Source organism: Pseudomonas sp. RGB (genome assembly GCF_007713445.1).
Classification (GTDB): Bacteria; Pseudomonadota; Gammaproteobacteria; order Pseudomonadales; family Pseudomonadaceae; genus Aquipseudomonas.
Genome location: NZ_VMSH01000005.1, coordinates 1 through 441280 on the forward strand (window position 1 = coordinate 1; position 441280 = coordinate 441280).

407 protein-coding genes and 1 pseudogene are annotated in these 441280 nt (G+C 60.6%); 237 read left to right on the plus strand and 171 right to left on the minus strand.

What is annotated here, in order from left to right:
* Window positions 1-114 precede the first annotated feature (114 nt).
* Window positions 115-1083, minus strand: coding sequence for a LysR family transcriptional regulator (locus FPT15_RS12150; RefSeq protein WP_122719937.1), 969 nt, complete (start codon window positions 1081-1083; stop codon window positions 115-117).
* Window positions 1084-1265: 182 nt separating this feature from the next.
* Between FPT15_RS12150 and FPT15_RS12155 the strand changes: the two genes are divergently transcribed.
* The 4 genes from FPT15_RS12155 to FPT15_RS12170 are packed head-to-tail and all read left to right on the plus strand — an operon-like array spanning window position 1266 to window position 6026.
* Window positions 1266-2777, plus strand: coding sequence for an efflux transporter outer membrane subunit (locus FPT15_RS12155; protein WP_145161247.1), 1512 nt, complete (start codon window positions 1266-1268; stop codon window positions 2775-2777).
* 10 nt (window positions 2778-2787) lie between these two features.
* Window positions 2788-4965 carry an FUSC family protein gene (locus tag FPT15_RS12160; protein WP_145161249.1) on the plus strand — a complete coding sequence of 726 codons (2178 nt, stop codon included), beginning with the start codon at window positions 2788-2790 and terminating at the stop codon, window positions 4963-4965.
* Window positions 4955-5155: a DUF1656 domain-containing protein gene (locus FPT15_RS12165; RefSeq protein WP_119738415.1), complete on the plus strand. Its 201-nt coding sequence runs from the start codon at window positions 4955-4957 to the stop codon at window positions 5153-5155. Before FPT15_RS12160 ends, FPT15_RS12165 begins: the two co-directional genes overlap by 11 nt.
* A gap of 10 nt (window positions 5156-5165) precedes the next feature.
* Window positions 5166-6026 carry an HlyD family secretion protein gene (locus FPT15_RS12170; RefSeq protein WP_145161251.1) on the plus strand — a complete coding sequence of 287 codons (861 nt, stop codon included), beginning with the start codon at window positions 5166-5168 and terminating at the stop codon, window positions 6024-6026.
* A 117-nt stretch (window positions 6027-6143) separates the two neighbouring features.
* On the opposite strand, the gene FPT15_RS12175 is transcribed toward FPT15_RS12170, so the two are convergent.
* Together FPT15_RS12175 and FPT15_RS12180 are read right to left on the minus strand one after the other, a co-directional pair.
* Complete coding sequence (locus FPT15_RS12175) at window positions 6144-6545, minus strand: DUF4440 domain-containing protein (RefSeq protein WP_145161253.1); 402 nt, start codon at window positions 6543-6545, stop codon at window positions 6144-6146.
* Window positions 6538-7725, minus strand: a complete 1188-nt coding sequence (locus tag FPT15_RS12180) for an MFS transporter (protein ID WP_145161255.1) — start codon at window positions 7723-7725, stop codon at window positions 6538-6540. Before FPT15_RS12180 ends, FPT15_RS12175 begins: the two co-directional genes overlap by 8 nt.
* A 111-nt stretch (window positions 7726-7836) precedes the next feature.
* On the opposite strand from FPT15_RS12180, the gene FPT15_RS12185 reads away from it, so the two are divergent.
* Entirely contained in the window at window positions 7837-8694 is an 858-nt protein-coding gene (locus tag FPT15_RS12185) for a LysR family transcriptional regulator (RefSeq protein WP_145161257.1), read from the plus strand.
* On the opposite strand, the gene FPT15_RS12190 is transcribed toward FPT15_RS12185, so the two are convergent.
* From FPT15_RS12190 to yaaA, 15 genes are all read right to left on the minus strand, one after another.
* Window positions 8691-9503 (minus strand): SDR family oxidoreductase, encoded by an 813-nt coding sequence (locus tag FPT15_RS12190; protein WP_145161259.1) that lies wholly within the window; start codon window positions 9501-9503, stop codon window positions 8691-8693. The two genes, FPT15_RS12185 and FPT15_RS12190, sit on opposite strands and share 4 nt — an antisense overlap.
* A gap of 14 nt (window positions 9504-9517) precedes the next feature.
* Complete coding sequence (locus tag FPT15_RS12195; RefSeq protein WP_106579538.1) at window positions 9518-9982, minus strand: multidrug transporter; 465 nt, start codon at window positions 9980-9982, stop codon at window positions 9518-9520.
* A 636-nt stretch (window positions 9983-10618) separates the two neighbouring features.
* Window positions 10619-12070, minus strand: a complete 1452-nt coding sequence (locus FPT15_RS12200; RefSeq protein WP_119738428.1) for a mannose-1-phosphate guanylyltransferase/mannose-6-phosphate isomerase — start codon at window positions 12068-12070, stop codon at window positions 10619-10621.
* A 208-nt stretch (window positions 12071-12278) separates the two neighbouring features.
* Complete coding sequence (locus FPT15_RS12210) at window positions 12279-12935, minus strand: alginate O-acetyltransferase AlgF (protein WP_053254501.1); 657 nt, start codon at window positions 12933-12935, stop codon at window positions 12279-12281.
* A gap of 16 nt (window positions 12936-12951) precedes the next feature.
* Window positions 12952-14136 (minus strand): alginate O-acetyltransferase, encoded by a 1185-nt coding sequence (locus FPT15_RS12215; protein ID WP_145161261.1) that lies wholly within the window; start codon window positions 14134-14136, stop codon window positions 12952-12954.
* Between the two features lie 12 nt (window positions 14137-14148).
* Window positions 14149-15681: an MBOAT family protein gene (locus FPT15_RS12220; protein ID WP_106579534.1), complete on the minus strand. Its 1533-nt coding sequence runs from the start codon at window positions 15679-15681 to the stop codon at window positions 14149-14151.
* Window positions 15682-15835: 154 nt separating this feature from the next.
* Window positions 15836-16945: a mannuronate-specific alginate lyase gene (locus tag FPT15_RS12225; protein WP_145161263.1), complete on the minus strand. Its 1110-nt coding sequence runs from the start codon at window positions 16943-16945 to the stop codon at window positions 15836-15838.
* Between the two features lie 24 nt (window positions 16946-16969).
* Window positions 16970-18415: an alginate O-acetyltransferase gene (locus tag FPT15_RS12230; protein ID WP_145161264.1), complete on the minus strand. Its 1446-nt coding sequence runs from the start codon at window positions 18413-18415 to the stop codon at window positions 16970-16972.
* An 11-nt stretch (window positions 18416-18426) separates the two neighbouring features.
* On the minus strand, window positions 18427-20001 hold the full coding sequence (algG, locus tag FPT15_RS12235) for a mannuronan 5-epimerase AlgG (protein WP_145161266.1): 1575 nt from the start codon (window positions 19999-20001) through the stop codon (window positions 18427-18429).
* Window positions 20001-21488 (minus strand): alginate export family protein, encoded by a 1488-nt coding sequence (locus FPT15_RS12240; protein WP_145161268.1) that lies wholly within the window; start codon window positions 21486-21488, stop codon window positions 20001-20003. The genes algG and FPT15_RS12240 overlap by 1 nt, the downstream gene beginning before the upstream one ends.
* On the minus strand, window positions 21485-23002 hold the full coding sequence (gene algK, locus FPT15_RS12245; protein ID WP_256676439.1) for an alginate biosynthesis TPR repeat lipoprotein AlgK: 1518 nt from the start codon (window positions 23000-23002) through the stop codon (window positions 21485-21487). The genes FPT15_RS12240 and algK overlap by 4 nt, the downstream gene beginning before the upstream one ends.
* A gap of 14 nt (window positions 23003-23016) precedes the next feature.
* Window positions 23017-24183, minus strand: a complete 1167-nt coding sequence (locus FPT15_RS12250; protein ID WP_145161270.1) for an alginate biosynthesis protein Alg44 — start codon at window positions 24181-24183, stop codon at window positions 23017-23019.
* Window positions 24184-24219: 36 nt separating this feature from the next.
* Entirely contained in the window at window positions 24220-25701 is a 1482-nt protein-coding gene (alg8, locus tag FPT15_RS12260; protein ID WP_178119688.1) for a mannuronan synthase, read from the minus strand.
* Between the two features lie 83 nt (window positions 25702-25784).
* On the minus strand, window positions 25785-27101 hold the full coding sequence (locus FPT15_RS12265) for a nucleotide sugar dehydrogenase (RefSeq protein ID WP_106579580.1): 1317 nt from the start codon (window positions 27099-27101) through the stop codon (window positions 25785-25787).
* Between the two features lie 900 nt (window positions 27102-28001).
* Window positions 28002-28781, minus strand: coding sequence for a peroxide stress protein YaaA (gene yaaA, locus FPT15_RS12270; protein ID WP_145161274.1), 780 nt, complete (start codon window positions 28779-28781; stop codon window positions 28002-28004).
* A gap of 471 nt (window positions 28782-29252) precedes the next feature.
* Here yaaA and FPT15_RS12280 point away from each other — a divergent pair, with 471 nt between their 5' ends.
* The 6 genes from FPT15_RS12280 to moaE all read left to right on the plus strand — a co-directional run bounded on the left by FPT15_RS12280 (window position 29253) and on the right by moaE (window position 37448).
* Window positions 29253-30377 (plus strand): polysaccharide deacetylase family protein, encoded by a 1125-nt coding sequence (locus tag FPT15_RS12280; RefSeq protein ID WP_124416481.1) that lies wholly within the window; start codon window positions 29253-29255, stop codon window positions 30375-30377.
* Window positions 30378-30725: 348 nt separating this feature from the next.
* On the plus strand, window positions 30726-32120 hold the full coding sequence (locus FPT15_RS12285) for a PhoH family protein (RefSeq protein WP_053254513.1): 1395 nt from the start codon (window positions 30726-30728) through the stop codon (window positions 32118-32120).
* 315 nt (window positions 32121-32435) lie between these two features.
* Window positions 32436-36167, plus strand: a complete 3732-nt coding sequence (locus FPT15_RS12290; protein WP_145161279.1) for an autotransporter domain-containing protein — start codon at window positions 32436-32438, stop codon at window positions 36165-36167.
* A gap of 116 nt (window positions 36168-36283) precedes the next feature.
* Entirely contained in the window at window positions 36284-36757 is a 474-nt protein-coding gene (gene moaC / locus FPT15_RS12295; protein WP_056858942.1) for a cyclic pyranopterin monophosphate synthase MoaC, read from the plus strand.
* Entirely contained in the window at window positions 36754-36996 is a 243-nt protein-coding gene (gene moaD / locus FPT15_RS12300; protein WP_145161281.1) for a molybdopterin converting factor subunit 1, read from the plus strand. The genes moaC and moaD overlap by 4 nt, the downstream gene beginning before the upstream one ends.
* Window positions 36997-36998: 2 nt before the next feature.
* Window positions 36999-37448 (plus strand): molybdopterin synthase catalytic subunit MoaE, encoded by a 450-nt coding sequence (gene moaE, locus FPT15_RS12305; protein WP_145161283.1) that lies wholly within the window; start codon window positions 36999-37001, stop codon window positions 37446-37448.
* Window positions 37449-37571: 123 nt separating this feature from the next.
* Here the strand turns inward: moaE and rhlB are convergent, their stop codons facing one another.
* Together rhlB and FPT15_RS12315 are read right to left on the minus strand one after the other, a co-directional pair.
* A complete protein-coding gene (gene rhlB, locus FPT15_RS12310) occupies window positions 37572-39041 on the minus strand; it encodes an ATP-dependent RNA helicase RhlB (RefSeq protein ID WP_145161285.1) in 1470 nt (489 codons plus the stop codon).
* Between the two features lie 96 nt (window positions 39042-39137).
* A complete protein-coding gene (locus FPT15_RS12315; protein WP_145161287.1) occupies window positions 39138-39794 on the minus strand; it encodes an alpha/beta hydrolase in 657 nt (218 codons plus the stop codon).
* Window positions 39795-40141: 347 nt separating this feature from the next.
* On the opposite strand from FPT15_RS12315, the gene FPT15_RS12320 reads away from it, so the two are divergent.
* The 4 genes from FPT15_RS12320 (at window position 40142) to FPT15_RS12335 (ending at window position 44311) form a co-directional block, all read left to right on the plus strand.
* Complete coding sequence (locus FPT15_RS12320) at window positions 40142-41173, plus strand: amino acid ABC transporter substrate-binding protein (RefSeq protein WP_106579519.1); 1032 nt, start codon at window positions 40142-40144, stop codon at window positions 41171-41173.
* Between the two features lie 72 nt (window positions 41174-41245).
* A complete protein-coding gene (locus FPT15_RS12325; RefSeq protein ID WP_145161289.1) occupies window positions 41246-42427 on the plus strand; it encodes an amino acid ABC transporter permease in 1182 nt (393 codons plus the stop codon).
* Window positions 42428-42437: 10 nt separating this feature from the next.
* Window positions 42438-43535 (plus strand): amino acid ABC transporter permease, encoded by a 1098-nt coding sequence (locus FPT15_RS12330; RefSeq protein WP_145161290.1) that lies wholly within the window; start codon window positions 42438-42440, stop codon window positions 43533-43535.
* Between the two features lie 11 nt (window positions 43536-43546).
* Window positions 43547-44311: an amino acid ABC transporter ATP-binding protein gene (locus FPT15_RS12335; protein ID WP_003171943.1), complete on the plus strand. Its 765-nt coding sequence runs from the start codon at window positions 43547-43549 to the stop codon at window positions 44309-44311.
* Between the two features lie 52 nt (window positions 44312-44363).
* Here the strand turns inward: FPT15_RS12335 and FPT15_RS12340 are convergent, their stop codons facing one another.
* The gene (locus tag FPT15_RS12340) at window positions 44364-44852 is read right to left on the minus strand and encodes a type II toxin-antitoxin system MqsA family antitoxin (protein ID WP_145161292.1); all 489 of its coding nucleotides are present in this window, start codon (window positions 44850-44852) and stop codon (window positions 44364-44366) included.
* Window positions 44849-45160, minus strand: a complete 312-nt coding sequence (locus FPT15_RS12345; RefSeq protein ID WP_145161294.1) for a type II toxin-antitoxin system MqsR family toxin — start codon at window positions 45158-45160, stop codon at window positions 44849-44851. The genes FPT15_RS12340 and FPT15_RS12345 overlap by 4 nt, the downstream gene beginning before the upstream one ends.
* A 159-nt stretch (window positions 45161-45319) precedes the next feature.
* Here FPT15_RS12345 and FPT15_RS12350 point away from each other — a divergent pair, with 159 nt between their 5' ends.
* Window positions 45320-45979 (plus strand): FadR/GntR family transcriptional regulator, encoded by a 660-nt coding sequence (locus tag FPT15_RS12350; RefSeq protein ID WP_145161296.1) that lies wholly within the window; start codon window positions 45320-45322, stop codon window positions 45977-45979.
* Window positions 45969-47234, plus strand: a complete 1266-nt coding sequence (locus FPT15_RS12355) for a CynX/NimT family MFS transporter (RefSeq protein ID WP_145161298.1) — start codon at window positions 45969-45971, stop codon at window positions 47232-47234. Before FPT15_RS12350 ends, FPT15_RS12355 begins: the two co-directional genes overlap by 11 nt.
* A gap of 83 nt (window positions 47235-47317) precedes the next feature.
* Here FPT15_RS12355 and FPT15_RS12360 read toward each other — a convergent pair whose 3' ends face one another.
* The 8 genes from FPT15_RS12360 to FPT15_RS12395 form a co-directional block, all read right to left on the minus strand.
* Window positions 47318-47938 carry a DUF1120 domain-containing protein gene (locus FPT15_RS12360; protein WP_145161300.1) on the minus strand — a complete coding sequence of 207 codons (621 nt, stop codon included), beginning with the start codon at window positions 47936-47938 and terminating at the stop codon, window positions 47318-47320.
* A 34-nt stretch (window positions 47939-47972) separates the two neighbouring features.
* Window positions 47973-48617, minus strand: coding sequence for a DUF1120 domain-containing protein (locus FPT15_RS12365; RefSeq protein WP_145161301.1), 645 nt, complete (start codon window positions 48615-48617; stop codon window positions 47973-47975).
* Between the two features lie 17 nt (window positions 48618-48634).
* Window positions 48635-49756, minus strand: a complete 1122-nt coding sequence (locus FPT15_RS12370; RefSeq protein ID WP_145161303.1) for a DUF1120 domain-containing protein — start codon at window positions 49754-49756, stop codon at window positions 48635-48637.
* An 8-nt stretch (window positions 49757-49764) separates the two neighbouring features.
* Window positions 49765-52212, minus strand: coding sequence for a fimbria/pilus outer membrane usher protein (locus FPT15_RS12375; protein ID WP_256676442.1), 2448 nt, complete (start codon window positions 52210-52212; stop codon window positions 49765-49767).
* A gap of 126 nt (window positions 52213-52338) precedes the next feature.
* The gene (locus FPT15_RS12380) at window positions 52339-53037 is read right to left on the minus strand and encodes a fimbria/pilus chaperone family protein (RefSeq protein ID WP_372241471.1); all 699 of its coding nucleotides are present in this window, start codon (window positions 53035-53037) and stop codon (window positions 52339-52341) included.
* 28 nt (window positions 53038-53065) lie between these two features.
* Window positions 53066-53692 (minus strand): DUF1120 domain-containing protein, encoded by a 627-nt coding sequence (locus FPT15_RS12385; protein ID WP_145161308.1) that lies wholly within the window; start codon window positions 53690-53692, stop codon window positions 53066-53068.
* Between the two features lie 140 nt (window positions 53693-53832).
* A complete protein-coding gene (locus FPT15_RS12390; RefSeq protein WP_145161310.1) occupies window positions 53833-54456 on the minus strand; it encodes a DUF1120 domain-containing protein in 624 nt (207 codons plus the stop codon).
* A 73-nt stretch (window positions 54457-54529) separates the two neighbouring features.
* The gene (locus FPT15_RS12395; RefSeq protein ID WP_145161312.1) at window positions 54530-55159 is read right to left on the minus strand and encodes a DUF1120 domain-containing protein; all 630 of its coding nucleotides are present in this window, start codon (window positions 55157-55159) and stop codon (window positions 54530-54532) included.
* A gap of 399 nt (window positions 55160-55558) precedes the next feature.
* On the opposite strand from FPT15_RS12395, the gene FPT15_RS12400 reads away from it, so the two are divergent.
* From FPT15_RS12400 to dacB, 7 genes are all read left to right on the plus strand, one after another.
* Window positions 55559-56389, plus strand: coding sequence for a response regulator (locus FPT15_RS12400; protein WP_145161314.1), 831 nt, complete (start codon window positions 55559-55561; stop codon window positions 56387-56389).
* 205 nt (window positions 56390-56594) lie between these two features.
* Entirely contained in the window at window positions 56595-57230 is a 636-nt protein-coding gene (locus tag FPT15_RS12405; RefSeq protein WP_145161315.1) for a response regulator transcription factor, read from the plus strand.
* Window positions 57231-57321: 91 nt separating this feature from the next.
* Window positions 57322-57792: a nuclear transport factor 2 family protein gene (locus FPT15_RS12410; protein WP_145161317.1), complete on the plus strand. Its 471-nt coding sequence runs from the start codon at window positions 57322-57324 to the stop codon at window positions 57790-57792.
* A 36-nt stretch (window positions 57793-57828) separates the two neighbouring features.
* Entirely contained in the window at window positions 57829-58104 is a 276-nt protein-coding gene (locus tag FPT15_RS12415; RefSeq protein WP_025855645.1) for a GIY-YIG nuclease family protein, read from the plus strand.
* 76 nt (window positions 58105-58180) lie between these two features.
* A complete protein-coding gene (locus FPT15_RS12420; RefSeq protein ID WP_145161319.1) occupies window positions 58181-59116 on the plus strand; it encodes a glutathione S-transferase family protein in 936 nt (311 codons plus the stop codon).
* Between the two features lie 109 nt (window positions 59117-59225).
* Window positions 59226-61646: a TonB-dependent receptor gene (locus tag FPT15_RS12425; protein ID WP_145161321.1), complete on the plus strand. Its 2421-nt coding sequence runs from the start codon at window positions 59226-59228 to the stop codon at window positions 61644-61646.
* A gap of 212 nt (window positions 61647-61858) precedes the next feature.
* Complete coding sequence (gene dacB / locus FPT15_RS12430; RefSeq protein ID WP_145161323.1) at window positions 61859-63310, plus strand: D-alanyl-D-alanine carboxypeptidase/D-alanyl-D-alanine-endopeptidase; 1452 nt, start codon at window positions 61859-61861, stop codon at window positions 63308-63310.
* A gap of 1 nt (window position 63311) precedes the next feature.
* Here the strand turns inward: dacB and FPT15_RS12435 are convergent, their stop codons facing one another.
* Entirely contained in the window at window positions 63312-64091 is a 780-nt protein-coding gene (locus tag FPT15_RS12435; RefSeq protein ID WP_145161325.1) for an IclR family transcriptional regulator, read from the minus strand.
* 122 nt (window positions 64092-64213) lie between these two features.
* On the opposite strand from FPT15_RS12435, the gene hmgA reads away from it, so the two are divergent.
* The 4 genes from hmgA (at window position 64214) to FPT15_RS12455 (ending at window position 68951) form a co-directional block, all read left to right on the plus strand.
* A complete protein-coding gene (hmgA, locus tag FPT15_RS12440; protein ID WP_145161327.1) occupies window positions 64214-65497 on the plus strand; it encodes a homogentisate 1,2-dioxygenase in 1284 nt (427 codons plus the stop codon).
* Window positions 65498-65500: 3 nt separating this feature from the next.
* Window positions 65501-66787, plus strand: coding sequence for a fumarylacetoacetase (gene fahA, locus FPT15_RS12445; RefSeq protein ID WP_145161329.1), 1287 nt, complete (start codon window positions 65501-65503; stop codon window positions 66785-66787).
* Window positions 66788-66799: 12 nt separating this feature from the next.
* Window positions 66800-67444 carry a maleylacetoacetate isomerase gene (maiA, locus tag FPT15_RS12450; protein WP_145161330.1) on the plus strand — a complete coding sequence of 215 codons (645 nt, stop codon included), beginning with the start codon at window positions 66800-66802 and terminating at the stop codon, window positions 67442-67444.
* 136 nt (window positions 67445-67580) lie between these two features.
* Complete coding sequence (locus FPT15_RS12455) at window positions 67581-68951, plus strand: aromatic acid/H+ symport family MFS transporter (RefSeq protein ID WP_145161332.1); 1371 nt, start codon at window positions 67581-67583, stop codon at window positions 68949-68951.
* Between the two features lie 220 nt (window positions 68952-69171).
* On the opposite strand, the gene FPT15_RS12460 is transcribed toward FPT15_RS12455, so the two are convergent.
* Entirely contained in the window at window positions 69172-69975 is an 804-nt protein-coding gene (locus FPT15_RS12460; protein ID WP_145161334.1) for a SirB1 family protein, read from the minus strand.
* 187 nt (window positions 69976-70162) lie between these two features.
* Here FPT15_RS12460 and FPT15_RS12465 point away from each other — a divergent pair, with 187 nt between their 5' ends.
* On the plus strand, window positions 70163-71182 hold the full coding sequence (locus FPT15_RS12465) for a Glu/Leu/Phe/Val dehydrogenase dimerization domain-containing protein (RefSeq protein ID WP_145161336.1): 1020 nt from the start codon (window positions 70163-70165) through the stop codon (window positions 71180-71182).
* A gap of 54 nt (window positions 71183-71236) precedes the next feature.
* Here the strand turns inward: FPT15_RS12465 and FPT15_RS12470 are convergent, their stop codons facing one another.
* The gene (locus FPT15_RS12470; RefSeq protein WP_145161338.1) at window positions 71237-71497 is read right to left on the minus strand and encodes a YebG family protein; all 261 of its coding nucleotides are present in this window, start codon (window positions 71495-71497) and stop codon (window positions 71237-71239) included.
* A 302-nt stretch (window positions 71498-71799) separates the two neighbouring features.
* Between FPT15_RS12470 and FPT15_RS12475 the strand changes: the two genes are divergently transcribed.
* The gene (locus FPT15_RS12475; protein WP_106579492.1) at window positions 71800-72288 is read left to right on the plus strand and encodes a phosphate-starvation-inducible protein PsiE; all 489 of its coding nucleotides are present in this window, start codon (window positions 71800-71802) and stop codon (window positions 72286-72288) included.
* On the opposite strand, the gene FPT15_RS12480 is transcribed toward FPT15_RS12475, so the two are convergent.
* The 3 genes from FPT15_RS12480 to FPT15_RS12490 form a co-directional block, all read right to left on the minus strand.
* Window positions 72285-72581 carry a DUF3509 domain-containing protein gene (locus tag FPT15_RS12480; RefSeq protein ID WP_256676450.1) on the minus strand — a complete coding sequence of 99 codons (297 nt, stop codon included), beginning with the start codon at window positions 72579-72581 and terminating at the stop codon, window positions 72285-72287. The two genes, FPT15_RS12475 and FPT15_RS12480, sit on opposite strands and share 4 nt — an antisense overlap.
* A gap of 318 nt (window positions 72582-72899) precedes the next feature.
* Entirely contained in the window at window positions 72900-74186 is a 1287-nt protein-coding gene (locus FPT15_RS12485; protein WP_145161340.1) for a serine/threonine transporter, read from the minus strand.
* A gap of 62 nt (window positions 74187-74248) precedes the next feature.
* Window positions 74249-75625 (minus strand): L-serine ammonia-lyase, encoded by a 1377-nt coding sequence (locus FPT15_RS12490; protein ID WP_145161343.1) that lies wholly within the window; start codon window positions 75623-75625, stop codon window positions 74249-74251.
* A gap of 137 nt (window positions 75626-75762) precedes the next feature.
* Between FPT15_RS12490 and FPT15_RS12495 the strand changes: the two genes are divergently transcribed.
* Together FPT15_RS12495 and FPT15_RS12500 are read left to right on the plus strand one after the other, a co-directional pair.
* Window positions 75763-76710 (plus strand): LysR substrate-binding domain-containing protein, encoded by a 948-nt coding sequence (locus FPT15_RS12495; RefSeq protein WP_145161345.1) that lies wholly within the window; start codon window positions 75763-75765, stop codon window positions 76708-76710.
* A gap of 213 nt (window positions 76711-76923) precedes the next feature.
* Window positions 76924-77334 carry an HPF/RaiA family ribosome-associated protein gene (locus tag FPT15_RS12500; RefSeq protein ID WP_106579487.1) on the plus strand — a complete coding sequence of 137 codons (411 nt, stop codon included), beginning with the start codon at window positions 76924-76926 and terminating at the stop codon, window positions 77332-77334.
* 58 nt (window positions 77335-77392) lie between these two features.
* Here FPT15_RS12500 and FPT15_RS12505 read toward each other — a convergent pair whose 3' ends face one another.
* Window positions 77393-78904 (minus strand): MFS transporter, encoded by a 1512-nt coding sequence (locus tag FPT15_RS12505; protein WP_145161347.1) that lies wholly within the window; start codon window positions 78902-78904, stop codon window positions 77393-77395.
* Between the two features lie 106 nt (window positions 78905-79010).
* Between FPT15_RS12505 and FPT15_RS12510 the strand changes: the two genes are divergently transcribed.
* A complete protein-coding gene (locus FPT15_RS12510) occupies window positions 79011-79883 on the plus strand; it encodes a LysR family transcriptional regulator (RefSeq protein ID WP_145161349.1) in 873 nt (290 codons plus the stop codon).
* Window positions 79884-80465: 582 nt separating this feature from the next.
* On the opposite strand, the gene fecA is transcribed toward FPT15_RS12510, so the two are convergent.
* From fecA to FPT15_RS12525, 3 genes are all read right to left on the minus strand, one after another.
* Window positions 80466-82802 (minus strand): TonB-dependent Fe(3+) dicitrate receptor FecA, encoded by a 2337-nt coding sequence (gene fecA, locus FPT15_RS12515; RefSeq protein ID WP_145161351.1) that lies wholly within the window; start codon window positions 82800-82802, stop codon window positions 80466-80468.
* Between the two features lie 90 nt (window positions 82803-82892).
* Complete coding sequence (locus tag FPT15_RS12520; RefSeq protein WP_145161353.1) at window positions 82893-83834, minus strand: FecR domain-containing protein; 942 nt, start codon at window positions 83832-83834, stop codon at window positions 82893-82895.
* Entirely contained in the window at window positions 83831-84319 is a 489-nt protein-coding gene (locus FPT15_RS12525; RefSeq protein WP_145161355.1) for a sigma-70 family RNA polymerase sigma factor, read from the minus strand. Before FPT15_RS12525 ends, FPT15_RS12520 begins: the two co-directional genes overlap by 4 nt.
* A 170-nt stretch (window positions 84320-84489) precedes the next feature.
* Between FPT15_RS12525 and FPT15_RS12530 the strand changes: the two genes are divergently transcribed.
* The 6 genes from FPT15_RS12530 (at window position 84490) to FPT15_RS12555 (ending at window position 90776) form a co-directional block, all read left to right on the plus strand.
* Window positions 84490-84792, plus strand: a complete 303-nt coding sequence (locus FPT15_RS12530; protein WP_145161357.1) for a DUF3649 domain-containing protein — start codon at window positions 84490-84492, stop codon at window positions 84790-84792.
* Window positions 84789-86363: a PepSY domain-containing protein gene (locus tag FPT15_RS12535; protein ID WP_145161359.1), complete on the plus strand. Its 1575-nt coding sequence runs from the start codon at window positions 84789-84791 to the stop codon at window positions 86361-86363. Before FPT15_RS12530 ends, FPT15_RS12535 begins: the two co-directional genes overlap by 4 nt.
* Window positions 86364-86690 carry a DUF3325 domain-containing protein gene (locus FPT15_RS12540; protein WP_145161361.1) on the plus strand — a complete coding sequence of 109 codons (327 nt, stop codon included), beginning with the start codon at window positions 86364-86366 and terminating at the stop codon, window positions 86688-86690. It begins immediately after the preceding gene.
* A 7-nt stretch (window positions 86691-86697) separates the two neighbouring features.
* Window positions 86698-87276 (plus strand): RNA polymerase sigma factor, encoded by a 579-nt coding sequence (locus FPT15_RS12545; protein WP_145161363.1) that lies wholly within the window; start codon window positions 86698-86700, stop codon window positions 87274-87276.
* Window positions 87273-88250 (plus strand): FecR family protein, encoded by a 978-nt coding sequence (locus FPT15_RS12550; protein ID WP_145161365.1) that lies wholly within the window; start codon window positions 87273-87275, stop codon window positions 88248-88250. Before FPT15_RS12545 ends, FPT15_RS12550 begins: the two co-directional genes overlap by 4 nt.
* 285 nt (window positions 88251-88535) lie before the next feature.
* Entirely contained in the window at window positions 88536-90776 is a 2241-nt protein-coding gene (locus FPT15_RS12555) for a TonB-dependent receptor (RefSeq protein WP_145161367.1), read from the plus strand.
* 139 nt (window positions 90777-90915) lie between these two features.
* Here the strand turns inward: FPT15_RS12555 and FPT15_RS12565 are convergent, their stop codons facing one another.
* Window positions 90916-91266, minus strand: a complete 351-nt coding sequence (locus FPT15_RS12565; protein WP_145161369.1) for a glutaredoxin family protein — start codon at window positions 91264-91266, stop codon at window positions 90916-90918.
* The gene (gene yejK / locus FPT15_RS12570; RefSeq protein ID WP_106579474.1) at window positions 91266-92270 is read right to left on the minus strand and encodes a nucleoid-associated protein YejK; all 1005 of its coding nucleotides are present in this window, start codon (window positions 92268-92270) and stop codon (window positions 91266-91268) included. The genes FPT15_RS12565 and yejK overlap by 1 nt, the downstream gene beginning before the upstream one ends.
* A gap of 394 nt (window positions 92271-92664) precedes the next feature.
* Here yejK and FPT15_RS12575 point away from each other — a divergent pair, with 394 nt between their 5' ends.
* Window positions 92665-92946 (plus strand): HU family DNA-binding protein, encoded by a 282-nt coding sequence (locus tag FPT15_RS12575; RefSeq protein WP_003188840.1) that lies wholly within the window; start codon window positions 92665-92667, stop codon window positions 92944-92946.
* Window positions 92947-93062: 116 nt separating this feature from the next.
* On the opposite strand, the gene rlmF is transcribed toward FPT15_RS12575, so the two are convergent.
* The 5 genes from rlmF to FPT15_RS12600 form a co-directional block, all read right to left on the minus strand.
* Window positions 93063-94082, minus strand: coding sequence for a 23S rRNA (adenine(1618)-N(6))-methyltransferase RlmF (gene rlmF, locus FPT15_RS12580; protein WP_145161371.1), 1020 nt, complete (start codon window positions 94080-94082; stop codon window positions 93063-93065).
* Between the two features lie 237 nt (window positions 94083-94319).
* Window positions 94320-97166 (minus strand): valine--tRNA ligase, encoded by a 2847-nt coding sequence (locus FPT15_RS12585; protein ID WP_145161373.1) that lies wholly within the window; start codon window positions 97164-97166, stop codon window positions 94320-94322.
* A gap of 212 nt (window positions 97167-97378) precedes the next feature.
* Entirely contained in the window at window positions 97379-97765 is a 387-nt protein-coding gene (locus FPT15_RS12590) for a DNA polymerase III subunit chi (RefSeq protein WP_145161375.1), read from the minus strand.
* Window positions 97766-97772: 7 nt separating this feature from the next.
* Window positions 97773-98201, minus strand: a complete 429-nt coding sequence (locus tag FPT15_RS12595; protein ID WP_145161378.1) for a DNA polymerase III subunit chi — start codon at window positions 98199-98201, stop codon at window positions 97773-97775.
* Window positions 98202-98252: 51 nt separating this feature from the next.
* Window positions 98253-99743 (minus strand): leucyl aminopeptidase, encoded by a 1491-nt coding sequence (locus tag FPT15_RS12600; protein WP_145161381.1) that lies wholly within the window; start codon window positions 99741-99743, stop codon window positions 98253-98255.
* A 282-nt stretch (window positions 99744-100025) separates the two neighbouring features.
* Here FPT15_RS12600 and lptF point away from each other — a divergent pair, with 282 nt between their 5' ends.
* From lptF to tadA, 10 genes are all read left to right on the plus strand, one after another.
* The gene (lptF, locus tag FPT15_RS12605; protein ID WP_145161384.1) at window positions 100026-101144 is read left to right on the plus strand and encodes an LPS export ABC transporter permease LptF; all 1119 of its coding nucleotides are present in this window, start codon (window positions 100026-100028) and stop codon (window positions 101142-101144) included.
* Complete coding sequence (lptG, locus tag FPT15_RS12610; RefSeq protein ID WP_106579467.1) at window positions 101137-102216, plus strand: LPS export ABC transporter permease LptG; 1080 nt, start codon at window positions 101137-101139, stop codon at window positions 102214-102216. Before lptF ends, lptG begins: the two co-directional genes overlap by 8 nt.
* A 151-nt stretch (window positions 102217-102367) precedes the next feature.
* Window positions 102368-104167: a translation elongation factor 4 gene (gene lepA / locus FPT15_RS12615; RefSeq protein ID WP_003210439.1), complete on the plus strand. Its 1800-nt coding sequence runs from the start codon at window positions 102368-102370 to the stop codon at window positions 104165-104167.
* Window positions 104168-104172: 5 nt separating this feature from the next.
* Window positions 104173-105027: a signal peptidase I gene (gene lepB, locus FPT15_RS12620; RefSeq protein ID WP_106579465.1), complete on the plus strand. Its 855-nt coding sequence runs from the start codon at window positions 104173-104175 to the stop codon at window positions 105025-105027.
* 152 nt (window positions 105028-105179) lie between these two features.
* The gene (gene rnc, locus FPT15_RS12625) at window positions 105180-105869 is read left to right on the plus strand and encodes a ribonuclease III (RefSeq protein WP_094951369.1); all 690 of its coding nucleotides are present in this window, start codon (window positions 105180-105182) and stop codon (window positions 105867-105869) included.
* Window positions 105862-106764 (plus strand): GTPase Era, encoded by a 903-nt coding sequence (gene era / locus FPT15_RS12630; RefSeq protein WP_005785147.1) that lies wholly within the window; start codon window positions 105862-105864, stop codon window positions 106762-106764. Before rnc ends, era begins: the two co-directional genes overlap by 8 nt.
* 163 nt (window positions 106765-106927) lie before the next feature.
* Window positions 106928-107611: a DNA repair protein RecO gene (recO, locus tag FPT15_RS12635; protein ID WP_145161389.1), complete on the plus strand. Its 684-nt coding sequence runs from the start codon at window positions 106928-106930 to the stop codon at window positions 107609-107611.
* 51 nt (window positions 107612-107662) lie between these two features.
* The gene (gene pdxJ / locus FPT15_RS12640) at window positions 107663-108409 is read left to right on the plus strand and encodes a pyridoxine 5'-phosphate synthase (RefSeq protein WP_145161392.1); all 747 of its coding nucleotides are present in this window, start codon (window positions 107663-107665) and stop codon (window positions 108407-108409) included.
* 271 nt (window positions 108410-108680) lie between these two features.
* Complete coding sequence (locus FPT15_RS12645) at window positions 108681-110057, plus strand: multicopper oxidase family protein (protein ID WP_145161395.1); 1377 nt, start codon at window positions 108681-108683, stop codon at window positions 110055-110057.
* Window positions 110057-110554 carry a tRNA adenosine(34) deaminase TadA gene (tadA, locus tag FPT15_RS12650; RefSeq protein WP_145161398.1) on the plus strand — a complete coding sequence of 166 codons (498 nt, stop codon included), beginning with the start codon at window positions 110057-110059 and terminating at the stop codon, window positions 110552-110554. The genes FPT15_RS12645 and tadA overlap by 1 nt, the downstream gene beginning before the upstream one ends.
* 139 nt (window positions 110555-110693) lie before the next feature.
* Here the strand turns inward: tadA and cmoB are convergent, their stop codons facing one another.
* The 6 genes from cmoB to FPT15_RS12680 all read right to left on the minus strand — a co-directional run bounded on the left by cmoB (window position 110694) and on the right by FPT15_RS12680 (window position 117244).
* Window positions 110694-111650, minus strand: a complete 957-nt coding sequence (gene cmoB / locus FPT15_RS12655; protein ID WP_145161401.1) for a tRNA 5-methoxyuridine(34)/uridine 5-oxyacetic acid(34) synthase CmoB — start codon at window positions 111648-111650, stop codon at window positions 110694-110696.
* The gene (cmoA, locus tag FPT15_RS12660) at window positions 111647-112390 is read right to left on the minus strand and encodes a carboxy-S-adenosyl-L-methionine synthase CmoA (RefSeq protein WP_145161405.1); all 744 of its coding nucleotides are present in this window, start codon (window positions 112388-112390) and stop codon (window positions 111647-111649) included. The genes cmoB and cmoA overlap by 4 nt, the downstream gene beginning before the upstream one ends.
* Before the next feature lie 36 nt (window positions 112391-112426).
* Complete coding sequence (locus FPT15_RS12665; RefSeq protein ID WP_145161408.1) at window positions 112427-113083, minus strand: lysoplasmalogenase; 657 nt, start codon at window positions 113081-113083, stop codon at window positions 112427-112429.
* Window position 113084: 1 nt separating this feature from the next.
* Entirely contained in the window at window positions 113085-113474 is a 390-nt protein-coding gene (locus FPT15_RS12670) for a protease inhibitor I42 family protein (RefSeq protein WP_106579457.1), read from the minus strand.
* A 202-nt stretch (window positions 113475-113676) separates the two neighbouring features.
* Window positions 113677-116100, minus strand: coding sequence for an endopeptidase La (lon, locus tag FPT15_RS12675; RefSeq protein ID WP_145161411.1), 2424 nt, complete (start codon window positions 116098-116100; stop codon window positions 113677-113679).
* Window positions 116101-116254: 154 nt separating this feature from the next.
* Window positions 116255-117244, minus strand: coding sequence for a GntR family transcriptional regulator (locus tag FPT15_RS12680; RefSeq protein ID WP_145161414.1), 990 nt, complete (start codon window positions 117242-117244; stop codon window positions 116255-116257).
* A 348-nt stretch (window positions 117245-117592) separates the two neighbouring features.
* On the opposite strand from FPT15_RS12680, the gene FPT15_RS12685 reads away from it, so the two are divergent.
* The 9 genes from FPT15_RS12685 to FPT15_RS12725 all read left to right on the plus strand — a co-directional run bounded on the left by FPT15_RS12685 (window position 117593) and on the right by FPT15_RS12725 (window position 127886).
* Window positions 117593-118924, plus strand: coding sequence for an amidase (locus FPT15_RS12685; RefSeq protein WP_145161417.1), 1332 nt, complete (start codon window positions 117593-117595; stop codon window positions 118922-118924).
* A gap of 11 nt (window positions 118925-118935) precedes the next feature.
* Window positions 118936-119814, plus strand: a complete 879-nt coding sequence (locus FPT15_RS12690) for a polysaccharide deacetylase (protein ID WP_053254585.1) — start codon at window positions 118936-118938, stop codon at window positions 119812-119814.
* Between the two features lie 30 nt (window positions 119815-119844).
* Window positions 119845-121185 carry an MFS transporter gene (locus FPT15_RS12695; RefSeq protein WP_145161421.1) on the plus strand — a complete coding sequence of 447 codons (1341 nt, stop codon included), beginning with the start codon at window positions 119845-119847 and terminating at the stop codon, window positions 121183-121185.
* A 10-nt stretch (window positions 121186-121195) separates the two neighbouring features.
* On the plus strand, window positions 121196-121957 hold the full coding sequence (locus tag FPT15_RS12700; protein ID WP_145161424.1) for an SDR family NAD(P)-dependent oxidoreductase: 762 nt from the start codon (window positions 121196-121198) through the stop codon (window positions 121955-121957).
* A 137-nt stretch (window positions 121958-122094) separates the two neighbouring features.
* Entirely contained in the window at window positions 122095-122844 is a 750-nt protein-coding gene (locus FPT15_RS12705; protein ID WP_145161427.1) for an SDR family NAD(P)-dependent oxidoreductase, read from the plus strand.
* A 13-nt stretch (window positions 122845-122857) separates the two neighbouring features.
* The gene (locus FPT15_RS12710; RefSeq protein WP_145161429.1) at window positions 122858-123154 is read left to right on the plus strand and encodes a hypothetical protein; all 297 of its coding nucleotides are present in this window, start codon (window positions 122858-122860) and stop codon (window positions 123152-123154) included.
* Window positions 123151-124125, plus strand: coding sequence for a GTP-binding protein (locus FPT15_RS12715; RefSeq protein ID WP_145161432.1), 975 nt, complete (start codon window positions 123151-123153; stop codon window positions 124123-124125). Before FPT15_RS12710 ends, FPT15_RS12715 begins: the two co-directional genes overlap by 4 nt.
* Window positions 124122-125294: a PotD/PotF family extracellular solute-binding protein gene (locus tag FPT15_RS12720; protein WP_145161435.1), complete on the plus strand. Its 1173-nt coding sequence runs from the start codon at window positions 124122-124124 to the stop codon at window positions 125292-125294. The genes FPT15_RS12715 and FPT15_RS12720 overlap by 4 nt, the downstream gene beginning before the upstream one ends.
* Window positions 125295-125549: 255 nt before the next feature.
* A complete protein-coding gene (locus FPT15_RS12725) occupies window positions 125550-127886 on the plus strand; it encodes a bifunctional diguanylate cyclase/phosphodiesterase (RefSeq protein ID WP_145161438.1) in 2337 nt (778 codons plus the stop codon).
* Between the two features lie 189 nt (window positions 127887-128075).
* Here the strand turns inward: FPT15_RS12725 and FPT15_RS12730 are convergent, their stop codons facing one another.
* On the minus strand, window positions 128076-130493 hold the full coding sequence (locus tag FPT15_RS12730; protein ID WP_145161441.1) for a glucose/quinate/shikimate family membrane-bound PQQ-dependent dehydrogenase: 2418 nt from the start codon (window positions 130491-130493) through the stop codon (window positions 128076-128078).
* A gap of 562 nt (window positions 130494-131055) precedes the next feature.
* Window positions 131056-133074 (minus strand): TonB-dependent receptor, encoded by a 2019-nt coding sequence (locus tag FPT15_RS12735; RefSeq protein WP_145161443.1) that lies wholly within the window; start codon window positions 133072-133074, stop codon window positions 131056-131058.
* 213 nt (window positions 133075-133287) lie between these two features.
* Here FPT15_RS12735 and FPT15_RS12740 point away from each other — a divergent pair, with 213 nt between their 5' ends.
* Together FPT15_RS12740 and FPT15_RS12745 are read left to right on the plus strand one after the other, a co-directional pair.
* Window positions 133288-133521, plus strand: coding sequence for a VF530 family DNA-binding protein (locus FPT15_RS12740; RefSeq protein ID WP_048720273.1), 234 nt, complete (start codon window positions 133288-133290; stop codon window positions 133519-133521).
* A gap of 4 nt (window positions 133522-133525) precedes the next feature.
* Window positions 133526-134152 (plus strand): Pr6Pr family membrane protein, encoded by a 627-nt coding sequence (locus tag FPT15_RS12745; RefSeq protein ID WP_145161446.1) that lies wholly within the window; start codon window positions 133526-133528, stop codon window positions 134150-134152.
* Between the two features lie 46 nt (window positions 134153-134198).
* Here FPT15_RS12745 and FPT15_RS12750 read toward each other — a convergent pair whose 3' ends face one another.
* Together FPT15_RS12750 and FPT15_RS12755 are read right to left on the minus strand one after the other, a co-directional pair.
* Window positions 134199-134966 carry a siderophore-interacting protein gene (locus FPT15_RS12750; protein ID WP_145161449.1) on the minus strand — a complete coding sequence of 256 codons (768 nt, stop codon included), beginning with the start codon at window positions 134964-134966 and terminating at the stop codon, window positions 134199-134201.
* Window positions 134963-135535: a PadR family transcriptional regulator gene (locus FPT15_RS12755; protein WP_145161452.1), complete on the minus strand. Its 573-nt coding sequence runs from the start codon at window positions 135533-135535 to the stop codon at window positions 134963-134965. The genes FPT15_RS12750 and FPT15_RS12755 overlap by 4 nt, the downstream gene beginning before the upstream one ends.
* A gap of 478 nt (window positions 135536-136013) precedes the next feature.
* On the opposite strand from FPT15_RS12755, the gene FPT15_RS12760 reads away from it, so the two are divergent.
* The 5 genes from FPT15_RS12760 to FPT15_RS12780 all read left to right on the plus strand — a co-directional run bounded on the left by FPT15_RS12760 (window position 136014) and on the right by FPT15_RS12780 (window position 141737).
* Window positions 136014-136505, plus strand: coding sequence for a CS1 type fimbrial major subunit (locus FPT15_RS12760; protein ID WP_106579440.1), 492 nt, complete (start codon window positions 136014-136016; stop codon window positions 136503-136505).
* 120 nt (window positions 136506-136625) lie between these two features.
* Window positions 136626-139145, plus strand: coding sequence for a TcfC E-set like domain-containing protein (locus FPT15_RS12765; protein ID WP_145161455.1), 2520 nt, complete (start codon window positions 136626-136628; stop codon window positions 139143-139145).
* A gap of 31 nt (window positions 139146-139176) precedes the next feature.
* Window positions 139177-140421, plus strand: a complete 1245-nt coding sequence (locus FPT15_RS12770) for a hypothetical protein (RefSeq protein ID WP_145161458.1) — start codon at window positions 139177-139179, stop codon at window positions 140419-140421.
* Between the two features lie 69 nt (window positions 140422-140490).
* Window positions 140491-141249, plus strand: a complete 759-nt coding sequence (locus FPT15_RS12775; RefSeq protein ID WP_145161461.1) for a molecular chaperone — start codon at window positions 140491-140493, stop codon at window positions 141247-141249.
* Window positions 141250-141254: 5 nt separating this feature from the next.
* On the plus strand, window positions 141255-141737 hold the full coding sequence (locus tag FPT15_RS12780; RefSeq protein WP_145161464.1) for a CS1 type fimbrial major subunit: 483 nt from the start codon (window positions 141255-141257) through the stop codon (window positions 141735-141737).
* Window positions 141738-141875: 138 nt separating this feature from the next.
* Here FPT15_RS12780 and FPT15_RS12785 read toward each other — a convergent pair whose 3' ends face one another.
* From FPT15_RS12785 to FPT15_RS12795, 3 genes are all read right to left on the minus strand, one after another.
* On the minus strand, window positions 141876-146891 hold the full coding sequence (locus FPT15_RS12785) for a dermonecrotic toxin domain-containing protein (RefSeq protein WP_145161467.1): 5016 nt from the start codon (window positions 146889-146891) through the stop codon (window positions 141876-141878).
* A 150-nt stretch (window positions 146892-147041) separates the two neighbouring features.
* The gene (locus tag FPT15_RS12790) at window positions 147042-150131 is read right to left on the minus strand and encodes a transglycosylase domain-containing protein (RefSeq protein ID WP_145161470.1); all 3090 of its coding nucleotides are present in this window, start codon (window positions 150129-150131) and stop codon (window positions 147042-147044) included.
* Window positions 150132-150220: 89 nt separating this feature from the next.
* Window positions 150221-155554 carry a hypothetical protein gene (locus FPT15_RS12795; protein WP_145161472.1) on the minus strand — a complete coding sequence of 1778 codons (5334 nt, stop codon included), beginning with the start codon at window positions 155552-155554 and terminating at the stop codon, window positions 150221-150223.
* Between the two features lie 454 nt (window positions 155555-156008).
* Here FPT15_RS12795 and FPT15_RS12800 point away from each other — a divergent pair, with 454 nt between their 5' ends.
* The gene (locus FPT15_RS12800) at window positions 156009-157421 is read left to right on the plus strand and encodes an amino acid permease (RefSeq protein ID WP_145161475.1); all 1413 of its coding nucleotides are present in this window, start codon (window positions 156009-156011) and stop codon (window positions 157419-157421) included.
* Between the two features lie 47 nt (window positions 157422-157468).
* Here the strand turns inward: FPT15_RS12800 and FPT15_RS12805 are convergent, their stop codons facing one another.
* The 5 genes from FPT15_RS12805 to FPT15_RS12825 form a co-directional block, all read right to left on the minus strand.
* A complete protein-coding gene (locus FPT15_RS12805) occupies window positions 157469-158593 on the minus strand; it encodes an OpgC domain-containing protein (protein WP_145161478.1) in 1125 nt (374 codons plus the stop codon).
* Window positions 158594-158725: 132 nt separating this feature from the next.
* The gene (locus tag FPT15_RS12810; RefSeq protein ID WP_145161481.1) at window positions 158726-159022 is read right to left on the minus strand and encodes a cupin domain-containing protein; all 297 of its coding nucleotides are present in this window, start codon (window positions 159020-159022) and stop codon (window positions 158726-158728) included.
* A 58-nt stretch (window positions 159023-159080) separates the two neighbouring features.
* Window positions 159081-159365: a putative quinol monooxygenase gene (locus tag FPT15_RS12815; RefSeq protein WP_145161484.1), complete on the minus strand. Its 285-nt coding sequence runs from the start codon at window positions 159363-159365 to the stop codon at window positions 159081-159083.
* Between the two features lie 11 nt (window positions 159366-159376).
* Window positions 159377-160996: an FMN-binding glutamate synthase family protein gene (locus tag FPT15_RS12820; RefSeq protein ID WP_145161487.1), complete on the minus strand. Its 1620-nt coding sequence runs from the start codon at window positions 160994-160996 to the stop codon at window positions 159377-159379.
* Window positions 160997-161023: 27 nt separating this feature from the next.
* Entirely contained in the window at window positions 161024-161788 is a 765-nt protein-coding gene (locus tag FPT15_RS12825; protein WP_145161489.1) for a LuxR C-terminal-related transcriptional regulator, read from the minus strand.
* Window positions 161789-161881: 93 nt separating this feature from the next.
* Between FPT15_RS12825 and FPT15_RS12830 the strand changes: the two genes are divergently transcribed.
* The 6 genes and pseudogenes from FPT15_RS12830 to FPT15_RS12855 all read left to right on the plus strand — a co-directional run bounded on the left by FPT15_RS12830 (window position 161882) and on the right by FPT15_RS12855 (window position 167116).
* Entirely contained in the window at window positions 161882-162703 is an 822-nt protein-coding gene (locus FPT15_RS12830; RefSeq protein ID WP_145161492.1) for a carbon-nitrogen hydrolase family protein, read from the plus strand.
* A 235-nt stretch (window positions 162704-162938) separates the two neighbouring features.
* Window positions 162939-164264 carry an APC family permease gene (locus FPT15_RS12835; protein WP_145161495.1) on the plus strand — a complete coding sequence of 442 codons (1326 nt, stop codon included), beginning with the start codon at window positions 162939-162941 and terminating at the stop codon, window positions 164262-164264.
* A 101-nt stretch (window positions 164265-164365) separates the two neighbouring features.
* Window positions 164366-164638 carry a type B 50S ribosomal protein L31 gene (locus tag FPT15_RS12840; protein ID WP_145161497.1) on the plus strand — a complete coding sequence of 91 codons (273 nt, stop codon included), beginning with the start codon at window positions 164366-164368 and terminating at the stop codon, window positions 164636-164638.
* A gap of 168 nt (window positions 164639-164806) precedes the next feature.
* The gene (locus tag FPT15_RS12845; protein WP_145161500.1) at window positions 164807-166153 is read left to right on the plus strand and encodes an HD domain-containing phosphohydrolase; all 1347 of its coding nucleotides are present in this window, start codon (window positions 164807-164809) and stop codon (window positions 166151-166153) included.
* Between the two features lie 47 nt (window positions 166154-166200).
* On the plus strand, window positions 166201-166614 hold the full coding sequence (locus tag FPT15_RS12850) for an NUDIX domain-containing protein (protein ID WP_145161503.1): 414 nt from the start codon (window positions 166201-166203) through the stop codon (window positions 166612-166614).
* A pseudogene (locus FPT15_RS12855) lies at window positions 166611-167116 on the plus strand (N-acetyltransferase family protein). The gene FPT15_RS12850 and the pseudogene FPT15_RS12855 overlap by 4 nt, the downstream one beginning before the upstream one ends.
* Before the next feature lie 129 nt (window positions 167117-167245).
* Here the strand turns inward: FPT15_RS12855 and metR are convergent.
* Window positions 167246-168163: a transcriptional regulator MetR gene (gene metR, locus FPT15_RS12865; RefSeq protein WP_057012200.1), complete on the minus strand. Its 918-nt coding sequence runs from the start codon at window positions 168161-168163 to the stop codon at window positions 167246-167248.
* 182 nt (window positions 168164-168345) lie between these two features.
* Between metR and FPT15_RS12870 the strand changes: the two genes are divergently transcribed.
* Both FPT15_RS12870 and FPT15_RS12875 read left to right on the plus strand, forming a co-directional pair.
* Complete coding sequence (locus FPT15_RS12870) at window positions 168346-169365, plus strand: alpha/beta fold hydrolase (RefSeq protein WP_145161506.1); 1020 nt, start codon at window positions 168346-168348, stop codon at window positions 169363-169365.
* Window positions 169366-169420: 55 nt separating this feature from the next.
* Window positions 169421-170074: a DsbA family oxidoreductase gene (locus tag FPT15_RS12875; protein WP_106579421.1), complete on the plus strand. Its 654-nt coding sequence runs from the start codon at window positions 169421-169423 to the stop codon at window positions 170072-170074.
* Window positions 170075-170319: 245 nt separating this feature from the next.
* On the opposite strand, the gene FPT15_RS12880 is transcribed toward FPT15_RS12875, so the two are convergent.
* Window positions 170320-171090 carry a MipA/OmpV family protein gene (locus FPT15_RS12880; protein ID WP_145161509.1) on the minus strand — a complete coding sequence of 257 codons (771 nt, stop codon included), beginning with the start codon at window positions 171088-171090 and terminating at the stop codon, window positions 170320-170322.
* A 241-nt stretch (window positions 171091-171331) separates the two neighbouring features.
* Here FPT15_RS12880 and FPT15_RS12885 point away from each other — a divergent pair, with 241 nt between their 5' ends.
* The 6 genes from FPT15_RS12885 to FPT15_RS12910 are packed head-to-tail and all read left to right on the plus strand — an operon-like array spanning window position 171332 to window position 178585.
* Window positions 171332-172030, plus strand: coding sequence for an MtnX-like HAD-IB family phosphatase (locus tag FPT15_RS12885; protein WP_145161512.1), 699 nt, complete (start codon window positions 171332-171334; stop codon window positions 172028-172030).
* Window positions 172023-173417 (plus strand): aspartate aminotransferase family protein, encoded by a 1395-nt coding sequence (locus FPT15_RS12890; RefSeq protein WP_106579418.1) that lies wholly within the window; start codon window positions 172023-172025, stop codon window positions 173415-173417. The genes FPT15_RS12885 and FPT15_RS12890 overlap by 8 nt, the downstream gene beginning before the upstream one ends.
* Entirely contained in the window at window positions 173414-174280 is an 867-nt protein-coding gene (locus tag FPT15_RS12895; protein WP_145161515.1) for a carboxylesterase, read from the plus strand. The genes FPT15_RS12890 and FPT15_RS12895 overlap by 4 nt, the downstream gene beginning before the upstream one ends.
* Window positions 174281-174295: 15 nt before the next feature.
* Window positions 174296-175420: a GNAT family N-acetyltransferase gene (locus FPT15_RS12900; RefSeq protein WP_145161516.1), complete on the plus strand. Its 1125-nt coding sequence runs from the start codon at window positions 174296-174298 to the stop codon at window positions 175418-175420.
* The gene (locus FPT15_RS12905) at window positions 175420-177198 is read left to right on the plus strand and encodes a HAMP domain-containing sensor histidine kinase (RefSeq protein WP_145161518.1); all 1779 of its coding nucleotides are present in this window, start codon (window positions 175420-175422) and stop codon (window positions 177196-177198) included. The genes FPT15_RS12900 and FPT15_RS12905 overlap by 1 nt, the downstream gene beginning before the upstream one ends.
* Window positions 177188-178585 (plus strand): sigma-54 dependent transcriptional regulator, encoded by a 1398-nt coding sequence (locus FPT15_RS12910; protein ID WP_145161521.1) that lies wholly within the window; start codon window positions 177188-177190, stop codon window positions 178583-178585. Before FPT15_RS12905 ends, FPT15_RS12910 begins: the two co-directional genes overlap by 11 nt.
* Before the next feature lie 132 nt (window positions 178586-178717).
* Here the strand turns inward: FPT15_RS12910 and FPT15_RS12915 are convergent, their stop codons facing one another.
* The 8 genes from FPT15_RS12915 to FPT15_RS12965 all read right to left on the minus strand — a co-directional run bounded on the left by FPT15_RS12915 (window position 178718) and on the right by FPT15_RS12965 (window position 188982).
* Entirely contained in the window at window positions 178718-179047 is a 330-nt protein-coding gene (locus tag FPT15_RS12915) for a GlpM family protein (protein WP_178119692.1), read from the minus strand.
* A gap of 8 nt (window positions 179048-179055) precedes the next feature.
* The gene (locus tag FPT15_RS12920; protein ID WP_145161527.1) at window positions 179056-180405 is read right to left on the minus strand and encodes a sigma-54 dependent transcriptional regulator; all 1350 of its coding nucleotides are present in this window, start codon (window positions 180403-180405) and stop codon (window positions 179056-179058) included.
* Window positions 180402-182303 (minus strand): sensor histidine kinase, encoded by a 1902-nt coding sequence (locus tag FPT15_RS12925; protein ID WP_145161530.1) that lies wholly within the window; start codon window positions 182301-182303, stop codon window positions 180402-180404. Before FPT15_RS12925 ends, FPT15_RS12920 begins: the two co-directional genes overlap by 4 nt.
* Window positions 182304-182527: 224 nt before the next feature.
* Window positions 182528-183262 (minus strand): amino acid ABC transporter ATP-binding protein, encoded by a 735-nt coding sequence (locus FPT15_RS12930; RefSeq protein WP_012722475.1) that lies wholly within the window; start codon window positions 183260-183262, stop codon window positions 182528-182530.
* On the minus strand, window positions 183259-183930 hold the full coding sequence (locus FPT15_RS12935) for an amino acid ABC transporter permease (protein WP_106579410.1): 672 nt from the start codon (window positions 183928-183930) through the stop codon (window positions 183259-183261). Before FPT15_RS12935 ends, FPT15_RS12930 begins: the two co-directional genes overlap by 4 nt.
* Window positions 183930-184676: an amino acid ABC transporter permease gene (locus FPT15_RS12940; RefSeq protein ID WP_003208731.1), complete on the minus strand. Its 747-nt coding sequence runs from the start codon at window positions 184674-184676 to the stop codon at window positions 183930-183932. The genes FPT15_RS12935 and FPT15_RS12940 overlap by 1 nt, the downstream gene beginning before the upstream one ends.
* A gap of 194 nt (window positions 184677-184870) precedes the next feature.
* The gene (locus FPT15_RS12945; protein ID WP_145161533.1) at window positions 184871-185797 is read right to left on the minus strand and encodes a glutamate/aspartate ABC transporter substrate-binding protein; all 927 of its coding nucleotides are present in this window, start codon (window positions 185795-185797) and stop codon (window positions 184871-184873) included.
* 863 nt (window positions 185798-186660) lie between these two features.
* Window positions 186661-188982, minus strand: a complete 2322-nt coding sequence (locus tag FPT15_RS12965) for a TonB-dependent siderophore receptor (protein WP_145161544.1) — start codon at window positions 188980-188982, stop codon at window positions 186661-186663.
* A 121-nt stretch (window positions 188983-189103) separates the two neighbouring features.
* Between FPT15_RS12965 and FPT15_RS12970 the strand changes: the two genes are divergently transcribed.
* A complete protein-coding gene (locus FPT15_RS12970; RefSeq protein ID WP_145161547.1) occupies window positions 189104-189829 on the plus strand; it encodes a tetratricopeptide repeat protein in 726 nt (241 codons plus the stop codon).
* 48 nt (window positions 189830-189877) lie between these two features.
* Here the strand turns inward: FPT15_RS12970 and glpD are convergent, their stop codons facing one another.
* The 4 genes from glpD to FPT15_RS12990 all read right to left on the minus strand — a co-directional run bounded on the left by glpD (window position 189878) and on the right by FPT15_RS12990 (window position 194953).
* Window positions 189878-191416, minus strand: coding sequence for a glycerol-3-phosphate dehydrogenase (glpD, locus tag FPT15_RS12975; protein WP_145161550.1), 1539 nt, complete (start codon window positions 191414-191416; stop codon window positions 189878-189880).
* Window positions 191417-191662: 246 nt separating this feature from the next.
* Window positions 191663-192418, minus strand: coding sequence for a DeoR/GlpR family transcriptional regulator (locus FPT15_RS12980; RefSeq protein WP_010212755.1), 756 nt, complete (start codon window positions 192416-192418; stop codon window positions 191663-191665).
* Between the two features lie 94 nt (window positions 192419-192512).
* Window positions 192513-194018 (minus strand): glycerol kinase GlpK, encoded by a 1506-nt coding sequence (gene glpK / locus FPT15_RS12985; RefSeq protein ID WP_145161552.1) that lies wholly within the window; start codon window positions 194016-194018, stop codon window positions 192513-192515.
* Window positions 194019-194098: 80 nt separating this feature from the next.
* Window positions 194099-194953 carry an MIP/aquaporin family protein gene (locus tag FPT15_RS12990; RefSeq protein ID WP_145161555.1) on the minus strand — a complete coding sequence of 285 codons (855 nt, stop codon included), beginning with the start codon at window positions 194951-194953 and terminating at the stop codon, window positions 194099-194101.
* A gap of 327 nt (window positions 194954-195280) precedes the next feature.
* Here FPT15_RS12990 and ybaK point away from each other — a divergent pair, with 327 nt between their 5' ends.
* Window positions 195281-195751 carry a Cys-tRNA(Pro) deacylase gene (ybaK, locus tag FPT15_RS12995; RefSeq protein WP_106577272.1) on the plus strand — a complete coding sequence of 157 codons (471 nt, stop codon included), beginning with the start codon at window positions 195281-195283 and terminating at the stop codon, window positions 195749-195751.
* Between the two features lie 148 nt (window positions 195752-195899).
* Here ybaK and FPT15_RS13000 read toward each other — a convergent pair whose 3' ends face one another.
* Window positions 195900-197009 (minus strand): ABC transporter ATP-binding protein, encoded by a 1110-nt coding sequence (locus FPT15_RS13000; protein WP_145161558.1) that lies wholly within the window; start codon window positions 197007-197009, stop codon window positions 195900-195902.
* Entirely contained in the window at window positions 197006-197926 is a 921-nt protein-coding gene (argF, locus tag FPT15_RS13005) for an ornithine carbamoyltransferase (RefSeq protein ID WP_145161561.1), read from the minus strand. The genes FPT15_RS13000 and argF overlap by 4 nt, the downstream gene beginning before the upstream one ends.
* A 423-nt stretch (window positions 197927-198349) precedes the next feature.
* Here argF and FPT15_RS13015 point away from each other — a divergent pair, with 423 nt between their 5' ends.
* Together FPT15_RS13015 and grxD are read left to right on the plus strand one after the other, a co-directional pair.
* Complete coding sequence (locus FPT15_RS13015; RefSeq protein WP_145161563.1) at window positions 198350-200458, plus strand: molybdopterin oxidoreductase family protein; 2109 nt, start codon at window positions 198350-198352, stop codon at window positions 200456-200458.
* An 86-nt stretch (window positions 200459-200544) separates the two neighbouring features.
* Window positions 200545-200883 (plus strand): Grx4 family monothiol glutaredoxin, encoded by a 339-nt coding sequence (gene grxD, locus FPT15_RS13020; RefSeq protein ID WP_106577269.1) that lies wholly within the window; start codon window positions 200545-200547, stop codon window positions 200881-200883.
* Between the two features lie 102 nt (window positions 200884-200985).
* Here the strand turns inward: grxD and bfr are convergent, their stop codons facing one another.
* Both bfr and FPT15_RS13030 read right to left on the minus strand, forming a co-directional pair.
* Window positions 200986-201456: a bacterioferritin gene (gene bfr, locus FPT15_RS13025; protein WP_106577268.1), complete on the minus strand. Its 471-nt coding sequence runs from the start codon at window positions 201454-201456 to the stop codon at window positions 200986-200988.
* A gap of 200 nt (window positions 201457-201656) precedes the next feature.
* Window positions 201657-201875 (minus strand): bacterioferritin-associated ferredoxin, encoded by a 219-nt coding sequence (locus FPT15_RS13030; protein ID WP_078047118.1) that lies wholly within the window; start codon window positions 201873-201875, stop codon window positions 201657-201659.
* A 243-nt stretch (window positions 201876-202118) separates the two neighbouring features.
* Between FPT15_RS13030 and FPT15_RS13035 the strand changes: the two genes are divergently transcribed.
* A complete protein-coding gene (locus tag FPT15_RS13035; protein ID WP_057724790.1) occupies window positions 202119-202721 on the plus strand; it encodes a peroxiredoxin in 603 nt (200 codons plus the stop codon).
* 340 nt (window positions 202722-203061) lie between these two features.
* Here the strand turns inward: FPT15_RS13035 and rnt are convergent, their stop codons facing one another.
* Both rnt and pyrC read right to left on the minus strand, forming a co-directional pair.
* Window positions 203062-203733 (minus strand): ribonuclease T, encoded by a 672-nt coding sequence (rnt, locus tag FPT15_RS13040; protein ID WP_017137041.1) that lies wholly within the window; start codon window positions 203731-203733, stop codon window positions 203062-203064.
* Complete coding sequence (gene pyrC / locus FPT15_RS13045; RefSeq protein WP_145161567.1) at window positions 203730-204776, minus strand: dihydroorotase; 1047 nt, start codon at window positions 204774-204776, stop codon at window positions 203730-203732. The genes rnt and pyrC overlap by 4 nt, the downstream gene beginning before the upstream one ends.
* A gap of 156 nt (window positions 204777-204932) precedes the next feature.
* On the opposite strand from pyrC, the gene FPT15_RS13050 reads away from it, so the two are divergent.
* From FPT15_RS13050 to FPT15_RS13065, 4 genes are all read left to right on the plus strand, one after another.
* Entirely contained in the window at window positions 204933-205841 is a 909-nt protein-coding gene (locus FPT15_RS13050) for an OmpA family protein (protein ID WP_145161570.1), read from the plus strand.
* Window positions 205842-205970: 129 nt separating this feature from the next.
* Complete coding sequence (locus FPT15_RS13055) at window positions 205971-207188, plus strand: argininosuccinate synthase (RefSeq protein ID WP_029295244.1); 1218 nt, start codon at window positions 205971-205973, stop codon at window positions 207186-207188.
* A gap of 287 nt (window positions 207189-207475) precedes the next feature.
* Window positions 207476-207829 carry a hypothetical protein gene (locus FPT15_RS13060; RefSeq protein WP_145161572.1) on the plus strand — a complete coding sequence of 118 codons (354 nt, stop codon included), beginning with the start codon at window positions 207476-207478 and terminating at the stop codon, window positions 207827-207829.
* Window positions 207822-208454: a response regulator transcription factor gene (locus FPT15_RS13065; protein WP_106577265.1), complete on the plus strand. Its 633-nt coding sequence runs from the start codon at window positions 207822-207824 to the stop codon at window positions 208452-208454. The genes FPT15_RS13060 and FPT15_RS13065 overlap by 8 nt, the downstream gene beginning before the upstream one ends.
* A 69-nt stretch (window positions 208455-208523) precedes the next feature.
* Here the strand turns inward: FPT15_RS13065 and FPT15_RS13070 are convergent, their stop codons facing one another.
* The 4 genes from FPT15_RS13070 to metG all read right to left on the minus strand — a co-directional run bounded on the left by FPT15_RS13070 (window position 208524) and on the right by metG (window position 213018).
* Window positions 208524-208706, minus strand: coding sequence for a PA3496 family putative envelope integrity protein (locus FPT15_RS13070; RefSeq protein WP_145161575.1), 183 nt, complete (start codon window positions 208704-208706; stop codon window positions 208524-208526).
* Window positions 208707-208813: 107 nt separating this feature from the next.
* On the minus strand, window positions 208814-209452 hold the full coding sequence (gene nth, locus FPT15_RS13075; RefSeq protein ID WP_106577263.1) for an endonuclease III: 639 nt from the start codon (window positions 209450-209452) through the stop codon (window positions 208814-208816).
* Between the two features lie 98 nt (window positions 209453-209550).
* Window positions 209551-210714, minus strand: a complete 1164-nt coding sequence (gene rsxB / locus FPT15_RS13080) for an electron transport complex subunit RsxB (RefSeq protein ID WP_145161578.1) — start codon at window positions 210712-210714, stop codon at window positions 209551-209553.
* A 252-nt stretch (window positions 210715-210966) separates the two neighbouring features.
* Window positions 210967-213018: a methionine--tRNA ligase gene (metG, locus tag FPT15_RS13085; protein WP_145161581.1), complete on the minus strand. Its 2052-nt coding sequence runs from the start codon at window positions 213016-213018 to the stop codon at window positions 210967-210969.
* A 172-nt stretch (window positions 213019-213190) separates the two neighbouring features.
* On the opposite strand from metG, the gene apbC reads away from it, so the two are divergent.
* A complete protein-coding gene (gene apbC / locus FPT15_RS13090) occupies window positions 213191-214285 on the plus strand; it encodes an iron-sulfur cluster carrier protein ApbC (RefSeq protein ID WP_145161584.1) in 1095 nt (364 codons plus the stop codon).
* Between the two features lie 499 nt (window positions 214286-214784).
* Here the strand turns inward: apbC and fdxA are convergent, their stop codons facing one another.
* The 4 genes from fdxA to FPT15_RS13110 form a co-directional block, all read right to left on the minus strand.
* A complete protein-coding gene (fdxA, locus tag FPT15_RS13095) occupies window positions 214785-215108 on the minus strand; it encodes a ferredoxin FdxA (RefSeq protein ID WP_003208688.1) in 324 nt (107 codons plus the stop codon).
* Between the two features lie 142 nt (window positions 215109-215250).
* On the minus strand, window positions 215251-217842 hold the full coding sequence (mutS, locus tag FPT15_RS13100) for a DNA mismatch repair protein MutS (protein ID WP_145161586.1): 2592 nt from the start codon (window positions 217840-217842) through the stop codon (window positions 215251-215253).
* A gap of 320 nt (window positions 217843-218162) precedes the next feature.
* Window positions 218163-218444, minus strand: a complete 282-nt coding sequence (locus FPT15_RS13105) for a DUF3077 domain-containing protein (protein WP_145161589.1) — start codon at window positions 218442-218444, stop codon at window positions 218163-218165.
* Between the two features lie 669 nt (window positions 218445-219113).
* Complete coding sequence (locus tag FPT15_RS13110; RefSeq protein WP_145161592.1) at window positions 219114-220736, minus strand: methyl-accepting chemotaxis protein; 1623 nt, start codon at window positions 220734-220736, stop codon at window positions 219114-219116.
* 379 nt (window positions 220737-221115) lie between these two features.
* Between FPT15_RS13110 and FPT15_RS13115 the strand changes: the two genes are divergently transcribed.
* From FPT15_RS13115 to recX, 24 genes are all read left to right on the plus strand, one after another.
* Entirely contained in the window at window positions 221116-221850 is a 735-nt protein-coding gene (locus tag FPT15_RS13115) for an XRE family transcriptional regulator (protein ID WP_145161595.1), read from the plus strand.
* Window positions 221829-222155, plus strand: coding sequence for a hypothetical protein (locus tag FPT15_RS13120; RefSeq protein ID WP_145161598.1), 327 nt, complete (start codon window positions 221829-221831; stop codon window positions 222153-222155). The genes FPT15_RS13115 and FPT15_RS13120 overlap by 22 nt, the downstream gene beginning before the upstream one ends.
* A gap of 290 nt (window positions 222156-222445) precedes the next feature.
* Window positions 222446-222784 (plus strand): phage holin family protein, encoded by a 339-nt coding sequence (locus FPT15_RS13125; RefSeq protein WP_106577252.1) that lies wholly within the window; start codon window positions 222446-222448, stop codon window positions 222782-222784.
* A 23-nt stretch (window positions 222785-222807) separates the two neighbouring features.
* On the plus strand, window positions 222808-223323 hold the full coding sequence (locus FPT15_RS13130; RefSeq protein ID WP_145161601.1) for a hypothetical protein: 516 nt from the start codon (window positions 222808-222810) through the stop codon (window positions 223321-223323).
* A gap of 3 nt (window positions 223324-223326) precedes the next feature.
* Window positions 223327-223938, plus strand: a complete 612-nt coding sequence (locus FPT15_RS13135; RefSeq protein WP_145161604.1) for a phage baseplate assembly protein V — start codon at window positions 223327-223329, stop codon at window positions 223936-223938.
* A 9-nt stretch (window positions 223939-223947) separates the two neighbouring features.
* The gene (locus FPT15_RS13140) at window positions 223948-224280 is read left to right on the plus strand and encodes a phage baseplate protein (RefSeq protein WP_145161605.1); all 333 of its coding nucleotides are present in this window, start codon (window positions 223948-223950) and stop codon (window positions 224278-224280) included.
* A complete protein-coding gene (locus tag FPT15_RS13145) occupies window positions 224277-225272 on the plus strand; it encodes a baseplate J/gp47 family protein (RefSeq protein ID WP_145161608.1) in 996 nt (331 codons plus the stop codon). Before FPT15_RS13140 ends, FPT15_RS13145 begins: the two co-directional genes overlap by 4 nt.
* Complete coding sequence (locus tag FPT15_RS13150; protein WP_145161610.1) at window positions 225269-225901, plus strand: phage tail protein I; 633 nt, start codon at window positions 225269-225271, stop codon at window positions 225899-225901. Before FPT15_RS13145 ends, FPT15_RS13150 begins: the two co-directional genes overlap by 4 nt.
* A gap of 2 nt (window positions 225902-225903) precedes the next feature.
* On the plus strand, window positions 225904-228282 hold the full coding sequence (locus FPT15_RS13155; protein ID WP_145161613.1) for a phage tail protein: 2379 nt from the start codon (window positions 225904-225906) through the stop codon (window positions 228280-228282).
* Between the two features lie 20 nt (window positions 228283-228302).
* Window positions 228303-228848 carry a phage tail assembly chaperone gene (locus FPT15_RS13160; RefSeq protein ID WP_145161616.1) on the plus strand — a complete coding sequence of 182 codons (546 nt, stop codon included), beginning with the start codon at window positions 228303-228305 and terminating at the stop codon, window positions 228846-228848.
* A 93-nt stretch (window positions 228849-228941) separates the two neighbouring features.
* On the plus strand, window positions 228942-229121 hold the full coding sequence (locus FPT15_RS13165) for a hypothetical protein (protein ID WP_145161618.1): 180 nt from the start codon (window positions 228942-228944) through the stop codon (window positions 229119-229121).
* Window positions 229122-229123: 2 nt separating this feature from the next.
* A complete protein-coding gene (locus FPT15_RS13170; protein ID WP_110624383.1) occupies window positions 229124-230290 on the plus strand; it encodes a phage tail protein in 1167 nt (388 codons plus the stop codon).
* Entirely contained in the window at window positions 230290-230796 is a 507-nt protein-coding gene (locus FPT15_RS13175; RefSeq protein WP_106577243.1) for a phage major tail tube protein, read from the plus strand. The genes FPT15_RS13170 and FPT15_RS13175 overlap by 1 nt, the downstream gene beginning before the upstream one ends.
* A 182-nt stretch (window positions 230797-230978) precedes the next feature.
* Complete coding sequence (locus tag FPT15_RS13180) at window positions 230979-231551, plus strand: phage tail assembly protein (protein WP_145161622.1); 573 nt, start codon at window positions 230979-230981, stop codon at window positions 231549-231551.
* On the plus strand, window positions 231548-231673 hold the full coding sequence (locus tag FPT15_RS30020) for a hypothetical protein (protein ID WP_017844653.1): 126 nt from the start codon (window positions 231548-231550) through the stop codon (window positions 231671-231673). Before FPT15_RS13180 ends, FPT15_RS30020 begins: the two co-directional genes overlap by 4 nt.
* A gap of 6 nt (window positions 231674-231679) precedes the next feature.
* A complete protein-coding gene (locus FPT15_RS13185; RefSeq protein WP_145161625.1) occupies window positions 231680-233893 on the plus strand; it encodes a phage tail tape measure protein in 2214 nt (737 codons plus the stop codon).
* Window positions 233893-234276: a phage tail protein gene (locus tag FPT15_RS13190; RefSeq protein WP_145161628.1), complete on the plus strand. Its 384-nt coding sequence runs from the start codon at window positions 233893-233895 to the stop codon at window positions 234274-234276. Before FPT15_RS13185 ends, FPT15_RS13190 begins: the two co-directional genes overlap by 1 nt.
* Entirely contained in the window at window positions 234269-234481 is a 213-nt protein-coding gene (locus FPT15_RS13195; protein ID WP_106577239.1) for a tail protein X, read from the plus strand. Before FPT15_RS13190 ends, FPT15_RS13195 begins: the two co-directional genes overlap by 8 nt.
* A 9-nt stretch (window positions 234482-234490) precedes the next feature.
* Window positions 234491-235498 (plus strand): contractile injection system protein, VgrG/Pvc8 family, encoded by a 1008-nt coding sequence (locus FPT15_RS13200; RefSeq protein ID WP_106577238.1) that lies wholly within the window; start codon window positions 234491-234493, stop codon window positions 235496-235498.
* Window positions 235499-235504: 6 nt separating this feature from the next.
* Window positions 235505-236062, plus strand: coding sequence for a glycoside hydrolase family 19 protein (locus FPT15_RS13205; RefSeq protein ID WP_145161630.1), 558 nt, complete (start codon window positions 235505-235507; stop codon window positions 236060-236062).
* Window positions 236050-236529, plus strand: a complete 480-nt coding sequence (locus FPT15_RS13210; protein WP_145161633.1) for a lysis system i-spanin subunit Rz — start codon at window positions 236050-236052, stop codon at window positions 236527-236529. Before FPT15_RS13205 ends, FPT15_RS13210 begins: the two co-directional genes overlap by 13 nt.
* 82 nt (window positions 236530-236611) lie before the next feature.
* Window positions 236612-237112, plus strand: coding sequence for a CinA family protein (locus FPT15_RS13215; RefSeq protein ID WP_106577235.1), 501 nt, complete (start codon window positions 236612-236614; stop codon window positions 237110-237112).
* An 83-nt stretch (window positions 237113-237195) separates the two neighbouring features.
* On the plus strand, window positions 237196-238254 hold the full coding sequence (gene recA, locus FPT15_RS13220) for a recombinase RecA (RefSeq protein ID WP_003189042.1): 1059 nt from the start codon (window positions 237196-237198) through the stop codon (window positions 238252-238254).
* An 8-nt stretch (window positions 238255-238262) separates the two neighbouring features.
* Window positions 238263-238730: a recombination regulator RecX gene (gene recX / locus FPT15_RS13225; RefSeq protein WP_017137076.1), complete on the plus strand. Its 468-nt coding sequence runs from the start codon at window positions 238263-238265 to the stop codon at window positions 238728-238730.
* Window positions 238731-238928: 198 nt separating this feature from the next.
* Here the strand turns inward: recX and FPT15_RS13230 are convergent, their stop codons facing one another.
* Together FPT15_RS13230 and FPT15_RS13235 are read right to left on the minus strand one after the other, a co-directional pair.
* Window positions 238929-240041: a TIGR00730 family Rossman fold protein gene (locus tag FPT15_RS13230; RefSeq protein WP_145161636.1), complete on the minus strand. Its 1113-nt coding sequence runs from the start codon at window positions 240039-240041 to the stop codon at window positions 238929-238931.
* A gap of 378 nt (window positions 240042-240419) precedes the next feature.
* Complete coding sequence (locus FPT15_RS13235) at window positions 240420-240860, minus strand: PA3611 family quorum-sensing-regulated virulence factor (RefSeq protein ID WP_106577233.1); 441 nt, start codon at window positions 240858-240860, stop codon at window positions 240420-240422.
* A 198-nt stretch (window positions 240861-241058) separates the two neighbouring features.
* Here FPT15_RS13235 and FPT15_RS13240 point away from each other — a divergent pair, with 198 nt between their 5' ends.
* From FPT15_RS13240 to FPT15_RS13250, 3 genes are all read left to right on the plus strand, one after another.
* Window positions 241059-241778: a tRNA-uridine aminocarboxypropyltransferase gene (locus FPT15_RS13240; RefSeq protein ID WP_145161639.1), complete on the plus strand. Its 720-nt coding sequence runs from the start codon at window positions 241059-241061 to the stop codon at window positions 241776-241778.
* 252 nt (window positions 241779-242030) lie between these two features.
* On the plus strand, window positions 242031-242681 hold the full coding sequence (erdR, locus tag FPT15_RS13245; protein ID WP_106577231.1) for a response regulator transcription factor ErdR: 651 nt from the start codon (window positions 242031-242033) through the stop codon (window positions 242679-242681).
* A 75-nt stretch (window positions 242682-242756) separates the two neighbouring features.
* On the plus strand, window positions 242757-243119 hold the full coding sequence (locus FPT15_RS13250; protein WP_094949927.1) for a diacylglycerol kinase: 363 nt from the start codon (window positions 242757-242759) through the stop codon (window positions 243117-243119).
* A gap of 4 nt (window positions 243120-243123) precedes the next feature.
* On the opposite strand, the gene FPT15_RS13255 is transcribed toward FPT15_RS13250, so the two are convergent.
* The gene (locus FPT15_RS13255) at window positions 243124-244050 is read right to left on the minus strand and encodes a LysR family transcriptional regulator (RefSeq protein ID WP_169368331.1); all 927 of its coding nucleotides are present in this window, start codon (window positions 244048-244050) and stop codon (window positions 243124-243126) included.
* A 124-nt stretch (window positions 244051-244174) separates the two neighbouring features.
* On the opposite strand from FPT15_RS13255, the gene fpr reads away from it, so the two are divergent.
* Window positions 244175-244954, plus strand: a complete 780-nt coding sequence (fpr, locus tag FPT15_RS13260; protein WP_003189055.1) for a ferredoxin-NADP reductase — start codon at window positions 244175-244177, stop codon at window positions 244952-244954.
* A 129-nt stretch (window positions 244955-245083) separates the two neighbouring features.
* On the opposite strand, the gene tsaA is transcribed toward fpr, so the two are convergent.
* The 5 genes from tsaA to rimO all read right to left on the minus strand — a co-directional run bounded on the left by tsaA (window position 245084) and on the right by rimO (window position 249128).
* Complete coding sequence (tsaA, locus tag FPT15_RS13265; protein ID WP_145161642.1) at window positions 245084-245779, minus strand: tRNA (N6-threonylcarbamoyladenosine(37)-N6)-methyltransferase TrmO; 696 nt, start codon at window positions 245777-245779, stop codon at window positions 245084-245086.
* 3 nt (window positions 245780-245782) lie between these two features.
* On the minus strand, window positions 245783-246244 hold the full coding sequence (locus tag FPT15_RS13270) for a DUF1456 family protein (RefSeq protein ID WP_003189058.1): 462 nt from the start codon (window positions 246242-246244) through the stop codon (window positions 245783-245785).
* A gap of 68 nt (window positions 246245-246312) precedes the next feature.
* Window positions 246313-247023 (minus strand): rRNA pseudouridine synthase, encoded by a 711-nt coding sequence (locus FPT15_RS13275; protein ID WP_145161645.1) that lies wholly within the window; start codon window positions 247021-247023, stop codon window positions 246313-246315.
* 212 nt (window positions 247024-247235) lie between these two features.
* Complete coding sequence (locus FPT15_RS13280) at window positions 247236-247703, minus strand: GNAT family N-acetyltransferase (RefSeq protein WP_106577228.1); 468 nt, start codon at window positions 247701-247703, stop codon at window positions 247236-247238.
* 99 nt (window positions 247704-247802) lie between these two features.
* Window positions 247803-249128 (minus strand): 30S ribosomal protein S12 methylthiotransferase RimO, encoded by a 1326-nt coding sequence (gene rimO / locus FPT15_RS13285; RefSeq protein ID WP_145161648.1) that lies wholly within the window; start codon window positions 249126-249128, stop codon window positions 247803-247805.
* A 128-nt stretch (window positions 249129-249256) separates the two neighbouring features.
* On the opposite strand from rimO, the gene FPT15_RS13290 reads away from it, so the two are divergent.
* The 6 genes from FPT15_RS13290 (at window position 249257) to FPT15_RS13315 (ending at window position 253466) form a co-directional block, all read left to right on the plus strand.
* A complete protein-coding gene (locus FPT15_RS13290; protein ID WP_145161651.1) occupies window positions 249257-250297 on the plus strand; it encodes a hypothetical protein in 1041 nt (346 codons plus the stop codon).
* Window positions 250294-251913 carry a recombinase family protein gene (locus FPT15_RS13295; protein ID WP_145161654.1) on the plus strand — a complete coding sequence of 540 codons (1620 nt, stop codon included), beginning with the start codon at window positions 250294-250296 and terminating at the stop codon, window positions 251911-251913. Before FPT15_RS13290 ends, FPT15_RS13295 begins: the two co-directional genes overlap by 4 nt.
* A 67-nt stretch (window positions 251914-251980) precedes the next feature.
* Window positions 251981-252253: a DUF1654 domain-containing protein gene (locus tag FPT15_RS13300; RefSeq protein ID WP_145161657.1), complete on the plus strand. Its 273-nt coding sequence runs from the start codon at window positions 251981-251983 to the stop codon at window positions 252251-252253.
* A gap of 116 nt (window positions 252254-252369) precedes the next feature.
* Complete coding sequence (locus FPT15_RS13305; RefSeq protein ID WP_145161660.1) at window positions 252370-252924, plus strand: hypothetical protein; 555 nt, start codon at window positions 252370-252372, stop codon at window positions 252922-252924.
* 3 nt (window positions 252925-252927) lie between these two features.
* A complete protein-coding gene (locus tag FPT15_RS13310) occupies window positions 252928-253170 on the plus strand; it encodes a hypothetical protein (RefSeq protein ID WP_145161662.1) in 243 nt (80 codons plus the stop codon).
* The gene (locus FPT15_RS13315) at window positions 253167-253466 is read left to right on the plus strand and encodes a hypothetical protein (protein WP_145161664.1); all 300 of its coding nucleotides are present in this window, start codon (window positions 253167-253169) and stop codon (window positions 253464-253466) included. The genes FPT15_RS13310 and FPT15_RS13315 overlap by 4 nt, the downstream gene beginning before the upstream one ends.
* A 31-nt stretch (window positions 253467-253497) precedes the next feature.
* Here the strand turns inward: FPT15_RS13315 and FPT15_RS13320 are convergent, their stop codons facing one another.
* A complete protein-coding gene (locus tag FPT15_RS13320) occupies window positions 253498-254202 on the minus strand; it encodes an XRE family transcriptional regulator (RefSeq protein ID WP_145161667.1) in 705 nt (234 codons plus the stop codon).
* Window positions 254203-254352: 150 nt separating this feature from the next.
* Between FPT15_RS13320 and FPT15_RS13325 the strand changes: the two genes are divergently transcribed.
* From FPT15_RS13325 to FPT15_RS13335, 3 genes are read left to right on the plus strand one after another with little or no spacing between them, the layout of a single operon-like run.
* Window positions 254353-254583 carry a Cro/CI family transcriptional regulator gene (locus tag FPT15_RS13325; RefSeq protein WP_122252157.1) on the plus strand — a complete coding sequence of 77 codons (231 nt, stop codon included), beginning with the start codon at window positions 254353-254355 and terminating at the stop codon, window positions 254581-254583.
* A complete protein-coding gene (locus FPT15_RS13330) occupies window positions 254580-255203 on the plus strand; it encodes a hypothetical protein (protein ID WP_145161670.1) in 624 nt (207 codons plus the stop codon). Before FPT15_RS13325 ends, FPT15_RS13330 begins: the two co-directional genes overlap by 4 nt.
* 5 nt (window positions 255204-255208) lie before the next feature.
* Window positions 255209-256135 carry a hypothetical protein gene (locus FPT15_RS13335; protein WP_256676446.1) on the plus strand — a complete coding sequence of 309 codons (927 nt, stop codon included), beginning with the start codon at window positions 255209-255211 and terminating at the stop codon, window positions 256133-256135.
* A gap of 703 nt (window positions 256136-256838) precedes the next feature.
* Here FPT15_RS13335 and FPT15_RS13340 read toward each other — a convergent pair.
* The 3 genes from FPT15_RS13340 to FPT15_RS13350 form a co-directional block, all read right to left on the minus strand.
* Window positions 256839-257099, minus strand: a complete 261-nt coding sequence (locus FPT15_RS13340) for an ogr/Delta-like zinc finger family protein (protein ID WP_038449110.1) — start codon at window positions 257097-257099, stop codon at window positions 256839-256841.
* A gap of 72 nt (window positions 257100-257171) precedes the next feature.
* A complete protein-coding gene (locus FPT15_RS13345; protein WP_256676451.1) occupies window positions 257172-258014 on the minus strand; it encodes a phage portal protein in 843 nt (280 codons plus the stop codon).
* Entirely contained in the window at window positions 257953-260004 is a 2052-nt protein-coding gene (locus FPT15_RS13350; RefSeq protein ID WP_145161673.1) for a terminase large subunit domain-containing protein, read from the minus strand. The genes FPT15_RS13345 and FPT15_RS13350 overlap by 62 nt, the downstream gene beginning before the upstream one ends.
* 163 nt (window positions 260005-260167) lie before the next feature.
* On the opposite strand from FPT15_RS13350, the gene FPT15_RS13355 reads away from it, so the two are divergent.
* From FPT15_RS13355 to FPT15_RS13470, 25 genes are all read left to right on the plus strand, one after another.
* The gene (locus tag FPT15_RS13355) at window positions 260168-261082 is read left to right on the plus strand and encodes a GPO family capsid scaffolding protein (protein WP_145161676.1); all 915 of its coding nucleotides are present in this window, start codon (window positions 260168-260170) and stop codon (window positions 261080-261082) included.
* Between the two features lies 1 nt (window position 261083).
* Entirely contained in the window at window positions 261084-262106 is a 1023-nt protein-coding gene (locus tag FPT15_RS13360; RefSeq protein WP_145161679.1) for a phage major capsid protein, P2 family, read from the plus strand.
* Window positions 262103-262825 carry a phage terminase small subunit gene (gene gpM / locus FPT15_RS13365; protein ID WP_099312197.1) on the plus strand — a complete coding sequence of 241 codons (723 nt, stop codon included), beginning with the start codon at window positions 262103-262105 and terminating at the stop codon, window positions 262823-262825. Before FPT15_RS13360 ends, gpM begins: the two co-directional genes overlap by 4 nt.
* Before the next feature lie 99 nt (window positions 262826-262924).
* On the plus strand, window positions 262925-263386 hold the full coding sequence (locus FPT15_RS13370) for a head completion/stabilization protein (protein ID WP_145161682.1): 462 nt from the start codon (window positions 262925-262927) through the stop codon (window positions 263384-263386).
* A complete protein-coding gene (locus FPT15_RS13375) occupies window positions 263383-263832 on the plus strand; it encodes a phage tail protein (RefSeq protein WP_145161684.1) in 450 nt (149 codons plus the stop codon). The genes FPT15_RS13370 and FPT15_RS13375 overlap by 4 nt, the downstream gene beginning before the upstream one ends.
* Entirely contained in the window at window positions 263822-264502 is a 681-nt protein-coding gene (locus tag FPT15_RS13380; RefSeq protein WP_145161687.1) for a virion morphogenesis protein, read from the plus strand. Before FPT15_RS13375 ends, FPT15_RS13380 begins: the two co-directional genes overlap by 11 nt.
* An 11-nt stretch (window positions 264503-264513) precedes the next feature.
* Window positions 264514-265629, plus strand: coding sequence for a DUF2586 domain-containing protein (locus FPT15_RS13385; protein WP_145161690.1), 1116 nt, complete (start codon window positions 264514-264516; stop codon window positions 265627-265629).
* A gap of 8 nt (window positions 265630-265637) precedes the next feature.
* Window positions 265638-266087: a phage protein gene (locus FPT15_RS13390; protein WP_145161693.1), complete on the plus strand. Its 450-nt coding sequence runs from the start codon at window positions 265638-265640 to the stop codon at window positions 266085-266087.
* The gene (locus tag FPT15_RS13395; protein WP_145161696.1) at window positions 266087-266299 is read left to right on the plus strand and encodes a TraR/DksA C4-type zinc finger protein; all 213 of its coding nucleotides are present in this window, start codon (window positions 266087-266089) and stop codon (window positions 266297-266299) included. Before FPT15_RS13390 ends, FPT15_RS13395 begins: the two co-directional genes overlap by 1 nt.
* Window positions 266296-266604, plus strand: a complete 309-nt coding sequence (locus FPT15_RS13400; RefSeq protein ID WP_178119689.1) for a hypothetical protein — start codon at window positions 266296-266298, stop codon at window positions 266602-266604. Before FPT15_RS13395 ends, FPT15_RS13400 begins: the two co-directional genes overlap by 4 nt.
* Complete coding sequence (locus FPT15_RS13405; RefSeq protein ID WP_145161699.1) at window positions 266601-267134, plus strand: lysozyme; 534 nt, start codon at window positions 266601-266603, stop codon at window positions 267132-267134. Before FPT15_RS13400 ends, FPT15_RS13405 begins: the two co-directional genes overlap by 4 nt.
* On the plus strand, window positions 267134-267586 hold the full coding sequence (locus FPT15_RS13410; RefSeq protein ID WP_145161702.1) for a lysis protein: 453 nt from the start codon (window positions 267134-267136) through the stop codon (window positions 267584-267586). The genes FPT15_RS13405 and FPT15_RS13410 overlap by 1 nt, the downstream gene beginning before the upstream one ends.
* A 38-nt stretch (window positions 267587-267624) precedes the next feature.
* The gene (locus FPT15_RS13415; protein WP_063033540.1) at window positions 267625-267912 is read left to right on the plus strand and encodes a putative phage tail assembly chaperone; all 288 of its coding nucleotides are present in this window, start codon (window positions 267625-267627) and stop codon (window positions 267910-267912) included.
* Between the two features lie 20 nt (window positions 267913-267932).
* Window positions 267933-268076 carry a hypothetical protein gene (locus FPT15_RS29775; RefSeq protein ID WP_371132008.1) on the plus strand — a complete coding sequence of 48 codons (144 nt, stop codon included), beginning with the start codon at window positions 267933-267935 and terminating at the stop codon, window positions 268074-268076.
* A gap of 6 nt (window positions 268077-268082) precedes the next feature.
* Window positions 268083-270395 carry a phage tail tape measure protein gene (locus tag FPT15_RS13420; protein ID WP_145161705.1) on the plus strand — a complete coding sequence of 771 codons (2313 nt, stop codon included), beginning with the start codon at window positions 268083-268085 and terminating at the stop codon, window positions 270393-270395.
* Entirely contained in the window at window positions 270392-270709 is a 318-nt protein-coding gene (locus FPT15_RS13425; RefSeq protein ID WP_094949954.1) for a DUF2590 family protein, read from the plus strand. The genes FPT15_RS13420 and FPT15_RS13425 overlap by 4 nt, the downstream gene beginning before the upstream one ends.
* Window positions 270706-271878, plus strand: coding sequence for a baseplate J/gp47 family protein (locus tag FPT15_RS13430; RefSeq protein WP_145161708.1), 1173 nt, complete (start codon window positions 270706-270708; stop codon window positions 271876-271878). The genes FPT15_RS13425 and FPT15_RS13430 overlap by 4 nt, the downstream gene beginning before the upstream one ends.
* A complete protein-coding gene (locus FPT15_RS13435; protein WP_145161711.1) occupies window positions 271875-272399 on the plus strand; it encodes a phage tail protein in 525 nt (174 codons plus the stop codon). Before FPT15_RS13430 ends, FPT15_RS13435 begins: the two co-directional genes overlap by 4 nt.
* 9 nt (window positions 272400-272408) lie before the next feature.
* On the plus strand, window positions 272409-274796 hold the full coding sequence (locus FPT15_RS13440) for a phage tail protein (RefSeq protein ID WP_145161714.1): 2388 nt from the start codon (window positions 272409-272411) through the stop codon (window positions 274794-274796).
* Window positions 274797-274803: 7 nt separating this feature from the next.
* A complete protein-coding gene (locus FPT15_RS13445; protein WP_145161717.1) occupies window positions 274804-275511 on the plus strand; it encodes a hypothetical protein in 708 nt (235 codons plus the stop codon).
* Window positions 275493-276431, plus strand: a complete 939-nt coding sequence (locus FPT15_RS13450) for a hypothetical protein (RefSeq protein ID WP_256676447.1) — start codon at window positions 275493-275495, stop codon at window positions 276429-276431. Before FPT15_RS13445 ends, FPT15_RS13450 begins: the two co-directional genes overlap by 19 nt.
* Window positions 276428-276973 carry a DNA-binding protein gene (locus FPT15_RS13455; RefSeq protein WP_145161720.1) on the plus strand — a complete coding sequence of 182 codons (546 nt, stop codon included), beginning with the start codon at window positions 276428-276430 and terminating at the stop codon, window positions 276971-276973. The genes FPT15_RS13450 and FPT15_RS13455 overlap by 4 nt, the downstream gene beginning before the upstream one ends.
* Complete coding sequence (locus FPT15_RS13460; RefSeq protein WP_145161723.1) at window positions 276970-277674, plus strand: hypothetical protein; 705 nt, start codon at window positions 276970-276972, stop codon at window positions 277672-277674. Before FPT15_RS13455 ends, FPT15_RS13460 begins: the two co-directional genes overlap by 4 nt.
* A complete protein-coding gene (locus FPT15_RS13465; RefSeq protein WP_145161724.1) occupies window positions 277647-278618 on the plus strand; it encodes a hypothetical protein in 972 nt (323 codons plus the stop codon). The genes FPT15_RS13460 and FPT15_RS13465 overlap by 28 nt, the downstream gene beginning before the upstream one ends.
* 66 nt (window positions 278619-278684) lie before the next feature.
* On the plus strand, window positions 278685-279512 hold the full coding sequence (locus FPT15_RS13470) for a hypothetical protein (protein ID WP_145161727.1): 828 nt from the start codon (window positions 278685-278687) through the stop codon (window positions 279510-279512).
* Here the strand turns inward: FPT15_RS13470 and FPT15_RS13475 are convergent.
* From FPT15_RS13475 to FPT15_RS13490, 4 genes are all read right to left on the minus strand, one after another.
* On the minus strand, window positions 279493-280350 hold the full coding sequence (locus tag FPT15_RS13475) for a phage antirepressor N-terminal domain-containing protein (RefSeq protein ID WP_256676448.1): 858 nt from the start codon (window positions 280348-280350) through the stop codon (window positions 279493-279495). The two genes, FPT15_RS13470 and FPT15_RS13475, sit on opposite strands and share 20 nt — an antisense overlap.
* Before the next feature lie 672 nt (window positions 280351-281022).
* On the minus strand, window positions 281023-282420 hold the full coding sequence (locus FPT15_RS13480) for a hypothetical protein (protein WP_145161733.1): 1398 nt from the start codon (window positions 282418-282420) through the stop codon (window positions 281023-281025).
* A 565-nt stretch (window positions 282421-282985) separates the two neighbouring features.
* Window positions 282986-283321: an addiction module antidote protein gene (locus tag FPT15_RS13485; RefSeq protein WP_145161736.1), complete on the minus strand. Its 336-nt coding sequence runs from the start codon at window positions 283319-283321 to the stop codon at window positions 282986-282988.
* Complete coding sequence (locus tag FPT15_RS13490; RefSeq protein ID WP_145161739.1) at window positions 283318-283641, minus strand: type II toxin-antitoxin system RelE/ParE family toxin; 324 nt, start codon at window positions 283639-283641, stop codon at window positions 283318-283320. Before FPT15_RS13490 ends, FPT15_RS13485 begins: the two co-directional genes overlap by 4 nt.
* 406 nt (window positions 283642-284047) lie before the next feature.
* Here FPT15_RS13490 and FPT15_RS13495 point away from each other — a divergent pair, with 406 nt between their 5' ends.
* The 3 genes from FPT15_RS13495 to FPT15_RS13505 all read left to right on the plus strand — a co-directional run bounded on the left by FPT15_RS13495 (window position 284048) and on the right by FPT15_RS13505 (window position 287670).
* Window positions 284048-285949: a potassium transporter Kup gene (locus FPT15_RS13495; protein ID WP_145161742.1), complete on the plus strand. Its 1902-nt coding sequence runs from the start codon at window positions 284048-284050 to the stop codon at window positions 285947-285949.
* A 126-nt stretch (window positions 285950-286075) separates the two neighbouring features.
* A complete protein-coding gene (locus FPT15_RS13500) occupies window positions 286076-287182 on the plus strand; it encodes an NADH:flavin oxidoreductase/NADH oxidase (protein WP_106577225.1) in 1107 nt (368 codons plus the stop codon).
* Window positions 287183-287484: 302 nt separating this feature from the next.
* Entirely contained in the window at window positions 287485-287670 is a 186-nt protein-coding gene (locus tag FPT15_RS13505; RefSeq protein ID WP_106577224.1) for a hypothetical protein, read from the plus strand.
* Window positions 287671-287720: 50 nt separating this feature from the next.
* Here FPT15_RS13505 and FPT15_RS13510 read toward each other — a convergent pair whose 3' ends face one another.
* The gene (locus FPT15_RS13510; RefSeq protein WP_145161745.1) at window positions 287721-289346 is read right to left on the minus strand and encodes a glucan biosynthesis protein D; all 1626 of its coding nucleotides are present in this window, start codon (window positions 289344-289346) and stop codon (window positions 287721-287723) included.
* Between the two features lie 347 nt (window positions 289347-289693).
* Between FPT15_RS13510 and FPT15_RS13515 the strand changes: the two genes are divergently transcribed.
* From FPT15_RS13515 to FPT15_RS13585, 15 genes are all read left to right on the plus strand, one after another.
* Window positions 289694-291316, plus strand: a complete 1623-nt coding sequence (locus FPT15_RS13515; RefSeq protein ID WP_145161748.1) for a methyl-accepting chemotaxis protein — start codon at window positions 289694-289696, stop codon at window positions 291314-291316.
* Window positions 291316-291828, plus strand: a complete 513-nt coding sequence (locus FPT15_RS13520; RefSeq protein ID WP_145161752.1) for a chemotaxis protein CheW — start codon at window positions 291316-291318, stop codon at window positions 291826-291828. Before FPT15_RS13515 ends, FPT15_RS13520 begins: the two co-directional genes overlap by 1 nt.
* Window positions 291825-293084 carry a protein-glutamate O-methyltransferase CheR gene (locus tag FPT15_RS13525; protein ID WP_145161755.1) on the plus strand — a complete coding sequence of 420 codons (1260 nt, stop codon included), beginning with the start codon at window positions 291825-291827 and terminating at the stop codon, window positions 293082-293084. The genes FPT15_RS13520 and FPT15_RS13525 overlap by 4 nt, the downstream gene beginning before the upstream one ends.
* Complete coding sequence (locus FPT15_RS13530; RefSeq protein ID WP_145161758.1) at window positions 293081-293782, plus strand: chemotaxis protein CheW; 702 nt, start codon at window positions 293081-293083, stop codon at window positions 293780-293782. The genes FPT15_RS13525 and FPT15_RS13530 overlap by 4 nt, the downstream gene beginning before the upstream one ends.
* Window positions 293779-296058, plus strand: coding sequence for a hybrid sensor histidine kinase/response regulator (locus FPT15_RS13535; protein WP_145161768.1), 2280 nt, complete (start codon window positions 293779-293781; stop codon window positions 296056-296058). The genes FPT15_RS13530 and FPT15_RS13535 overlap by 4 nt, the downstream gene beginning before the upstream one ends.
* On the plus strand, window positions 296055-297065 hold the full coding sequence (locus FPT15_RS13540) for a chemotaxis response regulator protein-glutamate methylesterase (RefSeq protein ID WP_145161771.1): 1011 nt from the start codon (window positions 296055-296057) through the stop codon (window positions 297063-297065). Before FPT15_RS13535 ends, FPT15_RS13540 begins: the two co-directional genes overlap by 4 nt.
* A gap of 51 nt (window positions 297066-297116) precedes the next feature.
* Window positions 297117-298118 carry a PleD family two-component system response regulator gene (locus FPT15_RS13545; RefSeq protein ID WP_145161774.1) on the plus strand — a complete coding sequence of 334 codons (1002 nt, stop codon included), beginning with the start codon at window positions 297117-297119 and terminating at the stop codon, window positions 298116-298118.
* A gap of 235 nt (window positions 298119-298353) precedes the next feature.
* A protein-coding gene (gene prfB, locus FPT15_RS13550; RefSeq protein ID WP_096236834.1) for a peptide chain release factor 2 occupies window positions 298354-299449 on the plus strand; the annotation gives its coding sequence in 2 pieces (ribosomal slippage) (window positions 298354-298425 and window positions 298427-299449; 1095 coding nt in all).
* A gap of 109 nt (window positions 299450-299558) precedes the next feature.
* Complete coding sequence (lysS, locus tag FPT15_RS13555; protein ID WP_145161776.1) at window positions 299559-301061, plus strand: lysine--tRNA ligase; 1503 nt, start codon at window positions 299559-299561, stop codon at window positions 301059-301061.
* A gap of 152 nt (window positions 301062-301213) precedes the next feature.
* Window positions 301214-301930 (plus strand): TetR/AcrR family transcriptional regulator, encoded by a 717-nt coding sequence (locus FPT15_RS13560; RefSeq protein ID WP_145161779.1) that lies wholly within the window; start codon window positions 301214-301216, stop codon window positions 301928-301930.
* Between the two features lie 128 nt (window positions 301931-302058).
* Entirely contained in the window at window positions 302059-302619 is a 561-nt protein-coding gene (locus tag FPT15_RS13565; protein WP_145161782.1) for a hypothetical protein, read from the plus strand.
* 21 nt (window positions 302620-302640) lie between these two features.
* On the plus strand, window positions 302641-303918 hold the full coding sequence (locus FPT15_RS13570) for a flavohemoglobin expression-modulating QEGLA motif protein (protein ID WP_106577204.1): 1278 nt from the start codon (window positions 302641-302643) through the stop codon (window positions 303916-303918).
* A 113-nt stretch (window positions 303919-304031) separates the two neighbouring features.
* Window positions 304032-304937, plus strand: coding sequence for an alpha/beta hydrolase (locus FPT15_RS13575; protein WP_145161785.1), 906 nt, complete (start codon window positions 304032-304034; stop codon window positions 304935-304937).
* Complete coding sequence (locus FPT15_RS13580) at window positions 304934-305260, plus strand: hypothetical protein (protein ID WP_106577202.1); 327 nt, start codon at window positions 304934-304936, stop codon at window positions 305258-305260. Before FPT15_RS13575 ends, FPT15_RS13580 begins: the two co-directional genes overlap by 4 nt.
* A gap of 125 nt (window positions 305261-305385) precedes the next feature.
* On the plus strand, window positions 305386-305670 hold the full coding sequence (locus FPT15_RS13585) for a hypothetical protein (protein WP_242194332.1): 285 nt from the start codon (window positions 305386-305388) through the stop codon (window positions 305668-305670).
* 51 nt (window positions 305671-305721) lie between these two features.
* On the opposite strand, the gene FPT15_RS13590 is transcribed toward FPT15_RS13585, so the two are convergent.
* The 3 genes from FPT15_RS13590 to FPT15_RS13600 all read right to left on the minus strand — a co-directional run bounded on the left by FPT15_RS13590 (window position 305722) and on the right by FPT15_RS13600 (window position 307616).
* The gene (locus FPT15_RS13590; RefSeq protein ID WP_106577200.1) at window positions 305722-306507 is read right to left on the minus strand and encodes an OmpA family protein; all 786 of its coding nucleotides are present in this window, start codon (window positions 306505-306507) and stop codon (window positions 305722-305724) included.
* Window positions 306508-306562: 55 nt separating this feature from the next.
* Window positions 306563-306988, minus strand: a complete 426-nt coding sequence (locus FPT15_RS13595; RefSeq protein ID WP_145161788.1) for a DUF4398 domain-containing protein — start codon at window positions 306986-306988, stop codon at window positions 306563-306565.
* A gap of 283 nt (window positions 306989-307271) precedes the next feature.
* Complete coding sequence (locus FPT15_RS13600; protein ID WP_145161793.1) at window positions 307272-307616, minus strand: pilin assembly protein; 345 nt, start codon at window positions 307614-307616, stop codon at window positions 307272-307274.
* Between the two features lie 184 nt (window positions 307617-307800).
* On the opposite strand from FPT15_RS13600, the gene ppc reads away from it, so the two are divergent.
* The 7 genes from ppc to FPT15_RS13635 all read left to right on the plus strand — a co-directional run bounded on the left by ppc (window position 307801) and on the right by FPT15_RS13635 (window position 315043).
* Window positions 307801-310446 (plus strand): phosphoenolpyruvate carboxylase, encoded by a 2646-nt coding sequence (gene ppc, locus FPT15_RS13605; RefSeq protein WP_145161796.1) that lies wholly within the window; start codon window positions 307801-307803, stop codon window positions 310444-310446.
* A gap of 280 nt (window positions 310447-310726) precedes the next feature.
* Window positions 310727-311374, plus strand: coding sequence for an adenylate kinase (gene adk, locus FPT15_RS13610; protein WP_145161799.1), 648 nt, complete (start codon window positions 310727-310729; stop codon window positions 311372-311374).
* A 90-nt stretch (window positions 311375-311464) separates the two neighbouring features.
* Entirely contained in the window at window positions 311465-312151 is a 687-nt protein-coding gene (tsaB, locus tag FPT15_RS13615) for a tRNA (adenosine(37)-N6)-threonylcarbamoyltransferase complex dimerization subunit type 1 TsaB (protein ID WP_145161802.1), read from the plus strand.
* 160 nt (window positions 312152-312311) lie between these two features.
* The gene (locus FPT15_RS13620; protein ID WP_106577194.1) at window positions 312312-312626 is read left to right on the plus strand and encodes a hypothetical protein; all 315 of its coding nucleotides are present in this window, start codon (window positions 312312-312314) and stop codon (window positions 312624-312626) included.
* Entirely contained in the window at window positions 312626-313486 is an 861-nt protein-coding gene (locus tag FPT15_RS13625) for a DUF72 domain-containing protein (protein ID WP_145161805.1), read from the plus strand. Before FPT15_RS13620 ends, FPT15_RS13625 begins: the two co-directional genes overlap by 1 nt.
* Before the next feature lie 27 nt (window positions 313487-313513).
* Window positions 313514-314341, plus strand: a complete 828-nt coding sequence (locus tag FPT15_RS13630; protein ID WP_145161808.1) for an isocitrate lyase/phosphoenolpyruvate mutase family protein — start codon at window positions 313514-313516, stop codon at window positions 314339-314341.
* A 3-nt stretch (window positions 314342-314344) separates the two neighbouring features.
* Window positions 314345-315043, plus strand: a complete 699-nt coding sequence (locus tag FPT15_RS13635; RefSeq protein WP_145161811.1) for an extensin family protein — start codon at window positions 314345-314347, stop codon at window positions 315041-315043.
* A 3-nt stretch (window positions 315044-315046) separates the two neighbouring features.
* Here FPT15_RS13635 and FPT15_RS13640 read toward each other — a convergent pair whose 3' ends face one another.
* The gene (locus FPT15_RS13640; RefSeq protein WP_145161814.1) at window positions 315047-315667 is read right to left on the minus strand and encodes an energy transducer TonB; all 621 of its coding nucleotides are present in this window, start codon (window positions 315665-315667) and stop codon (window positions 315047-315049) included.
* Window positions 315668-315763: 96 nt separating this feature from the next.
* Here FPT15_RS13640 and FPT15_RS13645 point away from each other — a divergent pair, with 96 nt between their 5' ends.
* The gene (locus FPT15_RS13645) at window positions 315764-316546 is read left to right on the plus strand and encodes a class I SAM-dependent methyltransferase (protein ID WP_145161817.1); all 783 of its coding nucleotides are present in this window, start codon (window positions 315764-315766) and stop codon (window positions 316544-316546) included.
* Window positions 316547-316661: 115 nt separating this feature from the next.
* Here FPT15_RS13645 and FPT15_RS13650 read toward each other — a convergent pair whose 3' ends face one another.
* A complete protein-coding gene (locus FPT15_RS13650; RefSeq protein WP_145161820.1) occupies window positions 316662-317297 on the minus strand; it encodes a TetR/AcrR family transcriptional regulator in 636 nt (211 codons plus the stop codon).
* A 93-nt stretch (window positions 317298-317390) separates the two neighbouring features.
* Between FPT15_RS13650 and FPT15_RS13655 the strand changes: the two genes are divergently transcribed.
* The 3 genes from FPT15_RS13655 to FPT15_RS13665 are packed head-to-tail and all read left to right on the plus strand — an operon-like array spanning window position 317391 to window position 322165.
* Complete coding sequence (locus FPT15_RS13655; protein ID WP_145161823.1) at window positions 317391-318494, plus strand: efflux RND transporter periplasmic adaptor subunit; 1104 nt, start codon at window positions 317391-317393, stop codon at window positions 318492-318494.
* Between the two features lie 6 nt (window positions 318495-318500).
* Window positions 318501-321566 carry an efflux RND transporter permease subunit gene (locus tag FPT15_RS13660; RefSeq protein WP_145161825.1) on the plus strand — a complete coding sequence of 1022 codons (3066 nt, stop codon included), beginning with the start codon at window positions 318501-318503 and terminating at the stop codon, window positions 321564-321566.
* A gap of 2 nt (window positions 321567-321568) precedes the next feature.
* Window positions 321569-322165 (plus strand): LysE family translocator, encoded by a 597-nt coding sequence (locus FPT15_RS13665; RefSeq protein ID WP_145161828.1) that lies wholly within the window; start codon window positions 321569-321571, stop codon window positions 322163-322165.
* Window positions 322166-322230: 65 nt separating this feature from the next.
* Here FPT15_RS13665 and FPT15_RS13670 read toward each other — a convergent pair whose 3' ends face one another.
* From FPT15_RS13670 to plsB, 3 genes are read right to left on the minus strand one after another with little or no spacing between them, the layout of a single operon-like run.
* Complete coding sequence (locus FPT15_RS13670) at window positions 322231-322920, minus strand: DUF4197 domain-containing protein (RefSeq protein WP_145161831.1); 690 nt, start codon at window positions 322918-322920, stop codon at window positions 322231-322233.
* A 29-nt stretch (window positions 322921-322949) separates the two neighbouring features.
* Window positions 322950-323345, minus strand: coding sequence for a YbaY family lipoprotein (locus FPT15_RS13675; RefSeq protein ID WP_145161833.1), 396 nt, complete (start codon window positions 323343-323345; stop codon window positions 322950-322952).
* A 51-nt stretch (window positions 323346-323396) separates the two neighbouring features.
* Window positions 323397-325916 (minus strand): glycerol-3-phosphate 1-O-acyltransferase PlsB, encoded by a 2520-nt coding sequence (plsB, locus tag FPT15_RS13680; protein ID WP_145161836.1) that lies wholly within the window; start codon window positions 325914-325916, stop codon window positions 323397-323399.
* A 181-nt stretch (window positions 325917-326097) separates the two neighbouring features.
* Here plsB and FPT15_RS13685 point away from each other — a divergent pair, with 181 nt between their 5' ends.
* On the plus strand, window positions 326098-326307 hold the full coding sequence (locus FPT15_RS13685) for a cold-shock protein (RefSeq protein WP_032891681.1): 210 nt from the start codon (window positions 326098-326100) through the stop codon (window positions 326305-326307).
* Window positions 326308-326452: 145 nt separating this feature from the next.
* Here the strand turns inward: FPT15_RS13685 and FPT15_RS13690 are convergent, their stop codons facing one another.
* The 4 genes from FPT15_RS13690 to FPT15_RS13705 form a co-directional block, all read right to left on the minus strand.
* On the minus strand, window positions 326453-326830 hold the full coding sequence (locus FPT15_RS13690) for a hypothetical protein (protein WP_058425300.1): 378 nt from the start codon (window positions 326828-326830) through the stop codon (window positions 326453-326455).
* Between the two features lie 54 nt (window positions 326831-326884).
* Entirely contained in the window at window positions 326885-327694 is an 810-nt protein-coding gene (locus tag FPT15_RS13695; RefSeq protein WP_145161839.1) for a putative RNA methyltransferase, read from the minus strand.
* Window positions 327694-328845, minus strand: coding sequence for a succinyl-diaminopimelate desuccinylase (dapE, locus tag FPT15_RS13700; RefSeq protein ID WP_145161842.1), 1152 nt, complete (start codon window positions 328843-328845; stop codon window positions 327694-327696). Before dapE ends, FPT15_RS13695 begins: the two co-directional genes overlap by 1 nt.
* A gap of 253 nt (window positions 328846-329098) precedes the next feature.
* Window positions 329099-331690: a glycosyltransferase gene (locus tag FPT15_RS13705; RefSeq protein WP_145161845.1), complete on the minus strand. Its 2592-nt coding sequence runs from the start codon at window positions 331688-331690 to the stop codon at window positions 329099-329101.
* Between the two features lie 217 nt (window positions 331691-331907).
* On the opposite strand from FPT15_RS13705, the gene tcdA reads away from it, so the two are divergent.
* Window positions 331908-332717 carry a tRNA cyclic N6-threonylcarbamoyladenosine(37) synthase TcdA gene (gene tcdA / locus FPT15_RS13710; protein ID WP_370879564.1) on the plus strand — a complete coding sequence of 270 codons (810 nt, stop codon included), beginning with the start codon at window positions 331908-331910 and terminating at the stop codon, window positions 332715-332717.
* 114 nt (window positions 332718-332831) lie between these two features.
* On the opposite strand, the gene FPT15_RS13715 is transcribed toward tcdA, so the two are convergent.
* From FPT15_RS13715 to FPT15_RS13730, 4 genes are all read right to left on the minus strand, one after another.
* Window positions 332832-333245, minus strand: a complete 414-nt coding sequence (locus FPT15_RS13715) for a SufE family protein (protein WP_145161850.1) — start codon at window positions 333243-333245, stop codon at window positions 332832-332834.
* Window positions 333242-334447: an aminotransferase class V-fold PLP-dependent enzyme gene (locus FPT15_RS13720; protein WP_145161853.1), complete on the minus strand. Its 1206-nt coding sequence runs from the start codon at window positions 334445-334447 to the stop codon at window positions 333242-333244. Before FPT15_RS13720 ends, FPT15_RS13715 begins: the two co-directional genes overlap by 4 nt.
* A 67-nt stretch (window positions 334448-334514) precedes the next feature.
* Window positions 334515-335549 (minus strand): 2,3,4,5-tetrahydropyridine-2,6-dicarboxylate N-succinyltransferase, encoded by a 1035-nt coding sequence (gene dapD, locus FPT15_RS13725; RefSeq protein ID WP_145161856.1) that lies wholly within the window; start codon window positions 335547-335549, stop codon window positions 334515-334517.
* Between the two features lie 31 nt (window positions 335550-335580).
* Window positions 335581-335889 carry an arsenate reductase gene (locus FPT15_RS13730; RefSeq protein WP_231982825.1) on the minus strand — a complete coding sequence of 103 codons (309 nt, stop codon included), beginning with the start codon at window positions 335887-335889 and terminating at the stop codon, window positions 335581-335583.
* A gap of 293 nt (window positions 335890-336182) precedes the next feature.
* Here FPT15_RS13730 and FPT15_RS13735 point away from each other — a divergent pair, with 293 nt between their 5' ends.
* Window positions 336183-337826: a Na+/H+ antiporter gene (locus tag FPT15_RS13735; RefSeq protein ID WP_145161859.1), complete on the plus strand. Its 1644-nt coding sequence runs from the start codon at window positions 336183-336185 to the stop codon at window positions 337824-337826.
* A 10-nt stretch (window positions 337827-337836) separates the two neighbouring features.
* On the opposite strand, the gene dapC is transcribed toward FPT15_RS13735, so the two are convergent.
* The 3 genes from dapC to map form a co-directional block, all read right to left on the minus strand.
* Window positions 337837-339036, minus strand: coding sequence for a succinyldiaminopimelate transaminase (gene dapC, locus FPT15_RS13740; RefSeq protein WP_145161862.1), 1200 nt, complete (start codon window positions 339034-339036; stop codon window positions 337837-337839).
* Between the two features lie 143 nt (window positions 339037-339179).
* Window positions 339180-341882: a [protein-PII] uridylyltransferase gene (locus FPT15_RS13745; RefSeq protein ID WP_145161865.1), complete on the minus strand. Its 2703-nt coding sequence runs from the start codon at window positions 341880-341882 to the stop codon at window positions 339180-339182.
* 66 nt (window positions 341883-341948) lie between these two features.
* A complete protein-coding gene (gene map / locus FPT15_RS13750; RefSeq protein WP_073522657.1) occupies window positions 341949-342731 on the minus strand; it encodes a type I methionyl aminopeptidase in 783 nt (260 codons plus the stop codon).
* A 386-nt stretch (window positions 342732-343117) separates the two neighbouring features.
* On the opposite strand from map, the gene rpsB reads away from it, so the two are divergent.
* From rpsB to ispD, 23 genes are all read left to right on the plus strand, one after another.
* Entirely contained in the window at window positions 343118-343855 is a 738-nt protein-coding gene (gene rpsB / locus FPT15_RS13755; RefSeq protein WP_003219330.1) for a 30S ribosomal protein S2, read from the plus strand.
* A gap of 191 nt (window positions 343856-344046) precedes the next feature.
* Window positions 344047-344910: a translation elongation factor Ts gene (gene tsf / locus FPT15_RS13760; protein ID WP_083359812.1), complete on the plus strand. Its 864-nt coding sequence runs from the start codon at window positions 344047-344049 to the stop codon at window positions 344908-344910.
* A gap of 212 nt (window positions 344911-345122) precedes the next feature.
* Window positions 345123-345866, plus strand: coding sequence for a UMP kinase (pyrH, locus tag FPT15_RS13765; RefSeq protein WP_003172271.1), 744 nt, complete (start codon window positions 345123-345125; stop codon window positions 345864-345866).
* A complete protein-coding gene (frr, locus tag FPT15_RS13770) occupies window positions 345863-346420 on the plus strand; it encodes a ribosome recycling factor (RefSeq protein ID WP_106577169.1) in 558 nt (185 codons plus the stop codon). Before pyrH ends, frr begins: the two co-directional genes overlap by 4 nt.
* Before the next feature lie 16 nt (window positions 346421-346436).
* Window positions 346437-347192: a polyprenyl diphosphate synthase gene (uppS, locus tag FPT15_RS13775; protein ID WP_145161868.1), complete on the plus strand. Its 756-nt coding sequence runs from the start codon at window positions 346437-346439 to the stop codon at window positions 347190-347192.
* On the plus strand, window positions 347193-348002 hold the full coding sequence (locus FPT15_RS13780; protein WP_145161870.1) for a phosphatidate cytidylyltransferase: 810 nt from the start codon (window positions 347193-347195) through the stop codon (window positions 348000-348002).
* On the plus strand, window positions 347999-349189 hold the full coding sequence (gene ispC / locus FPT15_RS13785) for a 1-deoxy-D-xylulose-5-phosphate reductoisomerase (RefSeq protein WP_145161873.1): 1191 nt from the start codon (window positions 347999-348001) through the stop codon (window positions 349187-349189). The genes FPT15_RS13780 and ispC overlap by 4 nt, the downstream gene beginning before the upstream one ends.
* A gap of 53 nt (window positions 349190-349242) precedes the next feature.
* Complete coding sequence (gene rseP / locus FPT15_RS13790; RefSeq protein WP_119738754.1) at window positions 349243-350595, plus strand: sigma E protease regulator RseP; 1353 nt, start codon at window positions 349243-349245, stop codon at window positions 350593-350595.
* Window positions 350596-350669: 74 nt separating this feature from the next.
* Window positions 350670-353060 (plus strand): outer membrane protein assembly factor BamA, encoded by a 2391-nt coding sequence (bamA, locus tag FPT15_RS13795; RefSeq protein ID WP_145161876.1) that lies wholly within the window; start codon window positions 350670-350672, stop codon window positions 353058-353060.
* A gap of 45 nt (window positions 353061-353105) precedes the next feature.
* Entirely contained in the window at window positions 353106-353609 is a 504-nt protein-coding gene (locus FPT15_RS13800) for an OmpH family outer membrane protein (protein WP_003189173.1), read from the plus strand.
* A gap of 3 nt (window positions 353610-353612) precedes the next feature.
* Complete coding sequence (gene lpxD / locus FPT15_RS13805) at window positions 353613-354668, plus strand: UDP-3-O-(3-hydroxymyristoyl)glucosamine N-acyltransferase (protein WP_145161878.1); 1056 nt, start codon at window positions 353613-353615, stop codon at window positions 354666-354668.
* 111 nt (window positions 354669-354779) lie between these two features.
* Entirely contained in the window at window positions 354780-355220 is a 441-nt protein-coding gene (fabZ, locus tag FPT15_RS13810; RefSeq protein WP_016976866.1) for a 3-hydroxyacyl-ACP dehydratase FabZ, read from the plus strand.
* Window positions 355217-355993, plus strand: a complete 777-nt coding sequence (gene lpxA, locus FPT15_RS13815; protein WP_145161881.1) for an acyl-ACP--UDP-N-acetylglucosamine O-acyltransferase — start codon at window positions 355217-355219, stop codon at window positions 355991-355993. Before fabZ ends, lpxA begins: the two co-directional genes overlap by 4 nt.
* Window positions 355994-355995: 2 nt before the next feature.
* Window positions 355996-357135: a lipid-A-disaccharide synthase gene (gene lpxB, locus FPT15_RS13820; protein ID WP_145161884.1), complete on the plus strand. Its 1140-nt coding sequence runs from the start codon at window positions 355996-355998 to the stop codon at window positions 357133-357135.
* Window positions 357132-357764 carry a ribonuclease HII gene (gene rnhB, locus FPT15_RS13825; RefSeq protein ID WP_145161887.1) on the plus strand — a complete coding sequence of 211 codons (633 nt, stop codon included), beginning with the start codon at window positions 357132-357134 and terminating at the stop codon, window positions 357762-357764. The genes lpxB and rnhB overlap by 4 nt, the downstream gene beginning before the upstream one ends.
* A gap of 76 nt (window positions 357765-357840) precedes the next feature.
* Entirely contained in the window at window positions 357841-361362 is a 3522-nt protein-coding gene (gene dnaE, locus FPT15_RS13830; RefSeq protein ID WP_124416617.1) for a DNA polymerase III subunit alpha, read from the plus strand.
* Between the two features lie 129 nt (window positions 361363-361491).
* Window positions 361492-362439 carry an acetyl-CoA carboxylase carboxyltransferase subunit alpha gene (locus tag FPT15_RS13835; protein WP_106577159.1) on the plus strand — a complete coding sequence of 316 codons (948 nt, stop codon included), beginning with the start codon at window positions 361492-361494 and terminating at the stop codon, window positions 362437-362439.
* A 208-nt stretch (window positions 362440-362647) separates the two neighbouring features.
* Window positions 362648-363967, plus strand: a complete 1320-nt coding sequence (gene tilS, locus FPT15_RS13840) for a tRNA lysidine(34) synthetase TilS (RefSeq protein ID WP_145161890.1) — start codon at window positions 362648-362650, stop codon at window positions 363965-363967.
* A 273-nt stretch (window positions 363968-364240) separates the two neighbouring features.
* Window positions 364241-365872, plus strand: coding sequence for a CTP synthase (locus tag FPT15_RS13845; protein WP_106577157.1), 1632 nt, complete (start codon window positions 364241-364243; stop codon window positions 365870-365872).
* Window positions 365873-365877: 5 nt separating this feature from the next.
* Complete coding sequence (kdsA, locus tag FPT15_RS13850; RefSeq protein ID WP_010212442.1) at window positions 365878-366723, plus strand: 3-deoxy-8-phosphooctulonate synthase; 846 nt, start codon at window positions 365878-365880, stop codon at window positions 366721-366723.
* Window positions 366724-366880: 157 nt separating this feature from the next.
* Window positions 366881-368170 carry a phosphopyruvate hydratase gene (eno, locus tag FPT15_RS13855; protein WP_106577156.1) on the plus strand — a complete coding sequence of 430 codons (1290 nt, stop codon included), beginning with the start codon at window positions 366881-366883 and terminating at the stop codon, window positions 368168-368170.
* A gap of 172 nt (window positions 368171-368342) precedes the next feature.
* On the plus strand, window positions 368343-368621 hold the full coding sequence (ftsB, locus tag FPT15_RS13860) for a cell division protein FtsB (protein ID WP_017137157.1): 279 nt from the start codon (window positions 368343-368345) through the stop codon (window positions 368619-368621).
* The gene (gene ispD, locus FPT15_RS13865) at window positions 368618-369325 is read left to right on the plus strand and encodes a 2-C-methyl-D-erythritol 4-phosphate cytidylyltransferase (protein ID WP_145161893.1); all 708 of its coding nucleotides are present in this window, start codon (window positions 368618-368620) and stop codon (window positions 369323-369325) included. The genes ftsB and ispD overlap by 4 nt, the downstream gene beginning before the upstream one ends.
* Window positions 369326-369435: 110 nt before the next feature.
* Here ispD and FPT15_RS13870 read toward each other — a convergent pair whose 3' ends face one another.
* Complete coding sequence (locus FPT15_RS13870) at window positions 369436-370332, minus strand: LysR substrate-binding domain-containing protein (protein WP_145161896.1); 897 nt, start codon at window positions 370330-370332, stop codon at window positions 369436-369438.
* A gap of 109 nt (window positions 370333-370441) precedes the next feature.
* Here FPT15_RS13870 and FPT15_RS13875 point away from each other — a divergent pair, with 109 nt between their 5' ends.
* The 8 genes from FPT15_RS13875 (at window position 370442) to rpoS (ending at window position 377649) form a co-directional block, all read left to right on the plus strand.
* A complete protein-coding gene (locus FPT15_RS13875) occupies window positions 370442-371554 on the plus strand; it encodes an S-(hydroxymethyl)glutathione dehydrogenase/class III alcohol dehydrogenase (protein WP_025855143.1) in 1113 nt (370 codons plus the stop codon).
* 89 nt (window positions 371555-371643) lie between these two features.
* Window positions 371644-372489 (plus strand): S-formylglutathione hydrolase, encoded by an 846-nt coding sequence (gene fghA / locus FPT15_RS13880; protein ID WP_145161899.1) that lies wholly within the window; start codon window positions 371644-371646, stop codon window positions 372487-372489.
* Between the two features lie 54 nt (window positions 372490-372543).
* Window positions 372544-373017, plus strand: coding sequence for a 2-C-methyl-D-erythritol 2,4-cyclodiphosphate synthase (gene ispF / locus FPT15_RS13885; protein WP_122724671.1), 474 nt, complete (start codon window positions 372544-372546; stop codon window positions 373015-373017).
* Window positions 373014-374072 (plus strand): tRNA pseudouridine(13) synthase TruD, encoded by a 1059-nt coding sequence (gene truD, locus FPT15_RS13890; RefSeq protein WP_145161902.1) that lies wholly within the window; start codon window positions 373014-373016, stop codon window positions 374070-374072. The genes ispF and truD overlap by 4 nt, the downstream gene beginning before the upstream one ends.
* Entirely contained in the window at window positions 374060-374809 is a 750-nt protein-coding gene (surE, locus tag FPT15_RS13895; RefSeq protein ID WP_145161904.1) for a 5'/3'-nucleotidase SurE, read from the plus strand. Before truD ends, surE begins: the two co-directional genes overlap by 13 nt.
* A 41-nt stretch (window positions 374810-374850) precedes the next feature.
* Window positions 374851-375486 (plus strand): protein-L-isoaspartate(D-aspartate) O-methyltransferase, encoded by a 636-nt coding sequence (locus FPT15_RS13900; protein ID WP_169850588.1) that lies wholly within the window; start codon window positions 374851-374853, stop codon window positions 375484-375486.
* Window positions 375487-375695: 209 nt separating this feature from the next.
* Window positions 375696-376532 (plus strand): peptidoglycan DD-metalloendopeptidase family protein, encoded by an 837-nt coding sequence (locus FPT15_RS13905; RefSeq protein ID WP_145161907.1) that lies wholly within the window; start codon window positions 375696-375698, stop codon window positions 376530-376532.
* A gap of 106 nt (window positions 376533-376638) precedes the next feature.
* Window positions 376639-377649 carry an RNA polymerase sigma factor RpoS gene (gene rpoS, locus FPT15_RS13910; protein ID WP_016974430.1) on the plus strand — a complete coding sequence of 337 codons (1011 nt, stop codon included), beginning with the start codon at window positions 376639-376641 and terminating at the stop codon, window positions 377647-377649.
* 206 nt (window positions 377650-377855) lie between these two features.
* Here rpoS and FPT15_RS13915 read toward each other — a convergent pair whose 3' ends face one another.
* Window positions 377856-378065, minus strand: coding sequence for a cold-shock protein (locus tag FPT15_RS13915; RefSeq protein WP_002554837.1), 210 nt, complete (start codon window positions 378063-378065; stop codon window positions 377856-377858).
* Window positions 378066-378454: 389 nt separating this feature from the next.
* Here FPT15_RS13915 and dcd point away from each other — a divergent pair, with 389 nt between their 5' ends.
* Together dcd and FPT15_RS13925 are read left to right on the plus strand one after the other, a co-directional pair.
* Entirely contained in the window at window positions 378455-379021 is a 567-nt protein-coding gene (gene dcd, locus FPT15_RS13920; protein ID WP_106577147.1) for a dCTP deaminase, read from the plus strand.
* Window positions 379022-379128: 107 nt separating this feature from the next.
* A complete protein-coding gene (locus FPT15_RS13925; RefSeq protein ID WP_106577146.1) occupies window positions 379129-379329 on the plus strand; it encodes a hypothetical protein in 201 nt (66 codons plus the stop codon).
* A gap of 30 nt (window positions 379330-379359) precedes the next feature.
* On the opposite strand, the gene pdeM is transcribed toward FPT15_RS13925, so the two are convergent.
* The 15 genes from pdeM to FPT15_RS29780 form a co-directional block, all read right to left on the minus strand.
* Window positions 379360-380010 (minus strand): ligase-associated DNA damage response endonuclease PdeM, encoded by a 651-nt coding sequence (pdeM, locus tag FPT15_RS13930; protein ID WP_145161910.1) that lies wholly within the window; start codon window positions 380008-380010, stop codon window positions 379360-379362.
* Complete coding sequence (locus tag FPT15_RS13935) at window positions 380010-382490, minus strand: ligase-associated DNA damage response DEXH box helicase (protein ID WP_145161913.1); 2481 nt, start codon at window positions 382488-382490, stop codon at window positions 380010-380012. The genes pdeM and FPT15_RS13935 overlap by 1 nt, the downstream gene beginning before the upstream one ends.
* A 57-nt stretch (window positions 382491-382547) precedes the next feature.
* Window positions 382548-383312 carry an ABC transporter ATP-binding protein gene (locus tag FPT15_RS13940; protein ID WP_106577143.1) on the minus strand — a complete coding sequence of 255 codons (765 nt, stop codon included), beginning with the start codon at window positions 383310-383312 and terminating at the stop codon, window positions 382548-382550.
* 13 nt (window positions 383313-383325) lie between these two features.
* Complete coding sequence (locus FPT15_RS13945; protein WP_145161915.1) at window positions 383326-384444, minus strand: succinylglutamate desuccinylase/aspartoacylase family protein; 1119 nt, start codon at window positions 384442-384444, stop codon at window positions 383326-383328.
* Window positions 384445-384453: 9 nt separating this feature from the next.
* A complete protein-coding gene (locus FPT15_RS13950) occupies window positions 384454-385164 on the minus strand; it encodes an ABC transporter permease (RefSeq protein ID WP_145161917.1) in 711 nt (236 codons plus the stop codon).
* Window positions 385161-385889 carry an ABC transporter permease gene (locus tag FPT15_RS13955; protein WP_106577140.1) on the minus strand — a complete coding sequence of 243 codons (729 nt, stop codon included), beginning with the start codon at window positions 385887-385889 and terminating at the stop codon, window positions 385161-385163. Before FPT15_RS13955 ends, FPT15_RS13950 begins: the two co-directional genes overlap by 4 nt.
* Before the next feature lie 59 nt (window positions 385890-385948).
* Window positions 385949-386728 carry a transporter substrate-binding domain-containing protein gene (locus tag FPT15_RS13960; protein WP_106577139.1) on the minus strand — a complete coding sequence of 260 codons (780 nt, stop codon included), beginning with the start codon at window positions 386726-386728 and terminating at the stop codon, window positions 385949-385951.
* Between the two features lie 311 nt (window positions 386729-387039).
* Entirely contained in the window at window positions 387040-388674 is a 1635-nt protein-coding gene (locus tag FPT15_RS13965) for an ATP-dependent DNA ligase (protein WP_145161919.1), read from the minus strand.
* Window positions 388671-389675, minus strand: a complete 1005-nt coding sequence (locus FPT15_RS13970; protein ID WP_145161921.1) for a ligase-associated DNA damage response exonuclease — start codon at window positions 389673-389675, stop codon at window positions 388671-388673. Before FPT15_RS13970 ends, FPT15_RS13965 begins: the two co-directional genes overlap by 4 nt.
* Window positions 389676-389877: 202 nt before the next feature.
* Window positions 389878-392319 carry a penicillin acylase family protein gene (locus FPT15_RS13975; protein ID WP_145161924.1) on the minus strand — a complete coding sequence of 814 codons (2442 nt, stop codon included), beginning with the start codon at window positions 392317-392319 and terminating at the stop codon, window positions 389878-389880.
* A 209-nt stretch (window positions 392320-392528) separates the two neighbouring features.
* Window positions 392529-393173 carry a glutathione S-transferase N-terminal domain-containing protein gene (locus tag FPT15_RS13980; protein ID WP_145161927.1) on the minus strand — a complete coding sequence of 215 codons (645 nt, stop codon included), beginning with the start codon at window positions 393171-393173 and terminating at the stop codon, window positions 392529-392531.
* A 93-nt stretch (window positions 393174-393266) separates the two neighbouring features.
* Entirely contained in the window at window positions 393267-394052 is a 786-nt protein-coding gene (locus FPT15_RS13985; RefSeq protein WP_145161930.1) for an ABC transporter ATP-binding protein, read from the minus strand.
* A complete protein-coding gene (locus FPT15_RS13990) occupies window positions 394049-395107 on the minus strand; it encodes an iron ABC transporter permease (protein WP_145161933.1) in 1059 nt (352 codons plus the stop codon). Before FPT15_RS13990 ends, FPT15_RS13985 begins: the two co-directional genes overlap by 4 nt.
* Before the next feature lie 157 nt (window positions 395108-395264).
* A complete protein-coding gene (locus FPT15_RS13995) occupies window positions 395265-396380 on the minus strand; it encodes an ABC transporter substrate-binding protein (RefSeq protein ID WP_145161936.1) in 1116 nt (371 codons plus the stop codon).
* A 25-nt stretch (window positions 396381-396405) separates the two neighbouring features.
* Window positions 396406-396564 carry a hypothetical protein gene (locus FPT15_RS29780; protein WP_178119690.1) on the minus strand — a complete coding sequence of 53 codons (159 nt, stop codon included), beginning with the start codon at window positions 396562-396564 and terminating at the stop codon, window positions 396406-396408.
* Window positions 396565-396760: 196 nt separating this feature from the next.
* Between FPT15_RS29780 and FPT15_RS14000 the strand changes: the two genes are divergently transcribed.
* Together FPT15_RS14000 and FPT15_RS14005 are read left to right on the plus strand one after the other, a co-directional pair.
* Window positions 396761-397471, plus strand: coding sequence for a response regulator (locus FPT15_RS14000; protein WP_145161938.1), 711 nt, complete (start codon window positions 396761-396763; stop codon window positions 397469-397471).
* On the plus strand, window positions 397468-398889 hold the full coding sequence (locus FPT15_RS14005) for an ATP-binding protein (protein ID WP_145161940.1): 1422 nt from the start codon (window positions 397468-397470) through the stop codon (window positions 398887-398889). Before FPT15_RS14000 ends, FPT15_RS14005 begins: the two co-directional genes overlap by 4 nt.
* Before the next feature lie 127 nt (window positions 398890-399016).
* On the opposite strand, the gene FPT15_RS14015 is transcribed toward FPT15_RS14005, so the two are convergent.
* From FPT15_RS14015 to FPT15_RS14030, 4 genes are read right to left on the minus strand one after another with little or no spacing between them, the layout of a single operon-like run.
* Window positions 399017-399226: an SEC-C metal-binding domain-containing protein gene (locus tag FPT15_RS14015; protein WP_065890089.1), complete on the minus strand. Its 210-nt coding sequence runs from the start codon at window positions 399224-399226 to the stop codon at window positions 399017-399019.
* Window positions 399223-399705 carry an LEA type 2 family protein gene (locus tag FPT15_RS14020; RefSeq protein WP_145161943.1) on the minus strand — a complete coding sequence of 161 codons (483 nt, stop codon included), beginning with the start codon at window positions 399703-399705 and terminating at the stop codon, window positions 399223-399225. The genes FPT15_RS14015 and FPT15_RS14020 overlap by 4 nt, the downstream gene beginning before the upstream one ends.
* Window positions 399706-399726: 21 nt before the next feature.
* Window positions 399727-400197: a YchJ family protein gene (locus FPT15_RS14025; protein WP_145161945.1), complete on the minus strand. Its 471-nt coding sequence runs from the start codon at window positions 400195-400197 to the stop codon at window positions 399727-399729.
* Window positions 400198-400199: 2 nt separating this feature from the next.
* Window positions 400200-400697: a DUF6231 family protein gene (locus FPT15_RS14030; protein ID WP_145161948.1), complete on the minus strand. Its 498-nt coding sequence runs from the start codon at window positions 400695-400697 to the stop codon at window positions 400200-400202.
* Window positions 400698-400887: 190 nt separating this feature from the next.
* On the opposite strand from FPT15_RS14030, the gene FPT15_RS14035 reads away from it, so the two are divergent.
* The 3 genes from FPT15_RS14035 (at window position 400888) to FPT15_RS14045 (ending at window position 402788) form a co-directional block, all read left to right on the plus strand.
* A complete protein-coding gene (locus tag FPT15_RS14035; protein WP_145161951.1) occupies window positions 400888-401583 on the plus strand; it encodes an OmpA family protein in 696 nt (231 codons plus the stop codon).
* A 160-nt stretch (window positions 401584-401743) separates the two neighbouring features.
* On the plus strand, window positions 401744-402037 hold the full coding sequence (locus tag FPT15_RS14040; RefSeq protein WP_145161953.1) for a DUF1145 domain-containing protein: 294 nt from the start codon (window positions 401744-401746) through the stop codon (window positions 402035-402037).
* Window positions 402030-402788: a collagen-like protein gene (locus tag FPT15_RS14045; protein WP_145161956.1), complete on the plus strand. Its 759-nt coding sequence runs from the start codon at window positions 402030-402032 to the stop codon at window positions 402786-402788. Before FPT15_RS14040 ends, FPT15_RS14045 begins: the two co-directional genes overlap by 8 nt.
* A gap of 502 nt (window positions 402789-403290) precedes the next feature.
* Here the strand turns inward: FPT15_RS14045 and FPT15_RS14060 are convergent.
* Window positions 403291-403755, minus strand: coding sequence for a CopD family protein (locus FPT15_RS14060; protein WP_145161959.1), 465 nt, complete (start codon window positions 403753-403755; stop codon window positions 403291-403293).
* Between the two features lie 99 nt (window positions 403756-403854).
* On the opposite strand from FPT15_RS14060, the gene dinG reads away from it, so the two are divergent.
* The 6 genes from dinG to FPT15_RS14090 all read left to right on the plus strand — a co-directional run bounded on the left by dinG (window position 403855) and on the right by FPT15_RS14090 (window position 412333).
* A complete protein-coding gene (dinG, locus tag FPT15_RS14065) occupies window positions 403855-405999 on the plus strand; it encodes an ATP-dependent DNA helicase DinG (RefSeq protein ID WP_119738807.1) in 2145 nt (714 codons plus the stop codon).
* 98 nt (window positions 406000-406097) lie between these two features.
* Window positions 406098-408395, plus strand: coding sequence for a beta-galactosidase (locus FPT15_RS14070; RefSeq protein WP_145161962.1), 2298 nt, complete (start codon window positions 406098-406100; stop codon window positions 408393-408395).
* Between the two features lie 82 nt (window positions 408396-408477).
* The gene (locus FPT15_RS14075) at window positions 408478-409623 is read left to right on the plus strand and encodes a serine hydrolase domain-containing protein (protein ID WP_145161967.1); all 1146 of its coding nucleotides are present in this window, start codon (window positions 408478-408480) and stop codon (window positions 409621-409623) included.
* Between the two features lie 143 nt (window positions 409624-409766).
* On the plus strand, window positions 409767-410927 hold the full coding sequence (locus tag FPT15_RS14080; RefSeq protein ID WP_145161970.1) for an OmpA family protein: 1161 nt from the start codon (window positions 409767-409769) through the stop codon (window positions 410925-410927).
* A 27-nt stretch (window positions 410928-410954) separates the two neighbouring features.
* Window positions 410955-411602, plus strand: a complete 648-nt coding sequence (gene pdxH, locus FPT15_RS14085) for a pyridoxamine 5'-phosphate oxidase (protein WP_145161972.1) — start codon at window positions 410955-410957, stop codon at window positions 411600-411602.
* Between the two features lie 266 nt (window positions 411603-411868).
* Window positions 411869-412333 (plus strand): glycine zipper 2TM domain-containing protein, encoded by a 465-nt coding sequence (locus FPT15_RS14090; RefSeq protein WP_145161975.1) that lies wholly within the window; start codon window positions 411869-411871, stop codon window positions 412331-412333.
* Between the two features lie 88 nt (window positions 412334-412421).
* Here FPT15_RS14090 and FPT15_RS14095 read toward each other — a convergent pair whose 3' ends face one another.
* A complete protein-coding gene (locus FPT15_RS14095) occupies window positions 412422-414044 on the minus strand; it encodes a methyl-accepting chemotaxis protein (RefSeq protein ID WP_145161978.1) in 1623 nt (540 codons plus the stop codon).
* A gap of 197 nt (window positions 414045-414241) precedes the next feature.
* Window positions 414242-415417: a Na+/H+ antiporter NhaA gene (gene nhaA / locus FPT15_RS14100; RefSeq protein ID WP_145161981.1), complete on the minus strand. Its 1176-nt coding sequence runs from the start codon at window positions 415415-415417 to the stop codon at window positions 414242-414244.
* Between the two features lie 216 nt (window positions 415418-415633).
* On the opposite strand from nhaA, the gene FPT15_RS14105 reads away from it, so the two are divergent.
* Entirely contained in the window at window positions 415634-416728 is a 1095-nt protein-coding gene (locus tag FPT15_RS14105; protein ID WP_145161984.1) for a PLP-dependent cysteine synthase family protein, read from the plus strand.
* 136 nt (window positions 416729-416864) lie between these two features.
* Here the strand turns inward: FPT15_RS14105 and FPT15_RS14110 are convergent, their stop codons facing one another.
* The 3 genes from FPT15_RS14110 to FPT15_RS14120 form a co-directional block, all read right to left on the minus strand.
* Complete coding sequence (locus FPT15_RS14110) at window positions 416865-418478, minus strand: NAD(P)/FAD-dependent oxidoreductase (protein ID WP_145161987.1); 1614 nt, start codon at window positions 418476-418478, stop codon at window positions 416865-416867.
* Between the two features lie 106 nt (window positions 418479-418584).
* Window positions 418585-419256 (minus strand): COG3650 family protein, encoded by a 672-nt coding sequence (locus FPT15_RS14115; RefSeq protein WP_145161989.1) that lies wholly within the window; start codon window positions 419254-419256, stop codon window positions 418585-418587.
* Window positions 419257-419353: 97 nt separating this feature from the next.
* Window positions 419354-419953 carry a short chain dehydrogenase gene (locus tag FPT15_RS14120; protein ID WP_145161992.1) on the minus strand — a complete coding sequence of 200 codons (600 nt, stop codon included), beginning with the start codon at window positions 419951-419953 and terminating at the stop codon, window positions 419354-419356.
* 103 nt (window positions 419954-420056) lie between these two features.
* Between FPT15_RS14120 and FPT15_RS14125 the strand changes: the two genes are divergently transcribed.
* Window positions 420057-420971, plus strand: coding sequence for a LysR family transcriptional regulator (locus FPT15_RS14125; RefSeq protein WP_145161995.1), 915 nt, complete (start codon window positions 420057-420059; stop codon window positions 420969-420971).
* Here FPT15_RS14125 and FPT15_RS14130 read toward each other — a convergent pair.
* The 9 genes from FPT15_RS14130 to FPT15_RS14170 all read right to left on the minus strand — a co-directional run bounded on the left by FPT15_RS14130 (window position 420962) and on the right by FPT15_RS14170 (window position 428675).
* The gene (locus tag FPT15_RS14130; RefSeq protein WP_145161998.1) at window positions 420962-421447 is read right to left on the minus strand and encodes a DoxX family protein; all 486 of its coding nucleotides are present in this window, start codon (window positions 421445-421447) and stop codon (window positions 420962-420964) included. The genes FPT15_RS14125 and FPT15_RS14130 overlap by 10 nt on opposite strands.
* Window positions 421444-422220, minus strand: coding sequence for a DNA-binding domain-containing protein (locus FPT15_RS14135; protein WP_145162001.1), 777 nt, complete (start codon window positions 422218-422220; stop codon window positions 421444-421446). The genes FPT15_RS14130 and FPT15_RS14135 overlap by 4 nt, the downstream gene beginning before the upstream one ends.
* Window positions 422217-423095 carry a DUF692 domain-containing protein gene (locus FPT15_RS14140; protein WP_145162004.1) on the minus strand — a complete coding sequence of 293 codons (879 nt, stop codon included), beginning with the start codon at window positions 423093-423095 and terminating at the stop codon, window positions 422217-422219. The genes FPT15_RS14135 and FPT15_RS14140 overlap by 4 nt, the downstream gene beginning before the upstream one ends.
* Window positions 423096-423118: 23 nt before the next feature.
* Entirely contained in the window at window positions 423119-423418 is a 300-nt protein-coding gene (locus tag FPT15_RS14145) for a DUF2282 domain-containing protein (RefSeq protein ID WP_145162006.1), read from the minus strand.
* 260 nt (window positions 423419-423678) lie between these two features.
* Window positions 423679-424380 (minus strand): ABC transporter ATP-binding protein, encoded by a 702-nt coding sequence (locus FPT15_RS14150; RefSeq protein ID WP_010212366.1) that lies wholly within the window; start codon window positions 424378-424380, stop codon window positions 423679-423681.
* 1 nt (window position 424381) lies between these two features.
* Window positions 424382-425149 (minus strand): high-affinity branched-chain amino acid ABC transporter ATP-binding protein LivG, encoded by a 768-nt coding sequence (livG, locus tag FPT15_RS14155; RefSeq protein WP_016975067.1) that lies wholly within the window; start codon window positions 425147-425149, stop codon window positions 424382-424384.
* Complete coding sequence (locus FPT15_RS14160) at window positions 425146-426399, minus strand: high-affinity branched-chain amino acid ABC transporter permease LivM (RefSeq protein ID WP_064451210.1); 1254 nt, start codon at window positions 426397-426399, stop codon at window positions 425146-425148. Before FPT15_RS14160 ends, livG begins: the two co-directional genes overlap by 4 nt.
* Window positions 426396-427319: a high-affinity branched-chain amino acid ABC transporter permease LivH gene (gene livH / locus FPT15_RS14165; protein ID WP_106577104.1), complete on the minus strand. Its 924-nt coding sequence runs from the start codon at window positions 427317-427319 to the stop codon at window positions 426396-426398. The genes FPT15_RS14160 and livH overlap by 4 nt, the downstream gene beginning before the upstream one ends.
* Window positions 427320-427547: 228 nt before the next feature.
* Complete coding sequence (locus tag FPT15_RS14170; RefSeq protein ID WP_145162009.1) at window positions 427548-428675, minus strand: branched-chain amino acid ABC transporter substrate-binding protein; 1128 nt, start codon at window positions 428673-428675, stop codon at window positions 427548-427550.
* 138 nt (window positions 428676-428813) lie between these two features.
* Between FPT15_RS14170 and FPT15_RS14175 the strand changes: the two genes are divergently transcribed.
* Together FPT15_RS14175 and FPT15_RS14180 are read left to right on the plus strand one after the other, a co-directional pair.
* Window positions 428814-429020, plus strand: a complete 207-nt coding sequence (locus FPT15_RS14175) for a hypothetical protein (RefSeq protein WP_145162011.1) — start codon at window positions 428814-428816, stop codon at window positions 429018-429020.
* Window positions 429017-429319, plus strand: a complete 303-nt coding sequence (locus tag FPT15_RS14180) for a DUF2288 domain-containing protein (protein ID WP_017530446.1) — start codon at window positions 429017-429019, stop codon at window positions 429317-429319. The genes FPT15_RS14175 and FPT15_RS14180 overlap by 4 nt, the downstream gene beginning before the upstream one ends.
* A gap of 435 nt (window positions 429320-429754) precedes the next feature.
* On the opposite strand, the gene FPT15_RS14185 is transcribed toward FPT15_RS14180, so the two are convergent.
* Complete coding sequence (locus FPT15_RS14185; RefSeq protein WP_145162014.1) at window positions 429755-432019, minus strand: bifunctional diguanylate cyclase/phosphodiesterase; 2265 nt, start codon at window positions 432017-432019, stop codon at window positions 429755-429757.
* A gap of 139 nt (window positions 432020-432158) precedes the next feature.
* A complete protein-coding gene (locus FPT15_RS14190; RefSeq protein ID WP_145162017.1) occupies window positions 432159-432524 on the minus strand; it encodes a YkgJ family cysteine cluster protein in 366 nt (121 codons plus the stop codon).
* Window positions 432525-432775: 251 nt separating this feature from the next.
* On the opposite strand from FPT15_RS14190, the gene FPT15_RS14200 reads away from it, so the two are divergent.
* Entirely contained in the window at window positions 432776-434122 is a 1347-nt protein-coding gene (locus FPT15_RS14200) for an MFS transporter (protein WP_145162019.1), read from the plus strand.
* Between the two features lie 104 nt (window positions 434123-434226).
* On the opposite strand, the gene rapA is transcribed toward FPT15_RS14200, so the two are convergent.
* Window positions 434227-437073 (minus strand): RNA polymerase-associated protein RapA, encoded by a 2847-nt coding sequence (gene rapA, locus FPT15_RS14205; protein ID WP_145162022.1) that lies wholly within the window; start codon window positions 437071-437073, stop codon window positions 434227-434229.
* A 219-nt stretch (window positions 437074-437292) separates the two neighbouring features.
* Between rapA and FPT15_RS14210 the strand changes: the two genes are divergently transcribed.
* Window positions 437293-437634 (plus strand): aspartate-semialdehyde dehydrogenase, encoded by a 342-nt coding sequence (locus FPT15_RS14210; protein ID WP_145162025.1) that lies wholly within the window; start codon window positions 437293-437295, stop codon window positions 437632-437634.
* On the opposite strand, the gene FPT15_RS14215 is transcribed toward FPT15_RS14210, so the two are convergent.
* The 3 genes from FPT15_RS14215 to FPT15_RS14225 form a co-directional block, all read right to left on the minus strand.
* The gene (locus FPT15_RS14215) at window positions 437631-438812 is read right to left on the minus strand and encodes an aminotransferase class V-fold PLP-dependent enzyme (protein WP_145162028.1); all 1182 of its coding nucleotides are present in this window, start codon (window positions 438810-438812) and stop codon (window positions 437631-437633) included. The two genes, FPT15_RS14210 and FPT15_RS14215, sit on opposite strands and share 4 nt — an antisense overlap.
* On the minus strand, window positions 438809-439279 hold the full coding sequence (locus FPT15_RS14220) for a RidA family protein (RefSeq protein ID WP_145162032.1): 471 nt from the start codon (window positions 439277-439279) through the stop codon (window positions 438809-438811). Before FPT15_RS14220 ends, FPT15_RS14215 begins: the two co-directional genes overlap by 4 nt.
* A 91-nt stretch (window positions 439280-439370) precedes the next feature.
* Window positions 439371-440243, minus strand: a complete 873-nt coding sequence (locus FPT15_RS14225) for a LysR substrate-binding domain-containing protein (RefSeq protein ID WP_145162035.1) — start codon at window positions 440241-440243, stop codon at window positions 439371-439373.
* A 100-nt stretch (window positions 440244-440343) separates the two neighbouring features.
* Between FPT15_RS14225 and FPT15_RS14230 the strand changes: the two genes are divergently transcribed.
* On the plus strand, window positions 440344-440538 hold the full coding sequence (locus FPT15_RS14230) for a hypothetical protein (RefSeq protein WP_145162038.1): 195 nt from the start codon (window positions 440344-440346) through the stop codon (window positions 440536-440538).
* Window positions 440539-440681: 143 nt separating this feature from the next.
* Window positions 440682-440798: a cytochrome c oxidase subunit CcoM gene (gene ccoM / locus FPT15_RS30255; protein WP_017137226.1), complete on the plus strand. Its 117-nt coding sequence runs from the start codon at window positions 440682-440684 to the stop codon at window positions 440796-440798.
* The last annotated feature ends 482 nt before the right edge of the window (window positions 440799-441280 follow it).

Sequence of the window (441280 nt, forward strand, 5' to 3'; positions counted from 1 at the left end):
CTTTTGGTTACTTTTGGGCTCTTTTCAAAAGTGACCCGCCGTAAGGGCGGAACCCCAAAGCGGCCATCACCCAAATAACGGATATGCCCCCAAAGCCCAAAGCCCAAACCCCAGTCAGTTAGCCAACCGCGCCCCGCTAAGGCTCCCACTCAACTCATACGCCACCAATTCCGCCTGATGCGCAGCCAAAATCTCGGGCAACGACCCGCGCAGATATTCAACCCACGTCTTGATCTTCGCATCCAGGTACTGGCGCGACGGGTAGATGGCATACAAGTTCAGCTCTTGCGAACGGTAGTTAGGCATCACCCGCACCAGCGTGCCGTTACGCAACCCCTCGATAGCCGCATACACCGGCAACAGACCCACGCCCATGCCACTGGTGATCGCCGTTTTCATCGCATCCGCCGAATTGACCAGAAACGGCGACGTATTGATCGCCACACTTTCCTGGCCTTCCGGCCCGTTGAAGGTCCATTTATCCAGCTGGATCACCGGGCTCACCAACCGCAGGCACGCATGGTTGAGCAAATCCTGCGGCCGTTGCGCGCAGCCCTTGGTCTTGACGTAATCCGGCGACGCACACGCGATGCTGTAGGTAATGCCCAGCCGCTGGGACACAAACCCCGAATCCGGCAATTCACTGGCCAGCACGATCGACACGTCGTAGCCCTCATCGAGCAAGTCCGGCACGCGGTTGGCCAGGGTCAGGTCGAAGGTCACGTCGGGATGCGTACGGCGGTAGCGGGCAATGGCGTCAATCACGAAATGCTGGCCGATACCGGTCATGGTGTGCACTTTCAACTGCCCGGCAGGCCGCGCGTGCGCGTCGCTGGCTTCGGCTTCGGCTTCTTCCACGTAGGCGAGGATCTGCTCGCAACGCAGCAAATAGCGTTTACCGGCTTCGGTCAGTGCGATGCGGCGGGTGGTGCGGTTGAGCAAGCGGGTTTGCAGATGGGCTTCCAGGTTGGAGACCGCGCGCGAGACGTTGGCCGTGGTGGTGTCCAGTTGCACGGCGGCGGCGGTGAAGCTGCCAGCTTCGGCCACGCAACTGAACGCGCGCATGTTTTGCAAAGTGTCCATGGAGTGTTCTCAGGGGAGATAGCAAATTGTGACAGAAAGTTACGCCGTCCAGTGATCCCTACCAACGGATTATCGCTTGAACGGTAACAAAGATTCACAGGAATGCCAGCTTATCGTTCCCCATGGCGCCCCCTAGAATTGCGCCACCTCTTGCGCAACACCACCTCAGGAATACGCTTGCCGTGCCGCGTCGCATCATCAGAGAGCTGAAGACTCTCAGTGTTTGGGCCTTATCGTTAGCAATCAGCGGCTGCATCGGAACCGGAGGAATCGCCCCCCAAGGCCAGGCCCTCAACGCCAATAACCTGGCCACCGACGAAGCCATCCAGAGCGCCGCCCACGACGCCCACTGGCCCACCACGCAATGGTGGCAAGCCTATGGCGATCCGCAACTCAATCATTGGGTGCAACTTGCCACGCAAAACAGCCCGAGCCTGGCCATGGCCGCCGCGCGGGTGCGTGAGGCGCGGGCCATGGCAGGCATCGCCGAGTCGGCCGAGTCGTTGCAGATCAACAGTGACACCACCCTCAAACGCCACAACTGGCCGAAGGATCAGTTCTACGGCCCGGGCGAGTTGAGCGGAACAACCACCTGGGACAACAATTCGTCCCTGGGCCTGAGCTATGCCCTCGACCTGTGGGGCCGCGAAAGCAACGCCAGCGAGCGCGCTGTCGACCTGGCGCATATGAGCGCCGCCGAAGCGCGCCAGGCCCAGCTCGAATTGCAGAACAACGTGGTGCGCGCCTACATCCAGTTGTCGTTGCAGTACGCCAACCGCGACATCGTCGCCGCCACCCTGGCCCAGCAGCAGCAGATTCTCGACCTGGCCAATAAACGCCTGAACGCCGGGATCGGCACGCACTTCGACGTCAGCCAGGCCGAAACGCCGTTGCCGGAGACCCATCGCCAGCTCGACGCGCTTGACGAGGACATCGCCCTGAGCCGCAACCAGCTGGCTGCTTTGGCGGGCAAAGGTCCGGGCGAGGGGGCGCAACTGCAACGCCCGAGTTTGTCCCTCGCCGCGCCGCTGAAATTGCCGTCGAGCCTGCCGGCGCAATTGCTTGGCCAGCGCCCGGACGTGGTCGCCGGTCGGTGGCAGGTCGCCGCGCAAGCCCGTGGCATTGACGTCGCGCACGCCGGCTTCTACCCCAACGTCGACCTGGTCGGCAGCCTCGGCTACATGGCCACCGGCGGCGGCCTGCTGGAGTTTCTGGCGGGCAAGAAATTCAACTACAACGTCGGCCCGGCGATCACCTTGCCGATCTTCGACGGCGGTCGTTTGCGTGGGCAACTGGGCGAAGCCAGCGCCGGTTATGACCTGGCCGTGGCCAAGTACAACCAGACGCTGGTCAACGCGCTCAAGGGCATCAGCGACCAGTTGATCCGCCGCGAATCGATGGACAAGCAGGCGTCCTTCGCCGCGCAGTCCGTGGCCTCTGCGCAGAAAACCTACGACATCGCGATGATCGCCTACCAGCGCGGCCTCACCGACTACCTCAACGTGCTGAACGCCCAGACCTTGCTGTTCCACCAGCAGCAAATCGAACAACAGGTGCAAGCCGCACGCCTGAGTGCCCACGCCGAACTGGTCACCGCCCTGGGCGGCGGGCTCGGCGCCGGCAACGATGTGCCGCCAGACACCAAGACCCTTCCGAGCAAGACCCCAGCGGCGCTTGCCGTGTTTGATCACTGAGTAGGATTTGATGACGCCCTTGCCTGCACCGCTGCGCTGGTTGCACTCCCTGGAGTGGCGCCGTGGTTTTTTCGACTGGGCACGCAGCGATGGCGTGACCTGGGTCTATATCTTCAAGGTGCTGATCGCCGCGTTCCTCACGTTGTGGCTGGCGATGCGCCTGGAACTGCCGCAACCGCGCACCGCGATGATCACCGTGTTTATCGTGATGCAACCGCAGAGCGGTCAGGTCTTCGCCAAGAGCTTTTACCGCTTCCTCGGCACCCTGACGGGGTCGGCGGTGATGGTCTTGTTGATCGCCTTGTTTGCGCAGAACACCGAATTGTTCCTCGGCGCGTTGGCGATCTGGGTGGGCATTTGCACAGCCGGTGCGACGCGTAATCGCAACTTTCGCGCCTATGGGTTTGTGCTGGCGGGCTACACCGCGGCGATGGTAGGTTTGCCCGCCCTAGCGCACCCGGACGGGGCCTTTATGGCGGCGGTGTGGCGAGTGCTGGAAATCTCTTTGGGAATACTGTGCTCGACGTTGGTCAGCGCCGCGATCCTGCCACAAACCAGCAGCGCCGCGATGCGCAACGCCTTGTACCAGCGCTTTGGCGTGTTCGCGCGGTTTGTCACCGACGGCCTGCGTGGGCGCAGCCAGCGTGAAGAGTTCGAGGCCAGCAATGTGCGCTTTATCGCCGAGGCCGTGGGCCTGGAAGGGCTGCGCAGCGTCACCGTATTTGAAGACCCGCACATGCGGCGGCGCAATGGCCGGCTGAGTCGCCTCAACAGCGAATTCATGAGCATCACCACGCGCTTCAACGCCTTGCACCAGTTGCTTGAGCGGCTGCGCACGGATGCAGCCGACCACGTCGCCGCGGCAATCAAGCCGGGTCTGCAAGACCTGGCCGAAGTCCTTGACGGTTTCTCCGGCCGTGCGCTCACCAGCCCCGATGCGGCGCGCCTGGTCAATCAATTGAGCGCCTACAAGGATGGACTGCCCGCCAAGGTGCGCAGCCTGCGTGCGAATTTTCAGCAAGGCAATCCGAGTGAAGCCGAGCAGCTGGATTTTCATACCGCCTACGAGCTGCTATACCGCTTTGTCGATGACCTGCACAACTACGCGCAGACCCACGCATCACTGGCCGATCACAGCCATGAGCGCGAGCAGTGGAGCGAAGCCTACACGCCGAAAACCAACTGGCTGGCCTGCGCCGCTTCGGGGATTCGCGCGTCCTTTATTCTGATCGTGCTGGGCAGTTACTGGGTGGCCACCGCCTGGCCCAGCGGCGCGACCATGACCCTGATCGCCGCCGCCACCGTCGGCCTGTCTGCCGCCACGCCCAACCCTAAACGCATGGCCTTTCAGATGGCTTGCGGCACCTTGATCGGCGCGTTGGTGGGCTTTGTCGAAATGTTCTTTGTGTTCCCGTGGATCGACGGCTTCCCGCTGCTGTGCGTGATGCTTGCGCCGGTGATTATCTTCGGCTCGTTCCTCGCCTCCCGCCCGCGATACGCCGGCGTCGGCGTGGGCTTGCTGATCTTTTTCAGCACCGGCTCGGTGCCGGACAACCTGACGGTCTACAACCCTTACAGCTTTATCAATGACTACATCGCCATGGTCATTGGCATGCTGGTGTGCGCGGCGGCTGGCGCGATTATCCTGCCGCCGAACAGCCGCTGGTTGTGGCGCCGTCTGGAGCAGGACCTGCGCGAGCAGGTGGTGTACGCGATCAGCGGCAAGCTCAAGGGCCTGGCGTCGAGTTTTGAAAGCCGCACCCGCGACCTGCTGCACCAGGCTTACGGCCTCGCCGTCGGCCAGCCGCACGTGCAACGCGACTTGCTGCGCTGGATGTTCGTGGTGCTGGAAGTCGGCCACGCGATCATCGAGTTGCGCAAGGAGCAGGCGATATTGCCGGTGCACCCGGCGTATGCCGAGTCGCAACCCTGGCGCCAGGCGATCCGCGTGATGGGCCGCTCGCTGGTGCGGCTGTTCCTGCAACCGAGCGCCAGCAACCTGGAGCGCGGGTTGATTGCCGTCGACCATGCGATCAGCCGCGTGCAGGCCACCGATGAACCCTTCGCCCCGCACTTTGACACCTCGGCGTTGCGCCGGGTGAAAAGCTACCTGCACTTTATCCGCACGTCGTTGCTGGACCCGCAATCGCCCCTGGCTGCCCTCAAAGGATCCCCGAATGCCTCGTGAAATCGCATTCCACGGCGTCTACATGCCGACCATGACCCTGATGTTTTTTATCGCCGCAGGGCTGGCCTGGGCCTTGGACCGCTTCCTGGCCGGGTTCGACCTGTACCGTTTTTTCTGGCACCCGGCGTTGCTGCGCCTGAGCCTGTTCGTTTGCTTGTTCGGCGCCCTGGCGCTGACCGTCTATCGTTGAGAATGCCCCGATGAAAAAGTTTTTCAGCCTGCTCGCGACCTTGCTGGTACTGGCTTTGGCGATCTGGATTGGCCGCACGCTGTGGGTGCACTACATGGAAACGCCGTGGACCCGCGACGGTCGCGTGCGCGCCGACATCATCAACGTGGCGGCCGACGTCACCGGCGAAGTGGTCGACGTACCGGTGCGTGACAACCAGTTGGTGAAAAAGGGCGACCTGCTGATGCAGATCGACCCCGAGCACTACCGCATCGCGGTCAAGCAGGCGCAATCGCTGGTAGCCTCGCGCAAGGCCACTTGGGAGATGCGCAAGGTCAACGCTCACCGCCGCGCCGACCTCGACGCCCTGGTGATCTCCAAGGAAAACCGCGACGACGCGAGCAACATCGCCGACTCGGCGTTGGCCGATTACCAGCACGCACTGGCGCAACTGGAAGCGGCTGAGCTGAATTTGAAACGCACTCAAGTGGTGGCGGCGGTGGACGGCTACGTCACCAACCTCAACGTGCACCGGGGCGACTACGCGCGCATCGGCGAGGCGAAGATGGCCGTGGTCGATATGAATTCGTTCTGGGTGTATGGCTTCTTTGAAGAAACCAAGCTGCCCCACGTCAAGGTCGGTGACGAGGCCGATATGCAATTGATGAGTGGCGAGACGCTCAAGGGCCACGTGGAAAGCATCTCGCGCGGCATCTACGACCGCGACAACCCCGAGAGCCGCGAACTGATCGCCGATGTGAACCCGACCTTCAACTGGGTGCGCCTGGCCCAGCGCGTGCCGGTGCGCATTCACATTGATGAAGTGCCCGAAGGCGTGCTGTTGGCGGCGGGCATTACTTGCACGGTGATCGTCAACCCAACACAACACTAAACTGTGGCAACTGGCTTGTGTGGGAGCTGGCTTGCCTGCGATGGCGGACTGTCAGTTGAAGTATGTAGTGCTGACCCACCGCTATCGCAGGCAAGCCAGCTCCCACATTTGACCGTGTTAGGCCTTGATGAAGGTTTCGTGCAGATGGCGCCACAGCAACGCCCCGCTGGCCTGCTTCTCGAACACCACGGTGGCGCGTCGATCAGTCTGCGTGCCGCTGTCATCAACCTGATGTTCGCGGTAAGTCACCGTGGCGCCGCGTGCATGGCGGTCGATCCCGGTCATCTCGCTCAAGGTGATTTTCAAGCCCGGGCGCATACCGCCAAGGCGCGTGAACAGTGCTTTCACCCCGGCCGCATTTACCCGCGTGCCGGTGGCGGGTGCGACCATGCTGAACTCGGGTGAGAAGCGCGCCAGCAAGGTTTCCAGTGTGCCTTCAGGCGCAACGCCGGCAAACCATTGCTCGATCTCGACGTGGGTCTGGATCACTTCCTCAAAAAAATCGCTGTAATCAATCATGGCTGGGCTCGTTGGCTGGGTGAAGCAGTGTCCGTACTCTGGAAGCGTCCAGGCGCAGCACTGCAAAAAGGGGCAGCAGTGTCAGGGCTGCCGCTATCGTGAAGGTTATGGCGAAGGAATCCAAGGCCGACAACAACGCACTGAGTGCCGCCGCGCCGAGGCAAAAGCTCACTTGCCGATTGATATTCCACAGCGCGCTGGCATGGCCCATGCGTTGAGCGGGTATGTCGAGAAACGCCAGCGTCTGCGCGGTGCTGCTGCACAAGCTGCCCCCCAGGCCCATCAAGGCATAGGCCGCAATCGCCCAGGCGGGTTGGTTGAGCAACAGGATGCCGCTGCATTGCAACGCCATGCCCGCCAGCAGTAAAGGTTTGGGGCCGCAGCGGTTAAACAGTTTTTTGCTCAGGAAAATCGCCAGCGCCGACGCCAGTGCCCACGGCAGCATCAGTGCGCCGGTCTGCGTGGCGTCATAGCCGAGGCCGCGCAGGTAGAGGATGGCGATCAGGCTGGTGCCGATAAAGACGCCGGGGATGAACAGATAGACCAACATCGCCACGCGCAGCATCGGGCTACGGATCTGCTTGAAGATGCTGCCCACGTCCAGGGCCGGGCGCACCGTGGCAGGCGCGTCAGGTTTTATCCACAGCAGTGCCAGCAGCAGCGTGATCAACGCCAGCGGCAGGTTGGCATAGAAGATCCAGCGCCACGACAGGCTGTCGACAATCAACCCGCCCAGGGCCGGCGACAGCGCCGGCACCAGCAGCGCCACCGACATCACCCGCGCCGTCAACTGGCTGCGTTCTGCCGCTGGAAAGTACCGGTAGGCCATGGCCTGGCCCACGGGAATCAGCAGTCCGCCGCCCAAGCCTTGCAGCGCCCGCCAGCCAATCAGGGTTTCGATAGAACTCGCCTGGCCGACCATCAGCGAAGCCCCCGCGAATAAAAGCAGGCTCGCCGCGATCAGTGTTCGCTCGCCCATCAGTGCCGCCAGCCAAACGCTCAGGGGAATGATCACGGTCAGCCCAAGCATGTATGCATTGCTGATCCAGGCCAATTGGGTGACCGAGGCGTGCAGCTCGCGGGCGATGTCCGGGTAGGCGACCGTGGCGACAAACATGTTCACCAGGTCCAGGGCAAAGCCGAATAAAAAGATCCAGGCGACTTTCGAGCGGTAGGTCATGGACGCGATCCTGCGAATGAAGCGCGCAGGGTAGGCCGCCAGCAGGGTTTGGGCTACGCCGGTTTGCCTGCTAGTTTGTCAAAACTATTTTGACAAAGGAGGGCGCGGCCGATGGTCAGCCTGGACCGATTCGACACCTTCAAGGCTGTGGTAGAAGCCGGTTCGCTTACCGCAGCGGCCGATTTGCTGGGCCAGACCCGCGCCGTGGTCAGCTTCAACCTCAAGCGCCTGGAAGCAGAGCTGGGCGTGACCCTGCTGACGCGCAACACCCGCCAACTGGCGCTGACCGATGCCGGCGAGCGTTTTTACCTGCGCTGCACTCGCATGCTTGAAGAAGCGCGCCTGGCGGTGGAGGAGGCGCGCTCCGAACATGCCCAGCTCAAAGGCACGTTGCGCATCACCACCACAGTCGAATACGCGCTGGCGGTGGTTGCCCCTGCAATCGAGGCCTTTCGGCGCTTGCACCCGGACCTGAACATTCACTTATCCACCTCCTCGACCCACGCCGATTTGATCTCGGAACGCTTTGATGTGGCGATTCGACTGGGACGTCTGCTCGACTCCAATCACCGTGCGGTGCAGTTGTCGACCTTTGAGGTGTTTGCAGTGGCAGCGCCCGAGTTTGCCGAGGTTCAAACGCTGGATGCGTTGGAGCAGGTGCCCAAGCTGGGCCATGGCCGTTTGACCGAACTGAGCCTGACCGACCCGGCCGGCGGCGAGCATCAATACCGTGCCGGCCCGACTGCGCTGGTGGCCGACAGTGCGGCCGTGCTTCAGGCGTTTGCCGTGCGCGGCCTCGGCGTGGCGGTGCTGCCGCAATGGTTGGTGCAGGATGACCTGGCGGCGGGGCGCTTGGTGCGCTTGTTGGCGGACCATCGTTTTGCGCCACAGGGGATCTACGCGATGTACCCAGACACCCGGCATTTGCCGCTCAAGGTGCGGGCGTTTATTGATTTCATGAAAGGCTAAAGCGAGCCCGACAGGCCGAAGCGCTTCTTCAAGACTTTTTCCAACAGGGCCTTGGGCACCAAGGCCGCCATCAGTGGCAGCGCCCGGCAGCCATTGCCCGCGCGCAGCAGCCGTGGCGGCGTTGGCTGTTGCACGGCCTTTAATACCTGCGCCGCGAATTGCTCGGCTGAGGTCGGGTTGTTCTGCGAGGCCTGGGAGCGCGCACGAATGCCTTCGCGCAACGGCCACCATGGTGACTTTTCGTTGATCAACAGCTCGGCCTGGGCGCCGGCGTTTTTCGCAAAATGCGTGTCGATAGCGCCTGGCTGCACTTCCATCACGCGCACACCAAATGGCGCCAGCTCCATGCGCAGTGCGTCGCTCAACGCGTGCACCGCCGCCTTCGAGGCGCAGTAGGCGCCGGCAAACGGTGTCACCAATACGCCGGAGACGCTGCCGATGTTCACCACCAGGCCTTTGGCTCGACGCAGGGCAGGAAACAGCGCCTGGGTCACGCCGACGATGGAAAACACATTGGTTTCGAACTGGCGTTGCATGGCCTCGGTGCCGCCGTCGAGCAGCGGGCCCATGGCGCCGTAGCCGGCATTGTTGATCAGCACGTCCAGCCCGCCGATCTGTTCGGCGAGCGCCTTGAGCGCCATGGCGTCGTTGACGTCCAGTTGCACGGCCTTGAAACCGGCGGCAGCCAGGGCGCTCACATCATCGGGCTGGCGGGCGCTGGCCCACACTTCATGGCCTGCGGTTTTGAAGGCATCGGCCAGGGCGCGGCCGATGCCGCTGGAGCAGCCGGTGATCAGTACAGTGGGCATGAATCAATCCTTTGTCAGTCCGAGAAACTGCCTTGTAGGTGCTCGGCGCGAAATTCCAGGGTTTGCGGGCGGTAGCCGGGGCGCAGCGGTGGTGTGGGCAGGCAGTCGTCCCAGGTGGCGCCGGCCTGCAACTCGCCGGGGCCGCGATAGCGTGGAGCGGCGTAGACATTGTCGGCCAGGTTGACGGAGTCGCCCGGTGCATAGGCTGCAACGCGCCAGCGCAGTTCGGTCAGCGGTACGTCGTTGCCGTTGCTCAGGACCAGTTTCAGCGGCCGGTCTGGCGGGCATTCCTGCGGCGCATAGCTGATGCGCAGTTCCAGGCGCGACAGTTGCGAGGCTTCGCGGCTGTCCAGCCACACCACCCAAATCGCCACGCAGCCCAGGCCGACGGCGGCCGCGAGCGACACCGGCAACGCCTTGGCCGGGTAGCGCAGCAGCAGGATCAGCCAGGTGATGATCAGGAGAACGCCGAAGAACATGGAGACCACCTCGAATAGGGAACGAGCATCCTAACTTAAGCGTAGGTGGGATTGGCGAGCTTGAGATAAGTGTTGATTGGGCGGCCGCCATCGCAGGCAAGCCAGCTCCCACCTTCGACGGCATTCACAAGTCAAAAGGTGGGAGGGGGCTTGCCCCCGATGACTGACTTACTGAGCAGAAGAATCCGCCTGCAACCCTAGGGGGCTTGCCCCCGATGACTGACTTACTGAGCAGAAGAATCCGCCTGCAACCCTCCGATCCAAGCCTCTCGACCAAGACCAAACCGGTCTCGGCCCATCGCAGGCAAGCCAGCTCCCACCTTCGACTGCATTCACAAATCAAAAGGTGGGAGGGGGCTTGCCCCCGATGACTGACTTACTGAGCAGAAGAATCCGCCTGCAACCCTTCGGTGCAAGCCTCTCGACCAAGACCAAACTGGTCTCGGCCCATCGCAGGCAAGCCAGCTCCCACAGTTGACCGGGTACGTCCGTTGGAATGCGGTCAACTGTGGGAGCTGGCTTGCCTGCGAAGAGGCCTTCAGCAACACCCCAAAACCCCACAAAAAAAGCCCCCACCCAACCCACTGCGGATAGGGGACGCAATGGGCTGGGTGAGGGCTTCTTTCTACGACTGTATTACTGCGCGATAGTTTTCACCGACACGCCACGTTCAACCGGCGTGGAGCGCCCGTAGATATCTTCGAAGCGCTCGATATCGTCTTCGCCCAGGTAGCTGCCCGATTGCACTTCGATGATTTCCAACGGGATCTTGCCCGGGTTGCGCAGGCGGTGCACCGAGGCGATCGGGATGTAGGTGGACTGGTTCTCGCAGAGCAGGAACACGTTCTCGTCACAGGTGACTTCGGCCGTGCCGCTGACCACGATCCAGTGCTCGGCGCGGTGGTGGTGCATTTGCAGGGACAGGCACGCGCCCGGCTTGACCGAGATGTGCTTGACCTGGAAGCGGCCGCCCATGTCCACCGAGTCGTAAGAGCCCCACGGACGATAGACTTCGCAGTGGTTCTGGGTTTCGCTGCGGCCCTGGTCGTTGAGGGTGCTGACCATCTGCTTGACGCCCTGGACCTTGTCCTTGTGGGCAATCATCATCGCGTCCTTGGTTTCCACCACCACGATGTTGTCCAGGCCGATCACCGACACCAGCTTGCCGTTGCCGTGAATCATGCAGTTGCGGCTGTCCTGGATCACCACGTCGCCTTTGCTGACGTTACCGTGGATGTCTTTGTCGTTGACCGCCCACAGCGAGGCCCAGCAACCCACGTCGCTCCAGCCGGCGCTCAGCGGTACCACGCAGGCGCGCTGGGTTTTTTCCATCACGGCGTAGTCGATGGAATTGTCCGGGCAGCAGGCGAAGGTGGCTTCGTCGAAGGTCACGGTGTCGGCGGTCTGCTCGCTGCGTTCCAGGGTCAACAGGCAGGTGTCGTAGATGTCCGGATCGTGTTTTTTCAGCTCTTCGAGGAAGCGGCTGGCGCGGAACAGGAACATGCCGCTGTTCCAGAAGTAACCGCCGCTTTTGACGAACTCGACCGCGCGTTTTTCATTGGGTTTTTCGACGAACTGTTCAACGCGGCTCACGCCTTCGGGCAGCAGTGAATCGTTGGTGGACTTGATGTAGCCATAACCGGTTTCCGGACGGGTGGCCGGTACGCCGAACAGCACCATCTCGCCACGCTCGGCCGCCACGGTGGCCAGGGCCAGTGCACGTTGCAGGGCTTTCTGGTCGTCGATCACGTGGTCGGCGGGCAGCACCAGCATCAGCTCGTCGCGGCCTTCATTGACCAGCATCATCGCCGTCAGGGCCACGGCCGGCGCAGTGTTGCGACCGAACGGCTCCATCAGGATGCGCTGGCATTCGAGCTTACGCGTGCTCAGTTGCTCGTTGACGATAAAACGGTGGTCCTTATTGCAGACCACGATCGGTGAGTCCATGCCTTCGAACACCAGACGCTCCAGGGTTTGCTGGAACAACGTGTGTTCGCCGGTCAGGGCCAGGAATTGTTTCGGGAACTGTTTACGGGAAAGCGGCCAAAGACGTGAGCCGCTACCACCGGAAAGGATTACTGGGATCATGTGTTTCTCCTTGAATCAATTTGGGTCAGAGCTACGAAGGTTTGTCGTTTCACTCTTGTTTTTGTCTCGGTCTGAACTGACACCCTGGTCCTTGTGGGAGCTGGCTTGCCTGCGATGCAGACGACTCGGTGTTTCAGTTACACCGCAGTGATGCCATCGCGGGCAAGCCCGGCTCCCACAGGGGGCATGGGTCAGTTCAAGAATCTAATCAGCGGGTCGATACCGGGCGTTTTACCCAGACTGGCGAAATGCTCGAACCGGAACCGGTCACATACAGCACCGCCGCTTCACCGCGCTCCAGGGCCACTGGCTTCACGTCGCCGACCTTTTTGTCGCCGTCATACAGGGCCAGGCTTACCTTCACCGGGTTGATTTCACGCTCGCCACGGCCTTTGGCGGCCACCGACTTGACCACGTCGGTCTTGCCGTCGGCGGTTTTCAGGGTCAGGGCCTTGTCGCTGAGGTTCTGCACGCGCACCAGGGATTTCTGCTTGTTCTTGAACGGCGGTTCTTCGATCAGTTGGGGCTGGCCGCTGCCGCTGTTGACCAGGGTGTAGTAGTGGTCGGCGGCGAGTTTGACCGGCACGGTCTGGCTGCCGACCTTGGCGCTGTAGTCGCCGCCCGGCATGAAGCTGAAGTCACTGCTGGCCAGTGGCGCAACGTCGCTCAGGTTGGTGGCGCCGACGGTGGCGCTGACTTCCTGGTTGCTGGCGTTGTACACACGTACAAAGCTTGAGCCTTTCGGCGCGGTTGGGCCGTAAAGGGCGGCGTCGCCCCCGGCGAAGGCGGACATCGATACGAAGCTCAAGCCGGCAGCAATGGCCAGGGTCTTGGCGAGACGACGCGGAGTAGTAGTGAAAGTCATATGAGTTACCTCTCTTTCAGTTTTGCGCCCGGTCGGGCGTCTCGGATTTTTGGGTTTTAGCTGGGGTGTTCAGTGCCATGTTTTGTTGGCGCGAACCGGCTTGTTTAAGCTGCGCAACCCACTGCGGGTCGGCATCACCGATTTCGTTGTTGACGGGCAGATAACGTTCAGGGAACTCCCAGATCAGCACCTGTGGCGGGCTGTTCTTGAAGTCGTCGCTTTTGAGGTAGCTGAGCATCGGCAGAATCGGGCCGTGGCCGTCTTCGGAGTAGTTGATGACGTCGCTGTGCAAGGCTTGCTTGAGGGCGCCGACGAAGTTCCAGTTGGGGTTGGCGCTGTAGCTGGTGCCGACCAGTGCCACTGGGGTTTCGCTGTCGCTGAACAGGCCTTCGTCACCTTTGTTTTCAGCCAGGTGCGTGACGCGTTTTTGCAGCGGCTCTTTGGGCGGCATCAGGTTTTCGAACAGCGGGTCCAGCGGCAGGAACAGACGTAGGTCGCCTTTGTGCGGCTCGGTTTTTTCCGCTTCGGTGACAAAGCGCTGCGGCTCACCGCTGAGCGGGGCCTTTTCGCTGATCACCTTGGCCAGTTGCTTGGCGGCAATTTCGGCGCCGTCCGGGGTCCAGTGGGTGTCGGTGCGCAGGAACACTTGCGTGCCGCCCAGCTTGGCCTGTTGCAGCGGGCCTAGCAGGTCGGGCGCGATGATCTTGTCGGCGGCGACACGGGCGTGGAAGTCCTGATACAGGTTGGCGTGGATACTCGCCGGTTTCACTTCGCCCAGGTGTTCCGGGTACAGGCGCACCTTGGCCGGCACAATAGCCATGACCAATTGAATGCCCTGAGCCTTGAGCTTCTGGCGCACGCCTTCGACCAGCGCGTAGTTGCCCTCAAGGTTCTGGTCTTCGTTGACGATGGGGTTGAACTCCTCGTCGCTGTACAACCAGTGATCACGGCCCAGCACTACGCCAGGGCGGCCTTCGTTGAACAGCTTGTAGTCCAGCGCGGCCCACAGGTTGGTGCCGATGCGCTTGATCGGGAACTGGTCGTCGTAGTGCGTTTCGACGGCCTTGGTCCAGCGGCCGTTAAGCACGGTCGCGTCGGCGTTGGTGCTGAAGCCGAAGAAGCTGCGCATCGACCAGGCGCCCAAGGCCAGCAGCACCAGCAGGAACAGCGCGATGTAGAGGACGCGGAATGAACGGGTCATGGTCGGCTCCCCTCAGAATTGGAAGTAAAGGAACGGCGAGAAACTCTGCGCCGACAGTTTCAGGATTGACGCCACGAACAGCAGCAGTACAGCGCCGCGCATGGCGTAGCGTGGCCAGTCAGCGGTCCAGTAGGCCGGCTGCACGGCGGCGTCCTGGCCGACGGTGAAACCTGGCTGGTGGATGCTGTCCGGGTTGTCGCCCGGCACGGCCTTGATCAGGCTCGGGTCGGCCGGCTTGGCTTTCTCGGCAGGGCGGTTGGTGTAGAAATCGCGCAGGCCGAAGAACGCCAACGTTGCGTACGCCACCACCAGGGTTGCCACTTGCAGGCCGGTGAGGCTGGCGCGGTTGAGTTCCGACAGCGACCATTCGCCAAAGCTGAACATTGCGCCGTACATACGGCCGGCGACGTGCAGGTTCTCTGAGCGGAAGATCACCCAGCCCATCACCACCAGCAGGAAGGTGAAGGCCCAGCGCACCACGTTGAAGCTGCGCGGCGCGGTGTTGAGGCCGATGGCTTTTTCAATCGCCAGCCACATGCCGTGCCAGGCACCCCACACGATGTAGGTGATGTTCGCGCCGTGCCACAGGCCACCGAGCAGCATGGTCAGGAACAGGTTGCGGTAGGTGATCAGCGTGCCTTTGCGGTTGCCGCCCAGGGTGATGTACAGGTAGTCACGCAGCCAGGTGGACAGGCTGATGTGCCAACGACGCCAGAACTCGGTGATCGACTGGCTGATGTACGGCTGCTTGAAGTTTTCCATGAAGCGAAAACCCATCATCAAGCCCAGGCCGATGGCCATGTCGCTGTAGCCGGAGAAGTCGAAGTACAGCTGCGCGGTGTACGCCAGCGCACCCAGCCAGGCGTCGCCCGTGGTGGGGTTTTGCAGGGCGAAGCAATGGTCGGCGACCACCGCCAGGGTGTCAGCGATAAAGACCTTCTTGATAAAGCCCTGCATGAACCGCGTGCAGCCCTCGGAGAACTTGTCGAGGGTGTGCGTGCGGTTGTTGAACTGGTCGGCCAGGTCGCGAAAGCGCAACACCGGGCCGGCAATCAGGTGCGGGAAGATCGCCACGAACGCCGCAAAGTCGATGAGGTTGCGGGTGGCCGGGGTGTCGCCGCGGTACACGTCGATGATGTAGCTGATGGACTCGAAGATGTAGAACGAGATGCCGATCGGCAACAACACGTGGGTGAGGATGAACGGCTCCAGACCCACCGACTTCATCATCACGTTGATGCTGTCGACGCCGAAGTTGGCGTACTTGAAGTAGCCGAGGATGCACAGGTCGACCGCCACGCCCAACAGCAGCCAGCGCTGGGCTGGCTTGGTGCGCACGCCTGCCGCACCGACCTTGAGGCCGATCCAGTAATTCCACAGCGTTACAGCGGCGAACAGCGCCAGGAAGTCCACTCGCCACCAGGCGTAGAACACGTAGCTGGCAATCAGCAGCAGCAGGTTGCGATAGCGTTGCCCGCTCAAGTAGTACAAGCCGAGAAAGATCGGCAAGAACAGAAACAGGAACACATTGGACGAGAAAACCATCCCGATCTCTCCATGTTTAACAGACAGTCAAGGGCCAGAGCCCCCCCAAACCCCCCCACGATTTCGGGGGAGGCCGTACAACATTCCTACTGATGAAACCGGCTCAAACTGTGGGAGGGGGCTTGCCCCCTCCCACCTTTCCAACCGCGTTGCGTCAGATTCCTTTGTTGCCCTTTTCATGCGCCGGGTCGTAGACCTTGGTCAGGTCACCGCCGAGCCGGAAGGTCTTGAACGGCTGCATGCCATGCTTGCGTTCGAGCACATCCGGCGCGCAGGTGTAGAGGGTGCAGAAAGGTTCAAGCCAGGCAAATTTCATGTCTTCCTTGAGGTCCTTCATGTCCTGCTCTTTGCCGTTCTTCTTCTCGAAGATCTCCGGGTCTTTGACCCCGGCCAGCACTTTGTCGCCCAGGCGTTTGAGCGCGCCGTTGTTTTCCTGGCGCAGATCCACGCCGTTGACCAGGGCAAAGCTGGCGATCATCGACAGCGGCGGCAATGCGTAGTTGTGGTACGACAGAGCCCGCTGCTGGCGCTTCAATTCGTTGGGCAAAAAGCCCTGGTCATCGACCTGGTTGGCGCCGACTTTGTATTCCTTCACGGCCCAATCAAACAGGTCGCGGCGGTTGGTGGCGACGGAGGTTGCCATCACCGACCAGGCGGCCCAGTAGGAGTGATTGTTGGTTTTTTCCAGCGGCAGGTTGTCCCAATCGCTCACCACCTGATCGGCCAGCTTGTTGAACCAGGCTTCGATCACCTGCGACTCCTGCTGGTGGTTGGCCAACGGGTGGGAGTCGGAGAACTTCAGGCGCACATAGGCCGAGGCCATGCTGCCCAGCGCCCATTTGCGCATGGACTTGCCGGTGTGGTTGAAGTCCTTGGACATCAACGCATCTGCCTTGGCCCAGCTGGTCAGCCAGTTGAGCGTGCATTCGAGCTGCTGCGGACGACCGTCGCGCATGAACTGCATCACGCGTTTGCTGGTGTCTTTTTCCAGCTTGGTGATGTCGGCCGTGCTGTCGCGAAAGGCTTTTTCGGATTGCACATTCAAGGTGGAACGGGCTTTGTCCGAACCTTCGTACTTGCTGCGAAATTGCAGCGAGCCGGTGTACGGCGCCGGCATGGCGTCGCAGTCATTCTTGAAGTCGCCGGTTTTGAACGCTTCCACCGGGGCGAAATAGCCCTGGGGCGGGCGCAGTGGCGCGGCGGCGTTGACTGAACCGGCGAACATCGCCAGGCCCAGCAGCGTTGGAATCAATAACTTCTGCATAGGTAACCTCATTGCGCACTTACTTCACGGCAGCAAAGCAGTCTTCTGACCGCCGCTAGGGAATACGTTGCGTGTGCAAATTTTCGCTTCGACTTTCTGCGCGGCAGCGCCCGCTTCGGGACCCTGCACTTCCACGGCCAGCAAGTTCTGCGAGGCCCAGTCTTCATCGGTGCGCAGTTCAAAGGCGAAACGCCCGTCTGTATCGGATGTTTCGGGTTTCTCGATCTTGATGTCCTCGTGGCGCCCGTTCATGTACCAGAGGGTGGCTTGCAGGGTTTTCACCGACGGGTCGGCGAAGCGGATGTCGACCTGGTGACTGCTGTTACGCAGGTCTTTGTTCGAACTGTTGACCAGCAATTCGTTCTTGCCGGGTTTGAGCGTGGTGCTGGCGCTCATCTGCGCGGTCTTGCCTTCGCAGCCGTTGTCGAGCAGCGACATCATCTGGCGGTAGATGGTCTCCTGGTCGAGGCGGTACAGCGGCGAGAATTCCCAGATGAGAATTTTCGGCGGGGTTTTCTGGAATTCATCGCTGCCCAGGTACTGGATCATCGAGCCTTCGAGGCCACCGCCGGGGAAGGCGACGTTGAGGATGTCGGCGCCGATTTCCTGCTCGAGGAAGCCGGCGAAGTTGTAGTTCTTGCCGCTGTGGCTGGTGCCGACCAGGGTGATCTGCGGGTTGCCTGAATCGCCGAACAGGTCGCCGTCACCGGCTTCGCCTTTGGGCTCGGTGGTGAACTGGTCCATGTACTGGATCGCGTAGCTGGTGCCGCACAGTTGCCCGGCCATGTTGTGCAGGGTGCCGGTCTTGCCCATGCGCCCGGAGCGCTTGGTTTCGAATTCGCGCTTGGGAATATCCGCAAACTCAGGCATCGCACGCACTTTGGCACCGACGATTTTCGCGGTGCGCTGGGCGCCGTATGGGGTCCAGTGTTGGTCGCCGCGGAAGTAGAAATCGTGGGCCGGCAGTTCATCCGGCAGTTGCTCGTTGGTGAGCGGCGACAAGTCCGGCACCACGTAGCCCATCTTGGCAAAACGGCCGAGCATGGTTTTGTAGTTGCCCAGTGCCTTGTCGAAATCGAACTTGGCTTTCTCTTCGGGGTTGAGCTTGTTGCGATTCACCAGGCCACGGGTCGGCTGGTAGACCACCACCAATTCCACACCCTTGGCCTTGAACGCATCGTGCAGCTGTTGCATGCGTTTGTAGCCGGCGGGGCTGGTGTCAAATTCGGTGCGCAGGTCTTCCTGGGTACGGAACAGCCAGTCGCCCTGGGCTTGCACCAGGGTGGTGAAGTTCTGCTGATAGCGCGTGGTGTAGTTCTTCGCATCATGGGCCGCGGGGCACAGGCTGCAGCACGGTTCGGCGGTAAAGGTCGGCGCCTTGACGTCATCGGCGCGTACGCCTTGGCTGGCCGCCAGCAGGCCGAGGGTCAGACCCGAGAGGCTCAGCAGTTTGATCATGTGTGGGTGCATAAGGGTCATCCTCAGTCCTGCATTTCGGTCTGGCGTTCGACAGGGTCGATCAGCACGGCTTTCTGTTGGCGCACCAACAGGTCGAGAATTTCTTCCTGCCGATCACCCAGCACGCCGTTGAAGCTGATGCCGCTGGATTTGGTCGGCGCCAGCATCGACACGCGGTACAGCTCGACACTCAATGGCGAGTCAATGGACAGCGGCCCGCTGCCGTTACCCGCCAATTCACCGCCGACCACGATCAGCGAGACCTTGGCGTCGAACGGGTCGAGGGCGATGTCACGGTCGGTGTCGGTCAAATCCTTGATGTGGCCGTACACGCCGGTCAGCCCGTTGGCCATCGAGGTGTTCTCGTACAGGCGGATGTTCACGCTGTTACGGATGCGAATGCCGTGGCGACGGTTGCTGATCACCTTGTTGCCCCACAGCAGGTTGTCAGCACTCTCATAGAGCGTGATGCCGTCGGTGTGGTTGCGGTAGATCTCGTTGTCGGCGATCAGGTTGTTAACGCTGTTACGGTCGATCACCAGGCCCGACAGCTTGTTGTCGTAGCTGCGGTTGTTGAAGATGAAGCTGTCGTTCACTTCCCGGGAAATGATGATGCCGTGCTTCTTCTTGGTGCCGTAGACGGTGTTGTCCGCAATGATCAGGCCGTGGGAACGGTCGTGCGGGTCAATGCCGTAGACGATGTTGTCTTTGTAGGTATTGCCCTTGAGCACAAAGCCGGTGGTTTCGTAGCAGTAGAAGCCGTACCACATGTCCGAGAACTCGGAATCGACGATCCAGCCGGTCGGCTCAGGGCGCTTGAGCACCTTGGCCATGTTCGGCGTGTACTGGGAAATACTCACCCCGTACGACTTACTGTTGGCGTAGCCGAAGCTGGCCATCTTGCTGTTGGCGACGTAAGTCTCGGTGCCGCCCCAAGCCAGCAGGAACGGGCGGAACTCCTTGGGCGACTGAAACAGCGCCGGGCCATTGGTCTTTTCGTTCCAGCCGGTGATCTTTGTGTCACGCACAAACAGCTGACCGTCGTTGATCAGGAACGAACCGGCTTGCTGGGACAGGCGCAGTTCCTGGGTCTTCTTGTCGATTTCCAGAATGCCCTTGCGCCCGACCACGATTGGCAGCTTGGCCAGAAACACACCCGGTGAGGTTTCGCTCAGGTACTGCTTGGGCACTTTGCCGAGCAGGTCCTTGAGGTTCAGGTAGCCGTCGTCGACAAAGATCGCCTGGGGAATGCCGTGCTGGCGCACCACCCATTCGGCCATCTTGTTATCGCCGCCGATAAAGTCCTTGAGCGCGTCTTCCTGCATCATGCGGCGGATGCTGATTTTGCCGGGTTTGCTTCTGACGATCTTCTTTTCCATCGCCGCGGCGGTGTAGCCCGACAGGTCCGGCAGGGCAGGCTTGGCCATTTCCAGCGGCGCGGTCGGCGGGCTGGAGATGGTGTAGGTCTTGGCCTGTTGCAGTTCTTTGGCGATGGTCGGCGCCTTGCCCTGCTGCGGGGTGTCGGCGAAGGCTGTGGCACTGGCCATCAGCATCGCGGCAACCAGCAATTTTTGAGGAATCATTGCGCAGGCTCCCATCAGAACTTCCAGATCACGTCGACAAAGGCGCGATGCATGTACGAGTCGACCTGGCTGCCATAGGCATCACCCGGCTTGAACACGCCGGCACGCAAGCGCACCAGCGCCGACGGTTCGTCGATCGACTGGCTGAGCGCGGCCGGCAGCAGGCCTTTCTTGAAGTACTTGGTGACCACCAGGTCCATCTCCTGGCCCAGGTCTTTCTTGCCGTCTTCAAGCGGCAGGGAAGTGCTGGACAGGATCGCGCCGGTCACGTCATCGGTGTTGTTCTGCACGGCATCGATGCCGTTGCTGCCCACCGGCTTGTTACCGTCCACGCGCCAGAACTTGTGGTACACCAGGCTGGCGTCATAGTCCTCGCGCAGCTGCCAGGAACCGAACAGGCTCATGGACTGCATGTTGTTCATCTCGCCACGAAACGCCTCGCCGAAGCGGTGTACGCGCGACTGGGTGCCGGTCCAGTTCGAACGGTTGCTTTGCAGACCGTTCTGCTCGTAGTTGGCACTCGCGCGTGAGTAGGCCGCGCCGACTTGCCATTGCGGGTCCAGACGCAGGCGCACACCCAGGTCGGTGGCCCAGCCACTCACGTCATCGCTGCGCTTGGCTTCGGTTGGGCGGGTGCCGTCTTTGTTCAGGGCATTGACCGTGTCGCGGTCGCCTTTCATGCCGGTGACGCTGGCCCAGTAGTTGACGGTGTTGGTGTTGCGCCAGTTGTAGGCGTCGCTGTTGGCTTCGATGCCGAGCCAGGTCAGGTCGCCATTCTCGCGTTTGTCCAACGGGTCGGTGGCCACGCCCGGTTCGGCGTAGTCGAGCTTGCCGTCGTCATGGGTGTGGTGACCGCGCAGGCCGATCCACTGCCCCGGCGTCCACTGGTAGGCGGCGTCAGCGTAAAAGTGCTGGCGGTCCTTGTCCTTGGGCGACAGTTCCTTGAGGTCGGTGCGGTATTCGCTGAAGCGTTCGGCAGCGCCGACGTTGGCCTTGAGCAACGTGGTGTCGAAGGTCCAGTTCAGCGCCTCGATGTTGGTATCGCGCCATTGGCCGTCGTCATTGCGCAGGCGCTGGCGGCCGAACTTGAGGATCTCGCCGGGGTAGGGCGTAAAGCCGCTGTAGCCGACCCAGAACTCGCGCAGGGCCAGGTAGTTCTTCTTGGCTTTGCGGTCGTCGTTGCTCGATTGTTCGGTCGTGTCATCGGAGGACTGTTGCAGCGTGTCGGTCTCGATGATGTCGCTCGACACGACCGCCTGGCCCATGGCGTAGGCGCTCCACGCGCCGCTTTCGCCGTAGATCCACGGGCGCAGGTCAAGGCCGATGCCGTTGACGTCGCCGCCTTTCTGCGTGCCGAGGTCGCGGTCATCTTCCGATTGCGCGGTGGCTTTGACTTCCAGGCCGAAGTTCTTGGCTTCGGTCAGCGCGGCCAGGGTCGGGCACGACCACAGCAGGGCGAAGGTCAGACCGATGCCGGCCTTGACGAATGGGTTGAGCTTCATAGGGATTCCTCGCCGTCTTCTTCTTGCAGGGCGTGCAGTTGCAGCGTGCTCTGGGCCAGGGTGCCGCGCGCGGCCAGTTCCTGTTGCACCAGGCGTTGGCCTTCGGCGCGTTGCTCTGGCGTGAGCGGGGCTTCGAGCTGCGTGGCCAAGTCATTGGCCTCTGGCGTGTCCTGGGCTTTAGCCAACTGGCTGAAGACGTAGGCGTTCAATGGGTCGGGCTTGGTGCCCTTGCCTTGGGAAAACAATTGCGCGATGGCGAAGTCGGCGCTGTTCTGGCCGTTGCGCGCAGCGGTCAGCAAATGGTCGAGGGCTTTTTGCGAATAGACCTTGCCCAGGTAGCCACGGCGGTAGATCTGGCCGAGGTAGTAATCGGCGGCCACTTCCTTGCCCACGGCTTTTTCGAAATGCGCTTCGGCGGCCTTGGCATCTGCCGGGACCCACTTGCCTTCGTAATAGAGCTTGCCCAGCAACAGCTCGGCGCGCGGCTGGTCGGCGGCGCGGCCGTTGTCCAAGTACTTCATCATCTGGTCGACGTCGCCCAGTTCGGGGAAGTCGTAGAGCAGTTGCGCCAGGCTGACCCAGGACGCCGGATAGCCAGGGGCGATTTTTTCCAGCAGGGCTTGCGCGGTTTTCTCGTCGGTCTTGCCCAAGGTTGCATCGCCCAACACGCGGGCCACGCTGTCGACACGCTGCGCGGTGACGGTGCCACGGCTATAGCCGGCTTCCATCTGCTTGAGCAGTTCGGCCTGTTTTTCCGGCTCGGCTTTTTTCTGGTAGACCGTGGCCAGCTCGACGTAGCAGATGTCGGTGGTGTTCAGCGCGGCTTTGCAGATGCGCTCCACGTCATCCAGATGCTGGTCGTAGGTGTCCTGGGTGCGATACAGCAGCACTTGGGCCAGACCTGCTTCCGGGTAACCCGCGGCCTGCCATTTGCTGATCTGCTGTTGGGCATTCACGTTGGGGAAACTGTGCGGGTACTGCAGGTACAGCATCGCCAGCGGAATCAGGGTATTGCCTTCGCCATTGGCAAAGGCTTTTTTCAGCAGGCCTTCGGCCTCGTGTTGCTCGGCCTCGGTGGCACCGGGCTTGGCCACCAGCAGGCGACCCAGGCGGGCCTGGGCGCGTGGCGAGGTATCGGCGGCCGCGCGGTAGGTGGCTTCGGCCTGGCGGATTTGCTCGGGGTCGCGGGTGGTCACCTGGATATCGGCCAGGCCCACTTGGGCCTCGCTGTAACCCAGGTCTGCCAGCTGCTGATAGTTCTGCTGGGCGGTGACGGTGTCGCCACGTTTCAAGGCTTCATTGGCCAGGCGCTGGTCGGGCAGGCCGGCGCAACCGGCCAGGCTCACCGCCAATGCCAGCGCGCAGAACGCAGAGGCAGAGTGAAATCTGCTTTGTGTGGGAGCTGGCTTGCCTGCGATGGCGTCACCTCGGTGCATCTGAAAAACCGAGTCGCCTGCATCGCGGGCAAGCCCGGCTCCCACATGGGTCAATGCTGTTTTTGAAATAGGGTTCACAGGCATGTCCTCGCTTACAGACCGTGAGCCATGGCTTTGTCGATCAGCCAGTTCAGCGATGGGCCGCGGTCGCTGGTCACTTCGACCGGGCGACCGGCGTAGGTGCTGTCCAGCGGCGCATCCGGCTTGATCTGCACGCGGATGTCGGAGGACAAGTCGGCGCTGTTCAGGCTGGTGCTGCTGACGATGGTGCCGGTGCGGATCTGTTCTTCGTCGGCAACCTGAAAGCTTACTGGTGTGCCTGGGCGAACGTCGGCGAACTGGCGGTAGGTGAAGCGCGCTTCCACATTGGCCAGGCTGCCGCGTGGCACCAGTTGGAAGATCACATCGCCTTTGCTGGCGTACTGACCGTCGGCGACCAGTTGCTGGGCCACCACGCAATCGCAAGGTGAGGTCAGGGTGCCGGTCATTTGCTTGCCGAACAGCTCTTCGACCTTGGCCGGTTGCAGTTGGTCTTCGTCCAGATGGCCCTTGAGCACATCGAGCATGCTGGTGCTGAAGGTCGCCAGTGGCGCGCCTTTGGCGGCAACCGCGTCACCTTTGAGCAGGCTTTGCACGGTGCCGTCGCGCGGCATAGTCACGTTCATGCCTGGCACGCTGACGAGGCCAGCCTGAGCGTGGCTGACGAAGTACATGCCGTAAATGGATTTGAGGACGAAACCGAACGCTGCCAGGCCGACGATGAAGATACCTGCGCTGAACACCACGGCGCGCAGGCGGCCCGCGGCGCTCATGTTGCTGCCGCCGTCCTTGACCTTGCGCGCCTTGGTGAAGTTGTCGCGCTGCAGGGTCGCCAGCACGTCGCCCATGGTCACGATGTCGCCGGACAAGTGCGAGGTGATCAGGTGGCGCAGGGTGGAAATATCCTGGGCGTCCAGGTTCTGGAACTGGCAACCGGTGCGGCCGGTCTGGCGGTCGTAGGAGCGAATCTGCAGCTCTACGTCCATCGCCAGGCCGAGGTTATCGATGACAAATTGCAGGCGGCCCTTGTGCACTTCACCGACGGTCAACGGCTGGGTGGCGGTGAACGCCAGGCCGCCGGCGGACAGGTCGATCACCCGTGCTTCGGTCTGGGTGCGGTCGGTGTTGAAAAAGCGCAGCTTGGCCGGGATTTTCACCCGGGCATGTTGGCGCTGGGCTTCGGATTCGTGGACAACGTTGGCGTTTACTTGGCTATTCATGGTGTGTAGTTCCTAGTTAATTCAGGCTTGGCAGGGTCAGACCATCATCAGCAACACGGCGACGAAAATGCTGCCGGCGGAGAAGGTCATGGTCCGAGACGACCAGGTGTTGAACCAACGTTGAAAGCTGGCCAAATCGCGGGTCAGTTTGGTGTCCTGGCGGGTCCAGGACTGTTGATCAAGGCGGAAGAACACGTAGATCTTCACCAGCGCGCCCATGATCTGGTTGTAATAGAGAATCACCGGGTAGGCCGGGCCGATCTTGTGGCCGGAGCACGACAGCAGCAGGGTCAGAATCAGGCGGGTGATGCCGATCCACAGCAGGTACGCGAGGATGAATGCGCCGCCGTACTTGAAGGTGGCGATGATTGCCACGGTCAGGCCGAGCAGGGAGGTCCACATCGACACACGCTGGTCGAACAGCACCACGCTGGTGAACAGGCCGAGCCGGCGTACGCCCAGGCCCAGGGCACGCGAGTTCTGGCGCAGGTTGTTGCCGTACCAGCGGAACATCAGTTTGCGGCTGGCTTTGATAAAGCTCTTTTCCGGCGGGTGTTCCACGGTGTTGATCGCAGCGTCCGGCACGTAGAACGTGTCGTAGCCCAGGCGCATCAGGCTGAACCAGCTGGACTTGTCATCGCCGGTCAAAAACTTGAAGCGGCCCAGGCGCCAGTGTTGCAGCGAGTCGCTTTCCACGTCGGCGATAAAGCCCGGGTCGGTGACCACGCTGGCACGGAACACCGACATGCGCCCGGTCATGGTCAGCACGCGCTTGGACAGGGCCATGGAGCACATGTTGATGTGGCGTTGGGCGAAGCGCAGCTTGTGCCATTCGCTCATGATGTAGCCGCCGCGCACTTCGCAGAACTCGTTGGTGGTCAGGCCGCCGACATTGCCGAACAGCTGGAACCACGGCACGGTCTTGCGAACCACGCCTTCGGCGAGCACAGTGTCGCCATCGATCACCGCAACCACGGCACGGTCATCCGGCAGGTGGCGGGAGATGGCGCGAAAGCCAAAGGCCAGACCGTCGCGCTTGCCGGTGCCGGCGATGCGCACAAAATCAAGCTTCACATGGTCCGGCGGGTTCATGCGTTCCCACAGGCTTTTCACCAGCAGCTCATCGCTCATTTCCACCAACGAGCAGACCACGGTGGTCGGGAAGCCGCATTCGATGGCCTCGCGAATCACCGAGCTGTACACCTGGGCCGTGGTCAGCGCGTCGATACGAAAGCTTGTGACCATCAGGAATACATGGGATGGGTCGGCGGCTTTGCCCAGCTTGCGCACTTTGCGGCGCAGGTGTGGGTAGACCACGTACAGGAACAGCATGCCGCGAAAGAAATGCGTAGCACCCATCGAGTAGCGCCAGATACCGACGGCGCCAATCAGGAAAATAAAATTCTTCGACTCGGAGTCGAACGTACTCGCCGGTAACAGCAGGGCGAGTCCCATCAGCAGGCTCAAAAACAACAGCCAGCCGGCGGATTGGAGCAGTACGTGTTTTAACTTGGACATAAGCGTCATCCGAAGGTGAAGAAGGCTCCAGGCTGCAAGCGCTGGGGATTGGTACGCTTGCAGCCCGGAACTTGCTGTTGCTGTTACCAGCAAATGCCTTCGGTGCGGCCGCTCACGCTGGTGGCCTTGGACATGAAGCCCACCAGGTCGACCACTTGCTTGCCGTGTGGTGCGTTATGCGCCAGGGCACGGAATTTCTCGTCACGGTTGCCGAGGATGATCACGTCGGAGTTGTTGATCACCGCGTCGAAGTCCGAGTTGAGCAGGGACGACACGTGCGGGATCTTGCCTTCGATGTAGTCTTTGTTCGCACCGTGAACACGGGCGTATTCGACGTTGCTGTCGTAGATGCTCAGGTCGTAGCCCTTGCCGATCAGCATTTCCGCCAGTTCCACCAGCGGGCTTTCACGCAGGTCATCGGTGCCGGCCTTGAAGCTCAGGCCCAGCAGGGCGACCTTGCGCTTGTCGTGGCTTTCGACGATGTCGAAGGCGTTCTGCACTTGGGATTCGTTGCTGCGCATCAGCGAGTTGAGCAGCGGCGCTTCCACGTCCAGGGAACCTGCGCGGTAGGTCAGAGCGCGCACGTCTTTGGGCAGGCACGAACCGCCGAACGCGAAGCCTGGGCGCATGTAGTACTGGGACAGGTTGAGGGTTTTGTCCTGGCAGACCACTTCCATCACTTCGCGACCATCGACGCCGACCGCTTTGGCGATGTTGCCGATTTCGTTGGCGAAGGTGACTTTGGTGGCGTGCCACACGTTGCAGGTGTACTTGATCATTTCGGCAACGGCGATGTCCTTGCGGATGATCGGCGCGTCGAGTTCTTCGTACAGCGACTGCAGGACATCGCCGGAGGCTTTGTCGAACTCGCCGATGACGGTCATCGGTGGCAGGTCGTAGTCGGCGATGGCGGTGGATTCACGCAGGAATTCCGGGTTGACCGCGACACCGAAGTCGACGCCGGCCTTCTTGCCGGAGCAGTCTTCGAGGATCGGGATCACCACATTGGCCACAGTGCCCGGCAATACGGTGCTGCGTACCACGATGGTGTGGCGGGTGGTTTTGTCACGCAGGACAAAACCGATCTCGCGGCATACCGATTCGATGTAGTTGAGTTCCAGGTCGCCGTTTTTCTTGCTGGGCGTGCCCACGCAGATCATCGACAAGTCGGTATCGCGGATGGCCTCGGCGAAATTGGTCGTGCCGCGCAGCCGCCCGGTCTCGATACCCTGGCTCAGCAGTTCGCCCAGACCCGGTTCAACGATTGGCGATTTGCCCGCATTGATCAGGTCAATCTTTTCCTTGGAGATGTCCACGCCGACCACTTCGTGGCCACGGGCAGACAGGCAACCGGCACACACTGCGCCAACGTAACCCAAACCAAATATGCTGATGCGCATCGCATTTACCTCTTTGTCATTGAAGACGATATTAATCATGCCAATTAGATGGCCGGAGTTCATGTTTGCAAGCGTCACTGATGCCGCGAAAGTTGGGCGAATAGACGCCGACTTGCCGCGTGCAGGCATGTTGAATAACGAGTGACTAACTATTGCACTCAAGTTGTGCGAAACGTGGCCTTGTTATTGGTGCTTGCCCTGTAATGCAGCCGGCCTTCCTGGGAGAAGGGCCTGGCGCCAGTGCCGCAGAGCTTTGATAGAGGCTTTAAGCCTTTAAATATCAATGCCTTGGGTTATCTCACTGACCCATTAAGAGAAGCTGAGCCTTGGCCTTATAGTGGGTGGCAATGCATCCTTATCGCCGCTCTCAACTAATCGGTTTGTAATATGACCCCTGAGTCAAAGTTAAATGTGACAACTTTGCTACTTCCGTTGGTCGCCATGTAAGTCATCTCTTACAGCAACAGAGAATTTCGTTACCGGTGGTATGAGCGGTGCTTTAGGGTGAAGTTCCTGGCCACTCATCCTGTTTTCGGAAATTTCTTGAAATATTAGAAAAGATGGCACTGGTACTATATTGATAGCACTTGCTATTTGGGCCAGTAGTTACAGGTAGTTGGCGCGAAGGGATAGTTTTGTGCCACTAGTGTTTTAAAAAAGTGGTGCCACTACGAAAAAAATTCAGAAATGTCGAGTGAAAGATTCGTTAGGAATGCGACAGAATGTTTTTTGGCGCCAAATAAATGGCGATCGTTGGCTTGGAATGCAGATAAAAATGTGGGAGCTGGCTTGCCTGCGATGGCGGAGTATCAGTCGACTTTTCTCTGACTGAAATACCGCCATCGCAGGCAAGCCAGCTCCCACATTGGTTTTTAGCGACTGTGAGGGCAGTGCAGGGCCTTATTCCGGTGCGTGATCGCGCAGGAACACCAGGTTGTCCGGCTTGGACTGCTCGGCATTGAAGCGATAGCCCTGCAGATCGAACTGCTTGAGCTTGGCCGGATCGTTGATGCGCTCTTGGATCACAAAGCGGCTCATCAGGCCCCGGGCTTTTTTGGCATAGAAGCTGATGATCTTGTACTGGCCGTTTTTCAGGTCCTTGAACTCGGTGTTGATGATCCGCGCGTTCAGGGCCGTGCGCTTGACCGCCGAGAAGTACTCGTTGGAGGCCAGGTTGAGCAGCACGTCATCACCTTGTTCGGCAAGGGCTTCGTTGAGCCACTCGCTGATGCGGGTGCCCCAGAAGGCGTAGAGGTCCTTGCCGCGGGCGTTGGCCAGTTTGGTGCCCATCTCGAGGCGGTACGGCATCATCAGGTCCAGCGGGCGCAGCAGGCCATACAGGCCCGAGAGCATGCGCAGGTGGTCCTGGGCGTAGCTGAAGTCGGCGTCGCTGAAGGTTTCGGCGTTGAGGCCGGTGTAGACGTCGCCCTTGAAGGCCAGCAGGGCCTGCTTGGCGTTTTCCGGCGTGAAGGCTGGGGTCCAGCTGCCGAAGCGCGCGGCGTTGAGGCCGCCGATCTTGTCGGAGACGTGCATCAGGTCGCTGATTTGGGCTGGGCTCAGTTCACGCAGTTGTTCGATCAGCGCCTGGGAGTGGTCCAGGTATTGCGGCTGGGTGAAGCGCGGGGTGACCGGCTTGGACTCGAAGTCGAGGGTTTTGGCGGGGGAAATCACCATCAGCATGAAGTTGGCTCCTGTAATCGTGGGGGGATTCTAGGGGGTCGCGGGGTTTGACTCCAACTATGATGGTGATAGAGGGCTGCTGTGGGTGTGTATCCGTTGCTGCGGTAACGGCGGCTGGCGGTTGCGCTCTTACAGCGGGTCACTGTTGGCAAACGCCCGGAATGCCGGCTCAGCCAAAAGTAACCAAAAGGTCTGTGCCCCACCACTCGGCACCTCGGCCAGCAGATCTACACACCTCTGACTGATGCACAGAGATCCAAATGTGGGAGCGGGCTTGCCCGTGAAGGCGGTGGTTCAGTCAGCTCATGTGTCACTGACCCACCGCCTTCGCGAGCAAGCCAGCCCCCACATTTGATTGAGTTCAGCTTCCATCTCAGCCATCACTCAAATAACGGATATCCCCACCAACCCAATAACCCAGCCCGGACGATCGGCTATAGTGCCCGACAACTCTGGAAAGGGAGACCCCGTGTGCGAATTGCGTTTTTACTGTCAGCTTGTTTGCTGTGCCTGGGCGCCCAGGCGGCGCCGGTTGACGTAGCCAGCCTGGACCGCACCACCTGGCCCGAAAAACTCAGCAGCCCCGCGCTGTTCGATGTCGCCTCACGCGCCGAAATCCTGATGTTCGCCCACAGCTTAATCGCCAGCGAAGCCCAGGACGAAGCCGCGCTCAAACAACGCCTGGGCCTGAAGATCATCAACCTGGCCGCCATCGACGACCTGCGCCGCCAGCTCTGGCAGCGCCTGCTGGAAAACTACACCTTCGCCCAACAAAGCTGCGAAGAAGACGCCTCATTCTGCTACCTGGTCGAAAGCATGGACGACCTGCGCGAGCAAGCCGGCAAATTCCAGGTCAGCGACAACTCCTTCTATATAGGCTGGGCCAACCCCAGCCACAATTTCCACGAACGCTACCTCGACGAACTGTTGCGCAAAGCCGCACTGTTCCCACAAATCAGCAGTGAAGTCCTGCGTTTCGGCGACCACGAACGCAATGGCGATGAACTCAACGACCGCCTGTTCCTGCTGACCTTCGACGGCGGCCCTGCGCCGGTCAGCGGCAATACCGACTGGCTCACCGACTACCTGCGCAAGCAAAAGATGAACGCCACCTTCTTCGCCCTCGGCAGTAGCCTGCAAACCCGCGTGGAGCGCAGTTCCGCCGCCGATGTGCAGGCGCTGTACCAAGGCCAGTGCGTAGGCACTCAGGGTTGGCAGTACCGGTCCCACAGCCATTGGGTCGACTGGCAAAGCTCGATCACCCGCAGTGCCGCGTTGGCGCAGAACCTGATGCCGGAAAACTACGTGCCGCTGTTTCGCCCGCCCTATGGCCAGCGTCGCGCCGACAGCCAGGGCTTCTTCCAGGCGCAAGGTTTACAGGTGGCATTGTGGGACATCGATTCCCAGGACGAACCGGGCAAACTCAAGGCTGACGAGTCCGCGCAGCGAGTGCTGACATTGATGTTGCTGTGGCGCAAAGGCGTGATTGTGTTTCATGACACCCAGGACAAGGCACGGGTCGCCTTGCCGATGTTGCTGCAGGCAACGGCGCAAAGTGGGCTGGGTTGGCAGGACTGCCGGGAGGCGTTTCGCTGAAAAAGCGCAAGTGCCCGGCCCTGTTGGGGATGAGGCATTTTTGGGGTGATTTTGTGCGACATTTCGATGCAGGCGGACTTCCGACTTTAACGGGGTGGCTGGCACTCGGCTAGTGCTATTCGTCATCCTGAAAAATAAACTTCAAAAAAGCGTCAAAGTGCTTTTTCCTGTCATCGTTTTTGCGGTATTACGAAGTCAGATCGCCGAAACCTGCAACACAGGTGGCGTCTTCCAAGACTCCTCATGTGGGCACTGCACTTGACGTCACTGCGGTGCAGTCGGTGGTCGAATCGAGGCGCAGCACTGTTGTGGTATTGCGTCGACTGGCTCCCACAAAGGTGACCGAGTATGGATGATCATGGACGTAACCCTTCTTCCGACCAGCCAATCCTTTATGTGCTTGATACCAACGTATTGATTCACGATCCAAACGCACTGCTCAACTTCGAAGAACACCACGTCGCCATTCCCATGATCGTGCTTGAGGAGCTCGACAAACTCAAAAGTGGCCACCACAGCGTTGCCGCTGAATGCCGCCAGGCCATTCGCCTGATCGACAAGACCCTGGGCGAAGCCTCGCCTGAGGACGTTGAAGTCGGCGTGCCGATCCAGCGTGGCAAAAGCGGGCCCAAGGGCTTGTTGTCGATTCTGATGAACAAGCGCAGCGAGCCCAACAGCCTGCTGCCGGAAAACCTGAACGACAATAAAATCATCAACCAATTGATCGACCTGCACGCGCGTGACAAGGACTTGCGCCTGGTGCTGGTGACCAAAGACATCAATATGCGCCTCAAGGCACGAGCGTGTGGGATCGCTGCCGAGGACTACAGTACCGACCAGCTCGTCGACGACGTGTCGATGCTGTCGCGCGGTTATCACACTATGACCGGCTCGTTCTGGGACCGCGTCAGCAAGGTTGAAACCCGTCAGGACCACGGCCGCACCTGGCACCAGGTACAGCTGACCGACAACCTGCCGGCCGTGCATATCAATGAATTCATCATCGACGAACAGGGGTTTGTGGGCTGGATCAAAGAAATCCAGGTCGACAAACTGCTGATCCTCGACCTGCATCAGGAACCCCTGTTGCACCAGGAAGCCTGGGGCCTGAAACCGCGTGATATCTACCAGAGCCTGGCGCTGTACGCGCTGCTCGACCCGGACATTCACCTGGTCAACCTGACCGGCGCCGCAGGCTCGGGGAAAACCATCCTCGCCCTGGCCGCCGCCATCGAGCAGACCATGGTGACCAAGCGCTATCGCCGCATCATCGCCACCCGCAGTGTGCAGGGCCTGGACCAGGAAATTGGTTTCTTGCCCGGCACCGAAGCCGAAAAAATGGAGCCGTGGCTGGGCGCGATCACCGACAACCTCGAAGCCTTGCACATGGATGACGAAAACACCCATGGCAGCGTCGATTACATCCTCAGCAAAGTGCCGTTGCAGTTCAAATCCCTCAACTACATCCGAGGTCGCAGCTTCCAGCAAAGCCTGATTTTGATCGATGAATGCCAGAACCTCACGCCGCACCAGATGAAAACCATCATCACCCGTGCCGGCGCCGGTTCCAAAGTGGTGTGCCTGGGCAACCTGGCACAGATCGACACCCCTTACCTGTCCGCGACCAGCTCCGGGCTGACTTACCTGACGGAACGCTTCAAGGACTTCCCGAACGGCGTGCATATCGCGCTGCAAGGGGTGCCTCGTTCGATCCTGGCCGAGTACGCCGAGTCCCACCTGTAAAAACATAACCCTGTCGCAGTTGGTGGCTAAATGCCACGAACCACCCCGGATTTCTCACGAAGTCCGGGGTTTTTGTTATGTGCGACATTTGCCTGCGATTTAGCGCCGTGGGTGCTTGTGGACTTTGTAATTATTTTGTTACATTTTTTCTCGCCGCAAAAACCATAAGAACACTGCGTGACCCCCGTCGGAAATCCACCTCATTGATTCGACGACGTTTTGAAGACCCGTGTGGGTTTTCTGCGTGACCCTGCCTATTACAAAAAGCCCGATACATCGCTCATTGACGACGCACATATCCAAAGGGAAAGGAACATGGAAGTAGCAGGTAATGGCTCCACTTTGTCTCAACGTAAACGCGCCTCAGGTTTCAGGTCGATACCTCTCACGCCCATCGCACTCGGCCTGGCCTTGTGGCTGGGTCAGGGTCCAATGGCCTGGGCAGATGACAGCAACCCTTACACCGCCCAGGTGTTGGAGTCGGCCTTCAAGAAAGCCGTGGCATCGTTTGGCCCCAACACCGATGTCTACAAAAACCTGCGCTTTGCTTACGCAGACATCGTCGATCTGGCCGCCAAGGACTTCGCCGCACAGTCCGGCAAGTTCGATTCAGCCCTCAAGCAAAACTACGAACTGCAACCCGAAAACCTGACCATCGGCGCCATGCTCGGCGACACCAAGCGCCCGCTGGATTACGCCTCGCGGTTGGATTACTACCGCAGCCGGCTCTTCAGCAATAGCGGACGTTACACCACCAATATTCTCGATTTTTCCAGGGCCATCCTCGCCAACCTGCCGGCTGCCAAGCCCTACACCTACGTAGAGCCGGGCGTCAGCAGCAACCTCAACGCGCAACTGAACGCCGGCCAGTCCTGGGCCGCCGCTACCCGTGACTGGAGCGCCAACGCGCAAACCTGGAAAACTCCCGAAGCCCAGGTCAACTCCGGCCTGGACCGCACCAACGCGTACTACGCCTATGCCTTGGGCATGACCGGCAAAGGCGTGAATGTGGGCGTGCTGGACTCGGGCATTCTCACCGAGCACTTCGAGTTCCAGGGCAAGAATGCCGAGGGCCAGGATCGCGTGCAGGCGGTGACGTCCACCGGCGAGTACTACGCCACACACCCGCGCTACCTCCACGACACCCCGGACGGCGAGTTTCAAAAAGGCGAGCACTTCAGTATTTCCGGTGAGTACGACCCGACCATCAACGACGGCCACGGTACGGAAATGTCCGGTGTACTCGGCGCCAGCCGCAACGGCACCGGCATGCATGGCATCGCGTTTGACGCGAACATTTTTGTCGCCAATACCGGCGGCACCGACGACAACCGCTTCCAGGGCTCCAACGATCTGGACTACAACGCGTTCATGGCCAGCTACAACGCGCTGGCCGCGAAGAATGTGTCGATCGTCAACCAGAGCTGGGGGCAAAACTCGCGCAACGACGTTGAAAACCACTTCGGCAATGTCGGCGACAGTGCGGCGGACAACTTGCGCGACATGAAGGCGGCCTATCGCCCGTTCTGGGACAAGGCCCACGCCGGGCAGAAAACCTGGATGGACGCCATGGCCGACGCGGCGCGGCAAAACACCTTTATCCAGATCATCTCGGCAGGTAACGACAGCCACGGCGCCAACCCGGACACCAACGCCAACCTGCCGTTTTTCAAGCCGGACATCGAAGGCAAATTCCTCTCGATCACCGGTTACGACGAGACCAGCGCGCAGGTCTACAACCGTTGCGGCACCTCCAAGTGGTGGTGCGTGATGGGCGTCTCGGGGATTCCGTCCACCGGGCCAGAAGGGGAAATCATCCCGAATGCCAACGGCACCTCGGCCGCTGCGCCGAGCGTGTCCGGGGCCTTGGCGTTGGTGATTCAGCGCTTTCCCTACATGACCGCCAGCCAGGCCCGGGATGTGCTGCTGACCACCTCCAGCCTGCAAGCGCCGGACGGCCCGGACACCCCGGTGGGTGACCTCACGGGTGGCCGCACCTACGACAATCTGCAGCCGGTGCACGATGCCGCGCCAGGCACCCCGCAAGTACCGGGCGTCGTCAGCGGTTGGGGCTTGCCCAACCTGCAAAAGGCCATGCAAGGGCCGGGGCAGTTCCTGGGTTCGGTCGCGGTGGCATTGCCCACCGGTACTCGCGATATCTGGGCCAACCCGATTTCCGATGAAGCCATTCGTGCCCGCCGTGTGGAAGACGCCACCGAGCAGGCGACCTGGACGGCCACCCAGCAACAAAAGGGTTGGCTCAACGGTTTGCCGGCGAATGCCTCTGACGATGATCAGTTTGAATACGAAATCGGCCATGCGCGCGAACAGGCAACGCTGGCACGCGGCAAAGACTTGCTCACCGGCAATACCTATGTCGGCAGTCTGGCCAAGTCCGGCGACGGCGAACTGGTGCTGGAAGGCCAGAACACCTACTCCGGCAGCACTTGGGTGCGCGGCGGCAAGCTGTCGGTGGACGGTTCATTGACGTCCGCCGTGACGGTGGATGGCAGCGCCGTGGGCACAGTCAACGCCGATAACGGCGTGATGACCACGCTGGGCGGCACACTGGCCGGTAACGGTACGGTGGGTGCCTTGACCGTCAACAGCGGTGGCCGTGTGGCACCGGGTCACTCGATTGGCACGCTGCACACGGGCGACGTGACCTTCAACCCGAGCTCGGTGTATGCCGTCGAAGTCGGCCCCAACGGGCGAAGCGATCAGATCCAGAGCAGCGGCGTCGCCACCCTCAATGGCGGTGTGGTGACCGTGTCTTTGGAGAACAGCCCTAACCTGTTGTCCGCCACCGAGGCGCGCAGCCTGTTGGGCCAGCCGTTCAACATCCTCACCGCCACCCAGGGTATCAACGGACAGTTTGCGGCGATCTCGCCCAATTATCCGTTCATCGGGACTCAGCTGAATTACCAGCCTAACGCGCTGACCCTGGCCGTAGAACGCAACCAGACGACCTTTGCCAGCGTTGCGCAAACCCGTAACGAGCGCGCCGTGGCGACGGCGGCCGAGGCATTGGGCGCGGGTAGCCCAGTGTATGAAAGCCTGCTCGCTTCAGACTCGGCCGCCCAGGCGCAGGCCGCGTTCAAGCAGCTGTCGGGGCAACTGCACTCGGATGTGGCGGCAGCGCACATGGCTGACAGCCGCTACCTTCGTGAGGCGGTCAACGGCCGTCTGCAACAGGCTCAGTCACTCGACTCCAGCGCGCAGATCGACGCCCGCGACAACGGCGGCTGGGTGCAACTGCTGGGCGGTCGCAATAACGTCAGCGGCGACAACAATGCCAGTGGCTACTCTTCGTCCACCAGCGGCGTGCTGCTTGGGCTGGACACCGAGGTTGGCGACGGCTGGCGTCTGGGCGCAGCGACCGGCTACACCCAGAGCCACCTCAATGGCGAGTCGGCTTCGGCGGACAGCGACAACTATCACCTGTCGGTGTACGGCGGCAAACGCTTTGACGCGATAGCGTTACGCTTGGGCGGCGCCACCACCTGGCATCGTCTGGACACTTCGCGCCGCGTGGCTTACGCCAACCAGTCGGACTACGACAAGGCCGACTACAACGCGCGGACCGACCAGGTGTTTGCCGAGATCGGCTACACCCAATGGAACCTGTTCGAACCCTTCGCCAACCTGACGTACCTGAACGACCAGAGTGATTCGTTCAAGGAGAAGGGCGGCGCCGCCGCTTTGCATGCCAGCAAGCAAAGCCAGGACGCCACGCTGTCCACCCTGGGCCTGCGCGCGCATACCCAATTGCCGATCAGCTCGACCTCGGCCGTCACCTTGCGCGGCGAGCTGGGTTGGGAGCATCAGTTTGGCGATACCGATCGTGACGCCTCGCTGAAGTTTGCCGGCAGCGACACCGCCTTCGCCGTCAACAGCGTGCCCGTGGCGCGTGACGGCGCGGTGATCAAAGCCAGCGCGGAAGTGGCCTTGACCAAGGACACGCTGGTGTCCTTGAACTACAGCGGTTTGCTGTCCAACCGCGGTAACAACAACGGGATCAATGCCGGATTCACCTTCCGCTTCTAACCTGGTGTTGTCATGCATGGAGGGGCGCATTGCGCCCCTTTATTCATGGGATAAACAGCCCTGCGCAAATTTGACTCACGGGTTTACAATTGCCGCTCCTGATCAGGAGTATCCCTGTGCTGACTCATCTCGATTCCCAAGGTCGCGCCCATATGGTCGACGTCACCGACAAAGCCGTGACGTTCCGCGAGGCCGTGGCCGAAGCGCGGGTGCGCATGCTGCCCGACACCCTGAAAATGATTGTCGACGGCGCCCACCCCAAGGGCGACGTGTTTGCCGTGGCCCGTATTGCCGGGATCCAGGCGGCGAAAAAAACCAGTGATCTGATTCCGTTGTGCCACCCGCTGATGCTGACTGGTGTAAAGGTTGAGCTGCGCGCCGACGGCGTGGACGCCGTGCATATCCTTGCGCGCTGCAAGCTCAGCGGCCAGACCGGCGTAGAGATGGAGGCGCTGACCGCCGCCAGCGTCGCGGCGCTGACGATCTACGACATGTGCAAGGCAGTGGACCGCGGCATGACCATCGAAAGTATTCGCCTGCTGGAAAAGCTTGGCGGCAAAAGCGGGCATTTCAAGGCGGACCAGGCATGAGCATCAACGTATTGTTTTTTGCCCGCTACGCCGAGGCGGTGGGCTTTGATTCGCTGGAGATGGAGGGCGATTTCGCCACCGTCGATGCCGTGCGCCTCGCGTTGGCCAATGACCCGGCGTTTGCCGTGCTCAATGAGTCCAGCCTGATGTGTGCGCGTAACGAAGAGCTGTGTTCGCTGGATGAGCCGCTCGTCGAGGGTGACGAAGTGGCGTTTTTCCCGCCCGTGACCGGAGGCTGAACATGGCCATTCGCGTACAGGCCGAGGCGTTTGATCCGGGCTTGGAAGTCAATGCGATGCACGCAGCCAATGTCGGCGTGGGCGCGGTGGTGAGTTTTGTCGGCTATGTGCGCGACTTCAATGAGGGTCGCGAGGTGTCGGGGATGTTCCTTGAGCACTATCCGGGCATGACCGAAAAAGCCTTGGCCAAGATCGCGGTCGAAGCCGAACAGCGCTGGCCGTTGCTCAAACTTGAGATATTGCACCGGATTGGCGCGCTTGAACCGGGCGAGCCGATTGTGTTCGTGGCAGCCGCCAGCGCGCATCGCCAGGCCGCGTTTGATGCCTGTGCGTTTGTGATGGACTACCTGAAGACTCGGGCGCCGTTCTGGAAGAAGGAAAACACGCCCGAAGGGCCGCGCTGGGTGGAAGGGCGGGGCAGCGATCAGGCGGCGGCGGATCGCTGGAAGTAAGGTTGATGCAAAACCCAATGTGGGAGCTGGCTTGCCTGCGAAAGCATCACCGCGGTGTGACTGACTCACCGAGGTGTCTGCATCGCAGGCAAGCCAGCTCCCACATTTTCTATCGCATTCGGCTTATGGGCGTTTGCGTTCTACAGCGCGCAGCAAATGCGTCGGCGGCGTTTCGCAACTGATCTTGCGGCCCAGCAACGTCTCGATCGAAGGCAACTGATACGAGTCATCCTCGCCCGCAAAACTGATCGACACACCCGCAGCGCCGGCACGCCCGGTACGGCCGATACGGTGCACGTAGTCGTCCGGCACTTCCGGCAGGGTGAAGTTGATCACATGGCTGATGCCGTCGATGTGAATCCCGCGCCCGGCCACGTCGGTGGCCACCAGCACGCGAATCTTGCCTTCGCGAAAGCCTTCCAGGGTCTTGATGCGCTTGTGCTGCGGCACGTCGCCCGACAGTTGCGCGGCGTTGACGCCATCGCGTACCAGGCGTTCTTCGATGCGGCGCACTTCGTCCTTGCGGTTGGCAAACACCATCACGCGCTCCCAACCGTTGTCATTGATCAGGTTGTAAAGCAGCTTGTACTTGTCGGCGCCGGCCACGGCGTAGATGTGCTGTTCGACGTTTTCGCTGGCAACGTTCAGCGCTTCGATCTCGACGATGGACGGATCGGTGGTCCACTGCTTGGCGAGGTTCATCACGTCTTCGGTGAAGGTCGCGGAGAACAGCAGCGTCTGGCGCTCGTTTTTCGGCGGGGTCTGACGAATGATCTGACGCACTTGCGGGATGAAGCCCATGTCGAGCATGCGGTCGGCTTCGTCCAGCACCATCACTTCGACCATGTCCAGGTGCACATCGCCACGCTGGTTGAAGTCGAGCAGGCGGCCCGGGGTGGCAACCAGGATGTCGCAATGACGGGCTTCGAGGTGCTTGAGCTGCTTGTCGAAGTCCATGCCGCCCACAAACGTCATGACGTTGAGGCCGGTGTACTTGGTCAGGTCGGCGGCGTCCTTGGCGATCTGTACCACCAGCTCGCGGGTCGGCGCGATGATCAGTGCGCGCGGTTCACCCATGTAGCGCTCTTTGGGCGGCGGCGTCTGCAGCAGCTGGGTGATGATCGAGATCAGGAACGCGGCGGTCTTGCCTGTGCCTGTCTGCGCGCGGCCGATGGCGTCTTTGCCCGCCAGGGTGAAACCCAGCACTTGGGCCTGGATCGGCGTGCAGTACGGGAAACCCAGGTCCTGGATGGCGTGCATCAGTTCCGGGGCCAGTTTGAAATCGTGGAAGCGGGTTTTGCCTTCCTGCGGCTCGACGACGAAGTCTTCAAGTTTCCACGGGATCACGGGCGCTTTGGGCGCGCGTTCGCGGCGGGGTGCCTTGGGCGCAGGTGCAGGCTCGGCCTCGGCGGATTTTGCCGGTTCAGGCGCGATCACCGGGGGCTTCTTCGGTGAGGCAACAGGTGCGGTCCGGTCTGGCTGTTTACCGTCATTGCGGCTGCCGGATGAGGGGACAGGAGCACTGGGAACAGGCGCGAGCGGCTCAGCCTCGCTTTTGCCGAACATCTTCTTAAGTGCTTTGAGCACGGTCATCTCATTAATTGGTTAAGGAATGTACGCCGGCCAGTGTAATGCAAGAATCGGGCGCGGCGTAGTGCGTTGGTCACACGGCTACATAATGTGCGGTTTTCAGCCCAGGCGAGCGGTCAGCCAGGTTCCGATGTCGTGTATCTCCTGGGGTAACACTTCGTGCCCCATTGGGTATTCCTGCCATGTCACGGTGACACCACGGCTCTTCAAATGCTCGTAGGCGCTGCGGCCCATGGCGTTCTGCACCACATCATCGTACTGGCCGTGCAGGCACAGCGCGGGAATGCGTTGTTGGCTGGCGGACAATTGCAGCTCATCGCCGAAGGTGGGGGCGTAGGTGGAGAGGGCAATGACGCCGCCCAGCGGGCCCTGCCATCTAAGGAAGGCGGTGTGGAACACCACGGCGCCACCCTGGGAAAAACCGGCGAGGAAAATACGCGAGGCGTCTATTCCGGTTCTCTTCTGCTCCTCGATCAGGTCCGTGACCATGGTGGTGGATGCTTCCAGCTCTTGCAGGCTGATCGAACGGGCCGGGCTCATGGCCTTGATGTCGTACCAGCTGGGCATCTCGTAGCCGCCATTGATGGTCACCGCACGCGTCGGCGCCTGAGGCAACACAAAGCGCGTGGTCAACAATGTTTCCTGCAGCGCCTCGGCCACCGGCAGGAAGTCGTAGCGATCGGCACCCAGGCCATGCAACCAGATTACGCAGGCGTCTGCGGGCTTGGCGGGCTGAAGAATCAAGGGTTCGGTCATGTCTGCTCCATTAATGTGCGTGCGCTCCGATTGGGTGCGTCGGAACGGTGCGTGACGGGTTGATCTGTTAAGAGAATGTCGCAAGGTTGAATCTTTTCCTATTGACCATGGGCTGAAACGACTCAGCCGTCACTCTGGTACGGGCCTTGCTATGTGTAGGTCGATGTCAGGACTAACTCACGACGGTAACACTATCAGTGACTGCCGCTTGTGGGATAGCAACTGGAATTACTGCGACAACTTCATGCCGCTTGACCCTAAAAAAAGCCAACACGGGTCGATATCGCCTCATAAGGGTGCGCTGAGGTTCGAGCTCCGACACAACAAGAGCAAAACTGGAGGTTTGAATGAAGGTATTGAAATCCACCCTGGCCATCGTGTGCGCGGCCGCCGTATTGGGTGTCAGTGGTTTCGCCCAAGCCGGCGCAACCCTGGACGCTGTGCAGAAGAAAGGCTTCGTGCAATGTGGCGTGAGTGACGGCCTGCCGGGTTTCTCGGTGCCGGATGCCAGCGGCAAGATCCTGGGGATCGACGCTGACGTGTGCCGCGCTGTGGCAGCTGCCGTTTTCGGTGATGCGACCAAGGTCAAATTCAGCCAGTTGAACGCCAAGGAGCGTTTCACCGCGCTTCAATCCGGCGAAGTCGACATCCTGTCGCGCAACACCACCATGACCAGCTCTCGCGATGCCGGCATGGGCCTGAAATTCCCGGGCTTCATCACCTACTACGACGGTGTTGGCTTCCTGGTTAACAACAAGCTCGGCGTGAAAAGTGCCAAGGAACTGGACGGTGCAACCATCTGCATCCAGGCCGGTACCACCACTGAGCTGAACGTGTCCGACTACTTCCGCGCCAACAACCTCAAGTACACCCCGATCACCTTCGACACCTCCGATGAAAGCGCCAAGTCGCTGGAATCCGGTCGTTGCGACGTGCTGACCTCCGACAAGTCCCAGCTCTACGCACAGCGCAGCAAGCTGGCCTCGCCGAAAGACTACGTGGTGCTGCCGGAAACCATTTCCAAAGAACCACTGGGCCCGGTCGTGCGTAACGGCGACGACGAGTGGCTGGCCATCGTGCGCTGGGTTGGCTACGCCATGCTCAACGCTGAAGAAGCCGGTATCACCTCGAAAAACGTCGAAGCTGAAGCCAAGTCCACCAAGAACCCGGACGTTGCTCGTCTGCTGGGTGCTGACGGCGAATACGGCAAAGACCTGAAAGTGAAGAAAGATTGGGTTGTACAGATCGTCAAGCAGGTCGGTAACTACGGTGAAGTGTTCGAGAAAAACCTCGGCAAAAGCACACCACTGGAAATCGACCGTGGCTTGAACGCACTGTGGACCAACGGTGGCATTCAATACGCACCCCCTGTGCGCTGATCGTTGATGGTTCTATCACCCGGTGGGCCAACCACCGGGTGATGTTCTGTTCCATTATTTGCGGGGCACTTCATGCAAAATCAAATCGGCGCACCCAAGCAGAAGCTCAGCTTCAGCGACCCTAAAGTGCGTGCGTGGCTCTTCCAGATCATCACGATTGTGGCGGTCGTCGCGCTGGGCTGGTACCTCTTCAACAATACGCAGACCAACCTTCAACACCGGGGCATTACCTCGGGGTTCGACTTTCTTGAGCGCAGTGCCGGCTTCGGCATCGCTCAGCACTTGATCGACTACACCGAATCGGACAGCTATGCCCGCGTCTTTGTGATCGGCCTGCTCAACACCTTGCTGGTGACCGTGATCGGTGTGGTCCTGGCGACCCTGCTCGGCTTTATCATCGGCGTGGCGCGTTTGTCGCCCAACTGGATGATCAACAAACTGGCGACGGTGTATGTGGAAGTATTCCGCAACATCCCACCGCTGCTGCAGATCCTGTTCTGGTACTTCGCGGTGTTCCTGACCATGCCGGGGCCGCGCAACAGCCATAACTTTGGTGACACGTTCTTTGTCAGCAGCCGTGGCCTGAACATGCCGGCAGCGATTGCCGCCGACGGTTTCTGGCCGTTTGTGGTCAGTGTCGTCGTCGCCATTGTGGCAATCGTGCTGATGGCTCGCTGGGCCAATAAGCGCTTTGAAGCCACCGGCGTTCCTTTCCATAAGTTCTGGGCGGGTCTGGCGTTGTTCATTCTGATCCCGACGCTGTGCGCCCTGATCTTCGGCGCGCCACTGCACTGGGAAATGCCCAAGCTGCAAGGCTTCAACTTCGTGGGCGGCTGGGTACTGATCCCCGAACTGCTGGCATTGACCCTGGCGCTTACCGTCTACACGGCCGCGTTCATTGCCGAGATCGTGCGGTCGGGCATCAAGTCCGTCAGCCACGGCCAGACCGAAGCCGCGCGCTCCCTGGGCCTGCGCCCTGGGCCGACGCTGCGCAAGGTCATCATCCCGCAAGCCCTGCGGGTGATCATTCCGCCGCTGACCAGCCAATACCTGAACCTGGCGAAGAACTCGTCGTTGGCCGCCGGTATCGGCTACCCGGAAATGGTGTCGCTGTTTGCCGGTACGGTGCTCAACCAGACCGGCCAGGCCATCGAGGTTATTGCCATCACCATGAGCGTGTACCTGGCGATCAGCATCAGCATTTCCCTGCTGATGAACTGGTACAACAAGCGCATTGCGCTGATCGAGCGGTGAGGAAACGCACATGACTTCGCATACTTTCAAACCTGATATGCCGCCGCCGAACAAAGTCTTCGGGCCGATGGCATGGATGCGCGCCAACCTGTTTTCCAGCTGGCTGAACACCTTGCTGACCTTGTTGGCGTTTTACCTGATCTACCTGATCGTGCCGCCGATCCTGCACTGGGCCATTCTTGACGCGAACTGGGTCGGGACCACGCGCGCCGACTGCACCAAAGAGGGCGCCTGCTGGGTGTTTATCCAACAGCGCTTCGGGCAGTTCATGTACGGCTACTACCCCGGCGACCTGCGCTGGCGCGTGGACCTGACCGTGTGGCTGGCCATCGTAGGCGTGGCGCCGTTGTTCATCTCGCGTTTTCAACGCAAGGCGGTCTACGGCCTGAGCTTTCTGGTGCTGTACCCGATCATTGCGTACTTCCTGCTGCACGGCGGCGTCTTCGGCCTGACCAACGTAGCCACCAGCCAGTGGGGCGGCCTGATGCTGACCCTGGTCATCGCCACGGTCGGTATTGCCGGCGCCTTGCCGCTGGGCATTGTGCTGGCTTTGGGGCGGCGTTCGAACATGCCGGCGATTCGAGTGGTCTGCGTGACCTTCATCGAGTTCTGGCGCGGCGTGCCGTTGATCACCGTGCTGTTCATGTCCTCGGTGATGCTGCCGCTGTTCCTGCCCGAAGGCATGGGCATCGACAAACTGCTGCGAGCGCTGATCGGCGTGATCCTGTTCCAGTCGGCCTACGTGGCGGAAGTGGTGCGGGGTGGTTTGCAGGCGATTCCCAAGGGGCAGTACGAAGCCGCTGCGGCGATGGGCCTGGGTTACTGGCGCAGCATGGGCCTGGTGATTTTGCCGCAGGCCTTGAAGCTGGTGATTCCCGGTATCGTCAACACGTTTATTGCGCTGTTCAAGGACACCAGCCTTGTGATCATCATCGGCCTGTTCGACCTGCTCAACAGCGTCAAGCAAGCTGCCGCCGACCCGAAATGGTTGGGCATGGCCACTGAAGGCTACGTGTTCGCCGCCCTGGTGTTCTGGATTTTCTGTTTTGGTATGTCGCGCTATTCCATTCATTTGGAACACAAGCTCGACACAGGCCACAAGCGTTAGGAGTTGTTGTTATGAGCGAAGCTATCAAACAGCCTGTGAGCCCTGAAGGCATTATCCAGATGCAGGGCGTCAACAAATGGTACGGCCAGTTCCATGTGTTGAAAGACATCAACCTCAACGTCAAGCAGGGCGAGCGTATCGTGCTGTGCGGCCCGTCGGGTTCGGGCAAGTCCACCACCATCCGCTGCCTCAACCGTCTGGAAGAGCATCAGCAAGGCCGCATCGTGGTCGATGGCGTGGAGCTGACCAACGACCTCAAGCAGATCGAAGCGATCCGCCGCGAAGTCGGCATGGTGTTCCAGCACTTCAACCTGTTCCCGCACCTGACCATCCTGCAGAACTGCACGCTGGCGCCGATGTGGGTGCGCAAGATGCCCAAGCGCAAGGCCGAAGAAATTGCCATGCACTACCTGGAGCGCGTACGCATTCCGGAGCAGGCCCACAAGTTTCCGGGGCAACTGTCCGGCGGCCAGCAACAGCGCGTGGCGATTGCCCGTGCGCTGTGCATGAAGCCGAAAATCATGCTGTTCGATGAGCCGACCTCGGCACTCGATCCGGAAATGGTGAAAGAGGTGCTGGACACCATGATCGGCCTGGCCGAAGACGGCATGACCATGTTGTGCGTGACCCACGAAATGGGTTTTGCGCGCACCGTGGCCAATCGCGTGATCTTCATGGACAAGGGCGAGATCGTCGAACAGGCGGCGCCGAATGACTTCTTCGACAACCCGCAGAATGATCGGACCAAGTTGTTCTTGAGCCAGATTTTGCATTGATCGATGTTTGAAACGATAAACCCGGCCTGGTGCCGGGTTTATTTTTGCCTGTCTAGGAGGCCTTGAGGGCTTGCCGCGTTTCGTTGTTGAGGCTGTAAGTGAAGGCGTTGCGCAGGTCTGCGCCTTCGGCCAGTTCGGTGGCGTCGGTGAGCAAGTGGGGGTAACGATCCAGCAGGCGCATCAGCACCATCAACGGTTTTGGCGGCGTAATTTCGCCGCGTTCGTAGCGTGAGAGTGCGTTGTGCCCGCCACCGGAAAGCACTGCTACGGTTTGTTTTTGCGTGAGGTGCAGCTTGCGGCGGATACGCTTCAATTCGGCGCCCATCATGCGCCGGGCGGCGTGGAGCAGATCATCACCGGCCTTGGCATGGCGTTCGCAGCTATCGGGGTCATACATGCCGTCTTCGCACACCTGGCATTCCCAGCCCGAGAGATCATCAATGCGCCGCTCCATACCTTTTATGCACAGGGTTTCGCTGCGGCCTTCAAAGCGTGTCATGGCGTCGGGGGCGCCACAGATATAGCAATGTTGGGTGTTCATGGGTTCATCCCTTTGAAGGAGATCACCGGTGGGTTACTGCCGGAGCAGTAAGTGACCTTGATGTAAATCTCCAGACCATGTGAATGGATGTGGTAGACGTCATGCCAGACGCGGTGATCGGCATAGGTGGTCATCGATTTGTACAACATCCTGTTGTGCAGTTTGAAAACGATCGCTTGCATCTCAGTGAGATCAAGGTCGAGAGCCTCTGCGGTTCTCTTTGCCGCCCGTGTGAAAGCCTTGGCACCAAGCCGCCTCACATCCGCCTTTATCACCGCCAGATCGTAATGAGGTGTGTACTTTTCCATAAGACACCTGAGTCCAATAATTACCCTATAAGGGTAATTTTACCAATCGAAAATTCAGTTCTTTTTGCCGCCTACGAACCCTAGTGCTTTGCCTTTGTAGGCAAGTCTGAATAGGCTGTAGGAAAATTCATCCTATGATTGGACGAAAGCGCAAAATCCATGACAGACATTGCCCCTCTGATAAAACGCTCGCTGGTTGACCAAGCCCTGGAGCAACTGCGTCGACGCATCACTGAAGGCAAATGGGCCATCGGCGAGCGCCTGCCCACCGAGCCTGAGCTGTCCGCCGAGCTGGGCATCAGCCGCAATACCGTGCGCGAGGCCATGCGTGTATTGGCGTTTTGCGGCTTGATCGAAATTCGCCAGGGCGACGGCAGTTATTTGCGCTCGATGACCGACCCGCTGGGCGCAATGCGGGCGTTGTCCCATTGCACCCTGGAGCAGGCGCAGGAGACCCGGCAGATTCTCGAAGTGGAGGCCATCGGGCTCGCGGCGTTGCGCCGTACCGAGGCCGATCTGAGTGCGTTGCGCGACGCACTCAAGGCCAGCGCCGAGCTGTACCACGGCGACCTGGAGGCTTATATCAGCGCCGACCTGGTGTTCCACAAACACTTGGTGGACGCGGCGCACAACCCGGCATTGAGCGAGCTGTACCAGTATTTCTCTGCCATCGTCGCCGCCCAGTTGCGCCAGACCCTGAACATCTCACCGCGTCGCCAGGCCGTGTTTGACCTGCATATCGCCTTGCTCGACGCCGTGGAACAGCAAGATCCGGAACGCGCCAAATCCCTCTGCCGGCAGTTGATCAATGAACCTTGAAACCAAACGCCCGACTGAACTCGAAGAATTATTAATCGACGCCGAAGCCGATGATGACGTGGTGCAGCACACCCCGCCGGTCGTCGCGCGGCCGTGGCTGTTACTGCTGGGCCTGATTCTGGTGGCACTGAACCTGCGCCCGGCATTGTCGAGCATGTCGCCGCTGCTGGCTGAAGTCTCCCGGAGCCTGGGGTTGTCGGCAGCCAAGGCCGGTTTGCTGACCACCTTGCCGGTGCTGTGCCTGGGCCTGTTCGCACCGATGGCGCCGATCCTGGCGCGGCGCTTCGGTGCTGAGCGCGTGGTGCTGGGGATTCTGCTGACGTTGGCTGCCGGGATCATTTTGCGCAGTGCCCTCGGCGAGGTCGGGCTGTTCGCCGGTAGCCTGATTGCCGGTGCAAGTATCGGCATCATCGGCGTGCTGCTGCCGGGCATCGTCAAGCGTGATTTCGCCAAACAGGCCGGCACCATGACCGGCGTGTACACCATGGCGCTGTGCCTGGGCGCCGCATTGGCTGCCGGCTCGACGGTGCCGCTGAGCAAGCATTTCTGTGACAGCTGGAGCATCGGCCTGGGCTTCTGGATTCTGCCAGCGCTGGTGGCGGCGGCGTTCTGGTTGCCACAGGTCGGGCAAAAACATGGTGCCCATCAAGTTGCGTATCGCGTGAAGGGGCTGCTGCGGGATCCGCTGGCCTGGCAGGTAACGGTGTACATGGGCCTGCAATCGTCGCTGGCCTATATCGTGTTCGGTTGGTTGCCATCGATTCTGATCGGCCGCGGCCTTAGCGCGACCCAGGCGGGCCTGGTGCTGTCCGGCTCGGTCATCGTGCAGTTGGCCAGTTCCCTCGCCGCACCTTGGCTGGCCACGCGCGGCAAGGACCAGCGGCTGGCGATTGTGGTGGTGATGCTGTTGACACTCGGCGGCTTGTTCGGCTGCCTGTACGCGCCCCTTGATGGCCTGTGGGGCTGGGCGATCCTGCTGGGCCTCGGCCAGGGAGGCACTTTCAGCCTGGCGCTGACCTTGATCGTGCTGCGCTCGCGCGACTCACATGTCGCGGCCAACCTGTCGAGCATGGCCCAGGGTTTTGGCTACACCCTGGCATCCCTCGGGCCGTTCGCGGTCGGGCTGGTGCATGACTGGACGGGCGGCTGGACGGCCGTAGGCTGGATCTTTGCCGTGATCGGCGTGGGCGCCATCGTCGCCGGGTTGGGCGCGGGCCGTGCGGTGTACGTGGGCGTGCGCAGCGAGAAGGTATAGCAAGATGGCAGGTGAGGAGCAGTAAACCTGCTCCTCTGCCAGGCAAGCTTGGGCGCCACCCCAAGCCCTGCGCTTTTCAGGCGTTACAGGTACCGCATTTCCAGGGTGGCCGAACCGTCGATGGGCACTTCGTTACTCAGGTCCATCCCGTCGGTGCGGTTGATGAGGGTTTGCACCTCCAGGTCGGCGACCAGGTCTTTGGTCGGCAGCGGTTGGCTGGCGTCGTTCATGGCGGCGATGGACATGTACAGGCCCGGATCGAGGAACCTTTCCTTGTTCCACGAACTTCCCTGGTCAGTGGAGCCAATGGTCTGCACCGGCACATTGTCGGCGAGCGGGTTACTCAGCATCAAAACGTAATGCCCAAGCTTCTGATCGCCATTGATCAAGCCCAGGCCGTAGTCGCTGGGGTTGTCGGTTGAGCCGACGCGGTTATCCACGCCATACAGGGCGAATGCCGTTGCGGCCTCACAGGTGACGGTCAGGCTCAGCGTATGGTTGCCGATGATGGTGTATTTGGCCGGGTTCAGGTCCTTGGCGGAAATCTTGCCGTGGTCGATCACCCCACCATTGGACAGGCTCGGCGTGCACGCGCTGGGCGTGATCAGGCCCTTGACGGTCAGCTCGGCAGTGGATGCCGCCGAAGCGCCTGTGGAAGTGGCCAGTAATAGCGCAGTGGTCAAGACAGGGAAAAGCTTGTTCATTTAGCGGGTACTCCTAGGGTTGAAAAAGGTGGTGTTACAGATAAGTCACTTCCAGGGTGGCGGAGCCATCCATGGGAATGTCGGTGCTCAAGTCCAGGTTCTGCTTGGCGTTGATCACTGCTTCCAGGGTCAGTGTGCTGTTCAGGGTCTGGATGCCGGAGGGGCCCGCGGTGCTGCCTTCCAGATCGGTAAAACCCAGCAGGCTTTTGGCGCCGATGTCGATTGGGTTGCGGTTGGAGGTGCGCCAGGCCACGCCGCCGGTGGTGGACTCGGTGCCGTAGATGTACGGCACGGCATCGGCCACGGTCTGCTTGGGGTCGAACTTGACCGAGTACACACCGACCTTGTTGCCGCTGCCGTCCAGGCCCAACCCATAGTAAATCTCGCTGTTGACGTGCGCCGTGCCGTCGCGGTTGTCGCGCATGCGCAAGGCGTAGCGGGCGGCGCCGTTGCACGTGACGGTCAGGTTCAGGGACTTGAGCGGCAGCCGTGTGCCGGTTGTGAGGTTAAGGTCTTGCTGGGAGATTTTGCCGAAGTCGACCAACCCTGCGGCTGACAGGGTTGGCGTGCAGGCCATCGGCGTAATCAGCCCATCGACCCTCAGCTCTACGCTGGAAGCGGCGAGGCTCAGCGGGTTGAAGAAGATAAAGGGCGCGAGAATCAGATATCGAAGGGGCATGAGGGCTCCGGGAACGCTTACAGGTAGGTGATTTCGAGCGTGGCCGAACCGTCGAGCCGAACCTCAGTGCTCAGGTCCAGGCTGTCGAGTGGTGCAATAAATGCCTGCAGGCTCAGTAAAGCGCTGAGGTTTTGCAGGGCCTCGGGGCCCTGGGTGCTGCCGGCCGCCGGGGTAAACCCCAGAAGGCTGCGCGCGCCAACGTCGATGGGACTGCTGTTGGCAATGCTCCAGGCCGAGCCGCCCGTGGTGGAGTCGGTGGGATACACCTGGGAGAAGTTGTCGGCGCTGACCTGGGCAGGGTCGACCGTCAGGTAGTAGCGCCCGATTTTCTGCCCGCGTGTATCCACGCCCAAGCCATAGGCGGTTTCATCCAGGCCGCCGGTGGCGGAGCCGTCGCGGTTGTCTTTCATGACCAGGGCAAACGGGGTCGGCCCGTCACAGGCCACCGTGAGCGTCAGCGGCCGGGCCGGCAGGCGTGTGTCCTGATCGTGGCTCAAGTCATTGATCGACAGCTTGCCAAAGCTCACCGTCCCCCCGTTGGACAGCCCGGGTGTGCAGGCCGCCGGCGCAAAGTGCGCTTGCAGGCGCAGCGCGCGCGAGCGCCCGGAGCCGGTAGCCTCGATCCGCCCGGTGGTGTCCCAGGTGACGGCATCGCGCACAGGCGTCGCGCGCTCCTCGGCATAGGCACTGACTGCCAGTTGCAGGGAGAAACTGCGGCCATGCGCGGGCAGGCCGTTGAGCATCGGTACGATGCCATGCTCGGGGCGCCAGTCCAGGGACTGGGCGCTGGCAATCGGCGGCTGGCCGCTGGCCGCCAGCAAACCCAGCGCTACAGCGCGGCCGTCCAGCAGGCCACCGTGTACGTGCACGCGGTAGCTGCCGCCCTGGGTGAAGCGCAAACGCTCGGCGCTGGCGGCCAGGCCGCGGTAGAACACGCTCAGGTCGCTGGTCTGCGGGCAGTCCAGGGTCATGCTCAGGCGCCGTTCACCCAGCAGTCGTTCAGGGCCGTGTGCCGGGTCGATGGTGCGACGAATCGAGCCAAAATCCAGCAGCGACTCACTCACGTCCAGTCGGCAATCGTTCTGGGCCTGGGCGGTGCCCGTCAGTAGCAGGGCGGCGAGGCAGTAATGACGTTTCACGAGAGTCCTCACAGAGTCAGGCAGCGGGCGGTGGCGGTTTCGAAATACACGTCGGGGTCGGCCTTTTGCGGCAGCTCAAAACGCAGGGCGCAACGCGGCTGCCCAGGGCCCTTGATCCATAACGGCCGAGGGTCGAGCACATTGGGCAGGAATACCTGGTTGCCCTCCTGCACCAGCGTGACGAACTCGCCGCCGTCGGTGGTGACCGTCGCGCCACGCGGCACCGGCCGGTCAAGGGTCAGCAAGGCCCGACGTGTCAGGGCGACGCCGAACTCAAGCCGGTCGACGGCGCCGCGCCCTGCCGACACCACGGCCAGGCCATTGCTGATGTCGGCATTGCGCGGCAACGAGCGCGTCTGCACTTCCACCGGGCTACGGCCATAGGCGCTGATCTGCGGCACCACGGCCTGGCCTTGCCAGTCGGTCCACACCGGGCCGCTTGGCGTACTGACCTTGACGCCTGACATCTGGCCCACCGACAGCAGCGCAAACGTGTCGCGCACCGGGTAGGGCGACAAGGTCACGCCGTCGCCATGCACCACCACGCCGCCGCGAGCGCCGCCCTGGTAGCTGGAACGCGCGTCGCTGGAGCGGCTGTAGTTGAAGTCCAGCTGACTGTAGAACGGCAGGGCCGAAACCCCGAGGGACGACTCGACCTCGCGGTCGCGGCTGTCATGTTCAACGCCCACCCGATAGGCCAGTTGGTCGTTGAGCGGTTCGTTGAGGCCGATGCCGATGCGGTGCTCGCCCCCGGAGTTACGCACCCAGGTGCGGCCTCGACGGTTCTCGCCCAAGGGCAGGCTGAGGTTCAGGTACAGGCTGTCATCGTTGTAACGGCGGCCGCCCATCTGCCATTCGGCGGTGGCGGACAGCGAGACGCCGCCCACTTGCGTGCCCCACGACGCCAGTGCCCGGCTGCTGCTGTCGCCGGCAAACGAGGCGGCGCGCGACACGCCGAGGCTGAATGCTCCCAGCCATGGATGCGCCCAGGAGACAGTGGCGCTTTGCTGGTCGCGGTAGCGTGAGCGCTGCTGCTCGCGGATATGGGCGGCGTAGGTCGATTCGGTGAGGTCGCGATAGCCCTCGCTGCGCCAGGCATTGGCGGCGCTGATGGCCCAGCGTTCACCCACTTGCTGAGACCACGAGAGGTCCACCTGCACGCCGCGCGCTTGCGCCTGGCGAGTTGCCTCGGCGACCACCACAGCCCCTTGCAACTGGCTGTTCTGCCAGGGCAGCACACCCAGGTTGGCCCCGGCCGAGCGATAGTCTTCGGCCGCCAGCAGGCCGCTGCCCAGAGTGATCAGTGGGTGGACTGCAGCCGTCCACCCGGCGCTGACCACCCAGGGTTCGGCGCCATTGCTGTCGCCGATGTTGCGCACCGTGCCTGCGGCCACGGCGTAACCCGGTGCCGGCAGACCCAGGCCCAGCATCGCCGCCGGCACGCTGAAACGCCGTTCTTCGCCGGAGGCTTCCTTGACCGTCACTTCCACATCGGAGCGCCCGTTCAGGCGCGGCACATGGCTCAGGGAAAACGGCCCCGCGGGAACCACTGTGGAGTGAACCAACGCACCGTTTTGCCGCACCTCCACCTGGGCCGGGCCGTTGGCGATGCCATCGATCGTCGCGCCCTGATCCTGGTCTTGCAGCGCCTGCTCGGTGAGCACTTGCACGCCAGTGATCGGGGCTCCCGCCAGCACCGGGTTGTAGAGGTTGATCTGCCCGGCCTGCAACACCGCCTGCTGGCGGGCAAAGGTCCGCTGGGCGTAGGCGTCCAGGTGATTGCTGCGCGAGGCGCCGTCCTGCCAGGTCTGTACCTGGCGGCTGCGCACGATCCAGTCGCCGGCGTTAAAGCCAACTTCGGTATTGGCCGAGCCGAACCGGCTGCTGCTGTCGCCGAACTCGTTGTGCAGGCCGGTCACATCGTAGTTGAGCAAGGCTGCGAAACCGCCGGTGCTGTAGCCGGAAACGTCCTGTGGCGCAACGCGCAACGCCTGCGTGGGCACTACCAGCGACAGAGCCAGGCTGGCCGGGTCGGATTCGATCACCGTCTGGGGGTAGTGCTCGACAAAGGCGTGGCAGGCGTCAACGCGGCGTGGCGGCGCGACCAACTGACCGGCTTGCAACAAGGCGGCGTCAAAGCACAATGCGCCGTGGTCATCGAAGCTGACGTCGACCCGACCGCGCCGTTGGCCGTTGACCTCCAGGTTGACGGCGTGGCGGCCGCGGGTAAAGCGCGGCGTGTCCAGCAGCAGGCTGGCCAGTTGCGGGTCGATGCCACGCTGGTGCAGGGTCTGGTGGTCGAACGAACCGGTTGACGGCGCGTCGTCTGCCCAGGCCTGTTCGGCCAGCAGCAGATGGCTGAGCGCCCATGCGATGCCGCCCAGTTGTACGAGTGACGGGCGCGGCATAACGCCGGACAGGGCTTCGCCGTCACGGTAATTCATGACTGTGTTCACACAATTACACTCGTTTGATGGAAGCCCGAGGCGAGGGTTTCGGACGCGCCAGGCGGTCTTCCCGGTGACCTTCGCAGGAGGTCACTTCGTTTTATAGAGGCGTCGCCGCGGGTCGACGCGGTGGGATCAAGGCGTGATGGGGGCCTCGTAGGGCGCGACAGCAAAGCCATACACCGTGGCCGGCTGCAGGCGCACTGACGTCGCCCCCGTACCCTGGGCCGCGACCGTCAGGGTTTCTCCCGGCAGCACATACGTGCGCGGCAGCAAGGTCGAGCCGCTGCCGGGCAACAGCCGCACCGCCTGCGCAAGGCGCACCACGTACGGTGTGGGGTTGCGCACGCTGAGCCGGTCGCCGTCCAGGTGCCAGGTCAGGCCCAGCCACGGCTCACGGTTGGGTGCCAGCCCCTTGGGATGCAGGATCACCGGCAGGTTCTGGCGCACCGTGACGCCCACTTGGGCGCGCGCGGCCTCGGTGCCGATACGTTGCTGGGGCATGCCTTCGAAGACCACCCGTTTGAGCCGTTGGGTTTTAAGCGGCTCGTCCGCTTGCAGGATGAACCGCACCAGCTGACGCTTGCCGGGCTCCACCCGCGACAGCGGCGGAGTGACGAACAGCAAGGTGGCCTGGTCTTCGGGGATGTCTTCGAGGGTCACGTGCAACAGGGCCAGTTTGCTGTCGGTATTGGTCACGGACACGGCCGCTTCGCCGTCCGCCTCGTGCACGATGACCACCGAGGTGTCCGGCACCATACCGTCGGCCAGCGCCGCGGCAGAGCACCATAAAGCGAGGCCGGCACAACCGGCGCGTATCCAGGAAACATGCATCGTCATCTGAGGACTCATTCACTAAGGGTTACAGGTACTTGAGGTCCAGGGTGATCGAACCTTGCAAAGGCACTTCTTGCTTCAGCGTCAGGCTATTGGCCGGGCTGATGGCGGTGTCCACCCGCAGGCTGGCGACCAGTTGCCTGATGGGGATGGGCACCAGCGTGTCGAGGTGGGCAAAACCCATGGTGTGCCTGGGATGTGCATTGGGCTCGGGGTGCCAGGTGCTCCCGCCGTCCGCGGAGCTGATCACCTGCAGGGCGCCGCCGTCGCCCACCGGCCCGCGCAATGACAAACCCACCGACCCCAGGCGTTCGCTCGGTGCATGAATGTTCATGCCCAAGCCGTACAGAACGTCGGGTTTCACAGAGGAGTCCGGCTGATTGTCGATACCCACCAGTGCAAACAGCGTCGGCCCTTCACAGTTGATGCTCAGGCCCATTTGCCGGCTGGGCAGTGACGTGAATTCACTCGGTCTCAAGGTGCGCGCCGGGATCTTGCCGTAATCGATCAGGCCGCTGTCGGACAGCGACACGGTGCACGCTTGGGGTGTGATCCGGCCGGTAACGCTCAGGTCCACGGTTGAGGCGGCGAAGGCCGGCGTCAGGTGCAAGGCGAACAGCGTGAGCGCCCGGGTGATGGTCGATGGGTTCATTGCGTCGTTATCACAGTGGGGGGTGGGTGCCGCCAGTTACAGGTACAGCACTTCAACGGTGGCATCGCCATCGATGGCCACTTCGTGGGTAACGTCATCCTGCTGGTGGGGGCAATCACGCCGCCCACGCAAGGTCGGGCTTACCAGTACTTCACTTGCAGCGTGGCATGACCATCGATGGGCATTTCATCCACCAGGTTCAGGTCGGTGCCTTTTACCAGGGTGGTGAAGGCGCTGAGTCGGGCGGTCAACACCTTCACGGCGATCGGGGCGTTGAGGTTGTCGGCGGCGGCGAAAGCGGTCAGCCCGGCATGGCCCAGGTACGTCGAAGGACGCCAGTCGGCACCGCCGTTGCTGGATAAGAGGGTGCGCACCGGCACGTTGTCGGCGACCGCATCCAGTACGCTGAACGCCACACTGCCCAGCATTTGGTCGTCATTGACCCTGCCCAGGCCATGGCTCGCCGGGTGGATGGCCGATGTGCCGGAGCGGTTGTCGACGGTGGTCAGGGTGAACAGGGTTTCTGCCTCGCAGGTGACCTCCAATTGCAGGTTGACGGTCTCCAGGCGGGTAGGCAGTTGGGGATCGAGGTCCTTCACCGTCAACCTGCCATGATCGACGACGCCACCACTGGACAGGTTGGGCAAGCAGGCGCTGGGCGTGATCAGGCCGGTGATCCTAAGGTCAGTGGCGCTGGAGGCAAATGCCTGGGGAATGACGGCCATCAGCGCCGTGAACACTGGGGCGAGGGTGCGATGGTTCATGTAAAACCTCCAAGTAGGGCGATGCGCGCGAGGCTGATCCGATGCGTCATGGCATCGGGTCAGCGAGCCTTGTTTACAGGTACTTCACTTCGATCGTGGCGGAGCCGTCGAGGGGCACTTCATTGCTGAGGTTCAGGTCTTGCGCAGGCACGATCTGGGTCATGACGGCCAAGTCAGTGATCAGGTCCTGAATAGGCACGGGGACATACAGGCCACCGGAAACACCGCCGAAACCGGCCAGGTTGCCGCTGTACCAATATTCACCATCAATCGCGCTCCAGGTTTGCCCGCCGTTGTTGGACTCAAGGGGTATGACGCCGACGTTGTCCGCAACCGGGTTCACCAGCTCAAGGTGGTAGGTGCCGATTTTCTGCGTGTTATCGATCAAGCCCAGCCCATAGCCCGTCGCAACGACGGCTGAGGACGCTCGGTTGTCGTTGCCGTTCAAGCCAAACAAGGTCTGTGCATCGCAGTTCACACGCATCTGCAAGGTCACGGCTGGCAGATCAGTGGGGGTGCCTTGATTGAGGTCCTTGGCGGAAATCTTGCCGTGATCGACGATGCCGTTGGCGGACAAGGTTGGCGTGCAGGCACTCGGGGTGATCAGCCCTTTGACGATCAACTCCACCGAGCTTGCGGCAACAGCCGGGCCTTGATGAGCGGCCACTAAAAAGAGGGCGAGTGCTGCTAGGGACTTATTCATGTCGTGAGGTTCCGGTGCAAGGATTGCTGACTGTGCCTCAGGGCAAACAGCCATGTGTGTTGCGACCGTGGGGAGGACAGGCCGCGCCCCTTGTTGGGGTGCGGCGAATTTATAGAGGGGGGCGAGGCGGGGAAATACAACAAATACGAGAGTAGGCGGATAGCGCAAAGGCGCATTCGCTTATGTCAGAACCGGCTGTTGTTTACGTAGGAATTGTGCAGTTTCGTAGTTTTTGTATCGTCCAGGCGCAGTCATTCGAATACGTTTTGCGCCGCTTAAGCGTCATAAAAAAATCAAAAAGATGGTTCAGAATGCCGCGCCCGATCGGCCAGAGCGCGGCCGTTTCCTGCACGCATGGCGTGCCATCATCGTCCGTCGATACGGTAAGTTGAGGTAGTCATGTCATCAGGCATTCCCCCAGGCAGCAGGGGTGGGGATGACTCGCGGGCGTTGATCACCGTGCCTGCCTGTTGGCAACGGCTCAAGGTGTTGGTTGTTGACGACCATCCAGCTTACTGCCTGCTGATGAGCGGAACCCTTGACCGCCTCGGCCTTGACCACCAAGCGTGCAGGGATGGGCGAGCTGCGCTGGCCGCCCTGGACGTGCAGCACTTTGATCTGATTCTGACCGACTGCCAGATGCCGCTCATGGACGGCTACGCCATGACGCGCGAAATCCGCCGCCGCGAACGTGAGGCGCTGTCGACGCGACTGCCCATCATCGGCCTGACCTCAAACCTGGGCCCTGACGAAGTCCGCCTGTGCCTGGAAGCCGGCATGGACGCGTGGCTGATCAAACCGCTGACTTTTTTGCAGCTGCACCACGTCTTGGTCTATTGGCTGGACCAAGCCCACGTGGGCGCATTCGAGCAGGGCACAAAGGCACAGGCATTGGTCGGGCAAAAAGGCTGGCCAACCCGTACGACGCTGGTGCAAATGTTTGGCCGCAGCGAAGTGGTGGACAGCATGCTTGGCAGCCTGATCCATGAAGCTCGCCAAGACCTGCGCGCGCTGTCGGGCGCGGTGATGCGCCTGGATGGCGCCGAAACCGTTCAACACCTGCACCGGTTGATTGGCAGCGTGGCCTTTCTGGGCGTCACCTCGCTGGAAAAACGCGGCCTGCAGCTGATGACGCGGGTAAGTGGCGACGGTGTGGCCACGCATGCCCGCGACTTGATCCGGTTGCGCCAGGACCTGGTGCGTTACCTGGCTTACTTGTCGGCGCTTTGAAGACGCAGGCTTTCATCGGGGGTGAAGGAAGATTTCGCCCTGAGCTGTAGCTTCTTTCTGACGGCCTGCTCTGTTTGTTTTGTAGGTATAACTCTCGACAGCCACGAATGCTGCACGGGCTCCCCTGGCTGGTTTTCTTGGCGGTTGTTGCCGGCCACATCCGGCGCTATTTTGCGTAGGTCAAGTTGCCATCATGGTGGGTCTCATGCTTCGCGTAATAATTGCTGACGATCATCCGATTGTGCGTATCGGCCAAAAAGTCGTGATCGAGGCCAGTGGAAAATGCAAGGTGGTCGGCGAGGCCGACGGCCCGGATCAACTACTGGCGGTGCTCGACAGCACGCCTTGTGACCTGCTGGTGACCGACTTTGCCATGCCGGGCAATCAGCAGGCTGATGGGTACGGCCTGTTGAGCCTGATGCAACGCCAATACCCGCGATTGCCAGTGATTCTGGTGACCATGTTCGCCAACATCGCCACGCTGCGCGCTTCCTTCGCACAAGGCGCGCGGGCCATCGTGGCCAAGAGTGCCTCAGCCAGGGAGTTGCCGCAGGCCATCAAGGCCGTGAGCGAAGGCCATACCTTTGTCAGCGAAAGCCTGCGGGTGCAGTTGGTGGAAGCTGGCACCGGCGACCAGCAAGCCGTGCCGCAGTTGTCCGGCAAAGAGCGTGAAGTGGTGCGCATGCTCGCCAGCGGTATGACCGTCAGCCAAATTGCCGCCCGGGTCAATCGCAGCATCTCGACCATCAGCAAGCAAAAAAGCACGGCCATGAGCCGGTTGTGCATTTCCACCGACGTGGATTTGTTCGCCTACGCCCGCAGCAGTGGCATGGTGCCGTAAGCGTGGTCATTTGCGTGGCGAATGTCGGTAGCCTTACCGGCGCTGGCGGCTTATCGTGCGCCTACCTTTTCGATGCCTGCGGAGCCTGCCCATGAGTGATGCCCACAACGCCCTGATCACCGAGTTCTACAGTGCCTTCCAGCGCCTGGATGCCGAAGCCATGGCCGCCTGCTACACCGACGATGTGGTGTTCAGCGACCCCGCGTTCGGCGAGCTGCGTGGCCGTGACGCAGGTGACATGTGGCGCATGCTCACCACCCGTGCCAAGGATTTTTCCCTGACCTTCGACCACGTGCGCAGCGATGAGGCCACCGGCAGCGCGCATTGGGTGGCGACGTACCTGTTCAGCGCCACCGGCAACACGGTGGTCAACGATATCGGCGCGCGGTTTGTGTTTCGCGATGGCAGGATCTGCGAGCACCACGATCACTTCGACCTGTGGCGCTGGTCGCGCCAGGCCCTGGGCCTCAAGGGGTTGTTGCTGGGTTGGTCGCCTGCGTTGAAAAACGCTGTGCGCGCCCAGGCGCTTAAAGGCCTGAAGGCATTTCAGGCCGGTCGTTGATAAGATTGGCGCTCCTCTGGTTTGCCGAAACGACCTGTGACTGATCTTCCTGAACCCAAACCCTGGTTTGTCTACCTGGTGCGCGCGGCCAATGGCTCGCTGTATTGCGGCATCAGCAATGACCCGGTGCGCCGCTTTGCTTCTCACCAAAGCGGCAAGGGCGCGCGGTTCTTTTTGTCCAGCCCCGCGGTGGCATTGGTGTACACCGAGCAATGCGCGAGCAAGGGCGAGGCGCTGCGCCAGGAGCGACTGATCAAAAAGCTCAAGAAGAGCGCCAAGGAGTGCCTGGCGGCGAGCGGTTCATTGATTTGACTGATGGGTTCCCATCGCCCGCACGTGGGGCGTTGCAGGCTAAGCTAGCGGCTCACTTACTTGAGCGGAGCCTGGCATGTCTGAGTTGATCCTGCACCACTACCCGCAATCCCCCTTTGCTGAAAAAGCCCGCCTGATGCTGGGCTTCAAGGGCTTGTCCTGGCGCTCGGTGTTTATCTCGCCGGTGATGCCCAAGCCTGACCTCACGGCCCTCACCGGCGGTTACCGCAAGACGCCGGTGCTGCAAGTCGGCGCCGATATCTACTGCGACACCGCCTTGATCGCCCACCGCCTGGAGCAGGAAAAGTCCGCGCCGGCGCTGTTTCCCCAAGGCCTGGAGCTGGTCACGCAAAGCTTCGCCGCGTGGGCCGATTCGTTGGTGTTCTCGCATGCCGTGGCGCTGGTGTTCCAGCCCGAATCCCTGGCCGTCAAGTTCGCCAAGGTGCCGCCGCAGATGCTTGACGTGCTGGTGGCGGACCGCGCCAAACTGTTCAGCGGCGGCACTGCCACCCGCGTGCAATTGGATCGGGCCAAGCACCAATGGCCGACGATCATCAGCCGCATCGATCAGCAATTGCAGCACCAGGCAGGTGACTTCCTGTTCGGCGAGCCGTCGATTGCCGACTTTGCCCTGGCGCATCCGTTGTGGTTCCTCAAAGGCTCGTCAGTGACGGCGCCGCTGGTGGATGCCTATCCCGCTGTCGCTGCCTGGCTGGACCGTGTGTTGAGCTTCGGCCATGGCACTGCCAGCGAGATGAGCGCCGAACAGGCCTTGGAAGTGGCGCGTAACGCGACGCCTGCGGCCTTGCCGGATGAACTGTTCGAGGACTTGAACGGCTTCAAGCCGGGCCAGCAGGTGAGCATTTGCGCTACCGACTACGGCACCGATCTGGTGGCCGGCGAGTTGCTGTTCGCCGGGCGTGAGGAGTTGATCCTGCGGCGTACCGACGAACGCGGCGGCACCGTGCATGTGCATTTCCCACGGTTGGGGTTCCGCATTCAGGCGCAGTAAATAAAATTATTTTCAAAACAACGTGAGGTAAATCCACCGCCCATCCGTGTAGTGCTTGAAACTGCGATCTATTCGCATTAACAGCGTTTTCTACACGGGTTCTCACAGCATGAAATCGACGGCGGGCGGTTGGGTAAAACAGTGGCTGGGAGCCTCGGTACTGGCGGTGTCGGGGCTGGCGTTGCTGCCCCTGGCCGTGGCGCAGGCGCAGGAGCAGCAAAGCGCCCAGTTCAACTTTGCGCTGGCAGCCAAGCCGCTGCCCCAGGCCCTGAGTGATTTCAGCCGCGTCACCGGGATCAGCGTGATCTATACCGATGAAGCGCCCTACGGTCTCAGTGCTCCTGCCGTCAGCGGGCAAATGAGCGCGACCCAGGCCCTGCAACGCCTGCTCGGCCACTCAGGCTTTACCTTCCGTCAGATCGACGCCCACACCTTGGCCCTTGAACCTGTGCCCACCGACGGCGCGGTCAACCTCGGCGCCACCACCATCAGCGGTGCCGGCCAGGCGCAGGACAGCACCAGTTACCAGCCGCCGCCCACCAGCTCGGTGATGCGCTCCCATGGCCTGTTGCTGGAAACCCCGCAAACCGTCAACGTGGTGCCCGCCCAAGTGCTGCGCGACCAGACCCCGCGTAACCTGGATGACGCCCTCGCCAATATCAGCGGCATCACCCAGGCCAACACCTTGGCCAGTACCCAGGATGCGGTGATGCTGCGCGGGTTTGGCGATAACCGTAATGGCTCGATCATGCAAGACGGCATGCCCGTGGTGCAGGGGCGAGCGTTGAACTCCACTGCCGAGCGCGTTGAAGTGCTCAAGGGCCCGTCGTCATTGTTGTACGGTATTCAGGACCCGGGTGGCGTGGTCAATATCGTCAGCAAAAAGCCGGAACTGACCCAATCCACCTCCCTGACCGCACGTGGCTCGACCTTCGGCGACGGCAAGAACGGCAGTGGCGGTAACCTCGATACCACCGGCCCGATTGGCGACAGCGGCCTGGCGTACCGGCTGATCGTCGACCATGAAGACGAAGGTTACTGGCGCAATTTCGGCACCCACCGCGAGACGCTGGTGGCGCCGTCCCTGGCCTGGTACGGCGACACCACCAAAGTGGTCTTCGCCTACGAGCACCGCGAATTCCTCTCGCCGTTCGACCGTGGCACCGCCATCGACCCCAAGACCAATCACCCGCTGAACATCCCCGCGACCCGGCGCCTGGATGAGCCGTTCAACAACATGGAAGGCCGCTCCGACCTGTATCGCCTGGAAGTCGACCACGACTTGAACGACGACTGGAAGGCGCACTTGGGCTACAGCTGGAACCGCGAGACCTATGATGCCAGCCAGGTGCGCACGGTTTCGGTCAATTCCAACGGCACCCTGACCCGCAGCATGGACGGCACACGGGGGGCGCTGACCACCGATCGTTTTGCCACGATGAGCCTGGAAGGCAGCGTCAACGTCGGTGGCATGCAGCATGACCTGGTGTTCGGCCTGGACGATGAGTACCGCAAGATCTACCGCGCCGACTTGATCCGCCAGGCGCAACGCAGCGCCTTCAGCTACCTCGATCCGGTTTATGGCAAGGACGTGCAAGGCACCACCGTCAGTGCCAAGGACAGCGCCCAGACGGATCTGCTGCGCAGCGACTCACTGTTTTTCCAGGACGCCATTCACCTGACCGATCAGTGGATCCTGGTGGGCGGTGTGCGCTATCAGATGTATGACCAGTACGCCGGCAAGGGGGTGCCGTTCACGGCCAACACCAACGGCAATGGCCAGGCGTGGGTGCCGCGCGCCGGCCTGGTGTACCGCTACACGGATGAGTTGTCGTTCTACGGCAGCTACACCGAATCGTTCAAACCCAACTCCACCATCGCCGCCTTGGCTGACGGCAGCACCTTGACCGGCGACCTCACGCCTGAGGAGTCCAAGTCGTGGGAGCTGGGCGCCAAGCTCGACATCCCGGGGCGTATTACCGCCAGCGCGGCGTTGTTCAATATCGATAAGCGCAACGTGCTGGTCTCGGTGGGATCAGGGGCCAACACCGTTTACAGCATTGCCGGCCAGGTGCGCTCCCGTGGCCTGGAGCTGGACGCCACCGGCCAGTTGACCGACCAATGGAGCGTGATCGGCAGCTACGCGTACACCGATGCTCTCGACACCAAGGACAAAGACCCGACGCTTGAGGGCAACCGCCTGCAAAACGTGGCCAAGCACACGGGCTCGCTGTCGGCGGTCTACGATTTCGGCACTATTTTTGGTGGTGATCAATTGCGGTTGGGCGCAGGCGCCCGTTATGTCGGCGAGCGCGCAGGCGATGCCGCCAACGATTTCAACCTGCCGGGCTACACCGTCGCCGACGCGTTTGCCACCTATGACACCAAGATCGAAGGCCAGAAGGTCAAGTTCCAGCTCAACGTGAAGAACCTGTTCGACCGCACGTACTACACCTCGGCCGCGAGCCGGGTGTTTGTATCGCTGGGCGATGCGCGGCAGGTGTCAGTGTCCAGTACGCTTCAGTTTTAATGCGTCAGACGGGCTGCTGTTGTGGCGAGCGGGCTTGCCCCGCGTTGGGCTGCGAAGCAGCCCCAAAACCAAGCACCGCGGTGTGCCTGGAAAAACGCGGTGGCCTTACCAGGGGCCGCTTCGCAGCCCAACGTGGGGCAAGCCCGCTCGCCACAACGGCATTGAGCTGGTAGCGTTGCCGCCACTGAAGACTTCGCGGGAAAACGCTACTGATGCACTTGGGCAGATGGATACACACCAGCGCGATGCTGGTTGGCTTGAGCTTTTTACTGGGCGGCTGCGCGAGTGTTTCGCAGACTTCCAACTCCCTTGATCAACTGCTGGCCGACCCGACGCTGCACGGCGCCACGGTTTCGCTGACGGTGCGTGACGCGCGCAGTGGCGCCACGCTTTATCAGCACAACCCGCGCACGCGCCTGGTCCCCGCGTCCAATCTGAAGCTGCTGACCACGGCAGCGGCGATGGACGTGCTGGGCCCGCAATACCGGTTCTCCACGCAACTGCTGAGCAATGGCATACGCCAGGGCGATCGCCTGACGGGCAACTTGTACCTGCGAGGCCTCGGCGACCCGACGATTCAGTTCGCCGACTACCAGGCGCTGGCAGCGCAACTGGCCAGCCAGGGCGTGCGCCAAGTGCAGGGCGCCATCGTGTTCGACGACACCTGGTTTGACGCCGAGCGGCTCGGTGTCGATTGGTCCCACGATGATGAAACCACCTACTATGGCGCGCAGATTTCGGCGCTGACCGTGTCACCCAATGCGGATTTTGATGCGGGCAGCGTGCTGGTCACGGCCAAGGCCCCAGCGCGTGTCGGCCAGCCAGTGAGCGTCGAGATCTTTCCGCCCACCGATTACCTGCAATTGAGCAACCGCGCGGTCAGTGGGCCGGGCAACACCTACGGGATCAACCGCCGCCATGGCACCAACCTGTTGCAGCTCAGCGGTGCAGTGGCGCCGGGCAGGCAGAGCCCGCAACTGATCAGCGTGTGGGAGCCGACGCAACTGGTGGCCAATCTGTTTGAACAGGCCCTCAAACAGCAGGGCATCACGGTGCTCGGGCGTCGAGTGGTGGGGGCTGCAACCCCTGCCGGCGTGACCATGCTGGCCGAGCATCAATCGGCGCCGTTGCAGGAATTGATCACGCCGCTGCTCAAACTCTCGAACAACAACATGTCTGAAGCCTTGCTCAAGGCCATGGGCCGTCAGACCGCCAACAGCGGCACGGCGGCGGCGGGTGTGGTGGCAGTCGCCGATTTCCTCAAGCGTCAGGGCCTGGATACCGCGGCGTTGCACCAAGTCGACGGCTCCGGGCTGTCGCGGCAGAACCTGGTGTCGTCGCAAACCCTCACCGACCTGCTGCTGGCCGCGCGCAAACAGCCGTGGTTTAACGCCTGGTACAACGCGCTGCCGATTGCCGGCAACACTGACCGCATGACCGGCGGCAGCCTGAGTTATCGCTTGCGTGGCACGCCGGCTGAAAACAACCTGCATGCCAAAACCGGCTCCATGGGCGGCGTCTCGTCATTGAGCGGCTACATCACCGACGCCCATGGGCGCACGTTGGTGTTCTCGATGCTGAGCAATAACTACGTGGTGGCCGGCGCGCAGGTCAAGGCGCTGGAGAACCGCGTGGCCGTGGCCCTGTCACGCTGGGACGATTGATTCAGGGCTGATAGCCCATCCGCCAACTCACGGCCCGGGTCGCCGCCAGCAAGCGTTGCGCCGCCGGGCCATCTTCATCGGCGTGGAACAGTGAGGTCGGGCCGACCACGGTCATCACGGCCGCCACCTGGCCGACCGCGTTGAATACCGGCGCCGACAACGCGTCGACGCCGGGCATCAGCAAGCCGTGCACAAAGTGCAGGCCACGGCTGCGGATCTGATCGCAGGCGTTGGCGTAAGCCTGATCGTCCGCCAAGGCATGGGCGACACCGGCCTGAATCTCGCGCTCGCGCAATTCCACGGTTTCCCGCGACGGCAGATAAGCGCTGAACACCAGCCCGGTGGACGAGCTGAGCAGCGGCAACACCGAACCCAGCTGCGTCACCACCGTGATCGCGCGCACTGCCGGCTCGATGTGCACCACGGTCGCGCCCTGGTTGCCCCACACCGCCAGAAAGCAGGTTTCATTCAACTCATCGCGCAGTTCCGCCAGGGGCAGGGCGCCGACTTTCAGCACATCCATGCTGCCCAGCGCGGCCAGCCCCACGCGCAACGCCTCGCGACCCAGGCCGTAATGGTTGGTGGCGGTGTTCTGTTCAGCAAAGCCCGAGGCGATCAACGCCTGTAAATAGCGGTGGACCTTGCTCGCCGGCATCTGCACATGCTCGGCCAGGCGCGACAGCGACGTGGCCGGCGACAGTTCGGCGAGGGCCTTGAGAATATCGGTGCCCACTTCGGCCGAGCGGACTTTCTGTTTACCGGTGTCGCGGGGCTTTTCCATGGAGGAGCGAGAATCCGAGAGGGGGGAGTGGGCGTCTTTATAGCTTGACGGTCGACAGTGATCAAATTACGTTATGCGTAACTGGATTACGATAAAAACAACTTCCGCTCAGAGGATGCTCCATGAACCTCGAATACCAATCGGGCTTTGGCAATCAATTCGCCAGTGAAGCCCTGCCTGGTGCGCTGCCCGTCGGCCAGAACTCCCCGCAAAAAGCCCCGTACGGCCTGTACACCGAACTGTTCTCCGGCACGGCCTTTACCATGGCGCGCAGCGAAGCCCGTCGCACTTGGCTGTACCGCATTCAGCCGTCGGCCAATCACCCGGCGTTCGTCAAGCTTGAGCGGCAACTGGCCGGTGGGCCGTTGGGCGCAGTGACGCCCAACCGCTTGCGCTGGAACCCTCTGGATATTCCGAGTGAGCCCACAGATTTCATCGACGGCCTGGTGGGCATGGTTGCCAACGCCGGGTCGCAACAGCCGTCTGGCATCAGCATCTACACCTACCGCGCCAATCGGTCGATGGAGCGCGTGTTCTTCAACGCCGACGGTGAACTGTTGATCGTCCCCGAGCAGGGCCGCCTGCGCATCGCCACCGAATTGGGCGTGCTGGACGTGGAGCCGCTGGAAATTGTGGTACTGCCGCGTGGCCTGAAATTCCGCGTCGAACTGCTGGATGCCCAAGCACGCGGCTACATCGCGGAAAACCACGGCGCGCCGCTGCGCCTGCCGGACCTTGGCCCGATTGGCAGCAACGGCCTGGCCAACCCGCGTGACTTCCTCACACCGGTTGCCCACTACGAAGACGTTAAAAAGCCGACAACGCTGGTGCAGAAATTTCTCGGCGAGCTGTGGGCCTGCGAACTCGATCACTCACCGCTCAACGTGGTCGCCTGGCACGGCAATAACGTGCCGTACAAATACGACCTGCGCCGGTTCAACACCATTGGTACCGTGAGCTTCGATCATCCGGACCCGTCGATTTTTACCGTATTGACCTCGCCCACCAGCGTGCACGGCCTGGCCAACCTCGACTTCGTCATCTTCCCACCGCGCTGGATGGTGGCCGAGAACACCTTCCGGCCGCCGTGGTTCCACCGCAACCTGATGAACGAATACATGGGCCTGATCCAGGGCGCCTACGACGCCAAGGCCGAAGGCTTCCTGCCCGGCGGAGCTTCGCTGCACAGCTGCATGAGCGCCCACGGCCCGGACGGTGAAACCTGCACCAGGGCGATCAATGTCGAGCTGGCGCCGCACAAGATCGATAACACCATGGCCTTCATGTTCGAGACCAGCCAAGTGCTGCGCCCCACACAGTTCGCCCTGGAATGCTCGCAACTGCAACCCGCTTACGACGCGTGCTGGGCCTCACTGCCTGCCACCTTCAACCCGAACCGGAGATAACCCATGACTCAACCAACGCTAGCCCGCAGCTGGGTGGCCTCCGCCAACGGTCACCAGGACTTTCCCCTGCAGAACCTGCCGCTGGGCGTGTTCAGTATCAACGGCTCGGCACCGCGCAGTGGCGTGGCGATTGGCGACTGCATTCTCGACCTGCACGCGGCCCTGGATGAGTTTGACGGCGAAGCCCGCCGCGCGGTGGAGGCGACTGTCGGCGGCCAGTTGAATGCGTTTTTCGAGCTTGGCCGTGGCCCGCGTTTGGCCTTGCGCGAACGCCTGCTGGAACTGCTTGCCGAAGGCAGCAAATTGCAAACCCGTGAGGCGCAAGTGCTGCACTTGGCCGCTGATTGTCAGATGCACTTGCCGGCAAAAATCAGTGACTACACCGACTTCTATGTCGGCATCGAACACGCGCAGAACGTCGGCAAGCTGTTCCGTCCCGACAATCCTCTGCTGCCCAACTACAAATACGTGCCGATCGGTTATCACGGCCGTGCCTCGACCATTCGCCCGTCCGGCACCGAGGTGCGCCGCCCTAAAGGCCAAACGCTGCCGGCCGGCCAGACCGAGCCAACGTTTGGCCCTTGCGCGCGCCTGGATTACGAACTGGAGTTGGGCATCTGGATCGGCCAGGGCAATGCCATGGGCGACGCGATCGCGATTGGCGATGCGGCCGAGCATATCGCCGGTTTCTGCCTGCTCAATGACTGGTCGGCGCGCGACATCCAGGCCTGGGAATACCAGCCACTGGGCCCGTTCCTGTCGAAAAGTTTCATCACCAGCATTTCGCCCTGGGTGGTGACGGCCGAAGCATTGGAGCCGTTCCGCAAAGCCCAGCCGGCACGCCCCGAGGGCGATCCGCAACCGCTGCCGTACCTGCTGGATAAGCGTGACCAGGCCGCAGGCGGTTTTGATATCGAACTGGAAGTGCTGCTGACCACCGCCGCGATGCGCGAGCAAAACCTGCCGGCCCATCGCCTGACCCTGAGCAACACCCAGCACATGTACTGGACCGTGGCGCAGATGGTTGCGCACCACAGCGTCAACGGTTGCCAATTGCAGGCCGGTGATCTGTTTGGTTCGGGCACCTTGTCTGGCCCGCAGCCGGGGCAGTTCGGCAGCCTGCTGGAGATTACCGAAGGCGGTAAAAAGCCGATTGAACTGGCCTCGGGCGAGGTCCGTAAGTTCCTCGAAGACGGCGACGAAATCATCCTGCGCGCGCGTTGCAGCCGCGACGGGTTTGCCTCCATCGGGTTCGGCGAATGCCGTGGCACCGTCGTCGCGGCGCGTTAAGAGGGCAGGGCGATGGAACTCTACACTTACTACCGCTCCACTTCGTCATACCGCGTGCGTATCGCCCTGGCGCTCAAGGGGCTGGACGTCACCGCAGTGCCGGTCAATTTGCTGGTACCGCCGGGCGGTGCCAATCGCCAGCCGGACTACCTGGCGATCAACCCGCAGGGCCGCGTGCCGGCGTTGCGTACGGACGAAGGTGATCTGTTGATTCAGTCACCGGCAATCATCGAGTACCTGGAGGAGCGTTATCCACAGGCGCCGCTGCTTTCCAAAGACCTGGCCACGCGCGCCCATGAGCGCGCAGTGGCGTCCATCATCGGCTGCGATATTCACCCGCTGCACAACTCCAGTACCCAGAACCTGTTGCGCAAGTGGGGGCACGACGAGGCGCAATTGCTGGAGTGGATCGGGCATTGGATCAGCCAGGGCCTGGGCGCGGTGGAGCAGCTGATTGGCGATAAAGGCTTTTGCTTTGGCGAACAGCCGGGGATGGCGGATGCGTTTCTGATTCCGCAGTTGTATGCGGCGGAGCGTTTCAAAGTGCCATTGGGCGCTTATCCGCGCATTGGACGCGTGGCGGCTCTAGCGGCGCAGCATCCGGCATTTGTGCAGGCGCACCCGGCTAACCAACCCGACACCCCGGACACACCCTAAATCAATGTGGGAGCGGGCTTGCCTGCGATAGCGCAGTGTCAGCCAGTGATGGCGCACATGACAGGCCGTCATCGCAGGCAAGCCAGCTCCCACAGTTGATCAGCGTTACCCTTATAAAAATAATAGGTACCTTGCGATGCACAATCAGATTGCCAGCTTTCGTGCGGCACTCGACGCCCGTCCGGTGTCGCGCTATCAGTGGTTGATCCTCGTGTTGCTGGCGTTGCTGCTGGTCACCGATGGCTACGATGCCCAGGTACTGGGTTATGTGGTGCCGGCATTGGCCAAGGATTGGGGCCTGGAAAAAGCCGCGTTCGGCCCGGTGTTCAGCGCCAACCTGCTGGGCCTGACGCTCGGCTCGCTGTTGGTGACGCCATTGGCGGACCGTTTCGGCGTGCGCCGCATCCTGCTCGGCTGTGTGCTGATCTACGCTACTCTCACGGTGCTGATGGTGTTTGCCAATTCCCTCACTACGTTGATGGCCGCGCGGTTTATCTGCGGCATCGGCATGGGCGGCGCGATGCCGAGTGCCATGGCGCTGATGTCGGACTATTCGCCCCCGCGGATGCGCACCTTGATGGTGACGCTGGCCGCGTGTGGCTTTTCGTTTGGCGGCGCAGCCGGTGGTTTTGTCGCCGCCGGGTTTATCGAAGGCTACGGCTGGCAGGCGGTGTTCCTGGCGGGCGGCGTGACGCCGTTGTTGCTGTTTCCTTTCCTGATGTGGCTGTTGCCGGAATCCCTGCCGCGTCTGTTACGCGATGCACCGCCGTATGCGCGCTTGCGCACAGTCACCGCGCGCATGCTGCCGGGTTGGCAACCGCCGCTGGCGAGTGAAGCGCAGAACCTTCAGGAACAGGGCAGCAAACTGACGGTGGTGGAGCTGTTTCGCAACGGTTACGCACGCCCGACGGTGCTGATCTGGGCAACCTTTTTCGTCAGCCTGATCCTGCTGTATTTCATGATCAGTTGGCTGCCGTCGTTGTTGCTGGAAAGCGGCCTGCAATTGAAGCAAGCCAATCTGGTGACCTCGATGTTCCTGTTTGCCGGCACCTTGGGCGCCATCGGCATGGCCTGGTTTGCCGATCGCTTGAAGAGCAAAGTGCGGCTGTTGTCCGGCGTGCTGGCCGCTGCTGCGGTGTGCACCATCCTGCTCGGCCTGAATCACGATAACCCGCGCTATCTGGTGGCCTGTGTGTTTGCGGCCGGGTTCTGCATCATCGGTGGGCAACTGACCCTCAATGCTTTCGCCAGTAATTTCTACCCGGCACACGTGCGCGCCACGGGCACCGGCTGGGCATTGGGCGTGGGGCGATTTGGGTCAATCCTGGGGCCGCTGTTTGGCAGCATGCTGTTGGCTATGCATATTCCGGTGCAGCAGATTTTCTTCTTCTGCGCGATTCCGGCGGTGATTGCAGCGCTGTTGATCATTCAGGTGCGTTCGCCTGGATCAGCTGCGGCGAAGGGGTCACTCCACAGCGATATTCTCAAAGCACCGGCCAAGCACTGATCTTGTTGGCTTGGCAGACTTTGTAGCGAGCTGGCGTGTTGTGCCGAGCGGGCTTGGCGTGGCGAGCGGGCTTGCCCCGCGTTGGGCTGCGAAGCGGCCCCAAAAACCTACCACTGCGGTTTGTCTGGAGAGATGCGGTGACTGTATTGGGGCTGCTGCGCAGCCCAACGCGGGGCAAGCCCGCTCGCCACGACAGACCATATAACCCGCAATCACTAGTTCAATGCACCACTGAATTGGGCGGCAAGTGCCCCAGCCGTTCGGTCAGGCGCAGGCGCTGGATCGGGTCTTCGCTGAGCAACAACGCGTGCTCCAGGTCGAAGCGTTCGGCGCTGGGGCAATCCAGGCGCTGGTACAGGCTGGCCCGGGCCAGGTAATCGGCGGCACTGGCATTGCCCAATTCCAGCACGCGCTCGGCGTCGATCAACGCGGCCAGCGGGTTGTCGTTGGAGAGATGCAGTTGGCGCAGGTTGCGTGACAGCCGTTGCAGGATCGAGCGCGGCTCGGCGGTGAGCAAGTGGTCGGCCTGTAACTTGAGATTCGGGCCGTACTGGCGGTGCAGCAACTCACGGCAATCATTGGGGTACAGACGCCGCCCGCCGCATGGGTCCAGCAGGTGATCGGCACCGGGCACGCGCAGCAGGAAATGCCCTGGGAAATTCACACCGACCATCGGAATGTTCAGGCGCCGGGCCATCTCCAGTGCGATCAAGCCCATCGCCAACGGCTGTCCGCGTTTACGCTGCAGCACCTTGTCGAGAAGGGCCGCGGCGGGGCGCAGTGGGGTGAAGTCATCCTGAGCGAACCCCAGGTCATTCATACGCCGCAGCAGCGGCTGGCCGAGTTCATCCGCCGGCAACAGGGGCATGCCCACGCTGACCTGTTGTTGCAGCGGGATCAGCTCCTGCAGGATCAGCAGCGGCTGTACGGCCGGGTCGTGTTCGGCAGCAATCCACAGCGCGGCTTCAAACAGCGCTGGGGGTGAACGGTCCAGGCAGGCGAAAAAGGCTGTGCGGGGATTCATTGCGTTCTCCGGCGGATGCCCCCGTTTTAGCCTTGCTGCGAATTTTCGTCCAGTGACTTAAGAAATATCCGGCCTGCTTATGTCGCAGGGTCTGTGAATTGAGTCGGCTTATTCCAGCGCACTTCGGCAGTTTCCTACCGTCAGCCTATACTTGGGCCTCTACCAGAAGTGATCCGGGAGCTTGACGATGTTTGCTCTCATGCACAGCACCCGCCTTGAATCGCTGCACCTGAGCGTCGATCCGGTGACCGGGCTGAAGGCGATCATAGCCATTCACAACAGCCGCCTGGGCCCTGCCTTGGGCGGTTGTCGCTACCTGTCTTACCCCGACGATGAAAGTGCCGTGGCCGATGCCGCGCGCCTGGCTCAAGGCATGAGCTACAAGGCCGCCCTGGCCGGTTTGCCGGTGGGCGGCGGCACGGCAGTCATCATCCGGCCCGTACACGTGGAAAGCCGCGCAGCGTTGTTCGAAGCGTTTGGCCGCTGCATCGAAAAGCTCGACGGCCGCTTCATCACCTCCATCGACAGCGGCACTTCGGTGGCGGACATGGATTGCATCGCCCAGCACACCCGCTTCGTCACCAGCACCACTGCCGCGGGCGACCCGGCGCCGCATGCGGCCATGGGCGTGTTCACCGGCATCCGCGCCGCCGCCATGGCCCGGCTGGGCAGTGACAACCTGGAAGGTTTGCGCGTGGCCGTCCAGGGCCTGGGCAATGTCGGTTACGCCCTGGCCGAGCAACTGCACGCGGCCGGCGCCGAACTGCTGGTCAGCGATATCGATAACGGCAAGGTGCAACTGGCGATGGAGCAGCTCGGTGCGCACCCCATCGCCAATGACGCCTTGCTCAGCACGCCGTGCGACATTCTCGCGCCTTGCGGCGTCGGCGCCGTGTTCAATCGACACAGTGTTGGCCAGCTTCGCTGCGCCGCCGTGGCGGGTTCGGCCAGCGCGCAGCTGACCACCCTGGACATCGCCGACCAGTTGGAAGGGCGCGGCATCCTTTACGCGCCGGACTACGTGATCAATTCCGGCGGCCTGATCTATGTTGCCCTCAAACATAGCGGCGCCGAGTTGCCGGGCATCACTGCGCACCTGGCGAACATCGGCACGCGCCTGACGGAAATCTTCGCCCACGCCCAAGCCGAGAAACGCTCGCCTGCCCGGGTGGCAGATGAGCTGGCCGAACGCTTGCTGTACCCATAATCGGGCATTAAAAAGGCCCTGAATCAATGATTCAGGGCCTGTTCAATTCGGGCTTTATTCTGCCGTTGGGTTCAGCAACTCGGACAATGCGTCCGGTTGGCTCTTGAACGCCTTGGCAAATATATCGCGGTTCTTCGCCATGTAGATCCCGGCTTCTTCCACCTGCTGCTCGCTCAGGGACGGCACGGCTTTTTGCAACACTTCTGCCAGCAACTCAGCGAGTTCAAGCATTTTGTCATGACGGTCAGCTTCGGCTTTATCCATGAACAAACGCTCCAGATCTCGGCTGCTGCGGTATACCACTTCGACGGCCATTCACCACCTCACATGCCTTCACGATAGTTGTCTTTTGCGACTACTGTATTTATATACAGCGAAAAGGGTAAGCCAAACCACGGGGTTTGGGTAGCAGTTTTTTAATGTAGTCGGGAAATAGGCATTGAGCACTGCAGGAAGGCGCACGGATTTGAGGTTAGCGACTTACCTGTGACGACCTTGTGCCTCATATCACGCGGCCACCATCTCAACTTCCAGTGTCTGGCCTTTTTTCTGCATGCAGAACAACCGTCACGTCCAACCCGCATTATCCGGTCGAGCCGACCTAAGGAAGCATCATCGTGAAAATCAACTGGGCCGAAAAACTGCGCCAGAACGTCCATGGGCTGGCTGAGTCGCTGGGTAATTTGTTTGTCGAGACATTCCACTACCTGGCGCTGTTCGCCATTGGTGCGGTGACCGCCTGGGCGGCGGTGATGGAATTTCTGGGGATGCTGGAAACCGGGCACATCAAGATCGATGACATTTTGCTGCTGTTCATCTACCTGGAATTGGGTGCGATGGTCGGGATTTATTTCAAGACCAACCACATGCCGGTGCGCTTTCTGATCTACGTGGCAATCACCGCGCTGACGCGCCTGCTGATCTCCAACGTCTCCCACCACAACCCGCCGGACATCGGCATCATCTACCTGTGCGGAGGCATTCTGCTGTTGGCGTTCTCGATCCTGGTGGTGCGCTACGCCTCGTCGGCATTTCCTTCGGTGAAGGTTGAAGGCCCGCGTCGCAAAGGCGAGGCGAGCCTGGAAACCGAGAAGGGCGAGCTTTAAAGCCCGACGCTGAAGGGCAGGGCGCGAGCGGGCGGTTGCTGCAGCACTTTATGGTCGCCGTCCGTCATCACCGTCAGAATCTCCATGGCACTGTGGCCCTGCTCGATGGCGATGCCGAACTGAATGCTTTGCACCAGCCGTTTGAGCCGTTGCGGGTCGTTGCGCTGTTCGGCGCTGATCATGCGTTTGGCGACCACGCCATCCTCGTTCGAGAGGGTGAGCATGATGCTGCCATCCAGCCGTTGGATGCTCAGGTTGACGCGGTATTTGGGCGTAAAGGTGTCGGTGATGATCTAAAAAGGATTGTCCATGGTGCGTTACCGCCTGATAAGAACATGCAGTCATTGACGACCGGCGTCTGGATTAGTTCGCGTTGCCTGACTACCGGCCACTCCGTCGCTGAGGTTTTCACAAGGTCCGTTTTCCTCAAGAGCTGTACAGCAAGGGGCGTGCCGTACAGCGATCTTCGCGCCAGTGAAGTCTGAATGTGCGAGCGGGCTTGCTCGCGAAAGCGGTGTATCAGCCAATAGATACTCGGCTGAAAGACTGCATTCGCGGGCAAGCCCGCTCCCACATTTGTTTTGTGCTGTGCTTGAGGTCAGTGGGCTATTTCAGGGCAATACCGAGAAAACGATCGCAGACAGCGCAATCAGACCGATCACCGCCACAAACACATTCGACAGCTGGCCCGAATACTGACGCAGAGACGGCACGCGTCGGATCGCGTACATCGGCATCAGGAACAGCAGGCACGCGATGATTGGCCCGCCCAGGGTTTCGATCATGCCCAAAATGCTTGGGTTGAACGTGGCCACGGCCCAGCAGGTGAGCACCATGAACAGCGCGGTGCAGCGTTCCAGCCCTTTGGACGACATCGCGCGGTTACGCCCACGCAGGGATTTGACGATCAAGCCCTGGAAACCTTCGCTGGCACCGATGTAATGGCCCAGGAAAGATTTGGTAATAGCCACCAACGCGATCAACGGCGCGGCGTAGGCGATTACCGGGGTCTGGAAGTGGTTGGCCAGGTACGACAGGATCGAAATGTTCTGCGCCTTGGCAGCCGCCAAGTCAGCCGGCGACAGGGCCAGCACGCAGCTGAAGCAGAAGAACATTACGGTCAGCACCATCATGCCGTGCGCAGTGGCGAGGATGCCGCTGCTCTTGCGCTCGGCCTGGGCGCCGTACACGCGCTTTTGGTCGACGGCGAACGCGGAGATGATCGGCGAGTGGTTGAAGGAAAACACCATCACCGGGATTGCCAGCCACAGCGTTTTGAAGAAAACCGGCAGCGGCATGCCTTCGCTGGCGGAGGCGAAAAACGCGTCGTTCCAGTTGGGGATCAGGCTCACGGCCAGCAACAGCAGGGCAGCGACGAAGGGGTACACCAGCACGCTCATGGCCTTGACGATCACGCCTTGGCCGCAGCGCACAATGGCCATCAGGCCGAGGATCAGCACCAGCGAGAGGATCGCCCGAGGCGGCGGGGCCATGTGCAGTTGGTGTTCCATGAAGCTGCTCAGCGTGTTGGTCAGCGCCACGCTGTACACCAGCAAAATCGGGAAGATGGCGAAGAAGTACAGCAAGGTGATCAGCTTGCCGGCACCGACGCCGAAGTGTTCTTCGACTACGTCAGTGATGTCGCCGGATTTGCCTGACAGCACAAAGCGCGTCAGCCCACGGTGAGCGAAGAAGGTCATCGGAAAAGCCAGCAGCGCCAGCACGATCAGCGGCCAGAAGCCGCCGACGCCTGCATTGATCGGCAGAAACAAGGTGCCCGCGCCGATGGCCGTGCCGTAGAGGCCGAGCATCCAGGTGGTGTCGTGTTTGGTCCAGCCGGTGGTCACGGTTTTTTCTGAAACAGGGTTTTCAGCAGCAGGTGTACGTACATCGGTCATCGATATTGCCTCGTTATTATTTTTGCGCGGGCTCACGTTCAGGACGGGTTGCAGTGCTCCGGTCAGCACTCCACCCAGCTGACCGCCAGGCCGCCCCGTGAAGTTTCTTTGTATTTGTCATGCATGTCGGCGCCGGTGTCGCGCATGGTGCGGATCACCCGGTCGAGGGAAATGAAGTGTTTGCCGTCACCGCGCAGGGCCATTTGCGTGGCGTTGATCGCCTTGACCGCGGCGATGGCATTGCGCTCGATGCACGGCACTTGCACCAGGCCGCCGACCGGGTCGCAGGTCAGGCCGAGATTGTGTTCCAGGCCGATTTCGGCGGCGTTTTCCAACTGCTCCGGGGTGGCACCGAGGATATCGGCCAGGCCTGCAGCGGCCATTGCGCAGGCGGAACCCACTTCACCCTGGCAGCCGACTTCGGCGCCGGAGATCGAGGCGTTTTTCTTGCAGAGGATGCCGACGGCGGCGGCAGCCAGGAAGAAATTGACTACATCGTCATCAGAAGCGTCAGCGTTGAACTTCATGTAGTAATGCAGCACCGCCGGGATGATCCCCGCCGCGCCATTGGTTGGCGCAGTGACCATGCGCCCGCCGGCAGCGTTTTCTTCGTTGACGGCGAGGGCAAACAGGTTGACCCATTCCATCGCCGACAATGTTGAGGTGATGACATTCGGCTTGCCGATTTCCAGCAGGCTGCGGTGCAATTTCGCCGCGCGGCGTGGCACGTCCAGGCCACCTGGCAAGATGCCTTCATCGCGCAGGCCTTGCTCCACGCATTCGCGCATGACCGACCAGATGTGCAGCAGGCCGCTGCGGATGTCTTCATCGCTGCGCCACGCGCGTTCGTTGGCCATCATCAGCTCGGAAACCCGCAGACCGTGCTTGTTGCACAAGGCCAGCAGTTCAACGGCGCTGGAAAAGTCGTAGGGCAGTTCAACATTGCTGGTCGGCGCAATGCCGGAAGCGGCTTCGGCCGCTTCGATGATGAAACCACCGCCGACCGAGTAATAGGTCTGTTCGCTCAGTAGGCCGTTGTCGCCATAGGCGTGCAGGGACATGGCATTGGGGTGGTAGGGCAGGCTTTCGTCCAGCAGCAGGAGGTCGGTGTGCCAGTTGAAGGCAATTTCCTGCGTGCCTGCGAGCAGCAGTTGGCCGCTTTCGCGCAACTGTTGGATACGCGCGTTGATCGACGTCGGGTCGACCTTGTCCGGCCATTCGCCCATCAGGCCCATTACGCAGGCGCGGTCCGTGGCGTGGCCGACGCCGGTGGCGGACAGCGAACCATACAGGCGCACCTCGACACGGCGCGTTTCGCTCAGCAATTGTTGGTCGGTGAGGGTCTGGGCAAAGGTCGCCGCCGCCCGCATCGGGCCCACCGTATGGGAGCTGGAAGGGCCGATGCCCACCTTGAATAGATCGAAAACGCTGATAGCCATGCTAAAGCCTTACAAGTAATGGAGTAGGAATCGCTGCCATGTTTTGTAGGACGAGCGGAATTGGCGCGATACTGAGCCCCTGGAACGGCACTGACCAACGAATTATCCTAAGACACCCTTTAGCAGGACTAAACCCTATGACCCGGCCCCTTCATGGCCAGACTTACGTCTGGCTGCACGTTTTTTCCTGTGCCGCGCGGCATTTGTCGTTCACCCGCTGCGCCGAAGAACTGCACATCACGCCGGGGGCGGTGAGTCAGCAAATCCGCCAGCTGGAGGAGCGTTTGGGTTTTCGCCTGTTTCATCGACGCGCGCGCGGCGTAGAACTGAGCGCCGAGGGGCAGCGGCTGGCGGCGACGGTGGGCGAGGCCTACGGCAGCATCGATGCCGAGTTGCAGCGGCTGGACGCGGGAATGATCAGCGGCACCTTGCGCTTGCGCTCCATTCCGTCGTTTCTCGGTAAGTGGCTGACCCCGCGTTTGCCGCGTCTGCAGCAACGGTTTCCGGATATTCAGCTGCGCTTGGTCGCGGAAGACAGCAGCGTCGCCCTGCATGAGGGCGATTTCGACTTGGCCATCGACTTGAACGACGGCAGCTATCCCGGGCTGTTATCCACAGCCTTGCTCGATGAGCAGATTTTTCCGGTGTGCGCACCCAGCTTGTTGCGCGGGCGTCCGCCGTTGCATGGCCCGGCCGACCTGGTGCATTTTCCGCTGTTGCACGACATCACCGCCTGGCGTGGGAGTTATGAATACGCTGAGTGGGAGTTTTACCTGAATGCCATCGGCTACCACCACGCCGACGTACGGCGCGGGCACACCTTCAACCGCAATCACTTGACCATCGAGGCCGCCATTGCCGGCATGGGCGTGGCGATTGCGCGGCGCACCTTGCTCAACGACGAGCTGGAACGTGGCACCTTGATCGTGCCGTTCGGCCTCGCGGTGCCGAACCACAAACGCTACGTGCTGCTGTATGCGCCGGGCGCGCTGAGCCATCCGGGCGTACGCGCGGTGCATGACTGGCTGGTGGAGGAAGCGGGGATTTTTCGCGGATTGCACCCGTTGGGAGAGGGGCAATTGTAGGGTTGGCTAAGCGTAAGAAGATGTAACTAACTCCCCACCCTAACAGCGTTTTTGCTTGTCGTCAGGCTTAATTTGTAATGTGGAATTTATCTTTGCAAAGGGGTTGAATTGTTCTTCTGAGTGCTCAATTGTGTAAACAAGAGGTCATGGTTTCACCACCCCGGCGTTGCAGTTTGTGACCTCCTGCGAGCTAGCTGAAATAAGGGAAGAACTATGCAAATCCAAGTCAATAGCGATAACCATATTGAAAGCAGCATCCGACTGGAGGAGTGGGTACGTACTACCATTGAGAGCACGCTCGAACGTTACGAAGAAGACCTGACCCGCGTCGAGGTCTACCTCAAAGACGAAAATGGCGACAAGCCCGGTCCCCACGATTTGAGTTGCCGCCTGGAAGCACGGCCAAAGGGCCATCAACCACTGTCGGTATTGCACAAGGCCGACACCCTGGAACAGGCAATCGATGGCGCAGCCACCAAGCTTGAGCACGCGCTGGAGCATCTGTACGGAAAACTACGCGGCAAACCACGCGCCGCCGGGCAAGCTCTGCCTGATACCAAGGCCGATGAGGCCGAACTCGAAGAGGAATTTCTGGAAAACGAACAGGCTGCGCTTAACGGCTGATAGCTGAGTGTTTTTTCAATCCAATCAAACGGGCCTGCATCTGCAGGCCCGTTTTCGTTTAGCTGCCGCGTCGAAAGAAATACCTGCTCAACAGCGCCAACCCACAAGCACCAAAGCCGGCAAAAAGCATCGCCCAACCGGCGCCATGGCGCAGGGCCGCCTGGGCATCTGCGGGTGCGAGCATCGGCGTGTCCAACTTGCCTGCGGCGATGTTCTGGCTGATCGCGGGCCAATCCAGGACGGTGGTATCGGGCAACAGGCCAGAGAGGTGATGACCGATGCCGAGCAACAGCACCAGGCCCATCAGTGCGATGTTGAGTGCCAGCGTGATCAGCCGCGCACTCAGGTCAATGCCCGAGGCCATGCCCGCGCGGTCGGCCGAGACGGAGCCGGTGGTGGTGTTGGTGGTTGGTGAGTTGGTCAGTGCCAGCCCCACGCCAGCCGTCACGCAGCTGAAAAGCACGAGTACGACGCTCGGATGTTCGGCTCCATTGGCCGCCGCCATACCCATAAAGCCTGCACCCATCAGGCCCAGGCCCAACGGAATGATGCGGTCGGCGCCATAGCGCAGGGCCAGGCGTTCAGCCAGCGGCGGCACCAGCAAGGTGGGCAAGGTGTAGGCGAGCAGGGCGCCGCCGGTGGTCATGGTGTCGTAGCCCAGCCCCGCCTGGAAGTAGAGCGGCAGGTAGATCATGAACGGCCAGAAGCTGAAGTTCATGCCAATCGAACCCATCAAGGCGCCGTTGAAGCGCTGAATATGAAACACCGAGAAATCGAACATCGGGTGAGCGCTGCGGCGCTCGACAGCGATGAACAGCAGCAGCGCCATCAGCGACAAGCCCGCCCAGCCCAGCATGGCCGCTGAGCCGAAGCCGTGCTCGCTGCCCTGAGTGATGAAGTAGACCAGGGCGAACACCGACAGGGTCAGGGTCAGCATGCCCGCGATATCCAGACGATGGCCGGCCGGGTCGCGCGACTCCTGCACGCTGATGCGCAGCAGTACCAAGGTCAACAAGGTCAGCGGCGCATGGACCAGGAACACCCAGCGCCAGTCCGCGACTGCCAGAATCAACGCCCCCACCATCGGCCCGAAGCCAAGGCCCACGCCCGCGATCACGCCCCAAATCGCGAAGGCACGCGCCCGCGTCGTTGGTTCACGGAACTGGTGCGAAAGAATCGCGAACTGGCAGATCATCATCGCGCCCGCGCCCACGCCCTGAACAAAACGCGCTGCGATCAGCGTTGGCGCATCGTTCGCCAGGCCACATGCCAGCGAGGCCAAGCCAAACAGCCACAAGCACAGCACCAGCATGCGCCGCCGGCCAAAGCGATCAGCCAGTGTGCCGGCTGCCATCAACACGCTGGTACAGGCCAGGGTGTAAGCATTCATGATCCATTGGGCATCCTGAAAACCTGCGCCCAGTTGCTGTTCCAGGGTCGGGAGGATCACCGGCACGCTGGAGATTTCCAGGCCGAACATCAGGGCGACGAGGCAGACGGCGGTGAGGGCAAGGCTATCTCTGGCGGTGCGCGGAGCGCTGACGGCCGATACAGCGGCGGCGGGCGGCATGAGGTGTTCCTTACGGTTGAGTGGAAACGCTATTCTCGCGGGAACAGATTTCCTTATTCGTGATAAGTTTTCCTCTGATAAGGGAATCAAGAGCGACAATAGAATCATGCCCACTCCGCGTTTTGATGGCGTTGAACTCTTTTTGCAGATCGTTGAAAGCGGCAACCTGACCGAGGCCGCCGAGCGGCTCAACCTCACGCGCTCTGCGGTGGGTAAAGGTTTGGCGCGACTGGAAGCTCGCCTGGGCACCTGCCTGTTGCAGCGTTCCACCCGCCGCCAGCGTCTGACCGAGGACGGGCAGGCGTACTACGAGCATTGCTTGCGCGCACTGGCCGAATTGGAGGCCGCCGAGTCGGTGTTGGAGAGTGGCCGGCAGCAGCCGCGCGGGCGGTTAAGGGCGAGCCTGCCACTGGCGTTCGGTCACCACTACGCGGCGCCTGCTTTGTGGGGTTTGATGGACCGTTATCCGCAATTGAAGATCGAGATCTCCTTCTCTGACCGGCTGATAGACCTGGCACAGGAAGGCTTCGACGTGGCCGTGCGCATTGGCCCGCTGCCGGACACCGACCGCCTGAGCGCACGCCGTTTGGGCGAGCAGTCCGTGGGGTTGGCCGCGTCACCTGCGTACGTGCAACGTGTCGGGCCAATTGAGTGTATTGATGACCTCGCCAGCCACCGAGGCATTGCCTACCGTTGCAACAATTCGTATCACTCGGGGATGACCTCGCCTTTGGTACTGGACGACCTCCAGGCCGTGGCCGATGCCGCCATTGCGGGCGTGGGCCTGGCGTGGTTGCCGAGCTGGTTGATTGCGCACTATGTGCTGCGCGGCCAACTGGAAGCAGTACTGCCGAGCTACCGCGACCAGCCTGCGCCGATCCATGTGATTTGGCCCACGGCCGCACACATGCCGGCCAAGACACGCTGCGCAATCGATGCCTTGGTCGCCGGCACCCCAAGTTGCCTGGCGGGTAGCTGACCCTGACCAACAAAGCCGATCCCCTGTGGGAGCTGTCGAGCTTCAGCGAGGCTGCGAAAGCGGCAGGTCAGGCACCTTGGATAGCGCCTGTGCCGCCGCCTTCGCAGCCTCGCTAAAGCTCGACAGCTCCCACAGTTGATCTCTATTGCGGGCGAGATTTGTGCATCGTCGCGATGCTTTTGCGAGCCACGATCTGACCGAAAAAAGTCGATCCCCTGTGGGAGCTGTCGAGCTTTAGCGAGGCTGCGAAAGCGGTGGGTCAGGCACCTTGGATAGCGCCTGTGTCGCCGCCTTCGCAGCCTCGCCGGGGCTCGACAGCTCCCACAGTTGATCTTCATAGCGGGTGAGATTTGTGCTCGTCGCGATGCTTTTGTGAACCGAGGTTTGACCGACAAAGCCGATCCCCCTGTGGGAGCTGTCGAGCTTTAGCGAGGCTGCGAAAGCGGTGGGCCAGGCAACTTGGACAGCGCCTGTGCCGCCGCCTCCGCCTTCGCAGCCTCGCCGGGGCTCGACAGCTCCCACAGGGTTTTGCATCGTTTGTAAGACCCCAGTTCTTGGCTGGAGCTTTTATGACTCAGGCAATCAGAACGCGATGGACGTCTGCACATACACCGTGCGTGGCTCACCGACGTATTTGCCTTTGTTGTTATCGTCGAACGAGCGGGTGTAGTACTGCTTGTTGAGGATATTTTTCACACCGACTGCCACGTTCAAATCCGACAGTTGTGGGCCGAAGTCATACGCCGCGCGGCTGCTGAACAGCATGTAGCCTGGGATGCGTCCGGTACTGCCGTCGGCACTTTCCGCCTGGGTGTTGGCGTTGTCGGCGAACTGGCTGCTCTGGTAGCTGCTGTCCAGGTTAAGTTTCCAGCGACCTTCGGTGTAACCGACGCCCACGGTGCCTTTGTGCTTGGAGGAGAAGGGCACGCGATTACCCTTGTTCGGGCCGTCTTCGCGGATGGTCGCGTCGACGTAGGCGTAGGTGGCGTACACATCAAAACCGGCCAGCGCCGGGCTCAGCCCGTCAAGGGCGTAGTTGAGGCTCGACTCGATGCCTTGATGGCGCGTTTCGCCGCGGGCGATCACCGAGTCGTTGGTCTGGTTGCTGTCGTACTGGTTGTCGAAATTGATCAGGAACGCGCCGATTTCCGCACGCAAGGTGCCGTTGTCATACCGCGTGCCGAGTTCCCAGGTGCGGGCTTTTTCCGGCTTCACTTCGCCGCTGGTCACGCGGTTGGGCATCTGGCTGTACTGCACGCTGCCGAACGAGCCTTCGGTGTTGGCGTAAAGATTCCAGTCTTCGGTCAGGTGGTAAAGCACGTTCAACGCCGGCAGCGCGGTGTTGTAGTCGCCCTTGTATTTGACGTTGGTCAGGTTGTTGGTCTGCTGGGACTCGATCATCTCGTAGCGGATGCCTGGGGTGATGGTCCACTTGCCGATATCGATGCGGTCATCGACAAAAAACGCGTTGGCCTCGGTGGCGCCACGCGTGTCGCGGTCGTTGCGGCTGTTGGTGTCGGGCAGTTGCTGGTTGGCGCTGATCGGCGTGCGGTAGCGCAACTCGTGCCCGGCTTCGTTGATGTAGCGGTAGCCGACGCCCACTTCGTGGCTGGTGGGGCCAAGGTCGAAGCCCTGGGCGAAGCGGGTTTCGAGGCCGCGTACCCAATACTCGCGCGGCGACAGCGAAAGGAAGTTGCCCTGATCCAGGTAGCCATTACGCAACGTGGTGGTGAAGAAGGTGTTGGCGGTGAATTCGCGGCGGTCTTCCTGGTAGCGGTAACCGGCGTTGAACATCGTACGGCGACCCCAGAATTTGTCGTAGGGGCGGGTGGACTGATACGGATCAGCCTTGTAGTCCTTGACGTTCAAGCCACCGGGCATATCGGCCCGGCCTTCGTAGTACTGCGCCATGGCGTTGAAGCTGTTGGCGTCGTCCAACTGGTATTTGCCTTTGAGGATCAAGTCGTCAATGCGCGTGTTGCTGTTTTCGCGCCAGTCGCCGCCACGGGTGCCGGAATACAAAATGGCGCCGCCCAGGCCGTTATCGGCCGTGCCGCCAGCCAGCAGGTTGCCGGTGGTCTTGAAGCCATCATGGCTGGAGGACGGGCTGGTCTCGGTCTGCAAGCCGCCTTTGACGGTGGGGGCGTCCGGGATTGCGCGGGTCACGAAGTTGACGATGCCACCGACGTTTTGCGGCCCGTAACGCACCGCGCCGCCGCCGCGTACCACGTCCACGGCGTCCATGTTGCCCATGCTGATCGGGGCGAAGGACAGCTGCGGTTGGCCATACGGCGCGAAGGGCACCGGGATGCCATCCATCAAGACGGTGGAGCGCGAGGCGAGGCGGGGGTTGAGCCCACGGATGCCGAAGTTCAGCGCCATGTCGTGGCTGCCGGTGCCGTTGTTTTCCGGGGCGTTGACGCCGGGAATGCGGTTGAGCACGTCACGCGCCTGTGTCGCGCCCTGGCGCTCGAACTCTTCGCGGCGGATCACATCACGCGCGCCGGGGTGTTCGAACACGTTGGTTTGCGCCGCATCGCCGAGCCAGTCGCCCACCACGTTGGAGGTTTGTAATTCAAGGGTGGCAGGGGCGCTGGCCGGTTGCAGGCTGTAGGCGTTTTCGCCCTCGGCGCGGGCTTGCAGGCCAGTGCCTTCCAGGAGTTTTTGCAAGCCTTCGTCGGCGCTGTAGTTGCCCGACAAACCCCGACTCTGCATACCCGCTGTGACCTCGGAGCCGAACGAAATCAGCACGCCGGCCTCGCGACCAAATTGGTTCAGCGCGGCTTCCAAGGTGGCCGGGGCGATGTGATAGGGCTTGGCGTCTGCCGCCAACACATGCGGGAGCACGGTAAGACTCAGGCTCGCGCCGAGTAGGAATTGGCGCAAGGTGCGGACAAGAAGCGTCGGTTGCTGGGGCATGAAGGGCGGTCCTGAGAAGGTAGGATCAAGGTGGCTTTCCTTCTCTGTCACGCGAGGTGTGGAAAACGGCTCATGTTTTTTAAAAATAATTTACGCGCGTGCCTGGACGGTCACCCAGTAGCGGGTAAAACGCCGTACTTTCACCGGCAGGCTGACTTCCAACAGGTCGAGAATGCGTTCGCTGTCGTCCAGCGGATAACTGCCGGACAGCAGCAGGTTGGCCACTTGCGGGTCGCAATTGACCTGGCCTCGGCGATAGCGACCCAGCTCGGCGAGGAAATCGCCCAGGCGCATGTGCGCGGCCACCAGCATGCCGTCGGCCCAGGCACCGCTGTTGGCGTCGGTCGGGCGCGGGGTGTCCCAGCCTTTGCGGGTGAAATTGACTTGGCGCGAGGCCTCGACGGTCAGCGGCAGGCCGCTGTAGTGGTTGGGCATTACCTCAACATGGCCATCGAAAACTGCCAGTTGCGTGTGGTCGTTGAACTGACGCACGTTCAGCCGCGCCGCCTGGCTGCTGAGCAGGCCTTGGCCGGTCAGCACGTGCAGCGGCGTATCGCCGGGGCGGGCGGTCAGCAAGATCTCGCCTTCGAGCAAGCGGACCAAGCGTTGGCTGCCGTCAAAATGCACATCCACTGCGCTGCCGGTGTTGAGCTGCAACTGGCTGCCATCGGCCAGCTGCACCTTGCGTCGTTGGCCGACGGGGCTGCGGTAGTCGGCGCTCAGCGGCGGCAGAATATGTTGCTGGCGCAGGCTCCAGGCCGCGGCCGAACCGGCGCCGAGAATCAGCAGCAGCTTGAGGGCCTGGCGCCGGCTGCTGGATTTGGGCGCGTTCAAGGCGGCGTGCGCCAAGGGCGAGGGCATGCCGCGCAGGCGTTGGTTGACGCGCTGGATATGGTCCCACGCGCGCTGATGTTCGCTGTGGGCGTCCAGCCATTGCTGCCAGGCCGCTTGCTGGCGCGGGTTGAGTGCGCCTTGCTGCATTTCCATCAACCAGTGCACGGCTTGTTCGGCGACTTGCGTGGAAAAGTTCATAGGGCGAAGTAGCAGCGCATGGCGGCTTTATTCAAGTGGCGTTTGACGGTGGCGATGGAGATACCCAGCTCGGCGCCGATTTGCGCGTAGGTCAGGCCGTCGAGCTGGGCCAGCAGGAAGGCGCGTTTGACCTGAACGGGCAGGCCGTCGAGCAGTTGGTCGAGCTCCAGCAAGGTCTGCAGGATGATTGCGCGTTCTTCTTCCGACGGCGCCACGTGTTCGGGCATTTGCGCCAGTGCGTCGAGGTAGGCGCGTTCCAGGTCCTGACGACGGTAGAAGTTGAACAGCACGCGCTTGGCCACGGTGGTGAGGAACGCGCGGGGTTCGATCAGCGTTGGGGCTTCCCGCGCGGTGAGCACACGGATGAAGGTGTCCTGGGCCAGGTCGGCCGCGCTTTCCGGGCAGCCGAGCTTGCGTCGCAACCAGCCGGTGAGCCAGTGGTGATGGTCGTTGTACAGAACTTCAACGGGGGTGGACGGCTGCAACGCAATCACTCCATAAGCATCGGCATGCTTTAGAGAACAAGAATTGTTCGCATTGTAGGGCGCGTGACGGGGTTCGGCAATCCGCCAGGACCGGTGATTCATCCGTTCTCTTTTGCTTATGAGAATATTTATCATTAATATTGCGCGCTGATGACCCTGGCGCCTCCCGTATGAAAAGCAAACCCTCACTTCCCGTTGCCTATCGCCTCGCCGTAACCTCGCGCGTGCTGGCTGCCGTGGTCGGCGGATACCTGATGGCGTCCCTGGCGGCCGTCTGCCTGGCGTTGTGGATGCCCGTCTCCCGGGCCGACGCGGTGATCACCGGGATGATGAGTTCGTTTGTGTTCTACCTGTTGGCGGTAATCTGGTGTTTTGCCTGCCGCACGGCAGGGCGAGCCTGGTTTGGCGTGATGCTGCCGAGTGCGATGTTTGCCACGCTGGCGGGCATCGGTTTGTGGATGACGCGCACATGAAAGAGGGCTTTCGCCAGGCGATGGCCTGGTTGCACACCTGGGCTGGACTGATCTTTGGCTGGCTGCTGTTTGCGATTTTCCTGACAGGGACCTTGTCCTATTTCAAGGACGAAATTACCCACTGGATGCAGCCCGAAGTGCAGGCTTATCCGTTGGATGACGCGCGTAGCCTCGCCGCCGCCCAAACCTATCTGCAGCAACAGGCGCCCAACGCCGCGCGCTGGTTTATCACCCTGCCGGACAGCCGCGATCCCGGCCTGTCGGTGATGTGGCAAGACAAAGTCGACCCCGGCAAACGCGGCAACTTCATCCAGAAAGTCCTCGATCCCGTCACCCGCCAGCCCGTGCAGGCGCGTGAAAGCATGGGCGGCGAGTTCTTCTATCGCTTCCACTTTCAGCTGCAGATGCCTTACCCGTGGGGGCGCTGGCTGTCGACCATCGCCGCGATGGTGATGTTTGTGGCACTGATCACCGGCATCATCACCCACAAGAAAATCTTCAAGGACTTCTTCACCTTCCGCCCACGCAAAGGCCAGCGCTCCTGGCTCGACGGGCATAACGCGGTGGGCGTGCTGGTGTTGCCGTTTCACTTGATGATCACCTACAGCAGTCTGGTGATCTTCATGAGCATGGTGATGCCAGCGCCGATCGTGGCTTCCTACGGCGACGACAGCCGTGCGTTTTTCAATGACGTGTTCCCCAATACCAATAACGCGCCGGCGCTCGGACAGCCGGGTGTATTGCTGCCGTTAGGGCCGATGTATGAGCAAGCGCGCCAGCAATGGGCGGGTGGGCATGTTGGTCGTTTGGTGGTCAACAACCCTGGCGATGTGAACGCCTCGGTCAATGTGGTTCGCGCAGGTGCCGACCGCGTGGTGCACGATTTCGGCAGCAGTGTGTCGTTCAACGGCACCACCGGCGAGTTGTTGCGGGTCAGCGGTGAACAGTCGTTGCCAGCGGCGATTGGCGGCAGTTTCTACGGCTTGCACATGGGCCATTTCGCCGGCCCGGTGCTGCGGTGGTTGTACTTTATCTGCGGCCTGGCGGGCACGGCGATGATCGGCACGGGCCTTGTGATTTGGCTCGGCAAGCGCCAGCTCAAGCACGCCAAAACCGCTGTGATGCCGTTTGAATTGCGGCTGGTTGAAGTGCTGAACATGGCCAGTATGGCCGGGCTGATGATCGCCATCGCGGCGTTTTTCTGGGCCAACCGGTTGTTGCCGGTGAGCTTCGCCGAGCGGTCCGACTGGGAAGTGCAGGCCTTCTTCATTGCCTGGGGCCTGAGCCTGTTGCATGCCGTGCTGCGTCGAGGCCGCCAGGGCTGGGTTGAGCAACTGAGCCTCGGCGCCTTGCTGTTTGTGGCCATTCCACTGCTCAACGCATTGACCACCTCGCAGCACTTGGGCGTGTCACTGGCCAGCGGTGATTGGGCCATGGCCGGTTTTGACCTGACGTGCCTGGCCAGCGGCCTGTTCCTGACCTGGGCGGCCTGGAAGATGCAGCGCCGCGCGGCGCCGCAGCCCAAGGCCGAACGCGCACGTGGACTGACGCTCAAGCAGGAGGCGAACTGAATGCTGCTCGCCCTGTTGATGTGCTACGCCGGGTTTACCGCGCTGTGCCTGTCCACCGACCGCCATCACGGTGAACTGCTGCACAGCAAACCCTCACCACCGCGACGCCTCACATTGCGTGTGGTCGGTTGGCTGCTGCTGGTGCTGTCGATATGGCCGGCCGTGGCGGCCTCGAATTGGGCGCAGGGGTTGGTGGAGTGGTGCGCCGTATTGATGCTCAGCGCACTGCTGCTGGTGTTGCTGTTGCCGTATCGGCCAAGGCTGGCCTTGATTCTGGCGGGCGTCGGCCTGCTGGCCAGCCCTGTTGCGGCGTTCGCCTTACTCTGAGCTTCCCATGATGATCAGCACCCCACCCGAATCCCAGGACAGCCAGCACACCGATGCGGCCGGTGGGCGTGCGCATTTCCTGCAGGTGTTTTTGTCGCAGCGCTCGCAGATGGAAGCGCTGGTCAGCCGGCGCGTAGGCTGCCGGGCGACGGCGGCCGACCTGGTGCAGGACCTGTTCCTGCGCTTCTGGCGCCGGCCGCTGGTGCAGGTCGAAGAACTCAGCACCTACTTGTTGCGCTGCGCCGGCAACATCGCCATTGATCACTTGCGCAGCGAAGGCGCCCGGGTGCGCAGCAGTGAGGGCTGGTTGCCGGAGCAGCAAGACAACCAGGGTTCCGAGCCCCAGGCGGCGTTTGAAGCAGGCAATGACCTGCGCCATGTCGAAGCCGCCCTGCGCAGCCTGCCGGAGCGCACTCGGCAGATTTTCCTGCTCAACCGCATCCACGGCCGCAAATATGCGCAAATTGCCCAGGCCATGGGGCTGTCCCAAAGTGCCGTGGAAAAACATATGATGCGTGCCCTCGAAGCCTGCAAAGCCAGCCTTCGCGAACCCTCGTCCCCACGCACGCCAGGGAAAGCACCGTGAACGTCACCCCCACGCCCGCCCAGGAGCAGGCCGCACTCGAATGGTTGAGCTTGTTGCATGACCAGCCCAGCAGCGGTGACCAGGCCACGTTCAGCCGTTGGTTGCGTGCCGACCCCGCGCACGTCGAGGCCTATGCTCAGGCCCAGGTGTTGTGGGAATTGAGCGAGGTACCGGCACGCAAACTGGCGGACGAAGACGCCTTGGCCTTGCAGGGCTACCTCAACGCGATGAACACCTCGAAGCGCTCGCGTGCGGTGCGTTGGTCCGGCGCCCTGGCCGTGGCCGCGTGCCTGCTGGTGATGGTGTCGATGGGCGCCGGCTGGCAGCCGTCGCGCTGGGTCGATGACTTCGGTGCTGATTACGTGACGGCGCCGGGGCAGGTGCAGACCGTGACCCTGGCCGATCAATCCCAAGTCACGCTGGATGCCGACAGCGCCATTGCCGTGGACTTCAGCCACGGCGAGCGCCACATTCAGTTGCGCCGCGGGGCGGGTTTTTTCAGCGTGACCCACACCGGCCAGCCCTTTGTGGTGGCGGCTGGCAGTGGCGAAGCGCGAGTGCTCGGTACGCAGTTTGAAGTGCGCCTGCAACCGGCCGGCGCTCAGGTGACGGTGCTGTCCGGCCGCGTGGGTGTCACGCCGTCAGGCCAGGGCCAACAGCAAATTCTTACGGCAGGCCAGCAAGCGGCCTACGCCGACGGTGTGGCCGATACTCTGCACGCGGTCGACAGCGAATCACGTCTGGCATGGCGCGATGGCTGGCTCAACTACTACAAGGTGCCGTTGGCGGATGTAGTCAGGGACCTTGGCCGTTACTACCCGGGCCGGATCCTGCTGATCAACGACGAGATGGGCGCCAAGCGCGTCAGTGGCAGTTTTCCAAGCAAGGATCCCTTGGCAGTTTTGAGTGCCTTGCAGGCCGTTCTGGGTTTTGAACAACACGCTGTGCTGGGTCGCATGATTGTATTGCGCTAGACACGAATGCTTCGATCGTCACTTTCAGCGTGGCGATTCTTTCAAAAATTTCCCCTTGCCGGTTTTTTACATGGCGCTGTAGGCCAGGTATCCCGGTGCCTGTAGAGCGTTCATTTAACCTTCATCCCAATTGCCAAAACCTGTCACCAAACCGTTACACGGGCCAAGGATGATCCCCGGATTCCTGAGCAGGTGGTCAGGAAGATTGGCGTCGCCGTTCACCCGGTTTTGACAGCCAGTACCTCCCTCCATAACAACAGATAGATGCACGTAAGGGATCTACTCGTGAAGATCAACACACTCTCTGCCCTGCTTTTAGCATCGGGCCTAGGTAGCTTTGCGCCGCTGGTTTTGGCAGACACCACTCAGGATGTCGGTTCGGTGAATGTTGCCGGCAAACAAACCCTGGGCAATGGGCACATGATTCGCGAAGAAAGTGCCAAGGCGCGGTCGACGGTAACCAAGGAAGCCATGGACGAAATGTCCGCGACCGCCAACGCCATCGACAAGCTTAAATACACGCCGGGTATCAACGTATCCAGCGACGACGCCAGCGGCACCAGCGGCACCAACTTCACCATGCGGGGCATGAGTTCGGATCAGGTCGGGGTGTCTGTCGACGGCGTGCCGATCAACGACTCGGGCAACTACAGCGTGTATTCAAACCAACTCGGCGACCCGGAAAACCTCGCCGAAGTGTTTGCCACCCAGGGCTCCTCCGAGGCGGACGGCCCGCACATCGGCTCCAGTGGCGGCAACATCGGCATGATCACGATTCGCCCGACCAAAGAGTCCGGGCTGTTCGCCAAACAGATCGTCGGTGCCAATGACCTGCGCAAGACGTTCGTGCGGGTGAACACGGGCGATTTTGGTGGCCTCAAGAGCTGGGTGTCGGCCTCTCACCTTGAGGGTGACAAGTGGCGCGGCAAAGGCACGCTGCGCAGTGACAAAGTCGAGTGGAGCAGCCTGTTTGAAGACGGCAACGGCAACTCCACCCTGGCCACGGTGAAATACAACAACCAGGAAAATTACAACTACAACACCCTGAGCAAGTCGCAGTTCGAGACCGATGGGCGCCGCAAGGACTACTCGGAAACGCCGGTGTACAAGTCGGGTTTGCTGTCGTCGTCCTACAAGCTCAATCGCAATCCGTTCGAAAGCGTCAACGCCACGCTCACCCAGCGCTGGCAGTTGCAGGACAACCTGGCGCTGACGGTCACGCCCTATTACTACTGGGCCAACGGTGGCAGCTTCAGCGGCCAGACCGCATCCAACCTGGGGCCGAAGTCTGATAAAGCCGGCAACTACAACCTGAGCAACCTGCAATCGGCCAACTATTACCGGCCATCATGGACCGAGACCTGGCGCCCTGGCGTCACCGCGAAAATGAAATGGGACATCAACGAAGAACACAGCCTGGACTATGGCTACTGGTATGAGCGCGCACGCCAGCGCCAGACCCAGCCGTTTATCGGCATCAACGGCGAAGGCGCGCCCGATGATGTGTGGGGCGATTACAACAGCGGCGGGCAGGTCGTCGACAAGAACGGCGCGACTGTCCAGGGCCGCCACTACTACACCGTTACCCCGTCGCAGAAACTCTGGGTGCAGGACAGCTGGCAGGCCACACCGGACGTGAGTTTTGTCGGCGGCGTGGCGTACCAATACGTAGAGCGTGACGGCAACAACCTGGGCAGCCTGTACGACAAACCAGAAAAACGTAACACCCGTTATCACCAGTTCCTGCCGAGTTTCAGCGCCAAGTACCAGGTCGACGAAAGCAACCAGACCTTCTACAACGTCACCCGCAACATGCGCACGCCGCCCAACTATGTGCTGTACAACAAGGGCGACTCGGTCAGCCTGAAGTCTGAGTTGAGCTGGAACCAGGAGCTGGGCTGGCGCTACACCGAAGACGACATGGCGTTGAGCGCGACCCTGTTCTACATCAGCTTCAAGGATCGCCAGGTGTCGACCACCGATGCTGCCGGCGACTACATGGTGCTCAACGTCGGCAGCGTGGATAACAAGGGCCTGGAACTGGAGTGGAGCGGTTTGTTGCCGCATCACTTCAACTACTACGCCTCGTACACCTACACAAAGTCCGAGCAGCAAGACGATTTGCTCAGCAAGAATGTGCTGTTGCCGACGGCGGGCAAGCAACTGGCCAACGTGCCGGAAAACATGTTCAACCTGGTGTTCGGGTATGACGACGCGCGCTTCTACGGCAACATCGCGGGCAAGTACGTCGGCAGCTTCTATGGCGATTTGACCAACAAGGAAAAAATCGAAGGCCGCACGGTGTTCGACCTGAACGCTGGTATTTACTTGCCGGTGGACAAGAAAGTCATCAAGTCGGCAGCGTTGCGCTTCTCGATGCTTAACGTGTTCGACAAGCAATACCTGAGCTCGACCCGCACCGTGGCGTTCAACTCGGTACCGGTGAATGGCCTGGCGCCGAGTACGGCGTATTACAACGTGGGGGAAGAGCGCACGGCGATGGTGTCGCTGGAAGCCAACTTCTAACTAAGGCTGGCGCAGAGCAAAATGTGGGAGCGGGCTTGCTCGCGAAGGCGGTGGATCAGTCAATGCCTGTAGCAACTGACACTGCGCTTTCGCGAGCAAGCCCGCTCCCACATTAGTTCTGCAGTGTTTTGCAGATTAGCTATTTCAACGCGGCCATGATCGCTTCAGGGTTGTAATCGCGAATCAGCGTGCCGTTCACGTCCACAAACGGAATCCCGCCGCCGCCCAATGCCTCATAGGCTTTGCGCGCCTGGGCATCCTTCTCAATGTCCAGCGCCTGGTACGGAATGCCCTTCTGGTCCAGAAAACGTCGGATCTGCTTGCAGTAGCCACACCACTCGGTGGCATAGAGCACCACACGCGCCGATGTGCGTACTTGCTCCGAAACCACCTGCGAGGGGTTGAACAGCCGCTCGATCTTGCCCCAGTTCTGGATCACCACCACGACCAGCAACACCAACAGGACTTTCTTGAAAACCCCGCCGAGCATCAGTTACGGCGCTTGAGCTGGTCAGTCAGTTGGGTCGGCAGGCCTTTGATGATCAAAGTGCCGGCGGCTTCGTCGTATTCGATCTTGTCGCCCAACAGGTGCGCTTCAAAACTGATGGACAAGCCTTCGGCGCGACCCGTGAAGCGGCGGAACTGGTTGAGGGTGCGTTTGTCGGCCGGGATTTCCGGCGACAGGCCGTAATCCTTGTTGCGGATATGGTCGTAGAACGCTTTTGGCCGGTCTTCATCGATCAACCCCGACAACTCTTCCAGGCCCATGGGTTCGCCGAGTTTGGCCTGGCTGCTGGCGTAGTCCACCAGGGTTTTGGTTTTTTCGCGGGCAGATTCGTCGGGCAGGTCTTCGCTCTCGACAAAATCGCTGAACGCCTTGAGCAGGGTACGGGTTTCGCCCGGGCCGTCGACGCCTTCCTGGCAGCCGATAAAGTCGCGGAAGTATTCCGAGACCTTCTTGCCGTTCTTGCCTTTGATAAACGAGATGTACTGCTTGGATTGCTTGTTGTTCTGCCACTCGGACACGTTGATCCGCGCCGCCAGGTGCAGTTGGCCCAGGTCCAAGTGACGCGAGGGGGTCACGTCCAGCTCATCGGTCACTGCCACGCCTTCGCTGTGGTGCAGCAGGGCGATCGCCAGGTAGTCGGTCATGCCTTGCTGGTAGTGGGCAAACAACACGTGGCCGCCGGTGGACAGGTTGGACTCCTCCATCAGCTTTTGCAGGTGCTCGACCGCCGTGCGGCTGAAGCGGGTGAAATCCTGACTGCCGTCGAAATATTCCTTCAACCAGCCGCTGAACGGGTGCGCGCCGGACTCGGCGTGGAAGAAACCCCAGGCCTTGCCTTGTTTGGCGTTGTAGCTCTCGTTGAGGTCGGCAAGCATGTTCTCGATGGCGGCCGACTCGGCAAGCTCCGAATCGCGGGCATGTAGAACTGCGGGTGTGCCGTCGGGTTTTTTGTCGATCAGGTGGACGATGCAGTGACGGATCGGCATAGGCTTCTCGGCTGGTTGAAGGGGAGTGGTAAGCCTCCCCAAAAAGTCGCCAGTGTACCGCACCCATTGGCCATGACGCGCTTGGAAGGCTGTTTTGGGCGACCTCCCACGGGCTATATGCCTTTTTTTCACGGTTTAGAGCGATAAAGCTGACCAAATGGGTATGTTGAGGCGGATATTTCCCCGTCTCTGTGCTAGTTTTGCCCCGTCTTACGCCAAGACTCGGCGTTAAGCGTGCATTCAGCATCTGTCAGGTCGAACCAATCCCCGTTTCAAGCATCTATAACCCCGATCCCGTGGTTATGGCCGGGGGTGCCAGGCCTTGACGGTCAGGCTCGACGGCTGACACTGCACTCTGCAATCCATATGAATTTGATAGGGAAGGAACACCACAATGGCTATTACTAAAGACCAACTGATCGCTGACCTGGCTGAAGCAGTAGACGCACCGAAAACTACCGTGCGCGCTCTGCTGGACCAACTGAGCCAAGTTGTTGCTGATCAGCTGGAAAACGGCGGCGAAATCACTCTGCCAGGCGTTGGCAAACTGAAAGTGACTGAGCGTCCAGCCCGTACTGGCCGTAACCCTTCGACTGGCGCTGCCATCGAAATCGCTGCCAAGAAAGTTATCAAGCTGGTTGTGGCCAAAGGCCTGACCGACGCTGTTAACAAGTAAGACGCAGCAAAAAAAACCGTGCTCCGGAGCAATCCGGGCACGGTTTTTTGTTGCCTGCGATTTGACTGCAGTGGCGGCTCAACCGTGGCGAGGGAGCAAACGCCCTCGCCACCGTTTCAGTCGCGCACCCAGCGCTGACGCCAGATCTGCTGCTCGTTCTTGGTCTGGAAGGTCCAGGCCACGAAGCGGCTTTGCTTCTGACCCTGGGACATTTCCACCACCTGGCTCTCAAGTACTCCGGCTTTTTTGAGGGCTGTCTGGATTGCGGGCAAGTTCGACGCTTTTGACACCAGGGTGCTGAACCACAACACCTTGTGGGCAAAGTGCGCACTCTCGGCGATAAGCTGCGTGACGAAGCGCGCTTCACCGCCCTCACACCACAGCTCCGCCGACTGGCCACCAAAGTTCAGGACCGGCAACTTGCGCTTGGGATCGGCCTTGCCCAGAGCGCGCCACTTACGCTCGCTGCCCTTGGTGGCTTCTTCCATGGACGCGTGGAACGGCGGGTTGCACATGGTCAGGTCAAAGCGTTCGCCCGGCTCCAGCAGGCCCAGCAGGATCTGCTTGGGGTTGGCTTGCTGACGCAGTTGGATAACTTTGCTCAGGTCGTTGGACTGTACGATGGCCTTGGCGGCGGACACCGCGATAGGGTCGACCTCCGAGCCGAGGAAGTTCCAGCGGTACTCCATGTAGCCAATCAGCGGGTAGACGCAGTTGGCGCCCATGCCGATGTCCAGCACCTTGACGATTGAACCGCGCGGGATCTTGCCGTCGTTGACGCTGGCCAGCAGGTCGGCAAGAAAATGCACGTAATCGGCACGCCCCGGCACTGGCGGGCACAGGTAGTCCGCCGGAATGTCCCAATGCTGGATGCCATAGAACGCCTTCAACAGCGCCCGGTTGAACACCCGCACTGCGTCCGGGCTGGCAAAGTCGATGCTCTCTTTGCCGTACGGGTTGATGATCACAAATTGCGCCAGTTCCGGCGTGGTCTTGATCAGCGCCGGGAAGTCGTAACGGCCTGTGTGGCGGTTGCGCGGGTGCAGGGTTGCCTCTTTGCGCGGTGCCACGGGCTTGGCCGGGGCGGCGGATTTAGGCTTCTTGCGCGGAGGTTTAGGTGTGCTGGGGGCGGTCATGTTGATTCTGGTGTTGGCTCAAAGTGGTGGGCATTGTCACACATCCTGAGACCCTCTCGGGCAAATGTGGGAGGTGGCTTGCCCCCGATTGCGGTGTGAGAGGCAAAAATATTCAGACTGATACACCGCCATCGGGGGCAAGCCCCCTCCCACATTGACTGGATTGCCAGCAAGGATTGGAAAATTCCAGGGCAAAAAAAAGAGGCCCGAAGGCCTCTTTCTTACACGGGGTTCACCTTACAGGCTGGAAATCCGTGCATGTTGCTCCGCCAGCTTGCCCAAGGCCTGTTCAGCCTCGGCCAGCTTGGCGCGTTCTTTGTCGATCACTTCAGCCGGCGCCTTGTCGACGAACGCCGCGTTGGACAGCTTGCCGCCCACTCGCTGCACTTCGCCTTGCAGGCGGGCAATTTCCTTGTCGAGACGGGCCAGTTCCGCGCCCTTGTCGATCAGGCCAGCCATCGGCACCAGCACTTCCATGTCGCCGACCAACGCAGTCGCGGACAGCGGTGCTTCGGCGCCGTCAGCCAACACGGTGATCGACTCCAGTTTTGCCAGCTTCTTGAGCAGCGCATCGTTCTCGGTGAGGCGACGCTGATCTTCGGCGCTGGCATTCTTCACGAATACCGCCAATGGCTTGCCCGGCCCGATGTTCATTTCGGCGCGGATGTTGCGCGTGCCGAGCATCAAGGTCTTGAGCCATTCGATATCGCTTTCGGCCGCCTCATCAATGCGCGCTTCGTTGGCCACCGGCCAAGGCTGCAGCATGATGGTCTTGCCTTCGATACCGGCCAGCGGCGCGAGGCGCTGCCAGATTTCTTCGGTGATGAACGGCATGAACGGGTGCGCCAGGCGCAGGGCCACTTCCAGCACGCGCACCAGGGTGCGGCGGGTGCCACGCTGACGTTCGACCGGCGCGTTTTCGTCCCACAGCACAGGCTTGGACAGTTCCAGGTACCAGTCGCAATACTGGTTCCAGATGAACTCGTACAAGGCTTGTGCGGCCAGGTCGAAACGGAACTGGTCGAGTTGGCGGGTCACTTCGGCTTCAGTGCGCTGCAGCTGCGAGATAATCCAGCGATCAGCCAGGCTCAGCTCATAGGCTTCGCCGTTCTGGCCGCAGTCTTCGCCTTTATCCAGCACGTAGCGCGCGGCGTTCCAGATCTTGTTGCAGAAGTTGCGATAGCCTTCGACGCGGCCCATGTCGAACTTGATGTCGCGGCCGGTGGACGCCAGCGAGCAGAAGGTGAAGCGCAGGGCGTCAGTGCCATAGCTGGCGATGCCGTCGGCGAACTCGTCGCGGGTCTGCTTCTCGATCTTCTTCGCGAGTTTCGGCTGCATCAGGCCCGAGGTGCGTTTCTGCACCAGGGTTTCCAGGTCGATGCCGTCGATGATATCCAGCGGGTCCAGGACGTTGCCCTTGGACTTGGACATTTTCTGGCCCTGGCCATCACGCACCAGGCCGTGCACGTACACGGTCTTGAACGGCACTTGCGGCGTGCCGTCTTCGTTCTTCACCAAATGCATGGTGAGCATGATCATCCGGGCAACCCAGAAGAAAATGATGTCGAAGCCGGTGACCAGCACGTCGGTGGAGTGGAATTTTTTCAGGAACTCAGTCTGTTGCGGCCAGCCGAGCGTGGAGAATGTCCACAGGCCCGAGCTGAACCAGGTGTCCAGTACGTCGTTGTCCTGTTGCAGCGCCACGTCCGGGCCGAGGTTGTGCTTGGCGCGTACTTCGGCTTCATCGCGGCCCACGTAGACTTTGCCCGACTCGTCGTACCAGGCCGGAATCCGGTGGCCCCACCACAGCTGACGGCTGATGCACCAATCCTGAATGTCGCGCATCCACGAGAAGTACATGTTTTCGTACTGCTTTGGCACGAACTGGATACGGCCATCTTCCACGGCGGCAATCGCAGGTTCAGCCAACGGCTTGGTGGACACGTACCACTGGTCGGTCAGCCACGGCTCGATGACGGTGCCGGAGCGGTCGCCTTTCGGGACTTTCAGTGCGTGGTCGTCAACGCTCACCAGCAAACCGGCAGCGTCGAACGCCGCCACGATCTGCTTGCGCGCTTCAAAACGGTCGAGGCCGGCGTATTCGGCCGGGATCTTGCCGTCGATGCTCTCGTTCAGCGTACCGTCGAGGTTGAACACCTGGCACGCCGGCAGCACGGCGGCGTTCTTGTCGAAGATGTTCAGCAGCGGCAGATTGTGGCGCTTGCCGACTTCGTAGTCGTTGAAATCGTGAGCCGGGGTGATTTTCACGCAGCCGGTGCCGAATTCAGGGTCGCAGTAATCGTCAGCGATGATCGGAATACGACGACCAACCAACGGCAGCTCAACGAACTTGCCGATCAGCGCCTGGTAGCGTTCATCGTTCGGGTTAACGGCCACGGCAGCATCGCCGAGCATGGTTTCCGGACGTGTCGTGGCGACGATCAGGTAGTCGTTGCCCTCCGCGGTCTTGGCGCCGTCGGCCAGCGGGTACTTGAGGTTCCACAGGAAGCCCTTCTCGTCGTGGTTTTCCACTTCGAGGTCGGAAATTGCCGTGTGCAGCTTGGTATCCCAGTTGACCAGACGCTTGCCGCGGTAGATCAGGCCGTCTTCGTGCAGGCGCACGAAGGCTTCTTTCACGGCTTCCGAAAGGCCGTCGTCCATGGTGAAGCGCTCACGGCTCCAGTCTACGGACGAGCCCAGGCGACGGATCTGACGGCTGATGTTGCCGCCGGACTGGTCTTTCCATTCCCAGATCTTCTCCAGGAATTTCTCGCGACCCAGGTCATGACGGTTCTGGCCGGTGGCTTCGAGTTGGCGTTCCACCAGCATCTGGGTGGCGATACCGGCGTGGTCGGTGCCCGGTTGCCACAGGGTGTTGCGGCCCTGCATGCGGCGGAAACGGATCAACGCATCCATGATCGCATTGTTGAAGCCATGGCCCATGTGCAGGCTGCCAGTGACGTTCGGTGGCGGAATCATGATGGTGTAGGCATCACCCGCGCCTTGCGGAGCGAAATAATTCTCGGACTCCCAGGTCTCGTACCAGGAAGTTTCAATAGCGTGCGGCTGGTAGGTCTTATCCATGCGCGGCGGGACCCTAGTTGGCATTAATTCAGGAAAGCCGGCAAGTATAACGGGGGATAGGGCGCAGGGCGAGGCGAAGACAGGCTAGAGATGTACGCAGTGCAAATGGGGGAGGGGGCTTGCCCCCGATGGCAGTAGGTCAGTGACTGATAAGCTGACTGACCCAGCGCTATCGGGGGCAAGCCCCCGCCCACAGTAGATCCAGGTGTGGCTCAGGACTGATATTGGCTGAGCAACCGCTCCATGCGCGCATCCATTCGCCGTTTGATTTCGGCTTCGATATGCGGAGCAAAGTCGTCGATCACATCCTGCATGATCAACTGCGCAGCGGCGCGCAACTCGTTGTCCAGATGCAGCAGCAGGGCGTCGGGCGCTTTTTCTGCGGCGGGTTTGGCTTCTGCCACGGGAGCGGCAGCAACAGGCTCGGGTGCAACAGGCTTGCCACTGACCATGTCGAACAGCAGCGGAATCTGTACCTCGGCGTCGACCGTTTCGGTCAGCAGCGGCGGTTGCAAGCCATCATCACCGAGCAACTGACGGATCGACTCGAGGTCGTCCAGCAGGTGGTCGTCTTTTTTTATAGGGTTTGGCGTGTCCATCATGTACTCAAAGTCGTTGTAGCCGGTGATCCTGCAGAGAATAGCCCTGTTCGCGGTAGAAACGGAAACTCTCCCGCGCGGCCTGACGAATAGCCGGATCTTCCACCACCACTTCTGCCACACGGGCAAATGCCTTGGCGAAGGCGGGTACTTTCAGGTCCAGGTTGACCAACAGGTCGTTGTGATCGCCGCAGCTGTCGCCCAGGCCCAGCACAACCAAGCCTTCGGGTTCGGACTCGGCAGGGCCGTGCGGCACGAAGCTTTCGCCCTTGAAGCGCCATAAGCGCGCGTCGAGGTCATCACGTTGGGCGCCATCGCTGCAATGCAGGTAGATGCGGTGGCCCATGCGCCAGGCTTTTTCGGTGAGCTTGCAGGCAAAGTCCAGGCGCGCGGAAGGATCGGCGCTGGGCAATATATAGAAGTCGACTTGGGTCATTGCGGTTCCTGAGACCAGGGCGGCAAGAGGGCCGCCCCGGAATCTTCAGTTTCAGGCTTTGGCGCGATCCAGCAGGTACTGGGTCAGCAGTGGCACCGGACGGCCAGTGGCGCCCTTGTCCTTGCCGCCGCTGGTCCAGGCCGTGCCGGCGATGTCCAGGTGAGCCCAGTTGAGGTTCTTGGCAAAGCGCGACAGGAAGCAGGCTGCGGTGATGGTGCCGGCTTTCGGGCCGCCGATATTGGCGATGTCGGCGAACGGGCTGTCCAGCTGTTCTTGATATTCATCGAACAGCGGCAGTTGCCAGGCGCGGTCGTCGGCAGCCTTGCCGGCGCTGAGCAGTTGCTCGATCAACTCGTCGTTGTTGCCCAGCAGGCCCGAAGTGTGGGCGCCCAGGGCAACCACACAGGCACCGGTCAGGGTGGCGATGTCGATCACGGCCTGTGGCTTGAAGCGTTCGGCGTAGGTCAGCGCATCGCACAGCACCAGACGGCCTTCGGCGTCGGTGTTGAGGATTTCGACGGTCTGGCCGCTCAGGGTAGTGACGATATCGCCCGGACGGGTCGCGCCGCCGCTCGGCATGTTCTCGGCACACGCCAGGATGCACACCAGGTTGATCGGCAGCTTGAGTTCCAGCACGGCACGCAGGGTGCCGAACACGCTGGCGGCGCCGCCCATGTCGTACTTCATCTCATCCATGCCTGCGCCCGGCTTGAGGCTGATGCCGCCGGTGTCGAAGGTGATGCCTTTGCCGACCAGCGCGTAAGGCTTCTCGGACTTCTTGCCTCCGTTGTATTGCATCACGATCAGGCGTGGCGGCTGGTCGCTGCCCTGGCCCACGGCATAGAAGGAGCCCATGCCCAGGTCCTTGATTTTTTTCTCGTCCAGCACCTCAACCTTCAGGCCCTTGAATTCTTTGCCCAGGGCCTTGGCTTGTTCGCCCAGGTAAGTCGGGTGGCAGATGTTCGGCGGCAGGTTGCCCAGGTCGCGGGTGAACGACATGCCGGCGGCGATGGCCTGGGCGTGGGTCACGGCGCGCTCGACTTCAGCCTGAGCGGCCTTGATGGTCAGCAGGGTGATTTTTTTCAGGGCGCGCGGTTCGGCTTTCTGGCTCTTGAACTGGTCGAAGACGTAAGTGCCATCCACCAGGCTTTCGGCCAGCAGGCGGGTCTTGCCGTAGCTGTCACGGCCTTTTACGACGATTTCATCCAGGGCCAGTGCTGCATCGCTGCCGCCCAGGCCCTTGAGGGTGTTGAGAATGCCGCTGATGATCTTGCGGAACGGACGGTCGCCCAGTTCGGCGTCCTTGCCCACGCCCACCAGCAATACGCGGTCGGCTTTAAGGTTGGGCAGGCTCTGCAGCAACAGGCTTTGGCCGACTTTGCCGGCCAGGTCGCCGCGCTTGAGCACGGCGCTGATGGCGCCACCGCTGAGTTCATCCAGTTGCTTGGCGGCGACGCCGAGCTTGCGGCCTTCGCCGACAGCGACCACGAGGGTGGCGGTTTTCAACGTTTCGGGGCTAACGCTTTTTACAACCAATTCCATTTTCGGGTCCCTTATAAAGGTCTGTGAGCCTGAGTCTGTACCCAGGCTTTAAAGCGTGGCAGCTCTGTAAACCGCCAGCGACAAAGGCCGCAGTTTGAACCTCGCCGGCGGAGCCTGACAACCCTTGCCGCGTGCTTTGTGCACGCGTATGAGCAAGCACCGTGACAGGCGCGGTCAATCACAGGATAATGCGCCATCTTTTTAGCCGGCCCGTGCAAACGGGTCGACTCGGTATGCTTGCTTGTTTGGCCGCCTTAGCCTGACAACCCTGGAGTGTCTGGTTTGATCGTCTTCCGTTATCTGTCCCGCGAAGTCCTGTTGACCCTGAGTGCCGTGAGTGCGGTATTGCTGGTCATCACCATGAGTGGTCGTTTCGTCAAATTCCTGGCTCAGGCCGCTTCGGGCGCTCTGGATCCGGGCTCGCTGTTCCTGATCATGGGCTTTCGCCTGCCAGGCTTTTTGCAACTGATCCTGCCACTTGGCCTGTTTCTCGGCATTTTGCTGGCCTATGGCCGGCTGTACCTCGAAAGTGAAATGACCGTGCTGTCGGCCACCGGCATGAGCCAGCAGCGTCTGCTGGCCATGACCATGGTGCCGGCCACCGGCGTTGCCCTGGTGGTGGCATGGCTGAGCATGAGCCTGGCGCCTCAGGGCGCCATGCAGTTCCAGCTGCTGCTGAACAAGCAGGATGCGATGACTGAGTTCGACACCCTTGAGCCTGGGCGCTTTCAAGCGCTGAACGATGGCACGCGGGTGACTTACACCGAGACCATGACGGATGACCGCGCCAACCTGGGCGGCGTGTTTATTTCGCAGAAAAATCTCGGGCAGAACCAGAAAGACCGTGGCATCTCGATTCTGGTGGCCAACAGTGGTCGCCAGGAAGTGCGTCCGGATGGCAGCCGTTACCTGATCCTGGAAAATGGCTACCGTTACGACGGCAGCCCTGGCCTCGCCGATTATCGGGCGATCAAGTACGACACTTATGGCGTAATGCTGGCCAAGCCGGACATCAGCGAAGAGGTCACTGACCGCGATGCGCTGCCGACATCGTCGCTGTTTAACAATAAGGAACTGCGCTCCGTCGCCGAGCTGCAATGGCGGCTGTCGCTGCCGCTGCTGGTATTTATCGTGACGTTGATGGCCGTGCCGCTGTCGCGCGTCAACCCGCGTCAGGGTCGCTTCCTCAAGCTGTTGCCGGCAATTTTGTTGTACATGGCCTACCTGACCCTGCTGATTTCCGCCCGTGGTTCCATGGAGAAAGGCAAGTTGTCGCCGGTCCTCGGCCTGTGGGGCGTGCACGGGATCTTCCTGTTGATCGGCCTGGGGCTGCTCTACTGGGAACCTATCCGTTTGAAAATGAAGAGCCGTCGTGGCCTGAAGGAGTTGGCTCGTGGCTAAGCTCGATCGCTACATTGGTAGCAGCGTACTGATCGCCATTCTGGCGGTATTGGGCATTATTCTCGGTCTGGCCTCGTTGTTCGCCTTTATTGACGAAGTGGGCAACGTCACCGACACCTACACCGTCATGGATGTGTTGAGTTACGTGGCGCTGACCGCACCGCGCCGGCTCTACGACATGATGCCGATGGCCGCGCTGATCGGTTGCCTGATCGGGCTGGGCAGCCTGGCCAGCAGCAGCGAACTGACCATCATGCGCGCCGCCGGTGTATCGATCGGGCGCATTGTCTGGGCGGTAATGAAACCCATGCTCCTGCTGATGGCGTGCAGCGTGCTGATTGGCGAGTACGTGGCGCCTCCGGCCGAGGCCACTGCTCAGGCCAATCGCGCCCTGGCCCAGGGCTCGGGGGATGCGCAAAGCGCCAAGCACGGCCTGTGGCACCGTCAGGGTGATGAGTTCATCCACATCAACGCCGTGCAGCCGGGCGGTTTGTTGGTGGGTGTGACGCGTTATACGTTCGACAAGGAACGGCACATGCTGACCTCCAGTTTCGCCAGGCGCGCGCAATACGATGCCGAGAAATGGACGCTCAGTGACGTCACCACTACGTACTTCCGCAATGTCGGGCAGGGCACCAAGGCCAGCACCGAAGTGATCAATGTGCCGAGCGAGCAATGGGATATCGCCCTGAAGCCGGAACTGCTCAACACGGTGGTGATGATCCCGGAGAGCCTGCCGATTACCGGTTTGTGGAGCTATATCCACTACCTCAAGGATCAGGGCCTGAATAATGGCCGCTACTGGCTGGCGTTCTGGGTCAAGGTGCTGCAGCCGGTGGTCACCGCCGCGCTGGTATTGATGGCGATCTCGTTCATCTTCGGCCCGTTGCGTTCCGTGACCCTCGGTCAGCGGGTGTTCACCGGCGTACTGGTGGGCTTTACCTTCCGTATCGCCCAGGACTTGCTCGGTCCGTCGAGCCTGGTGTTCGGTTTCTCGCCGCTGTTTGCGGTGCTGGTGCCGACAGCTATCTGCGCCCTGGCCGGGTTCTGGCTGTTGCGCCGCGCGGGTTGATACTGCGCTTATGAACAAAAAATGCCCCGTTCGAGAGATCGGGGCATTTTTGTTCTGGTCAGCAAAGATGACGTCTGGCCTGAGCATCAGGTACAATTCCCGGCTATTTTTCAGCGGGCAATCTGCCTGCAGCCTTTTTGAGTGTTGATCCGTGAGTGATTTGAGTCATATCCGCAATTTCTCCATCATCGCCCACATTGACCATGGTAAGTCGACGCTGGCCGATCGATTCATCCAGATGTGCGGCGGCCTTGCCGAGCGTGAAATGGAGGCCCAGGTACTGGACTCCATGGACCTCGAGCGCGAGCGCGGGATCACCATCAAGGCCCACAGCGTTACCCTGTACTACACCGCCAAAGACGGTATCAAGTACCAGCTCAACTTCATTGACACCCCGGGCCACGTTGACTTCACCTATGAAGTCAGCCGTTCCCTGGCGGCCTGTGAAGGTGCGTTGCTGGTCGTGGACGCGGGCCAGGGCGTCGAAGCCCAGTCCGTGGCCAACTGCTATACCGCCATCGAGCAAGGCCTTGAGGTCATGCCGGTGCTGAACAAGATCGACCTGCCTCAGGCCGATCCGGACCGTGTCAAAGAAGAGATCGAGAAGATCATCGGCATTGACGCCACCGACGCCGTCGAGTGCAGTGCCAAGACCGGCCTGGGCGTCGACGAAGTGCTCGAGCGCCTGGTCAAGACCATCCCCGCACCTACCGGCAACTACGAAGATCCGCTGCAAGCGTTGATCATCGACTCCTGGTTCGACAACTACCTGGGCGTTGTTTCCCTGGTACGTGTACGCCACGGCCGTGTGAAGAAGGGCGACAAGATCCTGGTCAAGTCCACCGGCAAGATCCATCTGGTAGACAGCGTCGGCGTGTTCAACCCGAAACACACCGCCACCACCGACCTGAAAGCCGGTGAAGTGGGCTTCATCATCGCCGGCATCAAGGACATTCACGGTGCACCGGTCGGTGACACCCTGACCTTGAGCTCCACCCCTGATGTAGACGTGCTGCCGGGTTTCAAACGCATCCAGCCGCAGGTTTACGCCGGCCTGTTCCCGGTCAGCTCCGATGACTTCGAAGACTTCCGCGAAGCCTTGCAGAAGCTGACCCTCAACGACTCGTCGTTGCAGTACACCCCGGAAAGCTCCGACGCGCTGGGCTTCGGCTTCCGCTGCGGGTTCCTGGGCATGCTGCACATGGAGATCATCCAGGAGCGCCTTGAGCGCGAATACGACCTGGACCTGATCACCACCGCGCCAACGGTTATTTTTGAGCTGGCGCTGAAAACCGGTGAAACGATTTACGTCGACAACCCGTCCAAGCTTCCGGATCTGTCCTCCATCGAGGACATGCGCGAGCCGATCGTGCGGGCCAATATTCTTGTGCCGCAGGAACACCTGGGCAACGTCATTACCCTGTGTATCGAAAAACGTGGCGTACAACACGACATGTTGTTCCTTGGTACCCAGGTGCAAGTGACCTACGATTTGCCGATGAACGAAGTGGTCCTGGACTTCTTCGACCGTCTCAAATCCACCAGCCGCGGCTATGCTTCGCTGGATTACCATTTCGATCGTTATCAATCGGCTAATCTGGTGAAACTGGATGTGCTGATCAACGGCGACAAGGTAGATGCACTGGCGCTGATCGTGCACAAGGACAACGCGCACTACAAAGGTCGGCAGTTGACCGAAAAGATGAAAGAACTGATTCCGCGTCAGATGTTCGACGTCGCGATCCAGGCCGCCATTGGCGGGCAGATCATTGCACGGACCTCCGTCAAGGCTCTCAGAAAGAACGTACTGGCCAAATGCTACGGCGGTGACGTAAGCCGTAAGCGCAAGCTGCTTGAGAAGCAAAAGGCCGGTAAAAAACGCATGAAGCAAGTGGGCAACGTGGAAATTCCACAAGAAGCCTTCCTTGCGGTGCTCAGGTTGGATAGTTAGGTCCTATGTCACTAAATTTCCCGCTGTTGCTGGTCATCGCCGTTGCCGTTTGCGGTCTCCTGGCGTTGCTCGATCTGGTGTTCTTCGCCCCGCGTCGGCGGGCGGCTATCGCTTCCTATCAGGGCAGCGTCAGCCAGCCCGATGCGGTGGTGGTCGAGAAGCTGAACAAAGAGCCTCTGCTGGTTGAATACGGCAAGTCGTTCTTCCCGGTGTTGTTCATCGTGCTGGTGCTGCGTTCGTTCCTGGTGGAGCCGTTTCAGATCCCTTCGGGGTCGATGAAACCGACCCTGGACGTGGGCGACTTCATCCTGGTGAACAAGTTTTCCTACGGGATCCGCCTGCCGGTGCTCGACAAGAAAGTCATCCCGGTCGGTGACCCGCAGCGCGGCGATGTGATGGTGTTTCGCTACCCAAGCGACCCGAACGTCAACTACATCAAGCGCGTAGTCGGGCTGCCGGGCGACGTGATTCGCTACACCAGCGACAAGCGTCTGTTCATCAATGGTGAGTCGGTGGCCGAGAAACTGATCGGCGCCGAACCGAACACCTTGGGCAGCGCCGAGCTGTATCAGGAAAAACTCGGCGCGGTAGAGCACGAAATCCGTAAGGAAATGAGCCGCTACCGTGCGATGCCTGATGGCGAGTGGAAAGTGCCTGCCGGGCACTACTTCATGATGGGCGACAACCGCGACAACTCCAACGACAGCCGTTACTGGGATGACCCCAATATTCCCAAGGACCTGCTGGGCATGGTTCCCGACGAGAACATTGTCGGCAAGGCCTTTGCGGTCTGGATGAGTTGGCCGGAACCCAAACTCAGCCACCTGCCGAACTTCTCGCGGGTCGGGCTGATCAAGTAATACAGGCGGCGCTGTGAACACAGCGCCGAATGCTTTTCTGGGGTTCGGACAATGCGTCGTCCGGCCTCATGCGGCACCAACCAGGATTTGAATTTGAACACTGCGTCAATCGTCGATGGCCGCCGGTGCCACCAACTAGATATGGATAAACCGTGACCGTTTCTCTAAGTCGTCTCGAGCGTCAGCTCGGCTACACCTTCAAGGACCAGGAATTGATGGTCCTTGCCCTCACACACCGCAGTTTTGCAGGGCGTAATAACGAGCGCCTGGAATTTCTCGGTGACGCCATCCTCAACTTCGCCGCCGGTGAGGCGCTGTTCGAGCGTTTCCCGCAAGCGCGCGAAGGCCAGCTGTCACGCCTGCGTGCGCGGCTGGTGAAAGGCGAGACCCTGGCCGTGCTGGCCCGCGGTTTCGGCCTGGGCGAGTACCTGCGCCTGGGTTCCGGGGAACTGAAAAGCGGTGGCTTTCGTCGCGAGTCGATCCTGGCTGATGCCCTCGAAGCGTTGATCGGTGCGATCTACCTGGATGCAGGCATGGAGACGGCCAAGGAGCGCGTGGTGGCCTGGCTGGCTTCGGAGATCGAGAGCCTGACGCTGGTCGACACCAACAAAGATCCCAAGACCCGCCTGCAGGAATTCCTGCAGTCGCGCGGTTGTGAACTGCCACGCTACGAAGTGGTGGATATCCAGGGTGAGCCGCATTGCCGCGTGTTCTTCGTGGAATGTGAAATCACCTTATTGAATGAAAAAAGCCGAGGTCAGGGTGTGAGCCGTCGTATTGCCGAACAGGTAGCGGCCGCTGCAGCACTGATTGCCCTGGGCGTGGAGAATGGCCATGACTGATTCAACCGCAACACGCTGTGGCTATGTTGCCATCGTCGGCCGTCCGAACGTGGGCAAGTCCACGCTGCTCAACCACATCCTGGGCCAGAAGCTTGCGATCACCTCGCGCAAGCCGCAGACCACCCGTCACAACATGCTGGGCATCAAGACCGAAGGCAACGTGCAAGCGGTCTATGTTGATACCCCGGGCATGCACAAAGGCGGCGAGAAAGCCCTGAACCGCTACATGAACAAGACCGCTTCGGCGGCGTTGAAAGACGTCGACGTGGTGATCTTCGTGGTCGACCGCACCAAGTGGACCGACGAAGACCAGATGGTTCTCGAGCGCGTGCAGTACGTCACCGGCCCGTTGATCGTCGCGCTGAACAAGACCGACCGCATCGAAGACAAAGCCGAGCTGATGCCGCACCTGACCTGGCTGCAGGAGCAACTGCCGAACGCCCAGATCATGCCGATCTCGGCCCAGCACGGTCACAACCTTGAGGCCCTGGAGCGCGTGATCGCGGGTTACTTGCCCGAGAACGAGCACTTCTTCCCGGAAGATCAGATCACCGACCGCAGCAGCCGCTTCCTCGCCGCTGAACTGGTGCGCGAGAAAATCATGCGCCAGATGGGCGCCGAGCTGCCTTACCAGATCACCGTCGAAATCGAAGAGTTCAAGCAGCAGGGCAAAACCCTGCATATTCATGCGCTGATCCTCGTCGAGCGTGACGGCCAGAAGAAAATCATCATTGGCGACAAGGGCGAGCGCATCAAGCGCATCGGCACCGAAGCGCGCAAGGACATGGAGTTGCTGTTTGATTCCAAGATCATGCTCAACCTGTGGGTGAAGGTTAAGGGTGGTTGGTCCGATGACGAGCGCGCGCTGCGCTCCCTGGGCTACGGCGACCTGTAGGGTCTTGAATACACCACAGGGCTGAAAATGTGGGAGGGGGCTCGCCCCCGATAGCGGTGGGTCAGTTAACAAACAAGTGACTGACACACTGCCATCGGGGGCAAGCCCCCTCCCACATTAGGTTTGTGTAGTTTTCAAAAATGCATTGCAGCAGTGAGCATCCATGTCCCAACCCACCAGCCAACTCGCCTACGTCCTGCACAGCCGCGCCTACCGCGAGACCAGCGCCCTGGTGGACTTCCTCACGCCCCAAGGCCGCCTGCGTGCAGTCTTGCGCAGCGCCCGAGGCAAGGCCGGCACGCTGGCCCGGCCGTTCGTGGCCCTGGACGTGGAGTTTCGTGGCAAGGGCGAGCTGAAAAACGTCGGCCGCCTGGAAAGCGTCGGCAACTCCGCCTGGCTCAACGGTGAAGCCCTGTTCAGCGGCCTGTACCTCAACGAGCTGCTGATCCGCCTGCTGCCCGCCGAAGACCCGCACCCTGCGGTCTTCGATCACTACGCCGCGACGCTCATTGCACTGGCCGAAGGCCGCCCGCTGGAACCGCTGCTGCGCGCCTTTGAATGGCGATTGCTCGACGACCTGGGCTACGGCTTTGAACTGAGCAACGACCTGCACGGCGACCCCGTCGCCGCAGACGGCATGTACCGCCTGCAAGTCGACGCCGGCCTGGAACGCGTTTACCTGCTGCAACCCGGCCTGTTCCAGGGCACCGAGTTGCTGGCCATGAGCGAAGCCGACTGGACTGCCCCTGGCGCCTTGTCTGCGGCCAAGCGCTTGATGCGCCAGGCGCTCGCCGTGCACTTGGGCGGGCGGCCGCTGGTCAGTCGCGAGTTGTTTCGAAAGCCCTGACAACCCCGTGTATGCTGTGCGGCGTTTCTTTCCCTTTTCAGGAGCGCTTCCGTGAGCACCAGCAATCGCATTCTTCTTGGCGTCAACATCGACCACGTCGCTACCCTGCGCCAGGCCCGGGGCACCCGTTACCCTGATCCGGTCAAGGCCGCGCTGGACGCCGAAGAAGCGGGCGCCGACGGCATCACCGTGCACCTGCGCGAAGACCGCCGCCACATCCAGGAGCGCGACGTGTTGCTGCTCAAGGACGTGCTGCAAACCCGCATGAACTTCGAAATGGGCGTCACCGAAGAAATGATGGTGTTCGCCGAACGCATCCGTCCGGCGCACATCTGCCTGGTGCCGGAAACGCGCCAGGAGCTCACCACCGAAGGCGGCCTCGACGTCGCTGGCCAGGAAGCGCGGATCAAGGCTGCGGTCGAGCGTCTGTCGAAGATCGGCAGTGAAGTCTCGCTGTTTATCGACGCCGACGAGCGCCAGATCGAAGCCTCGCGCCGTGTTGGCGCGCCGGCCATCGAACTGCACACCGGCCGCTATGCCGATGCCACCACGCCCACCGAAGTCGCCGACGAACTGCAGCGCATTATCGACGGCGTACAGTGCGGCCTCAATGAAGGCCTGATCGTCAACGCCGGCCATGGTTTGCACTACCACAACGTCGAAGCCGTGGCTGCGATCAAGGGCATCAACGAACTCAACATCGGCCACGCGCTGGTGGCGCACGCGCTGTTCGTCGGTTTCAAAGGCGCGGTGGCCGAGATGAAAGCCCTGATCCTGGCGGCTGCCAGCTCCAAGTGAGCACAGTCTAAAAATCACTGAAGATCAAAATGTGGGAGGGGGCTTGCCCCCGATAGCGGTGTGTCAGTCAGCCTATCTGTAGCTGACCCACTGCAATCGGGGGCAAGCCCCCTCCCACAGTGATTTTCGGTGTATCCAGAGGTGTAGTTACCCAGCCAAACCCATTGAATTCAGCCATGCGGCAATGCGAAGCCTTACTGTTTAGCCGGGTCAGGTGTATCGTATCTGCCCTTTGCGGGCCTCTGGCCTGTGGCAGATACGTGAGGTTGTTGTGTCCCGATCCTTTTCCCGTCGACAAATCCTGGGTGGTCTCGCAGGCCTGGCCGTAGTGGGCGTCGGTGCCGGTGGCGGCTATCGCTACTGGCTGGGGAAAGTTGCCGAGGCTGAAGCCGGGCACGATTACCAACTGATCGCCGCGCCGCTGGACGTGGAACTGGTGCCAGGCCACAAAACCGAAGCCTGGGCATTTGGCCCCTCGGCGCCGGGCACCGAGTTGCGTGTGCGCCAGGGTGAGTGGCTGCGGGTGCGCTTTATCAACCACTTGCCGGTCGCCACCACCATTCATTGGCACGGCATCCGCCTGCCGCTGGAAATGGACGGCGTCCCTTACGTCTCGCAGTTGCCGGTATTGCCCGGCGAATACTTCGATTACAAATTCCGTGTGCCGGACGCCGGCAGCTACTGGTATCACCCGCACGTGAACAGCAGCGAAGAACTCGGCCGTGGCCTGGTGGGCCCGCTGATCATCGAAGAGCGCGAGCCCACCGGTTTCAAACACGAGCGCACCCTGAGCCTGAAAAGCTGGCACGTGGACGAAGAGGGGGCCTTCGTGGCCTTCAGCGTACCCCGTGAAGCCGCGCGTGGCGGCACGGCCGGGCGGTTGTCGACGATCAATGGCGTGTCCCAGGCGGTGATCGATTTGCCCGCCGGGCAAATCACCCGCGTGCGCCTGCTCAACCTCGACAACACGCTGACCTATCGCATCAACATTCCCGACGTCGATGCGCAGATCTACGCGCTGGACGGCAACCCTGTCGAGCCGCGCCCATTGGGCAAGGAATACTGGCTGGGCCCGGGCATGCGTATTTGTCTGGCGATCAAGGCACCGCCTGCCGGTGAAGAACTCTCCATCCGCAACGGCCCGGTGCGCCTGGGTACCTTCCGCTCCGTCGCCAATACCGATGCGCCCACCGAATGGCCACCGGCGCTGCCCGCCAACCCGATCGCCGAGCCGGACCTGGCGAATGCCGAGAAACTCAACTTCAATTTCGAATGGGTCGGTACCGTGTCGGTCGATGACGGCAAACCGCCGAGCCTGTGGCAAATCAACGGCAAGGCCTGGGACATCACCGACAAGACCTGTGCCGATCGCCCGATTGCCAAGCTTGAGAAGGGCAAAAGCTACATTTTCGAATTGAAAAACATGACCCAGTACCAGCACCCGATCCACCTGCACGGCATGAGTTTCAAGGTAATCGCCTCGAACCGCCACAAGGTGATCCCGTACTTCACCGACACTTACTTGCTGGGCAAGAACGAGCGCGCGCGCGTGGCGTTGGTGGCGGATAACCCGGGGGTGTGGATGTTCCATTGCCACGTGATCGATCACATGGAAACCGGCCTGATGGCCGCCATCGAGGTGGCGTGATGCGCCAGATTCGCCCCACGGCGATTATCGACCGCAGCCGCGACCAGGACTTCATGCGCGAAGCCCTGGCCCTCGCCGCCCAAGGCGCCGCCCTTGGCGAAGTGCCCGTGGGCGCCGTGCTGGTGCAGGACGGTGAAATCATCGGTCGGGGTTTCAATTGCCCGATCAGCGGCAACGACCCCAGCGCCCATGCCGAAATGGTCGCCATCCGCGCCGCCGCGCAGGCGATCAGCAACTATCGCCTGGTCGGCAGCACGCTGTATGTAACGCTGGAACCGTGCAGCATGTGCGCGGGCCTGATTGTGCATTCGCGCATCGCGCGGGTAGTGTACGGCGCGCTGGAGCCCAAGGCGGGGATCGTGCAAAGCCAGGGGCAGTTTTTTACCCAAGGGTTTCTCAACCATCGGGTGCTGTTTGAAGGCGGGGTGTTGGCTGAGGAATGCGGGACAGTGTTGAGTGAGTTCTTTAAGGCCAGAAGAGCCAAGCCCACACTCTAAAGAACACTGAAAACCAATGTGGGAGCTGGCTTGCCTGCGATAGCGGTGCATCAGTCACTGATCAATTGACTGAAAGATCGCTATCGCAGGCAAGCCAGCTCCCACAGTTTGATCTCCATTTATTCAGGGAGATTGCAGGTTATTTCTTCGCGATAATCACCGCCCGCATCGGCGCCGGCAGCCCTTCAACGGTCTTGCTGTGATCATCCGGGTCCAGGAAGTCGCGCAGCGACTGGTACTTCATCCACTCCGTGCCGCGCTGTTCCTCGACCGTGGTCACGCTCACATCCACGCAGCGCACGTCGCTGAACCCGGCACGCCGTAGCCACAGCATCAAGGCCGGTACCGAAGGCAGGAACCAGACATTGCGCATCTGCGCATAGCGGTCTTCCGGCACTAACACTTGCTGCTGATCGCCTTCGACCACCAGCGTTTCCAGCACCAATTCGCCGCCTTTGACCAGGCAGTCTTTCAATGCCAGCAAGTGCTCGATCGGCGAACGGCGGTGATAGAACACGCCCATGGAAAACACCGTGTCGAAGCCTTCCAGGTTCGGCGGCAGGTCTTCAAACGGGAACGGCAAGTGCCAGGCCTTCGGCTCGTTCAGGTAGCGCTGTACGGCCTGGAACTGGCAGAAAAACAGCCAGTTCGGGTCCACGCCAATCACGCTGTCGGCACCCGCGCCGAGCATGCGCCACATGTAGTAGCCGTTGCCGCAACCCACGTCGAGGATGCGCTTGCCGTTCAAATTCAGGTGCGGGGCAACGCGTGACCACTTCCAGTCCGAACGCCATTCGGTGTCCACATGCACGCCAAACAGGTTGAACGGGCCTTTGCGCCACGGGCTCAGGCCCATCAGCGCGGTGCGCATCTGTGCGCGGGTGGCGTCGTCGCAATCGGTATCAAGGGTCAGGCCATTGAGCAAATCGACTTCGCTGGGCTGGATCTGCGGCAGCGCATCCAGCGCACTCTGCCAACGCTCCAGGTCGCCATGACCCTTTTCCATCTTGCTATCGAGTTGCGCTTGCAGGCCTTGGGCCCATACGGCCAACGGAGTACCGACCAGGTGGCGGGCGAGGGGAGAGAGATCAATCATGGCAAGGCAATCAACGAGGCAAAGTTAAGACACTGGAACCACGGCACGACTTTCGAGAACCCGGCTGCCAGCAGGCGTTCGCGGTGTTCTTCGAGGCTGTCGGGCTTCATGACGTTTTCGATGGCGCTGCGCTTCTGGGCGATTTCCAGTTCGCTGTAGCCGTTGGCGCGTTTGAACGCGATGTGCAGGTCGGTGAGCAATGCGTGTTCTTCAGGGTCGTTGAACCGCAGCTTTTCCGAGAGGATCAACGCGCCGCCCGGCAGCAGCGACTGGCGGATGCGCCCCAGTAATGCCAGGCGTTGATCGGGGGCGATAAATTGCAGGGTGAAATTCAGCGCCACCACCGAGGCCGGTTGGAACTGCAGCGCGAGGATATCGCCCTCGATCACCTCAACCGGCAGCAACTCCTGGAACATCGAGTCCTGGCCATTGAGGTATTCGCGGCAGCGCTCGACCATCGCCGCCGAGTTATCCACGGCGATTACCCTGCATCCGTCGGTGCGCACATGGCGGCGCAGCGCCTGGGTGACCGCGCCGAGGGACGAGCCCAGGTCGTAGAGCACGCTGTTGGGTTGCGCAAACTGCGCGGCCAGTACGCCGAGGTTCTCGACGATGGTCGGGTAACCGGGCACCGAGCGCTTGATCATGTCCGGGAACACCCGCACCACGTCCTCGTTAAAGGCGAAGTCCGGCACCTGGGGCAGGGGCTGGGCGAATAGGCGATCGGGTTCTTTGCTCACGGTTGTTCCGGCGACGAGGGGGGAAAGGCCGGCATTTTAGCCAAATTGGCCCTCGTGTGCGCGGGTAGTCTGATGGAAAGCCGAGGCGGTGATGCCCCACTGACCCAGCCAATACGTGCCGATCAATAAATACGGCGCCGCCTCAAAGGCGACCACGAACCGATTGATACCAATCAGCGTGTCGGAAAACACAAACGACACCGCGCCCGCCGCCGCCAGCAGGGCCGAGCGCTTGGGCACCTCACTGCCCAGTCGCGCCAATGCACGCCAGAGCATCGCGCTGATCACCAGCGCATACACCACCACCGGAATCAGCAACTCGCCCAGGCCATGGGCAATCAGAATGCTCAGCAGAATCGCACCCACGCCCAGTGCCAATACCAGCGGCAACAACGCCAGCCGCCGGCAATCGCTGAAATAGGCTTTCAGATACGCCAAATGCGCAAACAGGAAGGCGCCCAGGCCGAAGATAAACAGGTCGCCTGGCCACGCGAGCAAGACGTCGCCCACCAGGGAAAAAATCAGCCCCAGGCTGATCCAGCGTCGATAGTCGGTGGGCGGCGCGTCATGCAGCCAGCCCAGCAACGCCAGCACCGGCAACGGTTTGACCAACAGGCACAGTAACGCCGCGTGGGTGCTCAAACCGTAGACAAAGGTGCCGGCGCCCATCAACGCAAGAATCAGCCAAGGCATATCAGTTCACCGTGATGGCGCAGTCGAAGGTTTCGGCAGGCTCGGCTTCCGGTTCCCAAGGTTGCTGGGAGGTCAGGCGCAAACGGCCCTGGCCGGCCGCGAAGGCCTGGAAACGCCAAGTGGATTGGCCGCCACCGCCGATCACCCCGGACTCGGTGCTGCTGTAAACCTCAGGGCTGAGTGCACGCAGCACGCCGCCGGCGGAATCCTGGATGGCCCAGCGATAGCCGGTGGTGGGGTTGCTCGGCAAGGTGAGGATCAGGTTTTGCCCGGTTTTAAGCTGGAGCGGGCAGGCGCTCTGGTTTTCCACGGTGACGTTTTGCTTGGGGGCACTGGCGCAGGCGGCCAGCAGGGCAAGGCTCAAGGGGAGAAGCAGGCGGGCAGCGGTCATGGGGGCTCCGTTGTTTGACGACGAAGGGCGAGCATAACCGAAGATGAGACAAGGTGTGACAAGGCGGGCTTTTGTGTTGGCAGGTCTGGCCTGATCGGGGGCAAGCCCCCTCCCACAGTTGACCGAGTACATCCTTTGGAATGCAGTCAAATGGTGGGAGGGGGCTTGCTCCGATGAGGCCAGTTCAGGCACTACACAATGGTCAGAACAACACCTTCGCCACATCCGCAAACCGCTTGGCAAAGTGCACCGTCATACCTTCTTTCAGGTACTCCGGCAGCTCTTCAAAACTGCCACGGTTGGGCTCCGGCAGGATCAGCTCGTGAATCTTCTGGCGCCGCGCCGCAATCACTTTCTCACGTACACCACCAATCGGCAGTACATGCCCGGTCAGCGTCAGCTCGCCGGTCATTGCCACGCCTTTTTTCGGTGGCTGGTTGCGCGCCAGCGACAGCAACGCACTGGCCATGGTCACGCCGGCGCTTGGGCCATCTTTGGGCGTAGCACCTTCCGGCACGTGCAAGTGCACGAAGGCTTCGTCGAAGAACTTCGGATCGCCGCCAAATGACTTCAGGTTCGAGCTGATGTAGCTGTAGGCAATCTCGGCGGACTCTTTCATCACCTCACCCAGTTGCCCGGTGAGCTTGAAACCACGATTGAGCGTGTGAATGCGCGTCGCCTCGATTGGCAGGGTCGCGCCGCCCATGCTGGTCCACGCCAGGCCTGTGATCACGCCGGTACCGGACAGCACTTGCTCATTGCGAAACACCGGCATGCCCAAGGAGCTTTCCAAATCCTTGTTGCCGATCTTGATCACCGAGTCCGGCTCGTCCAGCAGCTTGACCACGGCCTTGCGCACCAGTTTGCCCAGCTGTTTTTCCAACTGGCGCACCCCGGCTTCGCGTGCGTAGCCGTCGATCAGCGCGCGCAGGGCGCCGTCGCTGATGGTCAGGGTGTTTTTCGACACACCGGCCTTTTCCAACTGTTTTGGCCACAGGTGGCGCTTGGCGATGGCAACCTTTTCTTCGGTGATATAGCCCGACAGGCGAATCACTTCCATCCGGTCCAGCAATGGGCCTGGGATCGAATCAAGCGTGTTCGCCGTGCAGACGAACAACACCTTGGACAGGTCCAGGCGCAGGTCCAGGTAGTGATCGAGGAATTCGACGTTCTGTTCCGGGTCGAGGGTTTCCAGCAATGCCGACGCCGGGTCGCCCTGGAAGCTCTGGCCCATCTTGTCGATCTCATCGAGCATGATCACCGGGTTCATCACCTCCACATCTTTGAGCGCCTGCACCAGCTTGCCCGGCAGGGCGCCGATGTAGGTACGGCGATGGCCCTTGATCTCGGCCTCGTCGCGCATGCCGCCGACACTGAAGCGATAGAACGGCCGGCCCAGGGACTCGGCGATGGATTTACCCACGCTGGTCTTGCCCACGCCCGGCGGGCCGACCAGCAGCACGATGGAACCGGCGACTTCACCTTTATAGGCGCCCACCGCGAGAAACTCGAGGATGCGGCTCTTGATGTCATCCAGGCCCGCATGGTGCTTGTCCAGCACCTTGCGGGCGTGTTTCAGGTCGAGCTTGTCTTCGCCGTACACGCCCCACGGCACCGAGGTGGCCCAGTCCAGGTAATTGCGCGTAACGGCGTATTCCGGCGAACCCGTTTCCAGGATCGACAGTTTGTTCATTTCTTCGCTGATGCGTTTTTGCGCCTGGGTCGGCAGTACTTTGCCCACCAGGCGTTGTTCGAACTGCTCGACATCCGCGCTGCGGTCGTCCTTGGTCAGGCCCAGCTCCTGCTGGATGACCTTGAGCTGTTCCTTGAGGAAGAACTCGCGCTGGTGCTCGCCGATCTTGCGGTTCACCTCGGCGGAGATTTCCTTTTGCAGGCGCGCAACTTCAACTTCCTTGCGCAGCATCGGCAGGACTTTTTCCATGCGCTTGAGCATGGGCACACAGTCCAGCACTTCCTGCAGCTCGTTGCCGGTGGCCGAGGTCAACGCAGCGGCGAAGTCGGTGAGCGGCGACGGGTCGTTGGGGCTGAAGCGGTTGAGGTAGTTCTTCAACTCTTCGCTGTACAGCGGGTTGAGCGGCAGCAGTTCCTTGATCGCATTGATCAGCGCCATCCCGTAGGCCTTGACCTCGTCGGTCGGCTCGGTCGGCTGGTGCGGGTATTCGACTTCCACCAGGTACGGCGGGCGGTGGTGCTTGAGCCAGGTTTTGATGCGCACGCGGGTCAGGCCCTGGGCGACAAATTGCAGCTTGCCGTTTTCGCGGCTGGCGTGGTGCACCTTCACCAGCGTGCCGTACAGCGGCAGGCTGGAGGTATCGAAATGGCGCGGATCTTCTGGCGGGGTGTCCATGAAAAACAGCGCAAGGGAGTGGTGGTCGGATTTGCTCACCAGCTCCAGGGTCTCGGCCCACGGTTCTTCGTTGACGATGACCGGCAGCACTTGCGCCGGGAAGAACGGCCGATTGTGGATCGGGATGATGTAGACCTTGTCCGGCAGGTTTTGCCCAGGCAGGGCCAGGCCGGTGTTGGACGAAGCTTGGTGTTCAGCGTTTTCGGGGTCGGCGTAATCGTTCAGGTCGATGTCCGGGAATTCTTGCTGGTCGCTCATGGGGCACCTGCATAAGGAAGTATGCAGCTTAGATGGGGCGGGGCAGCGGTGGTTTCAATGGCGGGGCGCAGTTAGCAACAAATTGCATAATATTTTCGAAACACCGCTTTCCCCCTGTGGGAGCAGGCAAGCCAGCATTGTGTACCGAGCGCCGTCAGCTGATTTTGTGAAGATAAGCCGGCAATGGCTGTTCTGGCAGCACCGACAACACCTTCAAGCGCTGCAGCATTCGCTGGCGTGCCCGCTGCAAATGCTCACGCAAATTCAGCGCCGCGGCGTCATATGCACCGTGCAGCAGCAGCTCCAGAATCAAGCGGTGTTCGGCGAGCATGGCGGGATCGGCGCCGATCCCCAATAAACGGTAGAAAATCCGGCTGATGATCATCGGGCTCTGGCCCTGGCGAATCAGCGCGGCGATCTTGCGGTTTTGCAGGCCGGCAAGGCAGCGCTGGTGCAAGTCCTCTTCGATCTGCTCAATGGCTTGCAGGCTGCACTGTGGGCTTTCTTGAGCCGCCAGCACGCGCTGCAACATGGCTTCGAGCATGTCGCGGTCGAGGTTCGGCGCGCTCTGGCGCAGGGCTTCGGGTTCCAGGCAGGCCCGCAGTTCGTAGTCTTCGGTCACCTCGCGCGCGGTCAGCGGCCCGGCCAGCCATTGGGAGTAGGGCTCTTTTTCCACCAGGCCACGGTCGCGCAAGCGCATCAGTGCTTCACGCACCACGGCGCGGCTGACGCCGTAATGGTCGGCGGCGGCTTGCTCATCAAGGCGGTAATGGCCGAAGGCAATGCAGGTGGACAACGCCGCGCCGATTTCCTCGACGATCCGCTCGCCGAGCGGGCGGGTGTCTACCAACTCGTCATCGCCGTTGAGGCCCAGGTGCGCAGGGCTCAAGGGCAGGCGCAGCGGCTCCATGGCCAGGCCTTCGGGGTTGATCAGGTACCCGCGGCCATTGAAGCGGCAGATCAGGCCTTCGTCGTGCAGCAGGTCCAGCGCCTTGCGCACCGGCACGCGGCTGGTGCCGAACAACTCGGCCAGCGGCGCTTCCAGCAAGACCAGCCCATGGCGGGCGGTGCCGTTGACGATCGCATCACGCAACAGCGTGTGAATCATCGCGTAACGGGAGGCCGAGGCGGACACTGCTTTCATCTGCTTCTCTAGGTAAAGAGTTGAAGGGCTTGTAGGAAAGTGGTCGGGGATTCTCTCATAGTTACCCTGTCACTCTGCGCCACGCTGCTGGCACTTTTTTGGGGCCTTGGCCGTCACCCTGTTACTTTTCTGCACCAAAATGTACTTATTAATAAAAGATACATTATTTCATTCAAGGCCCGTGCCCACACCTTTGCCAATTTTTTTGTTTCCTACAAAACCATCTAGCCCGTAGCTCAAGGGCAGAAACTCGCTCGTGCAAAAATGGCGGCACCAAAGACTGGCACGAAAGCTGCCTTTGTAAAATGTACATTTTATTAATATGTACGTTTTATGAGGTGCATCTTGATGTCAGACGCCACATCAATGGCCGAAGCGTTCGCCAGCGGTCGCAGCGACCCGGTGCAAGTCCTCGAACAGGCGCTGCTGCACGCGAGCATGGCGCCCACCGTGTTTATTTCCCTGACGGCCGAGCGCGCCCGTCGCGAAGCCGAAGCCGCCGCAGCCCGTTGGCGTGCCGGGCAACCGTTGAGCGTGTTCGATGGTGTGCCGCTGGCCTGGAAGGACCTGTTTGATGTCGCCGGCAGCATCACGACCGCCGGCGCCGCTTTCCGTCGCGAGGCGCCAGCGGCGTTGCTCGATGCGCCGAGCGTGGGCCTGTTGTGCCGCGCCGGGATGGTCAGTCTCGGCAAGACCAACCTCAGCGAACTGGCTTATTCCGGCTTGGGCCTGAACCCGCATTTCGGCACGCCGTATAACCCGAACGGCAGCGATCAACCGCGTATTCCTGGTGGCTCGTCATCCGGCTCGGCCGTCGCCGTGGCCGGCGGCATTGTGCCAATCGCCATGGGCACCGACACCGCCGGCTCGATCCGTATTCCGGCCGCGCTCAATGGCGTGGTGGGCTACCGCAGCAGCAGTCGACGCTACAGCCGCGACGGGGTATTCCCGCTGGCGCACACCCTCGACAGCCTCGGCCCGCTGACCCGCAGCGTGCGCGATGCCCTGGTGATCGACGACCTGCTCAATGGCCGCGCGCAAACCCATGTTGCCCGCAGCCTCAAGGGGCAACGCTTTGTGCTCGAGCAAGGCGCGCTGGAAGACATCGAACCGGCCGTACGCAATAACCTGCTGCGCGCCATGGACCTCATCAAGGCCGCAGGCGCGCTGATCGAGGTGCGCCCGTCTGCCACCTTCCAGGCCGCGCTCAACCTGATCAAGCAGGACGGCTGGCTCGGCTCATTCGAAGCCTTCGCGCTGCACGAGGCCTTGCTCGACAGCCGCGACGCCGACCTGCTCGACCCGCGCGTACGCCGCCGCCTCGAAGCCGCACGTTCGTTGCCCGCCAGTCAGTTGCTGCACCTGATCGACGAACGCCGTCGCCTGCAGTGCCAACTGGTCGACGAGCTCGACGGCGCCGTGCTGATTACCCCGACCGTTGCCCATGTCGCACCCCCGTTGGCCCCGCTGGAAGCCGACGACGAGCTGTTCGTGAAAACCAACCTCGCCACCCTGCGCCTGACCATGCCCGGCAGTCTGCTCGACATGCCTGGCGTCAGCCTGCCCAGCGGCCGCGATGCCCTGGGCCTGCCCACCGGGCTGCTGCTCAGCGCCCCGTCGGGGGAAGACGCACGCCTGTTACGCGTGGCGTTGTCCGTCGAATCCGTAATGACTATTTAAGGAGACACATCATGGCTAAAGACATTCTCTGTGCATTTGGCGTCGACGTTGACGCCGTCGCCGGCTGGCTCGGCTCCTACGGCGGTGAAGACTCGCCGGACGACATCTCGCGCGGCCTGTTCGCCGGTGAAATCGGCGCGCCGCGCTTGCTCAAATTGTTCGAACGCTATGGCCTGCGCACCACCTGGTTTATTCCCGGCCACTCGATGGAAACCTTCCCCGAGCAGATGAAGGCGGTGGCCGACGCCGGTCACGAAATCGGCGTGCACGGCTACAGCCATGAAAACCCGATTGCGATGACGGCCGAACAGGAAGAAATCGTCCTGGATAAATCCATCGAGCTGATCACCCAGGTCACCGGCAAACGTCCGACCGGCTACGTCGCGCCGTGGTGGGAATTCAGCAAGGTCACCAACGAGCTGCTGCTGAAAAAAGGCATCAAGTATGACCACAGCCTGATGCACAACGACTTCCACCCCTACTACGTGCGCAAGGGCGACAGCTGGACCAAGATCGACTACAGCCAGCACCCCGACACCTGGATGAAACCGCTGGTGCGCGGCGAAGAAACCGACCTGGTGGAGATCCCGGCCAACTGGTACCTCGACGACCTGCCGCCAATGATGTTCATCAAAAAAGCCCCCAACAGCCACGGCTTCGTCAACCCGCGCCACCTGGAAGAAATGTGGCGCGACCAGTTCGACTGGGTTTACCGCGAACACGAACACGCGGTGTTCACCATGACCATTCACCCCGACGTGTCCGGTCGCCCGCAAGTGCTGCTGATGCTTGAGCGCCTGATCGAACACATCCAGAGCCATGCGGGCGTGCGCTTCGTCACCTTCGACGAAATCGCCGACGACTTTATCCGCCGCCAACCGCGTTCCTGACCCTTAGCCCACACCCCCGAGGCGCGATTTATGTCCATCTACAACAAGCTTGACCTGACTGGCTGGAAACCCCGGCAACTGACGTCCCAGGAAGTACGCTTCGCCACCTGGATCGCGTTTTTCGCCTGGGTGTTTGCGGTGTATGACTTCATCCTCTTTGGCACCTTGCTGCCGGAAATCGGCCGGCACTTTGGCTGGGGAGAAGTGGAGCAAGCTGAAATCGCGACCTGGGTGGCGGTGGGCACGGCAGTGGTTGCCTTTGCCATTGGCCCGGTCGTGGATAAGTTGGGGCGGCGCAAAGGCATTATTTTTACCGTGGCCGGCTCCGCGCTGTGCTCGGCACTCACCGCGATTGGCGGTGCGTGGGGCAAGTCGCCGCTGATTCTGATCCGCTCGTTGGGTGGCCTGGGCTATGCCGAGGAAACCGTCAACGCCACGTATCTGAGTGAGCTGTATGGCGCCTCTGAAGACCCGCGCCTGACCAAGCGGCGCGGGTTTATCTACAGCCTGGTGCAGGGCGGCTGGCCGGTCGGTGCGTTGATCGCCGCCGGGTTGACCGCGCTGCTGTTGCCGGTCATCGGCTGGCAGGGTTGCTTCATCTTTGCCGCTATCCCGGCCATCGTGATTGCGATCATGGCGCGCAAGCTCAAGGAGAGCCCGCAGTTCCAGATTCACCAGCGCATCAGCGAACTGCGTAAAAGTGGCGCGGTGAAAGAGGCGCAGAACGTCGCCGTGACCTACGGCGTGGACTATGACGAACACAGCAAGGCCGGCCTCAAAGCCGCCTTCCGTGGCCCGGCCCGCCGCGCCACGCTGGTGATCGGCGCCGCGCTGTTGCTCAACTGGGCGGCCATCCAGGTGTTCAGCGTGCTGGGGACTTCGGTGATCGTCAGCGTGCACCATATCTCGTTCGAGAATTCGCTGATCATCCTCGTGCTGTCGAACCTGGTGGGGTACTGCGGTTACCTGACTCATGGCTGGATGGGCGACAAAATCGGCCGTCGCAATGTCATCGGTCTGGGCTGGATGCTCGGCGGCCTGGCGTTTGCCGGGATGCTGTTTGGGCCAAGCAATATGGCGATGGTGGTGGGGCTCTACAGCCTGGGCCTGTTCTTCCTGATCGGGCCGTACTCGGCGGCGCTGTTTTTTATCAGCGAGAGTTTCCCCACCAGCATCCGCGCCACCGGTGGCGCGATCATTCATGCCATGGGTCCGATCGGGGCGGTGGTGGCCGGTTTTGGCGCCACCCAAGTGTTGTCCGCCGGCAGCGACTGGCAGACCGCCGCGCTGTGGTTCGGCGCGCTGCCATGCTTTTTGTCCGGTGCGCTGATGTTTGCCGCTCGCCATGTGCGCCCGGAAACCGTTCAGTGAGGAGTGTGAGATGAGCCGTAAAGTTGCCCTGATTACCGGTGCCGCCAGCGGCATCGGCCAAGCCCTGGCCGTGGCCTATGCGCGCAATGGCGTGGCGGTGGTGGGCGGGTATTACCCGGCCGATCCGCACGACCCGCATACCACCGTGGCGCTGGTGGAAGAAGCCGGTGGTGAGTGCCTGATGCTACCGCTGGACGTGGGCGACACTGCCTCGGTGGACGCGCTGGCCGCGCAGGCCGTGCAGCATTTCGGCCGTCTGGATTACGCAGTAGCCAATGCCGGTTTGCTGCGTCGCGCACCGTTGTTGGACATGACCGATGCGTTGTGGAACGAGATGCTCAATGTCGACCTGACGGGGGTGATGCGCACCTTCCGCGCGGCCACCCGGCATATGGGCGAGGGCGGCGCGCTGGTAGCGATTTCGTCGATTGCCGGCGGCGTGTATGGCTGGCAGGAGCACAGCCATTACGCGGCGGCCAAGGCCGGCGTGCCGGGGTTGTGCCGGTCGCTGGCGGTGGAGTTGGCGCCCTTGGGCATCCGTTGCAACGCAGTGATTCCGGGCTTGATCGAGACGCCGCAGTCGCTGGATGCGAAGAACTCGTTGGGGCCTGAAGGGTTGGCGAAGGCGGCGCGGGCGATTCCATTGGGCCGGGTAGGGCGGGCGGATGAGGTGGCCTCGTTGGTGCAGTTTTTGACCAGTGAGGCATCCAGTTATCTGACCGGGCAGAGCATCGTCATCGACGGCGGCTTGACTGTGCGCTGGCCTGACTGACTGTACGCGGTCTAAAAAATGTGGGAGCTGGCTTGCCTGCGATAGCGGAGTTTCAGCCCCACATGTACTGACTGATCCACCGCTATCGCAGGCAAGCCAGCTCCCACAGGGATCGTGTTTGTTTAAGGAGATTTTGTATGCCTCAACTGAATAACCGCCGCGCCGTCATCACCGGCGCCGGCAGCGGCATCGGTGCCGCCATTGCCCGCGCCTACGCCGCCGAGGGCGCGCGGCTGCTGCTGGCTGACCGCAATGCTGCCAGCCTTGCCGAAACCGCCATCACCTGCCGCAACCTCGGCGCCGAAGTGTTTGAATGCCTGGCTGACGTCGGCACTGTCGAAGGCGCCCAGGCCAGTGTCGACCGCTGCGTCGAGCACTTCGGCGGCATCGACATTCTGGTCAACAATGCCGGCATGCTCACCCAGGCCTGCTGCGTCGACCTCTCCATCGACATGTGGAACGACATGTTGCGCGTTGACCTCACCAGCGTGTTCGTCGCCAGCCAGCGCGCTTTGCCCCACATGCTGGCGCAACGTTGGGGGCGCATCATCAATGTGGCCTCGCAATTGGGCATCAAGGGCGGCGCCGAGCTGACCCATTACGCCGCCGCCAAGGCTGGCGTGATCGGTTTCACCAAATCCCTGGCGCTGGAAGTGGCCAAGGACAATGTGCTGGTCAACGCTATCGCGCCGGGCCCTATCGAAACGCCGCTGGTGGGCGGCATCAGCGACGACTGGAAGCGCGCCAAGGCCGCCGAATTGCCCCTGGGCCGTTTCGGCCTGGCCGATGAAGTCGCGCCCACCGCCGTGCTGCTGGCCAGTGAGCCGGGTGGCAACCTGTTTGTCGGCCAGACCCTGGGCCCGAACTCCGGCGATGTCATGCCATGAGTGAGGTGTAACCATGTGCGGACTCTGCGGATTACTCGGCGAAGACCTGCACTGGAGCGATCCCTTGGGCGATGAGCTGCCCCGGCGCCGCGAACGCCTGCGCCGGATCGCCGCGATCAACCAGGTGCTGGCGGTGTTCCGGCTCAAGGTCGAAGACTTCCAGGGCGCGTCTTACCTGTTGTTGGGCGCCACCGGCAAACAGGCCCTGGCAAGTGGCCTGGATCAACTCTGGCAAGCGGCTGAAAACATGCTCGGTCGCCCGCTGGATCCGCTGGACCCCCGCTTGCTTGATCACCTGGAGTCATCATGAGCATTGCCCTCAACGTCATCACCGGTTTCCTCGGCAGCGGCAAAACCACCTTGCTCAAGCGCCTGCTGCAAGGTGAAAGCCTGGGTGACACGGCGTTGCTGATCAATGAGTTCGGCGATGTCGGCATCGATCATCTGCTGGTGGAAGAAGTTGCGCCGGACACCGTGCTGCTGCCCAGCGGTTGCGTGTGCTGTTCGATTCGCGGCGAGCTCAAGGAGGCGTTGCTCGCCCTGTTGCAACGGCGCGAGCGCGGTGAAGTTCCGGCGTTCAAACGGGTGATCCTGGAGACCACCGGGTTGGCCGATCCGGCGCCGATCCTGGCCACGCTGAACAACGATGTGCAACTGCGCGGGCGTTTTCATATCGGCCTGGTGATCACGCTGGTCGATGCCAGTCACGCCACGTTGCAAGAGCGCCTGCACCCGGAATGGCTGGCCCAGGTTGCGGCGGCCGACCGCTTGCTGCTGAGCAAGACCGACTTGGCCGGCGAATGTGAAGCGCTGCGCGCGCACTTGCGGGCACTCAATGCGGGGACGCCGATTCTCGACACCCATGAGGTTCACAGCGGCGATCAGTTGCTGCTTGGCGAAGGCGTGCGCAGCGCCGAACCGGCCGTTGAAGTCAGCCGCTGGCAACTGCATCAGACCACCACCGCCACCCACGGCGCCGCGCAAGTGTGCTGCCTGAGCTTCGACCAACCGCTGGACTGGGTCGGCTTCGGGGTCTGGTTGTCGATGCTGTTAAGATGTCACGGCGAACGAATCCTTCGCGTCAAAGGACTGCTCAACGTGAACGCAAGCTCGGCCCCCATCGTCATTCATGGCGTGCAGCACTGCCTGCATGCCCCGGTGCATTTGCCCGCGTGGCCCGGCACCGACCGCCAGTCGCGCCTGGTGTTTATCCTGCGCGGCCTCGACCCGGCGCTGTTGCGGCGCTCCTTCGAGGTGTTCTCACGGCGCTTCGCAGCATGATCACATTACGTGTGCTCGGTACGTCCGTGACCCTGCTGGAATGCTTGCGCGTTCGCGCCGAAAAAGAGCTGGGTATTCGCCTGGTCTATCAGGTGCACGACGTGGCGCAGGCCCAGCGCATCGCCGTGATGCAGCCCGACAGCTACGACCTCTACGACCAATGGTTTCACAACGTTGATTTCGTCTGGCCGGCGCGGGCGATCCAGCCCATCGACACGCGGCGCATCGCCTTGTGGCACGAGATCAATGATTTGCCCAAGCGTGGTCGCTTGTCGGCCAACGACCGGTTGGGCGGTGGCAGCGTACCCAGTGAGCGGCTGTTCGTGCAGCACGACGGCAGCCTTGGCAGCAGCGTCACCGAGCGCATCAGCATGCTGCCGTTGACCCATAACGCCGACAGTTTTGCCTACCGCCCGGAGCGTTTGCCCGAAGGCTTCAGCCACGGCAATGAAAGCTGGGGCTGGCTGCTCGACCCGGCCTGGAGCGCGCGCACTGCGCTGCAAAGCGATGCCGCGATTGGCGCGCTGGATGCCGCGTTGGCGGTGCAGGGCGCGGGGCTGGCGCAGTTCAAAGACATCGGCAATATGAGCATCGAAGAGATCGATGTACTGGCTGACATTCTGGTGCGCAAGCAGAAGGAGGGGCACTTTGCGGCGTTCTGGTCGGATGATGAAGAGGCCGCGCAGTTGATGCTGAGCCCCAGCATCGATATCCAGAGTCTGTGGTCGCCGACCCTGATGCGCTTGCACCGGGCAGGCGTGAAGTATCGGCTGGCGGTGCCCCGTGAAGGGTACCGCGGATGGTTTGGTGGGTTGTCGCTGTCGCGCCATGCCCAGGGGCCGGTGCTGGATGCGGCTTATGCTTATCTGAATTGGTGGTTATCCGGCTGGCCGGGGGCGGTGATGGCGCGTCAGGGCTATTACATCGGTAACCCGGCGCGCACCCGCGATCATTTGAGCAGCGCCGAGTGGGATTACTGGTATGCCGGCAAGCCCGCCCGTGAAGAGCTGCTCGGCAGTGATGGCTTGCCGTTGATCGACGTCGGCGAGGTGCGTGATGGTGGCTCCTATGAGCAGCGCATGGGCCACATTGCGGTGTGGAACTCGGTAATGGATGAGCACAATTACCTGGTGCGGCGGTGGGGGGATTTCATGCGCGCGCGCGTGTGATTGCGTACGTCCCCGTTACCCAGCTTGGGGCTATGCCCCACCAGCCCTCCGAGCCAAGCGTTTGCCGCCAATAAACTGACAGACACATCCCCGTCCCTATTGGGTGTACATATTCCAGCCCCCAGCTAATCTGGTTGAACCAACCATTCGTTAAAAACGAATGTTTTTTTGACGCCAGGTCAGCAGCCGCCAGGAATGCGTATGACAGAGGGACGGATCGGCACAGAGAGGCGCGTGCTGCCAGAGGCCACGGCAATGAAGTGGCGCCACACATTTCAGACCCGCATTGCCGGGGTGTTGGCGCTATTGCTGCTGGTGGTGGTGGCTGCGACTTACTTCGCCGTCAAGGCCGCCACCACCCGCGCCGTGGAGAAACAGGCCCAGGTTCAGCTCAGCACCGGCAGCCAAGTGTTCGAACGTTTGCTCGACCTGCGCGGGCGTCGGCTGCAATACGGGTTGGATTGGCTCACCGCCGACGGCCCCTTCAAACAGGCGGTGGCCGAGGGCAACCCCGAAACGGTAATGGCCGCGCTGCGACGGCATGGCACCGGCCTGCGTTCCAGTGAAGTGTTCGTGCTGGGCCTGGATGGCAAGGTGATGGTCAGTACCTTGCCGGTACTGACACACGGCCAGCCCTTCCCGTACGACGAGGCCTTGCGGCATGCGCGACGCAGCGGGCTGCAGATGCTTATCGTCGCGATGGACAGCCTGCCCTATCTGCTTGTGCAGGATGTCGTCCTCGACCCGCAGCCCATTGCCCGCGTGGTGATGGGCTTCCCCATGGACAGGCAGTTCGCCAACGAACTGCGTTCCATGAGCAACCTTGAAGTGTCGTTCCTCAGCGTGCAGAACGGCCAGGTCGGCGAGTTGTTCAGCACCCAGCCTGAGGCCTACCGGGCCACCATCATCGATACGCTGCACCAGGCGCAACTCAACCCTGATGCGCAGATCAACCTGTTCTACGGGCAACGCGTGCTCAGCCAGGTGCTGCCGCTGGCCAACACCGGCGAGGGTAATGAAGTGCGCGTGTTGCTGCAAAGCCCGCTGGACCATGCGCTTGAGTCTTTTGCGCCGCTGGACCGGCAGTTTCTCGGGATCGCCCTGGCGGTGTTGTTGGTGTCGCTGGCCGCCGCGTTGTTGCTGGCGCGCCGCGTGTCACGCCCACTCAACGCCCTGGTGGAGGCGGCCGAGCGGATCGGGGCCGGTGATTATCGAACCCCGGTGCGGGTGCGCAGCCACGATGAATTCGGCTTGCTGGCCCAGGCCTTTAATGCAATGCAAAGCGGCATCGCCGTGCGCGAGCGGCAGTTGGCCCATAACGCGTTGCATGATCCGCTCACCGGCTTGCCCAATCGCGCGTTGGCCATGGAACGCCTGGGCAGTGCGATCAGTGCGCAGCGCCCGGTGGTGTTGCTGTACCTGGGGATCGAAAACTACCGGGTGATCAACGAAGGCTTCGGGCCACAGGGCGTCGAAGAAATGTTGCGTGAAGCCAGCCGGTGCCTGTCCATGTGCCTGTTGGCCAGTGACACCGCTGCGCGTATCGCCGGCAGCGAGTTTTTGCTGTTGCTGGAAAACACCGAGATCGACCGCGCGGTAGCCCGCGCCGACCGCCTGTATGGGCTGCTCACCGAGCCCCAGCGCATTGGCAACGACGAAGTGCGGCATGAAGTCAGCATCGGCATTGCCGCCTACCCGGCCGACGGCCAGCAGGTCGAAGAACTGATCAGCCGCGCCGCCATCGCCCGGCATGATGCGGCGAGCCTGCCCGGGCACCTGCAGATCTACCAGCAAGACCGCGACCTGGCGCACCAGCGCCAGATCACGTTGATCCGCGACCTGCGCCGCGCGGTCGTCGAAGGCGAATTTTTCCTGTGCTACCAGCCCAAACTCGACCTCATGCATGGTCACGTACGCCAGGCGGAAGCCTTGCTGCGCTGGCAGCATCCGACGCTGGGCCAGGTGTCGCCCGCCGAATTCATCCCCTTGGCCGAACGCACCGGCAGCATGCGCAGCATGACGCTGTGGGTGATCGAGGAGGCGATCCGGCAGATCGCCGAGTGGGCAGGGCGCGGTTTGCACATTCAACTGTCGGTCAACATTTCGGTGGACGACCTGGCCGATGACGACCTGGCCATTCGCGTCACCGCCTTGCTGATGCAATACGCTGTCGCGGCGCAGCAACTGACCTTCGAGATCACCGAGAGCGCGATCATGCACAACCCGCAACAGGCGCTCAGCGTGCTGGAGCAATTGCGCGGCTGTGGCATCAGCCTGTCGGTGGACGACTTCGGCACCGGCTATTCATCCCTGGCGCAGTTGCAGCGTTTGCCGGTGCAGGAATTGAAGATCGACCAGTCGTTCATTCGCAACCTCGACAGCGCCAGTGGAGACGGCGTGATTGTGCGTTCGACCATCGAAATGAGCCACAACCTGGGGCTCAAGGTGGTGGCTGAGGGTGTGGAGTTCGAGCCCAGCCTGAAGTTGCTCAGGCAATGGAAGTGCGACACGGCGCAGGGTCACCTGATCAGCCGGCCGTTGAACGCCATGGCGTTTGAGATGTGGATGCACCGCGCGCGGGTTGCCCTGTAAACCCTCTCGCCTGAACACCGCTAAACCCTGTGGGAGCGGGCTTGCCCGCGATGGCGGTGTGGCAGTCAAAGAATCTGTTTCTGTTGCACCGCCATCGCAGGCAAGCCAGCTCCCACATTGAGTGAACACGGGCACAAAAAAGGCGGCTACCCATCAGGTAGCCGCCTTTGTTTTACCGCCGGTTAGCACTTAGTCCGGCAGTTTGAACGCCATCACATAGTCACCCTGCTTGGTGCCCAGCGAGCCGTGACCGCCAGCCATGACCAGCACGTACTGCTTGCCGTCCTTGCCGGTGTAGGTCATCGGTGTGGTTTGCGCGCCTGCTGGCAGGCGGCCTTCCCACAGCTGCTTGCCGTTTTTCACGTCATAGGCACGCAGGTACTGGTCGAGGGTGCCGCTGAGGAAGGACACGCCACCGGCGGTGGTGAATGTCCCGCCCAGGCTAGGCACGCCCATGGTCAGCGGGACCGGAACCGGCGAGCTGTCGCGCACGGTGCCGTTCTTGTGCATCCAGATGGTCTGGTGGTTGGTCAGGTCGACCGCCGCCACATAACCCCACGCCGGCGCCTGGCACGGCAGGCCAAGAGGCGACAGCAGCGCTTCAAGGATCACGCCGTACGGCGCGCCTTTGTTTGGCTGTACGCCTTCGGTTTCGCTGACGCGCGGACCTTGCTTGGCAATGTCGGCCGCCGGGATCAGTTTCGATTTGAACGCCATGTAGCTCGGGTTCACGAAGGCAATCTGGCGAACCGGGTCGACGGAAATGCCGCCCCAGTCGAACACGCCGAAGTTACCTGGGTAAACGATCGAACCTTGCAGCGATGGCGGGGTGAACGGGCCGTCGTAGCGCATGGATTTGAAATCGATCCGGCACAGCATCTGGTCAAACGGTGTCACGCCCCACATGTCGCGTTCTTTCAACGGCGGCGGCATGAAGTTCAGGTCGGATTTGGGTTGGGTAGGGGAGGTGTGATCACCGGCCACTGCGCCTTGCGGTACAGGGATTTCGTTGATCGGCACCACAGGCTGACCGTTAGTGCGGTCCAGCACGTAGATGCTGCCTTGCTTGGTCGACGCCATCACCGCTTGCTTGACGCCCTGTGCGGTCTTGATGTCGATCAGGCTAGGCTGGCCGCCCACGTCCATGTCCCACAGGTCGTGGTGAGTGAACTGGAAGGTCCACTTCACGTGGCCGCTGTCGATGTCCAGAGCAGTCAGGCCGGCGCTGTATTTTTCCGAGTCTTCGGTACGGTCGCCGCCGTATTGGTCAGGCATCTGGTTGCCCATCGGCAGGTAGAGCATGCCGAGTTTTTCATCGACGCTGAACATGGACCACATGTTCGGCGAGTTGCGGGTGTAGGTCTTGCCCTCGGCCAACGGGGTGGTGTCGTCCGGGTTGCCGCTGTCCCAGTTCCACACAAGCTTGCCGGTGTGCACGTCGAACGCGCGGATCACGCCGCTAGGCTCGTCGGTGGAAACGTTGTCGGTCACGTGACCGCCGATCACGACCAGGTTCTTGGTCACGGCCGGTGGCGAGGTGGAGTAGTAACCGCCTGGGGCGAAGCTGCCGATATTGGCACGCAGGTCGACCTGGCCTTTGTCACCGAAGTCTTCACACATTTTGCCGGTGTCGGCATCCAGGGCGATCAGACGGGTGTCGGCAGTCGGTACGAAAATGCGTTTCGGGCAGACGGCGCTGACCGGAGCAGCGCTGGCACTGCCGGTAGGGCTTTGCTCGGAAGCGTAGACCGCGTCATCGTGATACGAGACGCCGCGGCAGGTCATGTGCGCCCAACCTTTGAAGTTCGCGGCACCTTCGGTGCTGATCTTCGGGTCGAAACGCCAGATTTCCTTGCCGGTGTCCGGGTCCAGGGCAATCACCTGGCTGTGCGGCGTGCACACGTAGAGCATGCCGTTGACTTTCAGCGGGGTGTTTTCCGCGGTGGTTTCACCGGGATCGCCTGGGCCAGGAATGTCGCCAGTACGGAACGTCCACGCCGGCACCAGCTTGTGGGCGTTTTCCGGAGTGATCTGCGCCAGTGGCGAGTAACGATCACCGAAGGCCGAACGACCGTAGGAGTTCCAGTCGCCATCGGCCTGGGCCGGTGCAGCGCTGGCCATGCCAGGCACGGCGTCGCGGTCGAGCTGACCGGTCTTGACCATTTCACCTGGGTTGGTGAATTGGCTGGCCAGGGCGGCAGCGCCCGCCAGCACCACGGCCACGCTCAGCGCGCCAGTGCCCAGCGGCGCAGGCTGGCCGCGCAACAACGGACGGCGAAACCACGGCAGCAGCAAGACGATGCCCAAGGCGAACAGCAGGGCCAGGCGCGGCACCAGCTGCCACCAATCCAGGCCGACTTCCCACAGTGCCCACACGGTGCTGGCGAACAACACCAGTGCGTACAAGCCCAGCGCTGCGCGGCGGGTGGCCAGCAGCAAAACGCCGGTGAGGGCGATGCCAATACCGGCCAGCAGGTAGTACAGCGACCCGCCGAGCATGCTCAGCTTGACGCCGCCGGCCAGCAAGGCCAGCCCCATGATCAGCAGCAAGATCCCCAGCAACCTGGGCAGCAGGCGGCTTGGGCTTGAAGCACCATCAGTGCTCATAGTGTGTTTCTCCGTGACGTTGGAATTATGTAACCCCGTGCTTCACTGTAGATGACGATTCGGCGCGGGCTTGGTTCAGCGTTAATTCGGTTTTTCTGGGGATAAGAGGGTTATCCACAGGCGGGCGATTTATTCCCGTGCGCAGGTCGGTAGAAGACAGCGCTGTCTCTGAAGAGGGGTAAGTTTGGCAAGGTGGGATCGACCGCAGGCATGAAACGTTTCAGTTTGTTGCGGCAAGGATAAAGCGCCTGCTCGTATTGAGAAAGACTAAATCGAGAGATGCATCATTTCAGTTCTGGTAACAGTGACAGAACGTCGCTGCAAAAATGTCTGTGGGAACCCGATTTCAGGTTGGATTGAGGGTGTGATGGTCAGTTGGTTTGTTTGGGGGAGCGGGCTTGCCTCGCGTTGGGGCGCGAAGCGGCCCTGATCAATGAGAAATGCGGTGTATCAGGTACAGCTCATTGACTGATTTTAGGGCCGCTTTGCGGCCCAACGCGGGGCAAGCCCGCTCGCCACAGGAAGTACTTTTGCTACAAAAAACTGATTCCAAAGGCGGGCGTTAGAAGGTGGTACGTACACCCAATTGCACACTGCGCCCCGGCGCCGGCGCGATATCGCGCAGGATCGAGCTGGCATACCGCACGGTCTGGTTGGTCAGGTTTTCGCCATTGACGAACGCCAGCCACTGGCTGGCGCCGACGTTGAAGTGATAACCCGCACTCGCGCCCAGGGTGGTGTAGCCATCGGTGCCGCGCTCGTTACTCGGCACACGCCCCTGGCCCGCCGCATGTTCGACGTCGATCCGCGCCTGCCAGCGGTCCAGTTCCCACAGCAAACCGCTGTTCACGCGCAGCGGCGCGATGCGCGGCAAGGCCTCGCCGGTGTCCAGGTTGGTTGCGCGGGTGTAATCGCCCGACAGCTCCAGCGCAAACTTGCCGTAGGCACCTTCGCCGAGTTTCCAGTGATCCTGGGCTTCGAAGCCGGCGAAACGTGCACGCACACCCGAGTACCTGTACTCAGGGATGCCGCCCGCGTCCTCTTCGCCGTCATCGTTCAGCGTACGACCGGTGCCCAACAACCCGATGTAATTGGAGAAGCGGCTGTAGAACACCCCGAAGCTGCCCTTGTGGGTGCCATTGTCGAAACGCAATGCCAAGTCGCTGGACACGGCTTTTTCTTTCTTCAGGTTGGCATCGCCCAACTCATAAGTGCCGGTGGCGACGTGGGCACCGTTGGCGTACAGCTCGTAGAAGGTCGGCGCGCGCTCGGTGTAGCCCAGGGTCGCGGCCAGGGACCAGACCGGCGTGAGGCTGTACACCGCGCCGGACGACAGGCTGCCGGCGGTGAAGTCATTGGTTTGGTCGGCATTGGCGAAGCGCGCATTGCCCTTGGCGTCCGGGTCGACACTGGTGTGTTCCAGGCGAGCGCCGAGGCTGAGTTTGAGGCGCTCGGTGGCCTGCATTTCTTCGAGGATAAACAGGGCGCCGGCGTTGGTGTCGGTCTGCGGCACGAAGGCTTCTTCACCCAGGGCCGAGAATTCGTTGCGGGTCACCTGCGCGCCGACCACGCCATTGAATGGGCCAATCGGCTGATGGCGAGCTTCTACGCGCGCCTCGTAACCCTTGTTCTTGAACACCGTGCCGGTTTCGCCTCCTTTGATTTCGCGGTGTTGGTAGTCGGTGTAGCCCGCGTCGAGTTTCACCGAGGTGAACGGGCCCTGCAGGTTACGGATCTCGGAGGCAAAGGCGTAGTGATCCTGCTTCATGCGGATGCGCACGTCCTGCTCGGCAGGTGAGCCGTAGTTTGCATCGTAGTTGCTGTAGGACAGGCCGGCGTAACCATCGTCCCAGGTGTAGGAACCGCCCACCGCGCCGCCGTCCTGGCGCCCGTCGCTGTTGCCCAGGCGGCCGTTTTTGCCGGGGCCATCTTCGGTGTCCGGGGCGTGGCGGCTGCGCGCAAAACCGGGGATTTTCAGGTCGTTGAACTCCCGCGCGTTCGCGTCCAGGTGCAAGGCGAAGGTGCCGTTGCCGGCCTCCAGTTTGCCGGAGCTGCTGCGCGTGGTGTCGGCGCCGCCGTAGCGCAATTCACCGGCACCGTGGATGCCTTCGATGGCTTCGGTGGGGATGCGGTTGTCGAAGGTGTTGACCACGCCGCCAATGGCGCTGCCGCCGTACAGCAAGGCGGCCGGGCCGCGTACGATTTCAATGCGCTCGACGTTGACCGGGTCCAGCGGCACGGCGTGGTCGTAGGACAGTGACGAGGCATCCAGCGCGCCCACGCCGTTGCGCAGGAGGCGAATGCGGTCGCCATCCTGGCCACGAATGATCGGTCGGCTGGCACCCGGACCGAAGTAGGACGAGGACACGCCCGGCTGCTTGTTCAGGGTTTCGCCGAGGCTGCCTTTTTGTTGCAGGGTCAGGTCATCACCTTCCAGCACGGTGGTCGGTGAGGCGAGCTGTTCGCTGCCCAATGGATTGCCGGTGATGACTTGGGGTTGCAGTTCCAGAGCGTGGGCTTCGGAGCAGATCAGCAGAGCGGCGGCAAGCGGGGTCAAGCGCCAGAGAGAAGAGAGGGACATCGAACATTCCTTGGCAAAACGGCACAAAAAAGAGAAGGCTGAAACGGTATCGGGCCAGTTACTTTTGATATTTATCGTTACAATATAACATCTCTTTTTTCGCTGAAAAGGGGAACTTTTCTCCGACGTCTATATTCAATGCAGTGCTTCCACCTGTACGCCCCGTCGGCTAAGGTGCGCGGCTGTGTTTCCTCTTATTGCAAAAGGCCCGGCATGACCGCGACAAGCAACGACCCGCTCCACGGTGTGACCCTGCAACACGTCCTCACCACCCTGGTGGAACACTACGAATGGGCAGGCCTGGCCGAACGCATTGATGTGCGCTGCTTCAAGAGCGATCCGAGCATCAAGTCGAGCCTGACGTTCCTGCGCAAAACCCCATGGGCGCGGGAAAAAGTCGAAGGGTTGTACGTGAAGCTGATGCGTACCAAACGCCCACTGGACTGAGCCCATGAAGCGTTTCATCGCGGCTGCGGCACTGGCCGGCTGGGCAGGGTTGGCGATTCAGCAATACCTGATTTTCGATTCGCGCTGGACGGCGGGCGCCAGCCTGCTGGGCGGGTTGATCAACTTTTTCAGTTTCTTCACGGTGCTGACCAACACCCTGGTGGTGGTGGTGCTCAGCTACGCGCTGATCAGTCGGGATTCAGCCGCCAAGCGGTTTTTCCTGGCGCCCAGGGTCAGTAGCGCGATCGCTGCGAGCATCGTCGTGGTGAGCCTGGCGTACAACCTGCTGTTGCGGCATTTGTGGAGCCCCACGGGCTTTCAGTTCGTCGCCGATGAATTGCTGCACGACGTCATGCCGGTGCTGTTTGTGATTTATTGGTGGCGGTGTGTGCCCAAGGGCACGTTGCGTTTCAACCACATCGGCGCCTGGGTGATCTACCCGTTGGTGTACTTCGGCTATGTACTGCTGCGCGGGCATTTGCTCGGGCAGTATCAGTACCCGTTCATTGATGTGGACACGCTTGGTTATCCACAAGTGTTTGTGAATGCCGGGGGAATTCTGGCGGGGTTTATCGGGATCGCGTTGGCAGTGGTGGGCCTGGATAAGTGCTTAAAGCCACCGCGAAACTAAATGTGGCAGCGGCGAGCCCGCTGCCACATTGTCGACCTCGATCGGCTTACTCTTCTTCGCTGCCTTCTGCACGCCAGTAACCCACAGCCTTTAGGAACGCTTCATTGACCTGATGGGTGTCCAGCAGCACGCGGCGCACTTGGCGCGACAGCTTGGTTTCTGTCGCCACGAAGCAGTACAGCGAGCCGCTCGGCAGCGTCAGTGTGCGAACGGTCTCAAGCAGGTCGTCCTGACCGCGTATCACCCAGATCACCTGCACATCCGCGGCACTGTTCAGCGCCTGCTGTTCTGCGGCATTGGCGATTTCAAGCACCGCCAGCACCTTGCGACCCGCCGGTAATTCTTCCAGGCGCCGGCCAATGGCGGGCAGGGCGGTTTCATCGCCGATCAGCAGGTAACTGTCGAACATATCCGGCACGATCATCGAACCGCGTGGCCCACCGATATACAGGTGTTGGCCGACCTGCACCTGCTCGGCCCAGGTGGAGGCAGGGCCATCGCCGTGCAGCACGAAGTCGATGTCCAGTTCACCGATGTTCAGGTCGAAACGCCGTGGCGTGTAGTCGCGCATGGCCGGCTGTGGGCCCTCGCCCTTGATGCTGAAGTTCGGGCTTTCCAGCGCGGCCTGTTCGGCGGCGTTCTGCGGGAACAGCAGCTTGATGTGGTCGTCGCTGCCCAGGCTGATAAAACCTGCCAGCTCGGGCCCACCCAGGGTGATGCGGCGCATGCGCGGGGTGATGTCGGTCACGCGCAGCACTTCCAGGCGGCGGCGCTTGATCTCGTGGGTGACGCGGTGGATGGCTTGCGTATTCATTGAGCTTTCCCATGGACTGGTTGAACGGCGGGGCCGTCGACAATGGCTTGGGCGGTGCTGTTGAGCAGGGCCGCGACACGCGCGATTTCTTCCGGGCTCCAGCGCCCGTGGTGCAGCTGCAAGGCATGGCGCAGGTTGTGCACCGCCTCATGGATTTCGGGCGGGCGATCATGGCCGCGCAGCGAGCGTTTGCTGACGTCGATGCGCATGCGCACGCCTTCCAGGGCAATCGCCTGCTCGCTTAAGGAAAGACGACCGGCGTCGGTGATTGTGTAGCGTTTTTTTCCGCCTTCGGTATCGCCGGTCACCAGTTCGCTTTCTTCCAGAAAGGTCAGGGTCGGGTAGATCACGCCGGGGCTGGGGCTGTAGGCGCCGTCGAACAGGCCTTCGATCTGGCGGATAAGGTCGTAGCCGTGGCAGGGCTGTTCGCCGATCAACGCCAGCAGCAGTAATTTCAGGTCGCCGGGGGCAAACACGCGTGGACCACGGCCACCGCGTTCACGGCCGGGGCGTTTTTCAAAACCATCACGGCCATCACCGTGGTTGCGTTGGTGGGGATGCTCTCTCATTTTCGCTTTCTCCGTTTGGGGTAAGATAGAACTTAAGATATATCTTTTGGCGGCGAAAGGCCGAGGCGACCAACGGTCGGTGAGCAGCCGTTTGGTCTTTTCAAGAGAGCGTTCAGATGTGTGAATTATATTCAGAGTTGATGCTCAACTTTTTTTGCGCCGATGTTTATCCGGAAAGTTACTGTTGTGGTACTGTTCTGACGGACTTTATTCCACAGCAAAGTTTCGAATATAGATGTGTAGTCCTGTTCTTACAGATCAATTAAAAGTTTTGGCAATGTGCCATCTTTTTCCCTCAAGCCTTACTAATTAAAGCCACAGCTCTATAAGAAATAGCGGGCATCCTGGTTATTTGAATTGCTTGATCATTACCGTGCTTTTCAAACATTGATGAGCGCGTAATGCCCTTCGCACGTTGTGCAGTGTCTTGTGTTCAACGTTCAGCGATATAACTCAATGCAAATAACAGGTGTCGACTATGTTCAAGAAGTTCGCAATTGCTGCCCCTTTGGCTGCCATGGCGCTGTCCTCCATGGCGTTCGCGGCCGGAGAGGCCAATCACACTGTCAATATCAAGGCGAGCATCCCGACCACCGTGTTCCACGTGCAGCCGCGCGACCCTAACTGGGGCCGTGACGAGGCCATGTCGTATAACCTGGCCAATGGTGAGTTGGCGTCGTTGTCCGCGGTCTACGACATGCGCAACACCAACGGGTCTATTCACGCCTATATCGACGGCGGCCCGGCAGTGCTGTTCAACGGTGATGCCACGCAAAACATTCCGCTGACCGCCACCTTGAATGGTGTGGTGCTCAGCGGCACGCCTCAGGAAGTTGTCAACGAAGCTGATTCCACACCGGGCCTGGGCGCCGTACTGCGTATCGACGCCGCCAAACCTTCGGCGAATCAGCGTGGCAATTACACCAGCGTTATGCCGCTGGTATTTGACGCGGTGCTGCCAGCTCTTTGACGTCAATGAGTGCCCCTTGAGCCTCGCGCTCGTGGGCATCGCGTCAGCAGGCCGGCTGGTTGTTCAGGGGCCGCCGGCCTGATTTTCATTCTTGTCATTTGGCATTCAGAGTATGTGTTCATGTTCCCGATGACTCCCATCGCGGCGGCGCTTGCGCTTTTTTTTTGTATGGGTGCCCTGGCGGCGCCGAATTCCGGTGTTGAAAATCCTGGCAGTCTGATCGCTCAGGCCCAAGGCTTGCCCACCGGGTTCAGTGATCACTTCTTCGATGTACCGCTGGCCGTGCGGGTCGACCTTGACCAGCAGTTACTCGGCGAGGCGTTAATCGTGTTGTCCCGGGATGACCGCGTAACCCTGCTCGAATTTACCGACGTGGGCGACAGCAAAGTTCCACTGGCGACCCGCGACACCTGGCAGGCCATCCTTGAAAAGGGTGTGGCGCTGGGCGCGTGCAGCCAGGCGTGCCCCGCGCAGATGCTGTCTACCCACTACAGCCTCGAGAGCTCGCAGCTTTCGATCATCACGCAAAACGTCGAACGCGCCGATGACGCCCCGCGCTACTACGCGCAGCCGGAAGGCGGCAGCCGTGGCTTGATCGTCAACAATCAACTGAACCTCAACGGCGGCCAGGACGAAGACCTGGGCGGGCGTTACGGTTTGCAGGCGAGCGCCAGCCTGGGCAATTGGAGCCAGGTGTTCAACCTGCAGCTGGCCCGCCAGAGCGGCGACGAAGAGCACCTGCGCCACGCGATCCACGAGCTGTATACCCAGCGCGAGCTTGAAGGGCGTTTTCTGCGCCTGGGCCATTTCACGCCCAACTCCGATGGCCTGACCCGACAGCTGCGCAGTTTTGGCGCCAGCCCCGACACGGCCCTGGGCGTGATGTACGGCAGCTCCGACACGTTGGCGATCAACAACGCCAAGGCCAGCGTCTATCCGATCTACGTCACGGCCAACCGTCAGGCTTCCGTGGAGATCTACCGCAATGGCCTGCTGCTCAACAGCCAGTCAGTGGCGGCCGGCCTGCAGACGCTCGACACCCGCCCACTGCCCGGCGGTATCTATGAGGTGGAAGTGCGCCTGGTGGAAGACGGCATGACGGTCAGTACCTCCCAGGAGCTGGTGTACAAACCGAGCAACTGGCGCAACGCCGACGACCGCTGGCGCTACAACGTGTTTGCCGGCAGGGAAACCAAATTATTCAGCAACTGGGACGACCAGGCCTCCGGCGCCATCACCACCGGCGCTTCCGTCAACTACCTGTTGCACCCGCGGGTGATTCTCGGGTTGTCGGCACGTGAAGTGCGTGAGCAATTGCAATACGGCGGTTCGGTGGACTGGACCGTCGCCAACAACACCAGCGTCTACGCCAACGTGTATGAGACCCAGGAACACGGCACCGGGATGGACCTGCAGGCGCTTTATACGCTGGGCACCACCAACCTGGTGTTCAGCCACAACCGCAGCTGGCTCGACACCCGCGACACCTATGACACGCTGCCCGACGGCACGCGGTTGCGGCGCAATACCTTTGTCGGCGAAACCAGCAACACCGCGTTGTCGGTCAACCACCGTGTCGATGCGCTCAACTCCTGGAACGTGCGCCTGTCCCACAGCCAGGGCAATGTCGTGGGCGCCGGCCTGGACCTGGGCTGGAACCGGCGCAGCACCCTGATGGGCAGCGACGCCAACTGGCGCTTCTCGGCGTTCGACCGGCCGGGCACCAACGGCACTGACGATCAGCGCAACCGTGGCATCGACGTCACCTTGAGCCTGGCGCTGGGCACCGACGGCCGCCAAGTGTCCGGCAGTGTCGGCACTCGCACGGCGCGTGATGGCGGCCGTGACAACAATGCCTCGGTCACCTTTCGCCAGGACCTCACCGACCACCTGCTGCAAAGCGTTTCGGCCACTGCCATCACCGACACTTATGGCGTTGGCCTGTCGGGCACGGCCAGCTTCAGTACCGACACGGTCAGCGGCGACGGCTTCCTGCAGCGCAGCTCGTTCAACAATAAATTCACCGGCGGCCTGAACCTCAACAGCACGTTCGTGGCCGGCGCCGACAAGGTGCTGCTCACCAGCCAGTACCACGGCACGGGCGCGGGCATGATCATCGATGTCGAGACTGACCTCGAGGCCATCACCCTGCGCGCCGATGACTTCAGTGGCGGTGGCGCGGTCTTGCGCCCCGGTCGCAATTTTGTGCCGCTGGCCGCCTACAAAAGCAGCACCGTCAACTTCGATTTCGACGGCAATCACCCGCCCGCCGCCAACATCCAGCCGGCGCGCACTACGTATCACTTGAACAAGGGCGGGGTGGACTACCGCAAGGTCACCGTGCTGAAAACCGTGTCGGTGCTGGGGCGTCTGCTCGATGCCCAGGGGCGGCCGCTCAAGGGGCATCACGTGATCAACCACGCCAGCCGTGGGGTCAGCGAGGTAGACGGGTTCTTCTCGATGGAAATGAGCGCCAGCTCACCCACCCTGCAAGTGCGCTACCAGAACCAGTTGCTCTGCCAGTTCCGCCTCGACCCGGCCAACGCCCCGAATGAAAACGATGTGCTGATGATCGGCGACCTGCGTTGCACCCCCGACACGCTGGCCGAAGCCAACTTCAACGTGGAAACCGCCGGCTGATGGCTGCCCGCACTTTTGAACCGGAGAATGTATGAAGTCAGTCGCTGCAACCAGAAGCGCCTTGGGGCCGTGCCGTGTGCTGGCCCTGATCATGGGTTTGTTCAGCACACCGGCGCAGGCGTTTGTCGAGGAGATTACCGCCGTGTTCCGTCCCGACCCGGGCAACCCGATGGTCAACAAATTCGAGAACACCACGCCGGAAAGCGGGATTTGCCCCGGGCATATTCCCGCGCGGTGCAAGGAGATGAATATTTTCACCATTCGCAGGCCCTTCTCGGCGGCGTCAAGCGGGCCCGTCCTGGCTTATGCCGAGCCGCGCAAAGGCGCTTATTTCAAAGTGCCCTCGGCCTGGCGAGACCTGCAGGTCACCCACCAGGCGACCGGTGAAACCGAGACGGTCCAGATGCGTATTGCCGGTGTGGGCGCGCGCTGGGATGTCACCTACCCACCGGGAGTCAGTGGCTGGGCGACGACAGGCATGCCTCAGTGGTCTTACTACTGGCAGCATGCGCCAGCGCCTTGCCAGGGCGTGAATTACCTGGCGGCCTCGCCGTCCTTTGCGTTGTTTTTCTGGATCGTTCCCGAGAATGCCGGTGCCTGCAGTGTGACGGCCGGCACTGACATACCCTGGATGTACTACAGCAATTTTGAATACGCCTACGAACTCAGGACCCCGAACCCGCTCAACATGAGGTCCGGTGATTACGCCGGCAGCCTCACCTACACCTTCGGGCCAGGCGGGGATTTCGACATCGGCGATGTGATGCAAACCAGCGAAACCGTCGCCACCTTCAATTTTCGGCTGAGCGTGGAACACGCGCTCAAGGTCGATATCCCGCCCGGTGGCAACCGTGTCGAATTGATCCCCCAGGGCGGCTGGCAAGCCTGGCTCAACCAGGGACGGGCACCGGCGCGTTTGTACCGCGACCAGACGTTCCGCATCGCCAGCAGCTCGCGTTTCAAGATGCAGCTCGAATGCTCGATCGTCATGGGCAACACCTGCGGGCTGCGCAATGCCGAGGGTGATGAAGTGCCGCTGCAGGTCGCGGTGACCTTGCCCAGCGGCCTGGTCGATCAGTACGCCCAAACCGTGAACAAACTCGCGCTGCGCCTGGATGGCGTGGGCAGCGAGCTGTTTCAGCCGTTGCATTACATCAATGACCGGCCCGGCACCCTGCACTTCGAAGTGCAGCGAGACGACATGAGCGAAATGCTCAAACGGCCCGGGAGTACCTATTCGGGCGTGGTAACCGTGGTCTGGGATTCGCAGGTCTAGACGGCCATCCGCATTCCCGGCTCGTGGGTATCGCGCGGGCCGTGTTCAATTAACGAGGCGTAATCAAACATGAAACAGGCAGTGTTATCGATCGGGTTGTTGCTTTGTGCTCTCGGCGCCCAGGCGGCCCCGGCGATCAACGTCGGGGTGGTGTATGACTACCTCGAGCAGGATCGCAGTTCCTATCTCAAGCGCGTGTCCAACACCGGCACGAGCACGGCGTTCATCCGCGTCGATGTGCTGGAGATCGTCTACAACGCCGATGGCACCCATCGCGAGGTGCCGGTTGCATCGCTCACCGACAGCGATGGCAATACCACCCGGCGCGACGGCCTGATGGCGAGTCCGGCGCGGCTGATCGTGCCGGCCAACGGGCGCCAGGGCACGCGCCTGTTGTACATGGGGCCGAGGGACAAGGAGCGTTATTTCCGCGTGCGCTTTATTCCCGTAGTGCCGGAGAAGGACGATAACTTCGCGATCACCGACGAAGAACGGGCCGACTACAAGGACAGCCTCGCGGCCGGAATCAACGTCATGGCGGGTTACGGCACGGTGTTTTTCGTGCGGCCCAAGGCCACGCGTTTCGATACGCAGATCAACCAGACAGGCAACCAATACCAGCTGCGTAACAACGGCAACAGCGTGGTGGTGCTGGATGAGTTTCGTGACTGTTCGCTCACCGCAAAAAGCGACTGCCTGCCGACCACCAAGCATCACATCCTGCCCGGGCGTCAGTTGGTGTTCGAGAAAAAAACCGACCGCACCTATGGCTTTCAGCTGATTGAAGGGCAGAACAAAAAAACGGTCACGGTCAACAGCAACGGGTGATGACGATGTTCAAGCAACTCACAAGGCTGACGCTGTTTGCAGTGCTGCTATTGGTGGCCGCCCAGGCTTGGGCGATTGAGTCCCGTCACGCGTTCGATGTCTCGGTCACGATTCCGGTGCACGAGGCCTACGTGCTGCCTTCCGAGCCCGATTGGATGGGGCATGATCAAGTGCTTGCCTGGAACCTGGTGACCTCTGAGCTGAACCGCCTGCGCAAGAATTTTGATGTTAAAAACCTCACCGGCGCGGTTGCCGCGCGGCTGGGGGCCGAGCCCTATCTGCAAAGCGGCCACCAGCGGATTGATCTGCAGGTGCTGTTCAACCAGGTGCCGCTGACCCTTGAGAGTACCGAAGTCGTCAACGCCGCCGAGGCGCGCGTGGGCCGGCGCGCGGAGTTGGAAATCGCCGCGATCAAGCCCGCCGGCGGTTACGTGGCCGGGGAGTATTACGGCACGGTGCACATCGTGTTCGACTTCCTCGCACCTTGAGTTGACCGTGCACCGGTAACGGTTGACCGCCACCTGCCCAGAGGCACGCATTCGCTGGCTGGTTTTATCGAGTCACCGACCCGTTTCAAGCGTCGAGACGGTGGACGGAAAAACCTCCCGGCGCCACCGTCACCTTCTTCAACGGGAACGGTTGCTGCGCCCCGTCGCGTCGCTGAGCGCCCGGCGGGTCAGGCGGCGCATCCATTCCTGTTCGTTGTAGCCCAGGTCGTTGAGCAACCGGTTGTACTGCGCGTCGTCCATCGGCTTGGCGGTGAATACCACACTTTCGGGCACTTGCACCGCCTCGGCCAAGTGCTTGAGGGCTGCGCGAAGGCGCTCGCGTTCGGGCTCCGGCAACGCCTGGGCATTGGCCCATTGCGCCTGCGCCGTTTGCAGATCATCCAGCGCCAGGAAGCGCTCGCCGAACTCGCGCTCGTTGTCACGGTACTGGCTGTCGTAAGCGTCACGCAGGTGCTGTTCCCACCAGGGTTCGAGCAGCATCTGGTTGACCAGGCCGTCGCCCTCATCCAGCTCCAGCACCACGCTGTAGGCTTGCTCGATCTGGGCGGCGCTGACAGCCGCGTTGACCCGGTAAAGCATGTGATCACTCAGCCAGGGCAGGTCGAGACGGCGGGCGAGCGCGGTTTGATAGGCCAGGTGAATATCCACCTCATCAACCTCGCCGGGCACCCCGTCGCGCACTTGCGATCTGAAGCGCTGCCCAAGGCCCCCTTCGGCCACCGGGCGCAGGCGCCGGGCGATTTCCTGGCCCACGGCCTTCGCCAGTTGTTTGAGGTGGGCGCTGCCTTTGGCCAGCGTGACGAGGCGGCTTTCCAGCTCAGCAGCGGTTGCGGTATCACGGCGGATCTCGCTGACCATGACCTCGATCCCCATTTCATTGAAAATCTGCGCCCCGGCATCCGGGCACAGGCCGGGAAAGCTCGCCATCTTGAACAGGCGCTCACGCAGTTCGGTGTCTTCATGGGCTGCCCACAGCAGGCGCCATACCTGCTGGGTCAGCAGTGGGCGGTTGACGGCGTAGCGTTGGCGGTCGGCGTCAATCTCAAAAACGCCCTCAATCTCCAGCGCTTCAATGACTTCGAAAAAGCCCTGGGAACCCTGTTCCTGCTCCACTGCCTGCCACAGGGCTTGAGCGTCCTGAAGATCGGCGCCTTGCAGGCCCTGCGTCCAGAATGCGTTGTGACCGAGCGGCTCATACGTGCGGTTGGGATCAAGGCCTGCGGCCACGCGCAAAGCTTCATAGCGCAGGCGTTGCTCGTCCGGCAGGGTGCGCCGATCCAGGCGTGCGCGGGCCACCACTCTGCCTTGCGCGGAACCGGCTGCGACCTCGGGCAGGCGGTTGATCCGGGTGCCGCGCAGGTCGAGTACAAAGGCGTCATTGCGCGGGTGTGCGAACAACCCTTGGGGCCAGGTAGCCAGGCGCGTGCCGCGGAGGTAAAGCAGGTGCAACCCGGGCATATGGCTGATGTCGGGCGCCAGGGTCAAAGGGTTGTTGCTCAGGTCTAGGCTCTTCAGGCGCCGCAGTTTTTTTAACCGCGTCACGTCCTCCGCCGTCAGTGCAAGTCTGTTGCCTGCCAGTTTCAACGCCTTGAGAAAACGCATCTGTTCCAGCGCCTTGGGCACCTGCGTGAGGCGATTGTCAGCCAGGTTGAGGCCGCGCAAGGAGGGGAAGTGCTTGAGGAAATCACTGTGGCGTTCGCCGAAGCCGCACTGGCTGGCGTCCAGAAATGTCACGTGCTCGAAACTGGCGCTCAGCGTAGGGAGCCTGGGCGGCAGGCGCAGGCCTTTGAAGTTGAGTGTGGCACCTTGCTGGACGGCACCGCGGCCGTCCGTGAATTCAGCAAACCGGTCACCCCAGCAACGCATGATCCGATGGGCCAGGTGCTTTCTGGACACCCTCGCTTCATGGTCATCGGCGGCGTCCGAGACGCCGAGGATGAGCGAATTCTGCCAGTTCATCAGGTCCACATGCAGTTGCTGTTTTTCCACCACCAGCGTGTTCAGGGTATGGCGCAGTTGTGCCTGGGGAATGTCCTCCAGAAATCGGTTCAAGCGTGCTTCGCTCAAGTGTGGAAACAACAGTTGCAGGGTTTGCCGGGCGTGCTCGGTATGGGTTTGGGCGGGTAACGCCGAGCAGCGGCTGGCCGCCGGGCCACCCAGCAAGCGGCTGGTTTCGCGGCCCTGGACCATCGGCACGGGCGGTTGCGCGAGCACTTTGCGACGCTCGGCCAGGGACGTCATGCGCTGTTTGAGCCAATGCTTGAGCGCTTGACCTTCGCCCGTTTGCATACCCAATGCGTCGCGCCGGTCAGCGGGCAGGGCTTGCAGGATCGCCTCGTAAAGGTCGATGAGCGATGACGGCCGTGAAGTCAAAGGGTCGAGCACTTCATAGCCGCGCGCCTTGCGAATCAGCACGCGTGTGGTGTCGGCAGTCGCCGGCCCGGCTTCACACAGCACGCGACCTGTCACCGCCTGTTCGCGGATTTCAATGCGCAACCGAGCAAAGGTGTCGCTGTGAAACTTTAAGGTGTTGAGCACCAGTCTTTCGGTCGGGGTCGGCAACGGCGAAGGCCAGTCAAACCCCTGGAAGGCCAGCACCGACTGGTTGGCAAAGCCCAATTCACGCGCCTGGTTATGCAGGCGCAGCGGCAGTCGTCGTTGCGCGAGCGCCTGGTGCTCCTCGCCGCTGGCGCTGCCGAGCAGGGCAAGGGCTGCGTTGGAGTCCAGGTACTCGAAGGGCTTGCGCAGGGTCGCAAGGCTGGGCTTGTCGGTGATTTCGCGGGTTTTGTAGACCTTGTCGGCAATCTCGGGGGCGTAGCTGAGCACCCGGTCGGCCAATTGATCGCGCAGGGCGGTGAGCCGAAGGTCCTTGGGGACATCGCCGTTGAGCAAGTTGCGTATTGCGGCGTCGTCGAGAAAAGCCAGTACTCGTTCAGGCAGGGTCCCGGACAACGTCTGAGACAGGCTAAGGGTCAGGGTGCCGGCCTGGGTTGCGTTGACGTTGCCGAAGGTGAGGGCCGGTCCCGACAGATCATCATTGAGGCAGACCTTCAGGGCGTTGTCCTGCGGCCAGCCGGGCAGCTCGGTGATGAGCTGCGGGAACCAATCCGATGACGGCCCGTTTGGCAGCGGCGTGCCTGCACGAACCTTGCGGCTGATGGCTTCGGGATAGCGCTGGGCTTCAAGGCGGCCAAGGCTGGCGGCGAGCAAGGGGGGCAGGGGCTCGTTGTAGAGGTGCATCGCGCGCAGCACGCCTTCATCGGTGCCACTGGCGATGCGCAAGTCGGCCAGTTGCTGGTCGCTGAAGTCTTTTACACGCGGGCCAATACGGCGCATCAGGGTCTGGCTGTCCCAGCGTTGCGGCTGCTCGCCTTCGTGCAAAAACGCGCCGTCGGCATTGAACCTTACCCAGGGCTGATACGCCTGTTCACGTGTCGGGTGCACCACGCGATGCTCGTCGGCCTGGGCGTCGTGGCGCACGTGATAGTGCCGGTCCTCCAGCGGCAACAGGGTTTTGTCCGTGGGCCCCTGCGGGCTGGGTTGGGCGTAGGGCGCAAGGTCCGGGTTCCACAATTTGAGCGTGCCGTCGGCCTGCTGCACCGGGTGCAGGCCTTCGACAAACGCCGACAGTTTGAGGCGCGCGACCTCGCCGATTTTTCCCGCACCGGCAAACAAGGCGAGCTGAATCAGGTTTTCAGCTACTCCCAATACATGCTCGCCAGCTTCCTGCACATTGCCCTGGGCCCAATCGAGAAGGCCTTCGAAAACGTCGTCGCACAGTTGATAGGCGCTGTAGGCCAGCATCAATTGGCCCACCACCGGCACGAACGGTGTGACCACCAGCAAGGCCGCATTGAGGACGTCCGAGAGTATCTGCTCGAGGTTGTCCCACCAGGCCCAGCGTGCCAGCCGGTCGACGTAGGCAGTGGATACCGCCAGCTCCCGGGCGTCGTTGACGACCTTGTTGAGCTTGACCCGGTGCAGGTAGTTCCACGGGTCGTCTCGCGCAGGGTTGGCGGCGCGGTTGGGGTGATCCCGGTCAATGTCCAGCAGGCGCAATGGCAGATGTGCACGCGACTGCAACCGCGAGAAAAACACGCCGCGCTCGGCGTGCGCCACAAATTGACTGAAAAACGCCTGATACGCCGGGCCGCTGTGCAACTGACGCGTCAGCTCTTCGACGAAGGCAATCGGCGAAGGGTACTGCTTGAGCGGATGCTCGGGGTCCTGGGGCACCCAGGCAATCAGCCGCCCACGGGCGGAGCCGTGCTCTGCAGGCGTGGCGAACAGCATAATCCCGCTCAGTTCGCACTCAGCCAGGCTCAGCGTATGGCACCTCAGGGTGTGGCCATCGAGTGACAGGCCCAGCGGTGTGTCGATGAACCTCAGCAACGCGTGATGGGCGTCGTTTGCCAGATGACCGCTGTGCAGGCCCAGGTGCGCACTGCTGCGCAAATCCGCCTTGAGCTGGCTGACCACTTCGTCGCGCACGGTGCGGGCCAGCGCCGGCTGATCGAACCCCAGCGCGCGTTGGAGCCGGGCCTGGTAAAGGCCGCCGATGTCCAGGGATCGACACACGGCCTTGAAGCGCTGCGCCGTCAGTATCGGCCCACCGGGCCGGCCACGTATCGTCAGGCTGTCGCGCTGACCACGGGCGTCTTCCGGGCCCAGGAAGGCGTGGTCGACGAAAGTGTCGCTGGCGGCGAAGTTATGCAGGGCCATGTCCAGCAACGACAGGGTTTTGCTTTGTACGCCTCGTTTGACGTTGATCACCCACCAGGCATTGGACGCGTCTACGTACACCCGCAGCCAGGTGTTGCGTACATCGACCTCGCCGTAGTGCGTGAACAGCGCTCGCTTGAGCAGCGGCTCGGCAAAGGCGCGCAAATCGTTGAGCGGGCCGAGGCGTTTGTCCAGCGGTGCCTGGGCGTGCCAATGGTCAGCGACGGCACGCTTGAGTGACACGTGCTGCGCCGGCGAGGTATCGAGGTAAGGCGCCGCAGATGGAAGACCCTGGCGTTTGAGCGCGCCAATTCGCGCTGCTGTGGTGCCCTTTACCCAGTCGGGCAACGCGTTCTGGATCAACTCGAAATGACGGCCCTGGAACGGCAGGGCGGAGGAATCGGTAGGCATGGTGTGAACCTGAACAGAGAGTGGAGACTCCCTGAGTCTATTCACGCGCCGAGGCTAAAATAAGCTTTAAAAATAGCGGCTTACGCGGGTTTTAACGCGCGTAACAGTCAACAATTCGAGGGTGAAAAATACATAACTGACACCCTGGATTCAGCGCGCCACACACAGCGTCTGCGTGCCCGGCTGCAGGTACGGCGTCAGGATCGGCGCCATGCCTTTGAGCACTTGCACCGGCAAAGCCGAGGTGAAGGTGAAATGCTCGGCCGAGGCCCCGGGGACGAAGGCGGTCAGCGTGCCGAAGTGATGCTCGCCGATGTAGAACACAAACGTTGCAGTGCGGTTGATCGATTTGGAACTGAGGATGCGCCCACCCGCGCCCATGGCTTCGATGCGGTTGTCGCCGGTGCCGGTCTTGCCGCCCATGGCCAGCGGCGCGCCATCGGCCAGTTTGAAACTGCCGGCCACGCGTTTCGCCGTGCCTGCGTCCACCACCTGCGACAGCGCACCGCGCAGCGCCGTGGCGACTTCGCTGGGCATCACGCGCTTGCCACGGTTGGGGTCGTTGCTCACGAGCGTTTCATACGGCGTGCCGGCGGCAAAATGCAGGCTGTCGATGCGCAGCACCGGAATGCGCACGCCATCGTTGAGGATGATCCCCATCAGTTCGGCGAGGGCGGCGGGGCGGTCGCCGGAGCTGCCGATGGCGGTCGCCAGCGACGGTACCAGGTGGTCGAACGGGTAGCCGACAGCCTGCCAGCGCTGATGGATTTCCAGGAACGCTTCAATCTCCAGCATGGTGCGGATGCGGCTGTCGCGCGCGCTCTGGTGCCGGCTCTTGAACAGCCAGCTGTAGACTTCCTGGCGTTCGAATTCGCTGGCCTTGACGATCTCGCCGAAGGTCGCGTCGGGGTGGTTGAGCAGATAGCCCAGCAGCCACAGGTCGAGTGGGTGCACCTTGGCGATGTAGCCTTGGTCCGGCAGGTCGTAGGCGCCGGGGCCGTAGCTTTGGTAGAGCTTTTCGAGGCGCTCGTCCGTGAGCTTTTCGGGGGGCTTGGGGTTCTTCAGGTGCGAGCGCACAAAACGGTTGAAGCTCTCCTGGCTGGCCTGGGGCAGCAGGTAGCGGTGCACGGCAGCCAGGCGAATCGCGGTGGGGTGCAGGCCGTCCATGAAGGTGTCGAGGCGTGTCTGAGTGTCTTTGTTGCGGTACTTTTTCCAGAACTTGAGCAGGAACGCAGTGCCTTCGTGGTCGGCGAACTTGGCCAGGTATTCCTGACGGCGCGGATCGTTGTCATCTTTGAGCAAGCGCGCGCTGTTGTCTTCGCCGGAGTAGGTGGTGTAGCGCACCAGGTCGCGCATCAGGCGAATGAACGGCAGGTTGATCGACTCGCGTAGCGCATCGCGCAGGGTCGGGCTGCGGCCATTGTCTTCATTGCGAAAATTGTGAAAGTGATGCAAGCCGCCGCCGGTGAAAAACGCTTCGCCGGGGCTGGCCGAATAGGTGCGGTTGAGGGCCGCGTCGAGCATCTTCGACAGGTCGCGGTCGGGGGTCTGGATCAGGTAATCCAGCGCCCAGCGTGACAGTGGGTCCTGTTCGGGGACCTCGACTTTTTTCAACTCGGCGGGTGTTTGCGCGCGGTAGCGATCATGCAGCTCGGTGATGATTTGCAGGTAGGTGGTCAGCACCCGCAGCTTGGCGGTGGAGCCCAGTTCCAGCTTGCTGCCTTCGTTGATATCAAAAGGTTGGTCGGTGTTGTCGGTTTGCACCCGTACCCGTGCGCCATCGGGCGTCAGTTCGAACAGCGTGAAGCTGTAACGCACTTGCGGCGTGCTTTGCGGGGTGAGCAAGCGCGGGCCGAGCAGGCCCATTTGCCCTGCGAAGGCGGGGTCGGCCAGGTGCTTGAGATACTCGGTGGCCTGGGTTTGCAGGTCGTATTGCAGCGTGCTCGTGGCCGACAGGTCGAGGCGATCGAGGTCATACAGCGGACGGTTGAGCAGGCTGGCAAGGCGACTGCGCGCGACGTTGATCGCCTTGTTGGTTTCCACCGGCTGGAGCGTCGGTTGTTGCTGCCAGTCGCGGTAAGTGACATGGCTGGCCAGGGCGGCCTTGGCCAGCGCCGGATCGATCACGTTGTTCTGTGCCAGCAGGCGGATATGGCTGTCGGTCAATTGCGCCAGCTCATCGCGGCCCTTGGTCAGGTAATGCGAAGGGCGGCGCTGGGCGATCATCAGCGACAGCACTTCGCGCAGCGCCAGGCCTTTTGCTGGAAGGTCCTTGGGCGCGTTGCCGCTCAACAGCGCATTGCTCTGGTTGAAGTCGGCGCCGTACCACACGCGTAAACCTTCGGCCATGCCGTGCACTTCACCATGGCCCGGCACCGCCGACAGCGGCACGCTGTTGAGGTAGTCGCGCACGATGTTCTGGCGGCTGTCCAGGGTCTGCGGCCCCGGTTGGTAGGCGCGGACGCTGGCAGACATCATCTGGCGAATTTTTTCGCCACCGGACAGCGTCAGGCCGTCGGGCGAATGGCGATACTTTTCAAGCTGGGTGGCCAGGGTGCTGCCGCCGGCGGTTTGCCCTGGCAGATGCAGCAGTTTGGCCACCTGCGACCAGGCGGCCTTGGCAAAGCGCGGCCAATCCACCGCCGGGTTGGCCATTGGACGCTTGGGGTCCAGCAGGTCGCGGTCTTCAATAAACAACAGGCTGTGCACCACCAGCGGTGGAATGGCAGCAAAGCTTGCATAGAGTTGCTGTGGGTAACTGAAAGCGTACAGCGGCGCCGCGCGGCAGTCGGTGATGGTCAGGCCGGCCTGGACTTTCTCGGCGTAGGGCACGAACAGGCCGTGCTCGGCGTAGCTCATCAGCGCCGGGGAAAACCGCGACTGTGCCTGAATCACGTAATTGCGTTTGAGCAGGCGTGGCAAAAATTCATTCAGCGCGCTGTAGCCCAGGCGCCGGTCAAAAGGACCCTCGCCGGGATACACCATCGCATCACTCGCGCCAGGCTCCACCCGGTAGCTCAGTGACGCGGCAAAAGGGCTCAGGTGTTCAGCCTGCAGGCGCGAGGTGCGTATTTCCCGGCTGGCGGCCCACCCCAGGGCCACCAACGCGAGCACCAGCACCAGCCCGATCAGCCGCCACCACAAGCGTCGAGAGCGGGGGCTTTGTGGCAATGGCGGTGGATCCGCACTGTCGGTCTGGACCACAGCGGGTTTCGAATCGGTCTGCCATAAAGCGCCCATAGTCGATTGATCCATTCACGCAGATTGATCGGACTTGGTTCAAGCTTAGTCGCTGGTGATGCGCCGTGAAGATTTTGTGTGCGGGCTTGCTAGCTCCATGAAAGTTTCAGGCCGCGGTTCCAGTCCGCCAGCCAGCTGGAGTTTTCGATTCGCTCCCACTGGCCCTTGTAGTAAACCGACATGTGCTGGCCGGACCAGTCACGCACCCGTTCGTTGAACGCGTTCGGGTACTGATTGGCCGGGCAGGCAATCCGGGCCCAGGGGTCGCAGATCCACAGGCCTTGCCAGTCGTCCTCCTTGAAGTCCTGGGTCTCGACCAGGCTTGACGGCGTTTTGCCGACCACCACAAAGGCATGGGTAGGCGGACGCGAGCCCCATATCTGCGAGACACCGCCGTTGGTGCGGATCAGTTCATGGGCAACATGGGCCATCTGGTCGCAATTGCCGGCGCCGGTCTTGAGGATGATCTCGGTGTAGTCGGGCTGCCCGACCAGGGAGTATTGCCACAGCACCACGGGGGCTGCGATCCGCAACCGCGCCAGGTCGTCAACGGCATCGGTAACGAGGTTGGCGGCGCCGACTCCGGTTCTTTCGACCAGTGCCAGCGTGCTGGCGTGGGCTTTCTGCGCGAGGTACTCGTTGATCTGCGCGGCGCTGGGGCCGCCGGCTACTAGCGGGCGTGGCGGCCATATATCCAGCTGCAAGGGTTTGGCGGCGACATGCACATCCAGACGCTGTCCCTGGCTGGAGGCGTTCAACAATAATTCCCGTTGTTTGAGGGGGGTCAGGGTACTGGCGGTATGGCGCAGTCTTGCCAAGGTGCCGTCAGAAAAACCGCGGGCCGCCAGTTGCCGGTACAGCACCTCCAGCGTCGGCAGCGCCACCAGTGGTTGCGTGGGCATGAGTTCGGCGATGTCCAGGTAATCGCGCTTGTAATCGCAGAAGGCGTGGATCAGCCGCGCGTGCTCGCCGCCCTGGCTGAAGTCCAGGTAATCGAAGACCAGTTCTGGCGGGTTGGCGGTCTGGATCACTTCATAGAACACACCGGTGTCGGCCTCGACAACCCAGCGTGGGCCGGGGATCGGTCCAGGCCGGGAGAGTTCGAACACCATGGCCCGCAGCACGCGCGTGTCATCAATGCCTTCGGCGATGCCTTGCAGTTCCACCACCCGGGTTTCATGGCCCAGCAGGTTGTCCAGTTGGTCGTCGGGCAGCCCGAATTGCGGTTCATCGACAAGCGTGCCCAGCGTGCGGCGGCGATAGATCAACGGCGGTGCCGCGACCTGGGTCAGCTCAAAGGCGACGTCGTCACGGCTGACTTCGTAAACGGTGTGGTGATACGCCAGTCGCTGTTTTGCACCGCCCTGGCCGGGCGCGGGAATGATCCGGATATGTTCCAGCGCTTGCACGCGGCGTTGATGAATGGAGTTGGCAAACGCAGACAGCCGTTTGGTGAAGCAGATGAAGGGGGGCGCGTTGCGTTTTCTTCGGGTGGGCGTGCAGCGGGTGTCGAAATGGTGCTCTACGCGAAAATGGGCGGGCGATGCCAGGTCGTCCAAGTGGGTCGGGGCACTGTGTTCAAGGCGCATGACCTTGCCGTCAACCAGTAAATCCGTGGCGGTGGCGCGGGGAATCAGCAATGGCGGAGTGTCAAACAGGCGCTCGGTGACGCGCGCCTGGTAACCGTTGACGCAGTGCACCGGTGTCACGCTCAGGGCGCTGTCCAGACGAAAGCTCGCCAGCGGTGGCCCATAGGGCCTCGCGCTGAAAGGGTCGAAGGCGAACCACTGCTTTTCGCGCATCACCGCGACAATGCGCGAAAAGTCGCTCCCGCCCAGCACGGCACCGATGCCGATGTCGGCCCTGGACAGCCAGCGCACGTACTCGCGCAACGACGTGTTGGCGGTCCAGCGTTGGGTTTGCTCGATGGCTTGCCTCAGGGTGTGCCACGCGTCCATGCCCAGTCTGACCAGGCCGTTGCGGGCCACTCTGGCAAGTCGGGGAATGTGGTCGAGGGGGTTGAGGGTTGCATGCAGCAGGTGCGTACTCGCTTTGCCCAGTTGCAGCAGTTTTATTGGCAGCGGGGCAGTGCTTTTCAATACCGCCAGGCCGGCCGACGAGTAGGCGCGGGCGGGCATCAGCAGGCTGAACAGGTCGAGCAGGCACTGGTAGCTGCCATAGGTCATGCGGTGTGGATCGCCCGAAGCGATGTCCTGGCCGCACGACCACAACGGCACGAGGATTTTGAGACGCTGCGTCAACGCTTCGTGGTGGCGTTCAAACTCCTCTTCGGCGGACGCGCCATGCGCCTGTTGTCGTGCGGCTTCGACGTCGAGAAAAAAATGCCGCTCGACAATGGCCTGGGTGATGCTGCGCAGGACCGCCGAACCGAACCGCGGGGCGCCGCTTTCATCGGGTGTGGGGTCCTGCTGCCATAGCTGCTCGACGACCACGGTGGAGAACACGTTCGGCCGCGGTGCGCTGCCGGTTTCGTAGGCTTGCCAGTCGATGGCCAGTTGATTGCCGGTGTGCAAGCGGCTGACGGGTTGAACCGAGCCTGGTCGGCCGGTGGTGACCGACAGGGGCTTGCCGCCCAGGTCAAACACCAGGGCGGGCCCGCTGCGTTTATGCAGGCGGTTGAGCAGCGGGAACAACTCGTAATCATGGGTAGCGTGGGGCAGGGTGCAGCGCAGCAGGATGCCGAAGCGCCCGACGCGGGCACTTTTTTCCTCGCGGGTTTCCAGGGCTTCTGGCTTGGTGGCCGCCTTGCTCAGCACCAGCAGTTGCAGCTCGCCGATGGGCAGCCGGGCACGCTCGGCCAGCGGTAATTGTGCCAACAGGTCCTGGATGGTGGTGGCGTACGCCTGTTTAAGGCGATCAATGTGGGCGTCGAAGGCGGCCTCGAACAGCGTATTCACATGCCCCAGACGGCTGAACGCGCTGCGCATCAGGTTCAGGTTCAGGTGTGGGTGAACCGATGCCCAGTGGCGCGAAAAAGGCTGCAGCCAGCCCTGGCTGTGCAAGTCCACCAGGGAGTGCTCGCTGAGGTAAGGCACATTGTGCCAACGGGGTGGGCCGTTGGACGCCAGGCCGAGGTTCAGTTGCAGGCGCGACCCCAACGCCCAGCGCAGGTCGGGCGTATTGATGCGAGGGTGGCCCGGGAAGACTTTTCGCAGGTCATCGAGCGCCACCGACCGGCGCGTCGGAAGGTCGCTGGCGAACGTCATGAACGCGCTTTTCAGTGCCTCCAGGCGCGCTTGCAGTCGGGCTTTCGCCGCGTCGATCTCGCTGATCGGGTAGCGGCCGTCGGCCTGTTGCGTCAGCTCACCCTGGGCGACAGCCCAATCGAGCAGGCCTTGGGTTGCGGTGTATTCGCGCCATTGTTGCTGCTCGGGCGAGGTGTCCTCCCGTGACGCCAGGGCGATGACATCGTTGTAGCTCAGCTGCTGCGGTGAGCCCGGCGCGACCCTGTGCGCCATTGCCACGCCTTGGCTGAACACCAGCCAGTGGGTGGAGGTCATGAAGCGCAACGTGGCCGGCAGTTCTCGCACCAAAAACTCCGGCGCTGCCCCCGCGAGCAGCAGGTGGGCGGCCAGCGGCGTGGCCTCGGCCGAGACGGCGCCGCTGCGTATCAGGTGCAGTTCCAGGTCTTCACGCAGGGCCGCATGGGAGCGGCCCCATTGGCTGCTTTCGGCGAGGTCGAACCCCGCGACGACGTAACGCTGTTCATCCTGCAGCGGGTCGAGTTCGATCATCAGCGCGGCCAGCACCAGGTTTTCAAGGCTGGCACTGTTGGTGTGTTCGTGCGGGTGTTGACCGTATCCGCCCAGTGCTTCCAGCAACCGTCGGCCCAGTTGTCGGGCAGGAGGGCGCCTGAGCATGAGCTTGAGCAACCGGTCGGCCTGGGTGCGAATCGCGCTTCGCGACAGCTCGGCCAACAAGGGCCCCGCCAGATATTCCAACAGCCTGCTGCTCGTGCGCGGCAGCCAGGCGTTGACCCCATTTCGCACGGTCTCACGCTGGTCAGGCGTTAAGGGCAAGCCCTGTCGATAGTCAGCGTGTTGAGTGCTGCGCGGCAGGGTCATTTCGAGGATTTGCAGCGTACCGAGGGCGTCGCCGGCGGTACGTGGAACGGCAAGACCGTGCCCTTGCAGAAGCTGGGCGAGGCTGCGCGCTTCGGTGCGCGGCGCAGGTGCGAGCGCCGGATGCAAATGGGCGTCGCCGGCCGAGGCCTGCAGCAATGGCGCGTGCGTGGCAATCACGGCGTCAGCGGCTTTGCCCTCGAGCAGCGTGCGCAAAGCCGCCGCGGCATGGTCGCGGTCATGGTCCAGACGCTGCCAGTGCCGTTGCTGCATCAGCGCAATATCGGCACCGGCGAAGTCGCAGACCGGCAGCACGTGCAAAGGCTGCGACGCGCGCAGGCGCAGGCTCAGCGCCCTGGCCGCGTCTGGCGTGGCGGGCACCGCCAGGTCATGGCACTGCAGCAACTGCGCCACGCTGAACTGGCCGCTCTGGTGAATAGAGGTGCCGAGCTGTAGCGCCACACCGACCAGTTGTTCGAGACGGCCTGCCAGTGGCAGCGGCAACAGCCATTCGATGCCGAGTGCTACCTGTGTGCCATTGGCGCGCTGGCCGGTGAGCTGGCGGGTATCGGGATTGAATGTGTAATGGCCGGGCTGCAGGCCGTGAACCGGCTCCAGCGCCAGGAAGTCCTGATGACGGGTGATGTAATCCAGCAGCGCTGCGCCGGTTTGTTGGGCGTTGGCTGCAAAAGAGCCGGAGTCGAGGGTCAGCCTGTGGCGGTGAGCGGTTTGCGGGTTGAAACCCGCCTCGCTCGCAGCAGCCTCCAGGCTGTCGGCCAGCTGCAGCAGGTCTTGGTTCAGCCGCTCGAAATCATCCGCCAGCGTTGGGCTGGCGCTGGCAAAAGGGTTGAGTTGATCGAGGGCCTGGATGACGATCATTCGCTGCCCCCGGGTCTGCGGCTGAGGGTAACCGTAGAACCGCAGCACCTGGCTGGCGGTCAATTGCAGCGTGTTCTCGCCCACAGTCATCGGCCCGTACGGCAGGCCGGTGGCCGCGGGGTCCAGTATGTCGGCGATGGTCAGCAGGGGAAGGGCCAGGGCGCGCCCTGGCGCGTCGTCCCACAGGGTCCAGGTGTGTCGCGTCCGGTCTGTCAGGGTGCCATTGGCCAGGGTCAGGCTGGCGAGGTCGATGTTCCGTTGCCGGGCCCAGGCGATGAAGCGCGGGCGGTTAATGGCCTGGCGCCAGAGTTGCAGCCAGCAACCTGGCGACGAATGGGGCGGTATCAGCAGCGGCTCGGCGCTGGTGGAATTCAAATGATTGATCAGGATAGTGACCATGTGCTGGTCACCCTCCTGGCGTCGGGTGCGGCCCTGCTCGAGGCGCTCGGTAGGCGTGTCCATTGATTTTCCCTGTGCATGGATGCAATTGCATCATCCTGAGGGAGTGCCGTTGGCGGGGGGATCATGACGTTTCCGATTTGCCTGTGGCCGAGCTCGAAGCCTTGGGCCAGAGCCTTCGTTGACAGCCAGAGGACGTCGGCCCAGGCATGACGCTGCACCATCACTGTGCAATACTCGCGGCCCTCGCGATGACCTGATAAATGCGTAAAGGCAGGTAATGCTTCCTTGTAAAAGGCGTATTTACCCAGATTTATCGCTGAATTTAGTCATTTTTAGAGTGAAAGACCCTAGTGTCGGCTTTTTATACTGCACCCCCGCCGATCCCGCAGGCTGTGCGCTGCCGGACGCGCCTGTCCACGAAACAGGCCTGGTTGAAGTTCGCCCCCGGCTTACCGGCCTGGCGTGCGCAACGCTCGGTGGTTCATATCCAATAACAAGACGAGGTTGTACCCCTATGCCAGTTGGCAATCAGCTGCCCCATGGCGAGACCGCTCAGGGCGGCCCGCTGAAACGTGAACTGGGCGAACGGCATATTCGCCTGATGGCCCTCGGCGCCTGTATCGGTGTCGGCCTGTTCCTGGGTTCCGCCAAGGCCATCGAAATGGCCGGCCCGGCGATCATGCTCTCCTACATCATTGGCGGCCTGGCGATCCTGGTGATCATGCGCGCGCTCGGCGAAATGGCGGTGCATAACCCCGTCGCCGGTTCGTTCAGCCGTTATGCCCAGGACTACCTCGGCCCGCTGGCGGGCTTTCTGACCGGCTGGAACTACTGGTTCCTGTGGCTGGTGACCTGCGTGGCAGAAATCACCGCCGTTGCCGTCTACATGGGCGTCTGGTTTCCCGATGTGCCGCGCTGGATCTGGGCGCTGGCGGCGCTGGTGAGCATGGGCACGATCAACCTGATTGCGGTCAAGGCATTCGGTGAGTTCGAGTTCTGGTTCGCGCTGATCAAGATCGTCACGATCATTGCCATGGTGATCGGCGGCGTCGGCATCATCGCGTTCGGCTTCGGCAACGACGGTGTGGCGCTGGGGATTTCCAACCTGTGGGCCCACGGCGGCTTTATGCCCAATGGTGTGACCGGTGTGTTGATGTCCCTGCAAATGGTGATGTTCGCGTACCTGGGCGTCGAGATGATCGGCCTTACTGCCGGTGAAGCGAAGAACCCGCAGAAGACTATCCCGAGCGCCATCGGCTCGGTGTTCTGGCGCATCCTGCTGTTCTACGTGGGGGCGTTGTTCGTGATTCTGTCGATCTACCCATGGAATGAAATCGGCACCCAGGGCAGCCCGTTCGTGATGACCTTCGAGCGACTGGGCATCAAGACCGCCGCCGGCATCATCAACTTTGTGGTGATCACGGCTGCGTTGTCCTCCTGCAACGGCGGCATTTTCAGCACCGGCCGTATGCTCTACAGCCTGGCGCAGAACGGTCAGGCCCCGGCCGCATTCGGCACCACCTCAAGCAACGGCGTACCGCGCAAGGCGTTGCTGCTGTCGATTTTCGTGCTGCTGCTGGGCGTGTTGCTCAACTACATGGTCCCCGAGAAAGTCTTCGTCTGGGTGACGTCCATCGCCACCTTTGGCGCGATCTGGACCTGGCTGATGATCCTGCTGGCTCAGCTTAAATTCCGCAAAAGCCTGAGCCCGGCCGAGGCAGCCGGCCTCAAGTACCGTATGTGGCTGTACCCGGTCAGTTCGTACCTGGCGCTGGCGTTCCTGGTGCTGGTGGTTGGGCTGATGGCGTACTTCCCGGACACGCGCGTGGCGCTGTATGTCGGCCCGGTGTTCCTGGTGCTGCTGACCGTGCTGTTCTACGTGTTCAAGTTGCAGCCCATCAATGCTGCGGCGCGTGCTCAAGCCTGACGTTCAGGCGCACAACAAAAAGCCCCGGGATCGGGGCTTTTTGTTGTTCAGGCGGTGGCCACGCGCGGGGATTGGCTCAGGCGTTGGTTGAATTCCAGCCAGGCCCCCAGCGCGGCCATCAGGGCGGCGCCAACCAGTGCGGTGACGATTTGCATGGTGAAGGCATCGCCAGCCAGGGCGTTGAGCATATCCGCCAGCGGCGCCAGTAAGACGCCCAGGCAGAATACTTCCAACGAATAACGCCCCATCCGGCAGGTCTGTTGGGCCAGCCAATTTTGTGTCCAGGCAGGGCCGGGCAACAGTTTGGCGGTGACGTAGGCCAGCGCCAGGAAGTGCAGCAGTCGCACCGGTGACAGGTCGGTCTTGCTGATCGGGTAGAGCAGTTCGCTCAAGGCCGCTGGCATCAACGCGTCGTGCACCTCAGGCCAACGCCAGGCGAGGGTGAGCACACCCGCCGCCAGTGCGTAGACCGCCGCCGTGACGAACAACGGCTGGCGCAGCAGTGGCCGATTATCCTGCGCGCGGGGTTGTTGCCCGTGAATGGCCGCTGCGCCACCCAGGATAAACAGAAACTGCCAGGTGACCGGGTTGAAGTACCACACGCCGTCAGCAATGGCGGCCAGGTTCCAGCCCAGGTGCGGCGCCAGCAGGTACACCGCCATCGACACCGCGACCACCGCCCAAGTCTTGCGCAGCAGCAGCGGCAGTACCAGCGGCAAGCCCGCCAGCAGCACGATATACAGTGGCAATGGGTCCATCAGGTTCGGCTTGAAGCGCAACAGCAATTCATCCACCAGCGCTTGCTGCGGGTGGGTGACGAAATGCGTCAGGCCCATCTCTTCGACCAGGTCGCGGGTTTCCACATGGCTGTTGGCGAAAAACACGATGCCCATCAGCATTGCCAGCAGGAAGATGTGCACCACGTACAACACCCAGGTGCGCCGCAGGATCTTCAAGCAGGCCATCCAGTAGCCTTCGCGCTGCAGGACCTTGCCGTAGGCCAGCACCGAGGCGTAGCCGGCAAGGAACACGAAGACTTCAGCCGCGTCGCTGAAACCGATATTGCGCAGGGTGATCTGGCCGAGCGGGTTGTGGGGGACGTGATCCCAGAAAATGAAGATCAACGCCAGGCCCCGAAAAAAATCGATGCGCGGGTCGCGTCCGTTCAGCATGGCAGCGGGCTCTTGAACAAATAGTTTAGTAATGACAGGTGCACGGCGGCGTTGTCGCACGCCGCACGTCGGGCGGGCGCAGGTTGGCGGTATTTGTAAGCAATTGCAAAGGCTGGGTATTACTGAATGTCTCTAGACATCAATGATCACCAATGTGCCTTGGCTACCGGCAAGGACCGCGTGGGCGATACCAGCTTCGACGAGGTACATCTGGCCGGCTTCGACGCGGATTTCCTCGCCGCCGATGCTCAAGCGCAACTGGCCGCTGATCACCAGCAGGCCTTCGTTGTAAGCGTGGGTTTCTTCCTCGTAGGCCTGCTCATCCATGCGCAACACCTTGATCCTCGCCGGGCCTACCTGGCCCAGGCGCGTGGATTTCCAGCTGTCGGGCAGTTGCCCGGCGAGGGCGGCGAAGTCGAGTAACGGCATGTGAATCTCCTGGTTTCAACGATGCCGTCGGTGGTCCGGTTCAGCAGCAATAAGGAATTTAGAACGCATCCATCAACACGAACCGGCAGGGCTTGGCCTGATGTGCATTGATCTGCGGCACCAGCCGGGTGAAGTGTTCGGTCTGGCAGTGAGCATCCAGCGCGGCCTGATCGGGCCATAGCTCGATGAACACGAAGTGCCCGGGGTCTTTCTGATCGACAAACAGCTCGTAGGCAATACACAGCGGTTCCAGGCGGGTTTTTTCCACCAGTTCGGCATACCAGGGGCGCACGGTTTCCACGTGTTCGGGCTTGATGAAATCTTCAGCGATGACTTTGAGCATGGCCGGTCTCCTCACGCAGCTTCGACGTCATGCGGCTCAAAACTGTCCGCGCGTGCCATCTGCCACATGCGCGAATAGAACTGGCCATTTACTTCACCAGTGAGCAATTCACCGGGCTTGAGGAATACATGCAGTTGCGAGAACAGTTTGATTTCAGTCGCCGACATGCGTCGCACCAAGTGCTTGGCCGACAGCTGCGAGGGATGATCCAGACCGGCTGCGGCGAGCATTTCTGCCAGGGCCTTGAGGGTGTTGCGGTGGAAGTTGAACACGCGCTGGGCTTTGTCCGTGACCACCAGCGCACGTTGGCGCAGCGGGTCCTGGGTGGCGACGCCGGTCGGGCACTTGTTGGTGTGGCAGCTCTGCGACTGGATGCAGCCGATGGCAAACATGAAGCCGCGCGCGGCGTTGGCCCAGTCGGCGCCAATGGCCAGGACGCTAGCGATATCGAACGCGCTGACGATCTTGCCGCTGGCGCCGAGCTTGATCTTGTCGCGCAGGTTCAGGCCCACCAGCGTGTTGTGCACAAACAGCAGACCTTCACGCAGCGGCACGCCGATGTGGTCGGTGAACTCCACCGGCGCGGCGCCGGTGCCGCCTTCCTTGCCGTCCACTACGATAAAGTCCGGGAGGATGCCGGTTTCGAGCATGGCCTTGGCAATGCCCATGAACTCCCACGGGTGGCCCAGGCAAAACTTGAAGCCCACCGGTTTGCCGCCGGACAGTTTGCGCAGTTGGGCGATGAACTGCATCATTTCAATCGGCGTGGAAAACGCGCTGTGGCGCGACGGCGAGATGCAGTCTTCGCCCATCATGATGCCGCGGGTCTCGGCAATTTCCTGGGTGACCTTGTGCTTGGGCAGGATCCCGCCATGGCCGGGTTTTGCGCCCTGGCTCATCTTGATTTCGATCATGCGCACTTGCGGGTTCTGCGCCTGCGCGGCGAAGCGTTCCGGGTCGAAGCGGCCATCGCTGGTGCGGCAGCCGAAGTAGCCGCTGCCCAGTTCCCAGGTCAGGTCGCCGCCGTTTTCGCGGTGGTACGGGCTGATGCTGCCTTCGCCGGTGTCGTGGGCAAAGTTGCCGAGCTTGGCGCCCTGGTTCAACGCGCGAATGGCGTTGGCGCTCAACGAGCCGAAACTCATGGCCGAGATATTGAACACCGACGCCGAGTACGGCTGCTTGCACTGCGGGCCGCCGACCATCACGCGAAACGCGCTCGGGTCACTCAACGGCGCTGGGCGCATGGAGTGGCTGATGAATTCGAAGCCGGATTGATACACGTCGATCAGGGTGCCGAAGGGTTTGTCGGCGGTTTCGTTCTTGGCGCGCGAATAAACCAGTGAGCGTTGCGCGCGTGAAAACGGCAGCGCATCGCTGTCGGATTCAAGCAGGTACTGGCGGATTTCCGGGCGGATGGCCTCCACCAGGTAACGGATATTGCCCAGGATCGGGTAGTTGCGGCGCACCGCGTGGGGGCTTTGCAGCAGGTCGAGCAGACCGATCAGGCTGAGCACGCCGGTGACCACGGTGATCGGCCACAGCCATTCATGTTCGATAAAGGGGAGGCTGGCGAGGGTAAAAATGACGCACACGGCAAAGAAGGCGTAACGGCTTAGTAACGACAGGCTCATACGGTTTTCCTTGGGTTCACTCATCGGCTAGGCGTTTTGCGCCTGTAGAAAGATCGAGAACAGCTCCGACTGGGATTTGATCCCTAGCTTGCTGTACATGTGTTTCTTATGGACTTTCACGGTTTCAACGGAGATTTCCAGCTTACGAGCGATTTCCTTGCTGGAGCAACCGCTGAGCATCAAGCGGCCCACATCCAGCTCGCGGGCGGTGAGTTGCGCGCCCCAGTCATCCGTTTGCACCGGCGGCTGCGGGGCGCTGACCTGATTGAGTTCATAGGGCAGGCGCTGGCGCAGCAAACTCAAGACCCAGGGCTGGATCAGCGACAGCAGGGCGATCTGCTGCGGGTCAAACCGCTGTTTGGAGCCCAGGGACAGGCACAGGGTACGCCCATCCGGCAGCTGGCAATTGAATTGGATTTCATCGGCCACCACGTTCAGGCGGAAGTAGCGCTGGTAGTACTCGGTGAGTTCAAAGTGCTCCGGCGCGACTTCGGCCAGGCGAAACAGCCCGGTGCGTGAGTGTTCGCGGCTGGCGATGTAGAAGGGGTCGAGCAGGTACAGGCCGTTGAGGTAGTCCTGGAACAACTGGTCCGGCGTGCCGTCGGCGCCCGGGCATTCGGCGAACACCAGCGGGCGGTGCGCGTTGCTGAACAGCAATACCACCCAGCTGTCGAACGGCACGTAGTTGTCCAGCAAGCGCACGAGCTGGGTCCAGAAGTTGGCCTGGTCGAGGGCGTCTATCATTTGCCCCACCGAACGGTGCCAGGCGATGTCTTGCAGCGAGACTGTCATTCGTCTACCCCCATAGGGTTACCCCGGCGGCGTGATTTCCCCGACGGTTGCGGCTGCGCATACTGCGCCACAGATAAAACAACAGGACTTCCCATGAAGGTCGAATTTGCCCAGTTGGCAGGTCGTGATAACGGCACAGCTTACAACCTTGAGCGCGCCTTGGCGGCAATTGCTGCCTGCGCCGCCGACACGCAACTGATCGTATTTCCGGAAACCCACCTGATGGGCTTCCCGTCAGCCGAGACCGTCGCCGACATCGCCGAGCCGGTGGATGGCCCGACCGTGCAGGCCGTTATTGAGGCGGCTCGCGCAGGCAATATCGCCGTGGTGATCGGCATGGCCGAGAGCGACGCCGGCCAATTCTATAACACCACGTTGCTGATCACCCCCGAAGGCATTGCCCTGCGGTATCGCAAGACCCACCTGTGGGCCTCGGATCGCGGCGTGTTCACGCCGGGTGACCGCTATGCCACTTGCCTGTGGAACGGCGTGCGCGTCGGCCTGTTGATCTGCTACGACATCGAGTTCCCGGAAACCGCCCGCGCCAACGCGCAACTGGGCGCCGAACTGCTGATCGTCACCAACGGCAACATGGACCCTTACGGCCCCACGCACCGCACCGCGATCATGGCGCGTGCCCAGGAAAACCAGGCGTTTGCGCTGATGGTCAATCGGGTGGAAGAGGGCGATGGCGGCCTGTTGTTCGCCGGCGGCAGTGCCCTGGTCGACCCGATTGGCACGCTGCTGTTCGAAGCCGGGCGCGAGGAAGGGCAATTTACCGTCGAGCTGGATCTTGACCAACTGGTGGCGGCTCGCAAGGACTACCGCTACCTCGACGACCAGCGCTTGAAATTGCCGGGTGAGGTGATCGAGCGCACGGACGGGACGCGTGAACTGCTGATCCCACACCATTAAGGCTGACCCTTTTTGTGGCGAGCGGGCTTGCCCCGCGTTGGGGCGCGAGGCGGCCCTAAAACCTGCAACCGCGGTTTGCCTGGAGAAATGCAGTGAATGTAATGGGGCCGCTGCGCAGCCCAACGCGGGGCAAGCCCGCTCGCCACATCAAGCCCGCTTGATCATAAGAAAAATGACATCTGCTTCACCGACTTCAGTTCTGCCATAAATCTAATAAATCAGCGGAGAATCGCTCATGGCTCGTTTGCAACGCACCCTGTCGTTAGGGTCGGTGGTGCTGTTTGGCATCGCCTATATGACGCCGATCATTGTGCTCGGCACCTTCGGCATCCTCGCGCAATCCACCGGCGGCATGGTACCGGCCGCTTACCTGGCCGCCCTGGTGGCGATGTTCTTTACCGCCATGAGTTACGGGCGCATGGCATCAGCCTTTCCGGTGGCCGGTTCCGCCTACAGCTATGTGCGCAAGGCCATCAGCCCGAAACTGGGCTTTATCGCCGGTTGGGCGGTGTTGCTCGACTACCTGTTCTTGCCCATGGCCATCTGGTTGATCGGGGCGGCGTACCTGCATTCGGCATTCCCTGCGGTGCCGCAATGGATCTGGGTGCTGGCGTTTATCGGCGTCACCACGGCGATCAATATCATCGGTCTGAAACTGGCCAATGGCATCAATGCGCTGCTGATGTTGGTGCAGTTCCTGGTGCTGATCGCGTTTGTCGCGCTGTGCATCCATTACATCGGGGGCGACGCGAGCAAGCCGCTGTGGACTGTCGCGCCGTTCTTCAACGGCCAGATGCACATGCCGCTGATCATGAGCGGGGCGGCGATTGCCTGCTATTCGTTCCTGGGCTTTGACGCGGTCAGCACGCTGACCGAAGAAACCCGCGACCCACGCCGTACCATTCCGCGGGCGATCATGCTGATCACCTTGATCGGCGGGTTGATCTTTGTTGGCGTGTCGTATTTCGTGCAGATCGCGCATCCGTCGTTCGAGTTTGCCGATGTGGATTCGGCGGCCTATGAAATTGCGCGCAATGTCGGCGGTGACCTGTTTGTGTCGATCTTCCTGATCGGCTTGATCGTCGGCCAGTTCGCCTCGGGGCTGTCGGCCCAGGCCAGCGGTTCGCGCTTGTTGTTCGCAATGGGGCGCGACGGCGTGTTGCCCAAGTCGTTCTTTGGCACCTTGCATGCGCGCTTCGGCACGCCGGTCAACAGCATCCTGTTGTGTGGGGTTGTGGCGTTACTGGCATTGAAGCTGGACGTGACCACCTCCACCTCGTTCATCAACTTTGGGGCGTTCCTGGCGTTCAGCCTGGTGAACCTGTCGGTGATCTTTCACTACTGGATCGGCGCGAAAGCGCGTGGCGTGCGTGAGTTGATGCTGTTCCTGCTGTTCCCGGCCATCGGCCTCGCGGCGGACTTGTGGCTGATGGTCAGCCTCGATCATCTGGCGATTTACCTGGGCGTGGTGTGGTTGGCGATCGGCCTGGTTTACCTGGGTTTCCTGACGCGCGGCTTCTCGCAACAGCCGCCGGAAATGGACTTCCAGGAAGCTGCATAGAAGCGACAGGTCTATTCTTATTGCAATCGGTTCTCGTTTGGGTACATGATTTTGTGTTACTGTGTAACACATTAATTGCACTCAAGCGCCCCGGAGGCATTATGAAAACTGGTATCCATCCCGACTACCGCACCGTGCTGTTCCACGACACCGCCGCCGACGTGTTCTTCCTGATCGGCTCCACGGCCGACAGTGAGCGCACCCACACACACAGCGACGGCAACACGTACCCTTACATCCCGCTGGACGTCTCCAGCGCCTCGCACCCGATCTACACCGGCCAGCAGCGCAAGACTCAGGCCGAAGGCCGGATTGCCGGGTTCAACAAGCGCTTTGCTTCGTTTGGCACCAGCCCGAAAAACGCCGAGGCGTGAGGGCTTCACGTTTCACCTCAAAGGCCGCTCCAGCATTTGGAGCGGCTTTTTTTATGCGTTGATATCGCAAGGCCATCACCTTGTAAAAACCAACTAAACTACCTGGTAATCGCCAGGAGGCATTGTCCCAGACCGTAAGGAACGCAGATCGACGATCCGAGGTGTCCCATGGGAGAGTCAGTGACCTTTATCGATGCCAACCGTCCAGTGCTGCTGTTGATCGACGCCCACCCGGATGTTTTGCACAGCCTCAAGCGATTGCTCAGCCTGGAGCCCTTCGAACTGCACAGCGCCACCTGCGCTGCTGATGCCCTGGGCATTCTCGCCACTCAACCCATTGACCTGGTGATGAGCGCCGCGCGTCTGCCGGACATGGATGGTGCGTCGTTGCTGGCACACATCCACCAACACCACCCGCACACGGTGCGCATCCTGCTGACCGGCGAGACCGACCTGACGCTGATTGTCAAAGCCATTAACGAAGGCCAGATCTATCGTTACCTGAGCAAACCCTGGAACGATGAAGAGCTGCTGCTGGCCCTGCGTCAGTCCTTGGCCCATCAGCATTCGGAGCGCGAACGTGGGCGCCTGGAGCTGCTGATCCAGGCGCAGAACGATGAACTCAAGCAGCTCAACGCCACCCTGGAAAAACGTGTTGCCTCTCGCACCAGTGAATTGCAGCAAACCGCCGATATGCTCGACCTGGCCTACGAAGAGCTCAAACACAGCTACGCCACGGGCACCGAGGTGTTCTCGTTGCTGGCCAACCTGCGCTTACCGCGGGCCAAGCAAACCAACCGGCAAATCATCGAATTGGTGCGCACCTGGTGTGTGGCCCATGGCGTAGATGAGGCCAGTAACCGCGACCTGACCATGGCTGCCGCGCTCTACAACATCGGCAAGTTGAGTTGGAGCGACAGCATGATGGCCTCGCCTTCAGACCTGTTGCACAGCAGCGACCGTGAGCGTTATCGCGCTTACGCCACCCAGAGCGAATCGTTGCTGATGACCCTGGAACCGATGAAAGACGCAGCGCGGCTTATCCGCCATCATCAGGAGCGCTGGGACGGCAGCGGTTTTCCCGATCACCTCAAGGGTGACGCGATTCCCGCAGGTTCGCGCCTGTTGAAACTGGCGGTGGACTTTATCGAGCTGCAAAAAGGCCTGATCCTCGAACGCCAGATGAACAGCGACGAAGCGCTGCTCTACATCCGCAAATACGCCGGTCGCCTTTACGACCCTGACATGGTCGAAGATTTTGTTTCAGTCTGCGCCACGTACCTCAATGACGTGACCCTGGGCGACCCCAGCGTCAGGGTGCTGGGCACCCGCGAGCTGGAGGAGGGCATGGTGCTGGCGCGCAACCTCAACGCCGATAACGGCATGCTGTTGCTCAACGCCGGCAAGGTGCTGAACCTGCCGCTGGTGGACAAGTTGATTGCCTTTGAGACGATGGAAGGCGCCAGGTACAGCGTGTTTATCAAAGCAGGGCATGAAGGATTGCTTTGCGAATAACGCACTTTCTGTGATCCTTGCACCTTTGCATTCAAGGCGGTTTTTACATGACATCGACTATCCGCATCGCCGCCGCGCTGTTGATTGGCAGCGACGGCCAAACCCTGCTGGTGCGCAAGCGCGGCACCCAGGCGTTCATGCAACCGGGCGGCAAGATTGACGCCGGCGAACAACCGGCCCAAGCCCTGGCCCGTGAGCTGTTTGAGGAACTCAACCTGCGCATCGAGCCAAGCCAAGCCGTCTACCTTGGTCACTTCTCGGCCCCCGCCGCCAATGAGCCTGGGTTCACCGTGAACGCCGAGCTGTTCCAGGTGCACATCGACGTGGCGGTGACGCCCGCGGCCGAAATCGAAGAAGTGCGCTGGATCGACCCAGCCGGTGACGGCGGCCTGCAACTGGCGCCGTTGACGCGCGACGTGATCCTGGCGTTTTACCGCGCATCGCTGACCTGCGACGCATGATGGTACGCACGCTTGGCGCCAACGACGCCGAGGCTTATCGGGCGTTGATGCTTGAGGCGTATGGCGCTTATCCGCAGGCGTTCACCTCCAGCGTGGCGGAGCGCGCGCTGATGCCCTTGAGCTGGTGGGAAAAGCGCGTCGACAGCCCGCTGGATCGGCTGCTCGGGGCTTTTGAGGGGGACGCATTGGTCGGCATTGTCGGCCTGGCGTTCGAGCCCCGTGAAAAAGCGCGGCACAAGGTGACCTTGTTCGCATGTACGTGAACCAGGCTTATCAGCAGAAGGGCGTGGGCCGCCAACTGGTAGAAGCGGCGCTCAGCGAGGCGCGCCGCCACTCACGCCTCAAGTTGATTCAGCTGACCGTCACCGCCGGCAACGACGCCGCGTTCGCGTTGTACCAGCGCTGCGGCTTCATCCAGTACGGCCTGGAGCCACTGGCGGTGCGCGTGGGCGAGGATTATTTCGACAAGATCCACATGTGGCGTGAACTCAAGGTCGACTGAAATCCCAGGTGGGAACTCAATCCAATGTGGGAGCTGGCTTGCCTGCGATAACATCGCCTCGGTGCTGCAGTCAGACCGCGTCGTCTGCATCGCAGGCAAGCCAGCTCCCACATTTTTAATCTGTGTCGGCTAGCGCACTGCGCTGACGCCATCGAGGGTGGAAAACGACGTGTCCTTGGCCGTCAGCAAAAAGTCGCGCATGTACGGCGCGTCCAGCATGTCTGCACGAATTCCCGCATACAACGTCGCAAACAAACCTTTCTCGCCCAACCGCTTGGCCTTCACGTAACCGCGCGAGCTGTACTCATGCAGCGCCCAATGCGGCATGCCGCACACACCACGGCCGCTGGCCACCAGCTGCATCATCATGACGGTGAGTTCCGAGGTGCGCACCTGGGCCGGTTCCACGTCGGCCGGCTCTAAAAAGCGCGTAAAGATGTCCAGCCGATCACGTTCCACCGGGTAGGTGATCAGGGTCTCGGTGAGCAAATCTTCGGGCACGATGTACGATTTATTCGCCAGTGCGTGCTGGTTGGCCACGGCCAGCATGGCTTCGTAAGTGAACAGCGGCACGTAGGTGATGCCCGGCAATTCCAGCGGGTCGGAAGTCACCACCAGGTCCAGGTCGCCCCGCGCCAGCGCCGGCAGTGGCGCGAAGGCGAAGCCGGACGCCAGGTCCAGCTCGACTTCCGGCCAGGCATCGCGGAACTGGTCGATAGTCGGCATCAGCCACTGGAAGCAGCTGTGGCACTCGATGGCCATGTGCAGACGCCCGGCGGTGCCGCCGGCGAGCCGCGCAATATCGCGCTCGGCGCCGCGCAGCAAGGGCAGGGTGGCGTCGGCCAGTTGCAGCAGGCGCAGGCCGGCGCTGGTAAAGCGCAGTGGCTTGGTCTTGCGCACGAACAGCTGCATGCCCAGGCGCTCTTCCAGCTCCTTGAACTGATGGGACAGCGCCGACTGCGTCAGGTGCAGGCGCTCGGCGGCTTCGACCAGGCTGTCGGCTTCGCGCAAGGCGTGCAGGGTCTTGAGGTGACGGATTTCGAGCACGGGCTCTCCATGAAGACGATTTGTGAAAAACAGCAATGGCGTGAGTTTGTCTCATGTTGCAAGGCGTGTCGATCATGACCGCTGGGCGCCGTTCATCAAACTGTCACGCAACTGTGGCAGCGCGCTTGAACAAACTTCATCAGACTCGCGCTCTACTGGGGTTCTGTGTTTCGGTGTTTTTCATGCGCGTGTTGTGTTTACTGGCCGCTCTATTGTTCGGCCTGCCGTCTTTTGCGGCTTCTCGATGTGACGTCAATGTCCCGACGCAAACGGTCGACCTGGCTCAGGTGAGCATCGCCTACCAGAGCATCGGCCGTGCGTCCGACCCTGCATTGCTGCTGGTGATGGGCCTGGGCGGGCAGTTGATCCACTGGCCGGACGAAGTCGTCGTGGCGCTGTGCGAACAAGGGTTTCGGGTGATTCGCTACGACAACCGTGACGTCGGTTTGTCCACGTGGCGCCAGGCGCCGGCCAGTGCCAACCTGACCTTCGAAGTGCTGCGCTACAAACTCGGCCTGCCGGTGGCGGCGCCCTACACGCTGACCGACATGGCCGACGACGCCCTGGGCTTGATGGACGCGTTGCAGATCCGCCAATTCCACGTGCTGGGTGCGAGCATGGGCGGCATGATCGCCCAGCACCTGGCGGCCATGGCGCCGCAACGGGTCGAGAGCCTGACGCTGATCATGACCAGCTCCGGCGCCGAAGGCCTGCCGGCGCCGAGTGCGGCGTTGGTGCAGTTGCTGTCGCGGCGCAGCGCGCCCAACCGTGAAGTGGCGCTGGAGCAACAGGCCGACTTGCTGGCGGCGTTGGGCAGCCCGTTGGTGAAGGACGATCGCCAGGTGTTGCTGCATCAGGCCGCGCTGTCCTACGACCGCGCCTTCAACCCGGACGGGGTCAAGCGCCAGATCATGGCGATCCTCGCCGAGCCCAGTCGTGTGCCGCTGCTCAATCAATTGCGCGTGCCAACGCTGGTGGTGCATGGCACTGCCGACCCGTTGCTGCCGGTGATGCACGGTGTGCATTTGGCCGCGCATATCCAGGGCAGCCAATTGAAGTTGATTCCCGGCCTGGCGCATCGTTTTCAGGAGGCGTTCAAGGCGCCGTTGCTGGCGGCGGTGTTGCCGTACCTGCAAGCCCATCGCGAAGATGCCGCGCACTGGGCGCAGATTGATGTGGGGCAGCCTTCGAAGGTGTTGTGAAGTTGGTGTATCGTGCAACGTTTACGGCGCATCAATGCCAGCGAGGTTGCCCACCATGAGTACTCCCCTGAAAATCGATTTCGTCAGCGACGTGTCTTGCCCCTGGTGCATTATCGGCCTGCGCGGGCTGACTGAGGCGTTGGACCAGCTGGGCGCCGAGGTGCAGGCCGAGATTCATTTTCAGCCGTTTGAGCTGAACCCGAATATGCCGGCTATCGGGCAGAACATCGTTGAGCACATCACTGAAAAATACGGCTCCACCGCAGAGGAATCGCAGGCTAACCGTGCGCGTATTCGTGACTTGGGTGCGGCGTTGGGCTTTGCGTTTCGCACTGACGGGCAAAGTCGTATCTACAACACGTTTGATGCGCATCGCTTGCTGCATTGGGCCGGGTTGGAAGGGTTGCAGTACAACCTGAAGGAAGCGCTGTTCAAGGCTTATTTCAGCGATGGGCAAGACCCGTCCGACCCTGCGACCTTGGCGATTATTGCTGAAAGTGTTGGGTTGGATGTCACCCGTGCTGCGCAGATTCTGGCCTCCGACGAGTACGCCGCAGAGGTGCGCGAGCAAGAGCAGCTGTGGATTTCCCGAGGGGTGACTTCGGTGCCAACGATCGTGTTCAACGATCAGTATGCGGTCAGTGGGGGGCAGCCGGCTGAGGCCTTTGTTGGGGCGATTCGTCAGATCATCAGTGAGGCCAAGGGCTGATGAGTCTTCGCGGCCTTGGGTACCATCCTGAGTGATTGAAGCAAAAGCAGATCTGCTTTTCTGTAGGAGCTGGCTTGCCTGCGATGCAGGCACCTCGGTACATCAGGCGCACCCAGTTGATGCTATCGCAGGCAAGCCAGCTCCCACATTTGACCGAGTACACCTGATGCACTGAGCTTCAAGTGTGGGAGCGGGCTTGCTCGCGAAGGCGGTGGGCCGGCCGCCAGCCACCCACATCCAGCTCATCACTCAAACTTGTAACTGATCGCCGTCTGCACCTGCCCCTGGTTCACATCACCCGTCTGCTTGACGATGGTGCTGTTGGCCGCCGACCCCACCAGGTGCGTCCAACTGGCGCTGGTCAACAATGACCAGTGCGTATCCAGCGGGAATTCAAAACTCTGGGTCAACGTCAGGTTCTGGAAACCCGCACTGGCGTTATAGGCCCGAATGCCCGAAGCCGCAGACTCCTTGTCGTCAACGCCAAAAAAGGTCTGCGTCTGGCGCGCATCGGCAAAGTGCGCCATCAGGCCGGTGCTGCCGATGATGCCGCCACCCAACGGGTAACCCAGCTCGCCGCCGAGTTTGCCCAGCACGCCACTCTGATCACGCCCGCCGCCCACGGCCTGGCCGACCTGCGCGTACACGCGCCAGAACTCGGCCGGGGCGTATTGGATGAAGCCGCCGACTTCCGCCATGTCCGACACATCGCGCAAGCCGCGCAGCGAACCATTGGCCGTGCGGCCCGGCAGGTAATTGATGTAAGGGCCGGCAGTAATGCCGTTGGTGTTCAGCGCGCTCCAGGTCAGGCCGTCGTCGGTGCCCAGGCTGACACTGCCCCAGTCCAGATCGAAGTAGGGAATCGGCCGGGTTTCGTAGCGGCTGCCGGTAGGGTCGTGGGGTTGATAGCTGACACCCGCGCCCACTTCGCCGGTAATGCCGTCGGCCAATACCGTGCTGGCAAAACCCCATAGCCCGAGCAAACCGGCGAATACAGCGGAAGTAACCTTGAACATGGAGCCATTTCCTTATCTGAACATGCGCGCATTCACGCGCGAAGGGCGTCCCTGACGCAAGCACTCATCTTGTTTGTAGCAAGCTACAAAAATTGTAGCTCCTGCGACACAAAACACCCGGGCCATCGGCCAAAACCCCAGCCCTGCGGGCTTTTAGCCAGTTGGCACAATCCCTGCTCTACCCCTCCTGCAAGCGCAAAGAGCGCGATTTTCTTCAAGCCCTCCAACTCAAGGAAAGGCAATGATCCACTGGCATATCGTGTGTGACTTCGACGGGACCATCACCCCAACCGACGTCATCGACAACGTCCTCCAACGCTTCGCCGGCCCCGAGTGGGAAACCATCGAACAGGAATGGCTGGATGGGCATATCGGTTCCCGCGAATGCCTGAGCCGCCAACTGGCGCTGATCAAAGCAACCCCGGCTGAACTGCTGGCGTACTTCGACAGCGTCGAGATCGACCCGGACTTCCCGGACTTCGTCGATCACGTCATGGGCCTGGGCGCGACCATCGAAGTGGTCAGCGACGGCATCGAACAAGGCATCGCGCGCATCCTGTCGCGCAACTACGTGACCTTGCTGCCGATCCTCGCCAACCGCCTGCGCCAGGTCGACCAGAACAGCTGGCGCATCGACTTCCCGTATTCCAGCGATGCCTGCCGTGCCGCCTCCGGCAACTGCAAGTGCAAATCCACCCCGCGCAACAAGCGCGTGCTGGTGATTGGCGACGGCAAGTCCGACATGTGCGTGGCTTCCACCGCCGACTTCGTCTTTGCCAAAGGCAGCCTGGCCGACTATTGCCAGGCCAACGACATTCCTCACGCGCGCTTCGACACCTTCGCCGAAGTGACCGCATTGCTGGCCAAGCTGCCTCAGGGCATCGCGGCCAACGCCACCACCTTTACTGCTGACAACCAGGAACTCTTCCACCATGTCTGATATCCGTATCGCCACTGCCGAAGACCAGATCCTTCTGGATAAAGAAGCCAAGTACTGCTCCTACGGCGACACTGTTCACTACATCGAGCCGCCGCGTATTTTCAGTCGTTGCGAAGGCTCCTACGTGTGGGACACCGAAGACCAGGCCTACCTCGACCTGCAAATGTGGTACTCGGCCGTCAACTTCGGCTACGCCAACCCGCGCCTGAACAACGCGCTGAAACAGCAGATCGATACCCTGCCGCAAATCGCCAGCCAGTACCTGCACAAAGGCAAGATCGAGCTGTCGGAAATGATCGCGGTCGACGCCAAGAAGAAGTTCGGCCTCGACGGTCGCGTGCACTTCAACGTCGGCGGTTCGCAGTCCATCGAAGACTCCCTGAAGGTTGTGCGTAACGCCACCAACGGCAAGAGCCTGATGTTCGCCTTCGAGGGCGGCTACCACGGCCGTACCCTCGGCGCGTCGTCGATCACCTCCAGCTACCGCTACCGTCGCCGTTACGGCCACTTCGGCGAGCGCGCGCAGTTCATCCCGTTCCCGTACCACTTCCGCGGCCCCAAAGGCATGACCAAGGAAGAGTACGGCAGCCACTGCGTGCAGCAATTCGCCCGTCTGTTCGAGACCGAATACAACGGCGTGTGGGACCCGAAAGTCGGCCAGAGCGAATACGCAGCGTTTTACGTCGAGCCGATCCAGGGCACCGGCGGCTACGTGATCCCGCCGATGAACTTCTACCGCGAACTCAAGCATGTACTGGACCAGCACGGCATCCTGATGGTGTCCGACGAAATCCAGATGGGCTTCTACCGTACCGGCAAACTGTGGTCGATCGAGCACTTCGACGTGCAGCCGGACGTGATCGTCTTCGGCAAGGCGCTGACCAACGGCCTGAACCCGCTGGGCGGCATCTGGGCCCGTGAAGAGTTGATCAACCCGAAGATCTTCCCACCAGGTTCGACGCACTCCACCTTCGCTTCCAACCCACTGGGCACGGCGGTAGGTTTGGAAATGTTCAAGATGACCAGCGAAGTCGACTACGGCGCGATGGTCATGGCCAAGGGCAAATACTTCCTGGAAGGCCTGCAAGACCTGCAGAAACGTTTCCCGATCATCGGCGACGTCGATGGCCTGGGCCTGGCCCTGCGCTGCGAAATCTGTGGCCCGGATGGCTTCACGCCAGACAAGGCGACCCTGGACTACATGGTCGAAGAAGGCATGAAGGGCGACATGGTCGTCGATGGCCAGAAACTCGGCTTGATCCTCGACGTGGGCGGCTACTACAAAAACGTGATCACCCTGGCGCCGTCGCTGGAAATCAGCTACCCGGAAATCGACCTGGGCTTGAAGCTGCTCGAGCAACTGCTGGTACGGGCGACCAAACGGTGAATGCCTCCGGGATCGACCTCGGTGAAGGTGATGCCGGCTTCGTTCTCGGTGAAGGTCCGGTCGGGATCCTGTTGATCCACGGCCTGACCGGCACCCCGACGGAATTGCGTCAGGTCGCCAAAGGCTTGGCCAAGGCGGGTAACTGCACGGTGTACGTGCCCACCCTGGCCGGGCATTGCGGCGACAACAGCGACCTGCAGGCCACCGGCTGGCTGGACTGGTACGAAGGCGTGCGCAACACCTTCGTGCAGGTCAAGCAACGCCACGAGCAAGTGTTTGTCGGTGGCTTGTCCATGGGCGCGGTGATGTCGATGTACGTGGCCGCCGAACACCCTGGGCAAGTGGCCGGGCTGTTGATGTATTCCACCACCTTGAAGTACGACGGCTGGAGCATTAACAAACTGGCATTCCTGACGCCGTTGTTAATGAAGATTCCTTTCGGCGTACACATCTGCCGGTTCGAAGAGAAGCCGCCTTACGGCATCAAGAACGAGCGCCTGCGGGCCATCGTCGAGCGCCAGATGAAGGAAGGGGAGAGCAGTGAAGCCGGTTTGCTGACCATGGAAGGCATTACGGTGCGCGAGTTGCACCGCATGAACGCCGTGGTCAAGAAACGCATGCCCGAGGTCAAGGTGCCGGCGCTGGTTTTGCACTCCATTGAGGACGACATCACCAGCCGCTGGAACGCCGATTACGTGGAGCGCCATTTGGGCGGCCCCGTGACCAAGATTCTGTTGGACAACTGCTACCACATGATCACCGTCGACCTGCAATACCGACGCGTGATCGAGTTGAGCGCCGAGTTTGTCGAGCAACATGCCGAGGCTATCCAGGCGCCCGTAGACTATCGACAGCGGGCTTAAGCCTAAGGACGCGACGTGATCACCGCTCAAGCCTTCTCGACTATCCGGGCCATCCAGCGCAGTGCCTGGAACGACTGTTTTCCCGGTGCTCTGGAGGATTGGGATTTTTACGTCGCCGTGGAAAACGCGGCCATTGATGACTTCAAATGGCGCTACCTGGCGGTTTACGAAGATGAAACGCTGGTGGCAGTGGCCGCCGCGTTCATCACGCATTATCGCCTCGACACCACGGTGTCGGGCGCCGGCAAGCGTTTTACCGAACGCCTGGAGCGACTGTGGCCGGGTGTTTTACGCTTGCCGCTGTATGCCATTGGCTCGCCGATAGCCGAGCGTTGCGACGCAGGTATTGCAAGCGGCATACCCCAGACGCGGCGCCCAGTGTTGCTCAAGCAGTTGCTGCAAGCCGCGCGACAGGATGCCAGTGCCTTCGGGATTGGCCTGGTGGCGGTCAAAGATGTACCGACCGACGACTCGCACTGGGCGACCAGTTGCCGCAGCGCAGGTTTCCAGAGCATGCCGAGCTTGCCCAGCGGTCTGCTCTCGGTGCCCTACGGTTCGGTAGACGCCTACCTTGGCTCGTTGTGCAAATCGACGCGCAAGGACCTGCGCCGTAAACTGCGTGCGCCGGGCCCGCGCGTGGAGTGGCGGCGCAATATTGATGATGTGTTGCCGGATGTCATGCGCTTGTACGAGGACACGCTCGCACGCTCGCAGCTGCAGTTCGAACGTTTGCCGGCGCGTTACTTCACCGGCATCCTCGAACGGCTTGAAGGGCGTGCGGTCTGTGTTCTTTATTGGGTGGACGAGCACCTGGTGGCGTTCAATCTGATCCTGCTGGACCAGCACCGCCTGATCGACAAGTTTTTTGGGCATGACATGGCATTCAGCCGCGAATACAACCTGTACTTTCGCAGTTGGCTGACCAACGTCGACTACTGTATTCAGCACAATATCCCTGTGTACGAGTGCGGTCAGGAAGGGTATGCCAGTAAGCTGCGCCTGGGGTGCGAATTCCAAGGCAACAGCATGTTCTTCCGTCACCGTAACCGGCTGGTCAACAGCCTGCTCAAGCTCGTGAAAATGTACCTGAGACCGGACCGTTCCGACCCTGCCATGGCTGCTGCGATAAGCGAAACCTGATGATCACCAAAACCCGCCAGAAAGCCCGCCCCTTTGCCATTTCGCGCTGGAGCGTCCAGCGCAAGCTGGTGCTGGCGTTCTGGCTGGTCAGCGTTATTCCCACCATGATCGCCGCCGAGCTGGCGGCGACCACGCTGTCGCAGATTTTCGACAGTAACGTGCGTATCTGGCTGCAAGAGTCGACCAAGATCGTCAAGGACGAAATCGGCGACATCCTTCATGACAACGCGCGCATGGCCAAGCTGTTCCTGCGCTACACCAGCCCGCCTTCGAATAAGCAGGCCGCCAAGCACGACCGGCTGACCGCCGACATCGCCGACGCCACGGACATCGACGTGGTCGCGCTGATTCGCGTGAGTGATCACAAGGTCGTGTTCAGCACGGCCTCCGACGATGTGGTCAAGCAGATCGACCTGACCAGCAACGCCGTGCTGCAAACCGTGCAGGTGGCGGGCGTGAGTACGGGCCTGGTGGTCTCGACCTTCGAAACCACCCAGGAAGGCGTCGACTACTTGCTGTTGGTGGCGACGTACCTGGACAGCAGTTTCCTCACCAGCGTGGCCGATGTGCATTCCCTCGACCTGCGCCTGTACCTGGCCAACCCGTCGGGCTTTAACGAAATCTTCTCGACCCAGCGTTTCGAAAACCACCCCTCGCGCATTCCCAAGGACGTCGAAACGGCCATGCGCGCCACCAAGCAGCCGAGCGAGCAGTTCACCAACAACTACAGCGGTCTGTATTGGCCCATCTTCAATGATGCCGGCGACCTGCAAGGGGTGATCTTCAGCGGCCTGCTACGCCATACCAGCCTGGTCGGGCTGGTGAATCAGAGCAACCTGTTCGTGCTGATTTTCCTGCTCAGCTCGGCATTGTCCCTGGGCGCCGGCGTGCTGGTGTCGCGGCGCCTGACCAAACCGCTGCGCGACTTGTCCCAAGGCGTGGACGCGGTGATCTCGGGGCATTACGAACACCGCGTATTGGTGAGTGGCGGCGATGAGCTGGCGCAGTTGAGCAGCACCTTCAACCACATGACCGAGCGCCTGGGCGAACTGCATCACCTTGAAGCCCAGTTGCGCCGTCGCGATCGGCTGCACGCCCTGGGCGAAGTCGCCATGGGCCTGGCTCACGAGATCCGCAACCCGCTGGGCATCATCAAGACCGCGACCCAACTGTTGCACCGTCGCGCCGACCTGGCGGAAACCGACAAGCGCCACCTGGAATACGTGATCAGCGAGGTCAGCCGCATCAACGACCTGATCACCGAATTCCTCGATTTTGCCAAACCCAACCCGCCGCTGCGTGTACTGCAGCCGGCGCGAGCGTTGGTCGAAGAGATTCTCGGTTTCTGCAGCCCGGAACTGTCCACGCATAACATTGACGCGCAGATTGACGACCAGGCACCCGGTGCGACGATCTATGCCGATGCCAAACAGCTCAAGCAGGCGTGCCTCAACCTGATTCTCAACGCCATCGACGCGATGCCCGAAGGCGGACGCCTGACCCTGGGCATTCGCAGTGTCGACGGCAACACGGTGATCAGCATCGCCGACACCGGCCAGGGCATCCCGGCGGATATGATCGAGCGGATCTTCACACCGTTCGTCACCACCAAGGCCTCGGGCACGGGCCTGGGCCTGGCAAAAGTCTATTCGATCATGGAAAGTCACGACGGCAGCATTGAATGTGCCAGTGAGAAAGATGCCGGCGCCACCTTCAGCCTGTACATTCCGGCCCAGGGTGATGACGACGGCGACGATGAGGATGGTCATGACGCATAACGTATTGGTAGTCGACGACGAGCCCAAGCTCTGCGACTTGCTGTCGTCGGCCTTGAGCCAGAACGGCATTCAGGTATTCACCGCAAGCAACGGCCTGCACGCGCTCAAGGTGCTGGAGCAGGAAGACATCGACCTGGTGATCAGTGACTGGCGCATGCCCGGCATGGACGGCCCGGCGCTGCTGGCCGAGATCAAAGTGCGCTTTCCGGATTTGCCGGTGATCGTGATGACCGCCTACAGCACGGTGAAAAACGCCGTGCAATCAATGCGCAACGGCGCCTATGACTACATTGCCAAGCCGTTCGACATCGACGAACTGGACATCACCGTCGCCAAGGCCTTGCAGTTTCGCGACATCATGCGCGACAACGCGCGGCTGCGCGCCGAACTCGATCACCATGCGCAGTTCGACAGCCTGGTGGGTGACAGCCCGGCGTTTCGCCAAGTGCTGCATGCAATCGATTCGGTGCGTGACAGCAACGCCACCATCCTGCTGACTGGCGAAAGCGGCACCGGCAAGGAAATGGTCGCGCGCGCGATCCACAAACACGGCAGCCGTGCCGACAAGCCATTTGTAGCGGTCAACTGCGCGGCGATTCCGGAAGGCTTGCTGGAAAGTGAAATGTTTGGCCATCGCAAGGGCGCCTTCACCGGCGCCGTGGCGGATCGGGTCGGGCGCTTTATGCAGGCCGACAAGGGCACGCTGTTTCTGGATGAGGTGGGCGACATGCCCCTGGCGTTGCAGGCCAAGATCCTGCGCGCGTTGCAGGAGCGGGTGATCGAGCCGGTGGGCGACCCGCGCGAGCGCAAGGTGGACGTGCGGGTGATCGCCGCCACCAACAAGAACCTGCTGGACGCGGTGGCCAATAAAGAGTTTCGCGAAGACCTGTATTACCGTCTGAATGTGTTTCCGATCCCGCTGCCGGCCCTGCGCGAACGCGCCGAGGACATCGTGCCCCTGGCCCGGCACTTCGCCCAGACCCTGAGCGCCACCGCCGGCAAACGCATCACCGGGTTCAGCCCGGAGGCCTTGCAGGCCATGGCGGCTTACAACTGGCCGGGGAATATCCGCGAGCTGCAAAACTGCGTGGAGCGCGCAACCATCGTCGCCGCCAAGCCGGTGATCGAAGACATCGACCTGCCGGCTTACCTGTTTGCTTCAAAACCGGCAGAGGACGGCGTCACGGCGCTGCTCGGTGACAACCCTGGCGTGCCTGCGGACCTGGACGCGGCGCTGGCGGACGTCGAGAAAACCTACATCCTGGCGGCGTTGCACGAGAGCAACGGCGTGCAGGCTGCGGCGGCGGCGAAGATCGGGATTTCCGAGAGGAGTTTTTGGTATCGGTTGAAGAAGCTGGGGATTCAAGTGGACAAGATCGTGCGTTGATCTATCAGGCTCACCACTGATCCAAATGTGGGAGCTGGCTTGCCTGCGATAGCGGTGTATCAGCCAACTCAGCTGGCACAGACAGACCGCTATCGCAGGCAAGCCAGCTCCCACATTTTTTACCCCGGTGTGTCAGGTATGGAGGCGAACCCACACACTCACCAACACCGTCGCCGCCATCAGCCACGCCACCGCCGCCACGGCGAGTGACGCCTCCAGGCGCAGGCGGTCGACCATCACATACAGCGTCGCCAAATACACAAAATATGGAATGATCGACCACATCCCAAACACGATGGTGGTCTTCAGGTCCTCCACCGAGCGGCCCTTGCCGACAATGTAGTGCGCAATCAACGCAAAGGTCGGAAACAGCGGCACCAGCCCCGCGATGTAATAGTTTTTGGTCTTGGCCAGCGCCGCCAGGATCAACACCACCGCCGCGCCGATGGCGGCCTTCAGCAATAGATCCATCAGTGGCTCAACCCGTATTTCTTGACCTTGTCGAACAGGGTGGTCTTGGCCATTCCCAGTTCCAGGCTGGCCTGGGTCAGGTTGCCGCCGCTGCGCTGCAGGGCGTCGTTGAGCAGGTTGCGCTCGAAGGCTTCCACCGCTTCGGTGAAGGCCAGGCCGTGGTTGCTATTGCCGCTGCCGCTTTTCTTGAAGGCGGGCAAGCCCAGGGCAAAGCGCTCGGCGACGTTGCGCAGTTCGCGCACGTTGCCTGGCCAGTCGTGGCTCATCAGCGTCGACACGGTCTGGTTGTCCAGCTCCGGCGCGGTGCGATCAAAGCGCAAGGAGGATTGCTGCAGGAAGTGCTCGAACAACTGCAGGATGTCTTCGCGACGTTCGCGCAACGGCGGCAGTTCCAGGGTCACCACGTTGAGGCGGTAGTAAAGGTCGCTGCGAAACTGGCTGGCGCGGCTCAGCTCATCGAGGTCGGATTTGGTGGCGGCGATCACCCGGCAATCCACGGCCACGCTCTGGTTCGAGCCCAGCCGTTCAAGGGTGCGTTCCTGCAGCACCCGCAGCAGTTTGATCTGCAGGTTGATCGGCATGCTTTCCACTTCATCGAGAAACAGCGTGCCTTCGTGGGCGTGCTCGATCTTGCCGATGCGCCGTTTGCCGGCGCCGGTAAAGGCGTTGGCTTCGTGGCCGAAAATCTCGCTTTCGAACAGGTTTTCCGGCAGGCCGCCGCAGTTCAAGGCAACGAACTGGTGGGCATGGCGCCGGCTGAAATCATGCAGGCAGCGCGCGACCAGTTCCTTGCCGGTGCCGGTCTCGCCTTCGATCAGCACGTTGGCCGAGGTGTCGGCGACGTTGGCGATCAGTTCGCGCAGGTTCTGCATGGCCGGGGAGCGGCCGATGATGCGGCCCTCCAGCGAGTCACGCTCGGCCAGTTGGCGGCGCAGCGACCACACTTCTCGCGCCAGCCCGCGTTGCTCCAGGGCGCGGCGCGCCACGTCGACCAGGCGTTCGGGGGAGAAGGGTTTTTCCATGAAGTCGTAGGCGCCATTGCGCATGGCCCCGACGGCCATCGAAATATCACCGTGCCCGGTAATCAGCACCACCGGCAGGCTTTTATCCAGCGCTTTGAGGCGGGTCAGCAGCTCGAGGCCGTCGATGCCCGGCAGGCGAATGTCGCTGATGACGATGCCGGCAAAGTTCTCGCCAATGCGCTTGAGAGCTTCTTCAGCACTGCCCACGCCCACGCTGGGAATGTCTTCCAGCGCCAGGGCCTGTTGGCAGCCGAGCAGCACATGGGGATCGTCCTCGACGATCAGAACGGTGAGGTCGTCTTTTGCGGCTGGGGTGTCTGTATTCATGTCGACTCAGCTTTTTGAGTGCCCACCAGCGGCAGGCACAAGACAAAGGCAGTACCACCGCTGGCCGGGTGTTCCACGGCAAGGTTGCCGCCAGTGGCCGCCGCGAGGCTGGCGGAAAGGGTCAGGCCCAGGCCCAGGCCTTGTTCGCCGGGTTTGGTGGTGAAGAACGGTTCGAATAAATGCTTGCGCGTTTCGGGGTCGATGCCATGCCCGTTGTCGCGTACGTGCAGGCGGTACCTGCCCTCAAGCACGTGGCCATCCAACCACAGTTCGGGCGCAGGTTGCGCCTGCATCGCGTCCAGGGCGTTGCCAATCAGGTTGACCAGGATCTGCTCCAGGCGTGTCTGGTCGATCTGCAATTGAGCGTTGGCGAAGTCGCGGTGCACGGTCAGCGGCAGGCCGTCGAGACGAGCGCCGAGCACCTGGAACGCGGCGTCCACAGCCTTGCCAAGGTTGGCTTCGCCCTGGTCATCACCGCGCCGTGCAAACGAACGCAGGCTGGCCGTGATGCGGCCCATGCGGTCGATCAGTTCATTGATGGTCTTGAGGTTGGCACTGGCGGTGTCGAGCGCGCCACGTTCGAGGAAGCGCACGGTATTGCCCGACAGTGTGCGCAGCGCCGCCAGCGGCTGATTCAACTCATGGGCGATGCTGGTGGACATCTGGCCGATGGCGGCGAGTTTGCCGGCCTGCACCAGTTCGTCCTGGGCGCGGCGCAAGGTTTCTTCGGCCTGGCGCCGTTCACGAATCTGGCCCTTGAGCCGTTCGTTGCTGGCACGCAGGTCGGCGGTGCGTTCGGCAATCCGCCGCTCCAGCTGGCTGTTGGCTTCCTGCAAGGCTTCCCGCGCGGCGAGGCGGGTGGCGATCACCTTGCGGCGTTCGTTCCAGGCGATCAGCAAAAACGCCACCAGGCCGAATGCGACAGCGACCAGAATGCCCTGGTTGATCGCCGCGCGGCGCAGCTCATTGAGCGGCGTCAGCAGGGTGAAATTCCAAGGCGTGTCGTTGAGCGGGCGGGTTTGCGCGAGGTAGCTGACTTCGTGCTCGTCGTTGACCACTTCGCTGTTGGCTGGGAAGGTCAGCTTTTCGGTGCCTTCATTGAGTCGCTCACGGGCCAGCGGTTCCAGCTCGTTAAGCGTCGCCCAGTAATATTGCAGGCTGTGGGCCAGGCGTTCTTTGGTGTCGTCGCTCAGCGGGCGCACGGCCTTGAGCCGGCGGGCCGGGTCGCTGGAGAGGATGATGATGCCGTTCTCGTCGCTCACGAACGCTTCGAGGCGCGCACGCTGCCAGCGCTCTTCGAGGGCTTCGAGGCGCACTTTGACCACGGCGACGCCGATGATCTTGCCGTGTTCTTCCAGGCCGTGGGCCAGGTAGTAGCCGGGCTCGCCGTTGGTGCTGCCGATGCCATAGAAGCGGCCCGGCTGGCCGCGCACGGCATTCTGGAAATAGGCGCGAAAGGACAGGTCTTCACCCTGGTAACTGTCGGCATCGCGCCAGTTACTGGTGGCCAGCACGCGGCCGGTGGTGTCCATCACGTAGATGGCCCGACTGCGACTGCGTCGGTTCAGGCCTTCGAGGTAATCATTGACCGTCTGCCGGGTTTCCTGGTTCGGGTCGGCCAGCAGCGTGGAGACGCTGGATTCGAGCTCCAGCAGACTGGGCAGGTAGGTGTATTTGCTCAGTTCGCTTTCAACGGTGCGCGCGTGCAGCTCCAACTGGCGTTCGCCGTTGTCGCTGAGGGTGCTGATGCCGTAATACTCACTGACCCAGAAGCCGATATAACCCAAGCCGATCATCAGGGCGATGATCAACGGCGGCAGGAACAGTTGGCGAATCAGACGAGGTTTCACGGCAAGTGATGGCGGTGCGGCGCGAAATTGGTTGGGGTCGCATTTCATCACAGTTGCCTTGGGTCAACCAGAGCTTGCCGGCCCTGGCATGGACCTGTTTGTGTGGGGCCTGGCTTTTGTGGGAGCCGGGCTTGCCCGCGATGCAGACGCCTCGGTATCACAGGGGCACCGAGGTGATGCCATCGCAGGCAAGCCAGCTCCCACACAAGCCAGCTCCCACATGAGCCAGTGCCTGCGTTAGCCGGGTTCTCGCAGGGAGAACACTGCTGTTTTTAGTGCTGCAGGATTTTCTCAAGGAAGTGCTGCGCGCGTTCGGAGCGGGCGCTGATGTCGCCGAAAAACTCCTCCTTCGGGCAGTCTTCGATGATCTTGCCGGCGTCCATGAAGATCACGCGGTCGGCCACTTTGCGCGCAAACCCCATTTCGTGGGTGACGCACATCATGGTCATGCCTTCGTGGGCCAGTTGCACCATCACGTCGAGCACTTCGTTGACCATTTCAGGGTCCAGTGCCGAGGTCGGTTCGTCGAACAGCATGACGATCGGGTCCATGGCCAGGGCGCGGGCAATCGCCACACGTTGTTGCTGGCCGCCGGAAAGCTGGCCCGGGTGCTTGTGGGCGTGTGCCGAAAGGCCGACGCGCTCAAGCAGTTGCAGGCCCTTTTTGGTGGCTTCTTCCTTGCTGCGGCCGAGCACCTTGATCTGCGCGATGGTCAGGTTTTCGGTGATGGTCAGGTGCGGGAACAGTTCGAAGTGCTGGAACACCATGCCCACGCGCGAGCGCAGTTGCGGCAGGTTGGTCTTCGGGTCGGCGATGGAGGTGCCATCCACCACCACGTCGCCTTTCTGGAACGGTTCCAGTGCGTTGACGCACTTGATCAGGGTGGATTTACCCGAGCCGGACGGCCCGCACACCACGATCACTTCGCCTTTTTTAACCTCGGTGCTGCAATCGGTCAGCACCTGGAAGTCGCCATACCACTTGTTGATGTTCTTGATAGAGATCATACGGCAAACCTTTTTTGCAGACGCTTGACCAGCAGCGAGGCGGAAAAGCTGATGATGAAGTAGACGACACCGGCGAAGATCAGGAACTCATTGGAGCGGCCAATGATGTCGCCGTTGGAGCGGGCGGAGTTGAGGAAGTCCACCAGGCCCACGGTGTAAACCAGCGAGGTGTCCTGGAACAGGATGATCGACTGTTGCAGCAGCAACGGGGTCATCTTGCGGAACGCCTGGGGCAGGATGATCAGACGCATGGTCTGGCCATAGGTCATGCCCATCGCCTGTGCGGCGGCCATCTGGCCCTTGGGGATCGACTGCACGCCGGCCCGCACGATTTCGCAGAAGTACGCGGCTTCGAACATCATGAAGGCCACGACGCAGGAGGTGAACGCACCGATCGGGGTGTCTTCGCCGGTTATCCAGCGCAACACGAACGGCACCGCCAGGTAGAACCAGGTGATCACCAACAGCAGCGGGATCGAGCGGAAGTAGTTCACGTAGGCGCCGGCCAGACGCGACAGCAGTTTGCTGGACGACAGGCGCATCAGCGCCAGCATCGTCCCCAGCGCGATACCGCCGATCACACCCATGACCATCAACTGCAAGGTCATGACCATGCCGTTCCACAGGCCGGGAATGGCGGGGATGATGCCGCTGAAATCGAAGTCCATTATTTACCCCCCACGGAGATCAGGCCGGGCACCGCGACTTTCTTCTCGACCACGCGCATCAGCAACATCAGGCTCATGTTCAGGGTGAAGTAGATCAGCGTGGCCAGGGTGAAGGCTTCAAACAGGTTGGCCGAGAACTCGGCAGTCTGTTTGGTTTGCGCCAGCAGCTCCATCAAACCGATCAAGGACGCCACGGAGGAGTTCTTGAACACGTTGAGAAATTCCGAGGTAAGCGGCGGAATGATGATGCGGTACGCCTGAGGCAGCAGCACGTTCCAGTAGATCTGCGGCAGCTTGAAGCCCATGGCGCGTGCGGCAGATTCCTGGCCGCGTGGCAGCGCCTGGATGCCGGTACGCACTTGTTCACACACACGGGCGGCGGTGAACAGGCCCAGGCACACGACGACGCTCAGGTAGGCCGAGGTAGTCGGGTTGAGGTCTTGTTTGTACCAGTCCTGCAGGTTTTGCGGCAGCAGATCGGGTATCAGGAAGTACCAGATAAACAGCTGAACCAGCAGCGGCACGTTACGAAACAGTTCCACGTAGCAGGTTGCGATGCCCGATACGATGCGGTTTGGCACGGTGCGCATGACGCCCAGAATGGACCCCAGCAACAAGGCGATAATCCATGCCACGACAGCGATGGCGATGGTCCAGCCCAAGCCGGCGATGTACCAGTCGAGATAAGTCTCGCTGCCCACGCCAGTGGACTTGAAGAACACGCCCCAGTCCCAGTTGTAATTCATTAGGGTCTCCCCTCGAAATCGATCGATGTACAAGCACCCGCTTGGGGAAGATCCTTTCCCGCCCGACGTTGAACGCCAGGCACACGCGATCGGCTCGAAAACCGCCAGGTCGAGTGTTCCAAATTAAAGCCAGCAGGTAGTAACAGACGCCTGAGGGAGGGTTGGCTCCCTCAGGAGATAAGCTTAGTCAGGTATCAGATTTTTACGTCAGGGGCTGGTTTGTCGCTTGGGTTAGCGATCAGCTCCTTAACCTTGTCGCTCATCGGGAAGTTCAGGTTCAGGCCTTTTGGAGGAATCGGGCTCTCGAACCACTTGCTGTAGATCTTGTTGATTTCGCCGGATTTGTACAGGCCGACGATGGCGTCATCGACAGCCTTTTTGAAGGCCGGGTCGTCTTTACGCACCATGCACGCATAGGCTTCGAAGGACTGTGGCGTACCGGTGATGACCCAATCGTCCGGCTTCTTGGCCTTGGCTTCTTCGCCTGCGAGCAGGGCGTCGTCCATCATGAAGGCGACGGCGCGGCCGCTTTCCAGCATCTGGAAGGATTCGCCGTGGTCTTTGGCGGAGATGACGTTCATGCCCATTTGCTTGTCGGCGTTCATCGCTTTGATGATGCGCTCGGACGTGGTGCCAGCGGTGGTCACGACGTTTTTGCCTTTCAGGTCGGCAAAGTCAGCGTAGGACGGCTTGCCATCCTTGTCTTTCTTGACCAGCAGGCGGGTGCCGATTTCGAACATGTTGACGGTGAAATCAACTTGTTGAGCGCGTTCGGCGTTGTTGGTGGTGGAGCCGCATTCGATATCCGCGGTGCCGTTCTGGATCAGCGGGATACGGGTTTGCGAGGTGACCAGGTTGTACTTGACCTTCAGATCGGGTTTGTTCAGGTCTTTTTTCAGGGCTTCAACGATGGCCAGTTGAATGTCGTGGGAGTAGCCCACGGGTTTGCCCGAGCCATCCGCGATGTAGGAGAACGGAATGGAGCTGTCGCGGTGAGCGAGAGTGATAGTGCCGGAGTCGTTGATTTTCTTCAGTGTGCCGGTGAGTTCGGCGGCGAAAACTGGAGTGCTGATCAGAGCAGCAGCGATAGCTGCGCCCAGGATATGGGGAACGATGCGCATCAATACTTCCTCGACATTTGTTTTTTTTATGAAGCCGGCTAAACGGCTCTCTTTTGTACAGCGAATGCCCGTGACGGCTCCTGAAGCGTCGCAGGCAATCGTCAGGGAGTGTAGAGCATGAGTCGTGCCATACCAGGGATAAAAGGTTATCTGGTTGATTTATATGGGGATTAAGTTTGCGTGACGGGAGGGGTTTGGTGGTTTGGTCCGGCAAACCGAATGGTTCGGGGTGTGGTGTTCGGAAAACCGAATGGCTTTGGTGGGAGGGGGTGTATATCCGTTGCTGCGGTAACGGCGGCTGGCGATTCCGCTCTTACAGCGGGTCACTTTTGGCAAACGCAGAGCACGACGGCCTGGTAGCCGACCTAAGTGGTAGAAGCAGCACAGCAACACACTTCTGTCTGAAGCACAGAGATCCAAATTTGGGAGCGGGCTTGCTCGCGAATGCGGTTTGTCAGTCAGCTCATGTGTGGCTGACCCACCGCCTTCGCGAGCAAGCCCGCTCCCACAATTTGACCGAGTTCAGCCTCCACCACCGCACTGCTTTGCTTTTCTGTGGGAGCTGGCTTGCCTGCGATGCAGGCACCTCGGTCCATCAGGTACACCGGGTTGATGCCATCGCAGGCAAGCCTGCTCCCACATTTGATTGAGTTCAGGTTCCAGAATCAGGTCGGCTGTCAGGCCGCCGTGCTTTGCTTTTGATTTTGATCTTAGGCACACCGAGCCTAAGCGAGGTGCCGAGTGGTGGGGCAAGAGCCTTTTGGTTGCTTTTGGGCTCTTTTCAAAAGTGACCCGCCGTAAGGGCGGAACCCCAAAGCGGCCATCACCCAAACAACGGATATACCCCCCAAAACAACCCCCAATCAGAACGTATAGTCAGCCGAAACAACCGCCGCACGCCCATCGCCCGGCACCGCCCAGCCGTTGTTACGGATGCGCGTAAGGTATTCCTTGTCGAACAGGTTGTTGATGTTCAACTGCAGGTTCAACTGTTTGTTGACCTTGTAGCCGAGCATCGCGCGCTGCACGGCGTAGCCCGGCGCAGTCGGTGCCCCGGCGGCGCTGACCAGGTACTGCTTGGATTGCGCCGTGATGCCGTAGCCCACCTGAAAGTCGTAGGGCAGGTCGTACACCGTCCAAAGACTCGCCGCATGTTTGGGCGTGAACGGCAGCGGCTCGCCTTTCTGCGCGTCGAAACCGGTGGTGGCCAGGGTGAAGTCGCTGGCGCTGCGCAATACGCGGGTATCCAGGTAGGTGTAGTTGGCGAAGACCTTCCACTTGTCCGTGATCGCACCGCTCAAGCCGAGTGCCACGCCGTCTGCACGTGCTTTACCGTCGAGCGATTGCGTGCCGCTCAGGTTGGTTGGGTCGGGATCGGCGACTTTGTAGTTGGTGCGGTCATTGCGAAAGATCGCGCCGGTGACCGACAAGGCATTGTCGAGGAAGTCCCACTTGGTGCCGATCTCATAGCTGACGGCGGTTTCCGGGGCAACGTTGCAGTTGTTGGTGGGCGCGCTGGACGTTTTGGCCGGGGTGAAGCAGCCACCATTGACGCTGGCTTGCGACGGCGTCTTGCTGTTGCCGTAGGCGATGTAGAAACTGCCGTTTTCCACCGGTTTGTACACCAGTGCCAGGCGATAGGACGTCAGGTCGTCCGCTTGGCCGTAGCGAACGCCGGGCGTTTCCACGCCGGTGCTGGAGTAGGCATTGGTGACCGAACTGCCGGCATTGTGCTCGTAACGCAAACCGCCGTTGATTTCCCATTGCGGGTTGAGTTTAAGCGTGTCGAAGGCGTAGGCGGCGCGGTTGTTCAGCGCGCCGTCGACGTGGGCCGCACGGGTGAAGTTGACGGGGCCAGTCCAGTCCGAGTTGGGGTCGCTGAAGCTGACCGGCGGCGGAACGATCGTGCTGCCGTTGCTGTTGGTCAGCCATTTGCCGGTATCCGCCTCGTATTCCTCGCGGCTGATGGCGATGCCGGTGACCAGTGTGTGGTCGATGAAGCCCGTGCTGAAGTGACTGGTTACGTCAGTCTGGTTGGTGAACATTTTGTTCTGGGTGTTGCGCTCGTTGCCCAGCGAACCGCCGCTTGGCTGGAAATAGCCAGGCTTGAGGCCGGCGGCGCAGGGCGCGCCCGTTATCTGGGTGCCGCTGGCCAGGCAGCCGGCCTGGGCACCTTCGGGGCCGGAGGCGCGCAAGTCCTGGCGCACGCGCTCGACGCGGGTGAAGTTGCGCACTGACACGGCGTCGTTGAAGTCGTGTTCGAGCTTCAGGCTGAACGCGTCCGAGGTGATCTGCTGGTCATTGATGTTGTGATAACCGTAATAGTCGCTCCAGCCCACACCCGGCATCGGTTTGCCGTTGTAGATGGGGATGCCGTACTGCGGCGTGTTGTCATCTTTCTGGTGTTCATAACTGACGGTAACGCGCGTCGGCGTGCCCAGGCCAAAGGCGATGGAGGGCGCAATGCCCCAGCGCGAGTAATCTTCATAATCGCGGCCCGGCACATCGTTACCATGCGCCATCAAGTTGAGCCGGAACGCCGTGGTGTCGTTGAGTTGCTGATTGGTGTCCAGCGTGGTGCGCTTGTAGTTATCGGTGCCGATGCCGGCGCTGATCGTGGTTTTGTCGCGTAATTCCGGCTGCTTGGACACCAGGTTGATGGTGCCGCCGACTGCGCCGGAACCTGAATACACCGAACTTGCGCCGCTGACGACTTCGACCTGTTCCAGGTTGAACGGGTCGGTGCGGCTGTATTGCGCGCTGTCGCGCACGCCGTCGACGTAGATGTCGCCGCTGGCCGAGAAACCGCGCAGGTTGATGCTGTCGCCGTAACCGCTGCCGCCTTCGCCGGCGCCGAAGGTAATGCCCGGCACGGTGCTGAGCACGTCGCGCAGGGTCAGCAGGTTTTGATCATGAATGACTTCCTTGGGCACCACGGTAATCGTCTGCGGTGTATCACGCAGCGCCTCGGTGTACTTGGGGGAGGAAGGCGCTACGGGGTTGTAAGCGCTCTGGCTTGGGGCCTGACCTTCGATACTGGTCGCGCCGAGTTCAATTACACCTGTGCCGTCATCTGCAGTCTGCGCTGCATAGCTGAATCCTCCTTGCGCAGCCACTGCCAAGCCCACCGCCGACGCGAGCAAATGCCGCGATGAATGGGGGGCAGAACTGATCCCGGTAGCCATTGAATAGTCTCGTGTTGTTGGAATTGAGAGGTGATCGTAATTGATAAACGATCTCAAATGTAATACTTTGTAACAGGATGATTCATGAAATTTTTGTCAGTTTGAGAGAGTGCAGACGAGCATGCAGAGCACGCGACCAGGCAATGAATCGGGTGAAATCGGTGATAACCCGCGCGCGTATGCGCGTTGGGTGATGCAGGCTGCGCAACTGGGTGATGCCGATGCGCAGGCGACCTTGGGTCAGTTGCTGCTGGATGGTCGGGGCATACAAAAGGACGAAGCGTTGGCACTGAGCTGGTTTCGCATCGGCGCACGTCAGGGCCACCCGATGGCGATCAACATGATCGGGCGCTGCCTGGAAAATGGCTGGGGTTGCGAAATCGACCTGCCGGACGCCGCCGTGCATTACCGCAAAGCTGGCGACCTTGGGCTGGATTGGGGGCTGTATAACTACGGCCAGTTGCTGACGCGCGGTCGCGGTGTGGAGCGCGACCTTGTCGCTGCGTATGAGTTGTTCGTGCAGGCGGCGGCCAAAGGGCACGCCAAATCGATGAACCTGCTGGGGCGGTTCCACCATGAGGGCGTCGTGGTGCCCAAGGATGTGCAACTGGCGCGGCAGTGGTATCAGCGCTCAGCCGAGGCGGGCGATTTTCGCGGGCAATACAACCACGCTGCCGAGCTGGCCGAAACCGGCGATGAGCCGCAGGCCTGCCTGTGGCTGGAGCGCGCGCTGGCAACGGCAACACCGGGTTTTTTGCAGGCGGCTTATCCGGTGTTGCTGGGCTCCACTCTCAGCGGGATTCATGACATGGGCCTGCGGTATCAGCGCCAGGCGCTGCAGGCATAAAAAAAGCCCCTGGACCTTTCGGCGCAGGGGCTTTTCACAACGGCCTGATCAGGCTGCTTCGATCTTCGCGCGGTTCTGCTCGACCTTGGACAGGTAACGCTGCACGTTGGCCTGTTCCTCTGGGGTGGTGAACAGCCCGAGCTTGGTGCGGCGCCACAGCACGTCCTGCGCTTGCGTGGCCCATTCCTCGGCGCACAGGTAATCGACTTCGCGGGTGTACAGGCCGCCACCCAGGTGATCGCCCAGATCAGCCAGCGACTGCACACCTTCGAGCAAGCGCCAGGTGCGGCTGCCATAAGTGGTGGACCAACGACGCGCGATCTCGGCCGGCACCCAGTTGAACTTGGCGCGAATGGCCTCGGCCAGCGCTTCTGGCGTGATCATGTTCTCGCCACCCGGCAGGCTGGCCGTGGCCGTCCAGCTTGGACGCATCTGTGTGAAGAACGGCGCCAGCTGAGCCATCGCCGACTCGGCGAGTTTGCGGTAGGTGGTGAGCTTGCCGCCGAACACCGACAGGATTGGCGCCTCGCCAGTGCCGCCAGACAGCGACAAGGTGTAATCACGGGTGATGGCCGACGGGTTATCCGACTCGTCGTTGCACAGCGGGCGCACGCCGGAGTAGGTGTGGACGATGTCGTCGCGGCTCAACTGCTTCTTGAAGTGGGCATTCACCACTTTAAGCATGTAGTCGGTTTCACCTTCGGTAATCGCTACTTTCGCCGGGTCGCCGGTGTATTCGCGGTCGGTGGTGCCGATGATGGTCAGGTGGTTGAGGTACGGAATCGTGAAGACAATGCGCTGGTCCTCGTTCTGCAGAATGTGCGCGTGGGCGCCTTCGTACAGTTTCGGCACGATCAGGTGGCTGCCCTGGATCAAGCGGATGCCGTAAGGCGAATCCAGCTTCAGGTCTTCCTTGATGAACTTGGCGACCCATGGGCCGGCGGCGTTCACGAGGGCGCGGGCACGGATCGAGAACAGGCTGCCATCGGCGCGTTCCATGTTCATTTCCCACATGCCGTTGTTGCGGTGCGCGCTGATGCAACGGGTCTGGGTGTGGATATGCGCGCCTTTTTCGCGGGCGGCCATGGCGTTCAACACCACCAGGCGGGCGTCATCGACCCAGCAGTCGGAGTATTCGAAGCCTTTGGTGATTTCGCTTTTCAGCGGGCTGTCAGGGCCGAACTTGAGGCTCTTGGAACCGGCGAGTTTTTCACGCTTGCCCAAGTGGTCGTACAGGAACAGGCCAGCACGAATCATCCACGCCGGGCGCAGGTGCGGGCGGTGCGGCAACACGAAACGCATTTGCTTGACGATATGCGGGGCCTTGGCCAGCAGCACTTCGCGTTCGGCCAGGGCTTCGCGCACCAGGCGGAATTCGTAATGTTCGAGATAACGCAGGCCACCGTGGATCAGCTTGCTGCTGGCCGAGGATGTGTGGCTGGCCAAGTCGTCTTTTTCGCAAAGGAATACCGACAAACCGCGACCGGCTGCGTCTGCTGCGATGCCGACGCCATTGATCCCGCCACCAATTACGGCAACGTCATAGACTTCGGCAAGCGGTGGGGCAGGCAAGGTGGAAGGGTTCATCGGCTAGCCTCGCGATCTTTTCGTCTTGGAATTCGAACATTAATGTTCATTTGCGAAAATGGTAGCTGATAAACGCGCGCACAGCCAGCCGACTTCGATTGAAAAAACTCATCGAAGGGCTGGAAAAGGAAAATTTGTGAACATGAGGGTGTTAGATAGATCGCCTTCGGGGGCAAGCCTCCTCCCACAGGTTGATCGCATTCCAATGTGGGAGGGGGCTTGCCCCCGATGGCGCCGGTAACGGCGCTAAACGACTTCCAGCCGAACCTTGTGCTGGTTCAACAACTGCACCAACGCTGGCACCGGCTGTTGATCGGTTACCAAACAGTCCACCAGGCTGATCGGCCCCAAACGAATCATGGCATTGCGCCCGAACTTGCTGGAGTCGGCGGCCAAAATCACCTGGCGTGCATTGGCAATGATCGCCTGGGAAACCCGCACTTCCTGATAATCAAAGTCGAGCAAGCTGCCGTCTTCATCGATGCCGCTGATGCCTACCAGTGCAAAGTCGACCTTGAACTGGTTGATGAAATCGACGCTCGCCTGACCGACCACACCGCCGTCACGGCGCACATTGCCGCCGGTCAACAGCACGTCGAAGTCGTCCTTGGCACTGAGCATGGTGGCGACGTTGAGGTTGTTGGTGATGATTTTCAGGTGATTGTGATTGAGCAGCGCGCGCGCGATCGATTCGGTGGTGGTGCCGATATTGATGAACAGCGAGGCATGATCAGGAATTTGTGCGGCAATGGCTTCGCCGATGCGTTGTTTCTCATCGCGCATCTGGTCGGCACGCATGGCGTACGCGGTGTTCTCGACACTGGAGTCATAGGCCGCGCCGCCGTGGTAGCGGCGCAGCAGATTGGCGTCCGCCAGTTGGTTGATATCGCGGCGGATGGTTTGCGGGGTGACAACGAATAGCTGCGCCATCTCCTCGATACTGACATAGCCGCGTTCGCGGACCAGTTCGAGGATTTGTTGCTGGCGGGGAGGCAGATTCATGGGGCGTCCTTTGGGCTGCCATACAAAAGTGGCCCATGATGACGCAGCACGCCGCTCCCCGCCAGTTACAACCCTATTGGGTCCGGCGCTTGGCTTATTCAGCGCCTTCGTGCGGTTCCCAATCGCGGGTACGGCTCACCGCTTTCTGCCAGCCGGCGTAGAGTTTCTCTTTGGCGGTTTCGTCCAGCGTGGGTTCGAACTCGCGCTCGATCACAGCCTTGCCGCGCAACTCGTCCAGGCTGCCCCAGAAACCACAGGCCAGGCCGGCCAGGTAAGCGGCGCCGAGGGCGGTGGTCTCGCGCATTTGCGGGCGCTCGACCCGAGTGCCGAGAATGTCGGCCTGGAACTGCATCAGGAAGTTGTTGGCGACTGCGCCGCCGTCCACACGCAGGGCTTTGAGGCGTTCGCCGGAGTCCTGTTGCATGGCGTCCAATACGTCGCGGGTCTGGTAGGCAATCGACTCCAGGGCTGCACGAATAATGTGATCAACCCGTACGCCACGGGTCAGGCCGAACAGCGCGCCACGCGCATACGGGTCCCAGTACGGAGCGCCCAGACCGGTAAAGGCCGGGACCAGGTACACGCCGTTGCTGTCTTTGACCTTGCCGGCGAAGTATTCGGTGTCGGTAGCATCGGCGATGATTTTCAGCTCGTCACGCAGCCACTGTACGGTGGAGCCGCCGTTGAATACCGCGCCTTCCAGAGCGTAGGCCACTTCGCCGCGGGGGCCGCAGGCGATGGTGGTGAGCATGCCGTGTTGGGATTTGACGGCTTTGTCGCCGGTGTTCATCAGCAGGAAGCAGCCGGTGCCGTAGGTGTTCTTGGCCTGACCCGCTTCGACGCACATTTGGCCGAACAAGGCCGCTTGCTGGTCACCGGCGATGCCGCCGATGGCGATGCCGCTTTTGGTGCGGCCGTAGATTTCCGACGAGGATTTCACTTCCGGCAGCATTTCGCGCGGCACGTCGAGAATCTCCAGCATCTTCGCATCCCACTCCAGGGTGTGGATGTTGAAGAGCATGGTGCGCGAGGCGTTGGTGTAATCGGTAACGTGGGTTTTACCGCCGGTAAATTTCCAGATCAGCCAGCTGTCGATGGTGCCGAACAGCAGCTCGCCATTGCGCGCACGCTCACGGCTGCCTTCGACGTTGTCGAGGATCCACTTGAGCTTGGTGCCGGAGAAGTACGGGTCGGTGACCAGGCCGGTGGTGTCGTTGATGTATTGCTCGTGGCCATCACGCTTGAGCTGCTGGCAGATCTCGGTGCTGCGCCGGCATTGCCAGACGATCGCGTTGTAGATCGGGCGGCCGGTGATCTTGTCCCAGACCACGGTGGTTTCACGCTGGTTGGTGATACCGATGGCAGCGACCTGGTCATGGTGCAGGCCGGCTTGTGCCAGGGCCTCGACCATCACCGCGCTTTGGGTGGCGAAAATTTCCATCGGGTCATGCTCGACCCAGCCGGCTTGTGGGTAATGCTGAGTGAATTCGCGCTGGGCGGTGCAGACCACGTTGGCGTCACGGTCAAAGATGATCGCCCGCGAACTGGTGGTGCCCTGATCAAGGGCAATGATGTAGTTCTTATTCTGAATGTCGGTCATGTCGATTGCCTTGGACGGAAAATAAGAGAGTAAGGAATCAGCCTGGGCCGCAAAGGGGCAGTGGGACCAGGCTGGCGCTATCAGGAAATACGCGTCTTGCCGTTGACAGCCGTGTCAGGTGTTTCATCTATAGCAGGTGCGGCGCTCGGCAGATGGCGGGCAATCAGCCCGCGATAGGCCGCAGCGCCGAGGCAGGCGCCGACAATCGGCGCGAAAATCGGAACCAGGAAGTAAGGGATATCGCGGCCCCCGGTAAAGGCAATTTCACCCCAGCCGGCGAAAAAGGTCATCAGCTTGGGCCCGAAATCCCGCGCCGGGTTCATCGCAAAGCCGGTCAGTGGGCCCATGGCACTGCCAATCACCGCGATCAACAGGCCGATCAGCAGCGGGGCCAACGGGCCGCGTGGCAGGCCGTTGTTGTCGTCGGTAAGGGCCATGATCACGCCCATCAGGATGGCGGTGATGACCATTTCCACCAGAAATGCCTGGGCTGTGCTCAGCAGGGCATGCGGGTAGGTGGAGAACACCGACGCCAGCTCCAGGCTGGCCTGGGAGCCGCGAACCATGTGGTGGGTTTGTTCGTAATCGAAAAAGAGATTGCTGTACAGCGTGTACACCAGCGCGGCGGAGCAAAAGGCGCCGGCGACCTGGGCAAGGATATAGAAGGGCAGTTTGCGCTTTTCGAAATCGGCGAAAATGCACAGGGCGATACTCACCGCCGGATTGAGGTGAGCCCCGGAAATACCGGCGCTCAGGTAGATCGCCATGCTGACGCCGACCCCCCAGATGATACTGATTTCCCACAACCCAAAGCTGGCACCCGCGACCTTGAGCGCAGCGACACATCCTGTACCGAAGAAGATCAGAAGCGCAGTCCCCAGGAATTCGGCCATGCATTGGCTCGAAAGTGAAGGCTGTTGAAGAGCAGTTGTCATGGCAAACCTCGATTGTTGTTCTTGTTTGGCGCGCGGCCTCAACGGGCTGTTGCGCGATTTTCACCGTGGCGAGGATCCCCATCCAGGCCATGGCTTATTGCTGGAGTACCGCAGGTGCTATTCCTACAGTATTCGGAAACGAAAAAATATAGACAAGAATGACGGCTGTCAAAGGTCGAAAGTGAACCATTGGTCATTTTCGAACTATTGGTCTGATGAATGATCACGCTTGTGTCTACCAGTACGCCTCGCGGGAGTGGCGCACTAGAGCGTTTTGCTCAGGCTTGGCCTAGAATTGGCCCTCTGTTTTCCACGCCCGGAGTAGCCATGACCCCCGCACTGGACCTGTTGAAAAAAGTTCGTGCCGAACATCATATCCACAGTTACGAACATGATCCCAAGGCAGCCTCCTATGGGCTGGAGGCTGCGGAAAAGTTGGGGCTTGACCCCGCGCAGGTGTTCAAGACCTTGCTGGCCAGCAGTGAGAAAGGGGAATTGTTGGTGGCGGTGGTGCCGGTCGTCGGAAGTCTGGATTTAAAGGCGCTCGCCCATGCGGCCGGGGTGAAAAAGGTCGAAATGGCCGACCCCGCAGCGGCGCAACGCTCCACCGGTTACCTGTTGGGCGGCATCAGCCCGCTGGGACAGAAAAAGCGTTTGCGCACATTTATCGACGTGACGGCGCAGCCGTTCGCAACGATTTTTGTCAGTGCCGGGAGGCGGGGATTGGAAGTTGAACTGCCGGCGACGGTGTTGGCTGAGCATACCCAGGCCACATTTGCGCCGATTGGCCGGGCCTGAATTTCACTGTTGAAGAGCATGACGCCACTGTGGGAGCCGGGCTTGCCCGCGATGCAAGCGCCTCGGTCTCTCAGTCAGACCGAGGTGATGCTATCGCAGGCAAGCCAGCTCCCACAGAAGCCAGCTTCTACCTGTTGAGTCGGTTTCGTCAGTTAACGGGGCTGTAACGCCTTACCCCGGACTCGGACTGCGCAACCTGCGCCGCAACGCTGCCTGACGCCTGGAACAACACCAGATGTTCAGCCGCCACACGAATCCCTACATCCGCACCCACTTGATGATCCGCATGGCTTGGGAAAATCGACTCCAACTGTGCACCGGTCGGCAATTGCAGGCGGTACAAGGTCGAGGCGCCGAGGAACGTCTTGCCGACAATCCGCGCTTTCAACGCGCTGTCCGGTGCATAAACGATGTCATCCGGGCGCAGCAATACATCCACCGCGCCGCCCGTGGGCCAGGTGTAGGCACGGTTACCGCGCAGGTCGCCGAGTTCGGTGCTGACCGATTCCGGCGAACTCAACTGGCCACGGATGAAATAACCCTGGCCGATAAAGCTCGCGACATACGGCGTCTGCGGTTCGTGATAGAGGTTGTAGGGCGTGTCCCACTGCTCAAGGCGGCCTTCTTTGAACACGCCGACCTGATCGCTCACGGCGAAGGCTTCTTCCTGATCATGGGTGACCAGAATCGCACTGGTGCCGCGCGCCTTGAGAATGTCGCGCACCTCGTGGCTGAGCTTGCGCCGCAGTTCGCCGTCGAGGTTGGAGAACGGCTCATCGAGCAGCAACAGTTGCGGCTCCGGCGCCAGGGCGCGGGCGAGGGCGACGCGTTGTTGCTGACCGCCGGAAAGCTCGTGGGGAAAACGCTTGCCCAGGTTCTTCAGGTTGACCAGTTCGAGCAACTCGGCAACCACGCGGTCTTTTTGCGGGTGCTTGCGAATGCCGAAGGCGATGTTGTCGGCCACGCTCAAGTGCGGGAACAGTGCGTAGTCCTGGAACACCATGCCGATCCGGCGTTTCTCCGGCGCGAGGGTGAAGCCGGCACTGGAGATCACGTCGCCGGCCAGGCTGATTTCACCTTCGTGCACCGGTTCAAACCCGGCAATCGCGCGCAAGGTCGTGGTTTTGCCGCAACCGGATGAGCCGAGCAGGCAGCCGATGTCGCCGGCGTTGAGGTGCAGGTTGAGGTTCTGCACCACGCGTTGGTCTTGATAGCCGCATGCCAGATTGCGCAGGTTCAGCAGTAATGGCTGGCTCATGCGTGGTGGTACGACGGCGGGACAAGAAATTCAAGCAACGCTTTCTGGGCGTGCAAGCGGTTTTCGGCCTGGTCCCACGCGACCGAACGCTCATCGTCGAGCAGGTCAAGGCTGATTTCTTCGCCACGGTGGGCGGGCAGGCAGTGCATGAACAGCACGTCCGGTGCGGCCAGGTCGAGCAGGGCGCGGGTCACTTGGTACGGTGCGAACAGGGCCAGGCGCTTGGCGGTTTCCTCTTCCTGGCCCATGGAGGTCCACACGTCGGTGCTCACCAGGTGCGCGCCGATCACCGCGTCACGCGGGTCGCGCACGACGGTGACACGGTCGCCGGCTTGAGCCAGGAAACGTGCATCCGGCTCGTAACCTTCCGGGCAGGCAACACGCAGTTGGAAGTCGAACTGGATCGCCGCTTCTATATAGCTGTTGCACATGTTGTTGCCGTCGCCGATCCAGGCCACGGTCTTGCCCTGGATCGAACCGCGGTGCTCAAGGAAGGTTTGCATGTCGGCCAGCAACTGGCAGGGGTGCAGGTCATCGGACAGGCCGTTGATCACCGGCACCCGGGAGTTGGCGGAAAATTCGGTCACGGTGCTGTGCGCGAAGGTACGGATCATCACCGCATCGAGCATGCGCGACATTACGCGGGCAGCGTCGGCAATTGGCTCGCCGCGGCCCAGTTGGGTATCGCGCGAAGACAGAAAAATGGCTTGGCCACCCAGCTGGATCATGCCGGCTTCGAACGACACGCGGGTGCGGGTCGACGACTTCTCGAAAATCATCCCGAGCACACGGTTTTTCAAAGGCTCAAACAATACGCCGCGGTTACGCAGGTCTTTAAGCTCAATGCCTCGACGGATCACGCTGACCAGCTCTTCGGGCGTGCAATCCATCAGGGAGAGAAAGTGCCTTGCGCTCATCATTAACTACCTTTTTGCAACAGACCGCAGATACTCAAAGCCTTGTTTATTGTGACAACGGGCGAGACCTGCGGCGAAAGCCGCACGGGGCGACGAAATGGGGGAAGGCGCGATCTTATAATTAAATGTCGCGTCTTACCAATAGGGCTACGGTTTTTAAGGGTGTTCAAGAAGGGCGCTGAAGCGCTTTTGAAGACTGATTCCTGACAGCAGCGGGCCATTTGTACACTGGCGCTGAGACCTTTTGCAATGCGTGGGGGCGGGCGCAGGCCAGGCTGCGTCGGTTTCGGTGGCTCTTCGCAAGGTTTTGAAACATTTGCTCATGGTCTGGCCTGATGCCTCTCGATTCACGGGGCGAACCTTACTGGTGCGCGCTCAGGTGAGGGGCCATAGTTGGGCCAAAGCCCAATAAAGAGACTGGCCATGACCAAGACTCTCCACCACCGTGCCTGCCATCTGTGTGAAGCCATCTGCGGCCTGACCCTGGAAACCACCCAGGCCGACGACGGCAGCCTGGCGATCACCTCGATCAAGGGTGACCCGCTGGACACCTTCAGCCGTGGGCACATCTGCCCCAAGGCCGTGGCGTTGCAGGACATCCAGAACGACCCGGACCGCCTGCACCAGCCCATGTTACGTGTGGGCAGCGAATGGCGGCCGATCCCATGGGACGAGGCGTTCACGCTGGTCGCTGAGCGCCTGGCGGGCATCCAGGCCCGGCACGGGCAGAATGCAGTGGCGGTGTATCAGGGCAACCCCAGCGTGCACAACTATGGGTTGATGACCCACAGCAACTACTTCCTTGGGCAGCTCAAGACGCGCAATCGGTTTTCCGCGACCTCGGTGGACCAGCTGCCACATCACCTCACCAGTCATCTCATGTACGGCCACGGCCTGCTGCTGCCGATTCCGGATATCGATCACACCGATTTCATGCTGATCCTGGGCGGCAACCCGCTGGCGTCCAACGGCAGCATCATGACCGTGCCTGACGTAGAGAAGCGCCTCAAGGCCATCCAGGCGCGGGGCGGCAGTGTGGTGGTGGTTGATCCACGCCGCAGCGAGACGGCGGCGATCGCCGATCAGCATCTGTTCGTGCGCCCTGGAGGCGATGCGGCGCTGTTGTTCGGCTTACTCAACACCTTGTTTACCGAGAACCTGACGCGTGAAAGCCACTTGCCGGTCGAAGGCCTTGAAGACGTGCGCCGCGCGATTGCCGGGTTCACCGCTGAAGCCATGAGCCGCCAATGCGCAGTGCCTGCCGAACAGATCCGCCAGCTGGCGCGGGACTTTGCCGCAGCGGACAAGGCGGTGTGTTACGGGCGCATGGGCGTGTCCACCCAGGCCTTCGGTACGCTGTGCCATTGGCTGGTGCAATTGATCAATCTGGTGACCGGCAATCTGGACCGTGTCGGCGGCGCCTTGTGCACCTCGCCGGCCGTGGACCTGGTGGCGTCAACCGGTGGCGGGCATTTCAATCGCTGGCAGAGTCGCGTGTCCGGACGCCCGGAATATGGCGGTGAGTTGCCGGTGTCCGCCTTGGCGGAAGAAATGCTCACCGAAGGCGAAGGCCAGATCCGCGCCTTGGTGACCGTGGCCGGCAACCCGGTGTTGTCGACGCCAAACGGTCGCCAGTTGGAGCAGGCACTGGACGGGCTTGAGTTTATGGTCAGCATCGACCTCTATATCAACGAGACCACGCGATACGCCGACCTGATCCTGCCGTCCACGTCGGCGCTGGAAAACGATCACTACGACACCACCTTCAATATGTTCGCCGTGCGCAACGTCACTCGGTTCAACCGCGCGATCCTGCCCAAGCCTGCAGGCGCGCTGCACGACTGGGAAATCTTTGTCGGCCTGGCCAAGGCCTTTGCGGCGCAGACAGGCGTGGCGCTCAAACCGACCATGGCGCCGGCGCAGATGATTGACTTTGGTTTGCGTGCCGGGGCTTACGGTGACGCCTCTGATCATAAGCTGTCGGTGGCGATGCTGGCGGACCATCCGCACGGCGTGGATCTGGGGCCGCTCAAGCCCAATCTCGCCACGCGCTTGAAGACTGCCAACGGCCAGGTGCAGGCGGCGCCGGCGGTGATCCTTGCTGATTTGGTGCGGTTCGCGGCGCACCCTGTGCCGGTGGTGGACGAACTCCTGCTGATTGGCCGTCGTCATGTGCGCAGCAATAACTCGTGGATGCATAACTATCACCGTCTGGTGAAGGGCAAGCCTCGGCACCAGTTGCATATGCACCCTGATGACTTGGCCAGTCGGCAATTGCGCGATGGTCAGCGGGTGCGCGTCAGTTCGCGCATCGGCATGATCGAAGTGGAAGTGGTGGCCAGCCTGGACATGATGCCCGGCGTGGTCAGCCTGCCTCATGGCTGGGGGCATGGACGCCCAGGCGTGCAGATGAGCATCGCTAGCGGGCAGCCAGGGGCGAGTGCGAATGACCTCACCGACGAGCGGCAGTTGGACGAGTTATCCGGCAACGCTGCGCTCAACGGTGTGCCGGTGCAGGTAGCGGCTGCCTGAGGCGCCCGACCACCGGGCTGGAATTTTGCGTTACAATGCGCCACCGTGCCGACCTGTGAGTCGCAAAGTTCCAGCCGAGGTGTTCCATGGATATCATCGAAACGATCAAAGAGCAGATTGCCAACAACACCATTCTGCTTTACATGAAGGGCGCGCCAAACGCTCCTCAGTGCGGTTTCTCCGCGAAGGCTTCCCAGGCCATCATGCAGTGCGGCGAGAAATTCGCCTACGTGGATATCCTGCAAAACCCTGAAATCCGCGCCAACCTGCCGAAGTACGCCAACTGGCCAACGTTCCCACAATTGTGGGTAGCCGGTGAGCTGGTCGGCGGCAGTGACATCATCACTGAGATGGCTGCGGATGGTTCGCTGCAAGCGCTGATCAAAGAAGCCGCGGCAAACGCCGCCGCCAAGACCGACGCGTAATCCTGCAGGCGTCGGCTAGCCGGCGTCTGCAATGCGTCAGTCAATAAAAAGCCCCGCTTCTCGAAAGAGAGCGGGGCTTTTTTATGGCCTGTTGACTACAGGTTATTCACCCATCTGCGATTGCAGGTAGTTTTCCAGGCTGACTTTGTCGATCAGGCCCAGCTGGGTTTCCAGCCAGTCGATGTGTTCTTCCTGGTCTTCCAGAATGTCTTCGAGCAGTTCACGGCTGCCGAAGTCGCCCTTGGTTTCGCAGTGTGCAATGGCGGCCTTGAGGTCGCTGTGGCTTTTCTGTTCGAACTTCAGGTCGCTGATGATCATTTCCTGGGTGTGCTCGCCGATGTTCAGCTTGCCCAGGTCCTGCACGTTCGGCAGGCCTTCCAGGAACAGGATGCGCTTGATCAGCGCGTCCGCGTCTTTCATGGCCTTGATGGATTCTTTGTATTCACGCTTGCCGAGCTTTTCCAGGCCCCAATCGTCATACATGCGTGCATGCAGAAAGTACTGATTAATCGCGACCAGTTCATTGGCAAGGATTTTATTGAGTTGCTGGATGACTGAGATGTCGCCTTTCATGACTGGGGTCCTGCCCTGTAATAGCTGTATATAAGGCGGAGTTTGAGCGGCGAAATCCCTAGTGTCAAACCTAAGTTATTGAATAATAAATGAAAATTAATCGGAATAAGAATGTTTGTGTTCCGCGTCTTGACGCTAACTAATTGAATTGCGGGCATAAAAAAACCGGACACTAAGTCCGGTTCTTCAAAACACGCTATTTAAGCGTGTGTAAATTCTGCTGAGTAGGGCAGCGCCGACTGCGCGGTTTGCAGCTGCGTCAGGGTTTCCCGTACCACTTGCTTGGCGAGGCAAGCACATTTACCGCACTGGCTGGCAACGCCGGTGGTTTCACGTACTTCCTTGTAGCTGCAGCAACCTTCGTAGATTGCTTCGCGGATTTGTCCGTCGGTGACGCCAGTGCAGAGGCAGACATACATAAGGGAGAACCATCGCGGGTTTAAGGTTTAAGTGCGATGGATCTTAATGTTAACGAGAATGATTGTCAAAATAGATTCGTAGGGTATTGCCCTGGCCTGGCCGCCCACTGACGAACGGTTTTTTCAGTGTATGATGGTCGGTCTTCACGAAGCGTGACTGCGTCACAGGGCTGTCGCTTATCTGCGCCAGACTTGGGCCGGTCCTTTTACTTCAATCGTCACCCCTGCATCAGGAGATAACCAATGAGCGTACTCGTCGGCAAACAAGCCCCGGATTTCGACGTACCTGCCGTCCTCGGCAATGGCGAAATCGTAGACAGCTTCAAACTGTCTGAAGCCATCAAAGGCAAATACGGCCTGGTGTTCTTCTACCCGCTGGACTTCACCTTCGTCTGCCCGTCGGAGCTGATCGCTCTGGACCACCGCATGGACGATTTCAAGGCGCGCAACGTTGAAGTGGTAGCCGTTTCCATCGACTCCCATTTCACTCACAACGCCTGGCGCAACACCGCCATCAATGATGGCGGCATCGGCAAAGTCAAATACACCATGGCTGCCGACATGAAGCACGACATCGCCAAGGCCTACGACGTTGAATCCGAAGGCGGCGTGGCTTTCCGTGGCGCGTTCCTGATCGACGACAAGGGCGTTGTGCGCTCGCAGATCATCAACGACCTGCCGCTGGGCCGTAACATGGAAGAGCTGATCCGTCTGGTCGACGCGCTGCAATTCCACGAAGAGCACGGCGAAGTTTGCCCTGCCAACTGGAAAAAAGGCGACAAAGGCATGACCGCTTCCACCGAAGGTGTTGCGGCTTACCTGACCGAGAACGCCGGCAAGCTGTAAGCCACGTTCGAAGCAAAAAAACCGGCCTGAGAAGGCCGGTTTTTTTATGCGCGGGAAATGACCCTGTGGCCACTGGTGTTCAGTGGCTGGAGGGCTGTTGTGGCGAGTGGGTATGTTGTGGTGAGTGAGTATGTTGTAGCGAGCAGGCTTGTGGTGGCGAGCGGGCTTGCCCCGCGTTGGGCTGCGAAGCAGCCCCAATTAGACCGCCGCGATTCATCTGGCGAACCGCGTTGTCTGGTTCTGGGGCCGCTGCGCAGCCCAACGCGGGGCAAGCCCGCTCGCCACAGTAAGCCGGCTCGCCACAATGAGCCCGTTCGCCACAACAGCGCTCGGGCAAACCTCAGTCGTTGAAGTCTTCCCAGCCGCCCATCTGCTTCCAGCGGTTGACGATGCCGCAGAACAGCTCGGCCGTCTTCTCGGTGTCGTAGCGAGCCGAGTGGGCTTCACGACCGTCAAAGTCGATACCGGCTGCCTGACAGGCTTTCGCCAGTACGGTCTGGCCATACGCCAGGCCCGCGAGGGTAGCAGTGTCGAAGCTGGAGAACGGGTGAAACGGGTTGCGCTTCATGTCCAACCGCGTCACGGCAGCATTCAGGAAGCCCAAGTCGAAGCTGCTGTTGTGGCCGACCAGGATCGCGCGTTTGCAGCCATTGGCCTTCAACGCCTTGCGCACACCACGGAAGATATCGGTCAGCGCCGCTTCTTCACTCACCGCCATGCGCAGCGGGTGGTCGAGCTTGATGCCGGTGAACTCCAAAGCGGCTGCTTCAATGTTCGCGCCTTCGAACGGCTCGACACGAAAGAAGTGGGTGTGCTCCGGAAACACGAAACCCTGCTCGTCCATGCCGATGGTGGTCGCGGCAATTTCCAGCAAGGCGTCGGTAGCGCAGTTGAAGCCGCCGGTTTCTACGTCGATGACCACCGGCAGATAGCCGCGAAACCGCTCGGCCATCGGGTGACGGGAACCGCCGCCACTGTGCTCGTGTTCGTCATCGTAATGGTCTTCACTCACTTGCTTTCCTCCAGCAGGCGCCAGCGCAGTGTTTCACCGGCGCGCAGCGGGATAACAGTCAGCTCGCCAAACGGCAGGCTGGCAGGGGCGGTCCAGTCTTCACGAACCAGGGTAATGCGGTCGGTATTCGCCGGCAGGCCGTAGAAACGCGGGCCATTGAGGCTGGCGAAGCTTTCAAGTTTGTCCAGGGCATTGCGCTGTTCGAACGCTTCGGCGTACAGCTCGATCGCCGCATACGCGGTGTAGCAACCGGCACAGCCACACGCGGCTTCTTTGGCGTGTTGGGCATGCGGCGCGGAGTCGGTGCCGAGGAAGAACTTCGGGCTGCCGCTGGTGGCGGCGTCCAGCAAGGCCACTTGGTGAGTGTTGCGCTTGAGGATCGGCAGGCAATAGAAGTGCGGCCGAATCCCGCCCACCAGCATGTGGTTGCGGTTGTAGAGCAGGTGATGCGCGGTGATGGTCGCACCGACATTGGCCGAAGCCTCGGTCACAAACTGCACGGCGTCGGCGGTGGTGATGTGTTCAAACACCACTTTCAGCGTCGGGAACAGTTCGACCACACGGCGCATATGCTCGTGGATGAAGATCTTCTCGCGATCAAACACGTCTACATCGCCACGGGTGACTTCACCGTGAATCAGCAGCGGCATACCGACTTCAGCCATGGCTTCGATGGCCGGCAGGATCTTGTCGATACTGGTCACGCCGGAGTCGGAGTTGGTGGTCGCGCCGGCCGGGTACAGCTTGGCGGCGTGCACGAAACCAGTCGCTTTGGCGGCGCGAATTTCGTCAGGCTGGGTACGGTCAGTGAGGTAAAGCACCATCAGCGGTTCGAAGCGGCTGCCGGCCGGCCGTGCAGCGAGGATGCGCTGGCGATAGGCGTCGGCTTCAGCGGCATTACGCACCGGAGGTACCAGGTTAGGCATGATGATGGCGCGGCCAAACGTGCGCGCTACATCGGCCACAGTTTGGGGTAACGCAGCACCATCGCGAAGATGAATATGCCAGTCGTCGGGACGCAGCAGGGTCAGGCGGTCGGACATTGGGGATTCCAGGCGGGTCAATCTGGTGGGAATGCTACCGGAAAAGACTCTTGCAGGCACTCGCTATCAAGTTTTGCAGGACGCTACCGATATCCCTGGGTATGCCTTAACGACGTATGACGCTTTGAAGTGTTGTAGAAACCAGTGGAGCCTCCCGTGCGCCAGCATTATCTAGCCCTGCTCAGTGTGTTCGCCAGCCTGCCTGCGATGGCCCTCACGTTCCAGACACGTCTGGAGAATATTGAGTGGAAGGTGGAAGGAGATCAGTTCGAGTGCCGACTCACCCAACCGATCACCGATTTCGGCTCGGGTGAGTTCGTGCGCCGGGCCGGCGAGCAAGCGACGTTTCGCCTGAAAGCCTACAAAGGCGCGCTGGGTGCGGGCTCGGCGACCTTGTTGGCCGCCGCTGCGCCCTGGCAGCCGGGCCGTGGTGACATCAACCTTGGTGCCGTGCGTGTCGGCAGTGGCGACGTATTGTTCAACAGCTCCCAGGCCCAGGCCGGGCGGCTGTTCACCGGTTTGCTGGAAGGGCGTAGCCCGACCGTGCGGCATTACGGGCGCGAGGGCGGCTACTCGGAAATTCGTCTGTTGCCGGTCAAGTTCAACAAGGCCTACAACGACTACCAACTGTGCACCACCAAGCTGTTGCCGATGAATTACGACCAGGTCAAACAGACCGAAGTCGGCTTCCCCGGTGGCGGTATTGAACTGGACGCGGCCGCGAAGAAGAAGCTGGACGTGATTCTGGCGTTCATGAAAGCCGACCCTACCGTCAACCATATCGAGTTGAATGGCCATTCGGACAACAGCGGCAATCGCCTGACCAACCGTGACGTCTCGCGCCGTCGAGCCCTGGCAGTCACAGACTACTTCAAGGCCAATGGCATCCCCGAATCACAGATCACCATGCGTTTTCACGGTGAAAGCTACCCACTGGCGCCCAACACGAATGCCGCCAACCGGGCGCGCAATCGCCGCGTGAATATCCAGCTGGAACGCGTGGCAGCCCCCGAGAAACCGGCGCCCCAGGCCACCGCACCGAGCAACCCGGCACACACGTCTTAAGGTGCGACCCTTGGTCGCCCGTTCGACATAATCTGTCGCTTTATCTTCATTTGCTGTCGCGCCTCTGTAAATTCACGGTTTTGGTCGGTAGAATCGACGCCTTTCCGTACAACCCCGTGGAGTGATGGCATGGCCGACGTAAACAAGGTCGTTCTCGCGTATTCCGGCGGCCTGGACACTTCGGTGATCCTCAAGTGGCTGCAGGATACTTATAACTGTGAAGTGGTGACCTTCACCGCTGACCTGGGTCAGGGCGAAGAGGTCGAACCTGCACGTGCCAAGGCGCAAGCCATGGGCGTGAAAGAGATCTACATTGACGACCTGCGCGAAGAATTCGTCCGCGATTTCGTCTTCCCGATGTTTCGCGCCAACACTGTCTACGAAGGCGAGTACCTGCTGGGTACTTCCATCGCACGTCCGCTGATCGCCAAACGCCTGATCGAAATTGCCAACGAAACCGGCGCCGACGCCATTTCCCATGGCGCGACCGGCAAGGGCAACGATCAGGTGCGCTTCGAACTGGGCGCCTACGCGCTCAAACCAGGCGTGAAAGTGATTGCTCCGTGGCGTGAGTGGGACCTTTTGTCCCGTGAAAAGCTGATGGATTACGCTGAAAAGCACGCGATCCCGATCGAGCGTCATGGCAAGAAGAAGTCCCCGTACTCGATGGACGCCAACCTGCTGCACATCTCCTATGAAGGCGGCGTGCTGGAAGACACCTGGACCGAGCACGAAGAAGACATGTGGAAATGGACCGTCTCCCCGGAGAACGCTCCTGACAAGCCGCAATACTTGGAACTGACCTACCGCAACGGCGACATCGTCGCGCTGGACGGCGTCGAAATGACCCCGGCCACCGTGCTGGCGACCCTGAACCGTATCGGTGGCGAACACGGTATCGGCCGTCTCGACATCGTCGAGAACCGTTACGTGGGCATGAAGTCCCGCGGCTGCTACGAAACCCCAGGCGGCACCATCATGCTGCGCGCTCACCGCGCCATCGAGTCCATCACCCTGGACCGTGAAGTGGCTCACCTCAAAGACGAGCTGATGCCCAAGTACGCCAGCCTGATCTACACCGGCTACTGGTGGAGCCCTGAGCGTCTGATGCTGCAACAGATGATCGACGCCTCCCAAGTCCACGTGAACGGCGTTGTGCGCCTGAAGCTGTACAAGGGCAACGTGATCGTCACCGGCCGCAAGTCCGATGAGTCGCTGTTCGACGCCAACATTGCTACCTTCGAAGAAGACGGCGGCGCCTACAACCAGGCGGATGCTGCGGGCTTCATCAAGTTGAACGCACTGCGCATGCGCATTGCTGCCAACAAGGGTCGCAAGCTGTTCTGAGTGATCTGCGCTGTTAAAAATGGCCCCTGTTAAGGGGCCATTTTTTTTGCCTGCCCATTAAGTGGCGAGCCTTGAACCGAACACAATGTTTAAAAACTCAGGGGAATGTTTAAGTTTTGTCGGATATGGAAGTTGATGGGTTTATTTTTTTCCAGTTCGAATTCACGTTTTGCGTTGTTGAATGAATTTCTAACACCTGCCTAGGAACTATGTCTTACAGAAAATTCACTACACAAGTAAGAAAAGTATGTAAGACGCGGAAAGTTCTGTAGGAAACAGGGGTGTAAATGAATATGTTCAAAGGAACTAATGCAGGCGGTTTTTTTGCGTCTGCTCATTCGCTTGTGGGTGATGAGCAATGGGTATTTCCTGAAAGTCCTGTGCGGCACGTTTACCTTGAAGCCCTTGCGCGGCGGTTATTTCACTCAAAACATGTCAGCCCCCGGAAAGGTCTGAAAGGCTCCATAAAGCCCAAACTGTCCGAGTTAATGTTTTTTTGTAGGTTAATTCCTATATCGCTGTGGGGTGGGTCTCTGCTTGCTGTTGCTTGGGGGGTAATGCTATGCCAACTAGGAAACGACTACGCTATTGTGCTTGCTCTAAATAATTCGAACAGCGAAATTGGACTTTCTCATGAATAAAGTGCTGATCGTGGATGATCATCCCGTCATTCGTCTTGCTGTGCGCATGCTAATGGAGCGTCATGGTTATGAAGTCGTTGCCGAGACTGATAACGGTGTCGATGCGTTGCAACTTGCACGGGAACATGTACCTGACATTGTCATACTGGATATCGGGATTCCCAAACTCGATGGGCTGGAAGTTATTTGCCGCCTGGCGTCTGCCAAGCAGCCCGCGCCTTTCAAGGTGCTGGTGCTGACGTCCCAGGCGCCCGGGCATTTTTCCATGCGCTGCATGCAGGCGGGAGCGGCGGGCTACGTGTGCAAGCAGCAGGACCTGACCGAGTTGCTGAGCGCGATAAAGGCCGTGCTCTCCGGCTACAGCTATTTCCCCAACCAGGCGCTCAACTCCGTGCGTTCAACCATGGGCAACGCCAGCGAAGCGGACATGGTCGAGCGCTTGTCGGGGCGCGAGATGATGGTGCTGCAGCAGTTGGCCCGTGGCAAAACCAACAAGGAAATCGCCGACGGCATGTTCCTGAGCAACAAGACCGTCAGTACCTACAAGACTCGCCTGTTGCTCAAGCTCAATGCCCGGTCCCTGGTGGACCTGATCGAGTTGGCTCAACGCAACGGCCTGGTCTAGCGCGGGGCGCAGAAATAGTCGGCAAAAAAAAGCCTCCATCAGGGAGGCTTCCGGTCGTGAACGGGCTGATCAGAGGTCGAAATCGTAATCGGCCAGTTGTTTTTGCAAGCGTCGCTCTTCCAGAAGGTTATCGATAGTGCGGCGTTTGCTCAAATTGGTCTTGGCCACCTCTACAACAGGTGCGTCCCCATCGTCATCCGACTCTGCAACAAGGTCGTCTTCTACATCCAGTTGTTCTTTGCCAGTGCTCATAAGGTTCACTCCAGGCTAAGACTGCCATTGGCGCTCCTTATAACGATAATCCATGAACGGGTAAAAAAGATTTTTTCAATCGACTGATCGAGAAAACCAATGATCGCTCAATCGTCGGACGTCTTGTCCTTGTATTCGCACAGGTCTTCGATACGGCAGCTCCCGCAGCGAGGCTTGCGGGCCTGGCAGACGTAACGTCCATGAAGGATCAACCAGTGGTGGGAATCGAGAAGGTAGGGCTTGGGCACGAACTTCATCAGCTGTTTTTCCACCTCAACGACGTTTTTGCCGCGAGCGATGCCGGTGCGGTTGCTGACACGAAAAATATGCGTGTCCACCGCCATGGTCAGTTGCCGGAACGCCGTGTTGAGCACCACGTTGGCCGTCTTGCGACCCACGCCCGGCAGCGCTTCCAGGGCTTCGCGAGTCTGCGGCACTTCGCTGCCATGCAGCTCGACGAGCAGGCGGCAGGTCTCGATGACATTCTTGGCCTTGCTGTTGTACAAGCCGATGGTCTTGATGTACTCCGACAACCCGTCCACACCCAGTGCGTAAATAGCCTCCGGCGTATTGGCCACCGGGTACAGCTTGGCTGTGGCCTTGTTGACGCCAACGTCCGTGGATTGGGCCGACAGAATCACCGCAATCAGCAACTCGAATGGCGACGAGTAGGCCAGTTCGGTTTTGGGCTCAGGATTGTCTTCGTGAAACCTGCGGAAAATTTCCAGGCGTTTTGCGGCGTTCATGGGGCGGGTGTTTCCTTGCAGGCTGTCGTCGTAGTTTCAAAAGTGCAGGCGTTGCAGGATAAACCATCGCCACTCTGCCCGGCAGCACCTCTCTCGGATCAATCGCCGGTATGCGCGTCCACTTGGCGCTGCGCTTGCTCCAGCGTGTGTTGTGCGGCTTTCAGCTCATCCGCGGTGGTATGCGGTTGGCGTTGTAACCTGCTGACGTCTGCGCGCGCGTAAGCCAAGGCAGTTTTAAGCTGGCGCAGTTGAGTGTCGATGGGGCGTTTTTCCACACGCTGCAACTCAGGTCTTGGCTGTTCACTGACAGCCTCGGCGTCATGCAGGGTTTGCTCTGCGGTGGCCAGCGCGGCACTCAAGGTTGCCAATTGCTGCTCGTCAGCATTACGGTCCTGGGCCTTCTTCAATTCGGCGCGGCGCATCGCCAGCTGGATTTTCGCACGCTTGAGTTCAGGGTCTTTGGCGGTCGGCGGTGGAGGCGGACTGCTCGGCTCCAGTGCGCTGAGCGCCTGCTCTGCCGCTTCGAACTGTTGCTGCAGGACGATTAGCTGCGACTGTTGCTCAAACGTCGGTGGATGACCAAATGCCTTCAAGGATTTATGCAACTGGGCGCGACTCATCGCCACGGTGATTTTGGCTTTCTTGACCGCTGCATCCTGGGCTGCCTGAGCACTGTCGGTGTGCACAGGCACACTCGGCGTCGGACGTTTGGCTCGCGCCAGGCGTTCGGTGAGTTTATGTGCATCCTCGCGTTGCAGCCGCGCGTTGCGTTGCTCATAGCGCCGCCGCGCCCGGTCGCGCTTGAGGGCACGCGCATGGCGCTGCTGATCATTGGCAGCCAGGCCGCCAACAATCGGCAGCACGCTCGTGGCTGGACGCATCTCAATGCAATCGACAGGGCAGGGCGCCACACACAGGTCGCACCCGGTGCACTCATCAATGATCACGGTGTGCATCAACTTGGCGGCGCCGACAATCGCATCCACCGGGCACGCCTGGATGCATTTGGTGCAGCCGATGCACTCGGCCTCGCGAATATAGGCGACCTGGGCGGGAGCCTCGCCTCGGCTGGTGTCCAGTTCCAGCACCGGCACGCGCAGCAACTGCGCAAGGCCTGCAATGGTTTCCTGCCCACCGGGCGGGCACTTGTTGATCGCCTCGCCCTGAGCGATGCCCTCGGCGTAAGGCTTGCAGCCCGGGTGCCCGCATTTGCCGCATTGGGTCTGCGGCAGCAGCGCGTCGATACGTTGGATCAGGGTCATGGGGTGATCATTGGCATGCCGGTTAGACAAACAGGGCCTGTAGGGGTGAGCCCGCTGGTTGTGGGTGGCGGCTTTTTTGTGGCGAGCCGGGCTGTCGTGGCCAGCGGTCTTATTGTGGCGAGCGGGCTTGCCCCGCGTTGGGCTGCGAAGCGGCCCCACCAAGGCCACCGGGTTTCCACAGGTAGAACCGGGTGTTTGGTTTAGGGGCCGCTACGCGCCCCAACGCGGGGCAAGCCCGCTCGCCACATCGTTTTACTTGATCCGTTGACCCGGTTTGGCACCGCTATCAGGGCTCAACAGGTAGATCTCTTCACCGCCAGGGCCCGCCGCCATCACCATGCCTTCGGAAATACCGAACTTCATTTTCCGTGGCTTGAGGTTGGCAATCATCATGGTCAGGCGACCGTCGAGCTTGGACGGGTCCGGGTAAGCGCTCTTGATCCCGGAGAATACGTTGCGTTGCTCATCACCGATGTCCAGGGTCAGGCGCAGCAGCTTGTCGGCACCTTCCACGGCTTCGGCCTTGATGATCAGCGCAACGCGCAGGTCAACGGCGGCAAAAGCATCGAAGTCGATTTCTGGGGAGAGCGGGTCTTTGGCCAACTCGCCATTGCCGGCCGGTGCCGATTCGCCGGTGTCGGTCTGGCTGGCGACCAGGTCTTCTTTCGAAGCATCGGTCATCGCCTGCACCTTGACGGGGTCGATACGGGTCATCAGCGGCTTGAACTCGTTCAACTGATGGTTGCTGAGCAAGGTGGCGTGGTCGTTCCAGGTCAGTGGCGCGACGTTGAGGAAAGCCTCGGCGTCAGCGGCCAGCAATGGCAACACCGGCTTGAGGAAGATCACCAGCTGGCGGAACAGGTTGACGCCCGTGGCGCAGATCGCCTGAACTTCAGCTTGCTTGCCTTCCTGCTTGTTCAGCGACCACGGCGCCTTATCGGCGATCCAGGCATTGGCACGGTCGGCCAGGCCCATGATTTCGCGCATGGCGCGGGCAAAGTCGCGCGCTTCATAGGCGTCGGCAATGCTTGGCGCGGCGGCCAGGAAGGCCTCGGTCAGTTCCGGTGCGGCGTTCTCGGCCACCAACAAACCGCCATTACCCTTATGGATAAACCCGGCGCAACGGCTGGCGATGTTGACGACTTTGCCCACCAGGTCCGAGTTGACCTTCTGTACGAAGTCTTCCAGGTTCAGGTCGAGGTCGTCGACGCCACGGCCCAGCTTGGAGGCGTAGTAGTAGCGCAGGTATTCCGGCGACAGGTGGTCCAGGTAGGTGCGCGCCTTGATAAAGGTGCCACGGGACTTGGACATTTTCTGGCCGTTGACCGTCAGGTAACCGTGCACGGCGATGCCGGTTGGTTTGCGGTAGCCCGACCCTTCAAGCATCGCCGGCCAGAACAGGGCGTGGAAGTTGACGATGTCCTTGCCGATGAAGTGATACAGCTCGGCGGTGGAATCCTTGGCCCAGAACGCATCGAAGTCCAGCTCCGGCGTGCGGTCGCACAGGTTCTTGAAGCTGGCCATGTAACCGATTGGCGCGTCCAGCCACACATAGAAGTACTTGCCCGGCTCGTCCGGGATCTCGAAGCCGAAATACGGCGCATCGCGGGAGATGTCCCACTGCTGCAGGCCGGCATCCAGCCATTCGGCGATCTTGTTGGCCACGGCGTCTTGCAGGGTGCCGCTGCGCGTCCAGGTTTGCAGCATCTGCTGGAAGTCCGGGAGCTTGAAGAAGAAGTGCTGGGAATCCTTGAGCACCGGAATGGCGCCAGAGATGGCCGAGCGCGGGTTCTTCAGGTCAGTCGGTGCATAAGTGGCACCGCACTTCTCGCAGTTGTCGCCGTACTGGTCCTCAGTGCCGCATTTCGGGCAGGTGCCCTTGATGAAGCGGTCGGCCAGGAACATTTTCTTTTCCGGGTCGAAATATTGCGTGATCGAACGCGTGGCAATGTGCCCGGCGTCGCGCAAGCGCGTGTAGATCAGGCTCGACAGCTCGCGGTTTTCGTCGGAGTGGGTCGAGTGGAAATTGTCGAAATCAACCAGGAACTCGGCAAAGTCGGCGCTGTGTTCAGCCTGCACATTGGCGATCAGTTGTTCCGGGGTGATCCCTTCCTTTTCGGCGCGCAACATGATGGCCGATCCGTGGGCGTCGTCTGCGCAGACATAAATGCATTGATTGCCGCGATGCTTCTGGAAGCGCACCCACATATCGGTCTGGATGTACTCAAGCATATGGCCAAGATGGATAGAACCATTGGCATAGGGCAGGGCGCTGGTGACGAGGATCTTGCGTGGCTCGGACATGGGGCTCGGCTACTTGATGAAACGGAGGTCGGCCACTATAAAGCGCCGGGAAATATATTTCACCCCGTGGCGCTGTTTCTGAATCTTCCCGGGGCGCGAAAGCATGCCGCTTGGCGGCTGGAACGGTTAGGATAGCCGCCTGTTTCAGTCAGTCTTTTTTCGGGAGTAGCCCATGAGCGCCGTCAATCGCGCAGCGGTGGAAGCCGTTCTTCGCCAATACACCGACCCCTATTTGAACCAGGACCCGGTCAGCGCCGGTTGTGTACGAGCCATCGACGTGCAGGGCGACCAGGTCTCGGTCCAGATGGAGCTGGGTTATGCCGCCGGCCTGTTCAAGAGCGGTTGGGCGCAGATGCTGCAAATGGCCATCGAGGGTCTCGACGGTGTGCGTTCGGCCAAGGTCGACATCCAGTGTGTGATCGCCGCGCACAAGGCCCAGGCGCAGATTCCAGGCTTGGCCAACGTCAAGAACGTGGTCGCCGTGGCATCCGGCAAGGGCGGCGTGGGCAAATCCACCACGGCCGCCAACCTCGCACTGGCGCTGGCCCGCGAGGGGGCCCGCGTTGGCATTCTCGACGCCGACATTTATGGCCCAAGCCAAGGCGTGATGTTCGGTATCGCCGAAGGCACCCGCCCCAAGGTCAAGGATCAGAAGTGGTTCGTGCCGATTGAATCGATGGGCGTCGAGGTCATGTCCATGGCCTTCCTCACCGATGACAACACGCCGATGGTGTGGCGCGGGCCGATGGTGTCCGGCGCCTTGCTGCAATTGGTCACCCAGACCGCCTGGGGCGACCTGGATTACCTGGTGATCGACATGCCGCCAGGCACCGGCGACATTCAGCTGACCCTGGCGCAGAAAGTCCCGGTGGCCGGCTCGGTGATCGTGACCACGCCCCAGGATCTGGCGCTGCTGGATGCGAGAAAAGGCGTGGAGATGTTCCGCAAGGTCAACATCCCGGTGCTGGGCGTCGTGGAAAACATGGCGGTGCACATCTGCTCCAATTGCGGGCATGCCGAGCACCTGTTTGGCGAAGGCGGCGGTGAGAAGCTGGCCACGCAATACGGCGTTGAAGTGCTGGCCTCATTGCCGCTGGCGATGGAGATTCGTGAACAGGCTGACGGCGGCAAGCCCACCGTGGCGGCTGAGCCCGATGGGCAGATCGCTATGATCTATCAGGAGTTGGCCCGTCATGTAGGCGCGCGCATCGTCCTGCAGGAAGCGGCTGCGCCGGCAATGCCGACGATTACGGTCAGCGACGACTGATCAGCCTGAAGGAAAAGAAGCCTCGACAGTGTCGGGGCTTTTTCTTGCCCGCAGGGTGGTGAGCCGGGCGCTGTTGCGCTTTTACGCATTTGCGCGTGTAAGCATTCGCTTACTTTTTCGTAAGTGTTTGGGTTTTTTACCGGGCGTGGACATCTCGAAATGGCGAGAGACTTTTCTATCTTGTTGAAATATAACAATTAATTATTTTTGTTTTGGCGATGAAGCTCTTCGGGGTAACCGTTGGATCCCGTTGAACTTCCCTTGGAACTCTCTAACATCAGCCCTGTGTCCACGGATTGACACAGCCATCAAGGAACGATGGTTGAAGGAACGTCGCAGGATGCGATTCATCAGGATGATGAAAAAGGAATACAGGGACTAGGGAAAAAATGTGGGCGGGTCATACCGCCCCTTTTTTTTTGCCTGTAGAAAAGTAAAACCCGCCCCGCAGAAACGCAAAAAGGCCCGCAAGGGGCCTTTTTTATTGGGCGACGGCGCTTCAGCGCTCGAGGTCTGCAATCTTGCCCTTTTTGCCATCCCACTCCGCTGCATCCGGCATCGGATCCTTGCGTTCGGTGATATTGGGCCAGATTTCCGCCAATTCGACGTTCAACTGAATGAATTCCTGCATCTCTGCCGGGACTTCGTCCTCGGAGAAAATAGCGACGGCCGGGCATTCTGGTTCACACAGGGCGCAGTCGATGCACTCATCCGGATGGATAACCAGGAAGTTCGGGCCTTCGTAGAAGCAGTCCACCGGACACACTTCGACGCAGTCGGTGTACTTGCACTTGATGCAGTTGTCGGTAACGACGAAGGTCATTTCTAATTCTCTCCTCAGGCGGCGGCAGCGAAACCCCTTGTGGTGGGGCTCGCGAGGTTCGGGAGCGATAGTCTGCAGGCCAGGCTAAAAGCCCGCAGCATCCCAAACCGCGCGAGATTCTATCAGCTTGCAAGCGTCTGCGTTATATCCGAACTTGCAGTGCATATAACATTTCTAGCGCTTTACGCGGGGTCAGGCCGTCCAGGTCAAGCTTGGCCAGTTCATCCAGCACCGGGTGAGGCAGGCTGGCGAACATGTCACTCTGGTGCGGCGCGGCCGGTTTGCTGCTGGCTTTTTTCGGGCTTGCCACCACGGTTTCATGGGGCAAGGCCGTGGTTTCCAGGCGGCTCAGGTGCTCGCGAGCGCGGGTGATCACATCGCCTGGTACACCGGCCAACTGCGCAACGGCCAGGCCGTAACTCTGGCTCGCCGGCCCTGGCAGCACGTGGTGCAGAAACACGATACGTTCGTTGTGCTCAGTGGCATTGAGATGCACGTTGGCCACCAGCGGCTCGCTTTCCGGCAGCACGGTCAGCTCGAAATAGTGCGTGGCGAACAATGTATAGGCGCGCAAATGCGCCAATCGCTCGGCCGCCGCCCAGGCCAGCGACAGCCCGTCGAAGGTGCTGGTGCCGCGGCCGACTTCGTCCATCAGCACCAGGCTGCGTTCGGTCGCGTTGTGGAGGATGTTGGCGGTTTCGCTCATTTCCACCATAAAGGTCGAACGGCCACCGGCCAGGTCATCGCTGGAACCGATCCGCGTGAAAATGCGGTCGACCAGCGACAGCTCGCAACTGGCCGCCGGCACAAAGCTGCCGATATGCGCCAGCAGTACGATCAACGCGGTCTGGCGCATGTAGGTGGATTTACCGCCCATGTTCGGACCGGTGATCACCAGCATGCGGGTGTCGTCATCCAGCGACAGGTCGTTGGCGACGAACGGCGTGGTCAACACCTGCTCCACCACCGGGTGACGCCCCTGCACGATGCGCATGCACGGCTCGCTGACAAACCGCGGGCAGTTCAGGTCAAGGTTCAGCGCGCGCTCGGCCAGGTTGCTCAACACATCCAGTTCCGCCAGGGCCGCGGCGGTGTCCTGCAGCGGCGCCAGACGGCTGATCAAGTCTTCGAGCAGGGCTTCATAGAGCATTTTCTCGCGCGCCAGGGCGCGGCTCTTGGCCGACAGCGCCTTGTCTTCAAACGCTTTGAGCTCCGGCGTGATGAAACGCTCGGCACCTTTGAGCGTTTGGCGACGCTGATAGTCGATTGGTGCCGACTCGGCCTGCTTGCTCGGCAACTCGATAAAGTAGCCGTGCACGCGGTTGTAACCGACCTTCAAATTGGCCAGGCCGGTGCGGGCTTTTTCGCGAGCTTCCAGGTCGATCAGGAATTGCCCGGCGTTTTCGCTCAGCGATTGCAGTTCATCCAGCTCGGTGTCGTAACCGGTTTTCAGCACGCCGCCGTCACGGATGATCGCCGGCGGGTTGTCGATGATGGCTTTTTCCAGCAGCGCCGCGAGGTCCGGGTAAGTGCCGGCGGTCACGGCCAGTTGTTGCAGGTGCGGCGTGTCGAGGTGGGCCATCGCCGCTTGCAGCTGCGGCAGCGCGCTCAAGGCATCGCGCAGACGCGCCAGGTCGCGCGGCCGCGCATTGCGCAGGCCGATCCGCGCCAGGATGCGCTCGATATCGCCGATTTCCTTCAGCTGCGGCTGCAGCGTTTCAAAGCGATAGCCATCCAGCAGGCAGGTAATAGAGGTTTGGCGCGCTTGCAGCACGGTCAAATCCCGCAGCGGCCGGTTCAGCCAGCGGGTCAGCAAGCGGCTGCCCATGGCGGTCTGGCAACGGTCCACCACCGATTGCAGCGTGTTGTCGCGGCCACCGGCCAGGTTGGTGTCCAACTCGAGGTTGCGACGGCTGGCGCCATCAAGCACCACGGTGTCGTCCAGGCGCTCATGGTGCAGGCTGCGCAAATGCGGCAGGGCGGTGCGCTGGGTTTCCTTGGCATAACCAAGCAGGCAACCGGCGGCGCCGATGGCCAGGGTCAGGGTTTCGCAGCCGAAGCCTTTGAGGTCTTGCACCGAGAACTGCTGGCACAGACTTTTCAGCGCTGAATCACGCTCAAAGTCCCACGGCGCACGACGCTTGGTCCCACGACGCTTTTCTGCCGGCAAGTCCTTCGGCCAATCATCCGGAATCAACAACTCCACCGGGTTGATGCGCTCAAGCTCCGCCAGCAGGTTCTCCCAGCCCTTGATTTCCAGCACGCTGAAATTGCCGCTGGTGATGTCCAGCACCGACAGGCCGAACAAACGCTCATCGCCCAACACCGCCGCGATCAGGTTGTCACGGCGCTCGTCCAGCAACGCCTCATCACTCACCGTGCCCGGCGTAATAATGCGCACCACCTGACGTTCCACCGGCCCTTTGCTGGTCGCCGGGTCGCCGATCTGCTCACAGATCACCACCGACTCGCCCAGCTTCACCAGCTTGACCAAGTAGCCTTCCAAAGAATGGTAAGGAATCCCACACATCGGAATCGACTGCCCCGCCGACTGCCCGCGCGCGGTCAAGGTGATGTCCAGCAACTTGGCAGCCTTCTTCGCGTCTTCGTAGAAGATCTCGTAGAAGTCGCCCATGCGATAGAACATCAACTGATCAGGGTGCTGGTTTTTCAGACGCCAGTACTGCTGCATCATCGGCGTGTGGGAGGACAGATCGGAGGTGTTTTTACTCATTGGATAGTAGGCAAATTCGTTGAAAGTGATGGGGCAAAGTGGGCGCGTGGTCCAGTGTCGATCAGTTAAAAGTGCGGACGTCCAAACACAGCAGGTCAAAGGTGGGAGCTGTAGCTCGACAGCTCCCACATTTATCTTCGGTGTCTGCCCAATCGTGGTCGCACAACTGATCGGCATCGGGCGCTTGGCCCAGCATTTGTTGCGATGGGCGCAAGGTTAACACGTGAAGTCGGCCCTTCGCAGGTCGCAAACGACCAGGTAAAACACAAAAAAGGGCGGCGCCTTTATATAAGCGCCGCCCTTTTTTACGGTTGCCCGATTTACTGAATGTTACCGGGCGAATCCAACACCTTCACCACATCATCCACCACCGCTTTCGCCATCTCCTGCAAGTAATGCGACGCCCAGGCGTAACGGTCCGTCTCCTTGGTCATCGCCGCATCTTCTGCGAGCTGCTTGGCGACATGGAGGAGGTCGGAGGCGTGGTGCAAGGCTTCGTGCAGGGCAACACCGCTGTTGACGCGCAATAGAGGTTGGTCGGAGTGGAAGCAGAAGGGGGTGACGCCCAGGGTGGTTAATGCAGACGGATTTGTAGCGGTCATCGGTAAAACTCCCATATCAGTTGAGAGCTACCACGTTCGTTCTCAGGCGAATGGGTGGCAGCTGTGCGCAGGCTGAGAAACCGGAGATACAGGAACCCGGCAGACCCGAAGGTCTCCCACGCACAGCCGCCATTGCACGAATTGTGAGGCGAAAAAAAGCGCCTGCAAATCGGGTTTGGGCGCGCTTGGTGCGCCTGCATCTTGCCGGGTTCTCAGGCCCGATCGCTGAATTGGCAGCGACGGAGGGGAGGGTAGCGTGGTGGTGGGGTGGGCGCAACTGGGAAAAAGGGGAGCCTCTTTGCTTTGCCAGTTGCCAGCGGACCCATGCGGGAGGATACGCCCCGCAAATGATCACCTAACGATAAGAGCCCTGACCTGCGGCCACTTGAAAAGGTTTGGCTGCGCTACTCAATCACCGCGCTCGAAAAAGCGGAGACCCAATTATTGGATCTAACGCAGTTGCTGCCAAAGGTGCCTGGCCAAAAAGCTGTCCAGCATGGCAGCAAAAAAGCATACGTTTCGTCGATTAAGTATCACCGCCGCAAGGTTACACATGCTGAGAGTCTTTGGTCTGAGCATTTGCCCCGTGTAAGGCTATGACCAAATACGGGGCTCGGTCTTCCAACATGGCTGCTCAGCCTGAAGCCGATCTAAACGCTAACGGTCCGACTAAGCACTCAGGCGTGCCGTCACTTCGTTCAACTGCCCTGACAACCCGTGAAGGTTGCGGCTTGCCGCTTCGGTGCGCTGCATATTGTCCAGGTTGGTACTGGCAATCGTGGTGATTTCGGTGAGGTTGCGCGAGATGTCTTCCGCCACCGAGGTTTGCTCTTCGGCGGCGGTGGCAATCTGGCGGTTCATGTCGCGAATGGCTTCTACGGCATGGGTGATGCGCTCCAGCATGGCGCCGGCCTCATTCACCTGCGCGACGCTTTCTTCACTGCGCGACTGGCCACTTTCAATCGCCTGAGCTGCGTCCACCGCGCCGGTTTGCACCGTTTGGATGATCTGGTTGATTTCGATGATCGACGCCGCCGTACGCTGGGCCAGGCTTCGTACTTCGTCGGCCACGACCGCAAAACCGCGTCCGGCTTCACCGGCACGGGCCGCTTCGATCGCCGCGTTCAGCGCCAGCAAATTAGTCTGTTCGGCGATGCCGCGAATCACTTCCAGCACCTTGCCGATGCGGCCACTGTCGGTTTCCAGGCGACGGATGACCGTCGCTGTGTTGGCGATCTCGCCACGCATTTGGGTGATGGTGTGAATGGTGCCCCGCATGACTTTTTCGCCCTGCTGTGCGGATTGGTCGGCATCATCGGCTGCGCGTGCGGCATCGGCTGCGTGACGGGCCACTTCCTGGGCGGTGGCGGACATTTCGTTCATCGCCGTGGCCACCTGATCGGTACGGTCGAACTGCTCGTTGGTGCCGCTGGCCATGAGACCCGCGATGGTACTTAACTCGCTACTTGCGCTGTCCAGATCCTTGGCGCTGCGCTGCAAGCGGTTGAAAGTTTCGGCGAGAAAGTCGCGCAAAGTGTTGGCGGCCATGGCCAGTTTGCCCAACTCGTCTTCACGGCTACTGGCCACGCGTTCGGCAAATTTGCCTTGGCTCAGTTGCGCCACGTAGTCGATCAGCTTGCGGATGGGGTCAACCAAGTTACGGTTGATGAGCCACAGGCTCAACAGGCCGATCAACAGACCCGAGGCGAGCATTACGATAATCCCCAACATCACCGTGCGCTTTGCACCCGCGCTGATCAGCGTCGATTGCTCGGTACCCTGCTTGCGCAGTTCGCCGACAAGTTCGCTCATCTGGTCGCTGGTAGCACGGTCGACGCCTTTAACGGCGGCGTCGCCTGCGCTGGGGTCTGCACCCGCGGCGATATAGGCATCGCGACCTTTCTGGTAAGCGCTGCCCAGCTGACGGTGTTCGTCACGCAGGCGTTCGATGCGGGCCTTGAGTTGGCCGTCCAGGCCTTTCTGGTTAGCCAGTTCGCCGAGAATCCCTTGTACATCGCGCTGACGTTCTTCGAATTGCTTCCAATATTTATCCAGGTCTGCCGGCTGCTTGCCCCGTAGTAATACGTTTTTCCATTCCTGCACCTGCACCTTGAATTGCAGGTTGGCCTCGTCGATCAATTGCGAAGTGTGCAGCGGACCTTCGATTAGGTTGGCGTAGTTTTGCACGCCGTTGGACAGCAAATGAAAGCATGCCAAAGCAATCAGCAACATCGCCAACAGGCTGCCGCTCAGCAGCGCGAGGATTTGGGTTCTTAGGGATCTTTGCAGCATCGGATGATACTCATGACAGGAATTAGGTACGCCTGGTTGGGCGTAAAAGACGTCCAAACATCCCTGTCTGCGGTTCCGGTTGTAGCCGGAGCCGCGCAAACTAACACCTGTGGTATCGGCCTTCCAGAGCGGTGCTTGAGACGAGTCCGACCGTCGGTGCCTCATGAATTCTCGGTTATCGTCCTCCCTATAAATAACCTCTTGTTTGAAAATGAGATGAATGACTGCTCTTGGCTGATAGCAGTCTCTCAGACTTTGAAATTGACGAGTGCCTGTGCCCCCGTTACTTACTGACGTGTTGCCTAACGCTTTCTGATTTTGCATAAGTTATGCAAATTAGCATTTGCCAACCCCCAAAACACCCGGCACTATCCGCGTTATGCAAAAACGCAACGTTTCTATCGTCTTAAGAGAACTGCTGGACCGCGACCGGATCTCCCCCACGGAGCTTCACCGGCGTACCGGCGTGCCTCAATCCACACTCTCGCGGATCCTCAGCGGCAAGATCGTTGATCCGTCGGACAAGCACATCTCGCGCATCGCCGAGTATTTTCGCGTCAGCACCGACCACTTGCGCGGGCGCGCGGCGGCGGGGGCTTTGCGCGATGACGGGCGCGACCCGATGCATTCGGAACTCAAGGACATAAGCCTGTGGGATGACGACACGCCCGTTAATGATGACGAGGTGTCGATCCCCTTTCTGCGCGAGGTTGAATTGGCTGCTGGATCAGGAAGATTCGTCATCGAGGAAAGCGAGAAGGCCAGCTTGCGGTTCGGCAAGCGCAGCCTGCGGCATAATGGGGTGCAGTTCGACCAGGCCAAGTGTGTGACGGTGCGCGGCAACAGTATGTTGCCGGTGCTGCGCGACGGCGCCACGGTCGGGGTGAACGCAGGCAAGAGTGGCATTGGCGACATCGTCGATGGCGATTTGTATGCCATCAACCACAATGGCCAGTTGCGGGTGAAACAGCTCTACCGCCTGCCTTCCGGGATTCGTCTGCGCAGTTTCAATCGTGATGAGCACCCGGATGAGGACTACAGTTTCCAGGATATCCAGGATGAGCAGATCAGCATCCTCGGCCATGTATTCTGGTGGGGCATGTACGCCCGTTAACCTCCTTACGTAAGACAAAGCCCGCCAGTGCGCGGGCTTTTTTTCGCCTGCAAAAAACCGGCAAACCCTTCACCTGCAAGGCTGAAAATGCATCCGTGCATTTCGCGCAGAAAAATAAATGCATTTGTGCATTGACTGTATATGCATACATGCATATTCTTCATCTCAAGCCAGCCAACAAGGTGGTGGAGGCGGCAAGGATGCTGCCAAGGAAGACAAGGAAGGCACGCAACATCGGCAAGGACGCCATCGAAGCGATGGCAGGGATGCCAGGCAACACCGGCAAGGATGCCGACGCTCTTTAGTTTCAACGCTTCAAAAACAGGCAGCGATGAACCGGCCTAATAACGGTTCAGAGGGTTGGCAACTGACCCGGGTGTGCAGCGTAAAGCACCAGAAGCAGTTATCCGGCAGACAGGGATCGTGGTCGGAAAAACATCTTAGGAAAGGTCCGTACCGCGCCAGTAGCGCCGAAAGACCGAATCTGGACCGTATTACTGAAAAGCCCGGGCGACCGGGCTTTTTGGAATGCCTACCTATCGAAGCATTTGTAAATGAAAAACGGACTATCTATTGCTCAGCCAGGAGGCGTGACATGACAAATGAACAGCAAGCGTTAGCGGAAATGCCTATCTGGCTGGTCATCGTATTGGCAGTGATCGGCGGGGTATCCGGCGAAATGTGGCGCGCCGACAAAGAGGGCGCACGGGGTTGGTCGCTGATCCGCCGTCTGGCCCTGCGCTCCGGGGCCTGCATGGTGTGCGGCGTTTCAGCGCTGATGCTGTGCTACGCCGCCGGCATGTCGATCTGGACGGCCGGCGCCATCGGTTGCCTGACTGCCATGGCCGGTGCCGATGTAGCCATCGGCCTGTATGAGCGGTGGGCCGCCAAGCGCATCGGGATCAACGAAAACTCCCGTCAGGACCCGCAGTAACTGTTGCAAGGACGCTACTTAAAATGACGCTCATCGAAAAGCCCTCTCAACTGCCCCTCGCCATTGGCGAAGCGCTAAAAGCGGCCTTCCCGGACTTGAAGGTCGGCAATCACCAAGACTTTAACGGCGCCGGGGAAAAAACCGGCGTACTGATTACGGTCGAGGGCAATGGCCCCGGCATTCGCTCTCGCGAAGGGCGCAAGGCTCACGCGTTGACCCTTGCGCTCAAGGCCATGGTTGCGCCCGGGGCATTGCCATTTGATGCCTGCGACCTGGCCAGCCAACTTATGGACCTGGTGCTGGATAACCGCTGGAACCTGCCGCAAGCACAGTGTGATTTGCCGATGAATATCGTCGCCGCGCCGTCTGTGCGCACCACGGCGGAAACGGACTACGACACCTGGACCGTTTCGTTCACCCAAACCCTTTACTTGGGACCTGTATTACTCACCGATCCCACAGGCCAACCGCTGTTTGCCCGCACCTGGGAAGTCTCGAACATCAACGACCCCGATCAATACAAACCACTGGCGGAGTAGCCCATGTTCGACGCGCTGTTACGCATGCAACTGGGGCCGATCGTCGAGCGCCTGGTGGAAATGGAAACCCAGCTTGAAGACCTTTACCGACGTGCCGAAAGCTTCTGCCGCATTGGCGTGTGCCAGGAGGTCGACGCCGCCAACAGTACCTGCAAGGTCAGCCACGGTGAGTTGCTCACGCCGGCCATCCGCTTTTTCAACCCCAGCGCCGGTGCACAGACTGAAACGCGCATTCCGTCCGTGGGCGAACAATGCCTGTTGCTCAACTACGGCGGCGGCGAAGGCGGCGGCCAGTCTGTGGCCTTGTTCGGCCTGAACAGTAGTCAGTTTCCGCCGGTCTCCAGCGTTGCCAGCTTGACCCGGCGCCGCCATCAGGACGGCACACAAAGCGACTACGACGACGCCAGCCACACGTTCAACTGGGTCAACGGCCCCACCACATTTACCGGCTCCCGCGAACAGGTCGACATCAAGGTCGGCGCCGCCAGCCTGACCATGAGCGCCCACGGCATCACCCTGCAAATCGGCGGCACCAGCCTGTTGCTCGATGCTGGCGGCGCACACTTCAGCGGCCCCGTGGTGGACCACCAAGGACGCGTCATCAGCCCCCGATAAGGACACCGCATGATCGGAATCGACAGGAACACCGGGGCAGCCGTCGATGACTGGCTGCAATTCGTGCAGCGCGCCACCCGAGCGCTGACCACCCCCGTGGGCACTCGCCAAAAACGCCCGCTGTACGGCTCGCAGATCCCGCAACTGCTCGGCCAGAACCTCGGCGACGACCTGCTGATCCTCGCTCAAAGCCACGCCGCCCAAGCGTTTTATAACGCGCAGAACGGCATCGGCGACTTCCAACCCCAGGTCATCGTCGCAACCCGCCAAGGCGCGGGCCTGCTGCTGCGCTTTGCCGGCACCTGGGAAAACCGCCAACAATCCTTTGAGGTCGTGACATGAGCATGCTGATCCCCGGCCAGAACCAACTGGCGGAACCGGCCATCATCGCGGTGGATGAGTTCGAACCGTTGCTGGCCGAATTCAAGGCGTTTGTTGTCGATTACGTCGCCACGCGAGCGCCGCAAAGTGCGGCCAAACTCAAGGTCAGCCTCGACAATGAAAGTGAGCTGCTGACCTTGGCGCTGGAAGCGTTTTGTGTGCGGCTGCAAACCCACGAGCGCAAATACAACGCGCGCATCAAACAGATGCTGGCGTGGTGGGCCACCGGCAGCAATTTGGATGCACGCCTGGCCGATATGGGCCTGGAACGCCAGGTACTCGATCCCGGCGACCCGGCGGCGTTTCCGCCTGTGCCGCCGACGTTGGAAAGCGATGACGATGCCCGCCTGCGTTATTACCTGGCACCGCATGCCCCGGCAGCGGGCTCGCGGATGCAGTACCGACGCGAAGTTTTCACCTTGGGCGAACGGCCGTCGGTGAAGGTGCAAAGCGCAACGCCGGGCGTGGTGACGGTCAGCTACACCTTTGACCCGGACGGCTATGCGGCCCAGGTCAAAGATGGCAACGGGCGTCGAACAGCGCCCGGCGAAGTCATGGTCACCGTGCTTTCCCGTGAGGGCGACGGCACGCCGTCTACCGATTTGCTTGACGGCGTTCGTCGCCATTTCGCACGACCGGATGTGCGACCGGAGACGGATCTGGTCAGCGTGCAAGGCGCGCAAATCCTGCCGTACAAAATCCGCGTGGTCGCCAAGATCAACGCCGGCCCGGATTCGGGGCTGACTCAAGTCGCCGCTCAAAAGCTGCTGCAAGACTATGCAGAGTCCTGTCATCGCCTGGAAGGGCGGGTGGACCCGAGCTGGATTGATTATGCGATTCACAGCGCCGGCGCTGCGCAACTGCAGATCCTTGAGCCCGTTTCTGCGATTCAGGCAACGGCCTTTCAGGCTCCCTATTGCACCGGTATCGAGATTGAGGTGCGAATCTTATGAGTGAAGAGCAAATCGATCATAGCCTCCTGCCAACGAATAGCTCGGCACTGGAGAGGGCGCTGGATCTCGGCTTCGCAAAGCTGGTCAACCGTATTACGCCGCCTTTCCCTAGTCTGATGAACCCTATTGAAACGCCTTCGGAGTTCCTACCCTACCTGGCTGCGGATCGCGGTGTGGCGGAATGGAGTGCTAAAAGTGCGGAGTCTGAAAAGCGTCTTACAGTCGGGTTTGCATGGCCAACAAAACGTCAGGCGGGCACGCGCCTTGCGCTCGAAAATGCGGTCCGAGGGCTTGAATTATCGCCTCAGGTACTGGCGTGGCATGAAAAATCGCCTACGGGTGCGCCATACAGTTTCACCGTAAGAGCTTTCACGGATCGGCCTTACAGCGAAGAGATAAATACTCGGCTCGACAAGCGCCTCGCAGATGCAAAAAGCGAGCGTGACACGTTGGCGGTGAGTGTCGGGTTGTCCGCCTCAGGCAATCACTGCATCAGTGCGGTCACTGTATGTGGGGAACTGGCCACCATTTACCCCTTCAAGTTGGAAGGCCTCTCATCCAGTTCGCCGCTTTATATGGCGGCGGGTATTTACACCGTCGAGACAATGACCCTTTACCCGTTGGAGTAAAAATGGCTGATTACTACACACTGTTAACAAATGCCGGGATCGCTTACGAGACCGCTTGCAAGGCAAGCGGGACGCCCATCAAGTTGACGCATATGTCAGTCGGCGATGGCGGCGGTTCTGTTTATAACCCCGACGCGACTGCGGTCGCTTTGCGCCGTGAGGTATGGCGAGGCAGCATCAATGCATTGATGCAGGATCAAAAAAACCAAAGCTGGTTACTGGCCGAGGTGACGATCCCTAATGAGGTGGGTGGCTGGTATGTGCGCGAAGCCGCCATATGGACTGACACCGGTATCCTCTATGCGGTGATTAAGTATCCCGAGTCGTTCAAACCGGTAATGGCCGATCAGGGCGCAGGCAAAGAGTTTTATCTGCGCGCTATTTTTCAAACGAGCAACGCCTCGAACGTGGTGCTGTCGATCGATGACTCGATCGTCAAGGCCACGCGTGCCTGGGTGGCCGAGTACGTGGCAGGCGAGTTGGCGAAACTGGACGCTAAAAAGTCCGTGCGAGCCGCTGCAACTGGGCCGATTGTGTTGAGCGGTGCTCAAATGCTCGACGGCGTTGCCGTTGTTGCGGGCGACAGCGTACTGGTAACGTTCCAGGCGATTGCGGCCAATAATGGTATTTACACTGTTGCCAATGGCACTTGGTTTCGCCGAACTGATGCAGATGTCAGTGGTGAAGTAACACCTAACTTGATAGTCAGTGTTGAGGAGGGCACGAAGTACGCTGACACGCTGTGGCAACTGACCACGAATGCACCGATTATTCTGGGCACTACAGCGCTCGAATTCGAGCAGATTTATGGCCCGAGTGGGGTCATTCCTGGCACGTATCGGAGTGTCTCGGTTGACCGTCGAGGTTTTGTGATCGGTGGCACCAACCCAACCAGTCTCGCGGGTTTCGGTATTGTGGATGCTTTCACAAAAACCGAGAGCGACGTGCGCTTTCAGTCAAAATTGACCTACCTCCCTGTTCAGCAAGGCACGGGTATTGGCCAGCTCCAAAACACGGTAAGACTAGGGTGGTCAGGTAATAATCTGAAGTTGACCATCGATAATTCCGATCTCGGAAAAATCTGGACGTCTTCTGATTTCTCTCCCGATACCAAGGCTAATTGGGGGTCGACGCTTGCCGCTTATGGAGTGACTAACGCATTTACCAAGGACGAAACCAATTATCTGGTCAGGCAACGTGTTTTGCGCGACGGTGTTACCAACATAGGCATGGCCAATAATGACCCATCACTTATGTATATGCGCCGTGAAACAGATAACCTGGTGTATTTCATACAGAAGAAATTGGATTACACACCCGTCTCGCAAGGGACAGGCGTAGGCCAAAATAACTCAAGAGTAAATATTGGTTGGTCCAGCGTTGGTTTGAAAGTAACGGTTGATACAACAGACCTGGGGAATTTTTGGTATTCCGGAAACTTCTCTCCCGACGCCAAGGCAAATTGGGGGTCGACGCTGGCGGCCTATGGTATTACCAACGCTTATACCAAAGATGAGACGGGTTACCTGGTTGCACAACGCGTTATGCGCGATAGTATTACCAATATCGGCATGGCCAGTAATGATCCAGCGCTTATGTACATGCGCCGAGAATCGGATAACGCGTTGTACTTTATCCAAAGAAAACTGGATTACACGCCCGTCGCGCAAGGCACCGGGGTGGGACAGACGGGATCAAGGGTTAACATCGGCTGGTCCCCTGTCGGCTTGAAGGCGACGGTGGATACAACGGATCTTGGGAATTTTTGGTATTCCGGCAACTTTTCGCCTGACACCAAGGCAAATTGGGGCTCAACGCTTGCCGCCTATGGCATTACCAACGCGTATACAAAAGACGAAACAATTGCCAAGTGCGAAGAGTATGTTTGGTCCAGGCCAATTCGCGATTCCATCACCACGGTGGGGATGGCGTCCGATAACCCTGAATTCATGTACATGCGCCGTTCGACAGACGGTGTCGTTTATTACATTCAGCCGCGTTTGGGCTACACGCCGATACAACAGGGCGGTGGCGTGGGGCAGGTTAATAACAAAATCAAACTGGGCTATAACTCGGCAGGGAGTCTGCGTTTAACGGTAGACGTAACAGATTTTGGCGATTTGATCAGTGACGCAAATCATGGTGCAAAAGTGGCTGCCCTTGGCCTAAGTGCAGTCGGACAATATGCATTTGCGCGTCCGCTGGTTGCGCAGCCTGCCTCTAACCAAGGCACGATATTGGCGGGCAGTCAGTTGCTCTATACATCGCTCACTGTAAGTGACGGTGCAGGCAATAATTCAGGCCTGCTCAACGTAGGGCAGTGGCGCTTGCATGGCGCTTTGACTGGCTACAACGCTTCGTTGTGGCAACGTGTTTCTTAATTAAAATATAAGGTGATCAAATGTTTACAGTTCTAAGTGCAAACAATCCACGTTGGACCGACCAGGCGCATAGCGCAATAGTGCTGAACGTGGTTTTTGAACAAACCAAAGAGACCATTGGGGAACAGCCCTTCGCGGCATCTCCTAATGACGCTGAGCCTCACGGTGTTGAGCTTTTCGAGCGTGCGAAGGCTGGCGAGTTTGGAGAGGTTCAAGAGCCTACGCGTGAAATGATCCTCGCGCTGGTGATGTGCATGCGTACGGATAAGGCTGCATCCGCTACCCAGAAAATCAACGAATTGCTGACGGCTGTTGAGGTATTGCAGGACACCATCGCCGCTGGTTTGGCGGGAGATGAGGCTGACGAATTGCCCGCCAGGCAAGCTGAGGTGGCGGCTTGGCGCCTGTACCGCGTGCATCTTGCACAGATGGAGGGCCAGCCTGATTTTCCACAGGCAGTGATCTGGCCGGAACAGCCCGCGAGCCCTTTCATTTACACACCGCCATCCGAGCCTGAAGTGAAGGCTTTTCAGGGCGTCGATCCCTCCGAACTTCCAAAGAAATAACCTCGCGCCTTGGCGCGTAATGCTTAACCCGATATCTGAAACATCCCCCGAGAGCCGCGTTGCGGTTTTTTTTATGCCTGGAGATTCAAAAAAATGGCTACGTCTAATCGCCAGAAATACACCGTCCTCATCCCATTCCCCATCGGAGGTGGCCACTGGTCCACCGCCGGCGAAGAACTGGAACTGCTCGACGTCGAAGCATCCGCCCTGCGCACCGCCGGCCGCCTGGAACTGACCAGCGTCCTCAACTCCACCCCCAAGAAGGCTGACTAACCATGGCTGAGGTTCTTAACTTCGAGCACAACGGCATCACCGTGAATGCCACCGAATCCCCCGAGGCCATGGGTGGCCTTGGCGATAACGTTATCGGCCTGGTCGGCACTGCGCCGAACGCCCACGCGTCGATCCCGAAAAACGCGCCGTTTCGCATCAACAGCTTCACCACCCAGGCGCTGCTGGATCCGACCGGCGCCGAGTCGGGCACGCTGTTCCAGGCCGTCTACCAGATCCTCAAAGTGGTGAAGGTGCCGGTCTACGTGGTGATCGTGGAGGAGGGCGCAACCCCGGCCGACACCCTCAACAATGTGATCGGCGGCAACGAGCCGACCACTGGCCGCAAACTGGGCCTGGCTGCCCTGAGCAGCGTCCCTGAAGACCTGACCATCATCGGCGCCCCTGGCTTCACCGGCACCAAAGCCGTGGCCGGTGAGTTCGCCGCCTTCGGCAAACGCATCAAGGCCCGTGTGGTACTGGATGGCAAGGATGCTTCGGTTGCTGACCAAGTGACCTACAGCGGCGAGCTGGGCGGGGCCGACCTCGGTTTCGACCGTTGCCTGCTGGTGCACAACATGCCGTCGGTGTACTCCAAGGCGGCGAAAAAGAACGTGTTCCTGTCGCCATCGTCGCTGGCCATCGCTGCACTGGCCAAGGTCAAGCAGTGGGAAAGCCCAGGCAACCAGGTGACGTTCGCTGAGGACGTTTCCCGCGTGGTCGAGTACAACATCCTCGACACCTCCACCGAAGGCGACCTGCTCAACCGTTACGGCGTGAGCTACTACGCGCGCACCATCCTTGGCGGTTTTTCGCTGCTGGGTAACCGCTCCATCACCGGCAAGTTCATCAGCTACGTCGGCCTGGAAGATGCGATCAGCCGCAAGCTGGTCAAGGCCGGCCAGAAAGCCATGGCCAAGAACCTCACCAAGTCCTTCATGGACCAGGAGGTCAAGCGCATCAACGACTGGCTGCAAACCCTGGTCGCCGACGAAACCATCCCCGGCGGCAGCGTGTACCTGCACCCGGAGCTCAACAGTGTCGAGAAGTACAAGAACGGTACCTGGTTCATCGTCATCGACTACGGCCGCTATGCGCCGAATGAACACATGATTTACCAACTCAATGCCCGCGATGAAATCATCGAGCAGTTCCTGGAGGACGTTCTCTAATGTTTACCAACCGTGTAAGACAGGCCATTGCGGCCACCCTTCAAGGCCTGCCGTTGTCCGCGACGGTAGAAGAGTTCACCCCGCCGAAGATCGAATTCGACATGGAATCCATGTCCGGCGGGCGCTTCATCGCCGAAGAAATGGCCAAGAGCGGCAAGGTGCTCAATGCCAAGTTGGTTCTGCAAGGTGCCGGGCCGGAAATCATGCTGGCCCTGGGCGTGCGTCAGGGCGACGACATTCTGCTGAACGTGCGTGAAGCCGGTCAGGACCAGGATGGCAAGACCTATTTCACCTACCACACCGTCGGCGGCAAACTTAAATCCCTGGAGGAGGCGAAGCTGAAGATGGGCGACAAGGCCACTACCACCCTGGAGTTGTCGTGCCGTACCTACAACCGTCTGGAAAACGGCATTCCGGTGATCGACATCGACGTGCGTACCCAGAAGTTCATGCTCAACGGTGTCGACATTCTCGGCGATGCGCGCCGCGCTGTGCTGATGCCTTAAGGGCTACCGTGACCTGAAGTGAGCACAGTCAATGTGGGAGCAGGGCTTGCCCGCGATGCAGGCGACTGGGTGTGCCTGGTGTACCGAGCTGATGCCATCGCAGGCAAGCCAGCTCCCACATCGACCGCGCTAAGCTTTAGATTTGCGCTGCTTTCAACAACGCTTAAACAAGGAATTGCCCCATGGCCTGGATGCCACCGCTGCACATTCTGCTGTCTCCGATCACCGCCGACACTGGCGCGACGATCCAGCAGATTCAACTCAAGCCGCTGTTCTACGCCGCGCAAAAAGCTGCGCTGGCCCGGGCCGGTGATGACGAGGACGACCAGTTTTTTGAACTGGCGAAACTCGCCACCGGCCTGTCGGAAAAAGAACTCGATCAGCTCAAGCGCCCGGACTACGTGAGTATTGCTCAGTACGTGCACGAAATGTCGACGCGCCCAGCGTCGTTCTTCCTCGGCGAACGCGATGAACCGTCGCAGCATGAACAGGTGCACCTGCTGCTGCCCCTCGATGCCGCTGGCCGCAGCCTGACCGCACTGAGCCTGGAAATGCCTGCCCTGCGTGCCACCAAGGCCATGAAGAAACTCGCCACCAACAAAGAACGCGCCGAATTCATCACCGCTCACTGCACCGGCCTGATGATCCCTGACCTGGCCGGGCTGACCGTTCCCGACTGGACGGAACTGCAGGAGCGCATCGACGATTTTTTAAACAAACCGGCGGACTTCTTTCGGAGCGCGACATCGAAGTGATCCTCGATGTGGTGCCACTGATTTACTCGGTCAATGAGGCGGAGATCCTCGACTGGGACGCCGGAAAAGCATTGCGCCGCTACGACATCGCGATCACTCGCCTTGGCGTCAAACAGGAGTAGAGCGGTATGGCAGGCAATAACCATGCAAGCCCGTCAGCCATCGCCACGGAAGGCGAGCTGACGCTGGGCTCACGTGACACCGCAGTGGCGCAGGCCAGTATCAAACCCATTGCGTCAACACTCGCCGGGCCCTCGGGCGCGATGCCGGTAGAGGCCGCGAGCCTGGGGTTGGCCCTGGCGACTGCCAGCCTTGAGATCAATCTCCTGGCGGCGGGGCAGGATCGGCTGGTGAATACCCTCGAGCTGTTCAACGCCTCACTGCTCAAGATGATGGACGCCCGGCAAGTCGAAGCTGGCGAAGGCGCGGGAGCAGCAAAAGCTGCAGCCCCCGCTGAGGCGCGCAAACCCTCGCAGGCACTGGATGCCGCGATGACTGACCTGGATCAGTTGTTGATGTTTGTCGGCCGCCAGCGCAAACAACTGCGCGAAACCAACTTGGCCATGGCGTCGGAACCGATGGTAGCGGCGAGCGGTGCAAGCGCCGTGGAGCTGGCACAGGTCGAGTATGTGGCCGCCCGGTCCGGCATCGGCAGCGACCGCAAGGATGCCTCGGGCAATATCGACCGCGCGGCTCGTCAGGACGACCTGACCCAGTTTGCCCGCGACGCAGCCATCATGGCGACGGCCTTCAAGGTCGACGTCAAAAATGCCGGCGACATGATGGGCGGCTGGCGCGAGTCGATGAAAATCGACCGCGAGCAAACCCGGGACCTGGCTGACGCGACCAATGTGTTGGGCACCCACGTTTCGCTCAAGGCAGAAGCGGCGGATATCGGCGCTATTGTGCAGCGCGCAGGGGGGACGGCCACCGCCGCGGGCATGAGCCCCGAGCAGGCAGCGGCGCTTTCGGCGGCATTGCTCAGTGCCGGCATTAGCAAGAGTGCAGCCGGTGTCGGGCTGGAGAAAATCAGCAGCACCCTGGCCAAAGGCGACGGCGCTTCTGAAAGCCAGCGCAACGCGTGGGCGGCGCTCAAGCTTGATCCCACGTTGCTCGCTGGCGGTATGCAGCAGGATGCGCCCCAGACCCTGCTCACGGTGCTCGAAGCGCTCAAGGCGCAACCGGCTGAGAAACAAGCGGCGTTGGCCACTCAATTGTTCGATGGCAACCAGTCGATTCTGAGCCTGGTGCCCGCCATCGATACGGTAAAGCAGGCGTTTACGCTGGTGGCCGACAAGTCGGTGTACGCGACGTCGGCACTTGGCGAACAAGGCTCGGTCCTGCGTTCGGCAGCGGTTCGCGCAGACTCCACACAGGCACGTCGTCAAGCCTTCGAGGCCAGCACCACGCGTCTGGATACCGCCAAGGATGCCGCGCTGGCGCCGATCGTGGACACCTCGCTGACCGCAATGACCGGGCTGGTGACGGGCGTGGGCTGGTTGGCCGAGGCGCTGCCCAAGACCACGGCCGCTGTAACGCTGGCTGGCGCGGCGCTGGGGCCGGTGTTTTCTGGTGTGTTCGATGCGGTGAAGGACAAGGTGTTCGAGAAGGTCGCCGGCAAGGTTCTCGGAGGCGGCGATACCACACCAGGCAAGGTGAGCGCGCCAGCCAGCCAGAACACACCCAAAGGTCGCGAAACGCCGCGCGGTGATCGCTCCGCAGACAAGCCTTCACGAACTGCGAGAGCCAGTAAGGTCGCGCGAAGAGGCTCGCTTGGCGTGGTGCTGGCGGGTGCTGGCATTGACCTTGTCCAGGGCGCGATGTCGGGGAACCTGGGTAAAGCCGTCGGCACCACGGTAGGGTCAGTCGGCGGCGGCGTTGCCGGTGGCGTTGCTGGTGAATTTGCGGGCATGGCCGTTGGCCGCGCGCTCGGCACGCTCGCCGGGGCGGCGATCGGCTCGGTGGTGCCGGGGGCTGGCACAGTGCTGGGCGGGGTCATGGGCGGTGTCGCTGGCGGTGCCATCGGCAAAGTGGTCGGCGGCGCGCTGGGTACGTTTGCCGGCAGTGATATCGGCGCATGGCTGAGTGAAAAACTGATGGGCTCCGATGACCGTCTGCCATCACCTGGCCAGACCAGCAAAAACCTCAGTAGCGCTCAAGCCGACAACCGCCAAGTCAACTTCGCGCCGCAAATCACCATCAACGCACCCGAGCAGGCCAACCCACAACAACTGGCCGCGATCGTGGTGCAACAGATCGAGGCGCAATTCTCGCCGCTGTCGATGGACAGCCTGCTGGCGACGCGACGTGACTCGGCCCTGACCGATACAGGAGTGGTGTGATGCGACAACAAATGGCGTTGGGCCCGTTTATTTTCGGGCTGTCCCGTGGGTTCGCCTACGACACCCTGGACCGTTTGAGCAGTGGGGGTTGGGGCAGCCTGGATATCGTTTCCGGCAAGCCCAAATCCACCCAAGTTGGCCAGGCGCTCGAAACGCTGTCATTCGGCGGCAAGGCTGCACGCGCGCTGGGCATGGCGCGGATGGACGAATTGCGTGCGCTGCAAGCCCAGCGTGTGCCGTTGCCGCTGGTCGATGGCGTAGGCCTGAACTGGGGGCTGTGGACCATCAAATCGGTGGACGAAAAACAGTCCTGTGTGATCGATGACGGCACGGCCATGGTGGTCAATTGGGTGTTGGTACTGGAGGAGTTCGTCAATGCGTAAGGTTCGAAGTATTGCCGGTGACTCGGTCAACCTGTTGCTCTATCGCGAGCTCGGTCGCTGTGATGATGCCGCCGAAGAGGTGCTCTGGCGCTTGAACCCGCAGTTGGCCGAACAGGGCGCGGTATTGCCGGCAGGCGTCAATGTGATTGTGCCTGAGCTGGATACCCAGCCCGTGGCCAGGCAGCCGGTTACGGCCTGGGATTAAGGAGCAACCATGACACTTGGATTTACACCCGTGGTGGAGATTTACGGTGCCAATGCCGCGCTCCTCAATGAGCGGCTATTGGAGTGGGAGCATACCGACATGGCCGGGTTTACGTCCGACCAGCTCAAGCTGACACTCGACATCGAGGGCCTTGAAGGGCTGCCCAGTCTGGGCGGGCGTATCGGCCTGCGCATCGGGTATCGGGAGTCGGGCCTGGTGGACAAGGGCCGCTTCAAGATCACCCAGCGCACACCGTCACTGTTCCCGCTGCGTCTGGTGCTGGTGGCGACGGCGGCGCCCTTTGATGAGCCCGAATTCAAGAAGCGGCGTACCGCCAGTCACGGGCCGATCAGCCTGGGTGCGCTGTTTCGCCAATTGACCACGCGCTACGGGTTTTCACCGCGCGTGGCGCCTGATCTGGAAGGCGAGCATATCCCGCACATCGACCAGACCAATGAAAGTGACATGGCGTTTCTCACGCGTCTGGCCAATCGCTTCGATGCCGTGGCCAAGCCTGTCGACGAGCTGTATGTGCTGGGCCGCAAAGGGCAGACAAAATCGCTGTCGGGCAAGGTCTTGCCGGTCGTGCCGTTGTCGATCACCCGCGACAATCGTCCGGGTGATCGCGCGTTTATCACCGCCAGCTTTACCCAAACCAGCCGCGCTACTTACCTGGGCGCACAAACGTCCTGGTGGGACGCGGCAGCCGGTAAACAACGGGTGGTGCAGGTGGGCATCGCGCCGTTCAAGGTGGTGACGCAGCGTTACCAGAACGAGGCCGAAGCCAGAACCGCTGCCGAGGGCGAGATGCGCCGAGTGGGACGCGAAGGGATGCAGGTCAATGTGATCTGCCCCGGAAACCCCTTGTTCGGCGCTGAAGGCCTGTTGCTGCTGGACGAGTCGTGGCCCGACTTTATGCGCGGCCGTTGGTCGATCAAGACCGTGACCTCCAGTGGCAAGCGCAGCGAGAGTTATCGATGCACGATCATGGCCAACGGTTTATCCGCGGCCGAGTGAGGACCCATGGCTATAACGCTTTCTCAACTGGTTCAAATCCTGCCCGGAGCCCGCCCTGTTGCGGGCCTTTTTTTGTCCGCATTGAACACTGCAATGTCCAGGTTCGGGATCGGCCAAACCAAGCGCATCGCTGCGTTCCTGGCTCAAATCGGTCACGAATCCGGTGAGCTGCGCTACGTTCGCGAACTGGGCAGCGACCAATACCTCAGCAAATACGACACCGGCATCTTGGCCGCACGCCTGGGCAACACTCCCGAAGCGGACGGCGATGGCCAGAAGTATCGGGGCAGGGGGCTGATCCAGATTACGGGCCGGCGCAATTACCTGGCGTGCAGCCAGGCGCTGTTTGGCGACGATCGCCTGCTGCGCCAGCCCGAGTTGCTGGAGCAGCCGCAGTGGGCGTGTGAATCGGCGGCGTGGTTCTGGCAAAGCAACGGTTTGAATGAGCTGGCCGACAAGGACCAGTTCACCACCATCACCCGACGCATCAACGGTGGGTTGAACGGGCTGGAGCACCGTCTGCAATTGTTGGCCCGGGCGAAGGCGGTGTTGTGCGCTTCTTAGGCGGGTTACGGCTGATCGGCGTGTGCTTGCTGGTGGTTGCGGTTTGGCAGGTGCAGGCGTGGCGATATGGTTCGCAACTTGAGCAGCAGGCGGATCTAAACGCTCAGGCGGCCTCGCTTCGACAGCAGGCAGAGCAGAAAAAACGGCTGGCGCTGGAGCAGCAACTCAGTGCCAGCGACCGACAACGTGCCCAGGAATTGATCGATGCCCAACGTAATCAAGCTGCTCTGCGCGACCGCCTGGCCACTGCTGATGTGCGGTTGTCAGTCCTTCTCGACGCCACCGACCGTACCCTCGGCTGCCCAATGCCAGCCGCCACCACCTCCGGCGGCGTGGTTCATGCAGCCCCGCGAGCCCGACTTGACCCGGCGCATGCTCAACGAATTATCGCCATCACCGACGACGGCGATAACGCCCTGATCGCCTTACGTGCCTGCCAAGCGTACGTGCGCGCCGTCGGGCGTTAGCATCTTGATCCAGTCTGTTGCTTGCGCGTGCGATTTGCTCCTGTAGGGTAGGCAAATCCCCCGCCTACTTCTGGAGTCGACCGTGAAGGAAATCACTCAACTGGCCGCTGAACTGGGTCGCCGTTTGCAGGTGCTCAATGCCCACGTCACTACCGCCGAGTCGTGCACCGGCGGCGGTATTGCCGAAGCGATTACGCGGATTCCGGGTAGTTCGGCTTGGTTTGAGGCGGGATATGTCACCTATTCCAACCGGCAGAAGACCCGGCAGTTGGGCGTACCGGAGAAACTGTTCGGCAAAGTCGGCGCTGTCAGCCAGGAAGTGGTGGAGGCGATGGTCCGTGGTGCACAGGAAAAAAGCCTGTCGCGCTTTGCCGTGGCGGTCAGTGGTGTGGCAGGGCCGGATGGTGGTTCGCCGGACAAACCGGTCGGCACCGTCTGGTTGGCGTTTGGGGTTGGCGAAGAGGTGACGGCCGAGCTTGCGCACTTCCCCGGCAACCGCGACGAGGTCCGCCGACAAACGGTAAAAGCCGCGCTTGAGGGCTTGTTGCGACGAGCTGCACTAGAAATAGAAAAACAGGGGTAGGCGATCTTCGATCTTTGTGGAACAATACTGTCTACTTATACAGGTGTTGGCCGTCAGGCCTTATTGATTACGTGAGGACTTTAATGGACGACAACAAGAAGAAAGCCTTGGCTGCGGCCCTGGGTCAGATCGAACGTCAATTCGGCAAGGGTGCCGTAATGCGTATGGGCGATCACGACCGTCAGGCGATCCCGGCTATTTCCACTGGCTCTCTGGGTCTGGACATCGCGCTCGGCATTGGCGGCCTGCCAAAAGGCCGTATCGTCGAAATCTACGGTCCTGAATCTTCCGGTAAAACTACTCTGACTCTGTCGGTGATTGCTCAGGCGCAAAAAATGGGCGCCACCTGCGCGTTCGTCGACGCCGAGCACGCACTCGATCCTGAATACGCCGGCAAACTGGGCGTCAACGTAGACGACCTGCTCGTTTCCCAGCCGGACACCGGTGAGCAAGCCCTGGAAATCACCGACATGCTGGTGCGCTCCAACGCCATCGACGTGATCGTGGTCGACTCCGTGGCAGCCCTGGTACCGAAAGCTGAAATTGAAGGCGAAATGGGCGACATGCACGTGGGCCTGCAAGCCCGCCTGATGTCCCAGGCGCTGCGTAAAATCACCGGTAACATCAAGAACGCCAACTGCCTGGTGATCTTCATCAACCAGATCCGTATGAAGATCGGCGTGATGTTCGGCAGCCCGGAAACCACCACCGGTGGTAACGCGCTGAAGTTCTACGCTTCGGTCCGTCTGGATATCCGCCGTACCGGCGCGGTGAAGGAAGGTGACGAGGTTGTCGGCAGCGAAACCCGCGTTAAAGTCGTGAAGAACAAAGTGGCTCCGCCTTTCCGTCAGGCTGAGTTCCAGATTCTCTACGGCAAGGGTATCTACCTGAACGGCGAGATGATCGACCTGGGCGTGTTGCACGGTTTCGTAGAGAAATCCGGCGCCTGGTATGCCTACAACGGCAGCAAGATCGGTCAAGGCAAGGCCAACTCGGCCAAGTTCCTGGCAGACAACCCGGATATCGCCGCCACGCTCGAGAAGCAGATTCGCGACAAGCTGCTGACCGCAGCGCCAGACGTGAAAGCTGCTGCCAATCGTGAGCCGGTTGAGGAAGTCGAAGAAGCTGACACTGACATCTGAAGCAAACGATGACTGTTGTACTGGATACACTCGTCGCCGTTCGGCGCACTGCGATGGACCTGCTCGCTCGACGCGAGCATGGTCGAGTCGAGCTGACGCGTAAACTGCGTCAGCGCGGTGCAGAGCCCGAGATGATCGAAACTGCCCTCGACCGCTTAACGGAAGAAGGGCTTCTGTCGGAAGCGCGTTACCTGGAAAGCTTTGTCTCCTACCGCGCGCGCTCCGGCTATGGCCCGGCGCGAATTCGTGAAGAGCTGAGCCAGCGCGGTCTGCAACGCGCTGATATCGACCTCGCCCTGCGTGAGTGCGGTATCAGTTGGCAGTCGCAGTTGGAAGATACCTGGCGCCGCAAGTTTGCCGGCCATCTTCCGATTGATGCCAGGGAGCGTGCTAAGCAAGGTCGTTTCCTGAGTTATCGCGGGTTTTCGATGGACATGATCAGCCGCCTGTTAAGCGGCCGAGACATGGAAGACTGAGTTTTCTAGCTGCTGAAATTTAGAATCCGGGCGCTGGCTTGACTGCGATGTGGACACTTCGGTTTCCCAGTAGGAGCGCGACGATGCCATCGCAGGCAAGCCAGCTCCCACATCGAATGCTGCTGCATCTGATCGAACTCGGTAAATTAAAAAGGCCCACTATGGAAATAGTGGGCCTTTTTTTTTGCCTTCAAAAAATCATGCTGGCTCGGGCGTTACTCGCTGCTGCGCTTTCCCCTGAGCCTGTGCCCAGTTTTCCGGCAGGTTGATGTAATCCACCAACTCTCGCAGTCGGCCTTGATCGCGGCCATTGAAGTTGAACACCAAGCGCGTCAAATGGCTGAACCTCGGCTCATCGTGTTCCTCGCCGGTATAGGCAAGCTGCTGGAACTCACCACTCAGCCGCAGGCTGGCAAACTCGCTTTGCAAATGAGCCAGCGCCCGTTCACTGAGCGGATGGTTCATGCGCACCACAAACTCACGCTTCAACCAGCGCGTGGAGTGAAAGTTGGCATAGAACTGGTTGATTTCGTCCACGGCTTCTTCAGCACTGTGTACCAGTCGGACCAGCTTGAGGTCGGTGGGCAGGATATAGCGATTGGCTTCCAGCTGGCTGCGGATAAAGTCCAGAGCGCCTTGCCAAAAGCCGCCGCCCGGAGCATCCAGCAGTACTACTGGCACTAGTGGGCTTTTGCCGGTCTGGATCAGGGTGAGCACTTCAAGCGCTTCATCCAGGGTGCCGAACCCGCCCGGGCACAACACCAGCGCATCGGCTTCCTTGACGAAAAACAGCTTGCGGGTAAAGAAGAAGTGGAAGGACAGCAGGTTCTCAGTGCCGTCGATGGTCGGGTTGGCGTGCTGCTCAAACGGCAGGGTAATGTTGAACCCCAGGCTGTGTTCCAGGCCGGCACCTTCGTGGGCTGCCGCCATGATGCCGCCGCCACCGCCGGTGATCACCATCAGGTCCGATTGCGCTAGCTGGGCGCCGACTTCCCGGGCCAGGGCGTACAACGGGCTTTCAACCGGTGTTCGTGCCGAGCCGAACACGGTCACCTTGCGGCGGTCCTTGAACTGTTCGAGCACGCGGAAGGCATTGTCCAGTTCGCGGATCGCCTGCAAGGTGATTTTGGCGTTCCAACGGTTGCGATCGTCCTGGGCCATGCGCAGAACGGTGAGGATCATGTCGCGATAAAGGGGAATGTTCGGGCTGCTGGGCGCGACCAGCTGGAGTTGCGCGTCGACCTGCTGAGTGAGGTCGGTCCCGTGTTCTTCAAAATGACGGAGCAGACGGTCATTCGATTCGTAAGGCATTCAACTTCTCCTTCTTCACAGAACCTGGGCCCTCGGCGAGGTATTCGTCCGCGGCCACGACACTGCATGTGTCGCCGCACGCCAGGGGCATTGCACGGTATGCACCGAGCGGCGAAGCGGGCTCTGTATGTTCCTTGTGATTTGGAAACCTTTGCACTGCAAGTCGCAGGAGGGCAACCCTCTTTTGCCCTGAAAATGTTACAGAACGGCGTGGAAAATACGCGGGGCAGGCGGTCGGGATGACTTGATCATGAGCCGAAAAAACCTTGGCTGGCAACCGGTTATTGGCCGCACATCAAGCAGTTTAGTCGTCGGTAAGCATAGGCAGCGAGGGAAGTGCGCGCCACAGGACAGCAGCGCGCGATGGTCGAGCAATCGTTACTTTTTCTTCTTCGCTGCGGCAGGTGCCGGGCAATCGGCTTCGACAAACTTGACCGACGCCACCGGGCGGTTGGTCTTGTTCTCGGAGATGTCATAGCGCATCACGGCGCCCTTGGCCATCAACTCGCGGTAACCCTTGTTCAGGCAAACGCTTTGACCCAGCTGGAAATACACGGCCTTGGGGTTGGCGCGCATCTGTTCGGCACGGTCAGGCTGCACGCTGAGGTGATCGATCAGCTGCATGCCTTCAACGGTGTAGGCCACTTCCAGGGTTTTTTCATCGATTTCCCGGGGCAGGTCCTTGTTGCTTTCGGCCGCGACGCTTTGCAGCTTCCTGTTCATTTGGGCCTCCAGCAGCGAGGCCGCGTGGGCGCCCATGGGCAATACCAGCGCGAGGGCGACGGATGGGGCAACAAGGCGCAGCATGGAACGCAGCATGAAAATCTCCTGATTCGGTTACTGGTGCATAGACCAGCCACTGCGCTGTGCGTTCAGTGGCGCGCAATTATAGGTGAGCGCCTGCCACTACAGCCAGGCGTATCGCTCAGAAGTGCCGGCGGCTCTGGTAAACTGCCGCCACTTAAGCCTGTCTCGAGTTCCCCCAGTGTCGATTTTGCCTTCTACGGGTTGCACCCGATGAGCCATGCCGTTTCCCGCTTGCGTACCCAACGGCTGGCGCGGGCCGTGCGCCCGTTCCTCAACCGAGGTTCGCGCGCCGAACGTTGCCCCGGCTGCCGGGTGATTCCCGAATATTGCCTGTGTGCCTGGCGGCCGCAGGTAGAGGCGCGTTCGGCGATGTGCCTGCTGATGCACGATGTGGAGCCGATGAAGCCGAGCAACACCGGCTGGCTGATTGCCGATGTGATTGACGACACCACCGCGTTCGCCTGGTCGCGCACCGAGGTCGATCCCGCGTTGCTGACCCTGCTGGCCGACCCGCAGTGGCAACCCTACATCGTGTTTCCCGGCGAATTCGTCGCGCCAGAGCGGGTTGTCAGTGAGGTGAAAGTGGAGGAGGGCAAGCGCCCGTTGTTCATCCTGCTGGATGGTACCTGGAGTGAAGCGCGCAAGATGTTCCGCAAGAGCCCCTACCTTGAGCACTTGCCCGTGTTGAGCCTGGCGCCTGAACAGCTGTCGCGCTACAAGCTGCGCCGCTCCAAGCGGGATGATCATTTTTGCACCGCCGAAGTCGCGGCGCTGTGCCTGGAACTGGCCAGCGATCAGGCGGCCAGTGAAGTGCTGGATGCTTACCTTGACGTATTCAGCACCCATTACCTGGCGGCCAAGTTCCTGTTGCCGCTGGACCCGGCGGACAGCGTTCATGCGCGCCTCTCGCCCCACATCCCGGCGGTATGACCAGACGACGTTTGCATGATGGCACTGTAAACCTGCAACTCGCTAAAATGCCCGCGGGCGTAGTGCTTGACCCCCCAGGCTACGCTGGGCATGCTGGGCGCCGATTGGGGCGTAACCGTGAATTTTCAGCGTCGTTGCAGGTGTTTTTGACGCTGAGCCTGCCCCGTGGCGGTGGCTGCCTGGCCGTTGCCTTGTGTACTGGCGAACCCTGAACCCGTCAGGGCTGCCATAAAAAACAGGATCATTTAATCAATGGCCACATACGAAATCCTGATAGCCGATGACCACCCGCTGTTTCGCAGTGCGCTGCATCAGGCGGTAACCCTGGGCCTTGGCCCGGACGTGCGACTGGTTGAAGTGGCCAGCATTGCCGAGCTGGAAGCACGACTCACCGAAAAATCCGACTGGGACCTGGTGCTGCTCGACCTGAACATGCCCGGCGCCTACGGTTTTTCCGGGCTGGTGCTGTTACGCGGGCAATACCCGCAGATCCCGGTGGTGATGGTTTCGGCCCAGGAAGAAGCTGACGTGGTGGTGCGCTCCAAGGAGTTTGGCGCCAGCGGTTTCATTCCCAAGTCCAGTTCAATGGAAGCGATCCAGAAAGCCGTGCGTACCGTGCTTGACGGCGATGTGTCCTGGCCGCCGCAAGCGTTTGAAGAAATCAACGTATCCGACGAAGCCAAGGCTGCCCGTGATGGCCTCGCCAGCCTGACGCCCCAGCAATTTCGGGTGTTGACCATGGTCTGCGAAGGCTTGCTGAACAAGCAGATTGCTTACGAATTGAGCGTGTCGGAAGCGACCATCAAGGCCCATGTGACGGCAATTTTTCGCAAGCTGGGCGTGCGCACGCGCACTCAGGCGGCGCTGCTCTTGCAACAACTTGAGTCAATTTCGCAGCACTAAGACATTGCCGATTCACGCTTTTTTGACTTTGCGTGATCTAGTTTCCCCACTTCTTTGGTTCAGTTGCCTACATCTATGTCGCCTTTCAAGGGTCAAACCGGTATCAAACGTATCTTCAACGCAGGGGGCTATTCCCTGGATGGCCTGCGTGCGGCTTTCACTGGCGAGGCGGCATTCCGTCAGTTGGTGCTGCTCAACGTGATCCTGATTCCGCTGAGCTTTTTCCTGCACGTCAGCCGGGTGGAGCGAGCCTTGCTCATCGCGGTGTGCCTGCTGGCCCTGATCGTCGAATTGCTCAACTCTGCGGTGGAAGCGGCCATCGACCGGATTTCCCTCGACCTGCACCCGCTGTCGAAAAACGCCAAGGACATGGGCAGCGCCGCGCAATTCGTGGCGCTGACCATGATTACCCTGGTGTGGGCCGTGATTCTGATCTAAGGCCTCAGGCGATGCTCGGCAGCACGATCTCGTCGCTGCGCTGAACCCCGGCGGTGAAGGCGCGGCACAGTTCCAGAAACTCGCGCATTGCCGAGGTCTGGTACTTCTGTTTATGCCAGATGAAGTAAAACTGCCGGGCCAGGTCCAGGTCCGGGGTTTCCACCGGCACCAGGCTGCCACGGCGGAACGCATCGCGTAGCGCCAGCCGGGAAATACAGCCAATCCCCAGCCCCGACTCCACCGCACGTTTGATCGCCTCGGTGTGTTCCAGCTCCAGACGGATATTCAGCGCGCTGCGATGATGTCGCATCGCCTGGTCAAAGGTCAGCCGCGTGCCGGAGCCTTGTTCGCGCAGGATCCAGGCTTCATGGGTCAACTCTTCCATGGTTGCCACGCCGCGTTTGGCCAAGTGATGCTGCGGCGCGCAAAACACCACCAGCTCATCTTCCACCCAGGTTTGCACTTCGATGTCCGGGTGGCTGCAGTCGCCTTCGATTAGACCCAGGTCAATTTCGTAGTGCGCTACCTGATGCACGATATGCGCAGTGTTCTGCACATGCAGCTTCACCTGGCTCTCGGGGTGCTGCTGCATGAAGCTGCCGATCAACAGCGTGGCCAGGTAATTGCCGATGGTCAGGGTGGCGCCGACCGCCAGGGAGCCAAAGCCTGACTTGCCGTTGAGCAGGTCTTCGATCTCCTTGGCCTGGTCCAGCAGTGCCACCGCCTGCGGCAACAACTGATGGCCGAGGGCGTTGAGGCTCAGGCGTTTGCCCGCGCGGTCGAATAATTGGCAGCTGGACTGACGCTCCAGCTCGGTGATCGAGGTGCTGGCGGCGGATTGAGATAAGGCCAGAAGGCCAGCAGCGCGTGAGACGCTTTCCTGCTGGGCGACGGCGACGAAGACTTGCAGTTGACGGAGAGTAAATCGCATATCGATATAACCGATAACCCTTATCTTAATAATCCAGTTAACAGATATTGTCGCCGCCATTAGAATGCTGTGCAATTGCGCACCTCAATCTTGGCGCAGACCCATTTCCAGGAGTCCCCCGTACATGAGCAACATGAACCACGAGCGTGTCCTCAGTGTTCATCACTGGAACGACACTCTGTTCAGCTTTAAGTGCACCCGCGATCCGGGCCTGCGCTTCGAGAACGGTCAGTTCGTGATGATCGGCCTGCAACAGCCAAATGGCCGCCCGCTCATGCGCGCTTACTCCATTGCCAGCCCTAACTGGGAAGAGCATCTGGAGTTCTTCAGCATCAAGGTGCCCGATGGCCCGCTGACTTCCCAATTGCAGCACTTGAAGGAAGGCGACGAGATCATCATCAGCAAAAAACCGACAGGCACCCTGGTGCTTGACGATTTGAAGCCGGGCAAACACCTGTACCTGCTCAGCACCGGTACTGGCCTCGCGCCGTTCATGAGCGTGATCCAGGACCCGGAAACCTACGAGCGTTTCGAAAAGGTGATCCTGTGCCACGGCGTGCGTTACGTCAACGAAGTCGCCTACCGCGAATTCATCACCGAGCACCTGCCGCAGAACGAATTCTTCGGCGAGGCCCTGCGTGACAAGTTGATCTACTACCCGACCGTGACCCGCGAGCCATTCGAAAACGAAGGCCGCCTCACCGACCTGATGCGCAGCGGCAAGCTGTTCAGCGACATCGGCCTGCCACCGATCAACCCCGAAGACGACCGCGCCATGCTGTGCGGCAGCCCAAGCATGTTGGACGAGACCAGCGAAGTGTTGAACAGCTTCGGCCTGAAGGTTTCGCCGCGTATGCGTGAGCCGGGTGATTACTTGATCGAGCGTGCGTTCGTCGAGAAGTAAACAGTCAGGGCAACAAAGAAGATCTAAATGTGGGAGGGGGCTTGCCCCCGATGGCGCCAAGTCAGTCAACAGAGATGTTGAATGTACCACCGCTATCGGGGGCAAGCCCCCTCCCACATTTTTTCCGGTTTATCCAGCCGCGAGCACTTCCAGTACACAGATGAGGCCCGCCTCGGGATAGTGCCAGCGCACATCCACATCCCAGAACTGCGCACCGTATTCGCGCTCCGGCCCCGGCGTTTGATATGCCGGTCGTGGATCCTGCGCCAAACACTGCTCGATCAACGCCACCAAGGGCTCGTCAAGGCGCTCAGCATGGCCTTGTGCCTGGAACAGGGCAGTCTTCAGCCACTGCACCGGAATCAGCGGCGGTGCGCTGCTGGCGATGCTGTTGGTGGCGCCCTCGATAATGTCGGCATACGGCACATACGGCTTGATATCCAACACGGGCGTGCCATCAAGCAGATCAATCTCGGAAATCCACAGCCGGCCGGGTTCGACCTTGTCCAGCTTCACCACCGACTGGCCAATGCCGTTCGGGCGGTGCGTTGCACGGGTGGCGAACACGCCCATGGACGTGTTGCCGCCCAGGCGCGGCGGGCGTACTTTGAGGCGTGGCTTGTCTTCCAGGGCCTGGTGGAACAGAAACAGCAACCAGACATGGCTGACCTGCTCCAGGCCCTGCACGGCCTCACCCCCGTCGAACGGCGCCACCAGTTCCAGCACGCCGCGGGCGGCAGGCGCCAGTTGGGGTTGGCGTGGGATGGCGAACTTCTCCTTGAAGCAGGAGCGCACGAAGCCGACGGGGGAGACGTTGTAGCTCATGGTTTACGCACGAACCCGCAGCGTCAGGCCCTTGAGGAAGTTACGCAGCAACTGGTCGCCACAGGTGCGGTAGTTGGTGTGGCCAAACTTGCGGAACAGCGCGCTCAGCTCAGGCTTGGACACCGGGAACTCGGCGGCCTTGAGGATCGCGTGCATGTCGTCTTCCTTCAGTTCGAAGGCCACGCGCAGCTTCTTGAGGATGATGTTGTTGGTCACCGGGGTTTCGATCGGCTGCGGCGGACGGCTTTCGTCCTTGCCGCGCTTGAAAATCACCAGGCCGTCAAGGAAGTGCGCCATGACGTCGTCCGGGCAGAACACAAAACCTTCTTCCTCATCTTTCTTGAGGTAGGTCAGCAGGTCTTCCTTGGTCACGTCCATGCCGCCGAGCTTGATGATCTCGACCATCTTGTTGTCGCTGATGTCGAGCATGTAGCGCACGCTGCGCAGTACGTCGTTGTGAATCATGGTGGGCAATCCTGGTATTAAACTGGGGACACCGCCCACTCAGGCGGCGTCGAGAAAGGGGCAGCGGCTTAGAACTTCTCTTTGCCGGACAGGTAACGCCACTGGCCGACCGGCACTTTGCCGATGGACACGCCGCCAATGCGGATGCGGCGGATGGCGATGACTTTCAAGCCAACGGCTTCGCAGAACAGCGCGATCACGCCCGGCTGCGGGTTTTTCATCGCAAAGCGCAGGCGGTTTTCGTTCTGCCAGCTGGCTTTCACGGCGGGCAGCTCTTTGCCTTTGTAAGTCAGGCCGTGGTTCAGGCGATTGAGGCCGTGGGCGACCATGTCGCCTTCAACCTCCACCACGTATTCCTGCTCGATCTTGGCGGCATCGGCGGTCAACTTGCGCAGAATCTTCCAGTCCTGGGTGAATACCAGCAGGCCGCTGGCCTTGGCTTGCAGGTCGGCACTGGCGGTCAGGCGCAGGAAGTGGCCCTTGAGCGGGCGTTTGCTGAAGCGGTGTTCTTCGGACAGGGTTTCGGCGCTGATCGAGGCCATCGCCGTTTCCGCGTCCACGCCAGCCGGCGCGTGCAGCAGAATGGTCACCGGCTCCGGTGCAGTGGCTTTGGCCTCTGGGTCCAGCTCGACCTTCTGGTTGGTGACCTTGAACTGCGGTTCGTCGATCACTTCGCCGTCCACCGAGACCCAGCCGCCTTCGATAAACAGCTCAGCCTCCCGACGGGAGCAACCGACCAGTTCGATAAGGCGTTTGGAGAGGCGTATGGGGTCAGTCATGACAAGGGCCGTAGCAAAATGGGGGAGCTATTGTACCTGCCTGGCGCGGGTTAATCCCGGCTCCATTTCAGCGCAGGGGCTTTATTGGTCAATACACGGTTCAAAATGTGGGAGCGGGCTTGCTCGCGAAGGTGGTGTATCAGCCCAAGGTGTGCTGATGGGGCCACCGCGTTGGCAGGCAAGCCGGCTCCCACATTTTATTCTGTGTTGCGTCAGCCTCTGCGCAGTTGCTGCTGGCGCAAACGCATGTGCAGCAACGGATACGGCTGGCCCAGCCCGTCATGCTCTGCGCGGCCTATCACCTCAAAGCCCTGCTTGAAGTAAAAGCCCAGGGCCTGCGGGTTCTGTTCGTTGACGTCCAGCGTGTCGGCGTTCATGTGCTCGATCGCATAACGCAGCAGTTGCCGGCCGAGGCCCTGGCCACGGTGCTGCGGGTCGATAAACAGCATTTCGACCTTGCCTGACGCCACGCCGGCGAAGCCGGTGATGCGTTGGCGCGCGTCCTTGGTACAGATCAGCATCACCGAGTCGAGGTAGCGCGTCAGCACCAGCTCCTTGAGCAACACAATGTAGCTGTCCGGCAAAAAGTCGTGGGTCGCCCGCACCGAGTCTTCCCACAGTTGCGCCAGGTGCGCGAAGTCGCTGAGTTTGGGTGTATGAATTGCCGAAAGCTGACGCATGCCCGCTGCCTCTTGCCTGTTTCTACGCCAATGGGCAAACGATAGACCTAAAAAAGCCCCGCATCTTGTCCAGATGCGGGGCTTTTAAGGTTTTTTTGATCAGTCGCGCTTGACGGCCCACAGGTCGTATTCGTCGGCGTCGGTCACGGTGCACCAGACCTTGTCGCCCGGCTTCAGGCCGCTGGCATCGTCGATAAACACGTTACCGTCGATTTCCGGCGCATCGAAGAAGCAACGGCCTACGGCGCCTTGCTCGTCGACTTCGTCGATCAGCACTTCGATTTCCCGGCCGATGCGCAGTTGCAGACGTGCCGAGCTGATGGCCTGCTGGTGCGCCATGAAGCGCTCCCAACGGTCTTGCTTGACCTCATCCGGCACGATGGCTGCGTCCAGCAGGTTAGCGGGTGCGCCTTCGACCGGCGAGTACTGGAAGCAGCCGACGCGGTCCAGCTGCGCTTCGGTCAGCCAGTCCAGCAGGTACTGGAAGTCTTCTTCGGTTTCGCCGGGGAAGCCGACGATGAAGGTCGAGCGGATGATCAGCTCCGGGCAGATCTCGCGCCAGTTCTTGATGCGCGCCAGGGTCTTGTCTTCGAAGGCCGGGCGTTTCATGGCCTTGAGGATTTTCGGGCTGGCGTGCTGGAACGGGATGTCCAGGTACGGCAGGATCTTGCCGGCAGCCATCAACGGGATCAGCTCGTCCACGTGCGGGTACGGGTAAACGTAGTGCAGGCGCACCCACACGCCCAAGCTGCTCAAGGCTTCGCAGAGTTCGGTCATGCGGGTTTTCACCGGCGCGCCGTTCCAGAAACCGGTGCGGTATCTGACGTCGACGCCGTAGGCGCTGGTGTCCTGGGAAATCACCAACAGCTCTTTGACGCCGGATTTGACCAGGCGCTGAGCCTCGTCCAGCACATCACCGACCGGGCGGCTGACCAGCTTGCCGCGCATCGACGGGATGATGCAGAAGCTGCAGCTGTGGTTGCAGCCTTCGGAAATCTTCAGGTACGCGTAGTGGCGCGGGGTCAGCTTGATGCCTTGCGGCGGCACCAGGTCGATCAGCGGGTTGTGGTCCTGACGCGGCGGCACCACGTCGTGCACGGCGTTGACCACCTGCTCGTACTGCTGCGGGCCGGTCACGGCCAGCACGCTTGGGTGCACGTTGCGGATAGCGCCTTCTTCCACGCCCATGCAGCCGGTGACGATGACCTTGCCGTTTTCCTTGATGGCTTCGCCGATCACTTCCAGCGACTCAGCCTTGGCCGAGTCGATGAAGCCGCAGGTGTTGACCACCACCACGTCGGCGTCCTGATACGTGGACACGACGTCATAGCCTTCCATGCGCAGTTGCGTAAGGATGCGCTCGGAGTCGACCAGAGCCTTCGGGCACCCTAGCGATATAAACCCTACACGTGGATTATTACTCATATACTCACAGCCTGCAGGGTCTACCCTGGTCAAAATTCGTGGCGCGCGATTCTAAGCGTTGATCAAAAAATGCGCAAAAATAATTGTCGCGACTGATTTTCATTCATGGTCTTGTTGGAGCGAAACGGATGTCCGAGAAAGTTGAAATGCGTCGGGACGAGAGCGGGCGGATTTATTCTGTGCGGCGAAAGCAAAGTGCTTTTGCTCGACCTTTTGAGATACTGGGTGCAATCGCAGTCTACTTATCAATTTTGGCGTTTATCTTCGGAGTATTGTCATTTAGCCGACCGGAAATTATAACGGCAGCAATTGCGAATAAGGATGCCTTGTTTGCAGTTTTGTTTGGAGCTGGTGTGGCTTTAGTGGCATTCATTATTCAGGTAAAGAGCCTAGGCAGGGCGACGTTTGAAAGAGGGAGTTACCCCCATACTAGAGTGTGGTCATTTGGTAATTTGTCATCGGTCAGTAAATGGGTCGTGCAAACATTAACTGGTATGGAGTTTACCGATGTTAATGGTGGTGCTGCTAAGAAAGGGAGTGCTGGTGTAAAAGATGGCATAGGGGAAGACTCAAAAGAGAGTTTCTTTAGCTATGGCGCTGTATCCAGTGGTGAGCCGTTTGAATCGTACTGTTCAAGCATTTTGAAGTCGTTATCTGCTTATGCTACTAGCTCCGAGGAAACCGCCACTAAGTTATTGGATAAAGGTGTCGCCTTTATGGCCGGGGGCTTAGTTTTCTATATTCTCGCTATAGTAGTTTGGCAGATTTTTGCAAATCTCACTCATCCGGACCCACACGTTATGTATGTTGGTATGGCTGCCTGCTCAATGACTTTCGTCGTTGTGGAGTTTCTTGCAGCGTGGTTCTTTAAACAGTATCGTTACTATGTTGAGGTTTCAATGACCTGTTTGAGGGTTCGTTCGGGATACGATCGTTACTTATTAGGCTACTACGCTTTACGTGAGTTCAAAGGTGAAGCTGATCAGAGTTTGCGCGATCAAATGAGCGCAATTCTTAAAGAAGATGTGAAATGGCCGACATATAAGAGTGGGGCGGCTAATGATTTTAATTATATGATGGAGTCAATGAACGCCTCCCACACAACGCTTGAGAAAATGAAAGATCTATTTCAGCCAAAAAAAACGAAGCCTGAATCTCAAGAAGCATGAGAGTCGACAAAGCTAGAGTATTCAGTTATCTCCGTTTCTCTGACCCGCGTCAGGCGACTGGTAGTAGCGCTGATCGACAAATGGCCTACGCCGCGTCTTGGGCAGTACAGCGAGGCATGGTGCTTGATGCCTCGCTTACATTAAAGGATGAAGGTCTGTCCGCTTATCACCAGCGGCATGTTACCCAGGGAGCATTGGGTGTTTTTCTCCGTGCGATTGAGGACGGAAGGATTGCCAGTGGGTCTGTGCTTGTCGTTGAAGGCTTGGACCGATTGAGTCGAGCCGAGCCTATCCAGGCACAAGCTCAGTTGGCGCAAATTATCAATGCGGGCATTACAGTCGTAACAGCCAGTGATGGCCGTGAATACAACCGGGCGGGATTAAAGGCCCAGCCAATGGATTTGGTCTATTCGCTGCTGGTGATGATACGGGCTCATGAAGAGTCCGACACAAAGAGCAAGCGTGTTAAGGCAGCCATTCTTCGGCAGTGTGAAGGCTGGGTGGCTGGAACTTATCGCGGCCTCATTCGAAACGGCAAAGACCCGCAGTGGCTACGGCTAACTCCCGGAGGCTGGGAACTGATCCCCGATCGAGTGGCTGCAGTGAAACGTGCGCTGGAGCTATACAGCCAGGGCCTCGGCGCAGGCCGTGCTGCAAACGTCATGCATGACGAAGGATTCAAACTCACCGAGTGGGGCATTTCCGGGCTGCAAATCTACCGAATGATCAAACAGCCAGCTCTGCGAGGTGTGAAGCGCTTGAGCCTTGACGGTGAAGACTACGAACTGGAGGACTACTACCCTAGGGTCCTGTCTGATACCGAATGGGCCGAATTGCAGCACTTGGCAAGTCAGCGCTTCCGCCGTCGCGGTGCCGGGGAGATTCCGGGAATTATCACCGGCGTGGGATTAGCTTTCTGTGGCTATTGCGGTACTGCAGTGGTGGCCCAAAACATCATGAATCGCCGTCGCGCTGATGGCACTATCGCTGATGGTCACCGGCGGTTGCACTGTACTTCTTACAGTAAGAACGGCGGGTGTACTTACGGGGGCAGCTGCAGCGTCGTACCAGTTGAGCGCGCCGTGCTCAGCTTTTGCTCCGACCAGATCAACCTGACCAGGTTGATGCAGGCCGGTGATGCTGGCCAGACTCTTCAAAAGCAATTGGTAGTGGCGCGAGCTGCTGTTACGAAGATCACCACGCAGCTTTCTAAGGTGACCGAAGCCCTGCTGGCGGATGAAAGCGGCGCGGCCCCTCTAGCCTTCGTGCGCAAGGCAAGAGAGCTGGAAGCACAGCAGACTGTAGCGGAACAGAAGGTTGCTCAACTGGAGCATGAGGCTATCGCTACAAGCGGAGCCGTACGACCAGCGCAGGCCGAGCGGTGGGTAGAGCTTGCGGCAGAGGTGGAGGAAGGGGACTACAGCGCTCGGGAGAAGGTACGACAGCTAGTCATGGATACGTTTAATCGCATCGTAATCTATATGCGTGGGATGCAGACCGATGGCCGCAATGGCCCATTCATTGATGTGCAGCTTTTCTCGCGTTCTGGCCAGCACCGTCTACTTCGAATCAATCGCAAGAACGGCGCGTGGGTAGCGAGCGAAGACTGGGAGTAGGTCAAATGTTACACCTCTAACAGATCGGTTATACTGTGTTTTTATACAGTGTTAGAAAGGAGTCCCAATGCCGAGTCAAACCTCCGACGGTGTCGTCTGCCAGTTGTACACCTCGTACGAGAGTCTGATTCTTCGTATTCACCGCCAGATAAACAGCTCGACTGCTCAGGACAGGCGGCAGACGGTCATCATGCTTCAGCCGGGTGAAAGCTTGGACGACTGGGACACGTTCCTGGACCAGCTGGAGATGGAAGAAAGCGTGAGGGTGACGCACATCGACGCTGGAGCTGCTCACATCAGATGGACCAATCAGCATTTTTCGCGAATAGTATATGGCTAATTTTTTTCGCATAAAAATTAGTCTGCGGCTTGAATAAAAATAAGCCGTAGGCTAATTTGTCTTCGTCAGCTCGTGGCAGCTATTTGCGCTGCCTGATCGTAACGGAGACCTACGGCATGGCCCTTCACCTAACACCCTCTGTGAGGGCACGACTTTGTCAGCAGATCACCCAAAACGGTGTGTTCTCTCATAGCATCTTCGATTACAGCGGTGTGATCTGCGCGACGGCTGTCGTAGCGATTGAGCAGTACGAGCGTGCCGTGTTGATGCGCGTTGAAATTGGTGACAGCAGCAACACCGTTACACTGGCTGTCAGTGAGGACACTGGAACGCGTGCCATCAGGTTTCTGGAAGATCTGATCAACGGGGTTAGCGTCAGTACCGTGCGGGGAGTTGATGAGATTCTGTTTGTCACTGATCTGGAGCTGGTTCTGCGCGAGGCACTACGGCAGCAGCAGGGCACGTATGAGTTGCCAGTAGATCAGGTTGAGAATCTCTGGTTGATGCTTCGACCGAGCGCAGCCGATCCATCGCGGACAGTCTTTCACTTCGAGTTAGATAGCGTTGGAATTACCTTGCCGCTTCGCTTGCCCAGTAACCGTGGCCAAGCCTACGAATTGCTGTCTGCTTGTGTGCAGGAGTTCGTTGCTACCTATCGCAGGGACCGGTGAGATATGCTTGAAGACAATGTAGTAAAGGCTCTGACGATCAGTATTTCTGAACTGGATAGGCGTTTGCTTGTTAGCGGTCTCGTAGGTTGGAGGACCGCCAACGGTGACATCGATGATGCCATCAGCGCTGAAAATTGGGGGGCGATAGACCGCGCTCAAAACGACCGGGCATCGCACGCTAATACCATTGCGCTAATCTTTCACAAATACACTGACATCACGGCAGAGCAAGGGGCACACGCATGATTGGTATTCCAACGACAGGCGCCCTTGAACATGGCTGCATCAGTGCCAATGTCACCAGCGGTTATCAGTTCAAAACCGCGGATGGCCGGCCGGCGCGCCTTGCGATCATTGATGACCAGGGGAACGTGGTGGAGTCAGGCGACAGCGTGGCCAGGGAGGCTTGGAACGTATGCATCGCTGTGGTCAAGAATTTCAAAATCGGGCAGGGACATATCGTTGTTCACAGTGCCCCTCCAGGTATCACGCCTTCGAATGCACAGGCAGCGCCGGCAAAAAAGGCCGTAGGAAGACGATAAGTCCCGATACTGGTCAGGGCAAAGACGTGCGCTACATGCCGGTGATTTTGGCGTCGATTGCCCGTCCGATAATTTCCCAGCTGTCATCCAGCACTACGGGCTGGTAATTGGGGTTCAGCGGCACCAGGTAGCCCACGCCTGCATCAAGAACGTATTGCTTGAACGTGGTTTCGCCGCTGACAAGGTTACGTGCAACGTAGAACTTGCTACTGATGACATCAAAGCCTTCCGGACACACCAGGATAGGTGTTCCTTCGGGGAAGGTGGGCGGTGTATCCGACGTCATCGACTTGCCCTTGACGCGTAACCAGTAGCCTTTAGGACCAGCGTTTTCCGTGGAACTCAGCCATTCATCTGAGATTCCGGTTGGATAGCAGCCTGACGACTCAATCCCACGTCCAGCATCAACCCAACTTACCAACGGATATTCCGATGCCTGCCTATGAGGCTGGATCATTGGGCTAACGTTCGCCATCTCAGCAATTTCCGCAGCCAAACGCGGGCTGAAACTCGCAATAGGTTCCTGGAGCAATTTCGCCAGTACTGCAGCAAAGCGAGCATTCAGCGGGTTCGTACCCTTCAGATACTGGTTGACGGAAACGGGCGTAATCCCAGCCGCATCAGCGACCTTTTTTTGAGTGAGTTTAAGGGCGTTCTTTTTTGCGAGAAAAAGATCGTGAGCGGCTTTGCACTCAGCCAGAAGGGCCTCGGACAATGGTTTTTTTGAGTTCGTCATAAGCAGATTATAAGCCGCAGGCTAATATTATTCCGTTAGCCGTTGGCTTCCTATTTCTGAAATTTAATGAATCCGGCGGCTAATTAAATCTTGTTATATAAATAGCCGTCGGCTAATATTCCGCGCTCATAGACACCTGAGGTGTATGTCGTGGAAAAAATCTCGTTGAGTGACTTCGTCAAGAAGGTTGGCCAGGCAAAGGTTGCACGTGCTTTAGGCGTCAAACCTGCATCTATCGCCAAAGCGCTGAAAATGCGCCGGAATATTGAGGTGGCGGTTGCCGCTGATGGCGCCTGCGTGGCTCAAGAGGTGCGTCCATTCCCCTCACACGTTGCGGATGACCAAGACGGCAAGCAGACTAAAAGCAGCGACGCTGCATGACCACGTCCAGTCCACGACAGTTGTCCGTTTCCCGAGACCAGGTGCTGGTGGCTCACGCCGTCGAGATGATTGCTCGCACCTGTTTCAGCCAAGACGACTTCGCCCAGGTGTTGAGTGCGAATTTGCACCAGCAGATCCCTGCGAAGGCCGCGCTTAAGGATGTTCCCGACTTCACCACGCTCGCCCTGGGCAACGACACCACGTCGTTCCTGCGAGCCTCTGGCGCCTGGCTGCGCCGCGTTGGGCGATGGCTCAATGGCGAAGTAGATCTACCGAGTTGGCTGGAAGAGTCTTGGGTTGAGACGCTGGCCGGCGACTTTAAGGACAGCTGCATCAACGAGTTGGCCAGCCGGCACGGTCTTACAGGGGCGCGTGAATTGGATGGGAACGGCAACCCGCTAGGGGCGTTCGGCCAACTGGTTACGCGCCTCGGCACCACCGTTGCTTTGGGCAGTGAAATACTGGCTGACGGTCGTATAGATGCTGACGACTTGGATAAGCTGCCAGAGTTTGTTGATCGCCTGCGCTCGGTGGAAGCCCGATGCGGCGAGCTGCGGTCGCGAGCGGAAGCTGTTCTGCTTGAGCAGTCCAAGCACCCCCACCTGTCCCGGGTGAACTAGCTCCTGTGACTACCCTGGACAAGGACATCCAATCGCGTGCGGCCAACAGCCGTAAGGGCGGCACCAGTAAGGGCCGGCCGGCGACTGTTCATAAAGACAAGAAAAGTCCACATGCCGCGCTGCACGCCCCAATCCGGGCACCTCGGTATTCAGCTCCACGTCGCTTGACGGGGCAGCAACTGAAAAACCCGTTGCTGCGAATGGCCTTCTCTCGGCTCCGGCAGATCGGAGATCTACGCGGGAAATACTTGCGGGACCTGGACACCATCCATGGCGGTCGCCGCACGCGCTCCGAAAAGTTTGAAGCCCTGGCCAAGGCTTCCGAGCAGATGCTTCTGCGGTTGGACTTGGCTACCGGTGTATTGGGGTGGCTCGACGTCGAGCGCGGGCAGTACTTCCTCAATACGCAATGCGGCATCGCGGAAGATTGCGATATGTCCCCAGCGTCTCTCAACCGGCTGATGCACAGTTTGGACCTGGCGGGGTATGTTTACCGGCGGATCGAAAAAGTTCGGCTGGACGAAAAGGACGAGGCTGGGCTCAACCTGGTGCGAACTCGTGTCCTGGTCCGGTTTACCGAAAAGTTCTTCGCGGATCTTGGCGTACGCTACCTTTGGTTTCGGGCCAAGAAGGCTGCGATCAAACGCAGGGAAAAGGAGCTTCGTGAAGTCTGCGGCCTTCGGGCGGCACGCCAAGAGAAAGCATCACTGGAGGCGTTCCGGCGACAGCAATCCCGCAACAACTGGGAGAGAAGTGAGGCGCGCAAGGCGGCTCATGCGCATGGCCAACACGAAACGCTGAACCCTACTACTGGATCACCTGCTGGGTTAAAACCTCCCCTGGAGCCTGACAGAGGGCCGGGCGGTGTGGGTGAATCCATGGCGCGCCTACTGCGCAACGTCCAGGTCAAGAAAGACACTCCGACGAATTAATCGCATCCCCTGCGAGGCCAGGTTACGCCTGGTGGTCGAAAAAACACCCTCCCGCTGTACTTGCCTCACCTGCACGCGTCGTTATGCGGATAAACGCGTTCAGTCTCCCCCTATTTTTATCGTCTTTTTCCAACGGCGCCGGCGTGCGCGTGGATGATCCAGGAAGCCTTTGAATTAAACGGAATTTTATACCCCTCTCAGCATCCCCAAAGGGTATTAAAAAGAGATTTTCGAGGTGTCCGTAGGTTCAGTGTGTTGGGTACATGATGATGCCTTCGCCCAAGGGCTCAGTTCGCTACGCTCAGCTTTTTATGAGGAGCGCGGGCTGCGCGCCCGCCCAGCGGCAGGGCAGTGCCCTGCACCCATGCTAGATACCCATCACTCCGTTCTGGCGATCTAGCGCCCTCAAAGCGGTAATTGGGCGCGCCGAGGTGAGTTTTAAAATTCACCGGCAGCGGTCGCGGGCATGTTCGGGCTGCGCAGCTGATATTTTTGGGTGTGGTTTTGACGGGCTCCCGGCCGCTACGCGGGTAGCGCCGCGCCACGATTGTGAGATTCAGTCGAGAACGTCGCGGCGGCTTATATGCCTGCGCTGCAGGCATTCCGATGCGATAGCCGCCATTGGTGTTGGGCAGGGCCGCTTGGCGGCACTGTATCGATGAGGATGGGGCGTGGCGGGGAGTAGGGGAGGATGGTCCGGCAGTCAGGCGGGTTGCGAGGCGCCGACTTGGAGAAACAGCTCCTGCTGCTGTTCCGCCGGCAAATTGCGGATACGTTCGAACAATAGCGTTTCCAGGCGTTGTGTGGGTGGCCGTAGTGAGTGCTTGAATGTCAGCTCCGATACCCACGTGTGCCCGCACTGAGCATCTAGGCATTGGCAATACAGCTTTACATAGCCCCGGGTAATCTCTTCCCGTGAACTGATTCGGCCCTTGTGATCGCAGGCTGTGCAGTAGATTCGCATAGTTCCCTCCCCAGGGTTTAAGAACCATCATTATGCCTTTCTGATTGGTGATAATCACTAACTACTGTCTATTTATTCAGTTGTTTGTTTGGGTGTTTCAAGCTTTTTCCAGTTAATTCTCCTGTCGTTGCGAAGGCTGTCATTGATTTGGTTGAACAGCTGACAAATCGGCCTGATCTCGTTGCTGGTGTACACACGATCGATCTTCTCAATGTCCCCAAACCCGCCGCTGTTTTCCGGGATGATTCCGGCCAGGGCAGGGTTCATACGCCACGCCGCGATCACGTCATTGCGCGTGATGTTTTTCACCTTCTCCAATTCGTCCTTGGCCTGGAAGTCACCCACGGGGATGATCTGGATCGCGTTTTCCTTGCCGTTGGGGATGTTGACGAACATCGAGCGGAAGTTGCCCACGCCCTTACTGGCGCTGATCTGAGCCCGCAGGTTCTCTTCGTCTTCCTCGGTCAGGTCCGGGTCGTTGGTGTAGAAGATGTAGCCCGCGTGCGCGCCATTGCTGTAATAGCGCCGGCGGAACAGGGTTGCGGCCTCGTTTAACAACAGCGCCTGCAGGCCGCCCAAGTAGTCGGGCACGCCGTAGATGTTCTGTTCCACGTCGTAGTCCAGGACGTGTTCAATTTCGTCCTGGTCGAAGTCCATGAACTTGCTGTCCGGCAGCAGCATCCTGAAACCGCCGTCGACCTTCACGCGCATGTTGATCGCTGGCAGGTGCTGCATCTCCAGCACTTCGCCAAAGGCGTTGGTATCGCGATAGAAATAGGCCTCGCCAAACACCATGTAATCCAGGCTCGCCCGGCCCATGGTCTGCGTGCTGCAGCCTTCGGACGGGATGAATTCACGCAACAGCAGGTTGCGTTTGAATTTCGGAATAGCGCCGTGGTGCGCGTTGGCGCGCAGCAACTTGGCCAGGCCCGCCCGCGATACCGGCGGTTTGTAGATTTCGCCGTCGTCGCTGAGAAATACCCCCAGATACTCGCCGATGTTGCCGGACAGCACCTGTTCGGGTTCCCCGAACGTGAACGCCCGCATGGGCTGCTGCTGTCGTACCTGCTGACTGGCTTGGGGCTTTCTGCGTTGTGGTTTGGGCATTGTTTCCGCTCGTGACGTAGCGGCTACGGCGCCGCTTGTTGGTATTCAGGGGTTCGTTGGCCAGGGCGTGCATGACGGCCCAGGCGATATCGGCGTGGCCGGTGGCGTCTGTACGCGAAGCGCTGTAGGTGACCTGGCCGCTGTTGGTGGTGCCGCGCTTGATGGTCAGGAACGCCTGTGCGATGTCCGTCCAGCCGGCGTCCCACTCGATGCGGCTTCCCTGGATCGTGTCCTGGGCCTTGAGTACCAGGGTGTTTTTGGTCTCAAGGCTGTAGTGAATCGGCGTTGCCTTCGCGTAGAAGTCGCGCACCAGGTCGAACACGCCGTAACCCACGCCGGTGATATCGATCCCGATGTGCTGGACGTTGAAACGCTCTGTAAGCTTTTTGACCTGGGCGGCCTGATAGGTGAACGAATGCCCCCGCCAGCTGTGCTTCTCCAGGATGCGAAACTTTGCCCCGGGCTCCAGCGGCGGGGCGACCACCACGCACGTGGCGTCGTCACGGGTCCGGCTTGGATCGTAGCCAAGCCAAACAGGGCTGTTGCCGAAGGGGCGATCCAGTTCGGGGCTATAGTCCTCCCACAACGACAGATCGGAATAGCACCGCTCCAGATCCTTGAGGCCGAACGCGCTCTGGCTGCTGTCGATGAACTTGCAGTAGAACAGCTGCTGGAATTTTTCTTCGTCGTACTCCAGCTGCAGTTGCTCCAGGTCGAACAGATCGCAGCCGCCGGCGATAGCGTCGTCGATGGTAATAGTCTTGCGCCATTGGCCATCGGGGCACAGCGCGCCCTGGGTGTAGGCCGCCTCGGCGGGCCAGGTGCCACCGGCCTTCTTGCCGCGCTTGCTGTTGCGGAATTCCTCCCCGGACCAGAACGGATAAGCCTGGTGCGACACCGCACTGGGCGTTGAGAAGTAGGTTTTGCGCCACTTCTTGTGGGTGCCCATGGCGCTGGCCACGGTGCTGAGTTTTTCGAAGTCGCGGATCCAGAAATATTCGTCCACGTACACATGCCCGTGGTACCCCTGGGCGGTGCTGCTGTTGGTGCTGAGAAACCGCAGTTCGGCGCCGTTGCTGAGCGCGATCGGGTTACCGGTCAGCTCGATGTCAAACCACTGCTTTGCAAACTGGATGATGTAGCTGCGGAAGATTTCCGACTGCGAGCGGCTAGCCGACAGGAACACCTGGTTGTCGCCCGTTAGCACCGCGTCCATGAACGCTTCGCCGGCGAAGTAGTACGTCAGGCCGACCTGGCGGCTTTTCAGAATGTTGCGGATCCGGCACGTCAGCGGGTTTTGCTTGGCCGCGAACAGCTCCTGCTGATAGCGGTACATCTTGCTGATGAACTTATCCAGGAAGTCGACTTCGGTCAGCTCGCTGACGTCGTTTTTCACTTTCTTTTCGCGCTTCTTTGCGCCGCTATCGCCACGGCTGGAGCGCTCGCTGCGTTGCCCTGGGCGACGTTCCTGGGGCTCGCTGGCAGATTCCCCGATCGGTGCCGGCGCCGGTTTGACCGCCTGCTTTAACAGCCGCTCGCGAACGGTAGTCAGCCGGTCCAGTTCGTTCAGCTCGTCCTTGGTCAGGCTGCTGGCTTTGTCCAGGAGGAGGGTGATTCGCCGGCCAACGGCGGTCAGCGGTTCTTCGTCCGACAGCATGTCCTCCCACCCTCCCTGGCGGATCCAGTAGTAGACGATGCGGATGTTGGGCAGGTTGAGCTGCGCCTGAATTTCCTTGGCCTTACAGCGGCGCAGAAACAGGCGTTTGGCGGCTTCTTTAACTTCGGTCGAGTAGTACATGGGCCGCAGTCTATGCGGCGAAAACGCTGGAAACGCGGGGTTAAATTCCGCGTTTCTCCTATATCTCGAATATAGGAGAAACGCGCATTTGAACCGTTTGTTTAGGGCTTGGCGGCTCCCTATCTTGGCGGCTCATTCAACCGATTGAGCGCAGTTAACGCCCATGCCCCGTTCCCTTGTTTCGTACTGGAAACGTGTCGCCACCAGCGGCACTACCGCCGATGGTCGCGAGATCCTTCCCCAGGAACTGCGCGACATCGCTGAAACCTACAAGCCTTCGAAATATACGGCAGTGATCTGGTGCGACCACGAACGTTGGGGCGGTTCCCACGGCACCGTCTTTGCCGTGCGCTTGTTGGAGGAGGGCGAAGATCTGGAGCCCGGGCAAATCGCTCTGGAGGCACAGCTTAAGCCGAATGATCGCCTACTGCAGTTGAATGATCAGGGCCAAAAGCTCTTCTCCAGCATCGAGATCACCCCGAACTTCGCCGGCAGCGGAAAAGCCTACCTGACAGGTCTGGGCGTCACCGATGAGCCGGCCAGCCTGGGCACCCAGGAACTCTATTTTTCGAAGCAAACACACCAAAACTCCTTCTATGCCGCCTCCGTCGAACTGGGCTCATTTGAAGCCGAACCGCAGAGCGAGGTTGGCAAGCTGATCGGCTTGCTCACTGGCCTGTTCAAGCGCTTTGCAACGGACGCCGAGCCCGCCGAACCCACCACCCCAACTGAGAGCAAAACCCCTATGGATGAAGCTACCGCAACGGCCCTCAAAGCCCTGCTGGAGCAGCTGCTTGTCGTCGCTGCCGGCATTCAGGCTGTGATCGAACCCGCCGCCGCAGATGCACCAGAACCCGACCAGGCACCCATCGACGACGTGAGCGCGGCTGTGGACGAGATCGTCACTACTGCCGAAGAAAAGCGTGAGTTCCGCCGTAGCGGTGGTTCGAACAAGGCCGTTCTGGCTCAGTTGGAGAAGCTGCAAAAGCAGTTTTCCGCTCTGCAGAACATCTCAACCGGTCGCCAGTTGCCACGCAACCCAGGCCCGGTAAATCCTAAAAAACCGCGAGTACTCTGACATGGCCCAGCCATTAAGCGCCCGTGGCGCCAAACAGTATGCAGAGCTGCAGGAAGCGATGGCCGAAGCGTACGGCGTCGAGCGATCGAGCCGCATGTTCAGTGTTGAACCGTCGATTGCTCAGGAGCTGAACGACGCGATCACCGCTAAGGCCGACTTCCTGGAGCGCATCAACGTCACCCCGGTCAGCGAGATCAAAGGTGAGAAGGTGTTCATCGGTGTGAACGGCCCGGTCACTGGCCGCACCAACACCAAGACCACCGATCGCGAAGCCAAGGACGCATCGGCGCTGGATAACACCCAATACGAACTGGCTGATACCCAGTCGGACGTTGGTCTTCCGTACGCCAAAATCGACGCCTGGGCGAAGTTTCCAGACTTCAAAGAGCGCTACTCCGCCGCCGTGCAGAAGCGTATCGCACAAGATCGGATCGTTATCGGCTTTCACGGCACTCACGCTGCTGTTGATACTGATTTGGAAAAATTCCCCAAGCTGCAGGACGTGAACAAAGGCTGGCTGCAGCAACTTCGCGAGCAGGCCCCACAGCAGGTGCTCAAAGAGGGCAAGACTGCCGGTAAGGTCACGCTGGGCGCCGGTGGCGACTACGCCAACCTTGATGCCCTGGTGCATGACACCAAGCAAATGGTGGACGAGATCCTGCGCGAAGACGGCGACCTGGTCGCGATCATCGGCACCGATTTGCTCGCTGCTGATAAGGCCAAGTTGTACACCAAACAGGGCGACACCCCGACCGAAAAGGAGCGTATCGAAAACGCTCAGGTCATTGCGACCTATGGCGGCCTGCCAGCGTTCAGCGTGCCGAACTTTCCAGTCAACGCGGTGCTGGTCACCAGTTGGGACAACCTGTCGATTTACTACCAGGACTCCAGCTGGCGTAAGCAGACGATCGAGAACCCGAAGCGCTCCCGCGTCGAGGACTACAACAGCCGCAACGAAGGCTACGTGATCGAGCAACTGGAAAAGATCGCTTTCACCGAAAACGTTGAGCTGGTGACCGCGTGAGCCTGGCACTGGCGCACAAGCGCCGCACCCTTGCCCTGGGCAGCACTGCAGTAGCGGCGCTCGCCGCTGCTGCAGGCATGGCCTATTCCCCGGCCGATGCTCTGAGCAGCCCAGCCAATGCCCGCAAACACTTGCTGTTGCAGGAAGCTGCGTTGGATCAGGACCTGGCGCGGATCAGCGCAATCAACGGCCTTGCCGGACGACAGGCGCTCAAGCGGGAAGAGCTGCTGCCCAAGTACCAAGAGTACGTCCAGCGCTACTGCGAGTCGGGCCTGAACTTCCCCAACCGAGTTGCTGTGCAGGTTTTGGTCTGGCTGTTCGATACCGCCCAGTTTGAAGACGCCCTGGAGCTGGCCGACTTCCTGATGGAGCAGGGCCAGGAAATGCCTGAGCGCTTCAAACGCCGGGACATCCAGACGTTTGTTGCTGACGCCGTTTGCGAATGGGCCTATGCCGAATACAACGCCGGACGCAGTCCAGAGCCTTATCTGTCCGACTTGCTTCCGCGTGTAGACAACGAGTGGAACCTGACGGAGCAGATCCCCAGCAAGTACCACAAGTTGATCGGCATGCGCGCCATGGAGGCCGAGCAGTGGGAAACCGCGCTCAAGCATCTTGAGCGCTCCACCGAGCTGTATCCGAAAGCGGGCAATGAAACGCGCATCGTGAAATGCCGAAAGGCATTGGCAAAACAGCAGGCCAGCACGGCTTCCGAATAACCGACTACCCCCCCCCAGCGGGGACCTGTGGAAGTGAGCCGCCCATTTATGGACCGTCCCACTGAAAACAGGCTCCCCGCCCTATTTGAGCGGCCAGCAATGAGCTTTTCCGGGAAAACCACCACCTTCGTGGAACTGGCGATCGAGAACGACGGCTTTTGGCCAGACCTCTCTGTGTCCGAGTTCCAAAAGGAACAACGCCTGCCGGCGGAGTACCTGGTAGAGCTGCTGGCCGACGCCTTGAACACTGCCATGGTCGAGGTCAATACGGACCTGGCCAAGTGCAAAGCACGCTGGAAAGCTAGCGGCATTACGCGTGTTGAGTCCGCAGATTCCACGCTGCTGCCGGAACGTACCTTCCAGGTGAAGCTGTACAAGCGCGCCGTTTACTGCCGCGCTAAGGGCGGCTTGCTGCCGCAGTTCGCCACCGTCACCCGCCGCGAAAGCGCCGAAAATAACGGCAAAGAAGCCCCGGAACGTGCGGAAACCTTCCTGGCTTTCAGCCAGCAGGCCGTCCGTGCGCTGCAGGGCCGTGGCCGCATTACGGCGGCGCTGCTGTGATCCAGCTGCAGGCGCTGACCGCCTACCTAATGGCCCGCAACCTGGTGCCGCCTGAGCAGTTCGACAGTTGGACCGAGCAGGTCAGCCTTGAGCTGATTTGGAAGCCCGACCGCGATGGTCTGCACATGGCCGACATGCGCTATCGCGCCGTGTTTTCCCTGGAGCGCTTCACCGGCAACCCGGCCAGGCTGATGGCCTTGGTGGGCACTTGGCTGGAAACCCACGATTCCGATAGAGACCGTCACGAACTGCCGGCGCCGCTGTTTGATATTGAACCGCTCGACCAGGACAGCTTCGACGTAGATCTGTCCCTGGAATTTATCGAGCCGCAATACCTGGCCGAAGACTCAGACGGCGAGATCGAGGCGTTCGGCAAGACCTGGGCGTTTGTCCCGTTCGATCTGTGGATTGCCGAGCAGGGCGAGGTGGGCAGCAATGGCCGCTAGCCCGCTCGACCTCGATATCAGAGGTTTGCTCAACGTCGACGCCCAACTTGCGCTGCTTGAGCTGTCGCCCCAGTTGCGCCGGCGACTGCTGAACAACGTGACCAAGCGCGTGCGGACGATGAGCCGTAAGCGGGTTCGTGAACAGACGAACCTGGACGGCACCCCGTTCGCCGAGCGCAAGGGCAGTGCCAAGGGCAAAAAGAAGATGGAAGCCGGCCTGGCCAAGCTGCTGCAGGTCACCCGCGTCAGCTCTGATGAAGCTGAGTTGGGCTGGAAAAACGCCCTGACTCGTTGGGTAGCCGCCCAGCAACACAACGGCGTCAGCGAGCGACGTACCGCCGCACAGATGCGCCGCTGGAACAAAGTCCCACCAGGTATCGCGTGCACCGACAAACAGGCAAAGCGCCTGCGCCGGCTGGGTTTCCGTGTGCGGCACAAAGGCAAAAAAGCGCTGACCCGGCCATCTGTGGCGTGGATTCAAGAGCATGTGAATTACGCCAAAGCCGGCTTGCTGATCCGCATTTTGAACGATGAAAAAACCGAGACGTCGGGCGCGCAAAGCTGGGACATCACCCTGCCAAAACGCCAGTTCCTCGGGGTGGAGACCGGGAGCGAAACCCGCGAGCTGGTTAACCAGGTCTTCCAACAAATCCTTAATTCACCCCGCTAACGAGGCACAGCATGGCACTTGGCAAAGTCAGCGTTAACAATCTCAATCTGGGCCAAGGCGCCGTGACTGAGATCGAACGCTATTTCCTGTTCATCGGTCCCGGCACGAAAAACGCCGGCAAATTGGTCGCGCTCAATACCGACAGCGACTTGGACGCCACCCTGGGCCTGCAGCCCAGTGACCTGAAAACCCAGATCACTGCAGCGCGCCTGAACGGCGGCGATCGCTGGGCATGTCTGGCGGCGCCGATCGGCTCCGAAGGCGAGTGGCAACCGGCGCTGGAAGCATCGCAGCAGCAAGGCTTCTCCGTTGAGGCCGTGGTTATCACCAAGCCGGTGACCAAGGGCGAAGAGCTGGCGGCAATGCACGACGCTGCTGTGTCGCTGAGCAATGTCTACGGGCGCCGCGTATTCATCATGGCGGCGTCCGCCAGTCCGACGCCGATGCAGACCTGGGACGAATACCTGCTGGAACAGAAGGCGATTACCGCCGACCTGGCCGCGCCCCGCGTCCTAGTGGTGCCCCAGTTGCATGGCAACGACCTGGGCGTATTGGCCGGTCGCTTGGCTAACGCCGCTGTGAGCGTTGCTGACAGCCCTATGCGTGTGGCCACCGGTGCCGTTCTCGGCCTCGGCAGTGTGCCGGCGGACAAGGAGGGTGTCCCTTTGCCGTCCTCGATCCGCGCCGAGTTGGACAAGGCCCGTTTTTCCGTCTCTCAGACCTACCCCGATTACCCGGGCGTGTACTGGGGCGACGGCAACATGTTGGACACCCCGGCCAGTGACTTCCAGGTAATTGAATACCTGCGCCTAGCCGACAAGGCGGCACGCCAGGTGCGTCCGTTGCTGATTCGTCGTGTCGGCGATCGTCGATTGAACAGCACCCCCAACAGCATGGCCGTGAACATCAACGCGCTGATGGCGCCCCTGCGCCGTATGGCCAAGTCGGTGAAGTTCGCCGGCCAGGTGTTCCCGGGCGAGATTGAAACGCCGAAAGACGGCGACATCGTGCTGGTCTGGAAGAGCAAAACCGCCGTCGAGGCCTACATCAAGATCAAGCCCCACAACTGCCCGAAAGACCTCACGGCGAACATCGCCCTGGACCTTTCCACCGACGATTCGGAGTAACCCCCCCCATGTCACGTATTGGCGGCAAGAACTTCGACGTGAACCTGGGCGACATGCTGGTTCACGTCGAAAGCTGCACCCTGGATATCACCGACAACAGCAAAACCGCGCAAACCCGGGGCGTGCCTGACGGCTACGTCGACGGCGACGTGGCAGCTGCGGGCGACCTGGAGCTGGATTCCACCAACTTCAATCTGCTGATCGAAGCGGCCCGCACTGCTGGCAGCTTTCGCAAGCTGGAGGCCTTCGACGCGGTGTTTTTTGCCAAGGCCGGCGACGACGAGCTGCGCATTGAGGCCTTCGGCTGCAAGTTGAAGGTCTCCAGCCTGCTGAGCATCGATCCCAAGGGCGGCGAGAAGACCAAGCACAAGGTGCCGTTTGAGGTCACCAGCCCGGACTTTATCCGCATCAATGGCGTGCCGTACCTCGACGCTACCGAAATCGAGGGCATTAGCTGATGGGCGATTGGCTCGACGACGCTAAAGCGATCGAGGAACTGGAGCGCGAACGTTCAATCCAGGCCCAGCTGGCACGTCCGCGCCCCTCGGGGCCGAGCCGCAGCCACTGCCAGGACTGTGACGAGCAGATCCCAGTCAAGCGCCAGGCTCTGGGCGGAATCACCCGTTGTACGCCGTGCCAGACACTTACCGAGCGGAGAAGCCGCCGATGACCGACGCAACCACGCCCGACCTTGCGGCGAACTTCGCTCGCCTGGGGCGCCTTGAGCGAAAAATGGCGGTGGTCGAACACCGCGTGGGCCAGATGGAAACAGTCCCGACCCGTGTCACCAAGCTGGAACAGCAGTTTGAACACCTGGCTGGCCAACTCTCGGAACTCAACGAGGGCCAGCAAAAGCTGACCAGCGTTGTGTCCGGCCTCGGCACCAAAATTACCTGGGCGCTGGCCGTGGCCAGCACCTTGTGGGCCGTGCTGCAGATGATCGGCCCAACCTTGCTTCGCGTGGTGTTCCCATGAGCCTGCGCGGCAAGATCGCCGCCGGCGCGATTGCGCTCTGCAGCTCCACGCTGGTGGTGTTCCTCGGTACCTGGGAAGGCAACGGCCAGAACACCGTGTATGCCGACAAGCTCGCCCAGGGCCTGCCGACCGTGTGCAAAGGCATCACCCGCCATACCAGCCCTTATCCGGTGGTGGTCGGTGACTACTGGTCAGACGCGCGGTGCGACGAGGTGGAACAGCTGGTGATCAGCAAGGGCCAGTTGCAGTTGGCCGACTGCATCACCAACCAGGACGTGGGCCAGAACACCTTCGACGCGCTGAGCAGCCATAGCCATAACTTCGGCGTGCCCAGCACCTGCGCCAGTCGGGCTGTCGCGCTGATCAATGCCGGGCGCATCAAGGACGGATGCAACGCACTGGCGTGGGCCGCTGACGGCAAAACCCCAGTGTGGGCCTACGTCACCACCGGCCCGGGGCAAAAGGAATTTGTCCGAGGCCTGCACCGGCGCCGGTTGGCCGAAGCGCAACTGTGCAAGGCGGGCTTGTAATGCGCGAAGCCATTTTCCCCCTGGTGCTGTGCCTGGTGGCCTGGTTCGCCTTTGATCTGCTGGAAGGTCAGCGCGATATCGCCCGCAGCGAGCGCGATGCAGCGCTGTTCGAAGTCACCGGCCTGCGCGAAGCGGCGCGTGTTAGCGGCGAGATGTTGGCCGAGCGGGACGCTATTGATCTTCAACGCACCCAGGAACTGAACGATGAACGCATCGAAAACGACGGCCTGCGCCTCGCTGTTCGCGCTGGCCGTAAGCGGCTGCAGCTCAACGCCACCTGCAGCGTCCCCGCGTCCGGTACCACCGGCGCCGGCGGCTTGGCTGATGGCGGATCCGCCGAACTCACAGAAGACGCTCGACAAAATTATTTCACCCTCAGAGATCAGCTCGCCCTCAGTCGGCAAATGATCCTGGGCCTACAGGACCACGTGCGCCGGGTTTGCCAGCGCTGACGTTTTCCCACTTTTAAACCCTGACCGGAGCAACACGCATGACCGATAAACGTGAAATCACCCTGGAAGTCGGCGACAAGGAATTCACCTTCGAGCTGACTCCGCAGGACGTGACCAAGTACTTCAACGCCGTGACCCAGACCAACAAGGTCGCACCGGCGAACAACCTCCTGGTTAACACCGTTAAGCAGGAAGAACGCGCCTCCCTCAAGCCGATGCTGGGCAACCCGGTATTGGTCATGCAGCTGGCCGGCGCGCTCCTGGAGGAATACAGCCCAGACGTTGAAGTCACCGTAAAAAAGCCCTCGACCACGCCGAACGACTGACCGAAAACGGCCTGGGCCAGTTGGTGGCCCTGGCCGGTCGCTGGCTACCAGGTGCCGAGCCCACCGCCGAGGTGATGGGCACGGCCAAGTGGCTTGAGGACGAACACTGGCGGCGGATGGAAATCGCCATCGCCAACGGCATCGCCCACGCATTGAACGGATAAACACAGATGGCTGACCAAAGCGCCCGCCTGGCCTTCATTTTGAGCCTGACCGATAAGGTCACTGCCCCGTTGGGGAAGGTGAAAATGGGCTTTTCTGACCTGGCAGAACAGAGCGAAAAGCACATTAAGACCATGGGCCTTGGCCTGGCGGGCTTGGTAGGCGCCGGTGTGGCCATCACCCAGTCGCTGGAACCCGCCCTGGAGATGAACCGCGCCCTGGGCGAGGTCCGATCGCTGAGTGTGGCCGAGGATGCGTTGACCGCCCTGAATCGCAAGTCGCTGGAGTTTTCGGTGGCCTACGGAGAAAACGCCCGGGACTTTGTGGCCTCGGCGTACCACATTGAGGGAGCCATAAAGGGGCTGGCGGGCAGTCAGTTGGCCACCTTCACCAACGCCAGCAACCTATTGGCCAAGGCCACCAAGTCCGACGCGGACACCATGGGCACCTATGTCGGCACCATGTACAACCTGTTCAAGGGCCAGGCCGATGCCATGGGCAAGGGCCAGTGGGTGGAAACCCTAGCGGGCCAAACCGCCACTGCAGTGCAGCTGTTTCGTACCAGTGGCGAGCAGATCGGCGAGGCATTCAAAGCTGCCGGCGGCCTGGCCAGCACTGCAGGTGTGAGCCTGGCCGAGCAAATGGCGGTACTGGGGACGCTGGGCAGCACCATGGACGGCGGGGAGGCCGGTGGCCTCTACAAATCGTTCTTTGAGAACGTCAGCGGCGCATCGGAAAAACTCGGCATGTCCTTTGTCGACCAGCAGGGCAAGTTGCTGCCGATGATGGACATCCTGGACAAGCTCAAAGGCAAGTTCGGTGACCTGTCGATCGAGGCCAACGGCAAAAAACTGCGTGACGCCTTCGGCGGCGAAGCGGCGCGGCTGATCACCACACTGCTGGGCGACACCGACCGCCTGAAAAACGGCATGGATCGACTGGGCAATGTGCACGGGTTGGAGAACGCCGAGCGCATGGCCAAACAGATGGTGGATCCGTGGCAACAGTTCGGCGCCGCTGTGCAGGCATTGCGTATCGCTTTCGGGCAGTCGCTGATCCCGATCCTGACGCCGCTGATGGATCGCCTGGTGGGCATCGCTGCCACGCTTACCCGCTGGACCCAGTTGTTTCCCAACATCACCCGCGTGATCGGCATCACCACGTTGGTGGTGTTCGGGATCATTGCGGCCATGTCGTTGCTCACGCTGACCGTGGGTATCTCGAAAATGGTCTGGCTGGGTCTGGTCACCGTGTGGAAAGTCCTGACCATGGCCGGCCTGCGCAGTATCGCGATGTTCCTGTATCACACAGTTATGGTGATCGGGTTCGTCGCGGGCCTGGTGCTGATGGTCGCCTGGATGGGCCTGGTCAAGGGCGCGATGCTGCTGTGGCAGGGCGCGATCTGGCTGGTCAATACCGCGCTACTGGCCAACCCGGTGACATGGGTTGTGGTCGGCATTGTCGCCCTGGTCGCTGCTGTGGCGGCGGCGATCATCTACTGGGACGAATGGACCAGTGCGCTACTCAACAGCGAAGCATTCCAGTGGGTCAGTGCCCAGCTTACGGCGCTGTCTGACTGGTTCGACTCGATGGGCGGTTGGTCGGGCATGGCCAGCGCCGCGTGGGACGGCATCGTCAATATCTTTAAGTCGGCCATCAATGGCTTGATCGAGATGCTGAACAAGATCCCGGGCGTGCAGATCGATGCCGCGTTTGGCGACATGCCGTCGGCACCGCAACTGCCAACCATCACTGCACCGACGGTCGAGGCACCGTTGCTGCCGCAGCTGGTGAGCGCTCCCCAGCAAACCATCCAAGCGCCGCCCCTGGTGATGGCTGCCGCACAGAAGACGCCCGCGCCGGCCATGCCCGCGCTCAACGCATTGCAGCCCCAGGCACAGCCGCCAGCGTTTGTCCTGGCCCCGGTACCGAAAACGCCGGCGCCTATTCCGCAGCCCCTTACGGCACCCGAGCCCCCGCGCACCGCGCCGGCACTCGTGGCCGCGCCTGCCTTGAAGACACCGGTGCCGATCGGGCCGCAGCTCAACATCCCGCAGCCGAAGCAGCCGCCGGCACTGGTGACGGCGCCGGCACCCACTGAAAAGGCCGAGCAAAGCCAGCAACGCATGAATGGCTCTGTGGCCAGCCTGTCACCGAAACGGCCCGATGCCGTGCCCCGGGGCGGCTTGCTGAGCAGCATCCAGAACAACAACCAAACCCAGAACAAGGGCACCCACGTGGAGAACGTCAACATTCACACCGGTAAACCGATGAACCCGCTGGAGCTGGAAGGCATGTTGGCCATGGCGGTGGGTGGATGAGCGAATACATCGACCTGCTGATCATCGACAACGACCTGGTGCTGGACCCGTCACGTCAGCCGCTGCTGATTGAGGACCGGGCCAGCATCGCCCAGGACATCGCGCACATGATCCGCGAAAGCGGCCTGCTGGTAACGCTGGTGGCTGAGCGCAGCCGCCTGCGTCAACGCGACTGCATCCAGCAATTGGAACTGCTGGTGGAGGCGGACGAACGCCTGGTACCGGGCACCGCACTGATTAACCAGGTGCAGTCCGGCCAGTACCTGGTCACGGCCAAAACGCTGAAGTTTGGCGACATCGAGGTGACCCTGTGAGCGACGTAGATTTTAAACAGGCACTCGCCGACGCCGGCATTCCCGTGACCGAGGACGGTTTGCGTAAGGCCTGGGAAAAGGAAGTAGCGGCCCAGGGCAGCGAGATGAGCAACACCAGCGCTTATTCGCCGTTCTGGCGGGTGATGACTGCCCTGGTGACCAAGCCCGTCATGTGGCTGATCAGCTTTATCAGTGGCACCGTCCTGCCCAACTTCTTTGTGAAAACCGCCCGCGACAAGTGGTTGGACATGCTGGCCTGGGCGGTCAACGTCGAGCGCAAAGGCGCCACCAAGGCCAAGGGCATGCTGTTGTTCACCCGCGACGTTGCCGGCGGCGTGCTGCAGATGCCTGCCGGCATTAAGGTGCAGTCAGCAGCCATCAATAGCCATATTTACCAGTTGGTCACCACCCAGGCGGTGACCTTTGCCGACGGCGTGCTGCAGCTGGAAGTCCCGGCCGAGGCCCAAGAGGTTGGCAGTGGTTTCAACCTGGCCCCGGGTTATTACGCGATTTTGCCTGTGCCGATTCCGGGCATCGTCCAGGTGGTCAACACCGACGGTTGGTTGATTGCACCAGGTGCAGGTCCTGAGCCTGACGATCAGCTGCGTTTGCGGGTGCGCAACCAGTTCTCGGCGGTCAACCAGTGGCACACCGATGCAGTCTATCGGGCGATGATTTCCGCGTTCCCGGCGGTACGGCCTGATGGCGTTTACTTCTTGCACGGCGCACCACGTGGCCCCGGCAGTGCGAACGCCTATGTACTGTTTGAGGCGGACGTGCCGGCAGCGGCCTACCTGGAGCAAATCAACGCCCATATCCGTGACCAGGGCAACCATGGCCACGGCGACGATCTGTTGGTGTTGGTGATGCCTGAGACCCTGCATAAGTTGAGCGTAACGCTGTGGCCACGTCCTGCACTGACCACCGAACAACGCGCCAAACTGCAGGCCGAGGCCGAGTTATTCATTCGTGCGGCCTTTCGTGAAAGTGGCACCGGTGACTATCAGCCGACCCTGACTTATCCCCAGGCGCGCTTTTCATTCAGTCGCCTGGCCGAAGAACTCCACCAGCAGTTCCCCGGCATCGAGTCGCTGCACTTCGATAACGCCGACATCGTGTCAGAGCTGACCATTCCACGGATCAGCAGCCTGCAGGTGGTGTTGCCATGATCAAGCTCAATTTGCCGTTCTGGTTGGATGGCCCGCAATTGGCCAAGCTCAAGGCCGCTTGCCAGGCGTGGTGGGAGCGAGTTGAAGGTTGGATGCAGTGGCCATTGCTGCAGATGGACACCGAGAGCTGCCACCTGACGATTCTCGATCTGTTGGCCTGGCAGCGGGATATTAGCCGTTTCAAGGACGAGCCGGAAAACCTGTACCGCCTGCGGGTCAAGTTCGCCTTTATCAACGCCGTCGATGCCGGCAGCACAGCTGGGCTTAAACGCATTCTGCAGCGCCTCGGCGTGGGTTATGTCGAGATCGAGGAACGCATGCCAGAGCGGGATTGGGACGTGGTGCTGTTGCGCCTCTCCGACTCCCAGCTATCGCAAAACCCGGAGCTGTTACGCGTCCTGGTTCAGCAATACGGCCGCACTTGCCGGCGCTATGACTTCGTAACCATCACCCCCGTGTCACTGCACATTGTCGCGGTGGACTTCAACGACGACCAGCAAACGCTGGTTGCCAGCCTGTAGGAGCCTCCCGTGGGAGCCAGTATTACCCTCGCAGGTGAAAGCCTGATCGCCCAGAAACTGGGATCGCAACAGCGCCTCGATGTCGTGCGCTTCATCTTTGCCAACGTGCCAGGCCTGGACCCGAACGCACCTGTGAACCGTGCTGCAGTAAAGCCGCCGGCATCGCAGATCGTTCACAGCTACGCCATCCCCCAGCAAAACGTGGGGTATGTGAACCCCAACCAGGTGGTGTACAGCTCGATGCTGGGCAGTGATATCGGGGACTTCGACTGGAACTGGATCGGCCTGGAAACCGCCGAGGACGTGTTGCTGGCCGTGGCTTACATGCCGCTGCAGCAGAAGCGTAAAAACATTCCGCCGCTGCAGCTGGGCAACAACCTCACCCGGAACATCATGGTGGTGTTCGACGGAGCCCAGGCGCTGACCGGCGTCACCATCGACGCCAAGACCTGGCAGCACGACTTTACGATTCGGCTAAAGGGAATCGACGAGCGCGAGCGCCGGAGTAATCGCGATATTTTCGGTCGGGCATGTTTTTTTAGCGACGGGTTCCAGGTTGAAAAGGTCGGTAACGCCTACCAAATCAAACCGGGATTGGCCTACGTTGACGGAATCCGCATCGAATTAGCCAACACTTTGCCGATTACGTTGCCGGCGATGCCTTCACCGGTCTACCTCGATGTTTCTTTGCGCAGAGAACGCAACGACACGATGGCCGTCTGGACAGTGGCATACGGTGGGGTTGACTACACCGACAGCGCCGACGTTCGGCATTACCTCATTGCTCTGGCGTACGTTAAGACCTCTGAAATCACTGATTTTCGGACGGTTGAACCGATCACCGGCCCATTGATACAGCACCTGGCTGCCCGTGTCGGTGACTATCCCCAGCTGCGCGCCCGGGCAACGACCAAGGACGACGTAGAGCTGGGTAATTTACCCAACGCCATCAGCGACGACGCCGGCACCGACAGCAGCAGAATTCTGGCCACCACCAAGGCAGTATCTGGCGCTCGCAAAGTCCTGCAGCAAGCGATCGACAAGCTGATCGACGGCACGACACCGGCGGGCAAGGCCAAGCAGTTGGAAACCGCCCGCAAAGTCTCGATCAGCGGTGTCGGCACGGGTAGTGCGACGTTTGACGGTACGGCGGATGTGAACATCAACGTCACGATGCCTGACATTGTGGCGTCCTGGAAATACACCAAGGTGACGGTGAATTCCAAGGGCCTAGTGACTTTTGGCGAATACCTCCAACCCGCAGATATCCCTGTGTTGGACTGGTCAAAGATCACCAGCGGCAAGCCGACCACGGTAGAGGGCTATGGCATCACCAACGCCTTGATTACCGGACGCACAACGCAGCAACGCCCTAGTTTTGCTTCGCCGAGTACGGGTGGTTTTGCTACTGGCGGCGGTGCGATTGAGATCCGGGAAGCCAAAGAAAATGGCAGTGCCTCAAGTGATTATGCCTATGCGCCAAGGATTCTTTTTCACTGGGGCGGTGTTCGAGCTCATGAACTCGGAATGGACAGCACCGGCGGCTTGTTGTGGTCGGATAAAAAGGTCTGGACCGAGCACAATTTTAATCCTGACTCGAAAGCGAACAACGCCACTACGGCTGAGGGATACGGGATAACCAACGTGCTGTTGGTTGGAAAGGTATCGCAGCAAAGACCCTCATTAGCAGCACCTACCCCAGGTGGGGTCAACGGTCAGGGCGGGGCGTTGGAGATACGCGAAGTACAACAAGTCGGAGATGGCCAGACAGACTTCGCTTACGCCCCGGCGATTACCTTTCACTGGGGCGGCCGTTACGGCCGCCAGTTGGCGATGGACAGAAATGGCGACCTCTGTTGGAACGGTCAGTCCTTGTTCCATACCGGGAACCTGAACCCCAGCAGCATCGTGCCTGCCGGCGCCATCCTCATTTTCGCAATGTCCGGCATACCTGCTGGCTACCTCAGGGCAAATGGTGCAGCTGTCTCTCGAACTACCTACGCGGCTCTTTTTGCGCAGATCGGCACTTACTACGGTGCCGGTGACGGGGCCAGCACCTTTAACTTGCCTGACTTGCGAGGCTTATTTGTCCGAGGCCTCGATGAGGGCAGAGGGTTCGACGCCGGCCGCAATTTAGGCACCTTTCAAGACAGTCAAAACGCTTCACATACACACGCCGCGTCAAGCGATGCACAGGGTGAACATACTCACGGTCTTCTAAAGGCTGCTTCGGGCAACAACAGTTCCGGCGGCTATGTCAGTCCTGCAAACGTAGGTAATGCGCTATCGACCACACAGCCAGCGGGAGCCCACTCCCACAACATCACGGTAGCCGCTTCGGGTGGTAATGAGTCACGTCCGCCGAACATCGCATTTATCTACTGCATTAAGTATTGAGACTCCTATGAAAACCAAAACTGTGTTCCAAACCGATCGCCTGGGGCTCTTTACTGGTACCGCTGAGGCAGAAGAATCCCCCCTTGAACCGGGCGTATTTCTGATTCCTGGCGGGTGTGTGGAAGTCGCGCCACCCAAGATCCCGGCCAACAAAGCCGCCTGCTGGAGCAACGGTAAGTGGGTCATCGTCGATTACTTCGAGGGCCTGATCGTATACAGCATCACCACGGGCGAACCCTTGACGGTTAATGGCGTAGGACCGATCCCAAACGGCTACACCACGAAAAAGCCGGGGCCTGATCAGGTTTGGAAGAATGGCGAATGGGTGGACGATATCGGCGCGATTTTGGCCGCGCTGTATGAACAAAAGCTGCAGGAGCTCAACGACGGCTGCAACCACCATATCGAAAGCGGATTTGTCTCCAGCGCCCTGGGCGCCCCTTACCGTTACGCCAGCCAGATGGACGATCAAATCAATCTCACCGGCATGGTGTTGAGCGGTTTGGATGCCAGCTATGCCTGTTTCGACGCCAACCTGGTGAAAGGCTTTCGTCCCCATACGGCTGCCCAATTGCACCTGGTGGGCCAGGACCTGGTGCGCTTCAAGCAGGCGGCATTGCAGCACGCCGACAACCTCAAGCAGGACTTGGCGACCGCGCTCAGGGACAAGAAGCTCAAGGTAATGAAGGCCATCAAATGGGCACCGCCGGCATGACCTGGAATGCAGTGAAAATGCGCTGGCCAGAACAGGCTACTCAATGGATGGACCAGTTGGCAGACGCGCAGAGTCTCGCCGGCGGCGAGCTGGCCAGCACCGCTAAACGCCTGTCGGACCTCAATGGCAAGACCACGACCAACCCGGGGCCGGTGGGTGATGCTGCCCAGGGCGCGATAGCTGCAGGTCGTGGCGCACTCGCCGATCAAATGGGCGAGGCCCCGGCCTGCCTGGTGGTGACGCCGTTTCAAAGTGGAGTTGGCCAAGGCCGTGGCTATCAGCGTTTTCTGTCTGCACCGAACTTGCTGCAGCACCTTGCCGGCAAGCTGGTGGATGTCAGCGACATAGGCCGGCCCGACACCCCCCAGCACGCGCTGTGCCTTCTGTTCCTGGCCACTCGTTTCGATCAGTTGGCCGACAGCCTGGCGCGTTTCAACGCTTTGCTGCCGATGCCTGACCTGGTGCGAACCGAACGCCGAGCGCGCCACCTTTCGAAACTGGAAACGGAAAAGTGGGAGATCCCCGACGCCGGCACCCTGCCGCGCTGGCAGTCGCTGCCCCTGGAGCGCTGCACAGTGGTCAAAGCCGCCCAGCAATCCATGGCCGGCCAGATTGCCGTCCTGGAGAGCTACGCCGCCGACAGCTCGCCCATGGCGGCACTCTCTGACCTGGCCAGCCGCAAGGCCGCCCAGCAACAGGGCCGTGACCAACAGCTGGCCGATCTGAAAGCCCTGCTGGCCGGCGGCAACGCTGACAGCAGCATGCGTGCGCGCCTGATCGGCCCGGGCAACGCCACTGAGTTGCGCCAGGCGCTGTTGGTAGGTGATCCCCCCGGGCATGAATGGGTGCTTTGCGCCGGCGCGCTGCTGGTGGGATCTGAGCAAGGCCTGAGCTTTGTCCGTGAACTGGTGGGCCTATGACGCTGCTACTCGACGGGCAAGAGGTGCGCGGGAAGAACCTCAAGGTCACCGGCAACCTGCGGATTGAAAGCGACGATCTGTCAGGCCAGACCAGCAACACCGACAAGGGGCACAAGGGATTCAAGCCCAAAACCCTGACCGTCAGCCTGATGATTCCTTTCGTTGACCAGGTGCAGTTGCGCGACCTGATGCGCCTGGTGGAAGCAACCGCCGGCGGTGGCCAGCTCAAGACGTACCGAATCGTCAACGACACCGCCGCCGCGTTTGGCATGCGCCAGGTGACGTTCACCGAAGGCGTGAGCGCCCGGGAAGATGACAACCTGCGCGGCTGGCTGATCCAGTTCACCCTGACCGAAAAGCTCTCCAATCCGGAAAAAGTGGAAGGGCGCCGATCGGGCAACGCGGTGACGGCGCAGTCTGGCCCGGGCGGTGCGGTCGGCGGCGCCGGCGGCGACACGCCTGGTGGCCCCGAAGAACTGACCGGTTTCGAAGCCACGCTGAAAAAAGTGGATACCTGGTTGGGCGGGAGTCCCAAGGAATGAAGCTGCACAAGGAATTGACCATCAGCGGCGCGCCTTACGTTCTGGTCAAAAACGAAGTTCGGCTGGATGCGAAAAGCCCAGGCCGGGCGACGTTCACCATTCAGGCGACGGCGCCGGTCAAGGGGCTGGTGACGCTCGATATCGGCTACAACAGCAGCACGCTGCAGCGACACTTCATTGGCTACGTCGAGCGCAGCAGCACGGCCAGCAGCACCCAGCAGGTGCTGTTCTGTCGCGAGCTGGCCGCAATCCTGGCCAACCCGCTGCCGCTGAACCTGCGTCACGTTGACCTGCGCGCCGTCCTGGTCGAGATCGGCAAGCATACTGGTTTGCGCTTCCGCGTCCCGGAACAGCCGTATGCCAGCGTCAAGGCGCCGTTTTTCTACAGCCTGGCCGCCGGCTATCAAGCCATGGACAGCCTGGCCCGGGTTTTCAACATCCCCGACTTCATCTGGCAGCAGCAGGGCGGCGGGGAAGTGTTCGTGGGCAGTTGGGCCGACAGCTTCTTTGGCGTTCGCTCGCCGCTGCAGCTGCCGGTGGAGCTGTTCGACGACTACCAGGGCAACCAGAGCGCGATGATTGCAGCCCTTCCAGGGTTGCGACCAGGTGCAACGATCAACCACGGCGAGCGCATCACCAGTGTGGCGCTCATCGACAACCAGATGGCCATCCGATGGACGACGCAATCCGCCGCAGCGTAGAACGACAATTCCCCGAACTAACCGGCGGTTACCACCTGCCACGCTTTGCCCGGGTTGTCGCCGTTGCCGATGCGCCCGCCGGCGCCGGGATCTGCGACGACTTCCGCCCACGCTATGCGGTCGACATCGAGGTCATGGGGCAGGATGGCGAGCCAGATCCTAAGCTGCCGATCCTGGCCGGCGTGCCGCTGCCACTGCCCACCGGTGGCGAAGAGATGGGCATCTATGCGTTCCCCGAGGAAGGCACTCAAGTTGTGGTGTGCTTTGCCTACGGCCTGCCGCACAAGCCCTATATCCAAACCATTTTGCCCCACGGGCTAAGCTTGCCCAGCGTGCCGAAGGGTGACCAGGTGTGGCAGCACAGCGAAGCCTGTCAGCAGCGTGTCGACGCGGACGGCAACTGGCTGCGCCAGACTGACGGCAAGATCCTGGATAAGGCGATCGAGCGGGAAGTGGAGGCGATGGGCAACACTGAGCGGTTCCAGAGCCACACCAGGACCGTGGACGACCATTCAACGGAGTCGGTTGGGGGCATCAAGACGCTTGAAGCCCTGGGCGCGCTCAAGCTGTTGTCGGGCGGATCTGCGAGCCTGGCGGCGGTGGATGACTTGCACCAGGCGACCGGGCGGGATTTAAACCTGGTGGTGGGGCAGAAGCACAACGCAACGGTGGGTGGCGATATGGAGGAAAGGATTGAGGGGGTGCGGGATAGTTTGGCGGCGGTAAGCCAGAGCTTAAAGGCGCCCAAGACGTGGCTGGGGTCAGAAGGGCTAAATGTCCTGCAGGTGCTTTGTGATTTGCTTGACCTAGTACAAAAAATGAATGCCCAGTTAGCCGGTCACGTTCACGCATCTAGTCCCGTTCCCAAGAATGCACCAGAGTTTGGATCAAATTCCGTTGCCGCAGGGCTCCTTGGCGAAAAATTGAAAAATATCACGCGCTGAGGGATAAGATGTCAGCCTAAGGCTAACTTAAATTTTTTAATTCCGTGGGATGCAAGGATGATCACCATGATAGAAGTTTTGATTTGTGCAATTAAAGAAATTCCAAATGTCGTCTGGTCTGGTGTTATAGCTGCGTTTATCGCCCTAAGTGGTGTATGGGCTTCTAATAGAGGTAATAATAAGCGTTTAAGTTTGCAGTTGACCCATGATGCTCAGGAGAAAAGTAAGGAAAGGATCCATGCATTGCGTAGCGAAGTATATTTGGCGGTAATGGAATATATAGAAATCACTAATATTCATTTGTCGTCGCTGAGCAATCGTGATTTAACTAAGTCCGACATGTCTTTAGAGATGCAGGTGATCGGCGGCGCTATGGCAAAGCTGAGATTAGTTGCCGAGGCTGAAACTTCAAAAATAGCGACTGAATTGGGTATGGCATTTGGTTCGGCTTTTTTGAAACTGATTTTTTCCTTGGCGCCGTTGCAAAAGGAGAAAGTGGAAATTGAAATAAATAATGATTTCTATAATGAGGCTCATGAGGAAGCGAAAGCGTTGCAGCGTGATATTGACAAGATTATTCAGAGTGGAAAAATTGATTATCTTAGGTTGCAAGCTCTTCAGTCTGCATTTGATTTTAAGCGTAAGCAAACTAATGAATATGCTAGCGCAAGAGCCCATGCATGCATTAGGCGAAGCGTGGAGCTGGAGGAGTTTAATCGGATTTTAATGATTGAAATGAAATCGCTCACAGAGGTGCAGCTAAGGTTGATGATCGCGGCTCGTAGTGATCTAGATCTAACCTCTAACTCGCAAGAGCTGCGTAAACAACTGGAGCTTCAATGGTCTGTGATGCAAGCCGCGTATGAGTCATCAATTAAATCGATGAAAGATTAAGTATTGCTGGCTCGGTTTTAAGAGGCCCTTCGAAGATCCAGCAGCGTATCGTTTTGTCTTCAATTGAGCTGCCCTTCGGGCCGGTAGAGACAAATTTCGGCTGCGTACTGAGCTTCATTGCGTGCCGCATTTTTGCATCAAAAATTAGCTTTATACCATTCTTTTTAAATAGCACCTCTAGATGCGGTAACTTCAAGTAGATTTTGCCACTTAACCAAGGGGCGTGATTGTATCGCTCGCCTCTACGATCAAGTATTTCCAAGGCGTCCCATAGCGACTTAAGACACGCGTCGGGCAGCGGGTCGGCGTTGCCTATTGTTTTCAGCTCCGGTACAGACAGCCCCAACTGGAGGGAAGTATGCGCGAGTTGTTCGTGGAGCGCGGCACGTACTCCAGCGTCCCGCGTACGATACAACTCTTTCAACAAGGCTACGCGGTGACGTGATAGGGCGATTTGCTGGGATACGTTAAGTGCAGCGAAGCGAGTGACGCTACCCTTGGACCAATAGTCCCACAACGCATCGTCGCATTCTTCCTGATAGCGAGTGATCTTGTAACGCAGCTCGGGCTTCACTTTGTTGGGGCTGATCGAGTAGAGCCAGGCTGGCAGCTTACGTAAGGGAAGACAGACCATTCCCCTCATTTTGCCATCCTCTCCAACCGTTGGTATTTCCCCAACGGTTGAGCTGAATTTTTCGGTCAGCTTTACGTATTGAGTTGGCCAGTCCATTCCCATGTTGTTAACGATTGCTCGCATTGCGACCATAGGCTCATTATCCCGGCCGACCAACACCACTGTGTCCTCATAGAAAGGGACAGGCATCATTTGATTTTGCATCTCGCTTCCCTCAAGGGCAGGGTCAACTGTCGCCATTATCGTGACAGTTTAAAGTGATCCGAAACAAGGTGTGGTGATCATCACGGCACCTTTAGCTGTAGCTGAACGCCTGCAATCGCTTCGGGCTGAGGGGCGAAAATGTACGCACTAATTTGCAGTAATGCGCGATCTACATTCTCAACCGTCGACTCTCCTCGCGCCTCAACGAAAATAGTCCTCCCCAAAAAAAATACGTAGAAAAAAGCACTTATCCCCCTCCCGCCGACGGGGTTTGTGTCCTTTTTTTGTGCAAAGTCGGAAGTAGTGCAAACGAAGCTGCAGCCCAGGCGGGTCGTGGGGCTCTACAGGCGATCGGCAATTTCACAGATTGCAAAGTTTGGAGAAAAAATGCGGCCTGATTGCACAGGGGCGCACTGGGAGGTAAAGAAGGGGGCATGGCTGGAGGCCCCGGTTTGCATGGCTCTGATATATAAAAAAGAAGCGATTCGCAGATTTTTTTCTGGATGGCTGGCCAAGTCGCAATTCACCGCGGTCGACGATAGAGTCTCAAACCTCGTTGGACCGTACCGGTTGGATTCAGACGTTCTCACAAAACTTCACTACGAGAACCGTCTATCTGGGGCAAACCCGCGAACAAGTCCTCCAATCGATAAATTCGAGCCCTTCATTCAGTTAAGGCTGCCCCATATCTGTCCAGTCCAGATTTAATATGTCAACGACAGGGAACATTACGCTCATGGTTTCGTGTGGCTCATAGAGTATGTGGGCTCCGCAATATCCGTAAATGTTTAGGTTGAGCCTGTAATAAAGGGTTAGGCATCGTCGCAGTCTATCTCGCTCTTTGATCTCTCGCTTTATTGTTTGCTCAGAATATTTTGGATGTGCAGATGAATTTCGTAAGTCTGTCCATGCCTTAACCTCATCTTTGGTAATCAAAGCTTTTTCTTCAAGAATCTTTAATGCGGCGTTTGCATGAATATTTCCCCATCGGTTTATACTGTTGGTAAGGGTTTCAAGGTGGGAGGGCTTGATTTCAATTTTGCTAAGTAGATCTAATAGGTCTTGTTTTTCTTTCTCGAATTCCGCGTTGTTCTTATCCTTTTCTAATTTTGGTATAAAAAGGTCTATCAATAAACCTTCGATCGATACGGTTAGTGTAAGTGCAGTAATCGACTGCTGCGCATTGAATCCTTGCCAGACTCTTTTCCATTGACTAATAGTGCTGTTAAAGAACTTAGGGAATTTTTCTTGAATGTGTAAGATGTTAGGAAGTAGCTGGAAGTGGTATTGGTCGTTCCACTGGTTTTCCGTTAGCATTAGCATGTCATCAATAGGTTGTGGGATTACTGTTTTATTTATTCTCTTGTTAATACTTCGAATATGATTCCTCACGTCTGTGCCTGTACGTGTGGTTAACGCGTATGCGGTAGGCATATTGCCGCTTGTAAAACCGATATAAAATTTCAAAGCTGCGAATAGATCATCTACGTTAAATATACCGTTTGCGTAAATAGTAGAGTGATCTTCATGTTTTATTATTGATGCTTTAAAATTTTGCAGGTTTAAGTCGGTTTGATTTCTACTTACTGATTTGCCCGTGAGTGTGTTGTCAATGGAATTTGCTTTGTTTTTCGGAATGTGGCTGAGTTCATGGGTCTCAAACCAAAGATAGTTTTCCTGTTGCGTTTGTATAGTTTGCTGGTGGCTGTGTACAATTTCACTTAGAAAGAACGAGCATTTAAATGGTGTAGCAGCTCTCATTATCCTTAGGGTTAATGCGAAATTTTCGGTCTCCCATATCTTACCGTTAATGTCGATTGCTTCAAATTTTAAGTTCTTCGATTCGTCTTCATTGTTATATGGGTAGTTGGCCCCGAACATATCTAAACAGACGCCTGAAGCGCTCGTGCAGATGAAATCGCACAGTAAGGCGCCTAGCTGATCGATTTTTAAAACTCCATGGCCGCCAAGTTTTATGCCTGTCTCGGTTTGTTGCCATATGGCGATGGACACAAAGTCAATTATTAAATCGCCATTTCTAATGCTCTCGGCGTAACTGTTCAAAAACATAATGTTGCCCCCGACTAGCTCTTTTGTAGTCTAAAGTGTCTTGTAATACGGTTGAGTGTTGGCGTTGTTCAAATTGTAATTTCTTGAAGTGCGGAGAATTTTAGTGACAAGCTTGAAGGATAGCAGCTCAAGGGAGGGGCGCTGCAGCGTCGCGGTAGTGGAATATAATTTTTTCATGAGGAGGCTGAACCCACAGGACTGTGCAGGGTTAAGTGAAATATTCAAGATGCCGTGCCTTCATCCAACATCGCACCAGCAACCCAGCAACCCAGCCTTGGCTAGCAGTAAATGCTATGGTCGGGTAGGTTTATTTTCACCATCGTAGGGGCAACCCAGAGATACAAAGCCGACCTTGGGGTTGGCTTTTGCGATGGTGGTGGACATGTCTAACCTCGGTATTGAATGGCGCCGCCAGTCGGGCACGACACGGCGGTAGACGGGCGCTTGGTGCGCCTCTGATCAAAAATTGCGCAATTCTAGCGACGGGCAACGCACTTGACCAGCTTTATGCGGGGAAATGCGACGAGTGCTGCAGTGGCGGATTCGCACAATCCTTACCAGGCTCTTAAGCCCGGACGTCTTGCTCTGCGCGGTGCGCTACAACTTTAGACATGCCCACACCTAACGCCTGAAGCACTTTCAAGAGAGTCGAGAGCTTCGGGTCGCCGCCGACGGCGATGGACCGGTAGAGATTCGCCCTATTAAGCCCTGTGTTTTTCGACAAGCTGAGCATTCCGCCACGAGCCTCCGCCACTCGACGGATAGCAACAAGGAAGGCGTCCTCACCACCCGCTTCATCGATTTCTTCAAGCGCGACAGACAGATATTCGAGGGCGAACGCTTCGTCGTCTCGAAGCATTTCAAGAACGCTGTCTTCATGAGAACGAGTACGAATGGTCATTTTTGCTGCACCTTATAAGATTTCCAGAGCGCCTTAGCCTGATCGATATCGTTCTGCTGCCTGGCTTTTGATCCACCACCCAACAGAAAAACAATTTGCCGATCGTGGATTGCGTAATACACGCGAAACCCAGGTCCGAAATCGAGTTTCATCTCAAAGACCCCACCACCCACTGGCTCGGTAGCGCCAAAGTGACCAAGGGACGCGCGGTCCACTCTGGTGGTGATTCTTGCTTTTGAGCGCGTGTCCTGCACGGTGTCCAGCCAGGCCTGGTAGATATCCACGCCGTTGACTGACAGTACGTGTTTCACCTCATACATGAGGAGTGTACCTTAAAAGAGACAGGCCGATCATTGAGTTTCTATATCGGCTGCGCGCGCCATGTAGGGGCATGGTTTATTGATCGGGTAAGCCGGTCAGGAATCTTTCGCTTACACCGCGAAGGCGGCACTACTGGGCCGGGCCAAAAATATACGGGTGGCCGTAAATGTGATCAATGCAGGCAAAAAGGCTGCAAATTGCCGCTTCCTCTCTGACTGACTGCATTCCCTGAATCACTTGAGCTGCGAAATGCGACGAGTGCTGCGCTATGCTTCGCGCCGTTGCGCATGGGTAAAACCCTTGGGTCAATAAAACGTCTGTTACGAGAAGTAAAACAGCGCATGCTACGGTCAGCTTAGGCGCGTTGTTTATAAAAGACCTTGGGTCAAAGGGCAGGAGTGGTTGATGGGTCAGGCAAATAGTCAGGCGGCAGGTGCCGAGCATTCCAATGCAAAGCCGATTGGCATGCTGGTGGCGGCAGTCGGGGTGGTTTACGGCGATATCGGTACCAGCCCGCTCTATACCCTTAAAGAAGTGTTTACCGGTGGTTACGGTGTTCAGGTCAACCATGATGGTGTGCTGGGGATCCTGGCGCTGATCTTCTGGTCGCTGATCTGGGTGGTGTCGATCAAATACATGCTATTCGTGTTGCGCGCCGACAACCAAGGCGAAGGCGGCATCATGGCGCTGACGGCGTTGGCGCGACGAGCGGCAGGGGAGCGCAAAAAGTTGCGCAGTTTCCTGGTGGTGTGTGGCTTGTGCGGCGCGGCACTGTTCTACGGCGACAGCATGATCACCCCGGCGATTTCGGTGTTGTCGGCTATTGAAGGCCTGGAGTTGGCATTCGATGGCCTCGACAAATGGGTCGTACCGATCGCACTGGTGGTGCTGGTGGCGCTGTTCCTGATCCAGAAACACGGCACCGACCGCATCGGCAAGCTGTTCGGGCCAGTGATGGTGACGTGGTTCCTGGTGCTCGGCGGCCTCGGTGTGTATGGCATCACCCTGCACCCTGAAGTGCTCAACGCATTGAATCCGATGTGGGGCGTGCGTTTCTTCGAGGCTCACCCTGGTATTGGTGTGGCAATCCTCGGTGCGGTTGTGCTGGCATTGACGGGCGCCGAGGCGTTGTACGCCGACATGGGCCACTTCGGCCGCAAACCCATCGCTCGCGCCTGGTTCATTCTGGTGCTGCCGGCGCTGGTGCTTAACTATTTCGGTCAGGGCGCCATGCTGTTGGGCGATCCGGAAGCCGCGCGTAACCCGTTCTACCTGCTGGCGCCGAGCTGGGCGCTGATCCCGCTGGTGGTGTTGTCCACCCTGGCCACGGTGATTGCCTCCCAGGCGGTGATTTCGGGTGCGTTCTCGTTGACGCGCCAGGCGATCCAGCTGGGTTATATCCCGCGCATGCACATTCAACACACCTCCAGCGCCGAACAGGGCCAGATCTACATCGGCGCGGTGAATTGGTCGCTGATGGTCGGCGTGATCCTGCTGGTGATCGGCTTCGAGTCCTCCAATGCGCTGGCGTCCGCGTACGGCGTAGCGGTGACCGGCACCATGCTGATGACCACCATCCTGGTGTCGGCGGTGATGCTGCTGTTGTGGAAATGGCCGCCGATACTCGCCGTGCCGGTCTTGGTTTGCTGCCTGTTGGTGGACGGCCTGTACTTTGCGGCCAACGTGCCGAAGATCATCCAGGGCGGCGCCTTTCCGGTGTTGGCGGGGATCGTGCTGTTTGTGCTGATGACCACCTGGAAGCGCGGCAAGCAATTGCTGGTGGACCGTCTCGACGAGGGCGGCCTGCCGTTGCCGATCTTCATCAGCAGTATTCGCGTGCAGCCGCCTCATCGCGTGCAGGGCACGGCGGTGTTCCTCACCGCGCGCCCAGACGCCGTGCCCCACGCGCTGTTGCACAACCTGCTGCACAACCAGGTGCTGCATGAGCAGGTGGTGATGCTGACGGTGGTCTACGAGGACATTCCGCGTGTGCCGGCCTCGCGGCGCTTTGAGGTGGACGCCTATGGGGAAGGGTTCTTCCGGGTGATCCTGCACTTCGGGTTTACCGATGAGCCGGACGTGCCGGAGGCACTCAAGCTGTGCCATCTGGACGACCTGGATTTCAGCCCGATGCGCACCACCTACTTCCTCAGCCGCGAAACGGTGATTGCCTCGCGCATCAAGGGCATGGCCCGTTGGCGTGAAAGCCTGTTTGCCTTCATGTTGAAAAATGCCAACGGCAACCTGCGCTTCTTCAAACTCCCGGTCAACCGGGTGATCGAGCTGGGCACCCAGGTCGAAATGTAAGCCGCTGCTGCACGGGAGCCGGCAATCGGCTCCCGTTTTCCATCTGAACCCTATGCAAGCCACCGTTGTCGACTAGGCTCTAAGCACTGTTTGAATAGTGCCCACAGAACCCAGAAGAGGTGCGCCATGAGTCAGCTGCTCGAACCCTACACTCTCCGTCAATTGACCCTGCTCAACCGGATTGCCGTCTCGCCGATGTGCCAGTACTCATCCGACGATGGCCTGGCCAATGACTGGCACCTGGTGCACCTTGGCAGCCGCGCCGTGGGCGGCGCCGGGCTGATTTTCACCGAAGCCACCGCCGTGACCGCCGATGGCCGCATCACTGCCCAGGACCTGGGCCTGTGGAACGACGCACAAATCGAACCGTTGCAACGCATCACGCGTTTCATTGCTGCCCAAGGCGCAGTGGCGGGCATTCAACTGGCGCACGCTGGGCGCAAGGCCAGCACGCACCGGCCGTGGATCGGCAAGCACGGCAGCGTCAAGCCGGAAGAGGGCGGTTGGGTGCCGGTTGGGCCTTCGCCGATTGCCTTTGATCCCAACCACACCCAGCCCAAGCCATTGGATGATGCGCAAATCCAGCAAGTGATCGCCGACTTTGTCGCCGCTGCAAAACGCGCGCTTACGGCTGGCTTTGAAGTGGTGGAAATCCATGCGGCCCACGGTTACCTGCTGCATCAATTCCTGTCGCCCATCAGCAATCAGCGCCAGGACCACTACGGTGGCTCGTTTGAAAACCGCATACGCCTGGTGCTGGAAGTGACCCAGGCTGTGCGCGAGGTCTGGCCACAGGAATTGCCGCTGTTTGTGCGCGTGTCGGCCACCGACTGGGTCGAAGACGGCTGGAACCCGGATGAAACCGTGGAGCTGGCGCGCCGCCTCAAAGACTTGGGCGTAGACCTGATCGACGTGTCGTCCGGTGGCACCGCCGCCAACGCCGAGATCCCCACCGGCCCCGGCTACCAGACGCGCTTTGCCGAGCGTGTGCGCAAAGAGTCGGGTATCGCCACCGGCACGGTCGGCATGATCACCGAGCCGGCCCAGGCCGAGCACATTCTGCGCACGTGCCAGGCCGATATCATCTTCCTGGCCCGTGAGCTGTTGCGTGACCCTTACTGGCCGTTGCATGCCGACGATGACTTGGGCGGCCGCCAGGCCACCTGGCCGGCGCAGTACCAACGGGCGACCCATCGTGATCAGCCGATTCATGAGTCTGATCTGCGGGACTGACCAGCGCCTGATTCACCGAAACCCACCCTGACCCGGTGGGTTTTTTCTTGCGCGCGTTTCCGACGACTTCCAGCGCTGGCGGTTGCCGCGTGCGAAAGGGCTGTAGGTCTTTGTTACCTAAGCGAATTATTTAAGTTAATACTCTAAAAAAATCCCACACGTGCCGAGATTGTTTCTACGCTTAAGGTATGTCTGATTTCTGGCCCAGGGAGTCAGTCGGTGTGTCCGCGAAGGCATTGCGCCTCAGGGAAGGTGGGTGATGGGCGACAGGAGTCTTAGATCGATATCAGGAGAAACAGTCCATGGCCAAGTCCTATGGTGTAGCGGGTGTGGTGGCGTCTTTTCTAACCCGCAGGATGTTCTTGCGTGGCCGCAGGTTGAGTTCGGATGAAGCCGAATTGCTGGCGCAATATCGCGCCCTGACCGAAAACGATCAGGTCGCGATGCGGTATCTGATAGGGGCGATGAAGAGTGTGTCGCGGTTTTAGACAACGCTTTAACCGTGTGGGCGCTGGCTAGCCAGCCCCCACTTTGTGGGTCAGGTGTACTTGCGCTTGTCCGGTGCAGGCGGGAAGTACTGGTACAGCCAGGTTTCACTCAAGGTGCGGTCCTGGGTGCGGATAAACAGCCGCAATTCCACCGGCTCCACGCTGTCGCTGGTCGGGTACCAATCGAACAGAATGCGATAGCCCTTGATGTCGTCGAGCACCAGCACGCTGAAGTCTTTCACTTCACCGTGAGAGCAAGTCACCACAGGCTCGATGCCGGTGCCGGCCGGCAGACGGTCCAGGCCGCCGCCCTTGAAGTCCACGGCAAAGCGGCGCGCCCACACATCGGGGTAGTGCTCGCCCGGTGCCCAACCTTCGGTAAAGCCGCCCATGCCTGAACGGGTGGCATCGACTTGCGCCAGCGGTGTGCTCACGGGTGGCAATGCGCTCCAGTACAGCTTGTAGCCATAGTTGAGTGAGTCGCCGGCGGCCACGGGCTTTTTCGGGGTCCAGAAGGCCACGATGTTGTCCAGGGTTTCGCCGGTGGTGGGGATTTCCAACAGGTCGATCGAGCCTTCGCCCCATGCGGTCGTCGGTTCAACCCACAGGCTTGGGCGCTTGCTGTACCAGTCGACGGTGTCCTGGTAGCTGGCGAACTCATGGTCGGTCTGCACCAGGCCGAAGCCTTTCGGGTCGGTGTCGGCGAACGCGTTGAATTGCAGTGTGGCCGGGTTGTTCAGCGGGCGGCAGATCCACTCGCCGTTGCCGCGCCACATCGCCAGGCGGTCAGAATCGTGGATCTGCGGGTGGATGGTGTCGCACATGCGGCGCTCAACGGTGCCGCAGCTGAACATGCTGGTCATCGCCGCGATGCCCAATTGTTCGATGGCGGTGCGCGCATTGATGTTCGCGTCGATGGCCATCACCACCTGAGTGGCCTGGCAATCAATGTCGAAGCGGTAGGCACCGGTGGCGCTCGGTGAGTCGAGCAGGGCATAGACCACAAAACGCGTGGCGTCCTTGGCCGGGGTTTCGAACCAGAACTGCGTAAAGTCGGGGAATTCTTCGCGTTTTTTCGCGTAGGTATCAATCGCCAGGCCGCGTGCGGAAAGGCCGTACTGGCCGGTGGAATCCACCGCACGGAAGTAGCTGGCGCCAAGGAACGACAGCACGTCATGGCGATCCAGCTCCGGCGCCTTGAACAGCTTGAAGCCGGAGAAACCCAAGTCGCCGGTCAGTTGCTTGGTGTCCACCGTGGTCTTTTCATAGTTGAACAACGACGGGCGGAAATGCACCTCGCGGGCTTCACGGGTCTTGGGGTCGACGCTGTGCATGCGCACCGGCGTCTTGAACCCCATGCCGACGTGGAAGAACTGCACGTCGAGTTGGCCGTTCAACTCCTTCCACAGCGAATGGTTGCCGTCGTAGCCGATGGCATTGAAATTCTGCGGCGTCATGTTTGCCAGGGTCGGCGGCAGCACCTGCCTGGTGTCTTTATACGCGGTGCCGGCGAGCTGTTTGGCCTGGGCTTTGAGTGTTTCAAAGTCAAACGCCACGGCCTTGCCATCGGCGGCACGGTTACCGGCCCAGGCCTGCGCGCCCAGCAGGCCACTGGCCGATAAACCGGTGTAAGCCGCAATGGCCATGGACGCTTTAAGCAAATTCCTGCGGTGCATAGAGACAACCTGTCGTGAGCAAATCCCGCGCCGTTCCTGGCACGTGCTGGATCAGAAATAACGGTTCGGACATGCCTTCGGCCAAACGCAACGGACTATAAACAGACGCCGGATAGCTTAAGCGGTTCGGTGACGCAGGAAAATTGATTGATGGCGGCGTGATAGCCTTGCATGTGAAACAAGTTATGTATCAGTCAGCTTATCGCTAGCTGACTCACCGCAATCGGGGGAAAGCCCCTCCCACCTTTATTTGCATTCTGTGCACGCTACATCAAATCCCATTGATAAATGAGGCCATCCGCTCAGCTATACTCCCCTCCATTTGAATGGCCCTTCGAGGAATTACTGTGAAGAACTGGACCTTGCGCCAACGGATTTTGGCGAGCTTTGCGGTCATTATCGCGATCATGCTGTTAATGGTCGTGGTCTCTTATTCACGGTTGCTGAAGATTGAGGTCAGCGAGACGGCTGTCCGCGATGACGCGGTGCCGGGGGTTTATCTGAGCTCGTTGATCCGCAGTGCCTGGGTCGACAGCTACCTGCAAACCCTGGAATTGCTCGGTCTGCGTGACGACAAGGGCCTGACTGACGCCGACAAGGCCGATTTCAAATCCTTCGAAGGGCGCATCCTGACGCAGATGGCCAACTACCAGGCAACCATCAATGGACGAGAGGACCAAGCCGAATTCGACAAATTCGAAGGCCTGCACCAGGCCTATAACAAGAGCCTGGCCACCGTGCTCGACGCCCTGCAGCGCAATGACCTGGTCGCCGCGCGCAAAGAGTTCAACACCAACCTGACGCCCGCCTGGACGGCAGGACGCATGAAGCTCAACGACATCATTACCGAGAACAAAGACGTCGCCGACCGTGCAACCACGGCGATTGATGACGCGGTGTCGGCTGCCAAAGTCAGCATGTTCGTGTCGCTGGCCCTGGCCATTCTCGCCGCCGGCCTGTGTGGCCTGCTGCTGATGCGCGCCATCATGGCGCCGATGCAGCGCATCGTGGCGATCCTCGGCACCATGCGTGATGGCGATTTGAGCAAGCGCCTGAACCTGGAGCGCAAGGACGAATTCGGCGCCGTCGAAACCGGCTTCAACGACATGATGACCGAGCTGACGGCCCTGGTGTCCCAGGCCCAGCGCTCGTCGGTGCAGGTCACCACCTCGGTCACCGAAATTGCCGCCACCTCCAAGCAACAACAGGCCACCGCCACCGAAACCGCGGCAACGACCACCGAGATCGGCGCAACGTCGCGGGAGATCGCTGCCACGTCCAAAGACCTGGTGCGTACCATGACCGAAGTGTCCACTGCTGCCGACCAGGCGTCGGTCGCTGCCGGTTCTGGCCAGCAGGGCCTGGCGCGCATGGAAGAAACCATGCACTCGGTGATGGGCGCCGCCGACCTGGTCAATGCCAAATTGGCGATCCTCAATGAGAAGGCCGGCAACATCAACCAAGTGGTGGTGACCATCGTCAAGGTCGCCGACCAGACCAACCTGTTGTCGCTCAACGCTGCCATCGAGGCCGAAAAGGCCGGTGAATACGGCCGCGGTTTCGCCGTGGTTGCCACCGAAGTGCGGCGCTTGGCCGACCAGACCGCCGTGGCCACCTATGACATCGAGCAAATGGTGCGCGAGATTCAGTCAGCAGTGTCGGCCGGCGTAATGGGCATGGACAAATTCTCCGAGGAAGTGCGCCGCGGCATGTTCGAAGTGCAGCAAGTGGGCGAGCAGCTGTCGCAGATCATTCATCAAGTGCAGGCGTTGGCGCCACGCGTGTTGATGGTCAACGAAGGCATGCAGGCCCAGGCCACCGGTGCCGAGCAGATCAACCACGCACTGGTGCAACTGGGCGATGCCAGCAGCCAGACCGTCGAATCCCTGCGCCAGGCCAGCTTTGCCATTGATGAATTGAGCCAGGTTGCGGTCGGTCTGCGCAGCGGCGTGTCGCGTTTCAAAGTCTGATGAGCGACCTCGCGGCTAAACGCGGCGCCGTCCCGGCAGCGAAAAAGGCGTTGTTTCTGGTGTTTCACATCGGCGGCGAACGTTATGCCCTCAAAGCCACGGAAGTGGCCGAGGTGCTGCCGCGCCTGCCGCTCAAACCCATCGCGCATGCGCCGGTCTGGGTGGCGGGGATTTTTGCCCACCGTGGCGCGCTGGTGCCGGTGATCGACCTGTGTGCGCTGACCTTCGGCACGCCGGCCCAAGCCCGCACCAGTACGCGGTTGGTGCTGGTCAACTACCAGCCGCAACCGTGGGTTGAAGCGCGCTGGCTGGGGCTGATCCTGGAACAGGCCACCGACACCCTGCGCTGCGGCCTTGGGGAGTTCAAGCCGTATGGCCTGGACAATCGCGAGGCACCCTACCTGGGGCTGGTGCGTGAGGACGCCTTGGGCTTGATGCAATGGATTGGTGTCAACGAATTGCTCACCGAGCCCGTGCGTACCTTGCTGTTTTCTGCCGAGCTGAGTCTATGAGCAACGACCCGCGCTTCTTTGCCTTCTTGAAGGAACGCATCGGCCTGGACGTCGCGTCAGTGGGCGAGGCGATCATCGAGCGCGCGGTGCGCCAGCGCAGCCAGATTGTGCAGGCGCAGACGCCAGAGGCTTACTGGAGGCATCTGCAGAGCTCGCACGATGAGCAGCAGGCGCTGATCGAAGCCGTGATCGTGCCCGAGACCTGGTTTTTCCGTTATCCCGAATCCTTTGCCACCCTGGCGCGGCTGGCCAAGGCGCGGCTGGCCGAGATCAAGCAGATGCGCGCGCTGCGCATTCTGAGCTTGCCGTGTTCCACCGGCGAAGAGCCGTATTCGATTGCCATGGCCCTGCTCGATGCGGGCCTGGCGCCGCATCAATTCAAGGTGCTGGGCCTGGATGTCAGCCCATTGTCGGTGGAGCGCGCCAAGCGTGGCGTGTATGGCAAGAATTCGTTTCGCGGCAGCGACATCGACTTTCGCGAGCGCCATTTCACCGAGGAGGCCGACGGTTTTCGCATCGCCGACCGGGTGCGCGAACAAGTGCGCCTGCAAGTCGGCAACCTGCTCGATCCGGGCCTGCTGGCCAATGAGCCGAGCTACGACTTCGTGTTTTGCCGCAACTTGCTGATCTACTTTGACCAGCCGACCCAAAAGCAAGTCTTTGATGTGCTCAAGGGCCTGACTCATCAGGAGGGTGTGCTGTTTATCGGCCCGGCCGAAGGCAGCCTGTTGGGGCGCCATGGCATGCGCTCGATTGGCATACCGCAATCTTTTGCCTTCAGTCGGCACGTCGAGCCGATCAAGCCTGAACCGGTATTCTTGCCCGTGCCTGCGCCGGTTCCGCAGCGCAGTGCCGCACCGATTCCGGTCAAGCCGCGGCCGTTCAGCACGGTCAGCGCGCAGGTGGTGCCGATCAAGGCGCCGCAGACGGATGCCGGCGACTTGCTCGGCCGTATCGCCACGCTGGCCAATGAAGGCAAGAGCGCCGAAGCCCGCGCCGCCTGTGAGCAGTATTTGAGTAACCATCCGCCGGCCGCCCAGGTGTTTTATTGGCTGGGGCTGCTCAGCGATGTGGCCGGCAGCGCCCTGGAAGCCCAGGGCTATTATCGAAAAGCCTTGTACCTGGAACCGCAGCACCCGCAGGCCTTGATGCACCTGGCGGCGTTGCTTGAGTCCCAGGGCGACAGTGCGGGGGCGCGCCGTTTGCAGGCGCGGGCCGCGCGTAGCGAGCGAGCTGACAGTGAGTCCAAACGATGAGTAGCACCGACGCGCTCAACACCGCAAGCCTGGACCTGACCCTGGCCGACACCCATGCCATTGACGACTGCTGGAACCGCATCGGCATCCATGGCGACAAGTCCTGCCCGCTGCTGGCGGAGCATATTCACTGCCGCAACTGCTCGGTGTATTCCGCTGCCGCCACCCGTTTGCTCGACCGTTACGCCTTGCAGCAGGGCGGTGAGCGCGCCTATGCCGTGGCTGAACTCGACGAAGACATCGTTACCCGTTCCCTGTTGATGTTCCGTCTTGGCGAGGAATGGCTGGGCATCGCCACCCGGTGCCTGGTCGAAGTGGCGCCGCTGCAACCGATTCATTCGCTGCCGCACCAGCGTTCCCGGGCGCTGCTTGGCGTGGCCAATGTGCGAGGCGCCTTGGTTGCATGCCTGTCGTTGGTGGAGCTGCTGGGGCTGGACGCGACCAGCAACGGTGCCAGTGGCGGGCGCATCATGCCGCGCATGTTGATCATCGCCGCGCAGGACGGCCCGGTCGTGGTGCCGGTCGATGAAGTCGACGGCATCCACGCCATCGACGAGCGCACCTTGAAGGCCGCATCGGCCTCTGGCACCCAGGCGAGTGCGCGCTTCACCCAGGGCGTGTTGCAGTGGAAAGGCCGCAGCCTGCGTTGGCTGGACGAGGCGCAATTGTTGTCCGCCGTGACCCGGAGCCTCTCATGACCCCCGAGCAGATGCGCGATGCCTCGCTGCTGGAGCTGTTCAGCCTGGAAGCCGATGCGCAAACCCAGGTGCTGAGCGCCGGCCTGCTGGCGCTTGAGCGCAACCCGACCCAGGCCGACCAGTTGGAGGCGTGCATGCGCGCCGCGCATTCGCTCAAGGGCGCGGCGCGGATTGTCGGGGTGGACGCTGGGGTCAGCGTGGCCCACGTCATGGAGGATTGCCTGGTCAGCGCCCAGGAAAGCCGCCTGTACTTGCAACCCGAACATATCGACGCGCTGCTGCAAGGCACCGACCTGCTGATGCGCATCGCCACGCCCGGCAACGACGTTGGCCCGGCGGATATCGAGGCTTATGTGGCGTTGATGGAGCGCTTGCTCGATCCGTCGCAGCCGACCGCCAACATCGCGCCACCGCCGCCTGCGCAATCTGCACCGGCGCCGATTATCGAAGAGCCGCCGCCGGAACTCGAGCCTGCGCCGCCCATGACCAGCGAGCCGCCACGCCAGAACAAACGCATGACCGAAGGCGGCGAGCGTGTGCTGCGGGTCACCGCCGAGCGCTTGAACAGCCTGCTCGACCTGTCGAGTAAATCCCTGGTCGAAACCCAGCGGCTCAAGCCTTACCTGGCGAGCATGCAGCGCCTCAAACGCATTCAAAGCAACAGCGCCCGCGCCCTGGACACGTTGGACGGCCAGCTCAAAGCCCTGGATTTGAACCTCGAAGCCCAGGAAGCGCTGGCCGACACCCGGCGTCTGTTAAGCGAAGCCCAGGCCTTGCTGGCGGAAAAAACCGCCGAGCTGGACGAGTTCGGCTGGCAGGCCGGGCAGCGTGCCCAAGTGCTTTACGACACCGCGCTGGCCTGCCGCATGCGCCCGTTTGCCGATGTACTGGCCGGTCAAGTGCGTATGGTCCGCGACCTGGGCCGCAGCCTTGGCAAGCAAGTGCGCCTGGAAATCGAAGGCGAAAAAACCCAGGTTGACCGAGACGTACTGGAAAAGCTCGAAGCACCGCTCACGCACCTCTTACGCAATGCCGTCGATCACGGTATCGAAATGCCCGAGCAGCGCATGCTGGCCGGTAAGCCGGCCGAGGGCCTGATCCGCCTGCGCGCCTCGCACCAGGCAGGTTTGCTGGTGCTGGAGTTGAGCGACGACGGCAACGGCGTCGATCTTGAGCGCCTGCGCGGCACCATCGTCGACCGGCACCTGTCGCCACTGGAAACCGCTCAGCGCCTGAGTGAAGAAGAACTGCTGACGTTCCTGTTTCTGCCGGGGTTCAGCCTGCGCGACAAGGTCACCGAAGTGTCCGGGCGCGGCGTCGGCCTGGATGCGGTGCAGCATATGGTGCGCCAACTGCGCGGCGCGGTGGTGCTGGAGCAGACGGCGGGGCGCGGCAGCCGCTTCCACCTTGAGGTGCCGCTGACCCTGTCGGTGGTGCGCAGCCTGGTGGTGGAAGTCGGCGAGGAAGCCTATGCGTTCCCGCTGGCGCACATCGAACGCATGTGCGACCTGGCCCCCGATGACATCGTGCAACTGGAAGGCCGCCAGCATTTCTGGCACGAGGGCCGCCACGTCGGCCTGGTCGCCGCCAGCCAGTTGCTGCAGCGCCCGCCGGGGCAGAGCAATGAGGAGACGCTTAAAGTCGTGGTGATCCGCGAGCGCGATGCGGTGTATGGCATCGCGGTGGAGCGCTTTATCGGCGAGCGCACGCTGGTGGTGTTGCCGCTGGATGATCGCCTCGGCAAGGTTCAGGATATTTCTGCCGGCGCCTTGCTGGACGACGGTTCGGTGGTGTTGATCGTCGACGTTGAAGACATGCTGCGTTCGGTGGACAAGCTGCTCAATACCGGCCGCCTGGAACGCATCGCCCGGCGTAGCCAGCAGGCCACCGAGGCGCCGCGTAAACGCGTGCTGGTGGTGGACGACTCGCTCACTGTGCGTGAGCTGCAACGCAAATTGTTACTTAATCGCGGTTATGAAGTGGCTGTCGCGGTCGATGGCATGGATGGCTGGAACGCGTTGCGTTCCGAAGACTTCGACCTGCTCATCACTGACATTGATATGCCTCGCATGGACGGTATTGAATTGGTCACACTCTTGCGCCGTGACAGTCGCCTGCAATCGTTGCCGGTGATGGTGGTGTCGTACAAGGATCGCGAAGAAGACCGGCGTCGTGGACTGGATGCCGGCGCCGACTATTATTTAGCGAAAGCCAGTTTCCATGACGATGCCTTGCTGGACGCCGTGATGGAACTGATCGGAGGCGCACGGGCATGAGGATTGCGATCGTCAATGACATGCCCATGGCGGTGGAGGCCTTGCGTCGCGCCTTGAGTTTTGAACCCGCGCACCAGGTGGTGTGGGTGGCCAGCAACGGTCTGGAAGCCGTGCAGCACTGCGCCGAGGTGGTCCCGGACCTGATCCTGATGGACCTGATCATGCCGGTGATGGATGGCGTGGAGGCTACGCGGCGGATCATGGCCGAGACCCCGTGCCCGATCGTGATTGTCACCGTCGACCGCCAGGCCAATGTCAGCCGCGTGTTCGAAGCCATGGGCCATGGCGCCCTGGATGTGGTGGATACGCCGGCGCTGGGCGTTGGCAACGCCAAGGATGCGGCGGCGCCGTTGCTGCGCAAAATCCTCAATATTGGCTGGCTGGTCGGCCAGCGCGGCAGCCGGGTGCGCACCGAAACGGCGCCCCAGCGCGGCACCGGCAAACGTCAAAGCCTGGTGGCGATTGGTTCGTCGGCCGGCGGGCCGGCTGCCCTGGAAATCCTGCTCAAGGGTTTGCCACGGGACTTTTCGGCGGCCATCGTGCTGGTGCAGCATGTGGATCAGGTGTTTGCCGCAGGCATGGCCGAGTGGCTGAGCAGCGCGTCCGGCCTGCCGGTGCGCCTGGCGCGTGAGGGCGAGCCGCCACAAAGCGGTGTGGTCCTGCTGGCCGGCACCAACCACCACATCCGCCTGTTGAAAAACGGCACGCTGGCCTATACCGCAGAGCCGGTTAACGAGATTTACCGGCCTTCCATCGACGTGTTTTTTGAAAGCGTCGCCAGCCATTGGAACGGCGACGCCGTCGGCGTATTGCTGACCGGCATGGGTCGCGACGGCGCCCAGGGGCTCAAATTGCTGCGTGAACAAGGATATTTGACCATCGCCCAGGATCAACAGAGCTCGGCGGTGTATGGCATGCCCAAAGCGGCGGCGGCCATTGATGCCGCTGTTGAAATTCGCCCACTGGACAGAATTGCGCCCCGATTGCTGGAGGTCTTTGCAAAATGATCAAACCCTCCGCGGTGCCGGCATGCAGGAAAGTAATTCAGGTGACTGCACATGAATGATTTACAGATCGACGACATCAAGACCGACGAAAATGCCGCCATGGTGTTGCTGGTCGACGACCAGGCCATGATCGGCGAAGCGGTGCGGCGCGGCCTGGCCCATGAGGAAAACATCGACTTCCACTTTTGCGCCGACCCGCATCAGGCGATTGCCCAGGCAATTCGCATCAAGCCCACGGTGATCCTGCAGGATCTGGTCATGCCGGGCCTTGATGGCCTGACGCTGGTGCGTGAATACCGCAACCATCCGGCCACCGCGAATATCCCGATCATCGTGCTGTCGACCAAGGAAGACCCGCTGATCAAGAGCGCGGCGTTCGCGGCCGGGGCCAACGACTATTTGGTCAAGCTGCCGGACAACATCGAGCTGGTGGCGCGCATCCGCTATCACTCGCGTTCGTACATGACGCTGTTGCAGCGGGATGCGGCGTATCGGGCGCTGCGGGTCAGCCAGCAGCAGTTGCTGGACACCAATCTGGTGCTGCAACGGTTGATGAACTCCGACGGTCTTACCGGGCTGTCCAATCGCCGGCATTTCGATGAGTACCTTGAGCTGGAATGGCGTCGCGCCATGCGTGACCAGACTCAGTTGTCGTTGTTGATGATCGATGTGGATTTCTTCAAGACCTACAACGACAGCTTTGGCCATGTCGAAGGTGACGAAGCGTTGCGCAAAGTCGCTGCGACGATCCGCGAAGCCAGCAGTCGTCCTTCCGATCTGCCGGCACGTTATGGCGGTGAAGAGTTTGCGCTGGTGCTGCCGAACACCTCGCCGGGCGGCGCACGCCTGGTGGCAGAAAAGCTGCGCATGGCCGTGGCGGCGCTGAAAATCCCGCACATTGCCCCGGCCGAAGGCGCGAGCCTGACCATCAGCATCGGCCTGTCGACCCTGACGCCGGTGCAGGGCACGGATTGCCGGCAGCTGATCATGGCGGCGGATAAAGGCTTGTACACGGCCAAGCACAATGGGCGCAATCAGGTCGGTATCGAGTGACCTGAGGCCGTGCCCCATTCAATGTGGGAGGGGGCTTGCCCCCGATAGCGGTGGGGCAGTCACAACATCATTGACTGACAGGCTGCCATCGGGGGCAAGCCCCTCCCACATTTGGATCTTCATGGGGCTTGGATTGTGTACAAATCCGGCCTTTTCGCCAAGCGGGCTGCCGTTCCCGCTGGTTTGTCGTTATACTCGTCGGCTTTCAAAAGTTCGCCAACGAGTGCTGCCCGCCATGGAAATCAACCCGATCCTTAACACCATCAAGGACCTGTCCGAGCGCTCCGAAACTATTCGGGGGTATCTTTGACTACGATCAAAAGCATGAGCGTCTGACCGAAGTCAATCGCGAGCTTGAAGATCCGGCTGTCTGGAACAAACCTGAATACGCCCAGGAACTGGGCCGCGAGCGCGCTGCGCTGGCACAGATCGTCGACACGCTCGACGAACTGAACACCGGTCTGGGCGATTGCCGCGACCTGCTGGACATGGCCGTCGAAGAAAACGACGAAGGCGCAGTGGGCGATGTCGTCGCCGAGCTGGCCCGTCTCGAGGAAAACCTCGCCAAGCTTGAATTCCGCCGCATGTTCAGCCACGAAATGGACCCGAACAACGCCTACCTGGACATCCAGGCCGGTTCCGGCGGCACCGAGGCCCAGGACTGGGCCAACATCCTGTTGCGCATGTACCTGCGCTGGGCTGACAAACGCGGTTTCGACGCGACCATCATGGAGCTGTCGGCCGGTGAAGTCGCTGGCATCAAAGGCGCGACCGTGCACATCAAGGGTGAATACGCCTTTGGCTGGCTGCGCACCGAGATCGGCGTGCACCGCCTGGTGCGCAAGAGCCCATTCGACTCCGGCAACCGTCGCCATACCTCGTTCTCGGCGGTGTTCGTCTCGCCAGAGATCGACGACAAGGTCGAAATCGAGATCAACCCGGCCGACCTGCGGATCGACACCTATCGCTCCTCCGGTGCCGGTGGTCAGCACGTAAACACCACCGACTCGGCCGTACGTATTACCCACGTACCGACCAACACCGTGGTCAGCTGCCAGAACGAACGTTCCCAGCACGCGAACAAGGACACCGCCATGAAAATGCTGCGGGCCAAGTTGTACGAGCAGGAAATGCAGAAGCGCAACGCCGCTTCCCAGGCGCTGGAAGACACCAAGTCGGATATCGGCTGGGGTCACCAGATCCGTTCGTATGTGCTTGATGCGTCGCGGATCAAGGATCTGCGCACTAACATCGAGCGCAGTGACTGCGACAAGGTGCTCGACGGCGACATTGACGAATACCTGGAAGCCAGCCTGAAATCTGGCTTGTAACACATGCAATGCGGGATTGGCTGACACCCCTCGATCCCTGTGGGAGCGGGCTTGCCCGCGATCCCCAGCCACAGGCTGGGGCAACGAACCTGATGGAAAATTTAAAGACATGAGCGACCAACAACTCGACCCGCAAGCCCTGCAACAGGAAGAAAACTCCCTGATCGCCCTGCGCAAGGAAAAGCTTGCTGCCGAGCGCGCCAAGGGCAATGCCTTCCCCAACGACTTCCGCCGCGAAAACTACTGCGATGCCTTGCAGAAGCAATACGCGGACAAGACCAAGGAAGAGCTGGCAGAGGCTGCAATCCCGGTCAAGGTTGCCGGTCGCATCATGCTCAACCGTGGCTCGTTCATGGTGATTCAGGACATGACCGGTCGCATCCAGGTCTACGTCAACCGTAAAACCCTGCCGGAAGAAACCCTGGCCTCGGTGAAAACCTGGGACATGGGCGACATCATTGCCGCCGAAGGCACCCTGGCCCGTTCCGGCAAGGGCGACCTGTACGTCGAAATGACCAGCGTGCGCCTGCTGACCAAATCCCTGCGCCCGCTGCCGGACAAGCACCACGGCCTGACCGACACCGAACAGCGCTACCGCCAGCGCTACGTTGACCTGATCGTCAACGAAGACGTGCGCCAGACGTTCCGTGTGCGTTCGCAGGTGATTGCGCACATCCGCAGCTTCCTGATGAAGCGCGACTTCCTGGAAGTGGAAACGCCGATGTTGCAAACCATCCCCGGTGGTGCCGCAGCCAAGCCGTTCGAAACCCACCACAACGCGCTGGACATGGAAATGTTCCTGCGCATTGCGCCTGAGCTGTACCTCAAGCGCCTGGTGGTTGGCGGCTTCGAAAAAGTCTTCGAGATCAACCGCAACTTCCGTAACGAAGGCGTCTCGACCCGTCACAACCCAGAATTCACCATGTTGGAGTTCTACCAGGCTTACGCCGACTACGAAGACAACATGGACCTGACCGAAGAGTTGTTCCGCGAGCTGGCGCAGCTGGTCCTGGGCAGCACCGACGTGCCGTACGGCGACAAGGTGTTCCACTTCGGCGAGCCGTTCGTGCGCCTGTCGGTGTTCGATTCGATCCTCAAGTACAACCCTGAGCTGACCGCCGATGACCTGAACGACATCGACAAGGCCCGCGCCATCGCCAAGAAAGCCGGCGCCAAGGTGCTGGGCTTCGAAGGCCTGGGCAAACTGCAGGTGATGATTTTCGAAGAGCTGGTTGAGCACAAGCTGGAGCAGCCGCACTTCATCACCCAGTACCCGTTCGAAGTGTCGCCGCTGGCCCGTCGCAACGATGACAACCCGAACGTCACCGACCGTTTCGAGCTGTTCATCGGCGGGCGCGAAATCGCCAACGCTTATTCCGAGCTTAACGATGCCGAAGACCAGGCCGAGCGCTTCATGGCCCAGGTGGCCGACAAGGACGCTGGCGACGACGAGGCGATGCACTACGACGCCGACTTCGTCCGCGCCCTGGAATACGGCATGCCGCCAACCGCCGGTGAAGGTATCGGCATCGACCGGTTGGTGATGTTGTTGACCAACTCGCCGTCGATCCGCGATGTGATCTTGTTCCCGCACATGCGGCCACAAGCGTAACCGTAGTGAAATCCGAAGCCGCCTTTTATAAGGCGGCTTTTTTATGTGGCGTATTCAGCCGTCAAGAGAACGGCGCCAGGTGATCGTTCCCACACTGTGCGTAGGAACGCAGCCCGTGACGCTCCGCGTCACCCTTTAAAGGAAGATCTGTCGTGAACCGCGTAATGGCTCAAGAAGGTGCCGCCGGCATTGCTGCTGCCGTGGCTGAAAGTGTTCAGTACCAGGGCCGCAAGGCCAGTCGGCGGGGCAGCGAGCAGCGCAGGCAGGATATTCTCGATGCGGCCATGCGCATCGTCGTGCGCGATGGTGTACGTGGCGTGCGCCACCGCGCCGTGGCGGCAGAGGCGGGCGTGCCGTTGTCGGCCACCACCTACTATTTCAAGGATATCGATGACCTGCTCACCGATACCTTCGCTCAATACGTGGAACGCAGCGCTGCCTTCATGGGCAAGCTGTGGGTGCGCAACGAAGGCCTGCTGCGCGAGATGGTCGCCTATGGCGATGGCAGCCCGCAGTCGCGCTCGCAATTGGCCGATGACATCGCGCGGCTCACCGCCGACTACGTGATGCGCCAACTGACCAACCGCCGTGAACACCTGATGGCCGAGCAGGCCTTTCGCCAGGAAGCCTTGCTCAACCCGCGTCTGGCGCAACTGGTGCGGTCCCATCAGCAGATTCTGTTGCAGGGCACCGGGCAGTTTTTCCAGGTCTTGGGTTCCCGCGAGCCGCAACAGGATGCCAAAGTGTTGACGGCGATAATCGGTCGGATGGAATATCAGGGCCTGCTTGGCGGCCCAGAGCCTCTGACCGGTGAAGAGATGCTTGAGATCCTCAAGCGTTATATGCATTTGGTGCTGGCTTCGGTCTAGCACACCCTGTGCGCTATCCGCTTTATGTGGGGGCTGGCTTGCCTGCGATAGCATCGCCTTGGATTACCTGATGCACCGAGGCGCCTGTATCGCAGGCAAGCCAGCTCCGACACTTGATGGAGTACGCAATGAAAGCCTGGCATGTCGCGTTGATCGCCCTGTCGTTCCTGTTGCTCAGCGGTTGCCTGGTGACTTTCAAGGACCCGCTGCCGGCGCGCGACGCTGCGCCGGCCGCCTTGCTTGGCCATTGGTCGAGCAAGAATGCCTGGGGCGAGCCGCTTAACCTGCAGATCACGCGCGTCGGCGAGCACCGCTATAAAGCCGTGAGCTACCCTAAAGCCAAGCCGGCCCAGCGCGATGAGTACCTGTTTACCGTGGTGCGCCATGGCAACCGCTGGTATTTGTCGGCGCCGTTGCCGGACAAACTGGGTGGGCATTTCATCCTCGCCGGCTTTGACTTTGAAAGCGAAGGCGACAAAAAGCCTGAATTGGTGGTCTACAACCTCGACCTTGAGCAGATCCACCAAGCCATCGGCCAACACGTGCTGCACGGCAGCACCGTCGACACGGTCGAAGGCGCCGGCGTGCTGGTGGACAGCTCCATGGACCAGGTGTTTGCCTACCTGGATGACCCGGCCAATGCCGATGTGTTCGTTGAAGCCGTGCGCTACCAGCGCGCGGGCAAATAACGTTTAAAGAGGAAGCACCGGGTGGACGATTACCAGCAGACGATACGCACCTTGTCTGATCGCATTGTGCTGGCGCAAACACCGATTCGCGTCCTCGACGCCGTGAAGTGGGACGAGAACATTCGTCAGGGTTTCCTCAAGGCCAAGGGCAAGGCGATGCCGGCCGTGGACCGCGACTACTACCTGAACCGGCCACTGTCGTTCGATTCCAGCGCAGTCAAGCTGGAGTTCCAGAACATCGAGCGCGACATCACTCGCCGCCTCGGCCAGTTCAGCCCGGTGGGGCAGATCATGCGGCGCATGTGCCGTGAATACCGCATGGTGGTGCGCATGCTCGAAGCGCGCGGCACCGAGGATTTCGGTCTGATCTCCCAGGAGCTGTATGGCGCCGCCTCCGATGCGTTCCACGCCGGCGATCCGACCCTGGCCGACTTGGGCCTGATGCTGTCTGACTACCTGAACAACATCGACGGCCGTGGCGACCTCAAGGACGAAGCCAAGACCCTCACCGCCAAGGATGCAGTGGCGTTGCTGCAAACCCGCCTGAACAAGGTGTTTGGCGAAGCCGAAGAAACCATCCGCGTATTTGAGTCCGACGGGATTGTCGCGGACGCGGCGGCTGGCGCCGACTACATCAAGATCCGCGCCGATGCGATGTTCAACGACCGCGATGTGCGTGCGCTGGAAGTGCATGAAGGCTTGGTGCACGTCGGCACCACGCTTAATGGCCAGAACCAGCCGATCTGCACCTTCCTGTCCAAGGGCCCGCCGTCGTCCACGGTGACCCAGGAAGGCCTGGCGATTCTGATGGAGATCATCACCTTCGCCTCCTACCCGAGCCGCTTGCGCAAATTGACCAACCGCACCCGTGCCATCCATATGGTCGAGGAGGGCGCCGATTTCCTGCAGGTGTTCGAATTCTTCCGTGAGCAAGGCTTTGAGATGGCCGAAAGCTACGGCAATGCCAGCCGGGTTTTCCGCGGCTCGACGCCGACCGGTCTGCCGTTTACCAAGGATTTGTCCTACCTCAAGGGCTTTATCATGGTCTACAACTACATCCAGCTGGCCGTGCGCAAAGGCAAGCTGGAACAAGTGCCGCTACTGTTCTGCGGCAAGACCACGCTGGAAGACATGCGCACCCTGCGCCAATTGGTCGATGAAGGCCTGGTGGTGCCGCCCAAGTACCTGCCCGAGCAGTTTCGCGACATGAACGCGCTGGCGGCGTGGATGTGCTTCTCCAACTTCCTCAACCACTTGAGCCTGGACCGGATCGAGGCGGATTACTCGAATATCCTGTAGGCGATAGTCCTGAAAAAACCGGATCAAAAGGTGGGCGCTGGCAAGCCAGCTCCCACCTTTGATCTCTATTGATCTTAAGACTGATTTCCAACCCACTTACGAGGCTTCAACGGATGAGAATCCTCGGCATTCTTTGCCTGCTACTCACATTGAACGGCTGCAGCTCGCTGCTGTTCTACCCTGAACCCGGCCTGCCGTTCACGCCGGAAAAAGCCCATCTGCAGTACCGCGATGTCACCCTGACCACCGCCGACGGGGTAAAGCTTCACGCCTGGTGGCTGCCGGCCAAATCCGGCGTGCCAGTCAAAGGCACGGTGCTGCACTTGCATGGCAATGGCGGCAACCTGGCGTGGCACCTGGGGGGCAGTTGGTGGTTGCCGGAACAGGGCTATCAAGTGCTGCTGCTGGACTACCGCGGGTACGGTTTGTCGGAAGGCAAGCCGTCGTTGCCGGCGATCTACCAGGACATTGATGCGGCGTTCAACTGGATCGACAAGGCGCCCGAAACCCAGGGTCAACCGTTGATTGTGTTGGGTCAAAGCCTGGGTGGGGCACTCGCTGTGCATTACCTGGCGGCGCACCCGCAGCGCCAGCCGCAGCTCAAGGCGCTGGTATTGGACGGGGTGCCCGCCAGTTATCGTGACGTAGGACAATTCGCTCTGAGTACGTCCTGGATAACATGGCCGTTTCAAGTGCCCCTGTCCTGGCTGGTGCCCGATGCTGACAGTGCGATCAACGCCATGCCGCAACTGACCGGCGTACCCAAGCTGCTGTTTCATAGCCTGGATGATCCGATCGTGCCGCTGGCCAATGGCATTCGCCTGTATCAGGCCGCGCCGCCGCCCAGGGTGTTGCAGTTGACGCGTGGCGGCCATGTGCAGACGTTTGCCGACAAGACCTGGCAAACCGTGATGCTGCGTTATCTGGACGACCCGCAGCACTTCAATGGCCTGCGCCGCCTGGGGGAAATCCCCAACTACCCGAACCCTAACGTTGACACGTCAGAGAGCCCGCAATGAGCGAAGAACGCAACATGATCCCGCTGATCCTCACCGGCGTCGGCACCATCATCGGCACCGTCGGTTGCCTGTGGTATTACGGCTACCTGCACTTCGCCAAGCCGGAAGATGCGTTGCTGCTCAGCGACTTCACCCTGCTCAAGACGGTGCCGGGCGAGGATTACAAAATCTCCCTCACGCCAGCGGCGCAAGTGGCGCAGTGCGTCGACGGTGTGTTGGTGATGTTTGATACCGAACAAAAAGGCTTGAGCGGCGTGCTGGTGAACAACAAGAAGCAGGCCGTGCGTTGCATGGGCCAGGAGACGCCGCAACTGCAGGAGTGACCTGCGCTTTATCGCAGCCACATGATCACGGAAATATCTGGAACCGTATCGCGTAAGAAGCCACTGAATGACGTGTCAGTGTTGCTGATAGTTAACTTGCGTATATCGAATCCGGGAGAGTGATCATGGTTGGTGGAATTGGCGCGATCAGTAAGATGTTGGAAATGGCCCAGGGCGCAGCAAAGCTGGGGCAGGGCGGCGAGGATGGCGCTCAAGACGCCCAGAAGCAAGAGAAGCAAGACCCGATGAAGATGCTCATGGACATGCTGTCGAAGGCGGCGGGCGGTTCTCAGGGCGGCAGCGCCGAGGACCAGAAGGGCCCGCAGGAACTGGAGAAACTGATGGCGGGCCGACAAGGTATGGAGGCCATGATGCCCGCCGATGACAGCAGCCGTAAAATCGAAGTCTGAGGCATAAAAAAACCCACCGAAAGGTGGGTTTTTTTTTACTGCTTCAATCGATCAATTAGCAACGGAAGAACGTGGCTTGACCGGCTGGTTGTCGTTGGAGATGGTCACTTCAACGCGACGGTTCATGGCACGGCCCGAGGCGCTGCCGTTGTCGGCAACCGGGTATTCCTTGCCGTAACCCTGGGTCACGATGCGCGAGATATCCACGCCTTGTTGAGCCAGTGCGCGCTGCACGGAAGCGGCACGACGCTCGGACAGGCTCTGGTTGTACGAGTCGGAGCCGGTGCTGTCGGTGTAGCCTTCGACGATCACTTTACGGTCCGGGTTGTCACGCAGGAACTGCGCCAGCTTGGTGATGTTGACCAGGCCGCTGGATTTCAGATCGGACTTGTTGGTGGCGAACAGCACATCACCGAAAGTCACCAGGGTGCCGCGATCAGTTTGCTTGGCGTTCAAGCTGTCTTGCAGTTGCTTGATCTGGGCGTCACGGGCTTGCAGCAGAGCGCGAGCACGTTCGTCGCCAGCGTTTTTCAGCTTGGCTTCGGACTCACGCAGCACGATGGTGTCTTTGGCCACTTCAACGCGCTGGTTGGTCAGGTAAGCCAGTTGGTCGACCTTCTTTTCGTCTTCCTTGTCGCGGTAGGCCTTGTCAGCCTTGTCCAGCCAGTCGCTGGCGTCCTTGGTTTCCAGCGCCGCAAGCTTGGTGGCTTGTGGGTTGGTCTGCAGGGCCGAGAAGTTGGTCCGTGCGTTTTCCAGGTTCGCGTTCGGCGGGGTGGAGCAGGCCGCCAGGGCAACGCTCATCGCCAGCAGAGCAGGGATCATCAATTGTTTACGCATAGTCGTGTCGTCCTTTCAATTCGATTTCGGGTGCAATGCAATCAGGGGCGTTGGCTTATTGCTGTTGGATAACAGCTGGGCGCATACCTTCCTGACGCAGCTCCTGAACAGCTTTCTGGGAGTCCTTCACAGCCTGTTGGGCTTTGGCGGCCTGAGCTTTACGCTCTGCGACGCGAGCGTCCCACTCGGCTTGTTCGGCCAGCTGACGAGCCTTGTCGTAGTTCTTGTCATGCATGGCGATTTCGGCTTCTTTGAGCTTGTCCTGAGCCGACTTCATTTCCACAGCTGCGTACTCGGTGCCGCCGGCGCTTACAGCGCTGTTGACCGCAGATTGGGTCACGGCGTATTGCTCGGTCGGTGGGTTGCCGGCGCAGCCCGCCAGAACGAAGCTGGTGCCGATTGCCAGCGCGGCCAATTTAAGCCCGCGCAGGTGGTTAAACGAGGTTTTGGCAGTGCTGGTCTTCATCGTCTTCAACTCCATTGGGTAACTCCTGAAAAACATCAAAATCCATGGCACTGGTCGGCGGTTCGGGTCTCGGCGGCAAGGCTCGAAACACTTATTCAAACGGCCGTTCCAAGTGATGGCTTACTGGCTGTGACCGGAGGCTTTTTTCAAAAGTTCAGAGAAGATGGCGAATTGCCTAAAAAAATATCTGACTGAATGGTCAGCGTTTAAAAGTTGGAACTTTCGACGCGCGCAGAGGTACTCCGGACCCGTGAAAGGCCCGGAATACTTGGGTCGAAAGAGGTTTTGCAGGTGTGTATCAGTGCTGCTGTTCGTCAGCACTGTCTGACAAATCATGCAGATAGCGCCGGGACAACGTGAGAAAGCGTGGCGTCGGGCCCACGTCTTCGTAGAGGGGATCACCCTCTTCGTCGGTGGCAATCACGTGCTGGCCCTTGACGTAGGGAAAGCTCGCTTCCAGCTCTTCAAGGGCGGCGCCGATCAGCTCGCCGAGCAGTTCTTCGGTGTGGCGCTTGGGGTACATCTCGGCAATGGCGGCCAGCCGTGCAGCAGACTCCACATCCAGATGAATCGCGTACTCGGTCTTGGTCAGGCGACCCGTGGCGTTCTCTTCCCAATGCTGGGCCAGTTCTCGAATCTTCATGGCAACCTCAATGAGCTCGCAGTAGCAGGCAGTGATGAGTGTCCGGCCGCCAGCGCGGTTAACGCGGCGACTCACTGTTGAGACTAGCTGCAACTCACAAGGTTTAAAGTGTCTTGTCAGAAACCGACGCGGGCGGCACTCTGGAACCCCTGCGCGTCCCGGATTTCTGGCTGGAGATTGGCTGATGAGTGATATCGATGCACGCTTGCGTGAGGATGTTCACCTGCTGGGTGAGCTGTTGGGCAACACCATTCGAGAGCAGTATGGCGACGAGTTTCTCGACAAGATCGAGCAGATCCGCAAAGGCGCCAAGGCCGACCGCCGTGGAGCCGTAGCCGAGCAAGCCGCCGGCGAGGAACTCAGCGCCAGCTTGAACCAATTGCAGGAAGACGAACTGCTGCCCGTGGCGCGAGCCTTCAACCAGTTCCTCAACCTGGCCAACATTGCCGAGCAATACCAATTGATCCACCGGCGCGATGAGTCGCAACCGGCACCGTTCGAATCCCGTGTGTTGCCCGAGTTGCTGGCCCGCCTGCAAAGCGAAGGTCACAGCAACGAGTCGCTGGCCCGCCAGTTGGCGCGACTGGAGATTGAACTGGTCCTCACTGCCCACCCCACCGAAGTGGCGCGGCGTACCCTCATTCAGAAATACGATGCGATTGCCGCGCAACTGGCGCTGCAGGACCACCGCGACCTCACCAGTGCCGAGCGCGAACAGATCCGTGAACGCCTGCAACGGCTGATCGCCGAAGCCTGGCACACCGAAGAAATCCGCCGCGTACGGCCCACCCCGGTGGACGAAGCAAAATGGGGTTTTGCGGTGATCGAGCATTCGCTGTGGCACGCCATCCCCAACTACTTGCGCAAAGCCGACCATGCCCTGCACGCCGCTACCGGCCTGCACTTGCCGCTGGAGGCAGCGCCGATCCGCTTTGCTTCGTGGATGGGCGGCGACCGTGACGGCAACCCGAATGTCACCGCACCGGTGACCCGTGAAGTGCTGTTGCTCGCACGTTGGATGGCGGCGGATTTGTACCTGCGCGACATCGATCACCTGGCGTCCGAGCTGTCGATGCAACAGGCCAGCCCGGCGTTGCAGGCCAAGGTGGGCGACAGCGTCGAGCCTTATCGCGCCTTGCTCAAGCAACTGCGCGAACGTCTGCGCGCCACGCGCCAATGGGCGCACACCTCGCTGACCGCCAACACCCCGGCGCCGGCCGAAGTGTTGCAGAACAACCGTGACCTGCTGGACCCGCTGGAGTTGTGTTATCAGTCGCTGCACGCGTGCGGCATGGGCGTGATCGCCGATGGCCCGTTGCTCGACTGCCTGCGCCGTGCGGTGACCTTTGGCCTGTTCCTGGTACGCCTGGACGTGCGCCAGGATTCCAGCCGGCATTCGTCGGCGATGACCGAAATCACCGATTACCTGGGCTTGGGTCGTTATGAAGACTGGGACGAAGAGGCACGCATCAGTTTCCTGACCCAGGAGCTGACCAATCGCCGACCGCTGCTGCCGGGCTACTTCAAACCGTCGGCGGACACTGCCGAGGTGTTGAACACCTGCAAGGAAATCGCCGCCGCGCCCGCTGCGTCGCTCGGCTCGTATGTCATCTCGATGGCAGGCGCCGCCTCCGATGTGCTGGCGGTGCAACTGCTGCTTAAAGAGTCGGGCGTGCAACGGCCGATGCGGGTGGTGCCGTTGTTCGAAACCCTGGCCGACCTGGATAACGCCGGGCCGGTCATGGAAACCCTGCTGCAATTGCCGGGCTATCGCGCGCGGTTGCAAGGCCCGCAGGAAGTCATGATTGGCTACTCGGACTCAGCCAAGGATGCCGGCACCACTGCCGCCGCCTGGGCACAGTACCGGGCACAGGAACGCTTGGTGGATATCTGCCGCGAACAACAGGTGGAATTGCTGTTGTTCCACGGTCGCGGCGGCACCGTCGGCCGTGGCGGCGGCCCGGCGCACGCGGCGATCCTGTCGCAGCCGCCGGGCTCGGTGGCGGGGCGTTTCCGTACCACCGAGCAAGGCGAAATGATCCGCTTCAAGTTCGGCTTGCCGGACATCGCTGAGCAGAACCTCAACCTGTACCTGGCCGCCGTCTTGGAAGCCACGCTGTTGCCACCGCCACCACCGGAGCCTGCCTGGCGCCATTTGATGGATGAATTGGCAGCAGACGGTGTCAGCGCCTACCGCGCCGTGGTGCGGGAAAATCCGCAGTTCGTCGAGTACTTTCGCCAGTCCACGCCTGAGCAGGAGCTCGGCCGCTTGCCGCTCGGCAGTCGCCCGGCCAAGCGCCGCGCGGGCGGGATCGAAAGCCTGCGGGCCATTCCATGGATCTTCGGCTGGACCCAAACCCGCCTGATGCTGCCTGCGTGGCTCGGCTGGGAAGCAGCACTCAGCAAGGCCCTGGAGCGGGGTGAAGGCGAGTTGCTGGGGCAGATGCGCGAGCAGTGGCCGTTCTTCCGCACGCGCATCGACATGCTGGAAATGGTGCTGGCCAAGGCCGATGCCGATATTGCCCGCCTGTATGACGAGCGCCTGGTGCAACCGGACCTGCTGCCATTGGGTGCGCACTTACGCGACCTATTGTCGCAGGCGTGCAGCGTGGTGCTTGGCCTGACTGGCCAGTCGCAACTGCTGGCCCACAGCCCGGACACCCTTGAGTTCATCCGTCTGCGCAACACCTACCTCGACCCGTTGCACTTGCTGCAGGCCGAGTTGCTGGCGCGCTCGCGTGAGCAGGAAGCCGCACAGGACAGCCCTCTGGAACAGGCGCTGCTGGTGTCTGTGGCCGGTATTGCCGCCGGTTTGCGCAACACCGGTTAAAGTTTTCTGCGTGTTCTCAACGGCTTGCAGATAAACCATGACGACCGCCCCGAAAAGGGCGGTCGGCGTTTGCGGGGCAAGGTTGCACTCAGGCACACCCGAGCTGTGACGCATGCCGGGCGTGGGTTCCTGCGACTTTCGGCGGCTTGTATGGATAGAGCCCGCTGTGTATCTTGATCAGCCTTTGGCCGTTTGATCGGCCTGGACCCATATTTTTACGAGATTGGCCCCACGCGGCGAATCCGAGCGTCATCTCTATAAAAAATTGAGGAGCACATCGATGCGCGTCATTCTGCTGGGAGCTCCCGGGGCCGGTAAAGGTACTCAGGCAAAGTTCATCACTGAAAAATTCGGCATTCCACAAATCTCCACCGGCGACATGCTGCGCGCGGCCGTCAAGGCCGGCACCGAGCTGGGCCTGATCGCAAAAAGCGTGATGGACAGCGGCGGCCTGGTTTCCGATGACCTGATCATCAACCTGGTCAAGGAACGCATCAGCCAGGAAGACTGCAAGAACGGCTTCCTGTTCGACGGTTTCCCACGCACCATTCCCCAGGCCGAAGCCTTGGTGAAAGCCGGCGTCGAGCTGGATGCCGTGGTTGAAATCGCAGTTGAAGACGAAGAAATCGTCCAGCGCATCGCCGGTCGTCGTGTTCACGAAGCCTCGGGCCGCGTTTACCACATCGTCTACAATCCGCCTAAAGTGGCCGGCAAGGACGATGTCACCGGCGACGACCTGGTGCAGCGTAAAGACGACACTGAAGAAACCGTGCGTCATCGCCTGTCGGTCTACCATTCGCAGACCAAGCCGCTGGTGGATTTCTACCAGAAGTTGTCTGCTGCCAACGGCAAGCCGAAGTACAGCCACATCCCTGGCGTCGGCTCCGTAGAAGCCATCACCGCCAAGGTGCTGCAAGCGTTGAGCTGATCCATCGATCGGCTTCACTGACAACGGCCCGCTTGCGGGCCGTTGTTGTTTATACTGGCGCACTTTTTTTCGACTTGGACACCGACACCCATGAGCACCCTGCTGGCCCTGGACACCGCGACTGAAGCTTGCTCCGTTGCCTTGCTGCACGATGGCAAGGTAACGAGCCACTACGAGGTGATCCCACGCCTGCATGCGCAGAAGCTGTTGCCGATGATCAAGCAACTGCTTGAGGACGCGGGCACCACGCTCGCGGCCGTCGACGCCATTGCCTTTGGCCGTGGCCCGGGTGCGTTCACCGGTGTGCGGATTGCCATCGGTGTGGTCCAGGGCCTGGCCTTTGCGTTGGAGCGTCCGGTATTGCCGGTCTCCAACCTGGCAGTGCTGGCCCAGCGTGCCTTGCGTGAACACGGCGCTTCGCAAGTCGCCGCGGCCATTGACGCGCGCATGGACGAAGTCTATTGGGGTTGCTACCGCGAGCACGCTGGCGAAATGCGCCTGGTGGGCGTCGAAGCAGTGCAATCGCCGCAGTCCTCTGTGTTGCCGGCGGATGCCAGCGGTGACTGGTTCGGTGCCGGCACTGGCTGGGGTTATGGCGAGCGTATCGGCGTAAAGCTGGTGGGTCAGGACGCTGCGATGTTGCCTCATGCCCAGGACTTGCTGACGCTGGCACGCTTCGCTTTCGAGCGTGGCGAAGCGATTCCGGCCGATCAGGCGGCGCCGGTTTATCTGCGCGATAAAGTCGCGCAGACCAAGGCTGAACGCGGGATTATTTGACGTCAAAAATGATGGCAATTTGGGGCAAAGTTCGCCAATCGTCAGAATTTGGCCCCGTTTTTAAACCTTTTACAAATTATGTGTTCTAGTTATCACCAGAGCATTTGCGCACCACGGAAAGTGCCGCTAAATTGCCATCATTGATACCGAGTCTGCATGTATGCGTATAGACGGCTTCTCCTCACAGTCCTACCCTCTCAAACGTAAGCCGCGCAAGGCGAACGTGACGGTAGACGATTCCGTCGAGGATTCGCCGGACTTCATCGAGGTCCAATCCGAGTCGCATGCCAGTTCTCATTCCAGCGCCCAAGGTTCAGCCGGCGCGCGTATCAGCGGTCTTCCCGCGCGTCAGCAAGACATGGTCTTCCCCCGCTCCATGAGCAAAAGCGTCGCTACCGCCCTGGCCAGCTACCTGACCACTGCCGGCTTTGTCGAATGGGATATGGAAGTGCTGGGTCTCGACATCCATATCTGATGCGTCTGCCTTACTTTATCGGTTGCCCGTCCTGGAGTGAAAACGCCTGGCGCGAGTACCTGTACCCTGCCGACGCACGCGCCAGCGACTACCTTTCGCTGTATGCCCAAGTCTTCAACGCCGTTGAAGGCAACACCACGTTTTATGCCCGACCCTCGGCCGCCACCGTGCAGCGCTGGTCTGAAATCATGCCCGCGGATTTTCGCTTCACCGCCAAATTCCCCGGCGACATCAGCCACAGTGGCGACCTGCTTGAGCAGTTGCCGGCAGCGGAAAGTTTTGTCGGCTTGATGAGCCCGTTGGGTGAGCGTGTCGCGCCTCTGTGGCTGCAACTGCCGGCGAGCTTTTCGCCCCAACGCCTGGGTGAACTGGCCGGTTTTATTGATGGACTGGAGCGCCCGCTGGCGGTGGAAGTGCGCCATCAGGCGTTCTTCGCCAAGGGCGATGACGAGCGCAGCCTCAACCGTCTGCTGCGTGACCGTGGCGTTGAGCGAATCTGCCTCGACCCGCGGGCGCTGTTCAGTTGCACCTCTACCTCAACCGCCGTGCTGCACGCCCAGTCGAAGAAACCCAAGGTGCCGCCGCGCCCGGCCGCGCTGACGCTGTTTCCCCAAGTGCGTTTCATTGGTCATCCGGAGCTGGAAGCCAACGACCCGTTCCTGGTGCCGTGGGTGGAAAAAGTCGCCGGTTGGATCGAGGAAGGCCGCACGCCGTATGTGTTCCTGCACACCTCGGATAACCGCCTTGCCGCGCAACTGGCGCTGCGTTTTCATCAACAACTGATGGCGCGTTTGCCGGGCCTGCCACCGCTGCCGACCTTGCATCGAGAACCCGCAGCGGAGCAACTGGGGTTACTCTAAGGCTCCTTTTTCCGCCAGGAGTCAGACATGGATGCCCAAACCCTTCGCGCCGAAACCTTCAAAGCCTTGCACGAGCGTGATCGCGCGTTCGTGATGCCCAACCCGTGGGACGCCGGCTCGGCCATCATGCTCGCCAGCCTGGGTTTTGAAGCCCTGGCCACCACCAGCGCAGGTTATGCATTCAGCCTGGGGCGGCCGGATGCGGAAGGTGCGTTGTCGCTGGAGGACACGCTGGGCAATGCGTCAGCCATCGTTCAGGCGACCGCACTGCCGGTGGCGGCCGATCTGGAAAACGGTTTCAGCGATACCCCCGAAGGCTGCGCCCAGACCATCCTGCGGGCGGCCGCCACGGGCATCGTCGGTGGCTCCATCGAAGACGCCACAGGCATTGCTGTCGACCCGATCTATCCGTTTGATTTGTCTGTTGAGCGCGTCGAGGCGGCGGTTGCGGCGGCCCGCAGTCTGCCATTTGCGTTCACCCTGACGGCCCGCGCAGAAAACCTCCTGCATGGTCGCCTGGATTTACCTGACACCATTCGCCGCCTGCAGGCCTACGCCGAGGCGGGTGCCGACGTGCTCTATGCGCCGGCGTTGAGCAGTGCCGAAGACGTGTTGGCGGTAGTCAGGGCGGTCGCGCCGAAACCGGTGAATGTGTTGATGTCCGGTGGCTTGAACCTCAGCGTCGCGCAATTGAGCGAGATGGGCGTGCGCCGCATCAGTGTCGGCTCGGCCATGGCGCTGGCGGCGTATGGCGAGTTCTACCGCGCTGCGCAGGAGGTCTACCAGTTGGGCACCTTTACCTTCACCGAGCGCAAGATGCCATTCAGCCAGGCCAACCAATTCTTCAAGGGCTGAGCCGTGCGTTTTCTCAGCGTGAGCGGTGCGCTGCTGTTGCTGGCGGGGGTGTTCGCAGTGGGCGTGTGGCGTGGCTGGGTGCCGTTGCCTGCCGAGTGGAACCCCTGGGCGCCGCTGGACGTGCGTGCGAAGCCGAACCTGCTCACGCGCTTCAAGCTTGGCCGCCTGCAGGATGATCCAGCGCTGTGCGATGAGGTGCTGAAAACCTCCGGCTTGCGCGTCAGCCATCAGGCTGACAGCCCGGCTGATGCCGCGTGCCCATTGCGCAATGTCTTGCGCGTACAAGGCGCTGACGTAGCCTTGAGCAGCAGCTTTCTCGCCAGTTGCCCGCTGGCCGTCGCCTTTGCCCTGTTCGAACGCCACAGCCTGCAACCTGCGGCGCAGGCGGTGTTTGGTCAGGCGGTGACGCGGGTCGATCACCTGGGCAGCTTCGCCTGTCGCAATATGTATAACCGTGCAGACGGGCGGCTCAGTCAGCACGCCTCGGCCAATGCCCTGGATATTGCCGGCTTCCGCCTGGCGGATGGGCGCAGCATCAGTGTGCTCAAGGATTGGCCGGGGACGGGCGACAGCGCGCGGTTTCTGCGCCAGGTGCGCGATGGCGCCTGCGATGATTTCAACGTGGTGTTGAGCCCGGACTACAACGCTGCTCATCGCAACCACTTTCATCTGGACATGGGGCGTTGGGGAGTGTGTCGCTGAGCCTCAGGCGGCCAGGCGCAGGTTGTTGAGGATCAGTGGGCGCGCCCAGTGGTAGTCGAAGTCGAGCGCTTTCTGTTGCGCCACCAGCTCTTCCTTTGGATAAGGCACGGCGGGCGGCGGCAGCAAGTCCAGTTCGAACTCGGCGATGGGCAGGTGCAGCGGCTGCGGTTCCGGCGCCGGCCCAGGCTCAGGCAGCGGCTGGCCGGCATTCAGCACCAGCGGGCGTACCCAGCCACTTTCAAAGTTCTGCTGGCGCTGTTGGGCAACGATTTCTTGCGCCGGGAATGGCGTAGCGGGTGGCGGCAGCAACTCGGTTTCGAATTCGGCGATCGGCAGGAACAGCGGTTCTGGCGGGGCGATCTCGGTGTCTTTCACGTCGCATTCACGCTGGGTGAGGATCTGCGACAGCAGGTCGGCGCCTTCGCTGGGTTCTACCGCCGGGTCTCTGGGTGCCGGTGCTTTGGCGGCGCGCGCGTCCGGCGTGTCGCCGAGCTGCTCGGCCAACGCCCGGGCGAAGAAGTCCTGCCACACATGACTCACCCCGGCCAGCGCTTGAGTATTGCGCAGGCCGTAGTGGTTGTGGGTCGGCAGTACACCGATGGTTAGGGGAAGAATGTCTGACATTTTTCTCGGTCGACGCTCAGCTCTGGCAAAATACCTGACTGTTGTTTTTATCGGCCGCTGTTTGCCGATCCTTAATATTTTTGAGCGTAGCGATTGATGAGCGAACAACCAGCGGCCAGCCGCATTCGGGTCGAGGCTTTGGCCGAAGGTTTTCAGGCGCGTGCCGAGCAGTGGGCGTCGCAGCTGGGCCTGCCTGTGCAACTGGAAGAGGCGGATTTTTCCCTGCAAGTGGGCGAGCACGGCCTGCAACTGCAGCAGCTCGGGCCCGATGCACCGGGGCCGGTGCGCGTGGATTTTGTCGAAGGTGGCGCGGCGCACCGGCGTCTATACGGCGGTGGCAGCGGGCAGATGATCGCCAAGGCGGTGGGCATTGCCCAAGGCGTGCGCCCACGCGTGCTGGACGCCACGGCGGGGCTGGGCAAGGACGCGTTCGTGCTGGCCAGCCTTGGCTGCGAGATGAGCCTGATCGAGCGCCAGCCGCTGATCGGCGCCTTGCTCGAAGACGGCCTGGCGCGTGGCGCGGATGACTTCGAAGTGGCGCCGATTGTGGCGCGCATGAAGTTGCTCAAGGGCAACTCCATCGACGTGATGCGCAATTGGGAAGGTGAGCCGCCGCAGGTGATCTACCTCGACCCGATGTTCCCTCATCGTGAGAAAACTGCGTTAGTGAAGAAGGAAATGCGCCTGTTCCGGCCGTTGGTGGGCGATGACCCGGACGCACCGGCGTTGCTCGCCGCGGCGTTGGCCTTGGCCAGTCACCGCGTGGTGGTCAAGCGTCCACGCAAGGCGCCGTGCATTGAAGGGCCAAAGCCGAGCCATGCGCTGGATGGCAAGTCGAGCCGGTATGACATTTATCCCAAGAAAGCGCTCAAGCCTTGAGGGCCTCATCGCAGGCAAGCCAGCTCCCACAGTTGACCGTGTTCTCATGCTGGAATGCATTCTCCTGTGGGAGCTGGCTTGCCTGCGATAGCGCCAGTCCAGACACCACCCAGCGTCAGGGCTTGTAAGCCCGCATAAACAACCCCACCACCTCCTGCACATGCGCCTCGGCGGCTTCTTCGCTCAGTTGCCCGCCGCAGCCATACAGCAAGCAGAAATTCGCCGTGCCCTTGAGCAGGCAAAAGAAGTGCTCGGCTGCTGTAAACGGTTTGTCGATGCTCAGCGCGCCGCTCTGGTGGATGCGGCTGAGCAGGCGCTCCATACCCTGCAGCATGCGCATCGGCCCGGCTTCAAAGAAGATCTGTGAGAGTTTCACGTCCTGATTGCCGGTGGTCATCATCAGGCGATGCAGGTTCACCGACTCCTCGCTGTTGATCAGCCGATGAAAGCCCCGTGCGATGTTCAGCAGCACGGTTTCCACCGGCATGCCGGCGGGCAGCTCGAAATACATCACCGGCAACTGTTCTTCGCACTTGGCCACGACGGCGGCGGTGAACAGCGTCTCTTTGTCGGTGAAGTGGCTGTAGACGGTCAGTTTCGACACGCCGGCCTCCATTGCCACGGCATCCATGCTGGTGCTGGCGTAGCCATTGCTCAAAAACAGATTTTTCGCGGCTTCGAGGATTGCTTGGCGTTTTGCCATGTCCTTGGGACGCCCGGGGCTATTGGTGTTTACAGGATTGTCGGACATTTTCACCTTTAATACTGGACTGGTGAGTTTGGTATTAATAACATACCGGCCAGTATAATTATTCCTAGCTCCATTTGCGAAAGGTCCTACAGCATGCGCAGCACTTTCCTGCCCCTTGCGTTGCCTGTCAGCCTGATCTTCCTGTTGGCCGCCTGCGGCCATGAAGAAGCGGCCCAAACCACCCTCCGTCCAGCCATGGTGGTGCAACCGCAGCCCTCGGCGCAGGCGATGGACAGCTTTCCAGGCGAGGTACGTGCCCGTTATGAGCCGGACCTGGCCTTTCGCATTGGCGGCAAAGTCAGTAAACGCCTCGTGGAGGAGGGCGAGCGGGTCAAGGCCAACCAACCGCTGGCCGAACTTGATCCGCAGGACGTACGCCTGCAACTGGAAGCCACGCGCGCCCAAGTGGCCGCCGCCGAAGCCAACCTGAGCCTGGTGCGCGCCGAGCGTGATCGCTACAAGACCCTGATGGACCGTCAGATGGTCAGCCGTTCTCAGTACGACAATTCCGAAAACCTCTACCGATCCGGTGAAGCACGCCTCAAGCAGATCAAGGCCGAGTTCGACGTATCCAGCAACCAGGCCGGTTACGCCGTGCTGCGCGCGCCCCAGGACGGTGTGGTCGCCAAGCGCGCGGTGGAAGTTGGCCAAGTGGTGTCGGCCGGCCAAACCGTCTTCACCCTGGCCACCGATGGCGAGCGCGAAGTGCTGATCAGCCTGCCGGAGCAAGGTTTCGGCCGGTTCAAGATCGGCCAGCTTGTGTCGGTTGAGTTGTGGAGTCAGCCCGACCAACGTTTTGCCGGGCGTATCCGTGAACTGTCGCCCGCTGCTGATCCAAAATCGCGCACGTTTGCCGCCCGGGTTGCCTTCACCGGCGGCAAAGTCCCGGCCGAACTGGGCCAGAGCGCCCGCGTATTCATACAGGCTGACGGCGTGATTGCGCTGGCGGTGCCGCTGTCAGCGCTGAGTGCAGAGAATGGCGCGTCCTACGTCTGGGTGGTGCAACCAGACAACACGCTCAAGCGCACGCCGGTGCGGATCGGCGCCTTTGGTGAAAAAACCGTCCCGGTACTGGAAGGCCTGGCCCCCACCGATTGGGTGATTGCGGCCGGTGTGCATGTGCTCCATGAGGGCCAGCAGGTGCGCCCGGTGGATCGCTCCAACCGCGTGGTGAATCTGGCGGCCAACAAGGAGTAGTCCCCGATGGGTTTCAATCTTTCCGAATGGGCGTTGCGTAATCGCCAGATCGTACTGTTCCTGATGATCCTGCTGGCGGTCGTCGGTACGCTGTCCTACACCAAGCTGGGGCAAAGCGAGGACCCGCCGTTTACCTTCAAGGCCATGGTGATCAAGACCAACTGGCCCGGGGCCACGGCCCAGGAAGTCTCGCGCCAAGTCACCGAGCGTATCGAGAAAAAGCTCATGGAGACCGGCGACTACGAGCGCATTGTTTCCTTCTCGCGCCCCGGTGAATCCCAAGTCACTTTCATAGCGCGCGACGCGATGCACTCGGCGCAGATTCCGGACTTGTGGTACCAGGTGCGCAAGAAGATCAGCGACATTCGCCAGACCTTGCCGCCGGACATCCAGGGGCCGTTTTTCAACGATGAATTCGGCACCACCTTCGGCAATATCTACGCGTTGACCGGTGACGGTTTCGACTACGCGGTGCTCAAGGACTACGCCGACCGCATCCAGATTCAACTGCAACGTGTGCCGGATGTGGGCAAGGTCGAGCTGCTCGGCCTGCAGGACGAAAAAATCTGGATCGAATTATCCAACCTCAAACTCGCCACCCTCGGCCTGCCATTGGCCGCCGTGCAGCAGGCGTTGCAGGAGCAGAACGCCGTCTCTACCGCCGGCTTCTTCGAAGCCCCGACGGAGCGTGTGCAGTTGCGCGTGTCCGGCAACTTCAAGACGGTGGAGGAGATCCGCAATTTCCCGATTCGCGTCGGTGACCGCACCTTTCGCATTGGCGACGTGGCCGACATCCACCGGGGTTTCAACGACCCACCGGCACCGCGCATGCGCTACATGGGCGCGGACGCCATCGGGCTGGCCGTGGCCATGCGTGACGGCGGCGACATTCTGGTATTGGGCAAGGCCCTCGAAGGTGAATTCGCACGCCTGCAGAAGAACCTTCCAGCAGGCATGGAGCTGCGCAAGGTGTCGGATCAACCGGCCGCGGTGAAAACCAGCGTCGGCGAATTCGTCCAGGTACTCGCCGAGGCACTGGCGATCGTGTTGTTGGTGAGCTTCTTTTCCCTCGGTGTGCGCACCGGCATGGTGGTGGCCCTGGCGATTCCGCTGGTGTTGGCGATGACCTTCGCCACCATGTATTACCTGGGCATCGGCTTGCACAAGATCTCCCTCGGCGCATTGGTCCTGGCCCTGGGCCTGCTGGTCGACGACGCGATCATCGCCGTGGAAATGATGGCGATCAAAATGGAGCAGGGCTACGACCGGCTCAAGGCCGCCAGCTTTGCCTGGACCAGCACTGCGTTCCCGATGCTCACCGGTACGTTGATCACCGCTGCAGGGTTTCTGCCGATAGCCACTGCGCAATCGAGCACCGGTGAATACACCCGCTCGATTTTCCAGGTCGTGACCATCGCGCTGCTGGCCTCATGGGTGGCCGCCGTGGTGTTTGTGCCGTACCTGGGGGAAAAACTCCTGCCGGACCTGGCGAAAATTCATGCCGCCAAGCACGGCCCCGATGGGCCAGATCCCTACGGCACGCCGTTCTATCAGCGTGTGCGACGTTTGGTTGAATGGTGTGTGCGTCGGCGCAAAACCGTGATCGTGCTGACGTTGCTGTTGTTTATCGGCTCGGTCGCGCTGTTCCGCTTTGTGCCGCAACAGTTCTTCCCGGCTTCCGGTCGCCTGGAGTTGATGGTCGATCTCAAGCTGGCTGAAGGGGCGTCCCTGAGCAACACCGCCGAGCAGGTCAAACGCCTGGAAGCGCTGCTCAAGGAACACGCCGGCATCGACAACTATGTGGCGTATGTCGGCACCGGTTCGCCGCGCTTCTACCTGCCGCTGGACCAGCAATTGCCGGCCGCGAGCTTCGCGCAATTTGTGGTGCTGGCCAAGACCATCGAAGAGCGTGAAAGCCTGCGCACCTGGCTGATCGAAACCCTTGACGAGCAATTTCCCGAACTGCGTTCGCGGGTCACGCGCCTGGAGAACGGTCCACCGGTGGGTTACCCGGTGCAGTTTCGCGTGACCGGCGAACACATCGAAGAGGTCCGTGCCCTGGCCCGCAAAGTGGCGGCCAAGGTTCGTGAAAATACCCACGTGGTCAATGTGCACCTGGACTGGGAAGAGCCGAGCAAAATCGTTTACCTCAATATCGATCAGGACCGCGCCCGCGCCCTGGGTGTAAGCACCGCCAACGTGTCGAAGTTCCTGCAGAGTTCGCTGACTGGCGCAAGCGTCAGCCAGTACCGCGAGGACAACGAGTTGATCGAAATCCTCCTGCGCGGCACCGTGCACGAGCGCACCGAGTTGTCGTTGTTGCCAAGCCTGGCCGTGCCGACCGACAACGGCAAAAGCGTTGCGCTGTCGCAGATTGCCACCCTTGAGTACGGCTTCGAAGAGGGCATTATCTGGCACCGCAACCGCCTGCCGACGGTGACTGTGCGCGCCGACATCTATGGCAAGGAACAACCGGCGACCCTGGTCCAGCAGATCTTGCCGACCCTTGAAGGCGTGCGCGCCGAACTGCCGGAAGGTTACTTGCTGGAGGTCGGCGGCACCGTTGAAGACTCTGCGCGTGGCCAGAATTCGGTCAAGGCCGGTGTGCCGCTGTTTATCGTGGTGGTCCTGACCTTGCTGATGCTGCAACTGCGCAGCTTCTCACGCACTGCGATGGTGTTTCTGACGGCTCCGCTGGGCCTTATCGGCGTGACTTTGTTTCTGCTGGTGTTCCGTCAGCCCTTCGGGTTTGTCGCCATGCTCGGGACCATCGCCTTGTCGGGCATGATCATGCGCAACTCGGTCATCCTGGTCGATCAGATCGAGCAAGACATCAAGGCCGGCCTGACACCCTGGCAAGCGATCATTGAAGCGACCGTGCGACGCTTCCGCCCGATTGTGCTGACGGCGCTCGCGGCGGTGTTGGCCATGATTCCACTGTCACGCAGCGTGTTCTTCGGGCCGATGGCCGTGGCGATCATGGGCGGGTTGATTGTGGCGACGGCGTTGACCCTGTTGTTCCTGCCGGCCCTGTATGCTGCGTGGTTCCGAGTGAGGAAGGACGTCGCGTAATCATGCTGGCCACTGTTTCAGCCTTACTGTTGTTGCTGCTTGCCCCTGGCCCGACCAACACCCTGTTGTTTCGTGCCGGGGTGTTGTTCGGCTATCGGGCGTCGTGGACGCTGGCGCTGGTCGAGTGCCTGGCGTACCTGTTGCAGGTCTCGGTGTGGGGCGTGGCGTGGCTGTATCTGGCGGCGCATTCGCCGTGGGCGTTGAAAACCACGCAACTGGCGGCGGGCTGCTACCTGCTGTATGTCTCGTTCAAGCTGTGGCAACGCAAACACAGCGCCATCGACTCGACCCGTGACCGCTTCTCTGGCGTGTATTTTTTCTGGCTCACCGTGATGAATCCCAAGGGCCTGTTGATCGTTTCGTTCATCGCCCCGCTCAGCGCATTTGCATCGTTGCAAGGCTATGCCGGGTTCATGGCCACGCTGGCGTTGGTGGTGGTGCCGGTGGGGTCTGCCTGGATCGTGCTGGGCAGCCGCTTTGAAGGGATTCAGAAGACGTGGCTCACGCCGCTAAAGATCAACCGCGCGGCATCCGTGGCGATTTGTTGTTTCGCCACGCTCATGCTTGGGCGGTTGGCGCAGGCGGTTATCCAGGGCTGAAACAACAGCGTCAAGGCCCGTGAACAGCGGCCTTGGCGCAGTGATTGAAGGTTTACTGCCAGCGTTTACAGGGCGCCGAACACCTTCTTCGCCAGGCTGGTGGCAGCCGCGGCCGGGTTCTTGCGAATGGTTTCTTCCTGCTGCGCGATCATCTTGAAGAGGCCGTCCAGCGCCTGTTCGGTCACGTAGCTTTCGACGTTGGCACTTTTGGCATCAACCGCGCCAAACGCTGCGGCCTTGCCGGCCAGGGCGTTGTATTGCTGGGCGACGCCGACCTTGTCGGTGGCGGCCTTGACGATCGGCAGGAACTTGACACGAATCTCTTCGCGGCTGCTTTTGTTCAGGTATTGAGTGGCCGAGTCCTGGCCACCGGTGAGGATGCCCTTGGCGTCGGTCACGCTCATGTTCTTCACCGCATTGACCAGGATCGGCTGAGCCTGGGTCACGGCGGTTTCTGCCGCTTTGTTCATGCTGGTTTCGAGCTGCGTGACCTGATCACCCATGCCGAACATTTTCAGCTTGTCGGCGACTTTGCCGAGTTTGCCGGGCAGGCCGATTTTCACTTGCGGGTTGTTGCTGAAGCCACCGGGCGCGCCCAGTTGTTTCACGGCGATTTGTGCGCCTTGGGTCAGTGCATCCTTGAGGCCGCCGCTGGCGTCGCCCTGGGACAGGCTGCCAAGTGACACCGCCATGGCGTTGGCGCCAAGCAGCAGGCCGGCGCACAGGGCAGTGAGGCGAAGAGAATTACGGAGCATGGGCGCTTCCTTTTTCAAGCTGGGAATAATCAGTGTGAGACCGCATCAACCCGCAGACGCATTGGTTGTGGGTCTTGGCCGTTGAGTTGCACGGCGTGCCGCTCGGTGGTGATAAACAGTAGCTTGCCATCGAGCTCGATGCGAGCGCTGACCGAGTACGTGTGGCCCGGTTTGATCTGGGCCGGGTCGTAGCTCAGGTGAAATGGCAGCGGCACCTGGCCTTTGACCGGGCCTTTCTGTTCGGCGAGCGTCACGGCCGGAGCGTCCATCAAGGACACGTCCTGCAGGCTGACGCTCAAGGTGGCGGCGGGCGGCAGCGCGATGCGTTGCAGGTAGAACACTTCGCCGTCGAGGCTGGCCTTGGGGGTCATGGATTGGCAGGCTCCGAGCAGGGCGGTCAGGCCCAGGAGGATGATCTTTTTCATGGTACAGCTCCTTTTCAACGGCGCCGGAAACCGCCCGGCGCCTCGTTCAATCTAGCGGCGTTCTTCAGCGTTTACCGGCTCGGGTTCGGTCGGCGTTTCGGCTGCGCCATCGACGCGGTGCAACGCCACTTGGCGAATCGACAAACGAATGTCGGCGGGCAGCACGCGTTTGGCTGCACCTTCGGCCAACTCACCGAGCAGGTCGTGATAACTCAACTTGCCGGCCTCATCGCGACGCAGCACATCTTGCTCGAGCAACGTCTGGATAAAATGTCGGAAAAGGCTCTTGTCGAAGAACTCCGGGGCATTGAGGCCATGCAGGATCGACAGGCGCTGAGCCATGATCGTGCACAGGTCTTCCAGCTCTTCGGCGCTGATGGTGTTCTGGCCGCTGTTGAGCAGCAGCGAGATTGCCATGTAAAAGCGTTGCAGAGTCTGGGCGATGCTCTTGGACAGCAGCGTCAGCAGCACAAAATGCCGCGAACTCGGTGCCGGGCGCAGGTACACCTCATTCTCGAAGCGCAGCAGGCCTTGTTCGACAAACGCCTCAAGCCAGTGGTCGACCACCGCGTCCAGCTCATCCAGCGACCAGCGGATAAACAGCTCCGATTGCAGGTACGGGTACAGCGCACGGGTGTAGCGCAGGATTTGTTCGCGGCTCATGCGCGAGCTGCTCTGGAAGAAACTCGCCAGCAACGCCGGCAGGGCGAAGATGTGCAGCACGTTGTTGCGGTAGTAGGTCATCAGGACGGCATGTTGCTCGTCCAGGTACAAAATCTTACCCAGGGCGTCGCTCTGCTCCGACAGCAGGTGCATGTCCTTGACGTGCTTGATCAGCGCCAGGCCATCGCCTTCCGGCAAGGTGGTGTGCGGTGAGTAGGGCACGCGGCGCAGCAGCGCCAGGTACAGGTCCAATTGGCGCGCCATGGCCTGTTCATCCAGCGCCAGGCGTGTGGTGGACAGCAACGCCAAGGCCACCAGGTTTACCGGGTTGACCGCGGCGGCTTCGTTCAAGTGACGCGCCACCAGCTCGCCAAGGCGGTTGGTGGTTTCGTTGAGCCATGCCGGCTTGTAGTTCGGGCCCAGCTCCTGGGCGCGCCAGTCGGGTTGCTCGGCGTCGAGGAACTCGGCCAGTTTGATCGGCTCGCCAAAGTTGACCGCGACCTGGCCAAAGCGCTGCTTGAGCGCGCCAACCACTTTGAAAATATCGAAGATCGACTCTTTCTTCTTGCTCGCGCCGCGCAGCTCGCCGAGGTAGGTACGGCCTTCCAGCACGCGTTCATAGCCGATGTACACCGGCACGAAGACGATCGGCATGCGTGAGGAGCGCAAAAAGCTGCGCAGGGTAATCGCCAGCATCCCTGTCTTGGGTTGCAGCATGCGCCCGGTGCGCGAGCGTCCGCCTTCGACGAAGTACTCCACCGGAAAGCCCTTGGTGAACAAAGTGTGCAGGTATTCGTTGAACACCGAGGTGTACAGCGGGTTGCCCTTGAAGGTGCGGCGCATGAAAAACGCACCGCCCCGGCGCAGCAGGCTGCCGATCACCGGCATGTTCAGGTTGATACCGGCGGCGATGTGCGGCGGGGTCAGGCCGTTTTTGAACAGCAGGTAGGACAGCAGCAAGTAGTCGATATGGCTGCGGTGACACGGTACGTAGATCACCTCGTAACCCTGGGCAACCTTTTGCACGCCTTCGATGTTATTGACCTTGATGCCGTCGTAGATCTTGTTCCAGAACCAACTGAGCACCACTTCCAGGAAGCGAATCGCGGTGTAGGTGTAGTCCGAAGCGATCTCGTTGCCGTAGCGCAAGGCCTGGGCCTTGGCTTTTTCCGGGGAGATTTTCTCGCGTTCGGCCTCTTCGCTGATGGCTTGGCGCACCAACGGCATGTTCACCAGGCCTTTGACCAGGTTGCGCCGGTGCGACAGGTCGGGGCCGATCACGGCGGTCTTCAGGTTACGAAAGTGCACCCGCAGGATGCGCTGAGCCATACGTACGGTGCGTTCGTGACCTTTATTGTGCTCGATCAATTCACGCAGGTTGATAGGCGCGGAGAATTGCACGCGGGTCTTGCGACCCAGGATCAGGATGCTCAGCAAACGGCGCAGGCGCCCGGTGACGGCCCAGCTGTCGGCAAACAGCAGTTTCCACGGGCTGGACTCGCTCTCGGGCGACTGGCCCCAGAACACGCTGACCGGAATGATTTGTGCATTCTCTTCGGCGTGTTCGGTCAGGGTGTTGACCAGCCGGGTCAGGGTCGGCGGCGCGCCGCGCTTGTCCTGGCGGCCGAGCCAATCCGGTTCGGGCGTGAGGTAGAAGAACGCGGCGGGTTCGATCTGCGGGCCTACCGAGACCGGCAGCACCGGGCGCGGCAAGCCGGCCTTGGTGCACTCGGTATCGACCACGGCCAGTTCGGTAAGGGAGGGCGATTGCAGGACGTAAAACACCGGCCGGCTGCGGTCGAGGTTAAGGGTTAGGGACGACTGGTTGATCGTCTCCGAGCGAACCCAGAGGTACAACAGTCGGCGCAAGGTGCCAAACACCAGACGGCGGAACGGAGAGCGGGTCATAGGCGTGCTGCTTCAAGTGGAAAAAACCGAGCAGGCGCTCGGGCGGGTAGTGTGCCGTATTCGCCGAAAATCGGCAAAAAAGCAGCGATGTAAACTTGAGTTGATCGTTTTTGAGCCTGTCTTATACTCGGCAGTTCAATGCGACTGACTCAACAATAAAAAGCATGTGGGAGCAAAACAGATGGCAACGCGCGAAACTGGCAATGTGAAGTGGTTCAACGATGCAAAGGGCTATGGCTTTATTCAACGCGAGGACGGCAAGGATGTGTTTGTGCACTACCGCGCCATTCGCGGTGATGGTCACCGCTCACTGGCCGAGGGCCAGCAGGTGGAATACGCCGTGGTGACCGGCGAGAAGGGGTTGCAGGCGGAGGATGTGGTGGGGTTGTAACACAGACCGCATCCGGCCTTGATAACCCAATCAACGGTGGGAGCTGGCTTGCCTGCGATTGCATCACTGCGGTCTGATTGACAGACCGAGGTGCCTGCATCGCAGGCAAGCCAGCTCCCACATTGATCGGGTTCGCAGGTTTAGTTCAGGCCGTTTTCCAGGTGATCTGTTCTTCACCGTCCACGCTGATGCGAATCCAGGTGTCGGCGCTTTCCTCACCTTCTTCCTCCACCCAGGTACCCGGCGCACAGCGCACTTCAACGTTGAGTGCGGCAAAAGCTGCGCGGGCGCAGGCGATGTCGTCGTCCCACGGGGTCTGGTCGCTTTCCAGGTACAGGCTGTTCCATTTGCCTACGGCCTTGGGCAGCCAGGTGACGGGCACATTGCCGGCCTTGCACTTGTAGGTCTGGCCCTTCTGGACCCAGTCGGTGCACGGGCCCAGCGCGGCGCCCAGCCAGGCGGCGATGGCTTTATGGTCGACGTCGGCGTCCTTCAGGTAAATCTCAATATCAGGTTGGCGCATGGATGTTCCTCGTTGCGGGATTCGAAAATCCATTCGCGGATGCTTAAAAGTCGGTTATTGAAGCACGAAATAATCGTAGCGCATCGACACCGTGACCTGCAGCGGCTCGGCGGCCTCGATCACCTCGGCGCGGCGCTCGGCACTCGCGCGCCAGCCGTGCGGCGTCATCGCCAGCAGGTTGGCGCGGTCGTTGGGCTCGGCCAGGCTCAAGGTGAATTCCAGGGTTTCGCTGTGTGCCAGGCTCATGCCATCCGGCACCAGGGCCAGATGTTTGTCGTCGGTGTACTCGCGCACTTCGTCGTACAGGCGTTCGCGCAGTTCCATCAGGTGGCCGGCCGTCGGGCCGACTTTCATCAGACCGCCGCCAGGGCTGAGCAGACGCTTGGCCTCTTGCCAATCCAATGGGCTGAAAACGCTGGCGAGAAATTGGCAACTGCCCGAGGCCAGCGGCACACGCGCCATGCTGGCAATCAACCAGGTCAGCGCCGGGTTGCGCTTGCACGCACGTTTGACCGCTTCCTTGGAGATGTCCAGCGCATAGCCGTCAGCATGGGGCAGGGCCTCGGCGATTTGCGCGGTGTAGTAACCCTCGCCACAACCGATGTCCACCCAACGCTGCGGTGCGCGCTCAGCGGCCAGTTCAGCCAGGCGCTTGGCCACCGGCGCGTAATGCCCGGCGTTAAGGAAGTCGCGGCGCGCCTCGACCATGGCCAGGTTATCGCCCGGGTCGCGGCTGTTTTTGTGCTGCACCGGCAACAGGTTCAGGTAACCCTGGCGCGCGCGGTCGAAACGGTGCCCGACCGGGCACGCCACGCCATTGTCCACCGCGTGGAGCGGTGCGCTGCAAATGGGGCAAGCGAGCATCAGGCGAGCAACTTGATCAGGGTCTGGTAATAGATTTCGGTCAGCACATCGAGGTCGCTGGCCAGAATGCGCTCGTTGACCTGATGGATCGTCGCGTTGACCGGGCCCAGTTCCACGACCTGAGTGCCAAGGGTGGCAATGAAGCGCCCATCGGAGGTGCCGCCGCTGGTGGAGGCTTTGGTTTCGCGCCCGGTGATCGCCTTGATGCTGGCCGACACCGCATCCAGCAACGCGCCGGGTTCGGTGAGGAACGGCAGGCCCGACAGCGCCCACTCCACGTGCCAGTCCAGGCCATGCTTGTCGAGAATTGCCGCAACGCGCTGTTGCAGGCCCTCGACGGTGGACTCGGTGGAGAAGCGGAAGTTGAACACCGCCGTCAGGTCACCGGGAATCACGTTGGTGGCGCCGGTGCCGGAATTGAGGTTGGAAATCTGGAAGCTGGTCGGCGGGAAGAAGGTGTTGCCGTCGTCCCAGTGCTCGGCGGCCAATTCGGCCAAGGCCGGGGCGGCGAGGTGGATCGGGTTCTTCGCCAAGTGCGGGTACGCCACGTGGCCTTGCACGCCGCGCACGGTCAGGGTGGCGCCGAGGGAGCCACGGCGGCCGTTCTTGACCACATCGCCCACCAGCGTAGTGCTCGACGGTTCGCCGACGATGCACCAGTCCAGGCGTTCCTTGCGGGCTGCCAGGCGTTCGATCACGGCTTTGGTGCCGTGGTGCGCCGGGCCTTCTTCATCGCTGGTGATCAGGAAGGCGACCGAGCCTTTGTGGTCCGGGTAGTCGCTGACGAAACGCTCGGAGGCCACCAGCATGGCTGCCAGGCTGCCTTTCATGTCTGCCGCGCCACGGCCGCAGAGCATGCCGTTTTCGTCGATCAGCGCGTCGAACGGGTCGTTCTGCCAGGCGCCCACCGGGCCGGTCGGTACCACGTCGGTGTGGCCGGCAAAGCACAGCACCGGGCCGTCGTGCTTGCCGTGGGTGGCCCAGAAGTTGTCCACATCTTCGATACGCATCGGCTCCAGCGCAAAGCCGGCGTCGCCCAGGCGCTGCATCATCAGCTTCTGGCAATCGGCGTCGATCGGCGTCACCGAGGGGCGACGGATCAGGTCGATAGCGAGTTGAAGGGTCGGCGAAAGGTCGGCATGGGCCGTCATGGGGGAACTCCGGAAGCGTGTTATGGGCGCAGGACGAATGTGGAATACACAACCTGAATGGGCGCAGATTCAATGTGGGAGCTGGCTTTGCCTGCGATGCAGACGCCGCGGTCTGGCAGGTACGCCACGGCGGTGCCATCGCAGGCAAGCCAGCTCCCACAGAAAGCAGGGCTAGGCCAAGTCTCACAAAACGGCCGTTATCTTATAGCAAAACGGCGGCCAAGGGCCGCCGTTTAGTGCATTGCGCAAGTTTTTACTCGGCCGTTACCGGCTCAACCTTCGGCGCAGGTTTTGGCAGCGACGAGAGGAACGCCATGATCAACGCCGCCACGTACGGCAGCGATTGCACCAGCAGCATCACCACCCAGAAGCGCATGTCATTGCTCGGCAGGCCCTGCACCAGGTAGATCCCCAGCGCCGCGCCCCACAACAGCAGCATGATGAACATTTCTTCGCGGGCTTCGGAGATCGCTACCCAGAAGCCGTGGTTATCCGCGTTTTTCGGGGTCCGAAAGAACGGAATACTGGTGGTGAAGAAGCCGTAAAGTACCGCCTTGGCGATGGTGTGCGACAACGCCAGGCCGGCCAGCGCCGCGCAGAACGCATCTTTCAAGTTCACGCCCACCGCGCGGCGGTAGAGGAAAATGATCTTGCCCACTTTGAACACGAACAGCGCCAACGGCGGAATCGCGAAAATCAGCAGCGGCGGGTCAACCCGCGTTGGCACGATGATCATCGCCGCCGACCACAACAGGGCGCCGACGGTGAAGAAGATGTTCATGCCGTCCGCCACCCACGGCAACCAGCCTGCGAGGAAGTGGTAGCGCTGGCCACGGGTCAGCTCAGTGCCCTTGCCGCGCAGCAGGCTGGCGGTGTGGCGCTTGATGATCTGAATCGCGCCGTAGGCCCAGCGGAAACGCTGCTTCTTGAAGTCGATAAAGGTATCGGGCATCAAGCCTTTGCCGTAGCTGTCGTGGTAATACGCCGCCGACAGGCCTTTCTCGAATACGCGCAGGCCCAGTTCGGCGTCTTCGCAGATGCACCAGTCAGCCCAGCCGAGTTCTTCGAGCACCGAGCGACGAGTCATGGTCATGGTGCCGTGCTGGATGATCGCGTCGCGGTCGTTACGGGTGACCATGCCGATATGGAAGAAGCCTTTGTATTCCGCATAGCAGAGCTTCTTGAAGGTGCTTTCGTTCTGGTCGCGGTAATCCTGCGGCGACTGCACCACGGCGATTTTCGGGTCGGCGAAGTGCGGCACCATGTGCTTGAGCCAGTTCGGCGATACGCAGTAGTCCGAGTCGATCACCGCGATTACTTCGGCGTCCTTGGCGGTGTGCGGGATCAGGTAGTTCAGCGCGCCGCCCTTGAAACCGGCCAGGGGCGAGACGTGGAAGAACTTGAAGCGCGGCCCGAGGGTTTCGCAGTAGTCGCGCACCGGTTCCCATACCGCCGGGTCCTTGGTGTTGTTGTCGATGATCAGGACTTCATAGTCCGGGTAATCGAGGGCGGCGAGGGCGTCGAGGGTCTGTTTGACCATCTCTGGCGGCTCGTTGTAGCACGGCACATGGATCGACACTTTCGGGCGGTAGTCCGAATCGCCTTCCACCGGCAGGAATTCACGCCGGCGCTTGTGGGTCCACACCGCTTCCGCCAGTTCGTGGGCTTCGGTCAGCAACACGATAAACACGCCGAGGGCGCCCAGTGCCAACAAGATCCCCACGGTCACGCTGAACCAGGTGCTGTATTGCTGGCTGTAGTCGTAGCCGATCCACACCAGCACCGAACCGCACAGGAACGCGATAAAGGTCAGGAACGTACGGCCACGCTGGCGCAGGGCCGAGCCGTCGATCATCAGCAAAGTCAGCGACAGCAGCGCAAGCACCACCGAGCCGATGGCCAGCACGCGCCATTGCGGGATTGCGACCACCGGGCCTTCAAAGTTGAATTTCTGCTGGCGCGCGGCGTTGTACACGCCCCAATACGCGCCGGCCGAGCCTTCGTCGCTGACTTTCCACGGCTGATCGAACGCCTCGATCACGAAGTAGTTGTAGCCCTGGCGGTTGAGCTTATTGACCAGCGTACGCAGGTAAATCGCCTGGTCGGCGGGCGAGGTTTCATTGCCCCCGCGCATACGGCCGTTACTCGGCCAGCCAACCTCCGACAGCAGCAGCGGCTTTTTCGGGAACAGTTTCTTCAGATCCCGGGCGCGGTCGAGTACGTATTGGCCGGCCTTGTCCATCGGAATAAATTCCCAGAACGGCAGGATGTGCGCCGCGATCAGGTCAACGTGCTTGGCCAGTTGCGGGTTCTTTTCCCAAATGTGCCATTGCTCGGACGTCGTCACCGGCACTTTAACGGCGGCGCGCACGCGGTCGAGCAGCGCAATCAGCGCCTCTGGGGTGATTTCCTCACGGAACAACGCTTCGTTACCGACCACCACGCGCACGACGCTGCGTGAGCTGTTGGCCAGTTCGATGGCCCGCTGGATCTCGCGTTCGTTACGCGCAAGGTCCGGGCTGATCCAGATACCCAGCGTCACGCGCAGGCCGAACTCTTCCGCCAGCTTGGGGATGTCGCCCAGGGTGCCGTCGACCGAGTAGGTACGGATGTTGTCCGTCAGCTTGCTCATGATCTCGAGGTCACGACGCATTTCTTCGTCGCTTGGGTACTGGTCTTTCTGCGGGAACTGGCCTTGCTGGAACGGCGAGTAGGAGAACCCGGAGATCTGTTCAGGCCAGTTGGGTGTGGTGACCGGGCGGTTGATCAGCGCCCAGAAACCGGTGAACAGCGCGGCAATTGCCAGCACCACCACCAGGTTGAGTCCAAATTTACGCGATGACATGGCTATTTCGGGTTCCAAAGGGTGTGGAACGAAAAGAGGTGTCGGCTTACGCCGAACGGCGCGCATCCTACACTGGCCTTTCCCCGAGCGTACAGCAGACAGAGAAAAGCCGGACGTTAGTCCGCGAATGTTCACCTAAGTTCTTTACTTGTAGCTGGAAGCTTCGAACTTGTCGCTGCGTAGTCCATAATGCGCTCCGGTTTTTGGGGTAATGGTCATGAGCACAGAAGATCCGCGGTTTGCAGGCGTCGCCCGCTTGTATGGCATTGAAGGCCTGGAACGCTTGAAAGCGGCCCATGTGGCGATCGTCGGCGTCGGCGGCGTAGGCTCGTGGGCGGCGGAAGCCATGGCCCGTTGCGGGGTGGGCGAGATTTCGCTGTTTGACCTGGACGACGTCTGCGTCAGCAACAGCAACCGCCAGTTGCACGCGCTGGACAGCACCGTGGGCAAGCCCAAGGTCGACGTCATGGCCGAGCGCCTGCGCGCTATCAACCCCGATTGCACCGTGCATGCGGTGGCGGACTTCGTGACCCGCGACACCATGGCCGAGTACATCACGCCGAATATCGATTGCGTGATCGACTGCATCGACGCCGTCAACGCCAAGGCTGCGCTGATTGCCTGGTGCAAGCGCCGCAAGATCCAGATCATCACCACCGGCGGCGCCGGCGGGCAGATCGACCCGACGCTGATCCAGGTGTGCGACCTGAACCGCACCTTTAACGACCCACTGGCCTCGAAGGTGCGCTCCACGTTGCGCCGCGATTACGGTTTCTCCCGCACCGTGACCCGCCATTACAGCGTGCCGTGCGTGTTTTCCACCGAGCAGCTGCGCTATCCCAAGCCGGACGGCAGCATTTGTCTGCAAAAAAGTTTTGTTGGAGATGGGGTGAAGCTGGACTGCGCCGGCGGGTTTGGCGCGGTGATGATGGTGACGGCCACGTTCGGTATGGTGGCGGCGACCAAGGCGGTGGACAAGATTGTGGCTGGGGTGCGCAGGCCGTCGGAGCGGGTCAAGCCCACTTAACTCTCACCCTCGGCACACGCCTAAAGTGTGGGAGCTGGCTTGCCTGCGATAGCATCACCGCAGTCTGATTGATTGACCGAGGTGTCTGCATCGCAGGCAAGCCAGCTCCCACATTTAGTTTTGTGTAAGGCTCAGGTCTCGCATGCGCTGCAGGACGGCATTGAGGCCATTACTGCGCGACGGCGACAACTGCCGTGACAGGCCAAGCTGGGCAAACCAATCGGGCAGGTCAACGGCCTGCAATTGCGCCGCCGACAGCCCATTGACCCGCGCCAGCAGCAACGCCACCAACCCGCGAATCATCCGCGCATCGCTGCTCGCGGCGAACTGCCAATGGCCGTTCTCAAGACGCCCCACCAACCACACCAGGCTTTCGCAGCCCTGCACCAGGTTGGCGTCGACTTTGTCCTCATCGGCCAAGGCTGGCAGGCGTTCGCCCCATTGCATCAGCATCCGCGCGCGCTGCTCCCAACTGCCGACCGCCTGAAAGGCGTGCAGGGCAGCGGCGGCTTCGGCCGGCAAGCTCATCGCAACATATCCAGCGCCTGGTCGAGGGCTTCAAAGAAGCGCTCCAGGTCATCGGAGTCGTTGTACAGCGCCAGGGACACGCGGATCGCCCCGGACAAGTGCATTGCCTTGAGCAACGGCATCGCGCAATGGTGGCCGGCGCGCACGGCGATGCCCTGTTCGGTCAGCAGGTGGGCGAGGTCGGCGTTGTGTATGCCTTCCACCACAAAGCTGGCCAAAGCTACGTGGGGCGATCCCAATACGCGGATGCCATTGCGTGCCTTGAGGCCGCGCAGCAGGTAGTCGTGCAGCGCCGCTTCATGGGCGACCACGGCGGGCGGGTCCAGTGAGCTCAGGTAATCCAGGCTGGCACCCAGGCCGATCACGCTGGCGATCGGTGGTGTACCCGCTTCAAAACCCAGCGGGGCAGGGCGGAAACTGGCGCTGTGGTAGTCCGCCTGTTGCACCATCTCGCCGCCAAACTGCCAGTGGCGCAGGTGATGCAGGGCTTCGTGGCGGCCAAACAGCACGCCGACGCCGTCCGGGCCGTACAGTTTGTGGCTGGAAAACACGTAGAAGTCGCACCCCAGCGCCTGCACGTCATAGCGGCCATGCACGATGCCCTGGGCACCGTCGACCACGGTCAGCGCGCCGTGTGCCCGCGCCATCGCCAACAAGGTGTCCAAGGGCTGCCAGGTGCCAAGCACATTGGAAAGCTGGCTCACCGCCAGCACGCGCGTGCGTGGGCCGATCAATTCGCCAGCGGCGTGCAGGTCAATCACGCCATCCTCACCCAGTGGCAACACCACCAGCGTGAGCGCGCGACGTTTGGCCAGTTGCTGCCAGGGCAGCAGGTTGGCGTGGTGTTCCAGAGCGCTGATAACAATTTCATCGCCCGCATTGAATAAGTGCTCAAGGCCATAGGCCAGGAGGTTCAGCGCAGAGGTTGCGCCGTGGGTAAAGATGATTTGCCCGCTGTCACCTGCGTTAAGCCACTGCGCGACCTTGCTGCGACTGTCTTCAAACGCCTGGGTCGCATGGGCGCCCGGCAAATGTTGGGCACGGTGCACATTGGCTGCGCCATTGGCGTAGTAATGGCTGATGGCATCCAACAGGGCCTGGGGTTTTTGCGTGGTGGCGGCGTTGTCCAGGTAAGTCTGGTCTTGCCGTTGCAGGGTGGCGATGGCCGGAAAGTCGGCGCGCCAGGGAGAGGGCACAAGCATGGTGTTCAAGACTCGTATAAGCGGGCCGACTCGAAGGCGCGACCCGCTAGTGGCATCGAGTGGCTGCTTAGTTGTGAGCGTGCAGCGCTTCGTTCAGTTCGATGGCCGATTTGTGGGTTTTGCACTCCACGGCACCGGTCTCGGAGTTACGGCGGAACAGCAGGTCCGGTTGGCCGGCCAACTCGCGCGCCTTGACCACTTTGACCAGTTGGTTCTGCTCATCCAGCAGCGCGACCTTGGTGCCGGCGGTGACGTACAGGCCCGACTCCACGGTGTTACGGTCGCCCAACGGGATACCGATACCAGCGTTGGCACCGATCAGGCAGCCTTCGCCCACCTTGATCACGATGTTGCCGCCGCCCGACAGGGTGCCCATGGTGGAGCAACCGCCGCCCAGGTCTGAACCCTTGCCGACGAACACGCCAGCGGAGACGCGGCCTTCTATCATGCCCGGGCCTTCGGTGCCGGCGTTGAAGTTGACGAAGCCTTCGTGCATCACGGTGGTGCCTTCGCCCACATAGGCGCCCAGGCGGATACGCGCGGCATCAGCGATACGCACGCCGGCCGGGACCACGTAGTCGGTCATTTTCGGGAACTTGTCCACCGAGAACACTTCCAGCAGCTCGCCACGCAGACGCGCTTCCAGCTGGCGTTCGGCCAACTCATTGATGTCGATCGCGCCCTGGCTGGTCCACGCCACGTTCGGCAGTTGCGGGAACACACCGGCCAGGCTCAGGCCGTGTGGCTTGACCAGGCGATGGGACAGCAGGTGCAGCTTGAGGTAAGCCTCAGGCGTGGAGGTCAGTGCGGCGTCTTCGGCCAGCAGGGTGGCGACCAGCGGGGTGTGGCTTTCAGCCAGGCGGCTCAGCAGGGCAGCTTGGGCAGCGTCGACGCCTTTGAGCGCGTCAGCCATTTGCAGCGCTTGGGAGACGGTGAAGGTGATGGCCTGGTTGCCTTCGGTGTAGCCCAGGATCGGCGCAATGGCTGCGACGATGTCGGCCGACGGGTTGAGCAACGGTTGTGCGTAAAACACTTCCAGCCAAGCACCTTGGCGGTTCTGAGTGCCGACGCCGAAGCCCAGGCTGAACAGGGAATTGGACATGCTGTTACCTCTACAAAAATGGAAGGCTGGCCTACTTGAGGGCAGCCGAATAACTATCTGGCTTGAAGCCAATCAGGGTTCTGTCTCCGAGATCGAGCACCGGGCGCTTGATCATCGAGGGTTGTGCGAGCATCAATTCAATGGCTTTCGACTGATCGAGATCGGCTTTGCGTTCGTCTTCGAGTTTGCGAAAGGTGGTGCCCGCACGGTTCAAAACCACCTGCCAACCGTGCTCGTTGCACCATTGGGTCAAGTGTTCGCGGTCGATACCGGCCGTTTTGTAGTCGTGAAACTCATAGCTCACAGCGTGCTCATCGAGCCAGGTGCGCGCTTTTTTCATGGTGTCGCAGGCTTTGATGCCGAAAAGGTGCAACGTTTTGCTTGAAGCGGTCAAGGAATTGCCCCCCTTTGGACCAAGTAGAAACGAAAGGTCACGGATTATGCCATGACCAGCAGGTTTGGGTGCCGCTCGTCATGCTTGCTGACGGCGCAGTGCGACTTTTGTGCAAACGCCATGGCGCGGCATGGCCGCGTAACATGGCTGGTTAACATAGCCGAGTAATATGGCACTTCAACGGCCAGCTGTTGCCTGATGGGTGTCGTTGCAAGTCGATTGTCCGGGAAACCCGCTTTATGCAAACCGCCTACACCGTTCTTATCCTGCTGATGCTGGTCAGCGTTTCGCGCCTGGTCGGGCGCATCATTCCTCTGCCGTTACCCCTGGTGCAGATCGCCGCCGGCGCTTTGCTGGCCTGGCCCACTCTGGGGCTGCATGTGGCGCTGGACCCTGAGTTGTTTCTGTTTCTGTTCCTGCCGCCGCTGTTGTTCTCCGATGGCTGGCGTATGCCCAAGCGCGAGCTCTGGCGATTGCGCGGCCCGATTCTGACGTTGGCGGTGGGGCTGGTGCTGTTCACCGTGGTGGGTGCTGGCTATTTCATTCATTGGATATTGCCGACGATCCCGTTGCCGGTGGCCTTCGCCCTGGCGGCGGTTTTATCGCCGACGGATGCCGTGGCGGTGTCGGCCATTGCCCAGAATCGTCTGCCCAAGCCGTTGATGCACATGCTTCAGGGCGAAGCGTTGATGAATGATGCCTCGGGCCTGGTGACCTTCAAGTTCGCCCTGGCGGCGGCGCTGACCGGCGTGTTCTCCCTGGCGGATGCCAGCCTGACCTTTGTGCTGGTTGCCGTGGGTGGTTTGGCGGTTGGCGTGGCGCTGAGCTGGCTGGTCGGCCGCTTGCGCGCCTGGATGATCGCGCGCGGTTGGGATGACCCGGCCACGCACGTGGTGTTCATGTTGCTGTTGCCGTTTGCGGCCTATGTATTGGCGGAGCGCCTGGGCGCATCGGGCATTCTCTCGGCGGTGGCGGCGGGCATGATGCAAAGCTGGCTCGACCTGTTGCCGCGCCAGACCAGCACGCGCTTGCTTAACCGCAGTGTCTGGTCGCTGCTGGAGTTTGCCTTCAATGGCCTGATCTTCCTGCTGTTGGGCCTGCAACTGCCGGACATCATCAAGGCTGTGGTCAGCCACGAGACAACGTTGTGGCCCACCCTGCTGTATCGCTGCCTGGATGTGATTGCGATCTTTGTAGTGCTGGTGGTGTTGCGCTTTATCTGGGTGCAGAGCATCTGGCGCCTGTCGGGTTTACTGCGACGCCTGCGTGGCAAAAGCGAACTGACCCTGGTGCCGACGGCGCGCTCCTGCTGGCTATTGACGGTCGGCGGCGTGCGCGGTGCGGTGACCCTGGCCGGTGTGATGTCGGTGCCCCTGCTGCTGGCGCCGGGCGAGGCCTTCCCTGAGCGGGACCTGCTGATTTTCATCGCTGCCGGGGTGATTCTGCTATCGCTGATCGCCGCTTGCATCGCGCTGCCGTTGCTGTTGCGCGGCATCGAGCAAAGTCCCGACGAAAAGCGTCATAACGAAGTGCGCGAGGCGTGGAAAAAGACCGCCGTGGCGGCGATCCATGCCCTTGAAGCGGAAGAACCCGCCGAAACCGATACCTCGGACGCCGCTCAGGCCGCACTGGCGGCCGAGCTGAAGGCGCGGCTGATGTCGGAATATCGCCATCAGTTGGAAGTGTTCAATGACTCGGCCGACGCCCAGGCGCTGGCGCTGCAGATGGACCAATTGGAGCGCAAATTACGCCTCAAGGCCCTGCGAGCGCAGCGGTTGGAGCTGTACAGCTTGAGCCGTCATCACCAGATTGGTGATGACGTTTTGCGTGAAGTGCTGGCGGATCTGGACATGAGCGAGGCGAATCTGGGCCATGTGAAATGACCCATAAGTGTCAGCGGCGGCGCTGAATGAAGTCGCGAATGCGCTGGGCGGCTTCAACACACTCCGCCAACGGTGCAACCAGCGCCATGCGCACGCGCCCGGCGCCTGGGTTGACGCCGTCCACGTCCCGGGACAGGTACGAACCTGGCACCACAGTCACGTGTTCTTCCACGAACAGGTCACGGCAGAACGCGGCGTCGTCGCCATTCACGTTCGGCCACAGGTAAAACCCGCCGTCCGGGCTTTGTACGTCCAGCACTGGCTTGAGAATGGCCAGCACGGCGTCAAACTTCTCGCGGTACAGGTCACGGTTGGCCAGCACATGGGCTTCATCCTGCCAGGCCGCGATGCTCGCCCGTTGGGTTTGCACCGGCATCGCGCAGCCATGGTAGGTGCGGTACAGCAAAAAAGCCTTGAGGATGTCGGCATCGCCGGCCACAAAGCCCGAGCGCAGGCCTGGCAGGTTGGAGCGCTTGGACAGGCTGTGGAAGACCACGCAGCGTTTGAAATCCTGACGGCCAAGCTCGACGCAGGCACTGAGCAGGCCGGGCGGCGGGGTTTGTTCGTCGAAATACAACTCGCTGTAGCACTCGTCGGCGGCGATGACGAAGTCGTACTCGTCGGCCAGGGCGATGAGCTTTTTCAGGGTGTCGACCGGAATCAGGGCGCCGGTGGGGTTGCCCGGCGAGCACAGGAACAGGATCTGGCAGCGTTTCCAGATGTCCGGCGACACGGCGTCAAAATCCGGGTTGAAACCGTTGGCGTCCAGGCACGGCAGGTAATGCGGCTTAGCGCCGGCCAGGAACGCGGCGCCTTCGTAGATCTGGTAGAACGGGTTCGGGCTCACTACCAATGCGTCGTCAGCGCGGTTGACCACGGTCTGGGTGAAGGCAAACAGCGCTTCACGGGTGCCGTTGACCGGCAGGATATTGCGCGCCGGGTCCAGCCAGCCCTTGGGCACGTTGAAGCGGCGTTCGCACCAGGCGCCGATGGCCTCGCGCAATGCCGGGATGCCCAGCGTCGTCGGGTACACGGCCATCTGGTCGAGGTTGTCAGCCAGCGCCTTGGCAACGAATTCCGGCGATGTGTGCTTGGGCTCACCGATGGACAGCGCAATCGGGCGTTTGTCCGGGTTTGGCGTAACGCTGCCGAGCAGGGCGCGCAGTTTCTCGAACGGGTAGGGCTGCAGCTGGTTCAGGGCGTTGTTCATGTAAGCCTCTATTGCAATGGGCACGAACCCTGTGGGAGCTGGCTTGCCTGTGCTGGCATCGCTGCGGTGTACCAGACACACCGCAGCGTGCGCATCGCAGGCAAGCCAGCTCCCACATGAATCGCGTTCACACAGTTAAGAAATCAAATCGTCAGCCGCGTCAGCTCGACGCCGGGTTCCTGGGTCACGCTCAGTTGCTGGACGATTGCGTCCTGCAAGCGTCGGCACAGTTCAGGGTCGGACAGCGGCTGGTTGTCGGCGTCGGTAATGAAGAACACGTCCTCCACGCGCTCGCCGAGGGTCGCAATCTTGGCGTTCTGCAACGACAGGTCGAACTCCAGGAAAATCCCGCCGATGCGCGCCAGCAAGCCGGGGCGGTCCGGCGCGCTGAGCTCCAGCACGGTCACCGGGCGCTGGGCGTCGTTGGATATGGTCACCTGAGGCGCAAAGGCAAAGTGCTTGAGCTGACGCGGTACCCGACGCTGGATGATCGTCGGGTAATCGTCCGGGTTGCGCAGCGCTTCGGTCAGGCCTTCGCGGATCTTTTTCACGCGCACCGGGTTATCGCCGATGGAGTCGCCGTCGGTGTCGAGCACGATGTAGGTGTCGAGGGTGAACTGGCTGCTCGAGGTGATGACCCGCGCGTCATGGATGTTCAGGTTCAGCTGGTCCATGGCCGCCACGGTCACGGCGAAGAAGTCGTGCTGGTCAGGCGCATAGATGAAGATCTGCGTGCCACCTTCGAATTCGCGCTGGGTGGTCTCCTTGATCAGTACCAGCGGGCCACCATCGGCAGGCTGCTGCAGGATCGCGTCACTGTGCCAGGCCACGTCGCCGGCAGTGTGGCGCAGGAAGTAATCGTCGCCCAGTTGCGACCACAGTTGTTCGACGTCGTCCGGGTCATTGCCGCCGCGCACCAGGATATCCAGGGCCGCGCTTTGGGTGCGGCGGATCTGCTCCTCGCGGTCTACCGGGTTTTCCAGGCCGCGGCGCAGCGCGCGCTTGGTCTCGGTGTAGAGCTGGCGCAGCAGGCTGGCGCGCCAGGAGTTCCACAATGTCGGGTTGGTGGCATTGATGTCGGAGACGGTCAGCACATAGAGATAGTCGAGGCGGGTTTCATCACCGACGATGCCGGCGAAGTCGTGGATCACCTGCGGGTCGGACAAGTCCTTGCGCTGGGCGGTGGTCGACATCACCAGGTGGTTCTGTACCAGCCAGACGATCAGGCGGCTGTCCCACAGCGGCAGTTGATGGCGCTGGCAGAACGCCTCGGCATCGACTGCGCCGATTTCCGAGTGGTCGCCATGCCGGCCCTTGCCGATGTCGTGGTACAGGCCGGCCAGGTAGATCAGTTCCGGCTTGGGCAGCTTGGCCATGAGCTTGCTGGCCAGCGGGAATTTCTCTGACACCTGGGTGTACTGCAACTTACGCAGGTGCTTGATCAGGTTCAGCGTGTGGGCGTCTACGGTGTAGATGTGGAACAGGTCGTGCTGCATCTGCCCGACGATAAAGCCGAACTCCGGCAGGTACCGCCCGAGGATGCCGTATCGGTTCATGCGCCGCAGGTTGCGGTGGATGCCGATTTTGCACTTGAACAGCTCGATAAACAGGCTGGTGTTGCGGATGTCATTGCGAAAATCATCATCGATCAGATGACGGTTTTCTCGCAGCAGGCGGATGGTGTCGGCGCGCACGCCTTTGATTTCCGGCTGCTGGGCCATCAGCACGAAGATTTCCAGCATGGCGAACGGGGTGCGGCGGAACACGTTATCGTTGCGCGCCTCGATGTAGCCGTCGTGCAGTTGGAAGCGCGAGTTGATCGGCTGCGGCGGTGCTTCGTCTTCGGGGGCCAGGATCACTTCTTCGAAGTGCTGGATGATCAGGTCGCTGAGCTGGGCGATGCTCATGACCACCCGGTAGTACTGCTGCATGAAGCTTTCGATGCTGGTCTTCGCGTCCTCGCCCTCAAACCCCAGGAGGGTGGCGATGGAGCGCTGGTGGTCGAATAGCAGTCGGTCTTCGGAACGCCCGGCGAGCATGTGCAGGGCATAGCGCACTTTCCACAGGAACTCCTGGGACGAGGCCAGCAGGGCGTTTTCGCTCTCTACCAGAAAGCCTTCGCCGGCCAGGGCGCGCAGGTTCAGGGTGCCGTATTGGCGACGCGCGACCCACAAAATGGTCTGGATATCGCGCAGTCCGCCCGGTGAGCCTTTGACGTTGGGTTCCAGGTTGTATTCGGTGTCGTTGTACTTGTGGTGCCGGGCTTTCTGCTCGGCACGCTTGGCCAGGAAGAACTCCTTGCTCGGCCACATATGCGCGGTGCTGGTGACTTCCAGCATGCGTTTGCGCAGGCGCTCGGGGCCGGCAATGGTGCGGCTTTCCATCAAGTTGGTGATGACGGTGAGGTCGGCGCGCGCCTCTTCGGCGCATTCGTCTACCGAGCGAACGCTCTGGCCGACTTCCAGGCCGATGTCCCACAACAGCGTCAGAAAGCGCTCGATGGAATCGCGAAAGATCTCATGATCGGCGCTGTCCAACAGGATCAGCAGGTCGATGTCGGAGTAGGGGTGCAACTCACCGCGACCGTAGCCGCCGACGGCCACCAGGGCGATATCGGCGTCTTCACTCCAGTTGAACTGTTCCCAGGCCTTTTGCAGGATGTTGTCGACGAACCAGGCGCGGTCCTCGATCAGCCGACGAATGTCCCGGCCACTGCGAAAGCGCGCATCGAGCACATCGCGGGCCTGGCGAATAGCCTTCTTGAAGGCGAAGATCGGGCTTGCCTTCAAGGCCAGTTCAGCCTGGAACTGGCCACGGTCGAAGAGTTCGGGATCCACCTGGGGCATCGATCGGCTTTCCTTTCTATCTATCAGTCAGTCACAACACCGTTGGGGGGGAAACCCAAGCAACCTTTACGCTGAAACGCGTGGAATCGTGTCGTCTGCGCGCAAGGTGAAGATCTCGTAGCCGGTTTCGGTGACCAGCAGGGTGTGTTCCCACTGTGCCGAGAGCTTGCGGTCCTTGGTGATGGCGGTCCAGCCGTCGCCCAGCACTTTGGTGTCGGCCTTGCCCTGGTTGATCATCGGCTCGATGGTGAAGGTCATGCCCGCCTTGAGTTCCATGCCGGTGCCGGCGCGACCGTAATGCAGGATCTGCGGTTCTTCGTGGAATACTTTGCCGATGCCATGGCCACAGAATTCGCGGACCACCGAGAAGCCGTTCTTTTCAGCGTGCTTCTGGATCACTTCACCGATATCGCCCAGGCGGCAGCCGGGCTTGACGATTTCGATGGCCTTGTACATGCATTCCTGAGTGACCTGCGACAGGCGCTCGGCCCAGACCGGCACGGTGCCGACGTGGAACATGCGGCTGGTGTCGCCGTGGTAGCCGTCTTTGATCACGGTCACGTCGATGTTCAGGGTGTCGCCGTCTTTCAACGGCTTGTCGCCTGGAATCCCGTGGCAGACCACGTGGTTGATCGAGGTGCAGATGGACTTGGGGAAGCCCTTGTAGTTCAGCGGCGCAGGAATGGCTTTTTGCACGTCGACAATATAGTCGTGGCAGATGCGGTCCAGGGCTTCGGTGGTCACGCCTGGCTTGACGTGTTCGGCAATCATTTCCAGCACGTCGGCAGCCAGTTTGCCGGCAACGCGCATGCCTGCGATGTCTTCGGCGGTTTTCAAGGTAACGGTCATACAGGCTCTCTCTAGCGCGACGCGCTGAAATCAATACGGTTTACGGGCGTGCGACAAAAGGTTGCAGAATTCGCACAAGCCCCAAAAAAACGCGATTCTACCAGACGCGGGCGGCAAACCATGAGCGTCTGACGATCGCTTCTCTCTATAAGGTAGGGGCATGTTGGCTCTATTCAAAGGCTTACGCAAAAGCCGATCACGGCAAATGTGATTGCGGGTTTCGTTTTTGTCCTTCGTGTGGTATAAAATGCGCCGCTTTCCGGGGATACCCCGCAAAGCTTAAATCCACACACGTGTCGACACGATGACCTGGGTGCCGGAGGCGAATGCCGCTGGTTGGTCATTGGGATACGTGGAGGCCAAACCCGACTTATTAAGGAACTATCATGTCCCAAGTCAACATGCGCGATATGCTGAAGGCCGGTGTGCACTTCGGTCACCAGACCCGTTACTGGAACCCGAAAATGGGTAAATACATTTTCGGCGCGCGTAACAAGATCCACATTATCAACCTTGAAAAAACCCTGCCAATGTTCAACGAAGCGCTGACTTTCGTAGAGCGTCTGGCCCAGGGCAAAAACAAGATTCTGTTCGTCGGCACCAAGCGTTCCGCTGGCAAGATCGTTGCTGAAGAAGCAGCTCGTTGCGGTTCGCCGTACGTCGATCACCGCTGGTTGGGCGGCATGCTGACCAACTTCAAAACCATCCGTGCTTCCATCAAGCGTCTGCGTGACCTTGAAGTGCAAGCCGAAGACGGTACTTTCGCCAAGCTGACCAAGAAAGAGGCGCTGATGCGCACTCGCGACCTGGAAAAGCTCGATCGTTCCCTGGGTGGTATCAAGGACATGGGCGGTCTGCCTGACGCACTGTTCGTTATCGACGTTGATCACGAGCGCATCGCGATCACCGAAGCCAACAAGCTGGGCATCCCTGTTATCGGCGTAGTCGATACCAACAGCAGCCCGGAAGGCGTTGACTACATCATCCCAGGCAACGATGACGCAATCCGCGCTATCCAGCTGTACATGGGTTCGATGGCTGACGCTGTAATCCGTGGTCGCAACCACGTTGCTGGCGGTACCGAGCAGTTCGTTGAAGAAGCTCCGGTAGCTGCCGCTGAGTAACTGACGCCCTGGCGTTGACTCAGTAAGCAAAAAGGGGGCTTGGCCCCCTTTTTGCCACCTCGAAAACCATTTGTCGGCAGCGCAGCTACATCTTCTGTAACGTGCAGCGGCCTACAAGGGTGATTCGGGAAGAATTGATCGCCCGTTTGATCGGGTGGAATGGTTGAAAACCTATCCAAGAGGATTTTGAAATGGCAGAGATTACTGCAGCGTTGGTTAAAGAACTGCGTGAGCGTACCGGCGAAGGCATGATGGATTGCAAAAAGGCCTTGACCAAGGCCGGCGGCGACATCGAAAAAGCCATTGATGACATGCGTGCTTCCGGCGCCATCAAGGCTGCCAAGAAAGCAGGCAACGTAGCTGCTGAAGGCGCTATCGCTCTGAAAGAAGACGGTAAGTCCGCTGTTCTGCTGGAAGTGAACTCGCAGACCGACTTCCTGGCTCTGCAAGACGACTTCAAGGCATTTGTTGCCGCTAGCGTTGAAAAAGCGTTCGCCGACAAACTGACCACTGTTGAGCCGTTGATCGAAGCTCAAGAAGCTGCTCGCCTGGTACTGGTCGGCAAGGTTGGCGAAAACGTCAACATCCGTCGTCTGGCGCGCATCGAAGGTGATGTGGTTGGCGGTTACCTGCACGGTAACAAAATCGGCGTTGTGGTTGCCCTCAAAGGCGGCGACGTTGAGCTGGCTAAAGACATCGCTATGCACGTAGCGGCCAGCAACCCAGAGTTCCTGCTGCCGTCGGAAGTGTCTGCTGACGCAATCGAGCGCGAAAAAGCTGTGTTCCTGAGCCTGAACGCTGACAAGATCGCCGGCAAGCCAGAAAACATCGTTGAAAACATGATCAAAGGCCGTATCAGCAAGTTCCTGGCTGAAGCGAGCCTGGTTGAGCAGGCGTTCGTCAAGAACCCTGAAATCAAGGTTGGCGAACTGGCCAAGAAAGCCGGTGCTGAAATCGTTTCCTTCACTTACTACAAAGTAGGCGAAGGCATCGAGAAGCCGGTCGACAACTTCGCTGAAGAAGTTGCTGCCCAGCTGGCTGCCGCCAAGCAATAAGACAGTTTTCAACTGTCGCCCGAAAGAGGCTGCCCGCTCACGCGCGCAGCCTCTTTTCAAATGGGAAGACCAATTTTTATTTGGTTTCCTCTCGGAACTGGCTTACAAAGCCGTGTTCCGATGGCGCTGAGACAGCGTCCAGCTAGAGTGAACGCAAGCCGTAAACGGCTCGCCAAGAATTTTTAAAAAATACGCCGCAGGAGAGATTCGCAATGGCTCAGCAGGGCAGTGGTTATCAGGCTCGCTATAAACGCATTCTACTCAAGCTTAGCGGCGAGGCCCTGATGGGCTCGGAAGAGTTCGGGATCGATCCCAAGGTGCTCGACCGCATGGCGCTGGAAGTCGGCCAGTTGGTCGGCATCGGTGTTCAGGTCGGCCTGGTGATTGGCGGTGGTAACCTGTTCCGTGGTGCGGCGCTGAGTGCGGCCGGCATGGATCGGGTGACTGGCGATCACATGGGCATGCTGGCCACTGTGATGAACGCCCTGGCAATGCGTGACGCCCTGGAGCGTGCCAATATCTCGGCGATCGTGATGTCGGCTATTTCCATGGTTGGCGTGACCGATCACTATGATCGTCGCAAAGCCATGCGTCACCTGAACGCCAAAGAAGTAGTGATCTTTGCTGCCGGTACCGGCAACCCGTTCTTCACCACGGACTCGGCTGCCTGCCTGCGCGCCATCGAAATCGATGCCGACGTTGTGCTCAAGGCCACCAAGGTGGACGGTGTCTACACCGCAGACCCATTCAAAGACCCGCATGCCGAGAAGTTCGATCATCTGACCTACGATGAAGTACTGGATCGCAAGCTGGGCGTGATGGACCTGACGGCTATTTGCCTGTGCCGTGACCACAAGATGCCACTGCGCGTATTTAACATGAACAAGCCCGGCGCCCTGCTGAACATCGTACACGGCGGCGCGGAAGGGACTCTGATCGAGGAAGGCCAACAATGATCAACGAAATCAAGAAAGACGCTCAAGAGCGTATGCACAAATCCCTGGAGTCTCTGGCCCATGCTTTTGGCCAGATTCGTACCGGTAAGGCTCACCCAAGCATCCTGGGCAGCGTAATGGTGCCGTATTACGGCACTGACACCTCCATTACCCAGGTCGCCAACATCACCGTAAAAGACTCGCGCACCCTGCAAGTCGTGGCCTTCGAGCGCAACATGCTCGCAGCCGTCGACAAAGCCATCCAGAGCGCGGGCCTGAACCTCAACCCGACCAACCTGGGCGAGTTGTTGCTGATCTCCATGCCTGCCCTGACTGAAGAAACCCGCAAGGGCTTCACCAAGCAGGCGCGCAGCGCTGCTGAAGATGCGCGTGTTGCCGTGCGCAACATTCGTCGTGATGCGTTGGGTGACCTCAAAAAACTGGTCAAGGACAAAGAAATCAGCGAAGACGAAGAGCGTCGCGCCGTTGCTGATATCGACAAACTGACTAAAGACGCCGAGGCCCAGATCACCAAGGCCACGGAAGAGAAAGAAAAGGACCTGATGGCCGTATAAGGGTCAGGACGCCTTCATGGAAAAGACCAAGCAGACTGTGCCCTCCGTGGTGCCGCGCCATGTCGCGATCATCATGGATGGGAATAATCGCTGGGCGAAAAAACGCTTTATGCCGGGTGTCGCCGGGCATAAGGCGGGTGTCGATGCGGTGCGCGCTGTTATTGAGGTGTGTGCCGAGGCCAAGGTCGAGGTGTTGACTCTGTTTGCCTTCTCCAGCGAGAACTGGCAACGGCCCGCCGAAGAAGTCAGCGCCTTGATGGACCTGTTCTTCAAGGCGTTGCGTCGTGAGGCCAAGCGCCTCAACGACAACAACATCAGCCTGCGCATCATTGGTGATCGCTCGCGGTTCCATCCGGAACTGCAAGCGGCCATGCGCGAAGCCGAGGCTATCACCGCCGGCTCCAACCGTTTTGTGCTGCAGATTGCAGCCAACTACGGTGGTCAGTGGGATATCGCCCAGGCTGCACAGCGGCTTGCCCGCGAAGTGCAGGCCGGGCATCTGCGGCCTGACGACATTACGCCCGAATTGTTGCAAACCTGCCTGGTAACCGGTGATCTGCCGTTGCCGGACTTGTGCATCCGTACCGGTGGTGAGCACCGCGTCAGCAATTTCCTGCTGTGGCAGCTGGCCTACACCGAACTGTACTTCTCCGACCTGTTCTGGCCGGACTTCAAACACGATGCCATGCGCAATGCGCTGGCCGATTTCGCTTCCCGTCAGCGTCGCTTCGGTAAAACGAGCGAGCAGATCGAAGCTGGAGCCCGGGTTTAAATGCTTAAACAACGAATCATCACAGCACTGATCCTGCTGCCGATTGCCTTGTGTGGTTTTTTTCTGCTCGACGGTTCCGGCTTTGCGCTGTTTATCGGCCTGGTCGTTACCCTGGGTGCTTGGGAATGGGCACGCCTGGCCGGTTTCAACGAGCAGTTGCCGCGCGTGGTTTACGCCGCTGTGGTGGCCCTGTTGCTGTTTCTCATGCATACGCTTTCGAGCATTGTCGTGCCTTGGGTGTTGGGAGCGGCGGTACTGTGGTGGGCGCTTGCGACCTTCCTGGTGCTGACCTACCCGCGCACCAGCGCCCAATGGTCCAGCGTGGCCAGCAAGTTGGTGATTGGTCTTCTGATTCTGCTGCCGGCCTGGCAAGGGCTGGTGGAAATCAAGAATTCGCCGATGGGCAACTGGCTGATCATGGCGGTGATGGTGCTGGTGTGGGGCGCTGACATCGGTGCCTACTTCTCCGGCCGGGCGTTCGGCAAGCGCAAGTTGGCGCCAGCCGTCAGCCCGGGCAAGAGCTGGGAAGGCGTTTACGGTGGCTTGGCATTGACGTTGTTGATCACGCTGGTGGTCGGTGTAGTGCGCGACTGGTCGGTGAAGGAAATCCTCCTGGCCTTGTTGGGCACCGCCGTTGTGGTGTTTATCTCCGTGGTGGGTGACCTCACCGAAAGCATGTTCAAGCGCCAGGCCGGGATCAAGGACAGCAGCAACCTGCTGCCGGGTCACGGCGGTGTGCTGGATCGAATCGACAGCCTTACCGCTGCCATTCCCATCTTCGCCGTGCTGTTGTGGATGGCGGCTTCGTGAGCCGCCTGCAACAGGTGACCGTGCTGGGCGCAACCGGCTCGGTCGGGCTCAGCACGCTGGATGTGATTGCTCGTCATCCAGATCGCTACCAGGTGTTTGCGCTGACCGGCTTCTCTCGCTTGAACGAGTTGCTGGCCTTGTGCGTGCGTCATACGCCTAGATTCGCCGTTGTGCCAGAGGTGTCGGTAGCGCGCGGCTTGCAGGACCAGTTGAGGTCTGCAGGCCTTGCGACCCACGTGTTGGTGGGCGAGGAGGGCTTGTGCCAGGTCTCGGCAGATCCTGACGTCGACACTGTAGTGGCAGCCATTGTCGGAGCGGCAGGGTTGCGCCCGACACTGGCCGCCGTCGATGCCGGTAAAAAGATCCTGCTGGCCAATAAAGAGGCGCTGGTGATGTCCGGCACGCTCTTTATGCAGGCCGTGCGCAAGAGTGGCGCCGTGCTGCTGCCTCTGGACAGCGAACACAATGCGATCTTCCAGTGCATGCCCGGTGATTTTGCCCGAGGCTTGAGCCAGGTTGGCGTGCGGCGGATTCTCCTGACGGCTTCCGGTGGCCCTTTCCGGCAAACTCCGCTGGCTGATCTTGAGCATGTCTCGCCTGATCAGGCGTGTGCACACCCAAACTGGTCGATGGGGCGAAAAATCTCCGTGGATTCGGCGAGCATGATGAACAAAGGCCTGGAGTTGATCGAGGCGTGCTGGTTGTTCGATGCGCGGCCTGATCAGGTCGAGGTGGTGATTCACCCGCAAAGTGTGATTCATTCCCTGGTCGACTATGTCGATGGTTCGGTCCTGGCGCAGCTGGGCAACCCCGATATGCGTACGCCGATTGCCAATGCACTGGCCTGGCCGGAGCGGATTGATTCCGGCGTTGCACCGTTGGACCTGTTTGCCATTGCGCGCCTGGATTTCGAAGCGCCGGACGAGCAGCGCTTCCCGTGCCTGCGTCTGGCCCGGCAAGCGGCAGAGGCGGGCAACAGTGCGCCGGCCGTGCTCAATGCGGCCAACGAGGTGGCGGTGGCGGCGTTTCTTGATGGGCGTATTCGCTTTCCGCAGATCGCGAGTATCATCGAGGACGTTTTGAGCCTTGAGCCCGTTGTGGCAGTGGATGATTTGGGTGCAGTGTTCGAGGCCGATACAAAGGCCCGAGCCCTGGCCCAACAGTGGTTGAACCGCAACGCGCGTTAGTCTGTGGGCAGGTTTGAGCCCTCAGGCACTGGATTGGAATGCGGAGAAATTAGATGAGTGCGCTCTACATGATTGTCGGCACCCTGGTTGCTCTGGGTGTGCTGGTAACCTTTCACGAATTCGGCCACTTTTGGGTCGCGCGTCGTTGCGGCGTCAAGGTGCTGCGCTTTTCCGTCGGTTTCGGCATGCCGCTGCTGCGTTGGCACGACCGTAGGGGCACTGAATTCGTGATTGCGGCCATTCCGCTGGGCGGCTACGTCAAGATGCTCGACGAGCGTGAAGGCGAGGTGCCTGTCGATCAGTTGGACCAATCCTTCAACCGTAAGACCGTTCGTCAGCGTATCGCTATTGTCGCAGCCGGCCCGATCGCCAATTTCCTCTTGGCAATCGTGTTCTTCTGGGTCTTGGCCATGATGGGCAGCCAACAGGTGCGCCCGGTTATCGGCGCAGTTGAAGCGGACAGCATGGCGGCCAAGGCCGGACTGATCGCCGGTCAGGAAATTGTTTCCATTGATGGCGAGCCCACCACCGGCTGGGGCGCTGTCAATTTGCAGTTGGTTCGCCGCATGGGCGAGAGCGGCACTATTAATGTGGTGGTGCGCGAGCAGGATTCCACCGCTGAGACGCCGCGTGAATTGTCCCTGGACCATTGGCTCAAAGGCGCAGAAGAGCCTGATCCGATCAAGTCCCTGGGCATTCGTCCGTGGCGTCCGGCCCTGCCGCCGGTGCTCGCCGAGCTGGATCCGAAAGGCCCGGCGCAGGCCGCAGGTCTGAAAACGGGCGATCGCCTGTTGGCGCTCGATGGTCAGGCGCTGGGCGACTGGCAGCAGGTGGTGGATCTGGTGCGTGTACGGCCTGATACCAAAATTGTGCTGAAAGTTGAGCGCGATGGTGCTCAAATCGACGTCCCTGTGACCCTGGCTGTTCGCGGGGAAGCCAAGGCGGCCGGGGGTTATCTCGGTGCCGGGGTAAAAGGTGTCGAGTGGCCGCCATCGATGGTGCGCGAGGTCAGCTTCGGGCCTTTGGCGGCAATTGGCGAGGGTGCAAAACGCACTTGGACCATGAGTGTGCTGACGCTCGAATCGCTCAAGAAAATGTTGTTCGGCGAGCTCTCGGTAAAAAACTTGAGTGGACCGATAACCATTGCTAAAGTGGCGGGCGCTTCTGCCCAGTCGGGTGTCGCGGATTTCCTGAATTTCCTGGCTTATCTGAGTATTAGCCTTGGAGTTCTGAATTTGCTGCCCATTCCAGTATTGGACGGGGGGCATCTGTTGTTTTATCTGGTCGAGTGGGTGCGTGGTCGCCCCTTGTCGGATCGGGTGCAGGGTTGGGGGATACAGATCGGTATCAGTTTGGTGGTCGGAGTGATGTTGTTAGCTCTGGTCAACGATCTGGGACGACTGTAACGCTTCGCTGAATTGCGAATCTGCCGCATTTTGCGGCAGTTTGTTTATTGCCAGTTGGAATAAGAAAGGACTTCATGAAACGTCTGCTGCTAACTGCGGTTCTCACCGTATTGATGATCGCCGAAGTTCACGCCGAGTCCTTCACTATCTCCGATATTCGCGTCAACGGCCTCCAGCGGGTTTCCGCGGGTAGCGTCTTTGGTGCCTTGCCGTTGAACGTCGGGGAACAGGCGGATGATCGTCGCCTGGTGGAATCCACTCGTGCGCTGTTCAAAACCGGGTTCTTTCAAGATATCCAGCTGGGTCGCGAAGGCAACGTCCTGGTCATCACTGTCGTCGAGCGACCTTCTGTCGCCAGTATCGAGATCGAAGGTAACAAGGCGATCTCCACTGAAGACTTGATGAAGGGTCTCAAGCAATCCGGCCTTGCCGAGGGCGAGATCTTCCAGCGCGCCACCCTTGAAGGTGTGCGTAACGAATTGCAACGTCAGTACGTTGCCCAGGGCCGCTACTCCGCGACCGTGGAAACGGAAGTGATCCCGCAGCCTCGTAACCGTGTTGGCCTCAAGGTCAAGATCAACGAAGGCACCGTGGCGGCCATTCAGCACATCAACGTGGTGGGTAACACCAAGTTTGCTGATGACGACCTGATCGACCTGTTCGAACTCAAGACCACCAACTGGTTGTCGTTCTTCAAGAACGATGACAAGTACGCCCGTGAAAAACTCTCGGGTGACCTGGAACGTCTGCGCTCCTACTACCTGGACCGTGGCTATATCAACATGGATATCGCTTCGACCCAGGTGTCCATCACCCCGGACAAGAAGCACGTCTACATTACTGTCAACGTCAACGAAGGCGAGAAGTACACCGTTCGTGACGTGAAACTCAGCGGCGACCTGAAAGTGCCTGAAGATCAGGTCAAGGCGCTGTTGCTGGTACAGAAAAACCAGGTGTTCTCGCGCAAGCTGATGACCACCACGTCCGAGCTGATCACCCGTCGTCTGGGTAACGAAGGCTATACCTTCGCCAACGTCAACGGCGTACCGACTCCGCACGATGATGACCACACTGTGGACATCACCTTTGTCGTTGATCCGGGCAAGCGCGCCTACGTGAACCGCATCAACTTCCGCGGCAACACCAAGTCTGCGGACGAAGTGCTGCGTCGTGAGATGCGTCAAATGGAAGGTGGCTGGGCGTCGACTTACCTGATCGACCAGTCCAAGACCCGTCTTGAGCGCCTGGGCTTCTTCAAAGAAGTCAACGTCGAAACCCCGGCCGTACCGGGCGTGGATGACCAGGTTGATGTGAACTACGCCGTTGAAGAACAAGCGTCGGGCTCGATCACCGCCAGCGTTGGTTTTGCACAGAGCGCCGGTCTGATCCTCGGTGGTTCGATCACCCAGAACAACTTCCTCGGTACCGGTAACAAGGTTTCCATCGGCCTGACCCGAAGCGAATACCAGAGCCGCTATAACTTCGGTTATGTCGACCCCTACTGGACTGCTGACGGTGTGAGCCTGGGCTACAACGCCTTCTACCGCACCACCGACTACAAAGACCTCGACGTTGACGTTGCAAGCTATGCGATCGACAGCCTTGGCGCCGGTGTGAACATCGGTTACCCGATCAGCGAGACTTCGCGCCTGACCTTCGGCCTGACCGCGCAACAAGACAAGATCAAGACCGGTGTGTACACCGTGGACGAAATCTTCGACTTCGTGCGCAAAGAGGGTGACCAGTTCCTGAACTTCAAGGCTTCGGCCGGTTGGTCGGAATCGACCCTGAACAAAGGCGTACTGGCGACCCGTGGTCACTCCCAGAGCCTCACGGCAGAAGTGACTACGCCGGGCAGCGACCTGTCGTTCTTCAAGCTCGACTACCGTGGTCAGTTGTTCCAGCCGTTGAGCGATAACTACACCATGCGCCTGCACACTGAGCTGGGTTATGGCGACGGTTATGGTTCGACCAGTGGCCTGCCGTTCTACGAGAACTACTATGCCGGTGGTTTCAACTCGGTACGTGGCTTCAAGGACAGCACCTTGGGTCCGCGTGGTACGCCGAGCCGTGGCGCCAGCGTGACGGGTAACCAGGGCACTCTGGCTGACTCGGACAACGATCCGCTGCCATTCGGTGGTAACGTTCTGATTCAAGGTGGTGCGGAGATTCTGTTCCCGCTGCCGTTCGTCAAGGATCAGCGTTCCCTGCGTACTTCGGTCTTCTGGGATGTGGGTAACGTGTTCGACTCCAAGTGCGAACAGGTTAAAAACCCGGCACCTGGTTCCGTGTCCAACACCCAGTGCAACGACGTGAGCCTCAGCAACCTGGCGAGCTCCGTGGGCGTTGGTGTGACTTGGGTGACCGCGCTTGGCCCATTGAGCTTTGCTCTGGCCATGCCGATCAAGAAACCGGATAACGCTGAAACCCAGATTTTCCAATTCTCCCTCGGCCAGACGTTCTAAGCGTCTGACCCAAGATAACGACAACGGATTCTGTAGGAGTACATCGTGCGCAAGTTGACTCAATTGGTTCTGCTGGCCACCGTGCTGGTGACCACCCCGGCCTTCGCCGAAATGAAAATCGCCGTCCTGAACTATCAGATGGCTCTGCTGGAATCCGACGCGGCCAAGCGCTACGCAGTGGATGCCGAGAAAAAATTCGGTCCGCAACTGACCAAGCTGAAAACGCTGGAAAGCAGTGCCAAAGGCATCCAGGATCGTCTGGTAGCCGGTGGCGACAAAATGCAGCAAGGCGAGCGTGAGCGTCTGGAGCTTGAGTTCAAGCAAAAGGCCCGTGACTACCAGTTCCAGTCCAAGGAACTGAACGAAGCCAAAGCTGTTGCCGACCGTGAAATGCTTAAGCAGCTCAAGCCGAAACTCGACAGCGCCGTGGAAGAAGTCATCAAGAAAGGTGCCTTTGACCTGGTGTTCGAGCGCGGCGCCGTGATCGACGTCAAGCCTCAATACGACATCACCCGCCAGGTGATCGAGCGCATGAACCAGCTGAAGTAAGCCATGACCGCGACTATCAAACTCGGCGAGTTGGCCGAGTTCCTTGGAGCCACCTTGCGTGGCTCCAAGGAGAAAGAAATCACTGGGCTAGCCACCTTGCAGGAGGCTGGCCCAGCTCAGTTGAGCTTCCTCGCAAATCCCCAATACCGTAAATACCTGGTCGACAGCCAAGCCGCAGCCGTGTTGCTGAAGGCTGCTGACGCCGAAGGGTTTGCCGGGGATGCGCTGGTGGTGGCCGATCCTTACCTGGCTTATGCCCGGGCGTCGCACCTGTTCGATCCAAAGCCAAAGGCTGCTGGCGGTATTCATCCGTCTGCGGTCATTGCTGATGATGCCTGGGTTGACCCTGCGGCAAGCATTGGCGCGTTTGCCGTGATCGAGAGGGGCGCGCGCATTGCCGCCGGCGTCACAGTAGGTGCGCATTGCTTTATCGGCGCACGTTGCGAGATCGGTGCCGATGGCTGGCTGGCTCCGCGTGTCACCCTGTACCACGACGTGCGTATCGGTGAACGTGTGGTCATTCAGTCAGGTGCTGTAATTGGTGGCGAGGGTTTTGGCTTTGCCAATGCCAAAGGCATCTGGCACAAGATTGCCCAGGTCGGCGGCGTGCTGATCGGCGATGACGTGGAAATCGGCGTCAATACCGCAGTGGACCGTGGCGCCTTGGCCGATACCGTCATCGGTAACGGTGTGAAGCTCGATAACCAGATCCAGATTGCCCACAACGTACAGATTGGCGATCACACCGCCATGGCCGCGTGCGTGGGGATTTCCGGCAGCACCAAAATCGGCAAGCATTGCATGCTCGCCGGTGGCGTCGGGTTGGTGGGGCACATCGAGATTTGCGACAACGTCTTCATTACCGGCATGACCATGGTGACGCACTCGATTACCGAGCCCGGTGCCTATTCTTCCGGTACCGCCATGCAGCCCGCGGCTGAATGGCGCAAGAGTGCAGCACGTTTGAGGCAGCTCGACGACATGGCTCGACGCCTCAAACAGCTGGAAAAGCGTGTTGGGGACGTGACCCCTGGCGGTAATGCTTCATCAGAAGGCTGATACCATTTCCATATCAAGTGTGCACAGCCGCTAGACTGCCTCCTTGATTTGCTAGCGGGGCGTGCGTTTTGTCCGCCCGCCCCCAATCTTTATTACAGGCTTCCCCCCGAAATGATGGACATCAACGAGATTCGCGAATACCTGCCTCACCGTTACCCGTTCCTGCTGGTGGACCGTGTAGTGGACCTCAACATCGAGGAAAAGCGCATTCGTGCCTACAAGAATGTCAGCATCAACGAACCGTTCTTCAATGGTCACTTTCCGGCGCATCCAATCATGCCGGGCGTATTGATCATCGAAGCGATGGCCCAGGCTGCCGGTATCCTTGGTTTCAAAATGCTCGACCTCAAGCCTGCCGATGGCACGCTTTACTATTTCGTGGGCTCCGACAAGCTGCGTTTTCGCAACCCGGTCACACCGGGTGACCAGTTGATCCTGGAAGCCAAGTTCATCAGCTGCAAGCGCCAGATCTGGAAGTTCGAATGCCAGGCCTCGGTGGACGGCAAGCCGGTGTGCTCTGCTGAGATCATCTGCGCGGAACGCAAACTATGAGTTTGATTGACCCTCGCGCAATCATCGATCCGTCGGCCGTTCTGGCCGCCGACGTTGAGGTCGGCCCCTGGTCGATCGTCGGCGCAGGTGTTGAAATCGGCGAGGGGACTGTCATCGGGCCACACGTGATCCTTAAAGGTCCGACCCGCATTGGCAAACACAATCGTATCTACCAGTTTTCCTCGGTAGGCGAAGACACCCCGGACATGAAGTACAAGGGTGAGGAAACGCGCCTGGTAATCGGTGATCACAACATCATCCGTGAAGGCGTGACGATTCACCGCGGCACCGTGCAGGATCGTGCCGAGACCACGCTGGGGGATCACAACCTGATCATGGCCTATGCCCACATCGGCCACGACAGCGTCATCGGCAACCATTGCATCCTGGTCAACAACACTGCGTTGGCGGGCCATGTGCATGTTGATGACTGGGCGATCCTGTCTGGCTTTACCCTGGTGCATCAGTATTGCCATATCGGCGCCCACAGCTTTTCCGGCATGGGCACTGCGATCGGCAAGGACGTTCCGGCGTACGTCACGGTATTCGGCAACCCGGCTGAAGCGCGCAGCATGAACTTCGAAGGCATGCGCCGTCGCGGGTTCAGTGAAGACGCAATTCACGCCCTGCGCCGTGCTTATAAGGTGGTTTACCGCCAGGGTCTGACGGTTGACCAGGCTTTGGCCGAACTGACCGAGCCGGCAGCGTTGTACCCGGAAGTCGCGGTGTTCCGTGACTCTATCCAGGCATCGACTCGCGGCATCACCCGCTGATCATGGCTAATCTGCGTATCGCGTTGGTGGCCGGAGAAGCTTCCGGCGATATTCTCGGCGCAGGTTTGATGCGAGCCCTCAAAGCCCAGCATCCCGCGGTGGAATTTATCGGTGTGGGCGGCCCGCTCATGCAGGCCGAAGGGCTGACGTCCTACTTCCCCATGGAGCGTCTTTCCGTCATGGGGCTGGTGGAAGTGCTGGGTCGTCTGCGCGAGCTGCTGGCTCGCCGCAAGCTGCTGATTCAAACCTTGATCGAAGAAAAGCCTGACGTCTTTATCGGAATCGACGCGCCGGACTTCACCCTCAATATCGAACTCAAGTTGCGTCAGGCCGGGATCAAGACCGTGCACTACGTCAGCCCTTCGGTATGGGCGTGGCGGCAGAAGCGCGTGCTCAAGATCCGTGAAGGCTGCGACTTGATGCTGACACTGCTGCCGTTCGAAGCCCGGTTCTACGAAGAGAAGGGCGTGCCGGTGCGGTTTGTCGGGCACACCCTGGCCGATACCATTCCATTGCAAGCTGATCGCGCGGCTGCGCGTGCCGAACTGGGCCTGCCCGCCGGCCCGCTGGTAGCCTTGATGCCGGGCAGTCGCGGCGGTGAAGTCGGTCGCCTGGGGGCGCTGTTTTTTGACGCCGCCGAACGTCTGCAGGCGTTGAAGCCCGGCATTCGTTTTGTGTTGCCATGTGCCAGCCCGCAACGTCGTGCACAAATCGAAACGCTGCTGGAAGGGCGCACGCTGCCGGTCACCTTGCTGGACGGTCAGTCGCACCTGGCCCTGGCAGCATGTGATGCGGTACTGATCGCCTCAGGCACCGCCACCCTGGAAGCGTTGTTGTACAAGCGTCCGATGGTCGTGGCCTATCGCCTGGCGCCGCTGACGTTCTGGATTCTCAAGCGCATGGTCAAAAGTCCTTACATCTCCTTGCCCAACCTGTTGGCCCAGCGTCTGCTGGTCCCGGAATTGTTGCAGGACGATGCAACGCCCCAGGCACTGGCGCAAACGCTACTACCCTTGATCGACGGCGGCGAAGAACAGACCCGTGGTTTCGACGACATCCACCGGACCTTGCGCCGTGATGCGTCGAACCAGGCGGCAGACGCCGTGCTGACCTTGATTGGCCACAAACAGGAAGCCCTATGACGACGCAAATGGGCCTGGACTTCAGCCTCGTCGCGCAAGTGCACGAGCTGGTCGCCGGGGTTGACGAGGTGGGGCGCGGCCCGCTGTGTGGCGCCGTCGTCACGGCGGCGGTGATTCTCGATCCGAACCGCCCGATCCTGGGCCTCAACGATTCGAAAAAACTCACCGAAGCGCGTCGCGAAAAGCTTTATGACGAGATCTGCGAAAAAGCCCTGAGCTGGCACATTGCCCGGGCTGAAGTCGAAGAAATCGACGAACTGAATATCCTTCACGCGACCATGCTGGCCATGCAGCGCGCGGTGGAAGGCCTGCATATCACGCCCAAAATGGCGATGATCGACGGTAACCGTTGCCCAAAACTGGCGATGCCCGCAGAAGCGGTAGTCAAGGGTGACAGCAAGGTTCCGGCCATTGCTGCCGCCTCGATCCTGGCCAAAGTCAGCCGTGACCGTGAAATGGCCGCGTTTGAGTTGATCTACCCCGGCTACGGGATGGGTGGTCATAAAGGCTATCCGACGCCCGTTCATCTGGAAGCCCTCGCTCGCCTCGGCCCCACGCCGATCCATCGCCGCTCGTTCGCCCCGGTCCGCCAGGCTTACGAGCTGCGCGAGCGCCTCATCGAGGTTTAGTCGCGAGGCTGATGTTTTGCTCAAGGCCCGGTACAATCCGGGCCTTGTTGTCTCCACGTATTAGAACAGGATCACTATGCCGGCTTCATTCGTTCACCTGCGCCTGCACACTGAATACTCCCTGGTCGACGGCCTGGTACGGATCAAACCGCTGGTCAAAACCCTGGTGGGCATGAACATGCCTGCGGTAGCGGTGACCGATCAGAACAACATGTGTTCCCTGGTCAAGTTCTACAAAAACGCCATGGGCGCCGGTATCAAGCCGATTTGCGGTGCCGACCTGTGGCTGTCCAACAAAGACCCGGATAACCCCCTGAGCCGCATTAGCCTGTTGGCGATGAACGGCGTCGGTTATCGCAACCTCACCGAATTGATTTCCCGTGGCTTTATCGACGGTCAGCGCAACGGTTCGATCATCATCGAGCGCGAGTGGGTGGCCGAGGCAAGCGAGGGCGTGATCATGCTCTCGGCCGCCAAAGAAGGTGAGATCGGTATCGCGCTGCTCGGCGGCAACCCGCAGGAAGCCGAAGTGCTGGCCCGCGAGTGGATGCAGGTCTTCCCTGACCGTTTCTACCTGGAAGTCCAGCGCACCAATCGTCCCAATGATGAAGAGCATCTGCACGCCGCCGTGGCCCTGGCCGACAAGCTGGGCGCGCCGCTGGTTGCAACCAACGATGTGCGCTTTATCAAAAAGGAAGATTTCGAAGCCCACGAAACCCGCGTGTGCATCGGCGAAGGCCGGGCTCTGGACGACCCGCGTCGTTCCAAGAACTACAGCGAAGAGCAGTACCTCAAAAGCGCCGACGAGATGGCCGAGCTGTTCAGCGACCTGCCCGAGGCCCTGGAAAACTCCGTCGAGATCGCCAAGCGCTGCAATATCGAAGTGAAGCTGGGCAAGCACTTCCTGCCCAACTTCCCGATTCCCGATGGCATGACCATCGATGAGTATTTCCGCAAAGTGTCCTTCGATGGCCTCGAAGAGCGCCTTAGCGTGCTACTGCCCAAGGACACCACCGAGGACTACGAGGCCAAGCGCCAGGTCTACGTTGACCGACTGAATTTCGAGCTGGATATCATCATCCAGATGGGGTTCCCCGGTTACTTCCTGATCGTGATGGACTTTATCCAGTGGGCCAAGAACAACGGCGTACCGGTAGGTCCTGGCCGGGGGTCAGGTGCCGGTTCGCTGGTGGCTTACGTTCAGAAGATTACCGACCTTGACCCGCTGGAATATGACCTGCTGTTCGAGCGGTTCCTGAACCCGGAACGGGTCTCCATGCCCGACTTCGACGTCGACTTCTGCATGGACGGCCGCGACCGCGTGATCGAGTACGTGGCCGAGAAATACGGCCGCAATGCGGTAAGCCAGATCATCACGTTCGGTTCCATGGCGGCCAAGGCTGTAATCCGTGACGTGGCGCGGGTGCAGGGCAAGTCCTACGGCCTGGCGGACCGCCTGTCGAAGATGATCCCGTTCGAAGTCGGCATGACCCTGGAAAAAGCCTACGAGCAGGAAGAAATCCTGCGCGACTTCATCAAGGTCGATGAAGAGGCCGCCGAAATCTGGGACATGGCGCGCAAGCTCGAAGGTGTGGTGCGTAACGTCGGTAAACACGCCGGTGGCGTGGTGATCGCACCGACCAAGCTCACCGACTTTTCGCCGATCTATTGCGATGAAGAAGGCGACGGCCTGGTAACCCAGTTCGACAAGGACGACGTTGAAGCCGCCGGCCTGGTGAAGTTCGACTTCCTGGGTCTGCGGACCCTGACGATCATCGACTGGGCACTGAAGACGATCAACCGCGACCGCGCCAAGGTCAACGAAGCGCCGCTGGATATCGCCTTTATCCCGCTGGACGACAAACCGACTTACACCTTGCTGCAAAAAGCCGAAACCACGGCGGTGTTCCAGCTTGAGTCGCGCGGCATGAAAGAGCTGATCAAAAAGCTCAAGCCCGACTGCCTGGAAGACTTGATCGCACTGGTGGCACTGTTCCGTCCCGGCCCGCTGCAGTCGGGCATGGTGGATGACTTCATCAACCGTAAGCACGGCCGCGCCGAGCTGGCGTACCCGCACTCGGATTATCAGTACGAAGGCCTCAAGCCGGTACTGGCGCCAACCTACGGCATCATCTTGTATCAAGAACAGGTGATGCAGATTGCCCAGGTGATGGCCGGTTACACCCTCGGCGGCGCGGACATGCTGCGTCGCGCCATGGGTAAGAAAAAGCCCGAAGAAATGGCCAAGCAGCGCGGCGGTTTCATTGAGGGTTGTGCCACCAACAACATCGACGCCGACCTCGCCGGTAACATCTTCGACCTGGTAGAAAAGTTCGCCGGTTACGGCTTCAACAAATCCCACTCCGCCGCCTACGGCCTGGTGTCGTACCAGACTGCCTGGCTGAAAGCCCATTACCCGGCGCCGTTCATGGCCGCGGTACTCTCGGCGGATATGCACAACACCGACAAGGTCGTGACCTTGATCGAGGAAGTGCGCACCATGAAGCTGCGCCTCGACGCGCCGGACGTGAACGCCTCCGAGTTCAAGTTCACGGTGAACGACGAAGGCCGCATCATCTATGGCCTGGGCGCGATCAAAGGCGTGGGCGAAGGCCCGGTCGAGGCCATTACCGAAGCGCGCCAGGACGGGCCGTTCAAGGACTTGTTCGACTTCTGCGCGCGGGTTGACCTCAAACGCATCAACAAACGCACCCTTGATGGCTTGATCCGCAGCGGTGCGCTCGATCGCCTTGGCCCGTATTTCCATGATGAGCCCAAGGCTTATCAGGCCAATATCGACCGCAACCGCGCGGTGCTGCTGACCGCCATGGAAGAAGCGATCAAGGCGGCCGAACAGACCGCCCGCACCCACGACAGCGGCCACGCCGACCTGTTTGGCGGCTTGTTCGTCGAAGAAGACGCGGACGTTTACGCCAACCACCGCAAGGCCAAGGAGTTGACCCTCAAGGAACGGCTCAAGGGCGAAAAAGACACCCTGGGCCTGTACCTCACCGGTCACCCGATTGACGAATACGAAGGCGAAATCCGCCGTTTCGCTCGTCAGCGCATCATCGACCTGAAACCGGCGCGCGACACCCAGACGGTCGCCGGCATGATCATCGCCCTGCGCGTGATGAAAAATAAGAAGGGCGACAAGATGGGCTTTATCACCCTCGACGACCGCTCGGGCCGGATCGAAGCGTCATTGTTTGCCGACGCTTTCCACTCTGCCCAGTCGTTGCTGCAGACCGATGCCATGGTGGTCGTCGAAGGGGAGGTCAGCAACGACGACTTCTCCGGCGGCCTGCGCCTGCGGATCAAGCGGGTGATGAGCATGGAAGACGCGCGCACCAACCTCGCCGAAAGCCTGCGCTTGAAGGTCAAGACCGAAGCCCTCAAAGGCGATCAGCTACGCTGGTTGGGTGACCTGCTCAAGCGTCACCGTGGCGCGTGCCCGGTGACCATGGAGTACACCGGCAATGACGCCAAGGCGATGTTGCAGTTTGGTGAGACGTGGCGAATTGATCCCGCCGATGGCTTGATTCAAGCTTTGCGTGACCAGTTCGGGCGAGACAACGTCTTCCTCCAATACCGTTGACGGTCAGATATGTCTGATCTCGACTGAACATTTAATCTCGACCTAAACGCGCCTCTCCCTTAAGGTAGGGCGCGAATAGACAACCGGCTGGCCAGGCACTCCTTGGCCGTCGACCCAAGACGGACGCTTATGAACCCGAATTTTCTTGATTTCGAACAGCCGATCGCTGACCTGCAAGCCAAGATTGAAGAATTGCGCCTGGTCGGCAATGACAATTCGCTGAATATCGGCGATGAGATCGCTCGCCTGCAAGACAAGAGCAGCACGCTCACCGAGGACATCTTCGGCAAGCTGACCAGCTGGCAGATCGCGCGCCTGGCACGCCACCCGCGCCGTCCGTACACCCTGGATTACATTCAGCACATCTTTACCGAGTTCGACGAGCTGCACGGCGACCGCCACTTCTCCGACGACGCGGCCATCGTGGGCGGTATCGCTCGCCTGGACGACCAGCCGGTCATGGTGATCGGTCACCAGAAAGGCCGTGAAGTGCGTGAAAAAGTCCGCCGCAACTTCGGCATGCCGCGCCCCGAAGGCTACCGCAAGGCTTGCCGCCTGATGGAAATGGCCGAGCGCTTCAAGATGCCGATCCTGACCTTCATCGACACGCCGGGTGCTTACCCAGGCATCGACGCCGAAGAGCGCAACCAGAGCGAAGCAATCGCCTGGAACCTGCGTGTGATGGCGCGCCTGAAAACCCCGATCATCGCCACCGTGATTGGTGAAGGTGGTTCCGGCGGGGCACTGGCCATTGGCGTGTGCGACCAGCTGAACATGCTGCAATATTCGACCTACGCGGTGATCTCGCCGGAAGGTTGCGCTTCGATTCTGTGGAAAACCGCCGAAAAGGCGCCGGACGCTGCTGAAGCCATGGGCATCACCGCTGATCGCCTCAAAGGCCTGGGCATCGTGGACAAAGTGATCGCCGAGCCATTGGGCGGCGCCCACCGTGACCCGGCTGCGGCTGCTGCCACCCTGCGCGCTGAGCTGGGTTCGCAATTGGCGATGCTCAAGAAGTTCGATAACGAGGCGCTGCTGGCCCGTCGTTACGAGCGCCTGATGAGCTACGGTCTCTGATCAAACACTGATCTTGAAGACAATGCAGTACTAATGTGGGAGCAGGCTTGTGTGGGCGCTGGCTTGCCTGCGATAGCATCAACTCGGTGTAACAGATAACCCGAGTTGCCTGCATCGCGGGCGAGCCCGGCGCCCACACAGGCCCGCTCCCACATTTGCTTTGTGTATGCTGGGTTATCGCGTTCCAGATCGATGGCGGTACTGTGTTATGAAGCCAGCTCTACCCGCCAACCTCCTGCAAACCCTGGCACCCTGGCGCAATGCCCCGGCCTGGCACATCGCATTCTCGGGTGGTCTGGACTCCACCGTCCTGCTGCACCTGTTGGCCGCCCTTGCTACCACCGAAAGCCTTCCACCGCTCAGTGCTGTCCACGTCCACCATGGCCTGCAAGCTGCCGCCGACGCCTGGCCCAGCCATTGCCAGGCGGTGTGTGACGGCTTGGGCGTGCCCTTGCAAGTGATGCGCGTGCAAGTGCAGCCGGGCGCCAGCCTTGAGCGTGCAGCGCGTGACGCGCGTTATCAGGCGTTTACCGAAGTCACCGGGGCGGGGGAGGTGTTGCTCACCGGGCAGCATCGCGACGATCAGGCTGAAACCCTGTTGTTTCGGCTGATGCGCGGGGCAGGGGTGCGCGGGCTGGCGGCAATGCCTGTGCATCGCCAACTGGCGAATGGTCACGTGGTGCGCCCGTTGCTGGAGGCCTCGCGTGCTGAATTGGAAGCCTACGCCCACGAGCACCAACTGACGTGGATCGAAGACTCTTCCAACGCCGACCCACGTTTCTCGCGCAATTACTTGCGCCATCGTGTGCTTCCCGTGTTGACGCAGCGATGGCCTCAAGCCGTTTCCAGCCTGGCGCGCACCGCCGATCACCTGGGTGAAGCCCAGGGCCTGCTCGACGAGTTGGCGAGGATGGACTTGCAAGCCGCCGATCAGCCTTCGCCATTTCCCTGGTTGCCTCTGCCCTCGTTGGTTCTGGCTCCACTAAGCGAACTTTCCGACGTTCGCCAACGTAATGCCTTGCGCCACTGGCTGGCGCCTCTGACCCGGTTACCCGACAGTGACCACTGGGCCAGCTGGCATTCCCTGCGCGACGCCAAAACTGACGCACAACCGCTGTGGCGCCTTGCCGACGGCCAGTTGCATCGTTGCGGCGAGCGCATCTGGTGGCTGCCCGCAGCATGGTTGGAGTTTTCCGACGCCGCGGTGAGCTGGCCGCATCCACAGAGCCCACTTGCGTTACCCGGCAATGGCCAGCTGAAATTTATCGGCGAGGCTCCCCAAGGCCCTCTTGAGGTGCGTTACCGTCAGGGCGGCGAAATCATCGAAGTGCCCGCTCGAGGCCGGCGCGACTTGAAGCGCTTGCTTAATGAATGTGGGCTGCCGGGCTTTGTCCGTGGCAGATTGCCGCTGGTGTATCAGGGTGAGCAATTGCTGGCTGTGCCAAGCCTTGCAGGGCTGTGGGCCAGGCTGCCGGGTGACGGACAATTGGATTGGATGCCACAGACTTGCGATCAAGGTTTGAGCTGATAGAGCCTTTCCGGTAGACTACGCTCCCTTCTTGATACAACTTCTGTGGATTCGACTGAATCGCAGCAGTTGCCGATTACCAAGCAGTCTTTGCTGGGCGATTCCAAAAAATGTGTAGCGATCAACGTACCGGTGTTTCATTGCTGGTCTGTCACAACGCGGCGGTTTTTTTGAAAGGTGCACTGTGATTAATGCAGGTGATCGGGGGCTTCGGCCTTCCTTCGCTTTCCCCGGCGGCTCGGACCGCTTTAACGCAGACTTCTAGGGTTTTTCATGACGCGCTACATATTCGTCACGGGCGGTGTTGTTTCTTCATTGGGGAAAGGCATTGCCTCCGCTTCATTGGCGGCCATCCTGGAGGCGCGGGGACTTAAGGTCACCATGCTCAAGCTGGACCCGTACATCAACGTTGACCCGGGCACCATGAGCCCGTTCCAGCACGGTGAAGTGTTCGTCACACACGACGGCGCCGAGACCGACCTGGACCTGGGCCACTACGAGCGGTTCATCCGCACGACCATGACCCAGAACAACAACTTCACCACCGGCCGTGTCTACGAGCACGTGCTGCGCAAAGAGCGCCGTGGTGACTACCTGGGTGCAACCATCCAGGTGATCCCGCACATCACCGACGAAATCAAGCGCCGCATCATCAAGGGTGCAGGCGATGCCGACGTGGCGATGGTCGAGATCGGTGGCACCGTGGGTGACATCGAATCCCAGCCTTTCCTCGAAGCTATCCGCCAGCTGCGTTTCGAAGTCGGCGCCAAGCGCGCGATGCTGATGCACCTGACGCTGGTGCCGTACATCGCCACCGCCGGCGAAACCAAAACCAAGCCTACCCAGCACTCGGTCAAGGAACTGCGTTCCATCGGCCTGCAGCCGGACGTGCTGGTATGCCGCTCCGATCACCCGATCGACATTTCCTCGCGTCGCAAGATTGCGCAGTTCACCAACGTTGAAGAGCGTGCGGTGATTGCCCTGGAAGACGCCGACACCATCTACAAGATCCCGGGCATCCTGCACTCTCAGGGCCTGGATGATTTTGTGGTCGAGCGTTTCGGCCTGCAGTGCAACGGCGCGGACCTGTCCGAATGGGAAGCTGTGGTGGATGCCAAGCTCAACCCTGAGCATGAAGTCACCATCGCCATGGTCGGTAAGTACATGGAGCTGCTGGACGCGTACAAGTCGCTGATCGAAGCGATGAGCCACGCCGGTATCAGCAACCGTACCAAGGTCAACCTGCGCTACATCGATTCCGAAGACATCGAGAACCAGGGCACCGCGCTGCTCGAAGGTGTTGACGCGATCCTCGTACCCGGCGGTTTCGGCCTGCGTGGCGTGGAAGGCAAGATCACTGCGGTCCAGTACGCTCGCGAAAACAAAGTACCGTACCTGGGCATCTGCCTGGGCATGCAAGTGGCAGTCATCGAGTTCGCGCGTAACGTGCTGGGCTGGAAAGACGCCAACTCCACCGAGTTCGATCACACCAGCGGCCACCCGGTCGTGGGCCTGATCACCGAGTGGGAAGATGCCACCGGCGCCGTTGAAACCCGTACCGAAAGCTCTGACCTGGGCGGCACCATGCGCCTTGGCGCGCAAGACTGCCTGCTGGAGCCGGGCTCGCTGGTTCACGATTGCTATGGCAAGGACGTGATCGTCGAGCGTCACCGTCATCGCTACGAAGTGAACAACAACCTGCTGCCGCAGATCAAAGAAGCCGGCCTGAAAATCTCCGGTCGCTCCGGCGATGGCAAGTTGGTTGAAGTGGTTGAAGCACCGGATCATCCGTGGTTCGTGGCTTGCCAGTTCCACCCGGAGTTCACCTCGACCCCGCGCGACGGCCACCCGTTGTTCAGCGGTTTCGTTAAAGCAGCACTGACGCAACATCAGAAGAAGGCGTAACCCTGATGGCCCAGAAGATCATTCGCGTTGGCGACATCGAGATTGCCAACGACAAGCCCATGGTGCTGTTCGGCGGCATGAACGTGCTGGAAAGCCGCGACATGGCGATGCAGGTCTGTGAAGAGTACGTGAAGGTCACCGAGAAACTCGGTATCCCTTACGTGTTCAAGGCCAGCTTCGACAAGGCCAACCGTTCGTCCGTGACTTCCTATCGCGGCCCGGGCCTTGAAGAAGGCATGCGGATCTTCCAGGACATCAAGCAAGCCTTCGGCGTGCCGATCATCACCGACGTCCACGAGCCGGAACAAGCGGCCGTGGTCGCCGAGGTGTGCGACATCATCCAGTTGCCGGCCTTCCTGTCGCGCCAGACCGACCTCGTGGTCGCCATGGCCAAAACCGGCGCTGTGATCAATATCAAGAAAGCCCAGTTCCTCGCGCCCCAGGAAATGAAACACATCCTGAACAAGTGCGTGGAAGCGGGTAACGACCAGTTGATCCTCTGCGAGCGTGGTTCGAGCTTCGGCTACAACAACCTCGTGGTGGACATGCTCGGTTTCGGCATCATGAAACAGTTCGAATACCCGGTGTTCTTCGACGTGACCCACGCGCTGCAAATGCCCGGTGGCCGCGCCGATTCCGCCGGTGGACGCCGTGCCCAGGTGCTGGACCTGGCCAAGGCGGGCATCAGCCAGTCGCTGGCGGGCCTGTTCCTGGAAGCCCACCCGGACCCGGACAACGCCAAATGCGACGGCCCATGCGCCTTGCGCCTCGACAAGCTGGAGCCATTCCTGGCCCAGCTCAAGCAGTTGGACGAACTGGTCAAGAGTTTTCCGACGGTAGAAACCGCGTAAGCGCCATTTCTCCGGTAGACTTTCCCTCGCTTTACGCTCAGGCCTGCGGGCCTGAGCCTTGTCGCCTGCAAGCCTGCCCCGTTGTTCCACCCTTGCGGTCGGTCAAAAGATTTCCTTCAGCTGCGTCGTTTTCGTCAACTTTGGAGTGTTTACAACAATGGCAAAAATCGTCGACATCAAAGGTCGTGAAGTTCTCGACTCCCGTGGCAACCCTACCGTCGAAGCCGACGTGCTCCTCGATAATGGCATCATCGGCAGCGCCTGCGCGCCGTCCGGTGCTTCCACAGGTTCCCGCGAAGCACTGGAACTGCGTGATGGCGACAAGAGCCGTTACCTGGGCAAGGGTGTACTCAAGGCTGTAGCCAACATCAACGGCCCGATCCGTGACCTGTTGCTGGGCAAGGACCCGCTGGACCAGAAAGCCCTGGACCACGCGATGATCAAGCTAGACGGCACCGAAAACAAAGGCAGCCTGGGCGCCAACGCCATCCTCGCCGTGTCCCTGGCCGCTGCCAAGGCTGCTGCACAGGACCAGGACCTGCCGCTGTACGCACACATCGCCAACCTGAACGGCACCCCGGGTGTTTACTCGATGCCGGTGCCGATGATGAACATCATCAACGGTGGCGAGCACGCTGATAACAACGTCGACATCCAGGAATTCATGGTGCAGCCGGTTGGCGCCAAGACCTTCTCCGAAGGCCTGCGCATGGGCACCGAGATTTTCCACCACCTCAAAGCTGTGCTGAAGGCCCGTGGCCTGAGCACTGCCGTGGGTGACGAAGGTGGTTTCGCACCAAACCTGGCGTCCAACGAAGATGCACTCAAAGTGATCTCCGAAGCCGTGGCCAATGCGGGCTACAAGCTGGGCACCGACGTGACCCTGGCCTTGGACTGCGCCGCCAGCGAGTTCTACGAAGACGGCAAGTACAACCTGTCCGGTGAAGGCCACGTGTTCACCTCCGAAGGTTTTGCCGACTACCTCAAAGGCCTGACCGAACGCTACCCGATCATCTCCATCGAAGACGGCCTGGACGAGTCCGACTGGGCTGGCTGGAAAGTCCTCACCGACAAGATCGGCGAAAAAATCCAACTGGTCGGCGACGACCTGTTCGTGACCAACACCAAGATCCTGAAAGAAGGCATCGACAAAAAGATCGCCAACTCGATCCTGATCAAGTTCAACCAGATCGGCACCCTGACCGAAACCCTGGAAGCCATCCAGATGGCCAAGGCTGCGGGCTACACCGCCGTGATCTCTCACCGCTCCGGCGAAACCGAAGACTCGACCATTGCCGACCTGGCCGTGGGCACCTCGGCTGGGCAGATCAAGACCGGTTCCCTGTGCCGTTCGGACCGCGTTTCCAAGTACAACCAATTGCTGCGTATCGAAGAGCAATTGGCAGGTAAAGCCAAGTACAACGGTCGCAGCGAGTTTCGCGGCTGATTGTTAAATGGTAAAAGGTCAGCGGATTACGTCGGAAAAATCACGACAGCGTGAATTTCGACGCTAATCTCATGGCTAACAAGCACAAGCCTGGTTCATCCAGGCTTCGTGCTATCAGTTGCTTCAAAAGTTTTGCATGGCTGTCTTTTTTTTACTGGATACCCGGATTTCGATGCGCAGTCCCAATTGGTTGTTCCTCGTCTTGCTCTTGTTGCTGGCTGGCCTGCAGTACCGCCTATGGGTGGGTAATGGCAGCTTTGCGCAGGTGAAAGAGTTGACCCAGCAAATTGCCGACCAGCACGCCGAGAACGAACGCCTGCTGGAGCGCAACCGCGTCCTCGATGCCGAAGTGCTTGAGTTGAAAAAAGGCACAGAGACCGTTGAAGAACGGGCGCGTCATGAGCTGGGCATGGTGAAAGAGGGCGAAACCCTCTACCAGTTGGCCCAATGAGTAGTGTGTTACCGGCCTTCTGGGCCGTGATTCCTGCCGCGGGCGTTGGTGCCCGTATGGCTGCGGACCGTCCCAAGCAATACTTGCAATTGGGCGGGCGCACAATTCTCGAACACAGCCTCGGCTGTTTTCTCGACCATCCAGGCCTCAAGGGGCTGGTAGTCAGTTTGGCTGTCGATGACCCTTATTGGCCGAACCTGCCTTGCGCCAATGACCCACGCATCGTGCGTGCGGACGGCGGTGACGAGCGCTCGGGTTCGGTACTCAATGCGTTGCTGCAACTCAATGCGCTGGGGGCCAGCGATGATGATTGGGTGCTGGTGCATGACGCCGCGCGGCCTAACCTCTGCCGTGATGACCTCGACAACCTGTTGTCAGAACTGTCGGATGATCCCGTCGGCGGGCTGCTGGCCGTGCCCGCTCGCGACACGCTCAAGCGTGTCGACAAGCACGCACGTGTGGTCGAAACCGTCGACCGCAGCCTGATCTGGCAAGCCTATACGCCGCAGATGTTTCGCCTCGGTGCCTTGCATCGAGCGTTGGCTGATAGCTTGGTGGCTGACGCCGTCATCACCGACGAAGCCTCGGCGATGGAATGGTCCGGCCAGGCGCCGCGCTTGGTTGAAGGGCGTTCGGACAATATCAAGGTGACCCGGCCGGAAGACCTGGAGTGGTTGCGGTTGCGGTGGGCGAACCGCAGGTAGTCAGTTAAGCCGCGTCGATTTCATCGCAGGCAAGCCAACTTCCACAGTTGAAACGCGATCAGCTGTGGGAGCCGTGCTTGCCCGTGATGAGGCCAGGCAGGCGCTCCAAATTATTCGCTGTACTCCGGCCGCTCAGCCAACCCCTCCTTCAAGAAATCCACCAGCTTTCTGACCTTCGGCGATAAATGCCGCTGCTGTGGATACAGCGCCCACACCGCCGTGTTCGGCGGCTGATGCGCCTCCAGCAACGACACCAGCGCGCCAGTGTGCAAATGCTCCAGCACGTAATAGTCCGGCAACTGGCACAGCCCAACCCCTTGCAACGCCGCATCCAGCACTGCTTGCCCACTGTTGCAGCGCCAGTTTCCCTGCACCCGCTGGGAAAATTCGCGCCCGTCCTGGGCCAGTTGCCAGATATCCGAGCTGCCGATCAGGCAGTTATGCCGAGTTAATTCCGACAGACTGTGTGGCCGACCATACCGCGCCAGGTAGGAAGGTGACGCGCACAGGTACATGCGCCGCGGGGCCAGGCGACTGGCGACCATGCGCGAGTCTTGCAGGCGGCCCAGGCGGATCGCCAGGTCGAGGCCTTCATGCACCAGGTCCAGCTGGCGATTGCTCAACTCGATATCCACGCGCAATTGCGGGTAGAGGCCCATGAATCGTGTGACCAGCGGCACGATAAAGCGCTCGCCGTAAGCCACCGCGCAGGTCATGCGCAACATGCCCTTGGGTTCACTCGTGAGGTCGCCGACGGCGCGCAATGCTTCTTCGCGACCGTCCTGCAAGCGTTGGCAGTGTTGCAGGAAGGTCTGGCCGGCTTCGGTCAGCGTCACCTTGCGCGTGCTGCGATAGAGCAACCGGGTTTGCAGCCGTTCTTCCAGGCGCGCCACCTGCCGGCTGATGTGCGACGAAGACACGCCAAGTCGCTCGGCCGCCGCGGTGAATTGGCTGCACTCGGCCACCGCAACAAACTCGTCGATGCCTTCCCAGCGGTTCTCCAGCATGTTGATTGTCCCTGTACAGCAATAAAGTTTTGCTTTCGCTCGGATTATTAATCAATGGGCCCTGTTTTACACTCAGCGCTTCAGTTTTTAATTTCCTGGAGAAACCCGGATGATCAAGTCCCGCGCCGCTGTAGCCTTCGAAGCGAAAAAGCCCCTTGAGATCGTCGAAGTCGATGTCGCTATGCCTAAGGCCGGCGAGGTGCTGCTGCGGGTGGTCGCGTCCGGCGTGTGCCATACCGATGCGTACACGTTGTCGGGCGCCGACCCGGAAGGCATCTTTCCGTCGATCCTCGGCCATGAAGGTGGCGCGGTGGTTGAAGCGATCGGCGAGGGCGTGACTTCGGTGGCCGTCGGCGACCACGTGATCCCGCTGTACACGCCGGAATGCGGCAAGTGCAAGTTCTGCCTGTCGGGCAAGACCAACTTGTGCCAGGCCATTCGGTCCACTCAGGGCAAAGGCCTGATGCCGGATGGCACCACACGTTTTTCCTACAAGGGCCAGCCGATTTTCCACTACATGGGTACCTCGACCTTCTCCGAGTACACCGTGTTGCCGGAAATCTCCGTGGCAAAAATCCCTAAAGAAGCGCCGTTGGAAAAGGTCTGCCTGCTCGGCTGCGGCGTCACCACCGGCATCGGTGCGGTGATCAACACTGCCAAGGTCAAGCCGGGCGATACCGTGGCGATCTTCGGCCTCGGCGGTATCGGCCTGTCGGCCGTGATCGGCGCAGTGAAGGCCAAGGCGGGTCGCATCATCGCCATCGACATCAACCCGGCCAAGTTCGAAATCGCCAAGCAACTGGGCGCCACCGACTGCATCAACCCGAAAGACTACGACCGCCCCATCCAGGACGTGATCGTCGACTTGACCGACGGCGGCGTGGACTTTTCCTTCGAGTGCATCGGCAATGTGCAACTGATGCGCGCGGCCCTCGAGTGCTGCCACAAGGGTTGGGGCGAATCGGTGATCATTGGTGTGGCCGGCGCTGGCCAGGAAATCGCCACCCGCCCATTTCAGCTGGTGACCGGGCGCGTCTGGCGCGGTTCGGCGTTCGGCGGCGTGCGTGGCCGTACCGAATTGCCAAGCTACGTGGAAATGGCCCAGACCGGCGAGATCCCGCTGGACACGTTTATCACCCATACCATGGGCCTGGAAGACATCAACAAAGCGTTTGACCTGATGCATGAAGGCAAGAGCATTCGTACCGTCATTCACTTTTGAAGCAGCTGCAAGTTGCACGCTATAGGCTGCAAAAGGGTGAACGCCCGCCTGCAGCCTGAAGTTTGCCGCTTGCCGCTGGGAGCATTCCCATGACCCTGGAAAATATCTCCTGCCAAAAGAGTTTTGGCGGCTGGCATAAACGTTACAAACACAGCTCCCACGTGCTCGGGTGCGACATGACCTTTGCTGTCTACCTGCCGCCGCAAGCGGAGCAGGGCGGCAAGCTGCCGGTGGTGTACTGGCTGTCCGGCTTGACCTGCACCGACGAAAACTTCATGCAAAAGGCCGGTGCCCAGCGTGTGGCTGCCGAGCTGGGGTTGATCATCGTTGCTCCGGACACCAGCCCGCGTGGGCCCGGCGTGCCGGGCGACCCTGACAACGCCTGGGATTTTGGCCTGGGGGCCGGCTTCTACCTGAATGCCACGCAGGAACCTTGGGCCAAGCACTATCGGATGCATGACTACGTGGTGCAGGAATTGCCTGCGCTGGTTGAAGCGCATTTCCCTGCATCGGCAAAGCGCGGCATCAGCGGCCACTCCATGGGCGGCCACGGTGCGTTGGTGTGTGCCTTGCGCAACCCCGGGCGTTATCAGTCGGTGTCGGCGTTTTCGCCGATCAACAACCCGATGGATTGCCCGTGGGGTCAGAAGGCCTTCTCGCGTTATTTGGGCGAAGAACGCTCGAAATGGCGTGAATGGGACGCCTGCGCGCTGATCAGCGAGGCCACGCAAAAGCTGCCATTGCTGGTGGATCAGGGCGACCGCGACGATTTCCTCGCCGTGCAACTCAAGCCCGAAGCCCTGCAGCAAGCGGCCAAGGCGGCCAACCATCCGCTCGAACTGCGCCTGCAACCCGGCTACGACCACAGCTACTTCTTTATCGCCAGCTTCATCGAAGATCATTTGCGACATCATGGGCGTGCTTTGCTCGGTTAATGTGAGGCAAAAGTAGGTAGAATCACGCCCTGAATTAAATCGGGGCGTTTTTTTATGCGTATTGGCCACGGCTACGATGTGCACCGTTTCGCTGAAGGCGATTTCATCACCTTGGGCGGCGTACGCATTGCACACCACCATGGGTTGCTCGCTCATTCCGACGGCGACGTTGTATTGCACGCCTTGAGCGATGCCTTGCTCGGCGCAGCGGCGTTGGGCGATATCGGCAAGCACTTTCCAGACACCGACCCTACCTTCAAGGGGGCGGACAGCCGCGTCCTGCTGCGCCATGTGGTCGGCCTGATCCACGCCAAGGGCTGGAAGGTCGGGAATGTCGACAACACCATCGTCGCCCAGGCACCGAAAATGTCCCCGCATATCGAATCGATGCGCGCACTGATTGCCGCGGATCTGCAAATTGAATTGGATCAAGTCAACGTGAAAGCCACCACCACCGAAAAACTCGGGTTTACCGGACGGGAAGAGGGCATCGCGGTGCACTCCGTTGCCTTGTTGCTGCGCGCATGAATGACTTGCAACTGTTGGGCCCGCGGGCCTACGGCGAGGCTTTGGGCAGCGCGGTATTAAAAGCGACGGCTGAAGATTTCCAGGTAGACGAAGTGCTGGATATTCCGCTGACCGGCGACGGCGAGCACCTGTGGCTGTGGGTCGAAAAGCGCGGTTTGAATACCGAAGAAGCCGCGCGGCGCATTGCCAAGGCCGCCGGCGTGCCGCTGCGCACCGTCAGCTATGCCGGGCTCAAGGATCGCCAGGCGTTGACGCGCCAGTGGTTCAGCGTGCAGCTGCCGGGCAAGGCCGACCCGGACATGAGCGGTGCGCAGAACGACACCCTCAAAATCCTCAAAATGGCCCGTCACAAACGCAAGCTGCAGCGTGGCGCGCATTCGGCCAACGGCTTTACCCTGCGCCTGACCCAATTGGCTGGCGACACCGCCGCCATCGACGCGCGTTTGCAGCAGATTGCCCAGCACGGCATCCCCAACTACTTCGGCGCCCAACGCTTCGGCCACAACGGCGGCAACGTGGCGGACGCGCGTGAATGGGCGGCCCGCAAGGCCCTGCCGGAGCAGCGCAATGTGCGCTCGCGGTTGCTGTCTACCGCGCGTAGTTTTCTCTTCAATAAAGTCCTGGCGGCACGTGTGGCAGACGGCTCCTGGCAGCGCGCCCAGGTTGGCGACTTGCTGGCGTTTACTGACAGCCGCAGTTTTTTCCCGGCGGGTGAGGCTGAATGCAGCGACCCGCGCCTGGCGATTCTGGACCTGCACCCGACAGGGCCGCAGTGGGGCGAAGGCGATTCGCCGGCGTCGGGGGCAACCTTCGCGCTGGAGCAGGCAATCGCCGCCGGTGAAGCCGACCTGCGCGATTGGCTGGTGAATGCCGGCATGAGCCAGGAACGTCGCATTCTGCGACTGCCCATTGGCGGGTTGACGTGGCATTATCCCTCGCTGGACATTCTGCAACTGGAATTCGTCCTGCCGGCCGGATGCTTCGCCACTGTCTTGGTGCGCGAGCTTGTTGATCTGGTGCCGGTGGGGCAGACGGACAGCCCATGCGTATTCTGATATCAAACGATGACGGTGCCACCGCACCCGGCCTTGCCGCGCTTTATGCTGCGCTGGAAGATTACGCCGAGTGTGTGGTGGTTGCCCCGGACCAGGACAAGAGCGGCGCCAGCAGTTCGCTGACGCTCGACCGTCCGTTGCACCCGCAGGTTCTGGCCAATGGCTTTATCAGCGTGAACGGTACGCCCACCGATTGCGTGCACCTGGCGATCAACAGCTTGTTGGCGCAGGAGCCGGACCTGGTGGTGTCGGGCATCAACCTCGGCGCCAACCTGGGCGATGACGTGCTGTATTCGGGTACGGTGGCGGCGGCGCTTGAAGGGCGTTTCCTGGGCCGCACCTCGTTCGCCTTTTCCTTTGCCTCGCGGCAACTGGACAACCTGGCGACGGCGGCGTATTTCGCTCGCAAGCTGGTGGAGGCCCACGGGTCCCTGGACCTGCCGCCGCGCACAGTGCTCAACGTCAACATCCCTAACTTGCCCCTCGACCATATTCGCGGCATCCAACTGACGCGCCTGGGCCATCGCGCCCGTGCGGCGGCGCCCCTGAAAGTGGTCGATCCGCGCGGCAAGGAAGGTTATTGGATTGCGGCAGCCGGCGACGCCGAGGACGGTGGCCCGGGCACAGACTTTCATGCGGTGATGCAAGGTTATGTATCGATTACCCCGTTGCAGCTTGATCGCACTTTCAGTGATGCCTTCAGTAGTCTCGATGGCTGGCTCGAGGGGCTGCGTTGATGGCGCGTGAACAAGACGACCTGCTGCGCCGTGGCATCGGGATGACCTCACAGCGTACGCGCGAGCGTTTGATCCAGCGCCTGTACGAAGAAGGGCTGTCGAACGCCCAGGTGCTGGAAGTCATCCGGCGCACACCACGCCACCTGTTTGTCGACGAAGCCCTGGCGCATCGGGCTTATGAAGACACCGCATTGCCCATCGGCCACAACCAGACCATTTCGCAGCCTTATATGGTCGCGCGCATGAGTGAGCTGTTGCTGGCAGCGGGGCCGTTGGACAAGGTGCTGGAGATCGGCACCGGGTCGGGTTACCAGACTGCCGTGCTGTCGCAACTGGTGGAGCGGGTGTTCTCGGTGGAGCGCATCAAGGTCCTGCAGGACCGCGCCAAGGAGCGCCTGGTGGAGCTCAACCTGCGTAACGTGGTGTTTCGCTGGGGCGATGGCTGGGAAGGCTGGCCGGCGCTGGCGCCGTATAACGGCATCATCGTTACCGCCGTTGCTACCGATGTACCGCAGGCCTTGCTGGATCAACTGGCACCTGGCGGGCGGTTGGTTATCCCGGTGGGCTCCGGCGAAGTGCAACAATTGATGCTCATTATTCGGGAAGACGAAGGCTTTTCCCGGCACGTACTGGGCGCCGTGCGCTTTGTACCGTTGCTCAATGGCCCGCTGGCCTGATCATTTATTCGCAAACAGTGAATTCTGTGGATGGGGATGTGTCTTACAGCGGGGCTCATAGAGTCAACATGATGGGAAGCCGGGTTTAAACATGATGAATTTTTCGTTTCAGTCGTGTGCCGGTAAAAATCCAATGCCCAGTTATACTTGCGTCATATTTCAAGCCTGATACAGGCGTTCATGTTCAGCCACCACAAAGGGAGCGGCGGGTGAGTCTCACAGGTCCTGCGCAGCGTATGAGTAAAACAAGCTTTCAGCGACTGGTGCTTGGCCTTGTCTTGAGTTCCTTATTGGCGGCCTGTTCGAGCACGCCATCGAGCGGTGCGCGGGTGGTTGACCGCAATAAAGCAGCGCCGCAAAAACCGACGGTCACCACCGGGCAGTATGTAGTGCGAAAGGGGGACACGATGTTCTCGATCGCCTTCCGTTATGGCTGGGATTACAAGGCGCTCGCAGCTCGTAACAATATTCCTGTGCCCTATACGATACATCCAGGTCAGACCATTCGTTTCGATGGGCGCACCGGTTCAACGCCTACGACAGTTGTGACAAATTCCGGATCTTCGCCATCGTCTTCGAGTAAAACCACGATCATTACCCGGCCTGCAGGCACCGCCGCGCCTAGCGTTGCGAGCAAACCGGCGCCTGCGCCGTTGCCGCCTGCAGGGCCTGCCCCGACCGGTTGGGGATGGCCTTCAAACGGGGTGTTAATTGGAAAATTCTCTTCAAACGGTAGTTTGAATAAAGGCATTGATATCGCCGGGGATTTGGGACAGCCTGTTTTAGCTGCGTCTGATGGGACAGTGGTGTACGCCGGGAGTGGTTTGCGGGGCTACGGCGAACTGGTCATCATCAAACACAGCGATACCTACGTCAGTGCTTACGGTCATAACCGCAGGCTGTTGGTTCGGGAGGGGCAGCAAGTCAAAGTCGGACAGACAATTGCCGAAATGGGGTCAACTGGTACAGACCGGGTGAAACTGCACTTTGAGATTCGCCGCCAAGGGAAACCTGTAGATCCGCTGCAATTCCTTCCCCGTCGTTGATGTGTTGCACAGCCTGTTCCCTCACGTAGAAGGAACAGGCTCCAGCGTTGCCAAGGATAGAGGCGTCGCTTGAGCTTGAGGTCGAACTCACCAAAGGACTATAACAATGGCTCTCAGTAAAGAAGCGCCGGAGTTTGACATCGACGATGAGGTTCTCCTTGAAATGGAGATACTCACCGAAAAGGAATCGATGTCGAATGATGAAGGGTCTGCTACACCTTCAGTTCGCACCAAATCCAAGAACTCCACCGCGTTAAAGCAACACAAGTACATTGACTACACGCGGGCGCTCGACGCAACGCAGTTGTACCTCAATGAAATCGGCTTTTCCCCTCTGCTCACTCCCGAAGAAGAAGTCCATTTTGCGCGCTTGTCGCAAAAAGGCGATCCGGCTGGGCGCAAACGCATGATTGAAAGTAACTTGCGCCTGGTGGTGAAAATCGCCCGACGCTACGTCAATCGTGGGCTGTCGCTGTTGGACCTGATCGAGGAGGGCAACCTGGGCTTGATCCGGGCGGTGGAGAAGTTCGACCCTGAGCGGGGCTTCCGCTTTTCGACCTATGCCACTTGGTGGATTCGTCAGACCATCGAACGGGCGATCATGAATCAGACCCGCACGATCCGGTTGCCGATCCATGTGGTCAAGGAGCTCAACGTCTACCTGCGGGCGGCGCGTGAGCTGACACAAAAACTCGATCATGAACCTTCGCCTGAAGAGATCGCCAACCTGCTGGAAAAGCCGGTAGGCGAGGTTAAGCGCATGCTCGGCCTGAACGAGCGCGTGTCTTCGGTCGATGTCTCGCTGGGTCCGGATTCGGATAAAACCCTGCTGGACACCCTGACGGATGATCGTCCGACGGATCCTTGCGAACTGTTGCAGGACGATGATCTTTCCCAAAGCATTGACCAGTGGCTGTCTGAGCTCACGGACAAGCAGCGTGAAGTGGTGATTCGCCGCTTCGGCCTGCGCGGCCATGAGAGCAGTACCCTGGAGGACGTAGGCCTGGAGATCGGTCTGACTCGTGAGCGGGTGCGGCAGATCCAGGTAGAGGGCCTCAAGCGCTTGCGTGAGATCCTGGAGAAGAATGGCTTGTCGAGTGAGTCGTTGTTCCAATAAACGACGCGGGACTAAGTGTGGGAGCGGGCTTGCTCGCGAATGCGGAGTGTCAGTCGACAGATGTGCCGACTTATCCATCGCATTCGCGAGCAAGCCCGCTCCCACATTTTTTTGTGCCCGGCATTACGTCTGCGTGAGGGTCAAATTACGGGCATAAAAAAACCCCGCTTTTGAGGGCGGGGTTTTTTCGACTAAGTCAGTACAAGTTAGATAACTTGAACTTCTTCAGCTTGCATGCCTTTCTGACCGCGGGTAGCGATGAAAGAAACCTGTTGGCCTTCTTTCAGGCTTTTGAAGCCGTCGGATTGGATAGCTTTGAAGTGAACGAACAGGTCGTCACCGGATTGTGGAGTGATGAAGCCGAAGCCTTTTTCATCGTTGAACCACTTAACGGTACCAGTTTGGCGATTAGACATGGTGTATCTCCTTGGACAAAGTTAACTGCGACTCAGGAAAAGCCCTGGCCGAGACTGAGTGCAAAGAGCAGGAAAAATTCTTGGAGATGGTTGGATCGAAATTCAACATATCGTGTAGAGATTCTCAGTGACACAAGCAGCACAGTGGCGCCACCTTAACCCTTTTTCCGGAACGTGCCAATGGTATTTCCGAAGGTTTCTCTATTTTCGTGACTGGCGGTGGTATTTACAGTCACAGGGGACCGCACTATAGGCCCCGGCCCTGTTGGCTGCGACTTGCAGCAGCCGGTGCATTCATCAAGAAAAGCCCCGCGCCCTTTGAACCCCGCAGCCGGCCCCGGTAAGATGCCCAACAGAATTTTTCCACCTCGCTATTCAGGACACCCGCCATGAGCATCAAATCGGACAAGTGGATTCGCCGCATGGCGCAAGAGCACGGCATGATCGAACCGTTCGTTGAACGCCAGATCCGTGGCGCCGGCGACGCTCCGGTGATTTCGTACGGTGTTTCCAGCTATGGCTACGACGTGCGTTGCGCCGATGAATTCAAGGTGTTCACCAATATCAACTCGGCGATCGTCGACCCGAAGAACTTCGACGAGAAGAGCTTCGTCGACGTCAAGAGCGACGTGTGCATCATCCCGCCAAACTCCTTCGCCCTGGCGCGCACCGTGGAGTTTTTCCGCATCCCGCGTGACGTGCTGACCATCTGCTTGGGTAAAAGCACCTACGCGCGCTGCGGCATTATCGTCAACGTGACGCCGCTCGAGCCCGAGTGGGAAGGTCACGTGACCCTGGAGTTCTCCAACACCACCACGTTGCCGGCCAAGATCTACGCCAATGAAGGCGTGGCACAGATGCTGTTCCTGCAGTCCGACGAGGCTTGTGAAGTGTCCTACAAGGACCGTGCAGGCAAGTATCAGGGCCAGCGTGGCGTCACACTCCCACGCGCTTGATCGAAAGGTCTTACACGTTAAGGGAATTAGTCTGCGGGAAGTGACTCTATTGGGTGTACTGCCTCGGTGCGTGCAAAACGCGCCGAGCCACGCTTGAGGAGTACTTTATGAAGATCGACCCGCGAATCAGCGCCGAACTCGCCCGGCTTGAACCCAACCAGATTGGTGTTCTGGCCTGGTCCCTGATGGCCGACCCTGCGTATGCAGGCGGCATCCCTGGTCAACCTGATCAAGATTGGCCGCAACCGCCCACCGAGCCTGGTGAACCGACGCTCCCCGATGAGCCGCCACCCGCGCCTGTCGCCTGATCGTTCAGGGCAGGAGACATGGCCGGTTCTTCAGCACACCGGCCATACGTCCTCATCGCCGATCACAAAGATCTGCCGATCATCGCGCTGTTCCACTGAATAACCCCCGGTAAAGGCGCCAAACGCCGGCAGCAGGCTGATCTGCGACCCGAGCTGAAAGCACGGCAGGCGCAAGCTCTGCCGGCCCCTGCCGCGCAATCGATAGACCGGGTGCACATGCCCCGCCAGTACATGGTGGCTGGCATGCGCGTCCGGTTCGTGTTGCAGGGCGAACGGCCCCATCAGCAAAGGCTCCGGCACCACCTCGATGCCCAAGTCGGCCGGTGGGTCACCTGCGCGTTTATCGTGATTGCCGCGAATCAGCGTCAGGCTCAGGTCGCGATTGCGCTCACGCCAGGCTCTCAAGGCGCTCAGCGTGCCGCTGGCGTGAGAGCCGGGGCCGTGCAGGAAGTCACCGAGAAAGATCACCTGCCCGCACGGCAAGGCCGATAACAGCCGGTCCAGGCGTTGCAGGTTTTCAGTCGTGGTGCCCTGGGGCACGGGTTGCCCAAGGCTGCGGTAGGCGGAGGCCTTGCCAAAATGCACGTCGGCAATCAGCAGGCACCGACGTGATGGCCAGTACACTGCCTTTTCCGCCAGCAGCCACAGCTCTTCTCCCTCAAGCATTACCGAACAGTGCATCAGCGTTTCCCGTTATCTGCGACTTTTTCCAGGTCCTTGACCATCCGTGCAATGCGCTCCGAGAGTTTCTCCGAACTCATGCTCTCGCGCATCCGCTCAACCAGCAGTGGGAAGGCCAGCGGTGTAGGCCGTTCGATCAGGTGCAGGTCCAGTTTCAGCGCGGCCAGATGGCGCAATGTCTGTTCCAGCCGACGAATATCCAACTCATCACGTAGGACTTCTTCCCCCGCCTGGGTCAGCAGCAGGTTCTGCGGGTCATATTGCTTGAACACTTCAAAAAACAACCCGCTGGAGGCCTGAACCTGCCGCGTGCTTTTTGGCGCACCGGGGTAACCCGCGAACACCAGCCCGGCGATGCGCGCGATCTCGCGAAAACGCCTGAGGGCCAGCTCCCCGGCATTCAGGCTGGCTATAACGTCGGTCAGCAAATTTTGCGGACTCAACAACGCTTCGTTCAGCAGCAATGGCCAATCCACCGGCGTGGCGCTCAACAGCTCCAGCCCGTAATCATTCACCGCAATCGAAAAGGTCACCGGCTGCTGTTGGCTGACCCGCCACGCCAGCAGGCTGGCCAGGCCCAGATGCACTTGGCGTCCGGCGAAGGGGTAAAGAAACACGTGCCATCCCTCCCGCGACTTCAGGGCTTCGGCCAGCAAATGCGTGCGCGTCGGCAGGCCCGACCAGCGCAACTGGGTTTGCAGCAAAGGCTGTACCGCCTGCATTTCCGGGCCGTCAAAATGCCCATGCGCCGCCGCATCAAAACGCTCGACCACCGCCTGCGCCAGCTCGTTGGAAAGCGGCATGCGCCCGCCATTCCAACGCGGCACGGCGGCTCTTTTCGCAGTGCTGCGACGCACGTAAGCAGTCATGTTTTCCACGCGCACCAGCTCCAGCAAACGCCCGGCAAACAGGAAACCATCACCGGGTTTGAGCCGTGCGATAAAGCCTTCCTCGACACTGCCCAGGTTCTTGCCACCGCCGCCCTTGCTCCAGAATTTCAGTTGGATACTCGCATCACTGACGATGGTGCCTACGCTCATGCGATGGCGCCGCGCCAGGCGTGCATCCGGCACGCGCCACACGCCGTGCTCATCGGGCTCCACGCGGCGGTAATCCGGGTAAGCCGTCAGCGACAATCCGCCATGGCGCACAAAACCCAACGCCCATGCCCAGTCGGCTTGCGTGAGGTCACGGTAAGCCCAGGCCCCGCGCACTTCCGCCAGCAGCGCGTCCGGCGTAAAGCCTCCGCCCAGCGCCATGCTCACCAAATGCTGTACGAGCACGTCCAGCGGCTTGTAAGGCGATTCACGGGCTTCGATGCGCCGTTGGGCGATCGCGTCCTGGGCGGCGGCTGCTTCCACCAGCTCCAGGCTGTGGGTCGGCACCAGCGTCACCTGGGACGGCCGCCCTGGCGCGTGGCCGGAACGTCCGGCACGCTGCATCAAGCGCGCCACGCCTTTGGCCGAGCCGATTTGCAGCACGCGCTCTACCGGCAGAAAATCCACGCCCAAGTCCAGGCTGGAGGTGCACACCACCGCTTTGAGCTGGCCGTCTTTCAAGGCTCGCTCCACCCAGTCGCGCGTTTCGCGCGAGAGTGAGCCGTGGTGCAGCGCGATCACGCCCGCCCAATCCGGGCGCGCCTCGAGCAACGCCTGGTACCAGATCTCCGACTGCGCCCGCGTATTGGTGAACACCAGGCAACTGCTGCTGGAGTCAACTTCGGCGACGACTTGCGGCAACATCTTCAAACCAATATGCCCGGCCCAGGGAAAACGCTCGGTGGTAGGCGGTAACAAGGTATCGACCTGCAGCGTTTTGGCCGTTTGCCCCTGCACGTTGATCCCGCCACCTTGTGGGACCAAAACCTCCAGTGCGTGAGCCTGATTACCCAGCGTCGCCGAAATTCCCCACACCATCAGTTCCGGATGCCAACGCCGCAAGCGCGCCAGCGCCAGTTGCAGCTGCACGCCACGCTTGTTGCCGATCAGTTCATGCCATTCATCCACGATGACCATGCGCAAGTGCGCCAGGCTCGATTCACTGTCGGCACGCGCCAGCATCAACGTAAGACTTTCCGGCGTGGTAACCAGCGCGGTGGGCTGGCGGCGGGTTTGGCGTGCGCGTTCGCTGCTGCTGGTATCGCCGGTGCGCAGGCCGACGCTCCAGGGAATCTGCAGGGCCGCCAGCGGCGCTTCAAGGGCGCGTGCAGTGTCGGCGGCCAGCGCGCGCATGGGTGTAATCCACAGCACCGTCAGCGGCTCAGCCGGCGGTTTGCGTTTGCCGGTGGCGGGCGGGCGAGTGATGGCGAAACGGTTGAGGGCGGCAAACCACAGTGCATAGGTTTTACCCGCGCCGGTGCTGGCATGCAGCAAGCCTGACTGACCCTGCTTGACCGCCGCCCATACCGCTTTCTGAAAGGCGAACGGTTTCCAGCCCTTGGCGGCAAACCAGTGTTTTGCGAAGTCGAGGGGTTTTGCCATGGATGGGCTGACGCTCTGGAGGCTCTCATTCAGAGACCCTCCAGGCGCCGCAAAGGTTTACTTCAAATTGCCGCTCAAAAACTGCTGCAGGCGCTCGCTCTTCGGATTGCCCAGCACATCCGCAGGCGCACCTTGCTCTTCCACCAGGCCCTTGTGCAGGAACAGCACCTGGCTCGACACCTTGCGCGCAAAGCTCATTTCGTGGGTGACCATGATCATGGTGCGGCCTTCCTCGGCCAGCCCCTGGATCACCTTCAAAACTTCACCGACCAGCTCCGGGTCGAGGGCCGAGGTCGGCTCGTCGAACAGCATCACCTCCGGCTCCATGGCCAGGGCGCGGGCGATGGCCACCCGTTGCTGTTGGCCACCAGACAAAAACGCCGGGTATTGATCGGCCACGCGCGCCGGCAAGCCGACTTTGTCGAGGTAGCGACGGGCGCGGTCTTCGGCGTCCTTCTTGCTGCAACCCAGCACCCGGCGCGGCGCCATGGTGATGTTCTCCAGTACGCTCATGTGGCTCCACAGGTTGAAATGCTGGAACACCATCGCCAGCCGTGTGCGCAGGCGTTGCAGCTCGGCGTCGTCGGCCACGCGCATGCCGTGGCGGTCGCTGACCATGCGGATTTGCTGGCCGTCGAGGGTCATCGCGCCGTCGTTGGGGGTTTCCAGAAAGTTGATGCAGCGCAAAAACGTGCTTTTGCCCGAACCGCTGGCGCCGATCAAACTGATCACATCACCGGTCTTGGCCTTGAGCGAGACACCTTTGAGCACTTCATTGTCGCCATAGCTTTTATGCAGGCCTTCAACGGTCAATTTGTACATGGGGCGTGCATCCTCAAGGCGAAAGTAGGTAGCCGCTGCGGTAGGCTTCATGGCCTGCGACATGGCTGATCACCATGCCGGCCGTGGCCATGCGCCGCAGCGAACGGGCGTAAAGCAGGCCGGCGCTTTTACAGAGCACGGGCGTTACGCGGTCAGTAAGGGGGTCGATGATTTCGGCGATCAATTGCCCGGCTTCCAGGTATTCACCGGGCAGGGCGCTGAAGACCAGCAAACCGCCAACGGGCGTGGTCACAGGCTCGACGCCCGCCAGTGGGGTGGCCGGGTAGGGTAATGGGGGCAGTGGCGCCGCGATGCCTTCAATCGCGCCGAAGTGGATCAGGTAGTCGATGATCGCCTGGCAGTCGAGGCGGGCCAGGCCGTGGTTGACGTCGCCCTGGCCGCGCAGCTCGACGGTCACCGAAAAGCTGCCCATGGGAATCGGGAAGCGCTCGCCAAAGCGTTGCTGCAACTGCCACCACACCAGGGTGAAACATTCATCGAAGGACTGCCCGCCGGAATCGGTGGCAAGCAAGTTGGCTTCCGAGCCGATGTAGCGTGCCAGCGGCTCCACCTGCGGCCAGGCTTCGGGCGTGGTGTACAAGTGCGCCACGGCTTCGAAGTCGCAATGCAGGTCAAGCACCATGTCGGCATCGCAGGCCAGGCGTTGCAGCACCAGGCGTTGGGATTGCAACTGGGTGTCGGCCGCTTGCCGGGCGAGGGCATTGGACAGCGCGGCACGGATCAAACGGGCGTTGTGCTGCGCGTCATCCCCCAGCAAATACTCGACCTGGTTACCCACCTCTTCACTGAGGTCGACAAACCGGCGGTTGAAATTCTGTCCGCTTTCCAGCTCGTAGCGGCCCAGCGGAATATCCATCAACACTTGCTCCAGGCCCACCGGGTTGGCAATTGGCACCAACACGATTTCGCTGCGCAGCCTGCCGGCCGCCGCCAACTCGGCGAGACGGGCCTTGAGGTGCCAGGCCACCAGCATGCCCGGCAGTTCGTCGGCATGCAGCGATGACTGGATGTAGACCTTGCCTTCAGCCTGTTCCGGGCCGAAGTGGAAACTGTGAATCTGCCGCGCCGTGCCTGGCACCGGCGCGATCAGATCATGTACCTGATGACGCATGACGACTCCTTAATGGCTCGGCCCGAGAAAGGCCAGCCAACGGCGCTCCGCCAGACGAAACAGCCCGACCAGCGCAAAGGTCACGGTCAGGTAGATCAGCGCAGCGATGCCGAATGATTGAAAGGTCATGTACGTGGCCGAGTTGGCGTCCCGGGCCACCTTGAGAATGTCCGGCACCGTCGCGGTGAATGCCACGGTGGTCGAGTGAAGCATCAGGATCACTTCATTGCTGTAGTACGGCAACGAGCGGCGCAGCGCCGACGGCATGATCACATAGGCATAGAGCTTCCAGCCGCTCAGGCCGTAAGCCTTGGCTGCCTCGACTTCGCCATGCGCCATGCTGCGGATCGCCCCGGCGAAAATCTCGGTGGTGTAGGCGCAGGTGTTCAGGGCGAAGGCCAGGATGGTGCAGTTCATCGCATCCCGAAAGAACGCGTCCAGCACCGGTTGCGCCCTTACGGCCGCAATGCTGTAGATCCCGGTGTAGCAGATCAGCAGCTGGATATAGAGCGGCGTGCCACGAAACAGGTAGGTGTAAAACTGCACCGGCCAGCGGATGTAGCGTTTGCGCGACACGCGGGCGATGGACAGCGGGATCGACACCACAAAGCCAATCACCAGCGCCGCGCTGAGCAGCCACAGGGTCATTGCCAGCCCGGTGATGTGCTGGCCGTCGCTATAAAGGAAGGGGCGCCAGTATTGCTGCAGAAGTTCGATCATCGCACGGCCTCCCGGGACCCAGCGGAGTAGCGGCGCTCAAGCCAGCGCAGGACGACATTGGACGCGCTGGTGATCAGCAGGTAGATCAACGCGGCGATGACCAGGAAGTAAAACAGTTGGTAGGTGCTCTTGCCGGCGTCTTGAGCGGCCTTGACCAGGTCCGCCAGGCCGATAATCGACACCAGCGCCGTGGCCTTGAGCATCACCATCCAGTTGTTGCCGATGCCCGGCAGGGCAAAGCGCATCATCTGCGGGAAGGTCACGAAGCGAAACCGCTGCCCGCGCGTGAGCCCGTAGGCGGTCGCCGCTTCCAGCTGGCCCCGCGGCACGGCGAGGATCGCACCGCGAAAGGTCTCGGTGAAGTAGGCACCGTAGATGAAGCCCAGGGTGATAACCCCTGCGCTGAATGGGTCGATCTCGATGTAGTCCCATTCCATGAAGTCGGTAAAACCGGTCAGCCAGATTTGCAGGCTGTAGAAAATCAGCAGCATCAGCACCAGGTCGGGCACGCCGCGAATCAAGGTGGTGTAGAGCTGGGCGGGGACGCGGATCAGGCTGACGCTGGACAGTTTCGCGCTGGCGCCGAGCAAGCCGAGCAGGACGCTGACGGCCAGGGAGGCGACCGACAGTTTCACGGTCATCCACGTACCTTGCAGCAACAGCGGGCCGAACCCCTTCAAACTGAAGGCACTCAGCCCCAGGGTTTGCAAAAGATCTTCAAACATGAATTCAGGACCTATGGCGATAAAAAAGCGCCCACCTCAACCAGGTGGGCGCCAGGGTGTTATTTACCGCTGTACAGGTTCAGATCGCCGAAGTGTTTCTTCTGGATGGTGGCGTAGGTGCCATCATCGTGTAACGCTTTGATACCTTTATCGAGCAAGGCCTTGAGGTCTTTGTTACCTTTTTTGATACCGACCGCCGTTTTGGATGGCAGCAATGGGTCGTCGATGGCCTTGCTGACTTCGTAGTCAGCGCCTGCCGGCGACTTCAAAAAGCCCAGCTCGGCTTGCAGCATGTCTTGCACCGAAGCGTCGAGACGACCGGACGTCAGGTCGGCATACACCTGGTCCTGGTTGGCGTAGGCCTTGGTGGTCACACCGGCTTTGTCCAGCACGGCCTTGGCGTAGGCTTCCTGGATGGTGCCTTGCTCGTAGCCCACGGTTTTGCCCTTGAGGGACTCAGGCGTGGAGAAGTTCGCGCCTTTTTTGAACACCAGGGACGTCGGGCCGGAGAACAGCTCGTTGGAGAAGTCGATCGCCTTCTCACGGGCTTCGGTCACGGTCATCGAGGAAATCACGCCGTCGAACTTGTTGGCGTTCAGGCCTGGAATCATGCCGTCGAAGTCACTTTCAACCCACTTGCACTTGACCTTCAGCTCGGCGCAGATCGCATTGCCCAGGTCGATATCGAAGCCTACCAGGCTGCCGTCAGCGGCTTTGGATTCGAACGGCGCGTAGGAAGGATCGACACCAAAACGCAATTCCTTGTATTCCTTGGCTGTGGCAACACCAGCAGCCATGCACAGAGCCAGTGCAGAAAGGGTCAGCAATGCTTTTTTCATTATGTAATCCCTGGAAACCAAGATAAGCGCTTGTGGCGCGTTTAGGACTGTTACTGAACGGTGTCAGACGGATCACAAGTAGCAATTTCTGCACCATAGTTCCGAATGACTGTTTTAAAAGGTGGGATAAGGGAGTTGAGAGTGTAGGAGATGCCCGAAAATGGGCATTGATTTTTCAGTGCACCATTTTGGATCTTGACGCGAATCAGACGTGGGAGCGGGCTTGCTCGCGAATGCGGCGGGTCAGTCAATTCATCTGTCACTGGTCCACCGTATTCGCGAGCAAGCCCGCTCCCACATGAGGATGTATTTCAGGTCAGGAGGTCCTGCAGCGTGGCCAGGTTGTCCGCCTCATCCACCGCCTTATCCTGGCGCCACCGCAGCATTCTGGGAAACCGCACCGCAATCCCGCTCTTGTGGCGCTTGGACAGGGCAATGCCCTCAAAGCCCAGCTCAAACACCATGCTCGGCGTCACACTGCTCACCGGCCCGAATTTCTCCACCGTGGTTTTGCGCACAATCGCGTCGACCTTGCGCATTTCCTCGTCGGTCAGGCCTGAATACGCCTTCGCGAACGGCACCAGCGTGCGTTCGGTGCCGGGCGGGCCATCCCACACCGCAAAGGTGTAGTCGCTATACAGGCTGGCGCGGCGCCCATGGCCACGTTGGGCGTAGATCAACACCGCGTCGACGCTGAACGGGTCGACTTTCCATTTCCACCACACGCCCATGTCCTTGGTGCGGCCCACGCCGTACAGGCCGTCCTTGGCCTTGAGCATCATGCCTTCCACGCCCAACTGGCGAGACGCCTCGCGTTGCTGCGCGAGGTCTGCCCAAGAGGTCCCCGTCAGCGAAGGAGATGGCAGCAGCACAGGCTGGTTGCACTGGGCAATCACCTGCTCGAGCTGGGTGCGGCGTTCGGCCTGGGTGTGATTGCGCCAATCGTCGCCCTCGAACTCCAGCAGGTCGTAGGCGAGGACGGCGACCGGTGCATCTTCAAGCACCTTTTTGCTCAAGGTCTTGCGGCCGATACGCTGTTGCAGCAGCGCAAAGGGTTGCACTGCGTCCTTCCACACCACGATTTCGCCGTCGATCACCGTGCCATCCGGCAGGCCGCTGACCAGGCTGTGCAGTTCGGGAAAACGCTCGGTGACCAGCTCCTCGCCCCGCGACCAGACCCACAGCCGGCCTTCACGCTTGACCAGCTGCGCGCGAATGCCGTCCCACTTCCATTCCACCTGCCAGTCGGCGGGAGAGCCGAGCAGGGCGTCGAATTGCTCCACCGGCTGCGACAACCCATGGGCCAGAAAAAACGGATACGGCTGCCCGCCGCGTTGCGCGTGTTCGTCGGACGATTCGGCAGCAATCAGCTTGAGGTAGCCTTCAGGCGTAGGGCGATTGGACAGGTCGGTGTAGCCCACCAGGCGTTGCGCCACGCGCTTGCTGTCGAGGTCGGCCATCGCGGCGAGGGCGCGGGTGACCAGCAGTTTGGACACGCCGACGCGAAAGCTGCCGGTGATCAATTTGATACAGACCATCAGGCTCGGCTGATCCAGCTGGGCCCACAGTGCGGGCAGGCGTTCGGCGAGTTCCAGAGGCGGCAAACCCCGCAGGGGCAGCAGCTTTTCTTCGAGCCACACCGCCAGGCCATCTTCCGAGGTGTAGGTGGATTCGGGTAACAGCAGGGAAATGGTTTCGGCCAAATCGCCGACCGACTGGTAGCTCTCTTCAAATAACCACGGTTCGATACCTGAGGCTTCGGTGGCCATGTCGCGCAGCAGGCGCGTGGGCACCAGTTGCCGAGGCCGCCCGCCGGACAGGAAATACACCGCCCACGCTGCATCGTCGGGCGGGGCTTGGCGAAAGTACGCCTGCAACGCGGCGAGCTTGGCATTGCTGGACGTGGTGGCGTCGAGGTTGGCGTACAACTCGGCGAAGGCTTTCATGCGCTGGCCTCCTCTTCGTCATCGCCGTATTCGGTGGTGAAGCCCTGGGCATCCAGGCCTTTTTCCCGCAGGTGACGCACCAGAACGCCGACAGAACCGTGGGTGACCATCACCCGCTCGGCGCCGGTTTGCTCGATGGCCCACAACAGCCCCGGCCAATCGGCGTGGTCCGAGAGCACAAAGCCACGGTCCACACCGCGCCGCCGCCGCGTGCCGCGCAGGCGCATCCAGCCGCTGGCGAACGCGTCGCTGTAGTCGCCGAAACGCTTGATCCAACTGCTTCCGCCTGCGGACGGCGGGGCGATGATCAGTGCTTGGCGCAGCAACGGGTCGGTCTTTTTGAAGTCGCCGGCGTAGAGGGTTTCGGGGATGTAGATGCCGGCTTCGCGGTACACGCGGTTCAAGGGTTCGACCGCGCCATGGCTGAGGATCGGGCCAATGCTGGCGTCGATGCCATGCAGGATGCGCTGGGCCTTGCCGAACGAATAACAGAACAACACGCTGGCCTTGCCGGCGGCGATGTTGGCCTGCCACCAGTCATTGATCCCGGCGAAGATCTGCGCCTGGGGCTGCCAGCGGTAGATCGGCAGGCCGAACGTGGATTCGGTAATAAAGGTGTGGCAACGCACCGGTTCGAAGGGCGCGCAGGTGCCGTCGGGCTCGACTTTGTAGTCGCCGGAGGCGACCCAGACTTCGCCCTGGTATTCCAGCCGCACCTGGGCTGAACCCAGCACGTGCCCGGCAGGGTGAAAACTCAGGGTCACGCCGTGGTGCACGAGTTTTTCGCCATAGGCCAGGGTTTGCAGATTGATGTCCTGGCCCAGGCGCGAGCGCAAGATGCCTTCACCGGGCGCAGCGGCCAGGTAGTGCTCGTTGCCGGTGCGGGCGTGGTCGCCGTGTGCGTGGGTGATGACCGAGCGTTCCACCGGCCGCCATGGGTCGATGTAAAAATCTCCGGCGGGGCAGTAGAGGCCTTCGGGCCGGGCGATGACAAGGTCCATGGGCGTGCCGGGGCAATGGGCTTATCAAATAGGAGGAGGGGCACAGCGCAGAAGTTCTATCGGAATGCATGCAGTCCAACTGTGGGAGCGGGTTTGCTCGCGAAGGCGTCGTGTCAGTCACCGAATAGTTGGCTGAACCACCGCCTTCGCGAGCAAGCCCGCTCCCACATTTTTGATCCGGTTTCTTCAGTGAAAAACCGGGTTACTTGCCGGGTGTGAGGGTCAAGCGGGTTTTCCCATACACCTTGTCAAAGTTCTGCGGCTGCATCGGGAAGCTCAGGTATTGCGCCTTGAGCGAGGGGTCGATGCCGTTCGCATAATTCGGGCTGGCCGGGTTGCCGGACTGGCCAATGCCGCCCTGGCCCATCATCGGTTCAATCTGGCCGAAGTCGACAATCATGCGCAGCGCCGGCACCTGGGTGGTGGTGAAGTCCTGGCCCCAACGGTAGGGCGCCGGATTCAGGGTGTTGTGGTCGCCGCCGCTGGCGAACGGGCCGCGAATCACCTGGCCGTTGGTGTTTTTCCAGGTGGTGGTGTGCAGCTTGCCCCACTGCCAGGCCTTGTGGTCGGCGCCCAATTGGCTGTCGCCGGCCGTGATCGCGGCGGCCAGGCTGCGGGCCAGGATCGCCGGTTTGTCTTCTTTTTGCGCCGTGCGCACGTCGTCCCAGAACGGGCTGTCTTCGCGGCCCAGCAAATGGTCGGCGTTGGCGGAGTAGGACAGGTTGGCGTTGCTGATAAAGGCTTTCCAGCTGGCGCTGTTTTCCGGGCCGAGTTCGTCGAGGAAGATCTGCTTGGTGCTTTCCTGCAGGAACAGCTCGTAGATCGCCGCGTCGGCGGACGTTGGCGCCAGTCGGCCATCAAACGCCATCAGGCGATTCAGCGCCTCGCGGGCCTTGTTCGCGTCGGCCGCCGGCAATGCATCAATCGCCTGTTTCAACGGCTGGGCCATGCCCGGTGCCTGGAACATGGTCTTGAGCTTGGCGGCGAAGGGGGTGGTCTGGTCGTACTGCATGGCGATCATGCTGCGGCTGTCATGCTTGCCGGCGTTGGCCAATTGCGCGAGGCGTTCGCTGCGCTCCGGTGCATCCCAGGAATTGGACAGCTGCATGCCATAACCGCGTGGCGCGGTGCGCTGGTTGGCGGTGCCGATCCAGCCTTGGGCCGGGTCCTGATCGTACGGGTGCAGCATCGCGTCGGCGTAGCCGTCCCAGTCAAAGCGCGCGTCCCAGCCCGGCGACGGCAGCAGGCCTTCGCCTTCGCGGCGGTTGGGGAAGCGGCCGGTGACTTGCCAGCCGATGTTGCTGGCGTCGGCGAAGATCATGTTCAGGGCGATGGCGCGGATTTCCCGGGTCGCGTCCGACGCCTTGCCGGCGTTTTGCGCACGGGACAGGTCGAAAAACGCGTCCAGGCTCTTGTCGTCCTTGAAGTCGGCGGTTTGCAGGGCCAGGCCGAAACCGCTGGTCAGCGCCTGGCTGCTGTTGAGCAGGGCGCCGTGGCGAGTTTCGTAGACCACTTCACGCAGTGGCCGCTGGCCTTTGGCGAAGTAGGTTTCGTTGCGCACGGTGGCCGGCAGCCATTTGCCGTTGTTCTCGTAGTACAGCGCGTTGCCTTGGCGTTTGACCTTTTCCAGGAACAGGTCCTGCGTGTCGCCCTTGACCGCGCTCATGCTCCACGCGACTTTGCCGTTGAAGCCGGACAACAGGGTCGGCAGACCGGCAATCGAGGCGCCGACTGCCTGGTATTTGGGCGCACGGATCTGCACGTAGTTCCACGGCGACGGCGCTTGCGGCTGGGCGGCAAGGTCGCTGGCCAGCAGGCTTTTGCCGCTGCGGCTGCGTTGCGGGCCGATGGCCCAGTTGTTGGAGGTGGTGACCGCCAGGGCGTTGAGGCTGTTCAACTGCTGGCCGACGCTTTCCAGGCCCGCAAGGCCGGTGATCTGGCCCAGGTTCACGCCCTTGAGCTTGTCGGCCTCGTCCGCCGGGATTGGCTCATCCGGCGCGCTTGGCGTGAGCCAGGCGAGCTTGTCGACGCCGATTTTCTGCGCCAGCACCAACGAGGAGAGTTCTTCTTGCAGGTTGCTCGATTCGCTGAAATTCAACAGGCAGAACAACAGCGCCGAATCTTCCGGTTTCCAGTACTCGGGCTTGTAGCCGGTCTGGGCCAGGTCCGGCGGCAGCTTGTCGCGGTAGCGGAACAGGTAGGCATTGACGCCACGGGCATACACTTCAAAGAAGCGCTTGAGGCGCGGCGACGACGCGTTGTACAGCTCGCCGGCGCTTTTTTTCAGGTTGACCGCGCGCATGAAGCGGTCGACATCCAGCACCTCCGGCCCGGACATTTCCGCCAGACGGCCTTGGGCCAGCAGGCGCAAAGTGACCATCTGCGTGATGCGGTCGCTGGCGTGCACATAACCGAGGCTGAACAGCGCGTCATGGAAGGTGTTGCTTTCGATCAGCGGCATGCCCTGGGCATTGCGGCGTACCGACACATTCTGTGCCAGACCTTTGATCGGCTGCACGCCGGCAACGGGCGGCAGGGTGTCCTGGGTGCTCTGGAGCTGGCAACCGGCCAGGCTTAAAGCACTGGCCACTGCCGCGGCAACGCCGAACCGGGGAAGAAAATGTGAGAGGGCTGGCGAGGCCATGGCAAAGCTCCTGCGGGGGGTAGCGTCATTAAAGGCGCTACGTTAGTGAGCGCGGCGAAACGACGCAAGCAGGAGTTTGAGTCTTGCGCAAATCAACTGTGGGAGCGGGCTTGCTCGCGAATGCGGAGTGTCAGTCAACGAAGGTCTGACTGAACCACCGCATTCGCGAGCAAGCCCGCTCCCACATTTTGACCGAGTAAGACTTCAGATCAGGCTTTGGGCGGATTCACTTTCTGCACCAGCTCATACGCCCGAACGGTCGCCGGCCGTTCCTTGATGCTGTTGAACCAACGCTGCACGTGGGGGAAGTCCTCCAGGCGCTGGCTTTGCCACTTGTGGGAAACAATCCACGGGTAGATCGCCATGTCGGCAATGCTGTAGTCCTCGCCCGCCACGAAGGCGCGGTCCGCCAGGCGCCGGTCCAGCACGCCATACAGGCGCGCGGTTTCATCGACGTAGCGCTTGATCGCGTAGGGGATTTTTTCCGGTGCGAACTGGCTGAAGTGATGATTCTGCCCGGCCATTGGCCCCAGCCCGCCCATTTGCCAGAACAGCCACTGCAATGCCTCCTGGCGACCGCGCAGGTCTTTGGGGAGGAACTGGCCGGTTTTTTCCGCGAGGTACAGCAAGATGGCGCCGGATTCAAACAGTGAAATCGGCGCGCCGCCGTCGCTCGGGCTTTGGTCGACGATGGCCGGGATACGGTTGTTGGGAGCAATCTTCAGGAAGTCTGGTTTGAACTGGTCGCCCTGGCCGATGTTGATCGGGTGCACCTTGTAGGGCAAACCGGCTTCTTCCAGGAACAGTGAAACTTTGTGACCGTTGGGGGTAGTCCAGTAATACAGGTCGATCATGAAGCTCTCCAAATGAGCGAATGCCTGCAGGTATAGGTGATGATCCAAGGGCAATAATTCAATCAAACATTTGCGTCTAATCTTAGAAGCGTTTCACATAGCCCCATCGACCAGCACCTGCAACGACTGCTGCGAGCACCGTTCAATGCGCACCCGCACGCCGTAAACGTCGGCAAACAGCGCCGGGTCAAGCACCTCATCCGCTACGCCACTGGCGTACAAGCGGCCCTGGCGCAGCACGGCAATGTGGTCGGCAAACCGCGCGGCGAGGTTGATGTCGTGCAGCACCACCACGGCGATCAGGTTGTGTTCGCGCACCAGCCCACGCACGCAGTCCATGACCTTCAACTGGTAATTGAGGTCGAGGGCGCTGGTGGGTTCGTCGAGCAACATCACCTGTGGGCGGCGCGCGATGAGTTGGGCGAGGCTGACCAACTGGCGTTGGCCACCGGACAAAGTGCTTAACAGTTGATCGGCCAGGTGTGCGATGCCGATGCGTTGCAACGCCTCAAACGCTTCACGCAGACAGGCCTCGCTGGACAAGGGAACGCCTTCGACATGGGCCACGCGCAATGCGGCGATCACGCTTTCCATCACGCTGAGGCTCAGGCCCGGCGGCAGGTTTTGCGGCATGTACGTGACGCGGCGCGCCCGCTCGGCCACGGACATGGCCGACAGGTCCAGTGCACCCAGCCTTACCACGCCTTGCATCTTTTCCAGCCCGGCCACGGCGCGCAGCAAGGTCGACTTACCGGCGCCATTGGGGCCGATCAGCGCGGTCAGGCTGCCGTGGGGCAGGGTAGGCAAGCTCAGGTCATGCACGATTTGCCGCCGGCCATAACTGACGTTGGCGTTGTGTACCGATAAGCCCTGGTTCATAGCTGCCTCCCGCGCTTGAACACCAGCACCACGAAAATCGGCACGCCCACCAACGCGGTGACGATGCCGACCGGCACGATCACGCCCGGCATGATCAGCTTGCTGGCAATCGACGACAGCGCCAGCAGCAACGCGCCGGTCAAGGCGCTGGCGGGCAGCAGGAAGCGTTGGTCCTCACCCACCAGAATCCGCGCGATATGCGGACCGACCAGACCGATAAAACCGATGGTGCCTACAAACGCCACGGCGGTGGCCGACAACAGGCTGATGCGCAGCAACGAGAAAAACCGCAGGCGCTTCACGTCCACGCCAAAGCTTTGCGCGCGGTCTTCGCCCATGCGCAGCAGGGTCAGGCGCGGTGCGGCGGCGAAAGAAAACGGCATCACCACCGCCACGACCAGGGCGAGGATGCCGAGTTTGTCCCAGTTGGCCCGGGTTACGCTGCCCAAGGTCCAGAACACCAGTTGCTGCAAGACATCTTCAGTGGCGACCAGTTGCAGCAGGGCCACGACGGCATTGCAACTGAACACCAGCGCGATGCCGAACAACACCAGGCTTTCCACGCCCGCGCCGCGCAGGCGCGACATGGCTTGCAGCAAAAATACCGAGGCCGCCGCGAAGATAAAGGCCGAGATGGAAATCGCCGTGTTGGCCGACACCCACAACGTGGTCACCGGAAACACGATGACCAGCGACGCGCCCAATGCGGCGGCCGACGACACGCCGAGGGTAAACGGGCTGGCCAGTGGGTTATTCAGGATCGCCTGCATCTCAGCCCCGGCCAGCGACAACGCGCAGCCCACCAGCACGGCCATCAGCGCGTAGGGCAAGCGCACGTTCCAGATGATGACGTGGTCGGTGGCGCCGAGGTGCGAGGGGTGCAGGATGCCGTCGAGCAAAGCCGGCAGGCCCATGCCCGACGGGCCACTGGCCAGGTCCACCAGCATCGCGCAGACCAGCGCCGTGCCCAGCAGCGCCAGCAGCCCGGCGCGGCGTGCCAGCAAGCGGCGGTAGCCGTGAGTGGCACTGGCGAGGTCGAGGGTTTGAGTGGTCATTTGGCTCACACACATTTAACAAACGATGAACATCCAGATGTGGGAGCTGGCTTGCCGGCGATAGCGGTGTATCAGTCGACTGATTCAGTGGCTGACACTCGGCTATCGCCGGCAAGCCAGCTCCCGCACTGACTGCATTCCAACAGGGCGATAAGTGTTACTGGGTTTTTGCGTCAATCCAGTAAGCACCCTGCAACGGCATGCCCAGGAACTGTTGGTTGATTTGCTCCATGGTCGCCTGCGGGTCAAGCGTGGCGAACAGCTGCGGGTGCACCCACTTGGCCAGCGCTTCGATCGCCAGCAGGTTGTACGGCGAGTTGTAGAAGTCATGCCACAGGCCGTGGGCATTGCCCTCGCGGATGGCCCGAAGATTGGCGAATTCCGGCCGCGCCAACACCCGATCAAACGCCTCACGTGCTTCGTCAGTGCTCACGCCTGCGCCCAGGATCAAGCCCGGCTTGTGGTTGCCGGTGGCCACGTACACGTCCGGATCGGCTTTCAGCGCGTACTCGACGCTGATATCGCCCAGCGCACCCGGCACCACATCGGCGGCGATATTGCGCCCGCCGACCAGCTTGATCACTTCACCCATGCCGCTTTTGCCGGTGGTGTGCCCCGGCGCTTGCCAGGCACCGGCCAGCAGTTCCAGAAACACGCTCGGGCGCGGACCCGCCGGCAGCGTGGCGACGGCGTCGGTGATGACTTTGATGTGCTGGTCATAGAAGGCCAGGAAGGCGTTGGCCTGGGCTTCACGCCCCAGCGCCTGGCCCAGCGCGATCATGCTGGTGTGGGTGCCTTGCACCGGGTTGATACGGAAATCGACGAACAACACCGGGATGCCCGCCTTGGCCAGCACGTCAGCCACCGCGCTGTGTTCGGTCGGCCCGTGGCCGGAGATGCTGAACACCGCCAAGTCAGGTTTGAGCGAGAGAATTTCCTCGGCGCTGACGCTTTGCTCGGAGGCTTGCCCGATCAACGGGATGTCTTTGACTGTCGCAAACTTCGCCACATAGGCGTTGTAGGTGTGCGGGTCCAGCAGCTTCAAGTCATTTTGCCAGCCAACGATGCGCTGGAACGGCGCGTCCTTGTCTAGCAAGGCAAATGCCGAAATCAAGCGACCTTCGCCGAGCACCACGCGTTTGACGTCGTCCTTTACCTCGACCTTGCGGCCCAGCACGTCGGTGACTTCATGGGCGGCGGCGGTTTCGGCATGGCCGAGCACCAGCGCGGCGAACAGCACGCCGAGCTTGAGCACGTTTCGGGGTTTGAACATGGCGGAGGCTCCTGATGCGGGAAAGTTAGAACTCATAATCGACACTGGCGGTGAGGGTGCGGCCTGCGCCCGGGATGCGCGCATCGGCCCAGGCAGTCGGTGCGACACTGCCGGCAGCGAGAAAGCCGAACATCGGTGCCAGGGTGGTGTGCAGCGTGTGACGGTGCGGGGTGGACAGTGACATGGCAGTGATCCGAGCCTAAATTACAATTACTCTCATTTAGGTTCGGTAGTCTAAAGAGCGATTCGGCCCGCCATACCCCGGGTTTGTATCGCTGATGCGTGATTATGGTTTCCCACAACATTCCATTACATTTGCGCTTACCACTGGCTGAGCTTTCGGCTATCTCCTGCGTTTTGAGTTTTCGGATTGACTGCCCATGGCAAAGCTTGACCACCTGTTGATCGTTGATGACGACCCGCAAATCCGCCAACTGCTCTGCGACTATTTGAGTGACGCGGGCTTTCAGGTGTCCACCGCCGCCGACGGCAAGGAAATGCGCCGCCGCCTGGCGCTGAATGTGATCGACCTGATCGTGCTCGACCTGATGCTGCCCGGCGAAGACGGCCTGAGCCTGTGCCGCGAGCTGCGGGTCAGCTCCAACACGCCGGTGGTGATGCTCACGGCCAAGGGCTCGTTGATCGACCGCATCGTCGGCCTGGAAATCGGTGCCGACGACTACCTGCCCAAACCCTTCGACCCGCGTGAATTGCTGGTGCGCATCAAGGTGGTGTTGCGCCGGGTACAGAGTTTTCCGGACCGTGCGCGCCTGGATGAGGCGCCGAGCATTCGGTTCGCGGGCTGGCAACTCGACACCCGGGCGCGGCAACTGCTCAGCCCCGAAGGCGTGGTGGTCAGCCTGGGCAATTCGGATTACCGCGTGTTGCGCCTGTTGTTGCAGCACCCGAACCGCCCATTGAGCCGCGACTTTCTGCTCAACCACGTGTTCGACAAGGACAGCACGCCGTTCGACCGCTCCATCGACGTGTGCGTCAGCCGCCTGCGCTCGCAGCTGCCGGCGGGGCTGATCAAGACCGTGCGCAACGAGGGTTACATGCTCACCGCCGATGACGTGGTGCTGGGCGCGTGAGGCTGCTGCCGCGTTCGCTGTTCGGGCGCCTGGTGCTGATTCTGGTCAGCGGCATGCTCGCGGCCCAGGCGCTGACCAGCAGCATCTGGTACGACCGGCGTCATGGCCAGGTGCTGGAAATCCCCGCACGGCTGATCGCCACGCGTTTGGCGGACGTGGTGCGCGTGATGCACAGCGACCCGCAGCAGGCCGACCATTTGATCCAGCTGCTTGACGCGCCGCACTTTCGGCTGACCTTGAGCGACCAGGCCAGCAACACGCCCAGCACGCTCACCGACAGCGACCGGCCCACCGAACGCCTGATCAAGCAGGTGTTGGCGCAGAAAACCGGCTACGCGCAAACCTTGAGCCTTTTACGCCTGTCGCTGGTCGACGGCCAAGGGCAGACCGCCGGGCTCTCAACCTTGCTCAGTTCCAAGCCGGTGGTCGGGCAGTTTCTGATCGACCTGCGCCTGCCCGATGGGCGCTGGTTGTTGGTCGACGCCAGTGAAGAGCAGGGCTGGACCAGCACCTCGCCGCTGGACCTGTGGTTCGATTACGTGATGCGCATCTATTTGCTGCGGGTGCTGGTGCTGGTGGTCATCGCCCTGGTGGCGGTGCGCCTGGCCATCCGCCCGCTGAATGCCCTGGCCAAGGCCGCCGAGGCGCTGGGTCGGGACATCCAGCGCCCACCGTTACCGGTGGATGGCCCGACTGAAGTGCGCCGCGCCGCCCAGGCGTTTAATGCGATGCAGCAACGGCTAATCGCCAATATCGCCGAGCGCACGCGCTTTCTTGCGGCCATTTCCCACGACCTGCGCTCGCCGATCACACGCCTGCGTTTGCGCACGGAAATGCTCGAAGACACGCGCACCCAGGAGCGTTTTCGCAGCGACCTGGAAGAAATGGAACACATGGTGGCCAGCACCCTGGACTTTGTCAGCAGCGGTGAGATCAACGAGACGCGACAGAACATCGACATCAATGCCTTGCTGCAAAGCCTGCAGGCGGACCTGGAAGACGTGGGCGAAAGCGTGACCATCATTGGCCGGGCGAAGCAGCCGCTGCCGGGGTATGCGCGCAGTCTCAAACGCTGTGTGCAGAACTTGCTGGAAAACGCGGTGCGCTATGGCAGCGAGGTGGTGGTGCGGGTCGAGGATCAGGCGGACAGCTTGCAGATCGTCATCAGCGACCGCGGACCGGGGATTCCCCAGGAGCAGTTGGAGCAGGTGATGGAACCGTTTTACCGGGTGGAAGGTTCACGCAATGCCGAGACGGGCGGGTATGGGTTGGGGTTGAGCATTGCGCATACGATTGCGCGGGCGCATGAGGGGCGGTTGAGTTTGAGTAATCGGGAAGGCGGCGGGTTGGAAGTGGTGCTGCTGTTGTGGCGAGCGGGCTTGCCCCGCGTTGGGGTGCGAAGCAGCCCCAAAACCTGAGATTGCGTTTTGTCTGAGCGAACGCGTTGATCTTATTGGGGCTGCTGCGCAGCCCAACGCGGGGCAAGCCCGCTCGCCACACCAAGCCAGCTTGCCACAGCAAGCCGGCTTCTGCGGGGGCAGGGCATCAGGCCCCGTGGCACTTCTTGAATTTTTTCTCGCTGCCGCATGGGCAAGGATCGTTGCGGCCGACGTCTTTCAGGGCGTTGCGCACCGGCTCCTGGTGAGCGTGGCCGCAGTTCGGGCCGTGGACATGGCCGTGGTCATGATCATGATGATCATGGTGGTCGTGATCGTGGTTGCAGTCAGGACCATGGACATGGGGTTGCTGAGTCATCGATGTCGCTCCGGAATAAAATCGCCGGGGATTATCTCGCCATTGTGGTTCACCTGCACGTCATTACCGATGAATAATCCGGTTTTCAGCTCGCCTTCCAGGCGATAGGGCACGGGTTTGCTCGGGTTTTTAAGCATCTGTACCACATCACGTATCTGCGGCCAGAGGTTGGTCCGCACCTTCACCCGGAAAAAAGCGTGGCCGCGCGGTGGTACGGTCAGCCATTCGTTGGACTCGCCCTCGGTCAGCACAAAATCGCCCAGGCTGACTTTGTAGATCAGGCCGCGCACCGTGAGGTCGGCGTCGTCGCGGTTATCCACGCGAAAGTACAGCTTGAAGCGCTGCTCGAGCAATTTGGCGCGCACTACTTCAACCTTCACCAGGGAGACATGAGGCGGGGGCGCGCTGTCCTCGAACCAGGACGCGCACCCGGTGAGGCCCAGGGTCAACGCCAGCATCAAGCTGTACATCCGGAGCATGGCGTTTTCCCTGTCAGTTGATTAGAGGTAGCTGGAGCAGCACTTCTTGAATTTCTGCCCACTGCCGCACAAACATACATCATTGCGCCCGGCCTTCACCTCCACTGTCGGGTCGATGAAGTACCAGCGCCCCTCATTCTGTACGAAAGAGGACTGCTCGCGGTGGCTGTGTTCCCCGGTGCTGTCATGCCAGCGAGCGGTGAACGTCACGAACGCATGCTCCGGCTGGCCGCCAAACACTTCGGAGCTTTCCACTTCAAGGCCGAGCCAGGTGCTCTGCGCACTCCAGGCGCCGATGGCGGCGCGGTCCAGTCCGGCCTGTTGCGCGGGCAAAGTAGTGGCTACCAGGTAGTCCACCAACCCCAGCACGTAGGCGCTATAGCGCGAGCGCATCAACGCGGTGGCGCAGGGCGCCGGGTGGCCGGCGTGATAATGGCCGCAGCACGCATCCAGCAGATTGCCGCTGCCGCACGGGCAAATGGGTGTACTCATGGTTACCACCAATACTTTCCGAAGTTTTCCGGGTTGGCCCAGAAGCGGGCGTTGAGCCAGTCCGGCACTTGTTTATAGTCAAGCAGATCATAGGTAAACAGCGTCAGAACCTGATCATCACGCTGGAAACGCTCACCGGCTTGCAGCGCCAGAGAGAAAAAATCGGTTTCCTTCCAGCCGCAGGCGTTCAGGTCTGCCAGCACCGCAATGCGACTGGCATTGAGGTTGCGAATGCCGCCGAGCAGCGTCAGGCCTTGCGGTTTTGACAGGTGCTCCAGGCAATCGACCACCAGCGCCAGGTCAAAACGCTGCGCCGCAAGTTCTGCCGGTAACGGCCCGGGCGCGGCAATCGCTACCTGGGTGTCCGGGTGCTCGGCCTCAAAGGCCTCCAGCGCCGGGAACTGGCTGGCACCCAACAACAACAGGCGTTTGGGCTGGTGCAAATCCAGCAAGGCGGCCAGCGCTTGCTGTGGCGTACGGGAAGAAATACCAGCGGTCATCAGAGATCCTCACATCAGGACCCTAGAGACTAGCGCGGCTGAGCGTGCGGGCCTAGAGCGGGCGGCGTGCAAAAGTCCTGCATACAGGGCGATCACCAATAAACACGGGGGTGCGGCGCAGTGGCGCAGATGAAAAGAGCGGTCTTTACTCCACCCGTCGGCCCCCGCCGATCCCCTCAGGAGAAATCAGATGAGCATCATGCGGACAGCTCTACCCTTGGTTCTGCTAACCGGAGTATTGACAGGTTGCGCAGGTTTGCAAAAAACCGATTGGCCCACCTGTGCAGCCGTCGGTGGTGTGACCGGCGCAGCGATTGGCGCCACTCAAAGTTCGGCATACGCGGGTTATGGCGCGCTGCTGGTCGGCGGCATGGCGGGCGCCTATTGCTGGGTGCACGGTGATGGCGACGAAGATGGCGATGGCGTGCCGGACAGCCGCGACAAGTGCCCGGGCACGCCTAAGGGAGTGCAGGTTGATGTCAATGGCTGCCCACCTGTGCCAGTGGCGGCCGTGGTGGAAGAGGTGGTCGTGGTCAAGGAAGAAACCATCGTGATCCGCGATGTGCACTTTGAGTTCGACTCGGCCAAGCTGACGGCGGCGGATAAAACCAAGCTCGACACCATCGCCACGCGCCTCAAACGTGAAGCCCCGAGCGCGCAGCTGCGGGTCAGCGGGCATACCGACAGCGTCGGCAAAGACGCCTACAACCAGAAACTCTCGGAAAAACGCGCGCACTCGGTCACCGATTACCTGGTGAGCGCGGGCGTGCCGCGCAGCAACTTTGTATCGGTGGTGGGCGCGGGTGAAAGTCAGCCGGTGGCCGATAACAAAACCGCTGACGGTCGAGCCTTGAACCGTCGTGTGGAAATCAAAATCAACCGCTGACGGCCTTTGCCCCTGTGGGAGCCACAGGGGCATTGCTGGCGATCCTCGCCGAAACCGCAAGCAAACCGTGCCTTTATCAAGTTTTTTCATCCTTCACTGGCAAATCGCCTGCAGAAGTCGGTACTGTGCGCCCAAAGAATAATAGGCAGGGGCATGCAGGATGAAGGTGTTTTGGGGGCTGGGAAAGTTTTTGACGTTGCTGTTCTGGGTTGTGGTGGTGGTCAATTTATTCCGGCCGCTCGCCAATCCGTTTCACCTGTTGGTCAGTCTGGCCGGCAGTCTGCTGTTGCTTACTCATCTGTTGGAATTGCTGTTGTTCAACAGCAGCCTGAAACACCGTGCCCACCCCTGGCGTGACCGCCTGCAGATTCTGCTGGTGGGGATGTTCCATGTGCGGGGCCTGTCGGCGCCTGCCGTTATTGATGAAGCAAACAAGGAGGCCAATCATGCGTAAGGTTTTTCTGTTGGCCCTGTTGGTCAGCCCCATTGCCCTGGCGCAGAGCGTCAGTGTTGAAACCAACTCGCTGATGCGCCTGCCCAGCAGCACCAACGTTTTGCAGCTCGAACGCCTGGATGTGGCGGATTACGGCACGTTGCTGGTTCCGGCGACCATCAGCCAAGTGACGGTGGATGAGCTGCATTTGGGCCGTGAAGCGCGGATCGCCATCGCCCCCGGCAATACCGCGCTGCAGTTGCAAGTGCGTAATGCGCAACTGGAACATGGCAGCCAGATCACTTCGCGCGGTGCTCCCGGTACCCACGAAAGGCCCGCCAAGGCGGGGCGTGACTTGGTCCTGCGCATCAACGCGCTGACCGCCGATGAACTGTCGGTGGACGCCCGTGGCGGCGCAGGCGCCCAAGGCTATGCCGGCCTGGATGGCGCCAATGGCGTGGACCCGGGCTGCACCTGGGGTTCAGCCGGGCGCGGCGCCAATGGCGACAATGGCGGTGATGGCCTGCCAGGTGCAGCGGGCGCGACCGTACGCGTCGAGCTGCCGCAGAGCTTCCCTGCCGAGCAGATCAAAGTCTGGGTGGATGGCGGTGCGGGCGGTTTGGCCGGCACGGCCGGTAAACCGGGCAAAGGTGGGCAATCCAAGGGCTGCCTGGTGTACCGCGCCGATGGTGGCCAGAAGGGCCGGCCAGGGCTGGAAGGGCAACCGGGGCCGGCTGGGCCTGCGGGTGCTGTGACGATCCAAAGGCTCTAACGCCTCATTGTGGCGAGCGGGCTTGCCCCGCGTTGGGCTGCGAAGCAGCCCCAATAAGGCCACCGCGTTTTTACAGATGTTATGCGCCGTCTGGTTTCAGGGCTGCTTCGCAGCCCAACGCGGGGCAAGCCCGCTCGCCACAGCGTTTTTACAGATGTTACGCGCCGTCTGGTTTCAGGGCTGCTTCGCAGCCCAACGCGGGGCAAGCCCGCTCGCCACTGTAGTCGGCAGCTTTAGAACATCGGCCGAGCTGAAGCAATCGCCACCACCACCAGGCCGATAATCAGGTTAATCCCCACCAGCTTGCGATGGTGACCAGAAGGGCCTGCGACTATCCAAAGGCTCTAACGCCTCACTGTGGCGAGCGGGCTTGCCCCGCGTTGGGCTGCAAAGCAGCCCCAATAAAGCCACCGCGTTTTTACAGATGTAATGCGCCGTCTGGTTTCAGGGCTGCTTCGCAGCCCAACGCGGGCAAGCCCGCTCGCCACTGTAGTCGGCAGCTTCAGAACATCGGCCGAGCTGAAACAATCGCCACCACCACCAGGCCGATAATCAGGTTAATCCCCACCAGCTTGCGAATCTGCCCCAGCGCAGCCGCACCCGCCGGCCAGTCCTCGGCCGCTACCGCTGTGCGCAGTTCCGGAAATTTCAACGCCTGGATACGGATAAACAGCGCGGTCATCACCAGATACAAGCCCATCATCACCTGCACATAGCGCGGTGCGGTCTCAAAACCACTGAAGCGCAGTTGCAGCAGGCCGATGCCGCTGATCGGCAAAACCAGCACCGCCACCCAGACCCACACGAAAAAACGTTGAAACACATTCGCCCACAGCTTGAGCCGGGCAGGGCCCTCAAGTGCCGCCATGGCGGCGGGGCGCAGGATCATCCAGGCGAAAAACATACCGCCGACCCACACCAGGGCGGCCAATACATGCAGGGTGTAAGCGAGGCTAAACGCGGTCATTGTGGTACTCCGTTCTGCGCGGGATTAATTAGCGGGGTATGATAGCGGCCGATCCGAACCACTGAAAATTTATCCAGCGTTTTTTGCGCCCGACTATCCATGATCAGCACTGAACTCAAAACCACGATCCAGGGCGCCTATTCGCGTTTTCTCGAAGCCAAGAGCTTGAAACCGCGCTACGGCCAACGCCTGATGATCGCCGAAGTGGCCAAAGTCCTCGGGGATATCGACACCGACGACGAAGGTCGGCGCAGTGGCGACCCCGCGGTCGTGGCCGTCGAGGCCGGCACCGGTACCGGCAAGACCGTGGCCTACAGCCTGGCCGCGATTCCTACGGCCAAGGCCGCCGGCAAGCGCCTGGTGATTGCCACCGCCACCGTCGCCCTGCAGGAGCAGATCGTCTACAAAGACCTGCCCGACCTGATGCGCAACAGCGGCCTGAATTTCACCTTCGCGCTGGCCAAGGGCCGTGGGCGCTACATGTGCCTGTCCAAGCTCGACGTATTGCTGCAGGAAGGTCACGCCCAGACCGCCACGGCATCGCTGTTCGAAGAGGAAGGCTTCAAGATCGAGGTTGATGAAGTCAGCCAGAAGCTGTTTACCAGCATGATCGAGAAACTTGCCGGCAACAAATGGGATGGCGACCGCGACAGCTGGCCCACCGCCCTGGAAGACGCCGATTGGGCGCGCCTGACCACCGACCACAGCCAGTGCACCAACCGGCATTGCCCCAACTTCGGCCAGTGCGCCTTCTACAAGGCCCGCGAGGGCATGGGCAAGGTCGATGTGATTGTCACCAACCACGACATGGTCCTGGCTGACCTGGCCCTGGGCGGCGGCGCTGTGTTGCCGGACCCGCGCGACACCCTTTACGTATTCGACGAAGGGCACCACTTGCCCGATAAGGCCATCGGCCATTTCGCCCACTACACCCGTTTGCGTTCCACCGCCGACTGGCTCGAAACCACCGCCAAGAACCTGACCAAATTGCTCGCCCAGCACCCGTTGCCCGGCGATCTGGGCAAGCTGATCGAGCAGGTGCCGGAGCTGGCGCGCGAGATCAAGACCCAGCAGCAATTCATGTTCAGCGCCTGCGAGCAGGTCGCCGACTTCAAGCCCGGCGAAGACGTCGAAGGCCGCGAACGGCCGCGTCATCGCTTCGTCGGCGGCTTGATCCCCGAGCACATGCGTGAAATGGGTATCGAGCTTAAGAAAGGCTTCTCACGGCTGACCGACCTGTTCACCCGCCTGACCGACCTGCTCAAGGAAGGCATGGACGGCGAGGTCAACATCGGTATCGCCAGCAACCAGGCCGAGGAATGGTACCCCCTGTTCGGCAGCCTGCTGTCGCGCGCCCAGGGCAATTGGGAGCTGTGGACCGCCTTTACCGTCGAAGACCCCGAAGACAACCCGCCCATGGCGCGCTGGCTGACCTTGTCCGAAAGCGGTGCGCTGTTTGATATCGAGGTCAACGCCAGCCCGATCCTCGCCGCCGAAATGCTGCGCCGCAACCTGTGGAACGTGGCCTACGGCTGCCTGGTGACCTCGGCCACGCTGACCGCGCTGGGCACTTTCGACCGTTTCCGCATGCGTGCCGGCCTGCCGAAAAAGGCCGTCACCGCCGTGGTGCCGAGCCCGTTTCACCATGCCGATGCCGGTGTGCTGCGAGTGCCGGACCTCAAGGCCGACCCTCGCGACGCGGCCGCGCACACCGCCGCGATCATCCGCGACTTGCCGGACCTGGTGGAAGGTTCACGCGGCACCCTGGTGCTGTTCTCCTCGCGTAAACAGATGCAGGACGTGTTCGATGGTCTTGACCGCGACTGGCGCAAGCAGGTGTTCATCCAGGGCAACCTGTCCAAACAGGAAACCCTGAACAAGCACAAAGCGCGTGTTGATGGCGGTGATTCCAGCGTGTTGTTCGGCCTGGCCAGTTTCGCCGAAGGCGTGGACTTGCCCGGTGCCTACTGTGAACACGTGGTGATCGCCAAGATCCCGTTCTCGGTACCGGATGACCCGGTCGAGGCGGCCTTGGCCGAATGGATCGAAGCCCGTGGCGGTAACCCGTTCATGGAAATCTCGGTGCCGGATGCTTCCCTGAAGCTGGTCCAGGCCTGCGGGCGCTTGCTGCGTACCGAGGAAGACCGGGGCACCATCACCTTGCTCGACCGCCGTTTGGTCACGCAACGCTATGGCAAGGCTATCCTCAATGCTTTGCCGCCTTTCAGGCGCGAAATTTCTTAAACCACTGTGGGCGAATTCGCCCACTTCGTGGTCTATCTCACTGCCAACGCTTTACGTCATCAGGCCATTCACCGGCCGTTTGGGAGAACCTTGTTCGTATGATTCGCACGCTGCCCGCTCTGTTTGCCTTGTTGTTTGCCGCGCCCTTGATGGCCGCGCCTGCCGGGCAACAAACGCTGTTCAATTTCGTCCGGCCTGCCGATGTGGTCAAGGTCGCGACCCAGGACGCGAGCCTGCCGCAATACAACGCCGAACAAACCGCTGAGGGCGAGGTGCTGCGCCGCATCACCTTCAACCCGGCGGCCGAACCGAGCCTGGTGCTCAGCCCGCAGGCCGGCGTGTGGGACTGGTCGCAGTCCGGCGCCATGAGCCTGCGTATCCAAAGCGCCATGGACTGGGCGCTGACCCTCTACGTCAAGGTGCAGAGCACCGACGGCAAGACGCTGGTCAGCCGCATCGACCTGCCGGCCGGCCCCGCCCAAACCCTGCTGATTCCGCTACAGGCCAACTCGCCGCTGAGCCAGGGCATGAAAGCCGGGCCGCCGATGCCGATTACCTTGGAGGGCCAGCGTGTGCTGTTGGCCAGCAGCGCCGGGTCAATCGATCGTAGCCAGGTGGCGTCGGTCACCCTGTCGATGATCAAGCCCAACGCAGCCCAAAGCATCCTGCTGGAACGCTTCGGCGTGCAGGACAGCGAGCCGGTGCTGAAGGCTGCTTACAGCGCGCTGGTGGATGCGTATGGTCAGTCCACGCGCGCGCGTTGGCCGGAAAAAGTCAGCAGCGACGAACAACTCAAAGCCGCAGCGGCCAAGGAACAGCAACAGCTCAAGGGCTGGCTGGCTGAGCGCGACAAGTCTGCCCTGGACCAATATGGCGGCTGGAACAAAGGCCCCGCGTTCGAAGCAAGCGGCTTTTTCCGCACCGAGAAGCGCGACGGGCGCTGGTACCTGGTGACGCCGGAAGGCCATCCGTTCTACTCCCTGGGCGTCAATACGGTTGCTCCGGACGATAACCAAACCTACGTGGCCGGCCGCGAATGGATGTTTGCCGCGCTGCCCAAGTCCGGTGAGCCGTTCGACAAGTATTACGGCAGTGCGGATAACCGTGGCGGCAACGGCGCCGACCAGGGCCGGGGCTTTAATGTGGGGCGTTGGTACGACTTCTATGGCGCCAACCTGCAGCGCACCTATGACACGCAAGGTTTTGACCACAAGCGCTGGGTCACGCACACGCTGGACCGCCTGCAAGCCTGGGGTTTCAACACCGTGGGCAACTGGAGCGATGAGGATTTGGCCAGCGCCGACCGCGTGCCGTACACCTTGCCGCTGTCGATTGTCGGTGACTACGCCAGCATCAGCACCGGCACTGACTGGTGGGGCGGCATGCCCGACCCGTTCGACCCGCGTTTCGCCATGGCCACCGAGCGCGCGGTGGCGATCGCGGCCCGCGATCACCGCGACGACCCGTGGCTGATCGGCTTTTTTGCCGACAACGAGCTGGCCTGGGCCGGCCCTGGCGACGATCCAAAATCGCGTTACGCCCTGGCCTACGGGACCTTGCGCATGACCACCGACGTGCCGGCCAAACGTGCGTTTCTCAAACAACTGCGTGACAAATACCGCAACGAAGAAGGCCTCTCCAAAGCCTGGGGCATTCACCTGTCGGGCTGGGAGCTGATGGAAGACCCGGGCTTCGAGCCACCGATGCCGAGCCCTGAGCACCCGGAAATCGAAGCGGACTTCAAGTACTTCCAGAAGACCTTCGCCGATGCCTATTTCAAGACCATCTCCGATTCCTTGAAGTGGCACGCGCCCAACCAGTTGCTGCTGGGTGGCCGCTACGCCGTCAGCACCCCGGAAGCCGTAGCGTCCTGCGCCCAGTATTGCGATGTGCTGAGCTTCAACATGTACACCCTCAAGCCTCAGGACGGTTACGACTTCGCCGCCCTGCGCGCGTTGGATAAGCCGGTACTGATCACCGAGTTCAACTTCGGCTCGGCGGATCGCGGTCCGTTCTGGGGCGGCGTGACTCAGTTGGCCAAGGAAGAAGACCGTGGCGTGGCGTACAGCAACTTCCTCAAGCAAGCCATGGCTGAGCCGTCGATCGTCGGCGTGCATTGGTTCCAATACCTGGATCAACCGGTGACGGGGCGTCTGCTGGACGGTGAAAACGGCCACTTTGGCCTTGTAGGCATCACGGATGTGCCGTTCCAGGGCTTTGTCGACAGCGTGCGCAAGAGCAACCTGGCGGCCGTCGACCAACTGGGCAAGGAAGCCGAAAAAGCCAAGGCCGCCAGCGGTGTGCGTGAGAGCGAAGCCGGCAAGTCGGGGCATGACGGCAGAGGCGCAGGGCAGGGCGCCGGGCATGCTGGCGGTCACTCTGGAAATGGCCATTGATTCATATTTGACGGGTTCACAAAACCGCCAATGACTGGAACAATGTCGGCCACTTATTACGGTGTTTTCCGAGGCGGCTTAGGTGCAGATTCAGGGTCATTACGAGCTCCAGTTCGAAGCGGTACGTGAGGCATTCGCCGCGTTGTTCGATGACCCGCAGGAGCGTGGTGCCGGGCTGTGTATCCAGATTGGCGGCGAAACCGTCGTCGACCTGTGGGCCGGCACCGCCGACAAGGACGGTGCTGAGGCCTGGCACAGCGACACCATCGTCAACCTGTTTTCCTGCACCAAGACCTTCACCGCCGTGACGGCCCTGCAATTGGTGGCCGAGGGCAAGTTGCAACTCGACGCCCCTGTCGCCAACTACTGGCCCGAGTTTGCCGCAGCCGGTAAAGAAGCCATCACCCTGCGCCAGCTGCTCTGCCACCAGGCCGGGTTGCCGGCGATTCGCGACATGCTCCCCGCCGAAGCCCTCTATGACTGGCAACTGATGGTCGACACCCTGGCGGCCGAAGCGCCATGGTGGACGCCCGGCCAAGGCCACGGCTACGAGGCCATCACGTATGGGTGGCTGGTCGGTGAATTGTTGCGTCGCGCCGACGGGCGTGGGCCCGGTGAATCAATTGTTGCGCGGGTTGCGCGGCCATTGGGGCTGGACTTTCATGTTGGCCTGGCGGACGAAGAGTTTTATCGTGTTGCGCATATAGCGCGCAGCAAAGGCAATATGGGCGATGAAGCCGCTCAACGATTATTGCAAGTTATGATGCGCGAACCTGCGGCCATGACTACGCGTGCCTTTGCCAACCCACCGTCTATTCTGACAAGCACTAATAAGCCTGAATGGCGGCGCATGCAGCAGCCGGCGGCAAATGGTCACGGTAATGCGCGTAGCCTGGCGGGCTTTTATAGCGGATTGTTGGACGGTAGTTTGCTCGAAGCGGACATGCTCGAACAATTGACCCGCGAACACAGTATCGGGCCGGATAAAACTTTATTGACACAAACCCGTTTCGGCTTGGGCTGCATGTTGGATCAACCGCACTTGCCCAATGCGACGTTCGGCCTTGGCCCACGTGCGTTTGGGCATCCGGGGGCGGGTGGTTCGGTCGGTTTTGCCGATCCGGAACATGATGTAGCATTTGGTTTCGTGACTAATACACTGGGGCCTTATGTACTTATGGACCCGCGTGCACAGAAGTTGGTCGGAATATTGGCCGGTTGTCTGTAAAGAGCTTGCTGTTTCACGTTTTTTTGTTACAAAGGCAACTATAAGAAGGCGCTGAACGAAATTTTGTAACTTTAATGTTCTGTAAGCGTCTGTTTAACGGGTCAACCAGACCCTCCGGTTTTTTCTCATTTTGTGGATATCTCATGTTATCGAACAAGTCCTTGGCACTGGCGCTGTGCCTCACAATTACGGGTTGCGCACAAACTCCACAAAATGATGCCGAAGGTGGGCATTGGTGGTCATTTGGATCAGACAAGGCTGCTACCAAGGACGCAGTAACCAAAACCGACGCCATACCGGATGCAAAACCAGCCGCTGGCGCCAAGCCTGCAGCCCCGGTTGCCGCCGCCGCTGCTCCAGCGCCTGCCGCTGCTGCCGCCCCTGCGCCCGTAGCCAAGGCCGAGACCGGCTCCAGCTGGTGGCCGTTCGCGTCTAAAAGCGCCGATGAAAAAGCAGCTGATGCCAAAGCCGATCTGAAAGCCGACCTCAAGGCTGCAGACCCGACGACCCCGGCAGTCGCCAAGACCGACACCGACACCAAGTGGTGGTGGCCTTTCGAAAGCAAGCCAAAACCATTGGCCAAGGTCGACGTGACCAACGTGCCGATGCCTGACCCGAAAATCACTCAAGCCTGGCTGGACGACTATGAGCCGCGCCTGCGTGCGGCCATCAAGGACAGCAACCTGCAATTGGAGCGTCGCGAGAACGTATTGGTCGTGATCGCCCCGGTTGATGGCTCTTACAACCCGAAACGCCCGGCAATGCTGCTGCCGGTTACGTTGGGCCCGTTCACTCGCGTGGCCAAGGCGGTTGAAGGCGATCCGAAGACCGCTGTGTTGGTCTTAGGCCACGTCGACACCAATGGTGCCGAGCCCGCGAGCCAGGCGTTGACCCGCGAGCGCGCGCAGTCCATCGCTTCGATTTTCAGCCTCAGCGGCTTGAAGCAGGATCGCCTGATGATGCGTGGCATGGGCGACCTTATGCCGCGGGCTGCCAACGATAGCAATCAGGGGCGTGCGCTGAACCGTCGCATGGAAATCATGTTCACTCAGCGTACAACGATGTTGGCGTTGTTGAGCAAGTACAACTCGGGCAAGCCACCGGTTGCGGAAATGGTTGCCGTGCAGACTGCACCCGCTCCCGTACCGGCGCCTGCTGCGAAAAAAGCCGCTCCGGCGAAAAAGGCTCCGGTCAAGAAAGCCGCTGCCAAGCCCGTTGCGAAAAAAGCTGCCGCCAAGCCGGCCGCGAAAAAAGCCGCACCCAAGGCCGACGCTCCAGCGACAAACGACCAGGCGAAAAACTGATCTGCTGAACCAGAAGGATAAAGCCGCATGACCCAGGCACTGGCCGATATGCGCCGTGACTACACACGGGACGGTTTGAGCGAGGCCCAGGCCCCGGGCGAGCCGTTTGCATTGTTCCACCAGTGGTTTGCCGATGCGGTGAAAACCGAGCAGCCACCGGTGGAAGCCAATGCCATGACTCTGGCCACGGTCGACCAGGACGGTCGTCCGCACTGTCGTATCCTGCTGCTCAAGGGCCTGGATGCACAGGGTTTTACCTTCTTCACCAATTATCAGAGTGCCAAAGGCGAACAGCTTGCGGCACAGCCGTTTGCAGCCATGACCTTCTTCTGGCCCACCCTGGAGCGCCAGGTGCGCATCGAAGGGCGGGTGGTCAAGGTCACGCCCGAAGAGTCGGATGCTTATTTTCAGATCCGCCCATTGGGCAGCCGTCTTGGGGCTTGGGCGTCACCGCAGAGCCGGGTCATCCGTGATCGCGAACAGCTGCAAGACTTGCTCAAGGCTACCGAGCAGCGTTTCAGCGACATCCAACCCGATTGCCCTGAGCATTGGGGCGGGTATCGCTTGCTGCCCGAGCGTATCGAGTTCTGGCAGGGTCGCGCCAGTCGCCTGCATGATCGCCTCAACTACCGCCTGCAAGCCGGCGAGTGGACTCGTGAGCGCCTCGCGCCCTGAGTTTCACCTTTCGTCACCTCGTTCGAATGTTGCCCGCCACAGCGAAGTCTTTATCCATAAGTCTTCGGCGTGTGCTGCTGCGCGACTACAATAATGATGAACGCGTCCATGACATTCTTCGGAACAGTTGAGTGCAACCGTTCGTCTATTTTTCTGGTGCTGGCAGTCTGTACTAAGGCTGAATGAAAGCAATTTTCTGCGGTGCTCGCCGTGACAGGCGCCAAGCCGCAGCGTCTAATGAATGCCTGTCCTTTGGAGTTGATGCTATGCGTAAGTCCGTTTTACTAGTTGCCTGCTTTACCTCCCTGTCGTTGCTGTTGGGTGGCTGCGCCTCGAGTCTGACCGGCGACTCGTACTCCCGTGACGAGGCGCGTCGTGTACAGACCGTTCGCATGGGCACCATTGAATCCCTGCGTCCAGTGAAAATCGAAGGCACCAAGACCCCAATCGGCGGCGCTGCTGGCGCAGTCATCGGCGGCGTTGGCGGCAGCGCCATCGGCGGCGGCCGTGGCAGCATTGTTACCGCCGTGATCGGCGCCGTAGCCGGCGGCCTGCTGGGCTCGGCCACCGAAGAAGGCCTGACCCGCACCCAAGGTGTGGAAATCACCGTTCGCGAAGACGACGGCAGCATGCGTGCCTATGTACAAGCCGTGCAGGAAAATGAAATCTTCCGCATCGGCGACCGTGTACGCATCATGACTGTCGACGGTACCAGCCGCGTTACTCGCTAAACGCCGGCCCTGAAATAAAAAAACCCAACCGAGTGATCGGTTGGGGTTTTTTATTGCAAACGCGGTGTGCCGCGCACGCTGCGTGACGTCAAACCTGGAAGTGCTTGACCATCGTGTTCAACTCATGCGCCAGGCTGGCGAGGGATTGCGAGGCTGCAGTCGTTTGAGTCGAGCCCTCCGCCGACTGAATCGACAGCTGCTGAATGTTCAGCAAGTTGCGATCGACTGCTCGAGCAACGTCGGCTTGTTCCGCCGCCGCCGTGGTAATCACCAGGTTGCGGTCATTGATCTCATCGTTGGCAGCCAGAATGTCAGCCAGCGCTTGTTGCGCCAGCTCGGCCAGCCCCAAGGTTTGCTGAGTCATGGCGCTGCTGTCGAGCATGGTGTTGACGGTGCTGGCCGTGTTGGCCTGAATGCTGCCGATCATCTGCTCGATTTCCTGGGTCGATTGGGCGGTGCGATGGGCCAGTGCACGAACCTCGTCGGCGACCACGGCGAAACCACGTCCGGCCTCACCGGCACGCGCGGCTTCGATGGCCGCGTTAAGCGCCAGCAGGTTGGTTTGCTCGGCAATGGTGCGGATCACATCGAGTACTTTGCCGATGCCTTTAGCCTGTTCGGCGAGGCCGCCAACTTGCCCTGAGCTGACCTCGACCCCACGGGTCAGCGCCTGGATCGAATTCAATGCCTCGCCCATGCGCTGTTGGCCCTTCAACGCAATGCTGCGCGATTCCTGGGACAGGTCGGAGGTCGATGCTGCGTTTCGCGCAACCTCCTCAATCGCAGTGGTCATCTGAGTGACGGCCGTGGCTGCCTGTTCGATTTCGCCATGTTGCTGTTGCAGGTCGCGGCTACCCTCGGCGGTGACGGCATTCAACTCTTCGGCCGCAGCGGCCAGCTGGCTGGATGAGCCGGTGATTTGCCGCAGGGTCTGCACCAGGTTGTTTCGCATGGTTTCTTGCGCCCGCAGCAAGCGGGTGGCTTCGTCATTGCCCGTAGGGTTTATGGGATGGGTGAGGTCGCCCTTGGCGATGGTTTCGGCCACCTGCACCGCTTCAATGATGGGACCGGTAATGCTGCGGGTCAGCAACCAGGCCACCAGCACTGTGCCGGCACTGACCAGCAAAATGACGATGGTGATGCCGCTCACCGCATGTTGGTAAGCGCCTACGGAGGTTTGGCCGGCCTGTTCGGCGCCTTTGTTGGCGAGGTCGATCAACTGGTCGAAGTTCTTGGTCATCTGCTCGTAGCTTTCTCGAATGCTGTTGAGAAAGTCGCGGGCGCCGGCTTTGTCGCCCGAGCGCGAGCGCTTGAGCATTTCGGTATGGTTCTTCGCGTAGGCATCCAGGCTTTGGTTGAACACATCCAGACGCGATTTTTCCTCGGATGTGCGTAGCAGCGCGGCATATTGGGTCAGCTGTTCATTGACGCTTTTCAGGCGGCCAGCGGATTTGTCTTCATAGGTCTGCATCTCCGCATCGCTTGCCGACAGGATGTGCGCCATTTCGCCCAAGCGAAAACGGTCGAGCGACGCGTTGGCCAGGGCCAGAATCCTGACACGCTGCATCCAGTTGTTCTGAATGTCGGCAGCCTGGGACTGGACTTCGCCAATCTGCTTGAGGGCGAACAGACCGAGAAACACACTCAGCGACGCAATAGCTGCGAAGCCAATGAAGGCTCTGGCAGCGATTCTTATATTTCTCAGGAACATGGGATTTTCGCTCGGGCTGGATACGCGTTGGAGAGCTGTGTCGGGCGGGTGTCCCTGGCAGGAACAGTGCTAGCGACACAATCACTAGTCGGCGGCGCGCGCAAAGTCTTTAGGCGTTTGAGGCAAGTGTCTTCTTCAGAAAGAGAAAAACCCCAATCGCGCTCACCGATTGGGGCTTTTGGGTGCCTTCAGAACCCTCAGGCTTTCTTGCGACTCGCCATCGCGGTCACGGCATAACCCATACACGCGGCCAGGATCGACCCGGTCAGAATGCCCATTCGATCCTCCCCGGCGAATTCGCTGGCACCCGGCACGAACGCCAGTGAGCCGACAAACAGGCTCATGGTAAAGCCGATACCGCACAGGATCGCCACCCCGAACACCTGGCCCCAGTTCGCGCCGCTGGGCAGCGCGGCAAGGCCGGTCTTGATGGCGAGCCAGGTGAGGCCGAACACGCCGATGGTCTTGCCGATCAACAGGCCGGCGGCGATGCCCATGGGCACATGGTGAGTGAAGCTTTCCAGGCTCACGCCGGCCAGGGAAACGCCCGCGTTGGCGAAGGCAAACAGCGGCAGGATGGCGTAGGCCACCCACGGGTGCAGGGCGTGTTCCAGTGTCTTCAGGGGCGAGGGCTCGGCATTTTTGGTGCGCAGCGGGATGCAGAAGGCCAGGGTCACGCCGGCCAGCGTGGCGTGCACGCCACTTTTGAGCACACACACCCACAGGATCAGGCCGATGATCAGGTAGGGCCCGAGTTTGATCACGCCCAGGCGGTTCATTGCGATCAAGGCAATCAGGCATGCGCCCGCACCCGCCAGAGCAGCACCGGACAGGTCCGCGGAGTAGAACACGGCGATGACGATGATTGCGCCGAGGTCATCAATGATGGCCAGGGTCATCAGGAACAGTTTCAGCGACACCGGCACGCGCTTGCCCAGCAGGGCCAGCACGCCCAGTGCAAAAGCGATGTCGGTGGCCATGGGGATCGCCCAGCCGGAGAGTGCGGCGGGGTAGTCCTTGTTGATCGCCCAGTAGATCAGCGCCGGCACCACCATGCCGCCAATGGCTGCGGCGCCCGGCAGTACCACTTGCGAGGGTTTGGACAGGTGGCCATCGAGCAGCTCGCGCTTTACCTCCAGGCCGATCAGCAGGAAGAACAAGGCCATCAGGCCGTCGTTGATCCACAGCAGGGCAGGCTTGGCGATTTTCAGCGCGCCAATCTGTGCCACCACTGGTACGTCGAGAAAGGCGTTGTAGAGGTGCGACAACGGTGAATTGTTGATGATCAGCGCCAAGGCCGCAGCGGCGATCAACAACAGACCGCTGGCGGCTTCCAGCTGGAAGAAACGGGTGAAAGTGCTACGCAGAGGCAAGGGATGCTCTCCAATCCAGGTTCAATAGGTGGGTACCCTAACCCGTACCGTTAGTTGTTAAAACAAAAGTTATATTCTTATTTGTTATAAGGGGCGGGCAGAGTCGGCGTTGCGCCAGAGCCTAGCAATTGTGTGTCTATTTGAGTCGCCACTGTATCTGTGTGCAGTGTAGGAAACTCCCTAAAATTGGCGCTGAAATCTTTAGAGACGCACCTTATGAGCGACCACCGTACCTGGGCCCGCGAAGCCATTCGCATCATTGAAGCGGACTTCCAGCGCAGCGCCGACACGCACCTGATCCCTTTGCCGTTGCCGGGGTTGCCGGGTATCGAGTTGTACTTCAAGGACGAATCCAGCCACCCCACCGGCAGCTTGAAGCATCGGCTGGCCCGTTCACTGTTTCTGTACGCGCTGTGTAATGGCTGGCTCAAGCCGGGCGCGCCGGTGATTGAGGCCTCCAGTGGGTCGACGGCCATTTCGGAAGCGTATTTCGCGCGCCTGCTTGGCCTGCCGTTCATTGCAGTGATGCCGGCCACCACGTCTCAGGAGAAGATCGCCCAGATCGCTTTCTACGGCGGCAAAAGCCATCTGGTGAAGGATCCGACGCAGATCTACGCCGAGTCCGAGCGGTTGGCGCAGGAAAGTGGCGGTCACTTCATGGACCAATTCACCTATGCCGAGCGCGCGACGGACTGGCGGGCGAACAACAATATCGCCGAATCGATCTTTCAACAGATGCGCTTTGAGCATTACCCCGAGCCGAGCTGGTTGATTTCCAGCCCTGGCACCGGCGGCACCACCGCGACCCTGGGGCGTTACGTGCGCTATCGCCAGCATTGCACCCGCGTGCTGTGCGCCGACGCCGAACGCTCGGTGTTCTTTGACTATTACCAGACGGGCGACGCCAGCTTGCGCCTGGATTGCGGTTCGCGGATCGAAGGGATCGGTCGGCCACGCGTCGAGGCGTCGTTTTTGCCCAAGGTGATTGATGCGATGGTCAAGGTGCCGGATGCGCTGTCACTGGCAGCCATGCATTACCTGGCCGAGCGTCTGGGGCGGCGGGTCGGTGGTTCCAGCGGGACCAACCTGATCGGTGCCTTGGTGGCGGCCCAGCACATGCAAGCGGCGGGGGAATCAGGCTCGATCGTGGCGATTTTGTGTGACGGGGGAGAGCGGTACGCCACTACTTACTACGATCAGGCGTGGCTCGCCGGGCAAGGGTATGCGTTGAACGGGCTGATTGCGGCCGTTGCGGCCAGTGTTGAACGCGGTGAGCCGTTGCCGGAGACAATCCTGCGCGCAAACATTTGAACACCGGCAAAAACCAATGTGGGAGCGGGCTTGCTTGCGATGGCAGAGTCTCAGTCGCCGAACTTATCGACTGAACCACCGCCATCGCAGGCAAGCCAGCTCCCACCTTTGATCGGGGTTGGCTGTAACAGAGTGCTTAGGCCTCGACGCCGAGCATATCCCGCGCCAGCGCCTCGGCAATCCGAATTCCGTCAACGCCCGCTGACAGAATCCCACCGGCATAACCCGCGCCTTCACCGGCTGGGAACAAACCTTTCACGTTCAAGCTCTGCATCGACTCGTTACGGGTAATCCGCAGCGGCGAGGATGTGCGCGTCTCGATCCCGGTCAGCACCGCATCGTGCAACGAGTAGCCTTTGATCTGCTTCTCGAACGCCGGCAACGCTTCACGAATTGCTTCGATGGCAAAGTCCGGCAAGGCCAGGGCCAAGTCACCCAGCGACACACCGGGCTTGTAGGACGGTTCCACGCTGCCGATGGCCGTGGACGGCTTGCCCGCGATGAAATCCCCCACCAGTTGCGCCGGGGCCTCGTAGTTGCTGCCGCCGAGGATGTAGGCGTGGGACTCCAGGCGCTCCTGCAACTCGATACCCGCCAGCGGGCCACCCGGGTAATCCACCTCCGGCGTGATGCCGACGACGATGCCGGAGTTGGCATTGCGTTCGTTACGCGAGTATTGGCTCATGCCGTTGGTTACCACGCGGTTCGGCTCGGACGTGGCCGCCACCACCGTGCCGCCCGGGCACATGCAGAAGCTGTAGACCGAGCGGCCGTTCTTGGCGTGGTGCACCAGCTTGTAGTCGGCCGCGCCGAGTTTCGGATGCCCGGCGTATTTGCCCAGGCGCGCCGCGTCGATCAGCGATTGCGGATGTTCAATCCTGAAGCCCACCGAGAACGGCTTGGCCTCCATGTACACGCCACGCCCGTGCAGCATGCGGAAGGTGTCGCGGGCGCTGTGGCCCAGGGCCAGGATCACGTGCTTGGAGAGCAGTTGCTCGCCACCGTCGATAACCACGCCGTTCAGCTGGCCGTCTTCGATCAGCACATCGGTAACGCGCTGTTCGAAACGCACTTCACCGCCCAGGGCGATGATCTGCTGGCGCATGTTTTCGACCACGCCGGTCAGGCGGAACGTGCCGATGTGCGGCTTGCTGACGTAGAGAATCTCTTCCGGCGCACCGGCCTTGACGAACTCGTGCAGGACCTTGCGACCGTGGAATTTCGGGTCCTTGATCTGGCTGTAGAGTTTGCCGTCGGAGAAGGTCCCGGCGCCGCCTTCACCAAACTGCACGTTGGACTCGGGGTTGAGCACGTTTTTGCGCCACAGGCCCCAGGTGTCTTTGGTGCGCTGGCGCACTTCCTTGCCGCGCTCGAGGATGATCGGCTTGAAGCCCATCTGCGCGAGCAGCAGCCCGGCGAAGATCCCGCACGGACCAAACCCCACCACGATTGGCCGTTCGACCAGGCCTTCCGGCGCCTGACCCACCACCTTGTAGCTGACATCCGGCGCCGGGTTGACGTTGCGGTCATCGGCGAACTTGAGCAGCAGGGCGGCTTCGCCTTTCACATTCAGGTCGATGGTGTAGATGAAGCACAGCTCCGACGACTTTTTGCGGGCGTCATAGCTGCGTTTGAACAGGGTGAAATCGAGCAGGTCATCACTGGCGATGCCCAGACGCTGCACGATGGCAGGCCGCAGGTCTTCTTCGGGATGGTCGATGGGCAGCTTGAGTTCGGTGATTCGTAACATGACGGGATCCGGTAGGCGGCAGACAAAAAGGCCGGCTGTTTTGCAAACCGGCGATTATAAGCCCCAAAGGCGGTTTTCCGACACGTTAAAACAGCGTTGGGCCGAATCAGTCGTCGCGAGAACCGCCGAATGCCGCGCAACCACGCTGCACTTGGCCGTTGACGCGCAATTCGGCGGTCATGTGTTGCAGGCTGCCGCTGACGCTGTCGATGCAACGCTGCGGCGCGACCCAGAGTTCGATGTGCTGGTTATTGGCTTCGGTCATCAGGTTGAAACGGCCGTCGCCCAGTTGCTCTTCCACAAAAGGCACCGCCAAGGGTGGCTGGCCTTCGCGCTCCAGCACCATGCCCTTGGCGGTCACATTCATCGCCCAGGCGGGTTTATGGCCATTGGCGCGCAGGACCATGCGCTTGAAGTCCGGGTCGTTGCACGCCGAAGTCGAACGCTCCATGCGATAAAGCTGTTGCAGCTCTACCGACCCCTGGGTGCCAGTGGCAACCCCGGAGAACTTGCCGCGCAAGTCGGCAAACAGTGCGCCCTGTTGGCCAGCCAGTGAGGCGGCTTCCTGCAGGATGCTGGTGCCGCCGGCATCGTTGACCACGTAGTTGCGTTTGTCACCGCAAGGCTGGAACAACAGCTTGCCGTCAGCGGCCGTCAATTCACCCTGCATGCGGGTCAACCCGGCGGTAGACGGCTTTGCCGGCTCGCTCTCGAACATCTGGCAAGCGGTGAACAGAGGCAGCAGGGCAAACAGAACTAGGGTACGGGCGGCGCGCATTTATCGGGTCTCCAAACAAGTGCCGCCACGTTACGCAGGCTGACGCCGCACCACAACCCCAGCGCCCTGCTTCAGGCAAATCTGACAGACGCCGGATTCAGCCGACGATAAACGTCTGGCCGGTCTGCAAGCCTTCTACGCTTTTGGCGTAGGCCAGTGCCACGTCGGCACCCGGAGCCGGTTTGTAACCGCGGAAATACGGGGCGTAGCTGTCCATGGCTTCCAGCAGGACCGTCGGGCTCACGGCGTTGACGCGCAGGCCGCGCGGCAATTCGATCGCCGCGGCTTTGACGAAGGCGTCAATCGCGCCGTTGACCAGTGCGGCCGAGGCGCCGGTACGGATCGGGTCACGGTTGAGGATGCCGCTGGTGAAGGTGAACGAGGCGCCATCGTTGGCATATTCGCGACCGATCAGCAGCAGGTTGACCTGGCCCATCAGCTTGTCGCGCAGGCCCAGTTCAAAATCGCTTTCGCTCATTTCACCCAGTGCTACGAAATTCACGCTACCGGCCGCGCAGATCAGGGCATCGAACTTGCCGGTCTGTTCAAACAGCTTGCGGATCGACGCGCTGTCACTGATATCCACCTGGAAATCGCCGCGTGTGCGACCGATGCTGATCACGTCGTGACGCTGCGCCAGTTCTGCCTTGACTGCCGAGCCGACCGTGCCGCTGGCGCCAATCAATAGAATTTTCATCGTGCTGTTCCTCCACGGGTAAGTGAAGGTTCAGTCTAGTGTGGCTTTTCAGGTGGATAAACGTGCTAATAGGCAACCTTTGGTTTTCAAACGGAAACAATCCATGAGCGATATGGATGACCTGGCGGCCTTTGCCGTTCTGATCGAAGCCGGTAGTTTTACCCTGGCGGCCGAGCAGCTGGGGTGCAGCAAGGGCCAGTTGTCCAAGCGTATCAGCCAGTTGGAGGCGCAGTTTTGCGTGGTGTTGCTGCACCGCACCACCCGCAAGCTCAGCCTGACCGCAGCCGGTGCAGCGCTGTTGCCCCAGGCTCAGGCGTTGGTGGTCCAAGTGGAACGCGCCCGTCAGGCATTGGCGCGGCTCAAGGACGATTTGGCCGGGCCAGTGCGTATGACAGTTCCGGTGTCGTTGGGAGAAACCTTCTTCGATGGCTTGCTGCTGGAGTTCTCCAAACAGTACCCCCAGGTGCAGATCGAACTGGAATTGAACAACCGGTATCGAGACCTGGCGCGGGATGGGTTTGACTTGGGCGTGCGTTCCGGCGCCACCGAAAATGAGCGCCTGGTGGCCAAACCGCTGCTGGCCTGGCATGAAATGACCTGCGCCAGCCCGGCCTACCTGGAGCAACACGGCGAGCCGCTGACCCCGGCAGACCTGGCAACGCACACCTGCCTGCTCAACAGCCACTACAGCGGGCGTGAAGAATGGCTGTACCACCAGCAGCATGAACTGCTGCGAGTACGGGTCAGTGGCACCTTTGCCTCCAACCATTACAACCTGTTGAAAAAGGCCGCACTGGTGGGCGCCGGGATCGCCCGCCTGCCGTCCTACGTGTTACCCGCGGAACTGGCTGACGGGAGATTGCGCTGGCTCCTGCGCGATTATCAGACGCGGAGCATGCCGATGTACCTGGTTCACCCGTATCAGGGTGGTTTGCCGCGTCGCACCCAGGTGCTGGCCGATTACCTGGTGGATTGGTTCAAGCGCGGCGGCGAGGCCCTGGACCGTCTTCAGCGGTAGCGGCGTGCGATCAAATGGTCGATGGACAGGCAGCCCGGGCCCTTGGCGACCAACAGCAGCAGCACGGTGATCCAGGTGCCGTGGGTCGGGTAGGCGTCCGGATAAACGAAGAGTTGAATGGTCAAGGTCATGCCGATCAGGGCCAGGGCCGAGAACCGCGTGGCAAAGCCCACCAGGATCAGCACCGGGAAGAAATGCTCGGCAAACGCCGCCATGTGCGCGGCAACTTCCGGTGACAGCAAGGGTACGTGGTATTCACTGCGAAACAGCGGCAGTGTGGACGCCGCAAGACGCGGCTCGCCGAATTGGAACGTGCCGCTGATCAAGTCGATGGCAAAGCCCTCGACCTTGGTCTGCCCGGATTTCCAGAACACCGCCGCGATGGAAAATCGTGCGAGAAAGGCGATCAGGCTGTAGGGGATTTTCTCGAACAGTGCGATGACCCGATTGACCAGACTCGAAGGGAATGTGTTCATGGCAATACCTTTTGTTCCAGGTGCAAATGAGTGATGGCGTCGTGGCTGATCAACAGGGCCAGGCATTGGTTCAGGTCGAACTGCGCCGACGCTTCAAGCGCGTGCTGCACCGCCGTCTCCAGTGCCGCGCCGTGATTCAAGCTGTCGATGAACGCGACCGAGCCGCTGTCGATGGCGAATACCTTGACCGCCAAGCCTTGGCGTAACACCAGCGCGCTTTGGGCGTGCCAGGGATTCAGGGTGGCCAGGCCACCTTCGGTCTGGTGCGCAGCCCAAACGGCCACCACCGCATAAGCGCTATTCAAGGTGGCCAGGGATGGATGCAGGTGCAGGCGCAGGTTGCCCAGGACTGTCTGGCCTTGCAGCGTTTGGAGAATGGCTTGCTGGTTCAGCGGCTGGGTGTCTGCCGCGTGGTAGGCGCAAACCCGCAAGCGCTCGAGCCTTGCGACGTCAGCCAGGTAGGGCACGCTGGCCGCCGGCTCAAAGGCCTGAATAAACCCTGCGAACGCGCTGCCGTACTCGCTCATCAGCGGGCTGGTGGGCGGGCATGCCTGTACAAACAGGCCGGCCATGGCGCGAAAAAACTCATCGCCGACCAACTGCAAGGTCACCGGGTAAGCGGTCGCCAACGCGTTGATCAACGCGCTGTGGACATTGTTGCGATACACCGCAAAACGGCTGGCCGGGTCGGCGCCATTGCGGCTGAACAGGCCTTTGGGGCAGGCTTGGCCAGGATCGATCAGGGCGTCGGCAAACGCAGCGTGATGGCTCATACGTTCACCTGCGACAGATGCCAGTCGGCGTGTTGAGCTTCGGCATGCAGCACACTGAACGCAGGCACCTGGTTATCCCGCTCGATCAGCGTGGCCATTGGGCCCGTGCGCGTGAGTACCTGTTCGTATAACTGCCACACCGCGTTATCGATGGGCGCGCCATGGTCGTCGATCAACAGGCGATCGCCCAAACTGTCAGTGTCTTCGGCAAAACCCGCCAGATGTATCTCCCCAACGGCGTGTAATGGCAGCGCGTCGATGTAGGAAAGCGGCTCGCGCTGGTGATTGATGCACGACACATAAACGTTGTTGACGTCCAGCAGCAGGCCGCAGCCCGTGCGGCGGATGACCTCGCTGATAAAGTCCGTTTCGTCCAGGGTGGAGCGCTCGAATTGCAGATAGGTCGACGGATTTTCCAGCAGCATCGGCCGCTTGAGCGTGCTTTGCACCTGGTCGATGTGCTCGCACACCCGCTTCAGTGTGGCGGCGTCGTAGGCCAGGGGCAGCAAGTCATTGAGAAACACCGGGCCGTGGCTCGACCAGGCCAGGTGTTCGGAAAACGAGTGGGGTTGATAGCGTTCGATCAGCAAGGCCAACCGTGCCAGGTGCTCACGGTTGAGCGGGCCTTCGCCGCCGATGGACAGGCCCACGCCGTGCAGTGACAGCGGGTACTGCTCGCGGATCAACCCCAGGTAGTGATGGAACGGCCCGCCGGCCACCATGTAGTTTTCGGCGTGCACTTCAAAAAAACCGATATCGGGCGAGGTATCGAGCACTTCAATAAAGTGCTCGGTCTTCAGCCCCAGCCCGGCTCTGTGGGGAAGGCCGGGCACCTGAGCCGGTGAGACGGTGTGCTGGGGAAAAAGCGTCATCATCAGTACTCAGGCTGCGGGCTGTTTCAGGACTTGGCGGTGAAGGCGGCTGCCTGGCCGAAACCGGTCGGCGAGGTGGAGCTTGGGGTTTTAGCGCAAGTGCCGGCCGGGACCAGTTTCCAGGCATTGGCCTGGTCTTTGACTTTCGAGGTGCCGGCGCAGGAAGTGCCGGCGCCCGCAGCGCAATCGTTCTTGCCGGCTTCAGCGACGCCGAAGCATTTGTCCATCTTGGCGTCGTCGGCGTGGGCCATGTTGGACATTGCGGACAGGCTCAGAGCAGAGCCGAGGGCCAGGATCAGGGTAGCGGCGGACAGTTTAGTGGTCATGGTGTAACTCCTGCGGTGGGTTGAGGTAGCGAGCTTGATTGCCTGCTTACTCCACTAGAGGCGGCAGGGCGAATTTCGTTACAAGTCCGACGACAATAATTTCAAGAAACGCAAAATTTAAGCGTCACACAAAGCAAATGTGGGAGCGGGCTTGCTCGCGAATGCAGTGTGTCAGTCGATAGAAACTTAACTGAGACACCGCATTCGCGAGCAAGCCCGCTCCCACATTTAGATCCAGTTCATACAGCAACCGGATGGTATTAGCCCCCGAGGTAAGCCTCCCGTACCTTCGGATCCGTCAGCAACTGCTCACCTGTACCCTGCATCACTACCCGGCCGTTTTCCAGCACGTAGGCGCGGTCGGCGATTTTCAGCGCCTGGTTGGCGTTTTGCTCGACCAGGAACACCGTTACACCGTCCTTGCGCAGCTGTTCGATGATGTCGAAGATCTGCTGGATGATGATCGGGGCCAGGCCCAGGGACGGTTCGTCCAACAGCAACAGCTTGGGCTTGCTCATCAGCGCACGGCCGATGGCGAGCATTTGCTGCTCGCCGCCGGACATGGTGCCGCCGCGCTGGCTGAAGCGTTCCTTGAGCCTGGGGAACAGGTGCAACACCTTGTCCATCTGCTCCTGGTAGTCGCCCTTGTCGGTGAAGAACCCGCCCATGGCCAGGTTCTCCTCGACGGTCAGGCGCGAGAACACGCGGCGGCCTTCGGGCACCACTGCAATGCTCTTGCGCATGATCTGCGAGGACTGTTGCCCCACCAGCTCTTCACCCATGTAGCGGATGCTGCCGCTGTGGGCCTGCGGCGAACCGCACAAAGTCATCAGCAAGGTGGATTTGCCGGCGCCGTTGGCACCGATCAGCGTGACGATTTCACCTTGGCGCACTTCCACGTTGACGCTGTGCAGGGCCTGGATCTTGCCGTAAAAAGTGGAAACGTTTTCGAATTGCAGCATTTTACGCTTCCCCCAAATAGGCTTTGATCACTTCAGGATTGTCGCGGATCTGTTCCGGTGTCCCGTCGGCCAGCGGCGTGCCCTGGTTGATCACCACGATGTGGTCGGAAATGCTCATGACCAGTTTCATGTCGTGTTCGATCAACAGCACAGTGGCGTTGTTTTCCTCACGCAACACGCTGATCAGCGCCTTGAGGTCCTCGGTTTCCTTGGGGTTCAGGCCGGCAGCCGGTTCATCGAGCATGAGGATCCGCGGGCGGGTCATCATGCAGCGGGCGATTTCCAGGCGACGTTGCTGACCGTAGGCCAGGGTGCCGGCAGGACGGTTGGCGAACTCGGTGAGGTTGACCTTGTCCAGCCAGTACTCGGCGTATTCCATGGCCTCGCGCTCGCTCTTGCGAAACGCCGGGGTCTTGAACAGGCCAGCAAAGAAGTTGGTGTTCAGGTGACGGTGCTGGGCAATTAACAGGTTCTCGACCGCCGTCATGTCCTTGAACAACCGCACGTTCTGGAAGGTGCGTACCACGCCCTTGCGGGCGATCTCGTGGCCGGCCAGGCCCTGGATCGGCTGGCCGTCCAGCAGGATGCTGCCACCGCTCGGTTTGTAAAAGCCGGTGAGGCAGTTGAACACCGTGGTTTTGCCGGCGCCGTTGGGGCCGATCAGCGCCACCACCTGTTTCTCTTTCACGGTCAGGGCCACGCCGTTGACCGCCAGCAAACCGCCGAAGCGCATGCTCAAGTTTTCGACTTTCAGGATCTCGCGGCTCATTTGCGCAGCTCCATGTGTGGGCGTTGCATCGGCAGCAGACCTTGGGGACGCCAAATCATCATCAGCACCATCATGGCGCCGAACATCAACATGCGGTATTCGCTGAACTCTCGCATCATCTCCGGCAGCAGGATCATTACGATGGCCGCCAGGATCACGCCCAGCTGCGAGCCCATGCCACCCAGTACGACGATGGCGAGGATGATCGCCGACTCGATAAAGGTGAACGACTCCGGGGTCACCAAGCCTTGGCGCGCCGCGAAGAAGCTGCCGGCGAAACCGGCGAATGTTGCCCCGAGGGTGAAGGCCGAAAGTTTGATGACGGTTGGGTTCATGCCTAACGCTCGGCAGGCGATCTCATCTTCGCGCAACGCTTCCCACGCCCGCCCGATCGGCATGCGCAGCAGACGGTTGATTACGAACAGTGCCGCCAGTGCCAGCAACAGGGCCACCAGGTACAGGAAAACCACTTTGCTCACCGGGTTGTAGTCGATCCCGAAGTACTCGTGGAAAGTCTGCATGCCCTCGGCGGCGGTGCGGTCGAACGACAGCCCGAAGAACGTCGGCTTGGGGATGCTGCTGATGCCGTTGGGGCCGCCGGTGATATCGGTGAGGTTACGCAGGAACAGTCGGATGATTTCACCGAAGCCCAGGGTCACGATCGCCAAATAGTCACCGCGCAGGCGCAGCACCGGGAAGCCCAGCAGGAAGCCGAACGTGGCCGCCGCCATACCCGCCAGCGGCAGGCAGATCCAGAAGCCCCAGCCCAGGTAATGCGAGAGCAACGCGTAGGTGTAGGCACCCACGGCGTAGAAGCCCACATACCCCAGGTCGAGCAGGCCGGCCAGGCCCACCACGATGTTCAGGCCCAGGCCCAGCAACACGTAGATCAGGATCAGTGTCGCGATATCCACCGCGCCGCGTGAGCCGAAGAACGGCCAGATCAACGCGGCCACGATCAGGCCGATGATGATGTAGCGCTGGGTGCGCGGCAGGGTCAGGAACTGGCTGACCTTGGGTGATACCAATGGCCCACGGTTGCCCTTGAACAACGCACCGACCTGCTGGGTGAACAGCACGCGCAGGAACATCAGCACCGAGCACAGGGCGATGATGGTCAGGGTGACGGGACCGGTGCCATGCACTTCCAGGTTGATGCCGACAATGCTCAGCTTGAGGCCGAGTACCGGAAAGGCCACGGCCCATACCAGCAAGGCGCTGAAAAACGCCGATTTAAGATATCTGCTCATACTTTCTCAACCTCCGGACGGCCCAGAATGCCGGTCGGACGGAACAACAGCACCAGAACCAACAGGCCGAACGCCACCACATCCTTGTATTGGTCGCCGAAAATATCGGCGCCAAAGGCTTCAGCCACGCCCAGCACCAGCCCGCCGAGCATGGCGCCCGGAATACTGCCGATGCCGCCCAGAACCGCCGCGGTAAAGGCCTTGAGGCCTACCAGGAAACCGGCGTTGGGGTTGATCACGCCGTACTGCATGCTCAGCAGCACCGCCGCGACGGCCGCCAGCGCAGCACCGATGACGAAGGTCAGGGCAATGATGTTGTTGGTGTTGATGCCCAGCAGGTTGGCCATCTTGATGTCTTCGGCGCAGGCCCGGCAGGCGCGCCCCAGACGGGAGCGGGAAATGAACAGCGTCAGGCCCAGCATCGCCACCAGCGTGACGACGAACACCAGGATCTGCATGTAGGAAATCAGCACTTCTTGTGCGCCACCTGGGCCGAAGGAGATGCTCCCCGGAATCAGGTTGGGAATGGACTTGTCCTTGGAGTCCTGGGACAGCAATACAGTGTTCTGCAGGAATATCGACATGCCGATGGCGGAAATCAGCGGGATCAAACGGTTGCTGCCACGCAAGGGACGATAGGCAACCCGCTCGATGCTGTAGCCGTAGGCACTGGTTACAACAATCGACGCGATAAACGCGGCGGTCATCAACAGCGGCAGGGAGTGGATACCCATCATGGCCAGCCCGGCAAGGGCGATGAAGGCCACGTAGGAACCAATCATGTACACCTCGCCATGGGCGAAGTTGATCATTCCAATGATGCCGTAAACCATTGTGTAGCCAATGGCTATCAAGGCATAGGTGCTGCCAATGGTCAGGCCATTAACCAGCTGTTGGAAAAAATGATAGATCTCAGGCATTACAGCGCTCCTAAAAACCCGATACGCATTTCACTGGTGGAGTCATGTTCCGGCCCTGCGCTGTGTTCTATGAGCACATTTGCACAAAGCGTTTGCCAGCGAACCGCTGGTGACGGTTTTAAGATTTTCAGGTGAGCCAGCGCCCGGATCGCGGGTGACAGGCCCATAAACCTCGTAAAACAAAGCCCACTGCTCTCACAGTGGGCTTGTTGACCAGTAACGCCTGGCTTACTGAGGGGAAACTTCGGTTTTTGGTTTACCGAAGTGCCATTGGTAGACCACGAACTTGAAGTCCTTCAGGTCGCCCTTGGCGTCAAAGCTCAGATCGCCAGTAGGGGTCTTGAAAGTGCCTGCGTGGATGGCAGCTGCCACCTTGGCGGTGTCTTCGCTCTTCGCGGCAGCGATACCGCCGGCGATGACTTCAACCGCAGAGTAAGCCGGGAACACGAACGGACCGGTTGGGTCCTGTTTGTTCTTGGCGAACTCTTCAACAATGGCTTTGTTGGCAGGGTCGGTGTCGAAGGATTTAGGCAGGGTTACCAGCAGGCCTTCGGAAGCGTCCTGGGCAATTTGCGAGATGGAGTCGTTGCCGACGCCTTCCGGGCCCATGAACTTGGCGTTCAGGCCTTTTTCCTTGGCTTGGCGCAGGATCAGGCCCAGCTCTGGGTGGTAGCCGCCGTAGTAGACGAAGTCGACGTTGGCTTGCTTGAGCTTCTGGATGATCGAGGAGAAGTCTTTATCGCCGGCGTTCAGGCCTTCGAAGACAGCGACTTTCACGCCTTTCTTCTCAAGGGTCTGTTTAACGGCAGTCGCGATGCCTTCACCGTATTGCTGTTTGTCGTGCAGTACGGCAACCACCTTAGGCTTCACGAAGTCGGCGATGTAGTTGCCGGCTGCCGGGCCCTGGGCGCTGTCCAGGCCGATGGTACGGAATACCAGTTTATAACCACGGGCGGTGATTTCCGGGCTGGTAGCCGCCGGAGTGATCATGATCACGCCTTCGTCTTCGTAGATGTCGGTTGCTGGCTGAGTGGAGCTGGAGCAAAGGTGACCGACCACGAACTTGACGCCGTCGTTGACCACTTTGTTGGCTACGGCAACGGCTTGTTTCGGATCGCAAGCGTCGTCGTATTCTTTGGCTTCAAGCATTTTGCCGTCGACGCCGCCCTTGGCGTTGATATCGGCGATTGCCTGCTTGGCACCCATGAATTGCATGTCGCCGTATTGCGTCACAGGGCCGGTTTTTGGACCTGCGATACCGATCTTGATGGTGTCGGCTGCGAACGAATGGCCGGCAACCCCAGCCAGGACCATAGCGGCAAACAGTTTGGAAATCTGCTTAGTAGCCTTATTCATAGTGCTCCACTCTTACTGTTGTATTTTTTATAGTTCTAGCGGCCTTGTGAGCTGCAGAACCGGATCAGATATCTCGGATATCCCCCCGGCATTGCCCTGGCAACTGTACCGGTACAGTGTAGAGCGCCGGTTGATCGCTTGAAAAGCTGGCTGCTTGGGGCAAACGCCGGGGGTGTCGCTTTAATGAAAGAAAAAGACAGAATTGCGGCGGGGTGCTGCCATAGTTTCAGGCAATCCTTGGCTTTCCTGACACTTTCGTTCGGTGCCTCATTTGCAACTGGGTTTTTCTGCCTGACGCCTGACGCTATGATTGCGCCGATTTTTTATTCAGGTGAATTCCCATGACGCAAGAACCTAGCACCCTCTATGCCAAGCTGCTCGGTGAAACCGCCGAAATTTCCTGGAAGGAGCTCGAGCCGTTCTTTGCCAAGGGTGCCCTATTGTGGGTCGACGCCGGCCTGGATTTGATCGAAGCCGCCGAGGGGATGGCCGAGGATAACCGTGACAAAGTCGCTGCGTGGCTGGCTGCAGGGAGCCTTGGCGAGGTGTCTGCGACGCGGGCATTGGACCTGGTCGAGAGGGATCCAAGCCTGTGGGCGGTGGTGGTTTCGCCGTGGATTCTGATCCAGGAAAGGGCGGCGTAAGAAACGTGCGCACTAAAAAGGTGCGCTGCTCGGGCCCTTGTAAGTGTGTAGCGGAGTAACCGCCGGCGCCGTGATGGCACCTTGCCGTAGAGAAAGGTCACAGGTGAGGGTGACGTGCACGTCACGGGAACAGTTGTGCGCGGGGCCGAAGGCTCAAGGAATTGTTTCTGGGTGTGGCAGGGATCAGGATTTTGCTTGTCTGGCAGACCGCTATCGCAGGCAAGCCAGCTCCCACATTTGACATGCATTCCAAGTGGGGGACCTGGCTTGCCTGCGATGGCCGCGACTCGGTCTAAGCCGTCTTGCCAGTATGGTGATTCAACGAAATAACCTTGGTCTTCCCCATCCGATGAGCAACGCCACGTGGACGTTGATGAACCGCTCGTTCGTCGGCCTTCTTCAGGCAAATGATGGCTAAATGCCAAATATTCGGCGTTAACGAATTGGCCTGACGATCGAAGGTGGGCCGATACGGCCTGTGACAAGGTCTTTTGGCGGCGTGGTGTCTTTGCTGCCTTCCACGCTGAAAGGGTAGAGCGGGTTACGCATCTGGATGCCCTGGATCACGCCAACCACATCGCTCAAAGGCACCGCTGGGCTCAGCAGGTAGCCCTGAATGAAGTCACAGCCATGGTTGAGCAGCAGTTCGAATTGCGCCTGGGTTTCCACGCCTTCGGTGACAACGTGCAGGTGCAGCGTGTGAGCCATGCCGATAATCGCCTGGACGATCTCGATATCGGCAGTCGATTTGGGAATGTCCTGGATAAAGGAACGGTCGATCTTCAGCGTGTTGAGCGGCAGGCGCTTGAGATAAGCCAGTGACGAGTAGCCAGTGCCGAAGTCATCAATCGCCAGCGACACGCCCAGTGCCCGGATTTGCCGCAACAGCGCGAGCGTGCTGCTGATGTTGCCCATCAGGGCGTTTTCGGTGACTTCCAACTCCAGGCGTCCGGCGGCGATGCCGGCGAAGCGCAGGGCGTCTTCGATTTCATCCGCCAGTTCGTCACGCGCCAGGTTGAGGGCCGAGCAGTTCACGGCCATGGTCAGCTCGGTATAGCCGCGGTCAGACAGCAGGCTCAAATCGTGGCATGCCTGGCGTAATACCCAGTGGTCCAGTTCGGCAATCAGCCCGTTGCTTTCGGCAATGGCGATAAACCGGTCCGGCGCCAGCAGCCCGTGTTGCGGGTGTTGCCAGCGCACCAGGGCTTCCAGGCGCGTAACCTTGCCGAGTTTCATGTCGAAGATAGGCTGATAAAACAGGACCAGTTGGTTGCGCGTGCGCAGGGCGGCGCGCAGCTCTTCTTCCAGTTGCAGTTCCAGAAACGCGCGGGTTTTGAGGTTGGAGCTGAAAAAGTTCAGGCTGTTGCGCCCGGTGTCTTTGGACTGGTAAAGCGCCAGGTCGGCGGTTTTCAGCAGCTCCTCACAGGTCACGCCATCATCGGGGAACAGGCTGATGCCGATGCTGGTGGTCATCACCATGCGCCGGCCGGCCAGTTCGATCGGCTCTTTCATCTTCTGCATGATGCGCTGCGCCATATGCCGCGCTTCGTCGCGATGGTGAATGCTGATCAGGATGCAGAATTCATCGCCGCCAAAGCGCGCGACCACATCGTCATGGCTGCGCACCGACCCTTTGATATGCCCGGCCAACACAGTGAGTAACTGGTCGCCGGCATCATGCCCAAGGCTGTCGTTGATGCGCTTAAAGTGGTCGATATCGAGGAAGATCACCGCCATCATGCCGTGGCTTGCAGTTTTTTCGGCGACTTTCTCCGCGAAAATCTGATTGAAACCGCGACGGTTGAGCAGGGTGGTCAGCGCATCAAAATGCGCGACCTGTTGCAGCGAGGCGCGGGCCTGGTCCAGTTCGCTGAGCAGCGCGTTGACCCGGCGCAGGTCGCGTTCCTTGTGCTGCAGTTTTTTGTCGGCCAGTGCTGCACTGACGCTGCTGCCGATCACCAACAGGGTGATCACGGCCACGGACAGGCCAAGCTGGATGGGGTTGTTGTCCAGTGGCAACGCGAGGTCCGCACCGTTGGGCACCATCATTTGCATGGCAGCCATGCCGGTGAAGTGCATGCTCAGGATGCCGGCGCCCAGCACCAGGCTGGCGGCGTATTTGAGCAATTGATGGAACACACCGGTGCCGTTGCGCAGGTAGCACGACAGCAGCAACGCGGCCAGGCTGGCGCCAATGGCGATGCCCACCGACGCCAAAAACAGCCCCGAGTCGAAGTACACCTGGGCCTGGGAGCGCATGGCCGACATGCCGACGTAGTGCATCAAGGCAATGCCCAGTCCCATCCATACCGATGCCAGCAGGTATTGATGAAAGCGCAAATGAGCGTGACTGAGGGTTTGCATGGCAAACAACGAGGCAATCAGGGCGATCACCAGCGAGGCGAACGTCATGAGCAGTTCGTAATGAATGGCAATAGGTGCCTGAAAGGCCAGCATGCTGATGAAGTGAGTCGACCAGATGCCGCCTGCCAGGCATCCCGCCCCCAGCCAGCGCCAGTGGCGGCGGGCAGTAGGGTCTTCCACGTGGCCGACGCGCTCGGCCATGTCCAATGTTCCGAACCCTGCTGCACAAGCGACCAGATACGCCAGCAGCACCAGAAAGGGGTTATGACTGCAATTGAGTAATAAATGCCCGTTATCTGGAAGCTCGGTAAAAAAATACATACCTCGCCATTCCATAGCATGTCCCGTCAAAGTCAGTACGTCATTGCCTACAGCAATGGCTTATGACCTCGAGTATAGAAGCCTTGCGGGATTTGCCAGGAATAATGGCACTTTGCTCTGAATGATTTTGGCATGCTCGCCATAGCGTTTGCTGCTAAGCGCTGATCGGCAGGTCGAACTCGAAAGGCGCCTCGAGGGGCGGCAAGCCAAAGGCGGCGCGTGCCGTGTCGCAATCGACGTTCTGTTCGCCCTGGCTCCACGACGCGTCGAACTCCCGACACGGGCTCGATCGCTGCTCATAGATCATGCAACGGGTGCCTTTGCCGACTTCCCCCTCAAGGCTGCAGCAACGCGCGGGTTTCTGGTCGGTGCCGATCATCGCCACGCGCGTGGGATTGATCTGCACCACCAGGTCATCGGGCACGGTGCCCCCCGATGAGGCGCACTCACCCCAGAAGAAAGACACACGAAAGTGTGAACAGCAGGCACCGCAACTCAGACACGGACTGGCTTCGGACATGGGCGTCATCGATAAGAAAAGTAGGATGTGGGTGTTACGGAAGGCTCGCCATTCTATCCTTGGCGTTGCCGTTGGGAAGGGGGGCGTGAACTTATATTTTTGTAGGCGAAGTCCCGTGATACCGGGCGAAATCATGCCCTATCAGCTTTACGAATCATTACAGACAACCGGCACCTGCCTGACTATGTTGCAGGTACCGGGCAGGATGCATCGGGCATCGCAGCTCTCATAACAATAAAAGAGACGGACCCATGCAGAACTCGACCCAAGCGGCGAATGCCTGGCGCATTCTGTTCCTGCTGTTCCTGGCCAACCTGTTCAATTTCTTCGACCGCACCATCCCCGCGATCATCATCGAACCCATTCGTATGGAATGGCACCTGAGCGACTTTCAGCTCGGCATCATCGGCACCGCCTTTACTATCGTCTACGCCATTGCCGGTTTGCCGCTGGGGCGCATGGCCGACACCGGTTCGCGCAGCAAACTGATGGGCTGGGGCTTGTTTGCCTGGAGCGGGTTGACCGCACTCAACGGCCTGGTCGGCAGTTTCTGGACCTTCCTGCTGGTGCGCATGGGCATCGGCATTGGCGAAGCCAGCTATGCGCCGGCGGCCAACTCACTGATCGGCGACCTGTTTCCCGCCCACCGCCGCGCCCGCGCCATGGGTATTTTCATGCTCGGCCTGCCGTTGGGCCTGCTGCTGGCGTTCTTCACCATCGGCGCGATGGTCAAGGCGTTCGACAGCTGGCGCGCACCGTTCTTTATCGCCGCCGTACCGGGGCTGATCCTCGCGGTGTTCATGTTCTATATCAAGGAGCCCAAGCGCGGCGCGGCCGAAACCGTGCAGGTCTCGCAGGAGCGCGTCGATCGCCCGATCCGCCGCGTGCTGGCAGTGCCGACCTTCCTGTGGCTGGTGCTGGCCGGGCTGTGCTTCAACTTTGCCACCTATGCGTGCAACTCGTTTCTGGTGCCGATGTTGCAGCGCTATTTCCTGATGCCGTTGCAGGAGGCGGCGGTTGCCACTGGCGTAATCGTGGGCATCACCGGCCTGGTGGGCCTGACGTTGGGCGGCTGGATTGCCGACAAGATCCATCAGCGAATCGCCAATGGCCGACTGTTGTTCGCCGCCTGCAGCTTGATCATCTCCACCGTCACCACCGCGTGGGCATTGCACGCCGGACGCATCGAGATTGGTGTGTTTGTGGCGCTGTTCAGTGTGGGCTGGCTATTTGCCTACAACTTCTATACCTGCGTGTACACCGCCATTCAGGACGTGGTTGAGCCGCGTCTGCGGGCCACGGCGATGGCGCTGTTCTTCGCCGGGTTGTACCTGTTGGGCGGCGGCATGGGGCCGATTGTGGTGGGCGGACTGTCTGATCACTTTGCCCATTCGGCGATGTATGCCGATGGGGCGGCGCAGATGACTGAAGCCTATAAAGCGGTGGGGCTGCACGACGCCATGTACCTGATTCCGGTGGCGCTGTTTTTGACCCTGCTGTTTCTGTTCCAGGCGTCGCGCAGTTTTGTGCGTGATGCCAAGCGCATGAAGGATGGGTTGGGGGCGGTGGAGGTGCCGGCTGCGGCGGCTACCGCTTGAGACCGAGGTGACGCCATCGCGGGCTTGCCCGCGATGAGGCCCTCAAGCCAAACAAAAAAGGCCCGCATTGCGCGGGCCTTCTTCTTAACAGGGCAGGGCGGTAATCAACCCGCCACCAGCACCCGAATCGCTTCCAGTCGCAGCGCCGCTTTGTCGAGCATGGCCAAACCTTGCTCGCGTTGCTGACGCAGGGCAACCAGCTCGCTGTCACGCACGGTCGGGTTGACCGCTTGCAACGCGGTCAGGCGCGCCAGCTCTTCGTCGGTGTCCGCCGCCAGGCGGCGCTTGGCCTCGGCCACTCGCTCGGCGTGGCGCGGGGTGATCTTCTCTTCACCGGCATTGATGCGCGGCGTGAGTTGGTCACGCTGAGCCTGCACGAACTTGTTGGCGCTGGCGCGTGGCACGCTTTCGAGCTGGTCGTTCAGGGTTTCAAACGACACGCGGCCGGACAGGTCATTGCCATTGGCGTCCAGCAGGCAGCGCAAGGCCGCCGGTGGCAAGTAGCGGCCCAGTTGCAAGGAGCGCGGCGCAACCACTTCACTCACGTACAGCAATTCGAGCAACACGGTGCCCGGCTTGAGCGCCTTGTTCTTGATCAGCGCCACGGCGGTGTTGCCCATCGAGCCGGACAGCACCAGGTCCATGCCGCCCTGCACCATCGGGTGTTCCCAGGTGATGAACTGCATGTCTTCGCGCGACAGCGCCTGGTTACGGTCGTAGGTGATGGTCACACCTTCGTCGTCGCCCAGCGGGAAGCTGGCGTCGAGCATTTTTTCGCTGGGCTTGAGGATCAGTGCGTTTTCCGAATGGTCTTCGCTGTCGATGCCAAAGGCGTCGAACAGGGTTTCCATGTAGATCGGCAGGGCGAACTGGTCGTCTTGCTCGAGGATGTCCTCTACCAGCGCATCGCCTTCACCCGCGCCGCCGGAGTTGAGCTCCAGCAAGCGGTCGCGACCGGTGTGCAGCTCTTGCTCCAGACGCTCGCGCTCGGCGCGGGCCTCGTCGATCAGGGCTTGCCATTCGCCATCGTCGGCGTTTTCCAGCAACGGCAGCAGACGCGGGCCGAACTGATGTTGCAGGGCGTTGCCGGTCGGGCAGGTGTTGAGGAACGCGTTCAGCGCTTCGTGGTACCACTGGAACAGACGCTCTTGCGGGCTGGTTTCCAGGTACGGCACGTGCAATTCGATCACGTGCTTCTGACCGATCCGGTCCAGACGCCCGATCCGCTGTTCCAGCAGGTCAGGGTGGGACGGCAGGTCGAACAGCACCAAGTGGTGGGAGAACTGGAAGTTGCGGCCTTCACTGCCGATTTCCGAGCAGATCAGCACCTGGGCGCCGAACTCTTCGTCGGCGAAGTAAGCGGCCGCGCGGTCACGCTCGAGGATGTTCATGCCCTCGTGGAACACCGTGGCCGGAATGCCGGAACGCACGCGCAGGGCGTCTTCCAGGTCCATGGCGGTTTCGGCGTGGGCGCAGATCACCAGCACTTTGGTGCGCTTGAGCATTTTCAGCTGGTCGATCAGCCACTCCACGCGTGGGTCGAAGCGCCACCAGCGGTTTTCTTCATCCACGTCCGGCTGCGACTGGAAGCTGACTTCCGGGTACAGCTCGGCGTGTTCGCCCAGCGGCAACTCGAGGTATTCGTCCGGGTTCGGCAGCGGGTAGGCGTGCAGTTTGCGCTCCGGGAAACCTTGCACGGCAGCCCGGGTGTTACGGAACAGCACGCGGCCGGTGCCGTGGCGGTCAAGCAGCTCACGCACCAGGCGCGCACTGGCTTCGGTGTCGCCATCGTTGACGGCGGTGAGCAGCGCTTCACCTTCGTCGCCGAGGAAACCCTGGATGGTCTTGTGTGCGGTCGGCGACAGGCGGCCTTTGTCCAGCAGCTCCTGCACGGCTTCGGCCACCGGGCGATAGTTTTCGCTTTCGGCGCGGAAGGCATGCAGGTCGTGGAAGCGGTTCGGGTCCAGCAGGCGCAGGCGCGCAAAGTGGCTGTCCTGGCCCAGCTGTTCCGGGGTGGCGGTCAGCAGCAGCACGCCAGGAATCACCTCGGCAAGTTGCTCGACCAGCGAATACTCCGGGCTGGCCTTGTCTTCATGCCAGACCAGGTGGTGGGCTTCGTCGACCACCAGCAAGTCCCAGCCGGCCGCGAACAGTGCGTCCTGGGCCTTCTCGTCGTCCACCAGCCATTCCAGGGCCACGAGGGCCAACTGGGTGTCTTCGAACGGGTTAGTGGCATCGCTTTCGATGAAGCGTTCTTCGTCGAACAGCGCAACCTGCAGGTTGAAGCGGCGGCGCATTTCCACCAGCCACTGGTGCTGCAGGTTTTCCGGCACCAGGATCAGCACCCGGCTGGCGCGGCCGGAAAGCAGCTGGCGATGGATCACCAGGCCTGCTTCGATGGTCTTGCCCAGGCCCACTTCGTCAGCCAGCAATACCCGCGGCGCGATACGGTCAGCGACTTCACGGGCGATGTGCAGTTGGTGAGCAATAGGTTGCGCACGCACGCCACCCAAGCCCCACAGCGAGGACTGCAGTTGGCGGCTGGTGTGTTCCAGGGTGTGGTAACGCAGCGAGAACCAGGCCAGCGGATCGATCTGGCCGGCGAACAGACGGTCGCTGGCCAGGCGGAACTGGATGAAGTTGGACAGTTGGGTTTCCGGCAGGGTGACCTGCTCGTTCTGCCCATTGAGGCCGTGGTAAACCAGCAGGCCATCGACGTCGTCGACTTCCTGTACGGTCATTTTCCAGCCTTCGAAATGGGTGATGGAATCACCCGGCGAAAACCTCACGCGAGTGAGGGGCGCATTCCGTAGCGCATACTGACGAGTGTCGCCAGTGGCCGGATAGAGCACGGTCAACAAGCGGCCGTCCTGTGCCAGAACGGTGCCTAACCCCAGCTCTGCTTCGCTGTCACTAATCCAGCGTTGCCCCGGTTGATACTGCTGCGCCATGCTGCCTGACTCCCGCCGTGAAAAAGCCGACTATCTTAACGGAACAAGGCCCTCAGCCAAAGGACTCTGACAAAAACTACTCCGTTAACGCGCGGGTTCGAAAGCTGGATCGACGGGTGGCGGGCACTTGCGAGTGTCGACTGGGTCACAGCTTGGCGAGCTTGGGCTCAAGTCGCCCTGCAACCCGCCGACAGCCTGTTGATCAGGAGAATAATTATTATGCTGCCACCCATGCTGCCCGTCAGCGTTGTGCCGGTCACGTCACAACTTGACCCGGTGCGTCAGAAGCCGGATATCCCGCCCGTGGTGCCAGTGCAAGCGGGCTCCAACGAAAGCACGATCGACCTGAAAAAGGGCGATGCCGAGCAGTCAACCTTGCTGCTGCGCGAGGAACAACGCCGCCAGCAGGAACAGCAGAAGCGCCGGCGTGAAGCCGACGAAGACCCCGAAGCGCACCTGGCGATCCCCGGCGATGTGCTCAACGCCGACAACACCGTGCCAGTGGTGCCGCTGATCGAAGATGCGCCGCGCCAGGGCCTGTGGGTGGACGTCGAGGTTTAGTCACGCAATTCGCGTAGCGCGGTGATCAGCCGTTCAATGTCATGTTCGGTGTTGAGCGGGCTGACCGACACCCGCGCAACGCTCGTCAGCCCTCGCGCCTGCATGTCCAGCGGCGTGTAGGCCACACCATTTGCGCCGATGTTGATTCGTTTCAACCCCAGGCGGCGTTTGAGCTCGAAGGCGTCCCAGCCTGCGAGGTTGAAGGCGATCAGTCCTGAGTGCGCCGCGCCCAGGTCGTGCAGGGAAACCCCCGGCAACTGACGCAATGCTTCACGGATTCGCTCACTAAGTTGTAAGACCCTTTCCCACGTGTGCTCCACGCCCAGTCGATTCACCTCCTGCAACGCATTGCCCAAGCCAGCCAACAAGGCAAAAGACACCTCGCTGGTTTCAAAGCGCCGGGCGTCATCGCGCAGGTCGAAGCCTTCGGCGGTCCAGGGTGCGGAAAACACATCACGCTGAGCGGGATTGAGCTGCGAGAGAAAATCCGGTCGCACATACAGTAACGCCGTACCGCGGGGCCCACGCAGGTGTTTGCGGCCGGCCGACTTGAGCACATCGCAGTGCAGCGCCTGCACATCCACCGGCAGTTGGCCGACCGCTTGGCCGGCGTCGATGAAATAGGGAATGGCGTGACGCCTGGCCACTGCGCCGATCGCCTGGGCAGGGTTGATCAGGCCGCCGTTGGCGGGCAACCAGGTCAAGTCGATCAGCTTGACCTTGGCATCAATCATCGACTCCAGCGCCACCGGGCAGACTGCGCCGGTTTCATCGCAGGGAATGACTTCTATCCGTGCGCCGGCTTGCACCGCCTGTTGCATGCTCGCCAGGTTGCCGCCCCATTCGTGGCGACCGACCAGAATGCGCTCGCCAGGTTGCCATGGGCCCAAGGCCTGGAAGGCCATGCTCCAGGCGCTTGAGCCGCTGCTGGCAAACGCGATCGACGAGGTCGGCGCATTGAGCAATTGCGCGGCTGCGCGCCGGGCTTTTTCTACCAGCACTTCACCCTGCTCGCCGGCCTCCATCGGGCCGTCGCGGGCTTCGCGTTGCAACTGGTCGATGATTGCGTCCAGCGTGGCCTGGCTGGGCAGCGAGGCACCCGCGTGGTTAAAGTGCACGATGCCCGACTGGCAGCCGGGTGTTGCGTCGCGCAGCTGCTGAACTTCGAGCGGGCTCACGGCTGCAACTCGAAAATCGCATCAACCTCCACCGCCACGCCGGCCGGCAGGCTGGACACCCCGACGGCAGTCCGCACATGCCGGCCTTTGTCACCCAGGGCGTTGACCACCAGGTTCGATGCGCCGTTGGCGACCACGCTTTGGCGCTGGAAGTCGCCGCTGCTGGCAATGAATACACCCAGGCGCAGAATGCGCACCACGCGCGACAGGTCATCACCGACGGCATCGCTCAATTGCCCCAACAGGCCCAGCGCCGCCAACTCTGCCGCCTGGGCGCCTTCTTCATCGCTGAGGGTTTCGCCTAACCGGCCGATGTAGGCGGGTTTGCCATCGATCATGGGAATTTGCCCAGAGATAAACAGCTGGTTCTGGCTGATCACATGGCTGATGTAGTTGGCCGCCGGCTGGCTGGGCGTTGGCAGCGTCAGGCCAAGGGCTTGCACGCGTTGGCGAAGGGAGTCGCGCATGTTGAATCCTCTAGGGGCAAGAAGGTTTCAGCATGTTGGCTGAGCCGTCGGGCGACAAACGGATAGATCTCACCTGACGTATCGAAAAAACTCACGCGTCGCGGCAGGCGTTCTTCAACCACTGGCTGAAACATTCGGCCGCGTCACTGGCGGGGCCTTGGGGCGCGATCAGCCAGTAGCCGATTTCGCTGTGATAGGGCGGCCAGTCGAAGGCTTCCACCAGGCTGCCGTCCTGCAGCTTGCGCTCGATCAAGCGGTGCCGGCCCATGGCGATGCCCTGGCCGGCCACAGCCGCTTCGACCACGATGTTGTAGTCGTGCAGCATCACGCGGGGGTGGTGCTCGAGGTCGACGTGATAATGCGCGGACCAGTCCGTCCATTCGAAGGGACGGTGTGAGGTGGCCATCAATAACGCGCCATTGTGCAGTGGGCCGGCCTTGAAGGCCGGGCTGCACACCGGCGAGATCACTTCGGGCATCAGGCGGGTGGCTTGTACGTCCGGCCAATCGCCTTTGCCATAGCGGATGGCCAGATTCACTTCGGCCGCGGCGACGTTGGCCAATTGAATCGCCGGCAGCAACTCGACCTGGATATGCGGGTAACGGTTGAGAAAGCCGGCCAGGCGTGGGGCCAGCCACAGGGTGGCGAAGGATGCCAGCAGGCCGACGCGTAGCACGGTGGTAGTGGGCGCTGTTTTTTGCGCGCGCGTGGCGGCGGCGATGGCGTCGAGGGCGGGGCGGATTTCGGCGTAGTAACGTTGGCCGTCGGCGGTCAGGTCAATCGCGCGGGTGCGTCGGATAAACAGCGGTTTGCCCAAATGCTGTTCGAGTTTGTGCACCTGGTGGCTCAAGGCACTTTGGGTGACCGACAGCTCGTTCGCCGCCTTGATGAAACTCAAGTGCCGCGCGACGGCTTCGAAGGCGCGCAGGGCCAGCAGCGGCGGAAGGTCCTTGTGCAGTGCCACCTGAGTGCGCCTCCGGGGTCGAGTGGAAAGGGCCGATTTTGGGCGAAGCCCTGTATTTTGTCGCCCGCTGATTTGCCGTTGGGCGGGGGAGGCCGCATTATTGAGCCATTCCCGCCACGACGTAAGCCAAGCCATGAGTGATGACGACAAGCTGATTGACCTGAATGCCGAACGCGCCAAACGCGTGCATGACCTTAATGACAAGCGCCTGAATGAAGTGCGCCAGGCGTTTGAGCAAGCGATGCCACTTGGCAAAGTTAAGAAAAAGTCGAAGAACAAGCCGAAAAAACGTTGAAACAACCTGCATCTGTTGATGCAGGTCAGTTATTGCCCTTCTTTACGCCCCGTTGCGGGCGACATTGATCCCCGTCAATTTTCCCATCCGCCTTCTCCATTAACTTAGCCCTATCGCAACAGGGCACGTGCAGGAGGCCGGTCATGTTTTTCGATAATGTGGTGTTTGCCGGAGTGTTGACTGTCAGCCTCATGGTGTTGTTTTTTGTAGGGTTTGGAATTTTTATCTGGAAGGACGCTAATAAGCGTAAAGAACCGTAAGTTCTTCTGGGTTATATGAGCACGCAAGGCATTTTGGGCGACTTCGGTCGCCCTTTTTTTTGGCCGCGGTTTTAGGGTGTATATCCGTTGCTGCGGTCAACCTTGCGTTCTGCCGGCGTGGTTAACGGGGCCTGTCAGATCAAGATCAAAAGCAGAGCGCGGCGGCCTAGTAGCCGACCTGAGTGGTATAGGCAAAAGCGGATCAAAAGCATAGCAACACATTTCTGTCTGAAGCACAGAGAGCCAAATGTGGGAGCGGGCTTGCTCGCGAATGCGGTGTGTCAGTCAGCTCATATGTCACTGGCACACCGCATTCGCGAGCAAGCCCGCTCCCACAAGTTGACCGAGTTCAGCTGCCAGCATCGCACTGCTTTTGCTTTTCTGTGGGAGCTGGCTTGCCTGCGATGCAGACAACTCGGTGCATCAGTGACACCCAGTAGATGCCATCGCAGGCAAGCCAGCTCCCACATTTGATTGAGTTC

Excerpts from the sequence above, each read along its gene's own strand:
- map (WP_073522657.1), bottom strand. The coding sequence starts at position 342,731 with ATGACCGTTACCTTGAAAACCGCCGAAGACATCGCAGGCATGCGCGTT.
- FPT15_RS12165 (WP_119738415.1), top strand. The coding sequence starts at position 4,955 with ATGCCTCGTGAAATCGCATTCCACGGCGTCTACATGCCGACCATGACC.
- lepB (WP_106579465.1), top strand. The coding sequence starts at position 104,173 with ATGTCACTAAATTTCCCGCTGTTGCTGGTCATCGCCGTTGCCGTTTGC.
- rseP (WP_119738754.1), top strand. The coding sequence starts at position 349,243 with ATGAGTGCGCTCTACATGATTGTCGGCACCCTGGTTGCTCTGGGTGTG.
- FPT15_RS13965 (WP_145161919.1), bottom strand. The coding sequence starts at position 388,674 with ATGAAAGCCTTCGCCGAGTTGTACGCCAACCTCGACGCCACCACGTCC.
- FPT15_RS14140 (WP_145162004.1), bottom strand. The coding sequence starts at position 423,095 with ATGATGACGCTTTTTCCCCAGCACACCGTCTCACCGGCTCAGGTGCCC.
- FPT15_RS13330 (WP_145161670.1), top strand. The coding sequence starts at position 254,580 with ATGACCACGTCCAGTCCACGACAGTTGTCCGTTTCCCGAGACCAGGTG.
- FPT15_RS13160 (WP_145161616.1), top strand. The coding sequence starts at position 228,303 with ATGTTTACAGTTCTAAGTGCAAACAATCCACGTTGGACCGACCAGGCG.
- FPT15_RS12350 (WP_145161296.1), top strand. The coding sequence starts at position 45,320 with ATGACAGACATTGCCCCTCTGATAAAACGCTCGCTGGTTGACCAAGCC.
- FPT15_RS12730 (WP_145161441.1), bottom strand. The coding sequence starts at position 130,493 with ATGAGCACTGATGGTGCTTCAAGCCCAAGCCGCCTGCTGCCCAGGTTG.
- FPT15_RS13185 (WP_145161625.1), top strand. The coding sequence starts at position 231,680 with ATGGCAGGCAATAACCATGCAAGCCCGTCAGCCATCGCCACGGAAGGC.
- FPT15_RS12240 (WP_145161268.1), bottom strand. The coding sequence starts at position 21,488 with ATGAAGCTCAACCCATTCGTCAAGGCCGGCATCGGTCTGACCTTCGCC.
- frr (WP_106577169.1), top strand. The coding sequence starts at position 345,863 with ATGATCAACGAAATCAAGAAAGACGCTCAAGAGCGTATGCACAAATCC.
- FPT15_RS13400 (WP_178119689.1), top strand. The coding sequence starts at position 266,296 with ATGACCGACGCAACCACGCCCGACCTTGCGGCGAACTTCGCTCGCCTG.
- FPT15_RS12545 (WP_145161363.1), top strand. The coding sequence starts at position 86,698 with ATGATGATCAGCACCCCACCCGAATCCCAGGACAGCCAGCACACCGAT.
- FPT15_RS14020 (WP_145161943.1), bottom strand. The coding sequence starts at position 399,705 with ATGCTCCGGATGTACAGCTTGATGCTGGCGTTGACCCTGGGCCTCACC.
- FPT15_RS13395 (WP_145161696.1), top strand. The coding sequence starts at position 266,087 with ATGGGCGATTGGCTCGACGACGCTAAAGCGATCGAGGAACTGGAGCGC.
- FPT15_RS12935 (WP_106579410.1), bottom strand. The coding sequence starts at position 183,930 with ATGGACTTCGATTTCAGCGGCATCATCCCCGCCATTCCCGGCCTGTGG.
- FPT15_RS12980 (WP_010212755.1), bottom strand. The coding sequence starts at position 192,418 with ATGAATCTGCCTCCCCGCCAGCAACAAATCCTCGAACTGGTCCGCGAA.
- FPT15_RS12670 (WP_106579457.1), bottom strand. The coding sequence starts at position 113,474 with ATGACCGCTGCCCGCCTGCTTCTCCCCTTGAGCCTTGCCCTGCTGGCC.
- dcd (WP_106577147.1), top strand. The coding sequence starts at position 378,455 with ATGAGCATCAAATCGGACAAGTGGATTCGCCGCATGGCGCAAGAGCAC.
- ftsB (WP_017137157.1), top strand. The coding sequence starts at position 368,343 with ATGCGCAGTCCCAATTGGTTGTTCCTCGTCTTGCTCTTGTTGCTGGCT.
- FPT15_RS12800 (WP_145161475.1), top strand. The coding sequence starts at position 156,009 with ATGCCAGTTGGCAATCAGCTGCCCCATGGCGAGACCGCTCAGGGCGGC.
- FPT15_RS13955 (WP_106577140.1), bottom strand. The coding sequence starts at position 385,889 with ATGTTTGAAGATCTTTTGCAAACCCTGGGGCTGAGTGCCTTCAGTTTG.
- FPT15_RS13780 (WP_145161870.1), top strand. The coding sequence starts at position 347,193 with ATGCTTAAACAACGAATCATCACAGCACTGATCCTGCTGCCGATTGCC.
- FPT15_RS12455 (WP_145161332.1), top strand. The coding sequence starts at position 67,581 with ATGCACAATCAGATTGCCAGCTTTCGTGCGGCACTCGACGCCCGTCCG.
- fpr (WP_003189055.1), top strand. The coding sequence starts at position 244,175 with ATGAGCAACATGAACCACGAGCGTGTCCTCAGTGTTCATCACTGGAAC.
- FPT15_RS13670 (WP_145161831.1), bottom strand. The coding sequence starts at position 322,920 with ATGCTCCGTAATTCTCTTCGCCTCACTGCCCTGTGCGCCGGCCTGCTG.
- FPT15_RS13295 (WP_145161654.1), top strand. The coding sequence starts at position 250,294 with ATGAGAGTCGACAAAGCTAGAGTATTCAGTTATCTCCGTTTCTCTGAC.
- FPT15_RS13640 (WP_145161814.1), bottom strand. The coding sequence starts at position 315,667 with ATGTCAGACATTCTTCCCCTAACCATCGGTGTACTGCCGACCCACAAC.
- fabZ (WP_016976866.1), top strand. The coding sequence starts at position 354,780 with ATGATGGACATCAACGAGATTCGCGAATACCTGCCTCACCGTTACCCG.
- tsaA (WP_145161642.1), bottom strand. The coding sequence starts at position 245,779 with ATGAGCTACAACGTCTCCCCCGTCGGCTTCGTGCGCTCCTGCTTCAAG.
- yaaA (WP_145161274.1), bottom strand. The coding sequence starts at position 28,781 with ATGCTGATGGTGATTTCCCCCGCCAAAACCCTCGACTTCGAGTCCAAG.
- FPT15_RS13745 (WP_145161865.1), bottom strand. The coding sequence starts at position 341,882 with ATGCCCCAGGTGGATCCCGAACTCTTCGACCGTGGCCAGTTCCAGGCT.
- FPT15_RS14185 (WP_145162014.1), bottom strand. The coding sequence starts at position 432,019 with ATGGAATGGCGAGGTATGTATTTTTTTACCGAGCTTCCAGATAACGGG.
- fghA (WP_145161899.1), top strand. The coding sequence starts at position 371,644 with ATGACCCTGGAAAATATCTCCTGCCAAAAGAGTTTTGGCGGCTGGCAT.
- FPT15_RS12735 (WP_145161443.1), bottom strand. The coding sequence starts at position 133,074 with ATGTCCCTCTCTTCTCTCTGGCGCTTGACCCCGCTTGCCGCCGCTCTG.
- FPT15_RS14105 (WP_145161984.1), top strand. The coding sequence starts at position 415,634 with ATGAGCGACCACCGTACCTGGGCCCGCGAAGCCATTCGCATCATTGAA.
- FPT15_RS14200 (WP_145162019.1), top strand. The coding sequence starts at position 432,776 with ATGCAGAACTCGACCCAAGCGGCGAATGCCTGGCGCATTCTGTTCCTG.
- FPT15_RS13475 (WP_256676448.1), bottom strand. The coding sequence starts at position 280,350 with ATGCAAAATCAAATGATGCCTGTCCCTTTCTATGAGGACACAGTGGTG.
- FPT15_RS13575 (WP_145161785.1), top strand. The coding sequence starts at position 304,032 with ATGAGAATCCTCGGCATTCTTTGCCTGCTACTCACATTGAACGGCTGC.
- FPT15_RS12725 (WP_145161438.1), top strand. The coding sequence starts at position 125,550 with ATGAAGTGGCGCCACACATTTCAGACCCGCATTGCCGGGGTGTTGGCG.
- FPT15_RS12905 (WP_145161518.1), top strand. The coding sequence starts at position 175,420 with ATGATCACCAAAACCCGCCAGAAAGCCCGCCCCTTTGCCATTTCGCGC.
- FPT15_RS13410 (WP_145161702.1), top strand. The coding sequence starts at position 267,134 with ATGCGCGAAGCCATTTTCCCCCTGGTGCTGTGCCTGGTGGCCTGGTTC.
- FPT15_RS14220 (WP_145162032.1), bottom strand. The coding sequence starts at position 439,279 with ATGCGCGACTCCCTTCGCCAACGCGTGCAAGCCCTTGGCCTGACGCTG.
- nth (WP_106577263.1), bottom strand. The coding sequence starts at position 209,452 with ATGAACGCCGCAAAACGCCTGGAAATTTTCCGCAGGTTTCACGAAGAC.
- FPT15_RS14190 (WP_145162017.1), bottom strand. The coding sequence starts at position 432,524 with ATGTCCGAAGCCAGTCCGTGTCTGAGTTGCGGTGCCTGCTGTTCACAC.
- FPT15_RS13870 (WP_145161896.1), bottom strand. The coding sequence starts at position 370,332 with ATGCTGGAGAACCGCTGGGAAGGCATCGACGAGTTTGTTGCGGTGGCC.
- FPT15_RS12540 (WP_145161361.1), top strand. The coding sequence starts at position 86,364 with ATGCTGCTCGCCCTGTTGATGTGCTACGCCGGGTTTACCGCGCTGTGC.
- FPT15_RS14130 (WP_145161998.1), bottom strand. The coding sequence starts at position 421,447 with ATGAACACATTCCCTTCGAGTCTGGTCAATCGGGTCATCGCACTGTTC.
- erdR (WP_106577231.1), top strand. The coding sequence starts at position 242,031 with ATGGCCACATACGAAATCCTGATAGCCGATGACCACCCGCTGTTTCGC.
- FPT15_RS12470 (WP_145161338.1), bottom strand. The coding sequence starts at position 71,497 with ATGGCCGTCGAAGTGGTATACCGCAGCAGCCGAGATCTGGAGCGTTTG.
- kdsA (WP_010212442.1), top strand. The coding sequence starts at position 365,878 with ATGGCCCAGAAGATCATTCGCGTTGGCGACATCGAGATTGCCAACGAC.
- FPT15_RS12700 (WP_145161424.1), top strand. The coding sequence starts at position 121,196 with ATGAGCCGTAAAGTTGCCCTGATTACCGGTGCCGCCAGCGGCATCGGC.
- ccoM (WP_017137226.1), top strand. The coding sequence starts at position 440,682 with ATGTTTTTCGATAATGTGGTGTTTGCCGGAGTGTTGACTGTCAGCCTC.
- FPT15_RS13070 (WP_145161575.1), bottom strand. The coding sequence starts at position 208,706 with ATGAGCACTGGCAAAGAACAACTGGATGTAGAAGACGACCTTGTTGCA.
- FPT15_RS13255 (WP_169368331.1), bottom strand. The coding sequence starts at position 244,050 with ATGCGATTTACTCTCCGTCAACTGCAAGTCTTCGTCGCCGTCGCCCAG.
- FPT15_RS13945 (WP_145161915.1), bottom strand. The coding sequence starts at position 384,444 with ATGCGTCATCAGGTACATGATCTGATCGCGCCGGTGCCAGGCACGGCG.
- metG (WP_145161581.1), bottom strand. The coding sequence starts at position 213,018 with ATGTCCGAGCCACGCAAGATCCTCGTCACCAGCGCCCTGCCCTATGCC.
- FPT15_RS13015 (WP_145161563.1), top strand. The coding sequence starts at position 198,350 with ATGACCAAGACTCTCCACCACCGTGCCTGCCATCTGTGTGAAGCCATC.
- FPT15_RS13480 (WP_145161733.1), bottom strand. The coding sequence starts at position 282,420 with ATGTTTTTGAACAGTTACGCCGAGAGCATTAGAAATGGCGATTTAATA.
- FPT15_RS13175 (WP_106577243.1), top strand. The coding sequence starts at position 230,290 with ATGTTTACCAACCGTGTAAGACAGGCCATTGCGGCCACCCTTCAAGGC.
- FPT15_RS13960 (WP_106577139.1), bottom strand. The coding sequence starts at position 386,728 with ATGAAAAAAGCATTGCTGACCCTTTCTGCACTGGCTCTGTGCATGGCT.
- FPT15_RS13695 (WP_145161839.1), bottom strand. The coding sequence starts at position 327,694 with ATGCTCGCTTGCCCCATTTGCAGCGCACCGCTCCACGCGGTGGACAAT.
- FPT15_RS13675 (WP_145161833.1), bottom strand. The coding sequence starts at position 323,345 with ATGAAAAAGATCATCCTCCTGGGCCTGACCGCCCTGCTCGGAGCCTGC.
- FPT15_RS12535 (WP_145161359.1), top strand. The coding sequence starts at position 84,789 with ATGAAAGAGGGCTTTCGCCAGGCGATGGCCTGGTTGCACACCTGGGCT.
- FPT15_RS12210 (WP_053254501.1), bottom strand. The coding sequence starts at position 12,935 with ATGACTTTCACTACTACTCCGCGTCGTCTCGCCAAGACCCTGGCCATT.
- FPT15_RS13420 (WP_145161705.1), top strand. The coding sequence starts at position 268,083 with ATGGCTGACCAAAGCGCCCGCCTGGCCTTCATTTTGAGCCTGACCGAT.
- rlmF (WP_145161371.1), bottom strand. The coding sequence starts at position 94,082 with ATGACCGCCCCCAGCACACCTAAACCTCCGCGCAAGAAGCCTAAATCC.
- FPT15_RS13525 (WP_145161755.1), top strand. The coding sequence starts at position 291,825 with ATGAGCAACGACCCGCGCTTCTTTGCCTTCTTGAAGGAACGCATCGGC.
- grxD (WP_106577269.1), top strand. The coding sequence starts at position 200,545 with ATGGATATCATCGAAACGATCAAAGAGCAGATTGCCAACAACACCATT.
- FPT15_RS13460 (WP_145161723.1), top strand. The coding sequence starts at position 276,970 with ATGAAGCTGCACAAGGAATTGACCATCAGCGGCGCGCCTTACGTTCTG.
- rimO (WP_145161648.1), bottom strand. The coding sequence starts at position 249,128 with ATGAGTAATAATCCACGTGTAGGGTTTATATCGCTAGGGTGCCCGAAG.
- FPT15_RS29780 (WP_178119690.1), bottom strand. The coding sequence starts at position 396,564 with ATGTCACTGTCCACCCCGCACCGTCACACGCTGCACACCACCCTGGCA.
- FPT15_RS12695 (WP_145161421.1), top strand. The coding sequence starts at position 119,845 with ATGTCCATCTACAACAAGCTTGACCTGACTGGCTGGAAACCCCGGCAA.
- FPT15_RS12320 (WP_106579519.1), top strand. The coding sequence starts at position 40,142 with ATGAAGGTATTGAAATCCACCCTGGCCATCGTGTGCGCGGCCGCCGTA.
- FPT15_RS13580 (WP_106577202.1), top strand. The coding sequence starts at position 304,934 with ATGAGCGAAGAACGCAACATGATCCCGCTGATCCTCACCGGCGTCGGC.
- FPT15_RS13250 (WP_094949927.1), top strand. The coding sequence starts at position 242,757 with ATGTCGCCTTTCAAGGGTCAAACCGGTATCAAACGTATCTTCAACGCA.
- FPT15_RS13485 (WP_145161736.1), bottom strand. The coding sequence starts at position 283,321 with ATGACCATTCGTACTCGTTCTCATGAAGACAGCGTTCTTGAAATGCTT.
- FPT15_RS13490 (WP_145161739.1), bottom strand. The coding sequence starts at position 283,641 with ATGTATGAGGTGAAACACGTACTGTCAGTCAACGGCGTGGATATCTAC.
- FPT15_RS13300 (WP_145161657.1), top strand. The coding sequence starts at position 251,981 with ATGCCGAGTCAAACCTCCGACGGTGTCGTCTGCCAGTTGTACACCTCG.
- recO (WP_145161389.1), top strand. The coding sequence starts at position 106,928 with ATGTCCCAACCCACCAGCCAACTCGCCTACGTCCTGCACAGCCGCGCC.
- FPT15_RS12290 (WP_145161279.1), top strand. The coding sequence starts at position 32,436 with ATGGAAGTAGCAGGTAATGGCTCCACTTTGTCTCAACGTAAACGCGCC.
- lpxD (WP_145161878.1), top strand. The coding sequence starts at position 353,613 with ATGACCGCGACTATCAAACTCGGCGAGTTGGCCGAGTTCCTTGGAGCC.
- FPT15_RS14035 (WP_145161951.1), top strand. The coding sequence starts at position 400,888 with ATGAGCATCATGCGGACAGCTCTACCCTTGGTTCTGCTAACCGGAGTA.
- FPT15_RS13845 (WP_106577157.1), top strand. The coding sequence starts at position 364,241 with ATGACGCGCTACATATTCGTCACGGGCGGTGTTGTTTCTTCATTGGGG.
- FPT15_RS12715 (WP_145161432.1), top strand. The coding sequence starts at position 123,151 with ATGAGCATTGCCCTCAACGTCATCACCGGTTTCCTCGGCAGCGGCAAA.
- FPT15_RS12925 (WP_145161530.1), bottom strand. The coding sequence starts at position 182,303 with ATGAAATGCGACCCCAACCAATTTCGCGCCGCACCGCCATCACTTGCC.
- FPT15_RS12845 (WP_145161500.1), top strand. The coding sequence starts at position 164,807 with ATGGGAGAGTCAGTGACCTTTATCGATGCCAACCGTCCAGTGCTGCTG.
- moaD (WP_145161281.1), top strand. The coding sequence starts at position 36,754 with ATGAGCATCAACGTATTGTTTTTTGCCCGCTACGCCGAGGCGGTGGGC.
- moaE (WP_145161283.1), top strand. The coding sequence starts at position 36,999 with ATGGCCATTCGCGTACAGGCCGAGGCGTTTGATCCGGGCTTGGAAGTC.
- rapA (WP_145162022.1), bottom strand. The coding sequence starts at position 437,073 with ATGGCGCAGCAGTATCAACCGGGGCAACGCTGGATTAGTGACAGCGAA.
- FPT15_RS14170 (WP_145162009.1), bottom strand. The coding sequence starts at position 428,675 with ATGAATAAGGCTACTAAGCAGATTTCCAAACTGTTTGCCGCTATGGTC.
- FPT15_RS12315 (WP_145161287.1), bottom strand. The coding sequence starts at position 39,794 with ATGACCGAACCCTTGATTCTTCAGCCCGCCAAGCCCGCAGACGCCTGC.
- FPT15_RS12335 (WP_003171943.1), top strand. The coding sequence starts at position 43,547 with ATGAGCGAAGCTATCAAACAGCCTGTGAGCCCTGAAGGCATTATCCAG.
- FPT15_RS13650 (WP_145161820.1), bottom strand. The coding sequence starts at position 317,297 with ATGTCCGACAATCCTGTAAACACCAATAGCCCCGGGCGTCCCAAGGAC.
- FPT15_RS13685 (WP_032891681.1), top strand. The coding sequence starts at position 326,098 with ATGGCAACGCGCGAAACTGGCAATGTGAAGTGGTTCAACGATGCAAAG.
- pyrC (WP_145161567.1), bottom strand. The coding sequence starts at position 204,776 with ATGTCCGACCGCCTGACCCTGCTGCGTCCCGACGACTGGCATATTCAT.
- FPT15_RS12890 (WP_106579418.1), top strand. The coding sequence starts at position 172,023 with ATGTCTGATATCCGTATCGCCACTGCCGAAGACCAGATCCTTCTGGAT.
- FPT15_RS13435 (WP_145161711.1), top strand. The coding sequence starts at position 271,875 with ATGATCAAGCTCAATTTGCCGTTCTGGTTGGATGGCCCGCAATTGGCC.
- FPT15_RS12520 (WP_145161353.1), bottom strand. The coding sequence starts at position 83,834 with ATGAACTTTTCCACGCAAGTCGCCGAACAAGCCGTGCACTGGTTGATG.
- FPT15_RS13340 (WP_038449110.1), bottom strand. The coding sequence starts at position 257,099 with ATGCGAATCTACTGCACAGCCTGCGATCACAAGGGCCGAATCAGTTCA.
- tcdA (WP_370879564.1), top strand. The coding sequence starts at position 331,908 with ATGAGCACAGAAGATCCGCGGTTTGCAGGCGTCGCCCGCTTGTATGGC.
- FPT15_RS13370 (WP_145161682.1), top strand. The coding sequence starts at position 262,925 with ATGAGCTTTTCCGGGAAAACCACCACCTTCGTGGAACTGGCGATCGAG.
- glpK (WP_145161552.1), bottom strand. The coding sequence starts at position 194,018 with ATGACCGACATTCAGAATAAGAACTACATCATTGCCCTTGATCAGGGC.
- FPT15_RS12840 (WP_145161497.1), top strand. The coding sequence starts at position 164,366 with ATGAAAACTGGTATCCATCCCGACTACCGCACCGTGCTGTTCCACGAC.
- FPT15_RS13735 (WP_145161859.1), top strand. The coding sequence starts at position 336,183 with ATGCAAACCGCCTACACCGTTCTTATCCTGCTGATGCTGGTCAGCGTT.
- FPT15_RS13305 (WP_145161660.1), top strand. The coding sequence starts at position 252,370 with ATGGCCCTTCACCTAACACCCTCTGTGAGGGCACGACTTTGTCAGCAG.
- algG (WP_145161266.1), bottom strand. The coding sequence starts at position 20,001 with ATGGGAGCCTGCGCAATGATTCCTCAAAAATTGCTGGTTGCCGCGATG.
- FPT15_RS13520 (WP_145161752.1), top strand. The coding sequence starts at position 291,316 with ATGAGCGACCTCGCGGCTAAACGCGGCGCCGTCCCGGCAGCGAAAAAG.
- FPT15_RS14080 (WP_145161970.1), top strand. The coding sequence starts at position 409,767 with ATGTTATCGAACAAGTCCTTGGCACTGGCGCTGTGCCTCACAATTACG.
- FPT15_RS12805 (WP_145161478.1), bottom strand. The coding sequence starts at position 158,593 with ATGCTGAACGGACGCGACCCGCGCATCGATTTTTTTCGGGGCCTGGCG.
- fdxA (WP_003208688.1), bottom strand. The coding sequence starts at position 215,108 with ATGACCTTCGTCGTTACCGACAACTGCATCAAGTGCAAGTACACCGAC.
- FPT15_RS12590 (WP_145161375.1), bottom strand. The coding sequence starts at position 97,765 with ATGGACACGCCAAACCCTATAAAAAAAGACGACCACCTGCTGGACGAC.
- FPT15_RS12380 (WP_372241471.1), bottom strand. The coding sequence starts at position 53,037 with ATGCATGTTTCCTGGATACGCGCCGGTTGTGCCGGCCTCGCTTTATGG.
- FPT15_RS13690 (WP_058425300.1), bottom strand. The coding sequence starts at position 326,830 with ATGCGCCAACCTGATATTGAGATTTACCTGAAGGACGCCGACGTCGAC.
- FPT15_RS12395 (WP_145161312.1), bottom strand. The coding sequence starts at position 55,159 with ATGAATAAGTCCCTAGCAGCACTCGCCCTCTTTTTAGTGGCCGCTCAT.
- FPT15_RS12870 (WP_145161506.1), top strand. The coding sequence starts at position 168,346 with ATGCGCGTGTTGTGTTTACTGGCCGCTCTATTGTTCGGCCTGCCGTCT.
- lpxB (WP_145161884.1), top strand. The coding sequence starts at position 355,996 with ATGGCTAATCTGCGTATCGCGTTGGTGGCCGGAGAAGCTTCCGGCGAT.
- FPT15_RS13035 (WP_057724790.1), top strand. The coding sequence starts at position 202,119 with ATGAGCGTACTCGTCGGCAAACAAGCCCCGGATTTCGACGTACCTGCC.
- FPT15_RS13105 (WP_145161589.1), bottom strand. The coding sequence starts at position 218,444 with ATGACCGCTACAAATCCGTCTGCATTAACCACCCTGGGCGTCACCCCC.
- tadA (WP_145161398.1), top strand. The coding sequence starts at position 110,057 with ATGCGCCAGATTCGCCCCACGGCGATTATCGACCGCAGCCGCGACCAG.
- FPT15_RS12485 (WP_145161340.1), bottom strand. The coding sequence starts at position 74,186 with ATGACCGATGTACGTACACCTGCTGCTGAAAACCCTGTTTCAGAAAAA.
- FPT15_RS13715 (WP_145161850.1), bottom strand. The coding sequence starts at position 333,245 with ATGAGCTTGCCGGCCGAAGCCGCCGCTGCCCTGCACGCCTTTCAGGCG.
- fahA (WP_145161329.1), top strand. The coding sequence starts at position 65,501 with ATGACTCAACCAACGCTAGCCCGCAGCTGGGTGGCCTCCGCCAACGGT.
- FPT15_RS12510 (WP_145161349.1), top strand. The coding sequence starts at position 79,011 with ATGCCCACTCCGCGTTTTGATGGCGTTGAACTCTTTTTGCAGATCGTT.
- FPT15_RS13705 (WP_145161845.1), bottom strand. The coding sequence starts at position 331,690 with ATGTCATCGCGTAAATTTGGACTCAACCTGGTGGTGGTGCTGGCAATT.
- rnhB (WP_145161887.1), top strand. The coding sequence starts at position 357,132 with ATGACGACGCAAATGGGCCTGGACTTCAGCCTCGTCGCGCAAGTGCAC.
- FPT15_RS13585 (WP_242194332.1), top strand. The coding sequence starts at position 305,386 with ATGGTTGGTGGAATTGGCGCGATCAGTAAGATGTTGGAAATGGCCCAG.
- FPT15_RS13385 (WP_145161690.1), top strand. The coding sequence starts at position 264,514 with ATGGCACTTGGCAAAGTCAGCGTTAACAATCTCAATCTGGGCCAAGGC.
- dnaE (WP_124416617.1), top strand. The coding sequence starts at position 357,841 with ATGCCGGCTTCATTCGTTCACCTGCGCCTGCACACTGAATACTCCCTG.
- FPT15_RS13630 (WP_145161808.1), top strand. The coding sequence starts at position 313,514 with ATGGATGCCCAAACCCTTCGCGCCGAAACCTTCAAAGCCTTGCACGAG.
- FPT15_RS13235 (WP_106577233.1), bottom strand. The coding sequence starts at position 240,860 with ATGCTGCGTTCCATGCTGCGCCTTGTTGCCCCATCCGTCGCCCTCGCG.
- FPT15_RS12575 (WP_003188840.1), top strand. The coding sequence starts at position 92,665 with ATGGCTATTACTAAAGACCAACTGATCGCTGACCTGGCTGAAGCAGTA.
- FPT15_RS13645 (WP_145161817.1), top strand. The coding sequence starts at position 315,764 with ATGAGCGAACAACCAGCGGCCAGCCGCATTCGGGTCGAGGCTTTGGCC.
- FPT15_RS12940 (WP_003208731.1), bottom strand. The coding sequence starts at position 184,676 with ATGAATTACAACTGGGACTGGGGCGTGTTCTTCAAGTCCACTGGCGTG.
- FPT15_RS13495 (WP_145161742.1), top strand. The coding sequence starts at position 284,048 with ATGGGTCAGGCAAATAGTCAGGCGGCAGGTGCCGAGCATTCCAATGCA.
- FPT15_RS12790 (WP_145161470.1), bottom strand. The coding sequence starts at position 150,131 with ATGGGCGCTTTATGGCAGACCGATTCGAAACCCGCTGTGGTCCAGACC.
- FPT15_RS12465 (WP_145161336.1), top strand. The coding sequence starts at position 70,163 with ATGTTTGCTCTCATGCACAGCACCCGCCTTGAATCGCTGCACCTGAGC.
- FPT15_RS14125 (WP_145161995.1), top strand. The coding sequence starts at position 420,057 with ATGAGCGATATGGATGACCTGGCGGCCTTTGCCGTTCTGATCGAAGCC.
- FPT15_RS14110 (WP_145161987.1), bottom strand. The coding sequence starts at position 418,478 with ATGTTACGAATCACCGAACTCAAGCTGCCCATCGACCATCCCGAAGAA.
- FPT15_RS13360 (WP_145161679.1), top strand. The coding sequence starts at position 261,084 with ATGGCCCAGCCATTAAGCGCCCGTGGCGCCAAACAGTATGCAGAGCTG.
- dapD (WP_145161856.1), bottom strand. The coding sequence starts at position 335,549 with ATGTCCAATTCCCTGTTCAGCCTGGGCTTCGGCGTCGGCACTCAGAAC.
- FPT15_RS12400 (WP_145161314.1), top strand. The coding sequence starts at position 55,559 with ATGTCATCAGGCATTCCCCCAGGCAGCAGGGGTGGGGATGACTCGCGG.
- eno (WP_106577156.1), top strand. The coding sequence starts at position 366,881 with ATGGCAAAAATCGTCGACATCAAAGGTCGTGAAGTTCTCGACTCCCGT.
- FPT15_RS12875 (WP_106579421.1), top strand. The coding sequence starts at position 169,421 with ATGAGTACTCCCCTGAAAATCGATTTCGTCAGCGACGTGTCTTGCCCC.
- bfr (WP_106577268.1), bottom strand. The coding sequence starts at position 201,456 with ATGAAAGGCGACATCTCAGTCATCCAGCAACTCAATAAAATCCTTGCC.
- FPT15_RS12220 (WP_106579534.1), bottom strand. The coding sequence starts at position 15,681 with ATGGTTTTCTCGTCCAATGTGTTCCTGTTTCTGTTCTTGCCGATCTTT.
- FPT15_RS13190 (WP_145161628.1), top strand. The coding sequence starts at position 233,893 with ATGCGACAACAAATGGCGTTGGGCCCGTTTATTTTCGGGCTGTCCCGT.
- FPT15_RS14045 (WP_145161956.1), top strand. The coding sequence starts at position 402,030 with ATGCGTAAGGTTTTTCTGTTGGCCCTGTTGGTCAGCCCCATTGCCCTG.
- FPT15_RS13355 (WP_145161676.1), top strand. The coding sequence starts at position 260,168 with ATGCCCCGTTCCCTTGTTTCGTACTGGAAACGTGTCGCCACCAGCGGC.
- FPT15_RS13530 (WP_145161758.1), top strand. The coding sequence starts at position 293,081 with ATGAGTAGCACCGACGCGCTCAACACCGCAAGCCTGGACCTGACCCTG.
- dinG (WP_119738807.1), top strand. The coding sequence starts at position 403,855 with ATGATCAGCACTGAACTCAAAACCACGATCCAGGGCGCCTATTCGCGT.
- FPT15_RS12420 (WP_145161319.1), top strand. The coding sequence starts at position 58,181 with ATGTCTGAGTTGATCCTGCACCACTACCCGCAATCCCCCTTTGCTGAA.
- dacB (WP_145161323.1), top strand. The coding sequence starts at position 61,859 with ATGCACTTGGGCAGATGGATACACACCAGCGCGATGCTGGTTGGCTTG.
- FPT15_RS13665 (WP_145161828.1), top strand. The coding sequence starts at position 321,569 with ATGCTGGCCACTGTTTCAGCCTTACTGTTGTTGCTGCTTGCCCCTGGC.
- FPT15_RS13915 (WP_002554837.1), bottom strand. The coding sequence starts at position 378,065 with ATGTCTAATCGCCAAACTGGTACCGTTAAGTGGTTCAACGATGAAAAA.
- FPT15_RS12885 (WP_145161512.1), top strand. The coding sequence starts at position 171,332 with ATGATCCACTGGCATATCGTGTGTGACTTCGACGGGACCATCACCCCA.
- FPT15_RS13620 (WP_106577194.1), top strand. The coding sequence starts at position 312,312 with ATGCGTATAGACGGCTTCTCCTCACAGTCCTACCCTCTCAAACGTAAG.
- FPT15_RS12530 (WP_145161357.1), top strand. The coding sequence starts at position 84,490 with ATGAAAAGCAAACCCTCACTTCCCGTTGCCTATCGCCTCGCCGTAACC.
- FPT15_RS13900 (WP_169850588.1), top strand. The coding sequence starts at position 374,851 with ATGACCTCACAGCGTACGCGCGAGCGTTTGATCCAGCGCCTGTACGAA.
- FPT15_RS13390 (WP_145161693.1), top strand. The coding sequence starts at position 265,638 with ATGTCACGTATTGGCGGCAAGAACTTCGACGTGAACCTGGGCGACATG.
- FPT15_RS13660 (WP_145161825.1), top strand. The coding sequence starts at position 318,501 with ATGGGTTTCAATCTTTCCGAATGGGCGTTGCGTAATCGCCAGATCGTA.
- dapC (WP_145161862.1), bottom strand. The coding sequence starts at position 339,036 with ATGAACAACGCCCTGAACCAGCTGCAGCCCTACCCGTTCGAGAAACTG.
- FPT15_RS12505 (WP_145161347.1), bottom strand. The coding sequence starts at position 78,904 with ATGCCGCCCGCCGCCGCTGTATCGGCCGTCAGCGCTCCGCGCACCGCC.
- FPT15_RS13060 (WP_145161572.1), top strand. The coding sequence starts at position 207,476 with ATGAATATGTTCAAAGGAACTAATGCAGGCGGTTTTTTTGCGTCTGCT.
- FPT15_RS14070 (WP_145161962.1), top strand. The coding sequence starts at position 406,098 with ATGATTCGCACGCTGCCCGCTCTGTTTGCCTTGTTGTTTGCCGCGCCC.
- FPT15_RS12425 (WP_145161321.1), top strand. The coding sequence starts at position 59,226 with ATGAAATCGACGGCGGGCGGTTGGGTAAAACAGTGGCTGGGAGCCTCG.
- FPT15_RS13130 (WP_145161601.1), top strand. The coding sequence starts at position 222,808 with ATGACGCTCATCGAAAAGCCCTCTCAACTGCCCCTCGCCATTGGCGAA.
- dapE (WP_145161842.1), bottom strand. The coding sequence starts at position 328,845 with ATGACGGCCCATGCCGACCTTTCGCCGACCCTTCAACTCGCTATCGAC.
- FPT15_RS12965 (WP_145161544.1), bottom strand. The coding sequence starts at position 188,982 with ATGGCTACCGGGATCAGTTCTGCCCCCCATTCATCGCGGCATTTGCTC.
- FPT15_RS14150 (WP_010212366.1), bottom strand. The coding sequence starts at position 424,380 with ATGCTGCAATTCGAAAACGTTTCCACTTTTTACGGCAAGATCCAGGCC.
- FPT15_RS13450 (WP_256676447.1), top strand. The coding sequence starts at position 275,493 with ATGGGCACCGCCGGCATGACCTGGAATGCAGTGAAAATGCGCTGGCCA.
- FPT15_RS13625 (WP_145161805.1), top strand. The coding sequence starts at position 312,626 with ATGCGTCTGCCTTACTTTATCGGTTGCCCGTCCTGGAGTGAAAACGCC.
- FPT15_RS13195 (WP_106577239.1), top strand. The coding sequence starts at position 234,269 with ATGCGTAAGGTTCGAAGTATTGCCGGTGACTCGGTCAACCTGTTGCTC.
- lysS (WP_145161776.1), top strand. The coding sequence starts at position 299,559 with ATGAGCGACCAACAACTCGACCCGCAAGCCCTGCAACAGGAAGAAAAC.
- rpsB (WP_003219330.1), top strand. The coding sequence starts at position 343,118 with ATGTCCCAAGTCAACATGCGCGATATGCTGAAGGCCGGTGTGCACTTC.
- mutS (WP_145161586.1), bottom strand. The coding sequence starts at position 217,842 with ATGAGTAAAAACACCTCCGATCTGTCCTCCCACACGCCGATGATGCAG.
- FPT15_RS13030 (WP_078047118.1), bottom strand. The coding sequence starts at position 201,875 with ATGTATGTCTGCCTCTGCACTGGCGTCACCGACGGACAAATCCGCGAA.
- maiA (WP_145161330.1), top strand. The coding sequence starts at position 66,800 with ATGGAACTCTACACTTACTACCGCTCCACTTCGTCATACCGCGTGCGT.
- tsaB (WP_145161802.1), top strand. The coding sequence starts at position 311,465 with ATGAGCACCCTGCTGGCCCTGGACACCGCGACTGAAGCTTGCTCCGTT.
- FPT15_RS12970 (WP_145161547.1), top strand. The coding sequence starts at position 189,104 with ATGCAGAGCACGCGACCAGGCAATGAATCGGGTGAAATCGGTGATAAC.
- FPT15_RS12215 (WP_145161261.1), bottom strand. The coding sequence starts at position 14,136 with ATGACCCGTTCATTCCGCGTCCTCTACATCGCGCTGTTCCTGCTGGTG.
- FPT15_RS13165 (WP_145161618.1), top strand. The coding sequence starts at position 228,942 with ATGGCTACGTCTAATCGCCAGAAATACACCGTCCTCATCCCATTCCCC.
- FPT15_RS13655 (WP_145161823.1), top strand. The coding sequence starts at position 317,391 with ATGCGCAGCACTTTCCTGCCCCTTGCGTTGCCTGTCAGCCTGATCTTC.
- FPT15_RS12385 (WP_145161308.1), bottom strand. The coding sequence starts at position 53,692 with ATGAACCCATCGACCATCACCCGGGCGCTCACGCTGTTCGCCTTGCAC.
- FPT15_RS13150 (WP_145161610.1), top strand. The coding sequence starts at position 225,269 with ATGAGTGAAGAGCAAATCGATCATAGCCTCCTGCCAACGAATAGCTCG.
- ispF (WP_122724671.1), top strand. The coding sequence starts at position 372,544 with ATGCGTATTGGCCACGGCTACGATGTGCACCGTTTCGCTGAAGGCGAT.
- FPT15_RS13425 (WP_094949954.1), top strand. The coding sequence starts at position 270,392 with ATGAGCGAATACATCGACCTGCTGATCATCGACAACGACCTGGTGCTG.
- FPT15_RS14145 (WP_145162006.1), bottom strand. The coding sequence starts at position 423,418 with ATGACCACTAAACTGTCCGCCGCTACCCTGATCCTGGCCCTCGGCTCT.
- FPT15_RS13990 (WP_145161933.1), bottom strand. The coding sequence starts at position 395,107 with ATGACCACTCAAACCCTCGACCTCGCCAGTGCCACTCACGGCTACCGC.
- FPT15_RS13590 (WP_106577200.1), bottom strand. The coding sequence starts at position 306,507 with ATGCGTAAACAATTGATGATCCCTGCTCTGCTGGCGATGAGCGTTGCC.
- FPT15_RS14000 (WP_145161938.1), top strand. The coding sequence starts at position 396,761 with ATGGCAAAGCTTGACCACCTGTTGATCGTTGATGACGACCCGCAAATC.
- FPT15_RS13110 (WP_145161592.1), bottom strand. The coding sequence starts at position 220,736 with ATGCTGCAAAGATCCCTAAGAACCCAAATCCTCGCGCTGCTGAGCGGC.
- FPT15_RS13155 (WP_145161613.1), top strand. The coding sequence starts at position 225,904 with ATGGCTGATTACTACACACTGTTAACAAATGCCGGGATCGCTTACGAG.
- FPT15_RS12325 (WP_145161289.1), top strand. The coding sequence starts at position 41,246 with ATGCAAAATCAAATCGGCGCACCCAAGCAGAAGCTCAGCTTCAGCGAC.
- FPT15_RS12390 (WP_145161310.1), bottom strand. The coding sequence starts at position 54,456 with ATGAACCATCGCACCCTCGCCCCAGTGTTCACGGCGCTGATGGCCGTC.
- FPT15_RS14015 (WP_065890089.1), bottom strand. The coding sequence starts at position 399,226 with ATGACTCAGCAACCCCATGTCCATGGTCCTGACTGCAACCACGATCAC.
- FPT15_RS13975 (WP_145161924.1), bottom strand. The coding sequence starts at position 392,319 with ATGGCCTCGCCAGCCCTCTCACATTTTCTTCCCCGGTTCGGCGTTGCC.
- FPT15_RS12150 (WP_122719937.1), bottom strand. The coding sequence starts at position 1,083 with ATGGACACTTTGCAAAACATGCGCGCGTTCAGTTGCGTGGCCGAAGCT.
- FPT15_RS13000 (WP_145161558.1), bottom strand. The coding sequence starts at position 197,009 with ATGAGCCAGCCATTACTGCTGAACCTGCGCAATCTGGCATGCGGCTAT.
- FPT15_RS13980 (WP_145161927.1), bottom strand. The coding sequence starts at position 393,173 with ATGATCGACCTGTATTACTGGACTACCCCCAACGGTCACAAAGTTTCA.
- FPT15_RS13505 (WP_106577224.1), top strand. The coding sequence starts at position 287,485 with ATGGCCAAGTCCTATGGTGTAGCGGGTGTGGTGGCGTCTTTTCTAACC.
- FPT15_RS13970 (WP_145161921.1), bottom strand. The coding sequence starts at position 389,675 with ATGGACCTTGTCATCGCCCGGCCCGAAGGCCTCTACTGCCCCGCCGGA.
- FPT15_RS12755 (WP_145161452.1), bottom strand. The coding sequence starts at position 135,535 with ATGAGAGAGCATCCCCACCAACGCAACCACGGTGATGGCCGTGATGGT.
- FPT15_RS12345 (WP_145161294.1), bottom strand. The coding sequence starts at position 45,160 with ATGGAAAAGTACACACCTCATTACGATCTGGCGGTGATAAAGGCGGAT.
- apbC (WP_145161584.1), top strand. The coding sequence starts at position 213,191 with ATGAGCGCCGTCAATCGCGCAGCGGTGGAAGCCGTTCTTCGCCAATAC.
- FPT15_RS13200 (WP_106577238.1), top strand. The coding sequence starts at position 234,491 with ATGACACTTGGATTTACACCCGTGGTGGAGATTTACGGTGCCAATGCC.
- pyrH (WP_003172271.1), top strand. The coding sequence starts at position 345,123 with ATGGCTCAGCAGGGCAGTGGTTATCAGGCTCGCTATAAACGCATTCTA.
- fecA (WP_145161351.1), bottom strand. The coding sequence starts at position 82,802 with ATGCCCCAGCAACCGACGCTTCTTGTCCGCACCTTGCGCCAATTCCTA.
- FPT15_RS12745 (WP_145161446.1), top strand. The coding sequence starts at position 133,526 with ATGAAGCGTTTCATCGCGGCTGCGGCACTGGCCGGCTGGGCAGGGTTG.
- FPT15_RS12705 (WP_145161427.1), top strand. The coding sequence starts at position 122,095 with ATGCCTCAACTGAATAACCGCCGCGCCGTCATCACCGGCGCCGGCAGC.
- ppc (WP_145161796.1), top strand. The coding sequence starts at position 307,801 with ATGAGTGATATCGATGCACGCTTGCGTGAGGATGTTCACCTGCTGGGT.
- FPT15_RS12685 (WP_145161417.1), top strand. The coding sequence starts at position 117,593 with ATGTCAGACGCCACATCAATGGCCGAAGCGTTCGCCAGCGGTCGCAGC.
- FPT15_RS12770 (WP_145161458.1), top strand. The coding sequence starts at position 139,177 with ATGAAGTCAGTCGCTGCAACCAGAAGCGCCTTGGGGCCGTGCCGTGTG.
- FPT15_RS12175 (WP_145161253.1), bottom strand. The coding sequence starts at position 6,545 with ATGATTGATTACAGCGATTTTTTTGAGGAAGTGATCCAGACCCACGTC.
- truD (WP_145161902.1), top strand. The coding sequence starts at position 373,014 with ATGAATGACTTGCAACTGTTGGGCCCGCGGGCCTACGGCGAGGCTTTG.
- FPT15_RS12265 (WP_106579580.1), bottom strand. The coding sequence starts at position 27,101 with ATGCGCATCAGCATATTTGGTTTGGGTTACGTTGGCGCAGTGTGTGCC.
- FPT15_RS13935 (WP_145161913.1), bottom strand. The coding sequence starts at position 382,490 with ATGGCAAAACCCCTCGACTTCGCAAAACACTGGTTTGCCGCCAAGGGC.
- FPT15_RS13535 (WP_145161768.1), top strand. The coding sequence starts at position 293,779 with ATGACCCCCGAGCAGATGCGCGATGCCTCGCTGCTGGAGCTGTTCAGC.
- FPT15_RS12810 (WP_145161481.1), bottom strand. The coding sequence starts at position 159,022 with ATGCCGTTACTCGACTTCGCCGCCCTCGCCGGGCAACTGCCCGACAGC.
- FPT15_RS13115 (WP_145161595.1), top strand. The coding sequence starts at position 221,116 with ATGCAAAAACGCAACGTTTCTATCGTCTTAAGAGAACTGCTGGACCGC.
- FPT15_RS12785 (WP_145161467.1), bottom strand. The coding sequence starts at position 146,891 with ATGCCTACCGATTCCTCCGCCCTGCCGTTCCAGGGCCGTCATTTCGAG.
- FPT15_RS13510 (WP_145161745.1), bottom strand. The coding sequence starts at position 289,346 with ATGCACCGCAGGAATTTGCTTAAAGCGTCCATGGCCATTGCGGCTTAC.
- FPT15_RS12230 (WP_145161264.1), bottom strand. The coding sequence starts at position 18,415 with ATGCACCCACACATGATCAAACTGCTGAGCCTCTCGGGTCTGACCCTC.
- pdxH (WP_145161972.1), top strand. The coding sequence starts at position 410,955 with ATGACCCAGGCACTGGCCGATATGCGCCGTGACTACACACGGGACGGT.
- FPT15_RS13985 (WP_145161930.1), bottom strand. The coding sequence starts at position 394,052 with ATGAACCAGGGCTTATCGGTACACAACGCCAACGTCAGTTATGGCCGG.
- tilS (WP_145161890.1), top strand. The coding sequence starts at position 362,648 with ATGAAGCCAGCTCTACCCGCCAACCTCCTGCAAACCCTGGCACCCTGG.
- FPT15_RS13995 (WP_145161936.1), bottom strand. The coding sequence starts at position 396,380 with ATGTTCAAACCCCGAAACGTGCTCAAGCTCGGCGTGCTGTTCGCCGCG.
- FPT15_RS13145 (WP_145161608.1), top strand. The coding sequence starts at position 224,277 with ATGAGCATGCTGATCCCCGGCCAGAACCAACTGGCGGAACCGGCCATC.
- FPT15_RS12835 (WP_145161495.1), top strand. The coding sequence starts at position 162,939 with ATGGCTCGTTTGCAACGCACCCTGTCGTTAGGGTCGGTGGTGCTGTTT.
- pdeM (WP_145161910.1), bottom strand. The coding sequence starts at position 380,010 with ATGCACTGTTCGGTAATGCTTGAGGGAGAAGAGCTGTGGCTGCTGGCG.
- FPT15_RS13320 (WP_145161667.1), bottom strand. The coding sequence starts at position 254,202 with ATGACGAACTCAAAAAAACCATTGTCCGAGGCCCTTCTGGCTGAGTGC.
- FPT15_RS12565 (WP_145161369.1), bottom strand. The coding sequence starts at position 91,266 with ATGCTCGGCGGGGTTTTCAAGAAAGTCCTGTTGGTGTTGCTGGTCGTG.
- plsB (WP_145161836.1), bottom strand. The coding sequence starts at position 325,916 with ATGACCCGCTCTCCGTTCCGCCGTCTGGTGTTTGGCACCTTGCGCCGA.
- uppS (WP_145161868.1), top strand. The coding sequence starts at position 346,437 with ATGGAAAAGACCAAGCAGACTGTGCCCTCCGTGGTGCCGCGCCATGTC.
- FPT15_RS13950 (WP_145161917.1), bottom strand. The coding sequence starts at position 385,164 with ATGATCGAACTTCTGCAGCAATACTGGCGCCCCTTCCTTTATAGCGAC.
- lon (WP_145161411.1), bottom strand. The coding sequence starts at position 116,100 with ATGAGCGACCAGCAAGAATTCCCGGACATCGACCTGAACGATTACGCC.
- FPT15_RS13470 (WP_145161727.1), top strand. The coding sequence starts at position 278,685 with ATGATAGAAGTTTTGATTTGTGCAATTAAAGAAATTCCAAATGTCGTC.
- glpD (WP_145161550.1), bottom strand. The coding sequence starts at position 191,416 with ATGAACCCTTCCACCTTGCCTGCCCCACCGCTTGCCGAAGTCTATGAC.
- FPT15_RS12160 (WP_145161249.1), top strand. The coding sequence starts at position 2,788 with ATGACGCCCTTGCCTGCACCGCTGCGCTGGTTGCACTCCCTGGAGTGG.
- era (WP_005785147.1), top strand. The coding sequence starts at position 105,862 with ATGACTGATTCAACCGCAACACGCTGTGGCTATGTTGCCATCGTCGGC.
- FPT15_RS13280 (WP_106577228.1), bottom strand. The coding sequence starts at position 247,703 with ATGCGTCAGCTTTCGGCAATTCATACACCCAAACTCAGCGACTTCGCG.
- rpoS (WP_016974430.1), top strand. The coding sequence starts at position 376,639 with ATGGCTCTCAGTAAAGAAGCGCCGGAGTTTGACATCGACGATGAGGTT.
- FPT15_RS12930 (WP_012722475.1), bottom strand. The coding sequence starts at position 183,262 with ATGATCTCTATCAAGAACATCAACAAGTGGTATGGCGACTTCCAGGTG.
- FPT15_RS12815 (WP_145161484.1), bottom strand. The coding sequence starts at position 159,365 with ATGCTCAAAGTCATCGCTGAAGATTTCATCAAGCCCGAACACGTGGAA.
- FPT15_RS12665 (WP_145161408.1), bottom strand. The coding sequence starts at position 113,083 with ATGCCTTGGCTGATTCTTGCGTTGATGGGCGCCGGCACCTTTGTCTAC.
- FPT15_RS12945 (WP_145161533.1), bottom strand. The coding sequence starts at position 185,797 with ATGCGCATCGTTCCCCATATCCTGGGCGCAGCTATCGCTGCTGCTCTG.
- FPT15_RS12250 (WP_145161270.1), bottom strand. The coding sequence starts at position 24,183 with ATGAATAGCCAAGTAAACGCCAACGTTGTCCACGAATCCGAAGCCCAG.
- FPT15_RS14025 (WP_145161945.1), bottom strand. The coding sequence starts at position 400,197 with ATGAGTACACCCATTTGCCCGTGCGGCAGCGGCAATCTGCTGGATGCG.
- FPT15_RS13065 (WP_106577265.1), top strand. The coding sequence starts at position 207,822 with ATGAATAAAGTGCTGATCGTGGATGATCATCCCGTCATTCGTCTTGCT.
- yejK (WP_106579474.1), bottom strand. The coding sequence starts at position 92,270 with ATGCCGATCCGTCACTGCATCGTCCACCTGATCGACAAAAAACCCGAC.
- FPT15_RS14090 (WP_145161975.1), top strand. The coding sequence starts at position 411,869 with ATGCGTAAGTCCGTTTTACTAGTTGCCTGCTTTACCTCCCTGTCGTTG.
- livH (WP_106577104.1), bottom strand. The coding sequence starts at position 427,319 with ATGCCTGAGATCTATCATTTTTTCCAACAGCTGGTTAATGGCCTGACC.
- FPT15_RS13055 (WP_029295244.1), top strand. The coding sequence starts at position 205,971 with ATGGCCGACGTAAACAAGGTCGTTCTCGCGTATTCCGGCGGCCTGGAC.
- FPT15_RS13380 (WP_145161687.1), top strand. The coding sequence starts at position 263,822 with ATGGCCGCTAGCCCGCTCGACCTCGATATCAGAGGTTTGCTCAACGTC.
- FPT15_RS13140 (WP_145161605.1), top strand. The coding sequence starts at position 223,948 with ATGATCGGAATCGACAGGAACACCGGGGCAGCCGTCGATGACTGGCTG.
- FPT15_RS12740 (WP_048720273.1), top strand. The coding sequence starts at position 133,288 with ATGACCGCGACAAGCAACGACCCGCTCCACGGTGTGACCCTGCAACAC.
- FPT15_RS12690 (WP_053254585.1), top strand. The coding sequence starts at position 118,936 with ATGGCTAAAGACATTCTCTGTGCATTTGGCGTCGACGTTGACGCCGTC.
- FPT15_RS12825 (WP_145161489.1), bottom strand. The coding sequence starts at position 161,788 with ATGACAGTCTCGCTGCAAGACATCGCCTGGCACCGTTCGGTGGGGCAA.
- FPT15_RS13940 (WP_106577143.1), bottom strand. The coding sequence starts at position 383,312 with ATGTACAAATTGACCGTTGAAGGCCTGCATAAAAGCTATGGCGACAAT.
- FPT15_RS13875 (WP_025855143.1), top strand. The coding sequence starts at position 370,442 with ATGATCAAGTCCCGCGCCGCTGTAGCCTTCGAAGCGAAAAAGCCCCTT.
- FPT15_RS13415 (WP_063033540.1), top strand. The coding sequence starts at position 267,625 with ATGACCGATAAACGTGAAATCACCCTGGAAGTCGGCGACAAGGAATTC.
- FPT15_RS13455 (WP_145161720.1), top strand. The coding sequence starts at position 276,428 with ATGACGCTGCTACTCGACGGGCAAGAGGTGCGCGGGAAGAACCTCAAG.
- FPT15_RS12760 (WP_106579440.1), top strand. The coding sequence starts at position 136,014 with ATGTTCAAGAAGTTCGCAATTGCTGCCCCTTTGGCTGCCATGGCGCTG.
- lpxA (WP_145161881.1), top strand. The coding sequence starts at position 355,217 with ATGAGTTTGATTGACCCTCGCGCAATCATCGATCCGTCGGCCGTTCTG.
- FPT15_RS13720 (WP_145161853.1), bottom strand. The coding sequence starts at position 334,447 with ATGCTTGTGCCCTCTCCCTGGCGCGCCGACTTTCCGGCCATCGCCACC.
- surE (WP_145161904.1), top strand. The coding sequence starts at position 374,060 with ATGCGTATTCTGATATCAAACGATGACGGTGCCACCGCACCCGGCCTT.
- FPT15_RS13540 (WP_145161771.1), top strand. The coding sequence starts at position 296,055 with ATGAGGATTGCGATCGTCAATGACATGCCCATGGCGGTGGAGGCCTTG.
- recX (WP_017137076.1), top strand. The coding sequence starts at position 238,263 with ATGACTGTTGTACTGGATACACTCGTCGCCGTTCGGCGCACTGCGATG.
- tsf (WP_083359812.1), top strand. The coding sequence starts at position 344,047 with ATGGCAGAGATTACTGCAGCGTTGGTTAAAGAACTGCGTGAGCGTACC.
- FPT15_RS12780 (WP_145161464.1), top strand. The coding sequence starts at position 141,255 with ATGTTCAAGCAACTCACAAGGCTGACGCTGTTTGCAGTGCTGCTATTG.
- FPT15_RS14115 (WP_145161989.1), bottom strand. The coding sequence starts at position 419,256 with ATGCGCGCCGCCCGTACCCTAGTTCTGTTTGCCCTGCTGCCTCTGTTC.
- FPT15_RS12190 (WP_145161259.1), bottom strand. The coding sequence starts at position 9,503 with ATGCCCACTGTACTGATCACCGGCTGCTCCAGCGGCATCGGCCGCGCC.
- FPT15_RS13445 (WP_145161717.1), top strand. The coding sequence starts at position 274,804 with ATGAAAACCAAAACTGTGTTCCAAACCGATCGCCTGGGGCTCTTTACT.
- FPT15_RS12180 (WP_145161255.1), bottom strand. The coding sequence starts at position 7,725 with ATGACCTACCGCTCGAAAGTCGCCTGGATCTTTTTATTCGGCTTTGCC.
- FPT15_RS12750 (WP_145161449.1), bottom strand. The coding sequence starts at position 134,966 with ATGAATACGCAAGCCATCCACCGCGTCACCCACGAGATCAAGCGCCGC.
- FPT15_RS13595 (WP_145161788.1), bottom strand. The coding sequence starts at position 306,988 with ATGGAGTTGAAGACGATGAAGACCAGCACTGCCAAAACCTCGTTTAAC.
- FPT15_RS12185 (WP_145161257.1), top strand. The coding sequence starts at position 7,837 with ATGGTCAGCCTGGACCGATTCGACACCTTCAAGGCTGTGGTAGAAGCC.
- FPT15_RS14210 (WP_145162025.1), top strand. The coding sequence starts at position 437,293 with ATGCTGCCACCCATGCTGCCCGTCAGCGTTGTGCCGGTCACGTCACAA.
- FPT15_RS12330 (WP_145161290.1), top strand. The coding sequence starts at position 42,438 with ATGACTTCGCATACTTTCAAACCTGATATGCCGCCGCCGAACAAAGTC.
- FPT15_RS12795 (WP_145161472.1), bottom strand. The coding sequence starts at position 155,554 with ATGGACACGCCTACCGAGCGCCTCGAGCAGGGCCGCACCCGACGCCAG.
- FPT15_RS14095 (WP_145161978.1), bottom strand. The coding sequence starts at position 414,044 with ATGTTCCTGAGAAATATAAGAATCGCTGCCAGAGCCTTCATTGGCTTC.
- hmgA (WP_145161327.1), top strand. The coding sequence starts at position 64,214 with ATGAACCTCGAATACCAATCGGGCTTTGGCAATCAATTCGCCAGTGAA.
- FPT15_RS12495 (WP_145161345.1), top strand. The coding sequence starts at position 75,763 with ATGACCCGGCCCCTTCATGGCCAGACTTACGTCTGGCTGCACGTTTTT.
- FPT15_RS12490 (WP_145161343.1), bottom strand. The coding sequence starts at position 75,625 with ATGGCTATCAGCGTTTTCGATCTATTCAAGGTGGGCATCGGCCCTTCC.
- FPT15_RS13925 (WP_106577146.1), top strand. The coding sequence starts at position 379,129 with ATGAAGATCGACCCGCGAATCAGCGCCGAACTCGCCCGGCTTGAACCC.
- FPT15_RS13230 (WP_145161636.1), bottom strand. The coding sequence starts at position 240,041 with ATGCCTTACGAATCGAATGACCGTCTGCTCCGTCATTTTGAAGAACAC.
- FPT15_RS12600 (WP_145161381.1), bottom strand. The coding sequence starts at position 99,743 with ATGGAATTGGTTGTAAAAAGCGTTAGCCCCGAAACGTTGAAAACCGCC.
- FPT15_RS12410 (WP_145161317.1), top strand. The coding sequence starts at position 57,322 with ATGAGTGATGCCCACAACGCCCTGATCACCGAGTTCTACAGTGCCTTC.
- FPT15_RS13545 (WP_145161774.1), top strand. The coding sequence starts at position 297,117 with ATGAATGATTTACAGATCGACGACATCAAGACCGACGAAAATGCCGCC.
- adk (WP_145161799.1), top strand. The coding sequence starts at position 310,727 with ATGCGCGTCATTCTGCTGGGAGCTCCCGGGGCCGGTAAAGGTACTCAG.
- FPT15_RS13275 (WP_145161645.1), bottom strand. The coding sequence starts at position 247,023 with ATGACTGACCCCATACGCCTCTCCAAACGCCTTATCGAACTGGTCGGT.
- FPT15_RS13565 (WP_145161782.1), top strand. The coding sequence starts at position 302,059 with ATGAAAGCCTGGCATGTCGCGTTGATCGCCCTGTCGTTCCTGTTGCTC.
- FPT15_RS12355 (WP_145161298.1), top strand. The coding sequence starts at position 45,969 with ATGAACCTTGAAACCAAACGCCCGACTGAACTCGAAGAATTATTAATC.
- FPT15_RS12680 (WP_145161414.1), bottom strand. The coding sequence starts at position 117,244 with ATGAAAGCAGTGTCCGCCTCGGCCTCCCGTTACGCGATGATTCACACG.
- FPT15_RS14120 (WP_145161992.1), bottom strand. The coding sequence starts at position 419,953 with ATGAAAATTCTATTGATTGGCGCCAGCGGCACGGTCGGCTCGGCAGTC.
- FPT15_RS12910 (WP_145161521.1), top strand. The coding sequence starts at position 177,188 with ATGACGCATAACGTATTGGTAGTCGACGACGAGCCCAAGCTCTGCGAC.
- FPT15_RS13205 (WP_145161630.1), top strand. The coding sequence starts at position 235,505 with ATGGCTATAACGCTTTCTCAACTGGTTCAAATCCTGCCCGGAGCCCGC.
- FPT15_RS12710 (WP_145161429.1), top strand. The coding sequence starts at position 122,858 with ATGTGCGGACTCTGCGGATTACTCGGCGAAGACCTGCACTGGAGCGAT.
- bamA (WP_145161876.1), top strand. The coding sequence starts at position 350,670 with ATGAAACGTCTGCTGCTAACTGCGGTTCTCACCGTATTGATGATCGCC.
- FPT15_RS12585 (WP_145161373.1), bottom strand. The coding sequence starts at position 97,166 with ATGGATAAGACCTACCAGCCGCACGCTATTGAAACTTCCTGGTACGAG.
- FPT15_RS12920 (WP_145161527.1), bottom strand. The coding sequence starts at position 180,405 with ATGAATACAGACACCCCAGCCGCAAAAGACGACCTCACCGTTCTGATC.
- FPT15_RS14030 (WP_145161948.1), bottom strand. The coding sequence starts at position 400,697 with ATGACCGCTGGTATTTCTTCCCGTACGCCACAGCAAGCGCTGGCCGCC.
- FPT15_RS13835 (WP_106577159.1), top strand. The coding sequence starts at position 361,492 with ATGAACCCGAATTTTCTTGATTTCGAACAGCCGATCGCTGACCTGCAA.
- FPT15_RS13180 (WP_145161622.1), top strand. The coding sequence starts at position 230,979 with ATGGCCTGGATGCCACCGCTGCACATTCTGCTGTCTCCGATCACCGCC.
- FPT15_RS12195 (WP_106579538.1), bottom strand. The coding sequence starts at position 9,982 with ATGTTCTTCGGCGTTCTCCTGATCATCACCTGGCTGATCCTGCTGCTG.
- FPT15_RS14135 (WP_145162001.1), bottom strand. The coding sequence starts at position 422,220 with ATGAGCCATCACGCTGCGTTTGCCGACGCCCTGATCGATCCTGGCCAA.
- recA (WP_003189042.1), top strand. The coding sequence starts at position 237,196 with ATGGACGACAACAAGAAGAAAGCCTTGGCTGCGGCCCTGGGTCAGATC.
- FPT15_RS14060 (WP_145161959.1), bottom strand. The coding sequence starts at position 403,755 with ATGACCGCGTTTAGCCTCGCTTACACCCTGCATGTATTGGCCGCCCTG.
- FPT15_RS12765 (WP_145161455.1), top strand. The coding sequence starts at position 136,626 with ATGTTCCCGATGACTCCCATCGCGGCGGCGCTTGCGCTTTTTTTTTGT.
- FPT15_RS13315 (WP_145161664.1), top strand. The coding sequence starts at position 253,167 with ATGATTGGTATTCCAACGACAGGCGCCCTTGAACATGGCTGCATCAGT.
- cmoB (WP_145161401.1), bottom strand. The coding sequence starts at position 111,650 with ATGATTGATCTCTCTCCCCTCGCCCGCCACCTGGTCGGTACTCCGTTG.
- FPT15_RS14040 (WP_145161953.1), top strand. The coding sequence starts at position 401,744 with ATGAAGGTGTTTTGGGGGCTGGGAAAGTTTTTGACGTTGCTGTTCTGG.
- rhlB (WP_145161285.1), bottom strand. The coding sequence starts at position 39,041 with ATGACCGTGCTCAAAGCACTTAAGAAGATGTTCGGCAAAAGCGAGGCT.
- FPT15_RS13600 (WP_145161793.1), bottom strand. The coding sequence starts at position 307,616 with ATGAAGATTCGAGAACTGGCCCAGCATTGGGAAGAGAACGCCACGGGT.
- FPT15_RS14180 (WP_017530446.1), top strand. The coding sequence starts at position 429,017 with ATGACGCAAGAACCTAGCACCCTCTATGCCAAGCTGCTCGGTGAAACC.
- FPT15_RS12720 (WP_145161435.1), top strand. The coding sequence starts at position 124,122 with ATGATCACATTACGTGTGCTCGGTACGTCCGTGACCCTGCTGGAATGC.
- FPT15_RS13270 (WP_003189058.1), bottom strand. The coding sequence starts at position 246,244 with ATGATTCACAACGACGTACTGCGCAGCGTGCGCTACATGCTCGACATC.
- FPT15_RS13405 (WP_145161699.1), top strand. The coding sequence starts at position 266,601 with ATGAGCCTGCGCGGCAAGATCGCCGCCGGCGCGATTGCGCTCTGCAGC.
- FPT15_RS12200 (WP_119738428.1), bottom strand. The coding sequence starts at position 12,070 with ATGATCCCAGTAATCCTTTCCGGTGGTAGCGGCTCACGTCTTTGGCCG.
- FPT15_RS12170 (WP_145161251.1), top strand. The coding sequence starts at position 5,166 with ATGAAAAAGTTTTTCAGCCTGCTCGCGACCTTGCTGGTACTGGCTTTG.
- FPT15_RS12340 (WP_145161292.1), bottom strand. The coding sequence starts at position 44,852 with ATGAACACCCAACATTGCTATATCTGTGGCGCCCCCGACGCCATGACA.
- FPT15_RS13350 (WP_145161673.1), bottom strand. The coding sequence starts at position 260,004 with ATGTACTACTCGACCGAAGTTAAAGAAGCCGCCAAACGCCTGTTTCTG.
- FPT15_RS12460 (WP_145161334.1), bottom strand. The coding sequence starts at position 69,975 with ATGAATCCCCGCACAGCCTTTTTCGCCTGCCTGGACCGTTCACCCCCA.
- FPT15_RS12365 (WP_145161301.1), bottom strand. The coding sequence starts at position 48,617 with ATGCCCCTTCGATATCTGATTCTCGCGCCCTTTATCTTCTTCAACCCG.
- FPT15_RS12500 (WP_106579487.1), top strand. The coding sequence starts at position 76,924 with ATGCAAATCCAAGTCAATAGCGATAACCATATTGAAAGCAGCATCCGA.
- rsxB (WP_145161578.1), bottom strand. The coding sequence starts at position 210,714 with ATGACCCTGATCCAACGTATCGACGCGCTGCTGCCGCAGACCCAATGC.
- ybaK (WP_106577272.1), top strand. The coding sequence starts at position 195,281 with ATGACCCCCGCACTGGACCTGTTGAAAAAAGTTCGTGCCGAACATCAT.
- FPT15_RS12990 (WP_145161555.1), bottom strand. The coding sequence starts at position 194,953 with ATGACAACTGCTCTTCAACAGCCTTCACTTTCGAGCCAATGCATGGCC.
- FPT15_RS13170 (WP_110624383.1), top strand. The coding sequence starts at position 229,124 with ATGGCTGAGGTTCTTAACTTCGAGCACAACGGCATCACCGTGAATGCC.
- alg8 (WP_178119688.1), bottom strand. The coding sequence starts at position 25,701 with ATGTCCAAGTTAAAACACGTACTGCTCCAATCCGCCGGCTGGCTGTTG.
- FPT15_RS13730 (WP_231982825.1), bottom strand. The coding sequence starts at position 335,889 with ATGAAAAAAGCGCGCACCTGGCTCGATGAGCACGCTGTGAGCTATGAG.
- FPT15_RS12830 (WP_145161492.1), top strand. The coding sequence starts at position 161,882 with ATGAAGGTCGAATTTGCCCAGTTGGCAGGTCGTGATAACGGCACAGCT.
- FPT15_RS12360 (WP_145161300.1), bottom strand. The coding sequence starts at position 47,938 with ATGAACAAGCTTTTCCCTGTCTTGACCACTGCGCTATTACTGGCCACT.
- FPT15_RS12775 (WP_145161461.1), top strand. The coding sequence starts at position 140,491 with ATGAAACAGGCAGTGTTATCGATCGGGTTGTTGCTTTGTGCTCTCGGC.
- livG (WP_016975067.1), bottom strand. The coding sequence starts at position 425,149 with ATGAGCCGCGAGATCCTGAAAGTCGAAAACTTGAGCATGCGCTTCGGC.
- FPT15_RS13310 (WP_145161662.1), top strand. The coding sequence starts at position 252,928 with ATGCTTGAAGACAATGTAGTAAAGGCTCTGACGATCAGTATTTCTGAA.
- FPT15_RS12225 (WP_145161263.1), bottom strand. The coding sequence starts at position 16,945 with ATGCAGAAGTTATTGATTCCAACGCTGCTGGGCCTGGCGATGTTCGCC.
- FPT15_RS12405 (WP_145161315.1), top strand. The coding sequence starts at position 56,595 with ATGCTTCGCGTAATAATTGCTGACGATCATCCGATTGTGCGTATCGGC.
- FPT15_RS13240 (WP_145161639.1), top strand. The coding sequence starts at position 241,059 with ATGAGCCATGCCGTTTCCCGCTTGCGTACCCAACGGCTGGCGCGGGCC.
- FPT15_RS14160 (WP_064451210.1), bottom strand. The coding sequence starts at position 426,399 with ATGAGCAGATATCTTAAATCGGCGTTTTTCAGCGCCTTGCTGGTATGG.
- FPT15_RS12820 (WP_145161487.1), bottom strand. The coding sequence starts at position 160,996 with ATGAGCCTGTCGTTACTAAGCCGTTACGCCTTCTTTGCCGTGTGCGTC.
- FPT15_RS12595 (WP_145161378.1), bottom strand. The coding sequence starts at position 98,201 with ATGACCCAAGTCGACTTCTATATATTGCCCAGCGCCGATCCTTCCGCG.
- ispD (WP_145161893.1), top strand. The coding sequence starts at position 368,618 with ATGAGTAGTGTGTTACCGGCCTTCTGGGCCGTGATTCCTGCCGCGGGC.
- FPT15_RS12435 (WP_145161325.1), bottom strand. The coding sequence starts at position 64,091 with ATGGAAAAGCCCCGCGACACCGGTAAACAGAAAGTCCGCTCGGCCGAA.
- FPT15_RS12850 (WP_145161503.1), top strand. The coding sequence starts at position 166,201 with ATGACATCGACTATCCGCATCGCCGCCGCGCTGTTGATTGGCAGCGAC.
- FPT15_RS13290 (WP_145161651.1), top strand. The coding sequence starts at position 249,257 with ATGTCCGAGAAAGTTGAAATGCGTCGGGACGAGAGCGGGCGGATTTAT.
- FPT15_RS13125 (WP_106577252.1), top strand. The coding sequence starts at position 222,446 with ATGACAAATGAACAGCAAGCGTTAGCGGAAATGCCTATCTGGCTGGTC.
- FPT15_RS12880 (WP_145161509.1), bottom strand. The coding sequence starts at position 171,090 with ATGTTCAAGGTTACTTCCGCTGTATTCGCCGGTTTGCTCGGGCTATGG.
- FPT15_RS12285 (WP_053254513.1), top strand. The coding sequence starts at position 30,726 with ATGGATGATCATGGACGTAACCCTTCTTCCGACCAGCCAATCCTTTAT.
- argF (WP_145161561.1), bottom strand. The coding sequence starts at position 197,926 with ATGAGCGCAAGGCACTTTCTCTCCCTGATGGATTGCACGCCCGAAGAG.
- FPT15_RS13500 (WP_106577225.1), top strand. The coding sequence starts at position 286,076 with ATGAGTCAGCTGCTCGAACCCTACACTCTCCGTCAATTGACCCTGCTC.
- FPT15_RS13465 (WP_145161724.1), top strand. The coding sequence starts at position 277,647 with ATGGACGACGCAATCCGCCGCAGCGTAGAACGACAATTCCCCGAACTA.
- FPT15_RS13135 (WP_145161604.1), top strand. The coding sequence starts at position 223,327 with ATGTTCGACGCGCTGTTACGCATGCAACTGGGGCCGATCGTCGAGCGC.